General features: G+C 61.9%; 437 protein-coding genes, 9 tRNA genes, 4 pseudogenes and 1 riboswitch (2 of these 451 only partly in view). Of the genes and pseudogenes, 276 read left to right on the top strand and 174 right to left on the bottom strand.

Translation table 11 applies throughout. From position 1 onward, the window contains the following. From rplF to ACZ9EJ_RS10450, 12 genes are all read left to right on the top strand, one after another. Positions 1–27 carry the 3' end of a 50S ribosomal protein L6 gene (rplF, locus tag ACZ9EJ_RS10505; protein ID WP_046635340.1) on the top strand. 507 nt of this gene lie to the left of the window's left edge, so only the last 27 of its 534 coding nucleotides appear in the window; its start codon lies beyond the left edge, outside the window; the stop codon is at positions 25–27. 12 nt (positions 28–39) lie between these two features. Then, positions 40–402: a 50S ribosomal protein L18 gene (gene rplR, locus ACZ9EJ_RS10500; RefSeq protein ID WP_037084721.1), complete on the top strand. Its 363-nt coding sequence runs from the start codon at positions 40–42 to the stop codon at positions 400–402. A 151-nt stretch (positions 403–553) separates the two neighbouring features. Then, the gene (gene rpsE / locus ACZ9EJ_RS10495) at positions 554–1,123 is read left to right on the top strand and encodes a 30S ribosomal protein S5 (protein WP_037084719.1); all 570 of its coding nucleotides are present in this window, start codon (positions 554–556) and stop codon (positions 1,121–1,123) included. An 11-nt stretch (positions 1,124–1,134) separates the two neighbouring features. Then, complete coding sequence (rpmD, locus tag ACZ9EJ_RS10490) at positions 1,135–1,347, top strand: 50S ribosomal protein L30 (protein WP_037084714.1); 213 nt, start codon at positions 1,135–1,137, stop codon at positions 1,345–1,347. Between the two features lie 16 nt (positions 1,348–1,363). Further along, positions 1,364–1,843 carry a 50S ribosomal protein L15 gene (rplO, locus tag ACZ9EJ_RS10485; RefSeq protein ID WP_046635339.1) on the top strand — a complete coding sequence of 160 codons (480 nt, stop codon included), beginning with the start codon at positions 1,364–1,366 and terminating at the stop codon, positions 1,841–1,843. A 239-nt stretch (positions 1,844–2,082) separates the two neighbouring features. Next, the gene (secY, locus tag ACZ9EJ_RS10480) at positions 2,083–3,423 is read left to right on the top strand and encodes a preprotein translocase subunit SecY (protein ID WP_037084710.1); all 1,341 of its coding nucleotides are present in this window, start codon (positions 2,083–2,085) and stop codon (positions 3,421–3,423) included. Next, positions 3,420–4,070 carry an adenylate kinase gene (locus tag ACZ9EJ_RS10475; RefSeq protein ID WP_046635338.1) on the top strand — a complete coding sequence of 217 codons (651 nt, stop codon included), beginning with the start codon at positions 3,420–3,422 and terminating at the stop codon, positions 4,068–4,070. Before secY ends, ACZ9EJ_RS10475 begins: the two co-directional genes overlap by 4 nt. Before the next feature lie 239 nt (positions 4,071–4,309). After that, positions 4,310–4,678 (top strand): 30S ribosomal protein S13, encoded by a 369-nt coding sequence (gene rpsM / locus ACZ9EJ_RS10470; RefSeq protein WP_037084707.1) that lies wholly within the window; start codon positions 4,310–4,312, stop codon positions 4,676–4,678. 122 nt (positions 4,679–4,800) lie between these two features. Beyond that, the gene (rpsK, locus tag ACZ9EJ_RS10465; RefSeq protein ID WP_007766864.1) at positions 4,801–5,190 is read left to right on the top strand and encodes a 30S ribosomal protein S11; all 390 of its coding nucleotides are present in this window, start codon (positions 4,801–4,803) and stop codon (positions 5,188–5,190) included. A 196-nt stretch (positions 5,191–5,386) separates the two neighbouring features. Beyond that, positions 5,387–6,397, top strand: coding sequence for a DNA-directed RNA polymerase subunit alpha (locus ACZ9EJ_RS10460; RefSeq protein WP_007766867.1), 1,011 nt, complete (start codon positions 5,387–5,389; stop codon positions 6,395–6,397). 136 nt (positions 6,398–6,533) lie between these two features. Next, entirely contained in the window at positions 6,534–6,959 is a 426-nt protein-coding gene (gene rplQ / locus ACZ9EJ_RS10455) for a 50S ribosomal protein L17 (RefSeq protein WP_007766870.1), read from the top strand. Positions 6,960–7,133: 174 nt separating this feature from the next. Further along, positions 7,134–7,715, top strand: coding sequence for a DoxX family protein (locus ACZ9EJ_RS10450; RefSeq protein ID WP_046635336.1), 582 nt, complete (start codon positions 7,134–7,136; stop codon positions 7,713–7,715). Positions 7,716–7,820: 105 nt separating this feature from the next. Here the strand turns inward: ACZ9EJ_RS10450 and msrQ are convergent, their stop codons facing one another. Continuing rightward, positions 7,821–8,486, bottom strand: a complete 666-nt coding sequence (msrQ, locus tag ACZ9EJ_RS10445) for a protein-methionine-sulfoxide reductase heme-binding subunit MsrQ (RefSeq protein ID WP_046640760.1) — start codon at positions 8,484–8,486, stop codon at positions 7,821–7,823. Positions 8,487–8,488: 2 nt separating this feature from the next. Next, positions 8,489–9,433, bottom strand: a complete 945-nt coding sequence (msrP, locus tag ACZ9EJ_RS10440; RefSeq protein ID WP_046640759.1) for a protein-methionine-sulfoxide reductase catalytic subunit MsrP — start codon at positions 9,431–9,433, stop codon at positions 8,489–8,491. 210 nt (positions 9,434–9,643) lie between these two features. On the opposite strand from msrP, the gene ACZ9EJ_RS10435 reads away from it, so the two are divergent. Next, entirely contained in the window at positions 9,644–10,054 is a 411-nt protein-coding gene (locus ACZ9EJ_RS10435; protein ID WP_046640758.1) for a DUF4112 domain-containing protein, read from the top strand. Positions 10,055–10,219: 165 nt separating this feature from the next. After that, positions 10,220–12,055 (top strand): dihydroxy-acid dehydratase, encoded by a 1,836-nt coding sequence (ilvD, locus tag ACZ9EJ_RS10430; RefSeq protein WP_046640757.1) that lies wholly within the window; start codon positions 10,220–10,222, stop codon positions 12,053–12,055. Between the two features lie 17 nt (positions 12,056–12,072). On the opposite strand, the gene ACZ9EJ_RS10425 is transcribed toward ilvD, so the two are convergent. The 3 genes from ACZ9EJ_RS10425 to ACZ9EJ_RS10415 all read right to left on the bottom strand — a co-directional run bounded on the left by ACZ9EJ_RS10425 (position 12,073) and on the right by ACZ9EJ_RS10415 (position 14,118). Beyond that, positions 12,073–13,245, bottom strand: a complete 1,173-nt coding sequence (locus ACZ9EJ_RS10425) for an endonuclease/exonuclease/phosphatase family protein (protein WP_046635331.1) — start codon at positions 13,243–13,245, stop codon at positions 12,073–12,075. Between the two features lie 95 nt (positions 13,246–13,340). Further along, positions 13,341–13,700, bottom strand: a complete 360-nt coding sequence (locus tag ACZ9EJ_RS10420) for a lysozyme inhibitor LprI family protein (protein WP_046640756.1) — start codon at positions 13,698–13,700, stop codon at positions 13,341–13,343. A gap of 37 nt (positions 13,701–13,737) precedes the next feature. Continuing rightward, positions 13,738–14,118: a YkvA family protein gene (locus tag ACZ9EJ_RS10415; RefSeq protein ID WP_046635329.1), complete on the bottom strand. Its 381-nt coding sequence runs from the start codon at positions 14,116–14,118 to the stop codon at positions 13,738–13,740. 136 nt (positions 14,119–14,254) lie between these two features. Here ACZ9EJ_RS10415 and ACZ9EJ_RS10410 point away from each other — a divergent pair, with 136 nt between their 5' ends. Beyond that, on the top strand, positions 14,255–15,655 hold the full coding sequence (locus tag ACZ9EJ_RS10410; RefSeq protein ID WP_046640755.1) for a DegQ family serine endoprotease: 1,401 nt from the start codon (positions 14,255–14,257) through the stop codon (positions 15,653–15,655). Beyond that, complete coding sequence (locus tag ACZ9EJ_RS10405; RefSeq protein ID WP_046640754.1) at positions 15,652–16,968, top strand: replication-associated recombination protein A; 1,317 nt, start codon at positions 15,652–15,654, stop codon at positions 16,966–16,968. The genes ACZ9EJ_RS10410 and ACZ9EJ_RS10405 overlap by 4 nt, the downstream gene beginning before the upstream one ends. Positions 16,969–16,985: 17 nt before the next feature. Here ACZ9EJ_RS10405 and ACZ9EJ_RS10400 read toward each other — a convergent pair whose 3' ends face one another. Continuing rightward, positions 16,986–17,300 (bottom strand): DUF1883 domain-containing protein, encoded by a 315-nt coding sequence (locus ACZ9EJ_RS10400; RefSeq protein WP_037084690.1) that lies wholly within the window; start codon positions 17,298–17,300, stop codon positions 16,986–16,988. A gap of 330 nt (positions 17,301–17,630) precedes the next feature. Here ACZ9EJ_RS10400 and ACZ9EJ_RS10395 point away from each other — a divergent pair, with 330 nt between their 5' ends. Further along, the gene (locus ACZ9EJ_RS10395) at positions 17,631–18,572 is read left to right on the top strand and encodes an alpha/beta fold hydrolase (RefSeq protein ID WP_046640753.1); all 942 of its coding nucleotides are present in this window, start codon (positions 17,631–17,633) and stop codon (positions 18,570–18,572) included. A 99-nt stretch (positions 18,573–18,671) separates the two neighbouring features. On the opposite strand, the gene ACZ9EJ_RS10390 is transcribed toward ACZ9EJ_RS10395, so the two are convergent. Together ACZ9EJ_RS10390 and ACZ9EJ_RS10385 are read right to left on the bottom strand one after the other, a co-directional pair. Then, positions 18,672–19,691 (bottom strand): ketopantoate reductase family protein, encoded by a 1,020-nt coding sequence (locus tag ACZ9EJ_RS10390; protein ID WP_046640752.1) that lies wholly within the window; start codon positions 19,689–19,691, stop codon positions 18,672–18,674. 81 nt (positions 19,692–19,772) lie between these two features. Further along, positions 19,773–19,991 carry a hypothetical protein gene (locus ACZ9EJ_RS10385; RefSeq protein ID WP_046635319.1) on the bottom strand — a complete coding sequence of 73 codons (219 nt, stop codon included), beginning with the start codon at positions 19,989–19,991 and terminating at the stop codon, positions 19,773–19,775. A 218-nt stretch (positions 19,992–20,209) separates the two neighbouring features. On the opposite strand from ACZ9EJ_RS10385, the gene ftsZ reads away from it, so the two are divergent. Continuing rightward, complete coding sequence (gene ftsZ, locus ACZ9EJ_RS10380) at positions 20,210–21,235, top strand: cell division protein FtsZ (RefSeq protein ID WP_046635317.1); 1,026 nt, start codon at positions 20,210–20,212, stop codon at positions 21,233–21,235. 5 nt (positions 21,236–21,240) lie between these two features. On the opposite strand, the gene ACZ9EJ_RS10375 is transcribed toward ftsZ, so the two are convergent. Beyond that, positions 21,241–21,936 carry a TetR/AcrR family transcriptional regulator gene (locus ACZ9EJ_RS10375; protein WP_251091224.1) on the bottom strand — a complete coding sequence of 232 codons (696 nt, stop codon included), beginning with the start codon at positions 21,934–21,936 and terminating at the stop codon, positions 21,241–21,243. Between the two features lie 162 nt (positions 21,937–22,098). Here ACZ9EJ_RS10375 and ACZ9EJ_RS10370 point away from each other — a divergent pair, with 162 nt between their 5' ends. The 3 genes from ACZ9EJ_RS10370 (at position 22,099) to ACZ9EJ_RS10360 (ending at position 24,192) form a co-directional block, all read left to right on the top strand. Further along, entirely contained in the window at positions 22,099–23,049 is a 951-nt protein-coding gene (locus ACZ9EJ_RS10370; RefSeq protein WP_046640751.1) for a homocysteine S-methyltransferase family protein, read from the top strand. A 16-nt stretch (positions 23,050–23,065) separates the two neighbouring features. After that, positions 23,066–23,269 carry a hypothetical protein gene (locus tag ACZ9EJ_RS10365; RefSeq protein ID WP_251091225.1) on the top strand — a complete coding sequence of 68 codons (204 nt, stop codon included), beginning with the start codon at positions 23,066–23,068 and terminating at the stop codon, positions 23,267–23,269. A gap of 137 nt (positions 23,270–23,406) precedes the next feature. Next, complete coding sequence (locus ACZ9EJ_RS10360; RefSeq protein ID WP_046640749.1) at positions 23,407–24,192, top strand: class I SAM-dependent methyltransferase; 786 nt, start codon at positions 23,407–23,409, stop codon at positions 24,190–24,192. A 55-nt stretch (positions 24,193–24,247) separates the two neighbouring features. On the opposite strand, the gene ACZ9EJ_RS10355 is transcribed toward ACZ9EJ_RS10360, so the two are convergent. Continuing rightward, a complete protein-coding gene (locus ACZ9EJ_RS10355) occupies positions 24,248–25,168 on the bottom strand; it encodes a membrane protein (protein WP_046640748.1) in 921 nt (306 codons plus the stop codon). Positions 25,169–25,752: 584 nt separating this feature from the next. On the opposite strand from ACZ9EJ_RS10355, the gene ACZ9EJ_RS10350 reads away from it, so the two are divergent. After that, on the top strand, positions 25,753–26,382 hold the full coding sequence (locus ACZ9EJ_RS10350; RefSeq protein ID WP_046635306.1) for an outer membrane protein: 630 nt from the start codon (positions 25,753–25,755) through the stop codon (positions 26,380–26,382). Between the two features lie 115 nt (positions 26,383–26,497). On the opposite strand, the gene ACZ9EJ_RS10345 is transcribed toward ACZ9EJ_RS10350, so the two are convergent. Beyond that, positions 26,498–27,112, bottom strand: a complete 615-nt coding sequence (locus ACZ9EJ_RS10345) for a hypothetical protein (RefSeq protein ID WP_251091226.1) — start codon at positions 27,110–27,112, stop codon at positions 26,498–26,500. 455 nt (positions 27,113–27,567) lie between these two features. Between ACZ9EJ_RS10345 and ACZ9EJ_RS10340 the strand changes: the two genes are divergently transcribed. Continuing rightward, positions 27,568–28,602, top strand: coding sequence for a substrate-binding domain-containing protein (locus ACZ9EJ_RS10340; RefSeq protein WP_046635303.1), 1,035 nt, complete (start codon positions 27,568–27,570; stop codon positions 28,600–28,602). Here the strand turns inward: ACZ9EJ_RS10340 and ACZ9EJ_RS10335 are convergent, their stop codons facing one another. Beyond that, positions 28,603–28,830 (bottom strand): hypothetical protein, encoded by a 228-nt coding sequence (locus tag ACZ9EJ_RS10335; RefSeq protein WP_251091229.1) that lies wholly within the window; start codon positions 28,828–28,830, stop codon positions 28,603–28,605. It lies immediately after the preceding gene. Between ACZ9EJ_RS10335 and pstC the strand changes: the two genes are divergently transcribed. Genes pstC through ACZ9EJ_RS10305 form a run of 6 tightly spaced genes read left to right on the top strand, consistent with a single transcriptional unit; the run spans position 28,787 to position 34,589 of the window. After that, complete coding sequence (gene pstC, locus ACZ9EJ_RS10330; RefSeq protein WP_046635365.1) at positions 28,787–30,271, top strand: phosphate ABC transporter permease subunit PstC; 1,485 nt, start codon at positions 28,787–28,789, stop codon at positions 30,269–30,271. The genes ACZ9EJ_RS10335 and pstC overlap by 44 nt on opposite strands. Further along, the gene (pstA, locus tag ACZ9EJ_RS10325) at positions 30,268–31,587 is read left to right on the top strand and encodes a phosphate ABC transporter permease PstA (protein ID WP_046635301.1); all 1,320 of its coding nucleotides are present in this window, start codon (positions 30,268–30,270) and stop codon (positions 31,585–31,587) included. The genes pstC and pstA overlap by 4 nt, the downstream gene beginning before the upstream one ends. Positions 31,588–31,600: 13 nt before the next feature. Further along, positions 31,601–32,416 carry a phosphate ABC transporter ATP-binding protein PstB gene (gene pstB, locus ACZ9EJ_RS10320; RefSeq protein WP_046635299.1) on the top strand — a complete coding sequence of 272 codons (816 nt, stop codon included), beginning with the start codon at positions 31,601–31,603 and terminating at the stop codon, positions 32,414–32,416. A gap of 45 nt (positions 32,417–32,461) precedes the next feature. Next, positions 32,462–33,175 carry a phosphate signaling complex protein PhoU gene (gene phoU, locus ACZ9EJ_RS10315; protein WP_037084669.1) on the top strand — a complete coding sequence of 238 codons (714 nt, stop codon included), beginning with the start codon at positions 32,462–32,464 and terminating at the stop codon, positions 33,173–33,175. 29 nt (positions 33,176–33,204) lie between these two features. Further along, positions 33,205–33,888: a phosphate regulon transcriptional regulator PhoB gene (gene phoB / locus ACZ9EJ_RS10310; protein WP_037084667.1), complete on the top strand. Its 684-nt coding sequence runs from the start codon at positions 33,205–33,207 to the stop codon at positions 33,886–33,888. Positions 33,889–33,902: 14 nt separating this feature from the next. Further along, entirely contained in the window at positions 33,903–34,589 is a 687-nt protein-coding gene (locus ACZ9EJ_RS10305; protein WP_046640745.1) for a winged helix-turn-helix domain-containing protein, read from the top strand. A 465-nt stretch (positions 34,590–35,054) separates the two neighbouring features. Here the strand turns inward: ACZ9EJ_RS10305 and ACZ9EJ_RS10300 are convergent, their stop codons facing one another. Beyond that, positions 35,055–35,594, bottom strand: coding sequence for a Crp/Fnr family transcriptional regulator (locus ACZ9EJ_RS10300; RefSeq protein WP_046640744.1), 540 nt, complete (start codon positions 35,592–35,594; stop codon positions 35,055–35,057). Positions 35,595–35,647: 53 nt separating this feature from the next. Between ACZ9EJ_RS10300 and ACZ9EJ_RS10295 the strand changes: the two genes are divergently transcribed. Further along, positions 35,648–36,169, top strand: a complete 522-nt coding sequence (locus ACZ9EJ_RS10295; RefSeq protein ID WP_046640743.1) for a hypothetical protein — start codon at positions 35,648–35,650, stop codon at positions 36,167–36,169. 28 nt (positions 36,170–36,197) lie between these two features. Here ACZ9EJ_RS10295 and ACZ9EJ_RS10290 read toward each other — a convergent pair whose 3' ends face one another. From ACZ9EJ_RS10290 to ACZ9EJ_RS10250, 9 genes are all read right to left on the bottom strand, one after another. Then, complete coding sequence (locus ACZ9EJ_RS10290; RefSeq protein WP_046640781.1) at positions 36,198–36,401, bottom strand: heavy-metal-associated domain-containing protein; 204 nt, start codon at positions 36,399–36,401, stop codon at positions 36,198–36,200. A gap of 214 nt (positions 36,402–36,615) precedes the next feature. Then, on the bottom strand, positions 36,616–37,158 hold the full coding sequence (locus ACZ9EJ_RS10285; RefSeq protein WP_046640742.1) for a hypothetical protein: 543 nt from the start codon (positions 37,156–37,158) through the stop codon (positions 36,616–36,618). Between the two features lie 266 nt (positions 37,159–37,424). Next, positions 37,425–38,039, bottom strand: coding sequence for a papain-like cysteine protease family protein (locus tag ACZ9EJ_RS10280; RefSeq protein ID WP_052764614.1), 615 nt, complete (start codon positions 38,037–38,039; stop codon positions 37,425–37,427). 203 nt (positions 38,040–38,242) lie between these two features. After that, a complete protein-coding gene (locus ACZ9EJ_RS10275; RefSeq protein ID WP_046640741.1) occupies positions 38,243–42,052 on the bottom strand; it encodes a vitamin B12-dependent ribonucleotide reductase in 3,810 nt (1,269 codons plus the stop codon). 904 nt (positions 42,053–42,956) lie between these two features. Beyond that, on the bottom strand, positions 42,957–43,538 hold the full coding sequence (locus tag ACZ9EJ_RS10270) for a hypothetical protein (RefSeq protein ID WP_046640740.1): 582 nt from the start codon (positions 43,536–43,538) through the stop codon (positions 42,957–42,959). A gap of 60 nt (positions 43,539–43,598) precedes the next feature. Continuing rightward, positions 43,599–45,446 (bottom strand): methyl-accepting chemotaxis protein, encoded by a 1,848-nt coding sequence (locus ACZ9EJ_RS10265; RefSeq protein WP_046640739.1) that lies wholly within the window; start codon positions 45,444–45,446, stop codon positions 43,599–43,601. 441 nt (positions 45,447–45,887) lie between these two features. After that, entirely contained in the window at positions 45,888–46,385 is a 498-nt protein-coding gene (gene gpt, locus ACZ9EJ_RS10260; RefSeq protein ID WP_046630965.1) for a xanthine phosphoribosyltransferase, read from the bottom strand. Between the two features lie 78 nt (positions 46,386–46,463). Continuing rightward, complete coding sequence (locus ACZ9EJ_RS10255) at positions 46,464–47,303, bottom strand: universal stress protein (protein ID WP_046630882.1); 840 nt, start codon at positions 47,301–47,303, stop codon at positions 46,464–46,466. Positions 47,304–47,426: 123 nt separating this feature from the next. Continuing rightward, positions 47,427–48,212 carry a competence/damage-inducible protein A gene (locus ACZ9EJ_RS10250; RefSeq protein WP_046640738.1) on the bottom strand — a complete coding sequence of 262 codons (786 nt, stop codon included), beginning with the start codon at positions 48,210–48,212 and terminating at the stop codon, positions 47,427–47,429. A 248-nt stretch (positions 48,213–48,460) separates the two neighbouring features. On the opposite strand from ACZ9EJ_RS10250, the gene wrbA reads away from it, so the two are divergent. From wrbA to ACZ9EJ_RS10235, 3 genes are all read left to right on the top strand, one after another. Next, positions 48,461–49,060 carry an NAD(P)H:quinone oxidoreductase type IV gene (gene wrbA / locus ACZ9EJ_RS10245; RefSeq protein ID WP_046640779.1) on the top strand — a complete coding sequence of 200 codons (600 nt, stop codon included), beginning with the start codon at positions 48,461–48,463 and terminating at the stop codon, positions 49,058–49,060. Positions 49,061–49,205: 145 nt separating this feature from the next. After that, positions 49,206–49,291: transfer RNA gene (locus ACZ9EJ_RS10240), tRNA-Leu, on the top strand. 67 nt (positions 49,292–49,358) lie between these two features. Beyond that, on the top strand, positions 49,359–50,006 hold the full coding sequence (locus ACZ9EJ_RS10235) for a metallophosphoesterase family protein (RefSeq protein WP_046640737.1): 648 nt from the start codon (positions 49,359–49,361) through the stop codon (positions 50,004–50,006). Here the strand turns inward: ACZ9EJ_RS10235 and ACZ9EJ_RS10230 are convergent. Further along, the gene (locus tag ACZ9EJ_RS10230) at positions 50,003–51,457 is read right to left on the bottom strand and encodes a TrkH family potassium uptake protein (RefSeq protein ID WP_046640735.1); all 1,455 of its coding nucleotides are present in this window, start codon (positions 51,455–51,457) and stop codon (positions 50,003–50,005) included. The genes ACZ9EJ_RS10235 and ACZ9EJ_RS10230 overlap by 4 nt on opposite strands. A 167-nt stretch (positions 51,458–51,624) precedes the next feature. Between ACZ9EJ_RS10230 and ilvA the strand changes: the two genes are divergently transcribed. Beyond that, the gene (gene ilvA / locus ACZ9EJ_RS10225) at positions 51,625–52,839 is read left to right on the top strand and encodes a threonine ammonia-lyase (protein WP_285229972.1); all 1,215 of its coding nucleotides are present in this window, start codon (positions 51,625–51,627) and stop codon (positions 52,837–52,839) included. Here ilvA and ACZ9EJ_RS10220 read toward each other — a convergent pair. Both ACZ9EJ_RS10220 and ACZ9EJ_RS10215 read right to left on the bottom strand, forming a co-directional pair. After that, positions 52,832–53,746, bottom strand: coding sequence for an alpha/beta hydrolase (locus ACZ9EJ_RS10220; protein WP_251090402.1), 915 nt, complete (start codon positions 53,744–53,746; stop codon positions 52,832–52,834). The two genes, ilvA and ACZ9EJ_RS10220, sit on opposite strands and share 8 nt — an antisense overlap. Positions 53,747–53,881: 135 nt before the next feature. Beyond that, a complete protein-coding gene (locus ACZ9EJ_RS10215) occupies positions 53,882–54,898 on the bottom strand; it encodes a glycerophosphodiester phosphodiesterase family protein (protein ID WP_046640733.1) in 1,017 nt (338 codons plus the stop codon). A gap of 104 nt (positions 54,899–55,002) precedes the next feature. On the opposite strand from ACZ9EJ_RS10215, the gene ACZ9EJ_RS10210 reads away from it, so the two are divergent. The 3 genes from ACZ9EJ_RS10210 (at position 55,003) to ACZ9EJ_RS10200 (ending at position 60,016) form a co-directional block, all read left to right on the top strand. Next, positions 55,003–55,326, top strand: coding sequence for an HlyU family transcriptional regulator (locus ACZ9EJ_RS10210; RefSeq protein WP_046630867.1), 324 nt, complete (start codon positions 55,003–55,005; stop codon positions 55,324–55,326). A 132-nt stretch (positions 55,327–55,458) separates the two neighbouring features. After that, positions 55,459–58,647: an ammonium transporter gene (gene amt, locus ACZ9EJ_RS10205; protein WP_046640732.1), complete on the top strand. Its 3,189-nt coding sequence runs from the start codon at positions 55,459–55,461 to the stop codon at positions 58,645–58,647. Between the two features lie 85 nt (positions 58,648–58,732). Then, positions 58,733–60,016 carry a GGDEF domain-containing protein gene (locus ACZ9EJ_RS10200; RefSeq protein WP_046640731.1) on the top strand — a complete coding sequence of 428 codons (1,284 nt, stop codon included), beginning with the start codon at positions 58,733–58,735 and terminating at the stop codon, positions 60,014–60,016. On the opposite strand, the gene ACZ9EJ_RS10195 is transcribed toward ACZ9EJ_RS10200, so the two are convergent. Then, the gene (locus ACZ9EJ_RS10195) at positions 60,013–60,630 is read right to left on the bottom strand and encodes an FMN-dependent NADH-azoreductase (protein WP_046630861.1); all 618 of its coding nucleotides are present in this window, start codon (positions 60,628–60,630) and stop codon (positions 60,013–60,015) included. The two genes, ACZ9EJ_RS10200 and ACZ9EJ_RS10195, sit on opposite strands and share 4 nt — an antisense overlap. Positions 60,631–60,791: 161 nt before the next feature. On the opposite strand from ACZ9EJ_RS10195, the gene ACZ9EJ_RS10190 reads away from it, so the two are divergent. Next, a complete protein-coding gene (locus tag ACZ9EJ_RS10190) occupies positions 60,792–61,760 on the top strand; it encodes a LysR family transcriptional regulator (protein ID WP_046640777.1) in 969 nt (322 codons plus the stop codon). Between the two features lie 36 nt (positions 61,761–61,796). On the opposite strand, the gene ACZ9EJ_RS10185 is transcribed toward ACZ9EJ_RS10190, so the two are convergent. Next, a complete protein-coding gene (locus ACZ9EJ_RS10185) occupies positions 61,797–62,825 on the bottom strand; it encodes a CorA family divalent cation transporter (RefSeq protein ID WP_046630859.1) in 1,029 nt (342 codons plus the stop codon). Positions 62,826–63,123: 298 nt separating this feature from the next. Here ACZ9EJ_RS10185 and ACZ9EJ_RS10180 point away from each other — a divergent pair, with 298 nt between their 5' ends. Then, positions 63,124–63,684: a DUF2087 domain-containing protein gene (locus ACZ9EJ_RS10180; RefSeq protein WP_046640730.1), complete on the top strand. Its 561-nt coding sequence runs from the start codon at positions 63,124–63,126 to the stop codon at positions 63,682–63,684. An 86-nt stretch (positions 63,685–63,770) separates the two neighbouring features. Here ACZ9EJ_RS10180 and ACZ9EJ_RS10175 read toward each other — a convergent pair whose 3' ends face one another. From ACZ9EJ_RS10175 to ACZ9EJ_RS10150, 6 genes are all read right to left on the bottom strand, one after another. Next, positions 63,771–64,607 carry a PhzF family phenazine biosynthesis protein gene (locus ACZ9EJ_RS10175; RefSeq protein ID WP_046640729.1) on the bottom strand — a complete coding sequence of 279 codons (837 nt, stop codon included), beginning with the start codon at positions 64,605–64,607 and terminating at the stop codon, positions 63,771–63,773. 79 nt (positions 64,608–64,686) lie between these two features. Continuing rightward, positions 64,687–66,675 carry a bifunctional 2',3'-cyclic-nucleotide 2'-phosphodiesterase/3'-nucleotidase gene (locus tag ACZ9EJ_RS10170; RefSeq protein WP_046640728.1) on the bottom strand — a complete coding sequence of 663 codons (1,989 nt, stop codon included), beginning with the start codon at positions 66,673–66,675 and terminating at the stop codon, positions 64,687–64,689. Positions 66,676–66,834: 159 nt separating this feature from the next. Continuing rightward, positions 66,835–67,203, bottom strand: coding sequence for a response regulator (locus ACZ9EJ_RS10165; protein ID WP_052754108.1), 369 nt, complete (start codon positions 67,201–67,203; stop codon positions 66,835–66,837). Beyond that, entirely contained in the window at positions 67,200–68,819 is a 1,620-nt protein-coding gene (locus ACZ9EJ_RS10160; protein ID WP_052764613.1) for a sensor histidine kinase, read from the bottom strand. The genes ACZ9EJ_RS10165 and ACZ9EJ_RS10160 overlap by 4 nt, the downstream gene beginning before the upstream one ends. A gap of 299 nt (positions 68,820–69,118) precedes the next feature. Continuing rightward, positions 69,119–69,448, bottom strand: a complete 330-nt coding sequence (locus ACZ9EJ_RS10155) for a PilZ domain-containing protein (RefSeq protein WP_046630851.1) — start codon at positions 69,446–69,448, stop codon at positions 69,119–69,121. A 92-nt stretch (positions 69,449–69,540) separates the two neighbouring features. Further along, the gene (locus ACZ9EJ_RS10150) at positions 69,541–70,002 is read right to left on the bottom strand and encodes an Lrp/AsnC family transcriptional regulator (protein ID WP_046630849.1); all 462 of its coding nucleotides are present in this window, start codon (positions 70,000–70,002) and stop codon (positions 69,541–69,543) included. A 155-nt stretch (positions 70,003–70,157) separates the two neighbouring features. Between ACZ9EJ_RS10150 and ald the strand changes: the two genes are divergently transcribed. Further along, complete coding sequence (ald, locus tag ACZ9EJ_RS10145; protein ID WP_007760804.1) at positions 70,158–71,276, top strand: alanine dehydrogenase; 1,119 nt, start codon at positions 70,158–70,160, stop codon at positions 71,274–71,276. Positions 71,277–71,452: 176 nt separating this feature from the next. After that, positions 71,453–72,145 carry a PadR family transcriptional regulator gene (locus ACZ9EJ_RS10140; protein ID WP_251090406.1) on the top strand — a complete coding sequence of 231 codons (693 nt, stop codon included), beginning with the start codon at positions 71,453–71,455 and terminating at the stop codon, positions 72,143–72,145. 67 nt (positions 72,146–72,212) lie between these two features. Here ACZ9EJ_RS10140 and ACZ9EJ_RS10135 read toward each other — a convergent pair whose 3' ends face one another. The 6 genes from ACZ9EJ_RS10135 to ACZ9EJ_RS10110 form a co-directional block, all read right to left on the bottom strand. Further along, a complete protein-coding gene (locus ACZ9EJ_RS10135) occupies positions 72,213–72,716 on the bottom strand; it encodes a DUF1203 domain-containing protein (protein ID WP_046640727.1) in 504 nt (167 codons plus the stop codon). Between the two features lie 107 nt (positions 72,717–72,823). Further along, positions 72,824–73,267 carry a hypothetical protein gene (locus tag ACZ9EJ_RS10130; protein WP_046640726.1) on the bottom strand — a complete coding sequence of 148 codons (444 nt, stop codon included), beginning with the start codon at positions 73,265–73,267 and terminating at the stop codon, positions 72,824–72,826. Between the two features lie 23 nt (positions 73,268–73,290). Continuing rightward, on the bottom strand, positions 73,291–73,848 hold the full coding sequence (locus tag ACZ9EJ_RS10125; RefSeq protein WP_046630842.1) for a GNAT family N-acetyltransferase: 558 nt from the start codon (positions 73,846–73,848) through the stop codon (positions 73,291–73,293). 5 nt (positions 73,849–73,853) lie between these two features. Beyond that, positions 73,854–74,720, bottom strand: a complete 867-nt coding sequence (gene sseA, locus ACZ9EJ_RS10120; RefSeq protein WP_046640725.1) for a 3-mercaptopyruvate sulfurtransferase — start codon at positions 74,718–74,720, stop codon at positions 73,854–73,856. Between the two features lie 24 nt (positions 74,721–74,744). Beyond that, the gene (locus ACZ9EJ_RS10115) at positions 74,745–75,482 is read right to left on the bottom strand and encodes an alanyl-tRNA editing protein (protein ID WP_046640724.1); all 738 of its coding nucleotides are present in this window, start codon (positions 75,480–75,482) and stop codon (positions 74,745–74,747) included. Positions 75,483–75,507: 25 nt separating this feature from the next. Continuing rightward, positions 75,508–76,545, bottom strand: a complete 1,038-nt coding sequence (locus ACZ9EJ_RS10110) for a cysteine synthase A (protein ID WP_046640774.1) — start codon at positions 76,543–76,545, stop codon at positions 75,508–75,510. A gap of 342 nt (positions 76,546–76,887) precedes the next feature. On the opposite strand from ACZ9EJ_RS10110, the gene ACZ9EJ_RS10105 reads away from it, so the two are divergent. Next, on the top strand, positions 76,888–77,529 hold the full coding sequence (locus ACZ9EJ_RS10105; RefSeq protein WP_046640773.1) for a ChrR family anti-sigma-E factor: 642 nt from the start codon (positions 76,888–76,890) through the stop codon (positions 77,527–77,529). A gap of 32 nt (positions 77,530–77,561) precedes the next feature. On the opposite strand, the gene ACZ9EJ_RS10100 is transcribed toward ACZ9EJ_RS10105, so the two are convergent. From ACZ9EJ_RS10100 to ACZ9EJ_RS10090, 3 genes are all read right to left on the bottom strand, one after another. Further along, a complete protein-coding gene (locus ACZ9EJ_RS10100) occupies positions 77,562–77,804 on the bottom strand; it encodes a DUF982 domain-containing protein (protein ID WP_007772754.1) in 243 nt (80 codons plus the stop codon). A 154-nt stretch (positions 77,805–77,958) separates the two neighbouring features. Beyond that, on the bottom strand, positions 77,959–78,348 hold the full coding sequence (locus ACZ9EJ_RS10095) for a DUF1236 domain-containing protein (RefSeq protein ID WP_046630836.1): 390 nt from the start codon (positions 78,346–78,348) through the stop codon (positions 77,959–77,961). 85 nt (positions 78,349–78,433) lie between these two features. Then, positions 78,434–79,135, bottom strand: coding sequence for a DUF899 family protein (locus ACZ9EJ_RS10090; protein WP_046640723.1), 702 nt, complete (start codon positions 79,133–79,135; stop codon positions 78,434–78,436). Between the two features lie 164 nt (positions 79,136–79,299). Between ACZ9EJ_RS10090 and ACZ9EJ_RS10085 the strand changes: the two genes are divergently transcribed. Both ACZ9EJ_RS10085 and ACZ9EJ_RS10080 read left to right on the top strand, forming a co-directional pair. Further along, positions 79,300–79,941, top strand: coding sequence for an alpha/beta hydrolase family protein (locus ACZ9EJ_RS10085; RefSeq protein WP_046640722.1), 642 nt, complete (start codon positions 79,300–79,302; stop codon positions 79,939–79,941). Between the two features lie 211 nt (positions 79,942–80,152). Beyond that, positions 80,153–82,048: a bifunctional sugar phosphate isomerase/epimerase/4-hydroxyphenylpyruvate dioxygenase family protein gene (locus ACZ9EJ_RS10080; protein ID WP_046640721.1), complete on the top strand. Its 1,896-nt coding sequence runs from the start codon at positions 80,153–80,155 to the stop codon at positions 82,046–82,048. Between the two features lie 120 nt (positions 82,049–82,168). Here ACZ9EJ_RS10080 and ACZ9EJ_RS10075 read toward each other — a convergent pair whose 3' ends face one another. Beyond that, positions 82,169–82,480 (bottom strand): helix-turn-helix domain-containing protein, encoded by a 312-nt coding sequence (locus ACZ9EJ_RS10075; RefSeq protein ID WP_080954118.1) that lies wholly within the window; start codon positions 82,478–82,480, stop codon positions 82,169–82,171. A gap of 91 nt (positions 82,481–82,571) precedes the next feature. Here ACZ9EJ_RS10075 and ACZ9EJ_RS10070 point away from each other — a divergent pair, with 91 nt between their 5' ends. The 8 genes from ACZ9EJ_RS10070 (at position 82,572) to ACZ9EJ_RS10035 (ending at position 90,672) form a co-directional block, all read left to right on the top strand. Further along, positions 82,572–85,493, top strand: coding sequence for a monovalent cation/H+ antiporter subunit A (locus tag ACZ9EJ_RS10070; protein ID WP_046640772.1), 2,922 nt, complete (start codon positions 82,572–82,574; stop codon positions 85,491–85,493). After that, on the top strand, positions 85,493–85,831 hold the full coding sequence (locus ACZ9EJ_RS10065) for a Na+/H+ antiporter subunit C (RefSeq protein ID WP_046630827.1): 339 nt from the start codon (positions 85,493–85,495) through the stop codon (positions 85,829–85,831). The genes ACZ9EJ_RS10070 and ACZ9EJ_RS10065 overlap by 1 nt, the downstream gene beginning before the upstream one ends. After that, the gene (locus ACZ9EJ_RS10060) at positions 85,828–87,459 is read left to right on the top strand and encodes a monovalent cation/H+ antiporter subunit D (protein ID WP_046640720.1); all 1,632 of its coding nucleotides are present in this window, start codon (positions 85,828–85,830) and stop codon (positions 87,457–87,459) included. Before ACZ9EJ_RS10065 ends, ACZ9EJ_RS10060 begins: the two co-directional genes overlap by 4 nt. After that, positions 87,459–87,935 carry a Na+/H+ antiporter subunit E gene (locus ACZ9EJ_RS10055; protein WP_046640719.1) on the top strand — a complete coding sequence of 159 codons (477 nt, stop codon included), beginning with the start codon at positions 87,459–87,461 and terminating at the stop codon, positions 87,933–87,935. The genes ACZ9EJ_RS10060 and ACZ9EJ_RS10055 overlap by 1 nt, the downstream gene beginning before the upstream one ends. After that, a complete protein-coding gene (locus ACZ9EJ_RS10050) occupies positions 87,932–88,213 on the top strand; it encodes a K+/H+ antiporter subunit F (RefSeq protein WP_046630821.1) in 282 nt (93 codons plus the stop codon). The genes ACZ9EJ_RS10055 and ACZ9EJ_RS10050 overlap by 4 nt, the downstream gene beginning before the upstream one ends. Continuing rightward, positions 88,210–88,611 carry a monovalent cation/H(+) antiporter subunit G gene (gene mnhG, locus ACZ9EJ_RS10045; protein ID WP_370649835.1) on the top strand — a complete coding sequence of 134 codons (402 nt, stop codon included), beginning with the start codon at positions 88,210–88,212 and terminating at the stop codon, positions 88,609–88,611. Before ACZ9EJ_RS10050 ends, mnhG begins: the two co-directional genes overlap by 4 nt. Before the next feature lie 144 nt (positions 88,612–88,755). Then, positions 88,756–90,159 (top strand): aminotransferase-like domain-containing protein, encoded by a 1,404-nt coding sequence (locus ACZ9EJ_RS10040; protein WP_046640718.1) that lies wholly within the window; start codon positions 88,756–88,758, stop codon positions 90,157–90,159. A gap of 129 nt (positions 90,160–90,288) precedes the next feature. Then, positions 90,289–90,672 (top strand): DUF983 domain-containing protein, encoded by a 384-nt coding sequence (locus ACZ9EJ_RS10035; RefSeq protein ID WP_080955746.1) that lies wholly within the window; start codon positions 90,289–90,291, stop codon positions 90,670–90,672. A 5-nt stretch (positions 90,673–90,677) separates the two neighbouring features. Here the strand turns inward: ACZ9EJ_RS10035 and ACZ9EJ_RS10030 are convergent, their stop codons facing one another. Then, positions 90,678–91,823 (bottom strand): NAD(P)-binding domain-containing protein, encoded by a 1,146-nt coding sequence (locus ACZ9EJ_RS10030; protein ID WP_251089884.1) that lies wholly within the window; start codon positions 91,821–91,823, stop codon positions 90,678–90,680. 209 nt (positions 91,824–92,032) lie between these two features. Here ACZ9EJ_RS10030 and recQ point away from each other — a divergent pair, with 209 nt between their 5' ends. Beyond that, on the top strand, positions 92,033–93,892 hold the full coding sequence (gene recQ / locus ACZ9EJ_RS10025) for a DNA helicase RecQ (RefSeq protein ID WP_046640716.1): 1,860 nt from the start codon (positions 92,033–92,035) through the stop codon (positions 93,890–93,892). A 14-nt stretch (positions 93,893–93,906) separates the two neighbouring features. Here recQ and ACZ9EJ_RS10020 read toward each other — a convergent pair whose 3' ends face one another. Continuing rightward, on the bottom strand, positions 93,907–95,061 hold the full coding sequence (locus ACZ9EJ_RS10020) for an ROK family transcriptional regulator (protein ID WP_046640715.1): 1,155 nt from the start codon (positions 95,059–95,061) through the stop codon (positions 93,907–93,909). Positions 95,062–95,273: 212 nt separating this feature from the next. On the opposite strand from ACZ9EJ_RS10020, the gene ACZ9EJ_RS10015 reads away from it, so the two are divergent. From ACZ9EJ_RS10015 to ACZ9EJ_RS09965, 11 genes are all read left to right on the top strand, one after another. Continuing rightward, the gene (locus ACZ9EJ_RS10015) at positions 95,274–96,581 is read left to right on the top strand and encodes an extracellular solute-binding protein (protein ID WP_046640714.1); all 1,308 of its coding nucleotides are present in this window, start codon (positions 95,274–95,276) and stop codon (positions 96,579–96,581) included. Positions 96,582–96,650: 69 nt separating this feature from the next. Further along, on the top strand, positions 96,651–97,541 hold the full coding sequence (locus ACZ9EJ_RS10010) for a carbohydrate ABC transporter permease (protein WP_046640713.1): 891 nt from the start codon (positions 96,651–96,653) through the stop codon (positions 97,539–97,541). Between the two features lie 3 nt (positions 97,542–97,544). Beyond that, complete coding sequence (locus ACZ9EJ_RS10005) at positions 97,545–98,462, top strand: ABC transporter permease subunit (RefSeq protein ID WP_046640712.1); 918 nt, start codon at positions 97,545–97,547, stop codon at positions 98,460–98,462. A gap of 2 nt (positions 98,463–98,464) precedes the next feature. Beyond that, positions 98,465–99,571 (top strand): ABC transporter ATP-binding protein, encoded by a 1,107-nt coding sequence (locus tag ACZ9EJ_RS10000; protein WP_046640711.1) that lies wholly within the window; start codon positions 98,465–98,467, stop codon positions 99,569–99,571. 38 nt (positions 99,572–99,609) lie between these two features. Continuing rightward, on the top strand, positions 99,610–100,437 hold the full coding sequence (locus ACZ9EJ_RS09995; protein ID WP_046640769.1) for a glycerophosphodiester phosphodiesterase family protein: 828 nt from the start codon (positions 99,610–99,612) through the stop codon (positions 100,435–100,437). Next, on the top strand, positions 100,434–101,261 hold the full coding sequence (locus ACZ9EJ_RS09990; RefSeq protein ID WP_046640710.1) for an inositol monophosphatase family protein: 828 nt from the start codon (positions 100,434–100,436) through the stop codon (positions 101,259–101,261). The genes ACZ9EJ_RS09995 and ACZ9EJ_RS09990 overlap by 4 nt, the downstream gene beginning before the upstream one ends. Positions 101,262–101,473: 212 nt before the next feature. Beyond that, a complete protein-coding gene (locus ACZ9EJ_RS09985) occupies positions 101,474–102,505 on the top strand; it encodes an ABC transporter ATP-binding protein (RefSeq protein ID WP_046640709.1) in 1,032 nt (343 codons plus the stop codon). Then, positions 102,502–103,569 carry an ABC transporter ATP-binding protein gene (locus ACZ9EJ_RS09980; RefSeq protein ID WP_046630798.1) on the top strand — a complete coding sequence of 356 codons (1,068 nt, stop codon included), beginning with the start codon at positions 102,502–102,504 and terminating at the stop codon, positions 103,567–103,569. Before ACZ9EJ_RS09985 ends, ACZ9EJ_RS09980 begins: the two co-directional genes overlap by 4 nt. 40 nt (positions 103,570–103,609) lie before the next feature. Then, positions 103,610–105,175 (top strand): ABC transporter substrate-binding protein, encoded by a 1,566-nt coding sequence (locus tag ACZ9EJ_RS09975; protein ID WP_080955741.1) that lies wholly within the window; start codon positions 103,610–103,612, stop codon positions 105,173–105,175. 170 nt (positions 105,176–105,345) lie between these two features. Next, complete coding sequence (locus ACZ9EJ_RS09970) at positions 105,346–106,305, top strand: ABC transporter permease (protein ID WP_046640707.1); 960 nt, start codon at positions 105,346–105,348, stop codon at positions 106,303–106,305. Then, complete coding sequence (locus ACZ9EJ_RS09965; RefSeq protein WP_080955740.1) at positions 106,302–107,213, top strand: ABC transporter permease; 912 nt, start codon at positions 106,302–106,304, stop codon at positions 107,211–107,213. The genes ACZ9EJ_RS09970 and ACZ9EJ_RS09965 overlap by 4 nt, the downstream gene beginning before the upstream one ends. A 187-nt stretch (positions 107,214–107,400) precedes the next feature. On the opposite strand, the gene ACZ9EJ_RS09960 is transcribed toward ACZ9EJ_RS09965, so the two are convergent. Further along, complete coding sequence (locus ACZ9EJ_RS09960) at positions 107,401–108,990, bottom strand: ABC transporter substrate-binding protein (RefSeq protein WP_052764610.1); 1,590 nt, start codon at positions 108,988–108,990, stop codon at positions 107,401–107,403. 325 nt (positions 108,991–109,315) lie between these two features. Between ACZ9EJ_RS09960 and ACZ9EJ_RS09955 the strand changes: the two genes are divergently transcribed. Genes ACZ9EJ_RS09955 through ACZ9EJ_RS09945 form a run of 3 tightly spaced genes read left to right on the top strand, consistent with a single transcriptional unit; the run spans position 109,316 to position 113,179 of the window. Next, positions 109,316–110,962: a GMC family oxidoreductase gene (locus ACZ9EJ_RS09955; protein WP_046640706.1), complete on the top strand. Its 1,647-nt coding sequence runs from the start codon at positions 109,316–109,318 to the stop codon at positions 110,960–110,962. A 55-nt stretch (positions 110,963–111,017) separates the two neighbouring features. Continuing rightward, complete coding sequence (locus ACZ9EJ_RS09950; RefSeq protein ID WP_046640766.1) at positions 111,018–112,070, top strand: amidohydrolase family protein; 1,053 nt, start codon at positions 111,018–111,020, stop codon at positions 112,068–112,070. Positions 112,071–112,075: 5 nt separating this feature from the next. Continuing rightward, positions 112,076–113,179 (top strand): amidohydrolase family protein, encoded by a 1,104-nt coding sequence (locus ACZ9EJ_RS09945; RefSeq protein WP_046640705.1) that lies wholly within the window; start codon positions 112,076–112,078, stop codon positions 113,177–113,179. Between the two features lie 275 nt (positions 113,180–113,454). Here the strand turns inward: ACZ9EJ_RS09945 and ACZ9EJ_RS09940 are convergent. Continuing rightward, a tRNA-Asn gene (locus ACZ9EJ_RS09940) sits at positions 113,455–113,529 on the bottom strand. A 192-nt stretch (positions 113,530–113,721) separates the two neighbouring features. On the opposite strand from ACZ9EJ_RS09940, the gene ACZ9EJ_RS09935 reads away from it, so the two are divergent. After that, complete coding sequence (locus tag ACZ9EJ_RS09935) at positions 113,722–113,976, top strand: hypothetical protein (protein ID WP_251090534.1); 255 nt, start codon at positions 113,722–113,724, stop codon at positions 113,974–113,976. A 13-nt stretch (positions 113,977–113,989) separates the two neighbouring features. On the opposite strand, the gene ACZ9EJ_RS09930 is transcribed toward ACZ9EJ_RS09935, so the two are convergent. Then, a complete protein-coding gene (locus ACZ9EJ_RS09930) occupies positions 113,990–114,646 on the bottom strand; it encodes an exopolysaccharide biosynthesis protein (protein WP_046640704.1) in 657 nt (218 codons plus the stop codon). A gap of 392 nt (positions 114,647–115,038) precedes the next feature. On the opposite strand from ACZ9EJ_RS09930, the gene ACZ9EJ_RS09925 reads away from it, so the two are divergent. Then, on the top strand, positions 115,039–115,323 hold the full coding sequence (locus tag ACZ9EJ_RS09925) for a hypothetical protein (RefSeq protein ID WP_052754103.1): 285 nt from the start codon (positions 115,039–115,041) through the stop codon (positions 115,321–115,323). A gap of 316 nt (positions 115,324–115,639) precedes the next feature. On the opposite strand, the gene ACZ9EJ_RS09920 is transcribed toward ACZ9EJ_RS09925, so the two are convergent. Continuing rightward, on the bottom strand, positions 115,640–115,897 hold the full coding sequence (locus ACZ9EJ_RS09920; protein WP_251090513.1) for a DUF982 domain-containing protein: 258 nt from the start codon (positions 115,895–115,897) through the stop codon (positions 115,640–115,642). A gap of 279 nt (positions 115,898–116,176) precedes the next feature. Between ACZ9EJ_RS09920 and ACZ9EJ_RS09915 the strand changes: the two genes are divergently transcribed. The 7 genes from ACZ9EJ_RS09915 (at position 116,177) to exoR (ending at position 124,458) form a co-directional block, all read left to right on the top strand. Beyond that, positions 116,177–116,250, top strand: a tRNA-Cys gene (locus tag ACZ9EJ_RS09915). Positions 116,251–116,421: 171 nt separating this feature from the next. Beyond that, positions 116,422–116,619, top strand: a complete 198-nt coding sequence (locus ACZ9EJ_RS09910) for a hypothetical protein (RefSeq protein WP_046630783.1) — start codon at positions 116,422–116,424, stop codon at positions 116,617–116,619. A 156-nt stretch (positions 116,620–116,775) separates the two neighbouring features. Then, positions 116,776–117,426: a protein-L-isoaspartate O-methyltransferase family protein gene (locus tag ACZ9EJ_RS09905; RefSeq protein WP_046640765.1), complete on the top strand. Its 651-nt coding sequence runs from the start codon at positions 116,776–116,778 to the stop codon at positions 117,424–117,426. 269 nt (positions 117,427–117,695) lie between these two features. Beyond that, positions 117,696–118,625 carry a PopZ family protein gene (locus ACZ9EJ_RS09900; RefSeq protein WP_046640702.1) on the top strand — a complete coding sequence of 310 codons (930 nt, stop codon included), beginning with the start codon at positions 117,696–117,698 and terminating at the stop codon, positions 118,623–118,625. 120 nt (positions 118,626–118,745) lie between these two features. Further along, entirely contained in the window at positions 118,746–121,577 is a 2,832-nt protein-coding gene (locus ACZ9EJ_RS09895; RefSeq protein WP_046640701.1) for a valine--tRNA ligase, read from the top strand. Between the two features lie 363 nt (positions 121,578–121,940). After that, complete coding sequence (locus ACZ9EJ_RS09890; protein ID WP_046640700.1) at positions 121,941–123,185, top strand: OmpP1/FadL family transporter; 1,245 nt, start codon at positions 121,941–121,943, stop codon at positions 123,183–123,185. A 478-nt stretch (positions 123,186–123,663) separates the two neighbouring features. Further along, a complete protein-coding gene (exoR, locus tag ACZ9EJ_RS09885; protein WP_046630934.1) occupies positions 123,664–124,458 on the top strand; it encodes an exopolysaccharide production regulator ExoR in 795 nt (264 codons plus the stop codon). 27 nt (positions 124,459–124,485) lie between these two features. On the opposite strand, the gene xth is transcribed toward exoR, so the two are convergent. Together xth and erpA are read right to left on the bottom strand one after the other, a co-directional pair. Further along, positions 124,486–125,289: an exodeoxyribonuclease III gene (xth, locus tag ACZ9EJ_RS09880; RefSeq protein WP_046640699.1), complete on the bottom strand. Its 804-nt coding sequence runs from the start codon at positions 125,287–125,289 to the stop codon at positions 124,486–124,488. An 82-nt stretch (positions 125,290–125,371) separates the two neighbouring features. Continuing rightward, positions 125,372–125,701 carry an iron-sulfur cluster insertion protein ErpA gene (gene erpA, locus ACZ9EJ_RS09875; protein ID WP_285229985.1) on the bottom strand — a complete coding sequence of 110 codons (330 nt, stop codon included), beginning with the start codon at positions 125,699–125,701 and terminating at the stop codon, positions 125,372–125,374. Positions 125,702–125,837: 136 nt separating this feature from the next. Here erpA and ACZ9EJ_RS09870 point away from each other — a divergent pair, with 136 nt between their 5' ends. The 13 genes from ACZ9EJ_RS09870 to ACZ9EJ_RS09810 all read left to right on the top strand — a co-directional run bounded on the left by ACZ9EJ_RS09870 (position 125,838) and on the right by ACZ9EJ_RS09810 (position 141,608). Further along, entirely contained in the window at positions 125,838–127,055 is a 1,218-nt protein-coding gene (locus ACZ9EJ_RS09870; protein WP_046630777.1) for a deoxyguanosinetriphosphate triphosphohydrolase, read from the top strand. Positions 127,056–127,117: 62 nt separating this feature from the next. Continuing rightward, positions 127,118–128,875 carry an arginine--tRNA ligase gene (gene argS / locus ACZ9EJ_RS09865; RefSeq protein WP_046640697.1) on the top strand — a complete coding sequence of 586 codons (1,758 nt, stop codon included), beginning with the start codon at positions 127,118–127,120 and terminating at the stop codon, positions 128,873–128,875. Positions 128,876–128,941: 66 nt separating this feature from the next. Next, positions 128,942–132,127 (top strand): SPOR domain-containing protein, encoded by a 3,186-nt coding sequence (locus ACZ9EJ_RS09860; protein ID WP_046640696.1) that lies wholly within the window; start codon positions 128,942–128,944, stop codon positions 132,125–132,127. An 80-nt stretch (positions 132,128–132,207) separates the two neighbouring features. Beyond that, positions 132,208–133,224 (top strand): beta-N-acetylhexosaminidase, encoded by a 1,017-nt coding sequence (nagZ, locus tag ACZ9EJ_RS09855; protein ID WP_046640695.1) that lies wholly within the window; start codon positions 132,208–132,210, stop codon positions 133,222–133,224. A 27-nt stretch (positions 133,225–133,251) separates the two neighbouring features. Next, positions 133,252–134,103: a segregation and condensation protein A gene (locus ACZ9EJ_RS09850; protein WP_046640694.1), complete on the top strand. Its 852-nt coding sequence runs from the start codon at positions 133,252–133,254 to the stop codon at positions 134,101–134,103. 20 nt (positions 134,104–134,123) lie between these two features. Then, positions 134,124–134,816 (top strand): SMC-Scp complex subunit ScpB, encoded by a 693-nt coding sequence (gene scpB, locus ACZ9EJ_RS09845; protein WP_080955745.1) that lies wholly within the window; start codon positions 134,124–134,126, stop codon positions 134,814–134,816. A 462-nt stretch (positions 134,817–135,278) separates the two neighbouring features. After that, positions 135,279–135,503, top strand: a complete 225-nt coding sequence (locus ACZ9EJ_RS09840) for a twin-arginine translocase TatA/TatE family subunit (RefSeq protein WP_046630759.1) — start codon at positions 135,279–135,281, stop codon at positions 135,501–135,503. Between the two features lie 33 nt (positions 135,504–135,536). Beyond that, entirely contained in the window at positions 135,537–136,259 is a 723-nt protein-coding gene (gene tatB, locus ACZ9EJ_RS09835; RefSeq protein WP_046640691.1) for a Sec-independent protein translocase protein TatB, read from the top strand. Next, complete coding sequence (tatC, locus tag ACZ9EJ_RS09830) at positions 136,256–137,080, top strand: twin-arginine translocase subunit TatC (RefSeq protein WP_046630758.1); 825 nt, start codon at positions 136,256–136,258, stop codon at positions 137,078–137,080. The genes tatB and tatC overlap by 4 nt, the downstream gene beginning before the upstream one ends. A gap of 55 nt (positions 137,081–137,135) precedes the next feature. Next, positions 137,136–138,419, top strand: coding sequence for a serine--tRNA ligase (gene serS / locus ACZ9EJ_RS09825; RefSeq protein WP_046640690.1), 1,284 nt, complete (start codon positions 137,136–137,138; stop codon positions 138,417–138,419). After that, on the top strand, positions 138,419–139,189 hold the full coding sequence (gene surE / locus ACZ9EJ_RS09820; protein WP_046640689.1) for a 5'/3'-nucleotidase SurE: 771 nt from the start codon (positions 138,419–138,421) through the stop codon (positions 139,187–139,189). Before serS ends, surE begins: the two co-directional genes overlap by 1 nt. An 8-nt stretch (positions 139,190–139,197) precedes the next feature. Continuing rightward, on the top strand, positions 139,198–139,836 hold the full coding sequence (locus ACZ9EJ_RS09815) for a protein-L-isoaspartate(D-aspartate) O-methyltransferase (protein WP_370649748.1): 639 nt from the start codon (positions 139,198–139,200) through the stop codon (positions 139,834–139,836). A gap of 149 nt (positions 139,837–139,985) precedes the next feature. After that, complete coding sequence (locus ACZ9EJ_RS09810; RefSeq protein WP_046640688.1) at positions 139,986–141,608, top strand: peptidoglycan DD-metalloendopeptidase family protein; 1,623 nt, start codon at positions 139,986–139,988, stop codon at positions 141,606–141,608. Positions 141,609–141,681: 73 nt separating this feature from the next. On the opposite strand, the gene ACZ9EJ_RS09805 is transcribed toward ACZ9EJ_RS09810, so the two are convergent. Beyond that, positions 141,682–142,554, bottom strand: coding sequence for an ATP-binding protein (locus tag ACZ9EJ_RS09805; RefSeq protein ID WP_046640687.1), 873 nt, complete (start codon positions 142,552–142,554; stop codon positions 141,682–141,684). Between the two features lie 196 nt (positions 142,555–142,750). On the opposite strand from ACZ9EJ_RS09805, the gene yajC reads away from it, so the two are divergent. The 4 genes from yajC to ACZ9EJ_RS09785 all read left to right on the top strand — a co-directional run bounded on the left by yajC (position 142,751) and on the right by ACZ9EJ_RS09785 (position 145,035). Next, on the top strand, positions 142,751–143,119 hold the full coding sequence (yajC, locus tag ACZ9EJ_RS09800) for a preprotein translocase subunit YajC (protein ID WP_046630747.1): 369 nt from the start codon (positions 142,751–142,753) through the stop codon (positions 143,117–143,119). 100 nt (positions 143,120–143,219) lie between these two features. Beyond that, entirely contained in the window at positions 143,220–143,606 is a 387-nt protein-coding gene (locus ACZ9EJ_RS09795) for an Mth938-like domain-containing protein (protein WP_046630745.1), read from the top strand. A gap of 3 nt (positions 143,607–143,609) precedes the next feature. Continuing rightward, positions 143,610–144,464 carry a phytoene/squalene synthase family protein gene (locus ACZ9EJ_RS09790; protein ID WP_046640686.1) on the top strand — a complete coding sequence of 285 codons (855 nt, stop codon included), beginning with the start codon at positions 143,610–143,612 and terminating at the stop codon, positions 144,462–144,464. Positions 144,465–144,582: 118 nt separating this feature from the next. Next, positions 144,583–145,035 carry a BRCT domain-containing protein gene (locus ACZ9EJ_RS09785; protein ID WP_046630930.1) on the top strand — a complete coding sequence of 151 codons (453 nt, stop codon included), beginning with the start codon at positions 144,583–144,585 and terminating at the stop codon, positions 145,033–145,035. Here the strand turns inward: ACZ9EJ_RS09785 and trmFO are convergent. The 3 genes from trmFO to ACZ9EJ_RS09770 all read right to left on the bottom strand — a co-directional run bounded on the left by trmFO (position 145,013) and on the right by ACZ9EJ_RS09770 (position 147,126). Further along, positions 145,013–146,437, bottom strand: coding sequence for a methylenetetrahydrofolate--tRNA-(uracil(54)-C(5))-methyltransferase (FADH(2)-oxidizing) TrmFO (gene trmFO / locus ACZ9EJ_RS09780; protein ID WP_046630741.1), 1,425 nt, complete (start codon positions 146,435–146,437; stop codon positions 145,013–145,015). The genes ACZ9EJ_RS09785 and trmFO overlap by 23 nt on opposite strands. 148 nt (positions 146,438–146,585) lie before the next feature. Further along, entirely contained in the window at positions 146,586–146,729 is a 144-nt protein-coding gene (locus ACZ9EJ_RS09775) for a DUF1127 domain-containing protein (protein ID WP_007762204.1), read from the bottom strand. Positions 146,730–146,979: 250 nt separating this feature from the next. Further along, positions 146,980–147,126, bottom strand: a complete 147-nt coding sequence (locus ACZ9EJ_RS09770; RefSeq protein WP_080954114.1) for a DUF1127 domain-containing protein — start codon at positions 147,124–147,126, stop codon at positions 146,980–146,982. Between the two features lie 728 nt (positions 147,127–147,854). Here ACZ9EJ_RS09770 and ACZ9EJ_RS09765 point away from each other — a divergent pair. The 4 genes from ACZ9EJ_RS09765 to ACZ9EJ_RS09750 all read left to right on the top strand — a co-directional run bounded on the left by ACZ9EJ_RS09765 (position 147,855) and on the right by ACZ9EJ_RS09750 (position 152,526). Beyond that, positions 147,855–147,939: transfer RNA gene (locus ACZ9EJ_RS09765), tRNA-Leu, on the top strand. Positions 147,940–148,101: 162 nt separating this feature from the next. Next, entirely contained in the window at positions 148,102–149,598 is a 1,497-nt protein-coding gene (gene tig / locus ACZ9EJ_RS09760; RefSeq protein WP_046640685.1) for a trigger factor, read from the top strand. Positions 149,599–149,681: 83 nt separating this feature from the next. Further along, positions 149,682–151,304 carry an ABC-F family ATP-binding cassette domain-containing protein gene (locus ACZ9EJ_RS09755; protein WP_046640684.1) on the top strand — a complete coding sequence of 541 codons (1,623 nt, stop codon included), beginning with the start codon at positions 149,682–149,684 and terminating at the stop codon, positions 151,302–151,304. Positions 151,305–151,635: 331 nt separating this feature from the next. Further along, entirely contained in the window at positions 151,636–152,526 is an 891-nt protein-coding gene (locus ACZ9EJ_RS09750; RefSeq protein WP_052754101.1) for a cell wall hydrolase, read from the top strand. Positions 152,527–152,536: 10 nt separating this feature from the next. Here the strand turns inward: ACZ9EJ_RS09750 and ACZ9EJ_RS09745 are convergent, their stop codons facing one another. From ACZ9EJ_RS09745 to ACZ9EJ_RS09735, 3 genes are all read right to left on the bottom strand, one after another. Then, on the bottom strand, positions 152,537–153,166 hold the full coding sequence (locus ACZ9EJ_RS09745) for a glutathione S-transferase family protein (protein ID WP_046640683.1): 630 nt from the start codon (positions 153,164–153,166) through the stop codon (positions 152,537–152,539). 69 nt (positions 153,167–153,235) lie between these two features. After that, complete coding sequence (locus ACZ9EJ_RS09740; RefSeq protein WP_046640682.1) at positions 153,236–153,697, bottom strand: GNAT family N-acetyltransferase; 462 nt, start codon at positions 153,695–153,697, stop codon at positions 153,236–153,238. Positions 153,698–153,785: 88 nt separating this feature from the next. Further along, positions 153,786–155,000: an NADP-dependent isocitrate dehydrogenase gene (locus tag ACZ9EJ_RS09735; protein ID WP_046630732.1), complete on the bottom strand. Its 1,215-nt coding sequence runs from the start codon at positions 154,998–155,000 to the stop codon at positions 153,786–153,788. Positions 155,001–155,227: 227 nt separating this feature from the next. On the opposite strand from ACZ9EJ_RS09735, the gene ACZ9EJ_RS09730 reads away from it, so the two are divergent. The 10 genes from ACZ9EJ_RS09730 (at position 155,228) to ACZ9EJ_RS09685 (ending at position 164,099) form a co-directional block, all read left to right on the top strand. Beyond that, on the top strand, positions 155,228–155,758 hold the full coding sequence (locus ACZ9EJ_RS09730; RefSeq protein ID WP_046640681.1) for a hypothetical protein: 531 nt from the start codon (positions 155,228–155,230) through the stop codon (positions 155,756–155,758). Positions 155,759–155,890: 132 nt separating this feature from the next. After that, a complete protein-coding gene (locus ACZ9EJ_RS09725) occupies positions 155,891–157,882 on the top strand; it encodes an FUSC family protein (protein ID WP_046640680.1) in 1,992 nt (663 codons plus the stop codon). A gap of 60 nt (positions 157,883–157,942) precedes the next feature. Next, on the top strand, positions 157,943–158,794 hold the full coding sequence (locus ACZ9EJ_RS09720) for an RNA methyltransferase (RefSeq protein WP_046640679.1): 852 nt from the start codon (positions 157,943–157,945) through the stop codon (positions 158,792–158,794). After that, positions 158,778–159,575, top strand: a complete 798-nt coding sequence (gene murI / locus ACZ9EJ_RS09715; protein WP_046640678.1) for a glutamate racemase — start codon at positions 158,778–158,780, stop codon at positions 159,573–159,575. The genes ACZ9EJ_RS09720 and murI overlap by 17 nt, the downstream gene beginning before the upstream one ends. 383 nt (positions 159,576–159,958) lie before the next feature. Beyond that, positions 159,959–160,195, top strand: coding sequence for a hypothetical protein (locus tag ACZ9EJ_RS09710; protein ID WP_046640677.1), 237 nt, complete (start codon positions 159,959–159,961; stop codon positions 160,193–160,195). Positions 160,196–160,252: 57 nt separating this feature from the next. Then, positions 160,253–160,723: a GNAT family N-acetyltransferase gene (locus ACZ9EJ_RS09705; protein ID WP_046640676.1), complete on the top strand. Its 471-nt coding sequence runs from the start codon at positions 160,253–160,255 to the stop codon at positions 160,721–160,723. A gap of 63 nt (positions 160,724–160,786) precedes the next feature. After that, positions 160,787–161,425, top strand: coding sequence for a LysE family translocator (locus tag ACZ9EJ_RS09700; protein ID WP_046630719.1), 639 nt, complete (start codon positions 160,787–160,789; stop codon positions 161,423–161,425). Between the two features lie 23 nt (positions 161,426–161,448). After that, a complete protein-coding gene (locus tag ACZ9EJ_RS09695) occupies positions 161,449–161,820 on the top strand; it encodes a GFA family protein (RefSeq protein WP_046640675.1) in 372 nt (123 codons plus the stop codon). Positions 161,821–161,830: 10 nt separating this feature from the next. Next, complete coding sequence (locus tag ACZ9EJ_RS09690) at positions 161,831–162,460, top strand: LysE family translocator (RefSeq protein ID WP_046640674.1); 630 nt, start codon at positions 161,831–161,833, stop codon at positions 162,458–162,460. 124 nt (positions 162,461–162,584) lie between these two features. Further along, positions 162,585–164,099: a helicase HerA domain-containing protein gene (locus ACZ9EJ_RS09685; protein WP_046640673.1), complete on the top strand. Its 1,515-nt coding sequence runs from the start codon at positions 162,585–162,587 to the stop codon at positions 164,097–164,099. A 4-nt stretch (positions 164,100–164,103) separates the two neighbouring features. Here the strand turns inward: ACZ9EJ_RS09685 and ACZ9EJ_RS09680 are convergent, their stop codons facing one another. Next, complete coding sequence (locus ACZ9EJ_RS09680; protein WP_037084504.1) at positions 164,104–164,349, bottom strand: DUF982 domain-containing protein; 246 nt, start codon at positions 164,347–164,349, stop codon at positions 164,104–164,106. Positions 164,350–164,646: 297 nt separating this feature from the next. On the opposite strand from ACZ9EJ_RS09680, the gene rpsD reads away from it, so the two are divergent. Continuing rightward, positions 164,647–165,264: a 30S ribosomal protein S4 gene (gene rpsD / locus ACZ9EJ_RS09675; RefSeq protein ID WP_007751555.1), complete on the top strand. Its 618-nt coding sequence runs from the start codon at positions 164,647–164,649 to the stop codon at positions 165,262–165,264. Between the two features lie 99 nt (positions 165,265–165,363). On the opposite strand, the gene sthA is transcribed toward rpsD, so the two are convergent. Beyond that, a complete protein-coding gene (gene sthA / locus ACZ9EJ_RS09670; protein ID WP_046630709.1) occupies positions 165,364–166,848 on the bottom strand; it encodes a Si-specific NAD(P)(+) transhydrogenase in 1,485 nt (494 codons plus the stop codon). A 215-nt stretch (positions 166,849–167,063) separates the two neighbouring features. Here sthA and ACZ9EJ_RS09665 point away from each other — a divergent pair, with 215 nt between their 5' ends. The 7 genes from ACZ9EJ_RS09665 (at position 167,064) to ACZ9EJ_RS09635 (ending at position 175,718) form a co-directional block, all read left to right on the top strand. Next, positions 167,064–167,804 (top strand): FadR/GntR family transcriptional regulator, encoded by a 741-nt coding sequence (locus ACZ9EJ_RS09665; protein WP_046630707.1) that lies wholly within the window; start codon positions 167,064–167,066, stop codon positions 167,802–167,804. A gap of 90 nt (positions 167,805–167,894) precedes the next feature. After that, positions 167,895–169,400, top strand: coding sequence for an ABC transporter substrate-binding protein (locus ACZ9EJ_RS09660; RefSeq protein ID WP_046640764.1), 1,506 nt, complete (start codon positions 167,895–167,897; stop codon positions 169,398–169,400). An 86-nt stretch (positions 169,401–169,486) separates the two neighbouring features. Then, on the top strand, positions 169,487–170,434 hold the full coding sequence (locus tag ACZ9EJ_RS09655) for an ABC transporter permease (RefSeq protein ID WP_046630704.1): 948 nt from the start codon (positions 169,487–169,489) through the stop codon (positions 170,432–170,434). Then, positions 170,431–171,306, top strand: a complete 876-nt coding sequence (locus ACZ9EJ_RS09650; RefSeq protein ID WP_046640672.1) for an ABC transporter permease — start codon at positions 170,431–170,433, stop codon at positions 171,304–171,306. Before ACZ9EJ_RS09655 ends, ACZ9EJ_RS09650 begins: the two co-directional genes overlap by 4 nt. A 36-nt stretch (positions 171,307–171,342) precedes the next feature. Next, positions 171,343–173,127: a gamma-glutamyltransferase family protein gene (locus ACZ9EJ_RS09645; RefSeq protein ID WP_046640671.1), complete on the top strand. Its 1,785-nt coding sequence runs from the start codon at positions 171,343–171,345 to the stop codon at positions 173,125–173,127. A gap of 3 nt (positions 173,128–173,130) precedes the next feature. Then, positions 173,131–173,895 (top strand): DUF1028 domain-containing protein, encoded by a 765-nt coding sequence (locus ACZ9EJ_RS09640; RefSeq protein ID WP_046640670.1) that lies wholly within the window; start codon positions 173,131–173,133, stop codon positions 173,893–173,895. An 11-nt stretch (positions 173,896–173,906) separates the two neighbouring features. After that, positions 173,907–175,718 carry an ABC transporter ATP-binding protein gene (locus tag ACZ9EJ_RS09635; protein WP_046640669.1) on the top strand — a complete coding sequence of 604 codons (1,812 nt, stop codon included), beginning with the start codon at positions 173,907–173,909 and terminating at the stop codon, positions 175,716–175,718. A gap of 28 nt (positions 175,719–175,746) precedes the next feature. Here the strand turns inward: ACZ9EJ_RS09635 and radC are convergent, their stop codons facing one another. The 4 genes from radC to ACZ9EJ_RS09615 are packed head-to-tail and all read right to left on the bottom strand — an operon-like array spanning position 175,747 to position 180,004. Continuing rightward, entirely contained in the window at positions 175,747–176,550 is an 804-nt protein-coding gene (gene radC / locus ACZ9EJ_RS09630; RefSeq protein WP_046640668.1) for a RadC family protein, read from the bottom strand. Between the two features lie 3 nt (positions 176,551–176,553). Next, positions 176,554–177,390: a type I methionyl aminopeptidase gene (gene map / locus ACZ9EJ_RS09625; protein ID WP_046630694.1), complete on the bottom strand. Its 837-nt coding sequence runs from the start codon at positions 177,388–177,390 to the stop codon at positions 176,554–176,556. A gap of 25 nt (positions 177,391–177,415) precedes the next feature. Continuing rightward, entirely contained in the window at positions 177,416–178,135 is a 720-nt protein-coding gene (sfsA, locus tag ACZ9EJ_RS09620; RefSeq protein WP_046640667.1) for a DNA/RNA nuclease SfsA, read from the bottom strand. 12 nt (positions 178,136–178,147) lie between these two features. Continuing rightward, on the bottom strand, positions 178,148–180,004 hold the full coding sequence (locus ACZ9EJ_RS09615) for a PHA/PHB synthase family protein (protein WP_046640666.1): 1,857 nt from the start codon (positions 180,002–180,004) through the stop codon (positions 178,148–178,150). Positions 180,005–180,126: 122 nt separating this feature from the next. Here ACZ9EJ_RS09615 and ACZ9EJ_RS09610 point away from each other — a divergent pair, with 122 nt between their 5' ends. The 5 genes from ACZ9EJ_RS09610 (at position 180,127) to recJ (ending at position 185,589) form a co-directional block, all read left to right on the top strand. Then, positions 180,127–180,528 carry a hypothetical protein gene (locus ACZ9EJ_RS09610; RefSeq protein ID WP_046630688.1) on the top strand — a complete coding sequence of 134 codons (402 nt, stop codon included), beginning with the start codon at positions 180,127–180,129 and terminating at the stop codon, positions 180,526–180,528. 127 nt (positions 180,529–180,655) lie between these two features. Continuing rightward, complete coding sequence (locus ACZ9EJ_RS09605; protein ID WP_046630685.1) at positions 180,656–181,873, top strand: LL-diaminopimelate aminotransferase; 1,218 nt, start codon at positions 180,656–180,658, stop codon at positions 181,871–181,873. A 63-nt stretch (positions 181,874–181,936) separates the two neighbouring features. Beyond that, on the top strand, positions 181,937–183,259 hold the full coding sequence (locus ACZ9EJ_RS09600; protein ID WP_046640665.1) for a homoserine dehydrogenase: 1,323 nt from the start codon (positions 181,937–181,939) through the stop codon (positions 183,257–183,259). Positions 183,260–183,389: 130 nt separating this feature from the next. After that, the gene (locus ACZ9EJ_RS09595; protein ID WP_251090517.1) at positions 183,390–183,668 is read left to right on the top strand and encodes a hypothetical protein; all 279 of its coding nucleotides are present in this window, start codon (positions 183,390–183,392) and stop codon (positions 183,666–183,668) included. An 88-nt stretch (positions 183,669–183,756) separates the two neighbouring features. Further along, complete coding sequence (gene recJ, locus ACZ9EJ_RS09590; protein ID WP_046640663.1) at positions 183,757–185,589, top strand: single-stranded-DNA-specific exonuclease RecJ; 1,833 nt, start codon at positions 183,757–183,759, stop codon at positions 185,587–185,589. 49 nt (positions 185,590–185,638) lie between these two features. Here recJ and ACZ9EJ_RS09585 read toward each other — a convergent pair. Continuing rightward, positions 185,639–185,713, bottom strand: a tRNA-Glu gene (locus tag ACZ9EJ_RS09585). 411 nt (positions 185,714–186,124) lie between these two features. Between ACZ9EJ_RS09585 and ACZ9EJ_RS09580 the strand changes: the two genes are divergently transcribed. Both ACZ9EJ_RS09580 and ACZ9EJ_RS09575 read left to right on the top strand, forming a co-directional pair. Further along, complete coding sequence (locus tag ACZ9EJ_RS09580; RefSeq protein ID WP_046640662.1) at positions 186,125–186,853, top strand: hypothetical protein; 729 nt, start codon at positions 186,125–186,127, stop codon at positions 186,851–186,853. Positions 186,854–187,192: 339 nt separating this feature from the next. Continuing rightward, the gene (locus tag ACZ9EJ_RS09575) at positions 187,193–187,612 is read left to right on the top strand and encodes a hypothetical protein (protein WP_046640661.1); all 420 of its coding nucleotides are present in this window, start codon (positions 187,193–187,195) and stop codon (positions 187,610–187,612) included. A gap of 6 nt (positions 187,613–187,618) precedes the next feature. Here the strand turns inward: ACZ9EJ_RS09575 and ACZ9EJ_RS09570 are convergent, their stop codons facing one another. Continuing rightward, the gene (locus tag ACZ9EJ_RS09570) at positions 187,619–187,864 is read right to left on the bottom strand and encodes a sunset domain-containing protein (protein WP_441942865.1); all 246 of its coding nucleotides are present in this window, start codon (positions 187,862–187,864) and stop codon (positions 187,619–187,621) included. 248 nt (positions 187,865–188,112) lie between these two features. On the opposite strand from ACZ9EJ_RS09570, the gene ACZ9EJ_RS09565 reads away from it, so the two are divergent. From ACZ9EJ_RS09565 to ACZ9EJ_RS09530, 8 genes are read left to right on the top strand one after another with little or no spacing between them, the layout of a single operon-like run. Further along, entirely contained in the window at positions 188,113–189,351 is a 1,239-nt protein-coding gene (locus ACZ9EJ_RS09565; RefSeq protein WP_046640660.1) for a phage portal protein, read from the top strand. Next, positions 189,344–189,661 carry a gene transfer agent family protein gene (locus ACZ9EJ_RS09560; RefSeq protein ID WP_046640659.1) on the top strand — a complete coding sequence of 106 codons (318 nt, stop codon included), beginning with the start codon at positions 189,344–189,346 and terminating at the stop codon, positions 189,659–189,661. Before ACZ9EJ_RS09565 ends, ACZ9EJ_RS09560 begins: the two co-directional genes overlap by 8 nt. Beyond that, complete coding sequence (locus ACZ9EJ_RS09555; protein ID WP_046640658.1) at positions 189,651–190,226, top strand: HK97 family phage prohead protease; 576 nt, start codon at positions 189,651–189,653, stop codon at positions 190,224–190,226. Before ACZ9EJ_RS09560 ends, ACZ9EJ_RS09555 begins: the two co-directional genes overlap by 11 nt. A 3-nt stretch (positions 190,227–190,229) precedes the next feature. Continuing rightward, positions 190,230–191,384 carry a phage major capsid protein gene (locus tag ACZ9EJ_RS09550; protein ID WP_046640657.1) on the top strand — a complete coding sequence of 385 codons (1,155 nt, stop codon included), beginning with the start codon at positions 190,230–190,232 and terminating at the stop codon, positions 191,382–191,384. 39 nt (positions 191,385–191,423) lie between these two features. Further along, positions 191,424–191,855 carry a hypothetical protein gene (locus ACZ9EJ_RS09545; RefSeq protein WP_046640656.1) on the top strand — a complete coding sequence of 144 codons (432 nt, stop codon included), beginning with the start codon at positions 191,424–191,426 and terminating at the stop codon, positions 191,853–191,855. A 59-nt stretch (positions 191,856–191,914) separates the two neighbouring features. Next, positions 191,915–192,391 (top strand): phage tail tube protein, encoded by a 477-nt coding sequence (locus ACZ9EJ_RS09540; protein ID WP_046640655.1) that lies wholly within the window; start codon positions 191,915–191,917, stop codon positions 192,389–192,391. A gap of 14 nt (positions 192,392–192,405) precedes the next feature. Further along, positions 192,406–192,981: a hypothetical protein gene (locus ACZ9EJ_RS09535; protein WP_052764608.1), complete on the top strand. Its 576-nt coding sequence runs from the start codon at positions 192,406–192,408 to the stop codon at positions 192,979–192,981. Further along, the gene (locus ACZ9EJ_RS09530; RefSeq protein ID WP_046640654.1) at positions 192,978–193,190 is read left to right on the top strand and encodes a helix-turn-helix domain-containing protein; all 213 of its coding nucleotides are present in this window, start codon (positions 192,978–192,980) and stop codon (positions 193,188–193,190) included. The genes ACZ9EJ_RS09535 and ACZ9EJ_RS09530 overlap by 4 nt, the downstream gene beginning before the upstream one ends. Before the next feature lie 353 nt (positions 193,191–193,543). Here the strand turns inward: ACZ9EJ_RS09530 and ACZ9EJ_RS09525 are convergent, their stop codons facing one another. After that, positions 193,544–194,161, bottom strand: a complete 618-nt coding sequence (locus tag ACZ9EJ_RS09525) for a hypothetical protein (RefSeq protein WP_255742938.1) — start codon at positions 194,159–194,161, stop codon at positions 193,544–193,546. A gap of 119 nt (positions 194,162–194,280) precedes the next feature. Between ACZ9EJ_RS09525 and ACZ9EJ_RS09520 the strand changes: the two genes are divergently transcribed. From ACZ9EJ_RS09520 to ACZ9EJ_RS09490, 7 genes are all read left to right on the top strand, one after another. Beyond that, complete coding sequence (locus ACZ9EJ_RS09520; RefSeq protein ID WP_046640651.1) at positions 194,281–194,583, top strand: head-tail connector protein; 303 nt, start codon at positions 194,281–194,283, stop codon at positions 194,581–194,583. Further along, positions 194,580–194,984 carry an HK97-gp10 family putative phage morphogenesis protein gene (locus tag ACZ9EJ_RS09515; protein WP_046640650.1) on the top strand — a complete coding sequence of 135 codons (405 nt, stop codon included), beginning with the start codon at positions 194,580–194,582 and terminating at the stop codon, positions 194,982–194,984. The genes ACZ9EJ_RS09520 and ACZ9EJ_RS09515 overlap by 4 nt, the downstream gene beginning before the upstream one ends. Further along, entirely contained in the window at positions 194,984–195,391 is a 408-nt protein-coding gene (locus ACZ9EJ_RS09510) for a DUF3168 domain-containing protein (RefSeq protein ID WP_046640649.1), read from the top strand. Before ACZ9EJ_RS09515 ends, ACZ9EJ_RS09510 begins: the two co-directional genes overlap by 1 nt. Beyond that, a complete protein-coding gene (locus ACZ9EJ_RS09505; RefSeq protein ID WP_046640648.1) occupies positions 195,388–195,705 on the top strand; it encodes a phage head closure protein in 318 nt (105 codons plus the stop codon). The genes ACZ9EJ_RS09510 and ACZ9EJ_RS09505 overlap by 4 nt, the downstream gene beginning before the upstream one ends. Before the next feature lie 2 nt (positions 195,706–195,707). Beyond that, the gene (locus ACZ9EJ_RS09500; RefSeq protein WP_046640647.1) at positions 195,708–197,360 is read left to right on the top strand and encodes a terminase large subunit; all 1,653 of its coding nucleotides are present in this window, start codon (positions 195,708–195,710) and stop codon (positions 197,358–197,360) included. 10 nt (positions 197,361–197,370) lie between these two features. After that, positions 197,371–200,097, top strand: a complete 2,727-nt coding sequence (locus ACZ9EJ_RS09495) for a D-alanyl-D-alanine carboxypeptidase family protein (protein ID WP_046640646.1) — start codon at positions 197,371–197,373, stop codon at positions 200,095–200,097. 71 nt (positions 200,098–200,168) lie between these two features. Next, positions 200,169–201,530: an ATP-dependent nuclease gene (locus ACZ9EJ_RS09490; RefSeq protein WP_255742939.1), complete on the top strand. Its 1,362-nt coding sequence runs from the start codon at positions 200,169–200,171 to the stop codon at positions 201,528–201,530. Positions 201,531–201,573: 43 nt separating this feature from the next. On the opposite strand, the gene ACZ9EJ_RS09485 is transcribed toward ACZ9EJ_RS09490, so the two are convergent. Beyond that, complete coding sequence (locus tag ACZ9EJ_RS09485) at positions 201,574–202,350, bottom strand: hypothetical protein (RefSeq protein WP_046641381.1); 777 nt, start codon at positions 202,348–202,350, stop codon at positions 201,574–201,576. Between the two features lie 31 nt (positions 202,351–202,381). Continuing rightward, positions 202,382–202,708, bottom strand: coding sequence for an Arc family DNA-binding protein (locus ACZ9EJ_RS09480; RefSeq protein WP_255742940.1), 327 nt, complete (start codon positions 202,706–202,708; stop codon positions 202,382–202,384). Between the two features lie 95 nt (positions 202,709–202,803). Here ACZ9EJ_RS09480 and ACZ9EJ_RS09475 point away from each other — a divergent pair, with 95 nt between their 5' ends. The 4 genes from ACZ9EJ_RS09475 to ACZ9EJ_RS09460 are packed head-to-tail and all read left to right on the top strand — an operon-like array spanning position 202,804 to position 204,434. Further along, positions 202,804–202,962 carry a FitA-like ribbon-helix-helix domain-containing protein gene (locus ACZ9EJ_RS09475; RefSeq protein ID WP_255742941.1) on the top strand — a complete coding sequence of 53 codons (159 nt, stop codon included), beginning with the start codon at positions 202,804–202,806 and terminating at the stop codon, positions 202,960–202,962. 17 nt (positions 202,963–202,979) lie between these two features. Further along, positions 202,980–203,177 (top strand): hypothetical protein, encoded by a 198-nt coding sequence (locus ACZ9EJ_RS09470; protein WP_255742942.1) that lies wholly within the window; start codon positions 202,980–202,982, stop codon positions 203,175–203,177. Then, positions 203,161–203,382, top strand: coding sequence for a hypothetical protein (locus tag ACZ9EJ_RS09465; protein ID WP_255742943.1), 222 nt, complete (start codon positions 203,161–203,163; stop codon positions 203,380–203,382). Before ACZ9EJ_RS09470 ends, ACZ9EJ_RS09465 begins: the two co-directional genes overlap by 17 nt. Then, positions 203,379–204,434 carry a tyrosine-type recombinase/integrase gene (locus tag ACZ9EJ_RS09460; RefSeq protein WP_046641384.1) on the top strand — a complete coding sequence of 352 codons (1,056 nt, stop codon included), beginning with the start codon at positions 203,379–203,381 and terminating at the stop codon, positions 204,432–204,434. Before ACZ9EJ_RS09465 ends, ACZ9EJ_RS09460 begins: the two co-directional genes overlap by 4 nt. A 93-nt stretch (positions 204,435–204,527) precedes the next feature. Here the strand turns inward: ACZ9EJ_RS09460 and ACZ9EJ_RS09455 are convergent. The 3 genes from ACZ9EJ_RS09455 to gloA all read right to left on the bottom strand — a co-directional run bounded on the left by ACZ9EJ_RS09455 (position 204,528) and on the right by gloA (position 205,887). Continuing rightward, positions 204,528–204,602, bottom strand: a tRNA-Glu gene (locus ACZ9EJ_RS09455). Between the two features lie 121 nt (positions 204,603–204,723). Next, positions 204,724–205,278 carry a hypothetical protein gene (locus tag ACZ9EJ_RS09450; RefSeq protein WP_251090519.1) on the bottom strand — a complete coding sequence of 185 codons (555 nt, stop codon included), beginning with the start codon at positions 205,276–205,278 and terminating at the stop codon, positions 204,724–204,726. Between the two features lie 168 nt (positions 205,279–205,446). After that, positions 205,447–205,887, bottom strand: coding sequence for a lactoylglutathione lyase (gene gloA, locus ACZ9EJ_RS09445; protein ID WP_046641386.1), 441 nt, complete (start codon positions 205,885–205,887; stop codon positions 205,447–205,449). 222 nt (positions 205,888–206,109) lie between these two features. Between gloA and ACZ9EJ_RS09440 the strand changes: the two genes are divergently transcribed. From ACZ9EJ_RS09440 to ACZ9EJ_RS09420, 5 genes are all read left to right on the top strand, one after another. Then, positions 206,110–206,688, top strand: coding sequence for a cold-shock protein (locus tag ACZ9EJ_RS09440; RefSeq protein WP_037084473.1), 579 nt, complete (start codon positions 206,110–206,112; stop codon positions 206,686–206,688). After that, positions 206,688–207,167 carry a DUF192 domain-containing protein gene (locus tag ACZ9EJ_RS09435; protein ID WP_046641387.1) on the top strand — a complete coding sequence of 160 codons (480 nt, stop codon included), beginning with the start codon at positions 206,688–206,690 and terminating at the stop codon, positions 207,165–207,167. Before ACZ9EJ_RS09440 ends, ACZ9EJ_RS09435 begins: the two co-directional genes overlap by 1 nt. A 101-nt stretch (positions 207,168–207,268) precedes the next feature. Next, positions 207,269–207,345: transfer RNA gene (locus ACZ9EJ_RS09430), tRNA-Pro, on the top strand. A gap of 52 nt (positions 207,346–207,397) precedes the next feature. After that, positions 207,398–207,703 (top strand): ETC complex I subunit, encoded by a 306-nt coding sequence (locus ACZ9EJ_RS09425; RefSeq protein ID WP_046641388.1) that lies wholly within the window; start codon positions 207,398–207,400, stop codon positions 207,701–207,703. A gap of 43 nt (positions 207,704–207,746) precedes the next feature. After that, positions 207,747–207,823 (top strand) — tRNA-Arg (locus tag ACZ9EJ_RS09420). A gap of 138 nt (positions 207,824–207,961) precedes the next feature. Here the strand turns inward: ACZ9EJ_RS09420 and ACZ9EJ_RS09415 are convergent. Further along, positions 207,962–208,264, bottom strand: a complete 303-nt coding sequence (locus ACZ9EJ_RS09415) for a hypothetical protein (protein WP_046641389.1) — start codon at positions 208,262–208,264, stop codon at positions 207,962–207,964. Between the two features lie 130 nt (positions 208,265–208,394). Here ACZ9EJ_RS09415 and ACZ9EJ_RS09410 point away from each other — a divergent pair, with 130 nt between their 5' ends. Both ACZ9EJ_RS09410 and ACZ9EJ_RS09405 read left to right on the top strand, forming a co-directional pair. Beyond that, a complete protein-coding gene (locus ACZ9EJ_RS09410) occupies positions 208,395–208,706 on the top strand; it encodes a putative quinol monooxygenase (RefSeq protein WP_046630668.1) in 312 nt (103 codons plus the stop codon). 263 nt (positions 208,707–208,969) lie between these two features. Then, positions 208,970–209,626, top strand: coding sequence for a hypothetical protein (locus ACZ9EJ_RS09405; protein WP_251090521.1), 657 nt, complete (start codon positions 208,970–208,972; stop codon positions 209,624–209,626). 50 nt (positions 209,627–209,676) lie between these two features. Here ACZ9EJ_RS09405 and ACZ9EJ_RS09400 read toward each other — a convergent pair whose 3' ends face one another. From ACZ9EJ_RS09400 to ACZ9EJ_RS09385, 4 genes are all read right to left on the bottom strand, one after another. Further along, positions 209,677–210,450 (bottom strand): amino acid ABC transporter ATP-binding protein, encoded by a 774-nt coding sequence (locus ACZ9EJ_RS09400; RefSeq protein ID WP_007763130.1) that lies wholly within the window; start codon positions 210,448–210,450, stop codon positions 209,677–209,679. A 50-nt stretch (positions 210,451–210,500) separates the two neighbouring features. After that, positions 210,501–211,622, bottom strand: a complete 1,122-nt coding sequence (locus ACZ9EJ_RS09395) for an amino acid ABC transporter permease (protein ID WP_370649819.1) — start codon at positions 211,620–211,622, stop codon at positions 210,501–210,503. Positions 211,623–211,662: 40 nt separating this feature from the next. Beyond that, positions 211,663–212,856, bottom strand: a complete 1,194-nt coding sequence (locus ACZ9EJ_RS09390) for an amino acid ABC transporter permease (protein WP_046641392.1) — start codon at positions 212,854–212,856, stop codon at positions 211,663–211,665. Positions 212,857–212,968: 112 nt separating this feature from the next. After that, a complete protein-coding gene (locus ACZ9EJ_RS09385; protein ID WP_046630660.1) occupies positions 212,969–213,994 on the bottom strand; it encodes an amino acid ABC transporter substrate-binding protein in 1,026 nt (341 codons plus the stop codon). 365 nt (positions 213,995–214,359) lie between these two features. On the opposite strand from ACZ9EJ_RS09385, the gene ACZ9EJ_RS09380 reads away from it, so the two are divergent. Continuing rightward, positions 214,360–215,550, top strand: a complete 1,191-nt coding sequence (locus ACZ9EJ_RS09380) for a cystathionine beta-lyase (RefSeq protein WP_046641393.1) — start codon at positions 214,360–214,362, stop codon at positions 215,548–215,550. Here ACZ9EJ_RS09380 and ACZ9EJ_RS09375 read toward each other — a convergent pair whose 3' ends face one another. Continuing rightward, complete coding sequence (locus ACZ9EJ_RS09375) at positions 215,551–216,714, bottom strand: FAD-dependent monooxygenase (RefSeq protein ID WP_046641394.1); 1,164 nt, start codon at positions 216,712–216,714, stop codon at positions 215,551–215,553. Positions 216,715–216,727: 13 nt separating this feature from the next. Beyond that, complete coding sequence (locus tag ACZ9EJ_RS09370) at positions 216,728–216,973, bottom strand: zinc-finger domain-containing protein (RefSeq protein ID WP_007758304.1); 246 nt, start codon at positions 216,971–216,973, stop codon at positions 216,728–216,730. A 172-nt stretch (positions 216,974–217,145) separates the two neighbouring features. Between ACZ9EJ_RS09370 and ACZ9EJ_RS09365 the strand changes: the two genes are divergently transcribed. From ACZ9EJ_RS09365 to ACZ9EJ_RS09325, 9 genes are all read left to right on the top strand, one after another. Continuing rightward, complete coding sequence (locus tag ACZ9EJ_RS09365; protein WP_046641395.1) at positions 217,146–217,934, top strand: alpha/beta fold hydrolase; 789 nt, start codon at positions 217,146–217,148, stop codon at positions 217,932–217,934. A 116-nt stretch (positions 217,935–218,050) separates the two neighbouring features. Then, a complete protein-coding gene (gene cysE, locus ACZ9EJ_RS09360; protein ID WP_046630652.1) occupies positions 218,051–218,872 on the top strand; it encodes a serine O-acetyltransferase in 822 nt (273 codons plus the stop codon). A gap of 160 nt (positions 218,873–219,032) precedes the next feature. After that, positions 219,033–219,236, top strand: a complete 204-nt coding sequence (locus tag ACZ9EJ_RS09355; RefSeq protein WP_037087332.1) for a DUF3126 family protein — start codon at positions 219,033–219,035, stop codon at positions 219,234–219,236. Between the two features lie 298 nt (positions 219,237–219,534). Beyond that, positions 219,535–219,885: a phasin family protein gene (locus tag ACZ9EJ_RS09350; RefSeq protein WP_046630649.1), complete on the top strand. Its 351-nt coding sequence runs from the start codon at positions 219,535–219,537 to the stop codon at positions 219,883–219,885. A gap of 256 nt (positions 219,886–220,141) precedes the next feature. After that, positions 220,142–220,495, top strand: coding sequence for an ATP-dependent Clp protease adapter ClpS (gene clpS, locus ACZ9EJ_RS09345; protein ID WP_046630926.1), 354 nt, complete (start codon positions 220,142–220,144; stop codon positions 220,493–220,495). 10 nt (positions 220,496–220,505) lie between these two features. Then, the gene (gene clpA, locus ACZ9EJ_RS09340; protein ID WP_046641396.1) at positions 220,506–223,037 is read left to right on the top strand and encodes an ATP-dependent Clp protease ATP-binding subunit ClpA; all 2,532 of its coding nucleotides are present in this window, start codon (positions 220,506–220,508) and stop codon (positions 223,035–223,037) included. A 109-nt stretch (positions 223,038–223,146) separates the two neighbouring features. Next, the gene (locus ACZ9EJ_RS09335; protein WP_046641397.1) at positions 223,147–223,677 is read left to right on the top strand and encodes an RNA 2'-phosphotransferase; all 531 of its coding nucleotides are present in this window, start codon (positions 223,147–223,149) and stop codon (positions 223,675–223,677) included. A gap of 18 nt (positions 223,678–223,695) precedes the next feature. Further along, a complete protein-coding gene (locus ACZ9EJ_RS09330; protein ID WP_046641398.1) occupies positions 223,696–224,454 on the top strand; it encodes an AzlC family ABC transporter permease in 759 nt (252 codons plus the stop codon). Further along, positions 224,451–224,789, top strand: coding sequence for an AzlD domain-containing protein (locus tag ACZ9EJ_RS09325; protein ID WP_046641399.1), 339 nt, complete (start codon positions 224,451–224,453; stop codon positions 224,787–224,789). Before ACZ9EJ_RS09330 ends, ACZ9EJ_RS09325 begins: the two co-directional genes overlap by 4 nt. 3 nt (positions 224,790–224,792) lie before the next feature. On the opposite strand, the gene ACZ9EJ_RS09320 is transcribed toward ACZ9EJ_RS09325, so the two are convergent. The 4 genes from ACZ9EJ_RS09320 to ACZ9EJ_RS09305 are packed head-to-tail and all read right to left on the bottom strand — an operon-like array spanning position 224,793 to position 227,675. Continuing rightward, a complete protein-coding gene (locus ACZ9EJ_RS09320) occupies positions 224,793–225,224 on the bottom strand; it encodes an HIT family protein (RefSeq protein WP_046641400.1) in 432 nt (143 codons plus the stop codon). Positions 225,225–225,265: 41 nt separating this feature from the next. Beyond that, entirely contained in the window at positions 225,266–226,462 is a 1,197-nt protein-coding gene (locus ACZ9EJ_RS09315) for a GNAT family N-acetyltransferase (protein WP_046641401.1), read from the bottom strand. Positions 226,463–226,470: 8 nt separating this feature from the next. Next, positions 226,471–227,208: a glycerophosphodiester phosphodiesterase gene (locus ACZ9EJ_RS09310; protein WP_046630637.1), complete on the bottom strand. Its 738-nt coding sequence runs from the start codon at positions 227,206–227,208 to the stop codon at positions 226,471–226,473. Beyond that, a complete protein-coding gene (locus tag ACZ9EJ_RS09305) occupies positions 227,205–227,675 on the bottom strand; it encodes a RidA family protein (RefSeq protein ID WP_046630628.1) in 471 nt (156 codons plus the stop codon). The genes ACZ9EJ_RS09310 and ACZ9EJ_RS09305 overlap by 4 nt, the downstream gene beginning before the upstream one ends. A 110-nt stretch (positions 227,676–227,785) precedes the next feature. Here ACZ9EJ_RS09305 and ACZ9EJ_RS09300 point away from each other — a divergent pair, with 110 nt between their 5' ends. From ACZ9EJ_RS09300 to lpxB, 14 genes are all read left to right on the top strand, one after another. Next, the gene (locus tag ACZ9EJ_RS09300) at positions 227,786–228,634 is read left to right on the top strand and encodes a cell envelope integrity EipB family protein (RefSeq protein ID WP_046630626.1); all 849 of its coding nucleotides are present in this window, start codon (positions 227,786–227,788) and stop codon (positions 228,632–228,634) included. A gap of 212 nt (positions 228,635–228,846) precedes the next feature. Next, entirely contained in the window at positions 228,847–229,620 is a 774-nt protein-coding gene (rpsB, locus tag ACZ9EJ_RS09295; RefSeq protein WP_046641402.1) for a 30S ribosomal protein S2, read from the top strand. A 234-nt stretch (positions 229,621–229,854) separates the two neighbouring features. Further along, positions 229,855–230,781, top strand: coding sequence for a translation elongation factor Ts (gene tsf / locus ACZ9EJ_RS09290; RefSeq protein ID WP_046641403.1), 927 nt, complete (start codon positions 229,855–229,857; stop codon positions 230,779–230,781). 113 nt (positions 230,782–230,894) lie between these two features. After that, positions 230,895–231,617, top strand: a complete 723-nt coding sequence (pyrH, locus tag ACZ9EJ_RS09285) for a UMP kinase (protein WP_007758349.1) — start codon at positions 230,895–230,897, stop codon at positions 231,615–231,617. A 45-nt stretch (positions 231,618–231,662) separates the two neighbouring features. Beyond that, positions 231,663–232,220 carry a ribosome recycling factor gene (frr, locus tag ACZ9EJ_RS09280; protein ID WP_046641404.1) on the top strand — a complete coding sequence of 186 codons (558 nt, stop codon included), beginning with the start codon at positions 231,663–231,665 and terminating at the stop codon, positions 232,218–232,220. Positions 232,221–232,272: 52 nt separating this feature from the next. Beyond that, positions 232,273–233,016 carry an isoprenyl transferase gene (locus tag ACZ9EJ_RS09275; RefSeq protein WP_037087299.1) on the top strand — a complete coding sequence of 248 codons (744 nt, stop codon included), beginning with the start codon at positions 232,273–232,275 and terminating at the stop codon, positions 233,014–233,016. Continuing rightward, positions 233,016–233,849, top strand: a complete 834-nt coding sequence (locus tag ACZ9EJ_RS09270; RefSeq protein ID WP_046641405.1) for a phosphatidate cytidylyltransferase — start codon at positions 233,016–233,018, stop codon at positions 233,847–233,849. The genes ACZ9EJ_RS09275 and ACZ9EJ_RS09270 overlap by 1 nt, the downstream gene beginning before the upstream one ends. A gap of 39 nt (positions 233,850–233,888) precedes the next feature. Further along, positions 233,889–235,010, top strand: a complete 1,122-nt coding sequence (gene rseP / locus ACZ9EJ_RS09265) for an RIP metalloprotease RseP (RefSeq protein WP_046641406.1) — start codon at positions 233,889–233,891, stop codon at positions 235,008–235,010. A gap of 197 nt (positions 235,011–235,207) precedes the next feature. Continuing rightward, positions 235,208–237,571 carry an outer membrane protein assembly factor BamA gene (gene bamA, locus ACZ9EJ_RS09260; protein WP_046641407.1) on the top strand — a complete coding sequence of 788 codons (2,364 nt, stop codon included), beginning with the start codon at positions 235,208–235,210 and terminating at the stop codon, positions 237,569–237,571. A gap of 51 nt (positions 237,572–237,622) precedes the next feature. Next, a complete protein-coding gene (lpxD, locus tag ACZ9EJ_RS09255) occupies positions 237,623–238,690 on the top strand; it encodes a UDP-3-O-(3-hydroxymyristoyl)glucosamine N-acyltransferase (protein ID WP_046641408.1) in 1,068 nt (355 codons plus the stop codon). Continuing rightward, positions 238,683–239,150 carry a 3-hydroxyacyl-ACP dehydratase FabZ gene (fabZ, locus tag ACZ9EJ_RS09250; protein WP_007758360.1) on the top strand — a complete coding sequence of 156 codons (468 nt, stop codon included), beginning with the start codon at positions 238,683–238,685 and terminating at the stop codon, positions 239,148–239,150. Before lpxD ends, fabZ begins: the two co-directional genes overlap by 8 nt. Next, the gene (gene lpxA / locus ACZ9EJ_RS09245) at positions 239,147–239,962 is read left to right on the top strand and encodes an acyl-ACP--UDP-N-acetylglucosamine O-acyltransferase (protein WP_046641410.1); all 816 of its coding nucleotides are present in this window, start codon (positions 239,147–239,149) and stop codon (positions 239,960–239,962) included. The genes fabZ and lpxA overlap by 4 nt, the downstream gene beginning before the upstream one ends. A gap of 6 nt (positions 239,963–239,968) precedes the next feature. After that, positions 239,969–240,850: an LpxI family protein gene (locus ACZ9EJ_RS09240; protein ID WP_046641411.1), complete on the top strand. Its 882-nt coding sequence runs from the start codon at positions 239,969–239,971 to the stop codon at positions 240,848–240,850. After that, entirely contained in the window at positions 240,850–242,028 is a 1,179-nt protein-coding gene (lpxB, locus tag ACZ9EJ_RS09235; protein WP_046641412.1) for a lipid-A-disaccharide synthase, read from the top strand. The genes ACZ9EJ_RS09240 and lpxB overlap by 1 nt, the downstream gene beginning before the upstream one ends. A 30-nt stretch (positions 242,029–242,058) precedes the next feature. Here the strand turns inward: lpxB and gltA are convergent, their stop codons facing one another. Continuing rightward, complete coding sequence (gltA, locus tag ACZ9EJ_RS09230) at positions 242,059–243,348, bottom strand: citrate synthase (RefSeq protein WP_046630605.1); 1,290 nt, start codon at positions 243,346–243,348, stop codon at positions 242,059–242,061. 287 nt (positions 243,349–243,635) lie between these two features. On the opposite strand from gltA, the gene ACZ9EJ_RS09225 reads away from it, so the two are divergent. Beyond that, the gene (locus ACZ9EJ_RS09225) at positions 243,636–246,158 is read left to right on the top strand and encodes a ComEC/Rec2 family competence protein (protein ID WP_046641413.1); all 2,523 of its coding nucleotides are present in this window, start codon (positions 243,636–243,638) and stop codon (positions 246,156–246,158) included. On the opposite strand, the gene lexA is transcribed toward ACZ9EJ_RS09225, so the two are convergent. Continuing rightward, on the bottom strand, positions 246,139–246,858 hold the full coding sequence (gene lexA / locus ACZ9EJ_RS09220; RefSeq protein WP_046630600.1) for a transcriptional repressor LexA: 720 nt from the start codon (positions 246,856–246,858) through the stop codon (positions 246,139–246,141). The genes ACZ9EJ_RS09225 and lexA overlap by 20 nt on opposite strands. Before the next feature lie 200 nt (positions 246,859–247,058). On the opposite strand from lexA, the gene ACZ9EJ_RS09215 reads away from it, so the two are divergent. The 11 genes from ACZ9EJ_RS09215 (at position 247,059) to lipA (ending at position 258,465) form a co-directional block, all read left to right on the top strand. After that, positions 247,059–247,931 carry a VOC family protein gene (locus tag ACZ9EJ_RS09215; RefSeq protein WP_046641414.1) on the top strand — a complete coding sequence of 291 codons (873 nt, stop codon included), beginning with the start codon at positions 247,059–247,061 and terminating at the stop codon, positions 247,929–247,931. Between the two features lie 4 nt (positions 247,932–247,935). Next, positions 247,936–248,784 (top strand): 3-deoxy-8-phosphooctulonate synthase, encoded by an 849-nt coding sequence (gene kdsA / locus ACZ9EJ_RS09210; protein ID WP_046641415.1) that lies wholly within the window; start codon positions 247,936–247,938, stop codon positions 248,782–248,784. A 110-nt stretch (positions 248,785–248,894) separates the two neighbouring features. Beyond that, the gene (gene eno / locus ACZ9EJ_RS09205) at positions 248,895–250,169 is read left to right on the top strand and encodes a phosphopyruvate hydratase (protein WP_046641416.1); all 1,275 of its coding nucleotides are present in this window, start codon (positions 248,895–248,897) and stop codon (positions 250,167–250,169) included. A 238-nt stretch (positions 250,170–250,407) separates the two neighbouring features. Further along, entirely contained in the window at positions 250,408–250,725 is a 318-nt protein-coding gene (locus ACZ9EJ_RS09200; protein WP_046630592.1) for an FtsB family cell division protein, read from the top strand. A 194-nt stretch (positions 250,726–250,919) separates the two neighbouring features. Continuing rightward, positions 250,920–251,990, top strand: a complete 1,071-nt coding sequence (gene pdhA / locus ACZ9EJ_RS09195) for a pyruvate dehydrogenase (acetyl-transferring) E1 component subunit alpha (RefSeq protein WP_046630590.1) — start codon at positions 250,920–250,922, stop codon at positions 251,988–251,990. Positions 251,991–252,008: 18 nt separating this feature from the next. After that, the gene (locus tag ACZ9EJ_RS09190) at positions 252,009–253,400 is read left to right on the top strand and encodes a pyruvate dehydrogenase complex E1 component subunit beta (protein WP_046641417.1); all 1,392 of its coding nucleotides are present in this window, start codon (positions 252,009–252,011) and stop codon (positions 253,398–253,400) included. A gap of 15 nt (positions 253,401–253,415) precedes the next feature. Continuing rightward, the gene (locus tag ACZ9EJ_RS09185; protein ID WP_046641418.1) at positions 253,416–254,768 is read left to right on the top strand and encodes a pyruvate dehydrogenase complex dihydrolipoamide acetyltransferase; all 1,353 of its coding nucleotides are present in this window, start codon (positions 253,416–253,418) and stop codon (positions 254,766–254,768) included. Positions 254,769–254,834: 66 nt separating this feature from the next. Beyond that, positions 254,835–255,473, top strand: coding sequence for an SGNH/GDSL hydrolase family protein (locus ACZ9EJ_RS09180; RefSeq protein ID WP_046641419.1), 639 nt, complete (start codon positions 254,835–254,837; stop codon positions 255,471–255,473). Positions 255,474–255,533: 60 nt separating this feature from the next. Next, the gene (gene lpdA, locus ACZ9EJ_RS09175) at positions 255,534–256,979 is read left to right on the top strand and encodes a dihydrolipoyl dehydrogenase (protein ID WP_046641420.1); all 1,446 of its coding nucleotides are present in this window, start codon (positions 255,534–255,536) and stop codon (positions 256,977–256,979) included. Between the two features lie 228 nt (positions 256,980–257,207). Beyond that, positions 257,208–257,453 carry a GlsB/YeaQ/YmgE family stress response membrane protein gene (locus ACZ9EJ_RS09170; RefSeq protein WP_046630581.1) on the top strand — a complete coding sequence of 82 codons (246 nt, stop codon included), beginning with the start codon at positions 257,208–257,210 and terminating at the stop codon, positions 257,451–257,453. A gap of 37 nt (positions 257,454–257,490) precedes the next feature. Next, complete coding sequence (gene lipA, locus ACZ9EJ_RS09165; RefSeq protein WP_046630579.1) at positions 257,491–258,465, top strand: lipoyl synthase; 975 nt, start codon at positions 257,491–257,493, stop codon at positions 258,463–258,465. 19 nt (positions 258,466–258,484) lie between these two features. Here the strand turns inward: lipA and ACZ9EJ_RS09160 are convergent, their stop codons facing one another. Then, positions 258,485–258,670, bottom strand: coding sequence for a hypothetical protein (locus tag ACZ9EJ_RS09160; protein ID WP_046606303.1), 186 nt, complete (start codon positions 258,668–258,670; stop codon positions 258,485–258,487). Positions 258,671–258,969: 299 nt separating this feature from the next. Here ACZ9EJ_RS09160 and ACZ9EJ_RS09155 point away from each other — a divergent pair, with 299 nt between their 5' ends. The 3 genes from ACZ9EJ_RS09155 (at position 258,970) to ACZ9EJ_RS09145 (ending at position 260,947) form a co-directional block, all read left to right on the top strand. Then, the gene (locus ACZ9EJ_RS09155) at positions 258,970–259,563 is read left to right on the top strand and encodes a P-loop NTPase family protein (RefSeq protein ID WP_370649815.1); all 594 of its coding nucleotides are present in this window, start codon (positions 258,970–258,972) and stop codon (positions 259,561–259,563) included. Between the two features lie 9 nt (positions 259,564–259,572). Then, on the top strand, positions 259,573–260,040 hold the full coding sequence (locus tag ACZ9EJ_RS09150; protein ID WP_046630575.1) for a type II toxin-antitoxin system RatA family toxin: 468 nt from the start codon (positions 259,573–259,575) through the stop codon (positions 260,038–260,040). A 79-nt stretch (positions 260,041–260,119) separates the two neighbouring features. Next, entirely contained in the window at positions 260,120–260,947 is an 828-nt protein-coding gene (locus tag ACZ9EJ_RS09145) for a hypothetical protein (protein WP_251090526.1), read from the top strand. 36 nt (positions 260,948–260,983) lie between these two features. Here the strand turns inward: ACZ9EJ_RS09145 and ACZ9EJ_RS09140 are convergent, their stop codons facing one another. Both ACZ9EJ_RS09140 and ACZ9EJ_RS09135 read right to left on the bottom strand, forming a co-directional pair. After that, a complete protein-coding gene (locus tag ACZ9EJ_RS09140; RefSeq protein ID WP_046641423.1) occupies positions 260,984–261,481 on the bottom strand; it encodes a CinA family protein in 498 nt (165 codons plus the stop codon). Next, positions 261,478–262,698: a bifunctional 2-C-methyl-D-erythritol 4-phosphate cytidylyltransferase/2-C-methyl-D-erythritol 2,4-cyclodiphosphate synthase gene (locus ACZ9EJ_RS09135; protein WP_046641424.1), complete on the bottom strand. Its 1,221-nt coding sequence runs from the start codon at positions 262,696–262,698 to the stop codon at positions 261,478–261,480. Before ACZ9EJ_RS09135 ends, ACZ9EJ_RS09140 begins: the two co-directional genes overlap by 4 nt. Positions 262,699–262,856: 158 nt before the next feature. On the opposite strand from ACZ9EJ_RS09135, the gene dusB reads away from it, so the two are divergent. From dusB to ACZ9EJ_RS09085, 10 genes are all read left to right on the top strand, one after another. Further along, positions 262,857–263,876 (top strand): tRNA dihydrouridine synthase DusB, encoded by a 1,020-nt coding sequence (dusB, locus tag ACZ9EJ_RS09130; RefSeq protein ID WP_046641425.1) that lies wholly within the window; start codon positions 262,857–262,859, stop codon positions 263,874–263,876. Beyond that, positions 263,873–265,021, top strand: a complete 1,149-nt coding sequence (locus ACZ9EJ_RS09125) for a two-component system sensor histidine kinase NtrB (protein WP_046630565.1) — start codon at positions 263,873–263,875, stop codon at positions 265,019–265,021. The genes dusB and ACZ9EJ_RS09125 overlap by 4 nt, the downstream gene beginning before the upstream one ends. Continuing rightward, a complete protein-coding gene (ntrC, locus tag ACZ9EJ_RS09120; protein WP_046606310.1) occupies positions 265,018–266,469 on the top strand; it encodes a nitrogen regulation protein NR(I) in 1,452 nt (483 codons plus the stop codon). Before ACZ9EJ_RS09125 ends, ntrC begins: the two co-directional genes overlap by 4 nt. 220 nt (positions 266,470–266,689) lie before the next feature. Then, complete coding sequence (locus ACZ9EJ_RS09115; protein ID WP_046641462.1) at positions 266,690–268,963, top strand: sensor histidine kinase NtrY-like; 2,274 nt, start codon at positions 266,690–266,692, stop codon at positions 268,961–268,963. Beyond that, positions 268,953–270,317, top strand: a complete 1,365-nt coding sequence (ntrX, locus tag ACZ9EJ_RS09110; RefSeq protein WP_046630559.1) for a nitrogen assimilation response regulator NtrX — start codon at positions 268,953–268,955, stop codon at positions 270,315–270,317. The genes ACZ9EJ_RS09115 and ntrX overlap by 11 nt, the downstream gene beginning before the upstream one ends. Before the next feature lie 3 nt (positions 270,318–270,320). Then, positions 270,321–271,697, top strand: a complete 1,377-nt coding sequence (trkA, locus tag ACZ9EJ_RS09105) for a Trk system potassium transporter TrkA (protein ID WP_046641426.1) — start codon at positions 270,321–270,323, stop codon at positions 271,695–271,697. 29 nt (positions 271,698–271,726) lie between these two features. Then, complete coding sequence (locus ACZ9EJ_RS09100; protein WP_046641427.1) at positions 271,727–272,590, top strand: D-amino-acid transaminase; 864 nt, start codon at positions 271,727–271,729, stop codon at positions 272,588–272,590. A 107-nt stretch (positions 272,591–272,697) separates the two neighbouring features. Next, positions 272,698–272,940, top strand: coding sequence for an RNA chaperone Hfq (hfq, locus tag ACZ9EJ_RS09095; RefSeq protein ID WP_007757453.1), 243 nt, complete (start codon positions 272,698–272,700; stop codon positions 272,938–272,940). A 43-nt stretch (positions 272,941–272,983) separates the two neighbouring features. Next, complete coding sequence (gene hflX / locus ACZ9EJ_RS09090; protein ID WP_251090527.1) at positions 272,984–274,357, top strand: GTPase HflX; 1,374 nt, start codon at positions 272,984–272,986, stop codon at positions 274,355–274,357. Between the two features lie 135 nt (positions 274,358–274,492). Further along, the gene (locus tag ACZ9EJ_RS09085) at positions 274,493–275,512 is read left to right on the top strand and encodes an acyltransferase family protein (RefSeq protein WP_046641429.1); all 1,020 of its coding nucleotides are present in this window, start codon (positions 274,493–274,495) and stop codon (positions 275,510–275,512) included. A gap of 211 nt (positions 275,513–275,723) precedes the next feature. On the opposite strand, the gene ACZ9EJ_RS09080 is transcribed toward ACZ9EJ_RS09085, so the two are convergent. Next, entirely contained in the window at positions 275,724–276,668 is a 945-nt protein-coding gene (locus ACZ9EJ_RS09080; protein WP_052764652.1) for a hypothetical protein, read from the bottom strand. 107 nt (positions 276,669–276,775) lie between these two features. Here ACZ9EJ_RS09080 and ACZ9EJ_RS09075 point away from each other — a divergent pair. Further along, a pseudogene (locus ACZ9EJ_RS09075) lies at positions 276,776–276,965 on the top strand (IS5/IS1182 family transposase); the annotation flags it as partial. Positions 276,966–276,978: 13 nt separating this feature from the next. Here the strand turns inward: ACZ9EJ_RS09075 and mazG are convergent. After that, positions 276,979–277,813, bottom strand: a pseudogene (gene mazG, locus ACZ9EJ_RS09070) (nucleoside triphosphate pyrophosphohydrolase). A gap of 26 nt (positions 277,814–277,839) precedes the next feature. Beyond that, on the bottom strand, positions 277,840–278,418 hold the full coding sequence (locus ACZ9EJ_RS09065) for a deaminase (protein ID WP_046630549.1): 579 nt from the start codon (positions 278,416–278,418) through the stop codon (positions 277,840–277,842). A gap of 236 nt (positions 278,419–278,654) precedes the next feature. Between ACZ9EJ_RS09065 and cysG the strand changes: the two are divergent. The 5 genes and pseudogenes from cysG (at position 278,655) to ACZ9EJ_RS09040 (ending at position 283,611) form a co-directional block, all read left to right on the top strand. After that, positions 278,655–280,134: pseudogene (cysG, locus tag ACZ9EJ_RS09060) on the top strand (siroheme synthase CysG). Further along, positions 280,131–280,445 carry a DUF2849 domain-containing protein gene (locus tag ACZ9EJ_RS09055; RefSeq protein ID WP_046641432.1) on the top strand — a complete coding sequence of 105 codons (315 nt, stop codon included), beginning with the start codon at positions 280,131–280,133 and terminating at the stop codon, positions 280,443–280,445. Before cysG ends, ACZ9EJ_RS09055 begins: the two are co-directional and overlap by 4 nt. A 7-nt stretch (positions 280,446–280,452) precedes the next feature. Next, positions 280,453–282,126, top strand: coding sequence for a nitrite/sulfite reductase (locus ACZ9EJ_RS09050; RefSeq protein ID WP_046641433.1), 1,674 nt, complete (start codon positions 280,453–280,455; stop codon positions 282,124–282,126). Beyond that, the gene (locus tag ACZ9EJ_RS09045; RefSeq protein WP_046641434.1) at positions 282,126–282,635 is read left to right on the top strand and encodes a DUF934 domain-containing protein; all 510 of its coding nucleotides are present in this window, start codon (positions 282,126–282,128) and stop codon (positions 282,633–282,635) included. The genes ACZ9EJ_RS09050 and ACZ9EJ_RS09045 overlap by 1 nt, the downstream gene beginning before the upstream one ends. 148 nt (positions 282,636–282,783) lie before the next feature. Next, the gene (locus tag ACZ9EJ_RS09040; RefSeq protein ID WP_046641435.1) at positions 282,784–283,611 is read left to right on the top strand and encodes a ferredoxin--NADP reductase; all 828 of its coding nucleotides are present in this window, start codon (positions 282,784–282,786) and stop codon (positions 283,609–283,611) included. A 224-nt stretch (positions 283,612–283,835) separates the two neighbouring features. Here ACZ9EJ_RS09040 and ACZ9EJ_RS09035 read toward each other — a convergent pair whose 3' ends face one another. The 4 genes from ACZ9EJ_RS09035 to ACZ9EJ_RS09020 form a co-directional block, all read right to left on the bottom strand. Beyond that, positions 283,836–284,225, bottom strand: coding sequence for a hypothetical protein (locus ACZ9EJ_RS09035; RefSeq protein ID WP_046641436.1), 390 nt, complete (start codon positions 284,223–284,225; stop codon positions 283,836–283,838). Positions 284,226–285,094: 869 nt separating this feature from the next. Beyond that, a complete protein-coding gene (locus ACZ9EJ_RS09030) occupies positions 285,095–285,535 on the bottom strand; it encodes a DUF3828 domain-containing protein (RefSeq protein WP_046641437.1) in 441 nt (146 codons plus the stop codon). A 1,255-nt stretch (positions 285,536–286,790) separates the two neighbouring features. After that, a complete protein-coding gene (uvrB, locus tag ACZ9EJ_RS09025; RefSeq protein ID WP_046641439.1) occupies positions 286,791–289,913 on the bottom strand; it encodes an excinuclease ABC subunit UvrB in 3,123 nt (1,040 codons plus the stop codon). Positions 289,914–290,016: 103 nt separating this feature from the next. Beyond that, complete coding sequence (locus ACZ9EJ_RS09020; protein WP_046641440.1) at positions 290,017–292,011, bottom strand: putative bifunctional diguanylate cyclase/phosphodiesterase; 1,995 nt, start codon at positions 292,009–292,011, stop codon at positions 290,017–290,019. A gap of 335 nt (positions 292,012–292,346) precedes the next feature. Here ACZ9EJ_RS09020 and ACZ9EJ_RS09015 point away from each other — a divergent pair, with 335 nt between their 5' ends. Further along, the gene (locus ACZ9EJ_RS09015; RefSeq protein WP_046630527.1) at positions 292,347–293,819 is read left to right on the top strand and encodes a DUF1800 domain-containing protein; all 1,473 of its coding nucleotides are present in this window, start codon (positions 292,347–292,349) and stop codon (positions 293,817–293,819) included. Positions 293,820–293,822: 3 nt separating this feature from the next. Next, positions 293,823–295,001: a DUF1501 domain-containing protein gene (locus tag ACZ9EJ_RS09010; RefSeq protein ID WP_046630525.1), complete on the top strand. Its 1,179-nt coding sequence runs from the start codon at positions 293,823–293,825 to the stop codon at positions 294,999–295,001. Positions 295,002–295,016: 15 nt separating this feature from the next. On the opposite strand, the gene ACZ9EJ_RS09005 is transcribed toward ACZ9EJ_RS09010, so the two are convergent. Continuing rightward, on the bottom strand, positions 295,017–295,604 hold the full coding sequence (locus tag ACZ9EJ_RS09005; RefSeq protein WP_046630524.1) for a hypothetical protein: 588 nt from the start codon (positions 295,602–295,604) through the stop codon (positions 295,017–295,019). Between the two features lie 16 nt (positions 295,605–295,620). After that, positions 295,621–296,010 (bottom strand): acyl-CoA thioesterase, encoded by a 390-nt coding sequence (locus ACZ9EJ_RS09000; protein ID WP_046630915.1) that lies wholly within the window; start codon positions 296,008–296,010, stop codon positions 295,621–295,623. Between the two features lie 211 nt (positions 296,011–296,221). Between ACZ9EJ_RS09000 and ACZ9EJ_RS08995 the strand changes: the two genes are divergently transcribed. From ACZ9EJ_RS08995 to ACZ9EJ_RS08965, 7 genes are all read left to right on the top strand, one after another. Continuing rightward, the gene (locus ACZ9EJ_RS08995; protein WP_046630522.1) at positions 296,222–298,060 is read left to right on the top strand and encodes a methyl-accepting chemotaxis protein; all 1,839 of its coding nucleotides are present in this window, start codon (positions 296,222–296,224) and stop codon (positions 298,058–298,060) included. Positions 298,061–298,201: 141 nt separating this feature from the next. After that, positions 298,202–298,780: an NAD(P)H-dependent oxidoreductase gene (locus ACZ9EJ_RS08990; RefSeq protein WP_251091178.1), complete on the top strand. Its 579-nt coding sequence runs from the start codon at positions 298,202–298,204 to the stop codon at positions 298,778–298,780. A gap of 120 nt (positions 298,781–298,900) precedes the next feature. Further along, positions 298,901–300,349 carry an extensin-like domain-containing protein gene (locus tag ACZ9EJ_RS08985; RefSeq protein WP_046641442.1) on the top strand — a complete coding sequence of 483 codons (1,449 nt, stop codon included), beginning with the start codon at positions 298,901–298,903 and terminating at the stop codon, positions 300,347–300,349. 9 nt (positions 300,350–300,358) lie between these two features. After that, complete coding sequence (locus ACZ9EJ_RS08980) at positions 300,359–300,682, top strand: MmcQ/YjbR family DNA-binding protein (protein WP_046641443.1); 324 nt, start codon at positions 300,359–300,361, stop codon at positions 300,680–300,682. 520 nt (positions 300,683–301,202) lie between these two features. Beyond that, positions 301,203–302,042, top strand: a complete 840-nt coding sequence (locus tag ACZ9EJ_RS08975; RefSeq protein WP_046641444.1) for a sulfite exporter TauE/SafE family protein — start codon at positions 301,203–301,205, stop codon at positions 302,040–302,042. Between the two features lie 101 nt (positions 302,043–302,143). Then, entirely contained in the window at positions 302,144–303,070 is a 927-nt protein-coding gene (locus ACZ9EJ_RS08970; protein ID WP_046630515.1) for an ABC transporter ATP-binding protein, read from the top strand. After that, positions 303,067–303,828 (top strand): ABC transporter permease, encoded by a 762-nt coding sequence (locus ACZ9EJ_RS08965; protein ID WP_046641445.1) that lies wholly within the window; start codon positions 303,067–303,069, stop codon positions 303,826–303,828. Before ACZ9EJ_RS08970 ends, ACZ9EJ_RS08965 begins: the two co-directional genes overlap by 4 nt. Before the next feature lie 30 nt (positions 303,829–303,858). Here the strand turns inward: ACZ9EJ_RS08965 and ACZ9EJ_RS08960 are convergent, their stop codons facing one another. Further along, positions 303,859–305,082 (bottom strand): MFS transporter, encoded by a 1,224-nt coding sequence (locus ACZ9EJ_RS08960; RefSeq protein WP_251091180.1) that lies wholly within the window; start codon positions 305,080–305,082, stop codon positions 303,859–303,861. A 100-nt stretch (positions 305,083–305,182) separates the two neighbouring features. On the opposite strand from ACZ9EJ_RS08960, the gene ACZ9EJ_RS08955 reads away from it, so the two are divergent. Continuing rightward, positions 305,183–306,160, top strand: coding sequence for an AraC family transcriptional regulator (locus tag ACZ9EJ_RS08955; RefSeq protein WP_046641446.1), 978 nt, complete (start codon positions 305,183–305,185; stop codon positions 306,158–306,160). A gap of 2 nt (positions 306,161–306,162) precedes the next feature. On the opposite strand, the gene ACZ9EJ_RS08950 is transcribed toward ACZ9EJ_RS08955, so the two are convergent. The 3 genes from ACZ9EJ_RS08950 to ACZ9EJ_RS08940 are packed head-to-tail and all read right to left on the bottom strand — an operon-like array spanning position 306,163 to position 307,881. Then, entirely contained in the window at positions 306,163–306,867 is a 705-nt protein-coding gene (locus tag ACZ9EJ_RS08950; RefSeq protein ID WP_046641447.1) for a TIGR02281 family clan AA aspartic protease, read from the bottom strand. After that, positions 306,864–307,085 (bottom strand): DUF1289 domain-containing protein, encoded by a 222-nt coding sequence (locus ACZ9EJ_RS08945; protein WP_046641448.1) that lies wholly within the window; start codon positions 307,083–307,085, stop codon positions 306,864–306,866. Before ACZ9EJ_RS08945 ends, ACZ9EJ_RS08950 begins: the two co-directional genes overlap by 4 nt. Before the next feature lie 19 nt (positions 307,086–307,104). Continuing rightward, the gene (locus tag ACZ9EJ_RS08940; RefSeq protein ID WP_046641449.1) at positions 307,105–307,881 is read right to left on the bottom strand and encodes an adenosylcobinamide-GDP ribazoletransferase; all 777 of its coding nucleotides are present in this window, start codon (positions 307,879–307,881) and stop codon (positions 307,105–307,107) included. Positions 307,882–307,992: 111 nt separating this feature from the next. Here ACZ9EJ_RS08940 and cobT point away from each other — a divergent pair, with 111 nt between their 5' ends. Next, complete coding sequence (gene cobT, locus ACZ9EJ_RS08935; protein ID WP_046641450.1) at positions 307,993–309,012, top strand: nicotinate-nucleotide--dimethylbenzimidazole phosphoribosyltransferase; 1,020 nt, start codon at positions 307,993–307,995, stop codon at positions 309,010–309,012. Between the two features lie 6 nt (positions 309,013–309,018). Continuing rightward, positions 309,019–309,411: a diacylglycerol kinase gene (locus ACZ9EJ_RS08930; RefSeq protein WP_046641451.1), complete on the top strand. Its 393-nt coding sequence runs from the start codon at positions 309,019–309,021 to the stop codon at positions 309,409–309,411. A gap of 7 nt (positions 309,412–309,418) precedes the next feature. Here the strand turns inward: ACZ9EJ_RS08930 and ACZ9EJ_RS08925 are convergent, their stop codons facing one another. Genes ACZ9EJ_RS08925 through ACZ9EJ_RS08915 form a run of 3 tightly spaced genes read right to left on the bottom strand, consistent with a single transcriptional unit; the run spans position 309,419 to position 311,518 of the window. Continuing rightward, positions 309,419–309,712 carry a type II toxin-antitoxin system RelE/ParE family toxin gene (locus ACZ9EJ_RS08925; RefSeq protein WP_046641452.1) on the bottom strand — a complete coding sequence of 98 codons (294 nt, stop codon included), beginning with the start codon at positions 309,710–309,712 and terminating at the stop codon, positions 309,419–309,421. Beyond that, entirely contained in the window at positions 309,709–309,936 is a 228-nt protein-coding gene (locus ACZ9EJ_RS08920; RefSeq protein WP_046641465.1) for a hypothetical protein, read from the bottom strand. Before ACZ9EJ_RS08920 ends, ACZ9EJ_RS08925 begins: the two co-directional genes overlap by 4 nt. A 46-nt stretch (positions 309,937–309,982) precedes the next feature. Continuing rightward, complete coding sequence (locus tag ACZ9EJ_RS08915) at positions 309,983–311,518, bottom strand: sensor histidine kinase (RefSeq protein WP_046641453.1); 1,536 nt, start codon at positions 311,516–311,518, stop codon at positions 309,983–309,985. Positions 311,519–311,638: 120 nt separating this feature from the next. Between ACZ9EJ_RS08915 and ACZ9EJ_RS08910 the strand changes: the two genes are divergently transcribed. The 5 genes from ACZ9EJ_RS08910 (at position 311,639) to ACZ9EJ_RS08890 (ending at position 314,693) form a co-directional block, all read left to right on the top strand. Then, the gene (locus tag ACZ9EJ_RS08910; protein WP_046641454.1) at positions 311,639–312,205 is read left to right on the top strand and encodes a thermonuclease family protein; all 567 of its coding nucleotides are present in this window, start codon (positions 311,639–311,641) and stop codon (positions 312,203–312,205) included. Further along, complete coding sequence (locus ACZ9EJ_RS08905) at positions 312,202–312,867, top strand: uracil-DNA glycosylase family protein (RefSeq protein WP_046641455.1); 666 nt, start codon at positions 312,202–312,204, stop codon at positions 312,865–312,867. The genes ACZ9EJ_RS08910 and ACZ9EJ_RS08905 overlap by 4 nt, the downstream gene beginning before the upstream one ends. Positions 312,868–312,916: 49 nt before the next feature. After that, positions 312,917–313,405 (top strand): Lrp/AsnC family transcriptional regulator, encoded by a 489-nt coding sequence (locus ACZ9EJ_RS08900; protein ID WP_007771498.1) that lies wholly within the window; start codon positions 312,917–312,919, stop codon positions 313,403–313,405. 102 nt (positions 313,406–313,507) lie between these two features. Next, positions 313,508–313,924, top strand: coding sequence for an ester cyclase (locus ACZ9EJ_RS08895; protein WP_046641456.1), 417 nt, complete (start codon positions 313,508–313,510; stop codon positions 313,922–313,924). Positions 313,925–313,940: 16 nt separating this feature from the next. Then, positions 313,941–314,693, top strand: a complete 753-nt coding sequence (locus ACZ9EJ_RS08890) for a helix-turn-helix domain-containing protein (protein ID WP_052764653.1) — start codon at positions 313,941–313,943, stop codon at positions 314,691–314,693. On the opposite strand, the gene ACZ9EJ_RS08885 is transcribed toward ACZ9EJ_RS08890, so the two are convergent. The 5 genes from ACZ9EJ_RS08885 to ACZ9EJ_RS08865 all read right to left on the bottom strand — a co-directional run bounded on the left by ACZ9EJ_RS08885 (position 314,690) and on the right by ACZ9EJ_RS08865 (position 318,326). Beyond that, positions 314,690–315,379, bottom strand: coding sequence for a DNA alkylation repair protein (locus tag ACZ9EJ_RS08885; protein ID WP_046641457.1), 690 nt, complete (start codon positions 315,377–315,379; stop codon positions 314,690–314,692). The genes ACZ9EJ_RS08890 and ACZ9EJ_RS08885 overlap by 4 nt on opposite strands. A gap of 7 nt (positions 315,380–315,386) precedes the next feature. Next, a complete protein-coding gene (locus tag ACZ9EJ_RS08880; protein WP_046641458.1) occupies positions 315,387–316,259 on the bottom strand; it encodes an NAD(P)-dependent oxidoreductase in 873 nt (290 codons plus the stop codon). Positions 316,260–316,401: 142 nt separating this feature from the next. Next, positions 316,402–316,812 (bottom strand): CopD family protein, encoded by a 411-nt coding sequence (locus ACZ9EJ_RS08875; RefSeq protein ID WP_052754829.1) that lies wholly within the window; start codon positions 316,810–316,812, stop codon positions 316,402–316,404. A gap of 2 nt (positions 316,813–316,814) precedes the next feature. After that, positions 316,815–317,369, bottom strand: a complete 555-nt coding sequence (locus tag ACZ9EJ_RS08870) for a DinB family protein (protein WP_046641459.1) — start codon at positions 317,367–317,369, stop codon at positions 316,815–316,817. A gap of 135 nt (positions 317,370–317,504) precedes the next feature. Further along, positions 317,505–318,326, bottom strand: a complete 822-nt coding sequence (locus ACZ9EJ_RS08865) for a class I SAM-dependent methyltransferase (protein ID WP_046641460.1) — start codon at positions 318,324–318,326, stop codon at positions 317,505–317,507. 124 nt (positions 318,327–318,450) lie between these two features. Here ACZ9EJ_RS08865 and ACZ9EJ_RS08860 point away from each other — a divergent pair, with 124 nt between their 5' ends. Next, positions 318,451–319,173, top strand: coding sequence for a DUF2270 domain-containing protein (locus ACZ9EJ_RS08860; RefSeq protein ID WP_046641461.1), 723 nt, complete (start codon positions 318,451–318,453; stop codon positions 319,171–319,173). A gap of 612 nt (positions 319,174–319,785) precedes the next feature. Here ACZ9EJ_RS08860 and ACZ9EJ_RS08855 read toward each other — a convergent pair. From ACZ9EJ_RS08855 to ACZ9EJ_RS08830, 6 genes are all read right to left on the bottom strand, one after another. Then, positions 319,786–320,361 (bottom strand): hypothetical protein, encoded by a 576-nt coding sequence (locus tag ACZ9EJ_RS08855; protein ID WP_251091181.1) that lies wholly within the window; start codon positions 320,359–320,361, stop codon positions 319,786–319,788. A 93-nt stretch (positions 320,362–320,454) separates the two neighbouring features. Continuing rightward, positions 320,455–320,910 carry a hypothetical protein gene (locus ACZ9EJ_RS08850; protein WP_476098979.1) on the bottom strand — a complete coding sequence of 152 codons (456 nt, stop codon included), beginning with the start codon at positions 320,908–320,910 and terminating at the stop codon, positions 320,455–320,457. A 175-nt stretch (positions 320,911–321,085) separates the two neighbouring features. After that, a complete protein-coding gene (locus ACZ9EJ_RS08845; protein ID WP_046630478.1) occupies positions 321,086–321,349 on the bottom strand; it encodes an usg protein in 264 nt (87 codons plus the stop codon). Positions 321,350–321,499: 150 nt separating this feature from the next. Continuing rightward, positions 321,500–322,330, bottom strand: coding sequence for an ABC transporter permease (locus ACZ9EJ_RS08840; RefSeq protein ID WP_046630476.1), 831 nt, complete (start codon positions 322,328–322,330; stop codon positions 321,500–321,502). After that, positions 322,327–323,109: an ABC transporter permease gene (locus ACZ9EJ_RS08835; protein WP_046642665.1), complete on the bottom strand. Its 783-nt coding sequence runs from the start codon at positions 323,107–323,109 to the stop codon at positions 322,327–322,329. The genes ACZ9EJ_RS08840 and ACZ9EJ_RS08835 overlap by 4 nt, the downstream gene beginning before the upstream one ends. Positions 323,110–323,229: 120 nt before the next feature. Next, on the bottom strand, positions 323,230–324,009 hold the full coding sequence (locus ACZ9EJ_RS08830) for an ABC transporter substrate-binding protein (RefSeq protein ID WP_046630472.1): 780 nt from the start codon (positions 324,007–324,009) through the stop codon (positions 323,230–323,232). Between the two features lie 309 nt (positions 324,010–324,318). Here ACZ9EJ_RS08830 and ACZ9EJ_RS08825 point away from each other — a divergent pair, with 309 nt between their 5' ends. The 3 genes from ACZ9EJ_RS08825 (at position 324,319) to ACZ9EJ_RS08815 (ending at position 327,456) form a co-directional block, all read left to right on the top strand. Continuing rightward, positions 324,319–326,670: an OmpA family protein gene (locus ACZ9EJ_RS08825; protein WP_251089703.1), complete on the top strand. Its 2,352-nt coding sequence runs from the start codon at positions 324,319–324,321 to the stop codon at positions 326,668–326,670. Positions 326,671–326,777: 107 nt separating this feature from the next. Beyond that, on the top strand, positions 326,778–327,008 hold the full coding sequence (locus ACZ9EJ_RS08820; protein WP_080955850.1) for a DUF4160 domain-containing protein: 231 nt from the start codon (positions 326,778–326,780) through the stop codon (positions 327,006–327,008). Beyond that, entirely contained in the window at positions 326,998–327,456 is a 459-nt protein-coding gene (locus ACZ9EJ_RS08815) for a DUF2442 domain-containing protein (protein WP_251089704.1), read from the top strand. Before ACZ9EJ_RS08820 ends, ACZ9EJ_RS08815 begins: the two co-directional genes overlap by 11 nt. Here ACZ9EJ_RS08815 and mobB read toward each other — a convergent pair. From mobB to ACZ9EJ_RS08795, 4 genes are read right to left on the bottom strand one after another with little or no spacing between them, the layout of a single operon-like run. Next, positions 327,453–327,965 (bottom strand): molybdopterin-guanine dinucleotide biosynthesis protein B, encoded by a 513-nt coding sequence (gene mobB / locus ACZ9EJ_RS08810; RefSeq protein WP_046642208.1) that lies wholly within the window; start codon positions 327,963–327,965, stop codon positions 327,453–327,455. The two genes, ACZ9EJ_RS08815 and mobB, sit on opposite strands and share 4 nt — an antisense overlap. Then, complete coding sequence (gene mobA, locus ACZ9EJ_RS08805; RefSeq protein ID WP_046642207.1) at positions 327,962–328,600, bottom strand: molybdenum cofactor guanylyltransferase MobA; 639 nt, start codon at positions 328,598–328,600, stop codon at positions 327,962–327,964. The genes mobB and mobA overlap by 4 nt, the downstream gene beginning before the upstream one ends. Continuing rightward, positions 328,600–329,826 (bottom strand): multidrug effflux MFS transporter, encoded by a 1,227-nt coding sequence (locus ACZ9EJ_RS08800; protein WP_046642214.1) that lies wholly within the window; start codon positions 329,824–329,826, stop codon positions 328,600–328,602. The genes mobA and ACZ9EJ_RS08800 overlap by 1 nt, the downstream gene beginning before the upstream one ends. A gap of 52 nt (positions 329,827–329,878) precedes the next feature. Continuing rightward, a complete protein-coding gene (locus ACZ9EJ_RS08795) occupies positions 329,879–330,784 on the bottom strand; it encodes a DMT family transporter (protein ID WP_046642206.1) in 906 nt (301 codons plus the stop codon). Between the two features lie 248 nt (positions 330,785–331,032). Here ACZ9EJ_RS08795 and ACZ9EJ_RS08790 point away from each other — a divergent pair, with 248 nt between their 5' ends. Continuing rightward, positions 331,033–333,594, top strand: a complete 2,562-nt coding sequence (locus tag ACZ9EJ_RS08790; protein ID WP_046642205.1) for a methyl-accepting chemotaxis protein — start codon at positions 331,033–331,035, stop codon at positions 333,592–333,594. A 142-nt stretch (positions 333,595–333,736) separates the two neighbouring features. Here ACZ9EJ_RS08790 and ACZ9EJ_RS08785 read toward each other — a convergent pair whose 3' ends face one another. The 3 genes from ACZ9EJ_RS08785 to moaA form a co-directional block, all read right to left on the bottom strand. Next, positions 333,737–334,030 carry a type II toxin-antitoxin system RelE/ParE family toxin gene (locus ACZ9EJ_RS08785; protein WP_046642204.1) on the bottom strand — a complete coding sequence of 98 codons (294 nt, stop codon included), beginning with the start codon at positions 334,028–334,030 and terminating at the stop codon, positions 333,737–333,739. Further along, complete coding sequence (locus ACZ9EJ_RS08780) at positions 334,018–334,290, bottom strand: CopG family ribbon-helix-helix protein (protein WP_046642213.1); 273 nt, start codon at positions 334,288–334,290, stop codon at positions 334,018–334,020. Before ACZ9EJ_RS08780 ends, ACZ9EJ_RS08785 begins: the two co-directional genes overlap by 13 nt. A gap of 66 nt (positions 334,291–334,356) precedes the next feature. Continuing rightward, positions 334,357–335,346 carry a GTP 3',8-cyclase MoaA gene (gene moaA, locus ACZ9EJ_RS08775; protein WP_370649717.1) on the bottom strand — a complete coding sequence of 330 codons (990 nt, stop codon included), beginning with the start codon at positions 335,344–335,346 and terminating at the stop codon, positions 334,357–334,359. A gap of 220 nt (positions 335,347–335,566) precedes the next feature. Between moaA and ACZ9EJ_RS08770 the strand changes: the two genes are divergently transcribed. Continuing rightward, on the top strand, positions 335,567–335,941 hold the full coding sequence (locus ACZ9EJ_RS08770) for a gamma-butyrobetaine hydroxylase family protein (protein ID WP_046636147.1): 375 nt from the start codon (positions 335,567–335,569) through the stop codon (positions 335,939–335,941). A gap of 14 nt (positions 335,942–335,955) precedes the next feature. Here ACZ9EJ_RS08770 and ACZ9EJ_RS08765 read toward each other — a convergent pair whose 3' ends face one another. Next, positions 335,956–336,435 carry a MarR family winged helix-turn-helix transcriptional regulator gene (locus ACZ9EJ_RS08765; protein WP_046636145.1) on the bottom strand — a complete coding sequence of 160 codons (480 nt, stop codon included), beginning with the start codon at positions 336,433–336,435 and terminating at the stop codon, positions 335,956–335,958. Between the two features lie 47 nt (positions 336,436–336,482). Here ACZ9EJ_RS08765 and ACZ9EJ_RS08760 point away from each other — a divergent pair, with 47 nt between their 5' ends. Then, a complete protein-coding gene (locus ACZ9EJ_RS08760) occupies positions 336,483–337,424 on the top strand; it encodes an alpha/beta fold hydrolase (protein WP_046642202.1) in 942 nt (313 codons plus the stop codon). Positions 337,425–337,492: 68 nt separating this feature from the next. Further along, positions 337,493–338,101, top strand: a complete 609-nt coding sequence (locus ACZ9EJ_RS08755) for a pyridoxamine 5'-phosphate oxidase family protein (protein WP_046642201.1) — start codon at positions 337,493–337,495, stop codon at positions 338,099–338,101. A 126-nt stretch (positions 338,102–338,227) separates the two neighbouring features. Here ACZ9EJ_RS08755 and ACZ9EJ_RS08750 read toward each other — a convergent pair whose 3' ends face one another. Beyond that, positions 338,228–339,298: a GGDEF domain-containing protein gene (locus ACZ9EJ_RS08750; protein ID WP_046642200.1), complete on the bottom strand. Its 1,071-nt coding sequence runs from the start codon at positions 339,296–339,298 to the stop codon at positions 338,228–338,230. A 292-nt stretch (positions 339,299–339,590) separates the two neighbouring features. After that, positions 339,591–340,982: a class II fumarate hydratase gene (gene fumC, locus ACZ9EJ_RS08745; RefSeq protein ID WP_037082413.1), complete on the bottom strand. Its 1,392-nt coding sequence runs from the start codon at positions 340,980–340,982 to the stop codon at positions 339,591–339,593. A 381-nt stretch (positions 340,983–341,363) separates the two neighbouring features. Between fumC and ACZ9EJ_RS08740 the strand changes: the two genes are divergently transcribed. Continuing rightward, positions 341,364–343,301: a L,D-transpeptidase family protein gene (locus ACZ9EJ_RS08740; RefSeq protein ID WP_080955849.1), complete on the top strand. Its 1,938-nt coding sequence runs from the start codon at positions 341,364–341,366 to the stop codon at positions 343,299–343,301. A gap of 63 nt (positions 343,302–343,364) precedes the next feature. On the opposite strand, the gene ACZ9EJ_RS08735 is transcribed toward ACZ9EJ_RS08740, so the two are convergent. Next, positions 343,365–344,066, bottom strand: a complete 702-nt coding sequence (locus ACZ9EJ_RS08735) for an HAD family hydrolase (RefSeq protein ID WP_080954300.1) — start codon at positions 344,064–344,066, stop codon at positions 343,365–343,367. Positions 344,067–344,254: 188 nt separating this feature from the next. Here ACZ9EJ_RS08735 and rpiA point away from each other — a divergent pair, with 188 nt between their 5' ends. From rpiA to gor, 3 genes are all read left to right on the top strand, one after another. Continuing rightward, positions 344,255–344,950, top strand: a complete 696-nt coding sequence (gene rpiA, locus ACZ9EJ_RS08730) for a ribose-5-phosphate isomerase RpiA (RefSeq protein ID WP_046642199.1) — start codon at positions 344,255–344,257, stop codon at positions 344,948–344,950. Between the two features lie 18 nt (positions 344,951–344,968). Next, positions 344,969–345,682, top strand: coding sequence for a DUF2059 domain-containing protein (locus tag ACZ9EJ_RS08725; RefSeq protein WP_046642198.1), 714 nt, complete (start codon positions 344,969–344,971; stop codon positions 345,680–345,682). 117 nt (positions 345,683–345,799) lie between these two features. Continuing rightward, positions 345,800–347,188, top strand: a complete 1,389-nt coding sequence (gor, locus tag ACZ9EJ_RS08720; protein ID WP_046642197.1) for a glutathione-disulfide reductase — start codon at positions 345,800–345,802, stop codon at positions 347,186–347,188. A gap of 18 nt (positions 347,189–347,206) precedes the next feature. Here the strand turns inward: gor and ACZ9EJ_RS08715 are convergent, their stop codons facing one another. Next, positions 347,207–348,547, bottom strand: a complete 1,341-nt coding sequence (locus ACZ9EJ_RS08715; protein ID WP_046642196.1) for a TadE/TadG family type IV pilus assembly protein — start codon at positions 348,545–348,547, stop codon at positions 347,207–347,209. A 280-nt stretch (positions 348,548–348,827) separates the two neighbouring features. On the opposite strand from ACZ9EJ_RS08715, the gene ACZ9EJ_RS08710 reads away from it, so the two are divergent. From ACZ9EJ_RS08710 to bluB, 5 genes are all read left to right on the top strand, one after another. Next, on the top strand, positions 348,828–350,201 hold the full coding sequence (locus tag ACZ9EJ_RS08710; RefSeq protein ID WP_046642195.1) for a class II 3-deoxy-7-phosphoheptulonate synthase: 1,374 nt from the start codon (positions 348,828–348,830) through the stop codon (positions 350,199–350,201). A 155-nt stretch (positions 350,202–350,356) separates the two neighbouring features. After that, positions 350,357–350,767 (top strand): GFA family protein, encoded by a 411-nt coding sequence (locus ACZ9EJ_RS08705; protein WP_046642194.1) that lies wholly within the window; start codon positions 350,357–350,359, stop codon positions 350,765–350,767. A 60-nt stretch (positions 350,768–350,827) separates the two neighbouring features. Then, entirely contained in the window at positions 350,828–352,501 is a 1,674-nt protein-coding gene (locus tag ACZ9EJ_RS08700; RefSeq protein ID WP_046642193.1) for an NAD+ synthase, read from the top strand. A 15-nt stretch (positions 352,502–352,516) separates the two neighbouring features. Beyond that, on the top strand, positions 352,517–353,347 hold the full coding sequence (locus tag ACZ9EJ_RS08695) for a TolB family protein (protein WP_046642211.1): 831 nt from the start codon (positions 352,517–352,519) through the stop codon (positions 353,345–353,347). A 27-nt stretch (positions 353,348–353,374) separates the two neighbouring features. Continuing rightward, positions 353,375–353,563, top strand: a riboswitch (cobalamin riboswitch). A gap of 80 nt (positions 353,564–353,643) precedes the next feature. Beyond that, positions 353,644–354,330: a 5,6-dimethylbenzimidazole synthase gene (gene bluB, locus ACZ9EJ_RS08690; RefSeq protein ID WP_046642192.1), complete on the top strand. Its 687-nt coding sequence runs from the start codon at positions 353,644–353,646 to the stop codon at positions 354,328–354,330. Here bluB and ACZ9EJ_RS08685 read toward each other — a convergent pair whose 3' ends face one another. Next, the gene (locus tag ACZ9EJ_RS08685) at positions 354,331–355,014 is read right to left on the bottom strand and encodes a hypothetical protein (protein ID WP_255742947.1); all 684 of its coding nucleotides are present in this window, start codon (positions 355,012–355,014) and stop codon (positions 354,331–354,333) included. A gap of 150 nt (positions 355,015–355,164) precedes the next feature. Further along, positions 355,165–357,492 carry an NADP-dependent malic enzyme gene (locus ACZ9EJ_RS08680; RefSeq protein WP_046642190.1) on the bottom strand — a complete coding sequence of 776 codons (2,328 nt, stop codon included), beginning with the start codon at positions 357,490–357,492 and terminating at the stop codon, positions 355,165–355,167. Positions 357,493–357,725: 233 nt separating this feature from the next. Here ACZ9EJ_RS08680 and ACZ9EJ_RS08675 point away from each other — a divergent pair, with 233 nt between their 5' ends. After that, the gene (locus ACZ9EJ_RS08675; protein WP_080954303.1) at positions 357,726–358,529 is read left to right on the top strand and encodes a UDP-2,3-diacylglucosamine diphosphatase; all 804 of its coding nucleotides are present in this window, start codon (positions 357,726–357,728) and stop codon (positions 358,527–358,529) included. 67 nt (positions 358,530–358,596) lie between these two features. Further along, positions 358,597–359,826, top strand: a complete 1,230-nt coding sequence (locus ACZ9EJ_RS08670) for an MFS transporter (protein WP_476098968.1) — start codon at positions 358,597–358,599, stop codon at positions 359,824–359,826. Here the strand turns inward: ACZ9EJ_RS08670 and dgcA are convergent. Further along, positions 359,796–360,779, bottom strand: a complete 984-nt coding sequence (gene dgcA, locus ACZ9EJ_RS08665; protein WP_046642187.1) for an N-acetyl-D-Glu racemase DgcA — start codon at positions 360,777–360,779, stop codon at positions 359,796–359,798. The genes ACZ9EJ_RS08670 and dgcA overlap by 31 nt on opposite strands. 153 nt (positions 360,780–360,932) lie before the next feature. On the opposite strand from dgcA, the gene ACZ9EJ_RS08660 reads away from it, so the two are divergent. From ACZ9EJ_RS08660 to ACZ9EJ_RS08645, 4 genes are read left to right on the top strand one after another with little or no spacing between them, the layout of a single operon-like run. Then, positions 360,933–362,042: an ABC transporter permease gene (locus ACZ9EJ_RS08660; RefSeq protein ID WP_046636180.1), complete on the top strand. Its 1,110-nt coding sequence runs from the start codon at positions 360,933–360,935 to the stop codon at positions 362,040–362,042. Next, a complete protein-coding gene (locus ACZ9EJ_RS08655) occupies positions 362,042–362,887 on the top strand; it encodes an ABC transporter ATP-binding protein (protein ID WP_046642186.1) in 846 nt (281 codons plus the stop codon). Before ACZ9EJ_RS08660 ends, ACZ9EJ_RS08655 begins: the two co-directional genes overlap by 1 nt. 8 nt (positions 362,888–362,895) lie before the next feature. Beyond that, positions 362,896–364,266 carry an MlaD family protein gene (locus ACZ9EJ_RS08650; RefSeq protein WP_046636155.1) on the top strand — a complete coding sequence of 457 codons (1,371 nt, stop codon included), beginning with the start codon at positions 362,896–362,898 and terminating at the stop codon, positions 364,264–364,266. Between the two features lie 35 nt (positions 364,267–364,301). Continuing rightward, entirely contained in the window at positions 364,302–364,919 is a 618-nt protein-coding gene (locus tag ACZ9EJ_RS08645) for an ABC-type transport auxiliary lipoprotein family protein (RefSeq protein WP_046642185.1), read from the top strand. A gap of 418 nt (positions 364,920–365,337) precedes the next feature. Here the strand turns inward: ACZ9EJ_RS08645 and ACZ9EJ_RS08640 are convergent, their stop codons facing one another. Next, positions 365,338–371,733, bottom strand: coding sequence for an apolipoprotein A-IV repeat region-like domain-containing protein (locus ACZ9EJ_RS08640; protein ID WP_255742948.1), 6,396 nt, complete (start codon positions 371,731–371,733; stop codon positions 365,338–365,340). A 479-nt stretch (positions 371,734–372,212) separates the two neighbouring features. Between ACZ9EJ_RS08640 and ACZ9EJ_RS08635 the strand changes: the two genes are divergently transcribed. Both ACZ9EJ_RS08635 and ACZ9EJ_RS08630 read left to right on the top strand, forming a co-directional pair. Further along, positions 372,213–372,581, top strand: coding sequence for an Hpt domain-containing protein (locus tag ACZ9EJ_RS08635; RefSeq protein ID WP_046626856.1), 369 nt, complete (start codon positions 372,213–372,215; stop codon positions 372,579–372,581). Positions 372,582–372,721: 140 nt separating this feature from the next. Further along, entirely contained in the window at positions 372,722–373,042 is a 321-nt protein-coding gene (locus ACZ9EJ_RS08630) for a 2Fe-2S iron-sulfur cluster-binding protein (RefSeq protein ID WP_046640358.1), read from the top strand. Between the two features lie 425 nt (positions 373,043–373,467). On the opposite strand, the gene ACZ9EJ_RS08625 is transcribed toward ACZ9EJ_RS08630, so the two are convergent. Beyond that, on the bottom strand, positions 373,468–374,088 hold the full coding sequence (locus ACZ9EJ_RS08625; RefSeq protein WP_052753965.1) for a DUF922 domain-containing Zn-dependent protease: 621 nt from the start codon (positions 374,086–374,088) through the stop codon (positions 373,468–373,470). A 181-nt stretch (positions 374,089–374,269) separates the two neighbouring features. Here ACZ9EJ_RS08625 and folP point away from each other — a divergent pair, with 181 nt between their 5' ends. The 3 genes from folP to folK are packed head-to-tail and all read left to right on the top strand — an operon-like array spanning position 374,270 to position 375,949. Beyond that, positions 374,270–375,070 (top strand): dihydropteroate synthase, encoded by an 801-nt coding sequence (gene folP, locus ACZ9EJ_RS08620; RefSeq protein WP_080955725.1) that lies wholly within the window; start codon positions 374,270–374,272, stop codon positions 375,068–375,070. After that, positions 375,070–375,435, top strand: a complete 366-nt coding sequence (folB, locus tag ACZ9EJ_RS08615) for a dihydroneopterin aldolase (RefSeq protein WP_046626632.1) — start codon at positions 375,070–375,072, stop codon at positions 375,433–375,435. Before folP ends, folB begins: the two co-directional genes overlap by 1 nt. Next, entirely contained in the window at positions 375,404–375,949 is a 546-nt protein-coding gene (folK, locus tag ACZ9EJ_RS08610) for a 2-amino-4-hydroxy-6-hydroxymethyldihydropteridine diphosphokinase (RefSeq protein ID WP_251089712.1), read from the top strand. The genes folB and folK overlap by 32 nt, the downstream gene beginning before the upstream one ends. Before the next feature lie 15 nt (positions 375,950–375,964). On the opposite strand, the gene ACZ9EJ_RS08605 is transcribed toward folK, so the two are convergent. From ACZ9EJ_RS08605 to ACZ9EJ_RS08590, 4 genes are all read right to left on the bottom strand, one after another. After that, positions 375,965–376,519 (bottom strand): hypothetical protein, encoded by a 555-nt coding sequence (locus ACZ9EJ_RS08605; protein ID WP_046626629.1) that lies wholly within the window; start codon positions 376,517–376,519, stop codon positions 375,965–375,967. Positions 376,520–376,621: 102 nt separating this feature from the next. After that, positions 376,622–377,701: a YcjF family protein gene (locus tag ACZ9EJ_RS08600; RefSeq protein WP_046640356.1), complete on the bottom strand. Its 1,080-nt coding sequence runs from the start codon at positions 377,699–377,701 to the stop codon at positions 376,622–376,624. Continuing rightward, the gene (locus ACZ9EJ_RS08595) at positions 377,698–379,167 is read right to left on the bottom strand and encodes a YcjX family GTP-binding protein (RefSeq protein ID WP_046640355.1); all 1,470 of its coding nucleotides are present in this window, start codon (positions 379,165–379,167) and stop codon (positions 377,698–377,700) included. Before ACZ9EJ_RS08595 ends, ACZ9EJ_RS08600 begins: the two co-directional genes overlap by 4 nt. Before the next feature lie 77 nt (positions 379,168–379,244). Next, positions 379,245–379,754 carry a SixA phosphatase family protein gene (locus ACZ9EJ_RS08590; protein WP_046626852.1) on the bottom strand — a complete coding sequence of 170 codons (510 nt, stop codon included), beginning with the start codon at positions 379,752–379,754 and terminating at the stop codon, positions 379,245–379,247. Between the two features lie 270 nt (positions 379,755–380,024). On the opposite strand from ACZ9EJ_RS08590, the gene dksA reads away from it, so the two are divergent. Beyond that, on the top strand, positions 380,025–380,444 hold the full coding sequence (gene dksA, locus ACZ9EJ_RS08585; protein WP_046626623.1) for an RNA polymerase-binding protein DksA: 420 nt from the start codon (positions 380,025–380,027) through the stop codon (positions 380,442–380,444). Between the two features lie 81 nt (positions 380,445–380,525). Here the strand turns inward: dksA and ACZ9EJ_RS08580 are convergent, their stop codons facing one another. Further along, complete coding sequence (locus ACZ9EJ_RS08580) at positions 380,526–381,605, bottom strand: flagellar biosynthetic protein FliO (protein WP_046640354.1); 1,080 nt, start codon at positions 381,603–381,605, stop codon at positions 380,526–380,528. 250 nt (positions 381,606–381,855) lie between these two features. Between ACZ9EJ_RS08580 and cckA the strand changes: the two genes are divergently transcribed. The 5 genes from cckA (at position 381,856) to ACZ9EJ_RS08555 (ending at position 390,442) form a co-directional block, all read left to right on the top strand. Then, positions 381,856–384,468 carry a cell cycle histidine kinase CckA gene (gene cckA / locus ACZ9EJ_RS08575; RefSeq protein ID WP_046640353.1) on the top strand — a complete coding sequence of 871 codons (2,613 nt, stop codon included), beginning with the start codon at positions 381,856–381,858 and terminating at the stop codon, positions 384,466–384,468. 245 nt (positions 384,469–384,713) lie between these two features. Beyond that, on the top strand, positions 384,714–385,802 hold the full coding sequence (gene recA, locus ACZ9EJ_RS08570) for a recombinase RecA (protein WP_046626618.1): 1,089 nt from the start codon (positions 384,714–384,716) through the stop codon (positions 385,800–385,802). A gap of 183 nt (positions 385,803–385,985) precedes the next feature. After that, on the top strand, positions 385,986–388,646 hold the full coding sequence (alaS, locus tag ACZ9EJ_RS08565; protein ID WP_046640352.1) for an alanine--tRNA ligase: 2,661 nt from the start codon (positions 385,986–385,988) through the stop codon (positions 388,644–388,646). 54 nt (positions 388,647–388,700) lie between these two features. Then, complete coding sequence (gene ttcA, locus ACZ9EJ_RS08560) at positions 388,701–389,567, top strand: tRNA 2-thiocytidine(32) synthetase TtcA (protein WP_046640351.1); 867 nt, start codon at positions 388,701–388,703, stop codon at positions 389,565–389,567. 50 nt (positions 389,568–389,617) lie between these two features. Next, complete coding sequence (locus ACZ9EJ_RS08555) at positions 389,618–390,442, top strand: inositol monophosphatase family protein (protein WP_046626612.1); 825 nt, start codon at positions 389,618–389,620, stop codon at positions 390,440–390,442. Positions 390,443–390,504: 62 nt separating this feature from the next. Here the strand turns inward: ACZ9EJ_RS08555 and ACZ9EJ_RS08550 are convergent, their stop codons facing one another. From ACZ9EJ_RS08550 to purC, 12 genes are all read right to left on the bottom strand, one after another. Further along, the gene (locus ACZ9EJ_RS08550) at positions 390,505–391,710 is read right to left on the bottom strand and encodes a multidrug effflux MFS transporter (RefSeq protein WP_046640388.1); all 1,206 of its coding nucleotides are present in this window, start codon (positions 391,708–391,710) and stop codon (positions 390,505–390,507) included. Between the two features lie 133 nt (positions 391,711–391,843). Next, positions 391,844–392,179 (bottom strand): Grx4 family monothiol glutaredoxin, encoded by a 336-nt coding sequence (grxD, locus tag ACZ9EJ_RS08545; protein WP_007770088.1) that lies wholly within the window; start codon positions 392,177–392,179, stop codon positions 391,844–391,846. Positions 392,180–392,329: 150 nt separating this feature from the next. Then, on the bottom strand, positions 392,330–392,578 hold the full coding sequence (locus ACZ9EJ_RS08540) for a hypothetical protein (RefSeq protein WP_046626610.1): 249 nt from the start codon (positions 392,576–392,578) through the stop codon (positions 392,330–392,332). Between the two features lie 3 nt (positions 392,579–392,581). Next, positions 392,582–392,818 (bottom strand): BolA family protein, encoded by a 237-nt coding sequence (locus tag ACZ9EJ_RS08535; RefSeq protein ID WP_007770085.1) that lies wholly within the window; start codon positions 392,816–392,818, stop codon positions 392,582–392,584. A gap of 107 nt (positions 392,819–392,925) precedes the next feature. Next, positions 392,926–393,603 carry a hypothetical protein gene (locus tag ACZ9EJ_RS08530; protein WP_046640350.1) on the bottom strand — a complete coding sequence of 226 codons (678 nt, stop codon included), beginning with the start codon at positions 393,601–393,603 and terminating at the stop codon, positions 392,926–392,928. 159 nt (positions 393,604–393,762) lie between these two features. Beyond that, positions 393,763–395,970: a phosphoribosylformylglycinamidine synthase subunit PurL gene (gene purL, locus ACZ9EJ_RS08525; RefSeq protein ID WP_046640349.1), complete on the bottom strand. Its 2,208-nt coding sequence runs from the start codon at positions 395,968–395,970 to the stop codon at positions 393,763–393,765. Positions 395,971–396,122: 152 nt separating this feature from the next. Beyond that, the gene (locus ACZ9EJ_RS08520) at positions 396,123–396,677 is read right to left on the bottom strand and encodes an acyloxyacyl hydrolase (RefSeq protein WP_046626605.1); all 555 of its coding nucleotides are present in this window, start codon (positions 396,675–396,677) and stop codon (positions 396,123–396,125) included. Positions 396,678–396,896: 219 nt separating this feature from the next. Then, positions 396,897–397,295 (bottom strand): hypothetical protein, encoded by a 399-nt coding sequence (locus ACZ9EJ_RS08515; protein ID WP_046626603.1) that lies wholly within the window; start codon positions 397,293–397,295, stop codon positions 396,897–396,899. Positions 397,296–397,352: 57 nt separating this feature from the next. Then, complete coding sequence (purQ, locus tag ACZ9EJ_RS08510) at positions 397,353–398,033, bottom strand: phosphoribosylformylglycinamidine synthase subunit PurQ (protein ID WP_046626601.1); 681 nt, start codon at positions 398,031–398,033, stop codon at positions 397,353–397,355. Next, the gene (locus ACZ9EJ_RS08505) at positions 398,030–398,287 is read right to left on the bottom strand and encodes a hypothetical protein (protein ID WP_046640348.1); all 258 of its coding nucleotides are present in this window, start codon (positions 398,285–398,287) and stop codon (positions 398,030–398,032) included. Before ACZ9EJ_RS08505 ends, purQ begins: the two co-directional genes overlap by 4 nt. Positions 398,288–398,304: 17 nt before the next feature. Then, positions 398,305–398,547 (bottom strand): phosphoribosylformylglycinamidine synthase subunit PurS, encoded by a 243-nt coding sequence (purS, locus tag ACZ9EJ_RS08500; RefSeq protein ID WP_046626597.1) that lies wholly within the window; start codon positions 398,545–398,547, stop codon positions 398,305–398,307. Between the two features lie 16 nt (positions 398,548–398,563). Further along, positions 398,564–399,328 (bottom strand): phosphoribosylaminoimidazolesuccinocarboxamide synthase, encoded by a 765-nt coding sequence (purC, locus tag ACZ9EJ_RS08495; RefSeq protein ID WP_007770061.1) that lies wholly within the window; start codon positions 399,326–399,328, stop codon positions 398,564–398,566. Positions 399,329–399,999: 671 nt separating this feature from the next. Between purC and ACZ9EJ_RS08490 the strand changes: the two genes are divergently transcribed. Further along, complete coding sequence (locus tag ACZ9EJ_RS08490) at positions 400,000–400,314, top strand: DUF1476 domain-containing protein (RefSeq protein WP_046626594.1); 315 nt, start codon at positions 400,000–400,002, stop codon at positions 400,312–400,314. A gap of 72 nt (positions 400,315–400,386) precedes the next feature. Here the strand turns inward: ACZ9EJ_RS08490 and ACZ9EJ_RS08485 are convergent, their stop codons facing one another. From ACZ9EJ_RS08485 to ACZ9EJ_RS08460, 6 genes are all read right to left on the bottom strand, one after another. Beyond that, a complete protein-coding gene (locus ACZ9EJ_RS08485) occupies positions 400,387–402,981 on the bottom strand; it encodes a sensor domain-containing protein (protein ID WP_052764588.1) in 2,595 nt (864 codons plus the stop codon). A 126-nt stretch (positions 402,982–403,107) separates the two neighbouring features. Beyond that, the gene (locus ACZ9EJ_RS08480; RefSeq protein WP_046626592.1) at positions 403,108–403,662 is read right to left on the bottom strand and encodes an RBBP9/YdeN family alpha/beta hydrolase; all 555 of its coding nucleotides are present in this window, start codon (positions 403,660–403,662) and stop codon (positions 403,108–403,110) included. Positions 403,663–403,693: 31 nt separating this feature from the next. Continuing rightward, positions 403,694–405,001 carry an adenylosuccinate lyase gene (purB, locus tag ACZ9EJ_RS08475; RefSeq protein WP_046626590.1) on the bottom strand — a complete coding sequence of 436 codons (1,308 nt, stop codon included), beginning with the start codon at positions 404,999–405,001 and terminating at the stop codon, positions 403,694–403,696. Positions 405,002–405,086: 85 nt separating this feature from the next. Beyond that, positions 405,087–405,824 carry a DUF2259 domain-containing protein gene (locus ACZ9EJ_RS08470; RefSeq protein WP_052764587.1) on the bottom strand — a complete coding sequence of 246 codons (738 nt, stop codon included), beginning with the start codon at positions 405,822–405,824 and terminating at the stop codon, positions 405,087–405,089. Next, a complete protein-coding gene (gene rpe / locus ACZ9EJ_RS08465) occupies positions 405,821–406,510 on the bottom strand; it encodes a ribulose-phosphate 3-epimerase (protein WP_046640347.1) in 690 nt (229 codons plus the stop codon). Before rpe ends, ACZ9EJ_RS08470 begins: the two co-directional genes overlap by 4 nt. 60 nt (positions 406,511–406,570) lie before the next feature. Next, a complete protein-coding gene (locus ACZ9EJ_RS08460) occupies positions 406,571–407,644 on the bottom strand; it encodes a branched-chain amino acid ABC transporter substrate-binding protein (protein WP_046640346.1) in 1,074 nt (357 codons plus the stop codon). A gap of 172 nt (positions 407,645–407,816) precedes the next feature. Between ACZ9EJ_RS08460 and ACZ9EJ_RS08455 the strand changes: the two genes are divergently transcribed. The 7 genes from ACZ9EJ_RS08455 to ACZ9EJ_RS08425 are packed head-to-tail and all read left to right on the top strand — an operon-like array spanning position 407,817 to position 413,554. Further along, positions 407,817–408,317, top strand: a complete 501-nt coding sequence (locus ACZ9EJ_RS08455; RefSeq protein WP_046626584.1) for a flavin reductase — start codon at positions 407,817–407,819, stop codon at positions 408,315–408,317. A gap of 24 nt (positions 408,318–408,341) precedes the next feature. Continuing rightward, positions 408,342–409,271 carry an AAA family ATPase gene (locus tag ACZ9EJ_RS08450; RefSeq protein WP_046626583.1) on the top strand — a complete coding sequence of 310 codons (930 nt, stop codon included), beginning with the start codon at positions 408,342–408,344 and terminating at the stop codon, positions 409,269–409,271. A 29-nt stretch (positions 409,272–409,300) separates the two neighbouring features. Beyond that, positions 409,301–410,566, top strand: coding sequence for a vWA domain-containing protein (locus ACZ9EJ_RS08445; RefSeq protein WP_046626843.1), 1,266 nt, complete (start codon positions 409,301–409,303; stop codon positions 410,564–410,566). Further along, positions 410,563–410,889, top strand: a complete 327-nt coding sequence (locus ACZ9EJ_RS08440; protein ID WP_046626581.1) for an XdhC family protein — start codon at positions 410,563–410,565, stop codon at positions 410,887–410,889. Before ACZ9EJ_RS08445 ends, ACZ9EJ_RS08440 begins: the two co-directional genes overlap by 4 nt. After that, positions 410,889–411,584: an XdhC family protein gene (locus ACZ9EJ_RS08435; protein WP_046640345.1), complete on the top strand. Its 696-nt coding sequence runs from the start codon at positions 410,889–410,891 to the stop codon at positions 411,582–411,584. Before ACZ9EJ_RS08440 ends, ACZ9EJ_RS08435 begins: the two co-directional genes overlap by 1 nt. 4 nt (positions 411,585–411,588) lie before the next feature. Further along, positions 411,589–413,223 carry an NTP transferase domain-containing protein gene (locus ACZ9EJ_RS08430; RefSeq protein WP_046640344.1) on the top strand — a complete coding sequence of 545 codons (1,635 nt, stop codon included), beginning with the start codon at positions 411,589–411,591 and terminating at the stop codon, positions 413,221–413,223. 4 nt (positions 413,224–413,227) lie between these two features. Then, the gene (locus ACZ9EJ_RS08425) at positions 413,228–413,554 is read left to right on the top strand and encodes a TfoX/Sxy family protein (RefSeq protein WP_046640343.1); all 327 of its coding nucleotides are present in this window, start codon (positions 413,228–413,230) and stop codon (positions 413,552–413,554) included. 182 nt (positions 413,555–413,736) lie between these two features. Here the strand turns inward: ACZ9EJ_RS08425 and ACZ9EJ_RS08420 are convergent, their stop codons facing one another. The 5 genes from ACZ9EJ_RS08420 to ACZ9EJ_RS08400 form a co-directional block, all read right to left on the bottom strand. After that, positions 413,737–414,150 (bottom strand): NUDIX domain-containing protein, encoded by a 414-nt coding sequence (locus ACZ9EJ_RS08420; RefSeq protein ID WP_046640342.1) that lies wholly within the window; start codon positions 414,148–414,150, stop codon positions 413,737–413,739. Positions 414,151–414,156: 6 nt separating this feature from the next. Next, positions 414,157–415,710, bottom strand: a complete 1,554-nt coding sequence (locus tag ACZ9EJ_RS08415; RefSeq protein WP_046626571.1) for a DEAD/DEAH box helicase — start codon at positions 415,708–415,710, stop codon at positions 414,157–414,159. A 209-nt stretch (positions 415,711–415,919) separates the two neighbouring features. Continuing rightward, positions 415,920–417,233: a M23 family metallopeptidase gene (locus ACZ9EJ_RS08410; protein ID WP_046640341.1), complete on the bottom strand. Its 1,314-nt coding sequence runs from the start codon at positions 417,231–417,233 to the stop codon at positions 415,920–415,922. 93 nt (positions 417,234–417,326) lie between these two features. After that, positions 417,327–418,154, bottom strand: coding sequence for a ferritin-like domain-containing protein (locus tag ACZ9EJ_RS08405; RefSeq protein ID WP_046640340.1), 828 nt, complete (start codon positions 418,152–418,154; stop codon positions 417,327–417,329). A gap of 15 nt (positions 418,155–418,169) precedes the next feature. Then, positions 418,170–418,637 (bottom strand): peroxiredoxin, encoded by a 468-nt coding sequence (locus tag ACZ9EJ_RS08400; protein WP_046640339.1) that lies wholly within the window; start codon positions 418,635–418,637, stop codon positions 418,170–418,172. A gap of 127 nt (positions 418,638–418,764) precedes the next feature. Between ACZ9EJ_RS08400 and ACZ9EJ_RS08395 the strand changes: the two genes are divergently transcribed. Then, positions 418,765–422,166, top strand: coding sequence for a YhdP family protein (locus tag ACZ9EJ_RS08395; RefSeq protein ID WP_046640338.1), 3,402 nt, complete (start codon positions 418,765–418,767; stop codon positions 422,164–422,166). Positions 422,167–422,215: 49 nt separating this feature from the next. Here the strand turns inward: ACZ9EJ_RS08395 and tyrS are convergent, their stop codons facing one another. Further along, the gene (gene tyrS / locus ACZ9EJ_RS08390) at positions 422,216–423,469 is read right to left on the bottom strand and encodes a tyrosine--tRNA ligase (RefSeq protein WP_046640337.1); all 1,254 of its coding nucleotides are present in this window, start codon (positions 423,467–423,469) and stop codon (positions 422,216–422,218) included. 265 nt (positions 423,470–423,734) lie between these two features. Between tyrS and ACZ9EJ_RS08385 the strand changes: the two genes are divergently transcribed. After that, a complete protein-coding gene (locus ACZ9EJ_RS08385) occupies positions 423,735–424,922 on the top strand; it encodes a GGDEF domain-containing protein (RefSeq protein ID WP_046640385.1) in 1,188 nt (395 codons plus the stop codon). 44 nt (positions 424,923–424,966) lie between these two features. Here the strand turns inward: ACZ9EJ_RS08385 and ACZ9EJ_RS08380 are convergent, their stop codons facing one another. Then, positions 424,967–425,644: an alpha/beta hydrolase gene (locus ACZ9EJ_RS08380; RefSeq protein WP_046626558.1), complete on the bottom strand. Its 678-nt coding sequence runs from the start codon at positions 425,642–425,644 to the stop codon at positions 424,967–424,969. Positions 425,645–425,883: 239 nt separating this feature from the next. Between ACZ9EJ_RS08380 and ACZ9EJ_RS08375 the strand changes: the two genes are divergently transcribed. The 7 genes from ACZ9EJ_RS08375 to sufA all read left to right on the top strand — a co-directional run bounded on the left by ACZ9EJ_RS08375 (position 425,884) and on the right by sufA (position 432,911). Then, positions 425,884–427,050, top strand: coding sequence for a cysteine desulfurase family protein (locus tag ACZ9EJ_RS08375; protein ID WP_046640336.1), 1,167 nt, complete (start codon positions 425,884–425,886; stop codon positions 427,048–427,050). A gap of 147 nt (positions 427,051–427,197) precedes the next feature. Further along, positions 427,198–428,667: a Fe-S cluster assembly protein SufB gene (gene sufB, locus ACZ9EJ_RS08370; protein ID WP_046626555.1), complete on the top strand. Its 1,470-nt coding sequence runs from the start codon at positions 427,198–427,200 to the stop codon at positions 428,665–428,667. 63 nt (positions 428,668–428,730) lie between these two features. Next, complete coding sequence (sufC, locus tag ACZ9EJ_RS08365) at positions 428,731–429,486, top strand: Fe-S cluster assembly ATPase SufC (protein WP_046640335.1); 756 nt, start codon at positions 428,731–428,733, stop codon at positions 429,484–429,486. Between the two features lie 24 nt (positions 429,487–429,510). After that, complete coding sequence (gene sufD / locus ACZ9EJ_RS08360) at positions 429,511–430,785, top strand: Fe-S cluster assembly protein SufD (protein ID WP_046640334.1); 1,275 nt, start codon at positions 429,511–429,513, stop codon at positions 430,783–430,785. Positions 430,786–430,798: 13 nt separating this feature from the next. Beyond that, complete coding sequence (locus ACZ9EJ_RS08355; RefSeq protein WP_046640333.1) at positions 430,799–432,040, top strand: cysteine desulfurase; 1,242 nt, start codon at positions 430,799–430,801, stop codon at positions 432,038–432,040. 23 nt (positions 432,041–432,063) lie between these two features. Beyond that, entirely contained in the window at positions 432,064–432,444 is a 381-nt protein-coding gene (locus tag ACZ9EJ_RS08350) for an SUF system Fe-S cluster assembly protein (protein WP_046626546.1), read from the top strand. Between the two features lie 77 nt (positions 432,445–432,521). Further along, the gene (gene sufA / locus ACZ9EJ_RS08345; RefSeq protein ID WP_046626544.1) at positions 432,522–432,911 is read left to right on the top strand and encodes a Fe-S cluster assembly scaffold SufA; all 390 of its coding nucleotides are present in this window, start codon (positions 432,522–432,524) and stop codon (positions 432,909–432,911) included. A 5-nt stretch (positions 432,912–432,916) separates the two neighbouring features. Here the strand turns inward: sufA and ACZ9EJ_RS08340 are convergent, their stop codons facing one another. From ACZ9EJ_RS08340 to ACZ9EJ_RS08325, 4 genes are all read right to left on the bottom strand, one after another. Further along, entirely contained in the window at positions 432,917–433,540 is a 624-nt protein-coding gene (locus ACZ9EJ_RS08340; RefSeq protein ID WP_046640332.1) for a GntR family transcriptional regulator, read from the bottom strand. Between the two features lie 119 nt (positions 433,541–433,659). Beyond that, positions 433,660–434,865 carry an ABC transporter permease gene (locus ACZ9EJ_RS08335; RefSeq protein WP_046640331.1) on the bottom strand — a complete coding sequence of 402 codons (1,206 nt, stop codon included), beginning with the start codon at positions 434,863–434,865 and terminating at the stop codon, positions 433,660–433,662. Continuing rightward, on the bottom strand, positions 434,855–435,571 hold the full coding sequence (locus ACZ9EJ_RS08330; RefSeq protein WP_046640330.1) for an ABC transporter ATP-binding protein: 717 nt from the start codon (positions 435,569–435,571) through the stop codon (positions 434,855–434,857). The genes ACZ9EJ_RS08335 and ACZ9EJ_RS08330 overlap by 11 nt, the downstream gene beginning before the upstream one ends. Positions 435,572–435,581: 10 nt before the next feature. Continuing rightward, entirely contained in the window at positions 435,582–436,868 is a 1,287-nt protein-coding gene (locus ACZ9EJ_RS08325; RefSeq protein WP_046640329.1) for an efflux RND transporter periplasmic adaptor subunit, read from the bottom strand. Positions 436,869–437,385: 517 nt separating this feature from the next. Here ACZ9EJ_RS08325 and ACZ9EJ_RS08320 point away from each other — a divergent pair. Continuing rightward, a complete protein-coding gene (locus tag ACZ9EJ_RS08320) occupies positions 437,386–437,646 on the top strand; it encodes a DUF2171 domain-containing protein (protein WP_046626534.1) in 261 nt (86 codons plus the stop codon). Between the two features lie 81 nt (positions 437,647–437,727). On the opposite strand, the gene ACZ9EJ_RS08315 is transcribed toward ACZ9EJ_RS08320, so the two are convergent. The 3 genes from ACZ9EJ_RS08315 to ACZ9EJ_RS08305 form a co-directional block, all read right to left on the bottom strand. Continuing rightward, positions 437,728–437,907, bottom strand: a complete 180-nt coding sequence (locus tag ACZ9EJ_RS08315; RefSeq protein WP_046626532.1) for a hypothetical protein — start codon at positions 437,905–437,907, stop codon at positions 437,728–437,730. A gap of 92 nt (positions 437,908–437,999) precedes the next feature. After that, positions 438,000–438,578, bottom strand: a complete 579-nt coding sequence (locus ACZ9EJ_RS08310) for an NADPH-dependent FMN reductase (protein WP_046626530.1) — start codon at positions 438,576–438,578, stop codon at positions 438,000–438,002. Positions 438,579–438,702: 124 nt separating this feature from the next. Next, entirely contained in the window at positions 438,703–438,828 is a 126-nt protein-coding gene (locus ACZ9EJ_RS08305; RefSeq protein WP_255736082.1) for a hypothetical protein, read from the bottom strand. Positions 438,829–438,990: 162 nt separating this feature from the next. On the opposite strand from ACZ9EJ_RS08305, the gene ACZ9EJ_RS08300 reads away from it, so the two are divergent. Further along, a complete protein-coding gene (locus ACZ9EJ_RS08300) occupies positions 438,991–439,290 on the top strand; it encodes a hypothetical protein (RefSeq protein WP_046640328.1) in 300 nt (99 codons plus the stop codon). A gap of 14 nt (positions 439,291–439,304) precedes the next feature. Here ACZ9EJ_RS08300 and ACZ9EJ_RS08295 read toward each other — a convergent pair whose 3' ends face one another. Beyond that, entirely contained in the window at positions 439,305–440,846 is a 1,542-nt protein-coding gene (locus tag ACZ9EJ_RS08295) for a DegQ family serine endoprotease (protein WP_046640327.1), read from the bottom strand. A gap of 1,009 nt (positions 440,847–441,855) precedes the next feature. Here ACZ9EJ_RS08295 and ACZ9EJ_RS08290 point away from each other — a divergent pair. Next, positions 441,856–442,338, top strand: a pseudogene (locus ACZ9EJ_RS08290) (helix-turn-helix domain-containing protein); the annotation flags it as partial. 104 nt (positions 442,339–442,442) lie between these two features. Here ACZ9EJ_RS08290 and ACZ9EJ_RS08285 read toward each other — a convergent pair. From ACZ9EJ_RS08285 to ACZ9EJ_RS08275, 3 genes are read right to left on the bottom strand one after another with little or no spacing between them, the layout of a single operon-like run. Next, a complete protein-coding gene (locus ACZ9EJ_RS08285) occupies positions 442,443–442,760 on the bottom strand; it encodes a hypothetical protein (protein WP_476098949.1) in 318 nt (105 codons plus the stop codon). After that, entirely contained in the window at positions 442,747–443,388 is a 642-nt protein-coding gene (locus ACZ9EJ_RS08280; protein WP_476098947.1) for a hypothetical protein, read from the bottom strand. Before ACZ9EJ_RS08280 ends, ACZ9EJ_RS08285 begins: the two co-directional genes overlap by 14 nt. A gap of 25 nt (positions 443,389–443,413) precedes the next feature. Next, on the bottom strand, positions 443,414–444,190 hold the full coding sequence (locus tag ACZ9EJ_RS08275; RefSeq protein WP_251089720.1) for a site-specific integrase: 777 nt from the start codon (positions 444,188–444,190) through the stop codon (positions 443,414–443,416). 34 nt (positions 444,191–444,224) lie between these two features. Between ACZ9EJ_RS08275 and ACZ9EJ_RS08270 the strand changes: the two genes are divergently transcribed. Then, positions 444,225–444,686 carry a hypothetical protein gene (locus ACZ9EJ_RS08270; RefSeq protein WP_251089721.1) on the top strand — a complete coding sequence of 154 codons (462 nt, stop codon included), beginning with the start codon at positions 444,225–444,227 and terminating at the stop codon, positions 444,684–444,686. Between the two features lie 54 nt (positions 444,687–444,740). Here ACZ9EJ_RS08270 and ACZ9EJ_RS08265 read toward each other — a convergent pair. Continuing rightward, positions 444,741–444,816, bottom strand: a tRNA-Lys gene (locus tag ACZ9EJ_RS08265). Positions 444,817–445,022: 206 nt separating this feature from the next. On the opposite strand from ACZ9EJ_RS08265, the gene ACZ9EJ_RS08260 reads away from it, so the two are divergent. Then, positions 445,023–445,376, top strand: partial view of a cytochrome c biogenesis CcdA family protein gene (locus ACZ9EJ_RS08260; RefSeq protein WP_046640382.1) — the start only. Its footprint extends 405 nt past the window's final position; the window shows 354 of its 759 coding nt (coding positions 1–354); the start codon lies at positions 445,023–445,025; its stop codon lies off the right edge, out of view.

The following is a 445,376-nucleotide window of genomic DNA, read 5'->3' as shown; positions in this document are numbered from 1 at the left end:
GTCCGCAAGGAAGGCAAGAAGAAGTAAGGACGACGGATCATGGCTACCAGAAAAGAAGCACTCACAAAGCGTGCGAGCCGTGTTCGCCGCCAGATCAAGAAGGTCGCAAACGGCCGTCCGCGTCTGTCGGTTCATCGCTCGTCCAAGAACATCTATGTCCAGGTCATCGACGACGTGGCCGGCCGCACGCTTGCTGCCGCCTCCACGCTCGACGCTGGTCTGCGCGCCTCGCTGAAGACCGGCGCTGACGTTGCGGCTGCTGCTGCTGTCGGCAAGCTGGTTGCGGAACGCGCCACCAAGGCCGGCGTGACGGAAGTCGTGTTCGATCGCGGCGCCTTCATCTATCACGGCCGTATCAAGGCCCTGGCCGAAGCTGCCCGCGAAGGCGGTCTGAGCTTCTAAGAATTTTCGCCCGCATCCCTGAAATAGGGGAGGCGGGCGAAATGCGGTTCGCCGCACGCATCAGTCGTCCCATCCTAGTCCTTCGTGGGCAGGGGATGGTTGGCTCCCGGAAATTGCCCATTGCACCCGGAAAAGAAAAAGGAAAAGAACAATGGCACAAGAAAGAAGAGGCCAGCGCGAAGATCGCCAGAGCCGCGAAGAGCGCGATAGCGAATTCGTCGACAAGCTGGTCGCGATCAACCGCGTCGCCAAGGTCGTCAAGGGCGGCCGTCGTTTTGGTTTTGCAGCTCTCGTCGTCGTCGGCGACCAGAAGGGCCGCGTCGGCTTCGGCCATGGCAAGGCACGCGAAGTGCCGGAAGCCATCCGCAAGGCGACCGAAAGCGCAAAGCGCGATCTGATCTTCGTTCCCCTGCGTGATGGCCGTACGCTGCATCACGATGTCAACGGCCGTCACGGCGCCGGCAAGGTTCTGCTGCGCTCGGCCAAGGCTGGTACCGGCATCATCGCCGGCGGCCCGATGCGCGCCGTATTCGAAACGCTCGGCGTCCATGACGTCGTTGCCAAGTCGACCGGTTCGTCGAACCCCTACAACATGGTTCGCGCCACGTTCGACGCCCTGAAGCATCAGGTGCATCCGAAGGACGTAGCAGCTCAGCGCGGCATCAAGTATGCAACGCTGCAGTCTCGCCGCGCCGCTTCCGGCAATGCGCAGGAAGAATAAGGAGAGCGATAATGGCCAAGAAAGCCACCCAGGCAGAAGCCAAGAAGACGGTTACGGTCGAGCAGACCGGTAGCCCCATCCGCCGCCCGGCCGTGCAGCGTCAGACGCTCATCGGTCTCGGCCTCAACAAGATGCACCGGACCCGTACGTTGGAAGATACTCCTTCCGTTCGTGGCATGATCCGGGCTGTCCAGCATCTCGTTCGCGTCGTCGACGAGAAGTGAGACGGAGGAATTGACCATGAAACTGAATGAGATCAAGGACAACGAAGGCTCTTCCAAGGACCGTATCCGCGTAGGTCGCGGTATCGGTTCGGGCAAGGGCAAGACCGGTGGTCGCGGCGTGAAGGGTCAGAAGGCCCGTTCCGGCGTCGCGATCAAGGGCTTCGAAGGCGGCCAGATGCCGATCTATCGTCGCCTGCCGAAGCGCGGCTTCACCAACATCTTCAAGACTGACTACGCCGTCGTTTCGCTCGGCCGTATCCAGGCTGCGATTGATGCCAAGAAGCTCGACCCGAAGGCAACGATCGATGCCGCCGCCCTCAAGGCTGCTGGCGTCATCCGTCGTCCGAAGGACGGCGTACGTCTCCTCGCCGACGGCGAGCTGACGGCGAAGGTTTCGATCGAAGTTGCCGGCGCCTCCAAGGCTGCCGTCGAGAAGATCGAAAAGGCCGGCGCTTCGATCAAGCTGCTCGTCGTAGCCGAAGCAGCGGCCGAATAAATCGTTTTGAAATCGCCCGGTTTGTGCTTCACACCGGGCGATTTTATCTCCATATGTGAGCCTCACGATCCCGAAGCGATCCTGTTGGTCGCCTGACCGGGATCATACGGAAAACAGGGTGAGGCATCCGATTGCATTGGCAATCTCGCGCGCCCGGTTTTTTGAACCAGAATTTTTAGACTGCTTTCCGGACCTGGCATTCCCCCCGCCGCCGGAGAATTGGTCAGGCGGAGAATTGCATGGCTTCTGCAGCGGAACAACTTGCCTCCAATCTGAATTTTGCGACTTTCGCAAAAGCGGAGGATCTCAAGAAGCGGCTTTGGTTTACCCTCGCGGCACTTCTCGTGTATCGCCTTGGTACCCATATTCCGCTTCCGGGCTTGAACCCCGAAGCCTATGCGCAGGCCTTCCGCGGCCAGGCCGGTGGCATCCTCGGACTTTTCAACATGTTCTCGGGCGGTGCAGTGGAGCGCATGGCGATCTTCGCGCTCGGCATCATGCCCTATATTTCCGCATCGATCATCGTGCAGCTGATGACCTCGGTCGTCCCCTCGCTTGAAAACCTCAAGAAGGAAGGCGAGGCCGGCCGCAAGATCATCAACCAGTACACCCGTTACGGCACGGTGCTGCTCGGTACGCTGCAGGCGTATGGCATTGCAGCCGGCCTCGAAAGCGGCCAGGGCCTGGTGCTCGATCCGGGTTGGTTCTTCAAGATTTCGACGGTCGTGACGCTGCTCGGCGGCACCATGTTCCTGATGTGGCTTGGTGAGCAGATCACCTCGCGCGGCATCGGTAACGGCATTTCGCTGATCATCTTCGCAGGCATCGCCGCAGGTCTTCCGACCGCGCTGGCCGGCACGTTGGAGCTCGGCCGCACCGGTGCGCTTCCGACTGCACTGATTCTCACGGTTATCGTGGTGGCCATCGGCGTCATCGCGCTCATCGTTTTTGTCGAACGCGCCCAGCGCCGCCTTCTGATCCAGTATCCGAAGCGTCAGGTCGGCAACCGCATGTTCCAGGGCGATACGTCGCACCTGCCGCTGAAGCTCAACACTTCGGGCGTCATTCCGGCCATCTTCGCCTCGTCGCTGCTGCTCCTGCCGGCGACCGCTGCGGGCTTTGCCGGCAATAGCGGTCTGCCGGACTGGGCGACCATGATCATCTCGGCGCTCGGCCACGGCCAGCCGCTGTTCATGCTGCTCTACGGCCTGCTGATTGCCTTCTTCGCCTTCTTCTACACGGCGATCGTCTTCAATCCGAAGGACACCGCCGACAATCTGAAGAAGCATGGCGGCTTCATTCCGGGCATCCGTCCGGGCGAACGCACGGCCGAATACATCGATTACGTGCTGACCCGCATCACGGTCGTCGGCGCGATCTACCTTGTCTTCGTCTGCATCCTGCCGGAATTCCTGGTGGCCCGCAGCGGCGTGCCATTAGCCCTTGGTGGGACTTCGCTTTTGATTGTTGTCAGTGTAACCCTCGATACGGTAGCACAGATTCAGGGGCACCTCATTGCGCAGCAGTATGAGGGTCTGATCAAGAAGTCGAAACTGCGCGGAGGAAAGAGGGGACGATGAGACTGATTCTTTTAGGGCCGCCGGGTGCGGGGAAGGGTACCCAGGCCCAGCGGATCGTGGAGAAGCACGGTATCCCGCAGCTCTCCACGGGCGATATGCTGCGTGCGGCGGTCGCCGCGGAGACGGAAGTTGGCAAGCGCGCCAAGGCCGTCATGGATGCAGGCAACCTCGTCTCCGACGAGATCGTCAATGCGATCGTCTCCGAGCGTATCGACCAGCCCGATTGCGCCAACGGCTTCATCCTCGATGGCTTCCCGCGCACCCTGGTGCAGGCGGATGCCACAGAGGCGATGCTGAAGGCGAAGGGTCTCGATCTTTCCGTCGTCATCGAACTGCGTGTCGACGACAAGGAACTGGTGCGTCGCGTCTCGGGTCGTTATTCCTGCGCCAACTGCGGCACGACCTATCACGACACGGACAAGAAGCCGTCTCAGGAAGGCGTCTGCGACAAGTGCGGTTCGACGCATTTCAAGCGCCGTCCCGACGACAATGCTGAGACCATGACCAAGCGCCTCGAGGTCTACTACAAGGAAACCTCGCCGCTGATCGGTTATTACCACGCCAAGGGCAAGCTCAAGGCTGTCGACGGCATGGCCGACATGGACAAGGTCACGGCCGATATCGAAAATATCCTGGCGGCTCTTTGAGCCGTCATCTATCTGTTAAAGAATCTTGGGCGGAGCGGTTGCATTTAAGCGCTGATTCCGTTAAACACCGCGCCAACTCGCGACAGCTTTAGCGATCGGCGCGGATTTCCCGCAAGGACATCCGAGACCGGTCGTTTTGACCTGTTCCGTATGGTGTTTGAACTGGCGGCCATAGATCTGGCTGCTTTCATGGAAGAAGTACCACTTGCCGGATGGCAACTGGAACAAGGAGAATAGGCGTGGCACGTATCGCTGGCGTCAACATCCCGACTGCGAAGCGCGTTGTCATCGCGCTGACCTACATTCACGGGATCGGCCCGAAATTCGCATCGGAAATCATGGAGAAGGTCGGTCTTCCGGCTGAAAAGCGCGTCCATCAGCTGACGGACTCGGAAATCCTGCAGATCCGCGAAACCATCGACCGCGACTATCAGGTCGAAGGTGACCTTCGTCGCGAAACCGCGATGAACATCAAGCGTTTGATGGACCTCGGCTGCTACCGCGGCCTGCGTCATCGCCGTGGCCTCCCGGTCCGCGGTCAGCGCACGCACACCAATGCCCGCACCCGCAAGGGTCCGGCAAAGGCGATCGCCGGTAAGAAGAAGTAATTTTGGGCGAGCAGTCGTCGGTGGGTGGTGATCTGATCCCGCTCATTGACGATCAATGACTGCTCACTCCAAGGTGGAGCCGCTGGAATTACGGCGGTGCAGAGATCAACGAAAGGGATAAAATGGCCAAGGAAGCCACCCGCGTCCGTAGACGCGAGCGTAAAAATATCACGTCGGGCGTTGCCCACGTCAATTCTACCTTCAACAACACGATGATTACCATCACCGACGCGCAGGGCAATGCGATTGCCTGGTCGTCCGCTGGTGCAAAGGGCTTCAAGGGTTCGCGCAAGTCGACCCCGTTCGCGGCCCAGATCGCTGCCGAAGACTGTGCCAAGAAGGCGCAGGAGCATGGCATGAAGTCGCTGGAAGTCGAAGTCTGCGGCCCGGGTTCCGGCCGTGAATCGGCTCTGCGCGCTCTGCAGGCTGCCGGCTTCATGATCACCTCGATCCGCGACGTGACCCCGATCCCGCACAACGGCTGCCGCCCGCGCAAGAAGCGCCGCGTCTGATCGTCGGAAATTGAAGAGGCTGCCGATCTCGCATCGAGAATTGGGCGGCCTCTGTCTGAGCTCGGGAATAGCCGCCTGACCCTCTGCGGGGGTTCGGCGGCTTTACCCATATCGCCGATGGACATGGTTCCGATCGGTGCCCCTCATGCTCGGTTGTCACGATTGGATGGTGGCAACGAACGGAAGGTATTTAGTGATGATCCAGAAGAACTGGCAGGAACTGATCAAGCCGAACAAGGTGGAATTCTCCTCCTCCGGCCGTACCAAGGTAACCCTGGTTGCCGAACCCCTCGAGCGCGGCTTCGGCCTGACGCTCGGCAACGCGCTTCGTCGCGTGCTTCTGTCGTCTCTGCGCGGTGCGGCTGTGACCGCCGTGCAGATCGATGGCGTATTGCATGAGTTCTCCTCCATCCCGGGCGTCCGGGAAGATGTGACGGACATCGTGCTCAACATCAAGGAAATCGCCATCAAGATGGATGGCGACGACGCAAAGCGCATGGTCGTGCGCAAGCAGGGCCCGGGCTCGGTAACCGCCGGCGACATCCAGACGGTTGGCGATATCGAGATCCTCAATCCGCACCATGTCATCTGCACCCTCGACGAGGGCGCCGAGATCCGTATGGAATTCACGGTCAACAACGGCAAGGGTTACGTCCCGGCCGATCGTAACCGTGCCGAAGATGCTCCGATCGGTCTCATCCCGGTCGACAGCCTCTATTCGCCGGTCAAGAAAGTGTCCTACAAGGTGGAAAACACCCGCGAAGGTCAGGTTCTCGACTACGACAAGCTGACCATGACCATCGAAACCGATGGCTCGGTCACGGGTGAAGACGCCGTTGCCTTCGCCGCTCGCATCCTTCAGGACCAGCTCTCGGTCTTCGTCAACTTCGACGAGCCGCAGAAGGACGTCGAAGAAGAATCGGTTACCGAACTCGCGTTCAACCCGGCGCTTCTCAAGAAGGTGGACGAACTGGAACTGTCTGTCCGTTCGGCCAACTGCCTGAAGAACGACAACATCGTTTACATCGGCGATCTCATCCAGAAGACCGAGGCGGAAATGCTGCGCACTCCGAATTTCGGTCGCAAGTCGCTGAACGAGATCAAGGAAGTTCTGGCATCCATGGGCCTCCATCTGGGTATGGAAGTTCCCGCTTGGCCGCCGGAAAATATCGAAGATCTCGCCAAGCGTTACGAAGACCAGTACTGAAATCAACAAAGGCAGGTTTTGACTGCCTTTCCCCGTCAAACAGCGGGCCTCTGATCGGAAGAGATGAGTGCCCGTATGTGCCAGGAAACGGCAGGCCCTAAGAAGAACTGGGTACCTGCATTAAAGGAGAATAGCCATGCGCCACGGAGTAGCCGGCCGCAAGCTCAATCGTACCGCCAGCCACCGCAAGGCGATGTTCGCCAACATGGCGGCTTCGCTCATCACCCACGAGCAGATCGTCACGACCCTTCCGAAGGCGAAGGAAATCCGTCCGATCGTCGAAAAGCTCGTCACCCTCGGCAAGCGCGGCGACCTGCACGCTCGTCGTCAGGCGATCTCGCAGATCCAGGACCAGGACGCCGTCAAGAAGCTGTTCGACGCAATCGCTTCGCGTTACGCAACCCGCAACGGCGGTTACCTGCGCATCATGAAGGCCGGCTTCCGCCAGGGCGACAACGCTGCCATGGCCGTCATCGAGTTCGTTGAACGCGATGTTGACGCCAAGGGCGCAGCCGACAAGGCTCGTGTTGCCGCTGAAGCAGACGCTGCCGAAGCCGCGTAATTTTCCGCATCGTCGGAATTGAAAAGGCCGGGTGGAGACGCCCGGCTTTTTTGCGTTTCAGGTCAACGATGGTGGCGATCTCGCGATCGATCGTATGGCTTGACTTGCGTCAAGAGCTTCCTCGGCCAAAGCGATAAGGTCTCGGCATTGAGACAAAATCGTGAGGTACGGAAAATGGTTGAACATGTAGTTTTTGAGAATGCGAAAGACGAACTCGTCATTCCCGCTTTGGCCCCTGTCTATGAAAAGCTGGCGCAGCCCATGGCCTGGAGCATATTCCGGCTGGCGGTCGGCGGCATGCTGGTAATCGAAGGATGGCCGAAGATCATTGCACCGTTTGCGCAGGTCGGCTTCGTCGAAAATATCGGAATGTACCCGGGCTGGTTCTGGTCGCCCTTCTTGGCCGCCCTGCAATTCTTCGGCGGCATGTTCATCGCTGCCGGCTTGTTTACACGCCCCGTGGCGCTCGCCAATGGCGTGATGCTGGCCATGACACTCTGGTTCCACTTCACGCATCCCTATGGCGAAGCCTTCCTGACCCCGGCCGGCATCGAGGCGCTGAAGGCCAGCGGTCAGCAGCTGTTCACGCCGCAGGCATTGGTGCGGCTGAAGGATGGCGGTCACATCTTCCTGGAGCAGGTTCAGGGCAAGGCAGAACTGGCATCGCTGTTCTGGACCGGAGGCGCCTTCCTCTACGCCGCCTTCGGAGGAGGTTACCTGTCGCTCGACAGGCTACTGTTCCGCAAGCAGTTCTGAGTGGGTCTAGAAGGCTGCTCAACATGAAAGGAGCCGGACCGATGTGTCCGGCTCTTTGCGTTGAGGGCATGCGTGCGGACAGCGGGATCCGATCCGCCCTCCGGGTCAACCGTTCTGCCTTGCCCTCTGCGAAGCCACGGGTTTTGCTGGCTTGTTGTTGCCGCGTTTCCAGTTCATGAGCGGCCGCCTGACGGCCCGGTAGGCCAGCAACAGCGCAATCAGGCCTATGTGGATGAACGGCACCAGCGTCACCGATTTGACCGCCAGCACGTAGTGAAGCGCCCCGCCGGCGGCGATCAGGTAGATCAGCCTGTGCAGCCTGTTCCAGCCCTGGGCGAGCTTGCGGATCGACCAGTTGTTGGAGGTGACCGCAAGCGGGATCAGCATCAGCAGGCAGGCAAAGCCGATGGTGATATAGGGCCGCTTGGCAATATCGCCGCCGACGGCGCCGAAATCGAAGCGCAGGTCGAGCGACAGATAGACCGAAAAATGTAAGAGCACGTAATAGAAGGCGATCAGCCCAAGCGCCCGGCGATAGCGCACCCAGTTGATCCCGGCGAGATCGCGCAGCGGCGTTATCGCCAGCGTCGCGATGATGAACCGCAGCGCCCAGATTCCGAGTTGATGCTCGAACTCCTTGACCGGATTGAAACCGAGGCCACCGGTCGACCCGAGATAGAAGTACCAGGCGGCGGGAATGAGCCCAACCACATAGAGTGCCCAGACGCTGGCCTTGTGATAGCGGCGGGGCAAGGAAGGGAAGCTCGCCATTCTCAATAGTTCGCCTTCAGGTCGAGGCCTTCATAGAGGCTTGCCACCTGGTCCGCATAACCGTTGAACGGCAGCGTCGGCCGGCGGTTGGCGCCGAAGAAGCCGCCTTCGCCGATCCGCTGTTCCGTCGCCTGGCTCCAGCGCGGATGATCGACCGCCGGATTGACGTTGGAATAGAAGCCGTATTCGCGGGCGTTGGCGTTCTTCCAGGTGGTTTCCGGCTGCTTCTCGACCAGCGAGATCCGGACGATCGACTTGATGCTCTTGAAGCCGTATTTCCACGGCACGACGAGCCGGATCGGTGCGCCGTTGGGGTTCGGCAGCGTCTCGCCGTAAAGGCCGACCGCAAGGATCGCCAGGGGATGGCGCGCTTCGTCGAGACGCAGGCCTTCGATATAGGGCCAGGGCAGGGGCTGGAAGAATCCCTTCTGGCCCGGCATTTCCTCCGGCCGCACGACTGTTTCGAACGAGACGTATTTGGCGCTGCCGAGCGGCTCGACCTGATCGAGGATCGCAGACAGCGGGAACCCGATCCACGGGATCACCATCGACCAGCCTTCGACGCAGCGCATCCGGTAGGTACGCTCCTCGAGGTTCATCTTCATCAGTTCCTCGAGCCGGAAATCCTTCGGCTTGCCGACCATGCCATCGACCTTGACGGACCACGGCGTCGGCTTGAAGTCGCCGGAATTGGCGGCGGGATCGTCCTTGTTGACGCCGAATTCGTAGAAATTGTTATAGGTGGTGACCGCCTCCTTCGGCGTCAGCGTCTCGTCAAGCTTGAAGGCGCTGGGCTTGGCGGATAGCGGTGCGGCAAACGCACTGTCTGCGCCCGCAAAGGCAAGTCCGGCGGCCGCCGCCGCGCCCATAAAATTCCGGCGCGACATGTAGATATCGCGGGGGGTGATTTCGGAAGCCGCGATGTGCGGCGGACGATAGGCGGGCATGTCGAAAATCTCCTCTGCGGCACTAGGTGCCTTCCTGCCCTTATACGTAACGCGGAACCGAAAGGTTTCACAGCCGCGCGAAGATGGCTTCGAACCACGTTTGCGTGAAAAAACCGGAGAGTTGCGGATGGAAATGCATTCGATGGAACCCCATTTCGGGTTCTTCAGTTCTCATCGTAGGGCCATTCGCCCGACAGGAGGAGATTGCAGATGACGGCACGCACCTGGGATGCCGGGCGGGATGAAACAATTGCCGATCGCGCCGAGAGATTGCGGCGCCTGCGCCGCCTTTCGGGCATCGCGCGGCTGATGGACACGGCAATCGGCATTCCCGGCACCCGGATCCGCTTCGGCGCCGATTCCGTCTTCGGCCTCATTCCGCTCGTGGGGGATGCGGGCGGTGCGCTGGTCGGCCTTTACATCGTCAACGAAGCGCGCAAGCTCGGCCTGCCGCCCGCAAAGCTCACCCGGATGCTCGGCAATGTCGCCGCCGATTCCCTGCTCGGCAGCGTGCCGCTGGCGGGCGATGTCTTCGACCTCTTCTTCAAGTCGCACCGCCGCAACGTCAAGATGATCCTCGAGCACTTCGACGTCCATCCTGATGAACTGCGGGACAGGTGAGGGCGCTGGGTCGACGCTCAGATCCAACCGTACCGCTTTGGCCTGTCATGATAGTGACACTCCGGGCGCTTTGCGCTAGGAAAGCCGCAAAACCATGGGCTTTTGCGCGCGTCTCCCGAAAGGGGTAGACTGCGCCGGCCCGAACAAGAGATCGAGGACAACACCATGCCAGCTTACCGCTCGAGAACCACGACCCACGGCCGCAACATGGCAGGCGCGCGCGGGCTTTGGCGCGCGACCGGCATGAAGGACAGCGATTTCGGCAAGCCGATCATTGCGGTGGTCAACTCATTCACCCAGTTCGTGCCCGGCCACGTGCACCTGAAGGACCTCGGTCAGCTTGTCGCCCGCGAGATCGAAGCGGCCGGCGGCGTCGCCAAGGAATTCAACACGATCGCCGTCGACGACGGCATCGCCATGGGCCATGACGGCATGCTCTATTCGCTGCCGTCGCGCGAAATCATTGCCGACTCGGTCGAATACATGGTCAACGCCCACTGCGCCGACGCCATGGTCTGCATCTCCAACTGCGACAAGATCACTCCCGGCATGCTCAACGCAGCAATGCGCCTCAACATCCCGGCGGTCTTCGTCTCGGGCGGCCCGATGGAGGCCGGCAAGGTCGTCCTGAAGGGCAAGACCCATTCCCTCGACCTGGTCGACGCCATGGTCGCCGCCGCCGACGACAAGATGAGCGACGAGGACGTCAAGATCATCGAGCGCTCTGCCTGTCCGACCTGCGGTTCGTGCTCGGGCATGTTCACCGCCAATTCGATGAACTGCCTCACCGAAGCGCTTGGCCTGTCGCTGCCCGGCAACGGCTCGACGCTTGCCACCCATGCGGACCGCAAGCGCTTGTTCGTCGAGGCCGGCCACCTGATCGTCGATCTCGCCCGTCGTCATTACGAGCAGGAAGACTATTCCGTCCTGCCGCGCTCGATCGCCACCAAGCAGGCCTTCGAGAATGCCATGACGCTCGACGTCGCCATGGGCGGCTCGACCAATACCGTCCTGCACATCCTGGCTGCAGCCTATGAAGGCGAGGTCGATTTCAACCTCGATGACATCGATCAGCTCTCGCGCCGCGTCCCATGCCTCTCCAAGGTCGCGCCGGCCAAGGCAGACGTGCATATGGAAGACGTCCACCGCGCCGGCGGCATCATGTCCATCCTTGGCGAACTGGACAAGGGCGGGCTGCTCAACCGCGATTGCTTCACCGTCCATGCCGAAACGCTCGGCGACGCGATCGACCGCTGGGACATCACCCGTACCAACAGCGAGACGGTCCGCAATTTCTTCCGTGCCGCACCGGGCGGTATCCCGACCCAGGTCGCGTTCAGCCAGGATGCCCGGTGGGACGAGCTCGATACCGACCGCGAAAACGGCGTCATCCGCTCGGTCGAACATCCGTTCTCGAAGGACGGCGGCCTGGCGGTCCTCAAGGGCAATATCGCCATCGACGGCTGCATCGTGAAGACGGCCGGCGTCGACGACTCCATCCTGAAGTTCACCGGTCCGGCCCGCGTCTTCGAAAGCCAGGATGCCGCCGTCAAGGCGATCCTCTCCAACGAGATCGTCGCGGGCGACGTCGTGGTCATCATCTACGAAGGCCCGAAGGGCGGGCCCGGCATGCAGGAAATGCTCTATCCGACCAGCTACCTGAAGTCGAAGGGCCTCGGAAAGGCCTGCGCCCTGATCACCGACGGCCGTTTCTCCGGCGGCACCTCCGGCCTGTCGATCGGCCACGCCTCGCCGGAAGCGGCAAACGGCGGCACGATCGGCCTGGTTCGGGAAGGCGACAAGATCGAGATCGACATCCCGAACCGCACGATCAATCTCGCGGTTTCGGACGCGGTCCTCGCGGAGCGCCGTAAAGAGCAGGATGCTTTCGGCTGGAAGCCGTCGCAGCCCCGCAAGCGCAACGTCACGACCGCACTGAAGGCCTACGCCGCGTTTGCTGCGAGTGCCGACAAGGGCGCCGTGCGGATCTTGCCGGAGTGAAGGTTTCACTCCCCGCTTCACGTGTTCGTGGCGGGGGGCGCACCACGTTTTGAGACGACGAGGCTGACGGGCGCATGGTCGCTCGTCTTCGCCTTTTCGCTCAGAAGCGCATTGATCCGCTCATGGATCTCATGTTCTACGAGCCCTGCCTTTGCATGCACGACAAGCGATCCGAGGCCGACGCGGCTCAGTGCTTCCGTGAACGTGATATGGTCGAGCAGTATATTGGGTGAGCGGGCCGGATCCAGCTTGTCCTGAAATTGTGACGTCCAGCGCAAATTCTGCGGGTAATCGAAAAGCGCGTGGTTGAGAAACTTCCGCGCAAAGAAGATGTCGCCCTGCAGGACACCGATCAGATCGTGCAGCAGATACTCCCGCTCGATAAGCTCCTTGCCTGGGCCATCGTTGAGATCCCCGATGACGAAGATGATCGGCGACTCCTCCTGCTCGAAGCGCTTGTCGATATAGTACCGGACATCAGTCGCCTCAGTCGTCAGCTTGATGCGGGCGAGATGGGCATTGGCCATGAACCAGTTCACGTCGGCCCGCGCGTAATAGGCCTTGTCCGTTTCACCGGCTGCCCGCGCCGGCACTTCCATGCCGATATGCTTGCTCTTGAAATGCGCTCCGATGATCTCGACCCGACGTCCTTCCCAGGTCATCACCAGCACCTGCGGGTGGCGATAGTGAGAGTGTTGCTGGCGGATATTGCTTCCGACAGTCTGGCTCGACTTGATTAACTGGGGTGCGGAAAACACCCATTTTCCGTCTGCCTGCGGGCGGAAGGCTACCGAGGCGGTATAGGATTTCCAGACCGTAAGATCGAGCAGGTGAGCCTCCGTCGCTGCAGCCAATTCCGGCTTGACGAGAAACCACATCCACTGTTCGCCCAGGATGTCATAAGCCTTGTCATCTCCGGCAGGATGGACGATGAGCTGGTATTCGGGAAGGTAGGTCCTGCAGAATTCCAGCATCGCATCGGCGCCCCGGATCGCTTCGATCAGGAAAAGCACGTCTGCGTCGATCGCCAATATCTCGCTGCGAAGGGCCTGCAGCTTTGCCTGCGCATCGACCATTGACGGGCGACGGCCGGAAAAGGTCTTCGACTTTTCCTTCGCCTTTCCGGTCACGACACTGAATGAATCGATCAGCCATTCGACATTCCACGATGTGATCTTGAAAGCCTTCATGATGGTCCCCGCGTTTATAGGCGGGTGAACAATATCACGGCAGCATCCTTAGGGTGTGTCTGTTTCGTAAAATCAACGATCCGTTCCGGGAGAATTCACAACTGCTGATCCAAGTTCTTGTAAGCCTCGTCGAGCTGCTTTAGCCGCTCGGTATACGACGCCCGGATGCAGTCGACGTCCTCGCCGCAGGCCTGGCGTTTCTTCAGCCAGGCGCTCTGCTCGTCCTGAAGCTTGCCGCGGTTGCCCATCGCCATGAGGCCGGTGAGGATGTCGAACGTTGTGACCATCTTCACATCCGCATCGTTGAGCGTGCGGGTGTCGCAGATCAGCTTCTCGTCGGCCGCAAGGTTTGCCCTCTCGCAGTCGAAACTCGCCGCGGCCGCAGTTCGGGGCAGGCCCGAGAGCGTCAGGCCGAGAAGGCTGGTCAAGGCGATGGCGGTGGTAAAACGTTTCATGGCTTCACTCCTGATGTCCAGGCGCAACGCCTGGGGATCAGCTCAGTTCCCAGAGGCTCCACAGAGCGAAGACCAGACAGCAGAACCAGATGGACAGGATGAAGGCCAGGCCGGTGCGGCTGGTCGGGCGTTCGGCCCAACGCTCGGCCTTGGAGCGGAACTCGCTCATCAGCGCTGGGGGCACCAGCCTGACCGCCAGCGCGATGCCGAGCGGCACGATCAGCAGATCGTCGAGATAACCGAGAACGGGCACGAAATCGGGAATGAGGTCGATCGGCGACAGCGCATAGGCCGCGACCGCGCCGGCGACCAGCTTGGCATGCCATGGCACGCGGCGATCGCGCGCTGCCAGCCAGAGCGCCAGAACGTCGCGTTTCAGCCGTTTCGCCCAGCCTTTCGCCTTTGCCAACCAGGTCATGTTTTTCTCCGCATCTCGGCCCTATATAGGATGAAAAGCTTGACGGTTTTCGCCATAGTTTCCGTTGTTCCGCCACCTTTCCTTTCTAGCGTCACGCGCTACAAATCGATCCGGATTTTCTCAAATGAGGACTTACATGCTGACCATGCTGAAACGCGTGTCGACCGGCCTTCTCGCTCTTGCTCTTCTGATGCCCGTTACGGCACTTGCCCAGGAGAAGGTGGTGCCGCAGAGCCGTCAGGAAATGCAGCTCTCCTTCTCGCCGCTGGTCAAGCAGACGGCCGGCGCCGTCGTCAACGTTTATGCCGAGCGCGTCGTGCAGCGCCTCAATCCGTTTGCGGGGGACCCCTTCTTCGAGCAGTTCTTCGGCCAGCGCATGCCGAACCGTTCGGAAAAGCAGTCGTCGCTCGGCTCCGGCGTCATCCTGGCGGCAGACGGCCTGGTCGTTACCAACAACCATGTGATCGAAGGTGCCGACGACATCAAGATCGCGCTCGCCGACGGCCGCGAATTCCCTTGCGACGTGGTGCTGAAGGACGCGAGCCTCGACCTCGCCGTGCTGCGCATCAAGTCGAAGGAGCATTTTCCGGTTCTCGCCATCGGTGATTCCGATCGCACCGAAGTGGGCGATCTGGTGCTTGCGATCGGCAACCCGTTCGGCGTCGGCCAGACGGTGACGAGCGGCATCGTCTCGGCACTTGCCCGCAACCAGGTCACGACGGGTGATTTCGGCTTCTTCATCCAGACCGACGCTTCGATCAATCCGGGCAATTCCGGCGGCGCTTTGATGAACATGAACGGCGAGCTGATCGGTATCAACACCGCGATCTTTTCGCGCGGCGGCGGTTCGAACGGCATCGGTTTCGCGATCCCCGCCAATCTCGTGAAAGTCTTCCTCGCCGCCGCTTCCCAGGGCAAGACGAGCTTCGAACGTCCCTTCGTCGGCGCGAGCTTCGACGCCGTCAATTCGGATGTCGCCGAGGCGCTCGGCCTCAAGACCGCCCGCGGCGCGCTGGTGACACGCGTTGTCGAGGGCGGACCGGCGGACAAGGCCGGCCTGAAGCCCGGCGAAGTGGTGACCGCCGTCAACGGCATTTCGGTCGAGCATCCCGATGCTCTCGGTTACCGGCTGACCACTGCCGGTCTCGGCAGGCAGGCGATACTGTCTGTCCAGACCGCCGACGGCCAGCGGCAGGTGAACCTGGCGCTCAACACGGCCCCGGAGACAACGCCGCGTGACGAGCGGCTGATCGAGGGGCGCAATCCGTTTGCCGGCCTTCGGGTTGCCAACCTGTCGCCGAAGCTCGCGACCGAACTGCGCATCCCGGCCGAAAAGACCGGCGTGGTCGTGACCGAGGTGACGCGCAACTCACCTGCTGCCCGCCTCGGTTTCGAGCCGAAGGACATCCTGATCTCCCTGAACGGCACCGCCGTCACCAGCACCAAGGGCATGGAAGCTATGCTCGACGACGATCCGGGCTTCTGGCGTGTCGAGATCGAGCGTGGCGGCCAGCGTATCAGGCAGTTCTTCCGATGAGCGGTGATCTCTTCGCGCCGAAGGTTCCGGAAGAGGTCGCCAACCGGCGGCCGCTTGCCGATCGCCTGCGGCCGAAGTCGCTTGCCGAAGTTACCGGCCAGCCGCACCTGACGGGCGAGGACGGCGCGCTGCGGCGGATGATCGATGGCGGCTCGCTCGGCTCGATGATTTTTTGGGGGCCGCCCGGCACGGGCAAGACCACGGTCGCCAGGCTGCTGTCCGGTGAGGCGGGGCTCGCTTTCGAACAGATCTCGGCAATCTTTTCCGGCGTCGCCGACCTGAAGAAGGTGTTCGAGACGGCGCGCCTGCGCCGCATGGACGGCCGCCAGACGCTGCTCTTCGTCGACGAGATCCATCGCTTCAACCGCGCCCAGCAGGACAGTTTCCTGCCCGTCATGGAGGACGGCACAGTCATCCTGGTCGGCGCTACCACCGAGAACCCGAGTTTCGAGCTCAACGCCGCTCTCCTGTCGCGTGCCAGGGTGCTGACCTTCCGCAGCCACGACGAGGAAAGCCTGAGCGAGCTTCTCACCCGCGCCGAACAGGCCGAAGGCAGGCCGCTGCCGCTCGACGAGGATGCCCGCGCCAGCCTGATCCGCATGGCCGATGGTGATGGCCGGGCGGTGTTGACGCTTGCCGAAGAGGTCTGGCGCGCCGCAAGGGAAGGGGAGGTCTTCGATACGACGGGCCTTACCCAGATCGTCCAGCGCCGCGCCCCGGTCTACGACAAGGCGCAGGACGGCCACTACAATCTGATCTCGGCGCTCCACAAGTCGGTGCGCGGCTCGGATCCGGATGCGGCGCTCTATTATCTGGCGCGGATGTTCGATGCCGGCGAGGACCCGCTCTATCTTGGCCGCCGGCTGGTGCGCATGGCGGTCGAGGATATCGGCCTTGCGGATCCGCAGGCGCTGGTCGTCTGCAATGCCGCCAAGGATGCCTATGACTATCTCGGTTCCCCGGAAGGTGAGCTGGCATTCGCTCAGGCCTGCGTCTATCTGGCGACCGCGCCGAAATCCAATGCGGTCTATACCGCCTTCAAGGCTGCAACCCGCGCCGCCAAGGAAAACGGTTCGCTTCTGCCGCCCAAGCACATCCTCAATGCTCCGACCAAGCTGATGAAGGGCGAGGGGTATGGCGACGGTTATCGCTACGACCACGACGAGCCGGACGCTTTTTCAGGCCAGGATTATTTTCCGGAAAAGATGGGCCGGCAGACGTTCTACGACCCGCCGGAGCGCGGTTTCGAGCGTGACATCCGCAAGCGGCTCGATTGGTGGGCCAAGCTTCGCAAGGAACGCAACCCGAAGTGAACCTCTTCTGAAACCGGTCAGGAGGCCTGTTTCTGGGCCACGACGTTGGCCGGCGCGCCGATCAGCCTGACGGAGGATTCCGCCAGCCCGTGATGACCTTCCATGTCGACGATCACGTGCCAGTGGCCTGCCTCCGGGATCACCAGGCGAATGGGGGACCGCTTGGCGATGCCGCCGACATATTTGAAATCGAGAAGTTCGGTAAAGCGCTGGAAATTGGCGGCGTTCATCAGGCGCACGTTGTTGACCGCATTCAACGTCACCTCGATCGTCGTCCCCGCGCGCTGCGGTTTCAGATCGTAGTGGGTAAAGCGGAAATTCGGTACGGCCATTCCTGCCTCATTGATGCCAGCATAGAAGTTCATCAATCTTAACGATATGTCGTTAACGAATGGTGGAACATTACTGCCACTTATGTGTTTAGTTTCCTGAATACAGCTTCAGCCGGCACAATCCCCATGCCGCGCCGAAGACAATCAGGCGGCTTTTCGTCCCCTGCAGCCGCCGTACAAGAATAATATTTTGACCTCCAATCTGCTTGTCCCGCCGTCTTCTCGCGGCGGGATTTTCTTTGCGCGAAGAATTTTTTGGGCGGGATTGTCGGCCTGCACATTTCCTCTCCGTCCTTGGGGCATCACCAACCGATCCCCGAGGAGGACGCCATGTCGATCAGGATAATCGCCACCGCAATTGCAGCCCTTGCCGCATCGTTTGTTCCGGGGGGCGCCGAAGCGCAGGAGCCGAAATCGGCCGTACCGCAGGCGACCCCCGCCGAGCCATCGAAGAAGGGCCATGTCGAGGCCGGCGGCATCAGCTATTATTACGAAATCCGCGGGGAAGGCGAACCGCTCCTGCTGCTCCATGGCGGTCTCGGCTCCGTCGACATGTTCGCCCCGATCATGCCGGCGCTGACGGAGCACCGCCAGGTCATCGCCGTCGATCTCCAGGGCCATGGCCGCACCCCGCTCGGTAAGCGGCCGATCAGCCTTGAAGCCATGGGTGCCGACATGGGCGGGATCGTCACCGCACTCGGTTACCGTCAGGTCGATGTGCTGGGTTATTCCATGGGCGGCGGCATCGCCCTGCAGATGGCCGCTCAGGCGCCGGAAAAGGTGCGGCGGCTCGTCATCGCCTCGGCACCGTTCGCCAAGCGCGGCTTCTTTCCGGAAATGATCCCGCAGCAGGAGTCCGTCACCGGCGCCATGGCCGAGATGATGAACGACACGCCGATGTTCATCTCCTACAAGGCCGTGGCTCCGGATGTCTCCGAATTCCCGCGGCTCCTCGATGCCATGGGCGACCTGATGCGCCGGGACTACGATTTCTCCGATGCGGTCGCTAAGTTGACCATGCCGGTCATGCTGGTCTTCGGAGACAGCGACATGGTGCGCCCGGAGCATATCGTCGAGTTTTATCAGAAGCTCGGCGGCGGCCTGCAGGATGCCGGCTGGATGCGGGAAAACATGCCGAAGAACCGGCTGGCGATCCTGCCCGATCTCACCCATTACGAGGCGTTCGCATCGCCGGCCCTGGCGCCGACCGTGCTGCCTTTCCTCGACGGCAAGAGCAACGCGCCGAACTGGGCGGAGCAGGTGAAGAAATAGTCCGCGTACCCTTGAACGACGCCTGGCCGAAAGGCAGGCGTCGTTCCTGTTTTCAAACGCTTAGCCGGGTTTGCGGACTCTGTTTGGGAGATCCTTGAATCAGTTTCTGAGGTCTTGCCGCTCAAGCTGGTTTTCGCGGTCGAGCTGCAGGGTCAGCGCCAGCACCGTTTCGCAGGTCGGGGTCGGCACGCCGGCGAGCTTGCCAAGCGCGACCACCATGCCGGTCAGAGGAACGATCTCCAGCGTCTTTCCGGCCAGCAGGTCCTGCAGCATCGACGTTTTGACCGGCCCGAAACCGCCTGAGCGGTTGAGCTGTTCGTCGACGCTGCCGCTGAAGACGGCGCCGAGCGCTTCGCCGACGGCCCTGGTTTCTGTCATCACCTTGCCGACCTGCGCGACCAGAAGCGCATTGCCCATGATGCTGTCCATCCGGCCGCGGGTGAGCGCGCTGATCGGATTATAGGCGGCATTGCCCATCAGTTTGGTCCAGATCGCGTCGCGGATACGCTGGGTCGGAATGATGTTGAGGCCGGCGCGCCCGAGAAGCTCGGCTATCGACACCAGATCCGGCGAAAGCTCGCCGGATGGTTCGCCGAGGAAAAAGCGGCCATCGCCATTGAGGCGAATGGTGCCGGGTTCGGTCACTTCCGCGCCCTGATAGGCGACGCAACCGATGACCCGTTCCGGCCCGACGAGCCTCCAGAGCTTGCCTTCCGGGTCGAGTTCCGGGAGCTGTCTTTCCGCATGCCCGCTTTCGGAATCCCGATGGAAATACCACCAGGGAATGCCGTTGAGGATCATGATGACCCGCGTGCCTTCCTTGAGAAGGCCTGCAAGACCCTCGGCCGCCTGGGCGAGCTGGTGGCCCTTGAGGCCTGTGATAATCAGATCCTGCTTCGGCAGTCCGGATGGGTCGCTTGTGGCGTTTACGCGCGCATGAAGCGGCGCGGTATCACCGTCCCGCTCGACCGTGAGGCCCTTTTCGCGGATGGCGGCGAGGTGTGCGCCCCGCGCCACTACCGACACATTCGCCTCCGCGCCCAGTCCGTTGGCGATTTTCGTCGCAAACGTGCCGCCGAGAGCTCCGGCACCGTAGATGCAGATATTCCTGATGGTCATGAGGTTCCTCGCCGACACCATATGCAGTGCGGCAGATCTAGGACATCCTCGGCGCGCAGGCGAACGAGTTTTTGTGATGGATCAATGGGCCCAGCTATCGGACACGAGTTCCGTCCGGCGAAGCTCGTCGATGGCGGCGACCGCGTCCTCCACCGACCAGCCGGCCTTGACGGCTGCCGCGATCATCTTGATCTCTGCCTCCTCTTCGAGCGCAAGAAAGAGCGGTTCGAGAGCCTCCTGAACGGTGAGGATATGTTCATCCGGCGGGGCAATGGACGTACGTGCAGCGGACGTAGGCATGATACGCTGGGCTCCTCTCTCTTTTGCGATCGAATCTTCACAATTGCTATCACCGGAAAAGGTTCCACCCAACCTGTGGAAAATTTCATTCGGCCGCTTTCTGCAGCACCAAGCTTGTTCTTTCGCCAAGCCTCTGCCTTGTTGCCGAGCTAAAATACATGTGATTCGGGTGCCACGAGGCTGCCCGGCCGGCGGGTGCCGATGCCAAGGAGATTGCGATGACGGACGCCAAAAAATACCAGATCACCGAAATGCGGCCGAAGATCACCGTGATCGGCGTCGGCGGCGGCGGCGGTAACGCCATCAACAACATGATCGCCGAGGAGCTGGAGGGCGTCGATTTCATCGCCGCCAATACCGACGCCCAGGTTCTGGCGACCTCCAAGGCATCCCGCCGCATCCAGCTCGGCGCCCACGTGACCGAAGGCCTCGGTGCCGGCTCCCTGCCGGAAATCGGCCGCGCGGCCGCAGAAGAATCGATCGACGAGATCATGGATCACCTGTCCGGTTCGCATATGTGCTTCGTGACGGCCGGCATGGGCGGCGGCACAGGCACCGGTGCTGCACCGGTCATCGCCCATGCTGCCCGCAATGCCGGCATCCTGACTGTCGGAGTCGTCACCAAGCCCTTCACCTTCGAAGGCAACCGCCGCATGAAGACGGCCGATGCCGGCATCGAGGAACTGCGCCGCGCCGCCGATACCGTCATAGTCATTCCGAACCAGAACCTCTTCCGCATCGCCGACGCCAAGACCACCTTCGCCGACGCGTTCATGACCGCCGACAAGGTGCTGTTTGCGGGCGTCGGCTGCATCACCGACCTGATCGTCAAGGAAGGCCTGATCAACCTCGATTTCGCCGACGTGAAATCGGTCATGAAGGGCATGGGCCGGGCGATGATGGGCACGGGCGAAGCCTCCGGCGACGGACGCGCACTGCTCGCCGCGGAGGCTGCGATCGCCAACCCGCTGCTCGACGACATCTCGATGAAGGGCGCCAAGGGCGTGCTGATCTCGATCTCCGGCGGCTCCGACATGACGCTGTTCGAGGTGGACGAAGCCGCAAGCCGCATCCGCGACGAGGTCATGGACGACGCCGACATCGTCGTCGGCGCGATCTTCGACCGGAGTCTCGACGGCAAGTTCCGGGTCTCGGTCGTCGCGACCGGCCTCGATGGCGGCGAAGCCGGCGTTGCTCCGGGCACTCCGGCCGACATGCAGCCTTATCAGCGCACCCTGCAGTAACGGGGTTATTTCGAAAACAGCAATTTGATATAGGAGCGGTAGGCGAGAAACTGCCGCTCCAGCAGGGCGGGATCCTTCAGCGCCTTCGACATGATGATCGCCCCGTCCATGATGCAGGACACCATGTTGGCGACCTCGGTCAGATCCACCGGCTCGCGCGGCGGATAGATAGCGGCGATCTCCTCGATATATCCTAGAAACCTGGCGTTCCAGGACCGGATCGATTCCGAGTTCAGCGTCAGCACCTCATGGTCGAACAGGCGCTCCTGGTAGCAGACCGAGGCGATCAGGCAGCCCGGATGGCCGCCCGGCAGGTCGCGCACCAGCTCACTGAGCAGTTTCAGCCCCAGAAGGAAAGCCTGCAGCGGATCGTCGTTGAGTTCCCGGGCCCGACCGAAGATATCGTCGAAGATGCGGTTGTTCTCGGCGACGTAGCGGCGCAGCATCTCCCGTGCCAGCTCGTTCTTGTCCCGGAAATGGTAGAAAAACCCGCTCTTGGTGATACCGGCCTCGGCGATCAGCTCGTCGATCGAGGTTGCGGCAAAGCCCTTGGCGAGCACCGAGGCTTCCGCGATCTCCAGGATGCGGTCGCGGGTTGCGGCCCCTTTGCGTGTCTCCCGCGTTTCCGAAAACTTGACCGGCGGTACAGTTTGGCTGCGCGCAGCATCGGCAGCGTCAAGCATTCCCGTCCGTTGAGACATGCTAACCTCCCGTGAATTCTTGCGAATTTCAAAAATATTCCCGGCTGTACCGTAAGCTTACTAGAAGCTCAGCATCCAAATCTGCGAAAAATTGGTCATTCCCCGGGCGGACCGGAGCAAAGCCGGGACCCGCTTGCCATGTTTTACCACAGGAGACAGATGATGGCCAAGTATCGCCATAACCTGCCGCAGCTCAAGAGCGGCGACTTCCTTTCCGACGGCGGGCTCGAGACGACGCTGGTCTTCCACCGCGGCATCGATCTTCCGGCCTTCGCCGCCTTTCCGCTGCTCGACGATGCCAGGGGCCGCGAGGAACTGACCGAATATTACGAGGCCTACCTGGCGATCGCCCGCGAGCGGGGCCTTGGCTTCATCCTCGACACGCCGACCTGGCGGGCGAATGCCGACTGGGGTCCGCAGCTCGGTTACGACCGTGCGGCACTGCGGGCGCTCAACATCCGCTCGGTCGATTACATCGCCAAGCTCCGCCAGGTTTGGGAACGGCCGGGTTCCCCGATCATCCTCAACGGTGTCATCGGGCCGCGTGGCGACGGTTACAAGGACGGCAACATGGAGCCGCTGGCGGCCGAGGATTATCACGCCTTCCAGGCCGAGGCCTTTGCCGACAGCGAGGCCGACATGATCTCGGCGATCACCATGAACAATATCGGCGAGGCAGTCGGCATCGTCCGGGCCTCGAAACGTGCCGGCATGCCCTGCGTCGTTTCCTTCACGGTCGAGACCGACGGCAGGCTCGTCAACGGCAAGACGCTGCAGGCGGCGATCGAGGAGACAGATGCGGCGACGGACGGGTACGCGGCCTATTACATGGTCAACTGCGCCCATCCGAGCCATTTCGAGGGTGCCCTTGTCCGCGGCGAGGCCTGGGTGAAGCGGATTTCCGGCATCCGCGCCAACGCGTCGCCCAAGAGCCATCAGGAGCTCGACGAGTCGACCGAACTCGATATCGGTGATCCGCGCGATCTTGGGCTCCGCTACCGTTCGCTCCGGCAGAGCTATCCGTCGATGCGGGTGCTTGGCGGCTGCTGCGGCACCGACCACCGGCATCTGCAGGCGATCTGCGACGCTTGCCTGCCGGCGGCTGCCGCCTGACCGGGGAGGGAGGAGAATGCCTGCAACCACATTGCTCGGCGCCATCGCCGTGATCTCGGCCCGCTGGCTCTTTTCGCCCGTTGTGCCGACTGACGCCGATGAGGAGCGCGGCCGGGCGAAGCTCAAGGCTGGGCACATGCTGGACGAGCGACTGCTGCGCGATATCGGATTTCGCGAAGACGTGTCCCGCTTCCACCGCAACCGCTTTCCGGGGTTCTGACCCCTGAAGACCGTTCCAATCAGAACCTTCCGGCGGTTGTGCTGCCGGAAGGTTTTTCTTTTGCTTCTGCCGTCTTCCCTTTGTCATCCGTCGCGGATATAGCTCGCCGCCCAACCGACGATTGAGAGGAGGCGAGCATGGATGCGACTGTTGTCGGCGCCCACTGGGAGAGCAATGCCGAGACCTGGACGATCTATTCGCGGGCCGGTTACGACAAATATCGGGATGCGCTGAACACGCCGGCCTTTCTCGACATGCTGCCGCCGGTTGCCGGATTGAAGGGCCTCGATCTCGGCTGCGGCGAGGGCACTAATACCCGCGAGGTTGCGCGGCGCGGGGCCGAGATGACCGGGCTCGACATCGCCCCGACCTTCATCCGTTATGCCCGCGAAACCGAGGAGAGCGAGCCGCTCGGCATCACCTACGTGCTCGGCGACGGGCAGGGGATCGACTTTCCGGACGAGAGCTTCGATTTCGTCACCGCCTTCATGTCGATGATGGACATGGCCGACCAGCGCCAGGTGCTGAAGGGCATTTATCGTGTGCTGAAGCCCGGCGGTTTCCTGCAGTTCTCCATCCTGCATCCCTGTTTCGTGCCGCCGACGCGCAAGAACATCCGCGACGAGACGGGCGAGGCGGTGGCCGTGCAGGTGGCCGATTATTTCGACGAGACGGACGGGCGGATCGAGCGCTGGCTGTTTTCGGAAATCCCCGCCGAGGAACGGGCCGGCCTGACGCCGTTTTCGGTGCCGAGGTTCCACAGGACGCTGACCACCTGGGTGTCGATGATATTGGAGGCCGGACTGGTGATCGAGGCCTTTGGCGAACCGATGGCGTCGGAAGAGGTGGCGCTGGCAGAACCGGTCGTTGCCGACACCCGCGTTGCGCCGATCTTCCTGCATATCCGCGCCGGCAAGCCGTAGACATGGAAAGAGCGGCCACGCTTTTCGCATGGCCGCTCGATCATGATCGTGGCGATCAGTAGCGCGTCGCGACGAGCAGGTCTTCTTCCTCGTCCCGCTGACGGCCGCCGAGGGCGGCTGCGGCACAGGAGATGAACGCGCCGACCAGCAGCGACAGCGAGCCGACCAGAGCGGTCGTGGCGGCTGCCTTGCGGGCCTCGTCCGCGGCCTGCTGGGCGGCGACCTTGGCATCCTCGATCCGCTTCAGGACCGCATCGACGCGGGCGCGGGCATCCTGCGGCGAAAGGCCGGTGCGGGCCGCGACGATGGTTGCCAGATAGGCCTTGTCGTCTTCCGGCACGCCGCCCTGGACGGCACCGTTGAGAAGAATGCGCGACACTTCCGCGGTTGCCGCCCCGTCGTCGTTCTGGGCGCGGGCCTGCGCCTGCTGCGGACGCAGGAGCGCATCGGTGAAGTAGGAGGTTGCCATGCCTGTGCCGCCCGAGGACGAATTGTCGGAGGCGGCTGCCGCCGCTGCCGAACCCGCAACGCCGGCAGTCGCTGCCGCCGAACCGACCGCCTGAGCGCCAGTGCTTGCCAGCGATCCGAGCGACGAAGCAAGGAAGCCAGCAACGAAGACGGTTGCTACGGCCCAGGAGACGAAGCCGTGGGCGGTATCACGGAAGAACACCTCGTCGGTGTGGACGGCCGCCCATTTGGTGCGCAGCCGGCCGGTCAGATATCCGCCGAGCGCTGCCGACAGCCATTGCACCACCACCAGCCAGATCGCCGCGCTGATGCCGACAGTGGCGGCCGAGCTGCTTTCACCCGACCAGGGGGAGATCATGGTGAGGCCGAGGCCGGACCCGAAAAGGATGAGGATGAGACTGATGCCGATGGCGGCTACGGCGCCGCCGATGATCGGCCCCCATGCGATCGCAGATTTTGACGACTCCACCGGAGTTGCGATCGCGGAGCCTGTGGATGAAATTGGCATGTTTCGTCTCCTCAACGCATGAAGAGAACGAGAAGGATGACGATTGGCAGTGGGATGCCGAGAAGCCAGAGCAGAATGCCGCGTCCCATGGTGAACCTCCTGAAAGATAACAGTTTGTTGGTCTTGATTGTGCCCCGTTCAAACACGCCGGATGCCCATTGGTTCCTGTGGCAAGGATATTTGCCGGTTTTCACGTCCTGGGGTTGGTTGGGTGTCCCTGCGTACTCGGCGAGGTAGGGGGGGCATAAAAGGGCCCGGATAGGTTGGCGTTCGGAGGATGACCCTGAGGATCCCTCCGCCATTTGCCCCTATAGAGCCTACTCGTGGCGATGCCGCTTCATCCTCGGCGCCGGTGGCGAGAGCCTGCTCCCGAACCTGTTACACTTGTTGATCGCCTGCCGGGCCGTCGCGGCCGGCCGGTTAAGGAAGTGTTTATGAATTCGTGAAAAATGAATGGATATCTGCCGGCGGTCCGGGCCTGACGGGCTTGGGTGGGATGACCGTGACTGCCGCGCGATGTGTAACCTTTTGAGTAACCGCCTGCATGTGTTTGAGATGCAGGTGCTGTACGGAGTAAGCCAACCATGAACACGAAGCCCTTCGCCCTGGCGATCTTTGCCGCATTCACTGCCACGCCCCTCTGGGCTGCCGACCTCACCTCCTATTCCGAACCGCCGGCCTATAACGAGCCTGCCGGCGCGCCGAAGGCGGGCTGGGGTGGCGCCTATGTCGGTGCCGATCTCGGCATGGCATCCCGCAAGCTGAACCCGTTCGACGGCGACAAGGGCCTCGTTCTCGGCGCTCACGGCGGCTACAACATGGATCTCGATTCCGGCGTCGTCGGTGCGGAAATCGAAGCCTCCCATCTGGGTAACGTGGAAAGCCGCGTACCGGGCGGCAAGATCACCGAAAAGGGCCGCGTCGCCGCCAAGGCCAAGGCCGGCGTCGGCTTGAACCAGACGCTGGTCTACGGCACCGCAGGCGTGGCGCTCACCAGCTTCGGCGGCAAGAACGGCACGTCCGGTCCGGACGGCTGGAAGCCGGGCTGGGTCCTGGGCGCCGGTGTCGAGCAGAAGCTCACCGACAACCTGTCGGCCCGCTTCGAATACAACTACACCATGACCAACGACGTCCGCAGCACTTCAGGCGGCGTCTCTTCGAGGACCGACGTCCGCGACCAGACGCTCAAGGCTGGCGTGAACTACAAGTTCTAGTATCACACCCTCTCCAGATCCATCGGACCTGGAGAGGGTATTGTCGCGGTCCGACAATCTTCAAAGCGCCGTATGCCGGGGAGGCCTACGGCGCTGTCAGTTTAAAGGGCGGTTCTCAGAGATCTGCGTCCGTATCCAGCTGGTCGCGGACCTGGTCGATCTTGCCGACCGCTGGCCCCACTCCAAGCTCGTCCTGTGCCCATCCGAAGGCCTCGTCGCTCACCGGCGCGCCCGCGAAATCCTCCAGCGCATCGCGAAGCGCGGCTTCGCCGAGGTCGGGATCGGTGGCGGCAGGATCGATGCCGTTCGTCAGTTCGTATTGCGCATAGGCCTTCACGTAGGCCGAGAGCGAGGTCATCCGCGGATCGCTGGTGTTGAGATAGGCGTGGTAATTGCGCTTCAAGGAACTGAGGCCTGCCACTTTTGCGGCCTGCGGCTTGGCTTTCTGCGCTGGCGTTGCCTTCGAGACCTTGCGGTCGGCATCCTTCTTGGCCCGCTCCTTGCCGGAGCCGAGACTGGCTGAGGTCGATCGGCTCTTGCCGGAATGGCCATGGTTCGAGACGTTGTCGCGACCGCCGCCATTGCCGCCGCCGTTTCCACCGCCACCGCCGTTACCGCCGCCATTGCCACCCTTGGCGAAAGCGAGGTCCGGAAATCCGGTTACGCCTCCGCCGACGGACACCGCTGCGAGCGCCAGGACGACGATGCCGCTCCTGAGGACCTTGTTCATGTTCACCGTCTCCTGCATGTACATTGCCCAAGCCGCGAGAAGCTCTGCGCTTCGTGGCCTTTCACATGTCTCGCATCCTGGCGCAGGGGCGGATATAAATCCATGGGATCAGGACCAATGAGCCTGGCTTCGGGACCAAGGTCGGGCGGGGCTGGGGACTTTGGTCTCATTGGCGGCCTGCCGTCCACGGAACATGCCCAAAGCCGCCTCGCATCGAGCGTCTTCATTTCGCTCGTTCATCTGCGGGAGGCCCTGGCGGTGGCCATCGCCGATATCGGTGTCATAACCGATATTCCGTCCCGTCTGCCGGAGCAGGCAAGGAGGATGCAAACCTGTGCAAATGCTGGGCCGCGTCCTTTTCACAAATGAAATAAATCTGTCACAAAACTGTAATGAGCAACAGATAGAGGGTAGCCGACGCCCAAGCGTCAATCCGAATTCCAAGGGAGAAATCCATGAAGAAGTATCTAGGAAGCTGCGCTGTAGCCGCAATTCTGCTGGCCACCGCAGGCGTCGCAACGGCTCGCGATCAGGTTCAGGTCGCCGGTTCCTCCACCGTTCTTCCCTATGCGAAGATCGTTGCCGAAGCTTTCGGCGAAGCCTTCCCGAAATTCAAGACCCCGATCGTCGAGTCGGGCGGCTCGGGCGCTGGCCTCAAGGAATTCTGCAAGGGCGTCGGTGAAGCCACGATCGACATTGCTAACTCTTCGCGTCCAATCAACAAGAGCGAACTGGAAGCATGCAAGGCGGCCGGCGTCACCGACGTCCAGGAAATCCGCATCGGTTACGACGGTATCGTTTTTGCGACTGCCAGCAGCAACGGCGAGATGAAGATCGAGCCGAAGGACTTCTACAAGGCTCTTGCCGCTGAAGTGCTTGTTGACGGAAAGCTCGTCGCCAATCCTTACAAGAACTGGTCGGAGATCAACCCGACTCTGCCGAAGGGCCCGATCGCTGCCTATATTCCGGGCACGAAGCACGGCACGCGCGAAGTCTTCGAAGAGAAGGTATTGGCAGAAGGCTGCAAGGAAGCCGGTGCCGCAGAAGCCATCAAGAAGCTCGTTCCGGACGCCAAGCAGGCGACCGCCAAGTGCATTGCTGTTCGCAAGGACGGCGTTGCTGTGGACATCGACGGCGACTATACCGAGACGCTCGCTCGTATCGCTGCCAACAAGACCGGCGTCGGCGTATTCGGCCTCGCTTTCTACGAAAACAATGCAGACAAGCTGAAAGTCGCCACCGTGAACGGCATCAAGCCGACCGCGGCTGTGATTGCTGACGGTACCTATCCGGTTTCCCGCCCGCTGTTCTTCTACGTGAAGAAGGCTCACCTGGGCGTTGTTCCGGGCCTCAAGGAATACGTCGAGTTCTTCATGTCCGACGACATGATCGGCCCTGACTCGCCGCTCGTCGAATACGGCTTGGTTGCCGCACCGGACGCGCAGCGCGTGCAGGCCCGCAAGGACTTTGCCGCTGGTAAGACCATGTAATCAAAAGAACGGCGCCGCTTCCGGCGGCGCCGTTTCTCTCCGACCGGAGGCTTTGCCTCGGTAGGAAATCGTCGATTTTGCGGCGATGGTGTTGCGCAAGGCGCGACGGCGATGCGATCGGTTCCGATGACCGGAGCTGGGCGGTGATGGGTTGCCGCCGAAGGCGGTACGCCGGGGGATTATGATGAACACATCACTAATATTGTTGATTTTGGCGATAATCGGCATGGCCGCTTACGTCGCCGGTGCCCGGCATGCGATGGCACTGGTCGGAGGAATTTCCTCCAAACTTCATTCGCGGCCTGGATATTACGGTTCCTTTGTCGCCGTCTGGGCGATCTTGCCGGCCGTCGTCATTCTTTTTGTCTGGCTGGTCGCCAGCCCCATGTATATCAGCTCCTCGGTGCGCGGTGCGTTTCCGGAAGAGGTGAAAACCCAGTCGCAGGCCGAGCAGGGCCTGAGCTACGGCATGATTACCTCGATTGCCCGCGGCATGAATGCGCTGACCGGCGACGAGATCGCCCGCATCGAAAACAATCCGGTGGAGCTTCGTACTGCGCTTGGCGCCAAGGGCGTTGCACTTGCGGGTGATCCGCAGCCCTTCATGGTCAAGGCCGCTGCCGAACTGAACCGGATGACCTTCGTCAGCCGTATCCTGATGACGATCGTCGTTCTGGGGGCTTCCATCGGCGGCGCCCTCTTCGCTTATCGCCAGATCGCGCCGCGTTTCCGCGCCCGCAATCGGGTGGAAAAAGTGGTTCTCGGTAGCCTCGTCGTTGCTTCTTCGATCGCTATCCTGACCACGGTCGGCATCGTCGCATCGATGCTGACGGAAGCCGCCCACTTCTTCACCGCCATTCCCGCCTGGGAATTCTTCTTCGGCACGGTATGGGATCCGCGTTTTGCGGCTGCGGGTTCGGGTGGCTCGGAAGGTCAGTTCGGCCTCATTCCGCTGCTGCTCGGCACGCTCTATATCGGTTTCGTCGCGATGCTCTTCGCGGTTCCGATCGGCCTCTTTTCGGCAATCTACATGTCGGAATACGCCTCGCCGAAAGTCCGCGCGGTTGCCAAGCCGCTGCTCGAAGTGCTCGCCGGCATTCCGACCATCGTCTACGGCTTCTTCGCATTGACGACGGTCGGTCCCTTCCTTCGCGACATTTCTTCACAGCTGAACGGCCTCGTTACCGGCGACTATGCCAACTTCATCCAGGCGCAGAGCGTTCTGACGGCCGGTTTCGTCATGGGCATCATGCTGATCCCCTACGTCTCCTCGCTGTCGGACGACATCATCACGGCCGTGCCGCGTGCCCTGCGTGACGGTTCGCTCGGCCTCGGCGCCACTCGCTCGGAAACCATCAAGAAGGTGGTCCTGCCGGCGGCTCTGCCGGGCATCGTCGGCGCGCTCCTGATGACCGCGTCGCGCGCCGTCGGCGAAACCATGATCGTCGTGCTTGCGGCCGGTGTCGCCGCCCGCCTGCAGATCAATCCGTTCGAGCCGATGACGACCGTGACAGTGAAGATCGTCAACCAGCTGACGGGTGACCTTGAGTTCACCTCGCCGCAGACCCTGGTTGCCTTCGCGCTGGGCATCACGCTGTTCGCCATCACGCTTTGCCTCAACATCTACGCGCTCTATATCGTGCGCAAATACCGGGAGCAGTACGAATGACCGATGTGGTTTCTCCCGTCGCCGGCATCCCCAAGGCCAAGTCCGTCCGTCGCGATATCGGCATCAAGCGCCGTTACGCCGCCGAGCGTCGCTTTCGTGCCTATGGCATCGCCGCGCTTTCCTTCGGCATCATCTTCCTGATGCTTCTCCTGTGGTCGGTGGTCTCCAAGGGTTACACCGCCTTCCAGCAGACCATGATCACCATGCCGGTCGAGTTCTCGCAGCAGATCATCGACCCGCAGAACGAACGTGCCACCAACCCGCAGAAGCTGATGACGGCCAACTATCCGGTCGTTGCCCGCAACGCGCTCGCCAAGCTGCTCAACGTCAGCGTGGACGACCGTGTCGCAGCCCGTGCAGTCAGCCAGATGCTGTCGGATGGCGTCCGCGTTCAGCTGCGTGACCTGGTGGTCGCCAATCCGGCGATCATCGGAACGACGCAGACGGTAAGACTGCTCGCTTCCGGCGATATCGACTCGGCCTACAAGGGCCAGATCGACCTCAACGTCAGCCAGGAGAATCGCAAGATCAACGATCAGCAGCTCGCCTGGATGACGCAGCTCTCCGACAGCGGCGCGCTCGCCAAGCATTTCAACAGCGGCATCTTCGTCAACGGCGCATCGAGCCGTCCGGAAGCGGCCGGTGTCGGCGTCGCGCTCATCGGCTCGTTCTACATGATGCTGATCGTGCTTGTCCTGGCGCTGCCGATCGGCGTCGCGGCCTCGATATATCTCGAGGAGTTCGCCCCGAAGAACAAGTTCACCGACCTGATCGAGGTGAACATCAACAACCTGGCGGCCGTTCCCTCGATCGTCTACGGTCTTCTCGGTCTGGCGGTCTTCGTCAACTTCATGGGCTTGCCGCGTTCCGCCTCCTTCGTCGGCGGTCTGGTGCTCACCCTCATGACGCTGCCGACGATCATCATCGCGACCCGCGCGGCACTGAAGGCCGTGCCGCCATCGATCCGCGCTGCCGCCCTCGGGCTCGGCGCATCGAAGATGCAGACGATCTTCCACCATGTCCTGCCGCTTGCCATGCCCGGCATCCTGACCGGCACGATCATCGGCCTGGCCCACGCCCTCGGCGAAACCGCGCCGCTGCTCCTGATCGGCATGGTGGCCTTCGTCGCCAACTATCCGACAACGCCGCTCGACCCGTCTACGGCGCTGCCGGTGCAGATCTACATGTGGGCGAACGAAGCGGAACGCGCGTTCGTCGAGCGTACCTCGGGAGCAATCATCATCCTGCTCCTGTTCCTCATCCTAATGAATGTTGGCGCAATTCTCTTGCGGCGTCGCTTCGAGCGGCGCTGGTAGAAGGAGTATGACAATGAATATGATGTCAGAATCGGCAGTTGAAAAGGCGCTGGACCAAAAGATGAGCGATGCTTCCCACAAGATGATCGGCAAGGACGTTTCGGTGTATTACGGTGAAAAGCGTGCGCTTTTCGACGTGAACCTTAACGTCCGCGAAAACACTGTGACGGCTCTCATCGGTCCTTCCGGCTGCGGCAAGTCCACCTTCCTGCGCTGCCTCAACCGCATGAACGACACGATCGAGAATTGCCGCGTTACCGGCAAGATCACTCTCGACGCGGACGATATCTATGACCAGGCGATCGACGTCGTCGAACTTCGCGCTCGCGTCGGCATGGTTTTCCAGAAGCCGAACCCGTTCCCGAAGACCATCTACGAGAACATCTCCTATGGTCCGCGCATCCATGGCCTTTCCAAGAACAAGGCCGACATGGACCAGATCGTCGAGGCGAGCCTGCAGCGCGCCGGCCTCTGGGGCGAAGTCAAGGATCGCCTGCATGAATCCGGCACCGGGCTTTCCGGCGGCCAGCAGCAGCGTCTGTGCATCGCCCGTGCGATCGCCGTGTCGCCGGAAGTCATCCTCATGGACGAACCCTGCTCGGCGCTCGACCCGATCGCGACCGCCAAGGTTGAAGAACTCATCCATGAACTGCGAGCCAACTACACGATCGTCATCGTGACGCATTCGATGCAGCAGGCTGCCCGCGTGTCGCAGCGCACCGCCATGTTCCATCTCGGCCAGCTCGTCGAGGAGAACGACACCGACAAGATGTTCACCAATCCCGACGATCAGCGCACCCAGGATTACATCATGGGCCGTTTCGGCTGATCCAGCCGAAAGTGCCGCCTGAAAATCAATTTTGAGGACTAGAAGATGGCATCGACCCATATCCTGTCGGCCTATGACGACGAACTGAAATACCTGAGCCGCCGCATCTCCGAAATGGGCGGCCTCGCCGAGCAGATGTGCTCGGACGCCGTGCGGGCGCTGGTCAATTCCGACGCCGCACTCGCGCAGAAGGTCATCTCCGACGACGTGATCCTCGATCACGCCGAGCGCGAGATCGGCGACAAGGCGATCGTCACGATCGCCCGTCGCCAGCCGGTTGCAGCCGACCTTCGCGAGATCGTCGGTTCGCTGCGCATCGCCTCCGATCTGGAGCGCGTCGGCGACCTTGGCAAGAACACCGCCAAGCGCGTCATCGCGGTTCAGGGCACCGGCGTTCCGCGCAAGCTCGCCCGCGGCCTGGAGCATCTCTCCGATCTCGCCCTCGTGCAGCTCAAGGACGTCCTCGACGTCTACGCGACGCGTTCGGCGGAAAAGGCCGAGGCGATCCGCAGCCGCGACGAGGAAATCGACGCGATGTACACTTCGCTGTTCCGCGAACTCCTCACCTACATGATGGAGGATCCGCGCAACATCACCACCTGCACGCATCTGCTGTTCTGCGCCAAGAACATCGAGCGTATCGGCGACCATGCCACCAACATCGCCGAGACCATCTACTACATGACGACAGGCGCCCAGCCGGAAGGCGATCGTCCGAAGGACGACTCGTCGAACACGCTCGGCGCTATCACCGAATAAGACGGAATGCTGACGGAGCAGGCTGAAGAATGCTGCCAAAAATCGCTGTCGTAGAAGACGAGGAAGCGCTGAGCGTGCTTCTTCGCTACAATCTGGAAGCCGAGGGTTATGAGGTCGATACCGTTTTGCGGGGCGACGAAGCCGAGATCCGGCTTCAGGAACGGGTACCGGACCTTCTGATCCTCGACTGGATGCTACCCGGCGTTTCCGGCATCGAACTCTGCCGCCGGCTGCGCATGCGCCCGGAAACGGAGCGCCTGCCGATCATCATGCTGACGGCCCGCGGCGAGGAGAGCGAACGTGTTCGCGGCCTCGCCACCGGTGCCGACGACTATGTGGTGAAGCCGTTCTCGACGCCGGAACTGATGGCTCGCGTCAAGGCCATGCTGCGGCGGGCTCGTCCGGAAGTGCTCTCCAGCGTGCTCCGCTGCGGCGACATCGAACTCGATCGGGAAACCCATCGCGTTCACCGCAAGAGCCGCGAGGTGCGTCTGGGCCCGACCGAATTCCGCCTGCTCGAATTCCTGATGGCGGCGCCAGGCCGGGTCTTCTCCCGCTCGCAGCTTCTGGACGGCGTCTGGGGCCATGACATCTATGTCGACGAGCGTACGGTCGACGTCCATGTGGGAAGACTTCGCAAGGCACTCAACTTCTCCAACATGCAGGATGTAATCCGCACCGTCCGCGGTGCCGGATACTCCATGGAAACATAGTTGGTGGCCACGAGATGAGCGCGCGGGTCCTGTTGGTCGACGACGACGAGTCGTTTCGTCTGATATTGCAGAAAGCCCTCGCGGCCGACAACTTCGTCGTATCGATGCTGGCCAGTGGTGCCGAGATCTCCAATCGCCTGAAGGCCGTTCCGCCGGATATCCTGGTCATGAGTTCGGACCTTCCGGGTGTGCAAGGTCTCGAGGTCTGCCGCGAAGTGCGTCTCGATCCGGTCCTATCGCGCCTTCCGATCATACTCCTTGTTCCATCGGGTGGGGAGGGCCTTCACCTGGTCGCCCTGGCTGCGGGTGCCGATGATTGCCTCATGAAGCCATTCTCCCCGGTCGAGCTCGTCGTCCGCGTGAAGAACCTGCTCAGGAGGGTCAACCCCGCCCTCCTGGACCATATGCTCAAGGTGGGCGATCTCACGCTCGACCGGGAAGCCCATCGGGTTCACCGGCAGAAGCGCGAGGTCAAGCTCGGGCCGAAGGAGTTCAAGCTTCTTGAATTCCTGATGCGGACGCCCGGCAAGGTCTATTCACGCTCGGAGCTCAAGGCTTCCCTGTGGGGCGACGACACGAACGTCGATGAGCGCGCGATCGATGTCCATATCGGCCGGCTTCGCAAAGTCATCAGCCTTGGCAAGTCCGACAACGTGATCCGGACCGTGCGCGGCACCGGATACGCATTGGGCGATTTCTGACAGGCGTCTCTTTGGACTTGGGGCCAATCTTTATCCTGACCGGCTGATGGCGACCCGGCGGATCATTGCCATGGAGGCTGGCGAAGCAGCATTCGCCAGCTATTGGAACTATGCAGCGCCTTTTGCCAACGCCTCCGCCGTACCTTGCGGGTCGACCGCAATCACCTTCAGATATGCCTTCGCCGGTTGGTCCGGTTCTCCGACGCCGCGCCCGGAGTGCTGGTGACTAAGCGGTGAATATCCACATCCCTGTCTCCCCGTCTCGGGCAGCGTGGTGCAGAGCATAAGCTTCACCGATGCGTCCCGCGTAGAGGACATGGAGGACTAGCCGCCTTGGCTCCGGAACATTTCTGACAGGGCGCTTCAACCGGGCGCAATAGGAAACTAAGTTACGATCCTTGGATCGCCCCGGTAGATCTTGTTTCGCCCTGCCATATGTCCTTCCGCACCGTCCGCAAGACCTGGCTACGATCTCCGGCGTGCAATCTCCCGGTACAATGCCTCGGGAGAGACTCCGATCTCTTCCGCGATCTGCTTCCACATGCCCTTCGAGGGGAACCCACCGTTCCAGGATATCCAGGCTTCGAGCCTCGCTTTCACGGTCTTCAGCGACATTATCTCCGCCCGCTTCCTACTGGCATGAAGTTCGCGCGCGAGATGAAGTGTCCACTGGTGCGAGAAATCAATATCCACACGAAGCCGCTCTTTGACTGACGTGACCGGGATCACTGCGGTTTTCGCCGCCGCCGTGGCAACGCCACCGCAGTGATAGCGGTCGGAGAATATCGAAGCCTCGGCCAGGATAGACCCCGCAGCCGCCCTCTGGAGGACGGCCATTCCCCCATCGGCCTGGTGACGGACGAGATGAAACGAACCTGCATCGACCACGTGCAGAACCTCGACCTCGTCCTCCTGCCTGAACGGGTATTGCCCGGCATCGAAACTGCGCATGGCGCTTGCCATTCCGCGGAGGCTTGAAATCAGATCTGACATGACAGCGATCATGTCATGGTTCCGGATGGACGTGCAATGTGGATACACACCGAAAAGGAATCCCGATGACCAGATACCTCGCTCTCATACTGCTGCTGTTGCCGTCTGCTGCCCTACCGCAGGATGCCCATAGTGGACATCAATCACCTTACGTAGGCCAGGAGGAGAGGGCGGTTACTTCCCTTTCCGCCGATGACATCCTCGAACTTGAGCGGGGTGGAGGCTGGGGACTGGCCAAGCCTGCCGAACTCAATGGCGTTCCCGGACCGCGCCATGTGCTGGATCTCGCACGAGATCTGTCACTGACCGAAATCCAGCTCACGAGGATCGAGGATCTTTTCGAGCGGATGAAGCGCGAAGCTGTGGCCGAGGGCGGGAGGTATCTGGAGGCTGAGCGGGCGGTGGATGCCCTGTTCAGGCGGCCGGACGTGAATCCCGGAGACCTCGCAAAGGCCCTGTCGGACGCAGAACAATCCCGTGGCCGCCTACGCTACATCCATCTTTCGGTGCATATCGAGACAATGGGGATACTCACACCCGATCAGGTTCGAGGCTATGCTGTGCTACGCGGCTACCGGAAGACATAGGGCCGCCCCAAGGACGGCCCCGGGACTTTCATACAGATTTGTAGGTCGTCGCATACCCCGCCTCGATGATGGCAGCGGCTATCGCCTCCGGCGACACAGTGGTTTCGACACTGGCCTTCTTCGTGCCGAGGTCAATAATCGACGAGGTGGCTGGATCCGCTCCTTCGATCGCCTTTTTGACCGTACCCGCACAGTGGCCGCAGGTCATGTTCGGAATGTCGAACCCGTACATCTGGGTCTCCTTTTTCGATGTGACCAAATGCGAAGATAGTGATTCCCACGGTTGGAAGGCCAAGAGGGCGAGAGGAGGAGCGGATGGCTTTATAATGAGCAGCAAGAGCGCTCGCCGCGGTGAAAGTCCGTGCTGGTCGCCTTGTTCCATCCAGACGCGGACAGCGTTCATCCGATCGATCGGTCGCAGCCAGCCTCCTGCGTGTGATCGGAGGTCAGATCGGCGATGGCCTGGAGCTGCTCTGATAGGAAGCACCTGACGCGAGCGCCTGAAATTCCTCTAACGTCCTTCGATCCGGAACCAAACGTCTTCCCCTGAGGTAGGCAGGATAGAATTCCAACTCCTGTCCCCTGAGCGTAATCACGCATGTGAATTCAGTAGGAATTTCGATGACTTCCAGCTCGAACACTTCCTCGGTGCCGGAGACGTGGTAATCGATGAGAGCGAGAGCTTCATGATAGGCAGCGGCAAAATCGCCCCGCCGAAAGGCGCTGTAGGTTCCGTTGGGCTTGTTACTGATGTCGACGACACCGTACCCTTGGGCATCATTGACGAGATATTGCCATCCGGAGCCGGCCGCGGAATCCAGGTCGGCAGCCGTACGTGGCAACGAAGCTAGCACCCGTTTCGGGAATGGCCCGATGTGACTATAGCTGGTGTTCTTGCTATCGTGCCCGGGGCTGCCCGCAAGGATGTTTATGCCGCGAGCGAACTTTTCGTCGATGGAAGATGGCGCATTCCGTATTGCCAAGGGCATGTCAACGTCTCTCGTTTCGATCGGGGGCACCCATTCAATATGGCGCTCGGACGAAATAGGTCTGCACCCACTTCCCCTTGTATTCTAGGTAATCCAATTGAAGTTCGTCACCCGGAACCGGAAACGAATCTCCAAATCCGGGATCGCCTACGATGTAGTGTTCTGACCCATCCTCCGCGATCCAGCCTCCGGTGATCACCACCGCGTGGCCTTCCTTAGTCGGCCATTCGATCTGGACACAATCGGGTTGTTCTTATCAAGCTCCTTCAGGATACGCCGAAACTCGCCGTGTCACATTGAGTGCCGGCGTCGCAACGCACAATACGGAGCCCGGTCATCATAGGGGCGGGCTGATTCCAGGATTCATCGGGAATCCATGGCGGGGGAATTTTGAGCGCCCGTCCAACTATCTCGTTCTGACTGCGGGAGGCGTTCGGTTCGTAGTGATGCGAGATGCTTGAGGCCGTCGCCGCCCAGCACCACTTGCTCTGTTCCTGGAGTTGGATAGCGAAGTCCAATTCAATCTTATTTGGATACTCGTGTCGAGTTGCCGGGCCATCGATGAGGCGATGATGCGGATCGCACATCAGCATGAGGTTGCCTGGACGGGTCGAAAGCTCTGACGACAGCGACTTGTGACCCCGCGGGCCATCCACCGAGTCGGCGACGATGTGGGCGATGTAGGAAGCGTTGAGGTCGGACTTGCCCGAGACAAGATCTCCGATGAGCAACTTGTTGCACCCGCGGAACTGACACCGTCCCGCAGCCCGTGCCCAGACAATCGCCCTGATGTTCGGCGGCGTCGAGGGGCGTCGCGGACGGCCCGCCTTCACGACCGCGTCGGATTCTTCAGGCTCTGCATCGAACTCAACCTCGCTCATGCCACCCTGCCTGTCTTGTCGCTACAGAAGATTGATCCTGTTTTGTTCCACTTGATATCATCCGGGCATCTTTCGATGCCCGGATTGCGCCTATGGATGCGGCTCTAGGTCGGGAGCTTTGAGCGCCTCACCGGGCATTTGGGACAGACCCAATGGCCGTGGGACATACCCATTGGCTCCGCAGACCACTTTTTCTGCAGCAATCAGCTGCACCCGCTCGTCGCACCGCACGTGTCGCACTTCTCGCAAGTCCCATTCCGAACCATCGTGAAGTTCTGGCACTCGCCGCACATGTTGCCCGTATAGCCTTGAGCGATCGAGCGCATGCGGCGTTCGTTTTCGACCTTCTTGGCTTCGGTCTTCGCCGCGGCTGCCTCGTCGGCGGCCTTGTCGGAGAAGAGGGCGGTGGTGGCGGCCTGTTCCTCGGCCAGTTCCTCGACGATCTCTTCGGCGAGTTCCTTGGCGCGCTCCTCGTAGTCCCGCTTGAAGGAGACGATTTCGGAGGTGGAGATGGCAACCGTCGGTTCCAGCTTGCGGGCGGCGGCACCGGCAAAGGCGGTGACGTTGGTGCCGGCCGAGGCGCGGGCAGGGGCGGCGGTGGCTGCACCCTTGATTTCGGCCGGGCGATCGCCGCCGGTGCCGGAAACGAGGGTCGGCTTGTAGCCGCGGGTCAGGCCCTTGGAGACGACGTCCGCCTTGCCTTCCGAAACGCCGCGGCCGAGCGCGGTGTTGGAGAAGTCCGACGTATCGACATGCGCGAGGTCGTGGCGGCCGAGATAGGAGATCGCCAGTTCCCGGAACACGTAGTCGAGGATGGACGTGGCGTTCTTGATCGCGTCATTGCCCGTGACGATGCCGGCCGGTTCGAACTTGGTGAAGGTGAACGCATCGACATATTCCTCGAGCGGCACGCCATACTGCAGGCCGAGCGAGACGGAGATCGCGAAGTTGTTGATGAAGGCGCGCAGCGCCGAACCTTCCTTGTTCATGTCGAGGAAGATTTCGCCGAGACGGCCGTCGTCGTATTCGCCGGTGCGCAGGAAGATGGTGTGACCGCCGATCTTTGCCTTCTGGGTATAACCCTTGCGGCGGCCGGGCAGCTTTTCCTGGCTGCGGACGACCTTTTCGATGATCCGCTCGACGATCTTTTCGGTGATCGTCACGGCCTGGGCGGCTGCCGGCTGGGCCAGCAGTTCCTCGACGGCGTCTTCCGCATCGTCATCGGCGATCAGCGACGAGTTGAGCGGCTGCGAAAGCTTCGAGCCGTCGCGATAGAGCGCGTTGGCCTTGAGGCCGAGCTTCCAGGAGAGCATGTAGGCGGAGCCGCAATCCTCGACGGTCGCGTCGTTCGGCATGTTGATCGTCTTGGAGATCGCGCCTGAGATGAACGGCTGGGCAGCCGCCATCATCCGGATATGGCTCTCGACCGAGAGATAACGCTTGCCGATCTTGCCGCAGGGATTGGCGCAATCGAAGACAGGCAGATGTTCGGCCTTCAGGAAGGGCGCGCCTTCGAGCGTCATCGCGCCGCAGACATGGATGTTGGCGGCTTCGATGTCCTTCTTGGAGAAACCGATATGTTCGAGCAGGTTGAAGCTGATGTCGGAGAGCTGCTCGTCGGAAACCTTGAGCGTGTTCTTCAGGAAGTCGGCGCCCAAAGTCCACTGATTGAAGACGAACTTGATGTCGAAGGCAGCCTTGGTGGCGCTGTTGATCGCTTCTATCTTCTCGTCGGTGAAACCCTTGGCCTTCAGCGAGCCGGGGTTGATGCCGGGCGCCTGATTGATGTTGCCATGGCCGACCGCATAGGCCTCGATCTCGGCGATCTGGCTTTCGGTGTAGCCGAGGGTGCGCAGCGCTTCCGGAACGGCGCCGTTGATGATCTTCCAGTAGCCGCCGCCGGCGAGCTTCTTGAACTTGACGAGCGCGAAATCAGGCTCGATGCCGGTCGTGTCGCAATCCATGACGAGGCCGATCGTGCCGGTGGGCGCGATAACCGAGACCTGCGCGTTACGGTAGCCATGCTGTTCGCCGAGGACAAGCGCCTTGTCCCAGGCGGCCTTGGCATGGGCGACGAGGTCCTGGTCCGGGTTTTCCGAATGGATCAGCGCGACCGGGTTGACCGACAGCTGCTCGTAGCCCGAGGTCTCGCCATGGGCGGCGCGGCGATGGTTGCGGATGACCCGCAGCATGCTGTCGCGGTTCGGCGCATAGTTCGGGAAGGGACCGAGCTCGGAGGCGATTTCAGCCGAGGTGGCATAGGAAATGCCGGTCATGATCGCGGTCAGCGAGCCGGCGATGGCGCGGCCTTCCGGAGAGTCATAGGCGATGCCGGTCGACATCAGGAGGCCGCCGATATTGGCGTAACCGAGGCCGAGCGTGCGGTACTGGTAGGAGAGTTCGGCGATCTGGCGCGACGGGAACTGCGCCATCATCACCGAGATTTCGAGCACGACGGTCCAGAGCCGGGTCGCATGTTCGTAATCGGCGATGTTGATGCGGGCAGTCGCCTTGTCCTTGAACTGCAGCAGGTTCATCGAGGCGAGGTTGCAGGCCGTGTCGTCGAGGAACATGTATTCCGAGCACGGATTCGAGCCGCGGATCGGGCCGCCGGCCGGGGACGTGTGCCAGTCGTTCATCGTCGAGTTGAAATGGATGCCCGGATCGGCGGACGCCCAGGCCGCGTAGGAGATCTGTTCCCAGAGGTCCTTGGCCTTCAGCGTCTTCATCACGCGGCCGTCCTTGCGGGCGGTGAGGTTCCAGTCACCCTCCTGCTCGACGGCGCGCAAAAAGTCGTCCTTGAGCGAGACGGAGTTGTTGGAGTTCTGGCCGGAGACGGTGAGATAGGCTTCCGAATCCCAGTCCGTGTCATAGGTCTTGAATTCCAGGTCCTTGTAGCCCTGGCGGGCGAACTGGATGACGCGGCCCACGTAGTTTTCGGGAACCTGGTCCTTCTTGGCGGCCTTGATCTCGCGCTTGAGGGCAGGGTTCTTGAGCGGGTCGAAGCAATCGTCGCCGGAACCGCCTTCGCAGTTGAGGCAGGCCTTCATGATGGCCTTCAGGTGCTTGGAGACGATCTTGGAGCCGGTGACGAGGGCCGCCACCTTCTGTTCTTCCTTGACCTTCCAGTTGATGTATTCCTCGATATCCGGATGGTCGATATCGACGACGACCATCTTGGCGGCGCGGCGGGTCGTGCCGCCCGACTTGATGGCGCCGGCGGCGCGGTCGCCGATTTTCAGGAAGCTCATCAGGCCGGAGGAGCGGCCGCCGCCGGACAGCTTTTCGCCTTCGCCGCGCAGCATCGAGAAGTTGGAGCCGGTGCCGGAGCCGTATTTGAAGAGACGCGCCTCGCGGACCCACAGGTCCATAATGCCGCCTTCGTTGACGAGATCGTCCTCGACCGACTGGATGAAGCAGGCATGCGGCTGCGGATGCTCATAGGCCGACTTCGACTTGGTGAGCTTGCCGGTGAAGGGGTCGACATAGAAATGGCCCTGGCCGGGGCCGTCGATGCCATAGGCCCAGTGCAGGCCGGTGTTGAACCACTGCGGCGAATTCGGGGCGACGCGCTGGGTGGCGAGCATATAGGCAAGCTCGTCCATGAAGGCTGCGGCGTCTTCTTCGGAGGTGAAATAGCCACCCTTCCAGCCCCAATAGGTCCAGGTGCCGGCAAGGCGGGAAAAGACCTGGCGCGCATCGGTTTCGGAACCGTACTGCTCTTCCTTCGGCAAGGCCTTCATCGCTTCCGTGTCAGCTACAGAGCGCCACAGGAAGGAGGGGACGTCATTCTCTTCGACCTTTTTCAGGATCTTCGGAACGCCGGCCTTGCGGAAATATTTCTGCGCCAGAACGTCGGTCGCGACCTGGGAGAACTGCGCAGGCACGTCGATATCGGCCAGCCGGAAGACGATCGAGCCGTCCGGATTGCGGATCTCGCTGATCCCCTTGCGGAATTCGATTTCCCCGTAAGCGCCTGTGGCTGGCTTGGTGAAACGACGTTCGATGCGCATTGCCTTAAATCCCTCGTCAGTTGGCGCCCGATTGAAGAGCGCAGATGTGCCGCTCCAGCCCACACGTTCGACGCGCGCAGCCGGTTGAATGTTTCCGATCCCCAGGTGATCATCTTTCGATGCCAACCTGTATGTTGTGGTGATAACGGCTGCAACACTACTACATATAGTATTAACAGAATCTTTCCGCCAGTCCCAGCCATTGTTCCGGAGCGGAAAATCGAGACGCACGGAGATCCTGCTAGCAGCCCGCCCCTCATAGCCGGACTGCATGGTCTTTTCCCGTCAAACTCGAAGAAGAACCGGCCTCGTTAATTCCGGTCCAGTCGCCGCCGCAACGTAAGGAACACTGTCGAACGAGCCGAGAGATTCGTCAAGGCGTAGATTGCAATGCTTTTGTAACCACAAGATATTGTGGTTCGCGGCTGTGGATAACGGGGAGGAAGAAATAGACGAGGATTCTCAGGCAGTTGCGGGGATAGCCTGAAGCTTGCGTCATGAGGCCCGGAAATATTTCGTGAGAGGCGGCAGGCGCCGGAAGCCCGGTTCGGCGGGGTTTTGAGGGTTCGGCCGTACCATATCGAGGCAGTTCAAGAATCTGTGGCCACCACTAATAGATAAGCCGGCGCGTTTTTTTAACCGGCAGGCCCGTGACAAGGGCCGAGATTTTTGAAAAGGGGGCCGTAAAGAATCAGCAGCCGACGCTTCAAGCCTGATGAAGCCCGTCCCAGGAAAAGAGGCCCAGGTGTCCCAAACGGCGTCGGGACGATAGCCGCGCAGGCTAACCTAAAAGACGGGGATGTGTGCCGATCAGGTTCTTCATCGGCAGGCCCGGGATATTCGCTCGTTTTTCCCTGGCGCTGTGGCGTCAACGATGCCGCAGCGCCAGGGGAAGTCACCGAGCTCAGAGAGAATCGACGTTTATCCCGATCGTCACGGCGCCGATCGGCGTTCCGCTCTCGTCGGAAATCGTCACGCTTGCCTGCGACTGCAGCGTCTGGGACGATTCGTCCTTTTCGACCTCGTCGACAAAAAGCGCGTTCTTGCCGGCACCGAAGGATTTCTTGAACTTTGCCTCGTCGCCCTGCCAATAATCGGAGGTGATGTCGCTCTGGCCGACATTGAGGCCCTTGGCGTCCATGATGAAGATTTCCGTAATTGCTCCCTCGGACTTTTCCTTCTTCTCAACGAGAAGTTTCGACAGGGCGTTGTTCAGCACGTTGTCGATCGTCGCGCGGCTGGAACTGTCGACCTCGGCGCGCCATTTCTTGTCGAGCGCTAGGATATCGGCGTCGCTCAGCTTGGCATTGGCGGCATTCTGGGCCTTGATCGCCGAAATGACCACCGTGTCGGTGAGCCAGGGCTTTACTTTGGCTGTGACATATTCGGTCACCGGTGCGACGTGGGCTTCCTCGGCCTGAGCGGTGCCGAGGGGCAGGGCGGATATGGTGCTGCCGAGAAGGAGCATGACGATGATCTTATGCATGGGTGGTTCCCTTCCATAGGTTGCTGACGTTTATTGGGTCATGCCGCCAGAGAGGCGTCTTCAGGACGCTTGTCTGAACGGAGCGGCAAAGCCGGTTCTTTGGTCGGAAAGAGATTGATGTCTCCCCGATTCGGAATGGGCCTGGGCACCATTTCCGGCTGTTTTTCCGACGGTGAAACTGCTGGCCGAACTGAGCAGCAGACGGCCTTGGGAGAGCAGTTCCTGGCAGGCAGCATTGGTTTCCTCCACCATCGCGGCATTCTGCTGGGTGGCGTGATCCATCTGGTTGATCGCGGTGTTGATCTCTTGCAGCCCCGTGGCCTGTTCCCGATAGGACTGGACGATCGAAACGATGCTGTCGCTGATGCGGTCGATCTGGTGGCCGATCTGGAGAAGGGCATCGCCCGTGTCGTTGACAAGCCCGACGCCGGCAGCGACCTCCTGATTGGAGCTGGTGATCAGAACCTTGATTTCCTTGGCCGCATTGGCCGATCTCTGGGCCAGCTCGCGCACTTCCTGGGCAACGACTGCAAAACCCTTGCCGGCCTCGCCCGCGCGGGCCGCCTCGACGCCGGCATTCAGCGCCAGGAGATTGGTCTGGAAGGCGATCTCGTCGATAACGCCGATGATGTGGCCGATCTGGCTGGACGAGGCCTGGATCCGGTCCATCGCCCCGATCGCATTGCGGACGACGGTTGCCGACGAATGGGCGCCCTTCTTCGTTTCCTCGACGAGGTGCCCGGCGCTCTCCGCCTTCTGTGAAGAGGTTCTGACCGTCGTGGTGACCTGGCCAAGCGAGGCGGCGGTCTCCTGGAGAGCGGCGGCCTGTCGTTCCGTGCGCTGGGCCAGCTGATCGGCGGCGCCGGCAAGCTCGCTGGAACGATCTTCCACCTGGTGAGAGGCTTCCTTGATTTCGGTCAGGGCGGCGGCAACCGCCTCGACCATGTTGTTGAAATCCTGTTGCAGTTTCTCAAAATCCGGCCCGAGACCATTGAGATGAATCGAAAAGTCGCCTCCGGCAAGCCTTTCCAGCGCATCTCCAAGCTGTGCCATGACGGCCCGTTGCGTGTTGCTGGTTTCCTCGGTGATCCGCGCGTTGCGGGCGCGTTCCTCGTCAAGCGACTGGCGCTGCTCGGCGGCGATGCGCTCTTCTTCGACCTTCGCAATCGCCTCGCCGCGGAACACTTCCAGCGCGCGGGAGAGAACGCCTATCTCGTCACCATTGCGCTGGTATTCGATTGGGGATGTGAGGTCGCCGGTTTGCAAAGCGATGATGCGCGCGCTGAGGTTCCTGACCGGGCGTCCGACAAGCCGGCGCATTGCGAGGAGAAAGGCTGTGACAGCGACGGTGATGACGAGCAATTGGATAAGGAGGGTGGCCAGCACTTCCTCCTGCGCGGTGGCGAGGATTTTCTCCACCGACCAGGCGGTGAAGAGATAACCCGTGACCTTGCCCCCTTTGTCCGGGGGCAGGGGCACGACGATCCCGACCAGACCTCTGGAAGTCAGCGTCGTATCGACAACTGTCTTGTCGGGTTTCTGACCGATAGTCTGGGCCAATTCGGTTGAAGACAGGACGCCTGCCACGCCTTCGCGTGCCCAGATGTCGACCGGGACGAGCTCGGCGTTGAACGCGGCGAATTGGACCAGGTCGAGGTTAGGGTTGTCGCGCTGCAGAGTATAGGCTTCCCGCACCGCGTTGACCTTGCCCCATTTCACGCCGCCGGCTGCAGCCGACGCGAACTGCTCGGTACCGCGCGACCAATGCGCCGTCGCCGTGCTGATCAGCAAGCGCGTTTCCGATATCCAGGTATAGGTGGCCAAGGCGGAAACGCCACAAATATTGACCGCGACGATAAGCGCCGCCAGTTTGGTGGTCAGCGGCATCCTATTCAAAATATCACGCATGCGGGCCTCGATGTCATGCAGACGCGACTGGGAGACCCCAGTCTGGCGGATTGAACTCGGACATCGTACGCTGAGGGTGTTACACGGCAGGCATCATGCCCGCGTCGCCATTGTCAGGCAAAGCCTACGGACGACAGTGTTCCTCCTTTATATGAAGAAAAAATAAAATTAGCACACCCTTATGAGGAAAGGGCAACCGGCAGGTGAAATATTGCACCTGGGACGATCTCCCGACGCGAGATCCTTGATGAAAGCCAATTCGAGCCGCGCGGGGTTCTCCACGAGCCCTCACGATGCCGAAATCAACGATTTTTCACCGCGGCCTTCGGGGACGCACAGGATTTGTGGCTGGCCCGCGCCGAAACGCTTCGGCGGAGAGGGGCGCCACATCGCCCTTCTCCTTACCGTCCACAACTCCCGCTCGAACCTCGCCGCGACAGGCTAGCTGCGTTCGGCTTTGGCGATCGGCTCCTGGTAGGTGAAGCCCATGTCCCAGGGGAAATAGATCCAGGTGTCCTGGCTGACTTCCGTGACGAATGTGTCGATGGTCGGCACGCCGGAGGGTTTTGCGTAGACGCAGGCGAAATGCGCCTTCGGCAGCATGGTACGCACTTCCGATGCCGTCTTGCCGGTATCGGTCAGGTCGTCGATGACAAGGACGCCGGCGCCTTCGTCGACCGTCAGTTCGGGAGTGATTCCCTTCAGCAGGTTCATTTCGCCCTGGTTGACGTAGTCGTGGTAGGAGGCGATACAGACCGTCTCGATGAGGCGGATATTGAGTTCGCGCGAAATGATCGCCGCCGGCACCAGGCCGCCGCGGGTGATACAGACGATCGCGCGGAAATCCTGCTTGAGGCCTGCGAGACGCCAGGCAAGCGCCCGGGCGTCGCGATGGAATTGATCCCAGGAAACGGGGAAGGCTTTTTCGGGAAGAGACATGAGGCTGGCCACCATTAGCGAAAGCATGTTGTTGGCTCTCGCTAATAGCGGCAATTCGCCCGAAGACGCAAGGATTTGTCAGCGGGAAAGCAAAGTCAGCGCCGTCATCGAATCAAGCAGGGTACGGGTGACGCCGCCAAACAGCATTTCCCACCAGCGCGCGTGGCCGTAACCACCCATCACCAGCAGGTCGACGCTGCCCTCCGAGAGGTGGTTCTCGATCGCCGCTGCCGCCGTGAGGCCGCTCTTTCGCTGGGTTGACAGCGTCACGTTGATACCGTGCCGGGCAAGGGTGGTAGCGATCTCGGCCCCTGCCATTTCCGGCGTCTGGCCGCCGCGGTCGCCCGGATCGACGCAAAACACCTCGACGCTATCGGCACCTTTGAGGAACGGCATCGAATCGAAGGTCGCCCGCGCCGCCTCCCGCGAACCGTTCCAGGCGATCATCACCCGCTTGATCGGTTGCGGCACCTTCATCGTGTAGGGGATGAGCAGCATCGGCCGACCGCTGTCGAAGAGGAAGGTTTCCAGATCGGCGCGGTGATCCGCGTGGGCGGGATCGCTCTGGCTCGCGACGATCAGGTCGACGGCATGGGCGGTATCCATCACCGAGTGGGAGCCGTAACCGGCCGACGACATGAAGCTGCGCCATTCGACGGAAAGGCCCTCGCGGGCCGATTGCGCCTTGAAGATCCGCTCGACCTCCGCCGTTTCCTTCTGCGCAGCGTCCTGAAGGATCTGCACGGCGGCGGGATCGGGGATTTCCATCGGCGCGATCAGCGGCACGGCGGCGAGCGTTTCGGCATGCACGCCGATCAGATGGGCGGAAAACCGTTCGGCGAGCGCGATGCCGAAATCGGTGATCTGCCGGGCGTTTTGAGGTGTGTCGAGAACGGCGAGAATGGTCTTGTAGGCCATGGCTGTATCTCCTCATCAACTGGTTCCGCGGGATTGGAAACCAGTCTATGATAAATACGTGTGTCGCGCCTTGATCCCGGTCAAGGAGCGCGCTGCCGGCAATCAGGAGACAGAGTGCCGCGGTCAGGCATCGGCTGTCGGATTGGTGGCGATCTTGGCGCGGTCGATGCCGGCGATCATCTCCGCCACGGCTTGCGCGGCCGCATCCAGAACCTGCGGATCGCGGGCGCGCACGACGATCTCGGTCGAGAACCGCTGCCCGTCATATTTCGGATAGGAGCCGATGCTGGTCTGAGGATGCGCCTTCTGCACCGCCGAGAGAAGTGTGCCGATATCACCCTCGCCATAGGGGCAGGGCAGCGCCCGCGACAGCATTTTTGCGCCCGAGCGCAACATCGGCAGCACGTTGTCGACCATCGCCTGGAAGACCTGCGGCACGCCGGCCATCACATAGACATTGCCGATGATGAAGCCGGGAGCGGTCGAGACCGGGTTCGCGATATGTTTGGAGCCTTCAGGCATGCGGGCCATGCGCTGGCGCGCCTCGGTGAATTCCATCTCCCGGCGCTTGTACATGTCGGCAAGCAGCTTCATCGCGTCGGGATCGTGGATGCAGGGCACGCCGAAGGCTTTCGAGATCGCATCGGCGGTGATGTCGTCATGGGTAGGGCCAATGCCGCCCGAGGTGAAGACGTAGTCGTAGCGGCCGCGCAGGGCATTCAGCGCCTCGACGATCGCATCCTCCTCGTCGGCGACGATCCGCACTTCCTTGAGGTCTATGCCCGAAAGCGTCAGCAGATCGGCGAGATGGCCGATATTCTTGTCCTTGGTCCGGCCCGACAAAAGTTCGTCGCCGATGGCGAGCATGGCGGCGGTGACGATCAAGGATGGTTGCGACGCTTCAGACATGGATATTCCTCCGTAGGTGCCACACTCCTAAGCCCAAATTTTTCGAGGCAGAAGCGATTTTGTCGGGACGGCTGCAGAAACCGCGTCTGTTACGAATTTATGATCCGCAAGCGAAATATCGTCTTCGAATGCTGAACAGTGCGTAGACCCGGCAGGGGCTGTCGCCAAGCTGTGAAGCCGTTACATCTGGGCCTGGTTCTGGCCGCAGACGGCCTTGTTCACACATCAGACATCGAATGGAGAAGATCATGGCGAAGGTTCTCGTGCTTTATTATTCCGCTTACGGCCACATCGAGAAGATGGCCTACGCCGTCGCGGAAGGCGCGAACTCGGCAGGCGCCGACGTGACGGTCAAGCGCGTTCCGGAACTGGTTCCGGACGAGGTCGCAAAGGCCTCCTACTACAAGATGGACCAGCAGGCTCCGGTCGCGACCGTCGAGGAGCTGACCGAATACGACGCGATCATCGTCGGCGCCGGCACCCGCTTCGGCACCGTCGCTTCGCAGATGCGCAATTTCTGGGATCAGACCGGCGGCCTCTGGGCGCAGGGCAAGCTGGTCGGCAAGATCGGCTCGATGTTCACTTCGTCCGCTACCCAGCACGGCGGCCAGGAATCGACCATCCTCGGCTTCATTCCGACCTTCCTGCATCAGGGCATGGCGGTCGTCGGCCTGCCTTATGCCTTTGCCGGCCAAATGGGCACCGAAGAAGTCAAGGGCGGTTCGCCCTACGGCGCCAGCACGATCACCAACGGCGACGGCTCGCGCCAGCCTTCCGAGATCGAACTCGAAGGCGCCAAGTTCCAGGGCGCCCACGTCGCCAAGCTGGCTGCCAAGCTCGCCGGCTGATTGAATTGCCATGAATTTCCGAAGGGCGCGGCGAGAGATCGCCGCGCCCTTCGTTCGTCAGGCCATGTTTTTTCGCAACCGGCGAACCGCTTCCGCGATTTGGGTGCTTGACGACGCCCCGCAACTTCAAGAAACAGGACGCCAAGCGGACGTGGCGAAACTGGTAGACGCAAGAGACTTAAAATCTCTCGGCCTTTGGTCATGCGGGTTCGATCCCCGCCGTCCGCACCAAGCCTGGCCGTGCCTGCAACCGTTTGCGATGAAGACCGTTTGATATCCACTTCGATGGAGGCGTGCTTTGGGCTTTACCTTTGCGATCGGCGATATCCACGGCTGCCTGGCGCAGTTGAAGGAGCTGCTCGGGCAGGTGGAAGACCATGCGCCGTCCGGGCATGTGATCTTCATCGGTGATTACATCGACCGCGGGCCGAAGAGCAGGGGCGTGCTCGACCTTGTCATGGCCGGGCCGCGGAAAGAGGGCTGGCGGTGGACGGCGCTCAAGGGCAATCATGAGGACATGATGGTTCGCGCGCATCAGAACCGCGGGCACGACGAGATCACCTGGCTCGACAATGGCGGCCGCGAGACGATGGTTTCCTTCGAGGGTTACGTGCCGCCCCTGGTGCTGTCATGGTGCGCGCATCGTCCCCTGATCCTTGTCGACGAGCACCGGATCTTCGTGCATGCCGGCGTCGACGAGACGCTGCCGCTCAATGGGCAGCGGGAGCGCGACCTGATCTGGAAGCGATTTGCAAGCGACGATGACGGCGAATTCTGGGGCCGGCATCTCTGCCACGGCCACACGCCGCTTCCCGGCAATCCACAGACGATCGGAAACCGCACCAATATCGACAGCGGCTGCGTGTTCGGCGGCGAACTGACCTGTGCCGTCTTCGACGACGATGAGCCCGGCGGGCCGCTCGAATTCCTGCGCGTGCCGGGCTAGTGCCGCCAGAAAACCGGCGTCAGCAGGACCAGCACGGTCAGGATTTCGAGACGTCCGAGCAGCATCATCAGCGACAGGAGATAGAGCGCCGGATCGCTGATCGTGGAAAAGTTGCCGACGGGACCGACGATCGGGCCGATGCCAGGACCGACGTTCGAGAGCGCGGTGATGACCGAGGACGTGGCGGTCAGGACGTCGTAACCCAACAGCGCCATGCCGACGCTGCCGACGACCCAGAGGAAAATGTAGAGGCTGACGAACAGGAAGACCGCGCGCTGCGTTTCGGCATCCACCGTCAGGCTGCCGTAACGTACGGGGTAGATCGCGTTCGGATAGATAAGCTTGTTCAGCCCGGCGCGGATGACGTTGACCATCACCACGAAACGATAGGCCTTGATGCCGCCGGCCGTCGAGCCTGAGCAGCCGCCCACGAAGGTGGCGAAGAAGGCGACGAGCACCACGAACGGTCCCCAGAGCGTATAGTCGTCGCTCGCAAAGCCGCCGGTCGACAGGATCGAGGTGATGTTGAAGAACGAATGGATCAGGGCGTCGTCCAGTTCGACGCCATTTCTCAGGTGGTGGTAGACGGCAACGACGATCGAGATGAGGCAGAGATAACCGAGGAAAACCAGGATCTGCGGATCGCGCAGCGTATCCAGCCGCCCGCGCACGGCAAGCAGGATCAGCACCGAAAACGGCAGGCTGGAGATCGCCAGGAAGACGTTGCCGACGACCAGAAGCCCGTTGTTGTCGAAATAGCCAAACGACATGTCGTGCGTCGAGAAGCCGGCCGTCGCGATCGTCGACATCGCATGGTTCAGCGCATCGAAATGGTCCATGCCGGCGAGATCGTAAGCGATTGTGCAGGCAAGCGTCAGTAGGACGTAGACGATCAGGAAGGCACGGGTGAAACTGGCAAGCCGGGCGAAAGGCTTGTCGTTGGTCTCCGACGATTCAAGCTTGAAGATCGAGGCGCCGCCGACTTTCAGGAACGGCAGGACGAACAGGCCGAGGCCGACGATTCCGATGCCGCCGAGCCAGGTGAGCAGCGAGCGCCAGAGCAGGATGCCGGGCGGCATGGTGTCCAGCCCGACGATCACGGTCGAGCCGGTCGTGGTAATGCCGGAAATCGATTCGAACAGCGCCTGCGCGAACGAGAGTTCGTGTTCGGCAAGGAAGAGCGGAATGGCGCCGACCACGGAAAACATCGCCCAAAGGACGTTGACCAGCAGGAAGCCGAGACGCTTGTTGAAGACTGGCGGGGGGCCATGGGTCGCGAGCGCAGCCGCCGCTGCAAGTCCGCCGACCATGAGGCCGGACATTGCGAAAACCTGCCAGTCGCGATGCCCGTAATAAAGGTCCACCATCGCCGGCAGGAACATGGCGAGCGACAGGTAGAGTGCGCAGAGCGCCGTTATGTAGATGACCGACCGAAGAAGATTGGCGTTCAAAAATGGTTGTCCCGAAGTTCGCGGCAACTGAAAGAAGCTTTGTCTCAGCCGTAAGCCTATGGCATAGCGGGACCATTCTTGAAATTCAATGGATGGCCGATGTGACCAAGGCAGGTGTGACCGGGGCAGGCGTGACGAAAGCCGCCGTGGACGAAGCGAAAGTCGCGATGCGGGAGATTTTTCCCGAAACGCCGCTGCAGATGAACGAGCACCTCAGCCGGCGTTATGGTGCCGAAATCTGGCTGAAACGCGAAGACCTGTCTCCGGTCCGCTCCTACAAGATCCGCGGCGCCTTCAACTTCCTGCGCAAGGCGATTGCCTCGGGCGCCAAGGGCAAGACCTTCGTATGCGCCTCGGCCGGTAATCACGCGCAGGGTTTTGCCTTCGTCTGCCGGCATTTCGAAGTGCCGGGCGTGGTCTTCATGCCGGTGACGACGCCGCAGCAGAAGATCGACAAGACCCGCATGTTCGGCGGCCCTTTCATCACCATCCGGTTGATCGGCGACATTTTCGACCAGTGCTATGCGGCGGCCCGCGCCTATGTGGAAGAGATCGGCGGCGTCATGGTTCCGCCTTTCGACGACGCAGACATCATCGAGGGCCAGGCGACCGTTGCGGCTGAACTGGTCGAGCAATTGCCGGAAGGCGTGACGCCCGATCTGGTCATCCTGCCGGTCGGCGGCGGCGGGCTTTCGTCGGGCACGACCGGCTATCTGAAGGAGATCGTCAAGCGGGAAGACTTTCTCTTCACCGAGCCGGAAGGCGCCCCGAGCCTCAAGAAGAGCCTCGAAGCCGGCGAACCGATCACGCTCGCCAAGCTCGACAACTTCGTCGACGGTGCCGCGGTGGCGCGGATCGGCGACCTGAATTTCGAGGCGCTGAAGGGATTTTCGCCGGACCAGGTCCTGCTGGTGCCGGAAAACGCGATTTGCGTGACGATCACCGAGATGCTCAATGTCGAGGGTGTCGTGCTGGAGCCGGCCGGTGCCCTGTCGATCACCGCGCTGGAGATGCTGGGACGCGAAAAGCTCGCCGGCAAGACGGTGGTCTGCGTTGTCTCGGGCGGCAATTTCGATTTCGAGCGCCTGCCGGACGTCAAGGAACGCGCCATGCGCTATTCCGGTCTCAAGAAATACTTCGTGCTGCGGCTTGCTCAGCGCCCCGGCGCGCTGCGCGATTTCCTCAATCTCCTGGGCCCGGAAGACGATATCGCCCGCTTCGAATACCTGAAGAAATCGGCCCGCAATTTTGGCTCAATCCTGATCGGCATCGAAACGGTGAGGCCGGAGAATTTCGCCGGCCTGCTCGAACGGTTCGATGCGGCCGGCATGGGGTATCAGGACATTACCGAGAACGAGATCCTGGCGAACCTCGTCATCTGAGGACGGTCTGCAGCCAGGCGATGGTCTGGTCGGCAAGCGGTCCGGTGGTCGCCGGGGAGACGATGTCGCCGGCAATCACATGGTTGCCGGGATCACCGGTCTTTCCCACGTCGAAAAGCGCGTGAGGCCCGCCCCAGCGAGCTGCGACCGCGCGCACCTTGTCGGGTCGGATGACCAGGTCGAGCGAGGAATAGAGGAATAGCGCCGGCGTCTTGATCTGCTCGACGGGGCTCTCGACCGAGAGCTTCACGAGTGCGGCCATCGGGAGCAGCGCTTTTGTCGGATAGCGGGTCGTCCAGTGAGCGGCATGACGGTCGCTATAGGGCGTGAAACCGCGGCTTTCGCCGAGTAGCAGTTTTGAAAGCTGCGACGCGACCGGTGTCGTCAGAAGAAATGCGGCAAAGCTGTTGATGCCGTAGTTCGGCGATACGAACACGGCCGCCGAGATGCGCGATGCGATCTTCGGATCGGCAAGCGCCAACGTCGCAAGCGAGGCGCCGGTCGAGGTGCCGATGACGATGACGCGATTGCCGAGTGCTTCGCCGATCGCGAGACTTTCGGTAAAATCCGCCAGCCAGTCTTTGATGCTTGGCTCCCCCATGGCATCGCCGCTGCGGCCATGGCCGGCGAGACGGGTGAAATAGAGATTGGCACCGAGTGCTGCCGCGATGCGGTCGGGCAGGGGGCGTATCTCCTCGGCCGAAGCCGAGAAGCCGTGCAGGTAGACGATCGCGAAAGGCGTCTTTGCCTTCGTCGCCGGGTCGGCCCAGACGATGCGTTTGGCGGCACCCGGCCGGATGTCCGGATAGCGGCTTTCGCTGGCGGCAAGATAGGCATCTATGTCGGCGCCGAGGCGGGCCTTGTCGAAGGCGGGGAAACCGTCAGCGGGCATGCGTGGGCCGGACATCAGCATCACTCCTAAGGCGGCGATCAGGATCGCGCACACATAAATGATCGCCCGCCATGACAAGAAACTCCTCCGCATCCGGCGCTCCCTCCGAACCGAATGAGATGATAGGCGGGCTTCGTGACGGCGGGAAGTCTATCGGCCGCAGATATGCGGCCTGGCGGGCAGGGCACAGAAGCCGCGGCGTTCCACCTCAGGTCGGGTCTTCTCGATGACGTTGGTCCAGACGAGGCCTGCAAAGCGTGAAGGCACCATGTCCCACGCATCCCGGTCGTCTATGCCGGACGATCCGGCGTCGCCGGCTTCGAACGGGCCGATCAGCACGACATCCGATCCCGCCGCCTGCATCCGGTCGTAGAAACGCTCCGGCCAGCCCCAGAGCAGGAAGGCAAGATTGGCCGGGACCGGCACCAGGGTATCGCGGCAGGCTTCCGGCACATGGCCGCTCCATCCGAGCGCCAGGTAGTTGAGGAGGCAGGATTTGGCGGAGCGATTGGAATAGCCGGGAAGGCCAGGGACGAGCGCCACCGCTTTTTCGGTCGGCTCGTTTCCGCCATAAACGCCGAACGCCGCCGCCCGGGCAACGGGGTCGGTATTGAGAAGCGTTGCCAGAACTTCGCCTTCCTCTGTGCGGCGGCTCTTGAAGTTGATCAGGAAACGACGCTCCGGCAGCGCCGTAAAAACCTCCGGCAAGGTTGGCATCAGGCCCTTGCCCTGGCCTCGGAACGGAAAGGTCCGGCCGCCGTCGGCGGTGTAGCCGTAGCCGATGTCGAGTGTCTTCAGGACCGGCATGGGGGTCTGTTCGGTAACGCCCTTGGCCTCGGTGCGGCAATCGAGCGTCCAGTCGTGGAAAACGGCAAACTGCCTGTCCGGCGTCAGGTGCACGTCGAGTTCGACGACGTCGGCGCCGGCATCGAAGGCGGCCTTCATTCCTGCCACGGTATTTTCCAGGTAGGCATGCGTCGGCGGCAGCATCAGGCTCGCGGTGCAGGTGTCGTTCCGGACGTTGGTGTCATCGAAAAGCTGGTGCTGGCCGCGATGGGCAATGATCCTGAGCGGACGGTCGTCCGGAAATCGGGAGAAGAGGGAGGTATTGCCGATCCAAAGCGCGGCGATGACAGCGAAAAGTATTGCGGCGATCTTCCATTTCATGCGGACGGCTCCTGAAGCGTGCGGATGGACATCAGACGCTCGAGCGCGACTTTTCCTTGGGTGCCCCGCTTCCGGCTTGCGCGGGAATATGCTAGGCAGCCGCCATGGCTTCGTTTCTGTCCAATATTTTCTCGATGTTCTCCGGTGGCGGCAAGTCGGCCGAGGCACCTGCCGCTTCCGCCAAGCCCGTCGAGCATGGCGGCTGCATCATCCATCCGGCACCGATCCGCGAAGGGTCGCAGTTCCGGCTTGCCGGACGTATCGAGAAGGACGTAGAAGGCGAGACCTTGGTGCGTAATTTCGTCCGCGCCGACGTCTTCACCTCGATGGACGACGCGGTCGAATATACCGTCCGCAAGGCTCAGCAGATCATCGACCAGAACGGCCCCTCGCTGTTTTCCGATGGGGAGAAGTCGCGCTCCGCGTGACATGCGTTCCGCATTGTGATCGCAAAGATTGCCGGCCACACTCAAAATTAAAGCATTAGCGATAGCTTGAAGCATCTGTTCCGATGTCTTTCTGCGGTCGACTTTTTAATGCGATCTCGCCAGTCATATTTTATGCTTTTTGTCGGTTCCGGGCTTTCCGGCGGCCTTATCCCGGGTTTTGCCTTCGCGGATGATCTCCTTTCGGACACTTCCCGGCTGGATATGACCTGGGTGCTCGTCGCCGCGGGACTGGTGATGATGATGCAGGTCGGCTTCCTTCTGCTCGAAGCCGGCATGGTGCGCTCGAAGAACTCGATCAACGTGGCGCAGAAAAATCTCCTCGATTTCGTCTTCGGCGTCGTCGCGTTCGCCGCGGTCGGCTTCATGATCGCCTTCGGCCGTTCGAACGGCTTCCTGTTCGGGACCCAGAGCGAGTTCTATTTCCTGCGCGGTCTCGACAGCTGGCAGTCGGCCTTTTTCGTCTTCCAGGTCATGTTCTGCGGCACCGCCGCGACGATCGTGTCGGGCGCCGTCGCCGAGCGCATGAAGCTGGCGGCCTATGTCTTCGGCTCGTTGTTCATGTCGGGGCTGATCTATCCGGTCTTCGTGCACTGGGCCTGGGGATCGGCACTGTTCCCGAACGCATCCGCCTTCCTGTCGCAGATGGGGTTCGTCGATTTCGCCGGCTCCACGGTCGTCCATTCGACCGGCGGCTGGGTGGCGCTTGCGGCCTGCATGATCATCGGCCCGCGCATCGGCAAGTTCAATGCCGACGGCACGCCCGTCAGGATCGCCGGCCACAGCCCTGTGCTCTCGACCACCGGCGCGTTGCTGCTCTTCATCGGCTGGATCGGCTTCAACGGCGGTTCGGCACTCGGCGTGACCGACCAGGTGGCGCCGATCATCATGAACACGGTACTGGCCGGCGGCATGGGCACCTGCGTCGGTTATGTCATCGGCTTTTACCAGGACGGCGTCATCTTTCCGGAAAAATCGAATTCCGGCATGCTCGGAGGGCTCGTTGCCGTCACCGCCGGCTGCAATATCCTCGATCCGGCAAGCGCGCTGATGGTCGGGGCGATCGGTGGCGCGGTGGCGATCTTCGGCAATGCCTTCATCGAAAGAACGCTCAAGATCGACGACGCTGTCGGCGCGATCGGCGTGCATGCTTTTGCCGGCGTCACCGGAACTCTGCTTTTGGCGTTTCTCGCTCCGGTCGATCAGCTTCCGGCTGGCGGCAGGCTGGCGCAGTTGCACGTGCAGCTCGTCGGCGTCGGCGTCAATTTCTATTGGTCCTTCGGTCTCGGCTACGCCTTTTTCTGGGCGGCCGACCGGCTGATGCGCATCCGTGTTTCGGCGAAGGACGAAGAGGAGGGGCTGAACCTTGCCGAACACGCGACCCGCCTCGGCGTCGGCCATGTAGAGGATGCGCTGACCGATCTTCTCGGCGGCAATGCCGACCTGCGCAAGCGCCTTCCCATGGTCAAGGGCGACGAGGCGGAAAAGCTGACCGGGCTCTTCAACCGGCTGATGGACAATATCGAGCAGGAGGAACGCAGCCGCGGAGAGCTGATCGAACTCCGGCGCGACAACGAGGAATCAGAGCGCGTCGCAGCGCTTGCGAACGCTACGTTCGAAGCGATCCTGATCCACCGGGACGGGCTCATCGTCGACGGCAACGAACAGCTCGGCAAGATGATCGGCCTGCCGCTCGTCGAGATCATTGGCCGTTCTGCGTTCGATTTCCTGCATGACGGCGAGACGATCCGGGTCATCGACATGATGAAACTCAATGACGACAGCAGCCATGAGATCCGCGTGAGACTGGCGGACGGCGAGGAGATTCCCGTCGAGGCGCGCGGCCGCGACATCCTCTATCGCGGCGAGAAAGCCCGTATCGGCTGCCTCGTCGACCTCAGGGAGCGCAAGCTGGCGGAGAGCCGCATGCGCTACCTCGCTCTCCACGATCCGCTGACGGGGCTGCCGAACCGCGTACTGTTTTCCGAGCGGCTGACCGAATTGGTGGACGCGGCTGAAAACGGCAAGGGATGTGGCGTGCTGATGGTCGACCTCGACCGCTTCAAGGACATCAACGACATCCATGGCCACCAGGCAGGTGACACGGTGATCCGCGAAACCGCCGTCCGGCTTGCGGCCGAAGCCGGTCCGGACAACATCGTCGCTCGGCTCGGTGGCGACGAGTTCGCCGTCATCATCGCCGATACGTCCAATACAGATGAGCTGGAGAAGTTCGGCGATCGGCTGCTCGCCGCGATGGCTTACCCGATCGATATCGGCCACGGCGAGCGGGTCAATATCAGCGTCAGCATCGGCGGCGCGCTGTGCCCCGAAAATGCGGGGGACATGGATGCGCTGATCGGCTGCGCCGACGTCGCGCTCTATCATGCCAAGAATGCCGGCCGGAACGCTTGCCGAATGTTCAGGCCCGGCATGAACGAACTGATCGAAAAGCGCCGGGCGCTGGAAGTCGATCTGGAGATCGCCCTGCAGCGGGGTGAGTTCGAACTCTACCTGCAGCCGCGAGTGGAGGCGGAAAGCGGCCTCATTATCGGCCACGAGGCACTGTTGCGCTGGTTCCATCCGAAGCGCGGCATGATCAGCCCGGGCGATTTCATTCCGGTCGCCGAAGCCTCCGGCAAGATCATCCGGCTTGGCGCCTGGGTGCTTGCCGAGGCCTGCAGGATACTCGACGGCCTTGACGGCCATATCAGTGTCAACGTCAGCCCGCTGCAGTTCCGTCACGCGGATTTCGTCGCCGATCTTGCCGAACTGCTGGAGCGCACCGGCGCCGATCCGCACCGGATCGAGCTCGAGATCACCGAGAGCGTGCTGATCGAGGACGACAAGCGCGCCGTGCAGATACTCAACGACCTGAAGCGCATGGGCTTCCACATCGCGCTCGACGATTTCGGCACCGGGTATTCGTCGCTGAGTTATCTCAGCCGCTACCCGTTCGACACGATCAAGATCGACCGCAGTTTCGTCAACAACCTGAACCTCGTCGACAATGCGCAGATCATCGTACGCACGATCATCGACCTCGGCACCGGCCTTGGCATGAAGATCGTCGCGGAAGGCGTCGAAACGACCGAGCAGGCGCTGTTCCTCGCGCATGCAGGCTGCGACGAGTTGCAGGGCTATCTTCTCGGCAAGCCCCGGAAAGTCAGCGAGATCGCGCGCGAGATCGACCCGGCGATCGCCACTCAGCTCCGTAACGTGCCAAAGAAGCTGCCGGAGATCCAGGATTACCCGACGTTCGAAGGGGAAGCCCTCCAGCCGTTATTGCATAGTCATGCATAATGGCCATAATCCATACGGGTTGGAGCACGTAAAACGATAGCTGTTACAGCGGTATAGCACCTGCAAGGGGTGGAAGCGGATCGAAATGCAAGCGTTCAATCTGGCCCTCTTCCTTCTGGAAGCGGTGATCTACTTCTCAGTCATGACGGCGTTCCTGCATTTCCGTCGCCAACTCGGCCTCGGGGTGTTCCTGGCTGCACTCGGCGTCATGCATTTCATGGAGACCTACCTTGCCGCGGTCTTCTACATCGATCTTCCATTCGGCACCGTTTCACCAGGCTCGTCGGTCTTTTTTGCCGGAAAGCTGATGATGATCCTGCTTCTTTACCTGAAGGAGGACGCGGCGGTCGTTCGCCAGCCGATCTACGGGCTTTTCCTGGGTAATCTCCTGACGGTCGGCATCGCCCAGCTTCTCCAGGCGCATGAAGTCGTGGCACTGCCCGGCGGCCGCGCTGCCGACATGGATTTCCTGAACGAGATGGGATGGCTGATGATATGGGGCACCGCGCTGCTCTATGTCGACGCGATCGGCGTCATCCTGCTTTACGAGCGGCTGGGCCGCGTCCTGCGCAGCAATGTCGTGCTGCGCTTCGCGATCAGTGGCGCGGCCATGCTGACCTTCGACCAGATCGGCTTCTATTCGGCACTCAACATCCTCTTCGGAGCGCCGCCTTCGGTCTTCTTCGGCAGATGGTATGCCAAGCTGCTGTCCGTGGTGCTCTATTCGCTGCTTTTTGCCGTCTATCTCAAGATCGAGCAGATCCCGCGGCTCGCCAGATCGACGCGCGAGATCACCGATATCTTCAACGACCTGACGTTTCGCGAGCGTTATCAGGCGCTGCTTGCCAAGAGCGGCGTCGACGGGCTGACCGGACTTTTCGACCGCGGGCGTCTGGAGGCGGATGTTCCGAAGCTCATTCACCGCTGTCTCGATCGTGGAAACGGGCTCAGCCTCATCATCGTCGACGCGGATCATTTCAAGCAGGTCAACGACCTCTTCGGCCATCTGAAGGGGGACGAGGTGCTGAAGGAGGTTGCCCTGTGCCTGCAGGCAGGTTCACGCCCGAGCGACCATCTCTCCCGCTTCGGCGGCGAGGAATTCGTGCTGATCCTGCCCGATACCGATCACGACAGCGCCCTGATGATCGCTGAACGTCTGCGGACCGCCATCTGTCGTTCGGTCATTCGTCCCGACGGCCAATGTGTCACCGTCTCGATCGGTGTCGCGACGGCTCCGGAAGACGGACACGCGCTCGATACGCTGCTCGGGCGCGCCGACGAACGCCTCTACCGCGCAAAAAACGACGGCCGGGACAATGTCCACGGCCGTCTTGGCAGGCTCGTCCCGTCAGGCGCAGGGACGGCTTAAGCGGCGAGAGCGAGCTGCCGATTGCGCTGCTGGGCGCTGGCGATCGCCTTTTCAGCAGCTTCGGGGCCGAAGGCGACGCCTTCGACATAGACGACTTCCACATCCGTCATGCCCAGGAAGCCGAGCACCGTCGTCAGGTAGGGAAGGGCATGGTTCATGCCGGCAGCCGGGCCTTCGGAATAGACGCCGCCGGATGCGAGCACGATATAGGCCTTCTTGCCGGTGGCGAGGCCTTCCGGGCCTGCAGCCGTATAGCGGAACGTCTGGCCGGCGCGGGCGACGTTGTCGATCCAGCTCTTCAGCGTCGAATAGATGTTGAAGTTGATGAGGCCGGTGGCGATGACCAGGGTATCGGCAGCCATCAGTTCGGCGACCAGCTTGTCCGAATAGTCGGCGGCGGCAGCTTCCGCGGGGGTGCGGTCGGCCGCCTGCTTGCGGATGGCGGACGTGGTGACGCTGTCGAGATGCGGGATGGGGTTTGCGCCGAGATCGCGATGGACGACCGAGGTGCCGTTGTCGCGGGCGCTCAGCTCGTTGGCAAGGTCATGGGCGACCTTGCTGGAGAGCGAGTCGTTGCCGCGCGGGCTGGAGGTGACGAGGAGGATGGAGGACATGCTTTTTTCCTTATCTGGAGATCTTGCCTGCAGTCTTGGGCCTGCAGCAGGATTGAAGAGCGGGTGGATCCGCTGTGTTCGAGAGAACAGATAAGCGTGGACGCCCATCGACAAAACTGGGATAATATCGAAGGTACCTATCGAAAATTTGGATGATGACCATGGATGCCAATCCCACACTCGATCAGTTGCAGGTGTTTCTGGCGGTTGCCGAGACGGGCAGCTTTTCCGCAGCTTCGCGGGCGCTGAACCGGGCGCAATCGGTGGTGAGCTACACGATCGGCAATCTTGAAGCCCAGCTGGACGTGGCGCTTTTCGAGCGCAGCGGCGCCCGCCAGCCGAAGCTAACCGAAGCGGGCAAGGCGCTGCTGACCGACGCCCGGCGCATCGTCGCCGACCTCCAGGTGATGCGCGCCCGGGCAAAGGGCATCAAGCAGGGGCTGGAGGCAGAACTGTCGGTGGCACTGAGCGTGATGGTTCCGTCGGATGCGGTTGTGGCGGAGCTGCGGGAGTTCAGGGAGAGGTTCCCGAGCGTGGCGCTCAACCTCAATGTCGGCGAGCTCGGCATGGTCATGGAAATGGTCATCACCGGTAAGGCCGACATCGGCATAGGTGGATCGATCCTTCGGCAGGAGGATTCGGTCGTGATGGAGAAGATCGGCTACTCCTTCATGATTCCGGTCGCTGCCGCCGAACATCCGCTTGCGAAACTCGGTCGGCCTCTGACGCTCGCAGACGTGCGCGAAGAGGTCCAGATGGTCGTCACGGATACGTCCGGGCTGACGAAGGGCCGCGATTTCAACGTTCTGTCCTACAAGACATGGCGCGTCGGCGACATCGCCACGAAGTATCAGCTGATCAAGGGTGGTCTCGGCTGGGGCGGCCTGCCGGCGTCCGTCGCCGGAAGGGACATCATGGGCGGAACTCTCGTTGCGCTCGACCTCGAAGCCTACGAGCAGAGCCAGTACCCGCTCTATGCCATGCGCAAGGCAGCAAACCCGCTGGGGCCTGCAGGCCGGTGGCTGGTCGAGGCCATGGAGCGCCGCCTTTCGACCTGCCCGAGCCATGGCGACTTCAAGCAGATGCTCGGTATCGAACCTCGGGAAGCGATACCTCAAGCCGCCGAATAGCCGAAGCGGTTCGGACCGGGCGCGTCGAAGCCGGGTTCAAAGCCACTCGATGCGCTTGAGGATCCACAGCGTGCCGGCGGAAATAACGATGACCAGCGCAACGATCATCAGGAAAGCCCAGGTGTCGTTGACGCCGGGAATGCCGCCGACATTCATGCCGAAGAGACCGGCGACGACGCTCGGGGGCAGGAGCAGGGCCGCCAACGCGGCAAGCCGGTTGGAATTGCGCGCGATCCGTTCGCCGATGACCGTCGAAAGGTCGTCATGAAGGATGCCGGTACGGTCGCGGATTGCGTCGAGATATTCGATGAACCGCATCAGTTTGTCGATGACCTCGCGGAAGCGGAGCTTGTCCCGTTCCCTGAGCCATGGGGCGTCGTCGTGCTCGATCCTGTTGAGCGCGTCGCGTTGCGGCGCGAGATAGCGGCGTAGCTGCACGGCGCGGCGACGCAGCAGCTTGAGCCTCTGGCGGACCTCGCCAGCTTCTCCCTTGAAAATCAGCTCGTCGAGTTCGTCGACCTCTTCGTCCATGTCGTCGAGCACCGGCTCCAGGTCGCGGACGAGCTTGTCGCTGACGAGTGCCAGAAGTTCCCCCGCCTGCCGGGGACCCTTGCCGTGGTCGAGCGCCCGGCGGATATCGCGTAGCGCCGTGATGTAGTGGCCGCTGTCCCGCAATGTCACCAGCCGGTGTTCGTCCACCCAGATATGCAGGGGCACGAGGTCGATCTCGTCCGAGTTTTTCTCTGCTTCTTCCGGCGGAGCGGCGCAGACACCGCGCAGGATGATCAGCAGTCCGTCGCCCAGGGGCTCGACGCGCGGACGGGAATCCTCTGCAAGAAGTGCTTCCGCCACCAGCGGATCGAAGCCGCCATTGGTATTGATCCATTCCGCCGTGGCCGGATGATCGCGCTCGAAATGCAGCCAGACGAGACCGTCTCCGGGCTTCCAGCTGCAGGCCTCCGCCATGTTCATCGTCCTGCAGCCACCATGCCCGTCGAGGACAAGGGCGAAGCGCAGGCCGGGCTCGTTTCCGTAGCTCACTTCTGTCTTGGTCTTTTCGAGCATTGATGCGCGTCCTCCTCACGCCAGGGTCCGTCGATTTTATCAGCAAGTATCGTGCACGCGAAGTGTAACCATTCCCTTCAGAAGGATGGGTCGGCCCGAGCGCCGCTGCGAGTTGACGCTGTTTCACCCTCTGCTATAACGGCGTCACGGTCAGCAGTTCACCGAGGCGTCGCCGTCCCGAAAGGGAAGCTAAACCTGCACAGACGAAGATGATCAGCACTTATCCCGTGCTCCAGTCGACAAGCCGGCGACCAGCGACACCCTGATTTTTAGGGAATGGCGCGTTGAAGGATAAGACATGCCGAGATCCATCTTTCCCATGGAGATCGCCGACCTGTCGGCTTTCGCCAAATCCCTTCGCAGCGAAATCCTCAGGTTCGATCACAAGCCGAGCCATCTGGAGATGCTCAATCTCCTGACGCGCGCAGCGGGTTTCCGCAACTACCAGCATTTTCGGGCTGCCGCCAAAGCGGCCGACGTCATCGCCGAGTGGCGCCCGGTGCTGGACGACATGCCGGCGCCCGATGAGGCGCGGGTGCTGAAGACAGCTCGCCATTTCGACGAGGAGGGCAGGCTGGTGCGCTGGCCCGGCAAGCGCGGGCAGCAGGAAATCTGCCTCTGGTTCCTATGGTCGAAGATACCGGCGGACCGGGAGTTCACCGAACGTCAGATCAGCGATCTGCTGAACACGCTGCACCTCTTCGGCGACGCTGCGATGTTGCGCCGGGACCTCTTCGATTTCGGTCTCGTCCAGCGCACCCGCGACGGCCGCGAATACCGCCGGATCGAACAGAAGCCGCCGGCGGAATTGAAGCTGATGCTGTCGCGGATCGGTCTCGCCAGGGCAAAGGCCGCATAACCGTCAGCCGGCCCACCGGATCGGTCTCAATCGCGATCGTGAGCCATCGGCCGGGACTTTCCCTGCCGATGGCATTTCCGACAGGATCAGAGTTCCAGCGCACCCTGAATACATGTGACCACGTCTCCACCGATCCAGATATCGTCTCCGACTTTGTCGACATGAACCCGGCCGGCGCGGCCAAGCACGGTGCCCTGGGCCGCAACGTAGCTTTCCGGCGCGACGCCGGATCCGATCAGCCATTGGGCAAGGCCGGCGTTGAGACTGCCGGTGACCGGATCCTCGTAGCCGTTGCGGGTAAAGGCACGTACCTCGAATTGTGCGTCCCCGCCGTCAAGATCGGGATCGAAGCGTCCGACGAGCCCGACGCGGGTGCCGGCGAGAGCGGAATAGTCCGGCTTGACTGCCAGCACATCGGCGCGCGAGGGCAGGCGGACGCCGATCCAGTCCGGGCCGTTCTCGCACCAGCTGGAATCCTCGATCAGGTTGGCGGGCAGGCTGAGCGCCCTGGCGATCCGCTCCACCAGCGCCGGATCCACCGGGCCGCTGCGCGTAAGCGGCGGCGCAGCAAACGCAAGCCGATCGCCGTCACGGCGGATGCGGACGAGCCCCGCGCCGCATTCCTGCACGATGTCGCCGGTCGGTGATATGTGTTGCTGCGAGAGCCAGACATGCGCACTGCCGAGCGTTGGATGGCCGGCGAACGGCAATTCCTGCGACGGTGTGAAGATCCTGACCCGGTAGCTGGCCTTCGGATCGGTCGGCTCGAGCAGGAATGTCGTTTCGCTGAGATTGGTCCAGTTGGCGAAGGACTGCATCTGCGCGTCGCTCAGTCCGTCGGCGCCTATCACCACGGCAAGCGGATTGCCGCGCATCGGCTGGCTGGAGAAGACGTCGACCTGCTGGAAGGAGAATTTCGGCATTGCCTTGCCTCATGCAGTTGAAAAGAAAGACGGCAGCCAAGGCTGCCGTCCAGATATCGCCGAAAGATGGTATTGGCCGTTACAGCACGAGCCGGAACTTGGCGAAGCCGTTCTCGCCGTCGCCGGCGTCCTCGATCTTGGCACCCTTGACCGCGGTCGCGTACTGGCGGGCCTTGGGGCCGGTTTCGAAGATGGCACTTGTGCCGGGCAGGGGCTTGAACGACCAGTTGGCGTCAGCCGACGGGTTGATCGTGCCCTGTTCGACGATATAGCGCACGATCACGTCGCGGTTGGTGTCGGGCGCCACGAAGATCACCTTGTCGCCGGCGATCTCCGGGAACTTGCCGCCGCCGCCGGCACGGTAATTGTTGGTTGCCACCACGAATTTCTGGGCCGGATCGATCGGCTTGCCGTTGTACTTCAGATCGACGATGCGGTTGGCGTTGGCATTGATCAGCTTGCCGTCCTTGTCGAAGCGGGTCGGCTGCGACAGGTCGATCTGGTAGGTCACTCCGTCGATGACGTCGTAATTGTAGGACGGGAAGTCATTGTTGAGGAGAGGCGCATCCTTCGCGCCGGCCTGCACCTGGTTGAACATGCCGGCAGACATTTCAAGCCAGTTCTTGACCTGCGCTCCCGTGATCAGCACCGCCTGCACGGTGTTCGGGTAGAGATAGAGGTCGGCGACGTTCTTGATGGCGATGTCGCCCGCCGGGACATCCGTGAAATACTCGGCGCCGCCGCGGCCGCCTGCCTTGAAGGGCGCTGCGGCCGAGAGCACGGGAATGTCCTTGTACTGGCCCTCCTTCAGCATGTCCTTGATGTACCAGGTCTGGGCATTGGAGACGATCTGCACCGAGGGGTCGTCGGCGACCAGGGCGAAGTAGGAGTAGAGCGGCGCCGAACTCTTGCCGACCGCGCGGCGCACGTAGGCAAGCGTGGCCTCATGCTCCTCCTTGGCGGCGGCGATGACTTCCGGCTTGTCCTTGACGTCTGCGACGATCTTGCGAGCCTCGTCGCGGTGGTAGATCGGCCGGGCTTCGGAGGTCGAATCGACAATCTTCCAGTTCTTGCCGTCCTTTTCGAGCAAGAGGTCGATCAGGCCCATATGCGAGCCCCAGAATCCGCCCATGACGGCCGGCTTGCCCATCAGCTTGCCCTTCTTGGTGTCGGCGCCGACAATGCCGTCGAAATCCTTGGTGCCCGGGAAGACCAGATGCTGGTGGCCGGTGAAGATCGCATCGATGCCTTGAATGCCCGCGAGATAAAGCGACGCATTTTCCATCCGCTCGCTCTGTCCGCCTCCGTCAATGCCGGAATGGGAGAGGGCGATGACGATATCGGCGCCTTCCTCCTTCATGACCGGCACCCAGGCCTTGGCCGCATCGACGATGTCTCGGGTCTGCGCCTTGCCTTCGAGGTTCTTCGCGTCCCATGTCATGATCTGCGGCGGCACGAAGCCGATAAAGCCGACCTTGACCGGGCTCGTCGCGCCCGAACCGTCACGGATCTGCTTTTCGACGATCACGTAAGGCTTGAGGAAAAGCTCGTCCTTCTTGGCGTCGGAGGCGAGCTGGCCCTTGGTGAGGTTGGCGCAGACAAAAGGAAAGCCGGAGCCGGCCAGGACCTTGAACAGGAAATCGAGGCCGTAGTTGAATTCGTGGTTGCCGAGCGTGCCGGCATCGTAGCCGAGTACGTTCATCGCCTTGATGACCGGGTGCTTGTCGCCCTCCTTCATGCCGCGCTCATAGGCCATGTAGTCGCCCATGGGATTGCCCTGCAGGAAGTCGCCGTTGTCGATCAGCATGGAATTGCCGGCTTCGGCGCGGATCGCGTCGATGATCGAGGCGGTGCGGGCAAGGCCGAGCGTGTCGTTCGGCTTGTCGGCGTAATAGTCGTAGGGGAAGACGTGGACGTGGATATCGGTCGTTTCCATGATGCGCAGATGCGCCTGGTTGCCGGCTGCGCGGGCGGCAAACGGGTGCAGCATGACAAGCGCCGACGAGGCGGCGAAACCTCCGAGCAGCGAGCGGCGGGTGATCGGGTGAAGATCGTTGAGCGACGACATAGGCAGCCTCCTTGGAACGGACCGATAAGCGACAATTCGGCGCCATATTGGCGCGCGTGGATTATATCTCCAAGCGGATTCTGAAGCGTTTGAGGCGATGAGCGCGTGATCGTTGCCGCTATCTCGAACGTCGCCCGGATGAGGTGCGGGCACCGGGCATCAATAGGCCGCCATTCGCATGGCATCGACGAGTTGGGCCATCTGGAAAGGTTTGGGAAGGATGGGGATATGGCGCATGTCGGCAGGCAGGCCGAGCGGTCCGTATCCGGTCACGAAAATGAAGGGAATGTCCCGCGCGGTGAGAATTTCGGCGACTGGAAAGCTGGCTTCGCCGGCGAGGTTCACATCGAGCAGGGCCATGTCCAGCTGAAGCGACCGGGCTTTGCTGATCGCTTCGTCGAGCCGCGAGGCCGTCCCCATCGTCCGGCAGCCGATCTGCTCCAGGAACTCTTCGAGCATCATCGACACAAGCGCCTCGTCTTCGATGATGAGGACGCGAATTCCGGCGAAGATATGGGTGTTGTTCACTGTGTACCCGCCTGGACGAAAGGCGTAACCTCGATCGAGGCGGCAACATCGGCAAGCGGGGCTTCGATCGTGGCGATGATCCCGGCAGGCTGGTCGAATATCACCGATGCCTCGCCGCCGAAATCCTGGGCAAGGCTGCGCTCGATCAGCCTGACGCCGAACCCTCGTCTGGAGGGCGCAGCCACCGGCGGGCCGCCGCTTTCCGTCCATGTCAGTCGCAGCAGAGGTTTGGCACCCTCGACAACCTGCCAGTTGATCGCGACCTGACCGTTGGGCATCGAGAGCGCGCCGTATTTCAGGGCGTTGGTCGTCAATTCGTGCAGAGCCATGGCAAGCGCGAGCGCAGCCCGCGGAAGCAGCCGGAGCGATGGCCCGGAGACTGCGAAGCGATAGTCCCCGCCTTCGCCGAATGGCGCCAGCGCGCCGGTTACCACGTCGTCGATGCCGGCTCCCTCCCAGTTTTCGCGGGTGAGCACGTCATGGGCGGCGGCCAGTGCCATGAGGCGCCGCTCCAGGTTCTGGCGCACGATCGGATCGCCGCCCCGCAGGGTCTGGGAGGCGATGGCCTGGACAGTTGCAAGCGTGTTCTTGACGCGGTGGTTCAACTCGTTGACCATGAGCTGCAGCCGCTCTTCGATCCGTTTTCTCTCGGTGATCTCGACCGAGACGCCGACCAGGCCGATGACTTTGCCATCGGCGGCGCGCAAGGGCGCTTTGGTCGACGACCATATCCGCGGATGGTTGCCCTCGTGGCTGATGACCTCTTCGAATTCCTCGGTTCTCGCCCGATCCATGATCCGGCGGTCATTGGCCATGACGGTCCGGGCCTGGCTTTTGCTGTTCAGGAACTCCATGTCCGTGCGGCCGTCGACATCAGACCATGGCCTGTCGATCAGGTCGAGCATCGTGACGTTCGCCAGGATGATGCGGCCCTCTATGTCCTTGGCATAGATCAATCCCGGCGCGGTTTCGAGAATGGCGCGCAACAGGGCGTTGGTCTGATGGAGCTGCCGTTCGGCCAGCTTGATGGAGGTGATATCATGGCTGACTTCGATCGCGACTTCCGGCTCCCCGGTTTCGCCGCGGCTCAGCGACCATTTGCTGACGATGTGGATATCCCTGCCGTCCTTATGGCGACGCGTCAGCTCGCCCTGCCATTCCCCGTCGCGAACGAGAGCCGAGTTGATGTCTTCTAGAGAGGTCTGGCAGCGGGTGTACAGGAGCTCGACACCGTCCTTTCCAAGGGCTTCCTTTTCGGAATAACCGTAAAGGCGCTCCGCGCCGATCCCCCAGAATACGATCCTGCCGTCGAGGCTGCGCAACATGCCCTGCGTCTGTCCGAATGCCTGCATGAACCGTTCGAGCCGGTGGAACTTCGCGTCGATATCGCGCTGTATCTTTCGGTTTGCCCAGATGGATGCTGCGAACAAGGCAGTCGCAAGTGTCAGGAGGACGGCCGCCTCGCCGGCAGTGACGGCCGGACGGCTCGGCTCGTCGGATTGGGCCAGAAGTGTGCCCAGCGCCAGCAGCGCGACCGCGAACCCTATAACAACGGTAACCAGCAGGCGCGGCGCCCGCGATGTCGGAGAGGGCAGGCTAAAGGGAATAGCAACCATCTATACATCCTTGGTTTTGCCTGCGTGCCGTGACGTTCAGCTCAATGCAGGCGGGAAAAACGTGGACGCTTGAACAGCCGCTACTCTTGACGAGGACGGGATTTAGTTATGCTGGCTCCGATTTAGATTAGGATTTTATCACTTATAGATTCAACGGCAAGTAGTAAATAATCGGTAAGCGCCAATCGACGCTTGATATTTCGTTTGGACGCCGCCTTTACATTGGTTGCATTTATGCATGGCCATGATTCGCGACGCGACAAGTTTAGTCGGCGATGCTGAAATTGAGCCTGCCGGCCTCAACGCGGGCCTGGAGCTTCTCTGTGGAAGAAGCGGAAATAGGACGATACCTGCGCCAGCGCATTGCTGTTGATGCTGAACTGCACGCCGAGCCGGCCGCTGCGGCGCCATTTGACGGTGCCTTCGAGAATGCCGAGTTCTTCGCTTTCGATCCGGACCGGGCTGCCGTCGGCGGCATGCAGCGTGCGTCCGCCGAGATCGAGCGCCATGCCGGTTGGCGAAAGGTCGGTAACGCGACCTTCGACGGCCTGGTTGAAATATTTGACCGTACCCAGGATGCGGGTCTTCTTGCGCTCGGCACTGCGGGTTTTCATTCGTCCGTTGATCATGGTCTGTCCCTCGTGTTTCCCTAAGGCGCGGAAGATATACGCGGCGCCTTGAAATCCCTTTAGGACGATCCGTAAAAGTCGAGCGATCCCGATCACAGCCCCACATTCGGCCTGTCGATGATTTCGCGCAGCGCGAAGCTCGAATTGATCTTCACCACATGCGGCAGCGCCGAGAGCCAGTCGCGATGGATGCGTTCGTAATCCTCGAGATCCTTGGCCGCGACCCGCAGGATATAGTCGTATTCACCCGACATCAGGTAACAGACCAGCACATTGGGACAGAGCTTCACCGCCGCCTCGAATTCGGTCAGCGTCTTGGCGAACTGGCCGGACAGCGAGATGTGGACGATCACCATCATCTTGTAGTCGAGCGCCTTGTTGGAAAGGCGGGCGTGGTAACCACTGATCGTGCCGCTTTTCTCGAGGATGTCGAGCCGCCGCGAACAGGCCGACGGCGACAGCCCGACCCGCTCGGCAAGCTCCGCATTGGAGATGCGGCCTTCCTGCTGCAAGGTCCGCAAGATCGCAAGATCAATGGCATCCATGGCGCTCATTCGCAGATCCTTCGAAAAATTCTCCATTCAAGCAATTATCTGCGAAAATACGACATTTCGCAATTCGTCTTCGCAAGGACATTCGCGCGATTCTCTGGTTTGCTTGAGGCTGGGAACATCAACCGGCGAAAGCCACAACCTGAGAGGAACGCTGTATGCGTGTCGGATGCCCGAAGGAAATCAAAAACCATGAATATCGCGTAGGGCTTACCCCCGGCGCGGTACGTGAATACGTGGCCCATGGCCACGAAGTGCTGATCGAAACCAAGGCCGGCGCCGGCATCGGCGCAGATGACGGCGCCTATGCGGCAGCCGGGGCCAGGATCGTCGGTTCGGCCAAGGAAATCTTCGAAAAGTCCGACATGGTCGTCAAGGTCAAGGAACCGCAGCCCTCCGAATGGGTGCAGCTCCGCGACGGCCAGCTTCTCTATACCTATCTCCATCTCGCGCCCGATCCGGAACAGACCAAGGGTCTGCTCGCCTCCGGCGTCACCGCCATCGCCTATGAGACCGTCACCGACGAGCGCGGCGGCTTGCCGCTGCTGGCCCCGATGTCGGAAGTCGCCGGTCGCCTGGCGATCCAGGCGGGCGCGACCGCGCTTCAGAAGGCCAATGGCGGTCGTGGCATCCTGCTCGGCGGCGTGCCCGGCGTGCTGCCGGCCAAGGTCGCCGTCATCGGTGGCGGCGTCGTCGGCCTGCATGCGGCCCGGATGGCTGCCGGCCTCGGTGCCGATGTTTCGATCATCGACCGGTCGCTGCCGCGTCTTCGCCAGCTCGACGACATTTTCAACGGCCGCGTCCATACCCGTTATTCGACGATCGACGCGGTGGAAGAGGAAGTCTTCAGTGCCGACCTGATCATCGGTGCCGTCCTCATTCCGGGCGCCGCGGCTCCCAAACTGGTCAGCCGCGAAATGCTGTCGGGCATGAAGCAGGGCGCGGTCATGGTCGACGTCGCGATCGACCAGGGCGGCTGCTTCGAGACTTCGCATGCGACGACCCATTCCGAGCCGACCTACGAGGTCGACGGCATCGTGCATTACTGCGTGGCCAACATGCCGGGCGCCGTGCCGGTGACATCCGCGCATGCGCTGAACAATGCGACGCTGCAGCACGGGCTGGCGCTGGCCGACCGTGGGCTGCGGGCGATCGCCGAAGACAGGCATCTCCGCAACGGCCTCAATGTCCACCGGGGCCGGGTGACCAACAAGCCGGTCGCGGAAGCGCTCGGCTACGAGGCCTTCGCGCCGGAAAGCCTGCTGAGCGTCGCGTAAGAGCGCTTCGATTGCGAGTTTAGGGCTGGGAAGACGCCGGACGCAGATGCGCCCGGCGTTTTTTTGCGCGCAAAATCATTGAGATATGATTTAGATATATCTTGAGACTCGACAAAGTCACCATACGAACTATCTTAAGATATATCGAAAGATAGTTATCAACTGGAGTAATGAAGATGCTTGGACATATGAGAGACAAGTTCGAAGGCCGTCGTGGTTGCAAGGGCCGCGAAGGCCGCGGGTTCGAAGAGATGTTGGCCATGCGCGGCGGGCCATTCAGCCGGGGTTTCGGTCGCGGTGGCCCGGGTGGCCCCGGCGGCGGCCGAGGTTTTGGCGATGACGGCGATGGCCGCATCGGACGCTTCCTGGTGCAGGGCGACCTGCGCCTGCTGGTGCTGGCGCTGATCGAGAAGGAGCCGCGCCACGGCTACGAGATCATCAAGCACATCGAGGACCTGACCTACGGCTTCTACGCACCGAGCCCCGGCGTCGTCTATCCGACGCTCACCTATCTCGACGAGGCGGGCTACGTGGTCGCCGAGGCGGACGGCAACAAGAAGCGTTACGCGATCACCGAAGAAGGCCGCAAATATCTCGACGAAAACCGCAGTTTTGCCGCGACCATCCTCGACCGGCTGTCGCAGCTCGCCGAGCGCATCAAGCAGCGGCAGGAGCGCCACGACCGTGGCCGCGAGACCGGCCCGGCACTGCCGCGCAGCATCGATTCCGCCATGCTCAACCTCCGCGAGGTGATCGCCCGCAAGATCGAGGGTGACGAAAAGAAGGGCAGCGAGATCGTCAGGCTGCTGCTCGATTTCGCCGAAAACATCGAACGCGACGACGAGCAGGGCGACAATACTCAGAACTGAAGCCCAAGCAGGCTTGAGAACGAACATGATGGCGCGCCGCTTCGGTAGGACGGCGCGCCTTCGCTTTTCAGATCACCAGGGCCGGGTCCGCAAATGCCGGTACCTCGACCTTGTCGATCCGGCACTGGTAGCAATTGTTGCGGGCCGAGCGGACATGCACATAGGCGATGTCGGAGCGGGCCAGCAGTTCCTCGGCGCGCGAGGCGATCCTCTCGGTCGGTGTCACCGCGCCGCTGCCGTAGACGATCCGGTCGTCATGGCCGTAGCCGCGGACGATATAATCGGTGCTCGACAGCATGGGTGGCAGAACCTCTTCCGCCGCGTAACGCCGGCAGGGCTGCTTGTGCAGGAAGATCGGGCCGGTTTCCGCATAGGGCTGCAGTTCGGGGAAGGGCCGGTAGGCGAGAACCAGCAAGTCCTCGCCGGCATCGATATTCTGGAGGCAGTGGCGGCAGGGATAACCGGGGCCGTCGGAGGTCCTGGTTTCCGGCTGGCGTCCGTATGCGTCGGTGCCACCATTCCAGAGGTGCTCGGCATCAGCGGCGGGCATGGCGATGAAGGCGATGGTCATGGCTTTCTCCTGTGCGTGTTGCACAAGAGATGACTCCGCCGGCTATTCCCCGCCACCCGATACTTGCCGTCCTCAGGACTATCAAATGTGCCGCGCTGGCGGACCGGTCATTTAGCCGCTGCCGGCGTGCGGATGATGTTTTCGGCGGCGATGCTGGGGCTCGACCAGTCGGTGAAGGTTTCGGGCATAAGCCGAGAGGCTTCGATCTCGATCCGATCGCCTGTCCGCGCAGAGAGCTTCCGGTCGTTCAGGCTGCGCTGCAGGGTACCGCGATAGCTCCTGTTGTCGGCGGGGGAGGTGTAGGTGAAGGAAATGAACGTGTCTTCGGATACGTGCGACCCGAACTGCCGCCGCAGCGCGCCGCAATCCCAGCTCCACCGGCGCGCTGGTGTTACGAAGGGTATCTGCCGCCGAGGAGGCCGCTTCGAGCACAGCACGTCGACCCGGTCGATGCTGACGGTTTGCGGGGCGTAGAGGGCAATCCTGATAATCCACCAGGAAACAAACAACAGGACGACAACAAGCATCATCACCACCAAAGCGATCAGCATCGCCTTGGGTGAAAATCTCGACATCAGCCGTCGAGCGCCTTTAGGAGCTCGGCATCCGTCATCGGCTGGACCAGCGCCTCATAGGTTGAAACCGGTGAGAAGCCCATCATCTGGTAGAGCTGCAGGGCACGCGGGTGGTCGAGGGTGTTGGTGGTGACGGTCACCTTCTGCGGATTGTCCTGCCAGGCGGCATAGAGCGCCTGCAGCAAAAACCACTTGCCGATGCCGAGCCCGATCGCCCGCTCGAACAGCCCGAAATAGGAGAGCTCGATGACCTCGTCGCTTTCCTTGAACAGTTCGAAAAAGCCGGCGGGTGCGCCGTTGACGTAGAGAACCGTGACGGAGGTGCGCGGATTGTGGATGGCGGCCGCAAGCTCCTCGTCGCTCATGCGCAGCCGCTTGTACCAGTGCCAGCGCTTTCCCACCTGCCGGTAGAGATAGCGGTAGTAGTGAAGCGGGATTTCGGGGGCGCGAATGATCGCCGTCTGGATATTCACCGGCACCGCCAGGCTGGTTTTCGGCGGTGCGGTCATTTCCAGGCTGGTGACATGGGCATTGAGCGGAGCAGGCTTCTTCGCCATGGTGCTCACGCCGCTTTCGGCGAGGGCGGGCCGGTAACCACAGGCGTGTCCTGACGGCTGCCCCATTCGGTCCAGGAGCCATCGTAAAGCGCGTTGTCCTCATGGCCGAGGGATTCGAGCGCCAGCGTGATGATCGCGGCGGTGATGCCGGAGCCGCAACTGGTCACCACCGGCTTGCCGAAGTCGATGCCGGCGTCCTCGATCGCCTTTTGCAGTTCTGCCAGCGGACGGAGCTTGCCGTTAACCGAGAACGTGCCGGACGGAAGGCTGGCCGCTCCCGGCATATGGCCGGAGCGCATGCCGGCGCGAGGCTCGGGGTCGGTACCGGCGAAGCGGCCGGCCGGCCGCGCATCGGCGATCTGGCGCGTGCCGTCGCTGACGATCGACAGCATGGTCTGGAAGTCGATCACCTTGTCGACCCGGAAATTCGGGGTGAAGGTGACGGGTTCGGGCGAGGGGATTGTGGTCTCGAGCGGCCGGCCTTCGGCCTTCCAGCCGTCGATGCCGCCGTCGAGCACGAAGACCTGGCTTGCGCCCATGATCCGGAACAGCCACCAGCCACGCGGCGAGGAAAAGATGCCCGGGCCGTCATAGATGACGATCCGGTCGTTTTCGCGGATGCCCATCCGGCCGACGGCCTCCGCAAACACATCGGGCGCCGGCACCATGTGAGGCAGGCCGGTCGAATGGTCGGCGACCTTGTCGTGGTCGAAGCGGATGGCGCCGGGAATATGCCCGGCCGCGTATTCGGCGTCGGCATCGCGGTTCTGTGCCGGCAGGTAGAAGGACGCGTCGAGGATTTTGAGGTCGGGACTGCCGAGCTCATTGTGAAGCCACTCGGACGAAACGACGAAACGGCTGGTTTCACTCATGTCAAATCTCCTTTGGACCCTATATCAGGCCTCTGCGTCGGGCTCGCCGAACCGGATGCGGAACCGGCGGTTTTCCTTGCCCTTCTTCTCGATCTTGGCGATATGAATCGCCCCGACCTCCTGCGTTTCGGAGACATGTGTGCCGCCGCAGGGCTGGCTGTCAACGCTGGAATTTTCGCCTATGCAGACGAGGCTGACGCGGCCGAGCCCCATCGGCGGGCGGACATTCTTCGACTTGACGATGCCCGGATTGGCGGCAAGCTCCTCGTCGGTGATCCACTGCACGTAGACGGGATGGTTCTGGCCCACCAGTTCCATGAGTTTCGCCGTGACTTCTTGCCTGTCGATCGTGTCGGCCATGTCGAAATCGACGCGCGATTCCTCTTCGCCGACAGCGGCCCCGGTGATCGGATACTGGCAGACGACGGAGAGAAGGTGGCAGGCGGTGTGCATGCGCATCAGCTTGTAACGGCGCTGCCAGTCGATATGCATCACCACGTTTTCGCCGACCAGCGGCTGCGCCTCGCCCTCGAGCGGCACATGGATGACGATATCCTTGCTGCCGCCATGCCTCGTCTGGCCGAGCTGGATTTTCGTGCCGTCGGCTCGCTCGAGAAAACCGGTATCGCCCGGCTGGCCGCCGGACGCCGCATAGAAACAGGTGCGATCGAGTTCGATGCCGCCGTCCTCGTGGATGGCCGTCACCGCCGCTTCTGCTGTCGATAGATAGAAGTCGTCGCGGTAGAGGGCTTCAACGGGCATAAGTCACTCTGTTCTTTAAATTCTGTCAGACCGTCTGGAAGGGAATGTCGATCTGTCGCTTCTGCGTCAGCCAGGCCGGCACCGGCAGGCCCTTCGACTTCAGGAAGTCCGGATTGAAAAGCTTGGACTGGTAGCGGTTGCCGTAGTCGCAAAGCACCGTCACGATCGTGTGGCCAGGCCCGAGATCCCTGGCGAGCCGAACGGCGCCGGCGATATTTATGCCGGTCGAGCCGCCGAGGCAGAGGCCTTCGTGCTCGACGAGATCGAATATATAGGGCAGCGCCTCGGCATCCGGGATCTGATAGGCGAAGTCCGGCTTGAAACCTTCGAGATTGGCGGTGATGCGGCCCTGGCCGATGCCCTCGGTGATCGAATTGCCTTCCGACTTGAACTCGCCATGGGCGTAGAATTCATAGAGGGCAGCGCCTTCAGGATCCGCGATGCCGATCTTGATATCCGGATTTTTGGCTTTCAGCCCGATGGCGACGCCCGCAAGCGTGCCGCCCGAGCCGACCGCGCAGATGAAGCCATCGACCTTGCCGCCGGTCTGCTCGAAGATCTCCGGTGCGGTGGTCTGGATATGCGCTTCGCGATTGGCGACGTTGTCGAACTGGTTGGCCCAGATCGCGCCGGCAGGCTCGGTCTTTGCGAGCGCCTCGGCAAGGCGGCCCGAGATTTTGACGTAGTTGTTCGGGTTCTTGTAAGGGACGGCGGGAACCTCGACCAGTTCGGCGCCGAGCAGCTTCAGCGCATCCTTCTTTTCCTGGCTCTGGGTTTCCGGGATGATGATGACGGTGCGATAGCCGAGCGCCTTGGCGACCAGGGTGAGCCCGATGCCGGTATTGCCGGCCGTGCCCTCGACGATCACGCCGCCGGGGCGCAGCAGGCCCTTCTTTTCGGCGTCCCGGATGATGTAAAGCGCGGCGCGGTCCTTGACCGACTGGCCGGGGTTCAGGAACTCCGCCTTGCCCAGAATTTCGCAGCCGGTCGCTTCGGAAGCGCCGTTCAGCCGGATGAGGGGCGTGTTGCCGATCACGTCGAGGACGGAGGGATAGGAGGTCATCGGGGTGGTGCCTTCTTGTTCATCGCACATGTAAACAGGGTCTTTTCGACGGACAAGGACCGAAGGGCAAGAAATTCTGTTTCGGGAAAGTGTTTGCCCCGGTAAAATCCATCTTTCCGCGGTCGGATTTACGGTTGCGATGGTGGCTAAAGGAGGGCTCGGAGCACCGTTTTCTAATGTATCGACAGGCCGTTAAAAAAATGCGCCCTATTATATTGGAAGTAGTAATCCAAATTTCTCTCCAGACGTATAGACGTGCAGTGGAAGCAGATACGAATCCGTGCTGCGCGATGAATTGACCGCGCTTTGACCGGATTTCTTGCGTGAAACTGGCATTTGGACATGCTGCAGAACCTCGAACGGCTGGATCTTCTGATCGCGCATTACGTGTCCGGCTCTCTTCCTGAGCCGGCTCACGTTCTCGTCGGTTCGCATCTGGAAATGCAGTCCTCGGCCGCGAAACTGGCCAGCCTCCTGGAGGGCTATGCAGGGGATGCCCTGCAGGAGACCGCACCCATAGCATTGTCTGACCGCGAGCGACGGTTGGCCGAAATCTTCGCCTCCGCGCCACCGCCGGAGCCCCGGACCAGAATCTTCGAAAAATCGAGTTTCCCCGCGTCGCTCCGGGCCTATGTGGGTACGGACCTTGCCGACATAGGATGGAAGATGAAACTGCCGGGGTTGCGTCATCACGTCATCGAAAAATCGGAGGATGTCGAGACGAGCCTTTTATGGGTGCGGCCGGGGAGGGCGATTCCCCAGCACGGCCATCATGGGCTTGAACTGACATTGGTGCTTGAAGGCGAATTTCACGACCACCGCGGCAATTTCCGCACGGGCGACGTCTCGGTCGCGGACGAAATGCTGAACCACCGGCCGGTCGCGGGTAGGCGCGGGCCGTGTCTGTGTTTCTCCGTACTGTTCGCGCCGATCGCCCTTTCCGGCTCCACCCTCCGGCTCTTCGGCGACATCATCGGTCTCTGAACCATGAAGCCGGCGACTACCGGCCCATTCGTTCAGTTCAGATGCAATTGCGCTTCGCTGACAGCTTCTTCGAATTGCTGACGTGCTTCTTCCGGCGACCTGCGTCCGTCGAGCGCTGCCCGGCAGACGCTGCGCGCCTTGACAAAGTGCGGCCCGCGCATGTCCGGCCAGCGATCCGTCAACAAGGCAAGCGCCTCGAACGGTCCGTTGATGACCTCAGTCCCGAGCTGCCCGAAGGCGACGCGCACCGGTTTTTGCCAACTTGCTTGCGGCATCTTTCGTGTCCTCCCTGGATACCAACCTCAGAAAACGACGAAGCGCGCAATCGGTTCCCTCAGTTTAAGAATTTTTTTGATCAGGCAGGGGCCGGTTAGAAAAAAGCCGCCGTACCTCTCGATACGACGGCTTCCGGTTGGCATGCGAAACCGATTACTCGACGACCTGGACCACGGTGTGGGTCCGCGGATCGACGATGACGCGCTGCTGGTTGACGACAGCATAGGCGTAGGTCGGCGATTCCGGGATAGGCGTCAGCACGACCTGCTGCGGGATGGGCTGGCCGACGACGACGCGTTCCTGTACCACGACGGACTGCTGTACCGGCTGCTGGCGCACATAGGTGATGACACGTTCCGGCGGCGGATCGATCGCCGTACCGGCGACCGCACCGACCACGCCGCCCACGGCAGCGCCGACCGGACCACCGACGATTGCGCCGGTAACAGCACCGCCCACGGCGCCGTTGACCGTGCTCTGCTGGGCCATTGCGCCGGTCGCGAGGAGGCCGACTGTCGCGGAGAGAATGATGAGCTTTTTCATGGTCACTTCCTTTCGGTTGAAGTGGCCTGAGAACGTGGCGACATCATTTTTCGTTCCACCACAATGGACACGCCGGACTTAAGTCCTAGTAGGACAGTTTGGGATACCAGTGCGGTGCCCGCCCTTCCGGGGTCGAGTCCAGGATAGTCCAGATCGGCATCAAATCGGGCGCGCCGCGCGGGTCCTGGCCGGGGTCGGCGGTGGCGCCGCCCATCTCGCCGCTCCAGAAATGCCGCATCGTTCCATCCCGGCGTGTGAACACGTTGAAGGCCGCGTCATCGCTGCCGTCCTTGCCGATCGCGTGGTAATCCCGGCTGAACTCGCCGCTCGTGTCCGAATAGAGCGGCAGATGGTGCCAGCCGCGCTCGCGTTTGAAATCGGTCAGGCGCTGCAGCGGCGAACGTGCGACGACCGCGAACGCGACACGCTGCTGGATGTCCGGAACCTCGCCGTCCCAGGACGAGAGCAGCGACGTGCACATCGGGCAGGGCCGTTCGCGCTCCGGGGCGAACATATAGCTGTAGATGACCAGCGTTTCCTTGTCCGCGAACAGTTCCTCGAACGTGATCTTGCCGTTCACGCCCTCGAACGTGTAGTTCTTCGGCACATGTCCGCCCGGCGGCAGATGGCGTCGCTGCTCGGCGACGCGCTCGATATGGCGGCGGAGTTCGATTTCCTCGGCGAGAAGCGCGTCCCGCGCCTCCCTGTAGGCGGCGCTTTCGTTGGGAAAGTGCACGCCGTTCTTTCTGGCAAGTTCGACTGCTGGTGTGAGGCTCTGCATATCCATGACATTCCTCCATCTGTAATGGCCGGGCAGGAGACTTGGCCTTGCTCTCGTTGATATAGTCGCCAAAGTGCGGGCGGCCATGGCTTGCCCATGCAAAGGACGTGCGCCAACGGGGTGGTCCGACAGGCGCATGTGAAAAAATGAACCCGAATTGAGGGAGCAAGATGTCAGGGCGATTTCTGATCGAGGGACCGCAAGACGCACGCGTCACGATCCTGCTGGCGCATGGCGCAGGCGCACCGATGGATTCCGCATCGATGACGGCGGCGACGGACGCCTTGTCCGCCAAGGGTTTTCGCGTGGCGCGTTTCGAATTCGGCTATATGGCGGCGCGCCGTACCTCCGGCGATCGCAAACCTCCGCCGCGGGCCGAGACGCTCAATCCCGAATACAAGGCGGCGATCACCGAACTCAACGCGAAGGGACCCCTGATCATCGGCGGCAAGTCGATGGGCGGCCGGGTGGCGAGCATGATCGCCGACGAGCTTTACGAGGAGGGCGGGGTCGCCGGTCTGCTGTGCCTCGGTTATCCGTTCCATCCTCCGGAAAAGCCGGAGCAGCTTCGTACCCAACATCTTAAAGGTCTCAAGGCTCCTGCGCTGATATGCCAGGGAACCCGCGATGAATTCGGCACGCGTGAGGAAGTCAGCGGCTACGCACTCTCTCAGACCATCGAAATCCTCTGGCTGGAGGACGGCGACCACGACCTGAAACCGCGCAAGACGATTTCCGGATTTTCCGCCGCCGACCATCTCGCGACGATGGGGGAAACAGTGCTGGCCTGGAGTGCACGGTTGAAGCCTTAAATGCGGGCCAAGCCCCGACATCAGCGGCTCCGGGGTGCGTTCCAATGTTGTCGCCGAGGCTGGCCATCGCCAGATCACGAACTTCCCATTTGATGTTACGAACTATTTAGTACAAAATAGTTTCGCTGATGCCGGCCCGAAGCGGGAGGTCGCTCGCCGGCGCATCTGAGGAGCCTCTTCGGCCACGTTCCGAGGAAATGGGAGGGAGCGCATGAAAACGTCGATAGCCACGGTTTCGATCAGCGGAGAGCTGCCCGAGAAGCTGGAAGCGATTGCCAAGGCCGGTTTCGATGGGGTGGAAATCTTCGAAAACGATTTCCTTGCCTTCGACGGCAGCCCCGCAGATGTCGGAAAGATGGTCCGCGATCATGGGCTGGAGATCACGCTGTTCCAGCCGTTCCGCGATTTCGAGGGCATGCCCGCCACACATCGGGGCCGCACCTTCGATCGCGCCGAACGCAAGTTCGACGTCATGCAGGAACTCGGCACCGACCTGGTCCTCGTCTGCTCCAACGTCTCGCCGGTGTCGCTCGGCGGTATCGACCGGGCGGCTGCCGATTTCCACGAACTCGGGGAACGGGCTGCCAAACGCGGGTTGAGAGTAGGCTACGAGGCGCTCGCCTGGGGCCGGCATATCAACGACCACCGCGATGCCTGGGAAATCGTGCGGCGCGCCGACCACCCGAATGTCGGGCTGATCCTCGACAGCTTTCACACGCTGTCGCGGAAGATCGACATCAATTCGATCCGCTCCATCCCCAAGGACAAGATCTTCATCGTCCAGCTTGCCGATGCGCCGCTGATCGACATGGACCTGCTCTACTGGTCGCGGCATTTCCGCAACATGCCGGGCGAGGGCGATCTGCCGGTTACGGCCTTTACCACCGCGATCGCCGAGACCGGTTACGACGGTTATTTCTCGCTGGAAATCTTCAACGACCAGTTCCGTGGCGGATCAAGCCGGGCGATTGCCGATGACGGCTACCGCTCGCTGATCTATCTCGGAGACCAGGTGCGGCGCAGCCCGAACGCTTCGGCATTGACCGTACCGGATATGCCGGACCGCGCAAAAGTCAAAGGCGTCGGTTTCGTTGAGTTCTCTTCCGACGAGAAGGATGCAGCGGATCTTGCCGCGATTCTCCGAACGCTCGGTTTCCGCAAGACGGCGGTGCACAGGACGAAGAAGGTCAGCCTCTACAGCCAGGGCGATATCCGTCTCCTCGTCAACACCGACGAGAAGGGTTTTGCCAACGCCTCGTTTGCCGTGCACGGCACCTCTGCCTATGCGATGGCTCTCGTCGTGGAGGATGCCGGGCAGGCGTTCGAACGGGCCGTGGCGCTCGGGGCGGAACCGTTCCGGCAGCAGGTGGCCAAGGGCGAGGTGGAGATACCGGCGATCCGCGGCGTCGGCGGCGGGCTCGTCTACCTGATCGACGACAAGAGCAATCTCGGCCGCTTTTCCGAGATCGATTTCCAGCCCGTCAGCGAAGAGGGCGAGGCCGAGGTGGGGCAGGCGGATCTCAGGCATGTCGATCACATCGCCCAGACCGTCGCCTACGAGGAGCTGCTCACCTGGCTGCTCTTCTACACCTCGATCTTCGAGACGCAGAAGACGCCGATGGTCGACATCATCGATCCGGCCGGCGTGATACGCAGCCAGGTGGTCGAAAACGCTTCCGGCACGCTGCGGATCACCTTGAACGGCGCCGAGAACCGACGCACGCTGGCGGGGCATTTCATCGCCGAAAAATTCGGATCCGGCGTCCAGCATCTCGCCTTCCAGACCGACGACATCTTTGCGACGGCCGCGGCACTGCGTAAAAACGGTTTCAAGCCGTTGCAGATCTCGCCCAACTACTATGGCGACGTCGAGGCCCGTTTCGGCCTCGATGCGGAGCTTTCGGAGCGGCTGAAGGAAGAGAACATCCTCTACGACCGCGACGAGCACGGCGAATATTTCCAGCTCTACAGCATGACCTATGGCGAAGGTTTCTTCTTCGAGATCGTCGAACGGCGCGGCTATCGCGGCTACGGCGCCCCGAACGCCATCTTCCGCATCGCGGCGCTGAAGAAGGCGCTTCGGCCGGAAGGCATGCCGAGGGTTTGAACGGCGCCCTTCGGGTCCTCTTTGGCGCGGGGCGCCAATTGTGGAAGTCCCGCACTGAAGCCGCCGGGATGTTTCGGTCACCAACTGGTGATGCCGGGTTGGGGGCACCCTCCGCTCGATCTATTGAGGCGTCTGCAAGGCCCTCGGACAGACGCCGAAGCAGCCGCCCTCCATATGGACGAAGGCGACGCCGCCTTCTTCGAAAGCCAGGCGGAGCTGCGCCTCCGTCGCGCGGTGGAGGTCGTGCCGGCTGCCTTCGTAATCACGGATGGTGCTTCTCGACACGCCCGAACGGTCGGCGAGATCGGTCTGCGTCCAATCCAGAAAGCCCCGGGCGGCGCGGCACAAGGCCGGCGTCAAAATTGCATTCTTTGCGGCTTGACCCATCTCACCAAACTGCCCATATTGGTCAATATCTCCCATATATGGCAATTTGGATTCGATTGCTAGACGGGGCATTCGCAGGCATCTTCGCAGCAGGCGCTGGGCGAAGCGCAGCACATGGAAAGGCCGGAGCATTGGGATAACGTCAGGACCATATCTTCTTCTTGTTCTTCTGGTCCTGCCTTTTCTCGGAAGCCTGGTCTCCGTATCTCTGCTGCGAACGCGCTCGCGCGTGCTACCGTCCTGGGTCGCGGGCGCAACTGCGCTCCTCTCCCTGCTGATCGTCGCCTCCTTCTATCCGGGCGTCACCAATGGCGGCGTGCTGCGCTTCGAGGGGACCTGGCTGCCGCAGCTCGGCCTCAACTTCACCCTCCGCATGGATGGTTTCGCCTGGCTCTTCTCCATGCTGATCGCCGGCATCGGCTTTCTGGTGGTCGTCTACGCCCGCTATTACATGTCGGAAGACGATCCGGTTCCGCGCTTCTTCTCCTTCCTGCTCGCCTTCATGGGCGCGATGCTCGGTATCGTCATTTCCGGCAATGTCATTCTCCTGTCGGTGTTCTGGGAACTGACCAGCATTTTCTCCTTCCTGCTGATCAGCTACTGGCACAACAATGCCGCCGCGCGCGACGGCGCCCGCATGGCATTGACGATCACCGGCATCGGCGGTTTCTGCCTGCTGATCGGGCTGCTGCTGCTCGGCAACATCGTCGGCAGCTATGACCTCGACAAGATCCTCGTCGCCGGCGATGTCATCCGCGGCCATTCCCTCTACGTGCCGGCACTGGTCTTCATCCTGCTCGGCGCATTGACCAAGAGCGCCCAGTTTCCGTTCCATTTCTGGCTGCCCAATGCCATGGCGGCGCCGACCCCCGTTTCAGCCTTCCTGCATTCGGCGACCATGGTGAAGGCGGGCGTCTTCCTGCTGGTGCGCTTCTGGCCGGCCCTGTCGGGAACCTACGAATGGTTCTATCTGGTCGGGCTGGCGGGCATCATCACGCTGGTGCTCGGCGCCTATTTCGCGATGTTCCAGCAGGACCTGAAGGGTCTGCTCGCCTATTCGACGATCAGCCATCTCGGCCTCATCACCACGCTGCTCAGCCTCGGAAGTCCGCTGGCGACGGTCGCGGCGATCTTCCACATGGTCAACCATGCGACCTTCAAGGCGTCGCTGTTCATGGCGGCCGGCATTATCGACCACGAGACCGGCACGCGCGACATGCGACGATTGAGCGGGCTTTTCCGGTATCTGCCCATCACGGGCACGCTGGCCATGGTGGCAAGTGCCGCCATGGCTGGCGTTCCTCTGCTGAACGGCTTCCTGTCGAAGGAAATGTTCTTCGCGGAAGCGGTCGAAACCCATGCGGATTCCATTCTCGACCGCATCCTGCCCTATGTGGCGACACTCGCCAGCGCCTTCAGCGTCGCCTATTCGCTGCGTTTCATCCACACCGTCTTCTTCGGACCGCCGCCGACCGATCTGCCCAAGCCGAAGCCGCATGAGCCGCCGCGCTGGATGCGCTCTCCGATCGAGCTTCTGGTCGTCGCCTGCCTGATCGTCGGCATCATTCCGGCGATTTCGATCGGGCCTTTCCTGCATACCGCCGTCGTCAGCGTGCTGGGCGCCGATACGCCACAATACAGCCTGTCCATCTGGCACGGAGTCAACCTGCCGCTGATCATGAGCGCCATCGCACTCGTCGGCGGCACGCTGCTCTATCTCTCGCTTCGGAAATATCTCGCGACCTGCGAGGACGGTCCGCCGATCCTGCGCAACCTCAAGGGCCAGCGCATCTTCGAGCGGATTCTTGTGGAAGTGTCCTGGCGCTGGGCCCGCACGCTCGAACGGCGCTTCGGCACCCGCAATCTGCAGCCGCAGCTTCGCTGGGTGGTGGCGACCGGTTTCCTCGCGGGGCTGCTGCCGCTCTATCTCTCCGGTTTCGAGACGCGCGAAATCGCCTTTTCCGGCATCGATCCGGCCTTCGCGGCGATCTGGCTGCTCGGCATCTGCCTTGCCTTCGGCACCGCCTATCTCGCCAAGTATCATCGCCTGGCGGCACTCGTCATGCTCGGCGGCGTCGGGCTGATCGTCTGCATCACCTTCGTCTGGCTCTCGGCGCCGGATCTGGCCATCACCCAGCTTCTCGTCGAGATCGTCACCACCGTCCTCATCCTTCTCGGGCTGCGCTGGCTGCCGAAGCGAACGGAGGGAATGGTCGAGGCGATCAGCCTGCGGGCGCGCTTCCGCCGCTTCCGGGACCTGGCGCTTGCCGTCGTCTGCGGCATCGGCATGTCCTTCATCGCCTATGCCGTCATGACCATGCCGGTGCCGGACGCGATCGCCAACTATTTCCTCGAAAACGCCTATTCGCAGGGCGGCGGGCGCAACGTCGTCAACGTCATCCTGGTGGATTTCCGCGGCTTCGATACGCTCGGCGAGATCGCGGTGCTCGGCGTCGTCGCGCTGACGGTCTTCGCGCTGCTTCGCCGTTTCCGCCCCGCCGACGACAGCATGGACCTGCCGGAACAGCAGCGGATCCAGAACAGTTTCGATGAGGATCGTCCCGAGCGTTCGGCCGGCGATACGGTGCGCGACTACCTGCTGGTGCCCTCCGTCATCATGACCTGGCTTTTCCCGGTGATCATCACCTTCGCCGTCTACATTTTTATGCGCGGTCACGACATGCCGGGCGGTGGTTTCTCGGCCGGGCTGACGCTGTCGATCGCCTTCCTGCTGCAGTATCTGGCCGGCGGCACGCGCTGGGCGGAAGATCGCCTGCGCATCCTGCCGCTGCGCTGGATGGGGGCGGGCATACTCACCGCGTCCGCCACCGGCATCGGCGCCTGGTTCTTCGGCTACCCGTTCCTGACCTCGCATTTCCAGTATGTCGAGCTGCCGCTGATCGGCAAGATGCCGGCCGCCACCGCGCTGCTCTTCGATCTCGGGGTATTCTCGCTGGTTGTCGGTTCGACGGTCCTTATTCTCGTGGCGCTGGCGCATCAGTCGATCCGCATCAACCGCCTGCGGGCGATCGATGCGGCCAGGACGGAGGAGGGCTGATGGAACTCGTTCTTGCCACCGCGATCGGCGTGATGACGGGCTGCGGCGTCTGGCTCATCCTGCGTCCGCGCACCTATCAGGTCATTGTCGGCCTTTCGCTTCTCTCCTATGCGGTCAATCTCTTCATCTTTGGCGTCGGCGGCGTGAAGACCAATGTCCCGCCGATCCTCGTCGATGGCGTTCCCAATTCGACGCTTGCCGATCCGGTGCCGCAGGCGCTGGTGCTGACGGCCATCGTCATCGGGTTTGCGACGACCGCGCTGTTCCTCGTCGTGCTGCTGGCCTCCCGGGGCCTGACAGGCACCGACCATGTCGATGGGAGGAACGAGCCGAAATGACTGGCTGGTCCCATCACCTCATCATCGCGCCGATCCTGGTGCCGCTGGTCGTCGCCGCACTCCTGCTGTTCTTCGACGAGCGTCAGCGCGTCGTAAAGGCAATGATCAGCCTCGCCTCGACGCTGATCCTGGTCGTCGTCTCGCTCGCGCTTCTGCGGATCGAAAGCGGCCCGAACGATTTCGACGGCGTCTATCTTCTCGGAAACTGGGCGGCGCCGTTCGGCATCGTGCTGGTTCTCGATGCGCTCTCGGCCCTCATGCTGATCCTGACCGCGCTGCTCTCGGTCGCCGCACTGGTCTTCTCGCTCGCCCGCTGGCACGCGGTCGGCGCGCATTTCCACACCATGTTCCAGTTGCTGCTGGTCGGCTTGAACGGCGCCTTCCTGACCGGCGACCTGTTCAATCTCTTCGTTTTCTTCGAGGTGATGCTGGCGGCATCCTACGGACTGCTGCTGCACGGCTCCGGGCCGCTGCGCGTCAAGGCGGGCATGCACTATATTGCCGTCAACCTAGCCGCAGCACTTCTGTTCCTGATCGGGGTCAGCCTGATCTACGGCACCGCCGGCACGCTCAACATGGCCGATCTTGCCGCCCGCATTCCCGATATCGAGCCGGACCGGCGGATGCTGATGGAGGCGGGAGCGGGCGTGCTCGGCATCGCCTTCCTCATCAAGGCAGGCATGTGGCCGCTCTGCTTCTGGCTGCCGACCGCCTACAGTGCCGCCTCCGCTCCGGTTGCCGGCATCTTCGCGATCATGAGCAAGCTCGGCATTTACATCATCCTGCGGCTCACCATGCTGCTCTTCGGCGACGGGCCGTCCGCCGGTTTCGGTGCCGATGTGCTTCTTTATGGCGGCATCGCCACCATCATCTTCGGTACGATCGGGGTGCTGGCTTCACAGGCGCTCGGACGGCTTGCGGGCTTCTCGGTTCTGGTTTCTTCCGGAACCCTGCTAATGGTGCTCGGCATCAATGACGGGGCGATCTCGTCCGGCGCGCTGCTCTATCTCGTCAGCTCGACATTGACGATCAGCGCCTTCTTCATGCTGATCGAACTGGTCGAACGCGGACAGGATGCCGGTGCGATCGTCCTTGCGGTGACCATGGAAGCCTATGGCGATGCGGACGAGGACGAGCCGGAGGAGGGCGAGGGCGTTACCATGCCGGGCACGATGGCGATCCTCGGCATCTGCTTTGCCGCATGCGGCATCCTGCTCTCCGGCCTGCCGCCCCTTTCCGGCTTCATAGCCAAGTTCGCGATGCTGTCGGCGATGATGGGAACGGGGGCGATCGGCGTGCCGCCGACCGCGACCGTCTGGATTCTGGTCACCCTCGTCATTCTCTCCGGCATCGCCGCTCTGATTTCGATGACGCGCGCCGGCATCCGCACCTTCTGGAGCTCGCTCGAAGGAACCGTGCCGCGCGTTCTCGTCATCGAGATCGTGCCGGTGATGTTCCTGCTTTTCCTGACGCTTGCGCTGACTGTCCAGGCCGGACCCGCGATGCAGTACATGGACACCACGATCCGGACACTCAGCAATCCGAGGACCTATATCGACGCGGTGCGCAATGCGGCGGTGGTGCCGGACTATGACGGCGTCTCCTCGACCAACGCGGGGAGCAAGTGATGCTACCCTATCCGCTGCTCACCCTGTCGCTGATCCTGATGTGGTTGCTGCTCAACGGCTTGACGCCCGGCCATCTCGTGCTCGGCATCCTGGTCGCCGTCTTTGCCTCCTGGGCGATGGCGTCGCTGCGCCCCGACAAGCCGAAGCTCGCCAAATGGTACCTGCTGCCGAAACTGTTCGGGATCGTGCTCTACGATATCGTCAAATCGAATATCGCGGTGGCCCGGATTATTCTTAAGAGCGGCCGGCGCAGCCACAATCCCGGCTTCCTGACCGTTCCGCTGGACATCGAGAACCACACGGCGATTGCGGTACTCGCCGTGGTCCTGACCAGCACGCCCGGATCCGCCTGGCTGGAATACGATTCCAACGACCGGACAGTGCTGCTGCATGTCCTCGACCTCGACAATGAGGCGGAATGGCGCGACACGATCAAGAACCGGTACGAAAAGCTGCTGATGGAGATATTCGCATGAGCGCCATCATTCTCTTCACTGCGGTCTCGATCGCCCAGCTCATGCTGGCCGCGGCGATGGCGATTGCTTCGGTACGGATGTTCCGGGGCCCAAGGGCGCAGGACCGCATCATCGGCCTCGACACGCTCTACATCAACGCCATGCTGCTGCTGGTGACCTTCGGCATCGGCACCGGCAGGGTGATCTATTTCGAGGCGGCCCTGGTGATGGGCATGCTGGGCTTCGTGGCGACCGTGGCGCTCGCGAAATTCCTGATGCGCGGTGAGGTGATCGAATGATGCAGTCTGCCGCCGACATGCCCGTCTGGGCCGCCATCGCGGTCGCTTTTTTCCTGCTGATCGGCTCCGGCCTGGCGCTGATCGGCGCGATCGGCTTCCTGCGCCTGCCGACCTTCTACGAGCGCATCCACGCCCCGACGCTCGGCACCAGCTGGGGGATCGGCGGCATCATGCTGGCCTCGATGATCTTCTTCACCGTCTCCTCGGGGCGCCTCGTATTCCACGAAATACTGATCGGCATCTTCGTCACGGTGACGACGCCAATCACCTTTATGCTCCTGGCCCGCGCGGCTCTCCACCGCGACCGTGCGGAAGGCAACGGCAATGTTCCGGACAATCCGAACAGGAGCCAGCCCGCCAGGGAGGTGTTGGGCGAGAGCGATCCTCGGAGGGGGTAGGGCGCTTCATGGGTCGCGAAGCTGGGCGGCGATCGTCGACATCTCTGGTCCGTGGGCTGCGGCGCAATGCCCGCTTTTTCCTGATGACAGACTCACTGAGCAACAATATACAGTCAATCCAGGACTAACTATCGGACGTCACGGATGAAGACCTGGAAGCCTGACCTGACCCGCAGCCGCTCTCCGCGCTACATGGCGATCGCCGATGTCATCGAGATGGATTTGCGGAGTGGCAACCTCGTCATCGGTGATCGGTTGCCGCCGCAGCGCGAGCTGGCCAAGGTGCTCAACGTCGACTTCACCACCGTGGCGCGCGGTTATCTGGAAGCCCAGAAGCGTGGTCTGGTCAGTTCGCATGTCGGACGCGGCACCTTCGTGACCGGCGGTGCCGACAAGGAGCGCCGGGGTTTCATTTCCGACGCCGCGCCCGATCCGCGCCGGGCCTCGATCGTCGATTTTTCCATGAACATGCCGCCGGAGCCGGACGATCCGGAACTGATTGCCCGGATGCAGGGCGGGTTAACTGCAGTCGCCACCAATCTTGTGCCTCTGCTGCGTTATCAGGGGTTCGGCGGTGCCGGCGTCGACAAGGAAGCGGCGGCGGTTTGGCTCGGCCGGCGCGGCATGGTGCCGTCGCAGGAGCGTATCTTCCTCACGCCAGGCGCGCATCCGGCGCTGCTGGCGATCTTCGGCATGTTGGCAAAGCCGGGCGAGACGGTGCTTTCGGAGAACATCACCTATCCCGGCATGCGTTCGATCGCCGCGCAACTGCGATTGAGTCTCGTCGGCCTGCCGATGGATGACGAAGGCATTCTGCCGGCAGCCTTTGCCGAGGCCTGCGAGAAGACGAAGCCGAAGGCACTCTATCTCAATCCGATCCTGCAGAACCCGATGACGCTGACCGTCCCGGAACGGCGTCGCGAGGAGATCTGTGCCGTGGCGCGAAAATATGGAGTGCCGATCGTCGAGGACGACGCCTACGGCTTCATTCCTCTGCGTGCCCCGGTACCGCTGGCGGCGATAGCTCCGGACCTGACATGGCATATCGGCGGGCTTTCCAAATCTCTCGGCGCCGGGCTCAGGCTCGCCTATGTCGTCGCCCCGGACACCAAGGCCGCTTGGCCGTTCGTCAGCGCCATGCGCGCCAACAACGTCATGGCGTCGCCGCTGTCGGCAGCGCTCGCCACCCGCTGGATCGAGGACGGCACGGCCGACAATATCCTGCACTTCGTCAGGACCGAAGCGATGGCCCGCCAAGCGCTGGTCGCAGACATACTGCCGAAGGGCAGCTATCGCGGCGACCCGCTCAGCTTCAACATCTGGCTGCCGTTGGCACAGGGCTGGACCCGCTCGACGTTCGGCAGCCACATGCGTTCCGCCGGCATCGGTGTTGTGGCGAGCGACGCCTTCTGCGTCGACGGCCCCGCGCCGGAAGCGGTGCGCGTATGCCTCGGCGGTCCCATCCAGCGGCCTGCGCTCGGGGCGGCCCTGGAATTCATGGGCCATGCGCTGCAGAGCTCGCCCGAAATGGCCGGCTCCTTCTTCTGATCTCTCCACTCTGCGATCCCCGGCCGGAATGCCTGCGGCATTCTGGCTACTCGACATATTGAATGCATAAATCTATATAATGACTGCAATCAATAAGAGATTTGATCGCTTTGCTCCCCAAGGACGATGATCATGGATCACGAATGGCCTCCTCTCCCTCCCATGCAGACCGGCCTGCGCGGGCGCTGCCCGCGTTGTGGTCAGGGGCATATGTTCAACGGCTTCCTGACGCTCAGCCCGAAGTGTGAAGCCTGCGGACTGGACTATTCCTTTGCCGACCCCGCCGACGGCCCGGCCTTTTTCGTGATGTGCTTCGCCTGCGTGCCGAGCGTGCTTCTCGGCGTCTGGCTTGAAGTGCAGTTCCAGCCGGCCTGGTGGGTTCACTTGCTGGTGACATTGCCCTTCATGCTCCTGACCTGCATCCCGCCGCTTCGACCGCTGAAGGGTTGGCTGGTGGCGAGCCAGTATTTCTACAAGGCGGAAGAAGGAAAGCTGGTGAGGCGCGCCAGCTAAACCCGTCATTTGTCGTGATTGACTGGAGCGCCGAGGAAGGTCGTCAATTCCCGCGCTGCCGCGCCGCCCGCCCGGTTCGCCCCGATCGTGGAAGCGGATGGACCGTAACCGACCAGGTGAATACGCGGGTCCTTGGCGACCTGCGTCGCCAGCCGGCCGGTCATCAGGATGCCGCCGCTCGCCTCGCGCAGTTGTAGCGGGGCGAGATGATCGAGCGAACTGCGAAAACCCGTGCACCACAGGATCACGTCGGCCCGTTGCTCGGAGCCGTCCGCCCAGCGTATCCCGTGTTCGGTGACCTCGGAAAACATCGGCAGCCTTTTCAGCGCGCCCCGTTCGCGCGCCGCCAGGATCGCCGGCGTGACGGGCAGGCCGGTGACCGAAACCACCGAACCCGGCGGAAGGCCCCGGCGGACGCGGTCTTCCACCAAGGCTACAGCCGCGCGCCCGACCTCCGGCGTGAACGGCTCGTCGCGGAATTGCGGCTCCCGTCGCGTCACCCAGGTGGTCGAGGTGACGCGGGAGATCTCGTCGAGCAGCTGGATCGCCGATATCCCGCTGCCGACCACGACGACATGCTGGCCGGCAAATTCCTCGGCGGTACGATAATCCCGCGTGTGGAGCTGCCTCCCATGGAAACGGTCAGCGCCGGGATAGTCGGGAACGTAGGGCGATTCCCATGTGCCGGTGGCATTGATCAGGCCTCTTGCCGAAAAGACACCGAGGTCGGTTTCGACCCTCAACCGATCACCCCTTGGGCAGACGACCGTTACCTTGACGGGGCGATGGACGTGCAAATCGAATGCGGCTTCGTAGGCCGCAAAATACTGGGGCACCGCGACCGACGCCTTAACTAGGTTGGCTGAAGTATCGACCACCTCCTCGAACCGCATTCCGGGCAAGTCATGGACGCGGTTGGCGGTGGCCAGCGTCAGGGATGGCCAGCGAAACTGCCAGGCGCCCCCAGGCTCCGGCGACTGGTCGAGGACCACGAAGTCTCTGTCCGGCACAAGATCCAGTTTCCGCAGGTGATAGGCCGAAGACAAACCCGCCTGACCCGCTCCGATCACGACGATATCGACCTTGACCGCCACCCGGGCGTGCTCGGGTCCGTCGTCAGCGAAGTGATCCGGTTCGTGGTCTGCAGCCATGCGGAATATCCATGCCGGTGACGGGGCGAAGGGGGCGGGCAGACAAGGCTTATACGCCTGCGAAAGTCGCTTCAAGCAAAACGGGCAGCAGTAGCGGGGAGAGTGTCATGTCTCAATTCATATCGGGACGCCGTGGCCGAGCGCCGCGGGTGCTCGCTCTGGCCGCCGGACCTGTGCCATAGTGCGGTCCTTCCGACGAAAGCGATTCCATGCCATCGACCCCAGACCGCATCGATCCCCTGTTTGACAGACAAGGCACGAAAAATCCGCTCGATGTGCTGAAGCGCGTCTACGGTTATTCATCGTTCCGGGGCAAGCAGGCCGCGGTCGTCGAACAGGTCGTGTCGGGCGGCGATGCCGTGGTGCTGTTTCCGACCGGCGCCGGCAAATCGCTCTGCTTCCAGATCCCCGCCCTCTGCCGCGATGGCGTCGGCATCGTCGTTTCGCCGCTGATTGCGCTGATGCGCGACCAGGTGGAGGCGCTGAAACAGCTCGGCGTGCGCGCCGCCGCGCTCAATTCCTCGCTGACGCGCGAAGAATTCGTCGATGTCCGCCGAGCGATCGCCAATGGCGATCTCGATCTTCTCTACGTGACGCCCGAGCGCATCGTCACGCCGGCCTTCAAGGACATGATCGGCAATGCGAAGATTGCGTTGTTCGCGATCGATGAAGCACACTGCGTTTCGCAATGGGGCCACGATTTCCGCCCGGAATATCGCGAGCTTGGCCATCTCGCCGAGCACTATCCGGGCGTGCCGCGCCTGGCGCTGACGGCGACCGCCGATCCGCATACCCGTGAAGACATTATCGACAAGCTTGCGCTGCGCTCGGCCGAGGTGTTCACCACCTCCTTCGACCGGCCGAACATCGCCTACGAAATCGTCGAGCGAGACCAGCCGCGCCAGCAGCTTCTGCGCTTCCTGTCTCGCCACAAGGGATCGAGCGGTATCGTCTATTGCCTGTCGCGGGCCAAGGTCGAGGATACGGCGGAGTGGCTGAACGGGCAGGGTATTCGAGCACTTGCCTATCATGCGGGGATGGACCGCAGCATCCGCGACGCCAATCAGGACGCCTTCCTCAAGGAAGAGGATCTCTGCCTTGTCGCCACCGTCGCCTTCGGCATGGGCATCGACAAGCCGAACGTGCGCTACGTCGCCCATCTCGATCTGCCCGGTTCGGTGGAGGCCTACTATCAGGAGACAGGCCGCGCCGGGCGTGACGGGCTGCCGTCCGATGTCTGGATGGCCTATGGCATGGCCGATGTCATCCAGCGTGGCCGGATGATCGACGAGGGCACTTCGGGCAACGATGTGAAGCGGGTCGAACGCGCCAAGCTCAATGCACTGCTCGGCATCTGCGAAACGCCCGGCTGCCGCAGACAGGCGATCCTGGCGCATTTCGGCGAGGCGCATGGCGGCCAATGCGGCAATTGCGATACCTGCCTTAAACCCGTCGAGACCTGGGATGGAACGGATGCCGCCATCAAGGCGCTGGCGGCGATCTACCGGACCGGCGAACGGTTCGGCACTGGCCACCTGATCGATGTGCTGCTCGGAACCCGAAACGAGAAGACCACCCGCTTCGGCCATGCCGACATGCCGGTCTTCGGTGTCGGCAAGGACATCCCGTCAAAAACCTGGCAGTCTGTCTACCGTCAATTGCTGGCCGCCGGCCTTGTCAGCGTCGATCATGCTGCCTTCGGCGCTCTGAAGCTGGAGCCGGAAGCTCGCGCCGTCTTCAAGCGGGAACGCGAGGTGCGCTTCCGCAAGGACCGCCCGACGACGGGCAAGGCATCGCGAAGCGCGTCGCCGAGCGCGGCAAGCGCCCGGTCTGCGCTGGAAGGGGCCGATGCCGAACTCTTCGAGGCGCTGCGGATCGCGCGCCTGGGGATTGCCAAGGAGCTTTCGGTGCCGCCCTATGTCGTCTTTCCGGACACGACGCTGGTCGCCTTCGCCACCGCCCGCCCGACGAGCCGCGATGCGCTGCTCGGCATTTCCGGGGTAGGGCAATCGAAGCTCGAACGTTATGGCGATGCCTTCCTGGCGGTGATCCGGGCGCACGAGAGGTAGGTGGACTAGCCGCGTCAGTAAAAGGTCGAGTGGAACGGCGTGATCGCAGCGCCCATCGCCGACGCGTCGCTGGCGATCTCCGAGATGATCAACTTTGGGCCGGGGCGGGGTACTCCATAACGGGGGCGGTCAAAATTCTTTGTCCTATCAATCAGCATCTGCGCCAAATCTCGCGGCACCTGGCCGCCGAAGACGATCGCCTGCGGGTCGAAGATCGCCCGGATGGCATTGATCAGGCGGTTATAAGCCGGCGTGACTTCGTTCACCCACTCGGTGACGCCTGGCCATTGCGGGTCGAAATGCCTGCGCATGTAGGTGATGGAGGGGACATCGACGCCGTTGCGAATGAGCCTCTCTATGAGCAGCTGTAGCGCCGGTCGCCGCTGGTTTTCCTCTTCGTCGTAGATGCCCGAAAACTCGCCGGCATTGCCATTGCCGCCGAGCAGCAACTCGCCGTCGCTGATCAGTCCGCCGCCGAAACCGTAGTTGAAGCTCAGGTAGGCGAAATGTTTTATGTAGCGGCCGGCTCCGAACATGGACTCGGCGACTGCGCCGGTATTGGCGCCATTGTGTACCCAGACCGGCTTGCCAAAAAATTCCGCCAGCAGCGGGCCGAGTTCGATCAGCGACCATTCGTGGAGCGGAAGGGGTGCGTTGTAGCGGGTTCCCCCGACATGAAAGCCCGCTATTGCGAAGCCGATGCCGAAAAGGGCCTCCGGGGATAGGGCGTTGAGTTTCTGCGCTTCCACGAGCCGTTCTCTGACGAGATCGAGGGATTGCGCCATCGTATGCCCGCGCAGCGTCACGCTGCTTTCAGCCAGAACATTCCCGGCAAGGTCCATCAGGCAGATACCGATGACATCGGTATTGACCGAGATCCCGCAGGAATAGGCGTATCGACCGTCAAGCCTGAGCGTCGGGCTCGGTTGCCCGCGGCCGACGCCCGGTTTCGGAGAGCCGAGCGAGACGATGCCGCGCTCCGTGAGCTGGTCGATGATCCGGTAGACCGACTGCTGGGTGAGATCGGTATGGTCCGTGACTTCGGACCGGGAAAGACCGGGATAGCGCCAGATGAGCTTGAGCAGGTTGCGCTCGTTCGGCGAGACGACGCCGCTTTCGCCTGCACGCAGGAATTGCCGCGAGATCAGAGCCTCGGGAAAATACGCCATCGGATACACCTCCCTCGCTCACAATTACCTGAGAGGTGTAATAATGGCGGTTGCATACAGCCGTTTACCTCGCGTTTTCCTTTGCTTAGCTGGAAATCCCTTTCGCGACAAGGGTTTCCGGGCGTCATTTAATTGTTACACATAAAGTGTAGTAATCCCGTCGTTCCGATGCCGAGCCCACTCGGCCGATCCCAAAACAGGCGAGGGCAATTATGAAGATTTCCATTCTGGCGGCGGCTGCCGCCCTGATGGCGGGCGCGTGTTCCGCGCAGGCCGCCAATATCGAGTTCTGGTACGGCAATACAGGCCCTGTCGAAACCGCGATCAAGGCTCAGTGCGATGCGTTCAATGCCGCACAGACCCAGCACAAGGTCACCTGCGTCGGCCAGGGCAGCTACGAAGTGTCGATGCAGAAGGCGATTGCAGCCTTCCGTGCCAAGAACCATCCGGTGCTGATCCAGTTCTTCGACGCTGGCACGCTCGACCTGATGCTGTCGAACGCCGTCGTGCCCGTCCAGGAAATCCTGCCCGACGTCAAATGGGACAACTATATCGCCGGTGCCCGCGCCTATTACGAAACGTCCGGCGGCAAGCTGTTCGCTCAGCCCTACAATGCCTCGACGTTGCTGTTCTACACGAACAAGACCGAGCTCGAGAAAGCCGGCATCACCCAGACCCCGACCACCTGGGAAGAGGTGATCGATGCGGCCCGCAAGCTGAAGGCTGCCGGCCATGCCTGCCCGTTCGTCACCGATGGCGATACCTGGCGCGTGCTGGAGCAGTTCTCCGCCCGCCACGGCCTGCCGATCGCATCCAGGCACAATGGTTATGACGGCCTCGACGCCGAATATGTCTTCAACACCACCTTCGTCGCCAAGCACCTCCAGAACCTGGTGGACTGGCGCAAGGAAGGCCTGGTCAAGCTTAATGCCGACACTAAGGCCGGCAATTACACCGCAGCCTTCAACGCCGGCGAATGCGCGATGATGGAAGGCTCTTCCGGCTCCTACGCCGCCTCCACCAAGGCTTTCGACGGCAAGTACCAGCTTACCGTCAACATGGCGCCGATGTACAAGGGTTACCAACGCCACAACACGCTGGTCGGCGGCGCTTCGATCTACGTCATGAAGGGCCATGACCAGGCTCAGGTCGATGGCGCCAAGGCCTTCCTCGACTTCCTGCGCAAGCCGGAACAGCAGATGGCGTTCACTGCGGCCACCGGTTACGTCCCCGTCACCAACGACGTGCTCGAGGCGATCAACAAGAGCGGCGAAGCGAAGGCTGCGAAATACGCAACCGCTGCCCTCGGCATCGAGTCGATGAACCAGTCGCCGACCGCCGACAGCCGCGGTATCCGCCTCGGCTTCTACGTGCAGTTCCGAGAAATCTTCGTGGAAGAGACCCAGAAGGCCTATGGCGGCCAGCAGACCATGCAGGTCTCGCTCGACAACGCCAAGAAGCGCGGCGACGAGCTGCTGCGCCGCTTCGAGCAGACCTACAAGGGCGTCAAGCTGCCTTGATCCAAGCTTGATCGGCGCGGACGGGACACAGGTCCTGTCCGTGCCGATCCCTCACATCGGGCTTTTCCCATGACCTCCGAATCCACCCTCTTCAGCAATCGCTGGCTGCCGGTCCTCCTGGTCGCGCCGTTTATGCTGCTGATCGTCCTTTTCTTCTACGTGCCGATCTTCCAGGCGTTCTACTGGTCGTTTTTTCTCGAACAGCCGTTCGGCGGCGGTTCGATGTTCGTCGGCTTCGACAATTTCGCCCGTGTCCTTTCCGACCGGGAGTTCTGGCAGGCGGGTTGGCGCACTATCATATTCATGGTGACCGCGTCGTCGCTCGCCGTGCTGATCCCGCTGATCCTCGCGGTCGCCGCCGACCGGAAAATTCGCCTGTCGCTGCCGGCCCGCAACGTTCTGGTCTGGCCGAAGGGCGTCGCAGGCGCTTCGATCGGTGTCGTCTTCGCCTTCGTCTTCAATCCGTTCGTCGGCCTCCTGGCGCCGCTCAACAAGGCCTTTCCGGGCATCTGGGCGCCCGGCATCGATGGAACGGACGCCTTCATCACGCTGATCGCCGCGCATGTCTGGAGCGGCATCCCGTTCAATTTCGTGATCCTTTTGGCCGGTCTGCAATCGATCCCGCGCACCATGCACCAGGCGGCGGCGATGGACGGGGCAGGGCCCTGGCGGCGGATCTTCGACGTGCAATTGCCGCTGATCATGCCGCAGCTTTTTCTCACGCTGGTGCTGGAATTCACCGAAAGCATCACCTCGGCCTTCGCGCTGATCGATACCATCACCCATGGCGGTCCGGGCGGCGCGACCACGCTGCTCGTCTACAAGATCTATAAGGACGGCTTCAGCGGTTACGATCTCTCCGGCGCCTCCACCCAGACCGCGATCCTGATGGTCTTCGTCATCCTTCTCACCGCCGCCCAGTTCGTCTTCCTCGGCCGGCGCATCAACTACGAGCGCTGACAGATGATCGAGAACGCACGCTCCCTCAACATCGCCGCGAGCCTGATCCTCCTGGTCGGCATGCTCTACATCCTCGGCCCGCTCTACCTGACGCTGGCGACGGCATCGCAATCCTATGAATTCCTGCTGCGTAACGGGCTTGCCTGGTACCCCGGCGACCAGTTCCTGAACAATGCAGCGCGCATCTTCACCGAGACGCGCATCCCGATCCAGATGCTCAACAGCCTCGCCGTGGCGTTCAGCCTGGCGATCGCCACCTGCATCCTGTCCTTCCTGTCGGCCTATGCGATCGTCTATTTCCGCATCCGCTGGGCAGGCGTCGCGTTTGCGCTGATCCTCGCCACGATCATGCTGCCGGTCGATATCCGCGTCATCACCACCTATCAGGTGGCATCGAACGTGTTCTCGCCGGTCAATGCGCTGCTCGACGTCTCGGGCCTCAACGGGCTGATCGCCCAGGTCTTCGGCGCGCCGGTACAGCTCGAATTGAGCGTTCTTAACACCCATTTTGGCCTTATCGCGCCGCTTGCCGCGCATGGTACCGGCACGTTCCTGTTCCGCCAGTTCTTCCGCACCCTGCCGGGAGATCTGTTCAAGGCCGCCCGCATGGATGGGGCGGGGCCGGTCCGCTTCATGTTCGATATCCTGCTGCCGCTGTCGCGCACCAGTTTCGCGGCACTGTTCGTGCTGACCTTCCTGAGCGGCTGGACGCAGTATCTCTGGCCGCTCGTCGCCTCCTCGACGCCCGACATGCAGACCGCCGTCGTCGGCCTGGCGCGGCTGCTGCCGGATTCGGACGGCGAAGTGCCCGACTTTCCGATGATCATGGCCGGCGCCGTGATCGTTTCCCTCGTGCCCCTCCTGATGATCGCGCTTCTGCAGCGGTATCTGGTGCAGGGCCTCGTGCTTTCGGAGAAATGACGATGAACGCCATCGATACAGCCATCCGCGCCGCCGCTGCGAGCATCACGGTCAAAGGCTTGACCAAGGCCTATGACCCTCAGACGGTGGTCATTCCGCCGATGGATGTCGAACTCAAGGCCGGCGAATTTACCGTCGTGCTCGGTCCTTCCGGCTGCGGCAAGTCCACGCTGCTGCAGATGATTGCCGGGCTCGAACGGGTGAGCGGCGGCAAGATCCTCATCGGCACCCGCGAGGTCCAGGATCTGGAGCCGAAACACCGCGGCTGCGCCATGGTGTTCCAGAACTATGCGCTCTATCCGCACATGACCGTGTTCGAGAACATGGCCTACAGCCTCAAGGTCGCCGGCATGGCGAAGGCGGAACGTGCCGAGCGGGTCGCGGCGGTCGCCAAGATGCTCGGCCTTGCCGACTATCTGCACCGCAAGCCGGGGCAGCTTTCCGGAGGCCAGCGCCAGCGCGTTGCGATCGGCCGCGCCATCGTGCGAGAGCCGGGCGTGCTGCTGTTCGACGAGCCGCTCTCCAACCTCGATGCCCAGCTTCGGCACGACATGCGCGTCGAACTGGCCGACCTGCATCGCCGCATCGGCGCCACCACCGTCTTCGTCACCCATGATCAGGTGGAGGCAATGACGCTCGCCGACCGCATCCTGATCCTCAACAAGGGCCGGATCGAGCAGTTCGATACGCCGAAGGCGATCTACCACCATCCGGCCTCGGTCTTCGTCGCCAAGTTCATCGGTGCCCCGCCGATGAACATCCTGCCCGTCACCGGAGACGGGTCGGCGCTGAGGCTTGCCGACGGCCAGGTGGTGGCGAACGCCCCGCTGACCGGCGCCTATCAGCTCGGCATCCGGCCGGAGGACATCGTCGTCGATGGCAAGGCGGATGGCCATGCGGTCAAGGCGGCACTCCGGTTCCGCGAGGATCTCGGTTCCCATTCGGTGCTGGCTGCCGATCTCGGCGGCTCGATCGTCCGAATCGCGACGCCCTTCGGTGCGGATATCGCCGACCGGCTCGAACTTCTCCTGAACTTCCCGACCTCGCGACTGCATCTCTTCGATGCAGCGACGGGCCGGGCCATACCCGGTGCCTTCGGCGCCCAATGAAAGCCCGGCGCCAAAGGCGCCATATGAAAGAAACCCTCATGAGCTACAAAGACTTCATCGCCGATCCGGCGCGCAGCTGCGCCGTCGTTGCCCATCGCGGCGCCTGGCACGGCGCCCCGGAAAACAGCCTGGCGGCCATCGAAAACGCCATCGCGATCGGCTGCGAGATCGTCGAACTCGACGTACGCAAGAGCGCCGACGGCCAGCTTTTCCTGATGCATGACGATACGCTGGAACGCATGGCCGGCATCGACCGCGACGCCGAGACTTTCACCATGGCGGAGCTGCAGGCGATCATGCTGCGCGAGGACGACGGCGGCGAGGGCCGCGCGGCGACCGATCAGTGCATCCCGACCCTCAGGCAGGCGCTGGAGATCATCCGCGGCCGCATCTTCGCCGATCTCGATCTCAAGGATCGCGGGCTTTTCTCCGAAGTCGCCGCCTGCGCCCGGGAGATGGGCGCCGCTGCCTATGTGGATCTCAAGACCAAGGTCCATTCCCTTGCGGATGTCGACTGGGTGAAGGCCCAGAAGATCGACGGCGTGCCGTTCATGGGCATGGCGCGCTTCACCGCCGAGAACACCGGCGACGCACTTGCCATACTCGCCGAACTCTCGCCCTTCATGTGCGAAATCCGCTTCGACAGTCTCGAAACGATCGCCCACCATCGCGAGGCTTTCGCGAGGGCCCGCATGGCGCTGTGGGTCAACACGCTCGATCAGCCGGGCAGCGGCGAATGGACGGACAGCGCCGCTCTTGCCAATCCTGACCTGATCTGGGGCCGGTTGATGGACGCGGGCATCAGCGTTATCCAGACGGACCAGCCCGCCGCATTGAAATCCTACATAAAGGCCCGCCAGGCATGACGATCATTTCCGAGGCTGTGCTCCAGGCCCTGATGGAGGATATGCGCAATGCGGGGGAGGCGGAGGTTCTGCCCCGTTTCCTTGGCGTGACCGCAGATGGCATCCGCGCCAAGACCGCCCCGGACGACATCGTCACCGATGCCGATCTGGGTGCGGAACGTCGGCTTTCCGCAGCACTCTCCACACATTTTCCCGAGGCGCTGATCGTCGGCGAGGAGGCGGTCTCCGCCGATCCGACGCTGCTCGACCGCCTGGCGGATGCTGAACTCGCCGCGATCATCGATCCCGTCGACGGCACATGGAATTTCGCCCATGGCGTGCCGCTGTTCGGCATGATCGTGGCGATCGTGTCCGGCGGAGAAACCGTCGCGGGGCTGATCCACTATCCGCTGACCGGCGATTTTCTCATGGCCCGGCCGGGCGAGGGGGCCTGGCATATCGCCCGTGACGGTGTACGCACCCGCCTCAGCGTTGCGGCAGCAACCGTTCCGGTCAGCGAGATGAGCGGCTTCGTGCCGCTTCACATGTTCTCGGCCGAGGAGCAGGCGGCGTTCGCGCCGCGGGTCCTGCGTTTTGGCCGCACCACTACATGGCGCTGCTCCGCCTTCGAATACCGGATGGTGGCAACCGGAGCCATGACCTTTTCGCTCAACGCGGACATGAATCCGTGGGATCATGCAGCAGGTGAACTGATCCACCGTGAGGCCGGCGGCCATAGCGGGCTTCTGAGTGGCGAACCCTATCGCCCCGCGATGACGAAAGGCCGATTGCTGCTTGCGCCCGATGTGGCGAGCTGGGAAGCCATCCGCGAGAACCTGAGCTGAAGGCTCCAGGGGTTCGGACCACGGCAATTTTCATTCTGGCTTTCGTCGTCGTGACGTGTAATGTATACATGATCAGGCTCTCGGGAGGAGTCTATACCGCGTATCAGGATCCCTGACGGGACCTCGGCGCGGTGAGGAGAATGCGTATCAGCCGCCCGCATGTCAGATATTGATCAAGCGGGCAGCGGGACTGATAGGAGGATCAGGGCCGGATGCAGCAGCTTGCCGAGGCCACGATGGCCGGCCAGGACACGCTTCTGGATATAGAGAACCTGACATTGTCACTGCGTGACCAATCGGGTTGGGTCGAAGTCCTGAACAATGTTTCGCTTTCGGTGAAGCCGAAGGAGATCCTCGGCGTCGTGGGCGAGAGCGGCTGCGGCAAATCGATGACCGCACTCTCGATCCTCCGGCTGCTGCCGCCGCGCGATTCGCGCCTTGGCGGCAAGATCATGTTCGGCGGGCAGAACCTGGTGTCCTGTTCGGAATCGCAGATGAACGGCATTCGCGGCCGGCACATCAGCATGATTTTCCAGGAGCCGATGAGCGCCCTCGACCCGGTGTTCACCGTGGGTTACCAGATCGAGGAGACCCTTCGGCGGCATTTCAAGCTCGACCGCCGGGAGGCGGCGGAGCGCGCTGTCGCGGCGCTGGATTCGGTCGGCATCGCATCGCCGCGCCGTGTCGCCACCCTTTACCCGATGAACCTTTCGGGCGGCATGCGCCAGCGTGTGATGATCGCCATGGCGCTGGTCTGCGAGCCGCGTCTGCTGATTGCCGACGAGCCAACCACCGCTCTCGACGTGACGATCCAGGCACAGATCATGGACCTGCTTCTAGGCCTTGCCGACCGCACCGGGACCGCCATCATGTTCATCACCCACAATCTCGGTCTGGTCGCGCAGAGCTGCCATCGGATGGTGACGATGTATGCAGGGCAGGTCGTCGAGGGCGGCCCTGTAAGGGACGTCATCGCCGGTCCCCGCCACCCTTATACGGCCGGACTTCTGCACTCGATCCCCGACAGCAACCGCGCACGGGGCACGCTGCCCTCGATCGCCGGCCGCGTGCCGTCCCTGCGTCACATGCCGAAGGGCTGTCGCTTCGCGCCGCGCTGTTCCTATTCCATGCAGCCCTGCGAACTGCCCCAGGCGATCGACCGTGAGGTCGTAGACGGCCTCGACCGCAGGGAGGTGCGATGCACCCGTTGGGAAGAGCTCGAACTGAGAGGGGTCGGAGCATGAGCGCAAGCGTTTCTTCAAAACAGACGGCGCTTGATGTCAACGATCTCCATGTCAGCTTCGGCAATCCGCGGCGCGGCTCGCTGATCCGTGCCGTCGATGGCGTCAGCTTCACCGTGCGCAAGGGCGAGATTTTCGGCGTCATCGGCGAGTCCGGTTCCGGCAAGTCGACGCTGGGGCGCTGTCTCGTCGGCCTGCTCAGCCCAAGCGGTGGCGGTGTTCTGCATGACGGCGTTGATCCGTTCAGGTTTTCCCGCCGCGAGCTCAACCGTCACCGGCGCAAGTACCAGATCGTCTCGCAGGATCCGAATGCGGCCTTCGATCCGCGCATGACCATCCTTCAGAGCATCTGCGAACCCTTGAACATCGCGGGTGAGGGGACGAGGGCCGAGCGGCGCGAAAAGGCATTCGCTATGCTGGACCGGGTGTCGCTGTCGGCGGAAATGGCCAACCGCTATCCGCACGAGATTTCCGGCGGCCAGAAGCAGCGCGCCAATATCGCGCGGGCACTGATGCTGGATCCGAATGTGATCGTCTGCGACGAGGTGGTGGCGGCGCTCGACGTGTCGATCCAGGCCGACATGCTCAATCTCTTCGCCCGGCTGCAGGAGCAGTTCGGCCTGACCTACGTCTTCATCAGCCATGATCTGCGGGTGGTTAGCCATATCAGCGACCGCGTGGCGGTGATGTATTTCGGCAAGATCGTCGAAGTCGGCCCCGCCCATGCCGTGATCGAAACGCCGCTGCATCCCTATACGGAGGCGTTGCGCTCGGCCGAACCGGAGATTGACCCGACGGCGGCTGACGCCCGGAAGAGGATCATCCTGCAGGGCGAGATACCGAGCGCGATTGCCCCGCCGAGCGGCTGCCGTTTTCACACGCGCTGCCCGCGGATGCGCGACATCTGTCGCACGCAGGAACCCCTGCAGCGCGAATTGCTGCCCGGGCGGCATGTCGCATGCCATTTCGCCGAGGAGATGCTGGGCGAAAAGGAGAGGAGTGGTCTTGGCCTGGCCGGAGGGAACGGCGCCAACCATGCCGCATCTGCCACGAATGCACTGACATAGCGGCCGAGCTCGGCCGGTCATGGATAATGGAGGAGAAGACGTGACCACAGATTTATTTGGAAAGATCCCTGATATTACCCGTCGTTCGCTGTTGGCCGGAACGGTCGCCGCCGGCGGCCTTGCGCTGCTGCCGGCAACGGTACGGGCCCAGGCCCCGCAACCAAGATCCGGCGGCACCTTGAGGGCGGTGATGCCGTTCAACCCCGCCGCGCTCGACCCGTTGACGGGCCGCAACAATCCCGATTTCAACGCCCTTCTCCTGATGTTCGACGCGCTGATCGGCTTCGATCCGCAGACGCTCGAACTGCAGCCGATGCTGGCGACCTCGTGGAAGTTCACCGACCCAACCACGCTGGTTCTCGAACTGCGCCAGGGCGTCGAGTTTCATGACGGCACGCCGTTCAATGCCGAGGCGGTCGTCTTCCACCTGCAGCGCTGCAGCACCTACGATCGCTCGAACGTGAAATCGGACCTTGCTGTCGTCGACAAGGTCGAGGCGACCGGCCCCTATCAGGTTTCGCTGAAGCTGAAATATCCGGACGCCACCCTGCCGGCGATCCTGACCGACCGCGCCGGTCTCATCGTGTCGCCCGCTTCGGTCAAGGCCGCCGCCGGCGGTAATGTCGACCGTGCGCCGGTCGGCACCGGGCCGTTCAAGTTCGTCGAATGGCAGGACAACACCCTGATCAAGGTCGTGAAAAACACCAACTACTGGGGCGACAAGCCCTACCTCGATGGCGTCGACATGCGCATCGTCAACGAGTTCAATACGGCCGTGCGCACGGTGACCGCCGGCGAATCCGATATCGTCCTCAACATGAGCGCCCAGCAGATGGCCGTGGCCAAGCGCGACCCGAAGCTGGTCGCCGAAGCGACGCCGTCGATGATCTACTACACGGCCTTCCTGAACTACGGCGAGGGGCCGCTGAAAGACGTTCGTGTCCGGCAGGCCATGAACTGGGCGCTTGACCGGCCGGTGCTCAACCAGGTCCTGTGGGGCGGCCTCGGCGGCGGGCATTGCAGCATGTTCCCCTCGGGCTTCTGGGCCAACGACCCCGCGACCGAGAATTTTTACAAACTGGACCTCGACCGCGCCAAGTCGCTGCTGAAGGATGCGGGTTTCGCAAACGGCATCGAGATCGCCACCTTCACCTGGGCCGACCAGGCGGCGGTGCAGCGGCAGGAAGTCCTCGGCGCCCAGCTTGCAGAAGCCGGCATCCGGCTGAAGGTTACCCCGGCGCAGCCGGCGCAGACGATGCAGTACTTCCTCACCGAGAAAAAGGGCCAGATGCTGATGACCCCGACCGGTGGTCTTCCGGATCCGGCAACCGCCTACGACCGCCAGTTCTCGGCGACGGCCTATCGCAACGCCGCCAAGATCGAACTGCCGGGTTATCGCGAGCTGATGGATGCGTCGATGAACACGTTCGACAACGCCAAGCGCAAGGACGTGCTCTTCAAGATGCAGCGTTTCGTGCTGGAAAACGCGCTGCACCTGCCGCAGTTCTCGTCGGCCGGCATCATCATACGCACGCCGAAGGTGCACGGCTTCAATTTCAGCCTGCTGCAGCGGCCGCGCTTCCACAAGGTGTGGATGGAAGCCTGAGGCGACGCGATGTGCTTCCCGACGCGGCCATCGCATCGGGGAGCGGAAACCGGAGCGGAGCGGGGTCGCCTGCGCCGCTCCCGCATCGGAAGGCAGTGCTTCTGCACGTCCGGTGTTCCCGTGCCGGCCGCTGACATGGCCGGCGTCAATTGCGGATCGACGGAGTATCGATGATGTACGGCGTCCCCGGGATGGTTGCTCAAAGGCTCATGCAGCTGGTGCCCGTGATGATTGTTGCCACTTTCGTGGTGTTTTCCCTCGTCTACATGATGCCCGGCGACCCGGCCATGATGATCGCGGGCGACTACGCGACTGCGGAACGGATCGCGGAAATCCGCCAGTTCTACGGCTTCGACCGGCCGATGCTGGTGCAATATTTCTTCTGGCTGGGAAATGCCGTGCAGGGCGATCTCGGCCATTCGCTGTTCTCGAACGAATCCGTTCTTCGGCTGATCCTCTCGCGACTGCCGCATACGGTTCTGCTGGTTCTTTACGCGTTGGTCCTCGGCGCAGCACTCGGCATTCCCCTTGGCATTCTTGCCGCGACACGCCAGGGCACGACGCTCGACAAGATCATCACCAGCGTCGCCTCGCTCGGTGTCGCGGTGCCCAATTTCTGGCTTGGCATCATCCTGGTGACGCTCTTTTCGCTCGGCTATCGCTGGTTCCCGGCAACCGGTGCGGTATCCGTCTTCGAAAAGCCGCTGGAGGCGCTCTATTACGCGACCCTTCCGGCGGTAGCGCTCTCGACCGGCGTCGTCGCGGTTCTGGCAAGGCAGGTCCGCAGCGCACTGCTCGAGGTGCTGGGCTCCCAATATATCCGCACGCTGCGCGCCAAGGGGCTGGGTTCCGGCGCCATCCTGTGGAAGCACGGGCTTCGCAACGTGGCGGCGACGATGCTGACCATTGCCGGCCTGCAGGTGAACCGGCTGTTTTCCAGCGCCGTCATCATCGAGGCGGTCTTCGCCATCCCCGGCGTCGGCAACCTCATCAGCTATTCGGCGCTCAACAAGGATTTCCCGGTGGTGCAGGGCGTGGCGCTGGTGCTGGTGCTGGTTGTGATCCTCACCAATCTCCTGGTCGACGTGCTCAACGCGACTTTCGATCCCAGAGTGGCGGCCTCCACATGACCGATACGAACATGACCGTGATGACCCAAACCGCTGCCGCGCCGGCAGCCAAGGCGACCCTTCCGCCGCCCGTCCGCTTCCGCTTCTGGGCCTGGCTGTGGGGCGACAAGCGTGCGCTGATCAGCCTTGCCTATCTCTCCGTTCTGGTTCTGGCGGCGATCTTCGCGCCGCTGATCGTGCCCTATGCGCCGAACAAGCAGAACCTGATGGACCTTCTGGCGCCGCCGAGCGGCGCACACTGGCTCGGCACCGACGACCTTGGCCGCGACACGCTGAGCCGGCTGATATACGGTTCCTACAACGCGCTATACGCCGCAAGCCTCGCCGTCGGCATCGGTGTGGCGATCGGCGTGCCGCTCGGCGTCTTCATCGGTTTTGTCGGTGGTTGGGTCGATCAGGTCGGCAGCCGCATCATCGACGGCGTCCTCGCCTTTCCGCCGCTCGTGCTGGCCGTCGCCGTCACCGGCGCGCTCGGCATCGGCCTCACCAATGCGATGATCGCCGTCGGCTTCGCCTTCGCGCCGGTGCTTGCCCGGACGATGCGGGCGCAGACGCTGGTGGTGAAGAACGCGCTCTATGTCGAGGCGGCCGTCGGCTTCGGTGCGTCACGCCTGCATCTGATCCTGCGCCATATCCTGCCCAATGCGATCCAGCCGGTGATCGTCGAGGTGACCCTGATGCTGGCCGTGGCACTTCTGGCGGAAGCCGGACTGAGCTTCCTGTCGCTCGGCGTCCAGCCGCCTGAATCGAGCTGGGGCGGCATGCTGGCGCGCGCCTACCACTATGTCGAGGTGGCGCCGGAGCAGATGTATGCGCCGGGTTTCGCCATCCTGTTCACGGCGCTCGCCTTCAACACGCTCGGCGAGTCGATCCGCGTGCTCCTCGACCCGACCATCAAACGTCGGTGAAACACCTCTTTTCCTCATCCCTGTGCTCGTCACAGGGATCCAGCGCATTCAAGCCTTTGAATGCAAGGACTCTTTCACGGCGCAGACGCGCCGTGGCTGGATCCCTGTGACAAGCACAGGGATTGAGGGAGGGCTAGGCCCGGCCTTGCGGCCGGGCTGTTTCGTTGTCCGATGACCGGCGGGCCGATCACGCCGTCTGGTCGAGCCAGACGCGGTGGAACCGCGGCGAGTGCAGCCGGTCGTACTTGAAGTCCTTGACCTTCTTGTTGCGGATCGACATGGCCGCCGAGGTCACCAGCGGCAGGTGCAGCGCCTGTTCCACGACGAAACGCTGGAGTGCGGCAAATGCCTTCTTGCGTTCGCCGGCATCGGCCGAGGTGCCGGTCGCGGTGAGCAGCTTGCGGAACTGCGGGTCTTCCACCTTGCCGGCGTTGAACTGGCCGGTCGCGCCGAACAGCCGCTCGTAGGTCTGGCTGGGGTCGAGCCAGCCACCTTGCGGATTGAGGATCATCGCGCCCTTGCCTTCGATATAGAAGGCCTGGTTCACCACCTGAGGCGGCGAGGGCGTGACCTTGAGGCGAATGCCGACCTGCTCGAGTTGGTTGCCGACCACTTCGAGGCGCTGAACCGATGTCTGGTCCGGCCAGCTCCAGGTTTCGACTTCCAGACCCTTCGGATACTCGGCATCGGCCAGCAGTTTGCGCGCCTTTTCGGGATCGTGCTGGTAGAACTGCGCCGTCCCGGCATCCACCGCCCAGAAATCCTTGGGGAACATGGTCGAGGTCGGCTCGCCCAGGCCAAGCATCAGAACCTGGTTCAGTTCGGTGCGGTTGATGGCGTAGTTCATCGCCTGCCGGACCCGGATGTCGTTGAGCGGCGGCTTGGCGAAATTCATCATCAGGGTGAAGAAGATCATCGAAGGATTGGCTTCGGCGGTGAGGTCCTGCACGCGGCGCGCGGTCGCGATCTGCTGCGCGGCCATGTTGAGCGCAAGATCGGTTTCGCCGGCGGTGACCGTGCGGGCGGCGGTGTTCAGCTCGTTGATGATGCGGAAATTGATGCCATCGAGATAGGGAAGGCCCGGCTGCCAGTAGTTCGGGTTCTTCTCGACACGGATCAGGTCGTTGTCGCGCCACTCGGCGAACTTGAACGGTCCAGTGCCGACGGGTTTGCGGTCGACATTGCCGTCGGCGGCCGCCTTGATGGAAGCGGGCGAGACGATGCAGCCGACGCGGCCGGTCAGGATGGTCGGCAGCGAATAGTTCGGCTGTTTGAGCTTGATCGTCACCTGGCTCGGGCCGGTGACCGCCACCGACGCGACCGAAACCAGGTCCGACTTCACGTTGGAGCGCGGGTCGCTCATGAAACGATCGAGGTTGAACTTCACGGCCTCGGCGTTGAACGGGGTGCCGTCGTGGAATTTCACGCCGTCGATGAGGTTCAGCACCAGCGTCGTGGGATCGGCGAAGGTCCAGTCCTTGGCCAGCATCGGCTTCAGCTCGAGCGTCGCCGGATCGAAGGCGATCAGCGCGTCGAACAGCGCGTAGAGCGAGTTGAAGTCCGGCACGTTGCGACCGGTCATCGGGTCGAGTGCGGCCGGATTGAACGGCATGGCGATGCGCAGCGTGCCGCCCGGCTTGGGTGGCGTCGCCTGGGCGAATATCTGCCCGGGCAAAAGCATCGCGCCTCCCAGCGCCGCGCCGGACGCCAGAAGCGTTCTCCGGTTGATCCTGCTGTCATGGATGATCGACGGCATGCCGTCCTGCTGTTTTTTCATCTCCGGGCTCCTCCCCGATGAAACAGATTGACGAGACTATTCGTGTTCCTTCAGTCAGGCATGCATACATCGAGCTCGCAGTTCGGCTTCCTCTTTCCGAATTGCGGCAGCCTGCCGCGGATAGATCTACAACAGGAGCATTCCGATGTATACTTTTGCGTTCGGTTTTGCCGCAACACGACTTCCTTCCGACCGGCTCGTATGCCATGATTGTACGGGAGGCTGCGATTGTGCGGCCGCTGTGTCCTTGGCTCTTCCGGTGCCCGTTTCGGCGCCGTGACCGCGAGGCGCGCGGCTACCTGTTGCGGAAAGTGGAGGAGAGACCATGGGTGCGTTCGAGCATTCCCGTACCTACGACTACGTCATCGTGGGCGGCGGCACGGCAGGCTGCGTTCTGGCCAACCGGCTGTCGGCGGACCCGGCGGTCGAGGTGCTGATGATCGAGGCCGGCGGCGAGGGGCGGGGCTTCTATATCGACATGCCGCTCGGTCTCGCCCATCTCATCGGCAGACCCCAATATGACTGGCTCTACAAGGGCGAGCCCGAACCCTACCTCGATGGCCGCCGGCTCGCACTGCCGCGTGGAAAAATGCTCGGGGGCAGTTCCGCCATCAATGGCCTGATCTACGTGCGCGGCCATGCCTACGACTATGACCAATGGGCGCAACTCGGCAATCGCGGCTGGTCCTGGGAAAGCTTGCTTCCCTATTTCAAACGCTCGGAAACTTTCCACCGGGCCGATTCCGAGGCGCACGGCACGGAGGGCGAATGGGCGGTCTCCGACCCCAATGTGCGCTGGGAGGCCCTGGAGGCCTATCGCCAGGCGGCGATCGAGCAGGGCATTCCCGCTGCGGACGACTACAATTCCGGCGACAACGAGGGCGTGGCCTTCTTCGTCGCCACCATCAAGAATGGCGTGCGCCATTCCACCGCCCGTGCATTTCTGGAGCCGGTCCGCAACCGCCGCAACCTGACCGTCGTCACCGGCGCTCTCGTCGATCGTGTGACCTTCGACGGCAAGCGGGCGCGCGGCGTCGTGTTCAGCCTCGACGGCCAGACCCAGGAGGTGAAAGCGGGGAGGGAAGTCATCCTGTCGGCCGGAGCCTATAGCTCGCCGGCCATCCTCGAGCGCTCCGGCGTGGGCGCGCCGGACATCCTTGCATCTGCCGGAATAAAGGTGCTGCACGCATTGCCGGGTGTCGGCGAAAACCTGCAGGACCACTGGCACATCAGGGTTCAGCACCGTCTTCGCAATACCCACACGCTGAATACCCGCGCCGGCACGCGGTTCGGCCGGATGCTGCTCGGCATGCAGTATCTTGCGACCAAACGGGGGCCGCTCGGCGGTTCGCCGACGCTGCTCGGCGCCTTCCTCAAGACCACGCCGGATGCCCCGGCGCCGGAAGTCCAGATCCACGTCTCCGGCTCCACATCGCCGAGTTTCGGCGGCGCCATGCACCTGTTCCCCGGCATCACCTCGTCGGCCTGCATCCTGCGGCCGGAAAGCCGCGGCCATTGCCACGTCGGGGGTAGCGACCCTTCGGCCCAGCCGCGCATCCTGCACAATTTCCTGAAAGAGGAAGCCGACCGCGAAATCCTGATACGGTCGATCGAGGCGGTCCGGAGGATCGCCGCAAGCCCGGCCATGGCGCGTTTCCAGCCGGAGGAAATAGCGCCGACTGATGCCGTGCAGTCCCACGACGACATGCTCGATTACGCCCGCCAAACCCTCAACACCACCTTCCATCCCGTCGGCACCTGCAAGATGGGCCGCGACCGCACGGCGGTGGTCGACGATCGGCTGCGGGTTCACGGCCTCACCGGCCTGCGCGTCGTCGATGCCTCGATCATGCCCACCATCGTCTCCGGCAACACCCAGGCCCCGACCGTTATGATCGCGGAAAAGGCGGCGGATTTCATCCGCGAGGAAAGGCTGGGGCTCGAGGAAAAGATGGGGACGCAGGCGGCATGAAGCCGCGCATGGGAAAGCAGCACAGATGTCAACGATAAGCGAGACGGAAAAGAAGATGGCCAGATTCGAAACCGCCGGGGCGATCGATTGCGACGTCCACCCGCCGACACCGCGTCGCGCCGACCTCATCCCCTATCTCGACGACTACTGGCAGGAGATTGTCACGTCGCGGGAAGTCGACGTGCTGGAGCTGATGGGCTACCCTGAGCGCACACGCCCCTATATGCGGCCGGACTGGACGTGGAGCGGCGATCCGCTCGCGCAGGTGCAGAACAACCTGCTCGACCCGCTGGGTCTCGAAGGCGCCATCCTCAACGTGGTTTCGGGCGCCCACGCCCTGTTCGATCCTTACCTCGCAGCCGCCATATGCCGTGCCACCAACGACTGGCTCGCCGACAAGTGGCTGAGCCGCGATAGCCGCCTCAGGGCATCGATGCTGGTGCCGTTCCAGAATGTCGAGGCGGCGGTCGAGGAGATCGAGCGCCGCGCCGACGACAAGCGTTTCGTGCAGGTCCTGACGCTTGCGATGACCGAGCTGCCGCTCGGCCGCCGCACCTACTGGCCGATCTACGAGGCGGCTGAAAGACACGGCCTGCCGATCGGCATCCATGCCGGATCGAATTTCCGCCACGCGCCGAGCCATAGCGGCTTCCACTCCTTCCTGATCGAGGACCATGTGGTTCAGCCGCAGGGTTTCTCCACCCAGGTCGCGAGCCTGATTTCCGAGGGCGTCTTCGTCAAATATCCGAAGCTGAAGGCGGTGATGATCGAATCCGGCGTCACCTGGATGCCGGCGCTGATGTGGCGCATGAGCAAGGACTGGCGCGGCACGCGCATCGAGGTGCCGTGGGTCAAGGACGCGCCGGCCGACATCATCCGTAGGCACATCCGCATGACGTCGCAGCCTTTCGACGGCCCCGACGACGTCGAGGACGTCGCCAGGACGCTCGACCATTTGCTCAGCGATGATATGCTGCTGTTCTCCTCGGATTATCCGCACTGGCATTTCGAGGGACTGGACGTGCTGCCCGAGGGCTTGCCGGAAGCCAAGTTGAACAAGATCCTTCGCGACAACGTTCTCTCCACCTATCCGAGATTTGGAGGCTGATTCCCATGGAAACCCCAGTACTCGAACGCAGCCAGGAAAGTGCCCAGACACAGGGCGTGGTGGATTGCGATGTGCATCCGGCTTTCTCCCGGCCGGACCAGTTGCTCGACTACCTGCCCGAACGGTGGAAAACGCATGTGCGGGATTTCGCGGTGCGCACGGCAAACCCTTTGCTCGGTACGCTGCCCTACCCGCGCATGACGCCGGGCAACGGCATGCGCCGCGATTCCTGGCCTCCGAACGGCGGCCCGCCGGCATCGGACCTGGCATTCCTGCAGCAACAGCTGCTTGACGAGTGCAACATCGATTTCGGCATCCTGCAGCCGCTCGCGGCCGGCAGCATGGCTTTCAACCAGGAGCTCGGTGCAGCGCTGTGCGCGGCGCTGAACGATTGGCAGATCGACAAATTTGCCGGGCCGGAACCGCGGCTCAAAGCCTCTATCTGCATCTCGCAGGAGGACGCGAGGGAATCGGTCGCCGAGATCGACCGGCGCGTCACCGACCGCCGCTTCGTGCAGATCGCCATGCCGCCGCGCACGCTGGAGCCCTGCGGCCGCCGCCGCTACTGGCCGATCTACGAGGCGGCCGAGCACTATGGCCTTCCGATCGGGCTGCATACCAGCGCCTTCGGCTACCGCCCGAATACACCGTCCGGCTGGAGCTCGTTTTATCTGGAGGAACATTACGCAGCCTCCAACAGCCTCCAGACGGTGCTCTCCAGCATGATTCTCGAAGGCGTGTTCGAGCAGTTCCCGAAACTGAAGATCGTGCTCGTCGAAGGCGGCTTCTCCTGGCTGCCGTCGCTCGTCTGGCGGCTCGACCGGGAATGGAAGCGCATGCGTGACGAAGTTCCGCATGTGAAGCGCAAGCCGTCCGAATATGTGCGCGAGAATTTCTGGTACACGACCCAGCCGATCGAGGAGCCGGAGAACAACCGGCACCTCCTCGATATCCTGCGCTGGATCGGCACCGACCGGCTGATGTTCTCGACCGACTATCCGCACTGGGATTTCGACGACCCACGCTTCGCCTTCAAGGTGCCGCTGACGCAGGCCGAGCGCTCCGCGATCTTCCGCGACAACGCGGTGGAACTGTTTGGCCTGAAATAGCTCGGCAGGGAAGCCGGTCCGCTCGCCACCGCGCGGAACAGGGCGCCAGGCTCATCGCGGGGACCTACAGCGCGGCGATCCTCAAGATCTCCGCCGGTGACGACCATGTCGTCTTTGCATTCCGCGCGATTTGAAGGCCTGGAATCGCGACCTCCATCGAGTTCCCGATGCCCTGTGGCTCTGCCGGCCACTATGGCGATGACGGGGAGTGGAAATCGGAATTCGCAGGACCTGAAACGACAAAAGCGCGCCGTAAAGCGCGCTTTTGTTGAAATTGGCTCCCCGGGCCGGATTCGAACCGGCGACCTGTCGATTAACAGTCGAATGCTCTACCGCTGAGCTACCAGGGATCATCCGCGAAGGGTCGCGGCGTGTGCGGCGGGTAATACAAATGCTTTGTCGTTTTGCCAAGCGGTTTTTGCAAAAAAATCGAACTTGGTTGTTTTATCCCCGCTAAAGCCCCATTTCCCGGGCAAAGCTAGGCCCTTAACCGGTGAGGATAATCAAGAGTGGCAGGCGAACGGAAGCCGAAGCGATTTGGAATGGACCCGCAAAGCGGCAAGCTGGCGCTCGGAAGCGTACAGATTCCCATGCCGCGCTCGCGGATCGGCCGAGTCACCGTCGGTCTCGGCTTGATTTTCGGCGGTGTGCTCGGTTTCCTGCCGATTCTCGGCTTCTGGATGGTGCCGCTCGGCTTCCTGGTGCTTTCGCACGATCTGCCCTTCGTGCGGCGTCAGCGGCGGCGTATCGGGCTCTGGTGGGCAAGGCGGCGGGCGCGCAAGGCCGAACAGCGATAAGGTTGCCCCAAACTCAGGCGAACATCGATGCGATTCCCTGACCGGCGCTGAACGCCAGATAGGCGAGCACGCCAAAATAGATCACAGTCACGATGTTGAAGAGGTAGCCGCCGAGCACGATCAGCCCGTCGCGCTGGATCATGCCGGTCGACAGAAGCAGGATCGCGATCGCCGGCAGCGTGTTGGAGAAGGGCACCAGACCCAGCGGAAACATCAGGAGCACGCCGCCGGCTGCGATCGCCAGGCCGTTCAACCTGTTGACGAGCCGCCCGGTGGTCAATGCGGAGATGCGCGGCTTCAGGAACCGGTCGAGGCGCGAGACGATGCTGACGCCCTTTTCCAGAGCCGGCAGCAGTTTCTTCGTATCGAGCTCACGGTCGAGGATTTTCTTCGGAAGCCACGGCAGCCGGTTGGCGGTGATCGCCAGGCTGATCATTATGATCGCCGCTCCAAACACGGTGCTGACGCCGGGGATCGACACGGGGAGGAGGAAGGGCAGGGAGGCGACGGCGCACATGAGCAGCAGGCCCTGTTCTCCGACCGCGTCCATCAATTGGCGCAGCGTCACCGACTGACCCGTGATGCCGTCGATAAGCTGCCGCAGCGTGCCGCTCAGCGAAGTTGAGGTATCGTCGAACTCGATGCTTGCGCTCACTCTTCGTTTCTCCATTCCGCTTCAGTTGGGCGGCATGGATATCAACAAACCGTGTCCTCGCAAAGGCGCGAGCCACACCCTGCCGGAAACGTGAACGTCCGGCCCCCCGGAAAATCAAGGGTTACGCAGTCCTCTACCGGGACTGGGCCCAGTAGTCGTACGCACCGCAGGCCAGCACGATCGCGAGGATCGCCAGGACCACCGGATTGAGCGTGGTGATGAATTCCAGATACTGCATCACGGTCTCCTCCTACCGCATGTTCGCCGCCCGGTGCTCCCCCACCCGGCAACAGCCTAAATGTACCATAGTCGCTGAGCTGTCGCTACTTTAGTGTTGCTGCGGGGACTCTGGCGCATATCCCCTCGAATCACTAGGATTGCTCCCGGGATTGAAGACGAGGGTGACCATGGGTCTGAGAGTGATCGAGGGTGGGCTTGCTGCCTGCGTGGCGAAGCCTGCCGATCTGGCCGAGGGCGAGATGCCGAGCCGCGACGACGTGCTTCGCGAAGCCGAACGGAGGATAAGGTCGACCGGGTACGAAACCTGGCGCAATCGCGAAACAATGACCGGCATACCGGTGCCGCGCGAAATCCGTTATCTGGCCATGCAGATCGGTTTCGTTGCCGAAGCCATCGCCAGATTGGCCGACATCCCGGCTGATTACCGTTCCGACTTCTACTGGCCAGCGTAAGCGCCGCCGTGTGATCGGCAGGCTTTAAAATAGGGCCATGAAGAGATGCCCTACATACAGGATGCTGGAAAGCGAACCAACGGTCGCGCACGCCGCCAAGGCGTCAGAAACATTGAGTTTCATACTGAACCATCGCCGTCATGGCGATCCTTCTCACGGGATAAAAGACGACAACATCGCCGTCGCCTCACGTTTTAAGGAAAATCCTTTAACGAACGTCCCGGTAAGAAAGCTTAACAAATCCTTTCTCAAGGTTGCCGGCGCTTCGAGGCTCCGCCTCATGGCGGAACCCGGTCGACATGGGAAAGGATCTAGGTCAGTTCAGCATTTTGGCTTCGATGCTGGCGAGAACGAACGTTTCCCGCACCTTTTCCAGCGGGAGCTTGCGCTGCAGGCAGGCGGCACACTCCTTCAGGGCCTTGATGTAATAGGTACCTTCGCGCACCGGCCAGCGCCAGTTGAGGTACTCCAGGGCTTCTTTGGGCCCGCGGATCGTTTCCGGGAAACCGTATCCAACGCGTACTCTGACCGGGGAACTCCACACGGCATCTGCTTCAGTTACGTTACTCGTCATGTCTACACCTTGCATTGCGGCGTAGAGAACTCATCCGAAAGAACTTGGTTCCGTCGGTTTGGTGAATTTTTTATGAAGCCGGCTTGGATGACATCCCGGCGTTCATCCCGAGGGCTCTGCGAACGCAGGGGCGGGGCCCGGGGATGCAATTCTCGACCTGCCGGCTGTGGCCTTCCTGGCCTCGTGCAGGAAAAAAATGACAAACGGCCCAAACCCGCTTGCGCCGTTATTCGATTCGTTCTAAACGCCCGACACCACTCGCTCTTTATGCGTTCGGACGGCCTCGTGGCGGAGTGGTGACGCAGAGGACTGCAAATCCTTGCACCCGAGTTCGATTCTCGGCGAGGCCTCCAATTCCCCCTTCTTCCCGGACCTATTCCTCAAATCCAAACGTGCTTTGATACCAAGCATTTACCACGCATTTTTGTGTGCGCTGCAACATGGTTAATTTTTAACTTTCTCCTCCTAGGCTCGGAACAGAAAGGCCCGCTCAGCAATTACGGGGTGGAACGGAGGGAAGGCGCATGATCACCAGGATAATCAACGTACACCGTCAGGCGGCCAACGAGGTCGAAGGCACCGGTACATTCGCCGACGGCATGTTCCCGCTGACCTCCGCCGAGCAGTCTGCCTTCGACAAGGACCACAGCCTGCGTTCTTCCTATGGTCGGGACTATGTGACGATCCGCAAGCTGGAAGAAGCACCGCCGGCCTACGCTTGAGCCTGGCCCGCCAGGGTTGGGCCCGCGGAGACGGAGGCTGTCTCCTCCGCTTTTTTGCTTCGAAAGCGACCAGTGTCTTGAAAGCATGCCTTGCCGTCAGTAAGACGGTCATGCGTAGACCGGCGCACCGCCGGGTGATTTGGGACGACTGAGATGATGGATTTCGAAGCAGCACGGACGAAGATGGTCGAAAATCAGATCCGCACCACCGATGTCACGTCGCATTCGGTTCTGCGGGCCTTCTACAATGTTCCGCGCGAAGCCTTCGTGCCGGCAAAGGCAAAGTCGCTCGCCTATATCGATACGGACATCGAAATTGCCCCCGGTCGCTACCTGATGGAGGCTTCGCCGCTTGCCAAGCTTCTGCAGCTTGCGGCAATCACCAAGGACGACGTCGTGCTCGAAATCGGTACCGGCAGCGGTTATGCGACCGCCGTCCTGTCGCTGATCGCCGGCTCGGTCGTTTCGCTGGAGGCGGATGAGGCGCTGGCCGCGCAGGCGACCGCGACGCTCTCCTTGCTTGGCTACGACAATGTCGCGGTCGTTACCGGCGATCTCGAGAATGGTTATGCCGCCGAGGCGCCCTATGACCTGGTTTTCGTCAACGGTGCCGTCGAGGAAGTACCTTTCGCGCTTCTGGAACAGTTGCGCGATGGCGGACGGCTGGTCGCCGTCGTCGGTTATGGCAATGCCGCCCAGGCGAAGGTGCTGGTGAAGGAGCAGGGTACCGTCTCCGAAAGCGCCTATTTCAATGCGTCGGTGAAACCGCTGCCGGGCTTCCGCAAGGCGAGGGAATTCGTGTTCTGATCGATCGGCGGGGTTCGAACGCCATGAACGGGAAGGGGCCTTGCGACCCCTTTGTCGTTTCCGGCGGCGCCATCTGTTTACTTCACGCCACTGTCACTTGTTTCCGGCAACTGTGACTTACGGGATTCACAAGGCCAACAAAACTGTGTATCCGTTGGAAGCCTGGGGCACTTGTCATTGTTTCCAGCCCCCCCAACACCTTAGAGTAACGTCGATTCGGTTCACCCTCCACGGGGCCGACTCGAGTGCCGGTAACAGCGGGGATGAAAATGGCTCAGCCAAATGTAGCGCGTGAACCCTCCATGGAAGAAATCTTGGCGTCCATTCGCCGGATCATTGAAAGCAATGAGCCGAATGCCGAGAACGCGCTCAGCGGCCAGCTTCCCCCGGTCTATGGCGACGATGAGATCGAAGACGGCGAAGAGACGAGTTTTGTTCCCGATATGGCTGCCAATGATCGCGGCGCCCCATCGCGCAACGAGCCGATGACCTACGGGTCGGGATCGCCGGCGCAGGCGGCACAGCAGGATCGTACGCTGTCGCTCGCAGATGTCGCCGCAAGGGTCCGGGCCGCTTCCACCCGCCCGCAGGACACCGGTCCCGTGCGCCCTTCGGCTGCGCCGGTCCCGTCGGCGGCTGCCTCTTCGGCGCAAACCCCGTCCTCGCCCGCACCGGTGGCACGCCAGGAGGAGCCGGTTCAGCTTCGCCAGATGCCGCGCATGCCCGAATTCCGCGAACCGGTCACCCAGGCCGCCCCTGTCACCCAGGCCGCTCCGGTTTCGCAGCCGGTCGCGCCGCAGCCGGAACCGGTCCAGCGTGTCATGATGCCGGTCTTCGACCCGCCGCTGTCGGCTCCGCTCAGAGCCGAAGCGCCGGTACGGCCCGAACTCCGGTCCGAGCCGAGAACCGAGCCGAAGACAGAGCCGAAACTCGCCGCAGAACCGGCCCCGCGCAGCCTGCCGGCGAAGATCGAGGAGACCGCGAACCTTCTGTCCGCCGAAGCCGGCGCCCAGGTCGCGAAATCCTTCAGCGAGCTTGCCTCGGTGTTCAACGGTATGGAGCGCCGTTCGCTCGAAGACATGGCCGGCGACATGCTGCGCCCGATGCTGCAGGAATGGCTGGACGACAACCTGCCGACGCTGGTGGAGCGCCTGGTGCGTGAGGAAATCGAACGCGTATCCCGGGGCACGCGCCGCTAAACCGTTCTTGAGGTCGACCAAGACGGCCGCTCCGGCGACGGGGCGGCTTTTTTATTGACTTGGAACACCCCATCCTATTTACACCCCGATAGCTCTCAAAGAACAAAAACGGGTCAGGAAATGCTCGAAAAGACCTATGATTCCGCAGAAGTAGAACCGAGGATCGCCAAGGCCTGGGACGAGGCCGACGCTTTTCGCGCCGGCGCCAACGCCAAGCCGGGTGCGGAAGCCTTCACGATCGTGATCCCGCCGCCGAACGTGACCGGTTCGCTGCATATGGGCCACGCGCTCAACAACACGCTGCAGGACATCATGATCCGCTTCGAGCGGATGCGCGGCAAGGACGTGTTGTGGCAGCCGGGCATGGACCATGCGGGCATCGCCACCCAGATGGTCGTCGAGCGCCAGTTGATGGAGCGCCAGCTTCCGGGACGCCGCGAAATGGGCCGAGAAGCTTTCATTGACCGGGTCTGGGAATGGAAAGAGGAATCCGGCGGCCTGATCTTCAACCAGCTGAAGCGCCTCGGCGCCTCCTGCGACTGGTCGCGCGAGCGGTTCACCATGGACGAGGGCCTGTCGGCCGCTGTCCTGGAAGTCTTCGTCACGCTCTACAAGCAGGGCCTGATCTACAAGGACAAGCGCCTCGTCAACTGGGACCCGAAGCTGCTGACCGCGATTTCCGACCTCGAAGTCGAACAGCACGAGGTGAACGGCAATCTCTGGCACTTCCGCTATCCCCTCGAAGAGGGCGTCACCTATCAGTATCCGGTCGCCTTCGACGAAGACGGCAAGCCGACCGAATTCGAGACGCGCGACTATATCGTCGTTGCGACGACGCGCCCCGAAACCATGCTCGGCGATACCGGCATTGCGGTGAACCCCGAGGATGAACGCTACAATGCCATCGTCGGCAAGCACGTCATCCTGCCGATCGTCGGCCGCAGGGTCCCGATCGTCACGGACAGCTATGCCGACCCGACGGCCGGCACCGGCGCGGTCAAGATCACCCCCGCGCACGATTTCAACGACTTCGAAGTCGGCAAGCGGGCACGGTTGCGTGCCATCAACGTCATGAATGTCGACGGCACGATCACCATCAAGGACAACGAGGATTTCCTTGAAGGTCTCGATCATCCGGCAGCACTTCATGGCGCCTGGGATCGTCTCGAAGGCCAGGATCGTTTCACGGCCCGCAAGATCGTCGTCGAGATTTTCGAGGAAGCAGGCCTGCTCGACAAGATCGAGCCGCACAAGCACATGGTACCGCATGGCGACCGTGGCGGCGTGCCGATCGAGCCGAGGCTGACCGAACAGTGGTATGTAGACGCCCACACCCTGGCGCAGCCGGCGATCGCTTCCGTCAAGGAAGGGCGCACCAAGTTCGTGCCCAAGAACTGGGACAAGACCTATTTCGAGTGGATGGAGAACATCCAGCCCTGGTGCATTTCCCGCCAGCTCTGGTGGGGGCATCAGATTCCGGCCTGGTACGGTCCGGACGGCCAGGTCTTTGTCGAAAAGACCGAGGAAGAGGCGCTGCAGGCCGCCATCCAGCATTACCTTTCGCATGAAGGCCCGATGAAGGCTCTTGTCGAGGATCTCCTGGAGAATTTCAAACCGGGCGAAATCCTGACCCGCGATGAGGACGTGCTGGACACCTGGTTCTCGTCGGCGCTGTGGCCGTTCTCGACGCTTGGCTGGCCGGACCAGACCAGGGAACTTGAGAAATATTACCCGACCAGCACGCTGGTCACCGGTTTCGACATCATCTTCTTCTGGGTCGCCCGCATGATGATGATGGGCCTTCATTTCATGAAGGACGAGGATGGCAATCCGGTCGAGCCCTTCCACACCGTCTATGTCCATGCGCTCGTTCGCGACAAGAACGGTCAGAAGATGTCGAAGTCGAAAGGCAACGTCATCGATCCGCTCGAACTGATCGACGAATACGGCGCCGACGCCCTGCGTTTCACGCTGGCGATCATGGCGGCGCAGGGACGTGACGTGAAGCTCGATCCGGCCCGCATCGCCGGTTACCGCAATTTCGGCACCAAGCTCTGGAATGCCACCCGCTTTGCCGAGATGAACGGCGTCAAGCGCGATCCGGCCTTCCTGCCGGAGGCAACGAAGCTCACCGTCAACCGCTGGATACTGACGGAGCTTTCAGAGACCATCCGCGACGTCACGGAGGCGATCGAGACCCAGCGCTTCAACGAGGCGGCGGGTTCGCTCTACCGCTTCGTCTGGAACCAGGTCTGCGACTGGTATCTGGAACTCCTGAAGCCGATCTTCGCAAGCGAGGACGAGGGTGCCAAGGCAGAAGCCCAGGCCTGTGCGGCCTACGTGCTGGAAGAGACCTACAAGCTCCTGCATCCGTTCATGCCGTTCATGACGGAAGAGCTATGGGCCCACACCGAGACGCGCGACGGCCTGCTTTGCCACGCAGACTGGCCGGCACCGGAATTCGCCGATCCGGCGGCTGCCGAGGAGATCAACTGGCTGGTCGATCTGGTGACCGGCCTGCGCTCCGCCCGCGCCGAAATGAACGTGCCGCCATCGGCCGTTGCGCCGCTGATCGTCGTCGGCGCCAATGATCTGACCCAGGCGCGCCTGCGTCGTCACGAGGCGGCCGTCCGCCGCCTCGCGCGTGTCGAAACCATCGAGCTTGCCGACGCGGCGCCGAAGGGTTCCGCCCAGATCGTCGTCGGTGAGGCGACCGCCTGCCTGCCGCTCGGCAACCTGATCGACCTCGTGGCCGAAAAGGCGCGTATCGAGAAGGCAGTCGGCAAGACCGAGGCCGAAATGGACCGCATCGGCAAAAAGCTGGCGAACGAGAAGTTCGTGGCCAATGCCGATCCCGAAGTGGTTGCTGCCGAGCGCGAACGCTTTGCCGAACTGGAAGTTCAGATGGCGAACCTGAAGACCGCTCTTCTGCGCATCAGCGAAGCCGGCTGACCGTTTCATCGTGATTCAGTGGAACAAGGGGTGCCGCGCCGGAAACGGGCGCGGCATTTCCTTTTTTGCAACCGTTTGCCGGCCTCGGGTCGCACGTGTGCAACTGCTCACCAGCAGAAAGCCGCATTGTTGCCACATTGACACAGGTAGCCGGCTTAAAATAATAAAATTCTAATTTTAACGAGCCGGTTAAGGAAGAAAGAGCAATTTTGTGCCGAAATCGGCATCAGTGCCCCGGTTCCTGGTTTGCTTACGTAAATCTGTAGGGCGTTTGCGCCGCGAAGCGCCGGACAGCCGAAAGTTGTCAATTGAAGCGAACCATCTAGACTGATTTAGGTCACTTACCAGGGAGTGGGAGATTTTATGGTAAGCAAACTAATTTCAAGGGGCGTCTTTGCTCTCGTAGCTGGATGCACCCTTCAGTCGCCTGCGCTCGCAGGCGGCATCGAGCGGGGCGGATACAATATCGATCTGCTTTTTGATCCGTCTTCGGTCGCGATCGAATCCACGGCTACCTTCGTGATGCCCCAGAGAAAACTCAAGAACGTCACCGATACATTCGCGACGGATGGTTCACTCAACGCCCTGGGTTATTCCAACTCGGTGGAGGAGACGGAGGACTACTGGTCTCCGCGTATCGGCGCCAAGGCGGGCTTCGAGGGTTTCGACTGTTTGGTCGATTACTCGCAGCCCTATGGTGCACATACCAATCCAGGCGCCCGTTGGGCCGGTGCAAACCAGAACATCGAAACAAAGATCAACAGCGACAACTATGCGCTGACCTGCTCCTACAAATTCGATGCCGGCCCGGGCGATTTGCGTGTCATCGCCGGTGCAAACTATCTCCAGATGGACGGCTTCAAGGAACGCCTAGTCGTGGCGCCGGAAACTATCGCCGGTTTCGGCCTGTCGGGCTCTGGTGTCGGTCGCCTCGATCTTGAAGGTGACGGCTGGGGCTGGCGAGCAGGTGTTGCCTACGAAATTCCGGAATACGCGCTCCGTGCCAGCCTGATGTACTATAGCCAGGTGAAGCTGGATAGCGTCACGGGGCAGGTTGATCTTACCAACCTTCCTGCGGCTCTGGGTGGCTTAGTTCCAGGCGCGGGCACGGTTATTCCGGTCGAGGGCTCAACCGCGATGCCGGAGGCTATCGAACTCAAGCTGCAGTCCGGTATCGCGCCCGATTGGCTCGCGTTCGGATCGGTCAAATGGACCAATTGGAGCGTGTTGCAGCGGATCCCGTTCTACAATGCCGGCGGCGTGGAAGTCACCGCGCTTGAACTCGGATACCGGGACGGTTGGACGGTCACCGGCGGCGTAGGCCACAAGTTCAACGAACAGTGGAGCGGCGCGGTCAGCCTCACCTGGGATCGCGGGACTTCGCAGGGCTTCGGCACCCTCACGGATACCTGGACCGTCGGCGCAGGTGTCGCCTACTCGCCGAACAAGAACGTCGAGATTCGTCTGGCGGGCGTGCTTGGCATCCTGACGGGCGGCAGCTCAAGTGCCGTGACCATCGACGGTATTGCCGCGGGTGACGAAGCAACATACCGGTTTGGTGACGATCTGGTCGCTGCTCTCTCCACTTCTCTGAAGGTCAAGTTCTGACTCCACTTGATTGAAACCCGAAAGCCCGGTCGCGACCGGGCTTTTTTGTGGCGAATTTTAATTCAGATGAGGAACAGTCTCGTCGTTTCTCTTGTGACGATTTAGCAACACTTTTTCGAGACTATTGTCAGGTGCCTTGAGAGGCGCGTTTCTGTCCACTTCCCGCCACAAACGGGGAGCAGCGATAGAGGAAGAACAGGCGCGGAACGCGGGGGCGGGGCGCGTAATTGGAGTATCATGGGCGGGTTTCTTTATGAAAAGCCGGGCTTTTTGCGCTCAGGCGGACGGATTCTGACACCGTCCTGTCCTGCCGCAATTGCTGCGGTTACGGGTCCTAGTGTTGCCGGAAACGGCGGCTATAGTTTCATTCGTCTCTCGGGAGGAGCAGGCACGGGATATCCCCGGACGAACCTTTTTCCGGCAGCGGGCTATGCTCGGGCTGCGGCGGGAAGTCGCGCGCGGAGTGAAAGAAACTGAAATGCCGAAGTTTGACATCGGATCCATGAGAGTATTGCTTCTTGGAGCGTCGCTCGCCTCGATTTTGGCGGGATCGGCGGCGGCCTTCGATATCAAATCCGGCGTGACGAAGGAGTCGGGGCCTTTCGATCTCTTCAAGTTCGGCTTCAAGGCCTATAAGAACGGCCAGAAGGAAGACGCGGTCGAAGCCTATCGTTACGCCGCCGAGAAAGGCCATACCGGTTCGCGCTGGGCGCTCGCCAATATGTACGCCTATGGCGACGGCGTCGCGAAGGACGATTTCGAGGCCTTCAAGATCTATAACGAGATCGCGGCACAAGGCGTAGAACCCGGTTCGGAGGATACCGGCTTCTTCATCAACGCGCTTCTGTCGCTGGCCAACTATTATCGCCGCGGCATTCCGGGCAGCCCGGTCAAGCCCGATCTTTCGCAGGCCCGCCAGCTCTATTTCCAGGCGGCATCCACGTTCGGCGTGGCGGAAGCCCAGTTCCAACTCGCCCGGATGATTCTGGCCGGCGAGGGCGGTACCGCCAATATCCAGCAGGCGAAGAAATGGCTCAACCAGGCCCGCAAGAGCGGCCATGCGGGCGCCATGTCGGTTTTCGGCAACGTCCTCTTCCAGGAAGGTCAGACGGTGCGGGGGCTCGCTTTCATGACGGCAGCGCTGGACAAGTGCACCGCCAAGGAATGCATCTGGATGCAGCAATTGCAGGAACAGGCATTCTCCGTCGTCGGCGAAGAGGATCGCCGCGGTGCGGTCGCCCTGTCGCAGGAGTTCGCCCGAGGCGTCGAATAACCGACGCCTCGCCGATCTGTCGGGCAATCAGCCGAAATCGAACATGCCGATGACGGGCACGTGGTCCGACGGCTTTTCCCATGCCCGCACATGTTTCTCGATCGCCGTGGATTTCAGCCTGTCGGCGGCTTCCGCCGACAGCAGAAGATGATCGATGCGGATGCCGTTGTTCTTCTGCCAGGCGCCGGCCTGGTAATCCCAGAACGAATAGAGCTTGGTCGCGTCGGTCGTGGCGCGTACCGCGTCGATAAGGCCGAGATTTTCCAGGCGCCGGAAAGCTGCGCGGGTCTGCGGCAGGAACAGCGCATCCGTTGCCCACACCGCCGGATCGAAGCAGTCATGCGGCTCGGGAATGACGTTGTAGTCGCCGGCAAGGATGAGCGGCTCTTCGAGGAGAAGGCAGTTCTGCGCATGCAGGCGCAGCCGTTCCATCCAGGCCAGCTTATAGGGGTATTTGACCGGATCGTCGGCCGGGTTGCCGTTCGGCAGGTAAATGGAGGCAACGCGGATCGCGCCGCCCGGAACGGAAAAGACACCCTCGATGTAACGCGACTGCTCGTCCGTCTGTCCGTCCGGGCCTTCACCGCCCGGCAGGCCGCGCATCACCTCGTCGGGCTTGGTCTTCGACAGCAGTGCGACGCCGTTGAACCCCTTCTGGCCGTGGGTCTCGACGTGATAGCCGAGCGCCTCGATCTCCAGCCGCGGGAAGGTTTCGTCGACGGATTTGATTTCCTGCAGGCAGACGATGTCCGGGGAAGAATCGGTCAGCCACTGGCGCAGGTTGTCGATACGCGCCTTGACGCCGTTGATGTTCCAGGTGGCGATCTTCATCGGCCCTTGCCTCCATGTTCGCTTCCTCTTTTAGCGAAAGAGGAAGCGTTGGAAAGGGCGAACTGCGCGGAAGGACGTGTTATCAGATCGAGAAGCTGGTGCCGCAGCCGCAGCTTGCCACTGCGTTCGGGTTCTTGATCTGGAAGGACTGGCCGAGCAGGTTGTCGACGAAGTCGATCTCCGAACCCGCCATGTAGACGAGCGAGAGGCTGTCGATCAGCACCTTGGCATCGCCATTGGCGATCACCACGTCGTCGTCCTCAGGCGCTTCGGCGAGATCGAACTTGTAGGAGAAGCCCGAACAGCCGCCGCCTTCGACCGAGACGCGCAGCGCCTGCTTGCCGGCTTCGTTGCCGACGATTTCGGCGATGCGCTTGGCCGCCGCATTCGAAAGAGTTACATTGATTTCCATAATATCAGCCTCCTGCCGGGTTCAAGGCCCGGAGAGATTCCTGTCACCGGCATTGCGCGCAGCTTCACTATAGGTATGAAGACGTGAACGGCACGTCAATGGGCGGCAGGCTGCGGATGAACAAACAGGTGACGGGATGACGATCGATACCAGGGCGCTGGGTTTCGGCAGTGGCGAACGTGCGGTCTATGCCGCCAATCCCTGGGCATCCCGAGGCCGGCTGTTTCCCGAGGACGGCAGCCTGACGCGCTCGGAATTCCAGCGCGACCGCGATCGCATCGTCCACACGACCGCCTTCCGGCGGCTGAAGCACAAGACGCAGGTGTTCATCAGCCCCGACGGCGACCATTACCGCACCCGGTTGACCCATACGATCGAAGTGGCGCAGATCGCCCGCGCGCTTGCCCGCGCCCTGAAGCTCGACGAGGATCTCGCCGAAGGCGTGGCGCTGGTCCACGACTTCGGCCACACGCCGTTCGGCCATACCGGAGAGGACGCGCTCGACGAGATGCTGAAGCCCTATGGCGGCTTCGATCACAACGCCCAGTCGCTCCGCATCGTCACCAAGCTCGAACGCCGATATGCGGATTTCGACGGGCTGAACCTCACCTGGGAAAGCCTGGAAGGCCTCGTCAAGCACAATGGTCCACTTTTGACCGTGACCGGCGAGGGGACCCGCGGACCAGTGCCTCAGCCGATCCGGGACTATTGCGAACTGCATGACCTGGAGCTTGCCAGCTATGCCAGCCTGGAGGCGCAGGTCGCCGCGATTGCCGACGACATCGCCTATAACACCCATGACATCGACGACGGGCTACGCTCCGGTCTGCTGACCTTCGAGATGCTGGATGAGGTCCCGTTCCTCGCCAGGCTGATGACGGAGGTGAGGGCGCGTTATCCGCATCTCGAACCGAGCCGTTTCGCCCATGAGATCATGCGCAGGCAGATCACCCATATGGTCGAGGACGTCATCGATGTGGCGCAGCACAATCTCAATAAGGTGGATCCGCAGAGCGCCGAGGACGTCCGTGCCGCAGGGCACGTCATTGCCACTTTCTCGGACGAGATGGCCGAGACCGATCGCTGCATCAAGAAGCTTCTGTTCTCGCGCATCTACCGCCATCCTGACATCATGCGCATCCGTGCCGGCGCTTCACAGATCGTCTCGGATCTCTTCAGCGCCTATATGAATGATCCGTCGCTGATGCGCAGCCATTATTGGGTCAACCACATCTCCGGTCTCGGTGAAACCGCGAGAGCACGACATGTCGGCGATTATCTAGCCGGAATGACGGACACGTTCGCGATCAAGGCGCATGGGGAGCTGTTTGACCAGACTCCGGATTTGCGCTAGGCACCGCCACCAATGACACTGGCCAGCAAGGGTCCTCGGGCGCGTTTCGGGGATGATTGAACATGAATCTTTTTGCGGACTTCGAAACAAGAATTAAGAACGCTTTGGAAGGCCTTGATATCATCAAGGAAAAGCGAAGCGAGATTGATTTCGGCCGTATCGCAGTCGAACCGCCGCGGGACCAGAGCCACGGTGATGTGGCAACCAATGCCGCCATGGTTCTGGCAAAACCGCTCGGCACCAATCCGCGTGCGCTTGCCGATATCATCGCCGAAGCGCTGCGCTCGGACACCGATGTCAGCGAGGTTTCGGTGGCCGGCCCCGGGTTCATCAACATCCGGCTTGGTGCGCCATACTGGCAGCGCCTGCTCGCCTCGATCATTGCCGAGGGCACGAATTACGGCCGCTCCAAGGTTGGTGCGCAGAAGAAGGCGAATGTCGAATATGTCTCGGCCAACCCGACCGGTCCGATGCATGTCGGCCATTGCCGCGGCGCGGTGGTGGGGGATGCGCTGGCGAACCTGATGGAGTTCGCCGGCTACGACGTGGCCAAGGAATACTACATCAACGATGCCGGCAGCCAGATCGATGTTCTGGCCCGCTCGGTCTTCCTGCGTTACCGCGAGGCTCTCGGAGAGACCATCGGCGAAATCCCCTCGGGTCTTTATCCGGGCGACTATCTCGTGCCGGTCGGAAAGGCCTTGGCGGAGGAATACGGTCCGCGCCTGCACAACATGCCGGAGGACGCCTGGCTGCCGATCGTCAAGGACAAGGCGATCGACGCGATGATGGCGCTCATCCGTGACGACCTCGATGCACTCAACGTCCATCACGACGTCTTCTATTCGGAGCGGACATTGCATGCCAATGGCGCGCAACGCATACGCCAGGCGATCAATGACCTCACCTTCAAGGGACACGTCTACAAGGGCACGCTGCCGCCGCCGAAGGGCCAGTTGCCGGAAGACTGGGAGGACCGCGAGCAGACGCTGTTCCGTTCCACCGAAGTGGGCGATGACATGGACCGGCCGCTGATCAAGTCGGACGGCAGCTATACTTATTTTGCGGCGGACGTTGCCTACTTCAAGGACAAGTTCGATCGTGGCTACGACGAGATGATCTATGTGCTCGGCGCCGACCACGGCGGCTACGTCAAGCGCCTGGAAGCCGTCGCGCGCGCCGTCTCCGGCGGCCAGGCGAAGCTCACCGTGCTCCTTTGCCAGCTCGTCAAGCTGTACCGCAATGGCGAGCCGGTGAAGATGTCGAAGCGTTCCGGCAACTTCGTGACGCTTCGCGAAGTGGTCGACGAGGTCGGCCGCGACGCGGTGCGCTTCATGATGCTCTACAGGAAGAGTTCGGAGCCGCTCGATTTCGACTTTGCCAAGGTGACCGAACAGTCGAAGGACAATCCGGTTTTCTACGTGCAGTATGCCCATGCGCGCTGCTCGTCGGTGTTCCGGCAGGCAAAGGAAGCGTTTCCGGGTCTCGATTTCGATTCGCTCGACCTAAAAGGTTCGAGCAGCCTGATCAACGATCCGAACGAGATGCAGCTGGTCGCCAAACTTGCGGAATACCCCAGGATCATTGAGGCTGCGGCCCAGGCGCAGGAGCCTCATCGGCTTGCTTTTTACCTCTATGATCTGGCAAGTTTCTTCCATGCGCATTGGAATAAAGGTAAAGAACAACCGGAATTACGCTTTGTTAACGATAAAAACCGAGAATTGAGTATTGCCAGGCTTGGGCTGGTGCATGCTGTCGCCTCTGTTTTGAAGTCAGGACTTGGGATCACGGGCACTGCGGCACCGGAAGAAATGCGGTAGATATCGCCACCATTTCCCCACATTGCACTGGCATATGCGTTGTAATGTAGGTGAGTGGACGAGGTAATGGCCGATAACAACCTTGCGCGTAGCCGGAATGATTTACCGGACTTCTTTGCAGATGATGATCCGCTGGCTGAGCTCGCCCGCATCGTAGGCTACGACGATCTTCCCGTCGCGGCCAGACCCGGATCATCTTCCGCCGATACTTCATCGCCTGTGCGGCACGAGCCGGCATTTAATCTTGAGGACGAGCTTCTTCAGGAGTTCGAACGGTATGACGCGCCGCATCTCGACCCCATCCACGATATCGCGGTTGACGATGTCCCTCAGTCTTTCGTCGCGCCGCCGGTAGAGCCGGAGGAACTGGAGTTCGTTCCGGCCGAATCTGCCGCGGTGGAAGTGCCGCAGGCCGATAGCGCTTTCGGCGACCGCCCCGACATTTTCGGCGACGAGGAGCCGCCCTTGGCGGTTGATGCCGTTGACGGGAACGTCGTCGCTGCGGAACCGGTGGTCGAGCCGGCTTTCGAAGCCGCGCGCGTCGAGCCTGTTTTCGATCTGCCCGATTTTCCTGCTGCAGGTTCTATGTCGCCCGCCGAGTCGGTAGAAGACCCGGCGGAGGAGTTCGATCTCGCCGCGGAACTGGAAAACTCGATCTCGGCCGAGTCCGTTGCGGCAATCGAGCCCGAAGTGACGTTCGAGCCCGAAGCGAGATTTGAGCCGGAAGTCCGGTTCGTACCTCAGGCGACATTCGAAGCTGAAACTGCTCCCGAGCCCGAGGTGGCGTTCGAACCTGAAGCGAAATTGGAACCTGAAGCCAACTTTGAGCCGGAGCCGAGGACGGAGAGGGGCAAGGGCGCCTACATTCCCGGCTTTCGGATGCCGCTCAGCAATTTCAGCGTGGCACGAGACGTCTCTGCTGCCTCCGCACAGGCGGCTGTAGCCGCTTCTCAAGTGGCTGCACCCGCATTGAACGAATATGCCGTCGAGCCTTCGCTTCGGAACGATATCCCTAGCCCGAAGATCGAGCCGACGCCGGCTGCCGGGCAACAGGTTTCCGCAAGTACCCCTGCGCCGCAGGCCCAGGAACTTCAGTCTGCGCCCGTCACCGTCGCGCCGATCGCTGCCGCGCCGCAAAAGGATCGGTTCTCCGCGCTTGACGAACTGATCTACGACGTACAGCGATATACGTTGCCGGCATCCAACGGAGGACAGCCGCTCGCGACGCCCGTGGCGAAATCCGAGCCAGCCGCGACGCACGCCGCCGCACCTGTCTCGCCGGCACTTCCCTCTGTGGATGCGCCGGTTGCCAAATCCCCGCTTGCCGAACCAGGTCCTCTGGACGAGACGGATACGTTCTCCGAAGAGGAATTCGAGTTGGCGCTCGATGGCCTCGAACTCGACCTTGCCGAGATCGTCGTCGAAGAGGCGAAGGCGCATCCGGTTCAGGCGCCGTCTCCGGCGGCAGCCCCTGTGAAAGCCGAGCCTGTACCTGCCGCCGCTCCTTCCATGGCGCCGGTCGCGCGTGTTGCGCCCGTCACCGCTGCGGCGGCACCGGCACCGGCCGTGGATGCGCAGGTCGTCGAAGAACCGGAATCGATTGGCGACCTGCCGTTCGATCCGGCCCAGATTGCCGATTCGGAAGACCAGGTGGAGGCGATCGCCGAACTCGACGTGCCGTCGCTGCCGGCAGAAGAGCCGGAACAGCCGCCGGCCTATCGTCCCGATTACGAACTCGACATCGATGCCGAGCTTGCGACGCTTCTGGCCGCCCCCGGCAAGCCGGCCTCCGCGCCGGCACGCAAGCCGGAAATCGATATCGCGCCGAGAGGCCGGCAGACTGTGGCTGAAGCCGCCCGTTCGCCGAACTATACGGATCTCGACGACTTCGAGCGGGCTCTGGAAGAGGATTTCCGCCGCAGCCTGACGACGCCGCTGCCTGCCGCCGAGCACGAGGAACTGCATTATTCCGACGCCGACTATGTCGCGACCGTCGAGAACGCGCGCCGTTCCGTCCGCAGCTGGGCTGTGCCGCTGGCCCTTGCGGGTGTTGTGATCCTCGGAGGTGTCGGAGCCTACGCGTTCTTCGGCAGCAGCGTCTCGGGTGTCGTGTCGGGCGGCGAACCGGTCATCATTGCCGCAGACAACGAACCGATCAAGATTGCGCCGGAGAACCCGGGTGGCAAGACCGTCCCCAACCAGGACAAGGCAGTCTACGACCGGGTCGCCGGCGTTTCGCCGAAGGATCCGAAGCAGCGTACGCTGATCTCCTCCAACGAGGAGCCTGTCGACGTCGTGCAGAAGACCCTGATGCCCGATACGCTGCCGCTCGAAGGCGAGAACGATATCGAGCCGACCGATGTCGGCGAGACTGAGGATCCACGCCTCCTGCCGCAGGATCGGACCGCGCAAAACAATGCCGCTGCTGAGCAGCAGCCCGTGACCGTCATGCCGCGCAAGGTCAAGACGATGATCGTCCGCCCCGACGGCAAGCTGGTCGAGCAGGAAATCGCAGCCCCGGCGCTTGCCGCGCCGGAAACTGCCAAGCTGCCCGCCGCCGGCGCAAAGCCGGTCGAAACAGCGGCTGCCTTCCCCGAAAAAGTCCCGGCTTCCGTGCCGGCGACACCGGTCCGTACTCAACCCCAGCCGGCCAACTCGAATGCCGGCACTGGCGGTATCGTTCCGGTTTCGGCACCCGCCAATCCGGCGGCTCCGGCCGAACACGTCAACGTGGTGAGAACGAACCCGGTCACGCCGCCCGTCGCAGCCGCTCCCGCCCAGCCGAACCCGGCTGCCGCGGCTCCTGCTGTTGTGCAGGCTCCGGCGCCTGCCGCTCCGGTTCAGGCCTCCGCACCTGTGGCGAAGGCTCCGGTTCCGATCGCACGTCCGTCCGAACAGCCGGTCAATGTGGTCGCAGCCGTCACCGACCAGGGCAATGTCCGTGCTCCGGGCCAGCAGGCAGCCGCCGCTCCGGCATCAGCACAAAACCAGGTCGCTTCGCTGGGTTCCGGTGGCTACATAATCCAGATCGCCTCGCTGCCGTCCCAGGCCGAAGCCCAGAAATCCTACCAGAGCCTGTCCGCCAAGTTCGGCAGCGTGATCGGCGGCCGCGGCGTCGATATCAAATCGGCGGAGATCGCCGGCAAGGGCACGTTCTACCGCGTCCGCATTCCGGCCGGCAGCAAGGACGACGCCGTGGCGCTCTGCGAACGGTATCGCGCCGCCGGCGGCACCTGCCTGGTCGGCCGGTAAGGACTGAAATCCGAAGAAATCGAACGGGGCGCCTAGGCGCCCCGTTTTTCGTTGGCCCACCAATGATCTAAGATCGGACCATGAGCGAATCAAAAGCAATGATCCTGGGCTCCAGCGGCCCGACCCTGACCGCGGACGAAGTGGCGCTTTACCGGGACGAGCGGCCCTGGGGCTTCATCCTGTTTGCCCGCAATTGTATCGAGCCGGCGCAGATCACCGATCTCGTCGCGTCCATGCGCGATGCCGTCGGCCGGCCGGATGCGCCGGTGCTGATCGACCAGGAGGGCGGCCGCGTCCAGCGCATCCGTCCGCCGATGATCGAGCGTTATCCATCGGCCGCCGTGCTCGGTGAGCTTTACCGCCGGGATCGCGAAAAGGGCCTGCGGGCGGCTTGGCTGATGTCGCGCCTGCATGCCTTCGACCTGATGAAATTCGGCATCAATGTCGATTGCCTGCCGGTGCTCGATGTGCCGATCGAAGGGGCGAGCAACGTCATCGGCGATCGCGCCTATGGCTTCGATCCGACGACGGTCGCCGAAATGGGGCAGGCAGCTGCCGACGGCCTCAAGGCGGGCGGCATGCTGCCGGTCATGAAGCATATTCCGGGTCATGGCCGCGGCATGGCCGACAGCCATCACGAACTGCCGGTGGTCACCGTCTCGCGCGCCGAGCTGGAAGCGCATGATTTCCTGCCCTTCGTCGCCATGAAGGACGAGCTGATGGCGATGAGCGCCCATATCGTCTTCACCGCCATCGATCCGGATGAGCCGGCGACCATTTCCCGCAAGGTGATCGACGAGATCATCCGCGGCCATATCGGCTTCGACGGGTTGCTGATGTCCGACGACACGTCGATGAACGCCCTGAAGGGCACGATCGGTGAGCGTGCGGCAAGAATCGTTGGGGGCGGCTGCGATATTGTCTTGCATTGCAACGGCGTGATGGACGAAATGAAGGCCGTCGTGAAGGAAGCGATACCGCTTGGCGGGAAAGCGTTGCGGCGCGCGAAGGCGGTGGAAGCGGCTTTCGGCCGCGGCGACGGCTTGAGCGAAGAGGCGGTCCGCTCGGAGTTCCAGGGTCTTCTCGCCGTCTCCTGACGGCTTTCGACAGCAAGAGGTTGGGGAATGGCAACGACGACATCGCAGAACGCCATTCCGATGGACAAGTTGTGGCAGGATGCCGGCGCCGAACGTGCGACGGACGATCCGGCGCTTGTGATCGACGTCAGTGGTTTCGAAGGTCCGCTCGACCTGCTCCTCCACCTGGCCCGCACCCAGAAGGTCGATCTCGCCCGCATCTCCGTTCTGGCACTGGTCGAGCAATATCTGTTGTTCATCGACAGCGCCCGGCGGGTCCGCATCGAGCTTGCCGCCGATTATCTCGTCATGGCCGCCTGGCTCGCCTATCTCAAGTCGAAGTTGCTGATCCCGCAGCAGGCCAAGGGCGACGACGGCCCGAGCGGCGAGGAACTGGCGGCGACGCTTGCTTTCCGCCTGAAGCGCCTTGAGGCCATGCGCGAGTCGGCGACCCGGCTGGTCAACCGCAATCGTCTCGGCCGCGACGTCTTTGCCCGCGGAGCGCCGGAACATATCCCGCATCGCGTCGAATCCGCCTATGACGCGACGCTTTACGACCTTCTCTCCGCTTATGCGAACCTGCGCCAGCGCACCGCCGTCACCCAGGTGACGATCGAGAGACGCAAGGTCTGGTCGCTGGTCGATGCCCGCGAACTGTTGACGCGCATGCTCGGCGAAATCGTCGACTGGACGGCGCTGCAACACTATCTTTTGCCCTATCTGCCCCCGGAGGATCGCGTCACGGCAACCGCCAGTGCCTTTGCCGCGTCGCTCGAACTGGTGCGCGAGGGCAAGCTCGAAATCCGCCAGGACGGTGCCTTCCAGCCGATCTTTCTCCGCAAGGGAAACGGGCCACAGCAGCCCGCCTCGCCACAGCCCGCCGAGGGAGGCGTTGATTGACGCCGCAAGAGGACGACGATCTGCCGATCGCTGCGGAAGAAGAGGCTGAACTCCCATCCTTCTCGTCGGCGGAAGTCGAGCGGATCGCGGAAGCGCTGGTCTTCGCCTCGGCCGAACCGGTCTCTGAGGCGTTTCTGGCCGAACGCCTGCCACGCGGCACCAATGTCAATGCCGTCATGCAGCGGCTGGCGGAGGTCTATGCGCCGCGCGGCGTCAATCTGATCCGGACCGGCGACCGCTGGGCCTTCCGCACCGCCGCCGACCTCTCCTTCGTCATCCGCAACGAAGACAACGAGACGAAGAAGCTGTCGCGGGCCGCACTCGAAGTGCTGGCCATCATTGCCTATCACCAGCCCGTCACCCGCGCCGAGATCGAGGAGATCCGCGGCGTGCAGACGTCCAAAGGCACTCTCGACGTGCTGATGGAGGCGGGCTGGGTCCGCTTCCGCGGCCGCCGCCGCACCCCGGGACGGCCGGTGACGCTCGCCACGACCCCTGATTTCCTCGACCATTTCGGCCTTGAGGAACTGCGCGATCTCCCCGGTCTCGAAGAATTGAAGGGCGCCGGTCTGCTTTCCGGCCGCATCCCCCCGGGCTTTGCGATACCCCTCCCGATCAATGTTGACGATTTTGCCGAGGACGAGGACCCGATCACCCAACTCGACCTCGAGGAACTTGGCCTACTGACGCCGGGCGGCGAAGCGGAAGAGTGATTTCGCCGGAGTGGTTGCGGCCCAGGAGCACGTCCGTCGCACGATGGGCTGTGCTGCATCACGTTGACTCCTTGGCAGGTCGCTTTTTGACGGAAGAGCCGTTTTCCGGCCTCGTTTCTCGCCTACAGGAGATTATCCGAGCCGAAACGCCGGCGACCCTGATGGAGAGCGTCGCGACGGTGATCGCAGTCGGCCACGATGCCGAAGAGGCGATGCGGCCGTGCCCCCAGGTGGCCAGCTTGCGGCGGGAACTCAGTCGGGACGATCCCTTTAGCGGCCTGGGAATCCCAGACGTTCGTGGTTCGCAGGGCCAGTCAGCCGGGTCGAGGCCGGATCTGCGCCGACGAGTTGTCGCGCAGGTTAAGGACGTCTCGATAAGGTGTTCACCGACGACATTTTGGTGTTTGAAAAAGCATCATAAAGAGCTTACATCGATGAAACGGTACTAATGGAGTTGGACTTATGGGTTCTTTCAGTGTGTGGCATTGGCTGATCGTTCTGGTCATCGTGCTCGTTCTCTTCGGACGTGGCAAGATTCCGGAACTGATGGGCGATTTCGCCAAGGGCATCAAGAGCTTCAAGAAGGGCATGAGCGACGAGGACGCCACCGAGGCGAACGGCGCGACGACCACGACGAAGACCGTTGATCTCAAGGCTGAAGAGGCCAAGGAAACCACCCGGTCGTAATGTCCGGGTGGCGGGTTCCAGGAGCCTCGTTGAATGTTTGATATCGGCTGGACCGAGCTTCTCGTCATTGCGATCGTGTTGATCGTCGTGGTTGGTCCGAAGGATTTGCCGCCCATGCTCAGGGCCTTTGGCAAGATGACGACCAATCTGCGCAAGATGGCCGGGGAATTCCGCTCGCAATTCGATGAAGCGCTGAAGGAGTCGGAACTCGACGACGTGCGCAAGACGATTTCGGATGCGCAGCGGCTGAACCCGACGAACGCGCTGAGGGATGCGATCAACCCGCTCCGGCAGATGGGGCAGGAAATTCGCGCCGACCTGCAGAAGGCGACGCAGATGCCGACGCCGGCCGTGGCCGAGACCGATATCGAGGCCCGTCAGGCTGTCGAGGGTACGTCAAGCGTCGACGCCTCTCCCGAGGTTCCCGCAAACTTCCCGTTGGCAGCACCTGCATCCTCCACGCCTGCGCCGGTCCCGGCTCCGGCCCCGGCCCAGTCGGCGCCTGCCTCACCTGAGGCAGCGGCGACAGCAACCGTCGTGGAAAAGCCGAAGCCGGTCCGCAAGGCCGCCGAAAAGGCAAAGCCCGCCGTCGAGACTGCCGCTACTCCGGTCGCCGTCGTCGAAAAACCGAAACGCAGTCGCGCTGCGCCAAAGCAACCGGCCCCTGTTGCCCAGGTTGTGGATGAGGCGATCGTCAAGGCTCCGGCCCGCAAACGCACGCCGAAAAAAGCCGATACCCCGAAGGACGACGCATGAGCGGTGACATCGAAGACAAGCCGCAGCCGCTCATCGAGCATCTGATGGAACTGCGCACTCGACTGATGTGGTCGATCGGCGCATTTTTCGTCGCGTTCGTCGTCTGTTTCTTCTTCGCCAAGCAGCTCTTCAACCTGCTTGTCGTTCCCTATAAATGGGCCGTCCTCTGGGCCAACCTCGATCTGGCCAAGTCCGAGTTGATCTACACCGCGCCGCAGGAGTTCTTCTTCACCCAGGTGAAGGTGGCGATGTTCGGCGCGCTGGTGATCGCCTTCCCGGTGATTGCCTCGCAGATCTACAAGTTCGTGGCGCCCGGCCTCTACAAGAACGAGCGGGCTGCCTTCCTGCCGTTCCTGGTCGCTTCGCCGATCCTCTTCCTGATGGGCGGCGCGCTGGTCTATTTCTTCTTCACTCCCATGGTCATGTGGTTCTTCCTCGCCATGCAGCAGGCGCCGACCGAAGGTGAAGTGGGCATTTCGCTTCTGCCGCGGGTCTCGGAATATCTGAGCCTGATCATGACGCTGGTCCTGTCCTTCGGGCTGGTGTTCCAGCTTCCGGTCGTCACCACGCTGCTCGCCCGCGTCGGCATTCTGACCAGCGCCTGGCTGAAGGAAAAGCGTAAATATGCGATCGTGCTGGCCTTTGTCGTTGCCGCGGTGCTCACGCCGCCCGATCCCATGTCCCAGATCGGTCTTGCTATACCGACCATCCTTCTCTACGAGATTTCCATCTACGCCGCACGACTCGTCGAGCGCAAACGTGCCGAGGACAAGCTTTCGGAGCAGGAATCTTCGGATGTTGCAGAGACGGACAAGGCCTGAAGCCTTTCGGCCTGCTTTGCGAGTCCGCGGCGTTCCGCTCTAAAGGCAAGGCAAGATGCTCGATATCAAGTGGATCCGTGAAAACGAAGGGGCTTTGGATGCAGCGCTGAACAAGCGCGGCGCAGAGCCCATGGCGGCAACTCTCCTGGCGCTCGACGACAAGCGCCGTTCCGTCATCCAGAAGCTTCAGGACATGCAATCCCGCCGCAACGCCGCCTCCAAGGAGATCGGCATTGCGCTGGGGCAGAAGAATTCCGAGCTTGCCGAAAAGCTGAAGGCCGAAGTCGCCACCATCAAGGAGACGATGCCGGTTGCCGAGCAGGAAGAGCGCGACGCCGTTGCGGCCCTCGAAGACGCCCTGTCGCGCATTCCCAACGTGCCCTTCGACGACGTACCGGTCGGCAAGGACGAGCACGACAACGTGGTCAAGCACGTCGTTGGCGAAAAGCCGCGCTGGAACCATGCGGCCAAGGAGCATTACGAGATCGGCGAAGCTCTCGGGATGATGGATTTCGAACGCGCCACGAAACTCTCCGGCTCGCGTTTCACTGTCCTCATCGGCCAGCTCGCCAGGCTTGAACGGGCGCTCGGCCAGTTCATGATCGACATGCACACGACCGAGCACGGCTATACGGAAGTCTCTTCGCCGTTGATGGTGAAGGGCGACGCCATGTACGGCACCGGCCAGTTGCCGAAATTCGAGGAAGACCTCTTCAAGACGACGGATGGCCGCTACCTGATCCCGACAGCGGAGGTGACGCTCACCAATCTGGTCGCCGCGGAAATTCTGGAGCAGGAAAAGCTGCCGCTGCGCTTCACGGCGCTGACGCCGTCCTTCCGTTCGGAAGCCGGTTCTGCCGGCCGTGATACGCGCGGCATGCTGCGCCAGCACCAGTTCTGGAAGTGCGAACTCGTGTCTATCACCGACCAGGAATCGTCGATCGCCGAGCACGAGCGGATGACCGAATGCGCCGAGAACATGCTGAAGCGTCTCGGCCTGCATTTCCGCACCATGACGCTCTGCACTGGTGACATGGGGTTTGGCGCGCGCAAGACCTATGACATCGAGGTCTGGCTGCCGGGTCAGGATACCTACCGCGAAATCTCGTCCTGCTCCGTCTGCGGCGATTTCCAGGGGCGCCGCATGAATGCGCGCTACCGGTCCAAGGACGACAAGGCACTGAAGTTCGTTCACACGCTGAACGGCTCGGGTGTCGCGGTCGGCCGCTGCCTGATCGCAGTCATGGAAAATTACCTGAACGAGGACGGCTCGGTCACAATTCCGGACGCGCTCCTGCCGTATATGGGTGGCCTGACCAGAATCGAACGGGCGGCCTGATGCGGATACTTCTGACCAATGACGACGGCATTCACGCCGAAGGCCTCGCGGTGCTGGAACGCATCGCGCGGCAGCTTTCGGATGATGTATGGATCGTCGCGCCGGAAACCGACCAGAGCGGCCTTGCCCATTCGCTGACGCTCTCCGAGCCGCTCCGTCTTCGCAAAGTCGGAGACAAGCATTTCGCCCTGCGCGGTACGCCGACCGATTGCGTCATCATGGGCATTCGTGAAGTCCTGCCGGGAAAACCGGATCTGGTGCTCTCGGGCGTCAACGATGGCGCCAACATGGCCGATGACGTCACCTATTCCGGCACGATCGCAGGCGCGATCGAAGGCACGCTGCAGGGCGTGCGCTCCTTTGCGCTCAGCCAGGCCGTGCGGCGCGAAGACGGTCGGGTGGTGCCTTGGGACGTCGTTGAATCCTACGCGGCGGATCTCATTGGCAAGCTCATCGACGTTGATCTGCCGGACGGCACCTTCCTCAATCTGAACTTCCCGAATTGCGAACCGGGCGATGTGCAGGGCGTCGAAGTGACATCGCAGGGCAAGCTCGATTTCGGCCTGACGATCGATGCCCGCGAGGATGGCCGCGGCAAGCCCTATTACTGGCTGCGATTCGGCGAGCGGAAGGGCAATTTCCGTGACGGCACCGATATCCAGGCGTTGAAGGAGAACAAGATCTCCGTGACGCCGCTCAAGCTGGACCTGACCGATTATTCGGTTCAGGATCGTGTGGCGAAAGCACTGGGATTCGGAGCTGCTGATTGAAATCGGGCATGGTCGAGAAAGAGGGTTTTGCGGCGCTCGTGCTGCGCCTCAGGTCGGAAGGCATTTCTGACCTCGATCTGCTGACTGCCGTCGAACAGACGCCCCGTTCGCAGTTCGTGCCGCTGTCGCTTGCCGAGGACGCCTATTCCAGCCGCACCGTGCCGATCGACTGCGGCTCCTTCATGGAAGGTGCGGATCTCGCCGTGCGCTTGCTGCACCGCCTCCAGGTCAAGCCCGGTCATAGGGTACTCGAAATCGGCACGGGCAGCGGCTTTACCGCCGCCGTCATAGCCCGTATCGCCGAGCGGGTGCTGACTGTCGAGCGATACCGCACCCTGGTCACCGCCGCCAACGCCCGCATGGATGCGCTAGGGCTGCGCAATGTCGTCGTGCGCCAGGCGGACGGCGGCAATGGCATGCCGGGCGAGGGCACTTTCGACCGCATTTTCGTCACGGCCGCCTTTTCCTCGCTGCCGCGATTTTACGCCGAGCAGCTCACCCATGGCGGTTCGATGGTCGCGCCGCTCACGGACGGCGAGTCCTGCATGATGGTGCGTCTCACCAAGACCGGCAGCCGATTCGAGCGGGAGGATCTGTTCCAGGTGCCCTTTCTGCCGATCGTTCCCCACATCGCAGCGGCGCTCTAAAGGCCGTTTGTTCCATGCCGCGATGGCATTTCGACCGTCATGGTTATCAATTTCCCTAAAATTTTAGGACAATGCCTGCCCTTTAACGGTGCAGTAAGACTAACGCGCTTTAATGACTCTCACGATGGTGGCGTATCTGTAAGCGAGTCATGCGTATGAAGAGTTCTCCGAAATTCGGAAAATCCGTAATCAAATTTGCTGTCGCGGCACTGCTTGCCAGCGCTGCGACAGGGTGCAGTTCGGACGCGACGCGGTTCTCGGGGCTCTTTTCGAAATCCGACAATATAACGACGGCGTCCATTCCGCAGCGACAGGGCGGTGGGGCTTATGGCCGCGCACCGACCCCGCAGGCCGATCTCGGCTCCGGCCAGGCTCAGGCCTTGCCGCCGATCCCGCGGAACGACTACGGTTCGCGCAATGCAGCCATGGCCCAGCCCTATCCCGGCAATTCCGGCGGTTATACCTCGCCGGCACGCACCGCATCCGCTCCGGTCGCCGTCCAGCGCTCGGAACTGGCGGCTCCGACCGGTGCCACGGCGCAGCGTAACGCAGCTCCGATGGGTCGCGATCCGGCGACCCGTCAGGAAGCACTCGCCCAGCCTTTCCCGGGCCGTCAGCCGGCCGCCAACACGCTGGTCGCTCCGTCTGCCTCGACGCTGAGGGCCGACAATGTCGTCACCGGCACGACCGCAAAGCCGATGTCCGGCTGGTCCACGGTCAACGCTCCCAAGGTGACCCTGAAGCCCGGTGAAACGGTTTCGACGCTTTCCACGCGTTACGGGGTTCCGGAAAAGGAAATCCTGAAGGCAAACGGTGGCGCCGTTGCTGCCGGGCAGTCCGTCCTGATCCCGACCTTCGGCACGGCGCAGAATTCGGCGAAGAACGCCGCCGGCACGATCGACCTTCAGAACAAGGCTCCGGCGCCTGCCCGGGAGCCCGAGCAGAAACTCGCCGTCCTGCCGACCTCGGCGCGTGACAAGGCGATTGCCGAACCCGCCAAGCTGACGCCTCCGGGCGGCAAGCCGGTCGGCGGCACCTATGTGGTCAAGCCGGGCGACACGATCACCAAGATCGCCCGCGAAACCGGCACGCCGATCGACCAGCTGAAGGCCGCCAACAACCTGACCTCGGGCGGCGTCCGCATCGGCCAGACGCTGAAGGTGGCAAACGGCGCGGCCGCTCCGGCAGCCGATCCGGTCAAGACCGCATCCATTCCGCAGAAGCCGGTCGAAAAGGTGGCGGCCGTGGCTCCGAAGCCGGCTGCTCCCGCAGCACCTGTTCAGGTTGCCCAGGTGGCCCCGGCGCCGGCCGCAGCCAAGGCCGCCGTCGACAGCGCATCCGTTGCCGACGTCGAGAAGAAGTCGGACGTCGCCTCGGTGGCGCCCCAGTCTACCGGCATCGGCAAGTATCGCTGGCCGGTCAATGGCGCGGTCATCGCCGGCTACGGCCAGAACGTCGACGGCAACCGCAATGACGGCATCGACATCTCGGTTCCGGAAGGCACGCCGATCAAGGCTGCCGAAAACGGCGTCGTGATCTATGCGGGCAACGGCCTGAAGCAGCTCGGCAACACGGTTCTCGTCCGTCACGACGACGGCAAGGTCACCGTCTACGGCCATGCCGGCAGCATCAACGTCACGCGTGGGCAGAAGATCACCCGCGGCCAGACGGTCGCCGCCTCCGGCATGAGCGGCGACGCGAAGCGCCCGCAGGTCCACTTCGAGGTCCGCAAGGACGCGACCCCGGTCAACCCGATTACCTTCCTTGAATAAGTAGTGCGTTTCAAGGGACGGAGAAAAGCCCGGCAGTGCCGGGCTTTTTGCGTTCTCAGTGCTTTTTCAGGTTTTAATCTCGGGAAAGCGGCTTCCTCAGCCGCCCGGCGAGATCCTGGATATATTGCCACGCGACGCGGCCTGAACGTCCGCCGCGGGTGGTCGCCCATTCGAGCGCTTCGTGGTGCAGGGTCTGCTGATCGAGGCCGAGCTCGAAATGCTCGGCATAACCGTCGATCATCTTCAGGTAGTCGTCCTGGCTGCATTTGTGGAAGCCGAGCCACAGGCCGAACCGATCCGACAGCGACACCTTTTCCTCGACGGCTTCGGAGGGATTGATCGCCGTCGACTGCTCGTTCTCCATCATGTGGCGCGGCAGCAGGTGGCGACGGTTGGATGTCGCGTAGAACAGAACATTGTCCGGCCGGCCTTCGATGCCGCCGTCGAGCGCTGCCTTCAGCGACTTGTAGGCCGTATCGTCGTGATCGAAGGAAAGGTCGTCGCAGAACACGATGACGCGCTGGCCGGAAGCTTTCAGGATATCGAGCAGGGCAGGGAGCGAGGCGATGTCTTCGCGATGCACTTCGACGAGTTTCAGCGAGGTCCCCGTCGCGGCGCGCACGTCCTCGTGGACCGCCTTGACCAGCGACGATTTGCCCATGCCGCGGGCGCCCCACAGCAGCACGTTGTTGGCTGCAAAGCCTTCCGCAAACCGCAGGGTGTTTTCGTGCAGGATATCGCGCACATGGTCGACACCCCGGATCAGCGTCAGGGCGACACGGTTCGGACGCGGCACCGGCTGCAGGCGCTGGTTTGCCGGTACCCAGACGAAGCAGTCGGCAGCGTTCCAGTCGTTGATGGCGGGCGGAGGGCCGGCGAGCCGTTCCAGCGCATCCGCAAGCCTGCGGATCTCGGTCAGGATCAGGGTGTTGATGTCGTCGCTCATGGTGTTTCTCCGGTCGCATCGGCGAGTTTTTGAGCCTTTCGGCTGCGGTAACACGCTCGTTAGTGCATCAAAAGCCTGAGAGCCGTGGATTCGGTACGCTGGCCGGCGTGTTTCTGTTGCATTCCGGCCTATCGCAACTATATTCCGGCGGCTTGAAACGGGGGCCCGGCGTCTCCGGTAATCTTAGGAGTTTTCGATGTTCATTACCGAAGCATTCGCCCAGGCCCCGGCCGCAGCACCGGGAGCCTCCGCGTTCGGCTCCGGCCTTGAGATGCTCTTCCTGTTCGCGCCGCTGATGGTGGTCTGGTACTTCTTCCTGATCCGTCCGCAGCGCGCCAATGCCAAGAAGCGCCAGGAGACGCTGTCCAACATCCGCCGCGGCGACCAGGTCGTTCTTGGTGGTGGCATAACCGGCAAGGTGACCAAGGTTATCGACGATGCCGAAGTGGAAGTCGAAATCGCCGAAGGCGTAAAGATCCGCGCCATGCGCGCCTATATCGCGGAAGTTCGCGTCAAGGGCGAGCCCGTCAAGACCGAACCGGCAAAGACCGGAACGGCTTCCTAAAGCTGCGCCGATACGGTGGCCCTGTTTGTGACAGGGCTCCGAACTCAAAAAGAGCCGGATCATCTCCGGCTCGCAACCTCTTCGAGAAGGCATGCGACCCATGGCGAAAGGCATCGAAATCCGCGACGCCCATTTTCCCGGTCGCGCTCCGATCGATGCCTACGGCAACGGCGGTTTCCGCTTCGCCGACATGTCGCATCGCGGCTCGCTGCTCTGCCTTCCGTCGGGTATTCACGGCTGGGAACTGCAGGAAGGCGAACCGCTGACGGTCGCCTCCCTGATGAAGGTACTGGCCGAATCCAACGAGATCGAAGTCCTGCTTGTCGGCACCGGCGCCAATCTGAAGCCCATTCCGGCTGAGGTGAAGGCGGCGCTGAAAGCCAAGGGCATCGCTTCCGACCCGATGAGCACCGGTGCCGCCGTGCGCACTTTCAACATCATGCTGGCCGAATCGCGCGCCGTCGCGGCAGCTTTGATCGCAGTCTGACAGATGGCCGATTCAGCCAGACAGAACGGCGATCTCTGCCTCGCGACGCTTCGGGAGACCGACCGCGACCGTTATCTCGCCTGTCTTCTGTCGCCGGAGGACAAGCGTGGCGCACTTGCGGCCCTTTATGCCTTCAATGCCGAGATCGCCCGTGTCCGCGACGTGGTGCGTGAACCGCTGCCCGGCGAAATCCGCCTGCAATGGTGGCGCGACCTACTCGAAGGAAATGCTGCGGGCGACAGCACCGGCAACCCCGTCGCCGCCGGCCTGTTCGAGGCGATCGAGACCTATCGCCTGCCGCGCCAGACGCTTGTCGACATGATCGAGGCGCGCATCTTCGACCTCTACGACGATCCGCTCACCGACCGCAACGCGCTCGAAGGGTATGCCGGCGAGACCGCTTCGGCGCTCATCCAGCTCGCGAGCCTGATTCTCTCTCCCGCGGATGCGGCAAAATCTGCGGGGGCCGCAGGCCACGCTGGCGTCGCGCAGGCGATCGCCGGTTTCCTGCTCCTGATGCCGATCCATCGCCGTCGTCATCAGCTCTATCTGCCGCTCGATATTCTCTCGGCGACCGGGCTCGACCGTGATACATTTCTGCGCGGCGAGGACAAGCCGCGCATTTCGGCCGCGATCGAGGCCCTTGCCGGGCTTGGGTTGGAGCATCTGGCCAAGGCGAGAAGGTCGGGGACCATCCCGGCGGCGGTCTTTCCGGCCTATCTGCCTGTGGCGCTCGCCGAACCGGTGCTGCGCCGCGCCGCGCGTGCAGGTGCCTCGGTGTTCGACGCGCCCCTGCAACTGCCGCAATGGCGGCGCCAGTTGCGGCTCATGAAGGCCTCCGTCACCAGACGCTTTTGACGGACGCCAAATTCGCGCAAGGCTCGCCGGCTAAGGAACGAAGCACAAATCCGGCGCCATCATAAGGAGAAGCGGTGTGAGCCCCGTTGTCGTCTGGTCGATCATCTTCGTACTCCTCATGGCGCTTGCCTATTACGTCACCCGTATGTCCGGCAAGGACCGGGACAAGGACGGCAATCTGCATGACACGGGCGTGGCAATCCTCGAGTTCGGCCGCGCCTTTCCCAATGAAGCCATCCGCACCCTGCATGTGACGGCCAATGGCGAGGCGATCTTCGTGCGCCTGCACGACAACAAGGCCGGCTTCATGCGCAGCCACCGCAATCACTACGCCTGCTTTCTGATCGAGCCTGGCCGGGTACGCGTGACCCCATTGCCGGATGCCAAGGGTTTCACCGTCGAGTTTCTGGATGCGTCGACGCAGAACGGCACTTACCTCTTCTCGACGGAAAAGGAGGCAGCCGAGGTGGCCCTCTGGCTGCTCGACAACTATGTCAGCGTTGCCGATCGCGATATCGAGGAAAAGCCGGCATCGCCCGCCGGGGACATCAGCCCCGACCGAGCCAATTAGCGCAATCCTGAAGCGCGCGGGCGGAGAGCAACTGCCGCTTCATCACTGTCTTGTCCTTGCCGCGGAAACGCTTGACGCCCTCCGGCTTGACGATCGATCCCGGTTCCAACTCGGGAAACAGCCCGAAGTTGACGTTCATCGGCTGGAACGAACGTTTGCCGGGCTCGTCCTCCGAAACCAGATGCCCGCCCGTGATATGTCCGAGCAGCGAGCCTAGAGCGGTCGTTGCCGGCGGTGCCGGGATCGTCTCGCCCTTGCGTTCGGCCGCCGCGAAACGGCCGGCGAGCAGCCCGATGGCCGCGCTTTCCACATAACCTTCGCAGCCGGTGATCTGGCCGGCGAATCGCAGACCCGGCCGGCTTTTCAGCGTCAGGCTCTTGTCGAGAAGAACGGGCGAGTGGATGTAGGTGTTGCGATGCAGGCCGCCGAGCCTTGCGAACTCGGCATTCTGGAGGCCGGGAATCATTCGGAAGATATCTGCCTGGGCGCCGTATTTCAGCTTCGTCTGGAAGCCGACCATGTTGTAGAGCGTGCCGAGTGCGTTGTCCTGCCGGAGCTGCACGACCGCATAGGCCTTTACCGTCGGATTATGGGCATTGGTGAGACCCATCGGCTTCATCGGCCCATGACGCAGCGTTTCGCGGCCACGTTCGGCCATCACTTCGATCGGCAGGCAGCCGTCGAAATAGGGCGTGCCTTCCCATTCCTTGAAACCGATGGCATCGCCGGCGATCAGCGCATCGACGAAGGCGTTGTATTGCGCCTCGTCCATCGGGCAGTTGATATAGTCCTTGCCGGTGCCGCCGGGACCGACCTTGTCGTAGCGCGACTGGTACCAGCAGATATCCATGTCGATCGAATCACGGTGCACGATCGGCGCGATGGCGTCGAAGAAGGCGAGTTGATCCTCGCCCGTCTCCGCCTGGATCGCGGCTGCCAGCGCCGGTGAGGTGAGGGGGCCGGTGGCGATGATCGCCAGGTCCCATTCCTTCGGCGGCAGGCCCTGGACCTCCTCGCGCACGACGGTGATGAGCGGATGTTTTTCGATCGCTTCGGTGACCGCATCGGAAAAACCGTCGCGATCGACGGCAAGCGCGCCGCCGGCCGGTACCTGATGCCTGTCGGCACATGCCATGATCAGCGAACCCGCCAGTCGCATCTCCGCATGGATGACGCCGACGGCATTCGCCGTCGCATCGTCGGAACGGAAGGAGTTCGAGCAGACGAGCTCGGCAAGTCCGTCCGTCTTGTGGGCATCGGTGCCGCGCACGCCGCGCATTTCATGGAGAATCACCGGCACGCCGGCCGAGGCGATCTGCCAGGCGGCTTCCGAACCTGCGAGGCCGCCGCCGACGACATGGATGGCGGCGGGAGAGATGGGGGAGGAGGAAATGTTGCTCATGGCCGGCTCATTATCACGCCATTTGCCGGACCGGAATCAAAAAGGCACCCGAGAAGGTGCCTTTGATACGTCCTTGGATGTCCTCTCGGACCGCTTTATCTTTCACCGCGAAGGCTCACGCCGCGCGGGTCCGCCTGCGAGCAGCGGATTAGCGGAAAGAGCGGGCCGCGATGTGGCGGATGTCGTAGCGGGTCAGACCGATGTCGCTGAGGGCCTGGCTCGAAAGATTTCCAAGCTCGTTCATCGTGCGGCGGTAGCTGATCCAATTCTTGGCGATACGGATCGGGTTCATGGTTGTTTCCTCAAGATTTTTCCTGATGCTCTGTCGTCATCAGCGATGAGGGTCTTATACATCCGCATAATAAGAATGTGCAGTGCAAAAAATGTGCGACTGCCATGCAAATGTGCAGGGGATTGCCGAATTTTGCAGCTCAGGCTGAAAATCAGGCAGGTATTTGAAGTGTTAAATTTCCATGAACAAAAAGAAAAAGCGCCTCCCGAAGGAAGCGCTTTTGGAAGGTCCGGCGATGTCTGCGTGAGGCTTAGAAGCCGACTGCATTCCGTGCGACGCGGCGGATGTCGGCGCGGCCGATTCCGAGGTCGTTGAGCTCGCGGTCGCTCATGCGGCCGAGTTCGTTGACGGTTTCGCGGTACTTGCGCCAGGTGGTGAGCTTCTGTGCGATGTTCATGATCTTGTCCCTTTCTAGGCCCTTGCCAGCAGCCCGTTCGGCGCTGACTTCAATCTCATGACCGGTAATATATGCTGCGCTGCAAAAAGTAACAGCGCCTATTCGGTATGCCACCTATGCATCCGGCGCATTACGAGATCGTTTACCATGCGGAAGTGCTGAATTTTTGCGCTTGTTTTAAGCAGATCGCAGGCTGCAGAACAAAAAATAACGCCCACCGGGGGAGGAGGTCCGGTGGGCGTCATTTGTAACGACTGGCGATTTGGGAGGAGGAGGATCGCCAGTCCCATCAAGCCCGCGCTGGGAGGAGGAGTGCGCGGCTCGAATTCCTGTCACGGGAAACTCCCCGAGGGCATCTGTATCGTTCATGACGGGCGCCAAGCCGTCCAAACCAGAGAGATCAAAACCTTCAATCAATCTCTGCATTTGAATATTATGAGATGGCAGCGAAATTGTGCAGTGCAATATCCGTATGGATGGCATGCGGTTATTGCATAGCTCGCATCGCCGTTGATTCCAATGTACACATTAGAATTTAATAAAAAGTTAAATATCCCGATAATGCCGGGTTCGATCGGGTGGGGCGGGGCCAAATTCCCCTATCCACCGCGGTTTCTCGGAGCTGCCAAAAAAGCGTCATTTTCCCTTTGCGTGCGCCGAAACGGGTGATATAGAGACGCGCGCTCCGGAAGGCCTTGTGCGACGAGGATTTTCGACGCGGCTGGGGCGCGGGTATGGTGAAATTGGTAGACACGCCAGATTTAGGTTCTGGTGCCGCAAGGCGTGGGAGTTCAAGTCTCTCTACCCGCACCAGAACCGCCCCGCATCAACACCGCCAGGAGTGCGGTCCGAGCCGGTTCTGGCGAAAGGATCGGCGCTCCTTGAAGCCGCGGCCGGTCTCTCAAAGTTCCGGCGATGTGCTCATTGAAACCAACGGCTGTCTGAGCACCGCCGCCACGATATGAAGGTATGAAAATGCAGGTTACCGAAACGCTCGCTGAAGGGCTGAAGCGCGAAATCAAGGTCGTTATCCCCAAGCGGGACATGGAAGCGCAGCTGAACGTGCGCCTCGCCGACGCCAAGGACAAGGTCCGCATCAACGGTTTCCGTCCGGGCAAGGTTCCGATCGCCCATCTGAAGAAGATGTACGGCAAGTCGATCATGGCGGACCTCGTCAACGAAATCGTCCGCGAACGCCCGACCGAAATCCTCACCGACCGCGGCGAGAAGTCGGCGACCCAGCCGTCGGTCGCCATGACCGAGGACGAGAAGGAAGCGGAAAAGATCCTCAACGCCGAGGCCGATTTCGAATTCACGCTCTCCTACGAAGTCATCCCGGAGATTGAACTGCAGCCGACAGACGGCCTTTCCGTCATTCGTGAAGTCGTCGAAGTCACCGAAGACGAAGTCAACGAGCAGATCGAGAAGATCGCCGAGAGCGCCCGCACCTTCGAGACCAAGAAGGGCAAGGCCGCCGATGGCGACCGCGTCACCATGAACTATCTCGGCAAGGTCGACGGCGTTGCCTTCGACGGCGGCACCGCCGAAGATGCCGAACTGGTTCTCGGCTCCGGCCGCTTCATCCCGGGCTTCGAAGACCAGCTGGTCGGCGTCAAGGCCGGTGACGAGAAGACCATCACCGTGACCTTCCCGGCCGAATATCCCGCCGCGAACCTTGCCGGCAAGGAAGCCACTTTCGACGTCACCGTCAAGGAAGTCGCTGCTCCGGCCGCTCTCGAGATCAACGATGAGCTCGCCTCCAAGCTCGGCATCGAGTCCGTCGATCGCCTGAAGGAGATCGTCCGCGGCCAGATCGAAAGCCAGTACGGCAACGTCACCCGCCAGAAGGTCAAGCGTCAGATCCTCGACCAGCTCGACGGCATGTACCAGTTCGACACCCCGCAGGGCCTGGTCGACGCCGAGTTCGACAACATCTGGCGCCAGATCAACACCGACCTGCAGCAGTCCGGCAAGACCTTCGAAGACGAAGAGACGACCGAGGAAGATGCACGCGTCGAATACCGCAAGCTTGCCGAACGTCGCGTTCGTCTCGGCCTCGTACTCTCTGAAATCGGCGAACAGGCCGGCGTCGAAGTGACCGAGGAAGAAATGCAGCGCGCCCTTTATGCGCAGCTCCAGCAGTTCCCGGGCCAGCAGAAGGAAATCCTCGATTTCTTCCGCAACACCCCCGGCGCTTCCGCCTCGCTGCGCGCGCCGATCTTCGAAGAGAAGGTCGTCGACAAGCTGCTCTCCGAGATCAAGGTCACCGACAAGGTCGTGACCAAGGAAGAGCTGATGGCTGAAGACGAGGAAGGCTCGGAAAGCGCTGAAAAGCCGGCCAAGAAGAAGGCTGCTCCGAAGAAGGCTGCGAAGGCCGAGGCTGCTGACGACGCCGCCGAAGGCGAAGAAGCCGCCGCTCCGAAGAAGAAGGCTGCACCGAAGAAGAAGGCCGCTGAAGACAGCGCCGAATAAGCTTCGCATTGATTGTGTAGAAAAGCCGGGTCGGCGACGACCCGGCTTTTTGTTGTGATGAAACCTTCCGAGCCCGCCCGCCCATGATCCGTATCGAAAACATCAGCAAATCGAACAGCCACCGCATCCTCTTCATCGAAGCCTCCGCGGCGCTGAACCGTGGCGAGAAGATCGGCCTCGTGGGCCCGAACGGCGCCGGCAAGACGACGCTCTTCCGGATGATCACCGGCTCTGAAATGCCGGACGAGGGGCAGGTCTCCGTCGAGAAGAACGTCACGATCGGCTATTTCAATCAGGATGTCGGCGAGATGGCCGGCCGCAGCGCCGTCACCGAGGTGATGGATGGTGCAGGTCCGGTAAGCACCGTTGCTGCCGAACTGCACGAGCTCGAATCGGCGATGGTCGATCCGGACCGCCTCGACGAGATGGATGAGATCATCGAGCGCTACGGCGAGGTGCAGGCGCGTTACGAGGAGCTCGACGGTTACGGCCTCGAAGGCCGCGCCCGCGAGGTTCTCGCCGGCCTGAGCTTCACCCAGGAGATGATGGATGGCGATGTCGGCAAGCTGTCCGGCGGCTGGAAGATGCGCGTGGCGCTCGCCCGCATCCTCTTGATGCGCCCGGACGTCATGCTGCTCGACGAACCGAGCAACCACTTGGACCTCGAAAGCCTGATCTGGCTGGAACAGTTCCTCAAAGGATATGACGGCGCGCTGCTGATGACCTCGCACGACCGCGAATTCATGAACCGCATCGTCACCAAGATCATCGAGATCGATGGCGGGTCGCTCACCACCTATTCCGGCGACTACGGTTTCTATGAGCAGCAGCGGGCTCAGAACGAAAAGCAGCAGCAGGCCCAGTTCGAGCGCCAGCAGGCGATGCTTGCCAAGGAGATCAAGTTCATCGAGCGCTTCAAGGCCCGCGCCTCCCACGCGGCCCAGGTGCAGAGCCGGGTCAAGAAGCTCGACAAGATCGAGCGCGTCGAGCCGCCGAAGCGCCGCCAGGCGGTCGCCTTCGAATTCCAGCCGGCCCCGCGTTCCGGCGAGGACGTGGTCAACATCAGGAATGTCGCCAAGCGATACGGCAGCCGCTCGATCTACGAAGGTCTCGACTTCATGGTGAAGCGGCGCGAGCGCTGGTGCATCATGGGCATCAACGGTGCCGGCAAATCGACGCTGCTGAAGCTGGTGACGGGCTCGACCGAGCCGGACGAAGGCAGCGTCTCGATCGGCGCCAGCGTCAAGATGGGCTATTTCGCCCAGCATGCCATGGACCTGCTCGACGGCGACCTCACCGTCTTCGAATGGCTGGAAGAGCAGTTTCCGCGCGCAGGGCAGGGCTCCTTGCGGGCGCTCTCCGGCTGCTTCGGCTTTTCGGGCGATGATGTCGAAAAGAAATGCCGGGTGCTCTCCGGCGGCGAGAAGGCACGCCTGGTGATGGCGGCCATGCTGTTCGACCCGCCGAATTTCCTCGTCCTCGACGAACCGACCAACCACCTCGACCTCGACACCAAGGAAATGCTGATCAAGGCGCTGTCGGAATACGAAGGCACCATGCTGTTCGTCAGCCACGACCGGCATTTCCTCGCCGAACTGTCGAATCGGGTGCTCGAACTGACGCCCGACGGCATCCACCGCTATGACGGCGGTTATACGGAATATGTCGAACGCACAGGTTACGAGGCACCGGGGCTGCGGAGCTAGGGATCAAGACTGAGGCAGAGGCGGAGTGGCGTCTGCCTCTATCGGTTCCGGCTGGCAGACGCTGTGGCTTCTTCGACAACTGTCCGCCGGATATCCGTGAACGGCAGGTCGGGAAGTCAACTTTCCATTAGGAAGACCATCGTAAGACGTCGGTCCGGCATGCGCGGAAAGACCTCGGTTCGAGGGGGCTTGCCGGGTGGCCGGCCTGCAACCGGAACGATTTTCTGCACAGTTTTGATTGTCTCATATGCCGTTTGATCTGAATCAGTTTTTGAGGTATCCCTTTTCACGCCGTAGCGATTTCTGGAATTATACCGCAGGGGGGATATTCATGACGGCGAGCGATAAGGCCCTTCTCCGACCGGCAATCGGTCTGGTTGGAATGATGTTCCTGTCGGCATGCACGTCGGCGCAGACGACTGCGTCGATCTCTCCTGCCACCACGACGGTGAAGCCGGCACCTGTCTCGAAGAAGCAGGTCTACCACTACACGCCGGCCGATCGCGACTGCATGAAGCGGGCGATGTATTTCGAGTCCCAGCGGTCGAGTCGTGAAGGGCTCATGGCCGTCGGCACCGTGATCATGAACAGGCTCACCTCGGACGCCTATCCGTCAACCATTTGCGGCATCGTCGCCCAGGAGCGTCAATTCGCACCGGGCGTGATGACCCGGGCGATGAATGAGGCAACGGTTCCGGAACTCGACGCAGCCGTCGATGCGATCATCCGCGGCGAGCGGAACCCGGAAGTCAAGGACGCCATGTTCTTCCATACGGCGGGCTTACGTTTCCCCTACCAGAACATGCATTATGTGACGGTTGCGGGCGGCAACGCGTTCTACGAGAAGCGCGACAGGGACGGAGATCTGCAGACGCCTCCGCCGAAGCCCGTCGATGCATACGTGCTCGCGCTGGTGCAGAGCAATCCCGACCCGTTGAGCCTGATCCAGGCGAAGGAACTCGACGTTGCGACCATCCCGACAACGGCCACGGAGCCTATGGTGGCGATGAACGTCCCGGTTCCGATCGAGCGGCCGGATCCCTTGGCGGTCCGTTCTGCCGTCATCCAGCCGGCTGGCGCTCAACCTGAAAAGCCTCCTGTCGCGCCGCTGATCCTTGCCAGTTCCATGAGCAATGAATGGATGCTGCGTTTCGACACGGGCAACGCGAAGCCCATACCGACCCCGTCGCCAAAACGATCGCCGGCCGGTGTCGACCGCTGATCGCTGAAGTCTATCCCGCCTTCTGAAGCTCGGCAGCCGCGGCATTGTCCTTGTCGTTGGCCCGCTGGTAGGCCTCGCGGAGCGCAAGCCGTCCGAAATACTGTTCGAACGCGGCGCGTTTTTCGATCGTGCCGAACTGCAGGCCGTAACCGAGCTGCGAGCCGACATAGATGTCCGCGGCGCTGAACGTGTCGCCGGCGATATAGGCGTTCGCCCGGACGGCTGCTTCCAGCGTATCCATCACGTCCTTATAGGTGCCGTAACCGACCATACGCTCGCGTTCCTTCGGCACTTCGAAGCCGAGCACCCGGTTGCTGACCGCTGCTTCCAGCGGACCTGCCGCAAAGAACATCCAGCGGTAATAGTCGGCGCGTTTGTTGGGGGCAGGCGCAAGACCTGCTTGCGGAAAGGCATCCGCCAGATAGGCGCAGATCGCCGCGCATTCGGTCACGATGGTCTTGCCGTGCATGATGCTCGGCACCTTGCCCATCGGGTTGACGCTTTTATAGGTTTCGCCCTTCATCGTCGTACCGAAATGCAGGATTTCGGTACGATAGGGGACGCCGACCTCCTCCAGCATCCAGCGGGCAATCCGGCCGCGCGACATCGGGTTCGTATAAAGCACCAGTTCATCAGCCATGCGATCCTCCCGGAAGTGATGCCCTATGTTTTGGCGCACCTTCATTCCCAATCAAGGCGCCGAGGCAAATTAGAGCGCCTTTCGGTATTGGATGAAGCCGGAATTTTGGGCGATGCGGTCGTAAAGCCGCCTTGCGGCGGCATTGCTTTCCTGCGTCAGCCAGTAGAGCCGTCCGGCACCTTTTGCCCGCGCGAGGTCCGCCACGGCTTCGATCAGGGCTGCGCCGGTTCCCCGGCCACGCAAGGTATTCTTGACATAGAGGTCCTGCAGATAGCAGGTCCATTCGGGCAGCCAGCAGGACCGGTGAAAGACGACATGTGCGATGGCGATCATCTTGCCGGTCTCGTCGAATGCGCCGAGCGCGTGCATCGGCTCGGCGGGGTCGTGAAACCGGCTCCAGGTGACATCGTACATCTCCTTTGGCAGCACGGTCTCGTAGAAGCGCAGATAGGCTTCCCAGAGCGGCTCCCAGGCGGTGCGGTCGGCTGGCTCGAGCGGACGGATGATCGCAGGTGTCGTCTTGGCGGTCATGGCGAAACTCCCTCACAAAAGAAAACGGCACAAAAGAAAACGGCGGAGATTGCTCCCCGCCGTCGAATGATTAGCCGATTTTTCGGACTTAGGCAGCCATGGCCGCCTTGAGATTTTCGTCCACCTTGTCGAGGAAGGCGGTGGTGGAGAGCCACGGCTGGTCGGGACCGATAAGGAGCGCCAGGTCCTTGGTCATGTAGCCGGATTCGACCGTGTCGACGCAGACCTTTTCGAGCGTCGAGGCGAACTTTGCAAGTTCGGCATTGTCGTCGAGCTTGGCGCGGTGCGCGAGGCCGCGGGTCCAGGCGAAGATCGAGGCGATCGAGTTCGTCGAGGTCTCCTGGCCCTTCTGGTGCTGGCGGTAATGGCGGGTGACGGTACCGTGGGCGGCTTCGGCTTCGACCGTGCGGCCGTCGGGCGAAAGCAGGACCGAGGTCATCAGGCCGAGCGAGCCGAAGCCCTGGGCGACGATGTCGGACTGGACGTCGCCGTCATAGTTCTTGCAGGCCCAGACGTAGCCGCCGGACCACTTCAGCGCAGCGGCGACCATGTCGTCGATCAGGCGGTGTTCGTAGGTGATCTTCAGTTCGTCGAACTGAGCCTTGAACTCGTTGTTGAAGACTTCCTCGAAGATATCCTTGAAGCGGCCGTCATAGGCCTTGAGGATGGTGTTCTTGGTCGACAGGTAGACCGGCCACTTGCGCATCAGGCCGTAGTTCAGCGAAGCGCGGGCAAAATCGCGGATCGATTCGTCGAGGTTGTACATGGCCATCGCCACGCCTGCGTCCGGTGCCTTGAACACTTCCTTCTCGATCACCTGGCCGTCTTCGCCGACGAACTTGATCGACAGCGTGCCCTTGCCCGGGAACCTGAAGTCGGTCGCCTTGTACTGGTCGCCGAAGGCATGGCGGCCGACGACGATCGGCTTGGTCCAGCCCGGAACCAGGCGCGGCACGTTCTTGCAGATGATCGGCTCGCGGAAGATGACGCCGCCCAAGATGTTGCGGATCGTGCCGTTCGGGCTCTTCCACATTTCCTTGAGGTTGAATTCCTTGACGCGGGCTTCGTCCGGCGTGATCGTCGCGCACTTGATGCCGACGCCGTGCTTCTTGATGGCGTTGGCGGCGTCGATGGTCACCTGGTCATTGGTGGCGTCGCGGTTCTCGACCGAGAGGTCGTAATATTCGATGTCGAGATCGAGATAGGGAAGGACCAGCTTGTCCTTGATGAGCTGCCAGATGATGCGGGTCATCTCGTCGCCGTCGAGATCGACGACCGGGTTGGCTACCTTGATCTTTTGCATGGAATTCCTCTTGGACGTAGAAGGGACCTCCAGGTCCCGACGGGTGGACACCAGTGGGTGCGCTATAACATCGCCGGGCCGGAACGCAAAGGCATTGAGACCATCATATGCGGCTTTTCGCGCGAGAAAGCGCGGTGTCTCCGGACCTGCGGACGATTGCCCTTGCCAAACCATAATGCCTGATTAATGTCCGGCCAAATCGCTCTCCAACAGCCGGATTTGATCTTATGCGGACCTTGCCGCTTGCTCTTGCCTTTTCATTGATCTCCACCTTCGCCGCGGCGGCTGATGTGACCGACCCCGTGAAAGAGGTGATGAAGATCACCGAGGACAACTGGAATACCGTCGACAGCGAATGGAAATACATTTTCGATGCCGATCCCTTGGCGCGCCTGTTCAGCAAGAAATTCCGGGGCGCCTATGCGGAAGCCGCCAAGCACCCGGCCTATGATACGGAGAACAACCAGCCAGGCGACCCCTTCGGCTACGACGTCATCACCTCGTCGCAGGACGGCTGTCCGCTGAAGGACATCAAGACGACCTCGGCACAGGGCGCCAACGGCATGACCGATGTGACCGTGACCTTCAAGATGTGGACCTGCGTCGACGAGGCGGCGGTGAAGGACAGTGTCAACGAACTGCATTTCGACATCATCCAGGAAGGCGGCAAGCCTGTCATCGACGACATCCACCGCGTCGCAGATGGCGAGCGGGATTCGGTGATCGAAGAGATGCAGTCGATCGCCAAGGGCGAGTAACCCGGCGGTGATCGGGCGGCGCGTCGCTCTCTCGATCGTGGACTCCAGACCTGTGCTCGGTCTCGCCAAACTTTGCCCAGGCGATATAGTCGGCGGCCAGGAGCGGGTATCGGCACTCGCCTGGGGTTGTTGATGACGTTTGCCGCAAAGATTCGCGACTGGCTGCTCGCCAACGACCCGGCGCTGTCGCGCCTGCGCATGGCAGGACGCGTGACCCTGACCGTCATCGCCGCGGTGGCCTGCCTTGCGCTCATCCACATCGCCGGCCTGGCACTGCCGACGATCGCCTACGGGCTCGCGATCATCCTGTCGATCGAAGGCGGCGTCGCGGTGCGCGACCGGCTGCCGTCCGACCAGCTGAAGACGCGTCTGATCGGCGGCGCGGTCAGCCTCGTCTGCGTCGGGCTGGCTGCCGTCCTCGAAGACTACCGCTACATTTCCGATCCGATGTTCCTGGTCGTCATTGCTGGCGCTACCGTCGGGCGCGTCTACGGGCCGCGCGGATTTGCAGTCGGCATGTTCGCGTTTACGTCCTATTTCATGGGCGCATACCTGAAACCAAACCTTTCCGACCTTCCGCTCGGGGTCATCGGTCCGGTGATCGCCGTCGTTACCGGCCATCTGGTCCGCACCTATCTCCTGCCGGACGACTGGCGGCGCGATCTTCTGCAGTCGCTGGTGGCGATTCAGGGCAGGGTGGGCGATATCCTGATGAAGCTCGCGCTTCTGTCGAGCGGCGGGATCATCTCGGATAGCGATCGGCGCGAACTGCGTCAGCTCGAGGAGCGGTTGAAAGACGTCGTGCTGATGGCGGAAGGTTTCCTTCCACGCACGGCAGACGGCACGATCGATCCGGAAGACGAACCGCTGACGTCTCTGACGATGAAGATTTTCGACGTGCATCTCGCTGCGGAAAGCGTGATCGTTCTGTCGTTCGAAGCACTGCCGCCCTTCATGCTCCTCCATGCGCTGATCGAAGGCGACCAGGAGATGGCCGAGAAGATCGTAGCCAGCCCGGCGGTTACTGACGATGACCGGGTGGCGGAAAGCGCCGCCGCCCTGATCTGGCTGCAGAAGGTCAGGATGGCCTTGACGGAAGCCATCGAGGAGGGGCGGCGTGACGGTTTCCGGACCATAGAGGATGCAACCGCCAAGCCGCCGTCGGCAAAAATCGATTTCTCGCTCAAGAACCCGGTGATGCGATCGGCGGTGCAGATCACGATCGCATCTGGCCTGGCTATGGTTTTTGGGCTGATGCTGTCGCGCGACCGCTGGTTCTGGGCGGTGCTGACGGCCTTCCTGATCTTCACTAACACCAAGTCGCGCGGCGATGCGGCGATCAGGGCCCTTCAGCGCTCGATCGGCACGCTGCTCGGCATCGCATCCGGGCTCGTATTGGCAACGCTGATCGGCGGGTATCCGCTGGTTTCGGTGCCGATCGCGGTGCTCTGCATCTTTCTTGGCTTCTACTGTCTGCAGATTTCCTATGCTGCGATGACCTTCTTCATCTCGATCGTGCTCTGCCTGATCTATGGCATGACCGGCGTGCTGACCCTTGACCTGCTGCAGCTCCGGATCGAGGAGACGCTGATCGGCGCGCTTGCGGGAACCGTCGTCGCCTTCCTCGTTTTCCCGGCATCGACACGCTCGACCCTTGATCTTGCGCTGGGGCGCTGGTTCGACGGCCTGCGCGAGCTTCTTTTCGCGGTCAGGGAGGGCCGGAGCGGTTTTGAGATCATCGCGCTCTCCCATAAGCTCGATGCCGCCTATCGCGAGGTCACGCTCGCAGCACGCCCGCTTGGCACCAGCTGGTCGGTCGTCAGTCGTCCAGGCCAGGTTCGCCAGACGCTCGGCATCTTCCTCGGAGCGACCTATTGGGCGCGGATCTTCGCCCGCAACGCGGTCCAGGCAGGACACAAGCCGGAAGGCGACGTGCTGGCGGCGCTGGAGGAGGTATTGAACAATATCGGAGCGCTTTCGGCCCGGGGTTCGGAATGTTTCGTGGTGAAGCGCAAATTGATCCGAGGCGCCAGCCGCCATCTGCCGATCTTCAAGCACGGCAGTCGCGTTGGCGTCGAAATGATCGGCACCATGCTGCGCAGGCTTTACCCCGCGGCGGCATAAGGCTTGCCGATTGCCCCGGTCACCGGTATTCCGGCCTTGGATTTGGATACGGAAACAGAGATGTCAGGCACCAACAGCGAGCGCGAACTCATAGCCGAAGGACCGGCGGTCATCCTGGTCGAGCCGCAGCTCGGCGAGAATATCGGCATGGTGGCGCGCGCCATGGCCAATTTCGGCCTCGCGGAACTGCGCCTCGTCAACCCGCGCGACGGCTGGCCGAGCGAAAAGGCCCGCTCCGCCGCCTCCAAGGCCGATCACGTCATCGATGGCACGAAGGTGTTCGAAACGCTCGAAGAGGCGATCGCCGATCTCAATTTCGTATATGCGACGACGGCGCGCGAGCGTTACGGCTTCAAGCCGGTGCGCTCGCCGGTGACCGCGGCCGAGACCCTGCGCACCAGGTTCAAGGCCGGCGAAAAGACCGGCATTCTCTTCGGTCGCGAACGCTGGGGTCTCACCAACGAGGAAGTGGCGCTCGCCGACGAGATCGTCACGTTTCCGGTCAACCCCGCCTTCGCCTCGCTGAACATCGCCCAGGCCGTGCTGTTGATGTCCTATGAATGGATGAAATCGGGCATGGACGATCTTGCCGAGACGGTCTTTCTGCCGATCGAGCAGCGTCCCTCCACCAAGGAACAGGTCATCGGTCTCTTCGAGCACCTGGAAGAGGCGTTGGACGCCCGTAATTATTTTCATCCGCCCGCGAAAAAGCCAAGAATGATCGACAACCTTCGCGCCGTCATCTCGCGGCGGGGTTTTACGGAGCAGGAGATCAGCGTGTTCCGGGGCGTCATCAACTCGCTCGACCGCTTTCCCCGCGGATGGTCGAAAAAGGACGGGCCGAAGCCTGAAAAGGCTGATCTGCCCAAGGGGGCTTCTGGGGAGACTACGGGGAATGACGCGGAAGAATGAATCGAAACCCGTGCTGATGTTCGATTCGGGCATCGGCGGGCTGACGGTGCTGCGCGAGGCGCGCGTGCTGATCCCGGAACGCGGCTTCATCTATGTCGCCGACGATGCCGGTTTTCCCTATGGCGACTGGGAGGAACCGGCCCTGCGCGAGAGGGTGATCGCGCTCTTTGCAAAACTGCTCGACGAATACGATCCGGAAGTCTGCGTCATCTCCTGCAATACCGCCTTCACGCTGGTCGGCGCCGACCTGCGCGAGACTTTCCCCAAGATGACCTTTGTCGGCACCGTGCCGGCGATCAAGCCGGCTGCCGAACGCACCCGTTCCGGCCTCGTCTCGGTTCTTGCCACCCCCGGCACCGTGAAACGCGCCTATACCCGCGACCTCATCCAGTCTTTTGCCACCCAGTGTCACGTGCGCCTCGTCGGCTCACAGAACCTCGCCCGCATGGCGGAAGCCTATATCCGCGGCGAGACGATTTCCGACGAGGCTGTGATGGCCGAGATCGAGCCCTGTTTCGTCGAAAAGGACGGCCGTAAAACCGATATCGTCGTGCTCGCCTGCACCCATTACCCCTTCATGGCCAATGTGTTCCGCAGGCTCGCTCCCTGGCCGGTCGACTGGCTCGACCCCGCCGAGGCGATCGCCAGGCAGGCGCGTCGAAAAGTGCCCCTGGTCGAGGGCGCCGAGCATCCCGACAACTACGATTTCGCCGTCTTCACCTCCGGCAATCCCGACTTCGCCACCCGCCGGCTGATGCAGGGTTTTGGTCTCAGGGCCTGAGCGCGATCCAGCGGTGTGGCTTATTTACCACGCTTTCTTCGTGGTGAGTGCAATTCGTGATTGTGCGCTTGCTCACCGAGCGATCTCGTGTATTATTTACCTATTCCGCAAATCGAACACAGGAGGCGTGAAATGAAGTTCATTACCATGTTTATGCGCCTTTCTGGCGGAACGGCTATTGTGGCCTCGGTGTATCGCACATCGATGCCGGCCGGTATGTGCTTCCAGGCTGTATAAGGCTGGATTTCCGCCGTTTTGGCACTTTTCCCATTGATCTGACGTGACCGGCTGACGACGCGATTTACCGCGTTTCCCTGTCCGCATCCGCACGTCTTTCTTCATCTCAGAGGACCTGGCCGCGACATGCGCCGGGACGGAAAATCATGCGTGAATCACAATTTATGGTTGCTGATACCCTTTCGGCTGCGGTTCATGAACTCTGCCGCGAACATGGCGTCTGGAAGACTGCTGGTGCACTGCTCCTGGCAGCCTGGAGACGTCGCCAAGAAGAGAACAGAGTCTCCGATCTTTCCAATCGGATGCGCCGCGATATCGGCTTCCCCGAACTTGAGGACGACCGCGGAAATGTTCGGTTCATCTTTTGGGACCTCCGGCTGTGAAAGGGCTGAGACGGGTCCTCGGCGGGCTTTCCGCCGGGGCCTCTCGTGGAGGATTCTATGGCTGGAGCTGAAAGAATGACGGTCGTCTTCCACAAACTTTGCCGTGGCGATATGGCGGAGGCCGCGAGCGTTCATCGTATTTCCTTCGACGACCGGCTGCCCTGGCTGGCTCAGCTTCACACGCCGGAGGAGGATCGCGGATACTGGCGCGGGCATCTCTTCGCGACTTGCGACATCTGGGGCGCCGAGAGGAACGGCACCTTGCTCGGCGTCGTCGCATTTCGCAGGGACTGGGTCGATCAGCTCTATATCCTTCCGGGCGTGCAGGGGCAGGGGATCGGTTCCCGGCTGCTGGACATCGCCAAAGGGGTTCATTCGCAGCTTTTTGTCTGGACCTTCCAGCGCAATGCCGCCGCCCGCCGTTTTTATGAAGCGCGCAGCTTTGTACAGATCAGGCAGACCGATGGCGCGGCCAACGAAGAAAAGGAGCCCGACGTGCTCTATCGCTGGCGCATGACGACCGAATAAACACCGCTTGCAAACCGAAAAAATCGGTGGCTTGCTCGCTCCATTCTCTGGAGGAACATTCGCATGTCGCTTGAACACTGGCTCGCTTTCGTCGCCGCGTCTTCGGTTCTCCTGGCCATTCCGGGGCCGACGATCCTGCTCGTCATTTCTTATGCGCTGAGCCATGGCCGCAAGGTGGCGTCCGCCACGGTCGCCGGCACGGCACTCGGCGATTTCACGGCGATGACCGCTTCGATGCTCGGTCTCGGCGCGCTGCTTGCGACCTCTGCTGCGCTCTTCACCGTGCTGAAATGGGTGGGGGCTGCCTATCTCATCTATCTCGGCATCAAGCTGTGGCGTGCACCTGTTTCGGAACGGGCTGCCGAGGTGGGCGAGGCGGAGGTGACATCGGTAAGACCGTTCAAGATTTTCCTGCACACCTATGTGGTCACCGCGCTGAACCCGAAGAGCATCGTCTTCTTCGTGGCCTTCCTGCCGCAGTTCCTCGATCTTAGCCAGCCGCTGTTCTTCCAGATGGCCGTCTTCGAAGTAACCTTCCTGGTGCTCGCAACCCTGAACGCCACGCTTTACGGCCTGCTAGCCTCGATGGCGCGCAACACCATCCGCAAGCCGAAGGTCCAGCGGATCGTCAACCGCACCGGCGGTTCGCTGATGATCGGCGCCGGCCTGCTGTCGGTCGGCTTCAAGCGCGCGGCCGCCTGAGCTTCATCGGGGAGGAATAGCGGATGATCACCGGGCGTTGCCATTGCGGCGAGACCGTTTTCGAGATCAAGGGTGAGCTGCCGCAGGCACTCACCCGCTGCACCTGCACCTTCTGCTCCCGGCGCGGCGCACTGCATGCCTATTACGAGCCGAAACAGGTCAAGGTCACCGCCGATGCCGCGAGTGACAAGATCTATCGGTGGAACACCAAAACGGTGGCGCATCATTTCTGCGGCACATGCGGCTGCACCACCTATAGCGACAGCCCGGATTTCCAGATGGACGGCACCTGGGACGGCAAGACCCGGCGTATCGCCGTGAATGCCAGGCTGTTCGACGATTTCGATGCCGAGGAATGGCCGCATACGGTCATCGACGGTCGGCACCTCTGGTAGGAGAAGAGCGGTGAGTGACGTTACCCTGTTTGCTTTCGCGATCGTCGCGCTCATCGGCATCGCCACACCCGGGCCGACCGTGCTTCTCGCGCTCACCAACGGCTCGCGTTATGGCCTTCGCCGCGCGCTGCCGGGCATGGCAGGAGCGATGATCTCCGATTTCGTATTGATCGGCGCCGTGGCCCTCGGCCTTGGCGCATTGCTGGCGGCCTCCGAATTCTGGTTTTCGGTCGTCAAATGGCTGGGCGCCGGTTATCTTGCGTTTCTCGGGCTGATGCTTCTGCGCTCGAAAGGCTCGCTCGACGTAACGGCAGGCGCTGCAGCCGGCTCGGGTTCCGCAACGTCAATCTTCCTGAAGAGCTTCCTCGTCGCGGTCACCAATCCCAAGGGATACCTGTTCTTCTCGGCTTTCCTGCCGCAGTTCATCGTCCCGGATGCGCCGCAGTTTCAGCAATATGCGATCCTGGCGCTCGTCTTCGCGCTGATCGATTTGGCCGTCATGTTCGGTTATGCGCTGCTCGGCTCGCGCGCCGTGCATCTGCTCAAGAGGAAGGGTGCGCTCTGGCTCGACAGGCTCTGCGGTGGGGCGCTTCTGGCGCTTGCCGGCTCGCTCGCTTTCTATCGTCGCGCGGCATCCTGAGCGGTTTCGCAAAGGCCTGTGCATTTTCGATCTTGCCCGGCGAAACGAATCCCGATCTCTGTTAGAGTTCTGGAGTCGCGGCCTCAACGGTCACCGCGAAGAGACAGCATACGGGGTAAGTGCATTGCAGGTCGGCATCGATATGGGAATTGTGTCCGGGGGCGATCCGGCCAAGCTCGATATCGAGGAGCTTCTGGCGACCCGTCTGCTCGTGCAGGGAAATTCCGGCTCCGGCAAGTCGCATCTCCTGCGCCGCCTGCTCGAACAGTCCGCGCCCTGGGTGCAGCAGGTGGTGATCGATCCGGAAGGCGATTTCGTCACGCTGTCTGAAAAATTCGGCCATGTGGTGGTCGATGGCGAGCGCAGCGAGGCCGAGCTTGCCGGCATCGCCAACCGTATCCGCAAGAATCGTGTCTCCTGCGTCCTGACCCTGGAAGGCCTCGATCTCGAAGAGCAGATGCGGGCCGCCGCCGCCTTCCTGAACGGCATGTTCGATGCCGATCGCGAATACTGGTATCCGGTTCTGGTCGTGGTCGACGAAGCGCAGATGTTTGCGCCGTCGGTCGGCGGCGACGTCTCGGAAGATGCGCGAAAACTCTCGCTTGGCGCCATGACCAACCTGATGTGTCGCGGTCGAAAGCGCGGACTTGCCGGCGTCATCGCCACCCAGCGCCTTGCAAAGCTTGCCAAGAACGTCGCCGCAGAAGCCTCGAACTTCCTGATGGGCCGTACCTTCCTCGATATCGACATGGCGCGTGCCGCCGACCTGCTCGGCATGGACCGCCGCCAGGCGGAAATGTTCCGTGACCTGAAGCGTGGCAATTTCGTCGCCCTCGGCCCGGCCCTGTCGCGCCGGCCGTTGCCGATCGTTATCGGTACGGTCGAGACGTCGGCGCGCTCTTCCAGCCCGAAGCTGATGCCGCTGCCGGATGCGCCGCAGGACGTCGAGGACCTGATCTTCACGCCCGATCCGGAAGAATTCACCCGGCCGCTGGTCCGCCGTGCGCCGCCGGCGCCGCGGCCGACGACGGATATCCTGGCCGAACTGTCGCGCTCGACACCCGCCGCGGTGCCGGCGCCGCAGGAACCGCGTGTCGCCCAGCCGGAATTGTCCGCCGAAGAGCGCGAGGAGCGGCTGTCCGCGGTCCTGTCGGAAATCCTCGACGATCCGCAATCCGCCTACCGGACGGATTCCGTCCTGTATCAGGATTTTCTGGTGCGCGCCCGGATGCGGCGCCTGCCGGGTCCGCCGCTGTCGCTTGGCGAGTTCCGCCGCCGCACGGCGATCGCCCGCTCGGGCGTCGATATGGAAACCGCTTCAAGCGACGCCTGGGCGACGGCGCTGTCGCTGTCATCGGGCGTTTCAGATGACCTCCAGGGCGTTTTCCTGCTGATGGCGAAGGCGGCGATATCAGGGGAACCATGTCCGTCGGACGCACGGATCGCCCGCGCTTATGGCACCCATTCGGCGCGTCGCGCCCGGCGCCTGCTCGGTTATTTCGAGGAACAGGGCCTGATCATCGTACATGCGGACTTTTCGGGCAAGCGCATTGTCGCCTTCCCGGATCTGCAGGCGGAAACCGCGCCGGGTAGTGCCGACGCACCGGATGAGGGCGAGGCGAGGCTCGCCGCCGAGTAGGCCTTCAGTGGATGTGAAAATGCGCTTCCACCGCCGCGGCGATAAAGGCGCGGCGGGCTTCCGAAGGCTTCGACTTCCCCTTCAACGCCTCGTCGCAGACCTGTTCCGCGAGATGATGCTGACTGCCGTGATAGGCCGGCCAGAAGCGGTCGAGGACGGTTTTCGCATCGCGTACCGTCTTGACGGTGCGGACCATGCCGGTTTCGGGGTTTTCGATCCTGATCGGGCTGCTCCAGAGTTTCGAGTTCATGACACAACACCTCCTTTCCTTAAGATGGTGCCAACGCCTTGCCGCGTCAAAAAAGCCTGCAGACAGCCTTGCCGAAAGGTTAAGAGACCGGTGCAGTTGACATTCCTGTGACATCCGCCTAAACACCGCGCCAACGCCGGGCCGAAAGACCCGGTGTTTCACTGACATGTCCCGTGGTTTTCTCCGGACGCTTTCGTGAGAGACCTGTCAGAGCTCTTAAATCAGGGCTCAGAGGAGGGCGTGTTTCCTTGATCCGGCTTGGCAACAAGCCGGTGTAACCTGTTGAAAGGAAATACGATGAGCAAGCGCGAATCGTCCAAATACAAGATCGACCGCCGTATGGGCGAAAACATCTGGGGCCGTCCGAAGTCCCCGGTGAACCGTCGCGAATACGGCCCCGGCCAGCACGGCCAGCGCCGCAAGGGCAAGCTTTCCGACTTCGGCGTGCAGCTGCGCGCCAAGCAGAAGCTCAAGGGCTATTACGGCGACCTGCGCGAAAAGCAGTTCCGCTCGATCTATGACGAAGCCAACCGCCGCAAGGGCGACACTTCGGAAAACCTGATCGGCCTGCTCGAATCGCGCCTCGACGCGATCGTCTACCGCGCCAAGTTCGTTCCGACGGTCTTTGCTGCCCGCCAGTTCGTCAACCATGGCCACGTCACCGTCAACGGCGTCCGCGTCAACATCGGTTCCTACCGTTGCAAGGCCGGCGACGTCATCGAAGTCCGTCAGAAGTCCAAGCAGCTTGTCACGGTTCTCGAAGCCGTTTCGCTCGCTGAACGCGACGTTCCGGATTATATCGAAGTCGACCACAACAAGATGGTTGCCACCTTCGCCCGCGTTCCGGGCCTGACGGACGTTCCTTACGCCGTCATCATGGAACCGCAGCTGGTCGTCGAATTCTACTCGCGTTGATGAAATGCCCTTCGGGGCGTTTCCGATACACAAAAGAAAAGCCGCCTTTCGAGGCGGCTTTTTTCGTTTGACCGGAAGGGCTTGTCCGGAGCTGCCGCCTCACTTGGAGGCGGCTTTTTTCTTCTCTGCTGTCGCGGTCTCGGCCTTAACCGTCGCCACGGTCTCCAACTGTGGAGTGACCGCTTCCTTCGGGCCTTCGCCCATGCGGTTCCAGGCGTCGAGGCCGGCGATCTTGTAGGCTTCGGCGAGCGTCGGATAGTTGAACGTGTTCTCGACGAAGTACTCGACGGTGCCCTTGAGGTTCAGCACCGCCTGGCCGATGTGGACAAGTTCGGTAGCACCTTCGCCGACGATATGGACGCCGAGCAGGCGGCGGGTCTTCAAGGAGAAGATCAGCTTCAGGAGGCCGGTATCGAGGCCCATGATATGGCCGCGCGAGGTCTCGCGGAAGCGGGCGATGCCGCATTCGTAGGGAATGCCGCGTTCCTTCATTTCCTCTTCGGTGAGGCCGCAGGTGGAGATTTCCGGCACGGCATAAATGCCGTAGGGGAAGTATTTCGGGGGTTCCTTGGCAATCGCGCCGACCGCGACGCGGGCCGCGACGCGGCCCTGTTCCATCGATGTGGATGCAAGGCTCGGAAAGCCGACGACATCGCCGGCGGCATAGATGCCTGGAACGGAGGTTTCGAAGGTTTCCGGGTTGACCCTGAGGCGGCCGCGGCTGTCTGCCTCGAGGCCGGCTGCGGCGAGGTTCAGCGTATCGGTGGCGCCCATGCGGCCGGCGGCGAACAGAACCATATCGGTGATGATCTGGCGGCCGCTGTCCACATGCACCATCACCTTGCCGTCGGCCAAGCGTTCGACCTTGTCCGCCTTCTGGCCGAGCAGCAGCTTCATGTTGCGGTCGCGCAGCTGGTAGGTGAAGTCCTCGACGATTTCCTTGTCGATGAAGTCGAGCATGGTCGATTTCGGATCGATGACGGTGACGGCGGCATCGAGGGCGCTGAAGATGGTCGCATATTCGATGCCGATAACGCCGGCGCCGATGACCACCATCGAACGGGGCAGCTGCTCGATTTCGAGCAGCTCGTCGCTGTCGAGAACCGTCTTGCCGTCGAAGGGCATGTAATCGGGGCGGAAAGGCTTGGTGCCGACCGCAAGCAGGATCGACTTGCCCATGACGTGCATGACGTCGCCGTCGTCCTTGGCAATCGCCATCGTGTCGGGCGTGACGAAAGTCGCCTTGCCACGGATGCTTTGGACGCGGTTGCGGGCGAACTGATGTTCGAGCACCTCGACTTCGTGATCGAGCGTGATCAGCAGGCGGCGACGCAGGTCCTCCGCACTGATTTCCTGCTTGACCCGGTAGGCCTTGCCGTAGAAACCGCGCTCGCGCCAGCCGGACAGATTGAGCGCTGTTTCGCGCAATGTCTTCGACGGGATCGTGCCCGTATGGACCGAAACGCCTCCGACCCTCTTGCCCTGTTCGACCACCAGAACCTTCTTGTCGAGCTTGGCTGCCTGGATGGCTGCACGGCGACCGGCCGGTCCGCTGCCGACGACGATGAGGTCGTATTGGTTCATGGAATTCTCCGCTCCGAATCTGACGGCCGCCGCGATGCAGCAGCACACGAATCCCTTTGTAGACACCTATTCTAAAGTTTTGATTGCGGCTCGTCCAAGCCTCGATTTCAATCTGTATGCATCAATTTTGTGCACCGCAAGAACTGCTGAAAAATTAACTTGACGGAGACCGGGAAATGCCATCCATTCGGACCAATCAAAAATTGGTACGGAAAATGGTACAGGATAAAGCGGGCGAGGCTCACGACAATTCGAGCTATGCGCTGGATCGCCTGAGGGAGCTTTTAAGGGCGGGGGAATTCGGTTCTGAAGGCCGCCTGCCGACCGAACGGGCTTTGACCGATATGCTCGGCATCAGCCGGCGCGCGGTGCGACGTGCACTCGAGGTGCTCGAATCCGAAGGTCTCATCTGGCGTCGCCAGGGATCAGGCACCTTTATCGGCGAAAGACCGAGCGAATGGAGCAACCATGTGGGGGCTATCGTCGCCGGCACGGATTTCATGGAGATCATGGAAGTCCGTTTGAGGATCGAACCGCAGCTCGCCCAGCTGGCGGCCATGCGCGCCAAGCCGGCGGATATCGCCAAGATGCACGAGATCGCCTTGAAGATCATCGAGAGCAGCGACGCCGACGCCCGCGAATTGTGGGACGGGACGCTGCACCGGCTGATTGCCCAGAGCGCCGGCAACCAGCTTTTCCTGTCGATCTTCGACGTCATCAACCGTGTCCGCCAGGACGAGGCATGGCGGGCGATCCGCGAGCGCGCCCGTTCGAGCGGCAATGCGGTCAACATCTCGTTTGCCCAGCACAAGACCATCATAGAGGCGATCGCTGCGCGTGATCCGGTGCAGGCGGGGGAGGCGATGCGCGAACATCTGCTGATGCTTCAGGAGCGGCTCATCCGCGCGACGTCCCTTGGCTCCGTGGAACGGGGATCGCTCAGCGAAGCAAGCTGACTGGCCGCGCACGCGGCCCACCATCAGAAGCCGGAAACCGGCCAAGACTAAAAACAGGAACCTAAAAACAAGAGAGGAATGTACATCATGATGCGACTTACCAAGCTTACGACCGCGCTGCTGGCCGGCGCGCTTTTCGCCTTTCCGGCGCTTGCTGTCGATTTGCGCATCGGCCTGCAGGACGATGCCGACGTTCTTGACCCGGCCCAGTCCCGCACCTTCGTCGGCCGTATCGTCTATACCGCGCTGTGCGACAAGCTGGTCGACGTTTCGCCCGACCTGAAGATCGTTCCGCAGCTCGCCACCGAGTGGAAATGGTCCGCCGACGGCAAGGAACTGACGATGAAGATCCGCGAGGGCGTCAAGTTCCATGACGATACCCCGCTCGACGCCGCAGCCGTGGTTGCCACCATCGAACGCAACATGACCCTGCCGGAATCCCGCCGCAAGAGCGAGCTGACATCCGTCGCCAAGGTCGAAGCGGCCGGCCCCCTCGAAGTCAAGTTCACCCTGAAGTCCCCGGACGTGACGCTGCTCGCCCAGCTCTCCGATCGCGCCGGCATGATCGTCTCGCCGACCGCCGCCAAGGCGCTCGGTGCCAATTTCGGCTCCAAGCCGGTCTGCGCCGGCCCGTTCAAGTTTGTCGAGCGCGTCCAGCAGGACCGCATCGTGCTCGAAAAGTTCAAGGATTACTGGGCCAAGGACAAGATCTTCGTCGACAAGGTCACCTACCTGCCGATCCCGGATACGACCGTGCGCCTCGCCAACCTGCAGTCGGGCGACCTCGACTTCATCGAACGCCTGGCGCCGACCGATGTCGCAGCCGTCAAGGGCAATTCGGGCCTGAAATACGATGCGACCGTCAATATCGGCTATATGGCGCTTTACGCCAATGTTGGTAACGGCCCGCGCGCCGACAACCCGTTCGGCAAGGACAAGCGCCTGCGCCAGGCCTTCTCGCTGGCGATCGACCGCGACGCGATGAACCAGATCGTTTACGAAGGCACCGCCGTCGGCGGCAACCAGCCGTTCCCGCCGAACAGCCCGTGGTTCAACAAGGCGATCCCGGTTCCGGCCCGCGACGTCGCCAAGGCCAAGGCTCTGATCAAGGCCGCCGGCTTCGACCGCGTCCCGGTCGAGCTGCAGATCCCGAACAACCCGGTCGCCCAGCAGATGATGCAAATCCTGCAGTCCATGGTTGCCGAAGCAGGTTTCGACGTCAGCCTCAAGTCGACCGAGTTCGCCACCCTGCTCGAAGAGCAGACCCGCGGCAATTTCCAGCTCAGCCGCTCCGACTGGTCCGGCCGCGTCGATCCTGATGGCAATATCCATCAGTTTGTCAGCTGCAAGGGCGGCATCAACGACGTGAAATACTGCAATCCGGACGTCGACAAGCTGCTCAACGAAGCACGCGCCTCGACCGACGATGCGGTCCGCAAGCAGAAATACGATGCAGCTTCGGTGATCCTCAACGAAGACATGCCGGTTATCTATCTCGGCCATCAGTCTTGGATCTGGGCCTACAAGAAGAACATTACCGGTTTCGTGGCCAGTCCGGACGGCATGATCCGCCTGCAAGGCGTCAAGAAGGGTTAAGCCTCTCGTGCCGCATGGGATTGGACCCCGTGCGGCACTTTTTCCGCATCGCTTCGTAACAATGTTGCTCAACGGGGGACGGCGTCATGCCTGTCTACATCGGAAAGCGTCTGCTGGTCGCCATCCCGACCTTGCTGATCATCTCCATTTTTGTCTTTTCACTGCAGAAACTGCTGCCCGGCGATCCCATTCTGGCGATGGCCGGCGAGGAGCGTGACCCTGCCGTCATCGAATTCCTGCGCGACAAATACCGCCTGAACGATCCGGTCGTGGTGCAATATTTCTATTGGCTCGGCGGCGTGCTGACCGGCGACTTCGGCATCTCGCTTCGCACAAACCAGCCTGTCCTGGAACTGATCCTCCAGAAGCTGCCGGTGACGATCCAGCTTGCGGTGATGGCGATGTTCTTCGCCATGCTGATCGGCATACCGATCGGCATCCTGGCGGCGGTCAAGAAGAACACCTTCATCGACTACATCGCCAACGTGCTGGCGCTGACCGGCCTGTCGATCCCGAATTTCTGGCTCGGCATCATGCTCATCCTGCTGATCTCGGTGCAGCTCGGCTGGCTTCCGGCTTCCGGCTTCGAGTCGATCTTCGTCGATCCCGTCCGGTCGCTGCAGACCATGGTCATGCCGGCCTTCGTACTCGGCAATGCGCTGGCCGCGACCTTGATGCGCCATACCCGATCGGCGATGATCGGCGTGCTCAGCGCCGACTATATCCGCACCGCCCGCGCCAAGGGCCTTTCTCCGCGGGAAGTCATCCTCAGCCACAGTTTCCGCAATGCGCTGCTGCCGGTCGTGACGCTATCGGCGCTGCTGTTCGGCGAACTGCTGGCCGGCGCCGTCCTGACAGAACAGATCTTCACTATTCCGGGCTTCGGCAAGCTGATCGTCGACGCCGTCTTCAACCGCGACTATGCGGTGGTGCAGGGCGTCGTGCTGTGCACGGCGGTCGGCTTCATCCTGATGAACCTGTTCGCCGACGTCCTCTATGTCCTCCTCAATCCGCGTCTGAGGGCCACCCTATGACCACGATCGACCAAGCACCGCCCGTGGCGTCAGCCAAGCGCGACAGGAGCCGCGCCTGGCGCAAGATGAAGAAGAACAGGAGCGCGCTCGTCGGCGCCGTCATCGTCCTGTTTTTCGCAATCCTTGCGGCCAGCGCCCCGACCCTGCCGATCATCGATCCCGTCGCCACGAGCTGGACGGCGATCCGCAAGGCGCCCTCGGCCATGTACTGGCTCGGCACCGACGATCTTGGCCGAGACATTCTTTCCCGCATGATCTGGGGAGCCCAGGCATCGCTGATGGCCGGGGTGTTTTCGGTCGCCATTGCGGTCGGCATCGGCGTGCCCTTCGGCCTGATCTCGGGTTATTTCGGTGGCTGGGTGGACATGGTGATCTCGCGGATCACGGAGGCTCTGCTCGCCATGCCTTTCCTGATAATGGCGATCGCGCTTGCGGCATTTCTGGGCCCGAGCCTGATGAATGCGATGATCGCCATCGGCCTGTCCGCCATGCCGATCTTCGTGCGGCTGACCCGCGGTCAGGTCCTGGCGGTCAAGACGGAGGACTATGTCGAAGGCGCACGCGCCGTCGGCCTGAATCACTTCGAAATCATGACCCGCTACATCCTGCCCAACGTTTTCGCACCCATCATCGTCCAGGCGACGCTGACGATCGCAACCGCGATCATCGCCGAGGCGAGCCTTTCCTTCCTCGGCCTCGGCCAGCAGCCGCCGGCCCCCTCCTGGGGCTCGATGTTGAACGTCGCCAAGAACTTCCTGAGCCAGGCGCCCTGGATGGCGATGTGGCCGGGCGCGGCGATCTTCCTCGTCGTCATCGGCTTCAATCTCCTCGGCGATGGCCTGCGCGATGCGCTGGATCCTCGCGAGGCATGACGGCCGCGCCAAGCATGATTTGAAAGGACCAACACCATGACTGAGTTCACCACACGGCCGGAAATCCTCGGCACGTTCGGGGTCGTCACCTCGACCCACTGGATCGCTTCGGCCGTCGGCATGGCGATCCTCGAAAAGGGCGGCAATGCCTTCGACGCGGCGGTTGCGACCGGCTTCATACTGCAGATCGTCGAGCCGCATCTCTGCGGTCCGGGCGGCGACATGCCGGCCATCTTCTACTCGAAGAAAAAGGACAAGGTCGAAGTCATCTGCGCGCAGGGGCCTGCACCGGCAGGTGCCACGATTGAGCACTACACGTCGGAAGGCCTGAAGCTGATCCCCGGCGACGGCCTGCTCGCGACCGTCATCCCCGGCGCCTTCGACGGCTGGATGCTGATGCTGCGCGACTACGGCACGATGAGCGTGCGCGATGTGCTCGAGCCGGCGATCTATTACGCGGAACAGGGCCACCCGATGCTCGCCCGCGTTTCCGCCACCATCAAGGGGCTTGCTGGCTTCTTCGAGACCGAGTGGCCGACCTCCCACGCGACCTGGCTACCCGGCGGCGTGGCGCCCGAGGCGCAGAGCAATTTCAAAAACCCGGTGCTCGCCGAGACCTGGAAGCGCATCATCGCGGAGGCCGAAGCCAGGACCGGCCGCGAAAACCAGATCGAAGCGGCCCGCGATGCCTTCTATCGCGGCTTCGTGGCCGAGGCGATCGACCGTTATGTCTCGACGGCTGAGGTGATGGACGCGAGCGGCGCCCGCCACAAGGGCGTGCTGACTGCCGACGATATGGCCAACTGGCAGGCGACCGTCGAGGCGCCGCAGACCTACGACTATCACGACTGGACCGTTGCCAAGACGCCGGCCTGGGGGCAGGGGCCTGTGCTCCTGCAATCGCTGGCGCTGTTGAAGGGCTTTGACCTCTCGGCGATGGATCCGGCCGGACCGGATTTCGTGCACGTTGTCGTGGAAGCCATGAAGCTCGCCTTCGCCGACCGCGAAGTCTATTACGGCGATCCGGATTTCGCGCAGATCCCGACCGAATATCTCCTGTCGGAAGGCTACAATGCCGAGCGCCGCAAGCTGATCGGCAGCCAAGCCTCGCTCGAGCTGCGCCCCGGCCGCGTCCCCAGTTACGACCACCAGTTCGACCTCACCATGGGCATGCTGGCGGAAGTGAGCGGCAAGGGCGCGGTCTACGAGCCGACCATGTCGCATCTCACCGAAAAGCGCGGCGATACGGTCCATATCGACGTCATCGACCGCTGGGGCAACATGGTCTCGACCACGCCGTCGGGCGGCTGGCTGCAGTCCTCGCCGATCGTGCCTGGCCTCGGTTTCGCGCTGAATTCCCGCGCCCAGATGTTCTGGCTGAAACCCGGCCTGCCAACCTCGCTCGAACCGGGAAAACGTCCGCGTACGACGCTCACTCCGTCGCTCGCCCTGCATCAGGGTCGCCCGACGCTGGTGTTCGGCACGCCCGGCGGCGACCAGCAGGACCAGTGGCAGCTGCCGTTCTTCCTGCGTTACGTCCACCACAAGCCTAACCTGCAGGCGGCGATCGACATGCCGCTGTTCCACACCACCCATTTCCCGGGCTCCTTCTATCCACGCACCAGCCAGCCGGGAAACATCATGGTCGAAAGCAATATCGGTGCGGACGTGCTCGCCGATCTGCGCAGCCGCGGCCACCAGATCACGGTCGCGGATCCCTGGAGTGTCGGCCGTTTGACCGCGGCGCGCCGCGATGCGGACGGATTGCTGCGGGCGGCTGCAACGCCGCGCCTGATGCAGGCCTATGCGGTCGGGAGATAAGCCATGACATGGTCGATCGTCGCACGCGATCCGCAAACGGGTCATTTCGGGATCTCTGTTGCCAGCCGCTTCTTCGCGGTCGGCGCCGCAGTCCCGCATATCAAGGGCAGGGTGGGTGCCGTCGCCACCCAGGCCTTCGTCAGCCCGCTCTACGGCACGGATGGGCTGAAATTGCTGGAAGAGAGCAGGAGCCCGCAGGAGATCATCGAGACGCTGACGGCGCGCGATGACGGCCGTCGTCAGCGCCAGTTCCATCTGATCGACGCCAATGGCCGCAATGCCGCCTATACCGGCGAGATCTGCGTCGACTGGGCCGGCCATCTGGTCGATGACAACGTCTCCGTCGCCGGCAACATGCTGGCCGGGCCGCAGGTGATCGCCGAGACGCTGCGGGTCTACAAGGAAAAGGCGGCCGAAGGCGCGCCGCTCGCCGAGCGCCTGCTCGCCGCCATGGATGCCGGCGAGGCAGCCGGCGGCGACAAGCGCGGCAAGCAGTCCGCCGCCATGGTTCTCTATCGCGACCAGGATTATCCCTGGCTGCGCATCAATGCCGACGATCACGCCGATCCGCTCGGCGAACTGCGCCGCCTCTACGCGGTGGCGCAGGAGCGTTTCCTGCATGTCGCCGAAACCATGCCGACCCGCGAAAACCCGCATGGCATGATCGATCGCCGCGTCATCGACCAGAAGATCGCCGAGCTGGAAGCCGCCCGCGAAGCGGAAGGCCGTGCGTCCGCCTCCTTTGCCACCCCCTGGAAGCCCCAATGACGGAAACTCCCATGACCGAGACACCTGTTCTTTCCGTCAGGAACCTGACGACATCCTTCCTGGTCGATGGCGAATGGAAAAGCGTCGTCCGCGACGTCTCCTTCGACGTGCATCCGGGAGAAACGGTGGCGATCGTCGGCGAGAGCGGCTCCGGCAAGAGCGTCACCTCGCTGTCGATCATGCGGCTGCTGGCTGCCAATACCAGCCGCATCGAGGGCAGCATCCTGCTCTCCGGCCGGGATCTCCTGTCGATCTCCGAAAAGGAGATGCGGGGGGTTCGTGGCAACGACGCCTCGATGATCTTCCAGGAGCCGATGACCTCGCTCAACCCGATCTTCACGATCGGACGGCAGATCTCGGAAGTGCTGACGCGCCACAAGGGACTGACGAAGTCTCAGGCGCGCGCGGAAACCGTGCGGCTGCTCGAAAAGGTCCGCATTCCGAATGCCGGCGCACGGTTCGACGACTATCCGCACCAGTTCTCCGGCGGCATGCGCCAGCGCGTCATGATCGCCATGGCCTTGGCCTCGAAACCCAGGCTGCTGATCGCCGACGAACCGACCACAGCGCTCGATGTCACCATTCAGGGACAGATCCTCGACCTGATCAAGGTGCTGCAGGAAGAGGAGGGCATGTCGGTGCTCTTCATCACCCATGACATGGGCGTGGTCGCCGAGATCGCCGACCGTACCATCGTCATGTATCGCGGCGAGGCGGTCGAGAGCGGTCCGACCGAGGAAATCTTCCATCGCGGCAAACATCCCTATACCCGCGCGCTGCTGTCGGCCGTGCCGCGGCTCGGCTCGATGCAGGACCGCAAATGGCCGACCCGTTTCCCGGTCGTCGACATCACCACCGGTGAGACCGCAGAGCCGAAGGAAGTCGCCGGCACCGTCGATACGCGAAAAACCCCGGTTCTGGCAGTGAAGAACCTCGTCACCCGCTTCGCGGTCCGCTCCGGCCTGTTCGCGACGCAGACGGGTTCCGTCCATGCGGTCGAGAATATTTCCTTCGACCTCTTCCAGGGCGAAACCCTGTCACTGGTCGGTGAATCCGGCTGCGGCAAGTCGACGACCGGCCGCTCGATCATGCGGCTGATCGAGCCGACCAGCGGCGACGTGGCGCTCGACGGCTACGATGTCCTGCGTCTCGACCAGACCGGCCTGCGCGACATGCGCAAGACCATCCAGATGATCTTCCAGGATCCGTTCTCGTCGCTCAACCCGCGCATGACGGTCGGCGCCGCAATCTCCGAACCCTTCGTCAAGCACAAGCTCGGCAACGCGAAGGATGCCAGGGAGAAGACCGCCGATCTTCTCCGCAAGGTCGGCCTCTCGCCCGACATGGCCGGCCGTTATCCGCACGAGTTTTCCGGCGGCCAGCGGCAGCGCATCGCGATTGCCCGCGCCCTGTCGCTCGATCCGAAGGTGATCGTCGCCGACGAAAGCGTCTCGGCGCTCGACGTCTCGATCAAGGCGCAGGTCTGCAACCTGCTCCTCGACCTTCAGCAGAGTCTCAACCTCGCCTTCCTGTTCATCAGCCATGACATGGCGGTGGTGGAACGGGTCAGCCATCGGGTAGCGGTCATGTATCTCGGCGAGATCGTCGAGATCGGCCCGCGCGCCGCGGTCTTCGACAATCCGCAGCATCCCTATACGAAAAAGCTGATGGCAGCCGTTCCGGTGCCGGACCCGGTCCGCCGCGGCATCCGCCGGGGCATTTCCAACGACGAGCTGAAGAGCCCGGTTCGTCCGATGGGTTTCCAGCCGCCGGCGCGCGAGTATCGCGAGGTTTCCGCGGGCCATCTGGTGCAGGTGGCCTGAGGGAAGGCGGACCTGAGGCCGCGAAAACTCAGATCAGCCTTAGCCCCTTCAGGCTGACATGCCCGTCCTTGCCGATGATGATGTGGTCGTGCACCGTGATGCCGAGAGGTTTTGCGGTGTCGACGATCGTCTTCGTCATGTCGATATCGGCGCGCGATGGCGTCGGATCGCCGCTCGGGTGGTTGTGGACGAGGATGATCGCGGTCGCCGACAGTTCGAGCGCCCGGCGCACGACTTCGCGCGGATAGACCGGCGTATGGTCGACGGTGCCATGACCCTGCACCTCGTCGGCGATCAGCGCATTCCGCTTGTCGAGGAAGAGGATGCGGAACTGTTCGCGTGGTTCATAGGCCATGATCGCATGGCAGTAATCGATGACCGAGGACCAAGATGACAGCACCTGCTTGCCGCGCAGCTCGCTCTTCAGCATCCGATGACCGACCGTCGCGACGAGCTTCAGGTCGAGCGCTACCGCCTCGCCGACGCCCTTGACCTCCTGCAGCAATCCGAGCGGCGCGCCCAGAGCGCCGGCAAGCGTTCCGAACCGGGCGATCAACGCCTTGGCAAGCGGTTTCGTATCGCGGCGCGGGATAGACCGGAACAGCAGGAGTTCAAGGATCTCGTAGTCGGCAAGTCCGGTGTCGCCATGTTCGCGATACTTGGTTTTGAGGCGCTCGCGGTGACCGTGGTAATGCGCGCCCGGCTCGTCGTCGCCCATCGAGGCCGGTTTCTTGATGGCTTTCGGCTTGGTCAGCTGTTCGGCGAAAAAGCCGCGCTCGTCCTCGATGAAGGACGTCTGTTCGTCCGGCGGAGGAGCGGAGCGGCTGGCCATCCGTTACCTCGAAAGCGGTGGCAGGCCGGGTCGGTCGAAACCTCCGGGCGACAAGGTAAAGATCTCGCAGCCGGTGGCGGTGACGCCGATCGCATGTTCGTATTGCGCTGACAGCGACCGGTCGCGGGTCACTGCCGTCCAGCCGTCGGAAAGCACCTTCACATGCGGCTTGCCGAGATTGATCATCGGCTCGATGGTGAAGATCATGCCTTCCTTCATCTCCGGACCCTCGTCGGCGCGGCCGTAATGGAGGATGTTCGGCGAGTCGTGGAAAAGCCGGCCGACGCCATGGCCGCAGAAATCGCGCACGACCGAGCAGCGTTCCGCTTCAGCATAGGTCTGGATCGCTTCGCCGATTGCACCTGTGCGTGCGCCGGGACGCACGGCCTCTATGCCGCGCATCAGGCATTCGTAGGTGACTTCGAGCAGGCGCTCGGAAGCGCGCTTGATCTGCCCGACCGGATACATGCGGCTCGAATCCCCGTGCCAGCCGTCGAGGATATAGGTGACGTCGATATTGACGATATCACCTTCCCGCAAAGGCTTGTCGTCCGGAATGCCGTGGCAGACGACGTGGTTGATCGAGGTGCAGGAGGATTTTGTGTATCCGCGATAGTTCAGCGTCGCCGGCAGCGCGCCGTGGTCCATGCCGAACTCGAAGACGAAGCGGTCTATCGCGTTTGTGGTGACGCCGGGCTGCACGATCGACGCAAGCTCGTCGAGGCAGCGCGCCGTCAGCAGGCAGGCCTTGCGCATGCCGGCAAAGTCCTCCGCGCTATAGAGGCGGATCGCACCCGTATTCTTCAGGGGGGCGGAAACCGCCTCGATATAGTTGACCATGGTTCTTCTCTCGCAATCTCCCCGTTCATAAAGCAGCCGGGCCCGGTTCGTCCATGGCGATCAGCCCCGAAGGCGTTATTTCCTCCGGCGAAACGCGGCAATGCACCGCATAGGCCTCGACGCCGCGGGCTTTGGCGCGCTCGAAGGCGAGCGCATAGAAAGGATCGAGATCTCCGCAGATACGGAACCGCGAACAGTCGTGCCGCTGGATGAGGTAGATCATCACCGCCCGGTGACCAGCCTCCGCCATGTCGCCCAGCTCTTCCAGATGTTTGGCACCGCGCTTGGTGACCGTATCGGGAAACTCCGCCAATCCGGGTTCGCGGCAGAAATGAACGTTCTTGACCTCCACATACGCATTCGCAAGACCGTCGCCGATCAGCAGGAAGTCGATGCGCGAATTGCGGCCGTAGCGCTGTTCGCGCAGGATCGTCTGATAGCCGCCAAGGCTCGGGATCAGCCCGGCGCGGATCGCTTCTTCCGCGAGCCGGTTCGGCAGGCCGGTATTGATGCCGACGCGCTCGCCGTCCACCTCGACCATCTCGAACGTGTGCCGGTATTTGCGGGTCGGGCTGTCATGCAGCGACACCCAGATCTTCGAGCCCGGCGTCGTCAAACCGCGCATCGAGCCGGTATTCGGGCAGGAGCCGGTAAACGGCGTGCCGTCCGCCAGCACGGCGTCGAACAGGAAACGTTTGTAGCGTTGCAGGAGGGTGGCAGGCACCAGTGGCGGATCGAAGCGCATCTGCGAATAGGGTCAGATGCGTTCCAGCACATAGGTGCCAGGCGCATCGGCAATCGCATTCAGTGCCTTGCCGCCGGGCTTGCGGGCCGGCACACGGCTGTCGTCCTTTGCTTCAACCCAGGCATGCCAGTGCGGCCACCAGGATCCCTTGTTTTCCTCTGCATTTGTCAGCCAGTCTTCGTACTGGCCTTCGGCCTTGCCGCCGGTCCAGTACTGGTACTTCTGCTTGTCGGGCGGGTTGACGACGCCGGCGATGTGGCCCGAACCGGTCAGCACGAAATCCACAGGACCGCCGAACAACGACGAGCCGAGGAAGACCGATTTCGGCGGCGCGATATGGTCCTCCCGGGTGGCGAGATTGTAGACCGGGATCTTGATGTCCTTCAGCGAGATCGTCTTTCCCGCGAGCTTCATCTGGCCCTTGCTCAGGTTGTTGTCGAGATAGCAGTTGCGCAGGTAATAGGCGTGGTTGGCCGCCGCCATGCGCGTGCTGTCGGAATTCCAGTAGAGCAGGTCGAACGGCATCGGTTCCTGGCCCTTCAGGTAGTTGCTGACGACATAGGGCCAGATGAGCTCGGAGGCGCGCAGCATGTTGAAGGCGGTCGCCATCTTCGAGCCGTCGAGATAGCCGACCGTGTTCATCTGTTTTTCCATCGAGGCGATCTGTTCCTCGTCGACGAAGACCTTGAGATCGCCCGCATGGGTGAAATCCACCTGGGTGGTAAGGAAGGTCGCCGATGCGATGCGACCGTTCTTCTTCTGGGCGTGATAGGCAAGCGTCGCGGCAAGCAGCGTTCCGCCGACGCAATAACCGATGGCGTTGACCTGTTTTTCGCCGGTAGCCTTCTCGACCGTGGTCAGCGCGAAGTCGATCCCCTCGCGCATGTAGGATTCCCAGTCTTTCTTCGCATGGCGTTCGTCAGGATTGACCCAGGAGATCACGAAGACCGTATGGCCCTGGTCGACGCACCACTTGATGAAGCTTTTCTGCGGGTTGAGGTCGAGAATGTAGAACTTGTTGATCCACGGGGGGCAGATGAGGAGAGGGCGCTTCAGCACCGTTTCCGTCGACGGATCGTACTGGATGACCTCGCAGACCTCGCTCTGGGCGATCACCTTGCCGGGCGTCAACGCCATGTTGCGGCCGATCGCGAACTTGGTCGCGTCGGTGTGGCGCAGCCTCAGGTCACCGCGCCCGGCGGCGATATCCTCCGCGAACATCTTCATGCCGGCCACCAGGTTGGCGCCGTTGCTGGCCACCGTCTCGCGATAGACCTCCGGATTGGTCAGAGCGAAATTGGCCGGCGAAAGGGCTGCCGTCACCTGCTTCACGTAGAAGGCGGCCTTGTGCCGGGTGTGCTCGTCGAGCCCTTCGGCTTCGTTGACCAGCTTATCGGCCCAGGAGGCGGTGACGAGATAGAGCTGCCGGAGGAGGGCGAAGAACGGGTTCTTTGCCCAGTCCTGATCGGCGAACCGCTTGTCCTTCGGCAATGTGTCGGTCTCGGAGGCGACAGGCTGGCCGGAATATTGCCCCGAAAACTGATTGAGCGTCCGCGTCCAGATGCCGATATAGCTGGAAAACAGCAGGGTCTGGGCTTCGAGCGTCCGCTTCGGATCCGAAATCCAGTATTCGGTGACCTTGGAAAGGGTCTTCACGAGGTCGGTCATCGGGTCGACCGAATCGCCGATCTCGCCGCGTTCGCGGGGGCCGAGCCATTCCGATGCCGCTTTGCCGAGATTTTCGAGCGCCCGGGCGAAGTTCATGGCGAGCGCCTGCGGGTCCTTGACCACATAGGCCTCGACCGATTTGGGGTCGAATCCCGGAAATTCCTGTCCGGCCTGCCCTTTATCGTCGGTCTTTTCCGCCACGTGCTGCCTCCCCACAGTTTGTTAGTTGTTTTCGTTTGTACATTGTGCCTGAAAGCGAATACAAGTGCCAGCGATCGGCGCCTTCAGGTGCATTGGCCGATGACGGAAACTGGGTTACGGAAATGGAAAAACTGAGGCATCGGATCGGCAGCTTACCGCTTTTCATCGGTCTTGGCGCGCTCTCTCTTTTGGCCGGCTGCAACGGCAAAACCTTTGCCCTGGATGACGGTATTCCGAACACCGCACCGCCGGCCGTGGTCGTCCAGAACAAGACCGCGCCGCCGCCAGGCCCCGTCACCCGGCAGAACACCGGCGTCTATCCGACCTTCGATCCGACGCTGCGCGCTGCGGCCGAGCAGATCGAGGACGAGGATTACAACAAGAGCGAGCCGCGCCTTGCGTCGCTCGCCCGCCTGCGCCGGTCGGGCTCGATCTCGGAAGCCGAATATCAGCGCCGGGTCGCCGAATACCGCAAGCTCGCCGCCGATCACGGCAAGGACGCGTTGGCAGAGATCGCCAAGTAGTCCAGCCAGCCCCATATCGGCAAATAGCACTTGCCTTTCGGCGCTTTTGGTCGCAAAGCAAAAAATCGCCAATCATGCGACACCGGCGCGTCGCGTCCGACGCTGCGCGCCCTCCACGGGGAGAAAGATGGAAGAGTTTCATAAAGTCCGACGCCTGCCGCCATACGTCTTCGAACAGGTCAACCGTTTGAAGGCAAGCGCGCGAGCGGGTGGCGCGGACATTATCGATCTCGGCATGGGCAATCCCGACCTTCCGACCCCGAAGGCGATCGTCGACAAGCTCTGCGAAGTCGTACAGGACCCACGCACCCATCGTTATTCGTCGTCCAAGGGCATTCCCGGCCTGCGCCGCGCCCAGGCTGCTTATTACGCACGCCGTTTCGGCGTGAAGCTCAACCCGGATACCCAGGTCGTCGCGACGCTGGGCTCCAAGGAAGGCTTCGCCAACATGGCGCAGGCGATTACCGCGCCTGGCGACGTGATCCTCTGCCCGAACCCGACCTATCCGATCCACGCCTTCGGCTTTCTGATGGCAGGCGGCGTGATCCGCTCGATGAACGTCGAGCCGGATGACAGCTTCTTCCCGCCACTCGAAAGGGCTGTGAAACATTCGATCCCGAAGCCCTTGGCGCTGATCATCAACTATCCGTCCAACCCGACGGCGCATGTCGCCTCTCTGGACTTCTATAAAGAGGTGGTGAGCTTTGCCAGAAAGCACGACATCATCGTGCTCTCCGACCTTGCCTATTCGGAAATCTACTTCGAAGGCGAACCGCCACCGTCCGTGCTGCAGGTACCCGGCGCGATGGATATCGCCGTCGAGTTCACCTCGATGTCGAAGACCTTCTCCATGCCCGGCTGGCGCATCGGTTTTGCGGTCGGCAACGAGCGGCTGATCTCGGCGCTGACCCGCGTCAAGTCGTACCTCGACTACGGCGCCTTCACGCCGATCCAGGTTGCCGCGACCCATGCCCTCAACGGCGACGGTTCCGACATCGCGGAAGTCCGCAATGTCTACAAGCGCCGCCGCGACGTGATGGTCGATTCCTTCGGCAAGGCTGGTTTCGAAGTGCCGCCGCCGGCAGCGACCATGTTCGCCTGGGCGAAGATCCCGGAAAAGTTCCGCCACCTCGGCAGCCTCGAATTCTCGAAGCTCCTCGTCGAGAAGGCGGACGTCGCGGTCGCACCGGGCATCGGTTTCGGCGAGATGGGCGACGACTATGTTCGTCTGGCACTGGTCGAGAACGAACATCGCATCCGCCAGGCGGCCCGCAACATCAAGAAGTTCCTGTCGACGGCCGACGAGACGATGCACAACGTCATCTCGCTCAACACGCGCCGCTGATCGGACCAGCATTTCCGGCGGCCCTGACGGGCCGCCACCTCCCAGGCAATCAGGAAGAATAGCATGGCAGACGCCCTCAAAGTCGGCATTGCGGGTCTCGGCACTGTGGGTGCCTCGCTCGTCCGGATCATCCAGACCCGCGCGAATGAATTGGCAACGACTTGCGGCCGTGCGATCGAGATCACGGCGGTAACGGCCCGCGACAGGTCGCGCGACCGCGGCATCGACATTTCCGGCATCGCCTGGTTCGACACGCCGGAAAAGATGGCCAACGAGGCCGATATCGACGTCTTCGTGGAATTGATGGGCGGTGCCTCGGGTGCCGCCGCCGATTCCGTGCGGGCGGCGCTGACCCGTGGTCTCCACGTGGTGACCGCCAACAAGGCGCTGCTTGCCGCCTCCGGTGTCGAGCTTGCCAAGATCGCCGAAGAGAAAAGCGTTCTTCTCAATTTCGAGGCGGCCGTCGCCGGCGGCATTCCGGTCATCAAGGCGCTTCGTGAATCCCTGACCGGCAATACCGTGTCGCGCGTCTACGGCATCATGAACGGCACCTGCAACTACATCCTGACCCGGATGGAGAAGGAAGGCCTGTCGTTTGCCGATTGCCTCAAGGAAGCGCAGCGGCTTGGGTATGCCGAGGCTGATCCGGCCTTCGACATCGAGGGCAACGACACGGCCCACAAGCTCGCCATCCTGACGACGCTCGCCTTCGGCACGCAGATCGCAGCCGACGAGATCTATCTCGAGGGCATCAGCAATATCTCGATCGAGGACATTCATGCAGCCGCCGATCTCGGCTACCGGATCAAGCTGCTCGGCGTTGCCCAGCTGACCGACAGCGGCATCGAACAGCGCGTTCATCCGACCATGGTGCCGCACGACTCGGTCATCGCCCAGGTCGACGGCGTCACCAATGCGGTGGCGATCGAATCCGATATCCTCGGGGAACTGCTGATGGTCGGCCCCGGCGCCGGCGGCAATGCGACCGCGTCCGCCGTTCTCGGTGACATCGCCGACATCGCCAAGAGCAGCCCGGGCGCCCAGCGCGTTCCGGTCCTCGGCACACCGGCCGCGTCGCTGGCGCCCTACAAGCGCGCCCGTATGCAGAGCCACGAGGGCGGTTATTTCATTCGCCTGACTGTCGCCGACCGCACCGGCGTCTTCGCCAGCATCGCCGCCCGCATGGCGGAAAACGGCATCTCGCTGGAATCGATCATGCAGCGATCCAAGCCGGATACCGCGGCAGATACGCCGAAGACCATCATCCTCGTCACTCATGCGACCACGGAGGATTCCGTCCGCAAGGCGGTCGATGCGATCAAGGCGGAAAGTTATCTCGTCGGCGAGCCTCAGGTGATTCGCATCGAACGCCCGAAGGCTTTTTAAAAACAGGGCCGCTTCGAAAAGACGGGCGCTGCCGTTTCCTGTGGGTAACGCCGGAACCTTTCGGGAACGTCTGTGAAAAGCAGGGCTGCGAAGGCTCCCTGACTGGCCGCTCAAGGCCCCTGGACGTAGATTGTCGCTGGCAATCACTGTCGAGGAGGCTTGCGCGATCGCCATGAAGATGCGGGCCGTGAATACGCGGAAAATGAACACGCGGAACAAGGGATACCGGCTGCAACTCAGTGGCGTCCGCTCGGAGCCCCATGGCTCTCGGCCCATGCGTTTCGTTCATGCCAATGATCAGACGCGTGGCGACGGTCTCGAAGGGCGGCGGGTTTTTGTTTGCCTGCTTGTGTTCTTCGCAGTCGCGGCCGGCATCAGCGGCTCCGCATTCGTCTGGTCGATGCTGTGACCGGCCGGCATCCGCAAGACGGCTCGGTCCAACCGGCAATCCCGTCAAAGCGATTCCTCTTGCTCTCGCGATAGGCTAAAAGCGCTCCATGACAAGAATTTTCTCCGCGCTTTCGTCGACAGTGGAAACGGTTGATCCCGTTCCGCGCGCATTCCTCGGCGTCGAACGCTCCGCAGGCGATCAGCGGTGGGTGTCGCGTCTCGATCAGGCAGCCCAGAACCGGGCGCTGGCGATTGCCCAGGTCCACGGCATTCCCGATCTCGTCGCCCGCGTGCTTGCCGGCCGCGGCGTGGCTCTGGACGACGCTCCCGCCTTTCTCGACCCGACCATCCGCTCGCTGATGCCGGATCCCTATACGCTCACCGATTGCGAGAAGGCGGTGCTGCGGCTTGCCGATGCGATCGCCCGGCAGGAAAAGGTTGCGATCTTCGGCGATTACGACGTCGACGGCGCGTCCTCTTCGGCATTGCTCTACCGGTTTCTCCGCCATTTCGGCGTCGAGGCGGAAATCTACATTCCGGACCGCATCTTCGAGGGTTATGGCCCCAATCCGGCGGCGATCCGCCAGCTGATCGCCAACGGCGCCCGCCTCATCGTTACCGTCGACTGCGGCTCCACCAGCCATGATGCGCTTGCGGCGGCGCGCGACGAGGGCTGCGACGTCGTGGTCATCGACCACCACCAGCTCGGCCACGAACTGCCGCCGTGCCTGGCGCTCGTCAATCCGAATCGCGAGGACGATCTTTCGGGCCAGGGCCACCTCTGTGCCGCCGGCGTCGTTTTCCTGGTTCTGGTCGCGGCCGCGCGCCACATGCGCCAGATCGGCGATCCGCGCGCCAAATCGCTCGACCTGCTCGCCTGGCTCGATATCGTCGCGCTGGCGACCGTCTGCGACGTGGTGCCGCTGAAGGGGCTCAACCGCGCCTATGTGGTCAAGGGACTGCTTGCGGCCCGCCATATGGGCAATGCCGGGCTTTCCGCGCTGTTCCGCAAGGCGGGGCTTGGCGGCCCGGTGACGCCCTATCATTTCGGCTTCCTGATCGGCCCGCGCATCAATGCCGGCGGACGCATCGGTGACGCGGCTCTCGGCAGCCGCCTGCTGACGCTGGAAGATCCGATCGAGGCGGAGGAGATCGCCGGCCGCCTGGACGATCTCAACCGCGAGCGGCAGGCCATGGAGGCCGCCATGCTTGCCGAGGCCGAGGCCGAGGTGCTGGCTGAATACGGCAACGGCGAGGGGGCAAACGTCATCGTCACGGCGCGCGACAAATGGCACCCGGGCATTGTCGGGCTGATCGCGGCGCGGCTGAAGGAGAAATTCAAGCGGCCGGCTTTCGCGATCGCCTTCGATCCGTCCGGCAAGGGCACGGGCTCCGGCCGCTCGATCAACGGCTTCGACATGGGCCGCATGGTGCGCGCGGCGGTGGATGCCGGCCTGCTCGTCAAGGGCGGCGGCCACGCCATGGCAGCCGGGTTGACGGTCGAGCGCAGCAATCTCGGCCGCCTGCGCGCCTTCTTCGAGGAGATGGCGGGCGAGGGCGTGCCGGCACTGGTTGCCAATCATGTTCTGAAGATCGACGGCGCGCTATCGGCCTCCGGAGCGACGCTGGAACTTTTCGACCAGCTCGAACAGGCCGGCCCCTATGGTTCCGGTCATTCGCAGCCGGTCTTTGCCATCCCCGCCCACCGGCTGAAGGATGCCCGCCTGGTCGGGACCGCGCATATCAAGGTGACGCTGGAGGCGGCCGACGGCTCGCGGCTGGAAGGCATAGCCTTCCGCGCCGCCGAAACGCCGCTCGGCAATATGCTGCTCAATTCCAGAGGCGCGCAGATTCACGCCGCCGGCTGCCTCAGCGCCGACCAATGGCAGGGCACGCGGCGTATGCAGCTTCGCCTGCTGGACGCCGTGAAGGCGCCGTGAGGAACGTTCTGATTTTTGGGAAAGAATCCGCTTTTGCGGAGAGAGGAAGTGGCACGCCCTAGGGGAGTCGAACCCCTCTTCCCAGAATGAAAATCTGGTGTCCTAACCGATAGACGAAGGGCGCGTGCGCTTCGTGGTGGCGCCCTTATAGTCAGGGTGTTTCTATCCCGCAAGCGCAAAATTGCATTTTCCAGCGCTTGCAGACGCAAAAAATCGCGCAGCCGCAAAATGACGCGCGAAAGCTGGATACAGGAACAAAAACAAAAGCTTGGGGGAGGTGGAAGTGGCACGCCCTAGGGGTCTGTCACTAGATAGCTTTTTCAATCACTTGCATTGGCTAACGGTGAAAAAAGCCGGGATTGAAAACAAAAAGCTATTTCCCTGATTGGCTAACGCCTCAGACCCCTAAAAGAAAAGCCCCGGCCAGCAACGAACCGGGGCTTTCAGTCTCGGAGCCGCTAAGCTCACAGAGGAATAGTGAGAAGATAGCACGGCTCCCGAATGATGCAATGAAAATCATTACGGAACCGAAACTATGGCGATTGAAGATCGTAATATTGACCTGCTCAAGAGCCTGATTGCCGACGCACAAGCAACCGCGCCATTCGAACGCGATGGCTACGTTTGGGCAGTCGCAACGCAGGATGAGTTTTGCGAACGGCTCGGAGGATGGTCGATCTCGAAGTTCTTCCGCTTGACCTCGAAGCCGCCTTTCATCAGGGAGGTGGCGAGGATCGACGGGAGCAATAAGACCCTTCTGCGAGAAGGGGAGCCGGGACCAAAGACGGCGGCCTCGGTGGCGAAGCATATGTCCAGCCTTCTGAGGCGCTATCGGGACCGATGCCGAAAAGCCCTCATTGTTGAACGTGACACCCTTGCCTGTACGATGACAGGCATCCCCGAGACAGATGCAGTGGCAGAGGTGCGTATTGAGAAAATCGACCACCTACTAAACGTTCTGCCGACGCTCACCACCGGCAAGGAATTCGGGTGTATGTGCGGTCTGGCCGAGCTTTGGCCGGAGGGCTACCAGATCGATATTTTCAAAGCCGTGCTAGCGGATTGGCCCGCATTTATGGCGGGTGAGAAGGTCGCGATATGGGCGGCGGGCGACAGCGGAGAGAAGTTCTTTGAGTTTGCGTCGATGTCGGTGATCCGAGCGTTCCCGCAGGTGGCGGTAGAGCTATACGTAATGGACCGACAGGAGCAGGCTATAGAACTCACCCCCGAACTCAGGCGGTTAAGCCGCTACATCGAAAAATGACCGATCTTATCTTTACCCCCCAATTTAACGGGTGAAACCCCATTCTATTATTTCTTACAGGGGTCAAGATAGATCGGTCATATAATAGAATAGGGGTAAGGGCTTCGGCGAGCCTCACCCTCACACCTATTGAAATCAATTTCATCTGCTTTCGGGAAGAGATAGGGCTTCGCCCGAAGATGCCTCCTCACCCCCAAAGCCCCTAGGTGCCGCAGCGCCAGCGCCGTTCAAAGTGCGGAAGGGCTATGTGGTCGTAAACAAGAACACCGACGACATAGCGGACCCTCTGGCATTGCTTTGACCATTCGATATTATTCGAGCAGTTCAAAGGAGTGGTTCGTGATCCGGTCAATATACAAGCTGGCGCTAATTTTGTCTGTTCTCGTGCCGTCCGCTGCCGCCGCTTCTTTCATCGGCAATTATGCGCGATGGAAGGAAATGGCACCGGTACAACAATCGTCATATCTGCTTGGTGTTGTGGACAGTTCGATAACGACATCCATCCCGGGGGAACCGGCGTGGATGAAGCCGCTACGCACCGGCTTGGATAGCTGTATGGGTGAGCAGCAGATCAAAGGCGATATGCTCGTGGACCTAGTCAACTCGCATTACACGGCTAACAAGGCCGATTGGAGGATAAGTCCAGCCATTGTGGTAATGCATGCCTTGCTAGGTGTATGCCTCGCCGACGTTAACAGCGAGCGTGAGAAAGCCGGTTACCAACCATGGGACCGCAAGCCTGCTCAAATCTCCCCGTGACCACGCCTATCGGCCCGCTTTCCGCCAACCGGCCTCACGAGCATCGTCTTCTGTGCAGAACCACCGTTCGCCATAGTCGCGTCGGATGATGGTGGAAACGTAATCCCACTGTCCGGGGACGTGGTAGATGCGCTCCCGTGATCCTATCGAGACATTTCCCTTGATGTTACACGCGGGGTCCCACAGTTCGCGGGGAACGAGGGCATACCCGCCCGTTGCCAGAAACACGACGGCAGATGACGCGACGACCATCACGGTGAAGTTGCTCATAGCGGCAGTCTAGGGCCGCTGAGTTTATCGGCAGTTCATATGGCGCTTAAAGTTGTATCAGTTCACCCAAACCTATTCTGGGGCCGTACCCGACCACGTTGACCCCGACCCTGATTTGCAGTAGTTTCCAGATGCTTCATTGACCCGCGTCCTTAGTGGACCGCCTTGAGTGTCAATAGAGTGGGAAGACACCCACAAGCGCTAATCCAACGCTTGTCTGGTTGTCCCCAATGTGGCCCTTCCGCAAAGAAACCTCTGCCGTCGTCGTCTCGGAACAGCGTTTGCTCGCTGACCCGGAACCATGGTTGCTGGAGCTATTCGGGGCATCCCCCGCCACCTCTGGAGTTGCGGTTACTCCTCTTGCCGCACTCTCAGTCCCTGCCGTCCGTACCGCTGTCGAACTCCTCGCGGGGGTACTCGGCACGCTTCCTTGCAAGGCGTATCAGCCAGCGGATAACGGCGGCAGGGAACCAGCTCCCGACCATCCCGTCCATGCCCTTGTCCATCGCGATGCCAACGACTGGACGAGCGCCGGGGCGCTTCGGTCTCAGCTCACCATCGATGCGCTATTGCAGGGCGGCGGGTTTGCCTATGCCAATCGCGGCACCGACAAACGCGTGGTCGAATTCATCCGCCTGCCCCCCACAGCCGTGACCGTCGAAATCGATGAGCGCACCGGGGAGCCTGTTTATCGTTATCGCGAGAACACCACGGAAAAGCTCTACAGCTTCCGTGACGTTCTGCATGTTCGTCCGCTCGCCTCTCTGAACGGCATCACCGGCCAAGCACCAGTGAAGACTGCCCGCGAAGCCATCGCCCTTTGCATCGTCGCCGAACAATACATGGCCAAGCTCATGGCCTCCGGTGGCCGTCCTAGCGGCATCCTGTCCTTCCCTCAGAAGCTTGGTGCCGAAGTCGCCAAACGCATTAAGGCCTCATGGCAGGCCGCAACATCCGGCGCAGCCAGCGGGGGCACGGCTGTCCTCGAAGAAGGGGGCACCTTCACCCCGCTGGCATTCACGTCCGTAGATGCGCAGTTTGCAGAGATGCGGGCTTTCCAGATTGTCGAGATCGCCCGCGCCTTCAACGTACCCCCGACATTCTTGGCCGACTTCTCCCGGGCCACATGGTCCAACATCACCGAGGCCAACCGCCAGCTCGTCACGTTTTCGCTGATGCCGTGGATACGCGGGTGGGAAGCTGCCTATCGCCGGGTGTTGCTGACCGAGGAAGACCGTCTAGCGCAGATCAGCATTGAGTTCGTCGTGGACGGCCTTTTGCAGGGCAACGCCAGCGAGCGGGCCACCGCGATCAGCCAGTTCCGTTCGGCAGGCGTCATGACCGCCAACGAAGCCCGCCGCCTCGAAAACCTCCCCGCCATGCCAGACGGCGACAAGCTCGAAAACCCATTCACGACCAGCGGCAAGTCTGCCTCACCCAAAACCGAGGAGACGAAGCCCGATGCCTGAACATCGCCAATTTTTCGGTGACAGCGAGAAGGCGTTCACTTTGACGCCCGACCTCGTGCTGGAGCTGGAACGCAAGACAGGTGCCGGGATCGGTGGCCTGTCCTGCCGCTTCTTCGCGGGGGACTTCCGGTTCAATGAACTCACCGAAGTCATCCGCCTTGGCCTGATCGGCGGCGGCACTGACCCAGAGGAAGCCGACGCACTCGTGACGGCCTACCTGCCGCGTATGGCGGTCACCGAGCTGTACGCCGTCGCTCTCCCCGTTCTTGAGGCCCTGATGTTTCCGAAGGTGACGACCGATGCAGCATGAGCTTGTGAAATCAATTTCACTCGACACCCGCGACGCACGGACGGGTGACACTCTCGATTTCGATATCCGGTTCGCTGCCGACGACGCCGGGAGCTTCACCGGCCATGCTGCCATCTTCGATGAGCGTAACAGCTTCAATGAGGTGGTGAAGCGCGGCGCGTTCAATCGCACCCTGTCCGAACATCAGGCCCGCAACATCCGTCCCCCGATGCTCTGGAGCCATCGCACGGATGAGGTGATCGGGGTTTGGACCGACATCCGCGAAGACGCCACCGGCCTCGCTGTCACCGGCAAACTCATCACCGAGACGGCACGCGGCAAGGAAGCTCACGCCCTCCTCAAAGCAGGGGCGCTGAACGGCCTTAGCATCGGTTTCCGTGCCCGTGGAGCCGAACGCGCTTCTAACGGCCTCCGCATCCTCACCGACATCGATTTGGTCGAAATCAGCCTCGTGGCCCTGCCGAGCGCAGGCAATGCCCGCATCAAGCAGGTGCGGTCTATCGGGGATGTTTCGGCCTTCACCCGCGCCGTGCAGGGCGCAATCGCAACGCTTCGAAAGGATTGACCAATGAAGCATGAAGTTATCGAAGTCCGTTCGGCGTTGCCGATTGAGACCCGCGAAGACGATCCGCTTGCCGCCGCAACCGCAGCCGTGGAAGAACTCCGCACCGCCGCCGACGAACGGCACACCGCCCATCAGACGGAAGTCCGGTCCCTGACCGAACGTCTCGCTGCGATGGAAACGCGCCTCAATCGTCCCGGCACCCAGCAGCAGGAACAGACCGACGAGGCAGCCGCCACCGAGCGCCGCGCCTTCCTCAACTATCTGCGCCGGGGCAACCAGACCAGCGAAGCCGAACTCCGGGCGCTGACCGTCGCCAATGACCAGCAGGCCGGATACCTGGCACCTGCCGAAGTCTCTTCGGAGATGATCCGCGAGATCACCGAGTTTTCGCCCATTCGGCAGTATGCGACGGTTCGCCAGACCACCGCACCATCGGTGAAATATCCGCGCCGCACGGGCCTGACGAACGCCAAGTGGGAAGGCGAGATCGAGGAAGCCGAAGAAAGCACCGTCACGTTCGGTCAGACCGAAATCGTGGCCAAGCGCCTGACCACATATGTCGATATTTCGAACTCGCTTCTGATGGGCAGCGACGGCACCGCCGAAGCGGAAGTCCGCCTCGCGTTTGCGGAGGACTTCGGCAAGAAGGAAAGCACCGCGTTCGTGCTGGGTGACGGCTTCAAGCAGCCGGAAGGCATCCTCACGTCCACAGCCGTGCAGTACGTCCCCAACGGTCACGCTACCCTTTTCGCAATCGATGCATTTATCTCGCTGATGTACTCGCTCCCGGCACAGTACCGGAACCGTGGCGTCTGGTTGATGAATGGCACGACGCTGGCAGCCGTCCGTAAGCTCAAGGACGGACAAGGGAATTTCCTTTGGCAGCCAGCATTTCAGGCGGGTCAGCCAGAAACTCTGCTTGGCCGTCCGGTAGCCGAAGCCATCGACATGCCGGATGTCGTCGCCAACGCATTCCCCATTGCCTTCGGTGACCTCGCCACGGCTTACCGCATCGTGGACCGGCAGGCGCTTGGCGTCCTGTCCGACCCTTATACGCAGGCCACGCGCGCCATCACCCGGATGCACGGCACGCGCTGGGTCGGCGGTGGCGTCGTTCAGCCTGCCGCGATCAAGAAGCTCAAGATGGCAACGTCCTGAGCGCCGACCTCACCCGAAACGAAACAGGAGAATAATCTCATGCGCGACATCATCTCCCACATCGGGCTGGTCAACGTCATCACGCCCGCCGTGCTTGCCGCCGACAGTACGCCCGCCACAATCGACCTTGCTGGCTTCGACAGCGCCATGTTTGCCATCCACGTGGGCACCGGTGGCATCACCTTCAACGGCACGAACAAGGTCGAATTCAAGCTGACCCACAGCGACGATGACGCGACCTATGAAGCCGTGACTGCTGAGGACGTGCAGGGCGTGGATACGGTGGACGCGGGCGGCATCGTCTATGCCCTCAAGGCCGCTCATGCCGATCCGACGATTACCAAGGTCGGATACATCGGCAACCGCCGTTACCTCAAGCTGTTGGCCGATTTCAGCGGCACCCACGGCACCGGCACCCCGATTGCCGTCATCCTCATCAGGGGAAATGCCCGCCACGAACCGGTGGCCTGACCCGCATGGCGGGGGATGCTCTCCCGCCTCCTATCATCCTTAAGTGAAAGGTCACCAACATGGGTATTACCACCACCGCAAAGACCAAGGTCAGCATCGGGACCACAGCATCCTTCGCCACTGCCGTCGCCTATGCAGCGGATGACTGGACCGAAATCACCAACATCATGGACGTAGGCGAGGCCGGTTCCGAAGCCGAGATCGTCACGGCCAAGCTGGTCGATCAGGACTATGTGAAGAAGGCCAAGGGCAGCCGCGACAACGGCACGATGGAACTCGTGGTGGCTCGCGACAGCGGCGATGAAGGTTATCAGGCCCTTGTTGCAGCCGAACAGGGAAGCGCCGGCTACAATTTCAAGGTCGAGCTGAACGACAAGCCGAGTGCCGGAGCCAGCCCGAAGAACTCGGTTTTCTATTTCAACGCCATCGTCGCCAGTCGCAGGAACAGCTTCAACGACGCTGACAGCATCGTCCAGACGACGTTCTCGCTCGCCATCAGCGGGGCGATTATCGAAGTCCCGGCATCGGCTTCCTAAAGGGGGTCAAGTCGATGAGGCTGGCTGACACCATCACCGTCACCATCGCGGGCGAGGCCATCGAGCTTCGCCCGTCTTTGGCTTGTGCAATCCGTCTGGAGCGCCGCCCCGGATCGTTCCAGCAGCTCACCCGTGACATCATGGACGGAAACCTGACCGCTGCCGTGGAAGTCATCCAAGATCATACGGACCTCGATTTCCTAGCTAACCGCATCCTCGAACAGCTGGACACCCTGAAAGCGCCATTGCTGCGATACGTGATGGCATGTGCGGGCGTTGATCCCGACGATGCACCGAAGGCCGCTCCCAAGGGACCGAAGGCCGCTCCCAAGGGTAAGCCTGCCAAATCCGTTCCGTTCCGAGATCATCTTCAAGACCTCTATAAGAAGGCCACCGGCTGGCTGGGATGGTCCCCGGAAGTCGCACTCGATGCGACCCCCGCTGAAATCGTCCTCGCCTATGAAGGGCGGTTGGACATGCTCAAGGCCATCTATGGCGGCGGGAAAGATCAGCTCACGGATGACCGGCCATTGGAGGAGAAGTTCCGCAGCGTCTTCACCACCTTCGGCACCGTTAAGGAGGCGGCATGAAAAACGATTGGCCCGCTATTATCACCGACCTCCAACGTGACCGTGGCATCTCCAGTAATGAGCTTGCCCGGATATCGGGGGTCTCCCGCACGTCCCTAAGACGCTTTAAGGCCGGTAGAGGCGATTGGACTATTCGAACGCTGGACAGGGTGTTGGAGGCGCTTAGCTGCGAGCTGGAGCTTTTCGACATAGGCGTGAGGGGGAAGTGAATGCCTTACCGCGCTCCCTCCATCCGTGCATGTGGCTGTGTCATTCCCAGCGGTCAACGCTGTGAGCACTCCATTGCGCGGGACCGGGAGCGCAAGGCTCGCCATGATGCACAGCGCCCGACCGCCCCACAACGCGGATACGATAGCAAGTGGCGGGAGGCCCGTGCTGGTTTCCTAGCCAAGCACCCACGATGCGCCCGTTGTGGTGCGCCTTCCGCCGTCGTCCATCACTCCACCCCTCATCGGGGAAACAAGGCCATCTTCTGGGATCGTAGCAAGTGGGTGCCTGCATGCCAGCCCTGTCACGATGGCCCACTGCAATCGCAGGAGAAGCGCCAGTGAGTGTCGGAACATCAGTCGAAAACCGCAAGTGTCTCATCGGACAACTCACGTCGCGAGATCAGTTTCATATCGTCGCTTTTCAAGTCAATCGTCCACCAAGCCAAAGAGCCCGTCAGCCCGCACATCTCACGCGGCACGATGTAGCTTCCATCCGCCGCATACAGGATCGGCTCCTCATCTTCCGCAGCGTTCTGCCGCACAAGCTCAATTGTCGGCTTCAATCTGTTGGCTTGCGCAATCTCTGCCTTTGCAATGGGAATACGAACGAGTGCAAGGCGATCCCGAAGCGCAGCGAGCTTTTCGTGGGGAATGTCGAGGCGCTTAGCTTGCTGGCACGAGGACCGCACAACCTCATAGACGTTGAGAAGCCAGTATTGCGTAAGGTGAAGCAAGAAGCTCTCGGCGTGGATCGTGGAGAAGTCTGCTGGCCTCTGGGTAACACGTTCAAGCACCTCTGCCTCCATCTGACGCAGAAGCAAATCGGTCGCAATATCCCCATTCACCTGATTTCCTATTGCAGGACCAAATTTCTGAAACTTCCATCTCACCGTGTTCCAACGAGCATGCAAAGCCACGTTGGCAGCGAGGGCTATCCTCAATGCGTGTTCGATCCCGGTCGTAGCGTTCATCAAATCACCTCCAAGCATTCTAGCCACATAGCCGGTGGGGGGGTGTCTTCCAACTTTCTTGTCTTACAGGATACCGGCGGCAGGTGGCACGCGCACGATTTGCATCAGGAGAACAGCCTATGAGCACCGTTTCACTGGCTACGGCCAAGGCGCATTTGAACGTCACGGACACCACGGACGACACCCTCATTCAGGGCAAAATCGACGCGGCGGAAGCCCATATCGAAAAGCTGTTGGGGTTCACACTGGCATCGGGCTTCGAAGGTTCGGAAAACGTGCCCGACGACGTGCGGGAAGCCATCCTCCAGCTCACCGGCCATTTCTATGAGAACCGGGAAGCTTCCCTCGTGGGCATCGCTGCCGAAGAAATTCCATTCGGGGTCTGGCAGCTCATTGCCGCTCATCGGGAGTACGTGTTTTGAGCAAACAGACGCAACGCCTTTCCCAGCGACTTGAGGCCATCCCCCGTAACGTCAAGCAGGCGGTGACCCCAGCACTCATCACCGCAGGCCGTGACCTGTCCGTGAGCATGCGCCTGTTGGCACCGGAGGATACCGGAGCGCTTAAAGACAGCATCCGCGTTACGGCTCCCGGAGATAGCACCCCGCCATACAGCCAGCCCGGGGGCAGCACCGTGGCCCGCGAAAATCAGGTGATCGTGACGGCGGGGAATACCGATGTTCGCTATGCCCATCTCGTGGAGCACGGGACAGCCGAAGCCGCAGCGCAGCCGTTCTTTTGGCCTGCCTTCCGGCTCAAGAGGAAGACCCTCTCCAATCGCATCAAGCGGGCAATCCGCAAAGCCGTGAAGGAGGCCAAGTAATGGAACCCAGCCTCGAACTCCAGAAGGCCATTCGCGTCCGTCTCGTGGCCGCCACGGTGGTGACAAGCCTCGTTCCTGCCGCCAATATCGTGGACCGGAACGGCCTTCCTGCCGTCTTCCCGTGCATCCTCATCGGGGAAAGCCAGACGGTCCCGGGCGGTGATATTGCCCGCGCTCGCCACGACGTGTTCGTGGACCTGCATATCTGGCAGAAGGAGACCGGCCTCACGTTCTCGAAACAGGTGGCGGGTGCCATCCGTGACGCCCTCAAAGATACGAACTGGACGGCGACCGGCCTCCATGTTGCCGACCTTTATGTGACGTCCAGCCGGTTCCTACGCGATCCGAACGGCATCCATTCCCATGGTGTCATCAGCCTGACCGCCAACGTGGTGGAGGCAGCATGAGAGCCGGGAAGCTAGATAAGACCATCACCATTCAGCGCAGCGGTCTGACCGTGGACGACTACGGCACCGAGACCGAGGGCTGGAACGATGTCGCGACCGTCCGCGCCCAGCTCGTGCAGGCCAGCACTGAGGAGTTCATGCGCTCCTTCGGTTCCTCGTCAGAAATCGCCGTCGTTTTCCGCGTCCGTTATCGCGATGACCTCAACCCTTCGGATCGTGTCAGCTATCAGGGACAGGCTTACGACGTGAAGGAAATCAAAGAGCTTGGCCGTCGGGAGGGCTTGGACCTCCGGTGCGTAGCGGTAGGAGCCTGACCATGGCCCTTATCCTGAAAAAGAAGAAAGTGAAATTGATTGCAAATCCGTTTGCCGACATTCCCGATCCGCTGGGGTACGGCCAACGGGCAGTCGATTTCCTTCGCAGCCTGAAACATCCGAAGTCACAGCACCCAGACCGCAATTTCCAGCTTGATCTGTGGCAAGAGCGGATCGTTCGGCAAATCTATGGCCCATGCGATGCGGACGGCAACCGCATCATCAAGCAAGTTACGATCATGCTCCCGCGCGGCAACCGAAAGACTTCGCTCGGTGCCGCTCTGTCTCTTCTCCATACCATGGGACCGGAAGCGGTTCCGGGTGGTGAGGTACTGACCGCCGCCGCAGACCGGAAACAGGCCAAGCTCGCCTTTACGGAAGCACAAAGCATCATCCAAGCCGGGAGCGAGGAGCTGTGGCGGAAGGGTCAGGCCAGCCGTCGTTTCGAGGAAGGCCGGACAATCAAGCTCCAAGAGTACAAGAACCGGATGACGTTCCCAAACGGCTCTTTCCTTGAAAGCCTGTCCAACGATGCCGGGACCCAGCATGGACGCACCCCGTCATTCGCCCTAATTGACGAAATACACGCTTGGAAAAAGCGTGACCTTTGGGATGTCATCCGCACCGGCCTCGTGAAGGTGCCGAACTCGCTTTGCATCGTGATCACCACGGCAGGACGGGGGCAGGAAAACATTGCATTCGAGGTGATCGACTACGCCCGCAAAGTCGCTGCCGGGAAAATCAACGATCCGGCCACCCTGCCCATTCTGTTCGAAACCTCGCCCGATGCTGATTGGCAGGATGAGGAGGTTTGGAAAGCATGCAATCCCGGTCTCATCCACGGTTATCCCGACCTGAATGGCCTTCGCCAGCTCGCCCGGGAAGCCGCCGAACGACCCGCAGACCGGGAGGCATTCCGGCAGCTCCACCTCAATATCTGGCTGGGGCATTCATCCGACCCGTTCGTGGATATGCCGATCTATGACAAGGGCGCTGCCGCCTTTGATCTTGAGGAGCTGGAGCACGAACCGTGCTGGCTTGCGGTGGACCTGTCCAGCAATTCCGACCTGACCGTGATCGTCGCCGCGTGGCGTGATGGGCAGGAGGGTTATATCGTCCATCCGTGGTTCTTCTGCCCCCGGGACAACCTCGATAAGAGGGCAGACCGAGACGGCGTGCCTTATCCGCAATGGGCAGATGAAGGTTTCATCGAACCCACGTCCGGCAACGTGGTGGATTTCCGTGTGGTGGAAGACACCATCCGGGAGCTGTGCGAGCGCTTCGAAGTCCGGGAGATTGCCTTCGACCCTCATTTAGGCCGCGTCATGATGAGCAACCTTGCTGATGACGGCTATCCGGCAATTGAGATGCGCCAAGGCTGGATCACCATGGCTCCCGCAATCAAGGAGCTGGAACGCGCCATCATCGCCGGACGCTTCCGGCATGGCGGTCACCCCGTGTTGCGTTGGTGCTTCGACAATATTGCAGTCGAGACCGACAAGGCGGGGAACAAGGCTTTTCACAAGGGCAAGTCCCGTGACCGCATTGATGGTGCCGTTGCTGCCGCCATGGCCGTGGGCCGTGCCTCGCTCGGTGAGGATAACCGATCAATCTATGACAGCGACGAGCGGGCCGACGGCCTGCTGATCTTCTGAGGAGACACCCATGCCGACCGATACCGAACAGCTTGTTGTCTCCTTGGAAGCCCGCATCCGAGATTTCGAGCGCAACTTCCAACGGGCGAACCGCACGTCCAGCCAGAACTTCCAAGCTATCGAGCGACAGGCAAAACGCTCCGCCGATGCGCTTGAACAGTCCATGTCGAAGGCCTCGCAGGGCGTCAACGTCGCCTTGGCTGGCCTCAAAGGCGGCATCGCCGGTCTCGTCACCGGCCTGTCTGTCGGGGCACTAGAGGGCATCTTGTCCCGTGTCGGTGACATCACCAAGGGCATTGCCAATATCGGCAGCGAGGCCAAGCGCGCAGGCTTGTCCGCAAGGGCATTCCAAGAGCTGTCCTATGTTGCAGGGCAATCCCGTATCCCGGTGGACGCTCTGACCGATGGCATGAAAGAGCTTTCCCTTCGCGCGGACGAGTTCATCGTCACGGGTGGCGGTTCGGCAGCGGAAGCGTTCCAGCGCCTTGGCTTCGGTGCCGAGGACTTGAAGCGCAAGCTGAAAGACCCGTCCGCGCTGCTTGTCGAAATTGTTGGAAAGCTCCAGCAGTTGGACAAGGCAGCTCAAATCCGTGTCGCGGATGAGCTGTTCGGCGGGACCGGGGGCGAACGGTTCGTGGAACTCCTCGACCGGGGAGCCGACGGCATCCGCAAGCTGATCCGTGAGGCCAACGAACTAGGTCTCGTCATGGACGATGAGGTGATTGCCCGGGCCGATGAACTGGACAGGAAGTTCAACGCCATCGGCACCACCATTTCCACCTACACCAAGCAGGCCATCCTTGGCCTTGTCGGTGCCGCTGATGACGTGCTGAACCGGTTCAACAAGATCGATGAGCAATCGACCCGCAACGTGCAAGACCGCCTTGTCGGCGTCTATGACAAGCTGAACGAAGCCAAAGCGCGGCTGGACGACCTTGGCCTAGAGAAGACGGCTTTCCCGGGCGACGTTGCCGTTGACCTGAACATTGATCGCCAGAAGCAGCTTATCGAGGACCTGACCAACGAAGCGATGAAGCTTCGCGACATCCTCGACCGCCGCAACGGCCTAAAGGACGACTTCATTTACAAGACGGGGCAGGACGCCAACGGAGCTACCCCGTCCGTCAACGGCCTGAATACCGCGCTGGACGGGACCGGTGGTGCCGCTGGCAACGGCGTAAAGGGGCTGAACTCCTTTGCCGACGCCATCCGTGCCTTGAAGAAGGAAATCCCCGAGCTTGCCGACAGTCTCGCCACGCTGGACGCCAAGACCCGGATCGAGGACACCTACAAGGCCGCGTTGAGCAAAGCCCGCTCCATGGGCGATGTCTACATGGCGAACGAGCTTCGCGGCAAAGCCCTGTCCTCGCTGAATATCAAATCCACCACCGACGACCCGACGAAATACCTCTCCAATGTGCTTGCATCGGGGAAGAATGCGCAGCATGTCACCGGCATGCAGTCTGGTTTCCAGCAGAAGCTTGCCACGATGCTCGCCAGTATGCCGGACGACCTCAAGGGCAGCGTGTCCATCAATTCCGGGTATCGGTCACCGGAACGCCAGCAAGAGCTTTGGCTGGAGGCCTTGCGGAAATACGGCTCCCCGGAAGCCGCTCGGAAGTGGGTGGCACCGCCCGGAAACAGCCAGCACAACAAGGGCAATGCTGCCGACCTGGGATATGGTTCCGATGCCGCCCGCAACTGGGTGCATCAGAACGCCGGAAACTATGGCCTGTCCTTCCCGCTATCGAATGAGAACTGGCATATCGAGGATGCCGACGCACGGGGGCAGGCGCGGGCGCAGCAAATCCAGACCCAGACGAATGCCCTCATTCAGCAGTCGGACGCCTACAAGGCAATCATTGCCGATGCCCAACAGTTCACTCAAGGTCAGCAGACCGAACAGCAGGCCCTAACCATGACGGGGCAGGCCGCTGCCGCCTATCGTTACGAGCAACAGATGCTCAACGATGCCCAGCGGCAGGGCATCAGCGTCACACCGCAACAGCGCGCCGAAATCCAGCAGCTTGCGCAGGGCATGGCGCAGGCCGAACAGGCGACCACCCGTTTTGCCCAGACGCAAGAGGAGGCCGCACAGTTCAGCCAGATGCTGGGAAACACCGCCGTGGACGCCTTGACCGGCATTCTCACCGGCACGACGACGGCAGAACAGGCGCTGGCACAGTTGGGACAGCAGCTCATTAAGGTGGCGCTACAAGCCGCTCTATTGGGCGAAGGTCCGCTTGGCGGCGGCGGTAGTTCCGGCGGCGGCCTGTTCGGCGGCTTGTTGGGCTTCCTGTTCAGGGCTAAGGGTGGCCTTGTCTCGACCTCCATGCTGCCACACATGGCGGGCGGTGGCGGTGTCCGTGGTCCCGGCACCTCGACCAGCGACAGCATCCCGACCATGCTTTCCGATGGGGAGTTCGTGGTGAATGCCCGTGCCACCGATAAACACCGTGCCGTGCTGGAGGCCATTAACTCCGGTCATGCCCCGGCTATGGCCGATGGCGGGTTAGTCGGCAACGCCAAATCCCGTTCCGGCGGCTCACTGACCAACGTATTCGCTCCGCAGATCAACGTGCAGGCCAGCGGTTCCAGTGGTGACCCTGCCAAAGATGATGCCCACGCGAAGAACATGGCGAAGGAAGTCAGCAAGGCGATTGATCAACAGATGACAGATTGGACAATCGGCCAAATGCGCCCGGGCGGGCTGCTATCCGGGTACGGAAAGCGGTAGTTCAATCAAAACCTTGATCTTTTACGACAGGCCATGCCATCTCTTCCATTCAACCTAGGGAAGGGGTTTCCGTGTTAGAAAAGCTTATCGTAAAGGGGTATCGAGGGTTCCGCAGTGCGAAGTCGATCTCGTTCGCTGTTCCCGATGGTAAGCCTGGGAGCGGCCTAACGACTATTACTGGGGCAAACAATTCAGGGAAGTCCACAATTATCGAATGCTTGAGGGCAAGGACAGGTCACAATCCACCGAGCTTTTCCAACGGCATGAGGAACATAGAGGGTGATTACGTCGCCCTTGGATATGTTGTCAATGGAAAGACTGAGACGGTGCAGACCCTCCGGCCCGGGTCCAGCGAAGCGTCACGATCATCGCGAGATGAAAGGTTTGAAATTTTCATAGTTCCGTCTAGACGTGCTTTCTCGCCCTATTTTGGCAAGAACAACGGGCAGCGCGCGGCCTATGTCAATAATTACGGATTGCCACCCAGTCGCGCCAGTCAGCTGACCGGCTTCGAAGGACGGCTGTTTGAAATTGAGAAGTCGCCTGACGTATTCAACGCCGAGTTGGCCAAGGTTCTCGGATATATGCCCCAGTGGTCTATCGACCTCTCAGATCAAGGCACGCATTACCTTAAATTCGTCAACGGGAAACACTCCCATACGAGCGACGGCCTAGGCGAGGGCATAGTGAGCATTTTCGCGATAGTGGACGCGCTCTATGATAGCCAGCCCCACAACATGGTGGTTATCGACGAGCCGGAGCTATCTCTTCACCCAAGCTTGCAAAAACGTTTGGCGGCGCTCCTTGCGGAATACGCCCGCGACCGGCAAATCGTCATTTCGACCCATTCCCCTTATTTCGTGGACTTAACGGCGCTGGCAAGCGGCGCACACTTAATGCGGGTTACATCTGATGAAAAGTCGGGCACGGCAGTCCATGAGCTTTCCAACAAGTCGAAGGCTGATATAAGCGCCCTGATCAACGATATTAATAATCCACACGTGCTCGGTATCAACGCCCGAGAGCTGTTTTTCCAAGAGGACGGTATCATCTTGGCCGAGGGTCAAGAGGATGTCGTTCTTTACCCTGAGGTGTTCAATCAGCTTGGCGTAAGCTTGCCCGGGACATTCTTCGGCTGGGGTGTCGGTGGTGCAGATAAGATGGACAAAATCGCCGCCATCCTTGAGGACTTGGGGTTTGAAAAGGTGGCGGGCATCCTCGACGGCGATAAAACCGATCTTATAGAGCCGCTAAAGAAACGCTTTCCGAAATATCATTTTGTTACAATCCCCGCTAAGGATGTCAGGACGAAACCTGCCCGGGGAGCTTCTGATCAAGTCGAGGGATTGCTGGATAAGAAACGCAACTTGCGAGGGGAACACATTACTCGCATGAAAGAAATTGCTCAGGACCTCACCCAGAAACTCTCTTAATTTGAATGTCGGCCCTCAACATCACATGAAGGCTTTGCCGGCCTCACAAAACTGTCTTCGTGACTTTACGTACCCCGTCGATCAACTCCGCAACCTCTTCCTTTGAGGGATCAGTTGTTTTCTTGTGATCGCACTTATTGCGGATGTCACCAAGATGCTGAATGAAACGCCACTGCGCGGTGTCAATCACCGAAGCAGTTTTGAGGGCATCATTTAAGTCGGAGATAGCGGGGTCTTTCTTCCGAAGGGCAATTTGATGACGCTCGCAAACCGCAGCGAGGTGGCCTTCTAGAACAACCCCGGCAACGGCCCCGGAACCGCGCTGAAAGCCATTCTTGTTCAGTTCTTCAGCCGCGTGGAGTTCATCATCCAACAGGTCGGCATGCACGAGCGTCTTGATATCGTAGAGTGTCGACTTAAAACGGTTCTTCAAACCTTCGATCATTGACGCCTGCTGTAACATTGCGGAGGCGGCAGACCGTGGCTCGTAGAGAATGTCTCCGTAGCGGCGCCCGACAAGCCCTTTCAGGCAGTCGCTAATCGTATAGTTGGAGAAGTCGATTTCCTTACGCTGCGTCTTAGGCGCATAGAGCGCTCGAAAGTCATCAACTCTTTCTGGCGCAATCTGCGTGAGAAGCGCTAAGCACTCTGAATACCACCCCTGATAAGCAAGACTAAACCGGGGTAGTTCCCCGGCCGATTTTGGTATCGTTTGTACATCTTCCGCTGTGCCATGTTCCTTGTACAAAGCGTAGTACAATCGGAAGCCCCGTGCCGTAAGATCTACAATGTCTTTCTCGTATTCCTCTTGCTTAGGCATTTCCAACGCGTCCCCATGTAGGTAGTCCTATCTAAGCTTTTTTTAACAGGGTTGCGACCTTCGCCTCTAGCTCATCCACACGTTGCTGCAATTCTTCAATTTGCCGCTCTACCCGAGCCTCGACAGCTATCATCTGCTTCTCTAGCTGAATAATCGGGGAAGCCTGAATTTTCTTCAGTGCATTTGCCTTCACAGCCTCAACCTCGGCCGATGCATCGTAGCCTTTGTCAAACGACCATTCCAAGCGGGCTGCTATCTCGGCATTCATGGTTCTTCCGCTTGTCCGAGCTGCTGCGTCGATCATGCTTCGCAGAGCGGGTGTCACGCGAATTTTCATATCTGGAGCTGGGTTTTTCATGAGGGGCATCTAACCCAAAATTGGGTTGACAGTCCATCCTGATTGAGCAATTTTGGGTTACCCCAAAAATGGGGCACTTAACCCATGAGGAGGTGATGTCTGGAGCTATCTACCAAGACCTTAAAATCCGCCTGTCCCCCGACCTAAAACAGTGGTTGCTGATGCGAGCAAAGGAGAATGATCGTTCAATGAACGGCGAAATTCAGTCGCTACTGAAGGCCGCGCGCCAGTCTGAGCAACAAGCCACTGCGTGACCTCTGGAGAGATTGAGATGCAAAATATCAAGATTAACGTTGAGTTAGATCGGCACGGAACGTTCTGGGTGCGCAAAAGCGGACAGCATCATCCATTCAGAACTTATGCCGAAGCAAGGGGATACGCCGAACATCTTGCATCGACCACGAACGGCGGTGCCGAAATTATCGATCGCGTGCCTCCGGATTGGAGCAAAGATGCTCCCCTTTCTTGAAAAGGCGTTAAAGGCGAAATCCAAGTCGACGAAGGGCGGTCTTAGCGTCGTCAATGTAAAGAAGCTCGTGGCCACCGTGCAGAACATGGGGAAGTCTGTGATCGGCATAACCGCTGCCCCGGATGGGTCTATCACTGTGTCCATCGGGGAGCCATCACCAGCCGATGACATTCTGACAAACCCATGGGATGAGGTGCTGAAATGATCCGGCACAAGCGTCCCAAGTACGTCCAGATGCACAAGGACCCACGCGACGATAAAAAGTGGCGCATCTACTACCGCCGCGCCGGTCAACCGAAGGTCGCCTTGCGTGGGCCGATCTATTCGGAGGACTTCTGGACGGACTACAGGAAGGCAGAGGCGGGCGAAGTCGAGAACGTCGGGGCTGGGGCTTCGAAAACTATTCCCGGCACCATTAATGCGCTGATCGTCAAGTACTATGCGTCAGCGGATTTCCTCGCGCTTTCTCCCGCCACCCAGCGGAATTATAAATCGGTGCTGGAGCCGTTTCGTATTGAGCACGGCGACAAGCCCGCCGCCGGTCTGAAACGCGAGCACATCAACGCTATCCTGAACAAGCGAGCGTTGACCTCGACTGCGCAGGCGAAGAACCTAGGCAAGCGTCTTTCCACCCTGATGAAGTTTGCCGTGGATTTTGGGCTGCTCAAAGATAACCCGATGATCGGCGTAAAGCGGGTGAAGCATGAGGAGACGCACTATGAAATGTGGACCGATGCCGACATAGCCAAGTTTCGCGAGAAATGGGGCGAGGGGACGCCGCAGCGCGTTGCGTTGGAGATCCTCGTCTACACCGGCCTGCGCCGCAGCGATGCGGTCAAGCTGGGGCCAAAGCACTTGAAGGATGGTTTCTTCACCATTACCGCCCGGAAAACGGGAGTGGAGCTGAACATCCCTATCCACCCGAAGCTTCTGCCATACCTTCGCATCAGGAACAGCGAGAAGCTTGTAAACATTAGGACTTACATCAGTACGGCCTATGGAAAACCGAGATCGGAGAAAGCTTTCACCAACTGGATAATCGAGGCCGCGACAGAAGCCGGGCTTTCACCTCATCGCTCACCTCACGGTCTACGCCGTGCAGCGTGTCGCGCATTGGCCGAAGCCGGATGCACCGTATGGGAGATCATGGCTATAACCGGCCACCAGAATGCCAAGGAAGTGCAGGGCTATGTCGATGACATTGATAAGAAGAAGCTCGCCAGCAGCGCGATGAAGAAGTGGGAAGCAGTGTCATGAGAACGGACGGAAAACAGAAATTGGCTAACGCCGTAACCCCGTTGGCCAATTTGGCTTGCAACGCATTGAAATCATTGAGGGGGGAAAACGAAGTGGCACGCCCTAGGGGAGTCGAACCCCTCTTCCCAGAATGAAAATCTGGTGTCCTAACCGATAGACGAAGGGCGCCTGCGCTTCGTGGCGCTCTTATAGAGAGGGGATTTCTTTCCTGCAAGCGCCAAAGCCATCTTTTTTACAAAAAAATGACGGCTTTTCCCGCGCCGGCTGTTCGAATGAAAACTGCGTCAAATCAGCAGCTTAAAGGAGTGCCCTCAGCGTCGGTCCCGCAGGCTGCGGCGGGCGTGGCCTGCGGCATGCTGTAGACGCTCGCGGTGGTGGCGTTGAAATTCCGCCGCGGCAGATTGGCCGGAACCGGGCCGTTGCCGGATGGGGCGGCCGCAGCCATCGGCGGGTTTGCCGAAAAGATCGTAGCGCTGTCGGCGCGTACGCCCGTCGATTGCGTCGAAAGGCCCGCAATGGAGGCCTGCTGTGGCTGTGCAGGTGCCGGCGGGAACGTATTTTCCGGGGTGGGAACGGCGGCCGGTGCGATTGCCGCCGGTGCCTGGGCTGACTGCGCCTCCGCCTTGGGGATGGCCGGATCGGTCCGGCGGTTCGAGGCCGTGGTGCCGCCCTTGGTGAGGATGCCCTTGGCGCTTGCCGCCACCGTGGTGCGCGGCGCCGGTGTCGTGGCGTCAGCGGTCTTTTTCGTGGTGGTGCAGCCACTGAGCGTCAGCGCGGAAAGGCAGGCGATCGCCAGCGTCATGCGGGCGTTGGAACAAAGGAAAGGTGTTTTTGGCAAAGGCATGCCCCGTCGGCTCCTATCGCGGCCGTCATGCCGCGAATCATCGTGCCCGAGCATCTCGCGGAAGGGCGCCATGGACAAGCCGGCCGGGGCAGGCGACGTTAGCCTGGGGCAAGCTTGGGGAAAGAACGCGGCGGTTGAGTAAAAAAGAACCCGCCGCGTTGAAAAGTTTTACCAGCTGCCGATATTCGGAGCTGAGGCCCAGGGTTCGGCAACCGGCAGGTTGTCGCCCTTCTGGAGGAGTTCGATCGAAATGCCGTCCGGCGAACGGACGAAGGCCATCCGGCCTTCGCGCGGCGGACGGTTGATGATGATGCCGTTGTCCGAAAGGTGCTGGCAGAAATCGTAGATGTTATCGACCTCATAGGCGAGGTGACCGAAGTGGCGACCGCCGGTATAATCCTCGGTGTCCCAATTGTAGGTCAGCTCGACGCAGGGGGCGAGAACTTCCTTGGCTTGGCTGAGATCGTCGGGCGCCGCGAGGAAGACCAGCGTGAAGCGGCCTTTCTCGTTGTCGATGCGCCGGATCTCTTTCAGGCCGAAAACGGTAGTGTAGAAATGAAGTGAGGCGTCCAGGTCTTTCACCCGGACCATGGTATGAAGATAACGCATTATGGTGTCTTCCTCCGATAAATCCAGTCGCCGATAGACCTCGTTCGGGTCCGTGCTGGATATGGCGCAGACGCCAGCCTGGAGCAAGGCACTCTCGATAGAGATGAAGGTGGATAAAGCCAAGGCAGGGACTTGCGCTAGATGGTTAGCAAGATGTTAATCTATCCTCTAAGAATCAGTTGATCGTCACGTCGTAACGCGTAATCGAGGGGCCGACAGGATATGGCAGACAGAATGTCATCGAAAGACGTTGGCAGTTTCGAAGAGCTTCCGGGCGAGCCGGTCGAGCTGATCGAAATCACTGGCGTCGTCAAATGGTTCGATGTGGCCAAGGGGTTCGGCTTCATCGTTCCAGACAACGGCATGCAGGATGTGCTTCTGCACGTGACCTGCCTTCGTCGAGACGGATACCAGACCATCCTGGAAGGCACACGCATCGTCGCGATGATCCAGAAGCGGGATCGCGGCTATCAGGCGTTCCGCATCCTGTCCATGGATCAGTCGACCGCCGTCCATCCCTCGGATCTTCCGCCGGTGCGCACCCACGTGCAGGTGACCGCGACCAGCGGCCTGGAACGGGCGCTGGTAAAGTGGTTCAACCGCACCAAGGGTTTCGGCTTCCTGACGCGCGGCGAGGGGACGGAAGACATCTTCGTGCACATGGAGACGCTGCGCCGCTTCGGCCTCACCGAGCTGCGTCCGGGCCAGGTCGTGCTGGTGCGGTTCGGGCCGGGTGACAAGGGCCTGATGGCGGCGGAAATCCACCCCGACAATCCCAATCCCGTGAGCCGGTCGCACTGATGCGTTTCTCGTTTCCAACGTTTCTGAAAAGCGCCCTTGCGGCGCTTTTTCTCATCTTGGCGGGTGGCGCGGTTGCGCAGGACGTGACCTTTCCGCGCGACGAGCTTTCGATAAAGACGGCGGCTGGCCAGACCTACAAGTTTTCCGTCGAACTCGCTTTTACTGATGCTCAGCGCGAGCGAGGGCTGATGTACCGCAAGGTGATGGCCCCGGACGCCGGCATGCTCTTCGATTTCGGCACGCCGCGGCCGGTCTCGATGTGGATGGAGAACACCATCCTTTCCCTCGACATGTTGTTCATCCAGGGCGACGGCACGATCTCCCACATCCGCGAGAACGCCGTGCCCCATTCGCGCGACATCATCGATTCGCGCGGACCGGTGAAATTTGTGCTGGAGCTTAATGCAGGCCGCTCGAAGTCGCTCGGCATCAAGGTAGGCGACAAGGTGATCAGCAAACGCATCGGCAATCAGTGGTGATCCGCCGGTTATCCTCGGCTTGTTTGCTTTAGCGTAACCGCGGTTCCATTTTGCTGTTGCGGCACAAGGGGGAACCGTGTATCTCGCAACCAACGTAGGAACGGAGTGTAGCGCAGTCTGGTAGCGCATCTGGTTTGGGACCAGAGGGTCGGGAGTTCGAATCTCTCCACTCCGACCAACGCTTTCAGGTGAGGCTCCTCATCCGTTCCAGCCCATGGAGCGTTACAGGAATGGCCGCCAAGATTTATCGTCCCGCAAAGACCGCCATGCAGTCCGGCAAGGCCAAGACCCATCTCTGGGTGCTGGAGTTCGACCAGGAACAGCCGCGCCGCATCGATCCGATCCTTGGCTACACATCCTCAGGCGACATGAAGCAGCAGGTTCGGCTGACTTTCGAAAGCCAGGAACAGGCGGAAGCCTATGCCAAGCGTGAAGGCGTCGAATACCGGGTCATCCCGCCGAAGGATCCGAATCGCCAGATCGTTTCCTACACCGATAACTTCCGTTTCAACCGCAGCCAGCCCTGGACGCATTGATTTTTGAGCCGCTCGGGCCTTCCCGGGCGCCGCTGCCGAGATCGGCCCCTTAGCTCAACTGGATAGAGCAGCTGCCTTCTAAGCAGCAGGTCGCAGGTTCGAGTCCTGCAGGGGTCGCCAAGTCTCTGATGTCCGACCCGGAGACATAGGTAACAGTTTGTCCCTAAGACATGGATGACACTTTCCGCTTTTGGCGGGAGGTGCTGATGCCGTGCAAAGAGACTGTCCAGCCGGACCGTTCCAACTGATCCCCCGCGACTACCGGATGCGGTAGACGGACATGGCCACCGGGTAGGCATAGACGCCCCGGTAGAAGAAGCCGTTGCGATACAGGCAACCTCGCAGCCGCACCGCAGGCAGGCTGGCCTCGGCGATCGCTCCAGCCTCTGCCAGACCAGCTTCGGGGAGGCATCGAGCCAGCGCCCTGTTGTAGGCCTGCATGAGTTGAGGGCTGCTTTCCACAGGCACTGCTCCGTAGAGCCGCAAATCCGACCGGGCTTCAGCCGCCATCGATGTGCAGGCCAGGCCAAGTGCCACGCCCAATGCGAGCTTGAGGTTCATCTGTTCGCTCTCCGCTTGATTAAGATGCCGCGTGGAACGCGATGTCGGGCGATTTGTTCCTAAGCTGTTTGTAGGCCTATAATCCAAGCCGGCGTATCGCCGGTTGGCGTGGCTACCTTGGGAGGGGAAGATGAAATGCATCATCGGATTTTTCATAACCAAGCCTGGCAAGCGCGAGGAATATCTGGAAGCGGCGCGTGATCATCTGGAGAGAAGCCGGCTCGATCCCGATTGCCTTTATATCGAACTGGTCCCGATGCCGGATCATCCCGACAAGCTGCTGCTCGCGGAGGCCTTCACCAGCGAGGAAGCGCATCGCCGACATGAGGATACCGATCATATGCGAGCGCTCTGGGCAGTGGGGCCGATACTTCTATCCCACGTCGTTATCGACAATGTCATATCGGCGTCGGTGCAACACACGGACGAGCGTTTTGAGTAGCACCTGAGGTCGCTTGCCGCTGCCGCTCGAAGTGGTTGAGCTCCCGAAACCCCATTCTTGCCGCATTGAGGATTCGGAATTGCCGCATTGTTTCGTATGATGCTTCTTGTCGGTTCCGTAGCGTCACGCGAGCGGAAGACAGATCGGCGATTGAGCGGCCACGGCCCTCGGAAAACGCCTCCAACACATTGAAATGGTTTTCATTCGGGCAATTCGAATTGCCCGGACCTTGTGCTTGTTTTGAGCTTCGAGTGGGGATTGATATGAAGAGGATATCGTCCGCCGGCGCGGTTTTGGCGCTTGCGTGTTTTTTGACGGCGGGTCCGGGGTTTGCGGAAGACAAGCCACTGATCTGGAAGCCGATCCGCAATTCCGATACCAGCTATTCCGTCAAGCTCGGCCTCAAGCTGCCGACCCGGCTCGAAACCGAGGCCGGCGTGTCGATGGGCGTCGACACGTCGGCGAGCGGAACCCCGCTGGATACACCCATCAAGTTCTGGAGCAATTTCACGGCGGAAAAGATCCAGACGCCCGCCTATCAGCTGAACCGCGGCGTCGGTGTCGATCTCGACGGCAATACCGGCAGCGCCGGGATCACCATGAATTATTACGAAAAGGAAATCGCCACGCCGATGATCGATATCGAAAGGCGCAGCAGCTACGGCCTGCGGTATGACGGGACCTCGGGAGAATGGCGCGGCCTCGATGCGAGCCAGTCGGTTCGCCTGTCGCACAGCCCAAGCAGCACGGCGCTGGTTGGGCGGGCAAGTGGCAGCAATGGGTTTCGCACGCTCGGAGCAGGCGTCGCCGTGGAAAAGAGGCTCGGCCGCTACATGACGGTCAGCGGCGCGCTCGACCGCACCTCGGATGCGCCCGAACCGGTCACGAGCGTCAATGCGCGTTATTTCTTCCGCTGGTGAAACGAAAATGGGGCGCCGAAGCGCCCCAGGATTGCGTGCCCGTAAGCCTGTCAGTGCAGGATCTGGCTCAGGAACAGCCTTGTGCGCTCGTGCTGCGGGTTGTCGAAGAATTCCGCCGGCGAGTTCTGTTCGACGATCTGGCCCTGGTCCATGAAGATGACGCGATGGGCGACCTGGCGGGCGAAACCCATTTCGTGGGTGACGCACAACATGGTCATGCCTTCTTCCGCAAGGCTCACCATCGTATCCAGCACTTCCTTAACCATTTCCGGGTCGAGCGCCGAGGTTGGCTCATCGAACAGCATGATCTTCGGCTTCATGCACAGCGAGCGGGCGATCGCCACGCGCTGCTGCTGGCCGCCGGAGAGCTGGCCCGGATATTTGTTGGCCTGTTCCGGGATCTTGACGCGGGCGAGATAATGCATGGCGATCTCTTCCGCCTGCTTTTTCGGCATCTTGCGGACCCAGATCGGCGCGAGCGTGCAGTTTTCCAGGATCGTCAAGTGCGGGAAGAGGTTGAAGTGCTGGAACACCATGCCCACTTCGCGCCGCACTTCGTCGATCTTCTTGAGGTCGTTGGTAAGCTCGATGCCGTCGACGATGATGTTGCCGGCCTGGTGTTCCTCGAGGCGATTGATGCAGCGGATCATCGTCGATTTGCCGGAGCCGGACGGGCCGGCGATGACGATGCGTTCGCCCTTCATCACCTTCAGATTGATGTCGCGCAGCACGTGGAAATCGCCGTACCACTTGTTCATGCCGATGATTTCGACGGCAACGTCGGTAGCCGAGACGGTCATTTTTTTGGGTTGGGCGTCTGCCATTTATATCCCCTTAATTTTATCGTTTGTGGCTAGGCACGGCTTCAGGTCGGCTATCGCTTCAGGTTGGTGTCGAGGTGCCGCTCCATGAAGGCGGAGTAGCGCGACATGCCAAAGCAGAACAGCCAGAAGATGAAGCCAGCGAAGATAAGGCCGGTGATCGGTGTGACGGGGCTGATCCAGGTCGTGTCGGTGAAGTTCAGCTGTACGATCCCGAGAAGGTCGAACATGCCGATGATCGACACCAGCGACGTGTCCTTGAAAAGGCCGATGAAGGTGTTGACGATGCCCGGGATGACCAGTTTCAGCGCCTGCGGCATGATGATCAGCCGGATCTTCTGCCAGTAGCTGAGGCCGAGCGAATCGGCGCCTTCGAACTGTCCCTTCGGGATGGCCTGCAGGCCGCCGCGAACCACCTCGGCCATGTAGGCGGAGGCAAAGATCGCCACGCCGACCAGTGCGCGCAGGAAGTTGTCGATCGTCCAGCCGGTCGGCAGGAAGAGCGGCAGCATCACGTTCGCCATGAACAGCACCGTGATCAGCGGCACGCCGCGGATGACCTCGATGAAGGTGACGCAGAGAATGCGGATCACCGGCATCGTCGAACGTCGCCCGAGCGCCAGCAGAATGCCGACGGGAAGCGACACGGCAATGCCGACGAAGGAGAGGATCAGCGTCACCATCAGGCCGCCCCAGAGCGGTGTCTCGACCTTCTGGAGCCCGAACACGCCGCCATGCAGCAGGAAGAATGCGAGGATCGGCAGGCCGACGAAGAGCAGCAGCGCATTCAGGCCCTTGCGAGGCAGTTTCGGCATCAGGGCCGGCACGAGCAGGCAGATGAACAGCACCGCCACCAGGATAGGCCGCCAGCGCTCGTCGATCGGGTAGCGCCCGAACATGAATTGCTGGAAGCGGTCGCCGACAAAGGCCCAGCAGGCGCCGCTCCAGCCATTCGGCTTGATGCCGCCCTGCACGGCGGTGGTGCAGAACGAACGGTCGGTTCCGAACCACGCCGCCTGCACGAACAGCCAGTTGATCATGCCGGGCAGCGCCCAGACCAGGAGGGCAACCGCGAGGATCGTCAGCGCGGCGTCTTTCGGCGTGGCGAGAAGATTGGTGCGGATCCAGCCCGATGCGCTCCTGGTGCTGAGCGGAGCGGGGGTCGGGGCGATCATCTCCTGGCGGACATAGGAAATGGTTTTCGTGTTCATGATCTTACCTCTCCACCAGTGCCATTTTGGCGTTGAACCAGTTCATGAACAGCGAGGTCGTGATACTGATGCTGAGATAGACGACGAGCCAGATCGACACCACTTCGATTGCCTGTCCGGTCTGGTTCATCGTCGTGCCGCCGGTGGCGACCAGTTCCGGAAAGCCGACGGCGATGCCGAGCGACGAGTTTTTCGTGAGGTTGAGATATTGGCTGGTGAGCGGCGGGATGATGACCCGCATCGCCTGCGGCACGACGACGAGACGGGTCGTGGTGCTGGGCTGCAATCCGAGTGCTGCCGCCGCTTCGCTTTGTCCCTTTGCGACAGCCCGGATGCCGGCGCGGATCGTCTCGGCGATGAACGAGGCGGTATAGAAGGAGAGGGCCAGGTAAAGAGCCACGAATTCCGGGGCGATCACGGATCCGCCCGACAGGTTGAAGCGGCCGGCGATCGGGAAATCGAACGTCAGCGGAGCGCCGACGGCAAGGAAGGCGAGAACCGGCAGGCCGACGAGCAGCCCGATGGCCGCCCAGATCGTATGGAACTGCTGGCCGGTCCGCATCTGCCGCTGTTTTGCCCAGCGCGCCACGATGAACGTCGCAACGATGGCAATCAGCAACGCAACGGGGATTACCCACGCGGCATCGCCCCAGACGGGTCTCGGGAAGGCGAGGCCGCGATTGTTGAGCACCATGCCGAGCGGCAGTTTGAGCGAGTCCCGAACCTGCGGCAGCGACGAAAGCACGCCCTTGTACCAGAAGAAGATGATCAGCAGCACGGGGATGTTGCGGAAGACTTCCACATAGACGGTGCAGAGCTTAGCGATCAGCCAGTTCTTGGAAAGACGGCCGATACCGATGATGAAGCCGATGGCGGTTGCGGTGATGATGCCGAAGAACGCCACCAGGATCGTATTCAGGAAACCGACGAGGATGGCGCGCCCGTAGGTCGAATCGCTCGAATAGTCGATCAGCGAGGCGCCGATGTCGAAACCGGCGCGACCTTTGAGGAACTGATATCCGGAAGCGGTACCGGAGCGCGCAAGGTTGGCGACGGTGTTGTCGAAAATCGACCAGCCGATGGCGACGACGATAACGAGCGTGAGGATCTGGAAAAAAATAGCCCGGATCTTGGGATCGTAAACGTAGGATCTGAGAGTTCGCGCTTCGGAAGGCGCAATTGCAGCGTGATCTGTCATGCTGGCCTTTTCCCCTGTGACCTCATTTTTGAGGTCTTTTTCTTTTTATGCGTTTTGTTCTTATAGGGGATAAGGCGGCATCGGCCGCCTTATCCGGTCGTGTTATCGCCGATTAACGAACCGGCGGAGCGTATTGCAGGCCGCCCTTGGTCCAGAGCGCGTTCAGGCCACGCTGGATCTTGAGGGGAGTGTTCTGGCCGATGTTGCGTTCGAACACTTCGCCGTAATTGCCGACGGCCTTGACGATGTTGTAGGCCCAGTCGTTGGTCAGGCCGAGGTCGGTACCGATCTTGGTATCCTTCTCGACGCCGAGGAAGCGGCGGACGTCCGGGTTGGTGGAGGACTTGCGGATGTCGTCGACATTGGCCTTGGTGAGGCCGAATTCTTCAGCCTGCACCAGTGCGTAATGCGTCCACGAAACGATATCGAACCACTGGTCGTCGCCCTGGCGAACGGCCGGGCCGAGCGGCTCCTTGGAAATGATTTCCGGCAGAATGATGTGCTCATCCGGGTTCGAAAGCGACAGGCGCAGCGAATAGAGGCCGGACTGGTCGGTCGTGTAAACGTCGCAACGGCCTTCCTGATAGGCCTGGTTCACTTCCGGCAGCTTTTCGTAGACGACCGGCTTGTATTCGAGCTTGTTGGCCTTGAAGTAGTCGGCAAGGTTGAGCTCGGTGGTGGTGCCGGACTGAACGCAGACGGCAGCGCCGGAAAGCTCCAGAGCCGACTTCACGTTGAGGCTCTTCGGCACCATGAAGCCCTGGCCGTCGTAGTAGTTGACGGTACGGAAGTTGAAGCCGAGCGCGGTATCGCGGTTGATCGTCCAGGTCGTGTTGCGGAACAGGACGTCGCCTTCGCCCGACTGCAGCGCCGTGAAGCGGGTCTGCGAAGTGGTCGGGGTATATTTCGTCTTCGTTGCGTCATTAAAAATGGCAGCTGCAACGGCTTTGCAGTAGTCAACGTCGAAACCGGACCAGTTGCCCGATGCGTCCGGTGCGGCAAAGCCGGCGAGACCGGTGTTGACGACGCACTGAACGAAACCCTTGGACTTGACGGTATCAAGCGTAGCGGCCGATGCCGCCGATGCGAAGCCAAGGACCGCTGCGCCAATAGCGGCTGACAGAAGCGTCTTTTTCATTTTCCCAACCTTTATCTGTGGTTTTCTGTGACTTGATGGCACCGGGCCGCTCCCCTGTTTTTTCGAATACGGCCGGCCGCCCGCTAACCCTCCCGGTGCAGGCGTTGCTATCTCATTCGCAAAACAACGCAGGGTCAAGTGTCGCCTTTTCGAATTGCGTCTGAAATGAGGTAAATTCGTTAACCCGGCTCAGAAAACGCTCAGTTACTTAAAGTTTGAGCAGTGGATGATCAAAAGAGGTGCGTTTTCCGTGGTGTGGCAGGCAGCCTGATGTATCTGCTTCAGACGTCGTTCGCGGGGTTGACCGGGCCTTGCTCCGACGGCAAAACTTGGCGTCTCCATTGCCAACGAAAGCTCTCCCCGACATGAAAAAGACGAACGAGTCCCTGTTCACCGGCGCTGGCCCCAACACGCGTCTCGCCCATATGGGCAACGACCCGTCCGACTACCACGGTTTCGTCAATCCGCCGGTCGTTCACGCTTCGACCGTGTTGTTTCCCGACGCGGCGACGATGGAGAAACGGGCCCAGAAATATACCTACGGGACCCGCAGCACGCCGACGACCGATGCGCTCTGCGCAGCGCTCGACGAATTGGAAGGCTCGGCCGGGACAATCCTCGTTCCCTCGGGGCTGGCAGCGATTTCGGTGCCGTTTCTCGCCTATCTCTCGGCCGGCGACCACGCCCTGATCGTCGATTCCGTCTACGCGCCGTGCCGCAACTTCTGCAATACGATGCTGAAGCGCCTCGGCGTCGCGGTCGAATATTACGACCCGGAAATCGGCGCCGGCATCGAAGCGCTGATCAAGCCGAACACCAGGCTGATCCATACCGAAGCGCCGGGCTCCAACACCATGGAGATGCAGGATATCCGAGCGATCGCCGACGTGGCCCACCGGCACGATTGCGTCGTCACCATGGACAATACCTGGGCGACGCCGCTTTATTTCCGGCCGCTCGATTTCGGCGTCGACGTCTCGATCCATGCGACGACGAAATATCCGTCCGGCCATTCGGACATCATCATGGGCTCCGTCTCGGCCAACGCCAAGCACTGGCCGAAACTCGAAGAAGCCCGCATTGCGCTCGGCATCTGCGGTGCACCGGATGATTCCTACCAGATCCTGCGCGGCCTGCGCACCATGGGCGTGCGCCTCGAGCATCACCAGAAGAGCGCGCTCGATATCGCCACATGGCTGGAGAGCCGCGACGACGTTTTCCGCGTCCTGCATCCGGCACTGCCGAGCTTTCCGGGCCATGCGATCTGGAAGCGCGACTTCAAGGGCGCCAGCGGCGTCTTCTCCTTCGTGCTGGAGGCGGAGGGCGACAAGGCAAAGGCCAAGGCGCACGCTTTCCTGGACGCGCTGTCCTTCTTCGGCCTCGGTTATTCCTGGGGCGGTTACGAGAGCCTCGCCGTGCCGGTCAACCTGTCGGACCGCACCATCCGCAAGGCGCCGCCGGAAGGGCCGGTCATTCGCCTGCAGATCGGTCTCGAAGATGTGGCCGATCTGAAGAAGGACCTGGAAATCGGTTTCGCGGCCGCGGCCGCGATTTGATCAGCTTGCCTTGAAGCCGTAAAGCCAGTCGAAATCCGCCGCAAGCGATTGCGGCGGACGCAGCGACAGGACGATGTCCCGGCCGAGCCGGATCGGGCCGCGGGCGTGATAGGCGAAGCGGTTGAAGAGGCCGCGGGCGCGCACCTTGGCGACCCGCGCCGCGCGTTCGCTTTCGAAATTCGTCAGGGCTTGCTCAAGGGGCAGGGAACCTGCCACCCGGTTCGCCAGCACGAAAGCATCCTCGATCGCCATCGATGCGCCCTGGGCCGCAAACGGCATCATCGCATGGGCGGCGTCGCCGATCAGAACCATGTCGCGGCCGTTGTGCCAGCGCCCGGCACTCACCTGGTAAAGCGGCCAGAAGGTCGGTTTTTCAGCCTTTTCGATCAACTGAACGATGCGCCGGTCCCAGCGATGGAACTGGCCGAGCAGCATGCGCCGCTGCGCATCGCCCGCTTGCGCATCCCACGTCTTGCCGGGGCTGATGCCGGAGGCGATCGCGACGATGTTGAAACCGTCGATCTCCCTGAGCGGGTAGGCGACCACATGGGTCGACGGCCCGAGAAAGGCGGTGACTTGGTTCGCGTCCAGCCAGTCGGGCCGGGCCCTGCCGGGAATCGTGAAGCGCCAGGCGACATTGCGTGAAAAATCCGGCTCCGGGCTCTTCGGTATGTCGGCGCGCAGATTGGACCAGACGCCGTCGGCGCCGACGATCAGAGGATAGGTTTGGCCGGTGATCCCGGCCAGCGTCCCGTGCGGATCCTTGCGGACAGGCGTATCCAGATGGATGCTGCAGAGCGGGTTCTGTTCGACCGCGGCAAGCAATGCCTGTTGAAGCGTCGCACGGTGGAGAACCCCATAGGGCGCACCCCAGCGCTCGCGGGCGAAACGTCCGGCGGGAACATGTGCAAGCGGTCTGAGCGACGTGCCGGAAACGAGCGCGATCCGCTCCGGCTCGGTCCAGACGGCTTCGAGCGCGGGCAGGACGCCAAGTTCGGAGAGCACGCGCGACGCGTTCGGCGATATCTGCAGGCCGGCGCCGACCTCGATCAGGGCGGCCGCTTCCTCGAAAATGTCGCAGGCTATGCCGTGACGGGCGAAGGCGAGCGCGGCCGTCAGCCCGGCCATGCCGGCACCGATGATCGCTACTCTTTCAATGGGCATGTCGGAATGCCGATCAGGCGGCCTTAACGTGGAAAACGCAGCCCGGCGGGTCGGTCTGCTCGGCCTTCAGCGACGGATTGTAGCGGTAGAGGGTCGAGCAGTAGGAGCAGACCTTCTCGTTGTCGTCGCCCATGTCAATGAAGATATGCGGATGGTCGAAGGGAACCGAGGCACCGGTGCACATGAATTCCTTGACGCCGATCTGGATCAAGCGATGTCCGCCGTCGTTCTGGAAATGGGGAATGCTGTGCCCGGCCATGATGGTCTCCGATACTTGAATGCGGCGCGTCTGATTTGCGCCGGACATTAGCGGCCCGCTTGACGATTGTGTAGTGGGAAAACCGCCGCAGGCGCGTCGATTTCGTATCGGGCACGGGTTCAAACGCCGAGGTTCATCGCCTATGTTCCCGGCGTCAATAAGGACTGCCCCGATGAATCTCAACGCGCCTGCCTTCTCCAAGTTTTCCCACCAGGGTCTCGATCTTGCCTATTTCGACGAAGGCGATCCGTCGGGTTATCCGGTATTGCTCATCCACGGGTTTGCTTCCAGCGCGCTGGTCAACTGGGTGCATCCAGGTTGGCTGAAGACGCTCGGCGACGCGGGTTACAGGGTCATCGCCATGGACAATCGCGGGCACGGGGCAAGCGACAAGCCGCGCGATCCGGAAGCCTATCGGCCATGGGTGATGGCCGAGGATTCGATGGCGCTCCTCGATCACTTGAGGATCCCGGAAGCGCATGTCTTCGGTTATTCGATGGGCGCACGGATTTCGGTCTTTTCCGCGCTCGCCCATCCGCATCGGGTGCGCTCGTTGGTCCTCGGCGGCCTCGGGATCGGCATGACCGACGGGGTAGGGGATTGGGACCCGATCGCGGACGCCTTGCTCGCTCCGTCGCTCGATGACGTCAGCCATGCCCGCGGCCGCATGTTCCGCGCCTTTGCCGACCAGACGAAAAGCGACAGGCAAGCCCTTGCCGCCTGTATCCGCGGTTCGCGGGATCTGGTGAGCCGCGCCGACATGGGGCGGATCGACGCGCCGACGCTCATCGGGGTCGGCACCACGGACGACATCGCCGGTTCCGCGCAGGAGCTGGCCGCTCTGATGCCGCACGCGATTGCCCTCGATATTCCCGGACGCGACCACATGCTCGCGGTCGGTGACCGGGTGTTCAAGAAGGCGGTTATCGACTTCTACGCGGAACTCTCCGCAAGGCCGTAGGTTTCCTCATTCTTACGATCAACGGAATGCGATTTTGCGCCCATTGGTCTCGGCGTAAACTTATTCTATATACTGGCCCTGAAAAGCTCTGCCATACGGCAAACGAGGAGACGGCGATGGCCGCAAGAACTGAAATCCGCCAGGAGCCGGTCGCAACGATGGATCCCATCTGGGATACGCTGCGCCAGGAGGCACGCGTGGCGACCGAGCAGGACCCGCTGCTCGCCGCATTTCTGTATTCTGCCGTGCTCAACCATCGCTCGCTCGAGGAATGCGTCGTTCACCGCATCTGCGAACGCCTTGCCCATGGGGATATTCCGGACGTCCTTCTGCGCCAGACCTTCATGGAAATGCTGGCGGACTGGCCGGAATGGGGCGCCATCATGCGCGTCGACATCCAGGCCGTCTACGACCGCGATCCCGCCTGCCTGCGTTTCATGGAGCCGGTTCTCTATTTCAAGGGATTCCACGCGATCCAGACGCACCGGCTGGCGCATTGGCTGTTCAACCGCGGCCGCCGCGATTTTGCGCTCTATCTGCAGAGCCGCTCCTCCAGCGTCTTCCAGACGGACATCAATCCGGCAGCCCGCATCGGCAAGGGCATCTTCCTCGATCACGCCACCGGCCTCGTGGTCGGCGAGACGGCCGTCATCGGCGACAACGTCTCGATCCTGCATGGGGTGACGCTCGGCGGCACCGGCAAGGAGGGTGCCGACCGCCATCCGAAGATCGCCAACGGCGTCCTCATCGGTGCCGGCGCCAAGATTCTCGGCAATATCGAGGTCGGGTCGTGCTCGCGCGTCGCCGCCGGCTCGGTGGTCCTGAAGGCCGTACCGCCGAAGTCGACCGTCGCCGGCGTGCCGGCGAAGGTGGTCGGGAGTGCCGGGTGTTCGGAACCGTCGCGCCTGATGGACCAGCTTCTCGGTGCCGACGACTGATTCGTCTGCGTTCGCCCGCCGCTTTTCGATGTTTGGGGTTTGCTGAACATCGGCCTCAGCGAACATCGCAAAAGAGCGGCAAGGCTGTTTCTGGCGACTTTACTTTCGCCGTTGTCCCATGCCAAAAGCGCCGCACTTAGAACCGCTGACGGAGAGAAACGTGAAACCGGACGAAATCAAGAAGCTCGACGCCTATTTCAAGCGCGTGATCAATCCGCAGGCGATCGTCAAGGCGCGTCCGCGTAAGAACGACTCGGCCGAAGTTTACCTCGGCGACGAGTTTCTCGGCGTCATCTACATCGATGACGAGGATGGCGACCGCTCCTACAATTTCTCCATGGCGATCCTGGACGTCGATCTCTGATCGATCTCCCGGACGTCGATCTGCGATCGTTCCGGTCGCACGACTTCAGGGCGGGCTGATTGGCCCGCTTTTGTGATTCGTGCGGAGCGACCGCCGGATGGGAAAATGGCTGCGACGTTTTGTGCGTTGGTTGTGATCCGCTGATATATCTTCGCAAAATCAGGACGCTCTATCGGTTTATGCATTCGCACGCATGCGGCTGCAACCAAAGGTGATTTTGCGGCGCACAAATCATCCTTGACTTTTATCGGCGTGCCGCATTCTATCAGCGCATCCGAATAGAACAAAGGGACCGGCGATGTTCAATTTCGATGAGGCCAGCAAGAAAAGCAAGGAAGCGATGGACGGGATGCTGAAGAGCTATTCCGAGATCGCCAAGGGTTATCAGGCGATCGCGACCGAAGCGACCGATTATTCCAAGAAGTCCTTTCAGGACATGACGGGTTTCATGGAAGCGCTCGCTTCCACCCGCAGTGTCGAGGCGGCGTTCGAACTCCAGACCAATTACGTGAAGTCGGCTTATGAGAGCTTTATTGCCGAGTCGACCAAGATTACCGACATGTATGCCGATCTCGCCAAGACGGCTTACAAGCCCTACGAAGCGCCGGTCGCCAAGTCGACCGCCATGGTGACTGCAAACGCCGCGTAACGCGCATAGCGGCCCCCAAAACGACGCCTTCACAGTCAGAAGGCCGGCGGCGTTCAACGCTGCCGGCCTTTTTGATTCATGCCAATGCGGAAATTCCCGATTTTCGGCATGTTCCGTGATCTCTTTAGCGGAATAGTGATTGCGTGGCCGCAAAGGGGGCTTAAAATCCGCGTTCAATGAACTAAGTTAGGAAGACTAAAGTCCGGCCGTTCGGCCATTCGGACGAACCCGCCGGATGACTGGGGAATGAATGAAGATGATCGCACTGCCGATCTTGATGCAAGCTGAAAAGGGTGGCGACGGAGACAGCGCAAATCGCGGTACCTCGGTCATCACGCGCACGAAGCCGAAAACAAAGAAGCCCAATCTCTACCGCGTACTGCTGCTGAATGACGATTATACGCCCATGGAGTTCGTCATCCACATTCTGGAACGTTTCTTTCAGAAGGACAGGGAGGCAGCGACGCGTATCATGCTCCACGTTCACAATCACGGCGTGGGGGAATGCGGAATATTCACATACGAAGTAGCGGAAACCAAAGTGTCCCAGGTCATGGACTTCGCCCGGCAACACCAGCATCCGCTGCAATGTGTCATGGAAAAGAAGTGAGGAACCCGACGTGCCAACATTTTCGCCTAGTCTAGAAAAGGCGCTGCATCAGGCACTGACCTTTGCCAACGAGCGGCATCACGAATATGCCACGCTCGAGCATCTGCTTTTGGCGTTGATCGACGATGCCGACGCAGCCGCGGTCATGGGCGCTTGTAACGTCAATTTGGAAACGCTGCGCAAGACCGTCACCGACTATGTCGATAATGAACTTGCCAACCTGATCACCGGTTATGACGAGGATTCGAAGCCGACCTCCGGCTTCCAGCGTGTCATCCAGCGCGCCGTGATCCACGTCCAGTCCTCGGGCCGCGAGGAAGTGACCGGCGCCAATGTTCTCGTCGCGATCTTCGCGGAACGGGAAAGCCATGCGGCCTTTTTCCTGCAGGAGCAGGAAATGACCCGCTACGACGCGGTCAACTATATCTCTCACGGCATCGGCAAGCGGGCGGGCACCTCCCAGACCCGCACGCCGCGCGGCGCCGAAGACAGCGAACCGGAAGCCAAGCCTTCCGCCCGCGACCAGGAGGAAGGTTCCGCCAAGAAGCCGCAGGACGCCCTCAAGGCCTATTGCGTCAACCTGAACGAAAAGGCCCGCGATGGCCGTATCGATCCCCTGATCGGCCGCCATGCCGAAGTCAACCGCACGATCCAGGTTCTGTGCCGCCGCTCCAAGAACAACCCGCTCTATGTGGGTGATCCGGGCGTCGGCAAGACGGCGATCGCCGAAGGCCTCGCCAAGCGGATCATCGAAGGCAAGGTGCCGGAGGCTCTGGCCGACGCCACCATCTTCTCGCTCGACATGGGCACGCTGCTCGCCGGCACCCGTTATCGCGGTGATTTCGAGGAACGCCTGAAGCAGGTCGTCAAGGAACTCGAAGAGTATCCGGGTGCGGTTCTGTTCATCGACGAGATCCACACGGTCATCGGGGCAGGCGCCACCTCCGGCGGCGCGATGGATGCCTCGAACCTGTTGAAGCCGGCTCTGTCTTCGGGCGCGATCCGCTGCATCGGTTCGACCACCTACAAGGAATACCGCCAGTTCTTCGAAAAGGACCGGGCTCTGGTTCGCCGCTTCCAGAAGATCGACGTCAATGAGCCGTCGATCGAGGATGCGATCGAGATCATGAAGGGCCTGAAGCCTTATTTCGAGGACTATCACAAGCTGCGTTACACCAACGAGGCGATCAAGTCGGCCGTCGAACTGTCGGCCCGCTACATCTCCGACCGCAAGCTTCCTGACAAGGCGATCGACGTGATCGACGAGACCGGTGCGGCCCAGATGCTGCTGCCGGCCTCCAAGCGCCGCAAGCTGATCACCGAGAAGGAGATCGAAGCCACGATCGCCACCATGGCGCGGATTCCGGCAAAGACCGTCTCCAAGGATGACGAGATGGTTCTCGCCAACCTGGAAAAGGAACTGCGGTCGGTCGTCTACGGCCAGGATGCGGCGATCGAAGCCCTGTCGACGGCGATCAAGCTCGCCCGTGCCGGCCTTCGCGAACCGAACAAGCCGATCGGCTCCTACGTCTTCTCCGGTCCCACCGGCGTCGGCAAGACGGAAGTCGCCAAGCAGCTTGCCGCTTCCCTCGGCGTCGAGATGCTGCGCTTCGACATGTCGGAATATATGGAACGCCACACGGTCTCGCGGCTGCTCGGCGCACCTCCCGGCTATGTCGGCTTCGACCAGGGCGGTCTCCTGACCGACGGCGTCGATCAGCATCCGCACTCGGTGGTCCTGCTCGACGAAATCGAGAAGGCGCATCCGGATATCTACAATATCCTGCTGCAGGTCATGGACCATGGTTCGCTGACCGACCACAACGGCAAGAAGATCGACTTCCGCAACGTCATCCTGATCATGACGACCAATGCGGGCGCGTCGGAAATGGCCAAGGCCGCCATCGGCTTCGGCTCGTCCAAGCGCACCGGCGAGGACGAAGAGGCGATCAACCGCCTGTTCACGCCGGAATTCCGCAACCGCCTCGATGCGATCATCCCGTTCGCACCGCTGCCGACGGAGGTCATCCATCAGGTCGTGCAGAAGTTCGTCATGCAGCTCGAGACGCAGCTTTCGGAACGCAACGTCACCTTCGACCTGCATCAGGATGCGATCGCCTGGCTGGCGGAAAAGGGTTACGACGAGAAGATGGGCGCCCGCCCGCTCTCGCGCGTCATCCAGGAATACATCAAGAAGCCGCTCGCCAACGAGATCCTGTTCGGCAAGCTGCGTAAGGGTGGCGTGGTTCGCGTTACCGTCGGCAAGGGCGAGGATGGCAAGGACAAGCTCATCCTCGACTCGATTTCCGAAGCGACGCCCGTGAAGCCGAAGCCGGAGGCCGAGGTGGAAGAGGCCGCCGAGGAAGCCGAGACCAAGGTTGCCAAGCCCAAGGCACCGAAGAAGTCGGCGCCGAAGGACAAGGACGGCGGCTCGGCCCGGGCTCGCGCCATGGTCGACGCGGACGTGATAGCATCGGAAGATGCGCCCAAGACGCCGCCGCGCAAGAGCACCACGGTGCCGCGTGTGCCGAAGAGCAAATAACAGTTTCGCATGGAACTCTTGCGATGCCGGGCTTGTCCCGGCATCGCCGTTTTTGTAAGCCCGGCAGCATTGTCACGAACACGGGCATTGCTCAGTCAGGAACTGCCGGATGTCGACCGAAATCAGCAAGCTTCTCAGCCATGTGCTTCGCCACGCACCTGAACGCTTGGGCATCGTTCTGGACGCAAATGGTTGGACATCCGTCGATATCCTGATCGCCAAAGCCCGCGAACAGGGTTTTGCAATCGACCGCCCGATCCTGGAGGCAGTCGTCGCCAGCAGTGACAAGAAGCGCTTCACGCTTTCTGAAGATGGCCAGCTGATCCGGGCGGCCCAGGGACATTCCGTCGCCGTCGATCTCGGTCTGGAGCTCAGTGAGCCACCGGAAGTCCTGTTTCATGGCACGGCGAGGGACAATCTTGAGCCGATCATGGTTGAAGGTCTCAAACCCGGCAAACGCCAGCATGTGCATCTGTCGCTCGACGAGGAAACCGCCGTCAAGGTCGGTGGCCGGCATGGCAAACCCGTCGTGCTCAAGGTGGATGCCGGCAGGATGTATCGCGATGGTCGTGCTTTCTTCCGGGCCGACAATGGCGTCTGGCTGACGGATCATGTTCCGCCGGCCTATCTTCAGGCCTGAGCGGAAGACGAACGCCGAATGACGGATGCAACGCCTGAACATGACGACCGCAACGCCCTATCCTGGTTCTTTACCGGCATGCGGGGCCTGCTCTCGCTTCCGGCCCTCATTCTCCTGACCTCGATCGTCGGTTTCAGCGCCTTTGCGCTCGAATCGGGACTGACGCGCGCCGAGGCGGTCTTCATGTCGTTGGCCATCTGGGCGCTTCCGGCGCAGGTCATCCTGGTCGGCAGCATGGCGAGCGGTGCCAATATCGCAGCCTGTTTCCTCGCGGTTACGCTCTCCTCGATCCGCATGATGCCGATGGTCGCCTCGGTCATCCCGGAAATGCGCACGAGGCGCACGCCGATCTGGCTGCTGCTGATCCTGTCGCATTTCATCGCCATCACCTCCTGGGTGTTCGCGATCACCACGCTGCGCAACGTTCCGCGCGAATACCGGGCAATCTATTTCGCCGGCTTCGGCGTGACCTTGACCTTGACGGGCACCCTTGTCGTCGGGGTCTTCTACGACATCGTCTCGGGCTTTCCGCCGACCGTCGCGGGCGTACTCTTCTTCCTGACGCCGGTCTATTTCAACGCTTCCATATGGGCGAGCGCACGCCAGCCGGTGGTCAAGATCGCCTTTGTCATGGGGGTAATCCTCGGCCCGACGCTGGCGCTGGTGACCCCGCAATTCGACGTGCTTTGCGCCGGCGTCGGCGGCGGAACGGCGGCCTACCTGATCGACAGGGCGCGTCGGAAGAAAACGCGCCTCGGGCAGGAGGCTAGGCGATGATTGCCGAATACTGGACCTTCATCGTCATCGCGGTCGCGGGTTTCGTGGCGACCGACATCTGGCGCTGGCTCGGGGTTTTCACCGGCAACCGGCTGAACGAGGATTCCGAGGCGCTGTATTGGGTGAGGGCGGTGGCGACCTCGCTCGTCATGGCCGTCACCGCCAAGCTGATCGTCTTCCCGAACGGCACGCTCGCCGGCACGCCGCTCTGGCTGAGGGTCGGCGCCGCCGGCATCGGGTTTGCGGTATTCGTGGCGACCGGCCGCAAGGTCGGTGTGGGTGTGGCCGTGCCGATGGCGCTTTTGGTCGCGGGTATCTGGTGGGGCGGCTTCTAGGGGTCAGTTACCCAATTCGCCGATGATCTTTTCGGCGTTTGCCGCAAGCACCTCGTTGTTTTCCATCTGGCCCGAATGGGGCTTCAGCGCCTGTCCCTCGTAACGCGGGATGACGTGGAAATGCAGGTGGAAGACGGTCTGGCCGGAAGCCGGTTCGTTGAACTGGATGACCGTGATCCCGTCCGCCTCGAAGGCGTCCTTGGCGGCCTTGGCGAGCTTCTGCACCACGGGGATCAGCTTCGAAAGCACGGCAGGATCGGCATCGAGGATGTTGCGCGATGGGGTTTTCGGGATCACCAGCAGGTGACCGGGCGATTGCGGCATGACATCCATGAAGGCAAGGGTATCGTCGTCCTCGTAGACCCGGTGGCACGGAATCTCGCCGCGCAGGATCTTTCCGAAGATGTTGTTGCTGTCGTAAGCTTGGCCGCTCATCGTGATGTCCTCTCCTTGTGGTCCGGTCGTTTTTTAAAGACCTAGTCCTGTTCCTGCTGGCGCTCGCCCTTGCGGAACGGGCTGTGCTCGGCAAGATATTCCGTCATCTGCTCGACGTCTTCCCGTTCGCGCTCCAGATAGTCGGCGATCGCGCGCCTCAACCCCGCATGGGCGATATAGTGCATCGAATGGGTGGTGACAGGCAGGTAACCGCGTGCCAGCTTGTGTTCCCCTTGTGCGCCGGCCTCGACGCGCTTCAGGCCCTTGGCGAGCGCGAAATCGATCGCCTGGTGATAGCACACCTCGAAATGCAGGAAGGGGTGGTCCTCGATACAGCCCCAGTGCCGGCCGTAGAGCGCATCCCCGCCGATGAAGTTGATCGCGCCGGCGACGTATTTTCCCTCGCGCTTGGCCATCACCAGCAGGATGTCTTCCGGCATGCGCTCGCCGATCAGCGAATAGAACGTCCGGGTTAGATAGGGCCGGCCCCATTTGCGGCCGCCGGTGTCCATGTAGAAGGTGAAGAACTGGTCCCAGATCTCTTCGGTCAGGTCCTTGCCGGTCAGCCATTCGATGCTGATGCCGTTTTCCAGGGCCGCGCGGCGTTCCTTCTTCAGCGCCTTGCGCTTGCGGGACGCCAGCGTTTCCAGGAACGCGTCGTGGTTCTCATAACCCTCGTTGATGAAATGGAACTGCTTGTCGGTGCGGTGCAGGTAGTCGGCCTCCTCGAAGGCGGCGACCTGGTCTTCGGCAACGAAGGTCACATGCGCCGACGAGATGCCGAGCTGCCGTGTCACCTCCTGGAGACCGGCCGCAAGCGTCAGCTCGGTCGAATCGCTGTCGTAACCTTCGCAGACCAGCAGCCGCGGCCCGGTCGCGGGCGTGAACGGCACGGTGCATTGCAGTTTCGGATAATAACGCCCGCCGGCCCGCTCGAAAGCGTCGGCCCAGCCGTGGTCGAAGACATATTCGCCCTGGCTGTGGCTTTTGAGATAACCGGGGACCGCACCGATCAGCATGCCCTTGTCGTCTTCGAGAAGCAGATGGTGGCCGAGCCAGCCGGTCTTGGCGGTGGCCGAGCCTGATTCCTCCAGCGCCGAAAGGTAGGCATGCGACAGGAACGGATTGTAGGGCACGTCCAGGGACGAGGACTTGGAAGTGCCCGAAAGGCGCGACCAGCTTGCCGGGCTGATCGCGCAGAAGGACTTTTCGATGCGGATGGTAAGATTACCGGTCATGCTCTGCTTTACAGGGAGGGGGAGGAAGCCTCCCGCGGATCAAAACCTTCGAATGTCATCTGGTCCGCATATTTATAGGTATGTTCGCGCCCGTTTGCATCCCTCACGGTCCAGGTAATGACCGGAATTCCGGTCGCTCTCTGTGCTGTGATGAACGTATTCGGCAGGTGGGGGTAGTGATAGGAAATGAAGTCGAGGCCAAGTTGCATGGCTTCGTCATGCTCGAAAAATTCCTCCGGTTTGTCGCCCATGGCCGTCAGGCCGAGCGGGTAGGGCGAACCGGCTTTTCTGAGATCGCGCAGGATGTGATAGTCGAAGCTCATCAGCGCCACCTTGCCCTGATAACCTTCGAGAACTTCGAGCACGGCTTCCGCGAACCCGTCGTCCTCGCCGTCGCCTTCGCGCCCCTTGATCTCTATGACCAGGGGCACCTTGCCGGCGACGAGTGCGAGCATCTGCTTCAGGGTCGGTATTTTGTCTTTGGTCTGGCCGACCGAAAGCATGCCGAGTTCCGCGGAGGTCTTCTCGCGGATGTCGCCCTTGATGCCGCAGAGCCGTTCGAGATCATGGTCGTGGAAGATCACCGGCACGCTGTCGGAGGCAAGCTGCACGTCGCATTCGATCGCAAAGCCGGCTTCCACCGCGCGCGAAAAGGCAGACAGGGTATTTTCCCACACCTGATGGTTCATGTCGTGAAAGCCGCGATGGGCGACCGGGAGGTCCTTGATCCAGGATGCGGAGGTCATGCTTCGATCTCGATGATGGCGTCGATTTCGACGGAGGCGTTGAGGGGCAGGCAGGCCATTCCGACGGCCGCACGGGCATGTTTGCCGGCATCGCCCAGCACGTTGGCGATCAGGTTGGAGGCGCCGTTGATGACGAGATGCTGCTCGACGAAATCAGGTGTCGACGCGACGAAGCCGTTGAGCTTCAAGACACGGCGGATCCTGCCAAGGTCGCCGCCGAGTGCCGCCTTCGCCTGGGCGAGGATGTTGATGGCGCAGAGTTCCGCTGCCCGCTGCGCTGCCGGCAGATCCACATCGCGCCCGACAAGGCCGGTTACCGCGACCTTGCCCCCTTCGATCGGCAACTGGCCGGAAAGATAAAGAGTATTGCCGCTGATCGTGTAGGGCACGTAATTGGCGGCGGGTGCTGCCGCGACGGGGAGCACGATCCCCATTTCCTGCAGGCGGCCTTCGATGGCTTCGGTCATTTTCGACTCCCGTTTTGTTGTAAAATCTTCAAAAATCCTGCATCAAGGCCTTAGCTTGGTCAGATGGCGTTCTTATAACATCACCAACTGAGTCCAACAGGAGAATGTGAATGTTGCGAATGAGCCTCGGGGTGATCCTTGCCGGCGGTCTGAGCCTTGTGGCTGCCACCTCCGCGGACGCGAATACCGACGCTGCCGCCCGGCTGCTCGTCCCGCATCGCGCCATTTACGACCTGAAGCTCAAGAACGCCTCCGAACGTTCCGGCATCGAAGGCATGTTCGGCCGCATGGTCTATGAGTTCACCGGCTCGGCCTGCACCGGTTTTTCCACCAATTTCCGGCTGGTCACCAAGATCAATACAGGCGAGGAGACGCGCCTTAGCGATCAGCAGACCACGACCTTCGAGGACATGGCCGCAAACCAGTTCCATTTCGAGACCAAGTCCTTCACCGACGAGCAGCTCGACAAGCAGCTGAGCGGCGACGCGTCGATCGTCGACAAGGGCATCAAGGTGGAAATCACCCAGCCCGACGGCCGTGAGATCGAATTGCCGTCGAGCGATTTTCCGACCAGCCACATGCTCGACGTTATCGCGAATGCCAAGCAGGGTAAGAGTTTCTTCGAGGCGCGGGTCTTCGACGGCTCGGAAAACGGTGACCAGGCGCTGCTGACCACGACGGTGATCGGCAAGTCGCAGACCGCGCAGAAGGACGATGTCGATGCCGACAAGGCCGGCGAGTTTGCGAAGTCTTCCTTCTGGCCGGTGACGATCGCCTATTTCAACGAAAATGCCGTCGGCGATCCGACCCCGGTCTACAACATGTCGTTCAAGCTCTATGAGAACGGCATCACCCGCGATCTCACCATGGATTACGGCGACTTCGTGCTGTCCGGCAGCCTTGCCAAGCTGGAGCTGTTGAAGCCGCAGCAGGACCCGTGCCCGGCGCCGGCGAAATAGTCGCCCCCCCGCTGATTACCGGTCACTCGCTTACGCTGAGGTAATTTCCTCAAGGCTCTTGCTTTTGCGGCAAATCGAATGTATGGCCAGCCGCATTCCACACGTAAGGCATGGGATTGTCCGGGAGAAATCCGGACCGTTCCGCCCGGTGGCATTCTCGAAGAGGGTGCTGTTCGCCTTGCGGAGGTTCAACCGGAAAAGGATAACTAGGCATGGCATTGCCCGATTTTTCTATGCGCCAGCTTCTCGAGGCAGGCGTTCACTTCGGCCACCAGACTCACCGCTGGAACCCGAAAATGAAGCCGTACATCTTCGGCGATCGTAACAACATCCACATCATCGATCTGGCCCAGACCGTTCCGATGCTGTCGCGCGCCCTTCAGGTCGTGTCCGACACCGTCGCCCGCGGCGGCCGCGTTCTGTTCGTCGGCACCAAGCGCCAGGCGTCCGAACTGATCGCCGACTCGGCCAAGCGTTCGGCCCAGTACTACGTCAACTCCCGCTGGCTCGGCGGCATGATGACCAACTGGAAGACCATTTCGAACTCGATCCAGCGTCTGCGCAAGCTCGACGAGATCCTGAACTCGGAACAGTCCGGCTATTCCAAGAAGGAGCGCCTGAACCTCGAGCGCGAACGCGAGAAGCTTGACAAGGCTCTCGGCGGTATCCGCGACATGGGCGGCACCCCGGACCTGATGTTCATCATCGACACCAACAAGGAAAAGATCGCCATCGACGAAGCCAAGCGCCTGGGCATCCCGGTCGTCGCCATCATCGATTCGAACTGCGATCCGGACCTCATCGACTACCCGATCCCGGGTAACGACGACGCTTCGCGCGCCATCGCTCTCTACACCGACCTGATCGCTCGCGCTGCCATCGACGGCATCGCTCGCCAGCAGGGCGCTTCGGGCCGTGACATCGGCGCCTCGTCTGAGGCTCCGATCGAGCCGGCGCTCGAAGGCGAAGCAGAAGCTGAAGCTTAAGGTCTGGATGGAGCGGCTTGGCCGCTCCTCCTTTCTGAAATTCGATCGAGGCCAGAGATACCATCCCTGGCCTTGGTCGTTTCAAGGCGATCCGCCACCGCTCCGTCGTCGAGGCGATCGCATGCATGATGTCTTCATCACGCTGTCACACTTCCGGGTACATTCGTCCCAAAACTTTTGAGTCCGCCGACGTTTTTCCGGCGAGAAGCACTTGAACCGACAAGAGGCAAAACAATGGCTGAAATCACCGCTGCACTGGTAAAGGAACTGCGCGAAAAGTCCGGCGCAGGCATGATGGACTGCAAGAAGGCGCTGACCGAAACGAACGGCGACATCGAAGCGGCAATCGACTGGCTGCGCGCCAAGGGCATTTCCAAGGCCGACAAGAAGTCCGGCCGGACCGCGGCTGAAGGCCTGATCGGCATTGCCAGCGCCGGCCACAGGGCCGTCGTCATCGAACTCAACTCGGAAACCGACTTCGTTGCCCGCAACGATGCCTTCCAGGACCTCGTCCGCGGCATCGCCGGCGTCGCCCTGACGACCGACGGTTCCGTCGAGGCGATCTCGGCTGCTACCTATCCCGCTTCCGGCAAGCCGGTTGCCGACACGATCAAGGACGCGATCGCCACGATCGGCGAGAACATGACGCTGCGTCGTTCCGCCCTGCTGCAGGTCGAGCACGGCGTCGTCGCGACCTACGTCCATAACGCTGCCGGCGACGGCATCGGCAAGCTCGGCGTTCTGGTTGCCCTGAAGTCGGTCGGCGACAAGGAAGTCCTGACTTCGCTCGGCCGTCAGGTCGCCATGCACATCGCTGCCACCAACCCGCTCGCCATCCGCGCCGAAGAAGTCGACGCGACTGTGGCCGAGCGCGAGCGCAACGTCTTCATCGAGCAGTCGCGCGCTTCCGGCAAGCCGGAAGCGATCATCGAAAAGATGGTCGACGGCCGCATGCGCAAGTTCTTCGAGGAAGTTGCTCTCCTGTCGCAGGCCTTCGTCATCAACCCGGACGTGACCGTCGGCCAGGCTGTCAAGGATGCTGAAAAGCTCGCAGGTGCTACGATCGAAGTCACCGGCATGGCCCGTCTTCTGCTCGGCGAAGGCGTCGAAAAGGAAGAATCGGATTTCGCCGCTGAAGTCGCAGCGGTCGCCAAAGGCTGATATTCGTTAGGTAAAGCTGTCGAAAGCGCAAGGGCACCGGTGACAAGCCGGTGCCCTTCGTGTATCCGCAAGCCGTTTGACCCTGCCCGTATTTTTGATTTCAAGGAGCCTCCATGTCGCCTCAGCCCCTCTACAAGCGTGTCTTGCTCAAGGCCTCCGGTGAAGCTCTGATGGGCGGCCAGGGTTTCGGCATCGATGTCGCGGTTGCCGATCGAGTCGCCTCCGATATTGCCGAAGCGCGCGCCATGGGCGTCGACGTCGGCGTGGTCGTCGGCGGCGGCAACATCTTCCGCGGCGTAGCCGTGGCGTCCAAGGGCGGCGACCGGGTGACCGGCGACCACATGGGCATGCTTGGCACCGTGATCAACGCCTTGGCGCTGGCCACGTCGCTGCGCAAGCTGAACGTCGACACCGTGGTTCTGTCGGCGATCTCGATGCCGGAAATCTGCGAGAGTTTCTCGCAGCGCCAGGCGGTGCATCACATGGCGCAGGGCAGGGTAGTGATCTTCGCTGGCGGCACCGGCAATCCATTCTTCACAACCGATTCGGCGGCTGCGCTGCGCGCGGCTGAAATCGGTGCGGAAGCGATCTTCAAGGGCACCCAGGTGGACGGTATCTATTCGGCCGATCCCAAGAAGGACCCGACGGCGACCCGGTTCGAGACACTGACGCATGGCGAAGTGCTCGAAAAGGGTCTGGCGGTGATGGATGTGGCGGCAGTGGCACTTGCCCGCGAAAACTCCATTCCGATCATCGTTTTTTCGATCCATGAGAAGGGCGGCTTCGCCCAAATCTTGACCGGCGGCGGCCGCAAGACCATCGTAGCGGACAATTGAGGCGCGGCGTCGCGGGCCGCCCAGACAACATACGGGAGTAGACGGATGAGTGGAATCGACCTCAACGATATTAAGCGCCGCATGGAAGGCGCGATCAACGCGTTCAAAAGCGATATCGCATCGCTGCGCACCGGCCGCGCCTCGGCCAACATTCTCGATCCGGTGATGGTCGAAGCCTACGGTTCGCGCGTGCCGCTCAATCAGGTGGCCAACATCACCGTGCCGGAAGCGCGCATGCTCGGCGTGTCCATCTGGGACAAGTCGATGGTCGGCGCCGTCGACCGTGCGATCCGCGAATCAAACCTCGGCCTCAACCCGATCGTCGATGGCCAGAACCTGCGCATTCCGCTCCCCGAGCTCAACGAGGAGCGCCGCAAGTCGCTGGTCAAAGTTGCGCATGACTATGCGGAGAAGGCCAAGGTTGCCGTGCGCCACGTCCGCCGCGATGGCATGGACGGCCTGAAAAAGGCCGAAAAGGACGGCGACATCGGCCAGGACGAGAGCCGCTCGCAGTCGGAAAAAGTGCAGAAGATGACGGATGATACGATTTCCGAAGTCGACCGCTTGCTTGCGGATAAGGAAAAGGAAATCATGCAGGTCTAACTTAGGCCTGGTTTGCCGCCATATTCCGGCGGCCAAAGGAGCCGTTTAGAATATGGTGAATCCCGAGCTTGAGATCATCCCTCAACACGTTGCCATTATCATGGATGGTAATGGACGCTGGGCCAACAAGCGCGGGCTTCCTCGTACGGTCGGACACAGCAAGGGCGTCGAAGCGGTTCGCGAAACGGTGCGGGCTGCCGGCGATGCCGGTGTCAAATATCTGACGCTCTTTGCGTTTTCTTCGGAGAACTGGAGCAGGCCCGAAACCGAGGTGAGGGATCTGCTCGGTCTCCTCCGGCGCTTCATCCGCCAGGATCTGGCCGAATTGCACCGCGAGAATGTCCGCATCCGGGTGATCGGCGAACGCGAGAAGCTGCGCAGCGACATTCTTCCGCTTCTTCTCGAAGCCGAGGAAACGACAAGGTTCAATACGGCACTGACGCTGGTCATCGCCTTCAACTACGGTGCTCGCGACGAGATCGCCCGTGCCGTCGCGATGCTCGCCCGCGACGTCGAAGCTGGTGTCCTCAAGGCTTCCGAGATCGACCCGGACAAGATCAGCGCAAAGCTGGATACCGCCGGCATTCCCGATCCGGACCTCATCATCCGCACCAGCGGCGAGGAGCGGCTTTCGAATTTTCTGCTCTGGCAGGCGGCCTATTCCGAGCTGGTCTTCCTGCCGGACTACTGGCCCGATTTCGATCGGAAACTCTTCTTCGACGCCCTGAAGATTTATGCCTCCCGCGACCGGCGCTTCGGCGGCCTGTCGAACAAGACGATAGCGGTGGGTGGTTGATGAGCACTGAACTGAGGCGCCGAATCGCATCCGCGGTGGTTCTGGCGATCGTGGTGCTGGCGGCCACCTGGTATGGCGGCCTGGCGTTCCGCATGGTGGCCGCCGCCATGGCGGTCCTGATCTATTACGAATGGTCGACGATCACGCGGGCCGCCGAGCGCGATTTTCGTGCGAACGCCTTCGGCTGGGTCGCGATTTTTCTGATCGCCATCGACCTGCTGGTCGACGAAGGTGAGCTCTCGGTTGCGATTCTCGGCGGCGCGATAGTCACTGCCGTTCTTCTCGTGCTGCTGCGCAAGGGCAGCTGGTGGCTTCCGGGCGGCATCCTCTACGCAGGCTTGAGCGGGATCTCGCTGGCGGCGATCCGCGCCGAAGACCAGGCGGGGTTCGTTGCGACCCTCTTCATCTTCGCGGTCGTCTGGGCGACCGATATCCTCGCCTATTTCGTCGGCCGCGCTCTCAAGGGGCCGAAACTTGCACCGCGCATTTCGCCCGGCAAGACCTGGTCCGGTGCGGTCGGCGGTACGGTGTCCGGCGTGATCGCAAGTTCCGCCCTGACGCTCGGCGTCTTCTCCCGGCTGTCTGCCTGGACGGTTGCGATCGCATTTCTGCTTTCCGTCGCCAGCCAGATCGGCGACCTGTTCGAGTCCTTCATCAAGCGCCGGTTCGGCGTGAAGGATTCCAGTCACCTCATTCCGGGGCATGGCGGCGTCATGGATCGCGTCGACGGCCTCGTTTTCGCCTGTTTCGCAGCGTTCCTGCTAACGCTTGTTTATACGGCCACGACGGGCCATCTTGATGTATCGGTTGCGGGCTTCCTCTTCGGGTTTTGAGGTCTGGGCAGCCGGTACAATGTTGAAACGGAAATTTTGATGGCCATCCTCAGCTTCCTTACCGGCTATATCATCCCCTTCGTGCTGGTACTGTCCCTGCTCGTCTTCGTGCATGAGATGGGCCACTATCTTATCGGACGCTGGTGCGGCATCCGGGTCACCGCCTTCTCTGTCGGCTTCGGGCCGGAGCTTGTCGGCTTCACCGACAGTCATGGCACTCGCTGGAAGCTCTCAGCGATCCCGCTTGGCGGTTACGTCAAGTTCTTCGGCGACGAGGACGCCGCGAGCCTGCCGGATGCAAGCGGCCTTGCGGGCATGAGCGAGGAAGAAAAGGCTCAGACGCTGGCTGGCGCCAAGCTCTGGAAGAGGGCCGCCACCGTTGCTGCCGGCCCGATCGCCAATTTCATCCTGGCGATTGCCATCTTCGCCGTCCTCTTCAGCGTCTACGGCAAGGTCGTCGCCGATCCCGTGGTCGCCGAGGTTCAGCCGGGAAGCGCTGCCCTCGCGGCCGGCGTTGAGCCCGGCGATCGGCTGGTGGCGCTCGACGGTTCCCGCATCCGGACTTTCGACGATGTACGGCGTTATGTCAGCATCAGGCCGGACACCCCGATCGTGGTGACGGTCGAGCGCAACGGCCAGGATCTCGATCTGCCGATGGTGCCGAAGCGCTCCGAGGTCACCGACCAGTTCGGCAACAAGGTCGAGCTCGGCCTGATCGGCATCGTCACCAACGAACAGCGCGGCAATTTCCGCATCGAGACGTTCACGCCGCTGCAGGCCGTTGCAGAAGGCGTCACCGAGACCGGCCATATCGTCACCGGCACCTTCCGCTATATCGGCAATCTGGTGACCGGACGGATGAAGGCTGACCAGCTCGGCGGGCCGGTCCGGGTCGCTCAGGCGTCGGGCCAGATGGCGACGCTCGGCTTTGCGGCGGTGGTTCAGCTCGCAGCTGTTCTTTCCGTCTCGATCGGGCTTTTGAACCTCATGCCTGTGCCAGTTTTGGACGGCGGTCATCTCGTCTTTTACGCGATCGAGGCCATCCGCGGCCGACCGCTCGGCGCGGGTGCGCAGGAGATCGCCTTCCGCATCGGGCTTGCGATGGTTTTGAGCCTCATGGTCTTCGCGACCTTCAACGACATCAGCAATCTGATCGGCTGATGTCCTTCAAATCGTAAAAGAAACTGTTTATTCACCATGTTTCCAACAGTTGCGTGGCCATTGGGTCACGCAAGGGAAGTAAGTAAACAGAAATTAACGCGATACCTTGCTTGTAGGTCAAAAGAAGGTAAAACGACACACGTGGCCGGAGTCGGGCACCACCCGCCGAGGGACAACGGGAAAAGGTAAGAATTGAAATGAAGGCTGGTTCAAAGTTCTTGAACGCAGTGTCGGCGTTTGCGCTGTCTGCTAGTGTTGTTGCATCGGGCGCAGGTGTACTGGTACTTGCTTCCGCACTTTCTGCCGAAGCGGCGGTTATCCGGAGTGTTCAGGTCCGCGGCGCACAGCGCGCCGGCGAGGAGGCTGTCCGTTCCAACCTGACCATCCGCCCGGGTGTCAACTTCTCCAATAACGACATCGATGAATCGGTCCGCAAGCTCTATTCGACCGGCTATTTCTCGGATGTCAAAATCAGTGTTTCCGGCAGCACGCTCGTCGTGTCGGTGAGCGAGAACCAGCTCATCAACCAGGTCGTGTTCAACGGCAACCGCAAGATCACCGACGACAAGCTTCAGGCAGTCGTTCAGACCCAGCCGCTCGGCCCGTACAATCAGGCATTGGTGGACGCAGATATCCAGCGTCTGCGCGAAGCCTATCGCGCGATCGGCCGCAGCGACGTCCAGATCACCACGCAGACCGCCGATGTCGGCCAGGGGCGTGTCAACCTTGCCTTCGTCATCAACGAAGGTGACCGCACAAAGATCGCCGACATCAGTTTCGTCGGAAACCAGGCCTATGGCGATGGCCGCCTGAAGTCGGTTCTGATCACCAAGGAATCCGGTCCGCTGTCCTTCCTGACCCGCAAGGACGTCTACAGCGAGGACAAACTGCGCGCCGACGAGGAAGCGCTGCGTCAGTTCTATTATAACCACGGCTATCCCGACTTCCGCGTCATCTCGTCGGAAGCGGTGCTCGATGAATCGGGCAACAAGTACAATATCAGCTTCACGGTCGAGGAAGGCCAGCGTTACGAGTACGGCAACGTCTCGGTGGAATCCACGGTCGAGGGCATCAGCGGCCAGGACCTCGAAGGTCTGGTTCAGACCCGCGCCGGCAGCGTCTACAATGCCCGCGAAATCCAGAAGTCGATGGAAGCGATCTCCAAGCGCGTCGCTGCGGCCGGTTATCCGTTCGCTCGCGTCACGCCGCGCGGCGATCGCAACATGGAAAACCACACGATCGGTGTTTCCTACCTCGTCGATCAGGGCGAGCGCGCCTATGTCGAGCGCATCGAGATCCGCGGCAACACCCGCACGCGTGACTATGTCATCCGCCGCGAATTCGATTTCAGCGAAGGCGATGCCTTCAACCAGGAAATGATCTCGCGCGCCAAGCGTCGCCTTGAGGCGCTCGGTTATTTCACGACCGTCAACATCTCGACCTCGCAGGGCACTTCGCCTGACCGCGTCGTCATCGTTGTCGATGTCGAGGACCAGCCAACCGGTTCGTTCGGTATCGGCGCCGGTTACTCTGCGGGCGGCGACGGCTTCCTGCTCGAAGCTTCGATCGAAGAAAAGAACTTCCTCGGCCGCGGCCAGTTCATCCGCGTCGCAGTCGGCGGTGGTCTCGACGAAGCCCGCAGCTACAACCTTTCGTTTACCGAGCCCTACTTCCTCGGTTACCGTCTGGCAGCCGGTTTCGACCTCTTCAAGAGCTCGACCTCTTCGAACAGCTATTACGACTATGAAGAGCAGGGTGTCACCTTGCGTGTGACGGCGCCGATCACCGAAGATCTGGCAACCACGTTCCGCTACACCTACAAGGAAATCCAGTACGAGAACGACGGGGCCTTCGGTAGTGACGGTCTTCCCGGCACCGCTGACGATAACCTTTCGTCGCCCTACATCTCGATGATCGATAACGGCAAGTTCGTTCAGTCGTCGATCTCGCAGACGTTGACCTACAACACGCTCGACAGCCAGACGCTGCCGCGCGAAGGTATCTACGCGACGGTCACGCATGAATATGCCGGTCTCGGTGGTGACTCCGACTTCTACAAGATCTCCGGCCGTGCCCGTTATTTCCAGCTTCTGTCGACCGAAGCTGACCTGATCGGCTCCATCGCGGTTGGAGCCGGCCATGTGGTCTCCACCGGCGACAATCTGCATGTCTTCGACCAGTTCACGATCGGCGGTCGTCAGATCCGCGGCTTCGAAAACGACGGTATCGGTCCGCGTACGACCGATCACGGCGATGCGCTCGGCGGCACGACCTACTTTACGGCCTCTGCCGAAATGACAATGCCGATGCCGGCTGTTCCGGAAGACTTTGGTCTGCGTGCTGCCGTCTTCGCCGATGCCGGTACCCTTTACGGCAATGATGTCCCGCTCGGCACCAGCACCGCGCAGGGCACCAGCATGAACTGGCGCGCTTCCGTCGGTGCGGGTATCATGTGGGCGTCGCCGTTCGGCAACATCCGCTTCGACTACGCGCATCCGGTCATGAAGGAAGACTTCGACGAAACCCAGGAATTCCGGTTCAGCATGGCGAACCAGTTCTGATCGTTTCCGCTCGCGGTTGCGGGCGGAAATCTGTTCTGGAGCTTCAGCTTTATGGACCACAATGAATTCTTTCCGCCCCATGATGGCGTGAGCCTGCGCGAGTTGGCCGCCCTTCTTGGGGCTGAACTGCTTGATGGCACTGCCGGCGATCGGCTGATCCGTTCCGTCGCACCCGTAGCGCGGGCCGGCGAGGGTGAGATTTGTTATATCCTGTCCCGGAAAAGCCGGCACGAACTGGAAAGCTGCAAGGCTTCCGCGATTATCTGTGATACCGCGATCCGTTCGATCATTCCGGCCCATATCCCGGTTTTGCTGACAAAGACCCCACACACGGCGTTTGCGCAGGCCGGCGCTATTCTGCATCCGGTCGCGATGCGGCCGTCTCCGATCACTTCTTTTCCGCCGGGCATTTCGCCGGCCGCGTTTGTCGATCCGACTGCCAGGCTCGAACCGGGCGTCGAGATCGAGCCCATGGCCGTGATCGGTGCGCGGGCGGAGATCGGCACCGGCACTCGCATCGGCGCCGGAACCATCATCGGCGCCGACGTCAAGATCGGTAGGGATTGCACGATCGCTGCCGGGTCGAGCGTGGTCGCGGCTCTCATCGGCAATGGCGTGATCATTCACAACGGCGTCCGCATCGGCCAGGACGGCTTCGGTTTTGCGCCGGGTCCGCGCGGCATGCTGAAGATCGTCCAGATCGGCCGCGTCATCATCCAGGACAATGTCGAGATCGGCGCCAACACGACGGTCGACCGCGGCGCCATGGACGACACGGTCATCGGCGAAGGTACCAAGATCGACAATCAGGTTCAGATTGCCCACAACGTTCGTATCGGCCGTCATTGCGGCATCGCCAGCGGTGCCGGAATCGCCGGTTCGACGCGGATTGGCGACGGCGTATTGATCGGCGGCGCATCCGGTATTAATGGACACATCTCGATTGGTGACGGCGTCCAGATTGCCGCTATGAGCGGCGTGGTGGCGGATATCCCGGCCGGCGCGCGTTACGGTGGTATTCCCGCCCGCCCGATGCCGGATTTCCTTCGCGACATCGCGGAAATCATGATGCGTTCGGATGAGCGGGCGAAACGCAGAGGAGAAAAGAAGAATGACTGATGAGACCAAGCCGGTGCTCGGCGCGGCCGATATTCAGGAAATCATGAAGCTGCTGCCGCACCGCTATCCTTTTCTCCTGGTCGATAAGATCGTCGAGATCGACGGCGACAATTCCGCGATCGGCATCAAGAACGTCACCGCCAATGAGCCGCATTTCACTGGACATTTCCCGGAGCGGCCGATCATGCCGGGCGTGCTTCTGGTTGAGGGCATGGCTCAGACTGCCGGCGCCATCTGCGCCAGGAAAGAAGGCGAGGGCGGCAATCTCGTCTACTTCATGACCATCGACAATGCCCGCTTCCGCAAGCCGGTTGTGCCGGGCGACCGGGTCGAATTCCATGTCACCAAGCAGAAACAGCGCGGCAATATCTGGAAATTCCATTGTGACGCGAAGGTGGACGGCGTACTTGTTGCCGAAGCCGATATCGGCGCGATGATCCGGCGCAAGGACGAAGAATGAGCAGCATTGCAGCCAGCGCGCGCATCCATCCGTTAGCTTTGGTCGAGGACGGCGCCGTCATCGGCGAGAACGTCGTCGTCGGCCCGTTTTCGCATGTCGGCCCGCGCGTGGTGCTGAAGGATGGTGTCGAACTGCTGTCGCATGCCGTGGTGAGCGGTCGCACCGAGATCGGCCGTAACTGCCGTATCTTTCCGATGGCGGTCATCGGCGGCGTTTCCCAGAGCCTGCATGAGGCAGGCGAGGATTCGACGCTGACGGTCGGCGACAATTGCGTCATGCGCGAAGGCGTGACGATGAATTGCGGCACGGTTGGCGGCGGCGGCAAGACGGTGGTCGGCAACAACTGCCTGTTCCTCGCCAATTCGCACGTCGCGCATGACTGTCAGCTCGGCAACGATATCATCATGTCGAACAACGTCATGCTGGCCGGCCACGTCCACGTGGCGGACCGGGCGATCTTGGGCGGCGGTTGCGCCGTGCATCAGTTCACCCGCATCGGCCGCCAGGCCTTTATCGGCGGACTTTCAGCCGTCAATTACGACGTCATCCCCTATGGCATGCTGAACGGCAATCCGGGCGTCCTCGGCGGCCTGAACGTCGTCGGCATGACCCGCGCCGGCATCGAGCGGGCGACCATCCATACCGTCCGCCGCGCCTTCAAGCAGATCTTCGAGGGCGAGAGCAACATCCGCGCCAACGCAGCGGCGATCCGCGACGACTACGCCGATTGCAAGGAAGCGATGGAAATCCTCGATTTCATCGCGGCCGAGAGTGATCGTGCCATTTCCTCGACCTTCCGCGGCAAAGGCTGATCCCGCATGGCCGGCCTCCCGAGCCTTGCGCCGAAGGGCCGGCTGGCGATCATCGCCGGGAAGGGCTTTTTGCCCCTCTATGTGGCGAAAGCCGCCCAGGCGGCCGGTGAAGCGCCTCTGATCATAGCGCTCGCAAGCGAATCCGATCAGAGCTTCGATGGTTTCGAAGCGGTCTCCATTGGCGTCGGTGACCTTTCGGCGATCGAGCGCCTGTTTCGCGACAAGGGCATCACCCGCGTCATCCTGTCGGGCGGTGTCGCCCGAAGGCCCGACTGGCGCGATATCAATCCGACTTTCCGTACCATCCTGAAGGTCCCCTCGGTCGTCCGCACGCTTCTTTCCGGCGGCGACGATTCGGTGCTCCAGATGGTCATCAAACTCATCGAGGCGATGGGCTGCGAGGTGCTGGGCGCGCACGACATCGTGCCCGGCCTGCTTGCGAAGACGGGTCCGCTCGGCACCCATGCGCCGTCGGAAGATGACCGGCGCGATATCGATCGGGCCTCCGAAGCCGCCAAACGTCTCGGCGAGCTCGATATCGGCCAGGGCGCGGTCAGCGTCGGCGGACGTGTCGTGGCTTTGGAAGGCGTCGAGGGCACGGACCGGATGCTGGAGCGGGTGGCGGCCTTGCGCGCCGAAGGCCGCATTTCGGCCCGCCGCAAGGGCGTGCTCGTCAAGCTCTGCAAACCGCAGCAGGACATGCGCGCCGATCTGCCGACGATCGGCCCGTCGACCATCGAAAACGCCATCAAGGCCGGTCTCGCCGGCATCGCCGTGGAGGCGGGACGCGCTTTGGTGCTGGAAGAATCCAAGATGATTGCCGCGGCCGATGCTGCCGGTATTTTCGTCTGCGGCATCGATCCCGGCCTGCCGCAGGGAGGATTGTAATGGTCAGGACCTTGAAGGTCGGCGTCATAGCCGGCGAAGTATCCGGCGATCTTCTCGGCGGCGATCTGATCACAGCCCTGAAGGCAGCTCATGACGGCCCGGTCGAACTCGTCGGCGTAGGTGGCGAGGCGTTGGAGGCTCAGGGTCTTGTCTCGCTCTTCGACTTTTCCGAACTGTCGATCATGGGGCTCACCCAGGTGATCGCCCGCCTGCCGAACCTGATCAAGCGGATCAAACAGACGGCAGCCGCCATCGTTGCGGCACAGCCGGATGTGCTGATCATCATAGACAGCCCCGATTTCACCCATCGCGTCGCCAGGAAAGTGCGCGCCGCTCTGCCGGACCTGCCGATTGTCGATTATGTCTGCCCGAGCGTCTGGGCGTGGAAGGAATACCGCGCCAAGGCGATGCTCGCCTATGTCGATCATGTCTTGGCTGTGCTGCCGTTCGAGCCTGAGGCCATGAAGCGCCTCGGCGGGCCGGAAACCACCTTCGTCGGCCATCGTCTGACAGCCGATCCGTCGCTCCTCAAGGTCCGCGGCATCCGGGCCGGACGCCCGGTGAAGGCGCCGGGGGAAGAAAAGACGATCATGCTTCTGCCGGGTTCCCGTTCGGCGGAGATCAAGGCGTTGCTACCGATCTTCGGTGAGGCGGCCCGCGAGTTCGTTGCCCGCAACGGACCGACGCGCTTTGTGCTGCCAACGGTTCCCCGCCAGGAAAAGCTGGTGCGGGAGATCGCCGCTGGTTTCGAGGGCAAGCTGGAGATCACCACCGATCCGGACGGCAAATGGGCGGCATTCGCTGAGGCCGATGCATCGCTTGCGGCGTCCGGAACGGTGATCCTTGAGCTTGGCCTAGCCGGAATCCCGGTGGTCTCGGCCTACAAGACCGACTGGCTGATCACCATGCTCGCCAAACGCATCAAGACCTGGTCCGGCGCTCTGCCGAACCTGATCGCCGATTATGCGGTGGTGCCGGAATACGTCAACGAGGTGGTGCGGCCGGCAAGCCTCTGCCGCTGGGCCGAGCGGCTTTCGTCCGATACGATGCAGAGGCGCGCCATGCTGGAGGGCTTCGACCTCACCTGGGAGCGCCTGCAGGTGCCTGTGCCGCCGGGCGAAGCGGCCGCCGGCATCGTTCTTGAGGTTCTGGACACTAAAAAACCCGGTCGTTTCTGACCGGGTTTTTTGTTGGGTGCCGATTGCGGATTAACGCTTGGAAACCGGAATGTAGTCCCGCTGCGCTTCGCCGGTATAGAGCTGACGCGGGCGGCCGATGCGCTGCTGCGGATCTTCGATCATTTCGGCCCACTGGGCGATCCAGCCGACGGTGCGGGCGAGAGCGAAGAGCACGGTGAACATGGTGGTGGGGAAGCCCATCGCCTTCAGCGTGATGCCCGAATAGAAGTCGATGTTCGGGTAGAGCTTCTTCTCGATGAAATACTCGTCGGTGAGCGCGATGCGCTCCAGTTCCATCGCGACCTGCAGGAGCGGATCGTCCTTGTGGCCGAGTTCGCCGAGCACTTCATGCGTGGTCTTCTGCATGATCTTGGCGCGCGGATCGTAGTTCTTGTAGACGCGGTGGCCGAAGCCCATCAGGCGGAAAGGATCGTTCTTGTCCTTGGCGCGGGCGATGTATTCCGGGATTTTGTCGACCGAGCCGATTTCCGTCAGCATGTTGAGCGCTGCTTCGTTGGCGCCGCCATGAGCCGGGCCCCAGAGGCAGGCAATGCCAGCCGCGATGCAGGCGAACGGGTTGGCACCCGAGGAACCGGCGAGGCGGACCGTCGAGGTCGAAGCGTTCTGCTCGTGGTCGGCATGCAGGATGAAGATGCGGTCCATGGCGCGCGACAGAACCGGATTGACCACATACTCTTCGCACGGAACGGCAAAGCACATGCGCAGGAAGTTCGACGCATAGTCCAGGTTGTTCTGCGGATAAACGAAGGGCTGGCCGATATGATACTTGTAGGCCATCGCGGCAAGCGTCGGCATCTTGGCGATCATGCGCAGCGAAGCGACCATGCGCTGGTGCGGATCGGTGATGTCGGTCGAGTCGTGATAGAAGGCCGACAGTGCGCCGACGCAGCCGCACATGACGGCCATCGGATGGGCGTCGCGGCGGAAGCCGGTGAAGAAGCGGCTCATCTGCTCATGCACCATCGTGTGATGGGTCACGCGATAGTCGAAGTCCTTCTTCTGCGCAGCGGTCGGAAGTTCCCCGTAAAGCAGCAGGTAGCAGGTTTCCAGAAAGTCGCCATGCTCGGCGAGCTGTTCGATCGGATAACCGCGATGCAGCAGGATGCCCGCGTCGCCATCGATATAGGTGATCTTGGATTCGCAAGACGCCGTCGAGGTGAAGCCAGGGTCGTAGGTGAAGGTACCGGTGTGCTTGTAGAGAGCGCCGATATCGACCACGTCAGGACCGATCGTGCCCGACTTGACCGGAAGGTCGACCTTCTTGTCACCGATTACCAGATTTGCGCTTGTTTCCGTCATGCTGATCCTCCAACCTTTTGGCGGCATGGCGCCCTAAAAGCGCCACAAGAATTAAGCGTCCACCGTTTAGCTATATGATCCGAAAGCTGATGCCAAGCTGTCGTGACGGCATTTTGTGCAGCGCGAAAAATTATTGGGCAGCGGCTTTTGCTTGGATGTCCAACTTCCTGTTGCAAGCCCTTTTCGCGGCCCGGAATTCCCGATATTTAACGGCCGGTTGACGGCCGGGGAGGAAACGCGCAGGTTGCATTGCCGCATGTTTGGCGGTGGGGCGAACAGAGCGTTTCATGCCGGAGGAAGATGCATTCCCGACGCGTGCCGAGGCAGGGAAGCTGATATCCCCGTCGCCGGATCTGCGCGTAAACGGAGGCTCATCCGACTCGGTCAAGGTCCGGGATCTGGCCGAACTTTTTCCCGCGATCAAACGCCACCCACCGGTTCACACGTCAGGCGGCTCCTTTCGCCGCTCGACGAGCCGACGCCTTGACCGGCTGCGGCGCCGCCTCCCGGTCATGCTGGAGGAGGAAGTGGCCCATGGCCACGGCTTCCTTTTTCTGCCCGTTGTCGTCGGGGCAGGGGCCGCCTGCTGGTTTGCTCTGCCGCAGACCCCGGCTTTCTGGCCGTATTTCCTCCTCTTTTGCGCCTGCGCGATGTTTGTGGCCGTCTCGCGCTACCGGTCCGGTGCCACGCACCTCTTGCCGCTCGCTCTCACGCTCTTCCTCGCAGGCATGATGCTGGCGCAGTTCGAGACCTGGAGGCGGTCCACCGTGATTCTCGATACGCCGGTGACGACCGAGCTCGCCGGCGTGGTCGAGCGCAGGGAGGTCGATGCCCGGGGCAACTGGCGTTACATCGTCCGCATCGAGCGGACCGACAATCCGCAAGTCAGGCGCCCACCGCAGCGTGTATCTCTGCTGGCAAGGTCCCGCCATGAACCCGCCCGGACCGGCGAGACGATCAGCGGCCGCGCCCGCATTTCGCCCCCGTCGGGACCCGCCCTGCCAGGCCTCAACGATTTTGCCTTTTCCTCTTATTTCGATGGCATCGGTGCGGTTGGATTTTTCTATGGACGGCCGAAAAAGCAGGCTGCCGTCCAATCGGACCGGAGCTGGGTTGGGCAGGTCGAAACCGGGCTTTTCGATCTGCGCAGCGCAATCGCAACCCGTATCCGGGAGACCGTGCCCGGAGATCCCGGCGCCTTTGCCGCGGCGATCGTCACGGACGAGCGCCGGGCGATTTCCGAAGACACCACCGAGGCGCTGCGCCTGTCGGGCCTCGCCCATATCGTCGCCATTTCCGGGCTGAACATGGCGCTGGCCGCCGGCATCTTCTTTGTCGGCGTGCGCACCGTGCTTTCCGTCTTCACGGGCTTCGCCCAGGCCTATCCGGTCAAGAAGATCGCCGCATTCGGCGCGCTGATGATGGCGACGGCCTACTACCTGATCTCCGGTTTCGGCGTTTCCGCCGAGCGGGCCTATATCATGATGGCGATCATGCTGGTCGCCGTGCTTTTCGATCGCCCGTCGATCAGCCTGCGCAATGTCGCGCTGTCCGCTTTGGTCATCATCGCCATGTCGCCCTCGGAAATACTGGGACCGAGCTTCCAGATGTCGTTTGCCGCCACCGCTGCCCTGGTCGCCGGCTACGCGCTCTGGAAACACAGGGCGGAACGCCGTGATCCCGAACCTCTGCCATTCCGTCACCCTGTGGTGACGCCGCTGTTGGCGTCCTGGAATTTCGCGGCCGGCGTCTTCGTGACCTCGCTGATCGGCGGCATCTCGACGGCGATGTTCTCGGTCGAGCATTTCCACCGTATCGCCACCTACGGCCTTGCCGCCAACCTCGCCGCCATGCCGATCATCTCCTTCGTGGTCATGCCGGCGGGGCTGGCCGGCATGCTGCTGATGCCGTTCGGCCTCGATGCTCCCTTCATGAAGCTCATGGGCCTCGGCCTGGAGTGGGTGATCGCCATTGCCAAACACATCGCGGCCTGGGGCGGCGATGTCGGCACAGGGCGGCAGCATCCCTGGTTCCTGGCCGTCGCGACGGCAGGGTTTCTGCTGCTGACGCTGCTGAGGACGAGACTGAGACTGATAGGCCTACCGCTGATGGCGACCGCTCTGCTGCTTTCCTGGCAGGAGCGGTCGATGCCCCTCCCGGACATCCTGATCTCGGAAGACGGGACGATGGTCGCACTTGTCGATGGAGAAGGGGTCGCCACCAATCGCGCCCGCCCGCCCGACTTTGTCTACGACCAATGGAAGAGGGCACTTCTGCTCGGCGATCCCACCAAGCCCGAAATGTCGCCACCCAGGGACAAGCCTCCCGACGAGAGGCCACCCGACGACAAGCCTCCCGGCGAGAAAACCAACGGGCGCCGCGAACTGACACCGCAGGAACTCGAAACGGCAAAATCGAGTATAAAACAGGCGCCTGCCGGCCGCTTCACCTGTGAGCCGACCGCCTGGTGTGCGGCAGGCACCGGCAAGGGCATCGTCATCGCTGTCGAGGATAGCCGTTATGCAGGCGCCGCCTGCGATGCCGCCAATCTTGTCATTGCGCCGCGTGCCCGCTTCGACCAATGCCGGTCCGGCGCCCTGATGATCAATGGTGCCACGCTTCGCAAGGCGGGCGCCCTGGAGATTTTCCTCAACGGCGCGACCGACATTCGGCGCTGGCAGGCCCGTGCGGCCATGGCGGGCGCAGACCGTCCCTGGAGCAGGCACCGCCACTATGATTGGCGAAGCCAGGCGTTCGACAGATCGTTGCCGGAACCGCTCCGGCGGATGATCAATGATAACGGCGGATGAGACCGACGAGCTTGCCCTGGATTTTCACCCGGTCCGGCCCGAAGATGCGGGTTTCGTAGGCGGGGTTGGCGGCCTCGAGGGCGATCGATGCGCCGCGGCGGCGGAAGCGCTTCAGCGTCGCTTCCTCGTCGTCCACCAGCGCCACAACGATATCGCCCGGATTGGCCGTATTGCTGTTGCGGATGATCACGGTGTCGCCGTCCAGGATGCCGGCCTCGATCATCGAATCGCCCTTGACCTCGAGCGCATAATGTTCGCCTGAACCGATCATCTCGGCTGGCACCGCGATGTCATGCGTGTTGTTCTGGATCGCCGAGATCGGCACGCCGGCGGCGATGCGGCCCATGACCGGAACGGTCGTGGCGTTCGAAGAGTCGTCGTTGGCGGCGGGTTTCTGAGGCGCCGCGACCGGCTGCGGTTTGCCGAGGCTGCCCTCGATGACGCTTGGCGAAAAACCGCGCCGCGGCTGCATGCTCGGCGAATAGGCTTCCGGCAGCTTGATGACTTCGAGCGCCCGGGCCCGGTTCGGCAGGCGGCGGATGAAGCCGCGTTCCTCAAGTGCCGTGATCAGGCGGTGGATGCCGGACTTGGATGCGAGGTCGAGAGCGTCCTTCATTTCGTCGAATGACGGCGGGACGCCGGATTCCTTCATGCGTTCGTGAATGAACAGAAGCAATTCCTGTTGTTTGCGCGTGAGCATCTTTTGGCACCCTCAGAGTCGGAAACAAATCCAGAACAGACACTATATGTTCCATATGTGTTCCGCAAGTCCCTAAATTTTCGTGAAGTATGATGATTTTTTCTTCATAGATGCGTGCCAGATATCTCGTGTCTCACCACTTGCGCGGCGCGAGCCCGCTGCCAAAGTAGCTATGCGATTCCAATCCCGGGGGCCCTCGCGTGAACGCAAGACCGATCGATCATCTCGTGCTGCCGGTGGCGGGACTTACCGCTGCGCGTTCCCGGCTCACGAAGCTCGGTTTTACAGTTGCGCCCGACGCTTTTCATCCTTTCGGCACAGCCAATGCTTGTGTGTTCTTCTCGGATGGCAGCTATCTGGAGCCGCTGGCCCTTGCCAATCGCCGCCATGCGAGCGCTGCCGCCAAGCGCGGCAACGTTTTTACCGCACGCGATCTGGCCTTCCGCGGGGCACGCGACAGGCAGGGCTTCTCGGGGCTCGTTGTCGCCACGGGCGACGCGATGGCCGATCACGCGCGTTTCAAAATGCGTGGCGTCTCGGCAGGCGACGTGCTGGAATTTTCCCGCGGGATGACCTTGCCCGACGGCTCCGAAACCGAGGCGAGCTTCCGGCTGGCTTTTGCGGCAGATGACCGGGCACCCGACTTCCTGATGTTTTCCTGCCAGCGCATCAACCCTCTGCCGGCCGATCGCGGCGAACTGGAGCGCCATTCCAATGCGGTCTTGGGGCTGGGCGAGATCATTCTGTCGGCATCGGCGCCCTCCGATTTCTCAGCCCTGGCCGAGCAGGTGCTGATGACAAAGGCCAAGCCGGAGCCTGCATCGCTCGAGCTTGCCGCGGCCAATGCCCGCATTCGCATCCTGCAGGATCACGAACTCGAAGCGGAATTCGCCCTTCCGTCGACGCCGGGCGCCGAAGGCCTGCGCGGCCGGGCGATCATCTTCAAGACGGCCGATCTTGCCGTGACAGAGATCACCCTTGCTGCTAATGACGTCGCATTCGTCCGCCGGGAGGGCCGTGTTCTCGTCTCGGCGGCGCCCGGCCAGGGTGTTTTGTTCGGCTTCGAGGAATAGGTTCATGGAAGTTACCGCCAATCCACGCGTCTCCGTCGGCGAAGGAGACGGCAAGGTGGTTTTCGCGCAGGATGCAAAGCTGTCGCTGATCGCCGGCCCCTGCCAGATGGAAAGCCGCGACCACGCCTTCATGATGGCGGATGCGCTGAAGGAACTCTGCGGCAAGCTCGGCATCGGCCTCGTCTACAAGTCCTCCTACGACAAGGCCAACCGCACGTCGATTTCCGGCAAGCGCGGCATCGGGCTCGAAACCGCCATGGAGATCTTCGCCGACCTCAAGAAGGAATTCGGGTTTCCGGTCCTGACCGACATTCACACGGAAGAGCAATGCGCCGTCGTGGCGGAGACGGTCGACATCCTGCAGATACCGGCTTTCCTCTCCCGCCAGACGGACCTGCTTGTCGCAGCCGCCAGGACCGGCCGCGTCATCAACGTCAAGAAGGGCCAGTTCCTGGCGCCCTGGGACATGAAGAACGTGCTCGCCAAAATCACCCAGAGCGGCAACCCGAACGTTCTGCTGTGCGAACGTGGCGCCTCCTTTGGCTACAACACGCTGGTCTCCGACATGCGTTCGCTGCCGATCATGGCGTCCATGGGCGCGCCGGTGATCTTCGATGCGACGCATTCCGTACAGCAGCCTGGCGGGCAGGGAGGCTCCACAGGAGGAGACCGCACCATGGTGCCGGTCCTCGCGCGGGCAGCGGTCGCCGTCGGCATAGCGGGCCTGTTCATCGAAACGCACGAGGACCCGGACAACGCGCCCTCGGACGGCCCCAACATGGTGCATCTGAAGGACATGCCGCGGCTGCTCGAAAAGCTGCTTGCGCTCGATGCCGTCGCCAAGGCGGTTTGAGCCCGCTCACAAAAAGCGCGCAAACTGCTTCGATTGTAATTTTCGTGTCATTGATTATGAGACATTTTCAGTGACCTCATGACGTCAAGTCCAAACCCAGGGAGAGACCCTTGACCGCCATCACCGATATCATCGCACGCGAAATTCTCGACAGCCGCGGCAATCCGACCGTCGAGGTGGATGTCTATCTGGAAGACGGTTCGATGGGCCGCGCGGCCGTTCCGTCGGGCGCCTCCACCGGCGCGCACGAAGCCGTCGAACTGCGTGACGGCGGCAAGCGCTATCACGGCAAGGGCGTCCAAAAGGCGGTCGAAGCCGTCAACACCGAGATCTTCGATGCGATCGGCGGTTTTGATGCCGAAAGCCAGATCCATATCGACAAGACGATGATCGCCCTCGACGGTACGCCGAACAAGTCGCGCCTCGGCGCCAATGCCATCCTCGGCGTCTCGCTCGCCGTCGCCAAGGCTGCTGCCGAAACGTCCGGCCTGCCGCTCTACCGTTATGTCGGCGGCCCCAATGCCCATGTCCTGCCGGTGCCGATGATGAACATCATCAACGGCGGCGCTCATGCCGACAACCCGATCGACTTCCAGGAATTCATGGTTATGCCGGTCGGCGCCGAAACGCTGAAGGACGCCGTGCGCATCGGCTCGGAGATCTTCCACGTCCTCAAGAAGGAACTGGCGGCTCAGGGCCACAATACCAATGTCGGCGACGAAGGCGGTTTCGCACCGGGCCTGAAGAGCGCGTCCGAAGCCCTCGACTTCATCATGAAATCGGTCGAGAAGGCCGGTTACACGCCTGGCGACGACGTCTGCCTGGCGCTCGATTGCGCCTCGACCGAGTTCTTCAAGAACGGCAAGTACGAAATGGAAGGCGAGGGCCGCACGCTGGAGCCGGAAGCCATGGCCGATTACCTCGCCGAGCTTGCAGCCAAGTATCCGATCATTTCGATCGAAGACGGCATGGCCGAAGACGATTGGGCCGGCTGGAAGTATCTGACCGACAAGATCGGCGCCAAGTGCCAGCTCGTCGGCGACGACCTGTTCGTCACCAACTCGTCCCGCCTGCGCGACGGCATCAAAATGGGCGTTGCCAACTCCATCCTCGTCAAGGTCAACCAGATCGGCTCGCTGTCGGAAACGCTCGATGCCGTCGAGACGGCACATAAGGCGAGCTATACCGCCGTCATGTCGCACCGCTCGGGCGAAACGGAAGATTCGACCATCGCCGATCTTGCCGTCGCCACCAATTGCGGACAGATCAAGACCGGCTCGCTGTCGCGCTCCGACCGGCTTGCCAAGTACAACCAGCTCATCCGCATCGAGGAAATGCTGGGCCCGCAGGCGGTCTATGCCGGTCGCGGCATCCTGAAGGGTTAAGGACTGTTTGGCGAAGCCGACGAAACGATCCAGTGATCGTTTCGAAGGACGTACGCCCTGAGCCCAAGCGAAGGGCCAGCAAATCATTGCATCATAATTCCAAAGCCCGCGCCGAAAGACGCGGGCTTTTTTCGGACTCGATTCTGGTCAACGATTGCTTAAGCAAGTTCTGCGAATTTGAAGCTCTGTTTCGGATCCGATTTGAGATCCCGTAAGCGTGGCAAGGCGTTAGAGCGGCATGTGGACAAAGCATCATAAGAAAAGAAAATTCGGCCGTTTTGTTCTTCCCGCCATCACAGTCGCGTTTCTGTCCTACTTCGGCTATCATTCCATCCACGGTGATCTCGGTCTGATCGCCACGGAGGAATTCGAGCGTCAGCGGCAGGCGCGTGCGGAGGAACTGGCCAAGCTGACCGCCCGGCGCGAAACGCTGGAGCGGCAGGTTCAGCTGATGAGCGACGGTTCGCTCGACAAGGACATGCTGGACGAGATCGCCCGCTATCAGCTGAATATTTCCCGCAGCGACGAAATCGTCATCTTCAACAACTACTTCTAAATTAACCGAATTTCGGTTAATTTTACATTTCCATAACCTTTTCAGTGGGTTGTGCGGAATGTGAGCCATGCATTTATGGCATTGCTGGGGCAGGCTTTCTTGCCTATGGTACGCCCCGACACCAGGGTGGGAATCTGGCGATACACGTCAGGGCGCAATCTCGCTCTCAACGCAGAACTCAAAGGGAGGGATGAATGGCGCCGACAAAAACCGCGTCTGTATCCGGCCGCAAACCAGCGGCAAAGTCTGCAATCAAATCGGCCTCGAAATCCTCCGCCAAGGAGTTTACGGGCAAGAACACCCCGGATTTCGGCAAGGATCAGGATCTTCACGCCTATCGTGAAATGCTGCTCATCCGCCGTTTCGAGGAAAAGGCCGGCCAGCTCTACGGCATGGGCTTCATCGGCGGTTTCTGTCACCTCTATATCGGCCAGGAAGCCGTCGTCGTCGGCATGCAGATGGCGCAGCAGGAGGGTGATCAGGTTATCACCGCCTATCGCGACCATGGGCATATGCTGGCAACCGGCATGAGCGCGCGTGGCGTCATGGCGGAACTCACAGGACGCAGGGGCGGCTATTCCCGAGGGAAGGGCGGCTCGATGCACATGTTCTCCAAGGAGAAGCATTTCTACGGCGGCCACGGCATCGTCGGCGCCCAGGTCTCGCTCGGAACCGGTCTCGCCTTCGCCAACAGGTATCGCGGGAATAACAGCGTCTCGGTCGCCTATTTCGGCGATGGCGCGGCCAACCAGGGCCAGGTCTACGAGAGCTTCAACATGGCTGCCCTCTGGAAGCTGCCGATCGTCTATATCGTCGAAAACAACCGTTATGCGATGGGCACCTCGACGGCCCGTGCGACGGCGCAGTCGAACTACTCGCTGCGTGGTTCCGGCTTCGGCATCCCCGGCATCCAGGTCGATGGCATGGACGTTCGCGCCGTGAAGGCCGCCGGCGACGAGGCGCTCGAGCACTGCCGTTCCGGTCAGGGTCCGATCATTCTCGAAATGCTCACCTACCGTTATCGCGGTCACTCCATGTCCGACCCGGCGAAATATCGCTCCAAGGACGAAGTGCAGAAGATGCGCTCCGAGCACGACCCGATCGAGCAGGTGCGCCTGCGCCTCCTCGAAAAGGGCTGGGCCACCGAGGACGAGCTGAAGGCGATCGACAAGGATATCCGCGACGTCGTTTCGGATAGCGCCGATTTCGCCCAGGCCGATCCGGAGCCGGATCCGTCCGAGCTCTACACCGACATTCTGCTCTGATCGCGGGGAGGGAACCCAATGCCAATCGATATCCTGATGCCCGCCCTTTCTCCGACCATGGAGGAAGGTACGCTCAGCAAGTGGCTGAAAAAAGAAGGTGACAAGGTCACCTCCGGCGACGTCATCGCTGAAATCGAGACCGACAAGGCGACCATGGAAGTGGAAGCCGTCGATGAAGGTGTGATCGGCAAGCTGCTGATCGCCGCCGGCACCGAAAACGTCAAGGTCAACACCAAGATCGCCGTGCTCCTGCAAGATGGCGAGAGCGCCGATGCGATCGGGTCTTCGGCTCCTGCCAAGGAGGCTCCGAAGGCTGAAGCACAGGCTGCCCCGGAAGAAAAGCCGGCCGCTGCTCCGGCTCAAGCCCCGGTCCCGGCCCAGCCCAAGGCGGAGGCCGCCGCCGATCCGGATATCCCGGCCGGCACCGAGATGGTCATGACCACGGTTCGCGAAGCGCTCCGTGACGCCATGGCCGAGGAAATGCGCCGCGACGAGGACGTCTTCGTCATGGGCGAGGAAGTCGCCGAATACCAGGGCGCCTATAAGATCACGCAAGGCCTGCTGCAGGAATTCGGACCCCGCCGCGTCGTCGACACGCCGATCACCGAGCACGGCTTTGCCGGCGTCGGCGTCGGTGCCGCCATGGCGGGCCTGAAGCCGATCGTCGAGTTCATGACCTTCAACTTCGCCATGCAGGCGATCGACCAGATCATCAACTCGGCCGCCAAGACGCTCTACATGTCCGGCGGCCAGATGGGTGCGCCGATCGTGTTCCGCGGCCCGAACGGTGCCGCCGCCCGCGTCGGCGCCCAGCACAGCCAGGATTATGCCTCCTGGTACAGCCAGATCCCGGGCCTCAAGGTCGTCATGCCCTACACGGCTGCCGACGCCAAGGGCCTGCTGAAGGCCGCCATCCGCGATCCGAACCCGGTCGTCTTCCTGGAAAACGAAATCCTCTACGGTCACCAGTTCGAAGTGCCGAAGCTCGACGATTTCGTCCTGCCGATCGGCAAGGCGCGCATCCACCGCAAGGGTAACGACGTCACCATCGTTTCCTTCGGCATCGGCATGACCTATGCCGTGAAGGCGGTCGCCGAGCTGGAAAAGGAAGGCATCGACGTCGAGTTGATCGATCTTCGCACGCTGCGCCCGATGGACCTGCCGACCGTCATCGAGTCGGTCAAGAAGACCGGCCGCCTCGTCACCGTCGAGGAGGGTTATCCGCAGAACTCGGTCGGCACCGAAATCGCCACCCGCGTCATGCAGCAGGCCTTCGACTATCTCGACGCGCCGATCCTGACGATCGCCGGCAAGGACGTGCCCATGCCTTATGCGGCCAATCTCGAAAAGCTGGCGCTGCCGAATGTCGGCGAAGTCGTCCAGGCGGTGAAAACCGTCTGCTACAAATAAGGGGAGGATGTCTCGATGCCGATCAACATCACCATGCCTGCCCTTTCGCCGACCATGGAAGAGGGCAATCTTTCCAAGTGGCTGGTCAAGGAAGGCGATAAGGTCAAGTCCGGCGATGTGCTCGCCGAGATCGAGACCGACAAGGCGACCATGGAAGTCGAATCCGTCGATGAGGGCACCGTTGCCAAGCTCGTCGTTGCGGCCGGCACCGAAGGCGTCAAGGTCAATGCCCTGATCGCCATCCTGGCCGCCGACGGCGAGGATGTCGCGGCTGCCGCTGCCGGCGGTGGTGCTGCTCCGGCTGCGAAGGCCGAGGCTGCACCCGCCCCGAAGGCGGAAGCCGCTCCGGCTCAGAAGGCGTCAGAACCGGCGCCTGCTGTCGCAGCATCGGCTCCGGCTGCTGCCCCGGCATCGTCGTCCGGCGCAAAGACGTTCTCGTCTCCACTCGCCCGTCGCCTCGCAAAGGAAGCCGGCCTCGATCTTTCGGCGGTTGCCGGCTCCGGCCCGCACGGCCGTGTCGTCAAGGCCGATATCGAAAAGGCTGTCGCTTCCGGTGGTGCCAAGCCCGCACCGGCTGCCGCTCCGCAGGCCGCTGCCGCGCCGGCCATGGCCAAGGGGCCGGCGGACGATACCGTCCTCAAGCTCTTCCCCGAGGGTTCGTACGAGCTTCTGCCGCATGACGGCATGCGCAAGACGATCGCCTCGCGCCTTACCGAGTCGAGCCAGACGGTTCCGTCCTACTTCGTTTCGATGGATTGCGAACTCGACGCGCTGATGAAGCTGCGCGCCGAGATCAACAAGTCTTCGCCGATGAAGAAGACCGACAAGGGCGAGGTTCCGGCCTTCAAGCTTTCGGTCAACGACTTCATCATCAAGGCGATGGCGCTGGCCCTGCGCGATGTCCCGATGGCGAACGCTTCCTGGACCTCCACGGCCCGCGTGCTGCACAAGCATGCCGACGTCGGCGTGGCCGTATCCATCCCCGACGGGCTGATCACCCCGATCGTCCGCAAGGCAGAAACGAAGACGCTGTCCGCCATCTCCAACGAGGTGAAGGATCTCGCCAGGCGCGCCCGCGACAAGAAGCTGAAGCCGGAAGAATACCAGGGTGGTACGACGTCCGTGTCCAACCTCGGCATGTTCGGCGTCTCCAACTTCACCTCGATCGTCAACCTGCCGCAGGCCTCGATCGTCTCGATCGGCGCAGGCGTCGAGAAGCCGATCGTCAAGAACGGCGAGATCAAGGTGGGCACGGTCATGACCGCAACCTTCGCCTTCGACCACCGCGTCATCGACGGCGCGCTCGGTGCGGAACTCGCGTCCGCCTTCAAGCGCTACATCGAAAACCCGATGGCGATGCTGGTGTAGTCCGGTCTTTCCCTCCCCCTTGCGGGGAGGGTGTCCGCAAGGGGGAGGGGAACTGTGAGCGCTTCGATGAAAACCGTTCTCTGCTATGGCGATTCTCTGACCTGGGGCACGGATGCCGCAACCGGCGGCCGCCATGCCTTCGAGGATCGCTGGCCGAGCGTCCTGCAGGCGGCGCTTGGTCCCGCGGTCAATGTGGTCGCTGAAGGTCTCGGCGGCCGTACCACGGCCTATGACGACAATCTTGCGGATTGTGACCGCAATGGCGCGACGCTGTTGCCGACCGTCCTTCATAGCCACGGTCCGCTCGAGCTGGTGATCATCATGCTCGGCACCAACGACCTGAAGCCGATCATCCACGGCACGGCGATCGGCGCCCGGGCGGGCGTGAAAAAGCTGGTCAGCCTCGTTCGCTTTCACGACTGGGGCCGGGAATGCGAGACGCCGGAAATCCTCATCGTGTCGCCGCCGACGCTCTGCGAAACCGCAAACCCGATGACCGGAGCGCTGTATCGGGGAGCCATCGAGCAGTCGTCGATGCTCGCATCGCTCTATCGGGACCTCGCCGACGAACTAGGCTGCGGCTTCTTCGATGCGGGATCGGTGGCGAAAACGACGCCCATCGACGGCGTGCATCTCGATGCAGACAATACCCGTGCCATCGGACGCGGCCTCGAGCCCGTCGTCCGGATGATGCTGGGCCTGTAGAACAAGATTTCCCGAGGCGGGCCGCTTGAAGCTGGCCCCCAAGATAAAGGCAGGAAAGCAATGGCTCAATCCTACGACGTCATCGTTATCGGTTCCGGTCCGGGCGGTTATATCGCCGCCATCCGGGCATCCCAGCTCGGGCTGAAGGTCGCCGTCGTCGAGCGCGAACACCTCGCCGGCATCTGCTCCAACTGGGGCTGCATCCCGACCAAGGCGCTGTTGCGCTCGGCCGACGTCATGCACACCGCGACCCATGCGAAAGATTACGGCCTGACGCTGGAAGGCACGATCAAGCCGGACGTCAAGGCGATCGTCGACCGCTCGCGCGGCATCGCGCACCGCATGAACAACGGGGTCGGTTTCCTGTTCAAGAAGAACAAGGTCGACATCATCTGGGGCGAGGCGAAGCTTACCAAGCCCGGCGAGATCGTCGTTTCCAAGACCACCAAGAAGCCCGTCGAGCCGATCGGTCCTATCCCGAAGAACACGCTGGGCGAGGGCACCTATACGGCCAAGCACATCATCATCGCGACAGGCGCCCGTCCGCGCGCGCTTCCGGGCATCGAGCCGGACGGCAAGCTGATCTGGACCTATTTCGAGGCGATGAAGCCGGAAGAGATGCCGAAGTCGCTGCTGGTCATGGGCTCGGGTGCCATCGGCATCGAATTCGCAAGCTTCTACCGCACCATGGGCGTGGAGGTCACCGTCGTCGAGATCATGAGCCAGGTCATGCCGGTCGAGGACGTGGAAATCTCCGCGCTCGCCAAGAAGCAGTTCGAGCGCCAGGGCATGAAGATCCTGCTCGAAGCCAAGGTCGCCAAGGTCGTGAAGGGTGCCAACTCGGTCACCGCGACGATCGAACTCAAGGACGGCAAGACGCAGGAGATCACCGCAGACCGGATGATTTCCGCCGTCGGCGTCCAGGCCAATATCGAAGGCATCGGCCTTGAGGCCGTTGGCGTCAAGACCGACCGCGGCTTCATCGTCATCGACGGCTACGGCAAGACCAACGTGCCCGGCCTCTACGCGATCGGCGACGTCGCCGGCCCGCCACTGCTCGCCCACAAGGCCGAGCACGAGGCCGTCATCTGCGTCGAAAAGATCGCCGGCCTGCCCAACGTCCACCCGATGGACAAGCTGAAGATCCCGGGCTGCACCTATTGCAACCCGCAGGTCGCCTCTGTCGGCCTCACGGAAGCCAAGGCCAAGGCTGAGGGCCGCGACATCCGCGTCGGCCGCTTCTCGTTTGCCGCAAACGGCAAGGCCGTGGCTCTCGGCGAAGACCAGGGCATGGTGAAGACCATATTCGACAAGAAGACCGGCGAACTTCTCGGCGCCCACATGGTCGGCGCTGAGGTCACCGAACTCATCCAGGGCTTCGTCGTCGCCATGAACCTGGAGACGACCGAGGAAGACCTGATGCACACCATCTTCCCGCATCCGACCATCTCCGAGACGATGAAGGAAAGCGTGCTCGACGCCTATGGCCGGGCGCTGAATGCGTAATAGGCACTGCATTGCTCGCTGCCTGCGTTTGGGATGGGTGGGGAGGTGCCACATCCGCCGTCATCCTCGGGCTTGACCCGAGGATCACTCTTCCCTCGCAGGACGCGGCCTGGATCCTCGGCTCAAGCCCGAGGATGACGATTTAGGTGGGGTCGGCCTGTCCACCAATATTGCGAACGGGCGAGTGGTCGCCCATATCTTTCAAACTTGGTTTCAACGGGGGTTCTCATGGGTGTAGGTTGGATTGCGGCGATCATCATCGGCGGCCTGGCGGGTTGGCTCGCTGGCAAGCTGATGGATGTCCGTTTCGGCATTTTCATGAACATCGTCATCGGCATCGTCGGCGCGGTGCTGGCCAACGGCATCTTCAACAGGTTCAACATCCATGTTGCAGACGGATGGCTGGGTTACCTGGTTGCAGGTTTCATCGGCTCCTGCATTTTGCTATTCATTGCCAAACTCGTCAGGCGCTGACGGTAGCCGCAATACAGGCGGTTGAAAGCAGGTTCTTATGGTCACCATTCTCGACAGGACGGATATCAGCGAAGAAAAGCGCGTCCGTCATCCTGAAAAGGCGCATCGTCCCGATACCGAGGTCATGCGCAAGCCCGAGTGGATCCGCGTCCGCGCGCCGGTCTCCAAGGGTTACCAGGAAACCCGTGCGATCGTGAAGGAAAACAAGCTGGTGACGGTCTGCGAGGAAGCGGGCTGCCCCAATATCGGCGAGTGCTGGGACAAGAAGCACGCCACCTTCATGATCATGGGCGAGATCTGCACCCGCGCCTGCGCCTTCTGCAACGTCGCGACCGGCAAGCCGAACGCGCTCGATATGGAAGAGCCCGAAAACGTCGCCAAGGCGGTCAAGCAGATGGGCCTGTCCCACGTTGTCATCACCTCCGTCGACCGCGACGACCTGGCAGATGGCGGCGCAGAGCATTTCGAGAAGGTGATCTGGGCGATCCGTGCCGCGTCGCCGGCAACGACGATCGAAATCCTGACGCCCGACTTCCTGAAGAAGCCCGGTGCGCTGGAGCGAGTCGTCGCCGCCAAGCCGGACGTGTTCAATCACAATATGGAAACCGTGCCCGGCAACTATCTGACGGTGCGCCCCGGCGCCCGCTATTTCCACTCCGTCCGGCTGTTGCAGCGGGTGAAGGAGCTGGATCCGACCATGTTCACCAAGTCGGGCATCATGGTGGGGCTTGGCGAGGAGCGCAACGAAGTGCTGCAGCTGATGGACGACCTGCGCACCGCCGACGTCGATTTCCTGACGATCGGCCAGTATCTGCAGCCGACCCGAAAGCACCACAAGGTAGAAAGCTTCGTTACGCCGGAGGAGTTCAAGTCCTACGAGACCGTGGCCTATTCCAAGGGTTTCCTGATGGTGTCGTCCAGCCCGCTGACCCGGTCTTCGCATCATGCCGGCGACGATTTCGCTCGCCTCAGGGCTGCGCGCGAGAAGAAAGTCCTGGCCGCCGCCGAGTAGGGCGGCAGCCGGTCCGGGCCTATTCGGCTGCCTGGACCTTTTCGTGTCTGTCCTGGCCGCGTCTTCGTTCGCGCAGCGTGAACCTGTGGCCGCGCGCTTCGGCCTTAGCCATTTCAATGAGATAGACGAGCATGGGGAGCTGGTTCATGTCTGCAAGCTGCTTTGCGGATTCGAGCAGCTTTATCATCTGCGAGAAATCGTCCATGGATGCCTCTTTCGGCTGCGCCCGGTCTGCTGTCGGTTGATTATACCAATTGTACGCTTGCTTGCGACTCTGATCACTACAACCGGATGGATGCTACATTAAATCTTATTAATCTGAATGCCATCTGACATCAACAGATAACCGGTGGTTGAGCCGGTCACTCCGACGTCCGAGTTAACGCCCTGTCACGATCGCATTCGGCGGCCTCTATAGCGCCGTCTGCCTGACATTGAAATCCTCCTGTCGTCATTGGCTGTTACCGCCGATCACGATGCCGAGAGCCTGATTCACGGGAGAGCATGATGGACATGGAATCTGGCGTGAATGCGATCCGTTACGTGGGAATTGCCGAAGCGGCAGACAAGATCCGCGGGGCCGATCGAATTCTGGTCATCGGCTGTTCCGGGGGCGGTAAATCGACGCTGTCGCAGAAGATCGCCCGCCGTTTCGGGCTTGCTTACATCTCGATCGACCGGGACGTGCTCTGGCTGCCAGGCTGGGTGCAGCGTGAAAGGCAGGAACAGCATCGACTCCTCGCCGAGTTTGCCGCCGGTGAACGCTGGATCATGGACGGCACCAATACCTCTACTTTCGACATTCGGGTGCCGCGCGCCGACCTCGTCATCTGGGTGCGCATGCCGCGTTGGCTGTGCATCTGGGGAATCTTAAGCCGCTGGATCACCAACAGGGGCCGCACCCGCCCGGAAATGGCACCCGGCTGCGTGGAGAAGATGGAGTGGCAGTTCTTCCGGTTCGTGTGGACCTGGGAGAAGGTTTATGGACCGCGCGTGCTTGCGGGGTTGGCTGCGCAAGCAGCTGGAAAGCCCGTTCTGATGTTGAAATCGAGGTCCGAGATGCGCGATCTTCTTGATCTTATCGGAGCGGGCGCTTAACTCGGGATCATGCCAAAGTTCGAAATCCGCCGTCCCGTCAAGCACAGCGCTGAAAAGATGTACGCGCTCGTTGCTGATGTCGAAAAATATCCGCAATTCCTCCCGCTCTGCGAAGCGCTGACCGTACGCTCCTCCAAGGAGCGCGACGGCAAGACGCTGCTCGTGGCCGACATGACGGTCGGCTACAAGGCGATCCGCGAGACCTTCACCACCCAGGTCCTGCTCAATCCGGCCGAGCGGATCATCGACGTCAAATATATCGAGGGCCCGTTCAAATATCTCGACAACCGCTGGAGCTTCGAGCCGGCGGCCGACGGCTCGCCGAATGCCGGCCCGGAGGGCTGCATCGTGCATTTCTACATCGATTATGAGTTCAAGAGCATGATCCTCGGCGCCCTGATGGGTTCGATGTTCGACCGCGCCTTCCGCATGTTCGCGGAAGCCTTCGAAACAAGGGCCGACAAGATCTACACCTGACCCGCTTGCCGAAATAGCGCCCGCTCTTGCGAACCGCCTCGCTCTGGCGGATAGTCTCCTCACCGCAGGGGAGGCTGGCATGGCAGGACATCTCTCACGCATGATGTGGCCGGTGCTTCTGGCTGTGCTCCTGGCGATGCCCGCCTTTGCAGCCGATCTCTCGAAGCTTCGCCAGCCCGGTACCTATGTGATCGTCTCGGACAAGGACGGCAAGGCGATCAGCGGGGCATACTGGCTGTCGCCGGAGCTCAAGTTCGTTGTGCATTCGGAAGATGCCGCGACGCCAGCCATGGGTGTTTTCGTCGATCGGGAAATGTTTCCGCGCCGGATCGCGCAGTTCGAAATCTTCCTGAATGTGCGCCTGACCCATGAGCCCGAGCCAGGCTCCCTGCCGGTCGGCAAGGTGGCTCAGATCAGGCAGACTGAAAAGTTTCCCAAGTCCGATCCGAAGACCTCTCTGTTGGCATTCGCAACCACCGGCATCGTCTCGTCGAAACTCCAGGATATCGACATCGTCAGCCGCAGCTATGGCGTCGATGGTGACCAGTTCAGCATTCCCGGCCGCAAGCCCGGCGAACGCGTCCATATCGAGACCCTGGATATCGATCTCTCGGCAGCCGATGCGGCAAAGGTAGCCGCGGTCGAAACCGGCGAGGCGCTGAGCAGCCTGGATTTTCACATGCTTTACGTCACGCGCGCGCTGCCCTCTCAGCCAAAGGTGGTGAAATGTTTCGAGGAGGTTCGGGCAAGCCCCAAGTTTCAGACGGCGGCGAAGAAGCTGCGCGAAACGATGGATCAGTGGATGGCGACCACCTTCGTGAAAGACGGCAAGACATGGTGGGATCGCGAGAAGGTGAGCGCGGAAGATTTCGGGCCGGATGTCGCTGCGCTCTGCCCAGATCCTTGATCGGAATGCCCGGTCAGTCTGCGGCCGGAACCTCGGTCAGCTTGCAGCTTCGGCCAGCATTTCCAGCGCGGTCCGCACGGTCGCGAGCCTGACTTCCGTCCGGCCGATATCGCCGTAGCGCATTTCCCGGTGCAGGAGCTTTCCGGCGCGGCTCTTCGCGGCCAGATGCACAAGCCCGACCGGCTTGTCCGCCGATCCGCCGCCAGGCCCGGCGATGCCGGTCACGGCGACGGCTACGCTCGCCTGCGAGCGATAAAGCGCGCCATGCACCATCTGCAGCGCCGTTTCCTTCGAAACCGCGCCATGCGTCGCCAGCGTGGCATCCGACACCCCGAGCATGTCCATCTTCGCCTGGTTCGTATAGGTGACGAAACCGCGGTCGACGACGGCCGATGACCCCGAGATCTCCGTCAGCGCCCCGGCGATCAGCCCGCCGGTGCAGGATTCGGCAGTCGCGGCCATCAGTCCGCGCGCGGTAAAGTCCATGATGATCCGCCTGGCTTGGTCCTCGATATCAGCGGGAAACAGGCTCACGCGGCGTCTCCGCGGTAAACGACGGTCGCCGTGGCGATCGCGGCGATGCCCTCGCGACGGCCGACAAAGCCGATCTTCTCGTTGGTGGTCGCTTTCACGGAGCAGCGGTCGAGCGAAATGCCAAGAATCTCGGCAAGGTTTTCGCGCATTGCCTGGCGGTGCGGGGCAATCTTCGGCGCTTCGGCGATCAGCGAAATATCCGCGTTCATGATCGTGCCGCCATGCTCGCGGACGATCTTTGCCGCATGGTCGAGAAAGATCTTCGACGCCGCCCCGCGCCACTGCATGTCGGAGGGGGGGAAATGGTCGCCGATATCGCCGGCGCCGCAGGTGGCGAGCAGCGCGTCGGTCAAGGCGTGCAACGCGACGTCGGCGTCGGAATGGCCGGAGAGCTTCTGGTCGTGGGGAATGAATACGCCGCAGAGCGTCACGCCGTCGCCGGGCTCCAGTTGGTGCACGTCGTAGCCGTTGCCGGTTCGCACATCGGGAAGGGCGGCCGAGGAGCGGGTCTGCGAGAGTTTTTCGTCGGCCATGGCGATATCCCGCTTCACGGTGAGTTTGATATTGTCGACCGATCCTTCCACCAGTGTGACCGGCAGGCCGGCCCATTCGGCGATCGAGGCGTCGTCGGTGAAATCCTCGCGGCGCAGTGCCGCCGCTTTTTCGTGTGCGGTGCGGATTTCGGAGAGGACAAAGCTCTGCGGCGTCTGCGCGGCATAAAGCCCGGCGCGCGGTACGGTTTCGTGCACCAGTCCGTCGGAACCGCCGCGCTTCAGCGTGTCGCTGACGGGAACGGCCGGCAGTACGCCGTCCTGCCCCTCGTCGAGCGCCTGCGCCACCCGCTCGAGCACGCCGTGGTCGATAAAGGGCCGCGCCGCGTCGTGGATCATCACATGGGTCGCCTCGGTGCCAGAGAGGGCGCGCAGGCCTTCGTAGACCGAGCGCTGCCGTGTTTCGCCGCCGAACGTGGTGATCACGCCCGCCGCTCCCTTGACGCCGACGGTTGCCGCCGCGAACAACGCCTTGTCGTCCGGATGGATGACAACGACGATCGGGCCGCTGCGGGGCCAGGTCAGAAACCGTTCGAGCGTATGGGCGATGACCGGCTTGTTTCCGATCCGCCTGTACTGTTTGGGGCCGTCCTCAGGGGAACCGGCCCGTTCCCCGCGGCCTGCGGCGACGATGACGATACCGATTGTCTTGGGACCGATTGTCATGGCTTTGTCGTCCCCGACCCGTAATTCGTTTTGGATTGACAGGCGCAGAACTATAGGACCAAAAGCCTGAATTCCAGCATGCCGCTCAAAAATAACGCAGTTCCGGAATTGCTCTTGGCAAACGCCCGAGACCTGAATAAAAATAGTGCAACAATCTCATGTGCCCGAAAGATCATCATTTGAGTTCTCAAGATCTTGCCAAGCCTTTTCAGATCGGGCCTGTCGCCATTCGCAACCGCGTGGTCCTGGCGCCGATGTCCGGCGTCACCGATCTGCCGTTCAGGCAGCTTGCCTGGCGTTATGGCGCTGGGCTCGTGGTAACGGAAATGGTCGCCAGCGGCGAGCTTATTCTGAACCGCGGCGAATCATGGGCGCGGCTCAAGGGCGCCGGGATTTCGCCGCACATGGTGCAGCTCGCCGGCCGCGAGGCGCAGCCGATGGCACAAGCCGCGAAAATCGCCGCCGATAACGGCGCCGACATCATCGACATCAACATGGGGTGTCCGGCCAAGAAGGTGACGGGCGGTTATTCGGGCTCCGCGCTGATGCGCGATCCGGACCACGCCCTGTCCATGATCGAGGCGACGGTCAACGCCGTCAGCGTGCCCGTGACCCTGAAGATGCGGCTCGGCTGGGACGAAAATTCCATCAATGCGCCTGAGATCGCCCGGCGGGCGGAACAGGCCGGCATCCAGTTGGTGACGATCCACGGCCGCACCCGCATGCAGTTCTACGAGGGCAGGGCGGACTGGGATGCAATTCGCGCGGTGCGCGACGCGATCTCCATCCCGCTGATCGCCAATGGCGACGTCGAATCGCCCGAGGATGCTCAAGCTATCCTTTCGCGCTCCGGGGCCGATGCGGTCATGGTCGGGCGCGGTGCTCAGGGGCGTCCCTGGCATGTCGGCTCGCTTGCCGGCCACGTCGCGCCGACGCAGGCCGAGATCGCCGATCTCGTCGTCGAGCACTATGAAGCGATGCTGGAACTCTACGGCCGCGAGGCCGGCCTGCGCCATGCTCGAAAACAGCTCGGCTGGTATCTCGACCGCTATGCATCGGGTGTGCCCGTCGAAGAAAAGGCCGCCATCATGATTTCGAAAGACCCGGCCGATGTCTCGCGCCGGATGATTGCAGCGCTCGGCGGGCAAGCCGCCGCCGCTCAGAAGGAGGCCGCATGAGCAAGTCCCCGGCGCAGGATGCCACGATGGGCAACGCGCTCGCCATGGCTGTCCTCAACTCGGTACAGAACCCGGTGATATTGGTCGATGCGGCGGGCAAGGTCGCGTTCGCGAACTGGGAGGCGGAGGCCTTCTTCGGCGCCAGCGCTTCCCACCTCGCCAAGAACAAGATCTCCACCTTCATCCCGTTCGGCAGCCCGCTTCTCGCCCTGATCGACCAGGTGCGCGAGCGCAAGGCCCCCGTCAACGAATACCGCGTCGACCTGTCGTCGCCACGTCTCGGCCAGGACAAGCTGGTCGATCTCTATGTTGCGCCTGTTGTCAGCGAGCCGGGTTCGGTGGTCGTCGTCTTCCAGGAACGGTCGATGGCGGACAAGATCGACCGCCAGCTCACCCACCGCGCCGCCGCCCGTTCGGTGACGGGTTTGGCATCGATGCTCGCCCACGAGATCAAGAACCCGCTCTCGGGCATCCGCGGCGCCGCCCAGCTTCTAGAAAGTGTCGTTCCCGACGACGACCGGGCGCTGACCCAGCTGATCTGCGACGAGACCGACCGAATCGTCTCGCTGGTCGATCGCATGGAAGTCTTTTCCGACGAACGGCCGGTCGACCGGGTGCCGCTCAACATCCATTCGGTGCTCGATCACGTGAAGGCGGTCGCCAAGGCCGGTTTTGCCCGCAACATCAAGATTTCCGAAATGTACGACCCGTCGCTGCCGCCGGTGTTCGCCAACCGCGACCAGCTGGTGCAGGTCTTCCTCAACCTCATCAAGAACGCGGCCGAAGCGGTCGGCGACCAGCCGGATGGCGAAATCATGCTGACCACCGCCTATCGCCCCGGCATCAAGCTTTCGGTCGCCGGCACCCGGGACAAGATTTCCCTGCCGCTCGAATTCTGCGTCATCGACAACGGCCCGGGCGTTCCGACCGATCTCGTGCCGCATCTCTTCGATCCCTTCATCACCACCAAGACGAACGGCTCCGGCCTTGGCTTGGCCCTGGTCGCCAAGATCATCGGCGGCCATGGCGGCATCGTCGAATGCGACAGCCAGGCGCGCCGGACGATATTCCGTGTTCTGATGCCCATGCACAAGGAAGAGGCCATGGACGGCCGCGCCTTGAACTCCACAGGAAGCGTAAAATGACTGCCACGATCCTTGTCGCCGACGACGACGCGGCCATCCGCACCGTTCTGAACCAGGCCTTGACCAGGGCAGGCTATGAAGTGCGCATCACCTCCAATGCCGCCACCCTGTGGCGCTGGATCTCGGCCGGCGAGGGCGACCTTGTCGTCACCGACGTGATCATGCCCGACGAGAACGCCTTCGACCTTCTGCCGCGCATCAAGAAAGCTCGGCCCGAGCTGCCGGTGCTGGTCATGAGCGCCCAAAACACCTTCATGACGGCGATCAAGGCGTCTGAAAAAGGCGCCTACGACTACCTCCCCAAACCCTTCGACCTGACCGAGCTGATCGCCATCATCGGTCGGGCGCTTGCCGAACCGAAGCGCAAGCCCGCCCGCCTCGACGACGACATGCAGGACGGCATGCCGCTGGTCGGCCGCTCCGCCGCCATGCAGGAAATCTACCGCGTGCTGGCGCGTCTGATGCAGACCGACCTGACGCTGATGATCACCGGCGAGTCCGGCACCGGCAAGGAACTGGTCGCCCGCGCGCTCCATGACTACGGCAAGCGCCGCAACGGCCCGTTCGTCGCGATCAATATGGCCGCCATCCCGCGCGACCTGATCGAATCGGAACTCTTCGGCCATGAAAAGGGCGCCTTTACCGGCGCCCAGAACCGCTCCACCGGCCGCTTCGAGCAGGCCGAAGGCGGAACCCTTTTCCTCGACGAGATCGGCGACATGCCGATGGACGCCCAGACGCGTCTGCTGCGCGTCCTGCAGCAGGGCGAATACACGACCGTCGGCGGCCGCACGCCCATCCGCACCGATGTCCGCATCGTCGCGGCGACCAACAAGGATTTGAAGCACCTGATCAACCAGGGCCTCTTCCGCGAGGACCTCTATTACCGCCTCAACGTCGTGCCGCTGCGCCTGCCTCCGTTGCGTGACCGTGCCGAGGACATTCCGGACCTCGTTCGTCACTTCATGCAGATGGCCGAGAAGGAAGGGCTGGATGCCAAGCGTTTCGACAGCGAGGCGCTGGATCTGATGAAAGCCTATGCCTGGCCGGGCAACGTGCGCGAGCTGGAAAACCTCGTTCGCCGCCTGATGGCGCTTTATCCGCAGGAGGTCATCAGCCGCGAGATCATCGAATCGGAGCTGCGCTCGGATGTTCCCGACAGCCCGATCGACAAGATGGGCACCCGCAGCGGTTCGCTCACCATTGCGCAGGCCGTGGAAGAAAACATGCGCACCTATTTCGCGAGCTTCGGCGAAAACCTGCCGCCGCCGGGTCTCTACGATCGCGTCCTGACGGAGCTGGAATATCCGCTCATCCTGGCGGCCCTGACGGCCACCCGCGGCAACCAGATCAAGGCGGCCGATCTCCTCGGCCTCAACCGCAACACGCTTCGCAAGAAGATCCGGGAACTGGGCGTCTCGGTCTATCGCAGCTCTCGTGGGGCTTGATGGTTAGTTTGTTCCCGACTGCTTGACACCTTCCGCTCATCGTTGCATTTTCGCCACATTGCGTTGCTTAAAGGTCACGCAGGGTTTGGTGAATGCTCGACGGAGTGGCGGCCGTTGAGGGGGTAGGCCAGCCCTTTTCTGGAAAGTGGCTGTCGCTTCGCCCGGTCCGACCGGGTTGGATCGATCTCCCGCGAGGGTTTTGGGGATCGGAGTGGATTCGATGACGGAAGGCGTAACAGCGCCGATGGCCGAAGACGAGCCAGCGGTGTCAGTGCAGGATCGGCGCGCGTCGTTTGCGCTCCCCGGCCTTCTGCTCGCCGGCGGAGCCTTGATCTGCGCGTCGGTGACGCTGTTCATCCTGCTTGGCCTGACGCCGATCGCCCCGACCACCAATGTCGTGATCGCCTCGGCCGCGCTGAACTCGCTTTTCATTCTCGGCCTGATGTATCTGATCGGCCGCGAGATCGTCCGGCTGGTGAGGGCGCGCAACCGCGGCCGTGCCGCCGCCCGCCTGCATGTCCGTATCGTCGTTCTGTTCTCGATCGTGGCGATCACGCCGGCGGTTCTGGTGGCGATTTTCGCCAGCCTTACGCTCAATGTCGGCCTTGATCGCTGGTTTTCGCTGCGGACGCAGTCGATCGTGCAGTCGTCCCAGGACGTGGCACGTGCCTACATGCTCGAGAATGCCAGCTATCTTCAGGGCCAGACCGTGTCGATGTCGAACGACCTCGAGCGCAACCGGCCGATGTTCTATCTCGACCGTACAGGGTTCGTGGACCTGATGACCCGCCAGGCGCGGGGCCGCGGCATGCTCGGAGCCTTCCTGGTGCGCGAAGACGGGCAGGCGATCGTCCAGGCCGACATCAAGACGGAAAAGCCGCTGCCGGCGATCCCGGAGGATGCGCTGAAGACGGCGGCGGCCGGCCAGCCGACCCTGATCCCGCCAGGCGTCACCAACCTCGTCGGTGCCGTCATCAAGCTCGACGCCATTCCGGGCTCCTATCTCTATACGATCCGCGCCGTCGATCCGAAGGTCATCTCGGCGATGCGGCTGATGGAGGAGAACGCCGCCGAATACCAGGCGATGGAAGCCGGCCGCACATCGCTGCAGATCGCCTTTGCGGTGCTCTATCTCGGTTTCGCGCTGATCGTGCTGCTCGCGGCGATCTGGACGGCGATCGCGGTCGCCGACCGCATCGTCCGGCCGATCCGGCTGCTGATCAGCGCCGCCGACAGTGTGGCGACCGGCAATCTCAACGTCGTCGTGCCGGTGCGCGCCGCCGATGGCGACGTCGGCAGCCTGTCGCGCACGTTCAACAAGATGATTTCGGAGATCCGCAGCCAGCGCGACGAGATCCTCGAGGCCAAGGATGAAGTCGACGACCGTCGCCGGTTCATCGAGGCGGTGCTGTCCGGCGTCACCGCCGCCGTCATCGGCGTTGAGGAAGACCGCCGCATTACCATCGTCAATCCGTCGGCGGAGCATTTCCTCGGCGTTCCCGCCGAACAGCTGATGGGCGAGAAGCTGCAGGATGTCGCCCCCGAGATCGACCACGTCCTCACCGAGGCGCGCAGCAGGGCCCGGGGCGAATTCCGCAAGCAGGTGAACCTGATCCGCGGCGGCAAGGAGCGGACGCTGTCGGTTCAGGTTACCCGCGAGGAACAGCGCGCCGCGCACGATTCCTATGTGGTCACGCTCGACGATATCACCGATCTCGTCATCGCCCAGCGCTCGACCGCCTGGGCGGACGTCGCCCGCCGCATCGCCCACGAGATCAAGAACCCGCTGACCCCGATCCAGCTTTCGGCCGAACGCCTCAAGCGTCGCTACGGCAAGCAGATCGCCGAGGACGACCGCGCCGTCTTCGACCAGTGCACCGATACGATCGTGCGGCAGGTCGGCGATATCGGCCGCATGGTCGACGAATTCTCCTCCTTTGCCCGCATGCCCAAGCCCGCCAAGGAAGAGGCCGATCTGCGCGACATCCTGCGCGACGCGATCTTCCTGCGCGAGATGGGCACGACCCATGTGGATTTCATCCGCGAGCTTGGCGACGAGCCGCTGAAGGGCATGTTCGATGCGCGCATGCTCGGCCAGGCATTCGGTAACCTCATCAAGAACGCCGTCGAGGCGATCGAGGCGGTGCCGAGCGATCAGGAGCGCGACGGCCGCAAGGTGAAGGTCCGCTCGGTCTACGATGAGGCGCGGGACGCCTATGTCGTCGATATCATCGACAACGGCAGCGGCCTTCCGGCCGAAAACCGGCACCGCATTCTCGAGCCCTACATGACCATGCGCGACAAGGGCACGGGTCTGGGGCTCGCCATCGTCAAGAAGATCATCGAAGAACACGGCGGGCAGCTCGAACTGCACGATGCTCCCGCCGATTTCGATCATGGCAAGGGCGCCATGATCAGGGTGCTGCTGCCGCATCTGGAACAGGTGGCAGTGCCGGGAACGGATAATAACAAGGAATTGGCTTATGGCGTCTGATATTCTGGTCGTAGATGACGAGGCGGATATCCGCGATATCGTTTCAGGTATTTTGTCCGATGAGGGCCATGAAACCCGCACGGCTCACGACAGCGACAGCGCGCTGGCAGCGATATCCGATCGCGTGCCGCGGCTGGTTTTCCTGGATATCTGGATGCAGGGATCCAAGCTCGACGGTCTGGCGCTGCTCGACGAGGTCAAGAGCCGGCATCCCGATTTGCCCGTCGTGATGATCTCCGGCCACGGCAATGTCGAGACGGCGGTGTCCGCGATCAAGCGCGGCGCCTTCGATTTCATCGAAAAGCCGTTCAAGGCCGACCGGCTGATCCTGATTGCCGAGCGGGCGCTTGAAAACTCCAAGCTGAAGCGCGAGGTGACCGAGCTCAAGAAGCGCACCGGCGACGCGGCCGAACTGGTCGGCACGTCGGTTGCCGTCTCGCAGCTCCGCCAGACCATCGAGAAGGTCGCGCCCACCAACAGCCGCGTGATGATCCTCGGCCCCTCCGGATCCGGCAAGGAACTGGTGGCGCGGATGATCCACAAGCGGTCGTCTCGCGTGACCGGTCCGTTCGTGGCGCTGAACGCTGCGACGATAACGCCCGACCGCATGGAGATGGCACTGTTCGGCACCGAGGGTGCGCCTGGCCAGGCGCGCAAGATCGGCGCGCTGGAGGAGGCCCATCGCGGTATCCTCTATCTCGACGAAGTCGGAGAAATGCCCCGAGAGACGCAGAACAAGATCCTGCGCGTGCTGGTCGACCAGCAGTTCGAGCGCGTCGGCGGCTCCAAGCGCGTCAAGGTCGATGTCCGCATCATCTCCTCGACCGCCTACAATCTCGAAAGCCTGATCGCCGACGGTTCGTTCCGCGAGGATCTGTACCATCGGCTGGCCGTCGTGCCGGTCAAGGTGCCGGCGCTGGCCGAGCGCCGCGAGGACATTCCTTTCTTGGTCGACATGTTCATGCGCCAGATCTCCGAACAGGCAGGCATCCGCCCCCGCAAGATCGGCGAGGACGCCATGGCCGTACTGCAGGCCCATGACTGGCCGGGCAATATCCGCCAGCTCCGCAACAACATCGAGCGGCTGATGATCCTTGCCCGTTCCGACGGTCCGGATTCGCCTATTTCAGCCGACATGCTGCCGACCGATCTCGGCGACATGCTGCCGAAGGTCTCCGCCAAGGGCGACTACCACATCATGACGCTGCCGCTACGCGAAGCCCGCGAAATGTTCGAGCGCGACTACCTGATCGCCCAGATCAACCGGTTCGGCGGCAATATTTCCCGCACCGCGGAATTCGTCGGCATGGAACGCTCGGCCCTGCACCGCAAGCTCAAGTCGCTCGGTGTGTAGCCGATGAAGGTGATCATATGCGGCGCGGGGCAGGTGGGCTACGGCATCGCCGAACGGCTGTCGCAGGAGGACAATGACGTCTCCGTCATCGACACCTCGGCGACGCTGATCGCTGCGATCACCGAGACGCTCGACGTCAAGGGTTACGTCGGCCACGGCGCTCATCCGGACATGCTGGAAAAGGCCGGTGCCGAAGACGCCGACATGATCATCGCGGTGACGCTCTACGACGAGGTCAATATCGTCGCCTGCGAGGTCGCGCAGGCGCTTTTCTCCGTACCCACCAAGATTGCCCGCATCCGCGCCCAGAACTACCTGAAGCCGGAATATGCCGATCTCTTCAGCCGCCAGAACATGTCGATCGACGTGACGATCTCGCCCGAGATCGAGGTCGGCAAGATGGTGCTGCGGCGCATCTCCTTCCCCGGCGCCACCGATGTCGTCAAGTTCGCCGACGATCACATCACGATGGTTGCGATCGAGTGCATGGAGGACTGCCCGGTGGTCGCCACGCCGCTCCACCAGCTGTCCGATCTCTTCCCGGACCTGATGGCGACCGTGGTCGGCATCGTCCGCAATGGCGTCCTGACCGTCGCCCGTTCCGCAGATGAGCTCGAAGTCGGCGATCTCGCCTATGTCATCTGCCAGCGCGAACACATTCGCCGCACGCTCGGCCTGTTCGGCCACGAGGAGCAGGAGGCGCGCCGCATCATCATCGCCGGTGGCGGCAATATCGGGTATTACGTCGCCCGGACCATCGAGGAACACCAGCCGAGGACGCGGCTGAAGATCATCGAGAGCGATCGTGACAAGGCGGTCGCGGTGTCCGAGCAGCTGCGCAATACCATCGTGCTGCACGGCTCGGCACTCGACCAGAACATCCTGACCCAGGCGGATATCCAGGAAGCCGACCTGATCGTGATGCTCACCAACAGCGACCAGATCAACATCCTCGGCGCGGTCATGGCGAAATCGCTCGGCTGCAAGTCGAACCTCGTGCTGATCAACTCCACCTCGTTCCATCAGGTCACCGACGCGCTCGGCATCGATGCGCAGATCAATCCGCGTGCGGTGACGATCTCGCGCGTGCTGCAGCATGTCCGCAAGGGCCGCATCCGTTCCGTCTACGCGGTTGAGAACGGCGCTGCCGAGATTATCGAGGCCGAGGCGCTGGAAACCTCCCCGCTGGTCGGCCGGCCGTTCCGCGAACTCGAACTTCCGGACGGCATCCGTGTCGGCGCGATCTACCGCGGCGAGACCGTCATCCGCCCGAACGGCGACACCAAGATCAAGGCGCGCGACCGGGTGGTGCTGTTTGCCACCGCCGAAGCCGTGCGCCATGTGGAGCAGCTTTTCCGCGTTTCCATCCAGTATTTCTGACCGATTTTAGAAAAGAGCAGGGACATCCGATGTCGAGAATTGCCTATGTGAACGGACAATATGTTCGCCATTCCGAAGCCGCGGTGCATGTCGAGGATCGCGGGTTCCAGTTCGCTGACGGCGTCTATGAGGTCTGCGAAGTCCGTCACGGCATGATCGTCGACCTGACCCGGCATCTCGACCGCCTCGACCGCTCGCTGAGCGAACTGAGGATGACCTCTCCGATGAGCCGCGCCGCGCTCACCTTCGTCATCCGCGAGGTGCTCCGCCGCAACCGGGTGACGAACGGCATCTTCTACATGCAGGTGACGCGCGGTGCCGCCCGCCGCGACCACTACTTCCCCGCAGAGGGCACGCCGCCGACCATCACCATCACCGCCAAGAGCACCGATCCTTCGGTCGCCGCGAAGAAATATGCGAATGGTATCAAGGTCATCACGCTGCCGGAGAACCGCTGGGACCGCGTCGACATCAAGACGGTCGGCCTGCTGCCGAACGTGCTCGCCAAGCAGCAGGCGAAGGAAGCCGGCGCCCAGGACGCGATCTTCATCGACCGCAACGGCATCGTCATGGAAGGGGCCTCCTCGAATGTCTGGATCGTCACGCCGGACGGCGAACTGGTGACCCGTCCGGCCGAGCACGGCATCCTCAGGGGAATCACCCGCACGACGCTCATCGACGTCGCCAGAAAACTCGGGCTCACGGTGGTCGAGCGCGAGTTCAGGACGGAAGAGATGCTGGCGGCGCGCGAGGTGTTTTTCACCTCCGCCACCGGGATCTGCGTCCCGATCGTCGAAATCGACAACAGGCCGGTGGCCAACGGCCATCCGGGCACTGTATCGTCAAGTATTCGCGACACCTTTTTCGACGTTGCGGAAAAGACGGCGATTTGATAGTCAAACATCGGGGGAAGGGAAGCACGGGGCGCTTCCCTGCCGTCTCTTATCAAGCTTGATCATGATTCCGGCTTTTGGCCGGCAAAAAAGAAAGAAGCGGCGCTATGGCGGAACGTTCTCAGAACCTGCAGGATTTATTTCTCAATACCGTTCGCAAGCAGAAGATTTCCCTGACGATTTTCCTGATCAACGGGGTGAAGCTGACAGGTGTCGTAACCTCTTTCGACAACTTCTGCGTCCTGCTTCGCCGTGACGGCCACTCTCAGCTCGTGTATAAGCACGCGATCTCGACCATCATGCCGGGCCAGCCCATGCAGATGTTCGAAACCGAAGAGAATGCGGCCTAACAGGACAGAACAGATTTCAAATCGCGATACTTCCAATGAATCCATGGTCCCGGAGGCTGAAAAGCGCCGGGACGATATGCGCGCACTCGTCATCGTGCCGGTCCTCAAGCAGGGACGGTCGAAGGCCGGGCAGGGTGACGCAAGTCAGGCACCCGCACCGCAGCGCTCCAACGAAGCCCGTCTCGAAGAGGCGATCGGCCTTGCAAAGGCAATCGACCTGGAGATCGTGCAGGGGCTGATCGTCCCGATCAGCCAGCCCCGTCCGGGAACGCTGATGGGCAGCGGCAAGATCGAGGAAATAAAGGCGCTGCTCGACGAGCACGATGCCGGCCTCGTCATCGTCGACCACCCGCTGACCCCGGTGCAGCAGCGCAATCTGGAAAAGGAATGGCAGGCCAAGGTCATCGACCGGACCGGCCTGATCCTCGAGATCTTCGGCCGCCGTGCCTCCACCAAGGAAGGCACGCTGCAGGTCGATCTGGCGCATCTCAACTACCAGAAGGGCCGCCTGGTCCGCAGCTGGACCCACCTTGAACGCCAGCGCGGTGGTGCCGGCTTCATGGGCGGCCCCGGCGAAACCCAGATCGAGGCCGACCGCCGTCTGCTGCAGGACCGCATCGTCAAGCTGGAGCGCGAGCTCGAACAGGTCGTACGCACCCGCCAGCTCCACCGCGCCAAGCGCCGCAAGGTGCCGCACCCGATCGTGGCGCTGGTCGGTTATACAAACGCCGGCAAGTCGACGCTGTTCAACCGCATCACCGGTGCCGGCGTGCTGGCCGAAGACATGCTGTTTGCGACGCTCGATCCGACGCTTCGCCGCATGAAGCTGCCGCATGGCCGCACGGTGATCCTCTCCGATACGGTCGGCTTCATCTCCGACCTGCCGACCCATCTGGTCGCCGCCTTCCGCGCGACGCTGGAAGAAGTGCTGGAAGCCGATCTCGTCCTGCATGTGCGCGACATGTCCGATCCGGACAACGCCGCCCAGGCCGGCGACGTCATGCGCATCCTTTCCGATCTCGGCATCGACGAGAAGGAAGCCGCCAAGCGCATCATCGAGGTCTGGAACAAGATCGACCGGCTCGACCCGGAAGCCCATCAGGCGATTGCCGAACGTGCTGCCGGTCGCGAGAACGTCATGGCCGTCTCGGCGATCTCGGGCGAGGGCGTCGATGCCCTGATGGACGAGATCTCGAAACGTCTCTCCGGCGTGCTTACCGAAACCTCGATCGTCATCCCGGCGGATCAGCTCTCCATCGTCTCCTGGGTCTACAGCAACGCCGTCGTCGACGGCCGCGAGGACAACGAGGACGGTTCCGTCACCCTGGACGTCCGCATGTCCGAAGCCGAGGCCGCCGAGTTCGAGCGCAAGCTCGGCAACGGCCCGAAGGCGGCGAAGGAAGACTGGGAGCGGTAAGGAGCGCGCCATACGCGACTTCCGCGTCGGGTTCCGCGCCATGATGTTGCCTGCTTTTTGCGGTGCAACATGAGCCGACGAGGACGGCCACGATTCCCGCAATATCATTCACCGGCCGGCAACAGGGGTGGCGCAATGATGCAGAGTCGGCCGCACGAAGAGACCGGAAAGCACCTGGACTATCTCGATGGATGGCGAGGTATTGCGGTCATCTGCGTGATCGTCGGCCATTTCTGGCTCGATGATTTCTGGCCGGGGGCCAGTACGTTCGGGGTCGACCTGTTCTTTGTTCTGTCCGGCCGGCTGATGTCGGAAATCCTGTTCGTCAGGCGGGCAGAATTGCCGACCTTCTTCTTCAGGCGTTTCTCGCGAATTTATCCGGCACTCTTCGCATTCGTCGTCATCACCACGCTTGCCTTCCAGGGCACCGGGATCTCGCACGGCCCTGTCGCGGCGGTGCTGGCCCTGACGTTCACGCTCAACTACGCCATGGTGTATACGCATCCGGTGGCACTGCTTGATCACCTCTGGTCGCTCTGCGTTGAGGAACATGCCTATATTCTTCTGGCCGGTATCGCGTTCCTGTCCCGCCGCTGGCTGCTTCCGGTCGCCGCTCTCATCATCGCGCTTGGCACTGCTGCCATGCTGAACGGCATCATCCGCACCGAACTCGGCGCCAGCGTTCTTTATACCCACTGGCGCAGCGACGTCTCCGTTGCCGGCATATTCATCGCTGGCGGTCTCTGGCTGTTCCTGCGCAACCGCCAGGCTCCCTGGTGGGTGTCGCCGCTGGCGCTGCTGATCGCGGTCGCGGCGAAAGGGATGCCATTCCAGGTCCTCTCCTTCGGTCTGTCGACCGCCATGCTGGCACTATCGATCACCACGATCGACAGCGCGGCGCCGGTTTTCCGCAAGCTGCTGTCGACCAAGGTGCTCACCTATGCCGGACTGTGGTCCTTCTCGCTTTATCTGTGGCAGCAGCCCTTCTACAAGCTCTACCGCGAAGGCGCGGCGCCGACCCCTGTGTTGCTTCTGGCTGCATTGGCAACCGCGCTGGCGAGCTTCTACCTCGTGGAGAAGCCCTCACGGAAGGCGCTCAACCGCCTTTTCGAAGGCCGGGCGGCAAAACTCGCGGCCATCGAGCGGATAGCCTGATAACTCGGCACTCCGTTCTGCGCTGCGGCTGACGCCAATTCTTCGGGATCGGGAGCGGCTGACACGCCGGCCGCTTGTGGGATGGATATACCCCCAGGGGGCGTGGACTCCTAAAGGTACACGGACGCAGGAAATGCAGTTTCCTGCGATCTAGAATCAGACGCCGCATGGACCTTGGCTAAAGTGCGAAGATCACGTTCGAAGACAGTCTTCAAGCACCAGCACCCGGGAACATTCCGGGCAAATACGTTCCGTCTTCCTGAAGCTCCATGGACCGTTCCTGAAGCCAGAAGAGATATTCGGTGGCCGAGGTCGTCGTTCTGTCGCCATAGCCTGCCTGAAACGGATATTTGTCCGCCTCGCCGCTGCGGATCAGCAGGCTAATATAGTCGATCCGGGGTCTGATATCTTCTTTGAGGAGGGCCGCAACGTTGGCCTCATTGATAACGTCGTTCTTCACGACGGGGGCGTAGAGATCGGGATTTGTTTTGCTCTGCGCCCGCAGGTCGGCAAGCTCCTGCGCTGCATTCGTCTTGAGTGCCGAGAGATCGGCCAACATTTCCGCGGTTGGCTCGATTAGAATGCCCCTTGCTATGAGCTCCTCTCTCGACAGGGCAAAAACCCAGCCCACCCCCTGCGGTCCCGGTTTCCATATTTCCGGATCAGGCGTCCAGCCGGAATGATCCTGGTTTTTCAGCTCCTCGATCGTAACGAAATTGACCTGCATTTCTCTTCTGGTGCGCATTCTCTGTTGCGCAAGCCGTTCACTCACCAAGCCGTCCAATTGGCCACTCGCTTCCAGGGATCGCGCGAGCTTCAGCTTCTCCTCATCGGACCAGGGCCCGGGCGCCACGAGGGCCGCCTTGGCCTTCAGAGCTTCTTCCGGATCGTCGATACCCTCCCGCAATCGCGCTTTGAGGACTTCCGCCGTTTCGATCCGCTGTTCGTCCGCAACGAGTTCCTCCTCGCTGTAGCGATTAAATGCCGCCTCCATGAGGGCGGCTTTCAGCTCGTTCTGCGAGGCACCGTTCGCGATAGCAGCACTGACTTTCTGATCTCTTTCTTCGCGAGATTGAGCGGAAGCGGACGGTGGCGTCGAACGCAGGTTCTGCCGATAATCGGTCGTCGCTGTAAACAAACCTGTCAAGGCAACCAATGGATCCTCCTGCGTGAAATGGTGGCGCCGGTGATTCCAGCGCCACTACCCTAGATGGAAACAACTTGCGCGAGACTTGACGCCATTTCCCGTTGCCGTGCGGATTCCTTCCGAATAACCCATCACGCGCCCAGAAATATCCGGTCGACAAACAACTTTATGCCCAATGCCACCCGATCGAATGCTGCTTGTCCAAGCTCAAACAGTTTCGCCGCGTTGCCACGAGATATGATAAAGACTGCCCGTAACTATCGAGCCGCGATCGCGCTCGCCGTAACAATCTTATGGGTCAAATAAAGCTCCACATCTCCTAGCCGATCTGCCGCTCGATCGCCTTTGCCGCCTGCCAGAGCTCTTCCATGCGCTCCAGGGTTGCCTCTTCCAGCGTCTGACTCGACTTTTCAAGCGACGTCTCGATGTAATTGAATCGCCGCCTGAATTTCGTATTGGTGCCGCGCAGCGATTCTTCCGGGTCGGCCTTCACATGCCGGCCGATATTGACCAGAGCGAAGATCAGGTCGCCGAGTTCGTCCGAGATCTTGCCTTGGTTTCCGTCGCGCAGCGCCTCGCGCAGTTCGCCGACCTCTTCCTCGATCTTGTCGAGGATGGGCTCGGCCTCCGACCAGTCGAAGCCGACCTTCGCGCGCCCGCTGCTGCAGCTTCAGCGCTTCGGTCAGCGCCGGCTGGGCGCGGTGCACGCTGCCGAGATAACCAGCCTTGAAATCTTCGGTAATCCCCCGCCGTGCCCGCCGTTCTGCCCGCTCGCGCTTCTCTTCCGTCTTGATGTCGTCCCACTGCACTTTCACCGCATCCGGCGTCGCGGCATCCGAAACGGCAAAGACATGCGGGTGCCGGCGGATCATCTTCCTGGTGATCGCCTGCACCACGTCACCGAAGGCGAATTCGCCGGCTTCCTCGGCCATGCGGGCATGAAAGACGACCTGCAGCAGCAGGTCGCCCAGTTCCTCGCAAAGGTCGTCCATATCGTTGCGCTCGATCGCATCGGCCACCTCATAGGCCTCCTCGATCGTATAGGGCTTGATGGTCGCAAAATTCTGCTCGAGGTCCCAGGGGCAGCCGGTGACCGGCGTGCGCAGCGCCGCCATGATCTCGATCAGCCGCGAAATATCCTTCGATGCTTCCATCTTCTTGGTCCTTCAATGTCGGAATGTCAGGCGAGCGGAATGCTGTTCTTGTCCTTGGACGACTGGTAGACGCCGGAAAGCCCGTCATAGCGCGCCTTGATACGGGTCGTCTGCGCCTTGAGCGCGGTGCGAAGCGGCTCTTCCTCGCTCTCGACGAGGTCGGCAATGGCGTAGGAATGCCAGAAGGCATTGTTGCGCCGGTAGCCGCCGGGCTCCAGCCCGAACACCTCTTTGAGGATCTTCAGGTCATGCGGAATGGCGAAGGCGTCGCGCGAATCCTCGTGGCTGAAAAAATAGTAGAAATTGTCGAACCCGGCCCAGGTGATTGCCGACATGCACATCGTACATGGTTCGTGAGTCGACAGGAAAATCAGATCCTTGGTGGGAAGATCTCGCGTGGTTTCATAGAAGCGCTTCAGCGTGTGCACCTCTCCATGCCACAGCGGATTTTCGAGCTCGTTGTTGGTTTCGGCAATCACCAGCGACAGATCGGATTTCTTGAGGATCGCCGCGCCGAAAACCTTGTTGCCGGTGGCAACGCCCTTTTCCGTGAGGGGCAATATGTCGTTTTCGATGACGTCGAGAAGGCGGGCGGCGATTGTCATGGGAACTCTTTGTTGCAAGGTGTCTAGGCAGTTTATGGCGCGGAACGAGGGGATCGAGGCAAAAAAACACTTTAGTCTACAGAAATACTAGAGAAATATCGTTCGCGGTGGCTTTTGCTCAAGAACCGGTTGATCGTAAAACAGAAATACCGGCTCGCAATCCAGTTCGAATATCCATTCCTTCAATTCCGATGCGTTATTGTGGATATTGCTGTCATATGATTCAGGATATGCGCATGTCTCCAAGCCAACAACGCCTGTCGGTCTTTCCGGCTTTCTTCCGCGTCAGCGGACGGAGCGTTGTCGTGTTTGGCAATGGTGACGAAGCCTATGCCAAGGCCCGGCTACTGCGCAACACCGATGCGGACATCGTCGCTTGCGCCTCCGCACCGGATCAGGACTACGCCGACTGGCTGGCCGCTCAGGGCATAGAGATCGTTCATTCGGATTTCTCGCCGGATCAGGTCTCAAATCAGATCAAGGACGCGGTGATGGTGTTCGCCGCGACCGGCGATGCCGCGCTGGATCGTGCGATTGTCACTGCCGCCCGCGCCGAAAAAGTGCCCGCCAATGCCGTCGATCAGCCGGATTTCTGCGATTTCTATACACCGGCACTCGTCAACCGAGCACCGGTCGCCATCGCCATCGGCACGGAAGGTGCCGGTCCGGTGCTCGCCCAGATGATCCGCGCCCGCATCGACCAGATGCTGTCTCCGTCGCTCGGTGCGCTGGCGCGCCTCGCCGCGGAGTATCGCGATGCCGCCGAACGGCTGGTGCCGCGCGGCGTATCGCGCCGCATCTTCTGGCGCCGCTTTTTCTCGGCCGATGTCGCAAGCGCCGTCGATGCCAACGATATGGCCGCCGCCCGCCGCTCGGCCAATGCGCTGCTGTCGACCACCGGTCGCGTCGCGGGCCATGTCTGGCTGGTCGGCGCCGGTCCGGGCGCCGAGGATCTTTTGACGCTGCGGGCCCAGCGCGTGCTGATGGAAGCCGACGCGATCGTCTATGACGCGTTGGTGCCGCAGGCGATCGTCGACATGGGCCGTCGCGACGCCGAGCGCCTGTCGGTCGGCAAGCGCAAGAACTGCCATTCGAAGTCCCAGGACGAGATCAACAAGCTGCTGGTCAGGCTCGGCCGCGAAGGCAAGCGTGTCGTGCGCCTGAAGTCCGGCGACCCGCTGGTCTATGGCCGCGCCGGCGAGGAAATGGCGGCACTGCGCGACGCCGGGGTCACTTACGAGATTGTACCGGGCATCACCTCCGCCTTTGCCGCCGCTGCCGATTTCGACCTGCCGCTGACGCTGCGCGGCGTTGCCTCGTCGCTGATCTTCACCACCGGCCATGACCTGACCGGCGATGTCCTGCCCGATTGGGCGAGCCTTGCGATCTCCGGCGGCGACGATCGCCGTCTATATGGGCCGCACGGTTGCCGCCTCGGTCGCCGAACGCCTGATGGGCGCCGGCCTTGCGCCGGAAACCACGGTCGCCGTGATCGAGAATGCCAGCCGCCCCGACCGCCGGCTTTTCCACGGCGTCCTGCGCGAGTTGCCGGACCTGGAAGCGCGCGACGATCTTTCCGGCCCGGTCATGGTGATCATCGGCGAAGCCGTCGCCGGTGCGAATTTCAACAAGTCCGAACCGCTTTCGGCTTTCAAAGCCAGGGTGCGCGAGGACATGAGCCAGGAAGTAGGCCAGGAAATAGGAATGCAAGGATGACCGACAAGGTTCTGACCGCCAACCGCCTGTCCGACGGCATCGCCGTCTGGCTCGACGCGAACGGCCACTGGGTGGAAAACCTGCAGGACGCGATCGTCGCCCGCCATGCGGAGGCCGTGGCCTCGCTGGAGGCGATCGGCAAGCGCGATTTTGCCGAGAACCGGGTGGTTGACGTTGCCGTCGTCGACGTGCAGGAGCAGGACGGCAAGCTCTGGCCTCTGCGCCTTCGCGAACGTATTCGTGCCCAGGGCCCGACCATGGAATATGCTGCCGGCTACCGTCCCGCCGACCCGGCCTTCATCGCAGTTTGAGGAAGTCATGTACCGTTACGACGAATTCGACCACGCTTTTGTTTCGAGCCGCGTGGAGCAGTTCCGCGATCAGGTCGGCCGCCGCCTCGCCGGTGAGCTGGCCGAGGATGCTTTCAAGCCGCTGCGCCTGATGAACGGCGTCTACCTCCAACTGCACGCCTACATGCTGCGCGTCGCGATCCCTTATGGGACGCTGAACGGCAAGCAGATGCGGATGCTCGCCCATATTGCCCGCAAATACGACCGCGGGTACGGGCATTTCACCACACGCCAGAACATCCAGTACAACTGGCCGAAACTCTCCGACACGCCGGATATCCTGGCCGAGCTCGCCAGCGTCGAGATGCATGCGCTGCAGACGTCGGGCAACTGCATCCGCAACGTCACCGCCGACCATTTCGCCGGTGCTGCCGCCGATGAGGTTGCCGATCCGCGGCCTTACGCCGAAATCCTGCGCCAGTGGTCCTCGGTCCATCCGGAATTTTCCTTCCTGCCCAGAAAATTCAAGATCGCCGTCACCGGCGCCGAGCGCGACCGTGCCGCGATCCAGGTGCATGATATCGGCCTGCACCTGAAGAAGAACGAGGACGGCCAGATCGGCTTTGCCGTCTATGTCGGCGGCGGGCAGGGGCGCACCCCGATGATCGCCCGGAAGATCAAGGATTTCCTCCCCGAGGAAGACCTGCTCTCCTACACGACCGCGATCATGCGCGTGTACAATCTGCACGGCCGTCGCGACAACAAGTACAAGGCGCGTATCAAGATCCTCGTGCATGAGACCGGTGCCGAGGAATTGGCCCGCCAGGTGGAGGAGGAATTCTCCCATCTGCAGGGCACCGAGCTGAAGCTGCCGGAGAAGGACATCCAGGCGATCACCGCCTATTTCGCGCCGCCGGCCTTGGTCGATCGGGCCGAAGGCTGGCCGCAGCTCGCCGGCTGGAAGAAGACCGACGAGAACTTCGCCCGCTGGGTCGACCAGAACGTGCAACCGCACAAGCATCCCGACTACGGCATGGTGACGATATCCCTTAAACCCATCGGCGGCATTCCGGGCGATGCCTCCGACGTGCAGATGGACGCGATCGCCGATCTGGCGGAGGAATTCGCCTTCGACGAGATCCGCATCAGCCACGAGCAGAACGTCATCCTGCCGCATGTGGCGCTGGCCGATCTCGAGCCGCTCTACCGCGCGCTGGTGGCACAGAACCTCGCGACCGCCAATGCCGGGCTGATCACCGATATCATTGCCTGTCCGGGGCTCGACTATTGCGCACTGGCGAACGCCCGTTCGATCCCGCTTGCGCAGGAAATCTCCTCCCGGTTCGGTGCGGCCGAGCGCCAGGCCGAGATCGGCGAGCTGAAGATCAAGATCTCCGGCTGCATCAATGCCTGCGGCCATCACCATGTCGGGCATATCGGCCTGCTGGGCGTCGAGAAGAAGGGCGCCGAGCTCTACCAGATCACGCTCGGCGGTTCCGGCGACGAGAACACCTCGATCGGCGAGATCATCGGTCGCGGCTTCGAGCCGAACAAGGTGACCGATGCGGTGGAAACCATCGTCGACACCTATCTCGGCCTTCGCACCTCGAAGGAAGAAACCTTCCTCGAAGCCTATCGCCGCGTCGGGCCGCAGCCTTTCAAGGAAGCGCTCTATGGCGGTGCTGCGGCGGAGGCGGCGTGATGACCAGACTTTGGAGAGAAACCGGCTTCGTCGAGAACGACCCCTGGGTGATCGAGACCGAGGAGGTGAAGGCGACCGAGGACCAGAAGGCGCTGCTGCCGCTCGACGAGATGATCGCGCGGGCCGAGGAGAGCAACGATGTCGGCCTCGGCGTGCTGATCCGGCCGGCGGACGACGTGCGCAAGCTCGAACCCTATCTCTACCGCATCGAGATCGTCGCGGTGGATTTCCCGGCCTTCAACGACGGCCGCGCCTTCAGCCATGCCTCGCTGCTGCGCGACCGGCTCGGCTACAGGAACGAGCTGCGGGCGGTCGGCGACGTGCTGATCGACCAGGTGCCGCTGATGCTGCGCTGTGGCATAGACAGCTTTTCGGTGAAGAACGCCACGGCGCTGAAGCGGCTCGAGGAGGGCCGGCTGCCGGGCATCGCCGAGCACTACCAGCCGACGGCCCGCGACGCCGAAAAGGGCGAGGGCTATAGCTGGCGCCGCCGCACCGTGACCGCCTGAGGCCGGGGAACGACCGGCCGAAAGGTGAATTTCCCGCACGTATTTTCCTGAAGCTCTGCGACAAAGGCACGCGGATGCCTTCAAATGCGGGGCCATATGGTATATTTCGCTTCTGCGAAAAAACGACGAGACGAAGAGACCGATAGGCATGAACGCTCCAGCAAAGACGGAAGAATTCGCAGTGGCCCAGGTTCAGGCAAAGATTCCGGACGGCGTTTATGCCGAGACGGTGCTCGCCGTCGAGCATTATACCGACCGCCTGTTTCGCTTCCGCATGACCCGTCCGGCCGGTTTCCGCTTCCGTTCGGGCGAGTTCGCGATGATCGGGCTGATGGTCGGCGACAAGCCGGTCTACCGCGCCTATTCGATCGCCAGCCCCGCCTGGGACGAGGAGCTGGAATTTTTCTCGATCAAGGTGCCGGACGGTCCGCTGACCTCGCATCTGCAGGCGATCAAGCCGGGCGACACGGTGCTGATGCGCAAGAAGCCGACCGGCACGCTGGTGCTCGACGCGCTGACGCCCGGCAAGCGGCTCTACATGTTCTCGACCGGCACCGGAATCGCGCCCTTCGCCAGCCTTATCCGCGACCCCGAGACCTACGAAAAATTCGACGAGGTCATCCTCACCCATACCTGCCGCGACGTCGCCGAGCTGAAATACGGTTTCGACCTCATTGAGGAGATCCGCAACCACGAATTTCTGGCGGAACTGGTCGGCGACAAGCTCAAGCATTACCCGACCGTGACCCGTGAGGAATTCTCCCACAAGGGCCGCATCACCGACCTGATGGCGAACGGCAAACTGTTCACCGACCTGGGTGTCCCGGCGCTCGACCCCGCCGTCGACCGCGGCATGATCTGCGGCTCGACCGCGATGCTGAAGGACACCAAGGACCTGCTCGAAAAGGCCGGCCTCGTCGAAGGATCGAACAACAAGCCCGGCGAATTCGTCATCGAAAGGGCGTTTGTGGGGTGAGAGGCGACGGCCTGCGGCCGGCAAAACGCTCCAGTGGAGCGTTTTGAGCCTCGAACGCCGCGAGCCAAAGCGAGCGGCCGGGCAGGACGCGACGGCCTTTGGCTGGCAAATCGATCCAGTGAATCGATTGCAGCGAGGAACGCCGCGAGCCAAAGCGAGCGGCCGGGGGCGGTGCGGCATGTTCAACCCCGTTGCACCATTTCCACATCCCCCGACATTCCTGATCATTCGCCCTCCGGCGGCGGCAGCTTTTCCCGCTCGCGCCGATAGGCGTTCCAGCGTCTGCGATCCGTTTTCGAAACGGCGGCGCGGGCGATCTCGACGCCGGCATCCTCCAGCGCCCGCCAGCCGGGCCGGCGCGAGGCGAACATCAGGCCGTTTCGGCCGAGGTGATCGCGGGCGCCGCGTGCCTCATCGTAGACCACATCGAAAACCTGGCGCTGCGCGGCGTCCAGGTTCTGCAGGCAGCAGGGTTCGTTGTTCGATCTGAAATGCCAGTAGCAGGCATTCCGGCGGCGGCATGAACGCCGGCGGCAGGCCATGTGGGGCAGGGCGAGCATTTCGGCGGTGCGGGCGGCGAGATAGGTTTCGATGGGCGGCTTTTCGTAAGGCATGGTAACTCCTTGGCGATCCTAGATTTTCTTTTCGTCATCCTCGGGCGAGCAAAGCGAGACCCGAGGATCGGACGGGGCGCTGAAAGCTGCCTCGTAAGGTAAGTAATAAGTGACACCTCTCAGCGCCTCGTTCGGCTGTTTATGCCCGCGACTTCGGCCCCTCTGCCGTGGCCTTCCCGGACGATGTTCGTCTGACCCGTGGCGCCCGTCCGAACCGAGTTATCGGCAAGGCTTCCACAGGTCTCCGCCGGTTTCTCCGATTCCCTCGGGTTAATCCCGAGGGTCGGTCGGACTTGTCAAAGCCCGGCGAAACCATCCGGTTTGCCACCCTGTGTGCCGCACAGGCACGCCCGGCGCGCTGTTTCGGGCTTCAAGAGACGAAGGCTCGGTCCGTTTGCCTTCGTCTCTCCCCGTGTCGCCGGAGGGAGACCATTTTCCGCGAACCCCGAATGGAAGGACTTACGTCGTTTCCTGCCACCCGGCGCCGGCCCCGCCTCGCCGGCACGCCTGCCGGTGTATCCGCGACGGAACGGGGGGATTTTAGGCGCGGGTTGGGAGGGCGGGGATGAGAGAGGGCGGAGATTTTAGGTAAGGCGTTGAAAGGGTTGGAGGAGGTGTCCGGGAGCATCCCCGCTTAGGGGCAGGGTTGACGTTTTCCACCGTCATCCTCGGGCTTGACCCGAGGATCCAGTCGCTGTGCCGTCGCACGGCGACACCCCTTCTATCAGGCGTCGTGTCCGGGAGAGTCTCCCGCGCCGCCGACGCGGCGCTGCTGGATCCTCGGGTCGAGCCCGAAGATGACGGAGGAGAAATGCTGTCCCAAAAGAAAGACAGAGGGCGAGTCGCCCGCCGCGTAAAAACCCCGCCCCCTATTGCCCCAAAAGCTCCCGAAGGCTCCAGGGGTCGTCGCCGGACTGGTCGGCGATGTCGTCCACCTTCCAGCCGCCATTTTCGCGCACCAGCGTGTAGAAGAGCGTCGCCGAGCGTTTGCCGTTGCGGAAGGACACTTCCAGCTCGGCCGTGTCGCCGAGGATGATCGGCGGGGAAAGCCGGACATTGCTGGCGACGCCATCCTGCCCGGCAAGGATAGGATCGAAATCCACCGCCTCGCCATTCGCCGCCAGGCTCTCGTTGAGCGCCTCGGAGAAATAGGCGGAATAGGGCGAGGGCGCATCGTCCTCGGCCGGGTCGATCGTGTCGGCATAGAGGGATTTGATCAGCGCCTGCGGGGAAGCGTAGTTCCGCGCCTCGGCGCCGGTTGCGGCCAGCAGGGGGAAGAGCAGGGCGAAGAGGAGGGCCGGCATGCGCATGGGTGAGTCGTCCCCGGTTGGATGTGAGGAGATGCTTATGCGAGGGAGGGGTGGAAGGATAGGGGGTGGGGAGGTGTCTGAGGGAGACAATTTTTGCATTGGGCGTCGGAAATTTTCCCGTATGGGTAGCGCATTCGGGGTAAATCTGATTATTTGGCGTCAGTAAGTGCCTATTATTTGAAAGGGAGAAATATTAATGGGCAGCGGGTTCCGAATTACAAGCGAAGCAGAGCTTTCTGAAGCGGTACTTAGAATACTAAAGGAAGTCCCGAAAGGGCAGGCACCTTATAGTTACTTGATTTCCGAAATACCTAAAATATTGGAGCTTACGACTGCGGATCGAGCTCCGTCTATCAAGCGTCCCTTAGAGCAAATGTGGGAGCAACGTGTTCGCAATATTCGGTCGCATAGAGGAGTCGACGGAAACTATATAACTAACGGTCTACTTAGGGGAATTAAAGGTGGCCTTCAGATTACGGAAGCAGGATTGAAGCATCTTGAGAAAAAGCATTAGAATAATCGTTAGGCTTTTCAAGGGATTTCCGACAGGGTGGGACCCAAGTTAGCTTCGAGGCACAGAGCTCCGTGTTCTTAATCCAGACAAACCAGGCATATCCAGTTGCCGTTGAGGCTTTCGGGTCTACGCGCCCTTTGACCATCGGGACTCTCTCAGAGAACTGAGCGAATAGGGTGGGAGGAGTGTTGCTGAATATGCTTTCATACCGCCCAACGCTTTCAAGGAAGACAGTTCGCGCTAATATTGCGACTCCGTGTCTAGCCACGGACATTGCCCGTTCGAAAAACTCTTCAGCCAATCGGAATGGGGGGTTGGTAATAACCCAATCATGTGAAAGTGCTTCATAAGGGTATGTTAGGAAGTCACGCACGCGCGCAAATCCGTATGGATACGCGTCCGCAGAGTCCACATCGCTAAAATATTCTTGCAACGGGCGCGTCATATATCCTCTTCCCGCCGCAGGTTCTAAACATGTCATTCCAGCCACCTTATCGGTTCCAATGACATGCTCAACTAACGCGCGCGTTGCCCACGGAGGAGTAGGGAAGTCGTCGGGGCTATCCTTGGCCTCGAAGCGTTGAGCCATAACAGCATGAGATGTATTCTGCATATGAAGCTCCGCAATTTAAAGTAAGCTATCTTTCGAAGCTTGAGTGTGGCTGTCGGCGTCATTTGAGTCAAACTTATGGCCCAGACTGAACTCCGAAGCCTAAGAGAAGCTACTTCGTAAGCGGAACACTACCGCCCCGGCCGCCCGGTCTTCCCCTTCGTCCGGCTCTTCCGCTTCTGCTCGCCAGCATCCTCATAACTTCCCGCGCCGACCTTGCCGCGCACGAGGGGGCGGGGGTCGTCGGTGGATCCTCGGGTCAAGCCCAAGGATGACGACGGAGAGGACGAAGATGACGGCGTTGAGGTTGCGGATGACGGCGGCGGCGATGACGGTTTTGGCGGCAGCTTGCCGGTGACCGGTTTTTCGGTGCGGCCGACGGTCATTTCGTCGAGGTCGTTCTTGCGGAACAGCGATCCTCGGGCCTGACCCGAGGATGAGGGCTCGGCGATGTCGCGGCCCATGTCGGAACGGTCCGGCTTACGGAAGAGCGGCGTCGCGGTGTCGGTGCCCGGGCCCATGTCGTCGAGGCCGGGTTTGGCGAAGAGGGAGGTCGAGGGTGTGGATTCCCCCTCATCCGCCCTGCGGGCACCTTCTCCCCGCTGGGGAGAAGGAGACTCGCGGCGGGCTTTTGCTCCGCCTTTGCCGTTTCCAGCTTTGCCGTTGCCACTCTTGCCATTGCCGCCTTCGACGGCGCGGGCCTCGTCGCGGGCGATCGGGTCGTCCATGACGGCGAGTTCGGCGGCCTTGAGGCGTTTGATTTCGTCGCGCAGGCGGGCGGCCTTTTCGAAGTCGAGGTCGGCGGCGGCGTCGCGCATCGATTTTTCGAGCGCGTTGAGATGGGCCTGCAGATTGTTGCCGACCAGGTGGCCGCCATCCGCAAAACCCTTGCCGGAGACGCCTGAAATGTCGGCGCGGACGTGGTCGCGTTCGTAGACCGAGTCGAGGATGTCGGAGATTCGTGCCTTTACCGATTCCGGCGTGATGCCGTTGGCGGTGTTGTATTCCATCTGCTTTTCGCGGCGGCGGGCGGTTTCGTCCATGGCGCGCTGCATCGAGCCGGTGATCTTGTCGGCATAGAGGATGACCTTGCCGTCGACGTTACGCGCCGCACGCCCGATGGTCTGGATGAGCGACGTTTCCGAGCGCAAAAAACCTTCCTTGTCGGCGTCGAGGATGGCGACGAAGGCGCATTCGGGAATGTCGAGGCCCTCGCGCAGAAGGTTGATGCCGACCAGCACGTCGAAGGCGCCGAGGCGCAGGTCGCGGATGATCTCGATGCGCTCCAGCGTGTCGATGTCCGAATGCATGTAGCGGACGCGCACGCCCTGTTCGTGCAGGTATTCGGTCAAATCTTCGGCCATGCGCTTGGTGAGCACCGTACACAGCGTCCGGTACCCCTTGGCGGCGGTCTCGCGGATTTCGCCGAGCACGTCGTCGACCTGGGAGCGGGCGGAACGGACTTCCACCGGCGGGTCGATCAGGCCGGTCGGGCGGATCACCTGTTCGGCGAAGACGCCGCCGGACTGTTCCATCTCCCAGTTGCCGGGCGTCGCCGAGACGGCGACGGTGAGCGGGCGCATCGCATCCCATTCCTCGAAGCGCAGCGGCCGGTTGTCCATGCAGGAGGGTAGGCGGAAACCGTATTCGGCGAGCGTCGCCTTGCGGCGGAAGTCGCCCCGGTACATGCCGCCGATCTGGCTGACGGAGACATGGCTTTCGTCGATGAACAGCAGGGCGTTGTCGGGAATGTATTCGAACAGGGTCGGCGGCGGCTCGCCGGGATTGCGGCCGGTCAGGTAACGCGAATAGTTCTCGATGCCGGCGCAGGAGCCGGTCGCCTCCAGCATCTCGATATCGTAGCGGGTGCGCTGCTCCAGTCGCTGGGCTTCGAGCAGGCGGCCGCCCTTTTCGAGCTCGGCGAGGCGCAGCTTCAGCTCTTCCTTGATCGCCTTGATGGCGCCGTTCAGCGTCGGGCGCGGGGTGACGTAATGCGAATTGGCGTAGATCTTGACCGATTTCAGGTCGCCGGTCTTCTGGCCGGTGAGCGGGTCGAACTCGGTGATCGCGTCGATCTCGTCGCCGAACATCGAGATGCGCCAGGCGGCATCTTCCAGGTGGGCCGGGAAGATTTCGATCGTATCGCCGCGCACGCGAAACGAGCCGCGCACGAAATTGATGTCCTGGCGCTTGTATTGCTGGGCCACCAAGTCTGCCAACAATTGACGTTGATCCAATCGATCGCCGACCGACATCTGGAAGGTCATCGCCGTATAGGTCTCGACCGAGCCGATACCGTAGATGCAGGAAACCGAGGCGACGATGATGCAGTCGTCGCGCTCGAGCAGCGAACGGGTGGCCGAGTGGCGCATCCGGTCGATCTGTTCGTTGATCGAGGATTCCTTCTCGATGAACGTGTCGGAGCGCGGCACATAGGCTTCCGGCTGGTAATAGTCGTAATAGGAGACGAAATATTCGACCGCGTTGTCCGGGAAGAAGTTCTTGAACTCGGAATAGAGCTGCGCCGCCAGCGTCTTGTTGGGCGCCAGGATCACGGCCGGGCGCTGGGTCGCCTCGATCACCTTGGCCATGGTGAAGGTTTTTCCCGAGCCGGTGACGCCGAGCAGGACCTGGGAGCGCTCGCCGGAATTGATGCCCTCGACGAGGTCGCGGATGGCGGTCGGCTGGTCGCCGGCAGGCTCGTAGTCGGAGGCCATGCGGATGGTGACGCCGCCCTCGGATTTTTCCGGCCGGGCGGGGCGATGCGGCGTCCACAGCTTGCCGTCCTTGAACAGCGGATTGCCGCTCTCGATCAGCGCCGACAGGGCCTCGACGGTGGCGGTGACCGAACCAGCGGCCAGGGTCTCGGCGTCCTCCAGCGACGTGTCCATGCCGGCGACCGGGTTGAGGCCGGCGCGGGCGCGCGTCTTCGGATCGGAGGAGGCGCCGATCGACACGCCGCGGGCGGTCTTCGAGGCGGTAGTGTTCTTGGCCGTGGTCGGCGCCGCCTTAGCGGCCTTGATGGCTTCCTCGCGCGCCGCGATCTCTATTCTCTTGCGGTGTTTTCCCGCCTTGGAGGCGATCTCGCGCTGCGTCTCGACGCCGGAGGCTTCCGCCTCGGCTTCCAGCTGCTTCACCCAGTCGGAGACGCTGCCTTGCAGTGGCGCGCCCTCGAACGACGATTGCGGGGCTTCCTCGAAACCGTTGTGATTGTCCGGGTTCGAGGCGGGCGATTTTTTCGGTGATCTGGCCATGCCGCGAATATGGAGAGAGTCATCGCGAAAGTGAAGAGGGGCAGGTCACAAAACGAGTACAAAAGGGAAACGGATTTTTGGGGCGCGGGAGGAGGTGGAAGGTTTACGCCACCTGGCGCTGGGTGGTGGCGCGGCGGCATTCGATCCAGCCGGGGATGCGTTCGGCCGGCATCGGGCGGCCGAAGAAATAGCCCTGGGCGAACTGGCAGCCGAGCGCTTTCAGCGCATTGGCCTCTTCCTCGCTCTCGACGCCTTCGACCACCACTTCCATCGACAATGCCCGGCCGAGGCCGACCATGGCGCCGACGATCTCCTGGTTCTGGCGGCTGAGATGCACGCCGGTGATGAAGCGCCGGTCGAGCTTCAGCCGGTCGACCTTGAGCGCCACGAGATAGGCAAGCGAGGAATGGCCGGCGCCAAAGTCGTCGACGGCGAGCTTGTAGCCGGAACGCTCGATGCGCTTCAGCTGCTCGCCGGCGACCAGCGTATCGAGGATCGCCTCCTCGGTGATCTCGATCTCGAACAGCGCCGGATCGATGCCGTGGGCGGCGGTGATGCGGTCGAGTACGTCGGTGACCGAATAGAGGTCGAACTCGCGCGGCGAGACGTTGATCGCGACGGTCGCGCGCGGCAGGCCGAGCGCGGGCAGGCGGGCCAGCAGGCCGCAGGCCGCTTCGGCGATGGTCGCGGTCAGCCGGTCGGCAAGATTGCCTGCCTGCGCGGCGGCGACGATTTCCGGCGGCGCGATCGGCCCGAGATAGGGATGGTGCCAGCGCACCAGCGCCTCGAAACCGGTGATCTGCTGGGAGGCGAGGTCGATCTGCGGCTGGAACCAGGCCTCGACGTCGCCGGCGGCAAGTGCGTCTGCGAGTTCCTGCTCGATCTGGTTCTGACGGTCGGCCTGGGAGCGGAAGGCGGGCTCGAATTCGCGCCACTGGCGCCGGCCGCCGTCCTTGGCCCTGTAGAGCGCCATGTCGGCACTGATGAACAGGTCTTCCGCCGTATCCGCATGCAGGGGAAAGAGCGCCAGGCCGATCGACGTGCCGACGACGGTCGGCTGGCCCTCGAGCATGACCGGCTGGCGGCTGTGCTCGAGAATGCGCCTCGCCAAATCCCGGGCAGTTCCGGCGGCATCTGCGCCGCCGAGGATGATCGCGAACTCGTCGCCGCCGAGCCGGGCGATGGTGCCCTTGCCGTCGATCGCCGAGCGCAGCCGATCGCTGACCTCGACGAGCAGGGCGTCGCCGGCGCTGTGACCGAGCGTATCGTTGACCGTCTTGAAGCGGTCGAGGTCGAGGATGAGGAGGGCCAGTTGCTCTTCCGTGGCGCGGGCGGCGGAAATCCCCGCATCGAGGGCGGTATTGAAGGCGGCACGGTTGGCAAGCCCGGTCAGCGGATCGCAATTAGCCAGCACTTCCAGCCGGTAGTTGGCGCGCAGGATGTCTGAGTTGGCGCAGGAGAGGGAATCGGCAAGCGCCGTCGCCTTCAGTTTGCCGAGCACGTTGCCGACGAAGGTCGCCTCGCTGGTGCGGCTGCTGCGGATCAGCACCAGCGTCAGCGCCACGACGTCGATGGTGAGCAGCCAGCCGCCGGCGCCGCCGCTGGCGGCAAGCGACACCATCACCGAGATGTTGGGCGGTATTGCGAAGGCGAGGGAAACCGGGTTGTGGCCGACGCCCATGAGCACCGCGCCGGTCGCCATGCCGCACATGATCAGATAGAGGCCGCTATCTCCGCCAAGCGCATGGAAATCGGGTACGGTCAGCGGAAGAGCGGCCCAGGCGAGGCCGCTGACGAGTGCCCCGAAGGTCAGCACGTCCAGTGCCTGTTGCGGAGCATGTTCGACCGTTTCCCAACGCGCCAGGATCCAGGCCAGGACGATGCGCAGGACCAGGCTTGCGATCACCGCCATGAACCAGAGGGTGGCCGGAAAGGTCAGGCCACGGTCGATCGTGGTGACGAAAAGTGCCGAAGCGGATATCGCGGCATTGGTAGCGAGCGTCGAGGCCAGGCGTTCGAGCATGGTCGAAGCTTGTGCCCGCTTCACGTCCAGTGCGAGGGCCGGGTCGACTTGACCTGTTCTGAGTTCGGCTTCCATCGATCTGCTTGGGCTGGAGTTCCGGATCAATGCCGACACTATCGAACGACGGCGATAAGAAAGTCTTGCTTTCGGGAGATCTTCCTCAAGCCGACCGATTTATCCTAAATGAATAGGTAATCGTCCGCCGTCTGCGCCTCAATATTGTGCGAATGCCTCCGAGTTGTTCCGAGGCTAGGGAAGATCCTGCAATAAACCCGATTTTTCGCGCCCCGCTGGAACTTCCCGGCCGGTCGTGAATTACAAATTGTCCATGTCACGAAATGGCCGCAATTCCTTTTGGTTTCCAACACATTTTTTCGGGACTCTGAGGGGGTCCAAAGAGGAGTGATTCAATGGCTCTTCCCACCCCGACCCTGGCCGCCATACGATACGGTTATGGTCTTCGCCCCGGCGAAGAGCCGCCCCGCGATGTCGAGGCACTGCTGGGACAGATCGAGGAAGGGGCTTCCGGAAAGCCCCGTTTTCCGCGCGAGGGTATAGCTGGCCGGCTAGACACGGCAACCCGTGTCGTTTCGCTCCTCGCCGCCGAGGCGAAAGCGCGCAGGGCCGGCAATCCGAACGAAGACGTCCGCAAGGCGACCCAGGGCGAGGCGCGGCGCATCTACCGGCAGGATGCGATGGCGCGACTTGCCCAGGCGATCCATTCTCCGCTCGGCTTCTATGAGCGCCTTGCGAGCTTCTGGGTCGACCATTTTTCGACCAGCGTGATGAAGTCGCTGCCGATGCGGATGATCGTGCCGCTCTACGAGGCGCAGGCGATCCGCCCCAATCTCGGCGGCTCCTTCATCAAGCTGCTGTCCGCCGCCATCCTGCATCCGGCCATGCTGATCTATCTCGACCAGGACCAGAGCGTCGGACCCGATTCCGTCGCCGCCCGCAAGAACGGGCGCGGGCTCAATGAAAACCTCGGCCGCGAGCTGCTCGAACTCCACACCCTGGGCGCCGGCAGCGGTTATACCCAGGAGGACGTGCGGGCCGCCGCGCTGATCCTGACGGGACTTTCCGTCGATGATCGCGCCATGCAGGTCGTCTATCAGCCCCGGTTCGCCGAGGCGGGACCCGTCGACCTGCTCGGCCGGACCTATCGCGACGACGAGGGCGACGGTCAGGACCATGTCCTGATGCTCGAAGACCTGGCCGCCAATCCGAAGACCGCGCAGCATATCTGCGGCAAGCTCGTCCGCCATTTCATTGCCGACGACGCGCCCGCGGAGATGGTCGAGGCGATGGTTGCGGCCTGGACGAAGAGCCGCGGCGATCTGACCGAGGTTTATCGCGCCATGCTCGCGCATCCGCGTGCCTGGTCGGATCCCGGCCGGAAGATCAAGCAGCCGTTCGAATTCGTGGTCTCCGGTTTCCGCGCGCTCGATCTGCCGGAGAAGAATTTCGGCAATCTGCTGCGCGACATGGATGACGGCGACGAAGACGAGGGTCCGGTCCAGAAGGCCATGGACCTGGCCGGCATGGCGGCGAGGGAAGACACCAAGAAGAAGGCGGGGCGCGCCAATGCCCTGACGCTCGGCGCGCTGCAGCGCATGGGCCAACCGATCTGGCAGCCGCCGAGCCCCGCAGGTTTTGCGGATGAAACGAGCGTATGGCTGACCCCCAGCCAGCTCAGCGAGCGGATTTCGTGGTCGCGAATGGTCGCGCGTATCTTCGGGCAGAAGATGGAGCCATCCGTTTTCCTTCAGGCCGCACTTGCCGATGCCGCCCATCCCGAAACCGCGAGGGTCATCGCGCAGGCGCCCAACAAGGTTCACGGCATCACGATGGTGCTGGCGTCCCCTGAATTCAACAGGAGATAGGAAATGAGCTTTCAACACGGCTTTGCTTTGTCTCGCCGCGGTTTTCTGGCCGGCGCTTGCTGTGCGGCGGGAGCCTCCGTCCTGACGCCGGTGAGTTTTGCCGCGATGCCGGGCGACAACCGGTTCGTGACGATCATCCTGCGCGGCGCCATGGACGGGCTCGATTTCGTGCAGCCATACGGCGATCCGGCCTATGCGGCGCTGAGGCCGAAACTGGGCCTGAGGCCCGATACGGGCCTCATCGATCTCGACGGTTTCTTCGGTCTCAATCCGGCAGCCTCCGCGCTGATGCCTTTGTGGCAGGCGGGCGAGCTCTCCTTCGTGCACGCGGTCTCGACGCCCTATCGGGACCAGCGCAGCCATTTCGACGGCCAGGACATGCTGGAGACGGGCGGCAACGGCAAGGGCGAGCGCACCGGCTGGCTGAACCGCACGCTGGCGGTCATCCCGCGCTCGAACGCCCGCAGGGCGATCGACATCAATACCTCGATGGAACTGATCCTCAGCGGACCGAACGAGGCCGACTCCTGGTCGTCACAGAGCAATTTCGCGCTGGCGCAGGACGAGATCGCCTTTCTCGACCGGTTGTATGCCGGCGACCCGGCGTTTGCCAAGGCGATGGAGGAGGCGAAGAAGACCGACATGTCGGCGGACTCGCTTTATGGCGATGCCAAGCGGGGCGCTGGCATTGCCGACATGGCGAAACTCGCCGGCGGCATGCTGCGCGAGGACTACCGGATCGCCAGCTTCTCGATCAACGGCTGGGATACCCATGTGGGCCAGCAGGGGCAGTTCAGGAAAGCCGTCGGCGATCTCTCGACCGCGATCCTCACGCTGAAGGAAGCGCTCGGCGAAGACGCCTGGAAGAAGACCGCCGTGCTGGCAATGACCGAATTCGGCCGCACGGCGCGCGAGAACGGCACCAACGGCACCGACCACGGAACCGGCGGGCTTGCGGTCCTCGCCGGCGGGGCGATCCCTGGCGGCAAGGTCCTGGGCAAGTGGCCGGGCCTTTCCGAAGACAAGCTGCTCGACCGCCGCGACCTGATGCCGACCGGCGACGTGCGCGAGGTTGCCGCCGCCATGCTCTACAGGCAGTTCGGCATCGAGCCCGACACTCTCACCGCCAAGGTCTTTCCCGGCCTGAGTTTCGATACGTCCTCGGCCTATCTGAGGGGGTGATCGGGCGGGGTTGCGCTATGCCAGGATGTCGTAGACCCGAAAGATCCAATAGAGCTGATAGGCGAGCGCGAAGATGACGAAACCGGCGTGGTAGCGTCGGTCGGCGGTGATCGCGGCGATGATGCTGAGCACGATATAGATCGCGGTGCGGGCTGGATATTCGTAGCCGAGCGAGAGGAAATAATCCCATCCCTTCAGCGCCGTATCGATGATGTCGGTGATGAGCATTGCCGCCAGGAAACCGAAGAGCCAAGTCCGCCGCGACATGAAATAATGTTCGTAGCCGTCGTAATCCTGCATCGAGGTGGGAAAGAGCAGGGCGCAGAGGAAGAAGAACAGCGCGCAGAAGGCGATCAGGAAGAGATAGGCCGCAAAACCGATGACCGGCAGGGCGTGCAGCCGGTATTCCCACCACCAGAAATGCACCAGGAACAGGAACATGAACGCTACCCAGCCGAGATGGACGGGGTAGATGCGCGCGGCGCGCGGATGCTGGACGATGCCGGCGAGGCCGTTCAGCAACCGCGCCAGGCTGAGGCTCACCACCATGCCCATGACCACGCGGATATGCGTGAAGGTTTCGGCGGCGGTCGCGGCATCCATGGTTGTTCCCCGCTTCCTATTCCTCGGCCGGCACCGGCACCGGGCGGCCGTCTTCGTCGAGGGCCACCATGATGAAGGTTCCTGCGGTGACTTTCTCGATCATCCGGTGGCGCGCCCGTTGCGCCCAGGCCTCCACCATAAGCGTGATCGACGAGCGGCCGACGCGGGTGATTTCCGTGTAGATGTTCAGCGTGTCGCCGATCTTGACCGGCAGTTCGAACGCCATTTCCTTGACCGCGGCGGTGACCACGCGGCCGCGGGCGCGTTCGGCGGCGCGGATGCCGCTCGCCAAGTCCATCTGTGCCATCACCCAGCCGCCGAAAATGTCGCCGGCCGCGTTGGCATCCGCCGGCATTGCCAGGGTGCGGAGCGTCAGTTCGCCGGTAGGCTTGGCAGTTGCTGTCATCGTCATCTCTCTTTCGCAGCGGTTTCCAGGGCGACTCCTCCCGCCGCGAGACTAACCGGACGCGAGGAGGAAGGAAACTCAAAGAAAAAATGTTGCAACATCAATAATTTAGGTCGGGCTAATTCGCGTCAATCGCGATTTTCGTGCGCTTCACCACCTGGTAACCAACGGCCATTAGAATTTAAGGCGAATTGCACATAAGGGGGACCTCATGCAACGTCTCGCCATTTCCTGGCGCCTTTATAGTCTCGTGCTGCTGTCGCTCGTCATTCTGGGCGGCGCCATGACCTTCAGCCTGTTCCAGAGCTACGCCTCGTCGGAACGGGAACGGAAGGCGGGCCTTGCTCAGATGAACGATGTGGCGCTGACCGTGCTCAAGAAATACCAGGCTCTGGAGGCTTCGGGTGCCATGACCCGCGAACAGGCCCAGAGCGAAGCCAAGGCCGTCATCTCGGTGATGCGTTACGGCGAGGGCAGCGGCTATTTCTGGATCAACGACATGCTGCCGCGGATGGTCATGCATCCGATCAAGGCGGAGCTGAACGGCAAGGACCTGTCGAACGACAAGGATCCGAACGGCAAGTTCCTGTTCGTCGAGTTCGTCAACGCCGTCAAGGCAAGCTCGACCGGCAAGGGCTTCGTCGATTACTACTGGCCGAAGCCCGGCGCCGAGCAGCCGGTCGAGAAGTATTCGCATGTGGCCGGTTTCGCTCCCTGGGGCTGGATCGTCGGCACTGGCGTCTATGTGGACGACCTGCACGCCATGTTCCGGCGCGACGCGATCAACTTCGCCTCGATGTTCGGCATCGGCGCGCTGGTGCTGATCGCCGGCGCCACATTCGTGGTCAAGACGGTGACCGGCCCGATCGGCAAGATCAAGCAGGCTCTGCAGTCGATCGCATCGGGCGAGGCGCGTGTCACCGTCCCCTGCACCGAACAGAAGAACGAGATCGGCGACATGGCCCGGGCGCTTTCCGTGCTGCGCGACTCCGTCGACGAACGCGCCCAGTTGCAGGCTCGCGAGGCCGAACAGGCCCGCATGATCGCCAGCGAGCGTTCCGACAACGAGCGCACCATGACGGCTGCCGCCGATCGCCAGGGACGCGCGATCAGCGAGCTCGGCCGGGCGCTCGAGGCGCTGGCCGGGGGCGACCTTTCCGTGGCGCTTGCCGATATCGGCGAGGACTATGCGAAACTCCGCCACGACTTCAATGCCGCGGTCAGTTCGCTGCACCAGGCGATCGCGGCGATTTCCGAGACGAGCCTCGTCGTACGCGACAGCGCCTCGGACATTTCCGGAGCGACGGGCCATCTCTCCAAGCGCACCGAGCAGCAGGCGGCGGCGCTCGAAGAGACCGCAGCGGCGCTCGACGAGATCACTGCAACCGTCCGCACCGCATCCGAACGGGCGGTCGAGGCCCGCACCATGGTCAGCGAGACCAAGGACAGCGCCGGCCGCTCGGGCGAGATCGTCCGCAATGCGATCGACGCCATGGGCCGCATCGAGGAGAGCTCCAGCCGCATCAACCAGATCATCTCGGTGATCGACGAGATCGCCTTCCAGACCAACCTTCTGGCGCTGAATGCCGGCGTCGAGGCGGCGCGGGCCGGCGAGGCGGGTAGGGGCTTTGCGGTCGTGGCGCAGGAAGTGCGTGAACTGGCGCAGCGTTCCGCCAATGCCGCCAAGGAGATCAAGACGCTGATCAGCAATTCCGCCCGCGAGGTGGAAGGCGGCGTGGCGCTGGTGCGCTCCACCGGCGACGCGCTGGTCGAAATCGCCACCCTTGTCGAACGGGTCAACGCCCATGTGGACACGATTGCGACGGCCGCCCGCGAACAGGCGACCGGGCTTCAGGAGATCAATTCCTCCGTCAACCACATGGACCAGATGACCCAGCAGAACGCGGCGATGGTCGAGGAAACCACCGCGGCGAGCCAGACGCTTGCCGAACAGAGCCTGCACCTGCAGGGCCTTCTTTCGGCCTTCAGGCTCGCTGACGGCGGCCGCGGGGCCCACGCCGGTCATGTGTCGCGCGCCCGCGCCGCCTGATCCGCACTGATCACCGCTAAGAGACAAAGGCCGCCGGCGCGACAAGCCCGGCGGCCTTTTGACGCCGGCCGCATTGACGAGGGTCAAATACGCGGACCTCCGTTGTCCCTAAACGCTGGGGCACCTTCAACGGAGACTATGATGACGAGGATCGTGATCATCCAGGGACACCCGGACGCCGCCGAGCCGCATCTCTGTCATGCGCTGGCCGACGCCTATGCCAGGGGAGCCGAGGCCGGCGGGCATTCTGTCGAGCGCATCGAGCTCGCCCGCATCGGCGTGCCGTTCCTGACCTCGCAGAAGGAGCAGCAGCACGGGACGCTCAGCCCGCCGATCCTCGACGCGCAGGTGAAGATCAGACGGGCGGACCACTTGGTCTTCGTCTATCCGCTCTGGCTCGGCTCGATGCCGGCGCTCGTCAAGGCGTTCCTGGAACAGGTGGCGCGGCCGGGCTTTGCCTACGATACGTCGCGGGGACCGTTCGACAGCGGCCTTCTGAGCGGCAAGTCGGCGCGGGTGGTGATCACCATGGGCATGCCTGCCTGGTACTACCGGATCGTCTACGGATGCCACAGCCTGAAGGCGCTGAAAATCGGCATCCTGCATTTCGCCGGCATCCGGCCGGTGCGGGCGACTTTGGTGGGCACGGTCAATGCCGGGAATTTCGATGGCGCGAAATGGATCGCCAGAATGGCGGCCACGGGAAGGCGAGCGTCCTGAAACGACCGCAAATTGCATCGAAAGGTCACGAAAGGGCCTTGATTTCTCAAAGGTTCATTTACCGACTTTGCCTAAACTCTCAGCGTGTGTCATTTCGGCACCGGAAGAGTGGCAACTGGTATGGCGTATGCTCCCCTTTCTCGGCGGGTGATCGGCTCGCTGATCATCCCGACAATGCTGGCTGCCTGTTCCGCCGGGGACCTCGTTCCGCCCGCGCCGATCGACAATGGCCGGGTCGGGGCGATCCAGCCGATGCGCGACATCCCGGGCGAGCGGGTTTCCCAGCAGGCCTATCCCACGAACCCGGCCCCGGTTTCGCAGGCAAGCGGCGTGAACTACGCGAACACGCCGAATCTCGCCGGCACCGGTTACCCCAATTCGGCCTATCCCGGTTCCGGCGCCAATGACGGCGGCCATTACCTGCGGGCACCGGCTGAGGTGCAGTCCGCGCCCTTGAATGCACCTGTGTCGCAGCAGCCATCCGGTGCCCGCCAGGGCCGCCTGCCGATGATCGATAGCGACGAGGCGATGCAGCAGCAGGCATCCGTCGGAGGCCGCAACACGGCCCGCAACGCCGGACCGATGACCATTCCGGAAGAGGGCGTCAACATCGACGCCGAACTCGGTTTCGGTCCCGACGAGAGCGACGTGACGGGACTTGCCGAGGAGCAGGATTCCGATATCGCCGAAGGTGTCGGCGACCAGCCTGTCGTCGATGGCATCGGCACCGACAATCCCCGCGCGCTGCAGCCACGCCGCCAGCCGATCTCGCAGCAGATGCCCCAGTCCATGAACGACGACCGCGTGCTCGTGCCGCCGAAGCGTCAGGGCGCCGGCCTGCAGGGCGACCTGGCGAACAACGATATGACCTGGAGCGATGGGTCGCGTGTCATCCCGCCAAGCCGGGCACCTGCCGGCACCCAGCAGGTGGCGATGCTGCGCCCCAACAATCCGATGAGCGAAAGCGGCCCGATGAGCCAGCGCGACATGCCCTGGCAGCGCGATGTGATGCCGCGGTCGGAAGTGAGCTGCCGCGCGGAGCTGAGGCGCCTCGGCGTCGAATTCGATGACCGGCCGCCCATCGACGCAGGCCCGAGCTGCAGGGTGCCTTATCCGGTGAAACTCTCCGGCCTCTCCGGCAATATCGACGTCAAGCCGGCCGTCACGCTGAACTGCCAGACGACGCTCGCCTTTGCCAAATGGGTCAAGAACGAACTCGCTCCTTCCGCCCGTTACCGCTATCTCACCGGCATCCAGAAGATCGTGCCGATGGGCGGTTATTCCTGCCGGCGGATGAACAACAGCAACCAGCGCAACAACCCGATGTCCGAGCATGCCAAGGGCAACGCCATCGATATCGGCCAGATCGTCCTGAAGGACGGCCACGAGATCGACGTGCGCAAGAAGGGCCTGTTCTCGATGCGCGAAGGCGGTCTTCTGAAGGCGGTGCGCAACGACAGCTGCAAATATTTCAACACCGTGCTGGGTCCCGGCAGCAATGCGGAACACTGGAACCATTTTCACTTCGACCTGCGCTCCCGCAGGAGCGGCAAGCGCTATTGCAGCTGAGGTCCGGCGATGGCCGATGACGACATGCTCCGCAATCTGGCCCTTGCCCTGGAAGGAACCTCCGAAGCGCCGCATTTCGACAGGGCGGCGTTCAAGGTCAGGCGCATCTACGTGACGCTGGCGGCCGACGGACTGACCGCGAATTTCAAGTTCACGCCGGACGAGCAGCAGATCAAATGCGAGATGCTGCCGAACGCCTTTTCGCCGGTCCCGAACGCCTGGGGCCGCCAGGGCTGGACGACGGCGATTCTCTCGGAACTCGAAGAGCCGGATCTCCGCGACGCGCTGGAAACGGCGTGGCGGCATGCGCTTCCCGGCAAACGCCGCGCCTGAACTGCCCAGGCCCGATACCCCTGAGACACGGAGCGACTGTCAGCCTGTGGACATTAACCGTCGATAAACCATATCCGGAAACCAAACTGGAACCATAAGCGCCGGCGAAGCAAGAGTGGCGACGCCGCAGCCCGCCCCCCGCGGCCTTACCCCTGCTGCGGCAACGGGACCCGGCGCGCTGACCAAGCCCATGGCGTGCCGGGTCTCACTTAAGCACCTGAGCCGGATCGGCTCGAACCGCCCGTCAAAAAAGAAAGCCGGCTCAGGGAGCCGGCGAGGGTGGAGGTGGGGCTCGCGGGGAGGAGCCGTGCTTCCGGTTACGCAAGAACTTATACTTGAAAACAGTACGTATGCGGCAAGCGGAAATGAGAATCACTGAAACGCTCTGGTCATGACGGTCGCGCAAGAGGTTACGTGCGGCGTAAAAGGCGGGACCGTTGCTTGCCTGATGGGGACAATGCTGTAAGAACGTCACGGAAAAATGACAGCGGCAGTGGATGTATCTCCTTCTTCGGACCCGATGTCGGACGGAGACCGCAATTTGTCCATCGCAGCGCTTTTCCCCTTCATCCTGGCGCTTCTGGCCGGCGGCGCGGTCGCCGGGATTCTTGCCGGCATGTTCGGAATCGGCGGCGGTGCGATCCTGGTGCCGATCTTCTTCCATGTCTTCGGGCTGCTCGGCGTTCCCGAGGACGTGCGCATGCAGCTGGCGCTCGGCACGTCGCTGGCGATCATCGTGCCCACCTCGATCCGCTCCTACATGGCGCATCGGCAGCGCGGCGCGGTCGATACCGCGTTGCTCAAGGGCTGGATCGTCGCGGTGCCGCTCGGCACGCTGGTTGCAACCGTCATCGCCGCCAAGGCGACCAGCGCGGAACTGCAGCTGATCTTCGCGGTCATCGCGCTGGTGCTTGCCTTCCGGATGATTTTCAATCGCGCCAGCTGGAAGCTTGGCGATGACCTGCCGGGCAACCCCGTCAAGTTCCTGGTCGGTACCGGTATCGGCATCCTGTCCGGCCTGATGGGCATCGGCGGCGGCATCCTCAACAACACGTTCATGACCCTCTACGGCCGGTCGATCCACCAGGGGGTGGCGACCTCCTCGGGCGTCGGCGTGCTGATTTCGCTGCCGGGGCTCGTCGGTTATGTCTGGGGCGGCTGGGGGAAGCCCGGCCTGCCGCCGTTCTCGACCGGTTATATCAACTGGCTGGCTGTGGCGCTGCTGATCCCGATCACGCTCTACATGGCGCCGATCGGTGCGCGGCTTGCGCATGTCATGTCGAAGCGACAGCTCGAAATCGGCTTCGGCATCTTCCTGATCCTCATCTCGGCGCAATTCTTCACGTCGATTATCCTCTGAAACCGTGAGCAATATTCTTCCACGAGGGATGGTTTCGAGGGTTTGGGTGCCTATATTCGCGGCGCATCCCGCAAATCGATTCCTTGAGAAGACCGTTCCGCATGGCCTCCGTTGTTTCCATAGATAAACTCACCAAGACCTACGAGAACGGGTTCCAGGCGCTGAAGGGTGTCGATCTCGAGATCGAGGAAGGCGAGATCCTCGCGCTTCTCGGCCCCAACGGAGCCGGCAAGACGACGCTGATCTCGATCATCTGCGGCCTTGTCAATCCTTCGACCGGCAAGGTGCTGGTCGGCGGCCACGACGTCGTCAGGGACTTCCGTCAGACGCGCTCGCAGATCGGGCTGGTACCGCAGGAACTGACGACCGACATGTTCGAGACGGTCTGGAGCACGGTGAATTTTTCCCGCGGCGTCTACGGCAAGAAGCCCAATCCGGCGCTCGTCGAGAGCATCCTCAAGGAACTGTCGCTGTGGAGCAAGAAGGACAGCATGCTGCGCGAGCTTTCGGGCGGCATGAAGCGGCGGGTGATGATCGCCAAGGCGCTTGCCCATGAGCCGAAAATTCTCTTCCTCGACGAGCCGACCGCCGGTGTCGATGTCAACCTGCGCCGGGAGATGTGGCAGCTGGTCGAGAAGCTGCGTGCGAGCGGCGTCACCATCATCCTCACCACCCATTATATCGAGGAGGCGGAAGAGATCGCCGACCGGGTGGGCGTCATCAACGGTGGCAAGCTGCTGCTGATCGAAGAAAAAGCGGCGCTGATGAAGAAGCTCGGCCGTAAGCAGCTCCGGCTCGAGCTGACAGAGCCTCTGAAGGCGCTGCCTGAAAGCCTGAGTGCCTACAACCTGACGCTTTCAGACGACGGGACGGCGCTGGTCCACGAATACCAGGGCGAGGAAGGGCAGGGCACGATCGCATCGCTGCTGTCGACACTTGCCGCAGAAAACATTCATTTCCGCGATCTTTCCACGCGACAGAGCTCGCTTGAGGATATTTTCGTGGCGCTGGTGGGAGAAGACGCATGAATTTCGAAGCGATCAAGTCCATCTATCTCTTCGAGATGGCTCGATTGCAGCGCACGCTGCTGCAGAGCGTCATCTCGCCGGTCATCACCACCTCGCTCTATTTCATCGTCTTCGGCACCGCGATCGGCTCGCGCATCCAGACGGTCGAGGGTGTCTCGTACGGGTCGTTCATCACGCCCGGCCTGATCATGCTGACGCTTTTGACCCAATGCATCAGCAACGGGTCGATCGGCATCTATTTCCCGAAATTCACCGGCACGATCTACGAGATTCTCTCCGCACCCGTGGCGATGACCGAGATCATCATCGGTTATGTCGGTGCCGCCGCGACCAAGGGGCTGATCATCGGGGTGATCATCCTCGCCACCGCCTCCTTCTTCGTCGACATCCGCATCGCCCATCCGTTCATGATGGTGCTTTTCCTGGTGCTGACAGCGATCACCTTCAGCATGTTCGGTTTCATCATCGGCATCTGGGCGAAGAATTTCGAGCAGCTCAACATCATTCCGATGCTGGTCGTGCCGCCGCTGACCTTCCTCGGCGGCAGCTTTTATTCAATCAATATGCTGCCGCCCTTCTGGCAGACGGTCAGCCATTTCAATCCCGTCCTCTATCTCGTCTCCGGCTTCCGCTGGAGTTTCTACGAGATCGCCGACGTCAATCCGATGATCAGCCTCGGCATGATCGGCCTGTTCCTGGTCATCTGCCTGTCGATCCTCGGGTGGATCTTCAAGACGGGTTATCGGCTGCGCAACTGACCGCAGCCGATAACGGTTTAGAGGGCAGGCTCAGCCCTGGCTGAGCTGCACTTGGCGTCCGCCGCGCATGACCATGACCGACCCACCGAGAAGGGATGCGATGCCGAGGAAGGTCATGACGCCGAGCGGTCCCTGGGCGTCGATCAGCAGGCCGCCGAGCACGGCGCCGCTGGATATGGCGATCTGGAAGGTCGTCAGCAGCAGGGCGCCGGCGCTTTCCGCCTCGTCCTGGGCGGCACGGGTGATGTAGCTCTGGATGCTGACCGGCAGGGCGCCGAAGGCAAAACCCCAGAGCGTGATGGCAACCGCTGCTGCCGCCGTCGAAGCCCCAAGGGTAACGAGAAGCACGGCGGACACGGCGATCAGGCCGGAGGCGAAGACCACCCCGAGCGTCGAACTGCGTTCGGTGATCATCCCCCCGGCGATATTGCCGAAGAAACCGCCGACGCCATAGGCGAGCAGGACGAGCGAGACCATCTCGACGTCAAGCCGCGGAACGTCTTCCAGATAGGGGCGGATATAGGTGAAGCCCGCGAAATGGCCGGCGACGATGAGCAGCGTCGCGATGAGGCCGATCCGGATCTTCGGCCGCTTGAGGACCTCCGCCAGCGTGCCGAGCCCGGCGTGGCCGGCAGGCGGCAGCGAAGGGACCGTAACGACCTGGGCGAGCAGCGCCAGCACGCCGACCGCGCCGGCGAGCACGAAGGCCGCCCGCCAGCCGAGCGTGGAGCCGATATAGGCGCCGAGCGGTGCTGCCATCACGGTCGCCACCGAAACGCCGGTGAAGATCATCGCCATGGCGCGCGGCAGGTGGTTCATCGGCACGAGCCGCATGGCAAGCGCCCCGGCCATGGCCCAGAAGCCGCCGAGCCCGACGCCGAGCAGCACGCGGGAGACGAGAAGCACGGTCAGGCCATTGGCAAGGGCGGCAAGCGCGCAGGAGAGGATGAGAAGGGCGGTCAGCCCGAACAGCGTCCAGCGCCGGTTGAAGCTGCGGGTGCCGATCACGACTGCGGGGCCGGCGAACGCCGCGACGACGGCGGTCACCGTCACCGTCTGGCCGGCGACGCCGGGACTGATGCCGAGATCGGCGGAGATGGGAGTGAGCAGGCTCGCCGGCAGGAACTCCGCCGTCACGAGGCCGAAAACGCCGAGGGTGAGCGCGATGACCGCGTCCCAACGGGCCTTGGCCGATGTGTTCGGGGACGATGCGTCGCGCACGGCATCGTCCTCTTCGAAAGTGCTGTCAGTCATGGTCATGTCCTGTCTTGGGAGGTGGCACGGCGGACCGTACCGGGAGGATGGACCAGACTTAGGCGTGACAACCTGTACTTTCCATGCTAGAAAATCCGATATGCTTGACCGTTCGTCCAAAGAAGCCCCGTCAGACGTCTCCGATCCGCTCACCGAGATGTTGCGGGGGTTAAGGCTCGACGGCGTCGAATACGGACGCTGCCGGCTCGCCGAGCCCTGGGCGACGTCCTTCCCGGCGCAGGAGGCGGCGCGGTTCCATTTCATTTCGTCGGGCAATGCATGGCTGCAGACGCCGTCGGGCGAATGGCTGCAATTGCGGCAGGGCGATGCGGCCCTCCTGCCGCGCGGCGATGCGCATGTGATCGCAAGCCTCCCCGGCCTGGCGCCGCTTCCCTTCGACCGGTTCGGGCGCAAGGAGGTCTGCCAGGGCGTCTTCGACGTGCAATGCGCCGATGCCTGCGGCGGCACCGTGGCGCTGACCGCTTCGATGCGCTTCAACATCGACAAGCTGCATCCGCTGCTGCAACTGATGCCCGAGGCGATGCTGACCAGCGATCTCGCCAGGAACGAGCCGTCGATCCCGCATCTTCTCGATGCCATGGCGCGCGAGGTGGACATGGACCGGGTCGGCGCCGGCGGCATTCTCGCACGGCTCGCCGACGTCCTGACCGCGACGCTGATCCGCACCTGGGTCGAACACGGCTGCGGCGACACGACCGGCTGGATCGCCGCGGTGCGCAATCCCGACGTCGGCCGGGTGCTGGCCGCCATTCATCTTCAGCCAGAACGCGACTGGAACATCGCCTCGCTTGCCCGGCTGATGGGTGCTTCGCGGTCGGGCTTCGCCGAACGGTTTCTGCGCGTGGTCGGCGAAACGCCGGCGCGCTACGTGGCGCGGGTGCGCATGCACCAGGCGCGGCAATGGCTGCGCGACGGCGAACGGGTCGCAACCGTGGCCGAACGGCTCGGTTACGATGCCGAAGCCTCCTTCAGCCGCGCCTTCAAGCGCATCATCGGCACGCCGCCAAGCCATTTCCGCGGCAAGGCCGAAGGCGAGGCCATTCGGGATTTCGGCTGACGTCAGTCCCGCAATCTCAGCTCGTCGGTCTGCATCTGCAGGGAGCCGAGAGTGGAGAGGAAACTCATGCCAAGCAGGCTCTCGCCGAGCCGTCCGTCTTCCGCCACCATCGCCCGGATGTTTTTCCGCACGATCGGACCGATGGAGATCTCGTCGAGGCGGACGGGCGCTGCCATCGCCCGGCCGTTGGCGGTCATCACGGTCACTGAAAAATCGAGGCTCTGCGGATTGAGGCCGATGGCGCGGGCATCATCGTAGGAAAGCACGACGGTGCTGGCGCCGGTATCGACCAGCATCGGCAGGACTTTACCCTGGACGCTGACATTGGTCTGGAAATGGCTGCCCCGGGTCTTGTGGATGATGACCTCGTTGAGACCGTCGCTCGTCGTCGTGACCACGGCCGTGCCGGGCAGCAGGCCCGCGGTCACGCGGGCGGCGACGTTGCGGGCGTCGTCGCGGTAGAGATAGGCGGTGACCAGCCCGAGGATGATCAGCAGCCAGAGGGCGATGTTGCGCAGCACTTCACCGGCATGACCACGCCGGCCGGCGAGAATCCCGACGGCGAGCAGGCCGGCGATCGGCAGAAGATAGATGATCTGGCCGAAATCGTCGTTGTCGATGCCGAAGGTCTGACCGGCATCGTGATTGAAGATCAGGAATGCGAGGCCGATGCCAAGGACGATGAGGATGCCGGCGAGCGCGTTCATGCGGTGTCGCGTTCCTTCGTCAAACGCTGGCGGCGTGTCTCCCGCCGCGGCTTTCGCTCGACGGTTTCCAGCCGTGCGGGAAGCGTGTCCATCAGCGCGCGGCGCTCGATATCCGTATAGTCCATCCAGCCGGCGATCTCGTCGCGCGTCCGTCCGCAGCCGAAGCAATAGCCGGTCTTGAGGTCGATCGAGCAGACAAGGGTACAGGGCGAAATCATGCCTCAGTATATCGGGGTTTCACGCGGCAAGAGCAAGAGTGGCCAGCATGGCGATCTCGCTCAATTGTTGAGTAGCACCGATCGTATCGCCCGTATGGCCGCCGAGTTTGTGACGCACGAAACGGGTGAAACCGAGCCCGGCGAGCGCCGCCACGATCAGCGACAACAGAACCTTCGGCAAGCCGAGAACGGGGACGAGAAGGACAAGCGCGATTACCGCGGCGGTGAACAGCGCAATATTGCGGGCGCCATCCTCCGGAAGGCCGGCGCCGGCTGCGACACCGCGTTCCCGCGCCGACGGCAACGCGCGCCAATGGGCGACCAGGATCGCGCGGCTGACGGCGGCAACGGCAAGCACGGCGAGCGCCGCCGTGACCGCATCCTCGCGGAACAATGCGGCAAGCGCCGAAGCGCGCAGGCCGAAGGACAGCACCAGCGCCACGACGCCATAGGCGCCGATGCGGCTGTCCTTCATGATCAGGAGCGCGTGGTCCTTGTCCCGTCCGCCCCCGAGACCATCCGCCGCATCCGCAAGTCCGTCCTCGTGGAGCGCGCCGGTCAGCAGCGTCAGCAGCGCAAGTGCGACGAGCGAAACGAGCAGAGGATCGCCGGATTGCAGGGGAACGAGAACGAGCGCGGGCAGGGCGGCGATGATCAGTCCCGCGATGGGAAAGGCCCGCACCGCCCGCGAGATCGTGCCGTCATGGCCGCGGAAGAATCGGTCCGGCACCGGCAGGCGGCTGAGGAACCCGACCGAGCGGGCGAGGTCCGCGATGAATTCCGTTGCGTTTGGCAGTTGTTCCTCCCTTCCGACCCGACTATGAGTTTGCGCACAGAAGCGCGATTTGCCGGGAAAGACAAGTTTTCCCGGCCGCGATACGAGACCGAGCTACAAGAGAGACTTTCCATGAGCGTGAGCGGCCTGCCTTTCGACGATTTCCGTGTCCTGCTGCAGAACCTTCCCGGACCGGACCCGCGGGCGCTGGTTGCGGCGCGCGAGCGCGATGCGCAGCTGACCAAGCCGCCGGGCGCGCTCGGCCGGCTCGAGGAAATTGCCTTCTGGCTTGCCGCCTGGACGGGCCGCGCGCCGGCCGTCAACCGACCGCTGGTGGCGATCTTTGCCGGCAATCACGGCGTCACCCGGCATGGCGTGACCCCGTTCCCGTCGTCGGTGACCCAGCAGATGGTGGAAAATTTCGCAGCCGGCGGAGCGGCCATCAACCAGATCTGCGTCACCCATGATCTCGGCCTGAAAATCTTCGACCTGGCGCTCGACTACCCGACCGGCGACATCACCAGCGAGGCAGCCCTGTCCGAGCGCGACTGTGCGGCGACCATGGCCTTCGGCATGGAGGCCATCGCTGGCGGCACCGATCTTCTCTGCATCGGCGAAATGGGCATCGGCAACACGACGATCGCCGCCGCCATCAACCTCGCGCTTTATGGCGGCGAGGCGGAGGACTGGGTCGGTCCCGGCACCGGTTCTCATGGCGAATTCATGGAGCGCAAGATTGCGGCCGTGAAGGCTGCCGTCGAATTCCACAAGGACCACCTGAGCGATCCCTTGGAAATCCTGCGCCGCCTCGGCGGCCGCGAGATCGCCGCGATTGCCGGCGCGATCCTGGCTGCGCGCGTCGAAAAAATCCCGGTCCTGCTCGACGGTTATGTGGTGACGGCCGCGGCCGCGATCCTCAAGGCCGCCAATCCGGCAGCGCTCGACCACTGCCTGATCGGCCATGTCTCCGGCGAGCCGGGACACCTGCTTGCGATCGAGAAGCTCGGCAAGACGCCGCTTCTGGCGCTCGGCATGCGGCTCGGCGAGGGCACCGGTGCGGCGCTTGCCGCCGGCATCGTCAAGGCCGCCGCCGCCTGCCATTCCGGCATGGCGACCTTCGAACAGGCCGGCGTCAGCAACAAGAGCCACTGAGCCCGAATGGAAAAGACGCCACTCGACAGCAATATCGAAAGAGCGACCGGCATTCGCCGGGTGATCGCGGCATTCCGCTATTCCATGCAGGGGCTTGCGCGCCTGTGGCAGGAGGAAGCCTTTCGCCACGAGGTGATCGCCTTCGCGGCAGCCCTCGTGCTCTTTGCGGTCGTCGGCGCCGGCGCGCTCGACTATTTCGTCTTCGCCATCCTGATGCTGGTGCTGTTTGCGGTGGAATCGCTGAATACCGCGATCGAGGAACTGGTCGACCGCATCTCCCCGGAAATCTCCACCGTCGGCCGCCACGCCAAGGATCTCGGCTCCTTCGCGGTCTTCTGCCTGCTGTGTGCCAACGGGTTTTTCGCGCTTTATGTGGTGGTGCAGAGCCTGTGGGGGTGAGCGCCGGTTACGGTTGGTCCGGCATCGAAGAAGGGTCACGTGCAGCGTGGCGTATGCCGACGACAATGATCTCATCATCGCCGGGCAGATAAAATATCAGATACGGATAGGGTGTGACGGCCACACGCCGCATCGGCTCAAGGCTGGTGCGCATACCGGTCAGTGGATATTCCGAAAGATTGCTCAATACTTGCTGAATCCGCGCGCTCACATTGCGGGCGCCTCCCGGTGAATGAGCGGCTAGATAGCCGAGGACGTCCTCAAGTTCGATGGTCGCTTCAGGGGTGAAGCGAATCGTCACCCTGCGTATTTCGACCAGATGGCTTGAACATGCTCGGCTGGCGCAAATTCGCGCCGTGCAGCCTGATCGAGCGATTTGACGAAACTGGCTTCCTCTTCGGCGGTGAGCTGATGCAGAGAGTCGCTTTTGTCCACGAGTGTCAGCATGATACGGGCGATCTCATCCTGCATTTCGGCAGGAAGTTCCCTGGCTGCTTCTATGGCTCGGTCGAGAAGTTTGGTCATGGCAGCATTATGCACGCAAACCGCGATGTGGAAAAGAGCGATCGCCTCAGGCAAAGCTCTTGCGGCGGCGGGCGACCGTCTGGGCGTCGGCGACGGCCGGCACGCTCTGCAGCACGCGCGTCGCCGGCAGGATGGCGATTGCCTCAGTGCCCTCACGCAGCTTGGAGCGTAGGATGAACTGTCCGTCGTGCTTGGCAAGGATCGCCTGGACGATCGGCAGGCCGAGGCCGGTGCCCTGTTCGGCGCTCTTGATGGCGATCGAGCCCTGGCCGAAGGCCGAGAGCACGACCGGGATTTCCTCTTCCGGAATGCCGGGTCCGTTGTCCTTGATCGCCACATACTGGCCGCCGCCGGCGGTCCAGCCGACCTTGACGGTAACCTCGCCGCCCTGCGGCGTGAATTTGACGGCGTTCGAAAGCAAGTTCAGGAGAACCTGGCGCATCGATTTTTCATCCACCCAGACCTGCGGCAGGTGGGGTTCGAATTGCTGGCTGATCGAGATGTTCTTGGCGCTGGCGCGCAGCTGCACCATGCCGATGCAATCCTCGGCGATTTCCAGCAGCGACAGTGATTCCTCGGCAAGGTCGTAACGGCCGGCCTCGATGCGCGACAGGTCGAGGATCTCGTTGATGAGGTTCAAGAGATGCTGGCCGGAGCGGTGGATGTCGCCGGCATATTCCTTGTAGGTCGGGTTTGCGAGCGGTCCCAGGACCTCCGAGCTCATGACTTCGGAGAAGCCGAGGATGGCGTTGAGCGGCGTGCGCAACTCGTGCGACATCGAGGCAAGGAACCGGGACTTGGCGAGGTTCGCCTCCTCGGCCCGGCGGCGGGCCTCGTCCGACATGGATTTGGCCACTTCCAGCTCTGCGATCAGGTCGTCCTTTTCGGATTGATAGGACATCAGCGTCAGGTTGGAGCGGTAGAGTCGGTCGGCGATATAATGGAAGAAGACGACCGCGGTGGCGCAGATCGCCGTCATGCCGATATCGAGAACATTGCGCGACAGGACGGCGGTGGCAAGCAGCGCCAGGATCATCGGCAGGAAGCCGAACAGCACGCCGAGCCGCAGCATGAAACTGCTCATTGCGGTGATCGAGATCGCAAAGAGGAGGACGGCGCCCTTGTAGAAATAATAGCTGTCGCCGGAACAGGTATTGCAGTTCTGTAGCGCAAACAGCGCCCAGCCGCCGCCGACGATCATCTGCGCGGCGAGCAGCCTGCGGCGCCATTTCTGGACCTCGGTCGAGGCGATGTCCGTGCGGCTCGCGCGGCGGGCGAGCAGCACGTTGATCGCATGAACGCTGAACATCAGCAGCGCCCAGGCAAAGAGATTGGCATTCGGGTTGAGATAGACGCCGATCGCCGTCACCACGACGATGAAGATCGGCATGACCGATGCACTCTGTAGCACGGCATTGACGTGCATGGCGATCATGTCGCGGTCGAAGACCTGATTGCCCTGGGAGCTGGATTGCAGTCGTTCCCGGGTGGCGCGCACGGCTTTCGACACAGCCTTGTTGCGGTGGCTGCGCGAGCGATCAACGATATTCTTGTCGGTCGAAGTGCTGACGCCGTTACTCATGGCCACTGAACTGATACCCCGGGTGTTGAGAGAGTATGGCCAAATCCTTAAGAGAGTCCTGCCGGGAAAGGTTTTGTTTGCCATTTTCCTGAAGCTTCCGTTTTCCAATAAGGCTGGATTGTGGCTCGAACATTCAGGGTTATTCGCAATGGCGCGGTTCTCGCGGCCTTCTTCATCCTTCTGGTGCTGATCGCCGCCAGGCTGGACGAAGCGGCCGACAGCATCGTGCACGGCCCGTTCCATGTGATCGACGGTGACACGCTGGCGGTGGGTGGCGAGCGCCTGCGGCTGCAGGGCGTGGATGCGCCGGAACTCGACCAGACCTGCGAAGACGGTCGCGGCAGGCCATGGGCCTGCGGGGAAGAGGCGAGACGGCTGCTGGTCCGGCTCGTCGCAGACGGCGAGGCCGAATGCCTCGGTCGCGAGCGGGACAAATATCGCCGGCTTCTGGTGCGCTGCCGGTCAGGTACGACGAGCGTCAACGGTACGCTGGTGCGGCAAGGCCTTGCCGTCGCTTCCGGGCGTTATGCGCAGGAACAGGTGGCGGCGCGGCGCGAACGGCTGGGCGTGTGGGCCGGCCAGTTCGAAAGCCCGCGCGACTGGCGCGCCAGCCGCGGCATGATGGACGACACGAGCCTGGTGGAGGCGTTTATGGCTTGGGCGAAACGGGTGATGGCCTGGCAATGAGCAGGAATGGCATCGCCAGGGGCGAGGAATATGTCGCCGATCTGGCCCGTGCGATTGCCGCCTGTCGCATCTGTCGCGACGCGCCGGCGAAGGGCGAGGGCGACCGTCTGCCGCATGAGCCCCGGCCCGTGGCCGTGCTGTCGAAGACCGCGAGGGTGCTGATCGCCGGCCAGGCGCCGGGGCTTCGGGTGCACGAAAGCGGGCTGCCGTTCAACGATGCCTCGGGAAACCGCCTGCGCGACTGGATGGCGGTGACCCGTGAAGAGTTTTACGATTCGGAAAAGTTCGCGATCGTGCCGATGGGCTTCTGTTTTCCGGGTTATGATGCCAAGGGCAGCGATCTGCCGCCGCGGCTCGAATGCGCGCCGTTCTGGCGCGACCGGGTGATCGCTGCCATGCCGCAGATCGAACTGGTTCTCGCCGTCGGCGGTTATGCGCAGGCCTGGCATCTGGGGAGCCGACGACGCAAGGGCATGACAGAAACGGTTCAGAAATGGCGCGACTATGTCTTCGCCAATCAAGGTCCAAGGATCCTGCCGCTGCCGCATCCGAGCTGGCGCAATACCGGCTGGCTCAAAAAGAATCCGTGGTTCGAGGCGGATCTGCTGCCGGTGCTGCGACAGCATGTGGATAGCTTGATACGTGAAACAAATTTCGGTTAACTGCTACGAATTACGTGTATAACGAAAAATCATTTCGAAAGGGAACTGAATGGACCGCCTCGACCGCAAGATCCTACGTATTCTGCAGGAAGATTCCACTCTCGCCGTCGCGGACCTCGCGAAGAAGGTCGGTCTCTCGACCACGCCTTGCTGGCGCCGCATCCAGAAGATGGAAGAGGATGGCGTCATCCGTCGCCGCGTGGCGCTGCTCGATCCGGTCAAGGTCAATACCAAGGTCACGGTCTTCGTCTCGATCCGCACCGCCAGCCACTCGATCGAATGGCTGAAGCGGTTCTCGGAAGTGGTGGTGGATTTCCCCGAAGTGGTCGAATTCTACCGCATGAGCGGCGACGTCGATTACCTGCTGCGCGTCGTCGTGCCGGATATCGGCGCCTATGACGCATTCTACAAGCGGCTGATCGCCAAGATCGAGATCCGCGACGTCTCCTCGGTCTTTGCGATGGAGCAGATCAAGTATACGACCGAACTGCCGCTCGACTACATGATGCTGGACAACCAGAAGTCGGGCGAGGAATAATCTGCCGATTGGCGGATCGGGATCATTTTCTGGCAGGACGGGCCGAGTTGAGGCGGCCCGTTTTCGTTTATCTGGGCTTCATTGAAAAAGATGGAGTTCCCCATGCAGGACCAGGCCAAGGCCAACAAGGCGATCGTCGGCGGATATATCGAAGAGATCTGGAACCGCGGTCTGACAGAACGTTTCGCGGATTTTTTCGCGGCCGATTACGAAGAAGCCGTCTACTCGCCCGCCAATGCCGAAGGGCATTGCGCCATGGTGGCGGTGCAGAAGCGGATCATGCCGGATGCGGTCTGGTCGATCGAGCGGATGACCGCCGAAGGCGATGGCGTCATGTGCGAGCTGACATTGCGCGGCACACACCAGGCGGCTTTCAAGGGCGTCGAACCGTCTGGCAATCCGATCCGCGTGCGTGCCTACCGGTCCTTTGTCTTGAAGGACGGCAAGATCGTCCGCCATTGCGCATTGCTCGACACCGCCGAACTGCTAAAGCAGATGCGGGGGCAGCAGGCGGCGTAGAACAAGTTCGGCAGCGATGGCGACGATTTCCCATGCCTATCATCGGGTCTTTGGCGAGCCGTTCGAGATCGAACGGGCCTTCGATGCCGATTATCTGCTTTACGCTTCGGCTGGCACCTTCATTCTCGATATCGGCGACCGCCGCTGGATGCTGCCGCCGCAAAGGGCGGCGCTGATCGCGCGGGGAACGGTGATTGCCGTGCGCACCAAGGGGATGGCCACGGCGTCCTCCGTTCTGTTCGGCGATCGCGAATTCGAAGCGCCGCTGCCGGCCTGCCGGGTCTTTGGCCTCTCCGAGCTGGCGCGGCAGATGACCCTGCATGTCATGCGTTGGGATGCAGGACGCGATGCGGCCGACGAAGCCGCGAATGGGTTCTTCAAGGCGCTGGCCTCCGTGGCGGGAGAGCTTGCTGCGGACGAGGACGAGACCTGGTTGCCGAAACCGCAGTCGCCGGGCATGGCGGTCGCCGTCGACCGGATGCTGGAACAGCTCGACCGGGATCTCGACTTCGGCGCCCTGGCGGAGGTTGCCTGCCTCTCGGAACGGACGCTGTCACGGCGGTTCGATGCGGAACTCGGCATGAGCTTTCGCGATTTCCGGCATCGGGCCCGGATGGTGAAGGCCAAGGAGATGCTGCTGGCCGGGCAGGAGCCGGTGACGGAGATCGGGCTCGCCTGCGGCTTCGAAAGCACGAGTTCGTTCATCAAGGCGTTTCGGATGTTTGCGGGGGCGACGCCGCGGCAATATCGGGCTGGTAAAGCCGGCTAAGCTTTCAACCGCGCCAAAAGCTTCTCGCTCGACAGTTCCTTGACGGCGTCCTTGCCGATCCAGCGGGCGGTCTTGTCCGGCGAGGCGGCGAGCTTTTCGGAGAGTGCCAGGGCAGGGGCGTGGCAGGTGCGGTTGCGCTTGCCGATATTGCGGAGCGCCCAGTTGACCGCCTTTTTCACGAAATTGCGCGGGTCGGTGGAATGCGCCTCGATCAGCGGCAGATAGGCGATGAAGGTGCCGTCCGGCTCGTCCTTGCGATGGACGGCGGCGCCGGCAATCATGGCAAAGGCGGTGCGGCGGACGAATTCGCGGTCGTCTGCGGCGAAATCCGCGACGAGTTGCTGCCAGAACGGCGTTTCGACGAAAAGGTCGGCGGCAGTGTCGACGATTTCCCAGGAGGTAAAATCCTCCGACCATCCACGCGCCTCGGCTGGCGTCAGCGACGCGGGATGGGCGGTATAGATCGCCAGCATGCGCGCCTCGCGAATGCCGGTGCGCCAGAGGTCCAGCGCCCGGCCATGATCGCGTTTGATCGCCCGCGCGATCTTCTGCAGGTCGGGATTGGAAATGCCGATCGCCCGGTCGGTGACAATGCCGAAACGGGCCATCCCCAGGATGTTCTCCTCCGATCGCAGCGTTTCGAGATGTGCGATGATCCCGGCGACGTCGGAGGAGGGGCCGATCATGGCTGGCCTATTTCTTTTCCAGCCGTGCGAGCAGCGAGGACGTATCCCAGCGCTTGCCGCCCATCGCCTGGACGTCGCCGTAGAACTGGTCGACCAGCGCGGTGACCGGCAGCTTGGCGCCGTTGCGGCGGGCTTCGGTCAGCACGATGTCGAGATCCTTGCGCATCCAGTCGACCGCAAAGCCGAAATCGTATTTGCCGGCATTCATCGTCTTGTAGCGGTTCTCCATCTGCCAGGAGCCGGCGGCACCCTTGGAAATCACCTCGATGACCTTCTCGATGTCGAGGCCGGCCTGCTTGCCGAAATGGATCGATTCGGCCAGCCCCTGGACGAGCCCGGCGATGCAGATCTGGTTCATCATCTTGGTGAGCTGGCCGCTGCCCGCCGGACCCATGAGGCCGACCATACGGGCATAGGCGTCGATCACCGGCCTGGCCTTCTCGAAGGTCGACTCGTCACCGCCGCACATGACGGTGAGCACGCCGTTTTCGGCACCCGCCTGGCCGCCGGAGACGGGCGCGTCGATGAAACCGACACCCTTTTCCCGTGCCGCGGCATCGAGCTCGCGGGCGACTTCGGCGCTGGCGGTGGTGTTGTCGATCAGGATGGAGCCCGGTTTCATGCCGGCGAGAACGCCGGTCTCGGTGATTGTCACCGAGCGGAGATCGTCGTCATTGCCGACGCAGACGAACACGAAATCGGCATCCCTGGCCGCTTCGGCCGGCGTGGCTGCTGCCTTGCCGCCGAACTTGGCTGCCCAGTCATCGGCCTTGGCAGCCGTGCGGTTGTAGACGGTCACGTCATGGCCGCCCTTGACCTTGAGATGCCCCGCCATGGGATAACCCATCACCCCGAGACCGATGAATGCCACTTTCGCCATGCTGAACCTCCACAATTTTGTTGGGCAGAGGATTAGAGCAAAGCGGACCTCCGGAAAAGCGCAGTTCGGCGAAAAGCGCAGATTTCGGTTCATCGGTTCCGCTGGCCGCAGGCTGAAAATTGCCAGGGACCGGGCGGCGGGTTCAGAAAGGCTTGATGACCGCAAGCGCGACGATGACGACGACCGAGCCGAGGACGATCGGCAGGCCGGCGCGCACGAAAGCCGGCGGGTCGAGATGCGGATCGGCTTCCATGCGGCGCATCCAGGCGCCCTGCATGCCGTGCAGGGCCGACAGCATGAGGACGATCAGGAATTTGAAGCCGAACCAGCCGGAGGTATAAAAACCGTAGCCGAAGGCGAGCCACAGGCCGAAAAGCCAGGCGCCGCCAAGCGCTGCGGTGGTGACGGTGCGGTCGTATTTCCTGAGCGCCGAGATCACGCCGGTGCGGATGGTCGGCGGTACCATGCCGATGACGAAGGCATTGATCAGCATGCCGCCGATCAGCAGGAAGTCGGAAAGAATGTGCAGGGCCTTGATGATAAAATACAGCATGGTCAACTCCAGATCATGGCTTCGGTGAAGCCGAGTTCGGCAAAATCTTGTTTTCTCAATTGGTCTTCGCCCGTGCAGAAGAACTCGTCGAGCTGCGGCGGTTCGACCGAGGTTCCGGACAGCATGGCGTGAACCTGGCCGCGGTGATGGATCTGGTGCTGGAAGAGATGCATCAGCAGGCGATCGGCAGGTTCGACCTGCACGAATGTCGCCCTCGGAATGCGGATGTCCTCGGCGATGGTTTTCTCGTCCAAGCGTCGACAGTGATCGATGAGGCGGCTGTCGGCGGCGCGTTGTTCGCGATCGAGATCGGCAAAGACGGGACAGGGGATTTCCGGCTCGAAGGCGGCGGGGCCGAGGCAATTGCCTTCGAGCGCGCTGATATAGAGCCAGTCGACGGTCAGGATATGGTTGAGTGTGTGGATGATCGACGGGAAGAAGCTGACCCGCGTCGCGTCCAGCTCTTCCCGTGAAAGCTCTCCGCATGCTTTCAGCAGCCGGTGGTTGGCCCAGGCATTGTTATAGGCCTGGGCAAGAAGATAGCGCTGCGGCGTCATCCGAATCCCTCCGTTGCGGAGGGCAAACTATCGGTGAAGCGACGTGATGAGAAGATGGTTTGCTCCACCCATGATGTCGCGGTGAGGTTGTCTGCAATTGCGCGTGCTCAGAGGTTGAGCCCGCAACCTCGATTGTCATGATTTTATCGTCAACTTGGCGATCACCAGATGTCCCGGCGTCGGGTTGCCGTCCTGCATGCGCACGTTGATGCCGGAGATTTCGAGTAGCTCGAAGCCGGTGGCGGCGAGGCGTTCGCGGACATAGGTTTCCGCATGGGCGAAACGCTGATGCGGGCCGACAATGTAGGGCCGGCCGGCGAAGCTCTCGTCGGGCAGGGTCTCCGAGGAGAAGACGAACAGGCCGCCGGGAGCCATGTTTTCTGCCGCGCCGAAGAACAGCGGTTCCAGTGCGCCGAGATAGGGCAGCACGTCGGTGGCGGTTACCAGGTCAAAGGGCTCGTCGTCATTGTCTTCGAGGAAATCCTCGACTTCGGCCACGTAAAGCGTCTCGTAGAGATCCTTCTCGTGGGCGATCTCAACCATGTTCTCGGAAATGTCGATGCCGGTGATGTCGTCGACCATGTCGCGGAGCGTGCCGCCGGTCAGTCCCGTGCCGCAGCCGAGATCGAGCATCCGCTTGAACGGCCCGAGCTTCAGCTCCTGCAGGCGCTGGCGCACGATCACAGGTACGGCATAACCCAGCTGCTCGACGAGAATGTCCTCGAAGCTTTCGGCGTGCTGGTCGAACAGGGTTTCCACATAGGCGTCCGGCGCCTTGGGGGGCGTCTCGCCGCGGCCCATGGCTGCGATGCGCACGGCGGCACCGCCGTGGTCCTCGGGATCGAGCTCGAGCACCTGCTCATAGGCCTTGACGGCTGCGTCGATATCGCCCGCCTTTTCCAGCGCCAGCGCGCGGTTATAGGCCTCTGCCAGGGCTTCCTCGTCGATCTTCTTCATGGTTCGCGTCCTTCGTTTCGCAAGCGGCTTTAAGCCGATGGCCGGTATTTGTCCATCAGCCGGAACAGGGCGGGTGCTCATTCGTTGAAGAGATGGATCTGGGAAACGCCTTCTGGAGAACGTCATGCCTGCCGATCAGGCTCAGAGCCCGCTGGAGCAGAATGTCGAGCGGCGGGCGCCGTCGCTGCCGATGACCTCCGCCGAAAAGGCCAATGTGATCATCCACTATTACCGCGGCGAACTCGGGCGGATGACCAGCTGGCGCGACCGCATCGACCGCACCTCGAACTGGTCGATCACCGTGGTGGCGGCGCTGCTGTCGGTCTCGCTGTCGACGCCGACGTCCCATCACGGCGTGGTTCTGTTTGCGATGCTGCTGATCTCGCTGCTTCTCCTGATCGAAGCACGGCGCTACCGCTTCTTCGACGTCTACCGCGCAAGGGTTCGCAAACTGGAACGCCATTATTTCGCGCAGGCACTTTATCCGCAGGCGGACCTCAAGCCCGACTGGGCGCAGGCGATCGCCACGAGCCTGCGCAATCCCTGTTTCCTGATCAGTTATCGCGAGGCGTTGTTTCGCCGGGTGAGGCGCAATTACGTCTGGATGTACGCCATCCTGCTGATGGCGTGGCTTCTGAAGATCTCGACCCCAAAGCTCCTGCCCAACGATACCAAGGCGGATGTCGTCTTTTCATGGTCGGAGGCGGTCAACAACGCAGCGCTCGGTCCGCTGCCGGGATGGAGCGTGCTTGCGCTCGTCGCGCTGCTTTATGCCGCCGTGATTTTCTCAGCCCTGCATCGCGAGCCGGACGACGGCGAATTCGCCCATGGCGAAGTGCACGTCTGAAACGTTAGCTGTTTAGTCCCGGCATTGGATGGATCGGATCGATGATGAATTTTTCCGGTTCTATCGTCCTCCACCCACTCCAGCTCCAACAGCATTACCGTCACGTAAAGCGAAGCCTTCTTTGTCATTTGCCCTTGGAATTATCTCAAAAGCAATTGAGGCTCGAGTAAATGTGCCACTTAAAGAACGTAATGGCTCAGGCGCCCTTTAGAAACTCCCGCACGCAGCCAAGTGCCGGGGAGCATACTCTCTGTTGTCACAGCTCACGGTAAAATCATTAAAATATTACTTTTTCAACCGATCCGTAAAAGTAGAATGTAATATTCTTAGAATTGTAACCATTGGCAATATTGTTATGCCAATAAAACATATCGCATAATATCTTTCATACTTAAATTTATCCCCAAAAATAACGTAAGAAAACAGGAAAATCAAAGGGAATATGAATTCCACGCCGTGATATGCACAAGCTCTCTTGAAGGCGTCCCAGTTAAAACTACTTAACCGCATAAGCCCCACCCAAGAACCTCGCCCCGCCGCTTTCATCAGCCGATCCGTCGCCTGAATATTGGCTCCCGTCTGGTTGCTGGTCTTCTGAGGAGCTGCTCATGGCTATCCCTTATTCAAACGATGAAATAATGCTGCGGTCGAAAAGGCACACGCTTGAACCCAAAAAATTGACATTCCCAAGAAAAATGGAAAAAAGTATACTGTAAAGAAGCGAGACGTGCGAACATATTTTTCTTCAGAAATCCCAACGTGATGGAAGAGCAATATGTACGTAGAGAATAAAGCGATAAAATAAAATATCCCTGTCCCAATTATCATTACGTTATTATGTCCACCGGAAATATTTGCTGTTTTTCGTTTAGAATAAGCAACAATAGAAGAAAAGAATAAGAAAATACTCCACAAAAAGTAATTTATCAATCCGGCAACATAATAGAACCCGGAAAAATTGTCGTATTTGTTCAAATCTTCAAATCGATATTGAAATGATTTACTTAAGCTCAAGGTTGAAGATAGCAATCTGTCAAAAGATCCAATAGAGAAAAAATATCCAAGCAGATATGTTGCAGATGCGACGATTATTATCGATGATATTATTGTAATATTCATGTAGCTCTGAAGTTGAGGATGGTCTTTTATGTGAAAAGGAAATATTTTTTCATCAATAAGTTTTGGCATTTTAACCTCTGGAAAGTCGCCACATATCCAATTCGAGCACAACAGAAGATAATAATTTGCAAACCCTTCACGTTGGCAAATCAGACATCTACGCTATTCCTTTGTTCGAAATCCGTTCCAAATCCAGTCAATAAGCAAATTAAAAGTCTTGTAGGCATTTGGAATTCTACCGGAGTTGGAGACTTTAACTGAGTAATCAAGGATTTTCGAAAAAAAATAACAAGCTAGCATGAATAAAAAGTATTTTCTAGTTTGGCTTGAGTAATACATGAGGAAAAACGAGATTGAAATTAGAAGAGTGCGGCCAAATACTTTCATAAAATTTACTCTGACTCCTAATTTAACCATCATTTCATTGCGCAATTTAAAGCTGCGCGGCGGGCACGACACGGCCCGCTTGAAATGCTCGTTCACCGTCCAGTCAGAAAACGGCTGGTCGCGAAACGCCGTGGTCGCATGATGCTGCTTCAGGATGTCCCGCACGGCCTCGGCATCGCGCTGTTCCAGCAGTCGCACCCTCAGCCCCCACCGCGCAGCATTACCAGCCACTCTCATCATTAGCAGCCGTTAAGCATAGATGCAGTTTTCACGTCAAACGTGTGAAGTCAATCGGGCCAAAGCGGCAACCAAGGGAATGATTTCCCGCATAAGGCATTTATCATCGGCACTTCGCAGCAGCCGGATATGGCCCGATTAAAATCGACGCGCTCTAGGCCGCTATTCTCTAGTGCAGGATGAACTCGCCCTTCACCGCCCGCCATTCGCTGGCCGAGATCAGCTTGCGATGGACATAGCGGACGGAATGGAGCGGGCCGTCGAGCTTCTCCTGCCAAAATTTCAGAAAACCGTTCATCTCCGGAAAATCCGGGGCCAGGTCGTAGTTCTGCCAGACATAGCTTTGCAGCAGGGCCGGATGGTCCGGCATGCGGTAGAAGATCTGGGCGGTCGTCAGCCCGTAGCCTTTCAGCATCATTTCCATTTCAGACATGCAGCAGTTCCCGTTTGTTGTTTCGAACTGACGTCGTTGCGTCATACGATAGGGGAGCATGCCACGGTTAACCGAAGCTTTGCAATTGCACCTTAAGAACACATTCGTGATATTTTTCAGTATGTTAGCAGCTCTGATCTGCGAGTGCTGCTAACGCTTCAGATGGCGCGTCAGGCGCGCCTCGATGAAGGCCCAGAGGTGCCGCAGCGCTTCGACGATGGCGAGATAGAAGATCGCCGCCCATAGATAACTCTGGTAGTCGAACGTGCGGGAGAAGGCGTAACGCGTCTCGCCCATCAGGTCGTAGACGGTGACGATCGCGACGACGGCCGATCCCTTGATCAGAAGCACGATCTCGTTGCCGTAAGGGCGCAGCGCGACGATCAGCGCCTGGGGCAGGATGACCTTGCGGAAGGCGTTGCGTTTCGAGAGGCCGAGTGCTGCGGCGCCTTCGTGCTGGCCGCGCGGCACGCTTTCGATCGCGCCGCGCAGAATCTCCGCCTGATAGGCGGCGGTGTTGAGCGTCAGAGAGAAAAGGCCGCAATACCAGGCCTCGCGAAAAAACCACCAGAGGCCGACGGATTCGAGCTGCGGGCGGAAACTGCCGAGCCCGTAATAGATCAGGAAGAGCTGGGCGAGCAGCGGCGTGCTGCGAAACACGTAGACATAGGCGTAGGCGATGCTGTTCAGCACCTTGTTCTTCGCCATGCGGGCAAAGGCGATCGGTGCCGAGAGGATGGCGCCGAGGATGACGGAAAGGCCGACCAGCGAGATGGTGGTCCAGAGGCCGTGGAGATAGCGCGGGCCATAACGCTGGAATTTGTCCTGATCCCAGCCGTTGATCATCATGAAGGCGAGCGCGATCGCAAGGGCTGCCCAAAGCAAGAGAACGGCGATGCCGGCAACACGCGCCGGCGCCAGCGACCTGACGGCCAGGGCCGGCGGCGCGCGCGGTGGAATCAGCTCCTTGACGTAACTCATCGATGCCCCTCCGAACGTTTCGCCCAGCGCTCGACAAAGCCGAGGCCGACGGAGGAGATCATCGCGAGGATCAAATAGAGCAGGCAGGCGATGCCGTAGAAGAAGAAGGCTTCCTTGCTGACGCGCGCGGCAATGCCGGTCTGGCGCAGGATGTCGGCAAGCCCTATGACCGAGACGTAGGACGTGTCCTTGAGCAGGATCAGCCAGAGATTTGTGAGGCCGGGCAGTGCGATGCGGATGAGCTGCGGAAGGACGACGAGAAGCATGGTGCGCGAGCGGTGGAGACCGAGCGCATCGCCCGCCTCATACTGGCCGCGCGGGATCGCCCGGAAGGCCGACAGCAGGACCTCGGAGGAATAGGACGAGAAGACGACGGCGAGCGCCGCCATGCCGGCGAAAAAGGCGTTGATCTCGACACGCCCCTCGTACCCGAAAGATGCGAGCACCGCCTGGATGAGGATCTGCATGCCATAATAGACGATGAACAGGGTGAGCAGTTCCGGCAGGCCACGGAAGATCGTCGTGTAGATGCCGGCGGCGAGCCTCAGCAGCTTGTCCTCGGATTGCGCCGCAAGCGCAATCAGGAAGCCGATGACCAGCCCGACGGGCAGGGTGGCGATGGCGAGCGTGATCGTCACCTTGACGCCAAAGGCGATCTCGTCGCCCCAGCCGGCCTCGCCGCAGGCGACAAGGCTACCGGAACCGAACAGTGAAAAAAGCCCGACAGGCCCGCAAAGCGGATCAAGCGCCGAAAAGAGGGCGGAAAAGAATCCGCTCATAAGGTCGTTTTCCCCTGCGGCCTTTTTGTGTGCCGCTTTTGTCTTGTGTTGACGCCATTAAAAAGAAAAACGGCGGAAGGGCAAGCCTCCCGCCGCGCGGTAACCGGGTTCTCCGGTCGATTACTGGCCGTAGGCGTCGAAATCGAAATACTTGTCGTTGATGGCCTTGTATTTGCCGTTGCCGCGGATCGCGACGATGGCGGCCGAGAACTTGTCGGCCAGTGCGGTTTCGCCCTTGCGGACAGCAATGCCCGCGCCTTCGCCGTTGATCTCGACGTCGATCGGCAGGGGGCTGAGGATCTTGCAGCACTTGCCGGCATCCGACTTGATCCACTGCGACAGCACGACGATATCGTCGATGACGGCGTCGATGCGGCCGTTGGTGATGTCGAGCTTGTATTCGTCAGCCGTGGGATACAGCTTCAGCTCCGAGTCGGGCATATGCTTTTCGGCATAGTTCGAATGGGTGGTGGAGCCCTGCGCGCCGATCGTCTTGCCCTTGAGGCCGGCGGCGGTCGCGTCCTTGATCGGCGAATCCTTCGGGACGGCGATGGCCGGCGGCGTGTTGTAGTACTTCTTCGAGAAGGTGACCTGCTCCTTCCGCTCGGGGGTGATCGACATGGAAGCAATGATCGCATCGAATTTCTTCGACTGCAGCGCCGGAATGATGCCGTCCCAGTCATTGGTGACGAAGGTGCAGGTGACCTTCATCTCGTCGCAGAGCGCCTTGGCGATATCGACGTCGAAACCGGTGAGCTGGCCATTGGCTTCCAGGTTGTTGAAGGGCGGGTAGGCGCCTTCGGTGCCGATCACGAGTTTCTCCTGCGCCATCGCCGAACCGGCGAAAAGCGACAGGGCGGCGATCGAGGCGGCAGCAAGGAATCGGGTGGAGATGTTCATTTTGATCCTCTCTGTTGGCAACCTGCGGTGTTGGTCTTTTTCGGCCGCAGGGAGACGGGCCGCGCGTACAGGCGGGCTCCGAGTGGATTTTTAGATACCTGCTCGGGAAAAATTGCAACGGCATTTTACGTGCACGTCTGGTTGCCGCCGACTGATGAACAACACATTCATACGAGGTTCAGGCCATCCGCAACAGGCTGCGACGGAACCATTTTGGTGCAATTCAGTTGAGGCGCCGCGTAAGTCCGCCGAAAAACGGCAATAGAGGACGCGCGTGAAAGGGATGACACCCTAGAAGAGGAAATGTCCATGTCGAAAAAATTCAGACTGTTCGCCAGTGTCGCAGCACCTTTCGTGTCGCTGCCGCTGATGCTTCAGCCGGCCGGTGCCACCCCTATGAGACCTGCTATGGAAGCCGGCCAGATGCCGGGCGTCATCCAGGTCCAGCAACAGATCATCGTGCCGCCAGGCGCTCCGGGCGCCCAGGAAGGCGAAGGACAGCCGCGCCCGCGCCGCAAGCCGCCGGAAGAGCAACAGCAGGCTCCGGCCGAACGGCCGCAGGCACCGCCCCAGGCCCAGCAGCAGGAACAGCCGCAACGCCAGCGCAAGGCCGAGCCGGAAGCCGCCCCGCGTGAGGCCGCTCCGCGCGAAGCAGCACCGCGCCAGGCTCCGCAGGCCGAGCGTCCGGCAGCCGAGGCGCCGGCGCAGGAGCGTCCGCGCCGTCAGCAGCAGGAGACCGGCCAGGGTCAGGGTCAGGGCGGAAACGACGCCCAGCCGCGCCGCCAGCGCGAGCAGGCGACACCCCAGACCGAGCCGCCGGCCGCAAGGGAAGCCCAGCAGCCGAAGGCGGCGCCCGCTGAAAAGCAGGCCGAAACGCCGAAGCCCGAACGGCCGGCAACCAATCGCGCCGCAACCCCGGAAGCAGCACCTGAGGCACCCGTGCGCCGCGACGCCCAGCAGCCGAAGGCAGCGCCGACCGAGAAGCAGGCCGAAACCCCCAAGCCGCAGCCGCCTGCCACCAATCGCGCCGCGACGCCGGAAGCGACACCTGAAAAGCCGGCCAGCGGCAATGCCCAGGATCGCAACGCCGCTCCGACCCAGAAACAGGCCGACACGCCGAAGCCTCCGCAGGCCCCCGCGACCGATCGCGCTGCCACGCCGGGAACCGCACCTGAAAATCCGGCTCGCGGCAACGCAACCGGCCAGGCACCTGGACAAGTTCCTGGCCAGGTTCCGGGCACTGGAACCGCGCAGGACAGGCGCAACCAGCAGCCGCCGGTAAATGGCCAGGCCGCGCCGGTTCAGCCGCCTGCCGCCGAAACGCCTCTCCGGCAGTCGACGGAAGGACAGCCGGCAGTGGCGCCTTCGGGCCAGCAGGCGACCGGAGCCCAGCCGGCCACCCAGCCAAGCGCACCCCAGATGGCGACCACGCCTCAGCAGGTCGAACGTGCCAAGGAGCTTGCGAAGGATCCGGCCGCCGCCAAGATCGGCGAGCAGGTCGTACTGCCCGTTCAGAACGGGGCAGCCGTGCTCGACAGCGCCAAGGAAGCGCCTTCTGCACGTCCGCTGCGGGATGGAGAGCGTCCGCGCCGTCAAGCTCCGCAGCAGGCCGACCAGCAGCAGCTTGCACCGCCGAAATCCGATGCGGAGGCTCAGGGCAGCACACGTGCCACCCGCGAACAGCAGCAGGAGTTTCGTCAGCTGTCCGAAGAGCGCGGCCAGCGCCTCGACCAGCGTCCGCAGTTCGAACGGCCTCGCGGCTGGGATTTCCGCGACGCAGCCGGCCGTGACCGTAACGGCGGTCGCGACCGGGATGGTGGACGCGTGATCATCTCGATCGACAACCAATCCGTCGTTCGTCATGACGACAGCCGTCGGTTCTACAACGATCGCGATCGGGCGCCGCAATACGAGCAGCTCCGGGACGGCCGGGTGCGTGAGATCATCGTGCGCGACGACGGCACGCGGATCGTCACCGTCCGCAACAGCTATGGCGAGATCGTCCAGCGCTCGCGTATCGTCAGGGGCGGTGAGGAATACGTTCTCTATTATTCGCCGGAGCTGATGGATAATCGTCGCGGCCGCGACTACGTCTGGCGCGATCCGGGCGACGACCTGCCGCCGATGCGGCTGGGCGTGCCGCTTAACGACTACATCATCGACACTTCGACCGACCCGGACCGGGATTACTACGAGTTCCTGGAACAGCCGCCGGTCGAGCGGGTCGAGCGGGTCTATTCGCTGGACGAAGTGCGCTACTCCGCCCGTATCCGGGACAAGGTGCCGCGTATCGACCTGGATACGGTCACCTTCGCAACCGGCAGTGCCGAAATCCCGATGAACCAGGCGAGTTCGCTGCGCAAGGTGGCCGACGCGATCAGCAAGGTTCTGAAGCGAGATCCTGCCGAAACCTTCTTGATCGAAGGTCATACGGATGCCGTCGGTGCCGACGATGCCAATCTCGTTCTCTCCGACGAACGCGCCGAAAGCGTTGCCCGGGTGCTGACGGACGCATTCGGCATCCCGCCGGAAAACCTGGCGACGCAGGGCTACGGCGAACGTTACCTCAAGGTCCGCACCGACGGGCCCGAACAGGAAAACCGCCGCGTGACCGTGCGCCGCATCACGCCGCTGGTCAAACCGGTCGCTTCGAACCAGTAAGCGGTTCGGGCACCTCAAACCAAAGCCGCCGGAGCGATCCGGCGGCTTTTTGCGTCTTGAAATAGTGCATTGAATGCACTATTTTGATCGCGGTATGGGGTGGGGTGATGCCGACTATCGTAAAACTCGGAAATCTGAAGATCCAGATTTTTGCCGACGATCACCATCCGCCTCATTTTCATATCGTTACGCCGGATCACGAAGTGCTGGTCCGCCTGTCAGACCTGGAAACTCTTGCAGGCTCCATCGATCGGCAAAGCCTGCACCGCGCACTGGCTTGGGTACGGAAAAACAGGAAAGTGTTGAATGAAGCTTGGGAGCGTCTCAATGAAAGATAGGGAGATCGTTACCGTCGGTGGGCCTTTGCCGAGGATAGTGGACGCTGAGCTCCTCGATGGGCGCAAGGTGAGAATAGTCTGGGAAGATGGAGAGACGAAGGTCGTCGATCTGGCGCCCGCACTGGAGAGCCGCCGCATCTATATTCCGCTTCGTCATGACGACGAACTCTTCCGCCAAATGCGGGTCAGTGAATATCGTAACGCATTGGAATGGCCGGGCGAAGACCTTGAATTCTCGGCCGTATGGCTCGCCGCGCTTCCGTCGATCACATTCGACAACGGTGATTTTCGCAACGCTATGGATGAGCTCGGAATGACATTGGACGGCATGGCGTCGGCCTTGGAGATCTCGCGCCGGCTCGTCGCCGACTATCGTAAGAACAAGCCCATTCCTCGCCATGTCGCGCTTGCGACGCGCTATCTGGTTGAGCACCAGGGCAAGGCCTAACCGCCAAGCCCGGTCACCTGTGCGATGAAATCGGCGATCGCGTTCGTATCGTCGAGGTCGAAGACCGGGATGGTGGCATCCGGGACCGGGTGGTCGGCGGCGATGGCGACGATGTGGGGATCGCTCGGCGCCAGCGGCTCGCGGTTATTCGCCTCGAGCCGGCGGGCTTCGATCTTCGGGACGGGCTCGCGCTTGTAGCCCTCGATCAGCACCAGATCGCAGGGGGCGAGGCGGGAGAGGATTTCCTCGAAGCTCGGCTCCGGCGCGCCACGCAATTCGTGCATGATCGCAAAGCGGGTGCCCGAAACGATCGCCACTTCGTGTGCACCGGCCTGGCGGTGGCGGAAGGAGTCGGCCCCCACCTTGTCTATGTCGAAATCGTGGTGGGCGTGCTTGATCGTCGAGATCGCGTAGCCGCGGCGGGTGAATTCCGCCACCAGCCGCACCGCCAGCCCTGTCTTGCCGGAGTTCTTCCAGCCGGAAATGCCAAAGATGCGGGGAGGGGTCATGAAAGTTCCTCGGCGAAACGACGCGCCTCTTGAAGATCCTCGGGCGTGTTGATGTTGAAGAAGGGATCGAGCAGCCCCTGCGGCGTCTCGACCACCGGGAATTCGACGGTCGCCACGCGGTGACGTTCGAGGAACGCCTTGATCCGCCGGTTGTCGGGGTCGGAGAGCCAGGTTTCCAGATCGCCGGCGAGGGAGACCGGCCAGAGCCCGAAGACCGGATGATCGCGGCCGTCCGACGAGGCGATGACGATCGCGTCCGGATCGTCCGCCTCGGTTTCGAGCCGGCGCACGAGATCGGCGGGCCCAAACGGGCTGTCGGAGGGGACGGTTAGGAGATGGGTTGCCCGAAGGCCGCGGGCCTTTATGTCGCGCAGGCCGGCGAGCACGCCGGCAAGCGGGCCGATTTGGCCGGGAACCGGGTCCGGCAGCAGGCGCAAGCCGAGCGGATTGGGGAAACCTGTCGGCGCGTTAAGGGTAATTTCGGAGGTCTGGGGCAGGAGCCGCCGCACCACATGGCCGAGGATCGTGTCACCGCCGATGGTGAGAAAGGCCTTGTCGGCCCCCATGCGGCTCGATTTGCCGCCGGCAAGGATAAGGCCCGGAGGCCGGGTGGGAGGTTTGGCGGACGTGGTCATTAGTCCCCATCCCTCGTCGGGATCGCGCCTTCGCGGCGGTCGATCTGCCGGACATAGGCGGTCGCAACGAGCGCAAGGATGGTCGAGACGCCCATGACGACGAGAAGCGGCATGGCGCCACTCTCTTCCTTGAGTAACGCCGCGGCAAGGGTCGACAGCGCGGCGCCGCCGCCCACGGTGATCGCGCCGCCGAGGCCGGAAGCGGAGCCGGCGAGATGCGGCCGCACGCTGACGATGCCGGCATTGGAACTCGGCAGCGTGAGGCCATTGCCGACGCCGGTCAACGCCAGGGGCGCGAAGAAGGCGAGCGGCGAGGACGCTTCCGCGACGAGGAAACCGGCGGTGATGAGAACGCCCACAAGGCTGATCAGGCTGCCGGAGATCATCATGGTCATCGTGCCGAATTGGCGGGTATAGCGGCCCGAAACGAAGTTGCCGACCATGTAGCCGGCCGCAATCAGGAAGAACTGCACGCCGAGCATGGTCGGCGACAGATGATAGATCGCCGTGCCGACGAAGGGCGCGCCGCCGAGGAACGAGAAGAACACGCCCGACGAGAAGGTCGAGGTAAACGTGTAGCCCCAGAAGCGTCGCGAGCGGAAAAGATCCGGCCAGCTGCGGAATTGGGCGGTGAAGCTGGCGGCCGGCGCATGGTTGGTTTCGCCCAGATCGGTGAAGACGAGCGTCAGGGTCAGCAGGCCAAGGCCGAGCATCAGCGCGAAATTCGCCTCCCAGCCGAACATGTCGTTGAGCACGCCGCCGATCGTTGGGCTGATCATCGGCACCAGCGACATGCCCATGGTCACATAGGCGATCATCGAGGCGGCGCTCTCCATCGGCACCGTATCGCGGATGATCGCGCGCGGCAGGACGAACCCTGCGACGACCGCGGTCTGCAACAGCCTTCCGATCATGAAGACGGTGACGTTTGCGGCCATCAGGCAGATCACCGTCCCGAGCAGCATGATCAGGATGCTGCCGATCATCACGCGGCGGCGGCCGAAGAGGTCGGAAAGCGGACCGAGCACCAGCTGCAGCAAGGCGGTGCCGGCGATATAACCGGAGACGGCGAGCTGCATGACGGCATAGTCGGTGCCGAAATGGGTCGCCATGGCGGAAAGGGACGGCAGGAAGACATTGAGCGACAGGGCGGCAAGTCCGGCGCAGACGACGAGCGTCAGGATATGGGGCGGGGTTCGTCTATCCAGAAATCGGCTTTGCTGCACGTCGTCTCGTCCTTTCACGCCTGCCTTTCGGCCCTTTCGATCCAATTTTTCCTCAGATCGGCGGGGCGGCGGCCGCCTTGTTGGTGGCAATGCCCTGCCGCTTGCGTTCGCGATAGAAGGTATAAAGGCCGGAACCGATGACGATTGCCGCGCCCACGAGCATATAGGCGTCCGGACGTTCGCCGAAGGCGAAAACACCGATGACCAAGGCCCACAGCAGGCCGGTATAGCGGAAGGGCGCGATGAAGGAGATCTCGCCCGTCCGCATCGACTGGATAATCGCCTGGTAACCTGCGAAGACCAGCACGGACGCGATCGCCAGATGTCCCAGCGCATAGGTGCTGACTGGCTGCCATCCGCCCATCGGCACGATCAGGATTGCTCCGAGAACCGTGTTGGCGAGGGACGTGAAGAGCGTCACCGTCAACGAAGGGATGTCTGCCTGGATGCGCTTGGTGGTGAGATCGCGGCATGCCGTAAAACAGCAGGCGGCGACGGCGAGCAGGGCCGCCGGCGTGAAGCCTTCCGGGCCGGGCCGGATAATGATGAGCACGCCGAGGAAGCCGATGCCGATCGCCGTCCAGCGCCGCCAGCCGACCGGCTCGCTCAGGAAAAGGGCGGCCCCCAACGTCACGGCAAGCGGCAATGCCTGCATGATCGACGAAATGGCGGCAAATTCGATATGGGCAAGCGCGGAGAGGAAGGTCAGGGTGGCACCGAGCTCGAAGAAAGTGCGCAGCAGCACCAGCGGATGCATGACCGCCTTGACCGACAGGCTTACGCCCATGTAACGCGCCACGCAAAAGATCAGCACCGTTGCCATGACGCCGCGCACAGCCATGATCTGGGGGATGCTGAGCTCCGGGGTGACCGACTTTACCAGCGCGTCGTTGCAGGTGAATGCCGCCATGGCGAGCGCCATGAACAGTGCGCCCCGCGAATTTTCAGACCATGCCATCTGCGAGATTCCTCCGGTACCCGGTCTCTTAAAGCAACGGCTTACGCGTCGCCAGCCCGATTGCCTCCCGGGCGGTACTCTTTCGGGTAGAACCGGAACGAAATGTAAGGGTCCCGAATTAACCGTTGTTCAACCGAATTTGACGATTGTGAATCGCATTCGTTCCCGCATGACGCTGGAATCGTGCCGTTGCCGTTTCGCGATGCCGCAGAAGCGAAAGCCGCATCTGGTTTGCAGTTGGGGGAAAAATGTCTTTCATCGATCGTCTTCTTCAGAGTCGCAGGATCGTCACCAAGGTCCTTCTTTTCGTCATCCCGCTGGTGCTCCTGATCGCCGGCGTCGGCCTTGCCGGCTACTATACGGCCAGCATGCTGAACGGCCATATGACGGTGACGCGTGCGACGATCGAAAACATCGGCGACTTCGAAAATCTCCAGGCGGTCCTCCAGGAGTTCAACAGCAAGCCGGACAATTCGTCGCTTGCGGCCCTGAAGGCCGCGATCGACAAGCAGGAAAGCGGCGTCAACGTGCTCAAGGACCTGCTGGTCACCGATGGAGACCGCGAGCGTATCGCCGTCGTCACAGGCCTCGCCCCGAAGATGCGCACCGAGACTGACGCGCTCTGGAAGATCAAGCAGAGGCGCGACGAAAACGCCGCGGCGCTCGACCAAAGCATCGACGACGTTCGCACCGTCGCGACAGGGGTCTCGGATCAGGTCGCCAACGTCCGCAAGCAGTTCGAAGGCAAGGAAAAGTTCGCCAAGGGCATGGTGCTGGAAGCCTATGCCTACAAGGCGATCGCCGAACAGATCGGCGAGCTTCGCAATTCCGTCAAGGAGACCGGCACGGACGACGGCGCGATCAGCACCGCCGACATGTATCTCGGCATTCTCGACAAGACGTTCCAGGAGGTTCAGGCCTTCCTCACCCCGAACGGTATCAAGCAGCTGAAGCCGATCAATGACGCGATCAGCGCACTTGCCGCCACCATCAAGGGCAATCAGGACGTTCCGGAAAAGGCGAAGGCGGTACGTGACACCGTTGCCGGCATGGAGAAACTGCAGGCGAAAATGGAGGCGGAAGTCACCAGCAAGGCCGGCAACGCGGCCAGCCGTTTCGCCAGCATCGAGGGCGAGGTTGCGAGCCTGCGCACGCTCCTCGACCGCAGTGCCGAGTCGCTGCGCCTGATCGACGCCATGCAGCTCTACGTCGAGCGGCTGCGCGCCAACCAGACGGAGGACGCGCGCAAGGTCGTCCTCGATGTCATGGCAAAGCTGAATGCTGCCAGCGCGGAAGTTTCCGAGCTTGCCAGAAACCCGGCCATGCGCGAGTTCTCGACGACGCTTCAGCCGCGCCTGAAATCGATCGCGGAGGATACCGCCAAGCTTCTGTCCATCGCCGCCGACTGGAAAAAGGCACGCGCCGCCGCCGGCGAAACCCTGACGGGCGGCATGGCCGGCCTCAAGAATTTCGTGGCCCAGGCCCAGGAGGTCGGCAAGGAAGACAGCGAACGTTCCGCCCAGCTGTCGCTCATCGCCATGGTGGTCGGCACGCTGCTTGCCATTGCCGGCGGCCTGATGCTGGTGGAAACGCTGCGCGGCCCGCTGCGTCGCGTCACCGAAGTGATGAAGCGGCTCGCCGACGGCGATCTTGAGGTCAAGATCGAGGGCCGCGAACGTGGCGACGAAATCGGCGACATGGTCCGCTCGGTCACCGTCTTCCGCGATGCCGCGGTCGAAAATGTCCGTCTCGAGCAGGATGCCGCCGCGGCCCGCGAGCTCTCGACCGCCGAGTCCGAGCGCCGCGCCTCCGAGCGTGCCCGCATTGCCGGGGAACAGCGCCAGGCGCTGACCGCACTCAACGACATGCTTGGCAAGCTTGCAGAGGGAGACCTTGAACGCAGCATGGACGAAAACCTGCCGGAAGATTTCATCGAGATGGCACGCACCTACAACCAGGCTGTCGAGGCGCTCCGCGCCACGCTCGCCGACGTGCGCTCGACCGCGGAGGAAATCGACGGCGGCACCGGTAATCTCGCCGCTTCGGCGGACGATCTTGCCCGGCGCACGGAACAGCAGGCGGCAGCACTCGAACAGAGCTCGCGCGCACTGCGCCATCTGAGCGAAATCGTCCGCTCGACGGCCGAGAGCGCCAAGCAGACGTCCGTCTCGGTGAACGAGACGGAGGATTTCGCCGTCCGCTCCGGCGAGGTCGTATCCCGCGCGGTCGATGCCATGGGCGAGATCAGCCGTTCTTCCGAAAAGATCGCGACTATCATCGGGGTCATCGACGAGATCGCCTTCCAGACCAACCTGCTGGCGCTGAATGCCGGCGTCGAGGCGGCCCGTGCCGGCGAGGCAGGCCGCGGCTTTGCGGTCGTCGCCCAGGAAGTCCGCGAACTGGCGCAGCGCTGCGCCGGCGCTGCCCGCGAAATCAAGGGCCTCATCTCGGCGAGTTCGACACAGGTGAGCAACGGCGTGCATCTGGTCGAGGAGACCGGTACGGCGCTCACCGAGATCATCACCCACATCACCGATGTCCGCAAACTGGTGTCCCAGATTTCGGCGGCAACCGGCGAGCAGTCGACCGGCATCCACGAAGTCACAAAGGCGGTTCAGGAGGTCGAGCTGATTACCCAGCGCAATGCGGCGATGGTCGAGGAAAACAACGCCGAGATCCACGGCCTGCGCAGGCGGGTGGAAATGCTGTCGGAAAAGATCGAGCGCTTCAAGACGCGCGACCCGAACGTCAACTTCCACGCCGGCGCCAACGAACGCCGGGGCGGCTTCCGCCGCAGCGATGCGGCGTAAGGTTTGGCCTCACATGTTTCGAAAGCCGGGACGCGAGTTCCGGCTTTTTTGTTGGGCGGCGGGAAACGGGTGGTTTGCGATGGCGTTTCGATCTGTAGGATTTTAGGAGGAAGCATCAGGTCAGCACTGGGGTCTGCCCAGTTTAGTAGCCGGCTTCCTTCTGATGCCGAAATGCCAGGACATAAACTGCGTCGTCCTCGATATCGTACCGATAAAGGGCGACGTAGCCAGAGTCGCCGAACGGGATGAGCAACTCGCGCAACTGGCGCTCACCCGGAAAAGGGCGACCGATCTCCGGAGATGTTTCCAACAGGGTGATTTGCCTGTCTATCGCCCTGCTGGCGCGGTGAACGATCTGGATATCAGCATTCTTGAGAAACGCTCGACAGCGTTCGATCCCCACTACCGCGCGGCGGGTAATGATTACTTGTGGCACTCCGGCGACTCCGTTTCAGCGTCGGTGCCCCAGGTGTTCAGCCATTTGCGGAGTTCATCGCCGGTCAGGTGCAGGCCGGTTTCCTTGTAGTCGTCCCACGATGCCAAGGCCTCTTGCCCGAAATGTTCACGTGCCTCTTCGCGCTCCACATATTGCTGGATCGCCTCCCGCATGATGCCGTCCGGCGACTGCTGTCTGGAGGTGGCCAGCTTCTGGACACGGTTTTCCAGATCGTCATCGATTTTGATCGATACTGTCATGAACACTTTCGCGAAAGCCGATTTGCCCGACAAAACTAGCGAACAGGGCCGGGTTTGTCCATCGCCCTAGCCGCCGGTGACGCTCATGTGGCGGGCGACGGCGGGGCGTTTGTGGGTGCGGTCGATGATGAAATCGTGGCCCTTGGGCTTGCGGGTGATCGCTTCGTCGATCGCGGCTGACAGGTAGCCGTCGTTCTCGGATGCCCGCAGCGCGGTGCGCAGGTCGGCCGCGTCGTTCTGGCCGAGGCACATGTAGAGCGTCCCGGTGCAGGTGAGGCGCACGCGGTTGCAGCTCTCGCAGAAATTATGGGTCATCGGCGTGATGAAGCCCAGTCGTCCGCCGGTTTCCTTCACCTCGACATAGCGGGCAGGGCCGCCGGTCTTGTAGGGGATTTCGGTCAGCGTGAACTGCTCTTCGAGATCGGCGCGCAGCTTGGAGAGCGACAGATACTGGTCGGTACGGTCCTCGTCGATCTCGCCCATCGGCATGGTCTCGATCACCGTCATGTCCATGCCGCGGCCATGCGCGAAACGCAGCATGTCGGCGATCTCGAATTCGTTGAAATCCTTCAGCGCCACCGCATTCAGCTTGATCTTCAGCCCGGCCTTCTGGGCGGCGTCGATGCCTTCCATGACCTTGTGGAAATCGCCCCAGCGGGTGATCGCCTTGAATTTTTCGGGGTTCAGCGTGTCGAGCGAGACATTGATGCGGCGCACGCCGCTGTCGTAGAGCTCGTCGGCATATTTGGCGAGCTGGGAACCGTTGGTGGTCAGTGTCAGCTCGTCGAGAGCGCCGGCCTTGACGTGCTGGCCGAGCTCGCGCACCAGGAACATGATGTTCTTGCGCACCAGCGGCTCGCCGCCGGTAAGGCGGATCTTGCGGACACCCTTGGAAATGAAGGCGGAACAGAGCCGGTTGAGCTCCTCCAGCGTCAGCAGGTCCTTTTTCGGCAGGAACGTCATGTTTTCCGCCATGCAATAGGTGCAGCGGAAATCGCAGCGGTCGGTGACCGAGACACGCAGATAGGTGACGGCGCGGCCGAACGGATCGATCATCGGCGCCTGGTCGGCGATGATCGGCGCTGCTCCTCCAACCGGTCCTGCGAAACTGTTCAAGTGATAATCTCCCTTACCCCGAAAGTGGGGGTTTCGAGCCGTCGCGTCAAGTATACGACAGTTGGTCTGGATGAACAGGCCGGCCATAAAACCGCTTGCGGCGAAACGCCGTAGCTCATAATCCTCCGCCAGGCATATGACAATCGGGAGCCTGAAAAGCATGAGCGACATCTGGCCGACGGAACTTAGGGTCTCCAAGGACCGCCACACGCTGAACGTTACCTTCAGCGACGGGGCGGCGTTTCCGTTGCCGGCCGAAACAATGCGCGTGCTGTCGCCTTCGGCGGAAGTGCAGGGCCATGGTCCCGGCCAGAAGGTCACCGTGCCCGGCAAGCGCAATGTCGGCATCGCGGCGATCACGCCGGCCGGCAATTATGCGGTGCGGATCCGTTTCGACGACGGCCACGACAGCGGCATCTTCACCTGGCCTTACCTGCGCGAACTCGGCGAGCGCGGCGCCGAGCTGTTTGCCGATTACGAGCGCGATCTCGCAGAGAAGGGCCTCTCCCGCGACCCGCCGCAGCGAACGCGCTAGGCGTCAAGCGGTGATCAGGCCGGTTCGCGGCTGTCCTCGCGGATTTCCGACTGCAGGGTGACGATCAGCCGCTCCATGGACTCGGCCATCGCCATGCATTGATCCAGCGGCTCGGAGGAGAGCGTCCGCTCGATCAGTGCCGTCTGGATGGCCATCGCCTTTTCCGTCACCGAACGGCCTTCCCGGGTCAGGTAGAGGCGCAGCACGCGCTTGTCCTTCGTGTCGCCGCGCCGCTCGATCAGCCCGCGCTTTTCCATCTGCGGCAGCGCCATGCTCATGTTGGAACGCCCGACCAGCAGTTTGCGGGCGAGCTCCTGCTGGGAGATCCCCTCGAACCGGTAGAGATTGATCAGGATGTCGAGATGCGGCGGCTTGATGTCGAGTTCGGTAAGCTCGCGGGTCAGCACGGTTTGCATCAACTGGCAGGCACGGGCAACGGCAATCCAACTGCGAAAACGCGGATGATCCCAGAGGAGGGATTGATTTTTGTTCATCATTGTACTTTATTGTTCAGCATTGAACATTATTGGGTTTTCTCACTATGCCATCCTTTGCACTCAAGGTCATCCGTTTCGGATTTGCCGCCATGGGGCGGCCTTTCCCCAATGCCGCAGCAGGGCTCGCCTTTAGGCTCTTCTGCCTGACGCCCTCGCGTCGTCCCAAGGGCGTCAAGGCGAGGGCGATGGAGAATGAGGGACGGGAGCGGCTCTCGGCCGCCCAGAAGATCCCGCTCACCGTCGGAAGCTCGACGGTGATGGCCTACCGCTTCAACGGCGACGGCAAGCCTGGACGGCCCCGTTACCTTGTCGTGCACGGCTGGGGCTCCAGTGCCGCCTATATCGCCGCGCTGCCGGCGGGCCTGGCCGAAACCGGCGCCGAGGTCGTGGTGCTCGATTTCCCCGGCCATGGGCTTTCCAGCGGCCGCAGCCTCAACATGCGCCAGGCCGTCGAGGCGATCGTTGCGGCGGAGAGCCGCTTCGGGCATTTCGACGCGGCCATCGGTCATTCCTTCGGCGGTGCGAGCATGATGCTTGCCGCCGGCGGGGTGATGAAGGAGGCCGGCGCGATCTCTCCGTCGAGACTGGTGGTTATCGGAGCCCCGAGCCATATCCATTGGCTGTTCGACGATTTTTCGCGGATGGTCGGCCTGCCGCCGCGCGTCAAGGCGCAGCTGATCCGGCGGGCGGAAAAGGTAGCCGGCGCCTCGCTCGACGACTTCGACACGGTCGCGAGCGCCGCGCGGCTGGGGACGCCGCTGCTGGTCGTGCATGCCGAGGAGGACAAGGAGGTGGCAGCCGGCCACGCCCGCCGTTTCGAGGGGCTTGCCACGGCACGGCTCGAATGGGCGAACGGGCTCGGGCATCGCCGCATCGTCAGCGACCGCGGCGTGATCGAGACCATCGCGGCGTTCCTGACGACCGATGGCCGGCCGCTGCGCGAAACCTCCATCGTCGCCAAGCCCGGTAAAGACGCCGCTGCTTGATCCACAGGAGACGTCATCATAGTGTCGCCCGCGCGGGCTAAGGCCCGCCGATATCGAAGGGGCGAGCCATGACCATCATCACATCCGTCGAGGAACTGAAGGCGATCTATGAGGGCGTCTCGGAAGCGTCGCTCGCCAAGGTGACGAAGACGCTGACCCCGGAATACCGGCAGATGATCGAGGCCTCGCCTTTCGTCGCATTCGCGACCGTCGGACCGGAAGGGCTGGACTGCTCGCCGCGCGGCGATCTCGGCGGGGCGGTGCGTGTTCAGGACGATACGACCCTGCTTCTGCCCGACTGGCGCGGCAACAACCGTATCGATTCGCTGATCAATATCGTGCGCGACCCGCGCGTGGCTTTGATGTTTCTCGTGCCCGGCTCGAACACCACGATGCGCGTCAACGGCCGCGCCGTGATCTCGGTGGAGCCCGCGTTGCTCGAGAGCTTCGAGATGGACGGCCGGCATCCGCGCAGCGTCACGGTCATTACCGTGGACGAGGTCTATTTCCAGTGCGCCCGCGCCCTCATGCGCGCCGAACTCTGGAACCCGGAGCATTTCGTCGATCCGAAGAACCTGCCGACGCCCGGAACGCTGCTGAAGGCAGCCAAGGCCGACTTCGACAAGGAGGCCTACGACCGGGAATGGCCGGAGCGCGCCGCCAGGACCATGTGGTAGACGCCGCGCCGGCGTTCTCTCAGTGAAGAAGACGTCCGTCGTCGGCGTCCTCATGGACATTCCCAGCGGTCGAGGCGACGATCGAATCGATCCGCCATAGGGGACGGGGGATTTTATAAGGGAATTCTACTTCCTGTAGATCAGCCAGCTCTTGCCGACATAGTCCTTTTTCATGCTGTCTTCAAAGAAGACCGAGCGATTCCGGCCAGAGTGCTTGGCGCTGTAGAGGGCCGTATCGGCATTGGCGTAGAGTTCTCCCGGATCGCTTGCCTGCGAGCCCATCGCAAAGCCGAGAGAAATAGTGACCGGGCCGTAGTCGATGCCGGAACGCGAATTGCGGAAGATGCGGGTTTCCAGCGCGCGGCGGACCCGCTCGCAGATGATCATCACCTCTTCCGGCGTGTTGCCTTCGACGATGATCGCGAATTCCTCGCCGCCGGAGCGAGCGACGAAGACATCCTTGCGGACGTTCGAGCGGATCACGGAGGCAACCGTCGCGAGGATCTTGTCGCCGACCGGATGACCGTAGCTGTCGTTGATCTTCTTGAAGTTGTCGATATCGGCCAGCACCAGTGCGGTGACCGGCAGCAGGGCCGTATTGTCGTAGGTCGCCGCAAGGCGTTCGTCGAAGGCCCGGCGGTTGGCGATCCGGGTCAGGGAGTCGGTGTTGGCGATACGCTTGTACTCATCGAGTTCGCGGCGCACCTGATCCATTTCCTGCGAGCGCTGGACGACGCCGCCGACGGTCTTTTCGCCGTGCGCCATGGTGCTACCCGTCGCTTCGCTCAGGAGCGCCAGCGCGCTGGTCAGCAGGTCGTTGGAAAAATTGCTCTTGGAGTTGATCCGCTGCGCCGTTTCTCCTAGCAGCTTGCCGTAGCTTTCGAGCGAGCTCTGTTCCTGACGCAACAGTTTCAGAAGCGCGTCGAGTTCGCCAAGAAGCCGGGTGTGGGCGTCTTCGATGACCGCCACCTGTCCGGTTCCGAGATAGCGATGCGAAAGCCCGTCCAGCTCCTCCTGCGTGGCACGGCTTCCGAGTGCCGCCAGATCGCGGGTCAGATCGGGGTTGGAACCGATATAGGCCTCATAAAAAAGCTGATAGTTGCGAGGGATCGGCGCGACCCCCATCGATCGCACCGCATAGATGATCTGGCCGATCAGATCGCTGGATTGCGCTCTCGGCGCCGCTGCCGTCGTCATCGACGATCCCCACTAGGTCCCACCTGTATGCTATGAAACGAAGTAGTATGTGAAAAATGTTCGAAAAGAATTAAGGGGTGGGAGATGAAGAGCTTATTCTTAAATTTATTTCGCATTTCTGAAATACCCGTTTTTCCCTCAAAATTAATGGGTTTACAGACTTCGATCCCGAAAAGTTATTCACCGGTAGAATGTTGATATATTATCGGAATTAACCCATCTGGGCTGACCGAAAGAGAAAGCCCGCCTTTCGGGAGGCGGGCTTTCTCGTTATATTGTAAATCGGGTCGCCTTATTTTGGGCCGATCATGTTCTCCGGGCGGACATACTGGTCGAATTCCTCGTTCGTCAGGTATCCGCCGCCGACTGCTTCTTCGCGAAGCGTCGTGCCATTCTTGTGGGCGGTCTTGGCGATCTTGGCGCAGATGTCGTAGCCGAGCCTGGTGTTGAGGGCGGTGACCAGCATCAGCGAGTTCTCCACGCCGCGGCGGATATTGTCTTCCCGGGCCTCGATGCCGACCACGCAATTGTCGGTGAAGGAGACCGCGGCGTCGCCGAGCAGCTGGACCGACTGCAGGAAATTGTAGGCCATCATCGGATTGTAGACGTTGAGCTCGAAATGGCCCTGGCTGCCGGCGAAGGTGAGAGCCGCATGGTTGCCGAAGATGTGGGCGCAGACCTGGGTGAGCGCTTCCGACTGCGTCGGGTTGACCTTGCCCGGCATGATCGACGAACCCGGCTCGTTTTCCGGCAGCGACAGTTCGCCGAGGCCGGCACGCGGGCCGGAGCCAAGGAAACGGATGTCGTTGGCGATCTTGAAGAGCGCGGCGGCGGCTGCGTTGATCGCGCCGTGTGCGAAAACCATCGAGTCGTGCGAGGCGAGCGCCTCGAACTTGTTCGGTGCGGTCACGAAGGGCAGGCCGGTGATCTTCGAGATCTCCTCGGCGACCTTTTCGGCAAACCCGACCGGAGCGTTGAGGCCGGTGCCGACCGCCGTGCCGCCCTGGGCGAGCTTGGAAAGCGCCGGCAGCGTCAGTTCGATATTGGCGATCGCCGAGCCGACCTGCGCCGCGTAACCGGAGAATTCCTGGCCGAGCGTCAGCGGAGTGGCGTCCTGCGTATGGGTGCGGCCGATCTTGATGATGTGGGAGAAGGCCTTGACCTTCACTTCCAACGCTTCGTGCAGATGCTTGAGCGACGGGATCAGGTGGCGCACGATGGTTTCGACGCAGGCGATGTGCATGGCCGTCGGATAGGTGTCGTTCGACGACTGGCTCATGTTGACGTGGTCGTTCGGGTGCACGGGCTTCTTGGAGCCCATCACGCCGCCGAGCATTTCGATCGCGCGGTTGGAGATCACCTCGTTGGCGTTCATGTTCGACTGGGTGCCGGAACCGGTCTGCCAGACGACGAGCGGGAAATGGTCGTCGAGCTTGCCGTCGATGACTTCCTGCGCCGCTTCGACGATAACCTTGCCGATCGAAGCGTCGAGGCCGCCCAGTTCCATATTGGCGCGGGCGGCGGCCTGCTTGACGATGCCGAGCGCACGCACGACCGCGAGCGGTTGTTTTTCCCAGCCGATCTTGAAGTTGCCAAGCGAGCGCTGCGCCTGGGCCCCCCAATAACGGTCGCTCGCCACGTCGATCGGGCCAAACGTATCGGTTTCGGTGCGGGTCGATGCCATCTTCGCTGCCTCTTTTTGCTCGTGGTCGCTGCCGGTGTCTTGAAAGATCAACAACGCGTTACCGCGTCGGAGCCGGCCGGCGGCATTACTATACGATTGGTGAACGTCCGCAAGCCGGCCGAACAGGCTTTTTGGCAGGCTTTCGTCGTGCCTTTTATGACACGGACCCCGGAATTATACACGGGAATCCGCCCTCCGGCCGGGTGCTTGTCGGTGGTCGTCAGTAAAAATTTAACGAATAGTTTCTTAACCTTCCGGCTGCGCGCCGATGCTGTTTCCGGAGGAGCCGAAATCCGCCGGCCACTCGGGCGTTTCTTTCCATCCCTCGCGCGATCGGTTAGATGGCGTGATACATATTCGAGCCCGCGGATCAAGACGCGGATGCAGGTGACGGGGACGACATTGCAGCACAAACACAAAAAAACTTCGATCGCATTGGCGCTCGTCTCCGGCATCTCGATGTTTACCGGAGCGGCCGTTCCCGCACATGCCGTGACACTTCTCGACCTCCTGCGCGGCGGTCCCGGCGCGGAACGGGCAGGGCGGGCCGATAACGGCCTGCCGGGCGTCGGCGGCAATACCGGCATGCCGACCGAGCGCAGCCTCGCCGATCCCGAGCCGCTGCCGAAAGTCTCCGGTCCCCGATATTACACCTACAAACCCGATGCCGAGCGGGCCGTGAAGACCGCCGCCTTCGCCGCAGCGTCTGCGACGGACGGCACGCGCCTCCTCACCGAGGCCAGGGTTTCGGCTCCGGCGGAAATCGCGACCGCTCTCGAGGCCTTCTACGGCAAGGCTGCCGAGCCCCTGTGGATTTCCGGAGGCGACGTCAATGAGAAGGCGAGGGGCGTGCTGTCGCTCTTCGAGCGGGCCGGCGAATACGGGCTGGAACCAGCCGACTATATCCTGCCGGTCCCGGCGCTGACCACGGCAAGCGTCGCGGCGCCGACGGATTCTGCGACCCCCATCAATGTCTCCGCAACGACATCTGCGCCGGTTTCCGCCGCCGACAGCCACGATCGCTCGCTGATGCAGTTCGAACTGGCGCTGTCGGAAAAGGTGCTGACGTTCGCCCAGGACATGACGCGTGGCCGCATCGACCCGAACAAGGTGTCCGGTTACCACGACTTCAAGCGCAAGGACGGCAAGCTGTCGCTCGTCCTGCCTTTCGCGCAGACCGGCACCGACGTGGCGGCCTATCTTGAAGGCCTCGCGCCGCAGAGCCCTCAATTCCAGGCGCTGAAGGCGGAGCTTGCAACGCTGCGCGCCGCAGCGGCCAACGACGGTCCGCAGATCTCGCTGCCGAGCGACATTCTCCTGAAGCCGGGCAAGAGCAGCGCGGATATGGCGAACATCATCGCCGCAATCCAGCATACCGGTTCGGAAGCGCTGAAGACCAAGCATGCGGCGACGCTGGCGGCCTATCAGCAGACCCCGGACTACACGCCGGAACTCGTCGATGTCGTGAAGTCCTTCCAGGCGGAAGTCGGTCTCAAGGCCGATGGCGTCATCGGCAATGCGACGGTGCGCAAGATGGTCGGCCATACGTCGAAGGACAAGATCCAGAAGGTCGAAGTCGCCATGGAGCAGGTGCGCTGGCTGCCGGACGATCTCGGCCAGCGTTACGTCTTCATCAACCAGCCGGCGTTCACGGTCTACTACCATGACCGTGGTGCCGAACAGTTCTCGATGCGCGTCGTGGTCGGCAGCAAGTCCAACCAGACCTATTTCTTCCAGGACGAAATTGAAACCGTCGAGTTCAATCCCTATTGGGGCGTGCCGCAGTCGATCATCATCAACGAGATGCTGCCGCACCTGCGCCAGGATCCGAGCTACCTCGACCGGATGGGTTACGAGGTATCGGTCGGCGGCAGGGCGGTCCCGTCGAGCAGCGTCAACTGGTTCGGCTCGACCGACAAGATTTCCGTGCGCCAGCCGCCCTCGGGTGACAATGCGCTCGGCGACCTGAAGATCCTGTTCCCGAACAGCCACGCGATCTACATGCACGACACGCCCTCGAAGAGCTTCTTCCAGCGCGACATGCGGGCGCTGAGCCACGGCTGTGTCCGTCTTGCCGAACCGCGCAAGATGGCGGCCGCCGTACTCGGCACCACGATCGAGGACGTGAACGGACGGATCGCCGCCGGCGAGAACGTCGCCGCCAAGGTGCCGGTCAGGATCCCGGTCTACGTCGCCTATTTCACCGCCTGGCCGAACAAGGACGGCAAGGTCGAGTATTTTGACGACGTCTATGGCCGCGACGATGCGACGGTGAAGGCTTTCGTGGCCACCACCAAGGTCCGGGCGGCCCAGAGCTGAGGTCAGCTTCCGGGCAGAGAACGAGTTTCGGATTGCAGAAGAAGGCGGCCTCCGGGCCGCTTTTTATTTGGCGGCCGCCAGCCGCTTCACATCGGCGGAAATCAGCGTTTCCACCATCTCCACGGTCAGTTCGTCATAACCGCCGATCACCCGATCCGGGTTGAGCGTATCGACTGCCACGTCGGAATAACCGAAGGTTACGGCGATGGAGGCGATGCCGGCATTCTGCGCTGCAAGGATATCGTTGACGCTGTCGCCGATCATGACGCTTGTCGGGGGATCGCCGCCGGCCCGTTCTATCGTACCGAAAATGTGCCGGGCATCCGGCTTGCGGACGGCGAAGGTATCGCCGCAGGTCATCGCGACGAAGCGACCCAGAAGGCCGAGCTTTTCGAGAAGCGGGAAGGCGAGCCGTTCGGACTTGTTGGTACAGACCGCGAGCCGCATCCCGGCCGCCGACAGGCGATCGAGACAGGCGATGACGCCGTCATAGGGCCGGCTTCTACCCGGCATCTGCGCCTCGTAGTGGTCCATGTAGCGATCGAACAGCCTGGCCGCCGTCTGCTCGTCGAGCGGAACCCTGCGAAGTTCGAAGGCGCGGCGGATCATCACGCGCACGCCCTGGCCGACGAGATGGGTAAGGTCCTCGAAGGTCACCGGCTGGAGACCGACGTCCTCGATCGTATAGTTGAGGCTGTCGATAAGATCCGGTGCGGTGTCGATCAGCGTGCCGTCGAGGTCGAAAATGACGAGTGGGGCGGTCAAAGGAACCTCTTGAGCGTCGTTCGGGAGATGTCCCGGATTAAGCAATGCTGCCGTGAAAAGCAAATATGCGAGATTCGCCCATCTTCGTAAAACCCATGGCTTCGTAAAACCCGCCGCGAGGGGACTTTCGTTTGCGGGGAGAGGCGTGTAAACAGCGGGTCGGCAAAAACAAAGGGAGCTTTTGGCGGATGGACGCCCGGGAAATGAAAGTCAAGGCGGCGCAAGCGGCACTGGCCTATGTCGAGGATGGCATGAGGCTGGGTATCGGCACCGGTTCGACGGCGGACGAATTCGTCAGGCTACTCGCCGAGAAGGTCCATGGCGGCTTCAAGGTCGAAGGCGTGCCGACGTCCGAGCGCACCGCGAGGCTCTGCGTCGAGCTCGGCATTCCGCTGAAATCGCTCGAAGAGCTTCCGGAACTCGATCTGACGATCGACGGTGCCGATGAAGTCGATGCCAACCTGACCCTGATCAAGGGCGGCGGCGGCGCATTGCTGCGCGAAAAGATCGTTGCCGCGGCGTCTGCCCGCATGATCGTGATTGCCGACGAAAGCAAGCTGGTCGATATGCTCGGAGCCTATCCGCTGCCGATCGAGATCAATCCCTTCGGCCAGACGGCGACCCAGATTGCCATCGAAAAGGCCGCTTCCCGGTTAGGATTGACCGGTGAGTTGAAGCTGCGCAAATCGGGGGCTGAAGTCTTCACGACGGACGGCGGCCACTACATTTTCGACGCATCTTTTGGCCGCATTCCTGATGCAGAGGCACTGTCGGCGGAGCTTAATTTCATTCCCGGTGTCGTGGAACACGGGCTGTTCATTCATATGGCGTCCTTAGCGATCATTGCCGGTGAGGCTGGAGCGCGGACGCTTGAGGCGAAGTAAACTAGGAGCAACCAACTCATGATCAGATTCGCGGTTATCGGCCGTGCCGCCGCTGTGGCCATTCTCTTCTCCGGCGCCTTCACGGTATCGGTTCGCGCGCAGGAAGTTTCGGAAGCCCAGCTCGCCGCCGCACGCGATGCGATCACGGCGCTCAACGTCACGGATCGCTACGACAATATCCTGCCCAACCTGGCAGAGCGTCTGAAGGCCCAGTTCATCCAGGCCTCTCCGAACTTCCAGGGCCAGATTTCCAACGTCGTCGACGAGCAGGCGCTCGTGCTTGCACCGCGCCGTGCCGATCTCGAAAAGGAAGCGGCGACAATTTACGCCAAGAGCTTCTCGGTCGATGAACTGAAGTCGATTTCCACCTTCTTCAACACGGAGACCGGCAAGAAGCTGCTGACCACGCAGCCGCTCGTCAGCCGTGAACTGACCAAGGCCGCTGAAATCTGGGCAAACGGGATTTCCCGCGACCTGACCAACCAGAGTTCGGAAAAGCTGCGTGGCATCATCGACGCAAACCCGATCGCGGCGCCGGTCGTCGATCCGGCTCCGGCTGAAGCACAGGCTGCTGCACCAGTACCGGCAAAGCCTGCTACTCCGCCGGCTCCTGCCAAGCCCGCTGCTGCGCCTGCGGCCAAGCCCGCTGCTCCGGCCGCTGCTGCTCCGGCAAAGCCCGCTGCTCCGGCTGTAAAGCCGGCTCCGGCTCCGGCGCCCGCGCCGAAGCCCTGACAACATCGTCGGCCCGTCGAATTTTAAGGAAGCCCGGAGCAATCCGGGCTTTTCCTTTTGTGCCTCTCATCCCTATATGTGAGCCACGTCCAGCCGCCTGCTCTCAAGGAGAATACCATGACCGCCTATGACTATGATCTCTTCGTGATTGGCGGCGGATCGGGCGGGGTGAGGGCGGGCCGCGTGGCGGCATCGCTCGGCAAGCGGGTGGCGATCGCCGAGGAATATCGTTTTGGCGGCACCTGCGTCATTCGCGGCTGCGTGCCGAAGAAGCTCTTCGTCTACGCATCGCAATATCACGAACATTTCGAGGACGCGGTCGGTTACGGCTGGGAAGCCGGAGCGAGCACGTTCGACTGGAAGAAGCTGATCGCCGCCAAGGACAGGGAGATCGCCCGCCTCGAAGGCCTCTATCGCAAGGGTCTTGAGAACAACGGTGCGGAAATCCTGGAGACCCGCGCCGAACTAGTCGATGCCCATACGATCCGGCTCGTGAAGACCGGCAGGACCGTGACCGCCGAAAAGATCGTCATCGCCACCGGCGGCGCGCCCAACCCGCATGCGGCGCTGCCCGGCCATGAGCTCTGCATCTCGTCCAACGAGGCCTTCGATCTGCCCGAACTGCCGCGCTCCATCTTGATCGCCGGCGGCGGTTATATCGCGGTCGAGTTCGCCAACATCTTCCACGGCCTCGGCGTCGATGTGACGCTGATCTATCGCGGCAAGGAGATCCTGTCGCGCTTCGACCACGACATGCGCCAGGGCCTGCACAAGGCGATGGTCGAGAAGGGCATCCGCATCGTGCTGACGGACGTGATCGAGGAGGTCACCAAGGCGCCGGCAGGCGGGCTTGTCGCCAGGACAATGAGCGGCGAGACGATTGCCGTCGACACCATCATGCTGGCACTCGGGCGCGATCCGAATACCGGGGGGCTGGGCCTGGAGGCCGCGGGCGTCGAGATGAACGAGCGCGGCGCCATCGTCGTCGACAGATATTCCCGAACCAGCGTGCCGCATATCTATGCGCTCGGCGATGTCACCGACCGGGTACAGCTGACGCCGGTGGCGATCCACGAGGCGATGTGCTTCATCGAAACCGAATACAGGAACAATCCGACCGCCCCCGACCACGACCTGATCGCCACCGCCGTCTTCTCGCAGCCGGAGATCGGCACTGTCGGCCTGTCGGAAGAGGAGGCCGCCAAGCACTATCCGGAACTCGAGGTCTACCGCGCCGAATTCCGGCCGATGAAGGCGACGCTTTCGGGACGGGCGGAGAAAATGATCATGAAGCTGGTGGTCGATGCGGCAAGCCGCAAGGTGGTCGGCGCCCACATCCTCGGCCACGATGCCGGCGAGATGGCGCAGCTTCTCGGCATTTCGCTGAAGGCCGGCGTCACCAAGGATGATTTCGACCGCACCATGGCCGTCCATCCGACGGCAGCGGAAGAGCTGGTCACCATGTACAACCCGAGCTACCGGGTGAAGAACGGTGAGCGCATCTGACGCGCTCGCCAGTTCCTGTTAGCTGGTGATCCGTGGCGCGCTGACGATCTTGCGGAAAAGCGTATTCATGGCGGCGGCGATGCCTTCGGTCGGGCTCACCTCGAAATAATAACCTTCGGTGGCACAGGCCCGCATGTTGTTCGGTATGCTTGGCTGGAACGGGGCGATCCAGTTGTTGTAGAAGCCGTTCTCGGGCAGAGGCAGATAGGTTGTGTAGAGCACGGCAATCTTCACGCCCCGAAGCTTTATGTCGTTGCAGTATTCGACGTCGATCGGTTCCATGCAGCGCGGCAGTTGTTCCGACCCCTTTTTCGTGTAGGTCAGCTTCTTCTTGCAGTTGGAGCGCTGCGCATCGCCGACGCCATCGCCAACCAGGAAGACGATCGCCTGCCGGTCGGCGGTGCTTGTGCCAAGGCCCGTCGACTTGATCTTCTCGTCGATGCCTGTCAGAGCCGCATTGTAGTCGGTCTGATTGTTCGGGTAATCGTGACTCGGGATGCTCATCAGCCCGATATTTTCCGTGGCCTTGCCGAGGGCCTCCAGATCGGTCGTCGGAGTGGCGACCGTATAGAGGTTCGCGTCGAGCGCGGAGCGCCCGAACGTGTAAGCCGACATCCGGAACTGATTGTTGACGGTCTGCGTATCCTTGGCGGTCGTCATCAGCGCGGCGACCGCATCGGCCACAACGTCGATACGGATCGTCGCTCCGATCTTTTTGGCGAGGTTGTAATAGCTGTCCTTGTCCTCGACGCCGCTTTCCGAGACGACGTGGCAGGCGAATGCGCAATCCTTGTCTTTTCCGTTGCGGCCATTGATGGTGGCTGCCCGGAGTTTGGCGACATCCGCGGGTGTCGCCCCGACGCCCATCGAAGGCGTATTGTCGAGCAGCATGTAGAAGTCGAGGAACGAGGGCGTCTGGTATTGCGCGGTGGCCTGGCCGGAAACGGTGATGTCGTCCTTGCCGAGGATCGTCATAAAAGTGGTGGGCAAGGTCGCGCTGAACGATACATGCGAGGTCAGGATGCCGTTGTTCTTCGCGACCGCGATATCGACATTGACCGGCAGGGTGGAAAGCTCGCCGAGCATCTGACCGAGGAAGATGCTTCGTGCCTCGGCCGGATCGAGCGCCACGCTTCCGTCGCCCGGCAGCTGCATCGCCTGAGCGACGGCCTTCGATTTTTCGGCGATCGCGCCGACGGCGGCCGCATCGGCCGCACCGACGAGTTGCTGCTTGACGGAGAGCGCGTGCCCGAAATCGAGCGCCATGCCGGCTGTTCCGATCAGCGGAACCAGTAGAAAGGCAGTCATGACGCCGAAATTGCCGCCGCGATCCTTCCAGAAACGTGTCATCGGATGCATTGCCTGCTCCCCAGCAAGAAAACCCGGCAGGAACGTCGCGCAAATTCGTGAAATTGTGGCTAAGAACGGCATTAAGATTGAAGGTATGTCCTGATTTCATACTGCATGCGATCCGGCCGACTACGGCGTCATCTTGATATTCGTGGCGTCTCGCGGGGGACGGGGCCGGCGGTGAAGCGGGCAAAACGGCTATGCAACGCCGCTGTTAAGGTCTATAAGCCGCCTCGATTTTAAAGACTTGCCCGGCAGAGGATGGCCGAGGCTGAAACAGGTGAGCGAGATGGCACAGAATTGGACCCCGAGCAGTTGGCGGCAAAAACCGATCCAGCAGGTCCCGGAATTCCCGGACAACGCCGCTTTGGCGGCGACTGAAGCTCAGCTCGCCACCTTTCCGCCGCTTGTCTTTGCCGGTGAGGCCCGCCGCCTGAAGAAGCAGCTCGCCAGCGTCGCGGAAGGCAATGCCTTCCTGCTGCAGGGCGGCGACTGCGCAGAAAGCTTCGTCGAACACGGCGCGGACAATATCCGCGACTTCTTCCGTTCGTTCCTGCAGATGGCGGTTGTCCTGACCTATGGCGCCCAGCTTCCGGTCGTCAAGGTCGGCCGCATCGCCGGCCAGTTCGCCAAGCCGCGTTCGTCGAACATTGAAGTGCAGGGCGGCGTCGAACTGCCGTCCTACCGCGGCGATATCATCAACGGCATCGAGTTCTCGCCAGAGTCGCGCATTCCCGATCCGGAACGTCAGATGATGGCCTATCGCCAGTCGGCGGCGACGCTCAACCTTTTGCGCGCCTTTGCGATGGGCGGTTATGCCAACCTCGAAAACGTCCACAGGTGGATGCTCGGCTTCGTCAAGGATAGCCCCCAGGGCGAGCGTTACCGCAAGCTCGCCGATCGCATCAGCGAAACCATGGATTTCATGAAGGCGATTGGCATTACGGCCGAAAACCAGCCGAGCCTGCGCGAGACGGACTTCTTCACCAGCCATGAAGCGCTGCTGCTCGGTTACGAAGAAGCCTTCACCCGCGTCGACTCCACTTCGGGCGACTGGTACGCGACGTCGGGCCACATGCTGTGGATCGGCGACCGCACCCGCCAGCTCGACCATGCGCATGTCGAATATTTCCGCGGCATCAAGAACCCGATCGGTCTCAAATGCGGTCCCTCGCTGCAGGCCGACAACCTAATCGAGCTGATCGACGCGCTGAACCCGGCCAACGAAGCCGGCCGCCTGACGCTGATCTGCCGTTTCGGCCATGACAAGGTCGCCGAGAACCTGCCGAAGCTGATCCGCGCCGTCGAGCGCGAGGGCAAGAAGGTCGTCTGGTCCTGCGACCCGATGCACGGCAATACGATCACGCTCAACAACTACAAGACCCGGCCGTTCGATCGGATCCTGTCGGAAGTCGAAAGCTTCTTCCAGATCCACCGTGCGGAAGGCACCCATCCGGGCGGCATCCATATCGAGATGACCGGCAAGGACGTCACAGAATGCACCGGCGGCGCCCGTGCGGTTAGCGCCGGCGACCTGCAGGACCGCTACCACACCCATTGCGACCCGCGCCTCAACGCCGACCAGGCGCTGGAACTGGCCTTCCTGCTCGCCGAGCGGATGAAGAGCGGCCGCGACGAAAAGCGGATGGTCGTCAACGGCTGAACCGCCGCGCATGATGGTTGGAAATCAGAAAGGTCGGCGGTGACGCCGGCCTTTCTTCGTATTGTTTCCCCTGATGGTCATCATCAACCGAATAGATTTGACCCCGAGGCCCGTGCTCGCGACACTGAGCGTCTCGCGTTCATTGGGGATGGTGCATGCAGCAGAAGAACAGCGGTCGTTGCCTCTGCGGAGCGATCCGGTTTGAAACGGTTGGTCCGCTGCGGACGGTCACGGCCTGCCATTGTTCGCAATGTCGCCGCCAGACCGGGCTCTATTATGCGGCGACCAGCGTTCGTGCCGAGAATCTGACGCTTGAAGGCGAGGAGACGCTGAGCTGGTATCGCGCCAGCGATGAGGCGCGGCGCGGCTTCTGCTCGCAATGCGGCTCGGCGCTGTTCTGGCAGGCGGAGGGCGCGGCAAGCATTTCGATCCTGGCGGGCGCCTTCGACCAGCCGAGCGGGCTTGTCATGGGCGAGCATATCTATTGCGCCCACAAGGGAGATTTCTACCAGTTGCCGGAGGACGGCGTGCCGCATTATCCGGGCGATCGTCCCGCATCCGCCTGAACCATAAAAAACTCAAGGAACAACGTTGCCGCCGCCTGCGGCTGACGTTAAATCGGTACCATGACCCAGGACATCAGCCAGACTTTCCGCATCGCCGTCGCCCAGCTCAACCCGACCGTCGGCGACATCGCCGGCAACTTGGCGCTGGCTCGTGAAGCCCGAAGAGATGCTGCCCGCGAAGAGGCGGATATCATCCTGTTCACCGAGCTCTTCCTGTCCGGTTATCCGCCGGAGGACCTCGTCCTGAAACCGGCTTTCCTGAAGGCCTGCCTGAAGGCGGTCGAGGAGCTTGCGGCCGATACGGCCGACGGCGGCCCCGGCGTCATCATCGGTTTTCCGCGCCAGGGGAGCGAGGGCCGGCACAATTCGATCGCCGTGCTCGACGGCGGCAAGGTGATCGCGGTGCGCGACAAGATCGACCTGCCGAACTATGGCGAGTTCGACGAGAAGCGCGTCTTCATCGCCGGCGAGATGCCCGGACCGGTGAATTTTCGAGGCGTCCGGCTCGGCATCCCGATCTGCGAGGACATCTGGGGCGATCTCGGCGTCTGCGAGACCCTGTCGGAAAGCGGCGCGGAAATCCTGCTCGTGCCGAACGGTTCGCCCTATTATCGCGGCAAGGTGGATATCCGCCATCAGGTCGTGCTGAAACAGGTGATCGAGACCGGCCTGCCGATGATCTACGCGGCCCAGCTCGGCGGCCAGGACGAACTGGTCTTCGACGGCGCCAGCTTCGCCTTCAACGTGGACAAGTCGCTCGCCTTCCAGATGAGCCAGTTCGAGCCGGCCGTTGCTGTCACCGAATGGAGACGGATCGGCGAGACCTGGCATTGCGCCCGCGGGCCGATGGCGCGCATCCCGGAAAAGGAGGAAGCGGACTATCGCGCCTGCCTCCTCGGCTTCCGCGACTACGTCAACAAGAACGGTTTCAAGTCGGTCGTGCTCGGCCTGTCCGGCGGCATCGACAGCGCCATCTGCGCGGCGATCGCCGTCGATGCGCTGGGTGAGGAGAGGGTGCGCGCGGTGATGCTGCCCTATCGCTATACGTCGGAGGATTCGCTGAAGGATGCGGCCGATTGCGCCAGGGCGCTCGGCTGCCGTTACGACATCGTGCAGATCGCCGAGCCGGTGGACGGGTTCTCGTCGGCGCTTGCCGAACTGTTCGAGGGAACCGAGGAAGGCATTACCGAGGAGAACCTTCAGAGCCGTGCGCGCGGCACGATCCTGATGGCGATCTCCAACAAGTTCGGCTCGATGGTGGTAACGACCGGCAACAAGTCGGAAATGTCGGTCGGTTATGCGACCCTCTACGGCGACATGAACGGCGGCTTCAATCCGATCAAGGATCTCTACAAGATGCAGGTCTACGCGCTGGCCGCCTGGCGCAACGATCACCTGCCGCCGACGGCCTTGGGTCCAAGCGGCGAGGTGATCCCGAAGAACATCATCTCCAAGGCGCCGTCCGCGGAACTGCGACCCAACCAGACCGATCAGGACTCGCTGCCGCCCTATCCGGTACTCGACGACATCCTCGAATGCCTGGTCGAGCTGGAGATGGGCACGGAAGAGATCATCGCCCGCGGCCACGACATCGCCACCGTTCACCGGATCGAGCACCTGCTTTATCTCGCCGAATACAAGCGGCGCCAATCGGCACCGGGCGTCAAGATCACCAAGAAGAACTTCGGTCGCGACCGGCGTTATCCGATCACCAACCGGTTCAGGGATCGGTAGGAGAGGATCATGGCCCTGCGCAGCTCGGTCGAGATCTTCAATATCCGGACGAGGACGATGCGGGTGGTCTGGCAGACCGAAGCCCTGTTCGAGGCGCCCAACTGGTCGCCCGACGGGCGCTACCTGATGCTTAACAGCGAGGGCCTGATCTATCGGCTGTCACCGGATGGAGACGGCGGTCCGCAGCGCGTCGATACCGGCTTTGCCGGACAATGCAACAATGACCACGGCATTTCGCCGGACGGTTCGCTGATCGCCATTTCCGACAAGGTGGAGTTCGGCAAGTCGGCGATCTATGTCCTTCCCGCCGAAGGCGGCACGCCGAGGCTGGTGACGCAGAACCTGCCGTCCTATTGGCACGGCTGGTCGCTGGACGGAAAAAACTTCGCCTATTGCGGCATTCGGGGCGACGAGTTCGATATTTATACGATCGGCATCGAAGGCGGTGCAGAGTCGCGGCTGACCTTCGGCGAGGGCCGCAACGACGGACCGGATTATTCGCCGGATGGAAAATGGATCTACTTCAATTCCAGCCGCACCGGGCTGATGCAGATCTGGCGCGTTCCGGCATCAGGCGGCCCGGCCGAGCGGATCACCGACGGCGGTTACGGCGACTGGTTTCCGCATCCGTCACCGAAAGGTGACAAGATCGTCTTTGTCTCCTACGACGCCGATGTCTTCGACCATCCGCGCGACCACGACGTCCGCGTCCGGCTGATGGACATGGATGGCGGCAATGTCGAGACGCTGTTCGATCTCTTCGGCGGTCAGGGCACGATGAACTCGCCCAACTGGTCACCTGACGGCGATGAGTTTGCCTACGTGCGCTATTTCCCCGTCGCATGAACACCTTGCGCCGAGGATGGCGCGGGGGCATAACCGATCCTGTCAGGTGCCGGCGACAAGCCGGAGAATCGGGAATCCGGGGCAGATCCGGAACGTGCCCAACGCTGTGAGGTGGACGCTCGGCCGCAGGATTTGAGGCCACTGGGAAACCGGGAAGGCTGCGGCGGGAAGCGGATGAAGCCAAGTCAGAAGACCGGCCTGACACGATAGACCGACCCCGCGCGGACGGCGGAAAGGTTTCGGACCTCTCCTTGCTCTCAAAGGCAGGGGAGCGACGGCATTGTTGGGGACAAACGATGCAGCATGATCCTTTCGCGCATGCCTTGCTGCCTGCCGGTGAATTTTCGAAGGCCGAACGTGCGGCCGTCTACAGGGCGATCGAGACGCGCCGCGACGTGCGCGACCAGTTCCTGCCCGATCCGCTGCCGGACGACCTGGTAAAGCGCCTGCTTGCCGCCGCGCATGCCGCACCCTCGGTCGGCTTCATGCAGCCCTGGAATTTCGTCCTCATCCGCGATCCGGCGGTGCGGGAGGCGGCTCGAGCCGCCTTCTCGCGTGCCAATGACGAAGCCGTGGAGATGTTTCCGGACGAGAGCCGTGACCTCTACCGCAGCCTCAAGCTCGAAGGCATCGTCAAGGCGCCGCTGTCGATCTGCGTCACCTGCGATCCGGATCGTGCCGGCCCGGTCGTGCTCGGCCGCACCCACAATCCGCGCATGGATGCCTATTCGACCGTCTGCGCCGTGCAGAACCTGTGGCTGGCGGCAAGGGCCGAGGGCGTCGGCGTCGGCTGGGTCAGTATCTTTCGCGACGAGGACGTGCGCACGCTGCTCGGCATTCCCGACCGCATCGAGATCGTCGCCTGGCTCTGCCTCGGTTATATCGACCAGCTCTATGGCGAGCCGGAACTGGCGCTCAAGGGGTGGCGCCAGCGCCTGGCCCTGGATGAACTGGTCTTTCAGGACCGATGGGAGAACCGCTGATTATTGCTGCGGCTGCGGTCCTGCCGATTTCGGATTGCTGAGATCGATATCCGCTTCGGGCAGGAAAGCAGGCCCGACGGTGCGCACCTTCTTGTTTGGATCGTATGGCCGCTCGGGCGGCGGTGAGGCGGGCGGGCGGACCGCGGCCTGTGGCTTTTGCGGGCGGGTCTGCAGTTTGGTAACCCCGGAATAGGGCTGCTCTTCGGTGGGAAGCTCGATGCCCGGCACCTTTCGGCGGTCGTCGACAACAGGCGGCAGCGGCTCGAAGGAAGGGATGCAGCGCTGCTCGCGAATGGCGGCGAGAATGGCATTGCGCTCTTCCGAAGGCAGGATCATCTGCCGCGAACTGTTCCGTTCCGCCGCAAGCGCGTCGCGACTCTGCTCCATTCGCTCCAGCGCATCCCGCATCTGGCCGCAGACCTCGGCATTCGGGCCACCCAGAACCACGATGCTGCCATTGCCGCAGCCGGCGCGGCGCATGTCGATCCGGAGCTCGCGGATATCCGAATTGTATTCGCCGAGCTGCTGGGCATAGCTGCGCGCCACGGACGTGCTGCCGATGATCTGCGGGCTGTTTCCAAGTTTCCGGTAAAGGACCGCACAAACGGCAGGGTCTCCCGCCAGCGCTGCGGCAGGCAGAAGCAAGAGCGGTATGGTCAGCAGGCCGCGAATCGGTATCGGCAATTCCGGCATCCTCTCCTAATGGGAGATGGCATCATGGAGCGTGTCGGTTGACAATCTCATAAAGCCGCGATCACCGCACGCCGAAATCCATCCCCGGTGCCTTTCGAGCCCCAAACGGGGCCCGCGCCAAAGCAGGAGAAGAAATGCAGCTCAGAGTTGAGCTTGCAGATTGGGCTGGGATGCCTCCACGACGGCAAGCGCCGCCATGTTCACCACGCCGCGCGACGTGACCGAGGACGACAGGATATGCGCCGGCTGGGCCGCCCCGAGAAGAATGGGGCCGACATGCAGGGCGTCCGTCAGGTTGCGCACGAGGCCGAGCGAGATGTTTGCCGCATCGAGGTTCGGGAAGACCAGCAGGTTGGCCTCGCCGGTCAGCGAACTGTTCGGCATGGCCCGCTTGCGCAGCGTTTCCGACAGGGCAGAACCGCCCTGCATTTCGCCGTCCACTTCCAGTTCCGGCGCCTGCTGGCGCACCAGCTTCAGGGCGGCCCGCATCTTCTGGGCGCTTTCGGAATCGCGCGAGCCGAAATTCGAATGGCAGATCAGCGCCGCCTTCGGAGTGATGCCGAACCGGCGAATTTCCTCGGCCGCCAGAATGGTGATCTCGGCGATTTCCTGCGCGGACGGGTTGTAGTTCACGAACGTGTCGGTGAAGAACATCGCGCCGCGCTGGGAGATGACCAGGCTGAGGCCCGAGAAGGCGCAGACGCCCGGCCGCTTGCCGATGATCTGGTTCACGTCGCTGAGGTGCTTGTCGTAGCGTCCCTCGACGCCGCAGATCAGCGCGTCGGCATCGCCGCGCTTGACCGCCAGGGCACCGATCACCGTATTGTTGGTGCGCACGATTGTGCGTGCCGCCTCCGGATTGATGCCTTCACGGCCGACCAGTGCGAAATATTCGTCGACATAGTCGCGATAGCGCGGATCGTCTTCCGGGTTGACCACGGCGAAATCGACATTCGGGCGGATACGGATGCCGAAACGCGCCAGCCGCGCCTCGATGACCGAAGGACGGCCGATCAGGATCGGCATCGCCGTCTTTTCCTCGAGCAGGACCTGGGCGGCACGCAGCACGCGTTCGTCCTCGCCTTCCGAAAAGATCACGCGGTTCTTTTCGGATACCTTGGCGGCGCTGAAGATCGGCTTCATGACGAAACCGGAGCGCCAGACGAAGCGGTTCAACTGGTCGAGATAAGCCTCGAAATCCTGGATTGGCCGGGATGCGACGCCGGTCTCCGCGGCAGCCCTGGCGACCGCCGGTGCGATTCGCAGGATGAGGCGCGGGTCGAAAGGCGAGGGGATGAGGTAGTCGGGGCCGAAGATCGGAGTCTCGCCGGAATAGGCGCGCGCCGCGACGTCGGAGACCTCCTCGCGCGCAAGCGCCGCGATCGCCTTGACCGCCGCCATCTTCATTTCCTCGTTGATCGTCCGGGCGCCGCAATCGAGCGCGCCGCGGAAGATGTAGGGGAAGCACAGGACATTGTTGACCTGGTTCGGGAAGTCCGAACGGCCGGTGCAGATCATCGCGTCGGGCCGGGCGGCGCGGGCAAGCTCGGGCATGATTTCCGGCGTCGGATTGGCGAGCGCCATGATCAGCGGCTTCTCGGCCATCTGCTCCAGGAGTTCGGGCTTCAGTACGCCGGCGGCAGAGAGGCCGAGGAACACGTCGGCACCGCCGATGCTGTCGGCCAGCACGCGCTTGTCGGATTTCTGGGTGTAGATTTCCTTCCACTCGTCCATCAGCGTGTTGCGCCCGTCATAGACGAGGCCTTCGATGTCGTGGACCCAGATATTCTCTTTCTTGGCGCCGAGCGAAACGAGGAGATGCAGGCAGGCAAGCGCCGCGGCACCGGCGCCCGACGTCACGATCTTTACGTCGGCGATGTTCTTGCCGGCGAGTTCCAGCCCGTTCAGGACTGCGGCGGCGACGATGATCGCCGTGCCGTGCTGGTCGTCGTGGAAGACCGGGATGTTCATTTTTTCACGCAGCCGGCGTTCGACTTCGAAACACTCCGGCGACTTGATGTCTTCGAGGTTGATTCCGCCGAAGGTCGGCTCGAGCGCCGAAACGGTAGAGACCATCGCCTCGATGCCGGGCGCGTCGATCTCGATGTCGAAAACGTCGATGCCTGCGAATTTCTTGAAGAGGACGGCCTTGCCTTCCATGACCGGCTTCGAGGCCAGCGGGCCGATATTGCCGAGACCGAGCACGGCCGAGCCGTTGGAGACGACGGCGACGAGGTTGGCGCGGGCGGTATAGTCCGCGGCCAAGTCCGGGTTGTCGCGGATCGCCAGGCACGGTGCTGCAACGCCCGGAGAATAGGCAAGCGCCAGGTCGCGCTGGTTGCCGAGCGGCTTCGTCGCCTGGATCTCCAGCTTGCCGGGCCGCGGATAGCGGTGGAAGAACAGCGCCTGCTCGTCGAGATCGCCGCTGACCGGCATGGTCGGCGACTTCGGTTTGTCCTGCGCGTTCATGTTTCCTCCTGGGCTTGCATGTTCTGTCTTTGAGGGGTCGAAAGGAGAGACCTCTCATTACATCAATCGACCCAAAGCAACAGCAGCTAATTTTGCGGTCACGGCGGAAATTGGAACATGGCCGATTGGGCGCGGTACGCACCTTTCCCGGTCCCTGTCATCATCCTGAAACACGAGTCTGGTTTTGAAGCCAACAGAAGCGGCAGCGAAAGGACGACTTCGTGACCGGTGAGATGGATACAAGACATTTCAGAACGCTCTTCATTTCGGACGTTCATCTGGGCTCCAAGGCAGCCCGAACGGACTTCCTCCTGGATTTCCTGCGCTATCATGAAGCGGATACCATTTTCCTGGTCGGCGACATCGTCGATGGCTGGCGGCTGAAGCGCAACTGGTATTGGCCGCAGGGCTGCAACGACGTGGTTCAGAAGCTGCTGCGCAAGGCGCGCAAGGGTACCCGCATCGTCTACATCCCCGGCAACCACGATGAATTCCTGCGCTCTTTCCCAGGCACGCATTTCGGCGGCATCGAAGTCGCCGAGCGCGAGATCTACGAGATGGCCGACGGCAAGAAATACCTGATCCTGCATGGAGACGAATTCGACGTCGTGGTCCGCAATGCCCGCCTGCTCGCCTATCTCGGCGACTGGGCCTATGACGCGGCGATCGTCATCAACATCGGCCTTGCCGCCATCCGCCGCCGTCTCGGCATGCCCTACTGGTCCTTCTCCGCCTGGGCGAAGCTACAGGTCAAGCACGCCGTCAATTTCATCGGCGAGTTCCAGCGGGTCGTTGCCGACGAAGCCCGCCGCAACAATGTCGATGGCGTCATCTGCGGCCATATCCATCACGCCGTCATGGAGGACATCGACGGCATCCACTACGTCAATACCGGCGACTGGGTGGAAAGCTGCACGGCGATCGCCGAGAACTTCGACGGCACGCTGGAAATGATTTCCTGGCAGAACATCGCCGCCACGGCGGAGATCAAGTCCTTGCCGGCGCCGCAATCCATCGAGGACATGCGGGCCGCCTGAACGGCCTGCCACAGATGGACGGCCCGGCCGGAGGGCTACATCTGGCCATAGGCAGGCACAAGGGTGTGTGTTAGGTAAGCTGAAACTTCAGCAACCCACCCGTGAAATCGTGATTCCCTCAAATACGGCGCAAGCTGCGCCCCGGTTCTTCCAGTTGCGCTGTGCGATCGCCTATGGGGCGCCGCTCGGGGTGAACGGAGTGATTCTGCCCTATCTGCCCGTCTGGCTCGACGGGCTTGCCTTTACCGAATTCGAAATCGGCCTCGTGCTCGCAGCCCAGCTTCTGCTGCGCGTGGCTGCCGCCCCGGTTGCCGGCCTGCTTGCCGACCGCATGACGGAACGGATCCTCATGCTCGCCTGGTCCGGCGCGTTGTCGTTGTTGACCGCATTCGCCATGTTCTTCACCCACGACTTCTGGCCGGTTCTCATCGTCATCGCCGTTCAGGCGGCGGTTTTCGCGCCCTATGCGCCGATCGTCGAATCGATCGCCGTCAGCGGGGTCCGGCGCTGGGGTTTTCAGTACGGTTCGATGCGCGTCTGGGGATCCGTCGGCTTCGTGGCCGTGGCGCTCGTCGTCGGCGAACTCCGCGGATTCTGGGGTTTCCAGGCCATCCCCTGGGCGATAGCGGTCGGTTTTCTCCTGACCGTCGCGGTCGCCTTCGCGGCTCCGAAGCTCGGCCGGGCGGTTGCAAGGCCGGATCCGGAGAGGATGCCTCAGCCGAGCTCGCTCAGAAGGCTCGACCTGCACTTGCTGATGATCGGCGCGTCGGTGGCGCAGGCGGGCCACGGCATGTTCTATACGTTCGGCACCATCCACTGGCAGCAGATCGGCTTTTCGAGCGGCTCGATCGGCGTCCTGTGGAGCGCGGCCGTCCTGTCGGAGATAATCGTCTTCTTCGCCGCCGGCTGGATTGCCAGACGGATTTCGCCCTGGACGCTGATGCGAATCGGTTGTGCCGTTGCCGTGGTCCGCTGGACACTGTTTCCGATGCCGCTCGACTTCTGGGGATATCTGGCGCTGCAGGCCACCCACGCCTTCACGTTCGCCTTCGTGCATATCGGCATCCAGCACCGGCTGGTCGAGGCGGTGCGCGAAGACCAGGAGGCCTCGATGCAGGGCGCCTATGTCTTCTACAACGGCGTTTTTCTCGCGCTGGCGACGGTGCTCTCCGGCGTACTGTACCGCCAGTTCGGCCCGACGAGCTATGTGGCGATGTCGGTCCTGGCGCTGGTCGGCCTGTCGATCATCGCGCTTGCGGCAAGACTTCAGCCCCAGAGGGTCGCTTCCGGCGGGTAGACGAGGGAACCCTCGTAGCGCAGCCCGTCCGGCCGGTCGCGGGAAAGCAGCAGCGGCCCGTCGATATCCGCATAGTCCGCATCCTGGGCAAGCAGCACGGCCGGCGCCATGGCGAGCGAGGAGCCGACCATGCAGCCGATCATCACGGCAAATCCAAGCCGCTGTGCTTCCGCCTTCATCGCCAGCGCCTCGGTCAGTCCGCCGGTCTTGTCGAGCTTGATGTTGACCGCGTCGTACCGGTCGCGGAGGCTTTCCAGGTCCTGCGTGGCGTGCACGCTTTCATCGGCGCAGACGGAAACCAGGCGGCGGATACGGGCAAGCGCCGCATCCTGGCCGGCAGGCAATGGCTGCTCGATCAGTGACACATTGGTTTCCGCGGCAATCGCCATGTGGTGGGCGAGGTTTTCCTCGGTCCATCCTTCGTTCGCATCAACGATGATCCGCGCGGCCGGCGCGGCGTCACGAACGGCCCTCAGCCGCGCCTCGTCATCCTCGGTTCCGAGCTTGACCTTGAGAAGCGGACGTTGCGCGTTCCTTGCAGCTTCGGCCGCCATGGCCTCCGGTTCCCCGAGCGACAGCGTGAAGGCGGTAACGAACGGTTTGCGGCTGGTGGCGCCGATCACATCGGCAACACGTTGCCCGCTCAGCTTTGCCTCGAGGTCCCAGAGAGCGCAGTCGACGGCATTTCGCGCGGCACCCGGCTTCATCCGCCTCTGTAGTTCTGCGCGGCTCAGACCGGCGCGGATGGCATCGGAGACCGCTTCGATCTCCGCCATGACGCCGTCCAGGCTCTCGCCGTAGCGCTTGTACGGCACACATTCGCCACGGCCGGAGGCGCCGTTCTCCCTGACGACGCAGGTGATGACCTCCGCCTCGGTCTTGGAGCCGCGGGAAATCGTGAACGAACCGGCGATTGGAAACGTCTCTATTGTGGCTTCGAGGTGACGGCTCATGGTTTTACGCGTCCCGTTGTGGCAAATCCCTATGACGCAGCTATATTGCCGGTCTCGAAAGTGCGATCAACCGCATCGTATTGAAACTCCTGACAAGCTTAAGCGCGAAAGAAACACGTGACGTTCCAGCCAGCCGAAATCAAGGCCGAAAATATGCCCGGCGACGGCGGTGAACGGTACGTATTGGCCGGCGAATGGCGCGGCCCGACGATAGCGCCTGTGCTCAAGGAGTTCGAGCGGTTCGAAAATGCCGCCAAACGGGGCAAGGTGGAGATCGATCTTTCCGGTATCACCGGCGTCGATACAGCCGGCGCCTGGCTCATCCGCCGGCTGATGACCGCCAAGGGCGGGCAGGGCGGAGAGGCGGCCCTGGTGGGCGGCGAAGGCCCGATCCGGGAATTGATCGGCGTCTTGCCGGAACACGTTCCTGCGCCGCCTGCGGACGGCGGAGCTAAGGGAAACCTGTTCGAACGCCTGTTTGCACCGGTCGGCGAAGTCATGGTCTCGCTCGGCGGCGATTTCTATGCGGCCATGCATATTCTTGGCTCGGCGGTTCGCGGTGCGCAGATGAAGCTCGGCCGTGGCGCAGGCGTCTCGCCGGCCTCGGTCGTCACCCATATCGACCGCATGGGCGTGCGCGCGGTGCCGATCATCGTTCTGATGTCCTTCCTGATCGGCGCGATCATCGCCCAGCAGGGCGCCTTCCAGCTCCGGTATTTCGGCGCCGAGATTTTTGTCGTCGACCTCGTCGGCATCCTGCAGCTTCGCGAAATCGGCGTGCTGCTGACCGCGATCATGATCGCCGGCCGTTCGGGCAGCGCCATCACCGCCGAAATCGGTTCGATGAAGATGCGCGAGGAGATCGACGCATTGACGGTGATCGGTCTCAATCCCGTCGGGGTGCTGATCTTCCCGCGCCTTGTGGCGCTGACCGTGGCGCTGCCGCTGTTGACGATCATCGCCAATTTTTCGGCGCTGTTCGGGGCCGCCGTCGTAGCCCTCGTCTATTCCGGCATCACCTTCGATACCTATCTCTCGCGGCTCCACGAAGCGATCGACCATACTTCCGTCGCCTCCGGCATGATCAAGGCGCCGTTCATGGCGCTCGCGATCGGTATCGTTGCCGCCGTCGAGGGCATGAAGGTCGGCGGCAGTGCCGAATCGCTCGGCCAGCACGTCACCACCTCGGTGGTGAAGTCGATCTTCGCCGTGATCTTCATGGATGCGATGTTTGCCCTCTTCTATTCCGCGATCGATTTCTGATGGAGAACGATGTGGAAGAGGCACCCCGGACCGGGCTCAAGGACAAGGCGAACGGCCGCCAGGTGGTGCTGTCGGTCCGCGACCTGACGGTCGGCTTCGGCGAGAAGCTGGTGCTCGACCACCTGAACCTGGACATCTATCGTGGCGAGATCCTGGGATTTGTCGGCGCGTCCGGCACCGGTAAATCGGTGCTGATGCGCACCGTGCTCGGCCTGCTGCCGCACCGTTCCGGCACGATCCACATTCTCGGCGCCGATTACGACAAGGTCGCGGAAGACGAGCGCATGGCGCTCGATACGCGGCTCGGCGTGCTTTTCCAGCACGGAGCGCTGTTCTCGGCCCTGACGGTGAAGGAAAACATTCAGCTGCCGATGCGCGAATATCTGGATTTGCCGCAGTCGCTGATGGACGAGCTCGCCTATCTGAAGGTCGAAATGGTCGGCCTGCCACCTGACGCGGCCGACAAATATCCATCAGAACTGTCGGGCGGCATGATCAAGCGCGCTGCACTTGCACGTGCCCTGGCGCTCGATCCGGACCTTGTTTTCCTCGACGAGCCGACCTCCGGCCTCGATCCGATCGGCGCTGCCGATTTCGACGCGCTGATCGCCAGGCTGCGCGATACGCTGGGCCTGACCGTCTACATGGTGACACACGACCTCGATAGCCTTTTCTCCGTCTGCGACAGAATAGCTGTGCTCGGCGAGAAACGGGTCTTGGTCGAGGGTACGCTTGAGGATATGTTTGCCTATGACGATCCATGGGTACAGTCCTATTTCCGCGGCAAGCGGGCGCGGTCAGTCGTGGTCCAAGAAAAGCAGCCTGCGGCAGAAGTAGAAGAGTGACGTAATCTATGGAAACGAGAGCCAACTACGCCCTTGTCGGTTTCTTCACCTTGCTGGTGATCGCTGCCGCTTTCGGCTTCGTCTACTGGATGGCACAATCCGGCCGCGGCGGACCGACGGCTGAACTTGCGATCCGCATTCCGGGCTCGGCGAACGGTTTGTCGGTCGGTTCTCCGGTCCGGTTCAACGGCATCCCGGTCGGTTCGGTGCGCAGCCTCACCATCGATCCGGACGATCCCCGTTATTCGATCGCCTTTACCGAAGTGCGGGCCGATGCGCCCGTCTATCAGTCCACCCAGGCCGCACTCGAAGTGCAGGGCCTGACGGGGGCTGCCTATATCGAACTCTCCGGCGGCGCCAAGGGCGAGGAGAACATCCTCCAGAAATCGATCGAGAACGGCCGGCCCGCCGTGCTCATCGCCGAGCAGTCGAGCGTCACCAACCTGCTCGCCACCGCCGACAAGATCCTCGACCGGGCAGACGCGGCGATCGGCGATATTCAAGGCTTTGTCGCCGATGCAAGAGGTCCGCTGACCCAGACAATCCGCAATGTGGAAACCTTCACCTCGGCGCTTGCCCAGAATTCCGACAGCATCGACAAGTTCCTGAACAGCCTCTCGACGCTTTCGACGACGATCGACCGGGTTTCCGGAACGCTGAACTCCACGCTTGCAGCCGCCGAGCGGCTGGTCAGCGCGATCGATGCGGAAAAGATCAATGCCGTGGTTTCCAATACGGAGCGCGCCACGCGCAATATCGCCACGGCCTCGGACAAGTTCGACGACCTGGTGACCAATGTCCGCAACGCTGCCGCCAATTTCGAGAAAGCGGGAGCGGACGCTCAGACCCTTCTGAAGCGCGCCGATACCGTGCTGGGTGCCGTCAATACCGATCAGGTCGCGACGACGATCCGCAATATCACTGCCGCCTCCGAGGACGCCCGCCAGACCATCGGCTCGGCCCGCAGCGTGGTCGACAATTTCGCCCATCGCAAGGACGATATCGACCGGGCGATCGGCGATTTCACCGATCTGGCAAAGAAGCTCAACGACGCTTCGAGCCGCGTCGATGGCATTCTCGCCAAGGTGGACGGACTTGTGTCGAGCGACGACTCGCAAGGCCTGTTCGCCGAGGCGCGCAAGACGCTCGAATCCTTCCGCACCGTTGCCGACAACATCAATGCGCGGGTCGGGCCGATCGCCGACAACCTGTCGCGCTTCTCTGCAGGCGGCCTGAGGGACATCCAGACGCTGGTCAACGACGCGCGCCGCACGGTGCAGTCGCTCGACCAGACGATCACCAATTTCGACCAGAATCCGCAGCGGCTGATCTTCGGCGGCGAGACGGTGAAGGAATATGACGGCAGGACGCGGCGGTAAGCGCAGCGTTTTCGGTGTTTGACAGTGGGGTTTTAATGACCGGTTCGGAGTTACTGATGCGACGTGCGGCGACCCGCGCCTCGGCTCTGCTTGTCCTGCCGCTGATTGCGGCTCTGGTGAGCGGCTGCGGCAGCAAGGCGAACAACGATACGTTCGATCTGTCGATCACTCCCTCCGGCAGGGGCGCTTCCGCCCGCAACCGGCAGATCCTGGTGCCGGAACCCACGGCGCTGAAGCTGCTGAACAGCGAGCAGGTGATCGTGCGCGTTTCGCCTTCCGAGATCCAGTATCTCGCCGATTCCCGCTGGGGCGACCGCCTGCCGGCGCTCGTCCAGTCGAAGCTTGTGGAAGCTTTCGAGAATTCCGGCCGCCTCGGCGGCGTCGGGAAGCCGGGGCAGGGCCTTGCGATCGACTATCAGGTCGTGACCGATATCCGCGCCTTCGAGGTGACCGCTGGCAGCCCCCGCCTCGCCAATGTCGAGATCTCGGCCAAAATCCTCAACGACCGCAACGGCACCGTGCGCGCCCAGAGCGTGTTCAAGGCGACTTCTCCGGTCTCGGGCGCCGAGAACCGCGATTTCATCGAGGCACTGGATCGCGCCTTCGCCAAGGTCGGTGCCGAGATCGTCGACTGGTCGCTGAAGTCGATGTGAGGCATAAACGGCTAAAGTCAGGTTCGCGGATATTCTGAGTTCCACGGGCCGGCCCTACTTGATCCAGTACACCGCCGACGGGGACGCCTGTCTCGTCGGATCGACGCGACGAGTGACGGCGTCCAATCCCGCAAAATCGTTCTTATGAATGTGCGAAAGAGGAAGACCTCTTCGCAGCATCATCCGTGGCTTGTCCATGCCGATGCTATCGGTGCCAAGTGGCAAAGCTCTGTGATCGAAGGCGGGTCATGAAGGCCTCCTCCGGGAGCCTTGCATGTCTTTTTTGCCAGGAGGCTGGAAATCCGGCCTGCCTTTGCCATTCCTCGACATCAATCGCTGATCCAGACTTTCGTTAGCTCCAAACAAAAAAGCCGCCCCGAAAGGCGGCTTTTAAGTATCGGGTGTTCCGATCCGGTTCTTAGTTGAACCGGCCGGCGGCGTGGGCCAGCATCGTATAGACCTTGCCGGTATCCGAGGTGAGGTAGCTCTGGGTTACCGTCTTGTCGCGGTCCGTGCGGGCGACGTCGGCGAGCAGCTTTTCGAAATCGGCGATATAGCGGTCGACGGCGGTGCGGAATTCCGGTTCGCGGTCGTACTTGCGCTTGATCTCGTCGAAGGTCTGCTGGCCCTTCAGCGTGTAGAGGCGACGGGTGAAGACGTCGCGCTCGCCGCGCTGGTAACGCCGCCACAGGTCGACCGATGCGTCGTGGTCGATGGCGCGGGCGATATCAACCGACAGCGAGTTCAGCGATTCCACCATGTGGCGCGGGTTGCGGTTGTCGCCATTGCCGCCGCGTGGAGCGGGGGCCGGTTCGGCTGCACGCGGTGCCGGCTGCTGTGGCTGGCGTGGTGCAGCCGCCTCGGTGAACTCGTCGCGCGATGCGCCGCGCAGCAGGTCGCTGATCCAGCCGCCGTCGGTGCCGCCGCGTGCCGGTTCCGGTGCACGGGCGACGGGCGCCTGTGCGGGACGGTCGAGCGGCAGCGTGCCGCGCAGCGCGTTTCCGGCATAGGGATCGTTGCGGGGCGCAGGCGGAGCCGGTTGCGGGATGGCCGCAACGGGAGGCTGAGGCTGCGGACGGGCGGGAGCCGGCTGCGGAGCGGGAGCAGGCGCCTGGCGCGGTGCCGAAGCTTCGGAGATCTCGAAGTTCTGCGTCGAACGCCCGACCAGTGCCGAGATGTCCTGCAGCGCCTTGATCTGCTCGGCGACGGCACGCCGCATCGCGGCTGCACTTTCCTTGGCTTCTTCCGGCAGGTCGAAGGCGCCGCGCTTCAGTTCGGTGCGGGTCGTATCCAGCTCGCGGCGGATATCCTGTGCCGAGCGGCGGATTTCGTCGGTCGCGCCGGCGAAGCGGTTGATGGCTTCCTCGACCGATTCCCTGAGCGTATCGCGCAGCTGTTCGGCGGCGCTGCCGGAGCGGGTAGTGGCATCCGACAGCAGCTGCTCGACGTCGCTGAGCGACTGCGAAATGCTGCCGCGCATCCGCTCGGAAAGATCGCGGGTGCGCTTCTCGGCGTCGGACAGCGTGGTCTCGATGGCGTGGTTGGCGTCGCTGCCGGCGCTGATCAGTGCCTCGCGCATCGCATCGGCGGTCACTTCGGCACGATGCTGGGTTTCCCCGAGCGTCCGGCCGATATCGGCAAACGAGGCATGCAGGCTTTCGCGAAGCCGCGAGCCGACCTGCAGCGAGCGTTCTTCCGCCCGCTCGAAAGCACCGTCGACCAGGGTCGTCAGGCTGCGCATCGTCGTCTCGATTTCCTCGGAACGCTTGACCAGGCCGGTCGACAGGTTGCGAAGGGCATTCTGGCGTTCGTCCAGCGTGCTGACGAGATTGGACTGTGCCGCACCGAGGAGTTCGGATGCTTCGACAAGCACCCTCGAGTGGTCGTCGAAACGGCCGACGAGGCTGCTGACCTGCTCCAGCGTGTTGCCGAAGACGTCCGACATCCGGCCGATATTGTCTTCGAGCATGCGGGTCGAGCCGGAAACGATATCGGCGGAGTTGGTTGCCGACTGAACGAACCGGTTGGCCGTGACGCTGAGCTTGCGGTCGGCTTCCGAAAGGTGATGGGCGACGGCATCGGCGGTGCTGCCGAGTTCCTTTGCCGACTCCTGGACCAGCGCCGAAATGCTCGAATTGCTTTCCGCCAGCTTGTCGATGAGGCTGTTGACGCTGGCTGATAGGCCCTGTTCGACGTGACGCATCGTGCCGGCGGCGCTTTCGGTCCGCTGCGTGATGGCGGCGAGCGTCTCGTTGGTCCGCGCGGCGATCGCGTCGACAAGCGCCGAGTTCTCGTTGCGAATGCGCGCCGTCGATTCTTCCGTGGCGGAGGAAAGCCGTGCGGTCGTCTCTTCCGCGGCGGAGGAAAGCCGTGCCGATGTTTCGTGCGCTGCGGCAGAGAGCAGCTCTGCGCCCTGCTGGGCAGCGGTCGTCATCTGTTCGATGGCGGTTCGGCCGGTCGCGGCATATTCCTCGACCATGGGCTTTGCCTTTTCATCGAGAAGGCGTGCCAATTCGGCCGAGCGGCCGGCGAGCATGGAGTTCAGATCGCGGGCGCGGGCGTCGAGAGCCGAGTGGATGGCGTCGCCGCGGGCAGCGAGTGCCCGGTCGACGGCGTCCATGGCGGTGTCGAGCTGGTTTGCGGTATCGGCGAGCGTGGTGCGGATACCGTCGCCGCGCGAGTCGAGCGCCTTCTGTGCTTCGTCGAGTGCCTCGGAAATTGCCGTGACCTGGCGCTTCACCAGGCTGTCGGCCTCCGCGACCTTGTGGACGATCGCATTGCCCGCTTCGGAGAAGGCAAGCGCTACGGTCGCCGCCTGGCCGGCGAGCCGGTTCTGGGTCTCCGAAATCCGGCCGACGATCTGGGTCGACCGTTCCTCGATCGCCTTGGTGAATTCGGCGTTGCGGCTGGAGAGTTCTTCGGTGAACTCGGCACCGGCACGCGCCAGTACCTCGGCGGAGCGGCTTGCTTCGCTGTCCATGCTCTGCGCCGCGGCGCTGACCGCTTCGCGCAGTGTCGAGGCGAGGCCGACGGCCTTGCTCTCGATGGTCTTGGTGACGTTGTCGAGCCCGATGGTCAGCGCGCGGTCGATCGTGCCGAGGCGTTCCTCGATGCGGGCGGTGCGGCCGTCCATGGTCTCGGTGATGCGGTCCGAAGCCTCGGCGGCGACGCGTTCCAGATCGGCCGTGCGGGTGGTGAGCGTGCTGGAAAGATTGACGCCGGCCTCGTCGACGAGCTGAGCCGCCTCGAGGATCTCGCCCCGGATTCGGCCTTCAAGCCCGCCGAACGTCGATTCGATGCGACTGCCGGTTTCTTCGAGCGCGTCCTGAACCCCGCCGACCGTCTGACGGATGCGGTTGGAGAAGGCGTCGGCGGAGCGGCCGATTTCGCTTGCGGCATCGGAAAGCCGGACGGCGAGCGTACCGACATTGTCGCGCAGGCGTTCTTCCAGAGACTGCCCGGCAGTGTCGATGGCGCCGCGCAGGGCGTTCTGCTGCGTTTCGAGCGACATTTCCAGCATCCCGGCGCTGGCCGCGATCGAGGTGCCGAAGGAGGTGACCTGATCCTGCATCAGGTCACCGATCTGGCTCTGGGCGTCGCCGAGCGTTGTCGCGAGCGACTTCGTGCGTTCGTCCAGGGTGTCGCGGATCTGCTCGTAACCGGAACCGAGCGTCGTTTCCAGCTGCTGGTGACCAAGGCCGATGGTTGCGGCGATACGTTCCTGAGTCGAGCCGAGAACGGTTTCGACGCGCTCCAGCCCGTCCGCCATCCCCGTTTCGAAACGCTGTGCGCCGGTTGTCAGCGCGGCTTCGATGCGGTCGCTTGCGCTGCCGACGGTCTGTTCGAGGCGATCGCCGCCGCTTTCGAGAACGCGGGCGATCTCGGCCGTCCGGTTTTCGAGCGACTGGTCAAGATTGAGCTGGTTCTCGGCATAGGCGTTGCGGATCGCTTCGGCGCGGGCCGCGAAGGATTGCTCGATGCGGACGTCGGCATCGATGAAGGTGTTAGCGATTGCCGTCGACTTTTCGTCGAGCATGCCGGCGAGGCGGTCTTCGCCGAGCGCGAAGGAGGTGGCGATTTCCATCGACTTGTCGTCGAGGATTTCTGCGAGCCTGTCCCGGTTGACGCCCAGCGCCTCGTTGATTTCCGAAGTGCGGCGCGCCAGATCTCCGCTCATGCGCTGTTCGGTTTCCGAAAGTGCGCGCGTGATGGAGTCCGATTTCTCTTCGAGCATGCCGGCGAGGCGATCTTCGCCGAGCGCGAAGGAGGTGGCGATCTCCATCGACTTGTCTTCGAGGATCTCGGAAAGCCGCTCGCGATTGGCATCGAGCGACGTCTGCATTTCGGAAGCGCGCCGACCCAGCTCGTCGCCGAGCCGCTGCTCGCTTGCGATGAGCGTGCGGGAGATGTGCTCCGACTTTTCGTCGAACATGCCGGCGAGCCGCTCCGGCGCGCCGGACATCAGCGTTTCGATCGCGCTGGATTTCTGGCTCAGCACCTCGGTCAGATGATCGTGGCTGCCGGAAAGGGCGGCGACAATGGCGCCCGAACGGATGGCCAGGCTCTGTTCGAACTTCGCCTGGTTTTCCGAAAGCGTGCTGAGAAGGCTGCTGCTGCGGTCGGCGATCGTTGTTTCGATATCCTGACGGGCGCTGGCAAAGCCGGCGTGAAGTTCGCCGGTGCCGGAAGCAAACACGTCCTTGAGCTCGCCGGTGCGCAGTGCAAGCGCATCCTGAAGCTCGGTGGCGCCCGTTCCGAGCACTCCGTGCAGTTCCCCGGTGCCCGAGGCGAGCACGCCCTGGAGTTCGCTGGTGCGCGTCGTCAACACGTCCTGGAGTTCTGTGGTGCGTGTTTCGAGTGCTTCCTGGAGTGCGCCGGTGCGCGTGGTGATGACGTCCTGGAATTCGCTTGTGCGTGCTTCAAGGGCTTCCTGAAGTTCCTCGGTGCGCGAGACGAGCACGGACTGGAGTTCGCTGGTGCGTGTCCCGAGTACATCCCGAAGCTGGCTGGTCCTCGATCCGAGGACGTCCTGGAGTTCGCCAGTATGCGTGACGAGCGCATCCTGGATTTCGGTGGCGCGGGAGGCCAGCGTATCCTGAATTTCGGTGCTGCGCGCCGACAACGCGTCGGACAGTTCGCGCGAGCGGCTTCCGAGCATGGCATCCAGCATTTCCTGGCCGGTGCCGAGCGTCGTCTCGAGTGCAAGCGACTGGTCGGTCAGCGAGGAACTGATGCGCTCGACGCTGGACGAGAGGATGTTTTCGATCGCATCCGAACCGCTTGCCACCGTCTCGTTGATACGGGCGAGGCTGTCCATCAGCTTGCTGTCGAGTGTGCCGGCACGCTGGTCGAAGGCGGAGGTGAACTGAGAAATGCTGTCGTCGAAGGTCGTGCTGAGCAGGCCGACGGTCGTCTGCAGGCGCTCTTCGAAGAAGCCGGAGCGCATGTCGAGGTCGAGGACCACGTCTTCGACGGTGTTTTGCAGGCTCTGGCGGAAGGACGAGGTCTTTTCTTCGAGCGAGCTGTTGAGAGCCGCGAGGATGCCGCCGAGCGAACCGGTGAGCGTCTGTTCGCTTTCGGCAAGCCCGTCGGTGATCTCGCGGGTCCGGGCAAGCAGCGTCTCGTTCAGCTGGCGGGTGCGGTCTGCAAGCGCTGCGTTGAGCTTTTCGGTATTGGCGTCGAGCGAGGAGGCGCGCGTCTGGAATTCGTTGAGAAGCGCCTGGCCGCGCTGCGACAGCACGGTATTGATCGCATCCATGCGTTCGTCGAACTCGTGGGCGAGCGCGAAGCCAGAGGAATTGAGCGTCTGCAGCAGGTTTTCGGTCTTTGTGGTCAGCAGGCTGCCGAGTGCCTCGCCGGCCGCGTTGGACTTCTCCATCAGCGCCGCGCCGCGCGTCTCGATCATCGAGGCAAAGGCTTCGCCTGATGTCGCCAGGCGAATGGAGATTTCTTCGGTCGCAAGCGACAGCTCTTCCTTGAGCTGATCATGGGCGCCGACGATCGACGAGCGGATGCGCTCCGCGTGGTTGACGATCGCGTCGCGTTCGGCGCCGAGTTCGTGGACGAGGCCGCGAACGCGCAGTTCATTGTCGGTGAAGCTCCGCTCCAGCGCATTCACTTCCGAATGGACGAGCGTTTCCAGCTCGGCGGCGCGGGCGATAGTGCGCTCGATGCCTTCGTTCATCGCCGAGACTTCGCGGCGCACGGCCTGGCCGACGCTCATGATTCGTTCGGAGGCGACGGTTTCCGGATCGGACAGGCGCAGCGCCACCTCGGCCATGGAACGGGCGGCGGTTCTCAGATCCTGAGCGCGGGCCATCATGATCGCGAAGGCGAAGAACAGCATGATGGGAACAAGGATGCAGACCGCCAGCGCGACGATGCCGGGAGCGGCGAGAACGCCTTCGACCGAGGTGATCTGCCAGAGCTGGTTGCCGTAGATCATCTGCCCGAGAGCGATGCCGCCGATTGCCCAGAGGATCGAGACGATCACCGCATTGCGGATGGACGAGCGCATCGCGCCGCCTTCCAGCGTCCGCAGGATTGCAGTCGAACTGCGTTTGCCCGCATCGTTGGCGGGCTGGAATGTGGGGGACTTGGCAGCGGTTTCGTTGGCTGCCGATCTGTATGATTCGGCGGCATCGTCCTGATACTGGGTCTGACGCGGTTTGTTAGTGTCTGACACTCTTGCCTCCGAGGCATGGGGCACTGATCTAGGGCGCGGCTGATCATCGTTGAAATTGATTTTTAGGGCATCTTCCAACGCCTGGAACGCCGTCTCATCGATCGACTCGCTGCTAGGGTTTTTTGCCATGCGGTTACGCCTCGTTACATACTCGCCCGGCAAATCCCATCTGACGCGCTGCCGCCCGCAGACCGATAGATGGAACGCTGCCTGCCGGAAACTCTCCACCCGCAAAGCGGATTTCCAGTTTCCTATTCATTTTCAAGTCGGATGGCCGTTCTTTCAAACGGATGATAATGAAAGCTTACCAACCTACCATCCGGGGCAAAAGGACGATATTCCTCGCCACCTTAGGCGTATTGTAGTGGCACATTCGGCCACCCTGCACAATTATGACGCCTGCCTCCGAACGATGCTGTGGAATGTTGTTAACAGAATTTAAACCATGCGAAGATGCAAAAGTCCTAAAATCCCGGGAGCTTAGCAGAAATTAACCATATGGGAAGAAACCGGCCCAGATTGTGCCGGAATTTAACGGGATAGCTCCGATTGGCCCGCACAATTCGGGACATTATCAGAAGAGCAACAGGGAAAACAGGTTCATGGCAATGGCAGCGGTCAGTATCGCGTTCGAAGCTCCAGAAACGTTGAGGGGCGGTTGCCCTTCCCAGTCCCGTCCGATCGATCTCGTTCATCTTGCAACCCAGACCATGGGCGACAAGAACCTCGAAGTCGAAGTGCTCCAGATGTTCGCACGCCAGGCACGCCGTGCACTGCATGACATCGCGAGCGCCGATAGCGCCTATGTCGTTGCAGCCGCGCATCGCCTGAAGGGTGCGGCCAGCGCAGTCGGCGCCTTCAAGGTCTCGACCGCTGCCGAGCGACTTGAAGACAACGGCTCCGACGCCTCGTTGCGGGCTGCGGTCGCTGCCGCCGTCGTCGAAGCCGAAAACTTCATCAACAAGCTCTGCCGCTGAGCGATTCGCCGAATCGGTATGCAGGGCGCCGATTGAACAGCCGGCGGCGCCCGAAAATGTTGACTGCGCCGGGGTTTTATCGGAAGAAAGCGCGCTTAAATAGTGTGCCCTGACCCTTCAACATCCCGGATTTCCCTATCATGACGAAACTGACCATCGTTGCCTTTGACGGAACGCGCTTCGATATCGAAGCCGAGCCGGGCTCCACCGTTATGGAGAATGCGGTTCGCAATTCCGTCCCCGGCATCGAGGCGGAATGCGGCGGCGCCTGCGCCTGCGCCACCTGTCATGTCTATGTCGACGAGGCCTGGACCGAAAAGGTCGGCCCGCCGGCTCCCATGGAGGAAGACATGCTCGACTTCGCCTTCGAGGTGAAGCCGAACTCGCGCCTTTCCTGTCAGATCAAGATCAAGGCGGATCTCGACGGGCTCGTGGTCAACGTACCCGAGCGTCAAGCCTGATCGTGGCCTGATCGTCACTTTGCCGACATGCCTGTTTCCGGCCTGTTTCCGGGCAAAAAAAAGCCTCGCTCCGCAAAAGCGGCAAGCGAGGCAAGGCGGGCGCATCGCCAGCAGGGGAGGGAGGAAACACCTGCGGCTTGAAGACGCGCCAGGAGAACTGAAACACTGGGAACCAAACTCAGGAACACCTGAAACAACTGCGTCCGACACATCGGTTCGAAAACCGGAAAGTACGCTGATCCTGCGGCTATCTACCTCATGTGCCTCGTTTTTCGAAGCGTTGGTAGGTAAGCTATGTCTTAGGTTGTATCCGAGATTTCTATTTTAGACTATCACCATAAATCACCCGTCATTGACGAGGGATGACGCAAGCTCCGCAAAAGCCCGGGCGCGGTTGGTCGGTCTGATTCACCCCAGAAAGCGGATCAATTGCCGGATCGTTTCAAACGATACTGCAGCAGCCGCATCATCCGCGAGTCGAAATTGGCCGCCTCGATCTGGTCGAATCGCAGCTGCTCCCGGTCATGCGCCTCAAGAACACGGCGGGTCGTTTCCGCCACCTGTCTTTCCAGTGCATCGCAGGTTCTGTTGGGGGGAAGGCCAAGCAGTTCCCGTTCGAGCTGGCGCGCGTGGTTGCGGGCGATTTCCGCATGCCGCTCCTCGTGGCGCTTGATGTCCTTCGACAGGGTATCCCAGATGAAGCCGAGATCGGCGGTGGCGCGGCCGCGATTGCCCCAGCGCGGCAGGATGATGTGGGTTCGAAGCGTCACGCGCGCCCCGCCGACCGAGCAGCGCCCGCCCTTTTCCACATAGGTGACGTCGCCGCCGAACTTGATTTCGGTGGCGCCGGGATGGCGATGGCCGGTGCTGCGGGTGAGAGGGCCGCGGTTTTCCAGTTCCTTGTCGAGGTCCTCGGCCGTGCGGCCGCCGATCCGGAAATAGGAATAGGTCTTGTTGATGATCGGTTCTGCCATGGCCGTCGCAGGGAACACGCAGAGGAGAAGAAAGACACCGAAAAACCGGCGGACTCTGCGCATGGAGAACATTCTATGGCCTGCGACGTTGAACTTATGGGGACCTTGGGGCATAGCCAGCCTGAGCGCAACACAAAGGCACCAAATTTTGCGTTACCCTTCGAAAGACGGCCGGCCGGTGATATCGCAGCGCAACAGCACCTGGCGTGTGGGGCGGGGCCGTGTCCTTGAACTCGGTCGCCAAGGCCAGATTATGGCGATCATCAACATCACCCCCGATTCCTTTTCCGATGGCGGAAACTACGCAAACATCGATGCCGCGGTGGCTCACGCGGTTTCTTGCGTCCGCGACGGTGCCGCCATCCTCGATGTCGGCGGCGAATCGACGCGGCCCGGCGCCGCCGAGGTGACGGCGGCGCAAGAGCAGGACCGCGTCCTGCCGGTGATCGAAAGACTCGCCGCGGAAACCGATGCGTTGATCTCGATCGATACCTACCGGGCCGAAACCGCTCGCCTGGCAATGGCCGCAGGCGCCCATATCATCAACGACGTCCACGGCCTGCAGCGTGAGCCGGAGATCGCGACCGTCGCGGCTCAAACATCTGCCGGCGTCTGCATCATGCATACCGGCCGTGGCCGCGAGCAGGAAAAGCGTGCCGACCGGATCGCCGACCAGGAATTCTTCCTGCGGCAATCTCTCGAGATCGCGCGCAGCGCCGGCATTCCCGACGAGGCGATCGTGCTTGATCCCGGCTTCGGCTTTGCCAAGGACCGTGACGACGATATGGAATTGATGGCGCGTTTTGCCGAATTGCACGGGCTTGGTTTTCCGCTGCTCGCCGGCACGTCGCGCAAGCGGTTCATCGGCGCGCTGACGGGACGGGAAAAGGCGAACGAACGCGACGTCGGCACCGCGGCGACCACCGCAATCCTGCGCTTGGCGGGGGCTTCGATCTTCCGCGTCCACAACGTTGCCGCCAACCGCGACGCGCTGGCGATGGCCGACGCGGTTCTCGCCGCAGCCTCCGCTTATAACGCTAGAGAGGGCCTTTGATGGCGACATACACGATCACGCTGAAGAACTGTGCGTTCTACGCCAAGCATGGTGCCTTCGAGCAGGAGGCCACGCTCGGCCAGCGTTTCTTCATCGACGTCATCATGGACGTCGAGGCGGACGAGGCGCTCGAAAACGACGATGTCGCGAGCACGGTGCATTACGGCATTGCCTACGAGATCGTCGAGAAGGTGGTGACCGGCCACCGCCGCAACCTCATCGAGACGCTCGCCAAGGACATCGCCAAGGCGCTCTGCGCCTGGTCGCCGCAGATCCGCCGGGCAGAGATCGCCGTGCGCAAGCCGAGCGTGCCGATCCCCGGCATCCTGGATTATGCGGAGGTGCGTGTTGAGCATTTCGCCTGAAAAGACGTTCGAGGTCGCGGCTCTCGGGCTCGGCGGTAATATCGGCGATCCGCCGTCGTCCATGGCCGAGGCGCTCAGGCAGCTCGATGGGCGCGAGGACTGCCGCGTTCTCGCCGTCTCGAAACTCTATTCGACCCCGCCCTGGGGCAAGACCGACCAGGCGGATTTCTTCAACTGCTGCGTCCTGGTGGAAACTTCACTGGAGCCGGAGGACCTGCTGGACGTCTGCCTGTCGATCGAGCGCGGCATGAAGCGCGTCCGCCTGGAGCGCTGGGGACCACGCACCATCGATATCGATATCCTGACCTATGGGACGCGGGAACAGAAGACCGAAAAACTGGAAGTGCCGCATCCGCGCATGACTGACCGCGGCTTCGTGATGATGCCGCTTGCCGACATCGCCCCGGATCTTCTGGTGAAGGGAAGGAAAGTGCGCGACTGGCTTGGTGGAGCCGATATTGCAGGCATCAAGGTCGCGCGGCGGGGCAGCCAGGACTGGTGGCAGGGCGCCTGAGGCGCCCTTGGTGTCTTATTGTTGGATCGAGCCGACGGCGATCGAATCCATGTCTCGGTCGAGGCTGAGCCCGATCACCGGAACCATCTGGTCTTCCACCTTGATCGAGATGGTGATGTTCATCTTGTTCTCGCCGCGCAGGCTCGCGACCATCGCGCCGTTGAGCTGATTGCGGTTGATGCCCATGACGACCTTGTCGCCGCTGACCGAGCCGGAAATGATGTCGAGCCCCTTGCCCTCGGCGCCATCCAGGAACTTGCCGGTATAGCCGCGACCACTCTGGGTGATCGTCGCCGACATCGGCTGCTGGAACACGCCGACGCGGCAGGTTCCGTCGAGCTTGATGCCGACATTGCTGTCCGGAACGGCGGCGCCCGTGAGGTTGCAGCTGAATTTCGTGCCCTTGTACTTTCCGGCGACGATTTCGCCGGGGCCTTTCCAGACGCCCGCGACCGACTGGAAGAAAACCTTGTCACGCGGAGCGGCCTCAGCCTGCGGCGCCACGGCGGAGGTGGCCGCGACAGTCAGAACGGCGAACCCGCCAAGAAGCGAAAAGAAGCGCGAATACATGTACTTTCCCCTGACGAGCAGCAACTTTAAGTGTCCCGTAATTTAAGTGGGAATGGTTAATGAGTGGTGACGATGGCCGGGTCTGAGCCATGGTCAGACGCTCTATTGTTCATCTTTCCGCCCGCCGACAGTCGCGATATCCGAGATGAAATCGCCGATTCCCGGCCTTTTGACCGCCCGGAAGGGCAGCGGCCGGCAGAGATCCATGGCGGCGATGCCGATTCGTGCGGTCAGCAGGCCGTTGATCACGCCTTCGCCCAAACGCTTGGACAGTTTCGAGGCGAGGCCATGTCCCAGAACTTGCTGCGCGACACCATCGCCGACGGCGATCGAGCCGGTGACGGCGAGGTGGGCGATCACGTCCCGCATCAGCCTCAGGAGCCCGAGCGTGCCGGGCCTTCCACCGTAAAGCTCGGCCATGGCGCGAATCAGCCGCGTCACTTCGAAAAGCACATAGGCGAGATCGACGATGGCGCGCGGGCTGACGGCGGTGACGATCGAGACCCGTTTGGACGATCCGAGAATGAGCGCGCGGGCCTTGCGGTCGAGCGGCGCCAGGAGCTCCCGTTCGGCCAGTTCGATGAGTTGAGGACCGTCGATGATCTCGTCTTTCGTCGCGTCGAGGTTGGCGCGCCCCTTGGCGGTCTCCGCCCGGTGACTGAGGATCCTGGTGAGCGCGGCGACGACGGTGCGGGCAGCTGCAGGACGAGGGGAAAGGGCGGCCTCTTCCGCCTGGGCCTTGAGGGTCTGGACGGCGGAAAGCCGCATCATGCCGAAAATCTCGCGGCCGACGATCACGGCGACGGCGACAAGTCCGACGGCAAGTGCGGTGAGTGCCGCGTATCCAAGCCAGTCGGCTCGGGTGAACAGGTCGCGGATGACGCTATCGGCCCAGAGCCCGAAGGCGAGCGACAGGAAGGTCCCGAAGGCCGCCGCCGCCAGGTTGACGAACGAGAATTTTTTGCGCGCCCGGGGCTCGGCGACGGGGATCGCCTCTGCTGCCAGTTCAGGCGGCGTCACGAACGGATCCTCTTCGTCGGGCGTCACCACGACGCCGTCCTCGAAGCTGCGCGGGCTGCGGCGAGGGACGGGCAGGGTTTCGTTTCCGGACGCGCTTTCCTCTTCGACGGAGAAAGATGCGGGTCGGCGCTTGCCGTTCTGAGGTGACTCGGGCGGTCTCATGCGAGGCGGTCTCCGAACAGGAATTGCATGGCGCGGTCGAGGCGGATATGCGGCACCGAGAGCTTCATGCCGCCATTCGCCTCCTCCAGCGCCGGAGGGCGGAAGCGCACCACATTGATCTCGGGAAGCTCGGCGCCGGCCGAATCGAGTTTTTGAAAGAATGCTTCAGGATCTTCCGGCAAGTCACCGGGAAATATAGCAGTTTTCTTAAGTCCGTCGAAGCGCTCGCCATTGATCATCTCGCCGGAAATCGGCGTGCCGACGATGACCGGGAGGAGGTGGTTGTCTTCCTTGACGGTCGCCTCGCGGGTGGCGCGCACCGATGCGATCGCCATCACCTCGATGCCGGCGCCGGCCATGCCGATTCGCTGGACGGCGCGGTCGACCAGTCGGCCGGTAAGCCGTTCCAGGCGGTCATGGCTTTCGTGATGCAGGTGATCCGCCTTGGTGGCCGCAACCAGGACCTTGTCGATCCGGCGGCCGATCAGGGAGGAGAAGAAGCTGTTGTGGCCGGGACGGAAACAGGCGAGCACGTCGGTCAGCGCCCTTTCAAGATCCTGCACCGCCTCGGGGCCACGATTGATCGCCTGCAGCGCGTCGATCAGCACGATCTGGCGGTCGAGCCGTGCGAAATGCTCGCGGAAGAACGGTTTGACCACGACGTTCTTGTAGGCCTCGTAGCGGCGCTCCATCATCGCCCGCAGCGAGCCCTTCGGCGCTTTGGTCTCGGGCATGCTCGGCAGCGGCGCAAAAGTGAGCGCGGGGGAGCCCTCAAGATCGCCCGGCATCAGGAAACGGCCGGGCGGCAGGGTCGAAAGCGACCGTTCGTCCGCCTTGCAGGCCTTGAGATAGCCCGCAAAGGCCTCCGACAGCCGCCTGGCTGTCATTTCGTCGGCCGGGGCGTCCGCATCTATGCCGTTCGCGAGGGCGAGCCATTCCCGTGACAATTCCTCGCGGATGCCGGTTCCGGCAAGGGTTACGGTATTGTCGCTGAAGGTGCGAAAATCCTGCGCCAGCAGCGGCAGGTCGAGCAGCCATTCCCCGGGATAATCGACGATGTCGATCGAAAGCCGCCCGCGCGAAAACATCCGGCCCCAGCCGCTGGCGCTCTGGTAGTCGAGAGTGATCCGCAATTCCGAGATGGCGCGGGTCGAATCCGGCCAGATGCGGTCGCGCACCAGGGCCTGGATATGGTCCTCGTACTGGAAGCGCGGGATGGCATCGTCCGGCTGCGGTTCGAGCCGCACCGCCGAGATCCGGCCGGAGCGCATGGCTTCGAATAGCGGCAGCCGCCCTCCGTTCAGCAGATTGTGGACGAGCGACGAGATGAACACGGTCTTGCCGGCCCGCGACAGGCCGGTCACGCCGAGCCTGATCGTCGGATGCACGAGGCCCGAGGCGCGGTCGGCGAGATTGTCGAGCGCGATGCGCGCGTCATCCGAGAAGCTGGTAAGCGAAGGCGGCAAGGCGTCGTTCCGGGTCCAGAGTTTACGCCTATATAGGGAGCCGTTGCGAGGCCGCAAAGCCGTCGCTTGGGTCCAGTTCAGGCCGTCAGGAAGTCGGTTAGTGTCCAGGCCGCATCCGAGCCGGCGACAATGCCGCGATAATCGAGCACCGCGAGGCCGGCAGGAGGATAGCCGCCGGGGACCGCCGCTATCATCTGGTCGGCGCCGATCAGCCCTTCCAGGACCTCTTCCATGGTCGGGTTGTGGCCGACGAGCATGACCGAGCCGCTGTCTCTTTGGCCTGCAAGGATGGCGAGATAGGTGCCGAGCGTGCCGTTATAGAGTTCATCGACGAAGACAGGCTCGATCTCCTCGCTGATCGCGCGGCGGATCGCTTCGGCAGTCTGGCGGCATCGCGTGGCGGTGGAGCTGAGAAGGATATCAGGCCTGTAGTTGCGATCGGCAGCCTTGTCGGCAACGATCTCGGCCTGTGCGAAGCCCTGATTGTCGAGAGGGCGATCGAAATCGTGTTGTCCCGGCTCCGCCCAGCCCGACTTGGCATGGCGCAGCAGGTAGATGCGGGAAGGAGGAGGAGTGATCGTCGTCATGCCCGGCACCGCTGTTAAGAGGATGGAAGCGATGGGTAGCCTTTCGACACGAGACTCGTCAACTGCCGCAGATGTTCTGAAACAGCCTGCCCCGGTGCAGCCTCCTGTGGAGAAGAGTTTCGGGCATTCAGAATAAAAGCTTAAAAAATAGCCGTTTAGCGGATTTTTATGACAGTTTTAAAAATGCCTTAATACTGAGCGCGAGGCTTGAATCGGCATAGGAGGATAGGATATAGAGCGCCGCATGAGATGTTCTTCAGGAGAATCGCGTTGAGTGAGAAGATCGATCTTAGCAATTATGTGCTCTCTGAAAACGATGAGTTCATGAATGCAAATCAGAAAGCGTATTTCCGGGCAAAGCTTATTGCCTGGAAAAACGATATCCTGAGAGAAGCGCGCGAAACGCTCGGCCATCTGGCTGAAGAGAGCGCCAACCACCCCGATCTCGCCGACCGGGCTTCCTCCGAAACCGACAGAGCTATCGAACTTCGAGCCCGTGACCGCCAGCGCAAGCTGATTTCCAAGATCGATGCCGCCTTGCAGCGGATCGACGATGGTACCTACGGTTACTGCGAGGAAACGGGCGAACCGATCGGTCTCAAGCGTCTCGACGCTCGTCCGATCGCCACGCTGTCGATCGAGGCACAGGAACGCCACGAGCGCCGCGAAAAGGTCTATCGGGACGAATAATCCGCCCGATCAGTCGCAAACGAATTCAAGGCACGGTTTTCCGTGCCTTTTTTCTTGGCGGAATTCAAACTTCGCGCCGGCTTACTTGTCGCGGGTGACGGACATCTCGCCGAAGATGCGGGCGACTTCCGACTGCAGGCTCGGTTCCGGCGTGGCACCGGTGACCGGCGGCACGCCGGGGTTCCTTGGCTGCACCTGACGGTTCGGCGGGGGGATGACGGCAGGCTCGCGGGCCGCGAGGTTGTTGGCCATCTCCTCTTCGAGAATCCGTTCGAAGTCGCTGCCGAGCTGTTTCGGCTTGTCGGCGGCCGATTGCAGGGCAGGCGGCACGATCGCGGCGCTGACCGGCACGGCGCGGGGCTCGGGTGCTTCCTGGAAGACCCGCCCACGGGCGGCGTCGAGCACGTCGGCTGCGTCGTCGAAAGCGGGAACCTGGGCAAGGACGGGGGCAGGAGGCGGCGGAGGTGTTGCCGCGGCTGCCAGCGCCGCGATCGGCCGCAACTGTTCGGATTTTACCTCCGGGGCTTGACGGGCCGGCGGCTCGATCCTGGGGGTGGCCGTCGGTTCGGGAACTGCTGCATTGTTAGCCGGGGCTAGCGCTGCGGGCCGCGGCGCCAGTGTACCGCTCATCGGTATCGGTCCGGTAGCGGGAGCCGCCGGCGGAACGGCGCGCGGTGTCTCTCGCGGCGGCACGACACTTTCCCGGGCCGGTTCGACGCGCGGTTCCGGAGCCGCGGGGCGTGGGATCGGGGCAGGGCGTGGTTCGGCAACGGCCGCCGGCCGGGCTTCCATGGCGGCCGCGGCCTGAACGGGAACCGTCATGTCCATCGGCTGGAACCGGTTGGCTGCCGTTGCCGGCATGCCAGGTGCCGCCGTGGAAATTCCGCTTTCGATGACGATATCGGTCGGACCGCCGATCATGATCAGGTGTTCGACCCCATCGCGGCGGATGAGAACCAGTCGACGCCTTGCATCGACGGCTGCGGCATCCAGCACCTGAAGCCGCGGCTGGCGGTTCTTGCCGCCGCGCACGAAGGGCGAAGGGCCGGAACGGCGGCGGATGAGCCAGAGCACGCCGATGAGGACGAGAAGCCCAATGCCGACGCCGACGACTGCGATCACCAGGCGGCCTCCATAGGCGCCCATCAGTTCTTCGAACATCTCTTGCACTCCTCATATGAACGCCGCGGTAAAAAACGACTTTTTTCCTACCGAAGCAAGCTGCTAACTGTCACTGTCCCGCGCTGAAAAATAGCGTAGACAAGAAAGATAGGTCACTCGGCCAAACTGTCCCGGGTTTTGTGGCCCGGCAGAGCTTTTTGCTTAACCTGCAACTTGCTAATAAGGAATCGCGGGATTCCTGATCCCTGAATGTTCATGGCCGCGGCGCCGGTCGAAATGCGAGGAATTGATGACGAAGTTGCAGCAGAGCGGCAACTACGAGGCGCCCCTGGTAGAAAAAGGGACGCGTGGCGGCACCATCATCCGGATCGTCCTTCTGGCGCTCGTTCTCTGTGGCGTGGCAGCCGGGTTCGTACTGTTCCAGCATGCGCTCGATAACGAACTGGTGCTCGGCCTGCTTGGCATTCTCGCCATGGTCGGCATATTTTTCCTGGTGTCGTCGATCATCGGCCTCGTCGAGGTCATGCCGCAGTCGCGTTCCGACGAACTCGCCCGCGGTTTCCTGGCCAATCATCCCGACGGTATTCTGATCACCGATGCCAAGGGCCGTATTCTTTACGCCAACGCCGCCTATGGCCGGATGACCGGCGCGACCAAGGCGAGCAACGTGCAGTCGCTGGAAGCGCTTCTGTCCAAGACCCGCGAATCGACCGAGGCGCTTTACAGGTTGACGACGGCTCTTCGCGAAGGCCGGGAAGGCCACGAGGAATTCCGGCTTCTCCAACCGATCGGACGGACGACCGGTAACGGTTCCGGGGCCCATTGGTACCGTCTCAAGGCACGTCTGCTGACGCCCGCCGACAGCCGCAAGGGCCAGCTAGACATCTGGCAGATCACCGACATCACCTCGGAACGCGACGACCAGGAACGGTTCTTCCGCGAGCTGCAGAACGCCATCGATTATCTCGACCACGCGCCCGTCGGGTTCTTCTCCGCCGGCAAGAAGGGCGAAATCTTCTATCTGAATGCCACGCTTGCTGAATGGCTCGGCATCGACCTGACCAAGTTCGTGCCGCGCTCGGTGACGATCGCCGATCTGGTGGCGGGCGAGGGCATGGCGCTGATCCAGTCGGTACAGGCAGCACCCGGTCTGAAGCGCACCGAGACGCTCGACCTCGACCTGCGCCGCGCCAACGGCCAGAGTCTGCCGGTCCAGCTGGTCCACAATGTCAGTGCCACCCGCGACGGCGCGCCGGGCGAAAGCCGCACCATCGTGCTGACGCGGCCGAAGGGCGGCGAGGGCGACCAGTCGGCATCCGCGATGCGCTTTACGCGCTTCTTCAACAATACGCCGATGGCGATCGCCTCCGTCGATGGCGAAGGCAGGATCCTGCGCATCAATGCGCCGTTCCTAAAACTGTTTGCCGGCGTCGTTTCCCGCGACGACGTGGATGCCGGCATCGAACTCGACCGCATCGTGCACGACAATTCCCGCCAGCATCTGATGCAGGCGATTGCCGCCGCCAAGGATGGCCAGGGTGATATCGCCCCGATCGATTCGCGCCACCCGGGCGACGAGAACCGCTATGTGCGCTTTTATGTGAACGCCGTGATCGACGAGAGCGACGAGGCGCCGGAAGAGGCCGCGATCGTTTATGCCGTCGAGACGACCGAGCAGAAGGCGCTCGAAACCCAGATGGCCCAGACCCAGAAGCTCAATGCCGTCGGCACGCTGGCAGGCGGCATCGCCCACGACTTCAACAACGTCCTGACGGCTATCCTTCTGTCCTCCGACCACCTCCTCCTGCAGGCGCGCCCCTCGGACGCGAGCTTTGCCGACCTGATGGAGATCAAGCGCAACGCCAACCGCGCCGCCGTGCTGGTGCGCCAGCTGCTCGCCTTCTCGCGCAAGCAGACCATGCGGCCGGCGGTGCTGAACCTCACCGACGTCGTCGGCGACCTGCGCATGCTGGTCGACCGGCTGATTTCCGGCACCAATGTGAAGCTCGAAGTTGACTACGGCCGGGACATCTGGCCGGTGCGCACCGACCTGTCGCAATTCGAGCAGGTGCTGATCAATCTCTGCGTCAACGCGCGCGATGCCATGCCCCAGGGCGGCACGATCCTGATCAAGACCCGCAATGTATCCGCCGAGGATGCGGGCGGTTTCCACCAGGCGGATCTGCCGGCCGAGGATTTCGTGATGGTCGAGGTCTCCGACACCGGCACGGGCATTTCGCCCGAAATCATGGACAAGATCTTCGAACCCTTCTTCACCACCAAGGAAGTGGGCAAGGGCACCGGCCTCGGTCTCTCGATGGTCTATGGCATCGTCAAACAGTCCGGCGGCTATATCTATCCCGAATCGGAAGTCGGACGCGGCACGAGTTTCCGCATCTTCCTGCCGCGCCACATTCCCGAAGCGCCCGTCGTCGTCCAGGACGCTGCCACAGCCGGTAAGCAGGTACAGCCGGCCGCTGTCGCGCCTGCCGTGTCGACGCCTGTTTCCGACGACCTCGACCTCACCGGCAAGTCGGCGGTCGTGCTGCTTGTCGAGGACGAGGAGGCCGTCCGGCGCGGCGGCAAGCGCATGCTGGAAACCCGCGGCTATACCGTGCACGAAGCGGGTTCTGGCACCGAAGCGCTCGACATCATGGAAGAGCTCCAGGGCAAGGTCGATATCGTCGTCTCCGACGTCGTCATGCCGGAAATGGATGGGCCGACGCTTCTGACCGAGCTGCGCAAGATCTATCCGGACATGAAGTTCATCTTCGTCTCGGGCTATGCCGAGGATGCCTTTGCCCGCAACCTGCCGGCAGACGCCAAGTTCGGCTTTCTGCCGAAGCCCTTCTCGCTGAAGCAGCTTGCCGTCGCGGTCCGGGAAATGCTCGATTCGGAGTGAGAATCGGACAGCCGCTCATAAATATCCAAGGTCGCGATTCGCCTCCGCCGTCGGGGCGCCGCGTTGATTTCAAACGCGAATTTTCCACACCTCGGGAAGGGGGAACATTTTACGAACGAAATGAAAATATCTATTTTGACTCAATCTGTTGGCTGGCTCTTGCCAAATGAGAACAAAATAGGTACATCACCTTTATCGGCTGCTTCATTGCTTGCACGGCGGCAATAACCTAAAGGTGGGACCAGATGGCACAGAATAGTTTGCGGCTCGTAGAGGATAAAGGCGTGGACAAGAGTAAGGCGCTGGAAGCGGCATTGTCGCAGATCGAACGATCCTTCGGCAAGGGATCGATCATGAAGCTCGGTTCGAACGAGAATATTGTTGAGATCGAGACGGTATCGACCGGCTCTCTCAGCCTCGATATCGCACTGGGAATCGGCGGTCTCCCGAAGGGCCGCATCATTGAAATCTACGGTCCGGAAAGCTCGGGCAAGACCACGCTTGCGCTGCAGACGATTGCCGAAGCCCAGAAGAAGGGCGGCATCTGCGCCTTCGTCGACGCCGAACATGCGCTCGATCCGGTCTATGCTCGCAAGCTTGGCGTCGATCTCCAGAACCTTCTGATCTCGCAGCCGGATACCGGCGAGCAGGCGCTTGAAATCACCGATACGCTGGTCCGTTCCGGTGCCGTCGATGTCCTCGTCATCGACTCGGTCGCAGCCCTGACGCCGCGTGCCGAAATCGAAGGCGAGATGGGCGACAGCCTGCCGGGCCTGCAGGCGCGCTTGATGAGCCAGGCGCTGCGCAAGCTCACCGCTTCGATCTCCAAGTCGAATACGATGGTGATCTTCATCAACCAGATCCGCATGAAGATCGGCGTGATGTTCGGTTCCCCCGAAACCACCACCGGCGGCAACGCCCTGAAATTCTACGCCTCGGTTCGCCTCGACATCCGCCGCATCGGCCAGGTCAAGGAACGCGAGGAAGTGGTCGGCAACCAGACCCGCGTCAAGGTCGTCAAAAACAAGATGGCGCCTCCCTTCAAGCAGGTCGAATTCGACATCATGTATGGTGAAGGCGTTTCCAAGACCGGCGAACTGATCGACCTCGGCGTCAAGGCCGGCATCGTCGAAAAGTCCGGTGCGTGGTTCTCCTATAACAGCCAGCGTCTCGGCCAGGGTCGCGAAAACGCCAAGATTTTCTTGCGTGACAATCCCGAGCTCGCCCGCGAGATCGAAACGTCGCTCCGCCAGAATGCCGGCCTCATTGCCGACCGGTTCCTGCAGAATGGCGGTCCGGATGCCGACGACAGCGACACGGCTGCCGAGATGTAAGTCATTTCGCGGCACGCGGGGTTTTCTCCGAACGCTTCCAATCAGCCGGTCGCCATCGAAAGATGTGCGGCCGGTTTCTCGTTCGGTTAGGCGGTGGAGCGGCTGGACAGTTGGGGGTGTGGGCGATACAAGCCTTTGGTTTTCGAATAATAGGACCGCATCCGGCGGTAAAAAGGGCGTAGCATGAGCGGCGTGAATGAAATCCGGTCGACCTTCCTCGACTATTTCCGAAAGAACGGGCACGAGGTTGTTTCCTCCAGCCCGCTGGTGCCGCGCAACGATCCGACGCTGATGTTCACCAATGCCGGCATGGTGCAGTTCAAGAACGTGTTCACCGGCCTCGAGAAGCGCCCCTATACGACTGCCACGACGGCCCAGAAATGCGTTCGCGCCGGCGGCAAGCACAACGACCTCGACAATGTCGGTTACACCGCTCGTCATCACACCTTCTTCGAAATGCTCGGCAATTTCTCCTTCGGCGACTACTTCAAGGAACGCGCCATCGAGCTTGCCTGGAACCTGATCACCAAGGAATTCGGCCTCGACGCCAAGCGCCTTCTGGTGACGGTCTATCACACCGATGACGAGGCTTTCGGCCTCTGGAAGAAGATTGCCGGTCTTTCTGACGACAGGATCATCCGCATTCCGACCAGCGACAATTTCTGGGCGATGGGCGATACCGGGCCCTGCGGCCCGTGCTCGGAAATCTTCTATGATCATGGTGACCATATCTGGGGCGGTCCTCCCGGTTCGCCGGAAGAGGATGGCGACCGGTTCATCGAGATCTGGAACCTCGTCTTCATGCAATATGAGCAGGTGACGAAGGAAGAGCGGATCGACCTGCCGCGCCCCTCGATCGACACCGGCATGGGCCTGGAGCGTGTCGCGGCCGTCCTTCAGGGCCAGCACGACAATTATGATATCGACCTGTTCCGGGCGCTGATCTCGGCCTCGGAAGAGGCGACCGGAGTCAAGGCGGAAGGCGAGCATCGTGGCAGCCACCGCGTCATCGCCGACCACCTGCGCTCTTCCGCATTCCTGATTGCCGATGGCGTCCTGCCGTCGAACGAGGGCCGCGGTTACGTGCTTCGCCGCATCATGCGCCGCGCCATGCGCCATGCGCAGCTTCTCGGAGCCCGCGATCCGCTGCTCTGGAAGCTGCTGCCGGCGCTCATCCAGCAGATGGGCCGCGCCTATCCGGAACTGGTGCGTGCGGAATCGCTGATTTCGGAAACGCTGAAGCTGGAGGAGAACCGTTTTCGCAAGACGCTGGAGCGCGGCCTGTCGCTGCTGTCGGATGCGACCAACACGCTTCACAAGGGCGACATGCTCGATGGCGAGACCGCCTTCAAGCTCTACGACACCTATGGTTTCCCGCTTGACCTGACCCAGGATGCCTTGCGCGCCCGTGAGATCGGCGTCGATATTTCCGGTTTCACGGACGCCATGGAGCGCCAGAAGGCGGAAGCCCGGTCGCACTGGACCGGTTCCGGCGACAAGGCGACGGAAACGATCTGGTTCGAGCTCAAGGAAAAGCACGGCGCGACCGAGTTCCTCGGTTATGACACCGAAACCGCCGAAGGCGTGGTGCAGGCGATCGTCCGCGACGGCAAGGCCGTCGACAGCGCGTCTGCCGGCGAACAGGTTCAGGTCGTCGTGAACCAGACGCCGTTCTACGGCGAATCCGGCGGTCAGATGGGCGATACCGGCGTGATCTCGACCGACAATGGCAAGCTCGACGTCTCTGATACCCAGAAGAAGGGCGAGGGCCTGTTCGTCCATATCGCGACTGTCGCTGAGGGTACGTTGAAGGTCGGTGATGCGGTGGCGCTGACGGTCGATCATGCCCGTCGTTCGCGCCTGCGCTCCAACCATTCGGCCACCCATCTGCTGCATGAGGCGCTTCGCGAAGTGCTCGGTACCCACGTGGCCCAGAAGGGCTCGCTGGTAGCGCCCGAGCGCCTGCGTTTCGACGTCTCGCATCCGAAGCCGATGTCGGCCGAGGAATTGCAGAAGGTCGAGGACATGGCGAATGCCATCATCCTCCAGAACGCGCCGGTCACGACCCGGCTGATGAGCGTCGACGACGCGATCGCGGAGGGCGCCATGGCGCTGTTCGGCGAAAAATACGGCGACGAGGTTCGCGTCGTTGCGATGGGCAAGGCGATCGAAGGCCCGAAGGCAGGCAAGCCCTATTCGATCGAGCTCTGCGGCGGCACGCATGTCAACGCGACCGGCGATATCGGCCTTGTCCGCGTTCTCGGCGAAAGCGCGGTCGGTGCAGGCGTTCGTCGCGTCGAGGCGGTGACGGGCGAGGCCGCTCGTCTCTATCTTGCGGAGCAGGACGAGCGCGTGAAGACGCTCGCAGGCGCCTTGAAGGTGCAGCCGGCGGAATTGGTTTCGCGCGTCGAAGCGCTGATCGACGAACGCCGCAAGCTCGAGAAGGAACTGGCGGACGCCAGGCGCCGGCTCGCCATGGGCGGCGGGCAGGGCGGTTCGGCTGACGACTTCCGCGAAATCGGCGGCGTCAAGTTCATGGGCAAGGCGCTCAACGGCATCGACGCCAAGGACCTCAAGGGCCTGGCGGATGAAGGCAAGGCGAGCCTCGGCTCCGGCGTCGTCACGCTGATCGGCGTTTCGGAAGACGGCAAGGCAAGCGCCGTGGTTGCGGTCACGCCGGATCTGGTCGAGCGCTTCAGCGCCGTGGATCTGGTCCGCATCGCATCCGTAGCGCTCGGCGGCAAGGGCGGCGGCGGTCGGCCGGACATGGCCCAAGCCGGTGGTCCGGATGGCGCCAAGGCCAATGAGGCGCTCGAAGCCGTGGCGGCCGCTCTCGGCGCCTGATCATCGACAGGAAAAGCGGGCTTGGCCCGCTTTTCGGTTTCAAGGAAAAAGCGAATGGGCGTGACGGCCAAAATCGACGATGAGCTGGACGATGCCGTCGACGACCTCGTGCCTGCGCTCTTTCGGGATGCTCCGAGTTCCGTCTCGTTCAACAAGCTGCGCAAGCGTCTGCTGCGTCAGGTGCGGCAGGCCTTCGACGATTTCGGCATGCTGAATGGCCAGAAACGTTGGCTGGTCGGCCTCTCGGGCGGCAAGGATTCCTATTCTCTGCTCGCCGTGCTGCTCGACCTGCAATGGCGCGGCCTGCTGCCGGTCGAACTGATTGCCTGCAATCTTGACCAGGGCCAGCCGAACTTCCCGAAGCATATATTGCCGGCCTACCTCGCCTCGATCGGCGTGAAGCACCGTATCGAATATCGCGATACCTATTCGATCGTGAAGGAAAAGGTGCCGGAAGGCGCCACCTATTGCTCGCTCTGTTCCAGGCTTCGGCGCGGCAACCTCTACCGGATCGCCCGCGAAGAGGGCTGCGATGCGCTGGTGCTCGGCCATCATCGTGAAGATATCCTTGAAACCTTCTTCATGAATTTCTTCCACGGTGGCAGGCTCGCCGGCATGCCGGCCAAGCTGTTGAACGACGAGGGCGATGTGATGGTGCTGAGGCCGCTTGCCTATTGCGCCGAGGACGACCTGGCCAAATTCGCCGCCGCCATGCAGTTCCCGATCATCCCGTGCGATCTCTGCGGCTCGCAGGATGGCCTGCAGCGCAATTCCATGAAGGCGATGCTCGCTGATATCGAGGCCCGCATGCCGGGCCGCAAGGACACGATGCTGCGCGCGCTCGCGCACGTGAACCCGTCGCACCTGCTCGATCCGAAACTCTTCGACTTCTCCGGCCTGCAAGCCGCTCAAAACCTCTGAATTTTTCGCGAACCCAGTCTTCCCGCACCATCCCCCAAGAGACCGTTGCCATGACCCTTCCGCTCGACATCACGAAGCTTGCCGATCTCCTGCGCCTTGCCGCCAAGGCGGAAATCCTGCCGCGGTTCCGGCGGCTCGGCAGCGGCGATGTGCGTTCAAAGAGCGAGCCGTCCGACCTGGTGACCGAGGCCGACGAGGCCGCCGAGCGGATGATCCGCCGCGAGCTCGAAGCCTTCGCGCCCGGCGCGCTCTTTGTCGGCGAGGAATCGGTGGCGGCCGATCCGTCGCTGCTTGCCAAGCTCGCCGATGCGGAATTTGCGGTGGTCGTCGATCCGGTCGATGGCACATTCAACTTCGCCTCGGGCATTCCGGCTTTCGGCGTCATGGCCTCCGTCGTCTGGAAGGGCGAGACTGTCGCCGGCATTATCTACGATCCGATGGGCGACGACTGGGTGATGGCGGAAAAGGGCGCCGGCGCGTTCATGAGGCGGCCGGACGGCGAGGCGATCCGGCTTTCGGTCGCCGAATCCCGCCCGATCGGAGCCATGATCGGCATGGCGTCGCCCGGATATTTCTTCGGCGGCGAGCGCGAGCGGATCCTCGGCAATCTCGCCAAGGTCCGGTTCTTCGCCAACTATCGCTGCTCGGCTCACGAATACCGCACCTTTGCGGGCGGCCACGTGCAGTTCGTGCTCTACAACAAGCTGATGCCCTGGGATCATCTGGCCGGCACGCTGATCGGCACGGAGGCGGGCGGTTACGTGGCGCGCTTCGACGGCTCCCCTTACATGCCGCACCATGTCGATGGCGGGCTGCTGCTCGCGACCGACAAGGAAAGCTGGCAGATGCTGCGCAACGAGATCATCGGTCACTGAGATAGCGGCCATCAACAAGAAAAGGCCGGATTGCTCCGGCCTTTTTTGTTGGGGACTGTCTCTCAGATCTTCGGATTCTGTGGCTGGAAGAGTTTTCCCTTCTCGCCGATCAGCACGAAGATCAACCCGATGATCGAGACGGTGAAGAAGCCTGCGACCAGGGGCAGCGCCGTACCGTTGAAGGCCTGGCCGATCGCGACGCCGATCAGCGCGCCGCCGACCGTGCTCATGAAGCCGAGCACGGCGGACGCGGTTCCGGCGACATGGCCGAGCGGCTCCATGGCGAGCGAATTGAAGTTCGAGCCGATCCATCCGAACTGGAACATGGCGAGCCCGAAAAACACGATGAAGATCGCCAGTGGCATGGGTTGAGGCCCGAAGATCTGCACGAGCATCCAAACGAATGTGATGCCGATAAAGCCAAGCAGCGAACCGTGCGAAAGACGCCGCATGCCGAAACGCCCGACAAACCTGGCGTTCAGGAAGGAGGCCGCAGACATGAACACCGCCACGCAGGCGAAGACCAGCGGAAACCAGACGCCCAGGTCGTAGATCCCGACGTAGATCTGCTGCGCCGAATTGATGAAACCGAACATGGCGCCGAAGATGAATGTGCTGGCAATCGTGTAGCAGAGGGCGAGGCGATTGGTCAGAACCATCTGGAAGGCGCGCAGGATAGAGGAAAGGGTGAAGGGACGAACATCGGCCGGATCGAGCGTTTCTGGAAGGCGCGAATACATCCAGAAGCCGATGCAGAGCGAGGCGACTGCCATGAACACGAAAATCAGGTGCCAGTTGCCGAACAGCATGATCACCTGGCCCGTTGCCGGCGCGATGACCGGCACGACCATGAAGACCATCATGATCAGCGACATGACTTCCGCCATGGCGCGGCCACCGTATACGTCGCGCACGATCGAAACGGAAATCACCCGGGTTGCGGCCGCTCCTGCACCCTGGATGAAGCGAAGGACCAGCAGCGCGCCGAATGATGGCGCGATGACGGCGCCGACCGCGCAGACGAAATAGAGCCCGAGGCCGAAGAGCATCGGGTTCCTGCGACCGAAACGGTCGGAGATCGATCCATAGATGATCTGCGCGGCGCCGAGGCCGAAGAGATAGGCCGAGATTACGTATTGCCGATGGTTCTCGTTGGCGACGCCGAGGGATGCGCCGATCTCCTGCAGGCCAGGGAGCATGATGTCGATGGCGAGCGAATTGATGGCCATCAGCATCGCCATCATGGCGATGAATTCGACCCGGCCCATGCCGCGCAGGCGGTCCGGGGCCGTTTGTGAGGGATTGGTCACAGCAGCTTCCTAAAAACAACGTGAAAGGCGCCGTGGGGAGCGGCGCCTTGAAAATGTCTTCTAAAAATCCCGGACCGGGGCCCGGAAGATCTCAGGCCGCGCCGCGGACGCTGATGCCCTGTTCCTGCAGGTGAGTCTGCAGTTCGCCGGACTGGAACATCTCGCGGACGATATCGCAGCCGCCGATGAATTCGCCCTTGACGTAAAGCTGCGGAATGGTCGGCCAGTTGGAATAGTCCTTGATGCCCTGGCGGATTTCCGCATCGGCGAGCACGTTGACACCCTTGTAGTCCAGGCCGAGATAATCGAGGATCTGTACGACCTGGCCCGAAAACCCACACTGCGGGAACTGCGGGGTGCCCTTCATGAAGAGAACCACGTCATTGGTCTTCACTTCGTTGGCGATAAAATCGGTAATTCCGCTCATGTCCTATCCTTTCACATGCGGTTTCAAGGGCCGCTGCGCTGCGTCATCTGCCTTAAATAGCAACGTGGCATCGGGAATTCCAGCGGAATAGTCCGTCGCAAGGCGCTTATTGCCCAGCATCGCTGCCGTTTACCGCCGGGTACATTGTCGTCACCGGCTGCGCTGCTTGCTGCGGCTTGCCGTGGTGCGCCGGCGGCTCACCTGTTTCGTCGCCGGCTTCGCCGCGCGTCTGCTTGCGGGTTTGGTACGCGCAGCCTTCTTGGCGAAACGTCCGGTCGTGGCCGAGCGGATCTGCCGCTTCTTGCGTTTGGCGGGCGTGCGGCCATGCGACTTGCCGAGAAGTTCCTTCAGGGCAGTTTCGACGAGGCCGGTAACGATCTCCTTGATCAGGTCAGCCATCGCTCACTCCGCCGGCGCCGAAGTCTGCAATGCCAGCGCATGGAGCACACCGCCCATATTGCCCTTCAGGGCCTCGTAGACCATCTGGTGCTGTTGCACCCGGCTTTTTCCCCGGAACGCTTCCGCCACGACTTCCGCAGCATAATGGTCGCCGTCGCCGGCAAGATCCCGGATGGTGACCTTGGCACCGGGAATGCCGGCCTTGATCAGGTCTTCGATTTCACCGGGTCTCATAGCCATGACGTCATCCCTTTTCTCTCCGCGGGACTCAAAACCGCGGAACCTTTTGTCAGGATACACTGCCTCAAAGCTGCTCTCCGGTCAAAGCTGGATCGAAGAGCTCCGCCTCAATGGTGCAAGAATACGTGTTTCACCTTGTGGAGGCTGGCTTTGGCTCGGGTTCTGAGCGGTGGAAGATGTTGCGTGCGGGAGAAGCGGAAAAGCCAGATGGAACTCAGGGCCAGGATCATGAAGCCGTAAGATTCAATGCTCTCCTCCATCACGACAATATCGAAATGCTCGGCAAGTTGGCTGCAGGCGAGAACGGCGGCAACCAGGCCCAGCGGCCAGGAAAGGCGCGGATGAATGGCGCGCAGGATGCCGCCTCTATGACGGTATTCGAACACGATGGTCGCAATCAGCAGGACGAGAACGGCAGCGCCGATAATAATCGGCAGCCATGTCTTCGACACACAATAAACTGTCATACTTCCACGGCATACTGGCATCTCGCGCATGAAGAAGACGATCGAGATGCAGGCCGTCGTGATTGCGACGAAACGTGCCAGTATCCTCGTCCCCAAGGCCGCCATCACGGCAAAGAGGGCGGTGACGGCAAGCGATGCAGACTGAAGGTCTTCGATGGGGCCATCCTCATCGAAGATGTCGTGGGTGGTCATCCCCATCTTCGAAAAAATCATCCAGGCCAGAACGTTCAGGCAAAGGGTGATGATCAGTGCATCGAGCCAGATGCGCCTGTAGTGCCAGGTCGGGCCCGATGACCTCAACCAGGTCAAAATCGGCATAAGCATTTTTGCGCGCTTACTTTCCTATGTCAGAAAAATAGCGATGCTTACCCGGACAGCCCGAGTCCATCAATCCCTTGCGCTTCACGTTTGTTCACGCGTGCAGACAAACCGCGATCCTGGACCGCGGCAAATCGCGCCGGTGCGTTTGGCCGGGTATCAGGCCATGAAGGCCGGGAACCAGCTTTCGTGCGCTTCCGTGAGCTGCAAGACCGCAACGTTGATGAGGTCGTCGACCACGAGGCTGTCGTCTGCGACCGTGCCGAGCGTGCGGAAGGGTACGCCCGCGCCTTCAGCATTCGCTTGCACGAAATTGGCAAGATCAGCCGGTACCGCGATTACATAGCGAGCCTGGTCCTCGCCAAACAGAACCCCGTGGGCCGGGCCGCGCTGCTCCTTGACGCTGACCTTCATGCCCTTGGACGAGGCCATCGCCATTTCGGCAAGCGTGATCGCAAGACCGCCCGAGGAGATGTCGTGGCAGGCCGTCACCTGGCCGTTGCGGATGAGCGAGCGGACAAAATCGCCGTTGCGGCGCTCGGCCTTCAAATCGACTTCCGGCGGCGGGCCGTCGATCGTGTCGAGAATGTCGCGCAGATAGACGGAAGAGCCGAGATGGCTGCCGTCCGTGCCGATCATGATCAGCTTGTCGCCGTCGTTGGCAGAACCGATGTTCGCCATCTTTTGCCAGTCGGGCAGCAGGCCGACGCCGGCAATCGTCGGGGTCGGCAGGATCGCGACGCCGTTGGTCTCGTTGTAGAGCGACACGTTGCCGGAAACGATCGGGAAATCGAGCGCCCTGCAGGCCTCGCCGATGCCCTTGATGGCGCCGACCAGCTGGCCCATGATTTCCGGTTTTTCCGGATTGCCGAAATTGAGGTTGTCGGTTGCGGCGAGCGGTTCGGCGCCGGTGGCGACGATGTTGCGCCAGCATTCGGCGACCGCCTGCTTGCCGCCTTCGAACGGATCGGCCTCGACATAACGCGGCGTGACGTCGGACGAGAAGGCGAGCGCCTTGGTCGGATGGGTTTCGATGCGCACGACGCCGGCATCGCCGCCCGGGCGCTGCAGCGAATTGCCCTGGATCAGCGTGTCATATTGCTCCCAGACCCAGCGACGGCTGGACTGGTTGGCCGAGCCGACGAGCTTCAGCAGGGTCTGATTATAGTCGGCGGGTGCCGCGACCTGCGAAGCGGGCAGGGGCGCGCGGGCATTCGATGGGACCCACGGGCGATCGTATTCCGGCGCCTGGTCTCCCAGATCCTTGATCGGCAGGTTGGCGACTTCTTCGCCCTGATGCAGCACGCGGAAGCGCAGGTCGTCGGTGGTCTTGCCGACGATCGCAAAATCGAGGCCCCACTTAACGAAGATCGCCTTGGCCTGGTCTTCCTTTTCCGGCTGCAGCACCATGAGCATGCGCTCCTGGCTCTCCGACAGCATCATTTCGTAGGCCGTCATCCGGTCTTCGCGCACCGGCACCTTGTCGAGGTCGAGTTCGATACCAAGGTCGCCCTTGGCGCCCATTTCGACGGCCGAGCAGGTGAGGCCGGCCGCGCCCATGTCCTGGATCGCGATGACGGCGCCGGTTGCCATCAGCTCGAGGCAGGCTTCCAGCAGGCACTTTTCGGTGAAGGGGTCGCCGACCTGAACTGTCGGGCGCTTCTCCTCGATGGACTCGTCGAATTCGGCCGATGCCATCGTGGCTCCGCCGACGCCGTCGCGGCCGGTCTTGGCGCCGAGATAGACGACCGGCAGGCCGACGCCCTTGGCTTCCGACAGGAAGATGGCATTCGACCTGGCAAGCCCGGCCGCAAACGCGTTGACCAGGATATTGCCGTTATAGCGCGGATCGAACTCCACTTCGCCGCCGACCGTCGGAACGCCGAATGAATTGCCGTAACCGCCGACGCCGGCAACGACACCGGACACCAGATGCTTGGTCTTCGGATGATCGGGCGCGCCGAAGCGCAGCGCGTTCATGGCCGCGATCGGACGGGCGCCCATGGTGAAGACGTCGCGCAGGATGCCGCCGACACCCGTCGCCGCGCCCTGGTAGGGCTCGATATAGGACGGGTGGTTGTGGCTCTCCATCTTGAAGACGACGCAATCGCCATCGTCGATATCGACGACGCCGGCATTCTCGCCCGGCCCCTGAATGACGCGCGGTCCCTTGGTCGGTAGCGTCCGCAGCCATTTCTTGGAGGATTTGTAGGAGCAGTGCTCGTTCCACATGGCCGAGAAGATGCCGAGTTCAGTGAATGTCGGCTCGCGGCCGATCAGATCGAGAATCCGCTGATATTCGTCGGGCTTCAAGCCGTGCGAGGCGACGAGTTCGGGGGTGATCGCGATACTGTTCGGGATGGTCATGATCTTCTCTGGATTGAAGGGCCAAGCTCTTGGCGCTCTTTAACCTATGTCGCAATGCGGCGCGACAGGAAAATACTGCCATGCGGCGGTCCGGCCGGAAAACAAAAAGCGCCGGAAAACCGGCGCCTCAGTTAAAAGATAGCCTATCTGGATCAGAACTTGTAGCCGACGGCGATGCCTGCATAGGAGAGGCCGTCGTTGTGATCGCACAGATCGGCGTTCGAAGAGTGCTCGACGGTCGCAAGGACGCGCCAGTTGTTGGTGATGTTGTAGCCGAGACCGAGCGACTCATGGAAGAGCACATGGCAACCGAGCTTCGGACCGTCGTTCGGCTTGTCGAGGTTGCCGTTGTTGAAGGCGCCGCCGAAGCCGAGATCGACGAAGATCTTGTCGGTGATCGGTGCCGTCCAGGTGAAGCCGGCAAAGACCTGGCTCGCTTCGCCTGCCGTCGACACGATTGCGCCGACATGGACGCGCGGACGCAGCATGTGGTCCATGAAGCTCTGGGCATGACGCTGGTCGAAGGGGTCGAAGAAGACGGTGGCGGACGGGAAAGCGCCCTTCTCGAACGTGCTCTTGCTCTGGATCGAACCGGAAACGCCGATTCGCACTTCGTCGAACAGCCGCTCCTGCGCAACGGCCGTGGAAGACAGCGCCGACGCTGCCAGAACTGCACCGACCACGGATCCGAAAAATGCCTTGTTCATTCCATCGCCCTCATACGCGCCGCGATTCTTGCGGCTGGCGCGATCCCGATACGGGCCGCCCGCTTCTCGATGACGAAAGTGGTACAATGACGGGTAGCGCCAGTCCAGCGCCGGTTCACAGACCGTTATGACTTGTGGCGAAAAAACGCAAAGATTCGGGCGGGCCGGTGCAGAGCTGCAACAGATTGTTTACAGGGATGTAAATTCAAATGGTTAATATCAGCAGCCGCTCGCGCCGCCAGCCCAGCGGAGCACATCGCGCTTGATTCTCTCGCCTTCCGGGCCGCCCATCATCGGACCGAAGGCGTCGAGACGGGCAGGGTTGCCCTCGGCCTGGACGACCAGCATGGGGCGTGACTCGGGGCTGTTGCGCGGCACGGCGAGAATGCGCGGCCGGCCGGAGAAGGAATTGAGCTCAGGTGCCAGCCGATAGGGCTTGAAGGCCGCGTCGCCCGATTTGAACCAGCAGCTATTGGCGGCAATCGCCACGCGCTCCATCGTCGGCAGCGCCGCACGGTTCGCCGTCACCGCCGCCGGCCGGTCCGACTGGCAGGCGGAAAGCGCTATGCCGAGGGCGGCGAGAGGAAATGCAGCGAGCAGGCGATAAGTGAACGGCATCAAACGTCCTGACGTGGTTTTGATCGTTCTGGGGATCGATCCGGATAAGATGAAGGTTCAGGCGGTCGCGGCGATCACATCGAGCGCCGAGGCGAAAATCCCGCGCCCGTCATTGCCGCCATGGGCGGCTTCGATCAGGTTTTCCGGATGCGGCATCATGCCGAGCACGTTGCCGCGAGTGTTCATGACGCCGGCGATATCGTTCAGGGAGCCGTTCGGGTTGGTGCCTTCGGCATAACGGAAGACGATTTCGCCACGATCTTCCATGCCGGACAGCGTGTCCGCGTCGACGAAGTAATTGCCGTCGTGATGGGCGACCGGGCAGCGCAGCACCTGGCCCTTTTCATAGGCCCGTGTGAAATCGGTGTCGGCGTTGACCACTTCGAGCTTCACTTCCTTGCAGACGAATTTCAGCGAGGAATTGCGCATCAACGCGCCAGGCAGCATGCCGGCTTCGACGAGGATCTGGAAACCGTTGCAGACGCCGAGCACCTTGACGCCCTTGTCGGCCTTGTCCCTGATTGCCTGCATGACCGGCATGCGGGCCGCGATCGCTCCGCAGCGCAGATAGTCGCCATAGGAAAACCCGCCCGGTATGACGATGAGGTCGACATCGTCCGGAATGTCGGTCTCTGTCTGCCAGATGGTAATCGGCGCCTTTCCGGAAATCTTGGTGAGGGCGGCGATCATGTCGCGATCGCGATTGAGACCGGGAAGCTGAACGACGGCGGATTTCATGGGTGCGGTTCAAACCTTGCCTGGGCCTCGGCGAGCTCGCGCAGTTCGAGGCGGTTTTCGATACGGTCGAGTCGATTTTCAATATGCCCAACCGTGACGCGAAGATTGTTCATATCCCCTTGGAGAACGTGAAGTTGTCCTCTTAAGGTCATGTGGTCGGCTCGCAACTCACCAATTGATAGTTCGACTTTATCAAATCGCTGATGAATCTTCTTGAGAAGCTCATACATCAATTCACTTGTGATCTCAGCCATCACATACTCCGCAACTCTCAGTCGAGTGCGATAGTATAATTCTCAATCACCGTGTTTGCCAGCAGCTTCTCGCACATGGCTTTCAGGTCCGCCTCGGCTTTCGCCTTGTCGGCGCCCTCGAGTTCGAGGTCGAAGACCTTGCCCTGGCGGACATGGCCGACGCCGGAAAAACCGAGACTGCCGAGCGCGCCTTCGATGGCCTTGCCCTGCGGATCGAGAACGCCGTTCTTGAGCGTGACCGTCACGCGTGCCTTGATCACTGATCCAACCCCCAGATTACTTGACGAGAACCGGTCCGGTCCCGCGGATCGGTTCGTTTTCATTGATGATGCCGAGACGCCGAGCGACTTCCGAATAGGCTTCGACGAGCCCGCCGAGGTCGCGCCGGAAACGGTCCTTGTCCATCTTTTCGCGGGTCTCGATGTCCCAGAGGCGGCAGCTGTCCGGCGAGATTTCGTCCGCGAGGATGATGCGCATCATGTCGCCTTCGAACAGCCGGCCGCATTCGATCTTGAAATCGACGAGCTGGATGCCGACACCGAGGAAAAGCCCTGAGAGGAAGTCGTTGACGCGGATGGCGAGCGCCATGATGTCGTCGAGTTCGGCGGGGTTCGCCCAGCCGAAAGCGGTGATGTGCTCCTCGGAGACCATCGGGTCGGCGAGAGCGTCGGACTTGTAGTAGAACTCGATGATCGAGCGCGGCAAGACCATGCCTTCCTCGATGCCGAGGCGTGTCGAGAGCGATCCGGCGGCAACGTTGCGCACCACGATCTCGAGCGGAATCATCTCCACTTCCTTGATCAGCTGCTCGCGCATGTTCAGCCGGCGGATGAAATGCGTCGGGATGCCGATCTTGTTCAGATGGGTGAAGAGGTATTCCGAGATACGGTTGTTGAGAACACCCTTGCCGTCGATGACGTCATGTTTCTTCTTGTTGAAGGCAGTCGCGTCGTCCTTGAAAAACTGGATCAGCGTGCCGGGCTCGGGGCCTTCATAAAGGATTTTGGCCTTGCCTTCGTAGATACGGCGGCGACGGTTCATGATTCTTGTCTCGTTGTTGGCGCCCCTGACGGACGCAATGGATAATGTTTGAGCGGTCCCTTATCGGAAAAGAACGGGTTTCACAATGCGGGCCTCCAAACCTTTGTGGGCGAAGCGCAATCAGGAATCAGTGAGCTTCAGATTACAGGGTTCTCGAAGGTTTTGCTCTACCAACTGGGGTGTCCGGGCTGAAAGGACGGTAATAAACAGGAAAAGCGGGGACCCATGACATATATGCTCTTTGTGACCGGGCCAAAGCCGTTGAGGACCAATTTTACCTGTGAGCAAAGCTTGCGGTTTCGCCAGGAGCCCGTCGCAACGGGCTGATGGGCTTCTGTGCCGCGCGCCATTGCCGATGCAGGCGCCTACGCCTGTAGTTCTGGATTTCCACCCTCGACAGCAAGGCTTCGCAGGACTTAGCCATCAAATTGCGTCATGATTTCGACGCCGAAGGTATCGCAATTCCAGGCGCGGATATGCCGGACCTGCTGGTGTCCGCGCTCAAGGAGCGGGAGCGGACAGAAGATCGGCACCCAGGCGGAACTCGCATTCGTCAATTGCGCGCCACGATTCCGCTTCCGTCTCTACCGGAATCGACATCCCGCCGATTGCGCTTCGCTCCTCTTTTGATTATGGGGGGTTCCCATAAAGTTCACTTTGGGAGACCCGAGATGAGTGGCCTCAGCGATCGCGAAAAAGCCTTTGAAAACAAGTTTGCCCTGGACCAGGAATTGAAGTTCAAGGCGCTCGCCCGCCGCAACAAGCTCGCCGGCCTCTGGGCAGCCGGCCTGCTCGGCAAGACAGACGCTGACGCTTACGCGAAGGAAGTCGTCGTTGCCGACTTCGAGGAAGCGGGCGACGAGGATGTGTTCCGCAAGCTGCGCAGCGATCTCGATGCCGGCGGCGTCTCCATCTCCGACCAGGATATCCGCACCAAGATGGTGGAGCTTCTGGCTCAGGCGGTTGATCAGATCGAGAACCAGTAAGCCCTATATTCGAAGCCTGCAGGAAGGCTGCGCCCGTCGGCGCGGCTTTCTTTATGCCCTCGAAGCGGGTTCTCAGCTGCCGGAGGGGTGCCGCTTGCGGTTCTCGGGTGGCGGGCTTTCGCCGGAACGCCAACGGCCGCAAAGTATGAAATCCGGAATGCTACCGCGCGGCATCGGCCTTGCGAGCGCATAACCCTGGAGGATGTCGCAGCCAAGATCGCGCAGGATGCGGATCTGCTCGGTGGTCTCGACGCCTTCTGCGACAACCTCGATATTCAGCGATTTGCCGATCTCGATGATCGATCCGACCATCTTCCGTTGCTTTTGCGACTGCGAGACCAGGCGGACGAGTTCGCGATCGATCTTCAGCGCACGCGGATTGAGCCGCAGGAGGCTGATGATCGAGGCATGACCGGTGCCGAAATCGTCTATCTCGATCTCGATGCCGAGCTTCCGGATGCGTGCCAGGTTCTTCAGGACATCGTCATCGCAATTGTCGAGGAAGATCGATTCCAGCAGCTCGAAGGATACCGTGCCCGGCTCGATCCTGAGCTTCTTGAGCTTGCGCGACAGCGAGGCGTCGTGCAGCCGACGGTAGGAAACGTTGACCGAGAGCTTCGGGATCGAAAGGCCGTGGGCGCGCCAATCGCGGAAATCGGCAAGCGCCTTGTCGAGGATAATCCCGTCGATCACCGAGACGACGTCGAGGTCCTCGGCCATTTCGAGGAATTTGTCGGGAGACAGGACGCCACGCTCCGGGTGCATCCACCGCGCCAGCGTTTCCACGCCGGCGATCTCCAGCGTCTGCGCGTCGAACTGCAGCTGATAATACGGAATGAACTCGTCGCGCTCGAGAGCAAGAAGGATCTCGTCCGAAATGCGCTTGGTGCTGATGATTTCGTTCTGGGTGTCGGCGGAGAAGAACTCATGCCGGTTACGGCCGCGATTCTTGGCGCGGTAGAGCGCGATATCGGCATTCAGGAGAAGCTGGCGCGCATCGACCTCCGCTCCCGTATGGCAGGCGATGCCGATGCTGGCGCCGAAACGGCAATCGTGGCCCTCATAGGATACCGGCTTGCGCAACTCCTTGATGATCCTATCGGCCAGATGCGAGAGCTTGCGCGGCGATCCTTCGAATTTCGACAGGATGACGAATTCGTCGCCGCCGATACGGGCGACGAAATCGCCCTTACGGATCGTGCCTTTGAGGACTTTCGCCGCATGTTTCAGCATCATGTCGCCGGCACTGTGGCCGAGCGTGTCGTTGATCTGCTTGAAGCGGTCGAGGTCGATATGGAGGATCGCGATACCGTGTCTGTCGCGGGCACATTCCGCGCCCACGCGGTCCAGCATCTCGTCCAGGTAACGCCGGTTTGGAAGATCGGTCAGGTAGTCGTGCATCGCATTGTGCTCGATGCTGCTGCGGGCGGCTTCGAGTTCGCGGTTGCGCGCCTCGGCAAGGGTCTTTGCCCGTTCCAGTTCCCGGTGAAGCGTCACATCGGCCGTGACGTCCCAGTTGGCGCCAACCATCTTCTGGTGACCGTTACCGTCGATGAAAGACATGGTGCGGGTGCGCACGACGCGTTCGGAGCCGTCCCGCAGTATCACGCGGTATTGGTCCGAGAAACGTTTGCCCTCATCGATATGGGCGGAGACGTTTGCCTGAACGCGTGCGGCATCGTCCGGGTGCAGGAAGCTCTCCCAGAGCCCGCCGATCTTCACTTCCTCGCTCTTTTCCAGTCCGTAGATCCGGAACATCCGTTCGTCCCATTCAACCTCGCCGGTGGAGAAGTCGGATTCGTAGACGCCGATGCCGGATATTTCGAGCGCCATGTCGAGCCGCCGCGACATCTGGGCGGTCTTTTCTTCCGCGGCCTTGCGTGCGGTGATGTCCGTGTCCGTGCCGACCACGCGGGTCGCCTTGCCGTTCGCGTCCCATTCGACGCAGGCGCCCCGGCATTCGATCCAGACCCAATGCCCCTGCTTGTGGCGTTCGCGATAATCGAAGACGGCGTAGGCCGGATCCCCGGCATTCTGCCGCTCCATGGCATGGATGACACGCGCATGGTCGTCCGGGTGGACAAGCTTGAGCCATTCCTCCGTGCTGGCGGCCAGCGGGTCGTCCGGCGACATTCCCCGGATCTGCCGCCACACCGGCGAATAATATTTCTGGCCGGTCGCGTAGTTATGGTCCCAGACGCCTGAGACGGAGCTGACCAGCGCGTTGTCCCAGCGACTTTCGCGTTCGGCAAGTTCTTCGAACTGCCGCTTTTGGTCGGTGATATCCGTCAGGTGGACAGCAAACAGGCACTCGCCTTTGAAATTTTTGCTGAGCGGTATGACGGTCGCCAACACCCATCGCTGAGAACCGGTCGGGCTTACGATGCGCAGTTCCAGGTGTTCCGTTGGGGAATCGATGTTCAGGCCCTGGATCGCCCGAGGGACCTTGGCCTGGTCGTCGGAATGCAGGAGGGCTGACAGGGTAGTCGGTAGCCGGCCTTCGCCAAAAAGCCATTCGCGTTTGAATGTGCTGTTTGCAAAAAGCAGCACGGCGGCATGATCGATGATGGCAATCGGGAAAGGATCTGCCTGAAATATCGTCTCAAGAACGCCGATCTCGTCTCCGGGGCCGGAGTCCAATAGGCGTGAGAGAACATTTAACGGCATCGGCGCAGCCTGGCTCGCTAGAAAACGAACGCGCACCTTAGCAAGTGTCAATTAAGTCCAGCTTAAAAATGCTGTTCGAATTAACGCACCCGAAAATTATGGGCCAGCCGGGATTCCGCCGTATTTTCAAGGCTTGAGACGACTGAGGAACTGAGCGAAGACCATTGTGCCTTCCGGCCACGGCCCATGGCCGGAATCCTGGTTGATGTGGCCGGCTTCACCGGCATCGACCAGCATCGAACCCCAGGCGGAAGCGATGTCGTCCGCATGTTCGTAGGAGCCGAACGGATCGTTGCGGCTCGCGACCGTCAGCGACGGGAAGGGAAGCGGATCACGCGGGTAGGGGCCGAAGGTCTGCAGGTGTTTGGGCCGGATGGACGGATTGTCCACTTCCGGCGGGGCCACGAAGAAGGCGCCGGCCACCGGTTTCGTGAACAGCGGCACGGCGTGAACGACGGTCGGGATGCCGAGCGAATGGGCGACGATGACGACCGGCCGCGTCGCACGGTTCACCTCTTCGGCGACACGTGTGACCCAGTCCTCGCGCACCGGCTTCGACCATTCTTCCTGCTCCACCCGGCGGGCCGTCGTCAGCTTCTGCTCCCAACGGGTCTGCCAGTGATGGGGCCCGGAATTGGTGTAGCCGGGGACGATCAATATATCTGCTTCGGATGCCTTCATGGCGCCTATCTGTGTTCGCAGAGGGGCAAGATCAAGCCTCGCCGAAGACCCGGCGGAAGATCGTGTCCACGTGTTTGGTGTGATAGCCGAGGTCGAATTTTTCGCGCAGGTCCTCTTCGGACAGTGCGGCCCGGACTTCCTGGTCCGCCAGCAGCTCCTCGAGAAAATCCTTGCCTTCTTCCCAGACCCTCATCGCGTTGCGCTGGACGAGGCGATAGGCGTCCTCGCGGGAGACGCCGGCTTGCGTAAGGGCAAGCAGCACCCGCTGCGAGTGAACAAGCCCACGGAACTTGTTCATGTTCTTCATCATGTTCTCGGGGTAGACGAGCAGCTTGTCGATCACGCTGGTCATGCGGGCCAGGGCGAAATCGAGCGTTACCGTCGCGTCCGGGCCGATCATGCGCTCGACCGAGGAGTGGGAAATGTCCCGCTCGTGCCAGAGCGCGACGTTCTCCATGGCCGGCAATGCGTAGGAGCGCACCATGCGGGCAAGGCCCGTCAGGTTTTCGGTCAAAACCGGATTGCGCTTGTGCGGCATCGCCGACGAGCCCTTCTGGCCCGGCGAGAAAAACTCTTCCGCTTCGAGGACTTCGGTGCGCTGCAGGTGGCGGACCTCGATCGACAGCCGCTCGATCGACGAGGCGATCACGCCCAATATCGCGAAATACATGGCGTGACGGTCGCGCGGAATGACCTGGGTCGAGACCGGTTCCGGCTTCAGGCCAAGGGCGGCGGCGACGTGTTCCTCGACACGGGGGTCGATGTTGGCGAAGGTGCCGACGGCCCCGGAAATCGCGCAGGTGGCGATCTCGTCGCGAGCTTCGAGCAGCCGGGTTTTGTTGCGGTCGAATTCCGCATAGGCCTGGGCGAGCTTGACGCCGAACGTTGTCGGCTCCGCGTGGATGCCGTGGCTGCGGCCGATCGTGACCGTATCCTTGTGCTCGAAGGCGCGACGCTTCAGCGCTTCGAGCAGCTTGTCGATATCGGCGACGAGCAGATCGGTGGCGCGCACCAGCTGGACGCTGAAACAGGTGTCGAGCACGTCGGACGAGGTCATGCCCTGGTGGATGAAGCGGCTGTCCGGGCCGACGAATTCGGCGAGATGGGTGAGGAAGGCGATGACGTCGTGTTTGGTGACGGCTTCGATCTCGTCGATACGGGCAACGTCGAACGTGGCCGAGCCACCCTTCGCCCAGATCGTCTCCGCTGCCGACTTCGGGATCACGCCGATCGCCGCAAGAGCATCGCAGGCATGAGCCTCGATCTCGAACCAGATGCGGAACTTGGTTTCGGGCGACCAGATGGCGACCATTTCGGGCCGCGAGTAACGGGGGATCATGGGCTTGTCGTTTCCTTCACGAGTGTCGGCTGCGCTTTAGCAAGAAGCGCGGCCAAGCTCAAGTTTTTGAGGCAATCAAAGAGGATTAGGGCGCGGTCTTCACGGGAACGGCGATCCAGCGTCCGTTCTGGCCCTCGAAACCGGCGCTGAGGACCATGATGAGCGCGACCTCCACCGGAACGCCTTCGAGCGACGAGCCGCTCACGACACCAGCGAGCCGGTAACCGGTGACGCAGCCGCGGGAGGCCGGAATTCTCTGGTCTTCGTGAACCACGTCGTTGACAGGTTTCCCGTTCCGTTCGGTAAAGCGAAGGCGCAGGGAGACCGTCTTTTCGACTATGCCTTCGCATTGCGGTCCGAGCGGTTGCGGGACCTCGTCGAGGACGAGCGTATTGGCTTCTCCGACCGGCGGTACGGCCGGAACGCTGCGATAGCGAAGCTGATGGGGGTTGTTACCGATCTCGGTGATCGGGTTGAAAGCGACGAGTTCACCCGGATGATTGGCGAGCTCGTGGGTTTCGATCATCCCATCCGCCTGATTGTGCACCTGCCAGCGGGCCTTGGCGATCGTCGCTCCATCCTCTTCCAGCCGCACGCGGTACGGCGTTCCCGGCAGGTAGGTATCCTTGTTGAGGTCGAGCGCGTAGATATTGGCGTAGGGGAAGCCGGATCCGTCCTGGATGCCGTATTCCTCGAAGGCGAAAACCGCGCCGTCGGCGGAAAAGCCGATCGGGCGGACGCTTGCGATATCGGCCGCGGATGTGGAACCGGCGAATAACATCGCCGCAAATACCGGAACCGAAGATCGCAAGGCTGATATCATCTGCGTCCGTCCTCCGCCGCAGCTTTCAGCCGCGCGATGTTCTCACGATAGGCCGCGATTCCTTCGCCTTTGTAAACCGCAGATCCTGCAACGAAGACATTGGCGCCCGCAGCGGTTGCCGCACCGATCGTGTCGGCGGTAATGCCGCCATCGACTTCCAGCTCGATCGGCCGGCTGCCGATCATCGCCTTGGCCGCGCGGATCTTGTCGGTCATCGCGGGAATGAACTTCTGGCCGCCGAAGCCCGGATTGACGCTCATGATCAGGATCAGGTCGATATCGTCCAGCACGTTTTCGATCGCCGAGAGCGGCGTTGCCGGGTTGAGCGTGACGCCGACCTTCTTACCGAGCGAGCGTATCGTCTGAAGCGAGCGGTGCAGGTGCGGCCCGGCCTCGACATGCACGGTAATGCCGTCGCATCCGGCCTTGGCGAAGGCTTCGAGGTAAGGATCGGCCGGCGAGATCATCAGGTGGCAGTCGAAAAAGGCGGTGGTGTAAGGTCGCAGCGACTTGATGACGTCGGGACCGAACGAGATGTTCGGCACGAAATGCCCGTCCATCACGTCGAGATGGACCCATTCGGCTCCCGCTTCGACGGCGTCGCGAACTTCCTGGCCGAGCTTCGAAAAATCGGCGGCGAGAATGGAGGGGGCGATACGGATCGGCAGGGGGGTGGCGAGCGTCATGGGGCGAAAGTCTCCGTTGTCGACGGTCCCTCTAACATTGCGGCGTGGGCGGAACAATCGTCAGTCTGTCGCCGGACGCGACAGGATGAACGTGGATCCACGCCATTCGAGCAGGCGGAACGGATTGTCCTTCAGTTCATGACCGCGATCGAAGGCGATCGGGCCGATCACGGTATTGAAGGAGCGGCTGCCGATCGTCTGTGCCAGGGCCTGGCCTGCCGCCGCGGTCACCGCCTGGTGAACAAGTTCGGTCGCGGCATAGGCCGGCAGCAGATAACCGTCCGCGTCGATATTTTTCGCGCGCAGGGCTGCGACGGCCGCTGCCGCGGAGGGCAGGCTGGCATAATCCGGGAGGGCGACGGCCAGGACGCCTTCGCGCAGCGGCACCGGACGGTTGGCCGCACGCAAGTTGTCGCCACCGAGCAAGGTGAGGGGAAAGTTTTCGGAGGCACCGTCGCGGGCGATGATCGCCATGTCGTTGCGGTCGCCGCCGACGAATACATGGCTTGCGCCCGCCTTGGCGAGACGGCGCACCAGTGCCACCTGCTGCTCCTGGCCGGGTCGGAACGTGTCGGTAAAGATCGGCGTGATGCCCATCGGTTCGAGGCGCTGACGGATGGCGCTGGCGAGTTCGCGGCCGTAGATCGTGCCGTCCTCGACCAGCGCGATCGGCTCGGCCTTCCAGATGCTGAGGATGGTTTCGGACAATTTCTCCGCCTCGTCACCTTCGGCTGGCGCCATGCGGAAGAAGGGCCAGCCGTTGCGCAGCGTGTCCTCCATCAGGATCTTCGAGCGCACCGAGACGGTAATGGCCGGAATCTGTGCGGCCTTCAGCTGCGGCAATGCGGTGGAGAGCGTCTCGACGCAGAGGAAACCGATAGCGGCGGACACCTTCGCGCTCGTCAGGCTCCTGGCGGCGGCAGCGCCGCCGTTTTCATCGCAGCTCTCATCGATCTCGACGATGGTGTCGCCGCCGGCCTCCGCTGCGGCGCGTGCGCCCTGAAAGACCTGAGTGCCGAGCGGTGCGTATGGGCCGGAGCGCGGCGCGACCACCCCGATTACTGCCGCCGGTGCCGATCCGCATCCGAGAAACGAAGCCAGCAGTCCGGCGATGATGAAACGTCGTGCTGTCATGTTTTTCCTGGGATTCTTTCTTGAAGCGACATTTAGCTTTCTGATCGCAGCCGTCAAAGAGAATCGGCTTGTCGAAGTAAAAAGCCGCAACTCCGGTGGACATCAAGGGTTTTTGCCACCATATCTCGAAGAGTAATGCGGGACTGACAGCAGTCCCCCTGCCTTTCAAGAGATGCCTTTGACGGACCAGCCTCTCCTCGACCCCGTCCACTATCGGAACGGCATGGCACGATATGCTGGCCACGTCCAGGTTGTAACAACGGAATTCGAAAACGTCCGGCGCGGTGTGACGGTGACGGCAGCCTGCTCGGTTTCGGACAACCCGCCGACCGTGCTCGTCTGCCTGAACGGCAGCAACGCGAGCAATGCCATCTTCGAGAAGAGCGGCGTCTTTGCCTTGAATTCGCTGGCGGCGCATCATCAGGCGCTGGCGACGGGATTCGCGGGCCTGAGCGGCATTCCCGCCGAGGAGCGGTTTGCGCTCGGAGATTGGAAGACGCTGGTGACCGGTGCTCCCGTACTGGCCGATGCCGTCGTCAGCTTCGATTGCCGGTTGACCGACATAAAACGGGTTTCGACCCATTTCGTCATGTTCGGCGAGGTGAAGGCCATGCATTTCGGCGAGGCGAATCCCTCGCTCATCTATCTGGATCGCGGCTTTCGTAGCTTATAGGATGCCGTTTGAAAGGGTGTGATCATGCCTGAAGGAAAAACGAGCGCTTTACCGACCTCGATCGACGAGACGATCGCGCTTTTGGGTGCCGAGGATTATCTAGCCGGACGCTCGCTCGGCACGGTGATCTTCCTGGCGCTGAAGATGAAACGCCCGCTCTTCCTCGAAGGCGAAGCCGGCGTCGGCAAGACCGAGATCGCCAAGACGCTGGCCAAGGCCCTGAACCGGCCGCTGATCCGGCTGCAGTGTTACGAGGGCCTCGATATCTCCTCGGCGGTCTACGAATGGAACTATCCGGCGCAGATGCTGGACATACGGCTTTCGGAAGCATCGGGCGTCAAGGATCGCACGCGCATCGAGGCGGATCTGTTTTCCGAACGCCACCTGATCCGCCGGCCGGTGCTGCAGGCGCTCGGCCAGCCGGGCAGCCCGGCGCCGGTCTTCCTGATCGACGAACTCGACCGCACCGACGAAGCCTTTGAAGCCTTCCTCCTGGAAGTGCTGTCCGACTTCCAGGTGACGATCCCGGAACTCGGCACGATCAAGGCCGCTGAGCCGCCGATCGCCATCATCACCACCAACCGCACCCGTGAGATCCACGACGCACTCAAGCGGCGCTGCCTGTATCACTGGGTCGATTATCCGGATGCGGCCCAGGAACTGGAGATCATCCGCCGCAAGGTGCCGCAATGCTCCGAAACCCTGTCGCGGCAGGTAGTCGCCTATGTGCAGAAGCTCCGGACAGTCGATCTCTTCAAGAACCCCGGCGTTGCCGAAACCATCGACTGGGCGACGGCGCTGACCGAACTCGACCGGATCGCCCTCGATCCGGAAACGATCGCCGATACGCTCGGCACGCTCTTGAAATATCAGGACGATATCGCCCGCATCAAAGGCGGAGAGGGCGAACGGGTGCTTTCCGAAGTGAAGGCCGAACTTCTGGCAGCGGGATAGGGGCCATGGCTGGCTTGGGCGACGACGGAATGATAGTCCCTCCGCTTCCCGCCGGTGCTGGTGGGTTCGGTTCAGGAAGATCTGGCGATGATGGCCGGCTCGCGGACAATCTCGTCTATTTTTCCCGCGTTCTGCGCCGTGCCGGGTTGAAGACCGGGCCTGCCGCTGCCGCCGATGCGATTGCCGCGGTCGACGCGATCGGCATCGGCTCGCGCGAGGAATTCCACGCGGCGCTGTCAGCCGTCTTCGTCAGGCGCCACGAGGACCAGCCTGTCTTCGACGAGGCATTTCGCCTGTTCTGGCGTTCCCGCGATCTGGTCGGCAAGATGATCGCGATGATGTCGCCGAAGGCCGCCGACAATCGCGAACGGGAAAAGCAGAAGGCCGGCGCCACCCGTGTCAGCGAGGCGCTGACCGCCGACCAGCCGGAGACCCCAAACCGCAGCAAGCCGCCGGAGATCGAAGTGGACTCCCGCTTCACGACCTCTGCCGGCGAAATCCTCAAGCGCATGGATTTCGCCCAGATGAGCGCGGCCGAACTGGCGGAAGCCCGGCGCCAACTGGTCAAGCTTGCCCTGCCGCTGGACAAGGTGGTGACACGTCGGTTCCGTTCGTCCAACCGCCCGCCGAGGATCGATCCACGCGCGACCATGCGCCATGCGATGAAGAGCGGCGGCGATCTCATCCTGCCACGGTTCCGCGAGCGAAAGACCGCGCCGCCGCCGCTGGTCGTGCTTGCCGATATTTCCGGCTCGATGAGCCAGTACACCCGCATCTTCCTGCATTTCCTGCATGCGCTGACCGAAAAGCGCACCCGGGTGCACACCTTCCTGTTCGGCACTCGGCTGACCAATGTCACCCGCCAGATGCGCCGCCGCGATCCGGACGAAGCGCTGTCGGGTTGCACCGATGCGGTGCGCGACTGGTCCGGCGGAACCCGGATCGGTGCGACGCTTGCCGAGTTCAACCGGCTCTGGTCCCGCCGCGTGCTGGGGCAGGGCGCCGTCGTGCTGTTGATCACCGACGGCCTCGAGCGGGAAGGGGTCGAGGAACTGGAACGGGAAATGGACAGGCTGCACCGTTCCTGCCGACGCCTGATCTGGTTGAACCCGCTTTTGCGCTTCGACGGTTTCGAGGCACGGGCACGTGGCGTGCGTGCCATGCTGCCGCATGTGGACGAGTTTCGCGCCGTTCATAACCTACAGTCGCTGGCCGATTTGGCGATGGCATTGTCGGATGACCATACAAAGACCGCGGACCCGCGGCGCTATTTGGACATGAGGAGGGGCGCATGACTGTTTGCGAAATTCTGGACCCGTTGCTGACCGCCGAAAGCTGGAAGCAGGCCGGCCGCGAGGTGGCGATCGCAACGGTGATCGAAACCTGGGGCTCGGCGCCACGCCCGACCGGCAGCCATCTCGTCATCGATGGTGAAGGCAATTTCGAAGGCTCCGTCTCTGGCGGCTGCGTCGAAGGCGCGGTCATCACGGAGGCGCTAGACGTCATCGAGAGTGGGGCGCCGAAAATGCTGGAATTCGGCGTTGCTGACGAGACCGCTTGGCGGGTGGGCCTGTCCTGCGGCGGCCGGATCCGGGTTTATGTGGAAAGGCTCGGCTGATGCAGCTCGAGGTACTGACGAAGCTCAATGCCGCCAGGCGTTCCCGCAGGGCTGCCGTTATTGTAACCAATCTCGCCAACGATCAGGTGCAGGTAATTCTGGAGGGCGAACGCGTATCGGGTTTGCTCGGGGAGGAAACCGCAAAAGCGTTTCGGAGCGGCAAGGCGGGGACGGTCGAGGTCGAAGGCCGGTCGCTGTTCCTCAACGTTCATCTGCCGCCGCCGCGCATCGTGGTGATCGGCGCGGTGCATATCAGCCAGGCGCTCGCCCGGCTGGCCCCGGTCGCCGGATATGACCTGACGATCATCGATCCGCGCACGGCTTTTGCGACGGAAGAACGTTTTGAGGGCGTCGAGCTGATCGCCGACTGGCCGGAAGACGTGTTGAAGGACCATCCGCTCGACGCCTACACGGCACTGGCGGCCGTCACCCATGATCCGAAGATCGACGATTTCCCGCTCTCCGAAGCGCTGCGGGTCGGCTGCTTCTACGTCGGCGCGCTCGGCAGCCGGAAAACCCATGCGAAGCGTGTGGAGCGGCTGAAGGAAATGGGCCGCACCGACAACGAGATCGGCCGCATCGCCGCGCCGATCGGTTTGGATATCGGTGCCGCGAGCCCTGCCGAAATCGCGCTCGCCACGCTGGCACAGATCGTCCAGGCGTTCCGCCGGCGCGATCTTGTCACTGCAGGGTGACATCATGAGATACGGGACGTTCGAACTCGGCGAAGCGGAAGGCGTCGTGCTGGCGCACAGTATCAGACTGGCCGCCGGGCGCATGTCGAAGGGACAACTTCTGTCGCGGGAGGATATAGCCCGGCTTTCGGAAGAAGGCGTCGCATCCGTCGTTGGGGTCAGGCTCGAACCCGGCGACATGCTGGAGGACGAGGCGGCCCAGGCGATCGCCGAGGCGATCACGCCGGACAATCTGCGTTTCTCGGAGGCGGCGACCGGCCGCGTCAACATCTATGCCAGGGTCGATGGACTTTTTGTCGCCGACAGGAGGGTGGTGGACGCGCTGAACCGTATCGATCCGGCGATCACGCTCGCCTGTCTTGCCGACCATGTGGCGGTGCGCGCCGGCGACATGGTGGCGACTGTCAAGATCATCCCGCTCGCGGTCGGCGGTGTGAAGGTCGCTGAGGCGGTGGCGCTGCTGTCAGAATCGGTCGCTTTCGAGGTAAAGGCCTTCAGTCCCCGTGCGGTGACGCTGGTCGCGACCGAGCTTCCTTCGCTGAAAGTGTCGGTTATGGATCGGACCGCGAAGCTGCTGGAGCAGAGGCTTGCGCCGTCCGGTAGTCGGCTAATGAAAGAGATCCGCATTCCCCATTCCGCCGAACGCCTTACCGAGGTTCTTCAACAGCTTCGACGGGAGGAAATTAATGAGCCGGCTATGATTATAGTGTTCGGCGCCTCGGCGGTGGCCGATCCGGATGACGTCATTCCGGCCGCCATCCGCCGCGCGGGCGGCGAGGTGGATCAGGTCGGCATGCCCGTCGACCCCGGTAATCTTCTCGTTCTCGGGCGGATCGGCAAGGTCCCGGTGCTGGGTGCGCCGGGCTGCGCCCGTTCGCCGAAGGAAAACGGTTTCGACTGGGTGCTGAACCGGCTGATGGCCGGCGAGACGCCGACCTCCTTCGATATCACCGGCATGGGCGTCGGCGGATTGTTGATGGAGATTCCGACCCGCCCGCGCCCGCGTGATGCCACGGCGGAAAAGGCGGCGACCCTATCGGTCGGTGCCCTGATGCTTGCCGCCGGCCAGGCGCGGCGCATGGGCAAGGACGGGCCGCACAAGCTGCTCGCCGAGTTCGACGGCATTCCGCTCGTCCGCCGCACCGCCGGGATATTGCTCGCGTCGCAGGCTTCGCCTGTCATTGCCATAACCGGTCATCGGCGCGACGAGATCGAGATGGCGCTGGCCGGCCTCGATATCAGGTCTCACTTCAATCCGGACTATTTTTCCGGCATGGCAAGTTCGCTGGTTGCCGGTTTCTCAAGTCCGGAACTGGCCCAGAAGGACGGCATCCTGGTCATGCTGGCCGACATGCCGGGCGTCACGACGGATCATCTGAACATGCTGATCGCCGCCTTCCGGCAGGCCGGTGGCGGTGTTGTGGTCCGTTCGGTCTCGGACGGAAAACGCGGCAACCCGATCATTCTCCCGCGAATTGCCTATGATGCCGTATTGCGGCTGGAAGGCGATGTCGGAGCCCGTGCGATCATCGAGAACTCCGGACTTTCGGTGATCGACGTGGACATAGGGCCTGCCGCGCATTTGGATGTCGATACACCCGAGGCGGTGACCGCCGCCGGCGGGATTTTGAAAAGGTAGGCGAATGGACAACTCCGACATAGAAGACATGTTCGAGGGGCTCGGTCCGGTTTCCATACGCCGCATGTTCGGCGGCAAGGGCATCTATCACGATGGTTTGATCGTCGCGATCGATCTGCGCGGCGAGATCATGCTGAAGGTGGATGCTGTGAGCGCACCGGACTTCGAAGCGGCCGGCGCCAGGCAATGGTTTTATGAGGGAAAGAAGGGAAAGCCGGTGCTGATGCCGTATTGGTCGGTGCCGGAAGACGCCTTCGACGATCCCGACGAGATGCGCAAATGGGTGCGGCTCGCATTCGACGCGGCCGTGCGTGCCAACTCGAAATCCTGAACCTGGATCCCCGAGTGCTAGATTTCGCATCTTGCTGGACAGAATGCGAAGCGCGTACGTTCGTCTTGTATTGAGGGGCGTGGGCTGCCGAATCTCTCGACCAGGGTCGCGTCCGGAAATTCTGTCAAAATGATTTCATCAAGTCGGCCGCTTCGGTTTTCCGGAGCGGCTTTCGTTCGAGTTCATTTTGAAAGATGTGCGAACGCCTTGGCGGAAAACGGTGAAAGCGGGAGAGGCGGGTCGTTAGGGTCGAACCAGCCGATGTCCGACAGCTTGTCAGGCTCCGTGAGCGAAGGTTCGCCGGTGAAATCCCTGGTGACGTAGATCAGCGACACCCAGTGCTGTCTGTCGGCCTCGATGATCTCTTCGGCCACACAGAGAAAATCGACCTTGCCGATGGTGAGGCCGGTTTCTTCCTCAGCTTCGCGGCGGGCAGCTTCCGAGGAAGGTTCCATCGGATCGACCTTGCCGCCGACAATGTTCCAGAAGCCCGCTTCCGGCGCTTTCAGGCGACGGCAAAGCAGAACCTTGCCGTCGTCGCGCAGGATGACCAGCCCGGCGCCGACGCCGGGGAAATCAATGCCGGGTCTTGCCACGGAAGTTTAAGCCTTGGCGGCGTTTGCGACGATCAGCATGAAAGCCGGAATGTCGTCGCCGAAGCCGACCGGGGTCGGGCCGTCGTCATGGTCGCGGTGGTAACGCTGGCGACGCTCGCGATTGTCGTCGTTTGCGGGTGCCGGTGCAGGCGTCGGCCGCGAATTGCGGTTGCCACCGTTGTTCTGCGGCTTCCTGTCTGCCTTGCGTTCCGGTTTCACGGTTTCCACCCTAGCTTCCACAAATACCTCTTCGACTGCTTCAATCGGATTATCTTCGATCTTCGTGTCAGCCTTGTGACTCGAAGCACCGCGCCCAGTCTCGCCACGTCCCGAATCACTTCGTCTGCCGCGGCCGCGCTCCTTATCACGATCGCGGCCCTTGCGGCCACCGCGGTCGCTCTCATGGCTTTCCATCGGCGCCGGAAGCGCGGAAATGTCGCCGTTCAGCCATTCGATCTTCTCGTTGATGAGTTTCTCGATGGCGTCGAGATATTTGGTGTCGGAGCGGGTGACGAGGGTAAACGCGCGACCAGAGCGGCCGGCACGTCCCGTCCGGCCGATGCGGTGGACATAGTCCTCCGCATGGATCGGTACGTCGAAGTTGAAGACATGGCCGACATCCGGCAGATCGAGGCCGCGCGCGGCGACGTCGGAGGCGACCAGCAGCTGGATATTGCCGTCGCGGAAATTCTGCAGCATCGTCGTGCGCGAACGCTGGTCCATGTCGCCATGCAGCGCGCCGACCGAGAAGCCATGCCGCTCGAGCGAACGGAAAAGATCGGCGACGTCGACCTTGCGATTGCAGAAGATGATCGCGTTCTTCAGGTCGTCCTGGGCCTTGATCAGATCGCGCAGCACGGCGCGCTTCTCATAGTCCTTGTTGTGGGAAGCGACGAGGCGCTGCGTCACGGTCTTGGCGGTCGACGAAGGTTTCGCGACTTCGATCCGTTCCGGGTTCTGCAGGAAGCGGTCGGCGAGCTTCTGGATCTCCGGCGGCATTGTGGCCGAGAAGAACAGCGTCTGCCGGGTGAAGGGGATCATCTTGGCGATCCGCTCGATATCCGGGATGAAGCCCATGTCGAGCATGCGGTCGGCCTCGTCGATGACGAGGATTTCGACGCCGGTCATCAGCAGCTTGCCGCGCTCGCAGTGGTCGAGCAGGCGGCCGGGCGTGCAGATCAGGACGTCGGCGCCACGTTCCAGCTTGCGGTCCTGGTCGTCGAAGGACACGCCGCCGATCAAAAGTGCGACGTTGAGCTTGTGGTTCTTGCCGTATTTTTCGAAGTTCTCGGCGACCTGGGCGGCGAGTTCGCGGGTCGGCTCGAGGATCAGCGTGCGCGGCATGCGGGCGCGGGCGCGGCCTTTTTCCAGAAGCGTCAGCATCGGGAGAACGAAGGAGGCCGTCTTGCCCGTGCCGGTCTGCGCGATGCCGCAGATATCGCGGCGCTGCAGGGCATGCGGGATCGCCCCTGCCTGGATGGGCGTGGGGATCGTATAACCCGCGTCTGTGACAGCGGAGAGGACTTTCTGGCTCAGGCCAAGATCAGCAAATGTGGTCAAAGGGAATTCTGTTTCCGTTCCGGTTCTGTACGAACACTATGGGAGTCGACGCATGGCTGCTCGACACTGGCCCGCGACATAGGACCAAAATGTCCAAAAGTCAAGGAAAGCAAGGCGATTGGCCGCCGGATTGGTGAATGAAGATACTCGCGGGCCAAGCCGGCTATCGTTCCGGCGGCCAAGAATTGCTTTCTTGCCGAAAGCCCGGCTCAATTGAGATAGGTCGTGAGCTTCATCCCGGCATTGAGGAAATGGACGGGATCGATGGGATCGCCGTCGCGGCGGACTTCGTAATGGACGTGCGGGCCGGTGGAGCGGCCGGTCGAGCCTGCTTTGCCGATCACGTCCCCGGTGGCCACTTCGTCGCCTTCCTTCACCAGGATTTTCGACATATGGCCGTAGCGCGTGGTGATGCCCTGGCCATGGTCGATCTCGACCATGTTGCCGTAACCGCTGGCGAAGCTGGCCGAAACCACCTTGCCGGCGCCGGTGCTTTTCACGTCGTCGCCGGTCGAGGCCTGGAAATCGATGCCCGCATGCAGCGCAAGCCGGCCGAGGAAGGGATCGATGCGGTTGCCGTAGCGGCTGGTGACCGCACGGCCGGGTGCAGGATTGCCGAAAGGCAGGTCGCGCGCGGTCTCGCGCACGGCTTCCAGCCGGCTGAGTGCGGCATCGAGTTCGTCGAGCGAGGCATCGAAGGCGCCGATATTGGCTTGCGGCGCGACATAGGGGCCGCCAACGCCGTTGGCGGCATCTTCCGTCACCCTGTCTGCCGATGCCACCTCGACGCCGGTTCGCTTCAGGATTGCGGCGATCGCGTCGGCGGTTTCCGAGGCGTCTGTCGTCAGGTTGGCGATCTTGGCAAGCTGTTCCGTCTCGATGTTCTTCAGCGACAGCGTCACTCTGGAGAAGACCCGATCGGCCCTGTCGGCGATGTTTTCGCGCAACGGCGCATAACCAAGCGCGGGCGACGTCTGGAGCGGCGTGCCGCTGGTTTCGCCGGAAAGGAGTTTCTCGATCGCCTTGACGCCGCCGCTACCACCGGAAAGCGAAGCCTGGCGTTCCCTGGCGGGCGGCTGAAGTGCGGTCGGTGCCGGTGTTTCCGGCGTCGTGAGGCCGGACTCCTCGGCGCGGTTCAGAAGGGAACCAAGCTTGCCGTGGCGCGAAAAGAGGGCGTTCTGCTGTTCCAGCAGCTTCTCGACCTTCTGCTCGACCACCTGCTGGTCGAGGAGCTGGCGCGAGGTGATGCGGTCGAGCTGGGCGCGCAGCGCGGCGATCCGATCCTCGTAATCGTGCTGCATGCGAGCCTGCCGCGCCATGGTCGCGCCGATCAGGTCGTCGCGGATCACCAGATAGGAGGTGGCCCCCAGATAGCCGATCGCGAAAACGCCGAGAAAGCAGAAGGTCAACGCGGCCATCCAGGGCCGGATGGTCATGTGGCGGATCTTTTCACCGCTGGCGAAAATGAGAACGTGCTGAGGCGCCCGCTTCCCAAACACCCGGTTTTCGGTTCCCTTCGCCACGCGGATCTCCCGGAGATGCGACTCGTCCGGCCGCTGTTCCCATTGGTGGGATTACACATGGATATGGTTAACGAACGCTTTAATTTCGGGCATTCAGGCGTAGCTAGTGGAGGTCAGCGACCGGTAGAATGACGGCGTCAGGCCCGCCTCGGCCCGTGCGATATCGTTGAACGGCGCCTTGAGCGATCCGCGGAAATTGGCGCGCACCAGCTGCTGGAACGTCGCCGCCGGATCCTTGCGCTCGCGGGCGCACAGAAAGCGGAACCATTTCGCACCGATCGCCACATGGCCCTTCTCGTCATTGTAGATCACGTCGAGAACCGCCGCACTTTCGAGATCGCCGGTCTCCCGCATCTTCGCCTGCAGCGACGGCGTTACGTCGAGCCCGCGGGCTTCGAGAATGAGCGGTACGACGGCGAGGCGGGCGGTGAGGTCGTTGCGGGTGGAATGGGCCGCCTGCCAGAGGCCGTCATGGGCGGGCATGTCGCCATAGTCGGCGCCCATGTCGTTGAGCCGGGCTCGCACCATCCGGAAATGTTTCGCCTCCTCGAAAGCCACCTGCATCCATCCGTCGAAGAAGGAATTCGGCACCGGCTCGGTAGCAAACCGGGCAACGATGTCGAGTGCGAGGTCGACGGCATTGAGCTCGATATGGGCGATCGCATGCAGGGTCGCGATACGGCCGTTGACGGTGTGCAGCGAGCGTTTGCCGACCGCCTTGGGGGGCACCAGCTCGGGTTTTGCCGGCCGGCCGGGCCGCTCGGGCAGGGGGGGATCGAGTGGAGAGCGGAGCGACAGCCGCCGCTCGAACCACCGGGTTGCAGTCTCCTGCGCCAGCCGCGTCTTGATATCGAGATCGGCCGACAGGATTGCCGCCGTTGCGCCGCCCCTCAGCGACGTGATCGAAAACTCGCCCACCATCGATTTGTCTCCTGCCTATAGCGCCTTGAGGCTTTCGAGCACCTCCTCGGCATGGCCTGCCACCTTCACCTTCGGCCAGATCCGGGCGATGCGCCCGTCCGCGCCGATCAGGAAGGTCGTGCGCTCCACGCCCATATAGGTGCGGCCATACATGCTCTTCTCCTTCCAGACGCCGTAGAGATTGGCAAGGGCGGTGTCTTCGTCGGCCGCGAGGATGACCGAAAGGCCATGCTTCTTGGCGAACTTGTCATGCTTCTTGACGCTGTCAGGCGAGACGCCGATGACCGGCGCGCCCGCCTTTTCGAATTCCGGCAAGAGGCCGGTAAACGAGATTGCCTCCTTGGTGCAGGCCTCCGTGTCGTCCTTCGGATAGAAGTAGAGGACGACGGGTTTTCCCGAAAACGTCTTGAGGGAAACGGTGCCGCCGCCATCCCGCGGCAGTTCGAAGTCCGGTGCGATGTCGCCAATGGTCAGGTCGCCCATGGATTTCCTTTCTTTCGCCGGTATCTTGAGTGATATTCGCCGCAATCGGTATATAGTCGCCCCGGCGACGTCCAGAGCCGTTGCGCCCGGCACCAATGCGAATGCAGAAAGATGAGTTCTCAACCTGATGTCGGAAATTCGCGGAGAAAGGGTCAGTTTCAGCCGGAAAGAACTCGTTCCGCTGCATGAATTACCCTCCGCGCAGGTCGAGGATCCGATCATCGTGCACTGCCCGCTGCCAAGCCGGCGGGGCAGGCGAATCGGCAAGACGGTGCTGCTTTTCCTTTTGCTGGTGGTTCTTGCGGTCGGCAGCGCCGTTTTCGCGATCGAGGGCGGCATGGTCGACAGCGCGCTTTCCTCGCGCGCCCAGAGCGCGATCAACAACGCCATCGGTCCACGCTATGTGGCCACTGTCGGCGCTACAGCCATTCGCTTCGATTCGAGATTGCGCCTTGCGCTGGAGGCGCGTGACGTCGATATCGTCGAACAGGCGACCGGCCAACATCTGAGCCGCGCCGGCGCCATGCGCATGGCGGTCGATCCGCTGGCGCTTCTCGGCGGCCGTGTGTCGATCAAACATATGGAAGCGGAACATATCCGTCTCGACACCGCGCAATTGCCCTCCGGCGATCCGTTGCCGATCTCGGAAGTCCGCATCGACGCCATGCCAGCGCTGCTCGAAGAGATTTTCCAGCGCCTCGACGAAGCTCGCGCGCTCATCGAGCGAACCGGGACGGGCTCCGTCAGCATCGCCGGCATCGAAATCCTGCTGCCGGCAGCGCCTGGACGCAAGCCGATCGTGCTGGTCGTCGACGATCTAGAACTGACGCGCAGCGCCGAAGGAGAGGTCGAGATCAACGGCGCGATCAGCCTCAACGGCCGCAAAGCCGTTCTCGTTGCTGCGTCGAAGACCATCGAAGGGGTCACGTCGTCACTCTCGGCCAAGCTGACCGGCCTCGAGGTGACGTCTTTCATGCTGCAGCGAACCGAGGACGGTCAGCCGCGCGAAGGAATCGAGGGATCTCTCGATCTCGATCTTGCAGCGGTTCGCTCCCGCGAGGCCGTAAAGCCGGTGATCACTGCGACGCTACGCCAGTCGCCCGGTCATTTCTATTTCGACGGCATCCAGCAGACCCTGAGCGGCGCCAATATCAATGTGGCCTACGACTTTTCGAAGAATTCGATCGAGCTGCTGAAATCCGAGGCCCGTTTCGGCCCGACCATCCTGCCGTTCACAGGCGCGATAATCGATCTCGACAGGCTCAATCCGGACGACAAGCGTCCCGGTTTCGGTCTCGACGTTCTGATCAGCGGGGCGACAGCCGTCGGTGCCACGACAAGCGAACAGCCGGCGCGCTTCGATCTCAAGGCGAACGGGCGTTACCTGTCGGCGGATCGCGAGCTTCAGTTCGATGAAATGGGGGTTTCCAGCCCCCTCGGCCGCATGGCCGGCTCCCTGAAGGTACGGTTCGGAAACCAGTCTCCCGAGATCAGTTTCGGGGCGCAACTGCCGCATATGGAAGTGACCGGGGTCAAGCAGCTCTGGCCGTTCTGGATGGCGCGGAAACCGCGCGACTGGGTGATGGACAATATGTTCGGCGGCACCATTACCAACGGTTCGATCGCCGTTTTCATTCCGGCCGGCCGGATGAAGGGGCCAGGCATTCCGATGGAACTCGACAAGAACGAGTTGCAGATCGGCTTCGATCTCGCCAATGCCCGGATCAATCTTCCCGGCGACGTGCCCCCGCTGCGCGATATCGACGGCCGCTTCGATCTGAAGGGCGAGGTGATGCAGGTGGATGTCGCGCGCGCGTCATCTTTCTTCCCGTCCGGCCGGTTCGTCGCCGTCGAAGGCGGCCGGTTCTCTATACCGTCCACCTATGCCAAGCCTTTGATGGCGGACCTTTCGCTCAAGATCGTGGGACCCGCCGACGCGCTGACCGAGCTTGCGAATTTCCGGCCGATCAATGCGTTGAAGGGGACCGAGTTCAAGCCGGAGGATTTTACCGGCCATGCGCGCGTCGATCTCAAGGCCCATATGGGGCTGATCCTGGCGCACAACCCGCCGAAGCCCACCTGGAGCGCCCATGTCGCTCTCGACGACATCAATCTCGGCCCGCAGTTTTCCGGTCGCAAGATCGGCGATCTGGATGGCACGCTCGACATCGACAACCTGACCGCACGGCTCAACGCCAAAGGGAAGATCGATGATGTGCCGGCCGATATCACTCTGGTCGAACCGGTGGGGCCGGGCTCTCCGACAAAGCGCGAGCGGATCATCAAGACCGTTCTCAACAACGATCAGCGAGAAAAACTCGCTCCCGGTCTCTCCGATGTCATTGATGGGACGGTGACGGCGCAGTTGACGCGGATCGACGAAACCCGTCAGGCGGTCCTGCTCGATCTCAGCCGGGCCACTCTTTCCGTTCCGTGGCTGGGCTGGACCAAGGGCGGCGGCATTCCGGCCAAGGCGCAATTCGAGCTGTCCGACACGGGTGAGCGTGCCGACATTCGCAATTTCGAGCTCTCCGGCGACGGTTTTGGTGCGCGCGGCAGCTTCGTGCTTAATGGCGGGAGCCTGACGTCCGCGGACTTCTCGCATATGCAGCTCTCGCCTTCCGACAATTATGCGGTGAGCGTCAAGCGCGCCAAGGGCAATTTCGACGTCTCGATCAGCGGCTCGGTCGTCGATATGCGGCCTGTCGTCACCAAGATACGCGGAGGCGGAAAGAGCGGCAGCGCCGCCAAGCGGGGTGGCGACGATACGAGCAACGCCACCGTGCGCGGCAAGCTCGACCGCATGATCGGCTTCAACGACCAGACCCTTTCGAATGTGGCGTTCCTGTTTTCAAGCCGCGGCGGCAATATCTCGACGGCCGATTTTTCCGGCTCGACGGAAAGCGGGCAGGCGGTCGTCAGCGAGATGAATGCAGGCGAAACGATCTCGATCACCAGCGGCGACGCGGGCGCTATCATCCGCTTCATGAACCTCTACGACAACATGCGCGGCGGGCTCCTGAACCTGCGGCTGAAGGCGCAGGGCGATGCCTGGACCGGTGCCATCGACCTGCGCAATTTCGCGCTGGTCAACGAAGCCAAGCTCCAGTCTCTCGTCGCGACGCCTGACCAGGAGGGCCGCACCCTGAGTACGGCCACGAAAAAGAACATCGACGTCAATTCGGCAAAATTCCAGCGCGGTTTTGCAAGCCTGCTTTATCGGAATGGCGCGTTCGCCATAGAAAACGGCGTGGTGCGCGGCGAGCAGATCGGTGCGACCTTCCAGGGCATGGTGCGCGATGCCAAGGGCAATATGGACATGACCGGGACGTTCATGCCCGCTTACGGCCTGAACCGTCTTTTCGGCGAGCTGCCGCTGATCGGCGCCATTCTCGGCAATGGCCGCGATCGCGGCCTGCTCGGCATCACCTTCAAGCTCGAAGGTCCGTTCGAAAAACCGAGGCTGACCGTCAACCCGCTGTCGCTGATCGCGCCCGGGATTTTCCGCCAGATCTTTGAATTCCAGTAAAAAGGGCCGCGAAAGCGGCCCATTTCAAGTCATTGCCAAGGAGCGTGGTTCAAGCCGGGCGCACCAGGATGTGCTTCTTCTTGCCGAGCGAGAGCTTGATCACGCCGTCGCCGGTGATTTCGCCGGTGCCGATGGTCAGGCGTTCGTCGCTGACGGCCTGGTCGTTGATGCGCACGGCGCCGCCCTGGACGTGACGGCGCGCTTCGCCGTTCGAACCGGCAAGGCCGGCGCGCACGATCAGCGACAGGAGGCCGATCCCGGCTTCGAGATCGGCGGTGGGAACCTCGACAGACGGCAGGTTATCGGAAAGACCGCCTTCCTCGAATGTCTTGCGGGCGGTCTCTGCCGCTTGTTCCGCCGCGGGGCGACCGTGGAGCATGGCCGTGACTTCGGTTGCAAGGATCTTCTTGACCTCGTTGATCTCCGAACCGCCGAGCGCCGAAAGCCTTGCGATCTCGTCCATCGGCAGGGTCGTGTAGAGTTTCAGGAAGCGCGGCACGTCGGCATCCTCGGTGTTGCGCCAGTACTGCCAGAAATCATAGGCCGACAGCATGTCCGGGTTGAGCCAGATGGCGCCCGTCGCCGACTTGCCCATCTTGGCGCCGGAGGACGTGGTCAGGAGCGGCGAAGTCAGCGCGAAAAGCTGCTGCGTCCCCATGCGGTGACCGAGGTCGATGCCGTTGACGATATTGCCCCACTGGTCCGAGCCGCCCATCTGCAGCCGGCAGCCGGTCCGCTTGGCCAGTTCCACGAAATCATAGGCCTGGAGGATCATGTAGTTGAATTCCAGGAAGGACAGCGACTGCTCGCGATCGAGGCGCGTCTTGACGCTTTCGAACGACAGCATCCGGTTGACCGAGAAATGCCGGCCGACGTCGCGCAGGAATTCGAGGTAGTTGAGACCGCGCAGCCAGTCGGCATTGTTGATCATCAGCGCTTGCCTCGGCCCTTCGCCATAAGCGAGATAGTTCGAGAAGACGCGCTTGATCGAAGCGATATTGCCTTCGATCGTGTCGATGGTCATCAGCTGGCGGGCTTCGTCCTTGAACGATGGGTCGCCGACCATGCCGGTGCCGCCGCCCATCAGCGAGATCGGCCGGTGGCCGGTCTTCTGCATCCAGTGCAGCATCATGATCTGGATCAGGCTGCCGGCGTGCAGGCTCGGCGCCGTTGGGTCGAAGCCGATATAGCCGGTGACGATTTCCTTCGAAAACAGTTCGTCGAGACCGGTCTCGTCGGAGACCTGGTGGATGAAACCGCGCTCGTCGAGCGTGCGGAGGAAATCGGACTTGAACCTGGACATGATCTAACTCTGGCAGGGTGGGTTTTGGGATATGTGGCCGCGCCTCTAGCACTGTTTTTGCCGGTAATCACTTCAAAAGTGATGTTGGGTGTGATCAGCGCCCCGAATGGACGGCGGCCAGCAAGGGACCATGCAGTTCCCGCGACGCAATAATGAGTGCGAAAAGGCAGTTTATGCATTAACGGTTTCTTGTTTCGTGCGCTTTTAACATCCGGCCCGGACACGGTAACCGGGTGGTTTGCAGGTCTCCTGCTTGATGGGGCTGATGAACGGGGCTGCCTTTTTCCTCGCGGTGAATTTTATCATCGCCATATGCTTCGGTGCGGTTTTCGTTGTGGTTTCCACACGCAGCCGCTCGCGGACGGCCGCGCTCTGGTTTGCCGCCGCTTTTACCGTCGCCTCGCTCTCGGCAGTCTGCGAACTGATGGTCGCCTATGCGTATCTCACGAAGTTCTGGGCAATCTGCGCCTTTGCATCGGTGCTCGCCGGCATGACCTTGCTCAGGGTCGGTGTCGGCGCTCTCTACGGCCGGAAGGTCGCGCCCGTCTGGGCGGGCTGTTTCCTGGTGGCGGGCATCGCTCTCGACCTGCTGATCTACGACCTGCCGCGCGGAACGGCTGCGCATGCCTTTTCCTACCAGACACCGTTTGCCCTGGTGCTCCTTTCGAGTGCGGCGGCCGTCTTTTCATCGAACCGCCGCCTGGCGATCGACCGGGCGCTTGGTTACCTGCTGCTGGCGACCGGCCTGCATTTCTTCGCCAAGGCAAGCCTTGCGGTGATTGCCGGGGCGGGCACGACCGCCAAGGATTATATCGGCACCAATTACGCGCTGATCTCGCAAAGCTCGACGGCCGTGCTGATGGTGGCGGTCGGATTGACGCTGCTGTCGGTTCTCGTCCTGGAGATCATGGCGGACGAGCGCAGCAATTCGGAAAAGGATGCACTTTCCGGTCTCGCCAATCGCCGCGGGTTCGAGAATGGCGTGAAGGCCGCGATGGCGCTGGCGCCAAGGGTCGCGCACGCGGTTATCATTTGCGATCTCGATCATTTCAAACGCATCAACGATACCTACGGCCACCACGTGGGTGACCTGGTGATCCAGGCCTTCGGCGATCTCTTGCGGGCAAGCGCTGCCAAGAATGCCGTGGTCGGCCGTATCGGCGGCGAGGAATTCGCGATTTTCCTGCCGAGCACGACGCTCGACATGGCGACGATATCTGCGCAGGCGCTCAGGGCCGGGACGATGGAGATGGCCGTCGCTGGGCTTGCTCCCTCCTTCGCGGTGACCGCGAGTTTCGGTGTCGCGGAGCTTGCGCCAGGCGGCGATCTTGCGGGGACGATGCGGGACGCCGATGCCGCTCTCTACGAAGCCAAGCGCTCCGGCCGCAATCGTGTCAGGCAGGCGCGGCACATCGGCTCTCCAGAGCCGAAATCGATCAAAGCCGTCAAATGAAAACGGCCGCCGAAGCGGCCGTTCCCAGCGGTTTTTGAAAGCGATCAGCGAATGCGCTTGGCTGCCGGTTCCGGCACCAGCTCGCCGTTGAGGCGTCGGTCGAGATAGTCTTCGCATTCGCCCATCAGCGTATCCACCTGACCGTTGAAGAAGTGATTGGCGCCCTCGACCATCCGGTGCGTGATCAGGATGCCCTTCTGCGTCTTCAGCTTTTCCACGAGCCCGTTGACGTCCTTTTCGGGTGCCACCTTGTCGCTGTCGCCGTTGATGATCAAGCCGGACGACGGGCAGGGTGCGAGGAACGAGAAGTCGTAGATGTTCGGCTGCGGGGCGATCGACATGAATCCCTCGATCTCGGGACGGCGCATCAGCAACTGCATGCCGATCCAGGCGCCGAAGGAGTAACCGGCGACCCAACAGCTCTTCGAATCGGGATGCAGGCTCTGCACCCAGTCGAGCGCCGAGGCCGCATCCGAAAGTTCGCCGGCGCCGTGGTCGAATTCACCCTGGCTACGCCCGATACCGCGGAAGTTGAACCGGAGCGTGGTAAAACCGCGCTTCTGGAACATGTAAAAGAGCTGGTAGACGATCTGGTTGTTCATCGTGCCGCCAAACTGCGGATGCGGGTGCAGGATGATGGCGATCGGGGCGCTCTTTTCCTTGGATGGCTGGTAACGACCTTCAAGGCGGCCGGCTGGGCCGTTGAAAATGACTTCGGGCATCGGTACTCCGGTCAATATGTTCAGGTTCTAGGCGAGTATCACGTCGAGTTTGACTTGACGAAGCCGCTCAGCTTTTCTAAAACTCAGTTTAGAACCATTCGAAACTTTGGGCGGCTTTCATTTGCGCGCCCGATGCGATGTCTCTTAAGGCAAGGCTGACGGAAATTTCAAGGAAAATGCGGTTTCCGGCCAGCTATATGTAACTCGACTGCTATCTAGAAACGAAAGCCTATCAGGCAATGGCGCTGAATCGCACTTATCTGGACTGGAACGCGACCGCGCCCTTGAGCGCGCCGGCCCGCGCCGCCATGCTGGATGCGCTGCAATTGCCGGGAAATGCCTCGTCGGTCCATGGCGAGGGCAGGGCGGCACGTGCGGCAATCGACAGGGCGCGCCGGCAGGTGGCGGCGCTGGTCGGTGCGGATCCTGCGCATGTGACCTTCGTCAGCGGCGCGACGGAAGCCGCCAATCACGTCCTGACCCCGGATTTCCGCATGGGCCGGGCGCCTTTGACGATGAGCCGCGTCTATGTCTCGGCAATCGAGCATCCGGCGATCCGCGAAGGCGGCCGTTTCGATCCGGCCCAGGTGACCGAAGTACCGGTGACGCCGGCCGGTATCGTTGATCTTTCAGAACTGGAAACGCTGCTGGCTGCGCATGATCGCAGCACCGGCATGCCGATGGTCGCCGTGATGCTGGTCAACAACGAGACCGGCATCGTCCAGCCCGTGCGGGAAGCGGCGGCGATCGCCCATGCCCATGGCGGCTTGATGGTGGTAGACGTTGTTCAGGCGGTCGGCCGCATTCCGGTGGACATCAATGCGCTGGATGCGGATTTCCTGATCCTGTCGTCGCACAAGATCGGCGGTCCGAAGGGCGTCGGCGCACTCGTGTCGCGCGGCGAAGTGCTGATGCCGAAACCGCTGATCCGTGGCGGCGGGCAGGAAAAGGGCCATCGCTCCGGCACCGAGAATTTCCATGCCGTCGTCGGGTTCGGCGCGGCGGCCCAGGCGGTGCGTGAAAACCTTCATGAACGCAATGCCGCGATCGAAGAGTTGCGCAACCGGCTGGAAGCCGGAATGCGTCAGGCTGCCCCGGATGCCATTATCCATGGCGATGGAGTTCTGCGCGTGGCGAATACCTGCTTTTTCACTTTGCCGGGGCTGAAATCGGAAACCGGCCAGATCGCCTTCGATCTCGAAGGTATCGCCCTGTCCGCCGGTTCCGCCTGTTCGGCGGGAAAGGTTGGCGAGAGCCATGTTTTGACGGCCATGGGGCGCGATCCGAAGCTCGGGGCCCTCAGGATTTCGCTCGGCGTCGACACGACGCAAGACGATATCGCGCGGGCGCTTGCCGCCTTCGCCAAGATTGCCGGCCGGCGAAAACCGGCGGGGGAGGCGGCATGACCGCTTCCAAAATTGCGCATGCGCAAATTTCCGCTTGCCAAAAGGTGTGAAAACCGCCTTCTGGCGCCTACATAAGGGAGGCGATTGTCCCCCCGGATTGATGACAAGAATTGCCGGAATTTGAACCGGCAAGAATTGGAGTATGACATGGCTGCCGTGCAGGAAACGATCGATCAGGTTCGCCAGATCGATGTGGACCAGTACAAATACGGTTTCGAAACCGTCATCGAAGTGGACAAGGCGCCAAAAGGTCTTTCGGAAGATATCATCCGTTTCATCTCTGCCAAGAAGCAGGAGCCGGAATGGATGCTGGAATGGCGTCTCGACGCCTATCGTCGCTGGCTAACCATGGAAGAGCCCACCTGGGCACGCGTCGAATATCCGAAGATCGACTTCAACGACCTCTACTACTACGCCGCTCCGAAAAGCACTGCCGGCCCGAAGTCGCTTGAAGAAGTCGATCCGGAGCTGTTGAGGGTCTACGAGAAGCTCGGGATTCCGCTGCGCGAGCAGGAAATTCTGGCCGGCGTCGAGACGCCGCGGGTGGCCGTCGATGCCGTCTTCGACTCGGTCTCGGTCGTGACGACGTTCAAGAAAGAGCTGCAGAAGGCCGGCGTGATCTTCATGTCGATCTCCGAAGCGATCCGCGAACATCCTGAGCTGATCAAGAAATATCTGGGCTCGGTCGTTCCCACCTCGGACAATTTCTACGCGACGCTGAACGCCGCCGTGTTCACCGACGGTTCCTTCGTCTTCGTGCCGAAGGGCGTGCGGTGCCCGATGGAGCTCTCCACCTATTTCCGCATCAATGAAAAGAATACCGGCCAGTTCGAGCGTACGCTGATCATCGCCGAGGAAGGCGCTTACGTTTCCTACCTCGAAGGCTGCACGGCGCCGCAGCGCGACGAGAACCAGCTTCATGCCGCCGTCGTCGAGCTCGTCGCCCTCGATGACGCCGAGATCAAGTATTCGACGGTGCAGAACTGGTATCCGGGCGATGCGCAAGGGAAAGGCGGCATCTACAACTTCGTCACCAAGCGCGGCGATTGCCGTGGCGCCCGCTCGAAGATCTCCTGGACTCAGGTCGAGACCGGGTCTGCGATCACCTGGAAATATCCGAGCTGCATCCTTCGCGGCGACGACTCGCGCGGCGAGTTCTATTCGATCGCAGTTTCCAACGGTTATCAGCAGATCGACAGCGGCACCAAGATGATCCATCTCGGCAAGAACACGTCGAGCCGCATCATCTCCAAGGGCATTTCCGCCGGCAATTCGAACAATACCTATCGCGGCCAGGTGTCGATCAACCGCAGGGCTTCGAATGCGCGCAACTTCACCAATTGCGACTCGCTGCTGATCGGCGACCAGTGCGGCGCCCATACCGTGCCCTATATCGACGTGAAGAACGCATCGGCGCAGATCGAGCACGAAGCGACGACCTCGAAGATTTCCGAGGACCAGAAGTTCTACGTCATGCAGCGCGGTATTCCCGAAGAGGAAGCCATCGCGCTGATCGTCAACGGCTTCGTCAAGGACGTCATCCAGCAGTTGCCGATGGAATTTGCCGTCGAGGCCCAGAAGCTGATCGGCATCTCGCTCGAAGGCTCCGTGGGCTAATGGCCCGCTGTCCGAATATCGCGCACTGACGCGTCACCGAATAAATCCGGAAGGATAAGAAACATGCTTGAGATCAAGAACCTGCACGCCCGTATCGCCGAAGACGGCACCGAAATCATCCGCGGCCTGAACCTCACCGTGAAGGCCGGCGAAATCGCCGCCATCATGGGCCCGAACGGTTCCGGCAAGTCGACGCTCTCCTACATCCTGTCGGGCCGCCAGGACTACGAAGTTACCGAGGGCGATATCCTGTACAATGGCGAGAGCATTCTCGAACTCGACCCCGCCGAACGCGCGTCCAAGGGCATCTTCCTCGCCTTCCAGTATCCGCTCGAAATTCCGGGCGTCGCCACCATGCAGTTCCTGAAAGTTGCGATGAACGAGCAGCGCAAGGCCCGTGGCGAACCCGAACTGACGACGCCGGACTTCATCCGCCGCGTCAAGGAAGCAGCCGAAAAGCTGAAGATCGACCAGGCCATGCTGCGCCGTCCGCTCAACGTCGGTTTCTCCGGTGGCGAGAAGAAGCGCGCCGAAATCCTGCAGATGGCGCTGCTGGAGCCGAAACTTTGCATCCTCGACGAGACCGACAGCGGCCTCGACATCGATGCGCTGAAGATCGTCGCCGACGGCGTCAACGCGCTGAAGTCGCCGGATCGCGCCACGATCGTCATCACCCACTACCAGCGCCTGCTCGACTATATCGTGCCGGACACGGTCCACGTCCTCTACAAGGGCCAGATCATCCGCTCCGGCGACAAGGCGCTTGCGCTTGAGCTGGAAGAGAACGGCTATGCCGATATCATCGGAGAAGCGGCTTAAGCGGCCCCAGGGAAGGATGTTGTCATGAACATGCAGACGACAAGCCGTCTCACGGCTGCCGAAACCGCGTTGGTCGAAGCCTTCGGCGCCCAGATCGGCGAGCTGCCGGGCAATGGCGCCGTCATCGGCACGCGTGACCGGCTGCTGGACGAGCTCAAGAAGGCCGGCCTGCCGACCCGCCGCATCGAGGCCTGGCATTATACCGACCTCAAGAACCTGCTGCGCAGCGTCCCCGACGTGACGCTGGTGTCCGCCATCGATCCGATCGCGCCGCTGGTCGAGGGATCGAAGGTCCTTTCGATCCTGCAGGGTGAAGCCGACGCGAAGGCTGCCGTTGACGGCGTCGAGATCGCGCTTTTCAAGGACAGGCTCGCCGACGGTTCGGCCGCTGCCGGCTTGACGGCGCTCGACAAGGACGACGCGATCGGCCGCATCAACGGCAGTTTCGTGCGCGATGGTTATGCGATCACGGTTCCGGCCAATACGGAATTGGACGCGCCGATCGAACTGCAGGCCCTGCATGCCGCGGGCCAGGTCCATACGCGCTTCCCGGTTTCGTTCGGTGCCGTTTCCAAGGCGACGATCATCGAACGTCACCGGTCGGTGGCCGAAGGCGCTGCACTCGTGTCCTCGATCAGTGACATCACGCTGGAAGACGGCGCCGACATCACCTGGATCATCCTGCAGCAGCAGGCCGCAGAGGACACCCATCTCGGTCAGATCCGCGTAAAGCTCGGCACTGATGCCAAGCTGCGCCTGTTCGTCATCAATGCCGGCGGCAAGCTGGTGCGCCAGGAACTGCGAATCGACGTGGCCGGTGAGGGCGCCGAACTGACACTGCGGGGCGTCAACCTCCTCGGTGCCGAAAGCCACACGGACGTCACGCTGGTTCTCGGCCACAACGTGCCGAACACCAATTCGACGGAAATCATCCGCAACGTCGTGTTCGACCGCGCCAACGGCGTCTTCCAGGGCATGATCCGGGTCGCTCCCGACGCTCAGAAGACCGATGCCAAGATGTCCTGCAACACGCTGCTTCTGACCGACGACGGCGGGTTCTCGGCCAAGCCCGAACTCGAAATCTTCGCCGACGACGTGGTCTGCGGTCATGGCGCGACGGTTGCCGATATCGAGAGCAGCCATCTCTTCTACCTGATGGCGCGCGGCGTTCCGGAGAACAAGGCACGGGCCATGCTGGTCAATGCTTTCGTTGCCGAGATCATCGAGGAACTCGAGGAAGAAAAGCTGGTCGAGGCGCTGGAAGGCGTCATTTCGGCCTGGCTTGAAAAGCATGCCTGATAAGGGGCCTGATATGGACCAGAGCGCACACTCGACGACCTACGATGTGGAAGCGATCCGCCGGGATTTTCCGATCCTGTCGACGATGGTGCACGGCAAACCGCTGGTCTATCTCGACAACGGCGCCTCGGCCCAGAAGCCGCAGGTGGTGATCGACGCGATCAGCCACGCCTATTCCAGCGAATATGCGAACGTCCATCGCGGCCTGCATTTCCTCTCGAACGCGGCGACCGAAGCCTATGAGGCGTCGCGCGAAAAAGTGCGCCGGTTCCTGAATGCCGGTTCGGTGGACGAGATCGTCTTTACCAAGAACTCGACCGAGGCGATCAACACGGTCGCCTACGGCTGGGGCATGCCGAATATCGGTGCCGACGACGAGATCGTCGTGACGATCATGGAGCACCATTCCAACATCGTGCCCTGGCATTTCATCCGCGAGCGGCAGGGCGCCAAGCTGGTCTGGGTGCCGGTCGATGACGATGGTGCCTTCCATATCGAGGATTTTGAAAAGTCTCTCACCGAAAAGACCAAGCTCGTCGCGATCACCCATATGTCGAACGCGCTCGGCACCGTGGTCCCGGTCAAGGAAGTCTGCCGCATCGCCCATGAGCGCGGCATTCCGGTTCTGATCGACGGCAGCCAGGGGGCCGTGCACATGCCGGTCGATGTCCGCGATATCGATTGCGACTGGTATGTGATGACCGGCCACAAGCTCTATGGCCCGTCCGGCATCGGCGTGCTCTACGGCAAGTCGGATCGCCTGAGGCAGATGCGTCCTTTCCAGGGCGGCGGCGAGATGATCGTCGACGTCACCGAGGACATCGTGACCTACAACGATCCGCCGCATCGTTTCGAAGCCGGCACGCCGCCGATCGTCCAGGCGATCGGGCTCGGTTATGCGCTCGACTACATGGACAAAATCGGCCGCGCCGCGATCGCCCGCCACGAGGCGGATCTCGCCGCTTACGCCGCGGAACGCCTGCGCGCCATCAATTCGCTGCGCATCATCGGCAATGCGCCGGGCAAGGGCAGCATCTTCTCCTTCGAGCTTGCCGGTATCCATGCCCATGACGTGTCGATGGTGATCGACCGCAAGGGGGTGGCGGTCCGTGCCGGTACCCATTGTGCCATGCCGCTCTTGAAGCGGTTCGGCGTCACCTCCACATGCAGGGCATCGTTCGGCATGTACAATACCCGTGCCGAAGTGGATGCGCTGGCCGATGCGCTCGACTACGCCCGCAATTTCTTTGGCTAATTTCTTGTTTGGGGAGCCTTGTGATGGCTGTCGACGAAACGGAACTGAAATGGGATGCCCGCGAAGGGATCATCCAATCCGCCATCCCGGCCGATGAACTGGCGCGCCTGAGCGACGACATCATCGGAGCGCTGAAAACCGTCTATGATCCGGAAATCCCTGCCGACATCTTCGAACTCGGTCTGATCTACAAGATCGATATCGAAGACGACCGCATGGTGAAGATCATGATGACGCTGACCGCACCGGGCTGCCCGGTCGCCGGCGAAATGCCGGGCTGGGTGGAAAACGCCGTCGGCGCCGTCGAGGGCGTGTCCGGCGTCGAGGTCGAAATGACCTTCGATCCGCCGTGGACGCCGGAGCGCATGTCCGAAGAAGCCCAGGTGGCTGTCGGCTGGTATTGATCGCTTAATCGGTCGGTACTACATTTGAATCGTGAAACACCGGACCTTGAATCCGTGTGCGGAAGGAGAATGAGCCCATGGGCTTTGCAGTGATGACGATGACCGATGCCGCCGCCACCCGCGTCAAACAGCTCGTCGCCAATTCCGGACCGGAGGCCAAAGGCCTGCGTGTCGGGATCAAGAAGGGCGGCTGTGCCGGCATGGAATATACCGTCGATCTCGTCACCGAGCCGAATGCGAAGGACGACAGGATCGAGCATGACGGCGCCGCCGTCTGGATCGAGCCTTCGGCGGTGCTCTATCTCCTCGGCACCCAGATGGATTTCGAAGTGACGCAGATGCGCTCGGGCTTCACCTTCGTCAATCCGAACCAGACGTCTGCCTGCGGTTGCGGCGAGTCGGTCGAGCTGAAGCCTGCGGATCTCGCTGCGCTCGCAAAGCAGCGCGAAACAGAAGTCCGCGCCTGATTACCTCATGAATTCGTCATATGGGCGAGGAGCGCCTCCATCGCTTCTCGTGCCGCTTCGACGTCGCCCGCCCTTATGGCGCGGATGACGGCGACATGCCGGGTCACCGCCTGATCGAGCCGTTCGATTGAGGCTGTCGAAAACCACCGCCGCCGGCTATGGGTCTGAAGTGGTGCCAGTGCCGTGGTCAGGAAGCGGTTGGGGCAGGCCTCTTCCAGGATTTCGTCGAAACGCTTGTCGGCCTCCAGAAAGCCGGGAATATCACCGGTGACCGCAGCGGCACCCATTGCCCGTGCGCAGTCGAGGAGGGCGGTGCGCTGTTCCTCGTCGGCGTGTTCGGCGACCAGCATTGCGGCAGCCGGTTCGAGCTGGCGCCGCACCTGCATGATGGCATCATGGTCGCTCTCGATGATCTCGGTGACCTGCAGCCCGACGCGCGGGCGTACCCTCATCAGTCCCTGCCATTCGAGCTTCTGAATCGCTTCGCGCACCGGTGTGCGCCCCTGGCCAGCAAGGCCTATGAGTTGCTTTTCCGTGACCAGTGCGCCGGGCTGCAACTGCATGGTGACGATCAGGTTTTCGAGCTGGCGATAGGCCTGCCTGCTGAGCGATTCCGCCTCGGATGCCATGCGCCTCATCCTCCCTGATATATCACAGAGTGCCATGTCGCATTCGGAATAGCAATGGAGGCTGATATATCAGCTAAAGGTATGCAATTGTCGGCAGCGCTCTTGCCAAGCGCCGCCGCTTATTCGTGGCGAAGCGCTTCGATGGGATTGAGTTGAGCCGCACGGCGAGCGGGGAAATAGCCGAAGACCATGCCGATCGCCGCCGAGAAGGCAAAGGCAAGCAGGATGATCGTCGGGCTCGCGACGAAAGGCACGCCGAGGAAGCTCACCACGCCGTAGGCGAGCGCAAGGCCGGCAACGATGCCGCTGACGCCGCCGAAGATCGACAGCATGACCGCCTCGACGAGGAACTGCGTCAGGACCTGTCGCTCCAGCGCGCCGATCGCCAGCCGAATGCCGATCTCGCGGGTACGTTCGGTGACCGAAACCAGCATGATGTTCATGATGCCGATACCGCCGACCAAGAGGCTGACCGCCGCGACCGCGCCGAGCAGACCCGTCAGAAGCACCGTCGTGCCGGTCATCGCGGCAGCGATCTGAGACATGTCGTTGACCGAGAAGTCGTCCTCGCGGCCGATCGCGATCCTGCGCCGTTCGCGCAGCAGGCTTTCGACGTCCGACTGGACCTTGGTGGTCGCCACGCCGTCCTGCGCCGACAGGATGATACTGCTGATCGTCGTCGTGCCGCCGATCCGCCGCTGGTGCAGTTTTAGCGGCATGAGCACGGTATCGTCCTGGTCGTCGCCCATGCCGGACTGGCCCTTGACGGCGAGCACGCCGACAACCGGGCATGCGACATTGCTGACGCGGATATTCTGCCCGACCGGGTTGGCCGCGCCGAAAAGTTCCTTGCGCACCGTCTCGCCGATGATGCAGGCGGCCTGGCTGCCGCGGTCCTCGTTGGCGAGGAATTGCCGGCCGAGTGCGAGGTCCCAGTCCTGGGCGATCAGGTAGTCGTTGGTGGTGCCGATCACGCTCGACGAATGGTTGGCGCCGCCGGCGATCACGGTTGCCGTGCCCCGGTTCAGCGGCGCCACGGCGCGCAGCCCGGTTACCTGTTCCTGGATCGCCAGGACGTCCTTGTCGCTGAAGCGCTTTGCCTCGCTGCTGGCGCGTCCCGGCCCCCACTGGCCGGGGCGGACGAACAGCGTATTGGTGCCGAGGCGGGAAAGTTCGGCCTGAACCTTCGCCGTCGTACCATTGCCGACGGTCACCATGGCAATCACGGCCGCGACGCCGATCACCACGCCGAGAACGGTCAGGAAGGAGCGCAGCATGTTGCGGCTGATCGCCCGCCAGGCCAGTTTGGCCGTCTCAAAGAACATGGTCGTGATCCTTCACCTGCGCCTGATCGGAGGCGAGATGGCCGTCGACGAAGCGCAGCAGCCGCTTGCCATAGGCTGCGATGTCCTCTTCGTGGGTGACCATGATCACGGTGATGCCGTTGTCGCGATTGAGCCGGGTGATCAGCTCCATGATCTCGGTGCTGGTTTTTGTGTCGAGATTGCCGGTCGGCTCGTCGGCGAGCAGCACCGCCGGGTCGGCGACGATGGCGCGCGCGATCGCCACGCGCTGCTGCTGGCCGCCGGACAGTTCCTGGGTCGTATGGCCTTCGCGGCCCTTGAGGCCCACCTGTTCCAACGCGACCATTGCGCGCTTGCGCCGCTCGCGGTGATCCATGCCGCGATAGATGAGCGGCAGTTCGACATTCTCGACGGCGGACGTGCGGGCAAGCAGGTTGAACCCCTGGAACACGAAGCCGAGCATGTGACGCCGCAGCAGCGTCAGCTGCGCGCGGTCGAATCCGCTCGTCGGAATGCCCTGGAACAGGTATTCGCCGGAGGTGGGCACGTCGAGCCCGCCGATAATGTTCATCGCCGTGGATTTGCCCGAGCCGGACGGCCCCATGATCGATACGAACTCGCCCGCCGTGATCGACAGGTCGATACGGTCCAGCGCACGGATGGTCGCTTCGCCGTGCCCGTAGAATTTCGAGACCTGTCTGAAGGTGATGATGGGAGGAAGCGTCATCGGAGCCTCCTCAGGTCGCTCGGGCGACAGCGTCGGTGATCAGGAGATCGCCATCCTTTATCTCGCCGGATTTCAGAACCGTGAACTGCCCGTCGGTCGGCCCGGTTTCGACCTGAACCCGTGTCGGCACGCCGGCGCGCAGAACCCAGACGGCACGCCCAGCACTCGAAGCTTCGTTGCCACCGCGATTGCCGCGTGGACGGGGCGGCGCGAAAAGCCGGGTGAGGAAATTGCCGCGGCTGCGTGCCGTCGTCGGCGGCGAGTAGCGCAGTGCCGCATTCGGCACGAGGAGCGCGTCGGTGACCGATTGCACGGTGATGTCCGCGGTTGCCGTCATGCCGGGACGCAGCAGAAGATCGGCATTGTCGACCGTCAGGATCGCCTTGTAGGTCACGACGTTGGAAACGGTTTCGGATGCAAAGCGCACCGCCTGGATGGTGGCCGGAAAGCTGCGATCGGGATAGGCGTCGACCGAGAATTTCGCCGACTGGCCTTGCTGGACGTGGCCGACATCCGCCTCGTCGACAGCCACCTGCAGCTCCATGCGCTTCAGGTCGCCGGCAATGGTGAACAGCACCGGCGCATTCAGCGAGGAGGCGACAGTGGCGCCCGGATCCACGTCGCGGGTCAGCACGATCCCGTCGATCGGCGAGACGATCTTGAGCTTGACGAGATTGAGCTCCGACAGCCGCAGATTGGCCTCGGCGGAAAGAACCGACGCCTCGTTGACGGCCTTGGTAGCAAGCGCCGAATCATAGGTGAATTTCGCCGCGTCGAGCTCCTGCTGGGTGGAAATGCGGTTGTTGACGAGGCCGGTCAGGCGGTCGAACGAATTTTTGGCCGAGGCCGCTTCCGCTTCGGCCTTCAGCACGTTGGCCCTTGCGGAAGCCAACTGGGCGCGGGCGCTCTGGACATCCGCTTCCTGCTTGTTGGTATCGAGTTCCGCCAGCACGTCGCCCTGTTTCACCGCGCTGTTGTAGCTGACATTGACCTTGCGGACGGTACCCGACAATTCGCTCGATATGTCCACCTGATCGGTCGGCTGGACCGAGCCGGTCGCCGTGACGATGACCGAGAGGCCGCCGCGCTTTGCCGGCTGGGTGGTGTAGTCATAGCGTGGGCCGCTGCTGCCCAAATAGCTGTAGGCGCCTGCCGCGGCGGCAACGACAACGATCAGGACCGTCGGCCAGACCCAGCGGCGCTTCTTGCGCTGGTTTCCCGAAGTGGCCAGGATCGCGGCGAGATCGGGCGTGCCGCTGGTCTTTGTTGCCGGGTCAGGGGTATTCTGCACGTTCAACGGTCTGTCCTTTGCTGGGTAGCGATACAACCGGGGCTAAATCTCCCGCTGCGCCGTCCTGCGGCGCAAATCCGCCGGAAGCGTGGTCGCCGGACGATATTCTTCTGCTCTCTCAATGACATGAAACCGGAAGCGAAAAAACTTAAATATCGGTAATCTAGGGAATGTAAGAATATTTTCCGACCCACCGTGCCTTGGAATGCGAACGATAGTAATGGGTCGTAAAGTTATGGACATTTTGGAAGTATTGCTTTCGAAAAATTCTCTGTTCCCGCCGTCGCTTTCCTATCTATTCTAATGGAGGTGGGCACCCACCACGCTGCGGCCGATCTTGTGTTCGCCGTGATCAGCAAAACCGAGGCTACGTTCAAGCGCTTTTATGCCTCACCGAGGGCGTGCACCGCAGTTCCGGTTGTTCAATGCGGGCGGCGTGTTTGTGAAGCGGCTCCCAATTTCGGAGAGCATGCATCGATATCTTCATTCATGCGTTGTCGAGGCGCAGAAAAGGAGATTTCCAATGATCGATGCTGCAAGAATCAAGGAACATGCCGAAGTCATTGGCGCCGATGGCGTCCATATTGGAACGGTCGACCGTGTCGAAGGCAGCCGTATCAAGCTGACCAGGAAGGACAGCGGCGAAGGCGGCCATCGAGGTCACCATCACTTCATTCCGCTGGAGCTTGTCGCCGATATCGAAGGGGACAGAGTTCGTCTTTCGGCAGACGGCGATGTCGCGGTCACATTCGAGGAAGAAGAGGGCGGCAAGGCCGTCCATTGACTGATCGACATAAAGAGGCCGGCGCCTGGAAAGCGGCGCCGGCCTTTTCGTGTTTCGGATCGCAATTTCAGCGCGTCGAAGTCACTGTGTGGAACCCGGAACGCCGAAGCGTTCCGGCAGGAAGGCGGTCTCTGCCGGAGGGCCGCTGAGGCGATCGGACTTCGTGCTTGCGACCGGTCCGGCGGGATGCATCAGAAGCGCGACGACAAGGCCGCCCGCGATGGCGGATCCCAAGGCAATCAGGACATTCTGGGCGCTCATGGCTACGTCTCCTTTATAGCCTGACAACCCCCGGAAAACCGGAAGGTTCCGGCGGGACCGGAACCTTGGGATCAATGTGGCGTGACAGGCGGTCAGGCCTTTTCACGCGCCGTCTTGAGGGCTGTTGCCCACCAGGAAAGGTCGTCCAGCATGGTCTTCACGCCGGGTTCCAGATGGGTGAGTTCCGACAGCGCCTTGCCCTGCTGCCAGACCGCGAAGAAATCGGCGCCCTGGATATGTACGCCCGGACGGGTCGGAGCCATCTGGAGCTCGACTGCGATCGTGCGGAAGTGTTCCACCGCACGGGCGCCGCCGACGCTGCCATAACCGACGGCTGCCGCCGGCTTGCGGTTCCATTCCGGATAGGAAAAGTCGAGCGCATTCTTGAGCGCCGCCGTGATGGAGCGGTTGTACTCGGCAATCACGAAGATATAGCCGTCGAATTCGGCGACCTTCTTCTGCCAGCGCTGGCCGACTTCGTTTTCGGTGGGGACCCAGGCGTTCGACGCCTTTTCATTGAAGAACGGCAGCGGGAAATCGCGCAAGTCGACGATCTCGAATTCCATGTCGTCGCGCTTGGATGCCGTATCATAGATCCACTGTGCCGGCTTGTCGCCGAACCGGACGTCGCGCGTGCTGCTGATGATGATTGCGATCTTTGGCTTGGTCATAAAAACCTCTCAGGCGTGAAAGATGGATTGGGGCGGGACCGCAGGAATATTGGGGGTGAGGCCGAAGTGGTCAAGCCGATCCTCGGGGACAGGCGGAAAAGATCAATCGCCTGATGCAACCGTGTCAGTTTTGAGCCGAGAGTTCCATGGGTGAAGCCATGATGTCGCCACCGCCAAGCGACTGGTCGGCATATTTGAATGCCAGGATACTGAGTACGGAAACAATCATGACCACGAATATAATGCGCATAAGGATGCTCCTTCGGCCGGGCAAACGCCCTGCGCCTGCGAAGGTTCCGGCGCCGGTTTCGTCAGAAGATGGTAATTCACGCTTAAGTTTTGGTTAAAGCGAGATTGACTCTACCGTTATGGCGCGCCTGACTTTCATGAGGCGGCTCCCATCTAAGCCGGCATGACTGAGTTCCATATGACGTGGATGACGGCGGCCGCCGAAGCAAGGAGCTATCGGCGGATGTACATCCTGGCGGCCGAGATCGTGAGCAGCGAAGCCGCTCCCGGCGACTTGAAGAGAGCGGCCCGTCGGGTGGCGCGGGCTCTGGAGGACGTCGTGGACAAACCCATCGCCGAGGCGCTGGTGCTTGCTCGGGCGCGGGCGAGATTTTCAGAACTCGTCGCTGCGTTGGGGGAGATCGAAGGTGGGACAAAACGACCGCCGCCCGGTCGCGACAACCGGGCGGCGCGGAGACGATAAGGCGAGGCCGGGGCTCAGCCGATCGAGAAGGGAACCGCGACGAAGGTCTGGCTTTCGCCGCGCTGGATGAGCAGCAGGACCGACTTGCGCCCGGACTTGCCGGCTTCGGCGACCGCCGCCTTGGCTTCCTTGGCGGACTTGACCGGCTGCTGGTTGATCGAGACGATGACGTCTCCGGGTTGCAGGCCGGCATCGGCAGCCGGCTTGTCGGGAGCGACGCTTTCGATCACGGCACCGTTTTCCCGGCGCGGCAGGTTGAGCGCCTCGCGGATATCCGGCGTGAGGTCGGCAAGACCGACGCCGATGGTCGGAACGCGCTGGGCACCTTGCGTGGACTTGCTGCCATTGTCTGCCGAAGCCTGCTGCTGGTCGGGCTCGTTGCCGCCGACGGTGATGCTGAGATTGCGGCTTTGACCCTGACGCCAGACGGTCAGATCTTCCTTGGCGCCGGGTGTCAGGTCGGCGACCATGCGCGACAGGTCCCGCGGCGACTTGACCTGCTGGCCGCCGAGCGCGGTGATGACGTCGCCGGTCCGGACACCGGCCTTGGCGGCCGGCGTGTCGTCGTTGACATTGGCGACCAGCGCGCCTTCCGGCTTGTCGAGGCCTATGGCACTCGCCACATCCGCCGTCACCGGCTGGATCTGCACGCCGATAAAGCCATGCTCGATCGAGCCGTCCTTCATCAGCTTGGCGACGACCTTCCGGGCCTGGTCGGAAGGGATGGCGAAACCGACCCCGACGCTACCGCCGTTCGGCGAGTAGATCGCCGTGTTGATACCCACGACCTTGCCTTCGAGATCGACCAGCGGGCCGCCGGAATTGCCGTGGTTGATCGGCGCATCGATCTGGATGAAATCGTCATAGGGGCCGCTGTGAAGATCGCGACCGCGGGCCGAAACGATGCCGGCGGTGACGGTCGTACCGATGCCGAACGGATTGCCGATCGCCAGAATCTGGTCGCCGGCATTGAGCTTGTCCGAATCGCCCCAGGCAATCGTCGCCAAGGGCTTCGGCGCGTCGATCTTGACGACGGCGAGATCGGATTTCGCGTCGGCGCCGATCAGCTTGGCCGGGACCTCGGTGCCGTCGTCGAGGGTCACCTTGATGTCGATCGCGTTGTCGATCACGTGATTGTTGGTGACGATGTAGCCGTCGGCGGTGACGACGAAGCCGGAGCCGAGGGCTTCGGTCCGGGGAGTCTGGCGCTGCTGCGGCATATGACGCGGCATCGGAATGCCCTGCTGGCCGAAGAACTGCCGGAACTGTTCATCGAACGGCGAATTGTCGTCCAAGGGCGAGCTGTCGTTCGAAGCGACGTTTTGCGCCTTCATCGTGGTGGTGATGGTGACGACGGCGGGTTTGTCGGCGGAGACGATCGGTGCGAACGAACCGCCCGGAGCGACGATGCCGGAAACCGGGCCGGAGACGGACGTTGCCGTGGTTGCGGCATCCGCCGCGTTGGTGCCGAGAATGACCGGCACGGAGAGCGGCACTGCGACGATGGCGGCGCCGAGAAGTGCGGCGATCCGATGTCTGCGAAGGATATTTGACATGGAGGTCTTCCTTTCAATCTGCAGCCCCGGCGGCGGGAAGCGCGCATGGGGGCGAAGAGGATCGAAGCCGCGCGAGGAGTGCGGCCGATCGGTTGGGGTCCTGGAGATTTACGAAGCTGAAAAGCCGGCCTTGCAGGGAAGTCGCGGCATCAGGAAACCAGGTTCCCTGGACGGCAGGTGAAACGGCTTCGAACACCTGGCTGTCGCAGTCGATTGCCGGGCGGTCCGGTAAGGTGCATGACCGGGCAGGGCGCCGGCGACACGGGAGTAGGCTGGTTTATCGGGACGAGCGAGCGCATATCTGAGCTCCACCTTCAGCGAACGGTTATCGAACTGGCTCCGCCGTCACGAACTCTCCGCGCATCGGCAGCATTCAGTCTCGAAGCCAGAAATACGCCCATGAGCCTCGAAGGTCAGCTTAATAATAAATAAGGTTTGGGAGGCCGCATCTGCCGAATTTTCGGCTAAATGCTTCGCTCCCACCATATCCTCGATCCCACGAAATAAGATATTTCAAGAGCTTGACGCCGTGCCTGAGTTTTCGCCCGTACGCAGTTGGCCGCCGCAAACATGACGTGGCTGTAATCAACGGCGTGCGCTCTGAAGATGAGCAAATTGTAATGGGTGAGGCGGGGCTTTTTGCGACGCGATTCGGCGTGCCGGGACCTGCGACCGGATCGAAAAAGGACGGCCGACGTGATCTCGTGGCAGCGACGTGACGTCAATCGGTCGCCCGACCCCGTTCTAAAGCTAACGGCAGTCGCGTCCTGATCGGCTTGTGACAGACCGGCTGCACTTCGTCCACCCACATTGTGACGAAGCAGGCGCAGCGATTCTACCCGCCACGGCGAACGAGACAGCGCGCGGAGCCTTGGCCCATGCACCTCAAACCACTGCACTCGCATGGCTTCCGTCTAAGTGTATGATTTATGTGCCCGACCTGAGAGATAGGTGACGTTTTGTACCGGAGACATGGGTAACACTTTTCGCTTTTTTGCGGGAGGTGTTGATGCCGTGGAAAGAGACTTCGGTGATGGAGGAACGTCTGCGTTTTGTCGCCCGGCTGCTTGAGGGCGAAGGCATGAGCGATGTGTGCCGGGAGTTCGGCATCTCGCGAAAGACCGGCTACAAGATCTTCAATCGCTACAGGCAAGCCGGCCTGGAGGCACTGACGGATCGCTCGCGGCGGCCGGTGCGTTACGCCAACCAGCTGCCTGAGCCGGTCGAGGCGATGATCGTCTCATGCAAGAAGAACAAGCCGCATTGGGGTGCCAGGAAGATCAGAGAACTGCTGGTCAGGCGCCTGGCCGGCGATGTGCGCGTGCCGTCCAAGAGCACGGTGCATGCGGTGCTCGATCGACATGGTCTGGTCGCCCATGCCCGCGGGCGACACCGCTTTCGGGCCGAGGGAACCACCCTATCTCAAGCATTGCTGCCGAACGATCTGTGGTGCGCCGACTTCAAGGGCGAGTTCAAGCTCGGTGACGGCCGGATACTGGCAGCCAATGCGATGGACCGGATGCACGATGCTTCGCCCGCTGGACTGAGATTGCGCACGAGCATGGGTCAGAAGGCTATCGCATAGCTCCGACCATGCTACACATATACAGCTTCAGGTCTGCTTTCGAGATTGGATCGATATTCATCAAAAAGCTCCCATACCTTGCCATATGATGGAGCGTCTTCGATGGTATGGTCAACGCCGAGCTCACCAAGCTCGCGGATCGATCGGATGTACATGTCGATGAAGGAGAAACCTGAACTCAGGTCATCGGCGAGAACGCCGAGCCCTTTCGCGGTCTCCTCGTAACCCCATTGGCTGCCCGCTCGCTGGTCAACCCACATCGGCGAAGTGGTCTTTTCTTCAAGGCTCAGCTTGTCCAGCCACTCCACTGTCTTCTTATACATCGTCATCAACGCTTCGGGGCTTTGAGTGACAGCGGCGGAAGCCTGATTGTATTTTGTCGACCAGGCGCGTTGGGCCGCCATAAAGGCCGATTGCAAGCCCCTGCTGCTGAGACATAATGGAATGGGCGATGCCCTTCTCCTCTTCGCTGAAGGCGCCGCTCTTGTCCGTATAGATGGCATTTAGCGCCCGTCGGTCGAGATCACCGAATGCCGCATACCAGTCCACGCCTTCCATGCTATTGATATCGAAAGGCTTCCCTTCCCGGCTCATCTGAGCGTATCGCGCATCAATTGCCCCACGCGCCGCATTTGCGACCTGATCCTTGGTCAACCCGGCTGAGAAAGGTTCTGCAGCCGGGTCTGTGACCGCAAGCGCAAGGTTGTTGGAGGAGTAGCCAGCGCGAGTTGGCATAAAGATTTCGTAGCCGTTCGCCCGAGCGGTCTCGAAGCTGTTCGAGGGCGCCGGGACTTTGCCGGTAGTATCGTACACGCCGATGTCGTCATCGTCCGGGAGAGCGTCCGTGACCAAGGAAACGCTCGCCTTTTCCGAAAGTGGAGCAGGCGCTCTTGGGTTCAAAATGCTCGCAGGCCGATAACTTGCAGCGGTGGAATGGCCGATACCGGGAATACTCATAGATAGCCTCCAGTTGTGGAACTATCTAAACAACCGCAGCTTGTGCGGATCTGACGGCGCGCTGAACTACCCCAGTTTCTGGAATGCCGGAGACTACGTTTCTCATGCGACTGGCTGCTATTCCAGCACAAGCGCCTGAGAAGGCTTTCCCGGGCGGCGCGCGTTGGCGGCCTTGGCATCCAGTTTGTTCTTGAGATGCACTTGCGTAGTGCTTTTCGATCAACTCCACGCTCGTCCGGCAGTTCTTGGCAATCTGGTAGATGTCCGCACCTTCGAGCAGGCGCAGGCAGATATAGGTGTGCCGCAGGCTGTAGGCCGAACGGCGGTTGCCCTGACGGTCAATTTCGGGTCGCAGTCCGTGAGAACCCGGTTGAACTGTTTCTTGTGGTCCTGCGGGAAGACGAGGTCGGTTGGCTTGGGTTTGTTGCGCTTCTTCATCCGCTCGAACGGAAACACCGCGCCCGTGGCTTTTGCAGTAGCCGACGCCGCGCTTGCCGCGCACCTCGATCACCAAGATCCGTTCCTTGCTCTCCGGGTCCTTTTCAATGGTGACGTCACGGTATTCCAACCGGTTGGCTTCGTCGGGCCGCAGGCCGGTATTGGCCATGAACAGGATGAAATCGTGCAACTGCTCGGCCGCATGCTGCCAGTTCAGCTTGAACGCCGATTTCGCCCGGTCGCGGGTATGGGAATAGAGCTGCTTGTATTCCTCGGGCGAAAACCAGGCCCGATGGTTGACCTTGCTGGATGCGCGGTAGGGCGCCGAGAAATCGGGCAGGCGACCTATCCAGCCGTGCCGCAAGGCGGTTTCATGACCTGGCGGAGGTTACCGTCTCATGATGCAAGGTGCTGCGGGACGGGGGCTTACCAGTCCGGCCCTTCGACTGCAGCCGCATCACCCGGTATTCCTGCAAGATACCAGCGGTGGCGGCGCTCAACGCCTTGTCGCCGAAGTAGGGTATCAGGTGATTCTCAAGCTGGGCCTCATGGTCCTTCACGTAGCGGGCATTGCGCTCGCCGCTGGTGATCGCCTCGTACTCCAGAAAAAACTGCTTGGCGGCATCTGCGAAGGTTTTTTCCTTCTTCAGGCCCCCCGCGCGGCTTTTGCCCTTGAGTTCAAAATACCAGTCTTCCGCAAATTCCTTGGCCTGGGACAGGCTGTCGGTTTTGGTGCTGACTCGCCACTCCTTTCCTTCAAGGTAGGTGGAGCACTGCCAGACGGAACTGTGGGGCGACGGTACACACGGACCTTGTCACCAAGCACTTTGTGGGATGCCATTACCCTCAAAACTGTGTGAGGGTATTTTAGCTGGTTTTCGACCAAGTTCAAGGCAGTAAGCCGTTGAATTTATTGGTGAGAGCGCAGGGATTCGAACCCTGGACCTACTGATTAAAAGTCAGTTGCTCTACCGACTGAGCTACGCTCTCCCGCGGCCGCGGGTAAGCGCGTCCTTGAAAGTGCGCGGAACATAGGCAGGTGCCCCCTTGCGGTCAACCCGCAAAAACAGCAAAAATGCGGCTATCTGACGCTTTTCCGCCGCGGTGCGAAAAGGTGATTGGCATTCGCCGCGTTCGGCCATTACCTCAAGCGTAAGACGCGGGCTCCCGGAAAGGCCCGCCATCCGGAGCCACACGTGTCGATTGCCGAAATATCCCTGCTGAGTGCGCTTCTTGCCGGCGCATTGTCGTTTCTCTCTCCCTGCGTGCTGCCGCTCGTGCCGCCTTATCTCTGTTATATGGCGGGCATTTCGGTCGAGCAGTTCCGGGGTGGCGGAGGGGCGGCGGTCATCGATTCGGGGGCCAGAACACGGCGGGCGGTGCTCAAGTCGGCGCTGTTCTTCACGCTCGGCTTCGCGACCGTCTTCGTGGCGCTCGGGGCCGGCGCCTCGACGATCGGCGTTTTGCTGCGTCAGCATCTCGATCTCCTGTCGAAGCTCGGCGGCCTGATCATCATCGTCATGGGCCTGAATTTTCTGGGTGTTTTCAGG

It is taken from the genome of Neorhizobium sp. USDA 3394 (assembly GCF_056280385.1).
The sequence above is the reverse complement of the archived record's forward strand: the minus strand, read 5'-3'. Positions and strand labels throughout refer to the sequence as shown.

Bases quoted from the DNA above. Each gene is read 5' to 3' on its own strand.
- rplR (WP_037084721.1), top strand. From the start codon at position 40: ATGGCTACCAGAAAAGAAGCACTCACAAAGCGTGCGAGCCGTGTTCGC.
- rpsE (WP_037084719.1), top strand. From the start codon at position 554: ATGGCACAAGAAAGAAGAGGCCAGCGCGAAGATCGCCAGAGCCGCGAA.
- rpmD (WP_037084714.1), top strand. From the start codon at position 1,135: ATGGCCAAGAAAGCCACCCAGGCAGAAGCCAAGAAGACGGTTACGGTC.
- rplO (WP_046635339.1), top strand. From the start codon at position 1,364: ATGAAACTGAATGAGATCAAGGACAACGAAGGCTCTTCCAAGGACCGT.
- secY (WP_037084710.1), top strand. From the start codon at position 2,083: ATGGCTTCTGCAGCGGAACAACTTGCCTCCAATCTGAATTTTGCGACT.
- ACZ9EJ_RS10475 (WP_046635338.1), top strand. From the start codon at position 3,420: ATGAGACTGATTCTTTTAGGGCCGCCGGGTGCGGGGAAGGGTACCCAG.
- rpsK (WP_007766864.1), top strand. From the start codon at position 4,801: ATGGCCAAGGAAGCCACCCGCGTCCGTAGACGCGAGCGTAAAAATATC.
- ACZ9EJ_RS10460 (WP_007766867.1), top strand. From the start codon at position 5,387: ATGATCCAGAAGAACTGGCAGGAACTGATCAAGCCGAACAAGGTGGAA.
- rplQ (WP_007766870.1), top strand. From the start codon at position 6,534: ATGCGCCACGGAGTAGCCGGCCGCAAGCTCAATCGTACCGCCAGCCAC.
- ACZ9EJ_RS10450 (WP_046635336.1), top strand. From the start codon at position 7,134: ATGGTTGAACATGTAGTTTTTGAGAATGCGAAAGACGAACTCGTCATT.
- msrQ (WP_046640760.1), bottom strand. From the start codon at position 8,486: ATGGCGAGCTTCCCTTCCTTGCCCCGCCGCTATCACAAGGCCAGCGTC.
- msrP (WP_046640759.1), bottom strand. From the start codon at position 9,433: ATGCCCGCCTATCGTCCGCCGCACATCGCGGCTTCCGAAATCACCCCC.
- ACZ9EJ_RS10435 (WP_046640758.1), top strand. From the start codon at position 9,644: ATGACGGCACGCACCTGGGATGCCGGGCGGGATGAAACAATTGCCGAT.
- ilvD (WP_046640757.1), top strand. From the start codon at position 10,220: ATGCCAGCTTACCGCTCGAGAACCACGACCCACGGCCGCAACATGGCA.
- ACZ9EJ_RS10425 (WP_046635331.1), bottom strand. From the start codon at position 13,245: ATGAAGGCTTTCAAGATCACATCGTGGAATGTCGAATGGCTGATCGAT.
- ACZ9EJ_RS10420 (WP_046640756.1), bottom strand. From the start codon at position 13,700: ATGAAACGTTTTACCACCGCCATCGCCTTGACCAGCCTTCTCGGCCTG.
- ACZ9EJ_RS10415 (WP_046635329.1), bottom strand. From the start codon at position 14,118: ATGACCTGGTTGGCAAAGGCGAAAGGCTGGGCGAAACGGCTGAAACGC.
- ACZ9EJ_RS10410 (WP_046640755.1), top strand. From the start codon at position 14,255: ATGCTGACCATGCTGAAACGCGTGTCGACCGGCCTTCTCGCTCTTGCT.
- ACZ9EJ_RS10405 (WP_046640754.1), top strand. From the start codon at position 15,652: ATGAGCGGTGATCTCTTCGCGCCGAAGGTTCCGGAAGAGGTCGCCAAC.
- ACZ9EJ_RS10400 (WP_037084690.1), bottom strand. From the start codon at position 17,300: ATGGCCGTACCGAATTTCCGCTTTACCCACTACGATCTGAAACCGCAG.
- ACZ9EJ_RS10395 (WP_046640753.1), top strand. From the start codon at position 17,631: ATGTCGATCAGGATAATCGCCACCGCAATTGCAGCCCTTGCCGCATCG.
- ACZ9EJ_RS10390 (WP_046640752.1), bottom strand. From the start codon at position 19,691: ATGACCATCAGGAATATCTGCATCTACGGTGCCGGAGCTCTCGGCGGC.
- ACZ9EJ_RS10385 (WP_046635319.1), bottom strand. From the start codon at position 19,991: ATGCCTACGTCCGCTGCACGTACGTCCATTGCCCCGCCGGATGAACAT.
- ftsZ (WP_046635317.1), top strand. From the start codon at position 20,210: ATGACGGACGCCAAAAAATACCAGATCACCGAAATGCGGCCGAAGATC.
- ACZ9EJ_RS10375 (WP_251091224.1), bottom strand. From the start codon at position 21,936: ATGTCTCAACGGACGGGAATGCTTGACGCTGCCGATGCTGCGCGCAGC.
- ACZ9EJ_RS10370 (WP_046640751.1), top strand. From the start codon at position 22,099: ATGGCCAAGTATCGCCATAACCTGCCGCAGCTCAAGAGCGGCGACTTC.
- ACZ9EJ_RS10365 (WP_251091225.1), top strand. From the start codon at position 23,066: ATGCCTGCAACCACATTGCTCGGCGCCATCGCCGTGATCTCGGCCCGC.
- ACZ9EJ_RS10360 (WP_046640749.1), top strand. From the start codon at position 23,407: ATGGATGCGACTGTTGTCGGCGCCCACTGGGAGAGCAATGCCGAGACC.
- ACZ9EJ_RS10355 (WP_046640748.1), bottom strand. From the start codon at position 25,168: ATGCCAATTTCATCCACAGGCTCCGCGATCGCAACTCCGGTGGAGTCG.
- ACZ9EJ_RS10350 (WP_046635306.1), top strand. From the start codon at position 25,753: ATGAACACGAAGCCCTTCGCCCTGGCGATCTTTGCCGCATTCACTGCC.
- ACZ9EJ_RS10345 (WP_251091226.1), bottom strand. From the start codon at position 27,112: ATGAACAAGGTCCTCAGGAGCGGCATCGTCGTCCTGGCGCTCGCAGCG.
- ACZ9EJ_RS10340 (WP_046635303.1), top strand. From the start codon at position 27,568: ATGAAGAAGTATCTAGGAAGCTGCGCTGTAGCCGCAATTCTGCTGGCC.
- pstC (WP_046635365.1), top strand. From the start codon at position 28,787: ATGAACACATCACTAATATTGTTGATTTTGGCGATAATCGGCATGGCC.
- ACZ9EJ_RS10335 (WP_251091229.1), bottom strand. From the start codon at position 28,830: ATGCCGATTATCGCCAAAATCAACAATATTAGTGATGTGTTCATCATA.
- pstA (WP_046635301.1), top strand. From the start codon at position 30,268: ATGACCGATGTGGTTTCTCCCGTCGCCGGCATCCCCAAGGCCAAGTCC.
- pstB (WP_046635299.1), top strand. From the start codon at position 31,601: ATGAATATGATGTCAGAATCGGCAGTTGAAAAGGCGCTGGACCAAAAG.
- phoU (WP_037084669.1), top strand. From the start codon at position 32,462: ATGGCATCGACCCATATCCTGTCGGCCTATGACGACGAACTGAAATAC.
- phoB (WP_037084667.1), top strand. From the start codon at position 33,205: ATGCTGCCAAAAATCGCTGTCGTAGAAGACGAGGAAGCGCTGAGCGTG.
- ACZ9EJ_RS10305 (WP_046640745.1), top strand. From the start codon at position 33,903: ATGAGCGCGCGGGTCCTGTTGGTCGACGACGACGAGTCGTTTCGTCTG.
- ACZ9EJ_RS10300 (WP_046640744.1), bottom strand. From the start codon at position 35,594: ATGATCGCTGTCATGTCAGATCTGATTTCAAGCCTCCGCGGAATGGCA.
- ACZ9EJ_RS10295 (WP_046640743.1), top strand. From the start codon at position 35,648: ATGACCAGATACCTCGCTCTCATACTGCTGCTGTTGCCGTCTGCTGCC.
- ACZ9EJ_RS10290 (WP_046640781.1), bottom strand. From the start codon at position 36,401: ATGTACGGGTTCGACATTCCGAACATGACCTGCGGCCACTGTGCGGGT.
- ACZ9EJ_RS10285 (WP_046640742.1), bottom strand. From the start codon at position 37,158: ATGCCCTTGGCAATACGGAATGCGCCATCTTCCATCGACGAAAAGTTC.
- ACZ9EJ_RS10280 (WP_052764614.1), bottom strand. From the start codon at position 38,039: ATGAGCGAGGTTGAGTTCGATGCAGAGCCTGAAGAATCCGACGCGGTC.
- ACZ9EJ_RS10275 (WP_046640741.1), bottom strand. From the start codon at position 42,052: ATGCGCATCGAACGTCGTTTCACCAAGCCAGCCACAGGCGCTTACGGG.
- ACZ9EJ_RS10270 (WP_046640740.1), bottom strand. From the start codon at position 43,538: ATGCATAAGATCATCGTCATGCTCCTTCTCGGCAGCACCATATCCGCC.
- ACZ9EJ_RS10265 (WP_046640739.1), bottom strand. From the start codon at position 45,446: ATGCGTGATATTTTGAATAGGATGCCGCTGACCACCAAACTGGCGGCG.
- gpt (WP_046630965.1), bottom strand. From the start codon at position 46,385: ATGTCTCTTCCCGAAAAAGCCTTCCCCGTTTCCTGGGATCAATTCCAT.
- ACZ9EJ_RS10255 (WP_046630882.1), bottom strand. From the start codon at position 47,303: ATGGCCTACAAGACCATTCTCGCCGTTCTCGACACACCTCAAAACGCC.
- ACZ9EJ_RS10250 (WP_046640738.1), bottom strand. From the start codon at position 48,212: ATGTCTGAAGCGTCGCAACCATCCTTGATCGTCACCGCCGCCATGCTC.
- wrbA (WP_046640779.1), top strand. From the start codon at position 48,461: ATGGCGAAGGTTCTCGTGCTTTATTATTCCGCTTACGGCCACATCGAG.
- ilvA (WP_285229972.1), top strand. From the start codon at position 51,625: ATGCGGGAGATTTTTCCCGAAACGCCGCTGCAGATGAACGAGCACCTC.
- ACZ9EJ_RS10220 (WP_251090402.1), bottom strand. From the start codon at position 53,746: ATGTCCGGCCCACGCATGCCCGCTGACGGTTTCCCCGCCTTCGACAAG.
- ACZ9EJ_RS10215 (WP_046640733.1), bottom strand. From the start codon at position 54,898: ATGAAATGGAAGATCGCCGCAATACTTTTCGCTGTCATCGCCGCGCTT.
- ACZ9EJ_RS10210 (WP_046630867.1), top strand. From the start codon at position 55,003: ATGGCTTCGTTTCTGTCCAATATTTTCTCGATGTTCTCCGGTGGCGGC.
- amt (WP_046640732.1), top strand. From the start codon at position 55,459: ATGCTTTTTGTCGGTTCCGGGCTTTCCGGCGGCCTTATCCCGGGTTTT.
- ACZ9EJ_RS10200 (WP_046640731.1), top strand. From the start codon at position 58,733: ATGCAAGCGTTCAATCTGGCCCTCTTCCTTCTGGAAGCGGTGATCTAC.
- ACZ9EJ_RS10195 (WP_046630861.1), bottom strand. From the start codon at position 60,630: ATGTCCTCCATCCTCCTCGTCACCTCCAGCCCGCGCGGCAACGACTCG.
- ACZ9EJ_RS10190 (WP_046640777.1), top strand. From the start codon at position 60,792: ATGGATGCCAATCCCACACTCGATCAGTTGCAGGTGTTTCTGGCGGTT.
- ACZ9EJ_RS10185 (WP_046630859.1), bottom strand. From the start codon at position 62,825: ATGCTCGAAAAGACCAAGACAGAAGTGAGCTACGGAAACGAGCCCGGC.
- ACZ9EJ_RS10180 (WP_046640730.1), top strand. From the start codon at position 63,124: ATGCCGAGATCCATCTTTCCCATGGAGATCGCCGACCTGTCGGCTTTC.
- ACZ9EJ_RS10175 (WP_046640729.1), bottom strand. From the start codon at position 64,607: ATGCCGAAATTCTCCTTCCAGCAGGTCGACGTCTTCTCCAGCCAGCCG.
- ACZ9EJ_RS10170 (WP_046640728.1), bottom strand. From the start codon at position 66,675: ATGTCGTCGCTCAACGATCTTCACCCGATCACCCGCCGCTCGCTGCTC.
- ACZ9EJ_RS10160 (WP_052764613.1), bottom strand. From the start codon at position 68,819: ATGGTTGCTATTCCCTTTAGCCTGCCCTCTCCGACATCGCGGGCGCCG.
- ACZ9EJ_RS10155 (WP_046630851.1), bottom strand. From the start codon at position 69,448: ATGATCAACGGACGAATGAAAACCCGCAGTGCCGAGCGCAAGAAGACC.
- ACZ9EJ_RS10150 (WP_046630849.1), bottom strand. From the start codon at position 70,002: ATGAGCGCCATGGATGCCATTGATCTTGCGATCTTGCGGACCTTGCAG.
- ald (WP_007760804.1), top strand. From the start codon at position 70,158: ATGCGTGTCGGATGCCCGAAGGAAATCAAAAACCATGAATATCGCGTA.
- ACZ9EJ_RS10140 (WP_251090406.1), top strand. From the start codon at position 71,453: ATGCTTGGACATATGAGAGACAAGTTCGAAGGCCGTCGTGGTTGCAAG.
- ACZ9EJ_RS10135 (WP_046640727.1), bottom strand. From the start codon at position 72,716: ATGACCATCGCCTTCATCGCCATGCCCGCCGCTGATGCCGAGCACCTC.
- ACZ9EJ_RS10130 (WP_046640726.1), bottom strand. From the start codon at position 73,267: ATGCTGATCGCTTTGGTGGTGATGATGCTTGTTGTCGTCCTGTTGTTT.
- ACZ9EJ_RS10125 (WP_046630842.1), bottom strand. From the start codon at position 73,848: ATGGCGAAGAAGCCTGCTCCGCTCAATGCCCATGTCACCAGCCTGGAA.
- sseA (WP_046640725.1), bottom strand. From the start codon at position 74,720: ATGAGTGAAACCAGCCGTTTCGTCGTTTCGTCCGAGTGGCTTCACAAT.
- ACZ9EJ_RS10115 (WP_046640724.1), bottom strand. From the start codon at position 75,482: ATGCCCGTTGAAGCCCTCTACCGCGACGACTTCTATCTATCGACAGCA.
- ACZ9EJ_RS10110 (WP_046640774.1), bottom strand. From the start codon at position 76,545: ATGACCTCCTATCCCTCCGTCCTCGACGTGATCGGCAACACGCCCCTC.
- ACZ9EJ_RS10105 (WP_046640773.1), top strand. From the start codon at position 76,888: ATGCTGCAGAACCTCGAACGGCTGGATCTTCTGATCGCGCATTACGTG.
- ACZ9EJ_RS10100 (WP_007772754.1), bottom strand. From the start codon at position 77,804: ATGCCGCAAGCAAGTTGGCAAAAACCGGTGCGCGTCGCCTTCGGGCAG.
- ACZ9EJ_RS10095 (WP_046630836.1), bottom strand. From the start codon at position 78,348: ATGAAAAAGCTCATCATTCTCTCCGCGACAGTCGGCCTCCTCGCGACC.
- ACZ9EJ_RS10090 (WP_046640723.1), bottom strand. From the start codon at position 79,135: ATGGATATGCAGAGCCTCACACCAGCAGTCGAACTTGCCAGAAAGAAC.
- ACZ9EJ_RS10085 (WP_046640722.1), top strand. From the start codon at position 79,300: ATGTCAGGGCGATTTCTGATCGAGGGACCGCAAGACGCACGCGTCACG.
- ACZ9EJ_RS10080 (WP_046640721.1), top strand. From the start codon at position 80,153: ATGAAAACGTCGATAGCCACGGTTTCGATCAGCGGAGAGCTGCCCGAG.
- ACZ9EJ_RS10065 (WP_046630827.1), top strand. From the start codon at position 85,493: ATGGAACTCGTTCTTGCCACCGCGATCGGCGTGATGACGGGCTGCGGC.
- ACZ9EJ_RS10060 (WP_046640720.1), top strand. From the start codon at position 85,828: ATGACTGGCTGGTCCCATCACCTCATCATCGCGCCGATCCTGGTGCCG.
- ACZ9EJ_RS10055 (WP_046640719.1), top strand. From the start codon at position 87,459: ATGCTACCCTATCCGCTGCTCACCCTGTCGCTGATCCTGATGTGGTTG.
- ACZ9EJ_RS10050 (WP_046630821.1), top strand. From the start codon at position 87,932: ATGAGCGCCATCATTCTCTTCACTGCGGTCTCGATCGCCCAGCTCATG.
- mnhG (WP_370649835.1), top strand. From the start codon at position 88,210: ATGATGCAGTCTGCCGCCGACATGCCCGTCTGGGCCGCCATCGCGGTC.
- ACZ9EJ_RS10040 (WP_046640718.1), top strand. From the start codon at position 88,756: ATGAAGACCTGGAAGCCTGACCTGACCCGCAGCCGCTCTCCGCGCTAC.
- ACZ9EJ_RS10030 (WP_251089884.1), bottom strand. From the start codon at position 91,823: ATGGCTGCAGACCACGAACCGGATCACTTCGCTGACGACGGACCCGAG.
- recQ (WP_046640716.1), top strand. From the start codon at position 92,033: ATGCCATCGACCCCAGACCGCATCGATCCCCTGTTTGACAGACAAGGC.
- ACZ9EJ_RS10020 (WP_046640715.1), bottom strand. From the start codon at position 95,061: ATGGCGTATTTTCCCGAGGCTCTGATCTCGCGGCAATTCCTGCGTGCA.
- ACZ9EJ_RS10015 (WP_046640714.1), top strand. From the start codon at position 95,274: ATGAAGATTTCCATTCTGGCGGCGGCTGCCGCCCTGATGGCGGGCGCG.
- ACZ9EJ_RS10010 (WP_046640713.1), top strand. From the start codon at position 96,651: ATGACCTCCGAATCCACCCTCTTCAGCAATCGCTGGCTGCCGGTCCTC.
- ACZ9EJ_RS10005 (WP_046640712.1), top strand. From the start codon at position 97,545: ATGATCGAGAACGCACGCTCCCTCAACATCGCCGCGAGCCTGATCCTC.
- ACZ9EJ_RS10000 (WP_046640711.1), top strand. From the start codon at position 98,465: ATGAACGCCATCGATACAGCCATCCGCGCCGCCGCTGCGAGCATCACG.
- ACZ9EJ_RS09995 (WP_046640769.1), top strand. From the start codon at position 99,610: ATGAGCTACAAAGACTTCATCGCCGATCCGGCGCGCAGCTGCGCCGTC.
- ACZ9EJ_RS09990 (WP_046640710.1), top strand. From the start codon at position 100,434: ATGACGATCATTTCCGAGGCTGTGCTCCAGGCCCTGATGGAGGATATG.
- ACZ9EJ_RS09985 (WP_046640709.1), top strand. From the start codon at position 101,474: ATGCAGCAGCTTGCCGAGGCCACGATGGCCGGCCAGGACACGCTTCTG.
- ACZ9EJ_RS09980 (WP_046630798.1), top strand. From the start codon at position 102,502: ATGAGCGCAAGCGTTTCTTCAAAACAGACGGCGCTTGATGTCAACGAT.
- ACZ9EJ_RS09970 (WP_046640707.1), top strand. From the start codon at position 105,346: ATGATGTACGGCGTCCCCGGGATGGTTGCTCAAAGGCTCATGCAGCTG.
- ACZ9EJ_RS09965 (WP_080955740.1), top strand. From the start codon at position 106,302: ATGACCGATACGAACATGACCGTGATGACCCAAACCGCTGCCGCGCCG.
- ACZ9EJ_RS09960 (WP_052764610.1), bottom strand. From the start codon at position 108,990: ATGAAAAAACAGCAGGACGGCATGCCGTCGATCATCCATGACAGCAGG.
- ACZ9EJ_RS09955 (WP_046640706.1), top strand. From the start codon at position 109,316: ATGGGTGCGTTCGAGCATTCCCGTACCTACGACTACGTCATCGTGGGC.
- ACZ9EJ_RS09950 (WP_046640766.1), top strand. From the start codon at position 111,018: ATGGCCAGATTCGAAACCGCCGGGGCGATCGATTGCGACGTCCACCCG.
- ACZ9EJ_RS09945 (WP_046640705.1), top strand. From the start codon at position 112,076: ATGGAAACCCCAGTACTCGAACGCAGCCAGGAAAGTGCCCAGACACAG.
- ACZ9EJ_RS09935 (WP_251090534.1), top strand. From the start codon at position 113,722: ATGGACCCGCAAAGCGGCAAGCTGGCGCTCGGAAGCGTACAGATTCCC.
- ACZ9EJ_RS09930 (WP_046640704.1), bottom strand. From the start codon at position 114,646: ATGGAGAAACGAAGAGTGAGCGCAAGCATCGAGTTCGACGATACCTCA.
- ACZ9EJ_RS09925 (WP_052754103.1), top strand. From the start codon at position 115,039: ATGGGTCTGAGAGTGATCGAGGGTGGGCTTGCTGCCTGCGTGGCGAAG.
- ACZ9EJ_RS09920 (WP_251090513.1), bottom strand. From the start codon at position 115,897: ATGACGAGTAACGTAACTGAAGCAGATGCCGTGTGGAGTTCCCCGGTC.
- ACZ9EJ_RS09910 (WP_046630783.1), top strand. From the start codon at position 116,422: ATGATCACCAGGATAATCAACGTACACCGTCAGGCGGCCAACGAGGTC.
- ACZ9EJ_RS09905 (WP_046640765.1), top strand. From the start codon at position 116,776: ATGGATTTCGAAGCAGCACGGACGAAGATGGTCGAAAATCAGATCCGC.
- ACZ9EJ_RS09900 (WP_046640702.1), top strand. From the start codon at position 117,696: ATGGCTCAGCCAAATGTAGCGCGTGAACCCTCCATGGAAGAAATCTTG.
- ACZ9EJ_RS09895 (WP_046640701.1), top strand. From the start codon at position 118,746: ATGCTCGAAAAGACCTATGATTCCGCAGAAGTAGAACCGAGGATCGCC.
- ACZ9EJ_RS09890 (WP_046640700.1), top strand. From the start codon at position 121,941: ATGGTAAGCAAACTAATTTCAAGGGGCGTCTTTGCTCTCGTAGCTGGA.
- exoR (WP_046630934.1), top strand. From the start codon at position 123,664: ATGCCGAAGTTTGACATCGGATCCATGAGAGTATTGCTTCTTGGAGCG.
- xth (WP_046640699.1), bottom strand. From the start codon at position 125,289: ATGAAGATCGCCACCTGGAACATCAACGGCGTCAAGGCGCGTATCGAC.
- erpA (WP_285229985.1), bottom strand. From the start codon at position 125,701: ATGGAAATCAATGTAACTCTTTCGAATGCGGCGGCCAAGCGCATCGCC.
- ACZ9EJ_RS09870 (WP_046630777.1), top strand. From the start codon at position 125,838: ATGACGATCGATACCAGGGCGCTGGGTTTCGGCAGTGGCGAACGTGCG.
- argS (WP_046640697.1), top strand. From the start codon at position 127,118: ATGAATCTTTTTGCGGACTTCGAAACAAGAATTAAGAACGCTTTGGAA.
- ACZ9EJ_RS09860 (WP_046640696.1), top strand. From the start codon at position 128,942: ATGGCCGATAACAACCTTGCGCGTAGCCGGAATGATTTACCGGACTTC.
- nagZ (WP_046640695.1), top strand. From the start codon at position 132,208: ATGAGCGAATCAAAAGCAATGATCCTGGGCTCCAGCGGCCCGACCCTG.
- ACZ9EJ_RS09850 (WP_046640694.1), top strand. From the start codon at position 133,252: ATGGCAACGACGACATCGCAGAACGCCATTCCGATGGACAAGTTGTGG.
- ACZ9EJ_RS09840 (WP_046630759.1), top strand. From the start codon at position 135,279: ATGGGTTCTTTCAGTGTGTGGCATTGGCTGATCGTTCTGGTCATCGTG.
- tatB (WP_046640691.1), top strand. From the start codon at position 135,537: ATGTTTGATATCGGCTGGACCGAGCTTCTCGTCATTGCGATCGTGTTG.
- tatC (WP_046630758.1), top strand. From the start codon at position 136,256: ATGAGCGGTGACATCGAAGACAAGCCGCAGCCGCTCATCGAGCATCTG.
- serS (WP_046640690.1), top strand. From the start codon at position 137,136: ATGCTCGATATCAAGTGGATCCGTGAAAACGAAGGGGCTTTGGATGCA.
- surE (WP_046640689.1), top strand. From the start codon at position 138,419: ATGCGGATACTTCTGACCAATGACGACGGCATTCACGCCGAAGGCCTC.
- ACZ9EJ_RS09815 (WP_370649748.1), top strand. From the start codon at position 139,198: ATGGTCGAGAAAGAGGGTTTTGCGGCGCTCGTGCTGCGCCTCAGGTCG.
- ACZ9EJ_RS09810 (WP_046640688.1), top strand. From the start codon at position 139,986: ATGCGTATGAAGAGTTCTCCGAAATTCGGAAAATCCGTAATCAAATTT.
- ACZ9EJ_RS09805 (WP_046640687.1), bottom strand. From the start codon at position 142,554: ATGAGCGACGACATCAACACCCTGATCCTGACCGAGATCCGCAGGCTT.
- yajC (WP_046630747.1), top strand. From the start codon at position 142,751: ATGTTCATTACCGAAGCATTCGCCCAGGCCCCGGCCGCAGCACCGGGA.
- ACZ9EJ_RS09795 (WP_046630745.1), top strand. From the start codon at position 143,220: ATGGCGAAAGGCATCGAAATCCGCGACGCCCATTTTCCCGGTCGCGCT.
- ACZ9EJ_RS09790 (WP_046640686.1), top strand. From the start codon at position 143,610: ATGGCCGATTCAGCCAGACAGAACGGCGATCTCTGCCTCGCGACGCTT.
- ACZ9EJ_RS09785 (WP_046630930.1), top strand. From the start codon at position 144,583: ATGGCGCTTGCCTATTACGTCACCCGTATGTCCGGCAAGGACCGGGAC.
- trmFO (WP_046630741.1), bottom strand. From the start codon at position 146,437: ATGAGCAACATTTCCTCCTCCCCCATCTCTCCCGCCGCCATCCATGTC.
- ACZ9EJ_RS09775 (WP_007762204.1), bottom strand. From the start codon at position 146,729: ATGAACCCGATCCGTATCGCCAAGAATTGGATCAGCTACCGCCGCACG.
- ACZ9EJ_RS09770 (WP_080954114.1), bottom strand. From the start codon at position 147,126: ATGAACATCGCACAGAAGCTCACCACCTGGCGCAAGTACCGCGAAACC.
- tig (WP_046640685.1), top strand. From the start codon at position 148,102: ATGCAGGTTACCGAAACGCTCGCTGAAGGGCTGAAGCGCGAAATCAAG.
- ACZ9EJ_RS09755 (WP_046640684.1), top strand. From the start codon at position 149,682: ATGATCCGTATCGAAAACATCAGCAAATCGAACAGCCACCGCATCCTC.
- ACZ9EJ_RS09750 (WP_052754101.1), top strand. From the start codon at position 151,636: ATGACGGCGAGCGATAAGGCCCTTCTCCGACCGGCAATCGGTCTGGTT.
- ACZ9EJ_RS09745 (WP_046640683.1), bottom strand. From the start codon at position 153,166: ATGGCTGATGAACTGGTGCTTTATACGAACCCGATGTCGCGCGGCCGG.
- ACZ9EJ_RS09740 (WP_046640682.1), bottom strand. From the start codon at position 153,697: ATGACCGCCAAGACGACACCTGCGATCATCCGTCCGCTCGAGCCAGCC.
- ACZ9EJ_RS09735 (WP_046630732.1), bottom strand. From the start codon at position 155,000: ATGCAAAAGATCAAGGTAGCCAACCCGGTCGTCGATCTCGACGGCGAC.
- ACZ9EJ_RS09730 (WP_046640681.1), top strand. From the start codon at position 155,228: ATGCGGACCTTGCCGCTTGCTCTTGCCTTTTCATTGATCTCCACCTTC.
- ACZ9EJ_RS09725 (WP_046640680.1), top strand. From the start codon at position 155,891: ATGACGTTTGCCGCAAAGATTCGCGACTGGCTGCTCGCCAACGACCCG.
- ACZ9EJ_RS09720 (WP_046640679.1), top strand. From the start codon at position 157,943: ATGTCAGGCACCAACAGCGAGCGCGAACTCATAGCCGAAGGACCGGCG.
- murI (WP_046640678.1), top strand. From the start codon at position 158,778: ATGACGCGGAAGAATGAATCGAAACCCGTGCTGATGTTCGATTCGGGC.
- ACZ9EJ_RS09710 (WP_046640677.1), top strand. From the start codon at position 159,959: ATGCGTGAATCACAATTTATGGTTGCTGATACCCTTTCGGCTGCGGTT.
- ACZ9EJ_RS09705 (WP_046640676.1), top strand. From the start codon at position 160,253: ATGGCTGGAGCTGAAAGAATGACGGTCGTCTTCCACAAACTTTGCCGT.
- ACZ9EJ_RS09700 (WP_046630719.1), top strand. From the start codon at position 160,787: ATGTCGCTTGAACACTGGCTCGCTTTCGTCGCCGCGTCTTCGGTTCTC.
- ACZ9EJ_RS09695 (WP_046640675.1), top strand. From the start codon at position 161,449: ATGATCACCGGGCGTTGCCATTGCGGCGAGACCGTTTTCGAGATCAAG.
- ACZ9EJ_RS09680 (WP_037084504.1), bottom strand. From the start codon at position 164,349: ATGAACTCGAAACTCTGGAGCAGCCCGATCAGGATCGAAAACCCCGAA.
- rpsD (WP_007751555.1), top strand. From the start codon at position 164,647: ATGAGCAAGCGCGAATCGTCCAAATACAAGATCGACCGCCGTATGGGC.
- sthA (WP_046630709.1), bottom strand. From the start codon at position 166,848: ATGAACCAATACGACCTCATCGTCGTCGGCAGCGGACCGGCCGGTCGC.
- ACZ9EJ_RS09665 (WP_046630707.1), top strand. From the start codon at position 167,064: ATGGTACAGGATAAAGCGGGCGAGGCTCACGACAATTCGAGCTATGCG.
- ACZ9EJ_RS09660 (WP_046640764.1), top strand. From the start codon at position 167,895: ATGCGACTTACCAAGCTTACGACCGCGCTGCTGGCCGGCGCGCTTTTC.
- ACZ9EJ_RS09655 (WP_046630704.1), top strand. From the start codon at position 169,487: ATGCCTGTCTACATCGGAAAGCGTCTGCTGGTCGCCATCCCGACCTTG.
- ACZ9EJ_RS09650 (WP_046640672.1), top strand. From the start codon at position 170,431: ATGACCACGATCGACCAAGCACCGCCCGTGGCGTCAGCCAAGCGCGAC.
- ACZ9EJ_RS09645 (WP_046640671.1), top strand. From the start codon at position 171,343: ATGACTGAGTTCACCACACGGCCGGAAATCCTCGGCACGTTCGGGGTC.
- ACZ9EJ_RS09640 (WP_046640670.1), top strand. From the start codon at position 173,131: ATGACATGGTCGATCGTCGCACGCGATCCGCAAACGGGTCATTTCGGG.
- ACZ9EJ_RS09635 (WP_046640669.1), top strand. From the start codon at position 173,907: ATGACCGAGACACCTGTTCTTTCCGTCAGGAACCTGACGACATCCTTC.
- radC (WP_046640668.1), bottom strand. From the start codon at position 176,550: ATGGCCAGCCGCTCCGCTCCTCCGCCGGACGAACAGACGTCCTTCATC.
- map (WP_046630694.1), bottom strand. From the start codon at position 177,390: ATGGTCAACTATATCGAGGCGGTTTCCGCCCCCCTGAAGAATACGGGT.
- sfsA (WP_046640667.1), bottom strand. From the start codon at position 178,135: ATGCGCTTCGATCCGCCACTGGTGCCTGCCACCCTCCTGCAACGCTAC.
- ACZ9EJ_RS09610 (WP_046630688.1), top strand. From the start codon at position 180,127: ATGGAAAAACTGAGGCATCGGATCGGCAGCTTACCGCTTTTCATCGGT.
- ACZ9EJ_RS09605 (WP_046630685.1), top strand. From the start codon at position 180,656: ATGGAAGAGTTTCATAAAGTCCGACGCCTGCCGCCATACGTCTTCGAA.
- ACZ9EJ_RS09600 (WP_046640665.1), top strand. From the start codon at position 181,937: ATGGCAGACGCCCTCAAAGTCGGCATTGCGGGTCTCGGCACTGTGGGT.
- recJ (WP_046640663.1), top strand. From the start codon at position 183,757: ATGACAAGAATTTTCTCCGCGCTTTCGTCGACAGTGGAAACGGTTGAT.
- ACZ9EJ_RS09580 (WP_046640662.1), top strand. From the start codon at position 186,125: ATGGCGATTGAAGATCGTAATATTGACCTGCTCAAGAGCCTGATTGCC.
- ACZ9EJ_RS09570 (WP_441942865.1), bottom strand. From the start codon at position 187,864: ATGGTCGTCGCGTCATCTGCCGTCGTGTTTCTGGCAACGGGCGGGTAT.
- ACZ9EJ_RS09565 (WP_046640660.1), top strand. From the start codon at position 188,113: ATGTGGCCCTTCCGCAAAGAAACCTCTGCCGTCGTCGTCTCGGAACAG.
- ACZ9EJ_RS09560 (WP_046640659.1), top strand. From the start codon at position 189,344: ATGCCTGAACATCGCCAATTTTTCGGTGACAGCGAGAAGGCGTTCACT.
- ACZ9EJ_RS09555 (WP_046640658.1), top strand. From the start codon at position 189,651: ATGCAGCATGAGCTTGTGAAATCAATTTCACTCGACACCCGCGACGCA.
- ACZ9EJ_RS09550 (WP_046640657.1), top strand. From the start codon at position 190,230: ATGAAGCATGAAGTTATCGAAGTCCGTTCGGCGTTGCCGATTGAGACC.
- ACZ9EJ_RS09545 (WP_046640656.1), top strand. From the start codon at position 191,424: ATGCGCGACATCATCTCCCACATCGGGCTGGTCAACGTCATCACGCCC.
- ACZ9EJ_RS09540 (WP_046640655.1), top strand. From the start codon at position 191,915: ATGGGTATTACCACCACCGCAAAGACCAAGGTCAGCATCGGGACCACA.
- ACZ9EJ_RS09535 (WP_052764608.1), top strand. From the start codon at position 192,406: ATGAGGCTGGCTGACACCATCACCGTCACCATCGCGGGCGAGGCCATC.
- ACZ9EJ_RS09530 (WP_046640654.1), top strand. From the start codon at position 192,978: ATGAAAAACGATTGGCCCGCTATTATCACCGACCTCCAACGTGACCGT.
- ACZ9EJ_RS09525 (WP_255742938.1), bottom strand. From the start codon at position 194,161: ATGAACGCTACGACCGGGATCGAACACGCATTGAGGATAGCCCTCGCT.
- ACZ9EJ_RS09520 (WP_046640651.1), top strand. From the start codon at position 194,281: ATGAGCACCGTTTCACTGGCTACGGCCAAGGCGCATTTGAACGTCACG.
- ACZ9EJ_RS09510 (WP_046640649.1), top strand. From the start codon at position 194,984: ATGGAACCCAGCCTCGAACTCCAGAAGGCCATTCGCGTCCGTCTCGTG.
- ACZ9EJ_RS09505 (WP_046640648.1), top strand. From the start codon at position 195,388: ATGAGAGCCGGGAAGCTAGATAAGACCATCACCATTCAGCGCAGCGGT.
- ACZ9EJ_RS09500 (WP_046640647.1), top strand. From the start codon at position 195,708: ATGGCCCTTATCCTGAAAAAGAAGAAAGTGAAATTGATTGCAAATCCG.
- ACZ9EJ_RS09495 (WP_046640646.1), top strand. From the start codon at position 197,371: ATGCCGACCGATACCGAACAGCTTGTTGTCTCCTTGGAAGCCCGCATC.
- ACZ9EJ_RS09485 (WP_046641381.1), bottom strand. From the start codon at position 202,350: ATGCCTAAGCAAGAGGAATACGAGAAAGACATTGTAGATCTTACGGCA.
- ACZ9EJ_RS09480 (WP_255742940.1), bottom strand. From the start codon at position 202,708: ATGAAAAACCCAGCTCCAGATATGAAAATTCGCGTGACACCCGCTCTG.
- ACZ9EJ_RS09475 (WP_255742941.1), top strand. From the start codon at position 202,804: ATGTCTGGAGCTATCTACCAAGACCTTAAAATCCGCCTGTCCCCCGAC.
- ACZ9EJ_RS09470 (WP_255742942.1), top strand. From the start codon at position 202,980: ATGCAAAATATCAAGATTAACGTTGAGTTAGATCGGCACGGAACGTTC.
- ACZ9EJ_RS09465 (WP_255742943.1), top strand. From the start codon at position 203,161: ATGCTCCCCTTTCTTGAAAAGGCGTTAAAGGCGAAATCCAAGTCGACG.
- ACZ9EJ_RS09460 (WP_046641384.1), top strand. From the start codon at position 203,379: ATGATCCGGCACAAGCGTCCCAAGTACGTCCAGATGCACAAGGACCCA.
- ACZ9EJ_RS09450 (WP_251090519.1), bottom strand. From the start codon at position 205,278: ATGCCTTTGCCAAAAACACCTTTCCTTTGTTCCAACGCCCGCATGACG.
- gloA (WP_046641386.1), bottom strand. From the start codon at position 205,887: ATGCGTTATCTTCATACCATGGTCCGGGTGAAAGACCTGGACGCCTCA.
- ACZ9EJ_RS09440 (WP_037084473.1), top strand. From the start codon at position 206,110: ATGGCAGACAGAATGTCATCGAAAGACGTTGGCAGTTTCGAAGAGCTT.
- ACZ9EJ_RS09435 (WP_046641387.1), top strand. From the start codon at position 206,688: ATGCGTTTCTCGTTTCCAACGTTTCTGAAAAGCGCCCTTGCGGCGCTT.
- ACZ9EJ_RS09425 (WP_046641388.1), top strand. From the start codon at position 207,398: ATGGCCGCCAAGATTTATCGTCCCGCAAAGACCGCCATGCAGTCCGGC.
- ACZ9EJ_RS09415 (WP_046641389.1), bottom strand. From the start codon at position 208,264: ATGAACCTCAAGCTCGCATTGGGCGTGGCACTTGGCCTGGCCTGCACA.
- ACZ9EJ_RS09410 (WP_046630668.1), top strand. From the start codon at position 208,395: ATGAAATGCATCATCGGATTTTTCATAACCAAGCCTGGCAAGCGCGAG.
- ACZ9EJ_RS09405 (WP_251090521.1), top strand. From the start codon at position 208,970: ATGAAGAGGATATCGTCCGCCGGCGCGGTTTTGGCGCTTGCGTGTTTT.
- ACZ9EJ_RS09400 (WP_007763130.1), bottom strand. From the start codon at position 210,450: ATGGCAGACGCCCAACCCAAAAAAATGACCGTCTCGGCTACCGACGTT.
- ACZ9EJ_RS09395 (WP_370649819.1), bottom strand. From the start codon at position 211,622: ATGATCGCCCCGACCCCCGCTCCGCTCAGCACCAGGAGCGCATCGGGC.
- ACZ9EJ_RS09390 (WP_046641392.1), bottom strand. From the start codon at position 212,856: ATGACAGATCACGCTGCAATTGCGCCTTCCGAAGCGCGAACTCTCAGA.
- ACZ9EJ_RS09385 (WP_046630660.1), bottom strand. From the start codon at position 213,994: ATGAAAAAGACGCTTCTGTCAGCCGCTATTGGCGCAGCGGTCCTTGGC.
- ACZ9EJ_RS09380 (WP_046641393.1), top strand. From the start codon at position 214,360: ATGAAAAAGACGAACGAGTCCCTGTTCACCGGCGCTGGCCCCAACACG.
- ACZ9EJ_RS09375 (WP_046641394.1), bottom strand. From the start codon at position 216,714: ATGCCCATTGAAAGAGTAGCGATCATCGGTGCCGGCATGGCCGGGCTG.
- ACZ9EJ_RS09370 (WP_007758304.1), bottom strand. From the start codon at position 216,973: ATGGCCGGGCACAGCATTCCCCATTTCCAGAACGACGGCGGACATCGC.
- ACZ9EJ_RS09365 (WP_046641395.1), top strand. From the start codon at position 217,146: ATGAATCTCAACGCGCCTGCCTTCTCCAAGTTTTCCCACCAGGGTCTC.
- cysE (WP_046630652.1), top strand. From the start codon at position 218,051: ATGGCCGCAAGAACTGAAATCCGCCAGGAGCCGGTCGCAACGATGGAT.
- ACZ9EJ_RS09350 (WP_046630649.1), top strand. From the start codon at position 219,535: ATGTTCAATTTCGATGAGGCCAGCAAGAAAAGCAAGGAAGCGATGGAC.
- clpS (WP_046630926.1), top strand. From the start codon at position 220,142: ATGATCGCACTGCCGATCTTGATGCAAGCTGAAAAGGGTGGCGACGGA.
- ACZ9EJ_RS09335 (WP_046641397.1), top strand. From the start codon at position 223,147: ATGTCGACCGAAATCAGCAAGCTTCTCAGCCATGTGCTTCGCCACGCA.
- ACZ9EJ_RS09330 (WP_046641398.1), top strand. From the start codon at position 223,696: ATGACGGATGCAACGCCTGAACATGACGACCGCAACGCCCTATCCTGG.
- ACZ9EJ_RS09325 (WP_046641399.1), top strand. From the start codon at position 224,451: ATGATTGCCGAATACTGGACCTTCATCGTCATCGCGGTCGCGGGTTTC.
- ACZ9EJ_RS09320 (WP_046641400.1), bottom strand. From the start codon at position 225,224: ATGAGCGGCCAAGCTTACGACAGCAACAACATCTTCGGAAAGATCCTG.
- ACZ9EJ_RS09315 (WP_046641401.1), bottom strand. From the start codon at position 226,462: ATGACCGGTAATCTTACCATCCGCATCGAAAAGTCCTTCTGCGCGATC.
- ACZ9EJ_RS09310 (WP_046630637.1), bottom strand. From the start codon at position 227,208: ATGACCTCCGCATCCTGGATCAAGGACCTCCCGGTCGCCCATCGCGGC.
- ACZ9EJ_RS09305 (WP_046630628.1), bottom strand. From the start codon at position 227,675: ATGACCGAAGCCATCGAAGGCCGCCTGCAGGAAATGGGGATCGTGCTC.
- ACZ9EJ_RS09300 (WP_046630626.1), top strand. From the start codon at position 227,786: ATGTTGCGAATGAGCCTCGGGGTGATCCTTGCCGGCGGTCTGAGCCTT.
- rpsB (WP_046641402.1), top strand. From the start codon at position 228,847: ATGGCATTGCCCGATTTTTCTATGCGCCAGCTTCTCGAGGCAGGCGTT.
- tsf (WP_046641403.1), top strand. From the start codon at position 229,855: ATGGCTGAAATCACCGCTGCACTGGTAAAGGAACTGCGCGAAAAGTCC.
- pyrH (WP_007758349.1), top strand. From the start codon at position 230,895: ATGTCGCCTCAGCCCCTCTACAAGCGTGTCTTGCTCAAGGCCTCCGGT.
- frr (WP_046641404.1), top strand. From the start codon at position 231,663: ATGAGTGGAATCGACCTCAACGATATTAAGCGCCGCATGGAAGGCGCG.
- ACZ9EJ_RS09275 (WP_037087299.1), top strand. From the start codon at position 232,273: ATGGTGAATCCCGAGCTTGAGATCATCCCTCAACACGTTGCCATTATC.
- ACZ9EJ_RS09270 (WP_046641405.1), top strand. From the start codon at position 233,016: ATGAGCACTGAACTGAGGCGCCGAATCGCATCCGCGGTGGTTCTGGCG.
- rseP (WP_046641406.1), top strand. From the start codon at position 233,889: ATGGCCATCCTCAGCTTCCTTACCGGCTATATCATCCCCTTCGTGCTG.
- bamA (WP_046641407.1), top strand. From the start codon at position 235,208: ATGAAGGCTGGTTCAAAGTTCTTGAACGCAGTGTCGGCGTTTGCGCTG.
- lpxD (WP_046641408.1), top strand. From the start codon at position 237,623: ATGGACCACAATGAATTCTTTCCGCCCCATGATGGCGTGAGCCTGCGC.
- fabZ (WP_007758360.1), top strand. From the start codon at position 238,683: ATGACTGATGAGACCAAGCCGGTGCTCGGCGCGGCCGATATTCAGGAA.
- lpxA (WP_046641410.1), top strand. From the start codon at position 239,147: ATGAGCAGCATTGCAGCCAGCGCGCGCATCCATCCGTTAGCTTTGGTC.
- ACZ9EJ_RS09240 (WP_046641411.1), top strand. From the start codon at position 239,969: ATGGCCGGCCTCCCGAGCCTTGCGCCGAAGGGCCGGCTGGCGATCATC.
- lpxB (WP_046641412.1), top strand. From the start codon at position 240,850: ATGGTCAGGACCTTGAAGGTCGGCGTCATAGCCGGCGAAGTATCCGGC.
- gltA (WP_046630605.1), bottom strand. From the start codon at position 243,348: ATGACGGAAACAAGCGCAAATCTGGTAATCGGTGACAAGAAGGTCGAC.
- ACZ9EJ_RS09225 (WP_046641413.1), top strand. From the start codon at position 243,636: ATGCCGGAGGAAGATGCATTCCCGACGCGTGCCGAGGCAGGGAAGCTG.
- lexA (WP_046630600.1), bottom strand. From the start codon at position 246,858: ATGCTCACGCGCAAACAACAGGAATTGCTTCTGTTCATTCACGAACGC.
- kdsA (WP_046641415.1), top strand. From the start codon at position 247,936: ATGGAAGTTACCGCCAATCCACGCGTCTCCGTCGGCGAAGGAGACGGC.
- ACZ9EJ_RS09200 (WP_046630592.1), top strand. From the start codon at position 250,408: ATGTGGACAAAGCATCATAAGAAAAGAAAATTCGGCCGTTTTGTTCTT.
- pdhA (WP_046630590.1), top strand. From the start codon at position 250,920: ATGGCGCCGACAAAAACCGCGTCTGTATCCGGCCGCAAACCAGCGGCA.
- ACZ9EJ_RS09190 (WP_046641417.1), top strand. From the start codon at position 252,009: ATGCCAATCGATATCCTGATGCCCGCCCTTTCTCCGACCATGGAGGAA.
- ACZ9EJ_RS09185 (WP_046641418.1), top strand. From the start codon at position 253,416: ATGCCGATCAACATCACCATGCCTGCCCTTTCGCCGACCATGGAAGAG.
- ACZ9EJ_RS09180 (WP_046641419.1), top strand. From the start codon at position 254,835: ATGAAAACCGTTCTCTGCTATGGCGATTCTCTGACCTGGGGCACGGAT.
- lpdA (WP_046641420.1), top strand. From the start codon at position 255,534: ATGGCTCAATCCTACGACGTCATCGTTATCGGTTCCGGTCCGGGCGGT.
- ACZ9EJ_RS09170 (WP_046630581.1), top strand. From the start codon at position 257,208: ATGGGTGTAGGTTGGATTGCGGCGATCATCATCGGCGGCCTGGCGGGT.
- lipA (WP_046630579.1), top strand. From the start codon at position 257,491: ATGGTCACCATTCTCGACAGGACGGATATCAGCGAAGAAAAGCGCGTC.
- ACZ9EJ_RS09160 (WP_046606303.1), bottom strand. From the start codon at position 258,670: ATGGACGATTTCTCGCAGATGATAAAGCTGCTCGAATCCGCAAAGCAG.
- ACZ9EJ_RS09155 (WP_370649815.1), top strand. From the start codon at position 258,970: ATGATGGACATGGAATCTGGCGTGAATGCGATCCGTTACGTGGGAATT.
- ACZ9EJ_RS09150 (WP_046630575.1), top strand. From the start codon at position 259,573: ATGCCAAAGTTCGAAATCCGCCGTCCCGTCAAGCACAGCGCTGAAAAG.
- ACZ9EJ_RS09145 (WP_251090526.1), top strand. From the start codon at position 260,120: ATGGCAGGACATCTCTCACGCATGATGTGGCCGGTGCTTCTGGCTGTG.
- ACZ9EJ_RS09135 (WP_046641424.1), bottom strand. From the start codon at position 262,698: ATGACAATCGGTCCCAAGACAATCGGTATCGTCATCGTCGCCGCAGGC.
- dusB (WP_046641425.1), top strand. From the start codon at position 262,857: ATGTGCCCGAAAGATCATCATTTGAGTTCTCAAGATCTTGCCAAGCCT.
- ACZ9EJ_RS09125 (WP_046630565.1), top strand. From the start codon at position 263,873: ATGAGCAAGTCCCCGGCGCAGGATGCCACGATGGGCAACGCGCTCGCC.
- ntrC (WP_046606310.1), top strand. From the start codon at position 265,018: ATGACTGCCACGATCCTTGTCGCCGACGACGACGCGGCCATCCGCACC.
- ACZ9EJ_RS09115 (WP_046641462.1), top strand. From the start codon at position 266,690: ATGACGGAAGGCGTAACAGCGCCGATGGCCGAAGACGAGCCAGCGGTG.
- ntrX (WP_046630559.1), top strand. From the start codon at position 268,953: ATGGCGTCTGATATTCTGGTCGTAGATGACGAGGCGGATATCCGCGAT.
- trkA (WP_046641426.1), top strand. From the start codon at position 270,321: ATGAAGGTGATCATATGCGGCGCGGGGCAGGTGGGCTACGGCATCGCC.
- ACZ9EJ_RS09100 (WP_046641427.1), top strand. From the start codon at position 271,727: ATGTCGAGAATTGCCTATGTGAACGGACAATATGTTCGCCATTCCGAA.
- hfq (WP_007757453.1), top strand. From the start codon at position 272,698: ATGGCGGAACGTTCTCAGAACCTGCAGGATTTATTTCTCAATACCGTT.
- hflX (WP_251090527.1), top strand. From the start codon at position 272,984: ATGGTCCCGGAGGCTGAAAAGCGCCGGGACGATATGCGCGCACTCGTC.
- ACZ9EJ_RS09085 (WP_046641429.1), top strand. From the start codon at position 274,493: ATGATGCAGAGTCGGCCGCACGAAGAGACCGGAAAGCACCTGGACTAT.
- ACZ9EJ_RS09065 (WP_046630549.1), bottom strand. From the start codon at position 278,418: ATGACAATCGCCGCCCGCCTTCTCGACGTCATCGAAAACGACATATTG.
- ACZ9EJ_RS09055 (WP_046641432.1), top strand. From the start codon at position 280,131: ATGACCGACAAGGTTCTGACCGCCAACCGCCTGTCCGACGGCATCGCC.
- ACZ9EJ_RS09050 (WP_046641433.1), top strand. From the start codon at position 280,453: ATGTACCGTTACGACGAATTCGACCACGCTTTTGTTTCGAGCCGCGTG.
- ACZ9EJ_RS09045 (WP_046641434.1), top strand. From the start codon at position 282,126: ATGACCAGACTTTGGAGAGAAACCGGCTTCGTCGAGAACGACCCCTGG.
- ACZ9EJ_RS09040 (WP_046641435.1), top strand. From the start codon at position 282,784: ATGAACGCTCCAGCAAAGACGGAAGAATTCGCAGTGGCCCAGGTTCAG.
- ACZ9EJ_RS09035 (WP_046641436.1), bottom strand. From the start codon at position 284,225: ATGCCTTACGAAAAGCCGCCCATCGAAACCTATCTCGCCGCCCGCACC.
- ACZ9EJ_RS09030 (WP_046641437.1), bottom strand. From the start codon at position 285,535: ATGCGCATGCCGGCCCTCCTCTTCGCCCTGCTCTTCCCCCTGCTGGCC.
- uvrB (WP_046641439.1), bottom strand. From the start codon at position 289,913: ATGGCCAGATCACCGAAAAAATCGCCCGCCTCGAACCCGGACAATCAC.
- ACZ9EJ_RS09020 (WP_046641440.1), bottom strand. From the start codon at position 292,011: ATGGAAGCCGAACTCAGAACAGGTCAAGTCGACCCGGCCCTCGCACTG.
- ACZ9EJ_RS09015 (WP_046630527.1), top strand. From the start codon at position 292,347: ATGGCTCTTCCCACCCCGACCCTGGCCGCCATACGATACGGTTATGGT.
- ACZ9EJ_RS09010 (WP_046630525.1), top strand. From the start codon at position 293,823: ATGAGCTTTCAACACGGCTTTGCTTTGTCTCGCCGCGGTTTTCTGGCC.
- ACZ9EJ_RS09005 (WP_046630524.1), bottom strand. From the start codon at position 295,604: ATGGATGCCGCGACCGCCGCCGAAACCTTCACGCATATCCGCGTGGTC.
- ACZ9EJ_RS09000 (WP_046630915.1), bottom strand. From the start codon at position 296,010: ATGACAGCAACTGCCAAGCCTACCGGCGAACTGACGCTCCGCACCCTG.
- ACZ9EJ_RS08995 (WP_046630522.1), top strand. From the start codon at position 296,222: ATGCAACGTCTCGCCATTTCCTGGCGCCTTTATAGTCTCGTGCTGCTG.
- ACZ9EJ_RS08990 (WP_251091178.1), top strand. From the start codon at position 298,202: ATGACGAGGATCGTGATCATCCAGGGACACCCGGACGCCGCCGAGCCG.
- ACZ9EJ_RS08985 (WP_046641442.1), top strand. From the start codon at position 298,901: ATGGCGTATGCTCCCCTTTCTCGGCGGGTGATCGGCTCGCTGATCATC.
- ACZ9EJ_RS08980 (WP_046641443.1), top strand. From the start codon at position 300,359: ATGGCCGATGACGACATGCTCCGCAATCTGGCCCTTGCCCTGGAAGGA.
- ACZ9EJ_RS08975 (WP_046641444.1), top strand. From the start codon at position 301,203: ATGTCGGACGGAGACCGCAATTTGTCCATCGCAGCGCTTTTCCCCTTC.
- ACZ9EJ_RS08970 (WP_046630515.1), top strand. From the start codon at position 302,144: ATGGCCTCCGTTGTTTCCATAGATAAACTCACCAAGACCTACGAGAAC.
- ACZ9EJ_RS08965 (WP_046641445.1), top strand. From the start codon at position 303,067: ATGAATTTCGAAGCGATCAAGTCCATCTATCTCTTCGAGATGGCTCGA.
- ACZ9EJ_RS08960 (WP_251091180.1), bottom strand. From the start codon at position 305,082: ATGACTGACAGCACTTTCGAAGAGGACGATGCCGTGCGCGACGCATCG.
- ACZ9EJ_RS08955 (WP_046641446.1), top strand. From the start codon at position 305,183: ATGCTTGACCGTTCGTCCAAAGAAGCCCCGTCAGACGTCTCCGATCCG.
- ACZ9EJ_RS08950 (WP_046641447.1), bottom strand. From the start codon at position 306,867: ATGAACGCGCTCGCCGGCATCCTCATCGTCCTTGGCATCGGCCTCGCA.
- ACZ9EJ_RS08945 (WP_046641448.1), bottom strand. From the start codon at position 307,085: ATGATTTCGCCCTGTACCCTTGTCTGCTCGATCGACCTCAAGACCGGC.
- cobT (WP_046641450.1), top strand. From the start codon at position 307,993: ATGAGCGTGAGCGGCCTGCCTTTCGACGATTTCCGTGTCCTGCTGCAG.
- ACZ9EJ_RS08930 (WP_046641451.1), top strand. From the start codon at position 309,019: ATGGAAAAGACGCCACTCGACAGCAATATCGAAAGAGCGACCGGCATT.
- ACZ9EJ_RS08920 (WP_046641465.1), bottom strand. From the start codon at position 309,936: ATGACCAAACTTCTCGACCGAGCCATAGAAGCAGCCAGGGAACTTCCT.
- ACZ9EJ_RS08915 (WP_046641453.1), bottom strand. From the start codon at position 311,518: ATGAGTAACGGCGTCAGCACTTCGACCGACAAGAATATCGTTGATCGC.
- ACZ9EJ_RS08905 (WP_046641455.1), top strand. From the start codon at position 312,202: ATGAGCAGGAATGGCATCGCCAGGGGCGAGGAATATGTCGCCGATCTG.
- ACZ9EJ_RS08900 (WP_007771498.1), top strand. From the start codon at position 312,917: ATGGACCGCCTCGACCGCAAGATCCTACGTATTCTGCAGGAAGATTCC.
- ACZ9EJ_RS08895 (WP_046641456.1), top strand. From the start codon at position 313,508: ATGCAGGACCAGGCCAAGGCCAACAAGGCGATCGTCGGCGGATATATC.
- ACZ9EJ_RS08890 (WP_052764653.1), top strand. From the start codon at position 313,941: ATGGCGACGATTTCCCATGCCTATCATCGGGTCTTTGGCGAGCCGTTC.
- ACZ9EJ_RS08885 (WP_046641457.1), bottom strand. From the start codon at position 315,379: ATGATCGGCCCCTCCTCCGACGTCGCCGGGATCATCGCACATCTCGAA.
- ACZ9EJ_RS08880 (WP_046641458.1), bottom strand. From the start codon at position 316,259: ATGGCGAAAGTGGCATTCATCGGTCTCGGGGTGATGGGTTATCCCATG.
- ACZ9EJ_RS08875 (WP_052754829.1), bottom strand. From the start codon at position 316,812: ATGCTGTATTTTATCATCAAGGCCCTGCACATTCTTTCCGACTTCCTG.
- ACZ9EJ_RS08870 (WP_046641459.1), bottom strand. From the start codon at position 317,369: ATGACGCCGCAGCGCTATCTTCTTGCCCAGGCCTATAACAATGCCTGG.
- ACZ9EJ_RS08865 (WP_046641460.1), bottom strand. From the start codon at position 318,326: ATGAAGAAGATCGACGAGGAAGCCCTGGCAGAGGCCTATAACCGCGCG.
- ACZ9EJ_RS08860 (WP_046641461.1), top strand. From the start codon at position 318,451: ATGCCTGCCGATCAGGCTCAGAGCCCGCTGGAGCAGAATGTCGAGCGG.
- ACZ9EJ_RS08855 (WP_251091181.1), bottom strand. From the start codon at position 320,361: ATGCCAAAACTTATTGATGAAAAAATATTTCCTTTTCACATAAAAGAC.
- ACZ9EJ_RS08845 (WP_046630478.1), bottom strand. From the start codon at position 321,349: ATGTCTGAAATGGAAATGATGCTGAAAGGCTACGGGCTGACGACCGCC.
- ACZ9EJ_RS08840 (WP_046630476.1), bottom strand. From the start codon at position 322,330: ATGAGTTACGTCAAGGAGCTGATTCCACCGCGCGCGCCGCCGGCCCTG.
- ACZ9EJ_RS08835 (WP_046642665.1), bottom strand. From the start codon at position 323,109: ATGAGCGGATTCTTTTCCGCCCTCTTTTCGGCGCTTGATCCGCTTTGC.
- ACZ9EJ_RS08830 (WP_046630472.1), bottom strand. From the start codon at position 324,009: ATGAACATCTCCACCCGATTCCTTGCTGCCGCCTCGATCGCCGCCCTG.
- ACZ9EJ_RS08825 (WP_251089703.1), top strand. From the start codon at position 324,319: ATGTCGAAAAAATTCAGACTGTTCGCCAGTGTCGCAGCACCTTTCGTG.
- ACZ9EJ_RS08820 (WP_080955850.1), top strand. From the start codon at position 326,778: ATGCCGACTATCGTAAAACTCGGAAATCTGAAGATCCAGATTTTTGCC.
- ACZ9EJ_RS08815 (WP_251089704.1), top strand. From the start codon at position 326,998: ATGAAAGATAGGGAGATCGTTACCGTCGGTGGGCCTTTGCCGAGGATA.
- mobB (WP_046642208.1), bottom strand. From the start codon at position 327,965: ATGACCCCTCCCCGCATCTTTGGCATTTCCGGCTGGAAGAACTCCGGC.
- mobA (WP_046642207.1), bottom strand. From the start codon at position 328,600: ATGACCACGTCCGCCAAACCTCCCACCCGGCCTCCGGGCCTTATCCTT.
- ACZ9EJ_RS08795 (WP_046642206.1), bottom strand. From the start codon at position 330,784: ATGGCATGGTCTGAAAATTCGCGGGGCGCACTGTTCATGGCGCTCGCC.
- ACZ9EJ_RS08790 (WP_046642205.1), top strand. From the start codon at position 331,033: ATGTCTTTCATCGATCGTCTTCTTCAGAGTCGCAGGATCGTCACCAAG.
- ACZ9EJ_RS08780 (WP_046642213.1), bottom strand. From the start codon at position 334,290: ATGACAGTATCGATCAAAATCGATGACGATCTGGAAAACCGTGTCCAG.
- moaA (WP_370649717.1), bottom strand. From the start codon at position 335,346: ATGATCGATCCGTTCGGCCGCGCCGTCACCTATCTGCGTGTCTCGGTC.
- ACZ9EJ_RS08770 (WP_046636147.1), top strand. From the start codon at position 335,567: ATGAGCGACATCTGGCCGACGGAACTTAGGGTCTCCAAGGACCGCCAC.
- ACZ9EJ_RS08765 (WP_046636145.1), bottom strand. From the start codon at position 336,435: ATGAACAAAAATCAATCCCTCCTCTGGGATCATCCGCGTTTTCGCAGT.
- ACZ9EJ_RS08760 (WP_046642202.1), top strand. From the start codon at position 336,483: ATGCCATCCTTTGCACTCAAGGTCATCCGTTTCGGATTTGCCGCCATG.
- ACZ9EJ_RS08755 (WP_046642201.1), top strand. From the start codon at position 337,493: ATGACCATCATCACATCCGTCGAGGAACTGAAGGCGATCTATGAGGGC.
- ACZ9EJ_RS08750 (WP_046642200.1), bottom strand. From the start codon at position 339,298: ATGACGACGGCAGCGGCGCCGAGAGCGCAATCCAGCGATCTGATCGGC.
- fumC (WP_037082413.1), bottom strand. From the start codon at position 340,982: ATGGCATCGACCCGCACCGAAACCGATACGTTTGGCCCGATCGACGTG.
- ACZ9EJ_RS08740 (WP_080955849.1), top strand. From the start codon at position 341,364: ATGCAGGTGACGGGGACGACATTGCAGCACAAACACAAAAAAACTTCG.
- rpiA (WP_046642199.1), top strand. From the start codon at position 344,255: ATGGACGCCCGGGAAATGAAAGTCAAGGCGGCGCAAGCGGCACTGGCC.
- ACZ9EJ_RS08725 (WP_046642198.1), top strand. From the start codon at position 344,969: ATGATCAGATTCGCGGTTATCGGCCGTGCCGCCGCTGTGGCCATTCTC.
- gor (WP_046642197.1), top strand. From the start codon at position 345,800: ATGACCGCCTATGACTATGATCTCTTCGTGATTGGCGGCGGATCGGGC.
- ACZ9EJ_RS08715 (WP_046642196.1), bottom strand. From the start codon at position 348,547: ATGCATCCGATGACACGTTTCTGGAAGGATCGCGGCGGCAATTTCGGC.
- ACZ9EJ_RS08710 (WP_046642195.1), top strand. From the start codon at position 348,828: ATGGCACAGAATTGGACCCCGAGCAGTTGGCGGCAAAAACCGATCCAG.
- ACZ9EJ_RS08705 (WP_046642194.1), top strand. From the start codon at position 350,357: ATGCAGCAGAAGAACAGCGGTCGTTGCCTCTGCGGAGCGATCCGGTTT.
- ACZ9EJ_RS08700 (WP_046642193.1), top strand. From the start codon at position 350,828: ATGACCCAGGACATCAGCCAGACTTTCCGCATCGCCGTCGCCCAGCTC.
- bluB (WP_046642192.1), top strand. From the start codon at position 353,644: ATGCAGCATGATCCTTTCGCGCATGCCTTGCTGCCTGCCGGTGAATTT.
- ACZ9EJ_RS08680 (WP_046642190.1), bottom strand. From the start codon at position 357,492: ATGAACGCGCAGGACAAACCGAAGTCGCCGACCATGCCGGTCAGCGGC.
- ACZ9EJ_RS08675 (WP_080954303.1), top strand. From the start codon at position 357,726: ATGGATACAAGACATTTCAGAACGCTCTTCATTTCGGACGTTCATCTG.
- dgcA (WP_046642187.1), bottom strand. From the start codon at position 360,779: ATGAGCCGTCACCTCGAAGCCACAATAGAGACGTTTCCAATCGCCGGT.
- ACZ9EJ_RS08660 (WP_046636180.1), top strand. From the start codon at position 360,933: ATGCCCGGCGACGGCGGTGAACGGTACGTATTGGCCGGCGAATGGCGC.
- ACZ9EJ_RS08655 (WP_046642186.1), top strand. From the start codon at position 362,042: ATGGAGAACGATGTGGAAGAGGCACCCCGGACCGGGCTCAAGGACAAG.
- ACZ9EJ_RS08650 (WP_046636155.1), top strand. From the start codon at position 362,896: ATGGAAACGAGAGCCAACTACGCCCTTGTCGGTTTCTTCACCTTGCTG.
- ACZ9EJ_RS08645 (WP_046642185.1), top strand. From the start codon at position 364,302: ATGACCGGTTCGGAGTTACTGATGCGACGTGCGGCGACCCGCGCCTCG.
- ACZ9EJ_RS08640 (WP_255742948.1), bottom strand. From the start codon at position 371,733: ATGGCAAAAAACCCTAGCAGCGAGTCGATCGATGAGACGGCGTTCCAG.
- ACZ9EJ_RS08635 (WP_046626856.1), top strand. From the start codon at position 372,213: ATGGCAGCGGTCAGTATCGCGTTCGAAGCTCCAGAAACGTTGAGGGGC.
- ACZ9EJ_RS08630 (WP_046640358.1), top strand. From the start codon at position 372,722: ATGACGAAACTGACCATCGTTGCCTTTGACGGAACGCGCTTCGATATC.
- ACZ9EJ_RS08625 (WP_052753965.1), bottom strand. From the start codon at position 374,088: ATGTTCTCCATGCGCAGAGTCCGCCGGTTTTTCGGTGTCTTTCTTCTC.
- folP (WP_080955725.1), top strand. From the start codon at position 374,270: ATGGCGATCATCAACATCACCCCCGATTCCTTTTCCGATGGCGGAAAC.
- folB (WP_046626632.1), top strand. From the start codon at position 375,070: ATGGCGACATACACGATCACGCTGAAGAACTGTGCGTTCTACGCCAAG.
- folK (WP_251089712.1), top strand. From the start codon at position 375,404: ATGCGGAGGTGCGTGTTGAGCATTTCGCCTGAAAAGACGTTCGAGGTC.
- ACZ9EJ_RS08605 (WP_046626629.1), bottom strand. From the start codon at position 376,519: ATGTATTCGCGCTTCTTTTCGCTTCTTGGCGGGTTCGCCGTTCTGACT.
- ACZ9EJ_RS08600 (WP_046640356.1), bottom strand. From the start codon at position 377,701: ATGAGACCGCCCGAGTCACCTCAGAACGGCAAGCGCCGACCCGCATCT.
- ACZ9EJ_RS08590 (WP_046626852.1), bottom strand. From the start codon at position 379,754: ATGACGACGATCACTCCTCCTCCTTCCCGCATCTACCTGCTGCGCCAT.
- ACZ9EJ_RS08580 (WP_046640354.1), bottom strand. From the start codon at position 381,605: ATGTTCGAAGAACTGATGGGCGCCTATGGAGGCCGCCTGGTGATCGCA.
- cckA (WP_046640353.1), top strand. From the start codon at position 381,856: ATGACGAAGTTGCAGCAGAGCGGCAACTACGAGGCGCCCCTGGTAGAA.
- recA (WP_046626618.1), top strand. From the start codon at position 384,714: ATGGCACAGAATAGTTTGCGGCTCGTAGAGGATAAAGGCGTGGACAAG.
- alaS (WP_046640352.1), top strand. From the start codon at position 385,986: ATGAGCGGCGTGAATGAAATCCGGTCGACCTTCCTCGACTATTTCCGA.
- ttcA (WP_046640351.1), top strand. From the start codon at position 388,701: ATGGGCGTGACGGCCAAAATCGACGATGAGCTGGACGATGCCGTCGAC.
- ACZ9EJ_RS08555 (WP_046626612.1), top strand. From the start codon at position 389,618: ATGACCCTTCCGCTCGACATCACGAAGCTTGCCGATCTCCTGCGCCTT.
- ACZ9EJ_RS08550 (WP_046640388.1), bottom strand. From the start codon at position 391,710: ATGGGCCGGGTCGAATTCATCGCCATGATGGCGATGCTGATGGCCATC.
- grxD (WP_007770088.1), bottom strand. From the start codon at position 392,179: ATGAGCGGAATTACCGATTTTATCGCCAACGAAGTGAAGACCAATGAC.
- ACZ9EJ_RS08540 (WP_046626610.1), bottom strand. From the start codon at position 392,578: ATGGCTGACCTGATCAAGGAGATCGTTACCGGCCTCGTCGAAACTGCC.
- ACZ9EJ_RS08535 (WP_007770085.1), bottom strand. From the start codon at position 392,818: ATGGCTATGAGACCCGGTGAAATCGAAGACCTGATCAAGGCCGGCATT.
- ACZ9EJ_RS08530 (WP_046640350.1), bottom strand. From the start codon at position 393,603: ATGCCGATTTTGACCTGGTTGAGGTCATCGGGCCCGACCTGGCACTAC.
- purL (WP_046640349.1), bottom strand. From the start codon at position 395,970: ATGACCATCCCGAACAGTATCGCGATCACCCCCGAACTCGTCGCCTCG.
- ACZ9EJ_RS08520 (WP_046626605.1), bottom strand. From the start codon at position 396,677: ATGAACAAGGCATTTTTCGGATCCGTGGTCGGTGCAGTTCTGGCAGCG.
- ACZ9EJ_RS08515 (WP_046626603.1), bottom strand. From the start codon at position 397,295: ATGCCGTTCACTTATCGCCTGCTCGCTGCATTTCCTCTCGCCGCCCTC.
- purQ (WP_046626601.1), bottom strand. From the start codon at position 398,033: ATGAAATCCGCCGTCGTTCAGCTTCCCGGTCTCAATCGCGATCGCGAC.
- ACZ9EJ_RS08505 (WP_046640348.1), bottom strand. From the start codon at position 398,287: ATGGCTGAGATCACAAGTGAATTGATGTATGAGCTTCTCAAGAAGATT.
- purC (WP_007770061.1), bottom strand. From the start codon at position 399,328: ATGAACCGTCGCCGCCGTATCTACGAAGGCAAGGCCAAAATCCTTTAT.
- ACZ9EJ_RS08490 (WP_046626594.1), top strand. From the start codon at position 400,000: ATGAGTGGCCTCAGCGATCGCGAAAAAGCCTTTGAAAACAAGTTTGCC.
- ACZ9EJ_RS08485 (WP_052764588.1), bottom strand. From the start codon at position 402,981: ATGCCGTTAAATGTTCTCTCACGCCTATTGGACTCCGGCCCCGGAGAC.
- ACZ9EJ_RS08480 (WP_046626592.1), bottom strand. From the start codon at position 403,662: ATGAAGGCATCCGAAGCAGATATATTGATCGTCCCCGGCTACACCAAT.
- purB (WP_046626590.1), bottom strand. From the start codon at position 405,001: ATGATCCCCCGTTACTCGCGGCCCGAAATGGTCGCCATCTGGTCGCCC.
- ACZ9EJ_RS08470 (WP_052764587.1), bottom strand. From the start codon at position 405,824: ATGATATCAGCCTTGCGATCTTCGGTTCCGGTATTTGCGGCGATGTTA.
- rpe (WP_046640347.1), bottom strand. From the start codon at position 406,510: ATGACGCTCGCCACCCCCCTGCCGATCCGTATCGCCCCCTCCATTCTC.
- ACZ9EJ_RS08460 (WP_046640346.1), bottom strand. From the start codon at position 407,644: ATGACAGCACGACGTTTCATCATCGCCGGACTGCTGGCTTCGTTTCTC.
- ACZ9EJ_RS08455 (WP_046626584.1), top strand. From the start codon at position 407,817: ATGCCTTTGACGGACCAGCCTCTCCTCGACCCCGTCCACTATCGGAAC.
- ACZ9EJ_RS08450 (WP_046626583.1), top strand. From the start codon at position 408,342: ATGCCTGAAGGAAAAACGAGCGCTTTACCGACCTCGATCGACGAGACG.
- ACZ9EJ_RS08445 (WP_046626843.1), top strand. From the start codon at position 409,301: ATGATAGTCCCTCCGCTTCCCGCCGGTGCTGGTGGGTTCGGTTCAGGA.
- ACZ9EJ_RS08440 (WP_046626581.1), top strand. From the start codon at position 410,563: ATGACTGTTTGCGAAATTCTGGACCCGTTGCTGACCGCCGAAAGCTGG.
- ACZ9EJ_RS08435 (WP_046640345.1), top strand. From the start codon at position 410,889: ATGCAGCTCGAGGTACTGACGAAGCTCAATGCCGCCAGGCGTTCCCGC.
- ACZ9EJ_RS08430 (WP_046640344.1), top strand. From the start codon at position 411,589: ATGAGATACGGGACGTTCGAACTCGGCGAAGCGGAAGGCGTCGTGCTG.
- ACZ9EJ_RS08425 (WP_046640343.1), top strand. From the start codon at position 413,228: ATGGACAACTCCGACATAGAAGACATGTTCGAGGGGCTCGGTCCGGTT.
- ACZ9EJ_RS08405 (WP_046640340.1), bottom strand. From the start codon at position 418,154: ATGGTGGGCGAGTTTTCGATCACGTCGCTGAGGGGCGGCGCAACGGCG.
- ACZ9EJ_RS08400 (WP_046640339.1), bottom strand. From the start codon at position 418,637: ATGGGCGACCTGACCATTGGCGACATCGCACCGGACTTCGAACTGCCG.
- ACZ9EJ_RS08395 (WP_046640338.1), top strand. From the start codon at position 418,765: ATGTCGGAAATTCGCGGAGAAAGGGTCAGTTTCAGCCGGAAAGAACTC.
- tyrS (WP_046640337.1), bottom strand. From the start codon at position 423,469: ATGTCCAGGTTCAAGTCCGATTTCCTCCGCACGCTCGACGAGCGCGGT.
- ACZ9EJ_RS08385 (WP_046640385.1), top strand. From the start codon at position 423,735: ATGAACGGGGCTGCCTTTTTCCTCGCGGTGAATTTTATCATCGCCATA.
- ACZ9EJ_RS08380 (WP_046626558.1), bottom strand. From the start codon at position 425,644: ATGCCCGAAGTCATTTTCAACGGCCCAGCCGGCCGCCTTGAAGGTCGT.
- ACZ9EJ_RS08375 (WP_046640336.1), top strand. From the start codon at position 425,884: ATGGCGCTGAATCGCACTTATCTGGACTGGAACGCGACCGCGCCCTTG.
- sufB (WP_046626555.1), top strand. From the start codon at position 427,198: ATGGCTGCCGTGCAGGAAACGATCGATCAGGTTCGCCAGATCGATGTG.
- sufC (WP_046640335.1), top strand. From the start codon at position 428,731: ATGCTTGAGATCAAGAACCTGCACGCCCGTATCGCCGAAGACGGCACC.
- sufD (WP_046640334.1), top strand. From the start codon at position 429,511: ATGAACATGCAGACGACAAGCCGTCTCACGGCTGCCGAAACCGCGTTG.
- ACZ9EJ_RS08355 (WP_046640333.1), top strand. From the start codon at position 430,799: ATGGACCAGAGCGCACACTCGACGACCTACGATGTGGAAGCGATCCGC.
- ACZ9EJ_RS08350 (WP_046626546.1), top strand. From the start codon at position 432,064: ATGGCTGTCGACGAAACGGAACTGAAATGGGATGCCCGCGAAGGGATC.
- sufA (WP_046626544.1), top strand. From the start codon at position 432,522: ATGGGCTTTGCAGTGATGACGATGACCGATGCCGCCGCCACCCGCGTC.
- ACZ9EJ_RS08340 (WP_046640332.1), bottom strand. From the start codon at position 433,540: ATGGCATCCGAGGCGGAATCGCTCAGCAGGCAGGCCTATCGCCAGCTC.
- ACZ9EJ_RS08335 (WP_046640331.1), bottom strand. From the start codon at position 434,865: ATGTTCTTTGAGACGGCCAAACTGGCCTGGCGGGCGATCAGCCGCAAC.
- ACZ9EJ_RS08330 (WP_046640330.1), bottom strand. From the start codon at position 435,571: ATGACGCTTCCTCCCATCATCACCTTCAGACAGGTCTCGAAATTCTAC.
- ACZ9EJ_RS08320 (WP_046626534.1), top strand. From the start codon at position 437,386: ATGATCGATGCTGCAAGAATCAAGGAACATGCCGAAGTCATTGGCGCC.
- ACZ9EJ_RS08315 (WP_046626532.1), bottom strand. From the start codon at position 437,907: ATGAGCGCCCAGAATGTCCTGATTGCCTTGGGATCCGCCATCGCGGGC.
- ACZ9EJ_RS08310 (WP_046626530.1), bottom strand. From the start codon at position 438,578: ATGACCAAGCCAAAGATCGCAATCATCATCAGCAGCACGCGCGACGTC.
- ACZ9EJ_RS08305 (WP_255736082.1), bottom strand. From the start codon at position 438,828: ATGCGCATTATATTCGTGGTCATGATTGTTTCCGTACTCAGTATCCTG.
- ACZ9EJ_RS08300 (WP_046640328.1), top strand. From the start codon at position 438,991: ATGACTGAGTTCCATATGACGTGGATGACGGCGGCCGCCGAAGCAAGG.
- ACZ9EJ_RS08295 (WP_046640327.1), bottom strand. From the start codon at position 440,846: ATGTCAAATATCCTTCGCAGACATCGGATCGCCGCACTTCTCGGCGCC.
- ACZ9EJ_RS08285 (WP_476098949.1), bottom strand. From the start codon at position 442,760: ATGACGATGTATAAGAAGACAGTGGAGTGGCTGGACAAGCTGAGCCTT.
- ACZ9EJ_RS08280 (WP_476098947.1), bottom strand. From the start codon at position 443,388: ATGAGTATTCCCGGTATCGGCCATTCCACCGCTGCAAGTTATCGGCCT.
- ACZ9EJ_RS08270 (WP_251089721.1), top strand. From the start codon at position 444,225: ATGATGCAAGGTGCTGCGGGACGGGGGCTTACCAGTCCGGCCCTTCGA.